Genomic DNA, 461,373 nt, shown 5'->3' on the forward strand with positions numbered 1-461,373 from the left:
ACTTGGCACACTATTGAGTTCTCAAACAACAGGAGCTACCGGCACCAAACACAACCAAACCGCTGTATTCTCGCTCCGAAGCAACTTTTCAAGCTTACCCACACCAACCCCGAATCTCCAAATCCGCTTCCGTTAGCATTTCCTGTCCTAGAACAGTTCCTGCAACCGATCGATGGATTCCGATTATCGGCGCGAAGCAACATCCTCATCCGATTCCGTGCGCTGCACACACCGGATGATCTGTACTTCTCGGGGGGTTTGTCGCCCTCACCGGGGCAACTCCATAACTATAGGACCATCCTGCCCGCGGCCGCAAATCGACGCCGGCCTCCCCCGATACGACAAGGGCCGGCGCCCCCCGGGAGGAGGTGCCGGCCCTGTCGATCCCGTGGTCAGCCGACGTCGATCATGGCGAGATTGCGCTTGCCGCGGCGGATCAGCAGGTACCGCCCGTGCAGCAGATCCTTTTCGCCCGCCGCCTGCTCGGCATCCGTGATCTTCACGTTGTTGATGTACGCCCCGCCCTCGGCCACGGTTCGCCGGGCCGCCGAGTTGCTCGCCGAGAGGCCGGTGGCCACCAGCAGGTCGACGATCCCGAGGCGGTCGGGGCCCAGGGCAACCGAGTCGAGCTCCGCCGTCGCGGCCTGCAGGGTACCGAGATCCAGCGACGTGAGATCGCCCTGCCCGAACAGGGCCGCGGAGGCCGCGATCACCTTCTCCGTCGCATCGGTGCCGTGCACGAGCGAGGTCACGTCGTAGGCCAGTGCGCGCTGGGCCTCCCGTGCGTGCGGACGTTCCGCCGTCGCCCGTTCCAGCGCCTCGATCTCCGACCGCGAACGGAAGGTGAAGATCTTCAGCCGCTCCACCACGTCGGCATCGGAGGTGTTGAGCCAGAACTGGAACATGGCGTACGGACTCGTCATCGAGGCGTCCAGCCAGACGGCGTTGCCCTCGCTCTTGCCGAACTTCGTGCCGTCGGAGTTCGTGATCAGCGGCGTGCCGATGGCGTGGACGCCCCTGCCCTCGACCTTGCGGACCAGCTCGGTTCCACTGGTGAGGTTGCCCCACTGGTCCGACCCTCCGGTCTGCAGCACGCAGTCGTAGTCGCGGTACAGCTGGAGGTAGTCCATTCCCTGCAGGATCTGGTAGCTGAACTCCGTGTAGCTGATGCCCTCGTCGGAGTTCAGCCGCTTCGCGACGGTCTCCTTCTTGATCATCGTGCCGACCCGGAAGTACTTGCCGACGTCGCGCAGGAAGTCGATGACGGACATGGGGCCCGTCCAGTCGAGGTTGTCGACCATCCGGGCTGCATTCACGCCGTCGAACGCGAGGAACTTCTGGACCTGCCCCTGGAGGTAGCCGACCCACTCGGCAACGGTCTCCTTGGTGTTCATCGTGCGCTCAGCCGTCGGGCGCGGGTCTCCCACGAGGCCCGTCGACCCGCCCACCAGGCCGAGCGGGCGGTGGCCCGCCAGCTGGAGGCGCCGCATGGTCAGCAGCTGGACCAGGTTTCCCAGGTGCAGGCTCGGTGCCGTCGGGTCGAAGCCGCAGTAGAACGTGATGGGCGCGCCTGACAGCAGGTCCCTCAGTTCACCCTCGTCGGTGGACACATAGATCAGTCCACGCCAGACGAGCTCGTCGTACACGCCGTCGAAGGACGGATCGTTGCGCTGGCCCGCGAGGCCACTGACCGGGGTATCTGTTTGCTGGGACACCCCACCAAATTATCAGCCGGCAATACCAGCGGGAATTCGGCCGGACGAGATGACGCGCAGCCGCTGGGTGGGCCGCGTCATCGCGACGTAGAGATCACCGACCCGGGCCGTCGCGGAGTCGAGCATCTCCTGCGGTTCGAGGATGATCACGCCGTCGAACTCCAGGCCCTTCGATTCCCGCGGGCTGATGACCACGATGTCCTGGCCCGGTCCTCCCGCGCCCGTTCCGACGCGCTCCCGGTAGTCCGGAGCGAGGGCGGCGCGCGTGGCGGCGAGCAGGTGGTCAGGAGCGACCACCGCCAGGAGTCCGCCGTCGATCGCGGCGAGCTCCTCCGGCATGACGCGCACCAGCGCGGGAACGGGGTCCTGCCCGGAGTCGAGGATGGGCGAGAACCGGCCTTCCCGCACCGCCTTCGGCGCGGAGACCACGAGACCCGCAGCATTCGCCATGCGGACGGCGGCCTCGGCGATCTGGGACGGCGTCCGGTAGTTGACGGTCAGTTCCTCGAGCTGCCACCGCTCGCCCACGAAGGGCTCGAGGGCCTGCTGCCAGGATCGGGAACCGGCGGCGGAACTCGTCTGGGCGATGTCGCCGACGATCGTGAACGACTTCAGGGGGCATCGGCGCATGAGCAGTCGCCACTGCATCGGGGACAGTTCCTGCGCTTCGTCGACGACGATGTGCCCGTAGGCCCAGGTGCGGTCCCCGGAGGCGCGGTCCGCCGCCGAGAGACGCGACGCCGACACGGCATTGTGCTGGGCGAGGTCCTCCGCCGTCAGCACGCCGTCGACACCCGAATCCTCGAGCGAGGCGTTGACGTTCTCGAGGGCACGCTCCGCATTGGCGAGGTCTCGCTTCTGCTCCTGCTCCCGCGCGGCGGTGTCACGGCCGGCCGAGGCGTCGAGGTCCCCGAGCAGCTCGGCCGCTTCATCGAGCAGCGGGACATCCGCCTCCGTCCATGGTGCGTCGACGGCCCGCACCAGCGCGGCCTGCTCGGCATCACTGAGCATGGGCGCCGCGGCACGCAGGAGCTCGGGCCGGGCGAAGAGCTCGGCGACGAGCTTCTGCGGGGTGAGCGGCATCCAGGCGAGGTTCAGTGCGATCCGCACGTCCCGCGAACTCCGGACGTCCTCCGCGAGATAGGAACGGTCGGCGTTGTTGCCTCCGCCCGAGGACTCCTCGAGCTTGTCGAGGAGCTGCTCCGTGAGTTCCCGCAGCAGGATCTTGACGAAGGTCACGCGGGCCTCGTTGTGCGGTTTGCCGGTGGCCCTCGCCCGTTCGCGCGCGCGCGCCACCTGGCGCGGCGTGAGGGTCAGCATGGTTCCCTCGACGTTCAGCCGCTTGTTCTCCGCGGGTACGCGTTCGCGGTTGGCCACGGCGTTCCGGATGACCTCCACCATCGCGAGGCGGCCCTTGATGGCTGCTACCTCCTCGCTCGACTCCTGCACCGTCGCCACACCGGGCATGAGGGTACCGATCCCGGCCATGACGACGCCGGTCTCGCCGAGGGAGGGGAGCACGCGCTCGATGTACTTCATGAAGGCGTCCGTGGGACCGACCAGCAGGACCCCTGCCGACTTGAGCCGCTCCCGATGTGTGTAGAGCAGGTAGGCCGCGCGGTGCAGGGCGACGGCGGTCTTGCCCGTACCCGGACCGCCCTGGACCACGGTGACTCCCGGCAGGGGCGCGCGGATGATGCGATCCTGCTCCGCCTGGATGGTGCCGACGATGTCCGACATCTGGCCCGTGCGCCGTGAGTTCAGGGCGGCGAGCAGCGCGCCTTCGCCCTGGAGCGACTCGTCGTCGCCGAGGAGCTCGGCGTCCAGGACGTCGTCCTCGATCGCGACGACGTCGCGCCGCGACAGGATGAGGTGCCGACGACGTCGGACACCCATGCGCTCGAAGGCCGTGGCCTGGTAGAAGGTGCCTGCCTCCGGTGCCCGCCAGTCGACCATGAGCTGCCGGAGGTCCTCGTCGGAGAGGCCGATGCGGCCGATGTACCGGTTGTCGCCGCTGTCCAGGTCGAGGCGGCCGAACACGAGGCGGTCGTCGACGGCGTTCAGCTGGGCGAGGCGATCCTCGTACATGGTGGCGAAGGCGTCGCGTTCCGAGCGGTTCTGGTGCGAGCCGGCGGCCTGGGTGCGGCGCACCTCGGCGAGCTGCTGCGCCTTCTCCGACCGGAGGTCATCGAGGCGCCGGTACAGGCCGTCGACGTAGTCGCGCTCGTGCTCCAGCTCGGCTTTCGCCTGGGATGTCTCCTGCATCGGCAACTTCCTTTTCTCACACGGCGGACCGTCAAGTCTAGCGCGGTCGCAGCTACACGATGTCCAGGGCTCGCACCGTGCGGCCCGCGAGGAGCTGCCGTCCCCCGAGTGCTCCGAGCTCGAGCACCACGGCGCAGCCCACGACCGTCGCTTCCGCCCTTTCGAGCAACGCACACGCCGCGGCCAGTGTTCCGCCGGTGGCGAGGACGTCGTCGAGGACGAGGACGCGGGTCCCGGCGGGGAGGTCCGACTGGTGGATCTCGAGCGCCGCCTGCCCGTATTCGAGGTCGTAGGACTCCCGGTGGACGGCCCGCGGCAGCTTGCCCGCCTTGCGGACGGTGACGACGCCGGTGCCCGTGGCGTAGGCGACGGCGGCGGCCAGCAGGAATCCTCGGGCCTCCACTCCGGCCACGGCATCGAAGGTTCCGGCGAAAGGCTCGGCGAGCGCGTCCACCACGGCGCGGAAGGCGACCGCGTCGGAGAAGACGGGAGTGAGATCGCGGAACAGGATGCCCGGGGAGGGGAAGTCGGGAACGACGGCGGTCAGGCGGTCGAGAGCGCTCCTGGCCGTGTCGGTGAGTGCCGTCGTGGCGGACGGCGGTCCTGAGGATCCTGCGCCAGATCCTGCCGGGGAGGTGGTGCCGGAGTCCGGTCCGCTGTTCTTCACGGATCCACCTTACGGGCTGTGCGCGGCTTGCCCGGCCGGTAGCGCGATACCGTCGGTTCGCCGGGTGACCAGAACCGCCAGGGGTACTCCCCGGTGCCGGCGATGCCGCTCACGCCCACGCGGGGTCCGCTGGCGACGGATGCCGCAGGCAGTCGGGGCAGGACCAGCTGGAAGGGATCGGCGAGCGCGTCGGCGCCGTCGTACCGCCGGTCGAGTCCCAGCGCCTGGGCGAGCCTGGCGGGTCCGCGGGCCAGATCCAGGTCCGACGCGGGCCGGGAGCGTCGTTCGCGTGCACGGTCGATGCCGTCGACGATCTCCCCGGCGCGGACCAGGAGGCCCGTGGCCCAGCCCTCGGTGCCGCAGACGATGTTGGCGCAGTAGTGCATGCCGTACGTGAAGTAGACGTAGAGGTGGCCTGCGGGTCCGAACATCGTCGCATTGCGCGGTGTCCTGCCGCGATAGGCGTGCGAGCCGGGATCGACGTCGCCCAGATACGCCTCCACCTCGGTGATGCGGACCGTCACGGGACCGTCGTCGGACCGGTGGGTCAGGTGTGCTCCGAGGAGCCAGGGGGCGACGTCGAGAGCGCTCCCGGCCAGCAGTGCGCGCACCTCCGCGCCGGTCCTGTTCTGCTCGATCACGCATCGACCGTAGCAAACCGCTGATCCTGCCCCGCCGCCGTCGTGTCCGAATCCCGCCAGTGCGCACTCCTGCCGGATGGCAGGATGGCCGGTATGGACTTCTGGCAGCAGTACCGGGCGATCGACGCCCGTGATGTGCGGTTCGACGGCCAGTTCGTGACGGGCGTCTCGAGCACGGGAATCTACTGCCGCCCCTCCTGCCCGGCGCGGACACCCAAGCCGGCCAATGTGACCTTCTTCCGGACCTCGGCGGCGGCCCACGATGCCGGCTACCGCGCCTGCAAGCGGTGCCTGCCCGAGGCCGTACCCGGTGACCCCGGGTGGAACCTCCGCAACGACGTCGCCGGGAGGGCCATGCGCCTCATCGCCGACGGCGAGGTGGAGCGCACCGGGGTGCCGGGGCTCGCGGCGAAGCTCGGGTACTCCGCCCGCCACCTGAACCGGATCCTGAAGGACGAGCTCGGTGCCGCTGCCCTCGCCCTGGCCCGGGCGCACCGCGCACAGACGGCGAGGACCCTGCTCACAGCGTCGCCGCTTCGCCTGGCGGACATCGCGTTCGCAGCAGGCTTCGGCAGCATCCGCCAGTTCAACGACACCGTCCAGCAGGTCTTCGACCTGACGCCGGGACAGCTCCGGGATGCCGCGCGGCGCACGCCCGCCTCCCCCGCGTCCGGCAGGACGGACGGCAGGCCTGTCCCCGTGCAGCTGACGCTGCCGGTCCGCCTGCCCTACGACAACGGCATCTTCCGGTTCCTGGCCGAGCGGGCGGTGGACGGTGTGGAGCGGGCGACCGGCTCGTCCTACGAGCGGCTGCTCCTGCTCCCGGGCGGCCCGGCCTGGTTCAGGGCGCACAGCGTCGAACCACGCGCGGGCGGGAGGGCCGTCCTGCCCGTGACCGTCTCTGTCACCGCCCTCGGAGACCTGCCGGCCCTGCTCTCACGGATCCGGCGCCTCTTCGACCTCGACGCGGACCCCACGGCCGCGGACACGGCGCTCGGCCGTCATCCCGTCTTCGCGGAGCTGGCCGCGGCCGTGCCGGGCCTTCGCCTCCCCGGTTCGCCCGATCCGCACGAGATCCTCGTCCGGGCTGTGGTCGGGCAGGAGGTCGACCTGGCCGCGGCGACGCGGACCCTCGGCCGGCTGGCCGCGTCGGGACCGCGCCTCGACGTCCCCGGAACGGACCTGACGAGGGTCTTCCCGCCGGCGCAGGAGCTCGGCCGGCTCCCCGACCCGCTGCTGCGGGGGCTGCGGCGCCGCAACGACGCCCTGCGGGCCGTGGCGGAGCAGCTCGCGGACGGACGGCTGTGCTTCGACCTCGGCTCCGCAGCGGACACTCTCCGGGCGGACCTCCTCGCGCTCGACGGGGTAGGGGCCTGGACGGCCGACTACGTGACCATGCGCGTCCTCGGCGCTCCCGACATCCAGCTGCCCTCCGATGCTGCCGTCCGGAACGGGTGGCAGCGACAGCGCGAAAAGCCGACGACGGCCTCGCCTCGACGGCGGGATGCGCCGGAAGACGGCCTCGCCGCGGCGATGGATGCTGTCCGGCCGTGGCGGTCCTACGCGACACTGCACCTGTGGCGCGTCGCCGCCGGTCCGGCGTCTGGCCCCCTATCCGGACCGGCAGCCGCGCTCTCCCCGGGCGCTCATCCCGGCTCCCGCCCTGCACCAGACCCCGTACCCTGCTGATACCCACCGAACGGACCCGCAACCATGGACCTCGCCCTCCCGACGCCCGGCACTCCCCCGCCTCCGGCCGGTGCCGCCACGACGACGATCGACACCCCCGACGGCGCCTTCACCATCATCGAGGCGGAGGGCGCGGTGCTCTCCTCGGGGTGGACGGATGCCCCGGAGGATCTGACCGGGCAGATCCATCCCAGCATCCGGGCGAGGGCCTTCGACCCGGCGGCTTCCGCACTGGATCCGATCCTCGATGCCGTGCAGCGCTACTACGACGGCGACTTCGCGGCCATCCGGTCGGTGCGGGTGGACCAGGCGTCCGGTCCGTTCCGGGTCCACGCGTGGGACGTCCTGCGGATGGTCGAGCCGGGCGAACCGGTCACCTACCTGCAGTACGCCGAACGGGCCGGCAAGGCCTCCGCGGTCCGCGCAGCAGCCGGCGCATGTGCGAAGAACGCCGCCGCCCTCTTCGTCCCGTGCCACCGCATCATCCGCACCGACGGCACTCTCGGCGGCTTCCGGTGGGGCGTGGAGGTCAAGCAGCGGCTGCTCGACCGCGAGGCAGGACGCGCCGTACCGGCCTGAGCGGCGGCACCCGGGTCCGCGCCGTCGTCAGCTGCCGGCCGCGGTAGTGCCCGACGCCGGGACGCTCCTCGGTCGGCAGGCTGACCTCAGGCATGCGTGACGAGGCGCTGGCGCGCCGCCATGTCCCGGTACAGCTCGCTCGTGCCGAGGAGTTCGTCGTGCGTCCCGATCGCGGACACCCGCCCCTGGTCCAGGACCACGATCTGGTCGAAGTCTGCGACGGTGGACAGGCGATGGGCGACGACCACCACCGTGCGATCGCGTGACGCCTCCCCCAGGGTCTGCTGCAGCAGCTGTTCCGTGCGTGAATCGACGGCGGACGTCGGTTCGTCCATCAGCAGGACAGGCCGGTCGGCGAGGATCACGCGCGCCCAGGCAAGGCGCTGCCGCTGCCCCCCGGACAGCCGGATGCCGTCCTCCCCTAGATTGAGCTCGAGGCCGTCGTCAGACCGGTCACCCAGCGCATCGAGCCCGACGGCCGCCAGCACCCGCCGGAGCTGGTCATCGCCCGCGCCGGGTGCAGCGAGACGCAGATTGTCCGCCAGGGTCCCGCTGAGCACCGGAGCCTCCTGCTCCACGAGGCCGATCCGCTCACGGAGATCCGACCGGGCGATCTGCGGGAGCGGGACACCGCCGAGGCTGATCCCTCCGCCGGTCGGCTCGTAGAAGCGCTCGAGCAGTGCGAGCACGGTGGACTTCCCGGCCCCCGAGGGCCCCACGAGTGCCGTGCGGCTCCCGGCAGGCACCGTGAAGCTGACGCCGTCGAGGACCAGCGGGCCGCCGTCGTCCGAGGGATCGACCCGTGCCGCGTCAGCGTTCGCCGCGGCCGCGCCCGACGTCCCGCGGCCACTGTCCGCGGAGCTGCCCTCAGCGGCCGCGGCCGTCGCGTCGTCCTCGGCCGAGGCGTACCGGAAACTGACGTCGCGCACGTCGATGGCGCTACCGGACCTCGGGTCGGGGAGGCCGCTAGCCGTGTCGGTGATCCGGGGCGCGTGCTCCGCGACGGCGTCCGGTGACCCGGTGAGGTGCCGCTCATCGATGCGTTCCGGCGCGAGCCGTGCGATCTCCTGGATGCGATCGAGCGCCGCGAGTCCCGACTGGATCTGCACGAAAGCGCCCATCGCGGAGCCGATCGGCATCACGAGGAGGAACAGGTAGAGGATGAAGGCGATGAGGTCCCCGAGCTGCAGCTCGCCCGCCGCGACCCTGATACCGCCGACGGCCAGCACGACGATGAAGGCGCCCTGGATGCAGATGGACATGATCGGCTGGACCGCCGCCTGGAGGCGCGCCATGGCGATGCCCGCACGGAAGGCCTTGGTGGCCTCGACGTCGATGACCGCTGCCTCGCGCTCCTCGGCGACGGATGCCTTGATGGTCCGGATGCCGGACAGCCCGCGCTCCACGGCGGCGGTCATGGAGCCGACGGCGTCCTGCACGTCGCGGCTGCGCGTCCGGATAAGACGTCCGAGGAACAGGACGCCGCCCGCCCCCAGCACCACCGCGGTGAGCGTGATGCCGAAGAGCAGTGGGTCGATGATTACCATGAGGACCACGGCGGCGCAGAACATGAGGATCGAGGAGACGATCTCGAACAGGCCCGAGGTGATGACGCTCCGCATGAGCGTGGTGTCGGAGCCCACCCGGGACATGAGGTCACCGACGCGGCGCCGGTCGAACTCGCGGATCGGCAGGGCCAGCAGCTGCCCCACGAGCGAACGCCGGACTCCGAGGACCACGGACTCCGCCGTCCTCTGCAGCAGGTAGGACTGAGCGGCTCCGAAGACCGCACCGCCGAGTGTGATGGCGACGAGGAACCAGACGAACACCGTGGCCGGCTCGCTCGCCGAGACGGCGTTGACCAGCTGCTGCACCATCAGCGGCTGGGCGATCGACAGGCCCGTCGAGACCAGGGAGACGACGGCGACCAGGACGAGGACGCGGACGTGTCCCCGCAGGTAGGGGAAGAACTCCCGGAGGGTGGCGCGCTGGGTGGTGGTCTTCATAGCCACACAGTGCGCCGGGGCGTCCCGCGAGTCAAAGCACTTCGCGACGGGCGTAGCAGTGCCCTCGCTGCCGCACGCCGACCGGTTCCGCAAGGCTGCAGGCTCGCGAAGAAAGATCCCATCGGCTCCGGGCCCCTGCCTAGCGTGGACACCGCGGCGAAGGAACGGACAGCCACGTCCGGTACCGCGCAGGACCCACCAGCCCCCGAAGGAGTATCCGCGTGAGTGACCAGTACACGATGCAGGATCCGACCACCCAGTACCCGAAGCCGGACGACAGCTTCCGCCAGTCCCAGGACGGCCCGGGACTCGAGCAGGACATGCACCCCAGACCGGACGCCGGGGAGACCAGCTACCGGGGATCCGAGCGCCTCGTGGGACGGAAGGCCGTGGTGACCGGCGCCGACAGCGGGATCGGCCGGGCCACCGCCATCGCGTTCGCCCGCGAGGGCGCCGATGTGGTGCTGTCCTACCTGCCCGAGGAGGAGGCGGACGCCCAGGAAGTGGTGGAACTCATCGAGAAGGCCGGGAGGAAGGCAGTTCCTCTCCCGGGCGATGTGACGGACGAGGGCTACTGCACGCGTCTCATCGACACGGCGGTCTCGGAGCTCGGCGGGATCGACATCCTGGCGAACATCGCCGGCAAGCAGCAGTTCGTGGAGGACATCGCGGACCTCACCACGGATCAGTTCGACACGACCTACAAGACCAACGTCTACTCCATGTTCTGGCTCTGCAAGGCTGCCCTGGCCCACATGCCACCGGGCTCCACGATCATCAACACGGCGTCGGTCGAGGCGTATCAGCCCCAACCGATCCTGCTGGACTACGCCTCCACGAAGTGGGCGATCAACGGCTTCAGCAAGGCGCTGGCCCAGCAGGTGGCACCCCGGGGCATCCGCGTGAACGTGGTGGCCCCGGGGCCGGTGTGGACTCCGCTGCAGGTGGCCGGCGGTCAGCCGACCGAAGCCCTCGACCAGTTCGGCGCGGCCCAGTCACCGATCGGCCGGCCGGGCCAGCCCGCCGAGATGGCGCCCGCGTACGTGTTCCTCGCCTCACCGGAATCGAGCTACATCAGCGGCGACACCATCACCGCGAGCGGCGGCATGCCCACTCCGTAGGTGTAACCGTCCCGGCGTGCGCCCCTGACGGGCGCACGCCGGAGCTGCAGGTCACCCTGCGACGTACAGCTCGACGTCGTCGAGCTCCGCGCGGAGTGCGGCGAGCTGACGCCTGACCGCCGCCGGGGCGGTGCCGCCCTGGGAATCGCGGCTGGCGAGGGAGCCGCTCACCGTCAGGACCTCCCGGACCGAAGGCGTCAGGTGGCCGGAGATCCCTGCGAACTCCTCGTCCGTCAGGTCCCACAGCTCCACACCTCGCTGCTCGGCGACACGCACCGCGGCACCGGAGAGCTCATGGGCCTCCCGGAACGGCACGCCCTGGCGGACGAGCCACTCCGCGATGTCGGTCGCGAGGGCGAACCCGAGCGGCGCGAGCGCGGCCATCCGCTCCGTGTTGAACACCAGCGTGGCGATCATCCCGGAGACCGCGGGGAGGAGCACCTCGAGGGTGTCGATCGCGTCGAACACCGGCTCCTTGTCCTCCTGGAGGTCCCGGTTGTACGCCAGCGGCAGTCCCTTAAGCGTGGCCAGCAACCCGGTCAGGTCACCGATCAGGCGCCCGGCCTTGCCGCGCGCCAGCTCCGCGACGTCCGGGTTCTTCTTCTGCGGCATGATCGACGATCCGGTGGAGAAGGCGTCGTCGAGCGTCACGAAGGAGAACTCCTTGGTGGCCCAGAGGATGATCTCCTCACTCACGCGGGAGAGGTCCACGCCGATCATCGCCGCCACCCACGCGAACTCGGCGTAGACGTCGCGCGCCGCCGTCCCGTCGATCGAGTTGTGCGTGGCGGAGAAGAAACCGAGATCAGCGGCGACCGCCTCGGGGTCGAGGCCGAGGGACGAGCCCGCGAGGGCCCCGGAGCCGTAGGGCGACACGCCGGCCCGCCGGTCCCAGTCGGAGAGCCGCTGCACGTCCCGCAGCAGCGCCCAGGCGTGGGCCAGCAGGTGGTGGCTCAGCAGCACGGGCTGTGCATGCTGCAGGTGGGTGCGTCCGGGCATGGGCGCCTCGAGGTTCGCCTCCGCCTGGTCGACGAGGGCCGCGATGGTCGCGAGGACGCCGCGCGCGATGATCCGGGCATGGTCGCGCAGGTACATCCGGCCGAGCGTCGCCACCTGGTCGTTGCGCGAGCGCCCTGCGCGGAGCTTGCCGCCGAGGGCCGGCCCGGCCCGTTCGATCAGCCCGCGTTCGAGCGACCCGTGGACGTCCTCGTCGCTCTCCGCCGGGACATAGGCGCCCGAGCGCACGTCGGCGTCCAGCCGGTCCAGGGCGTCGAGCATCCCGGCGAGCTCCGCGTCGTCGAGCAGGCCCGCCCTGTGCAGCACGCGGGCATGGGCGCGGGAACCCTCGACGTCGTACGTCGCGAGGCGCCAGTCGAAGTGCGTCGACTTGCTGAGGGCCGCCAGGGCGTCCGCGGGCCCGCCGGCGAACCGGCCGCCCCACAGCGAGCCCTCGTTCGTCCCCGGGCGCCCCGGGTGACCGCCGTCGTGCGCTGGAACCATCAGGCGCCCGCCTGCTGGTCCCGGCGCGACGCCACCTTGGACGACATCCCGAAGAGCTCGATGAAGCCCCGGGCCATCGACTGGTCGAAGGTGTCGCCCGAATCGTAGGTGGCCAGGTTGAAGTCGTACAGGCCGACGTCCGAGCGGCGCCCCGTCACGGTGGCGCGGCCACCGTGCAGGTCCATGCGGATGTCACCGGTGACGTACTGCTGGGTGTCGTCGATGAACGCATTCAGCGAGCGCGTCAGCGGCGAGAACCACTGGCCGTCGTACACCAGCTCGGTCCAGCGCTGACCCACGGTCTTCTTGAAGCGGGCCTGCTCGCGCTCGATGGTGACGTTCTCCAGTTCGCGGTGGGCCGCGATCAGTGCCATGGCCCCGGGGGCCTCGTAGATCTCGCGGCTCTTGATGCCGACCAGGCGGTCCTCGACGATGTCGATGCGGCCCACGCCCTGGGCGCCTGCGCGGCGGTTGAGTTCCTCGATGGCCTGCAGCGGGGTGACGGTGTTGCCGTCGATCGCCACGGGGATGCCCTCCTTGAAGGAGATGACGACCTCGTCCGCCGCGGGCGGGAACTCGGGCGATTCGGTGTAGTCGTAGACGTCCTTCGTGGGGCCGTTCCAGATGTCCTCGAGGAAGCCGGTCTCGACGGCGCGGCCCCAGACGTTCTGGTCGATCGAGAAGGGGTTCTTCTTGGTGGTCTCGATGGGCAGGCCCTTCTCCTCGGCGAAGGCGATGGCCTTGTCGCGGGTGAGCGCGAGATCGCGCACGGGGGCGATGCACTTCAGGTCGGGGCCGAGGGTCTGGATGCCGACCTCGAAGCGCACCTGGTCGTTGCCCTTGCCGGTGCAGCCGTGGGACACCGTGGTGGCACCGAACTTCCGTGCGGCTGCCACGAGGTGCTTGACGATGACCGGACGGGACACCGCGGAGACCAGCGGATAGGCGTCCATGTACAGGGCGTTCGCCTTGAGGGCGGGCATGCAGTACTCGGTGGCGAACTCCTCGCGGGCGTCGGCCACGTAGGCCTCGACGGCGCCGCAGCCCAGGGCGCGCTGGCGGATGGTCTCGAGGGACTCGCCGCCCTGTCCGACGTCGACGGCCACGGCGATCACCTCGGCTCCGGTGGCTTCGGCGATCCAGCCGATGGCGACGGAGGTGTCGAGTCCGCCCGAGTAGGCGAGGACGATGCGTTCGGTCACGTGGATGTGCTCCTTCGGTTGTCCGGGCGGGCCCGGAGGTTCAGGGGTCGTGTGGGTGGTCTGTGCCGCTGGTGCCAGCGTAGCTGTGGGTGATCGGTGTGGCCGGGTCAGGCGGGCTCGGTGGAGCCCTGCGATTCCTGGGCGAGGGTGAGGAAACGCTCCGCGACGGCCGCGCCGCCGTCGGGCTCGCGGCTCACCAGCAGAACCGTGTCATCGCCTGCGATGGTTCCCAGGATGGACGGGAGGACGGAGTGGTCGATCGCGAGGGCCAGGAAGTTCGCGGCTCCCGGCGGCGTCCGCAGGATCACGATGTTCCCGCTCGACTCGGCGGTCACCAGGAGTTCGTTGCACAGCTTGGCGAGCCGCGCATCGAGGATCTCCTGGGAGACGCCGCTCTGGACGTGCCGCCCGCCACCTTCCACCGGCACGGCGTAGATGAGGGCGCCGTCGGCCCCGCGGACCCGGACCACACCGAGTTCCACCATGTCGCGCGAGAGCGTGCCCTGGTTCACCTGGACGCCGTCGGCCGCCAGGAGCGTGGCCAGCTCGGCCTGCGAGCGCACGGACTGCGCGGTCAGCAGGTCGGTGATGCGGGCGTGCCGGGCCGTCTTCGTGACGGGGCGGGCAGAATCGCGCTGGACGGTCACGCGGCGGCCGCCGATCGTGCCACCAGCCAGGTCATGAGGGCCTTCTGCGCGTGCAGCCGGTTCTCGGCCTCGTCCCACACCACCGACTGCGGCCCGTCGATGACGCCCGCCGCGATCTCGTAGCCGCGGTACGCGGGCAGGCAGTGGAGCACGACGGCGTCCGGTGCGGCCTGGGCCATCGCCGCCTCGTCGACGGCATAGGCGCGGAACAGGTCCTGGCGCGCGGCCTTCTCGTCCTCCTGGCCCATCGACACCCAGGTGTCGGTGGCGACGACGTCGGCCCCTGCGAGGGCGACCGTGGCGTCGGTGGTCACGAGGACGGAGCCCCCGGTCTCCCGGGCGCGCTCCTCCGCGGCCGAGACGACGGCCGGGGCGGGCAGGTACCCCTCCGGCCCGGCGACCCGCACGTGCATGCCGGCCGTGGCGCCCGCGAGGAGGTAGGAGTTGGCCATGTTGTTGGCGCTGTCACCCACATACGTCATGGTGAGTCCGGCGAGGCTGCCCTTGTGCTCACGGATGGTCAGCAGGTCCGCGAGGAGCTGGCACGGGTGGTAATCGTCCGAGAGGGCGTTGATGACGGGGACCCGGGAGGCCGCGGCCATCTCCTCGAGGCCCGCCTGCGCGTAGGTCCGCCAGACGATGGTCGCGACCATGCGTTCGAGGACCTTCGCCGTGTCGGTGATCGACTCCTTGTGCCCCAGCTGGGAGTCGCCCGCGCCGATGATCAGCGGCACGCCGCCGAGGTCCGCGATGCCCGTGGCGAAGGACACCCTGGTCCGCGTGGAGGTCTTGTCGAAGATGACGGCGACGGTCCTGCGCCCGGCGCCCTCCCCCGCAAAGGGCGCATGCGCGTAGGGATCGGCCTTCAGCTCGGCGGCGAGGTCCAGGACCTCGGCCTGCTCGGCCGGCGAGAGATCGGTGTCGACGAGGAAGTGGCGCGTCATGCTGGTGCCTCCTGGGATGTGCTGTCGGTCGGCGTCCGGACGGTGTCGAGGATGCCGGGGAGGGCGTCGAGGAAGGTCGCCGCCTGCTCCTGGGTGAGGATCAGCGGCGGGGCGAGGCGGATGGTCGCCGGGCCTGTCGCGTTGATGATGAAGCCGGCGTCGAGGGCTGCCTGCACGGCGGCCGGCGCGTGGTCGCCGTCGAGATCGAAGCCGATGAGCAGCCCGTCGCCCCGCACGGCCACGACCCCCTCGGTCACGGCGAGGCCGCGCCGCAGGAATGCCCCGACGTCCGAGGCGTTCCGCAGCGCGCCCGTCGTCTCCAGCGCGTGGAGCGTCGCGAGTCCGGCCGCCGTCGCCACGGGGTTGCCGCCGAAGGTGCTCCCGTGCTGGCCCGCACCGATGAGGGTGGAGACCTCCTCACCGAAGGTGACGAGCGCGCCGATCGGGAAGCCGCCGCCGAGGCCCTTGGCGAGTGTCATCGCGTCGGGGACGACGCCGTCCACCGCCTGGTGGGCGAACCAGCGGCCGGTGCGGCCGATTCCGGACTGCACCTCGTCGAGGATCAGCAGGGCGCCGTGCTGACGGGTGAGGTCGCGAGCGGCGCGGAGATACTCCGCGGACAGCGGGCGGACGCCCGCCTCCCCCTGGATCGGTTCGATGACCAGGGCTGCCACGCCGGCGTCCATGGCCGCTGTGAGGGCGTCGATGTCGTCGAAGGGGAGGTGTTCGACCCCGCCGGGCAGGGGCTCGAACGGTCGCCGGTACGCCTCCTTGGAGGTCAGCGCGAGGGCTCCCATGGTCCGGCCGTGGAAGGCGCCGTCCAGTGCGAGGATCCGCTGCCGCTCCGGCGTGCTGTTGCGGCGGGCGAGCTTCACGGCGGCTTCGAGCGCCTCCGCACCGGAGTTGGTGAAGAAGACGCGTGAGCCCTCGGGTGCGGCGGACAGGGCGAGGAGCTTCTCGGCGAGCGCCACCTGCGGAGGGCTCGTGAAGAAGTTGGAGATGTGGCCGAGCGTCGCCAGCTGGCTCGTGATGACCGAGGTGACGAACGGGTGGGCGTGGCCGAGCGCGTTCACGGCGATCCCTCCGAGGAGGTCGAGGTACTGCGCGCCGTCCGCATCCCAGACGTCGCACCCCGAGCCGCGCACCAGGACGCGCTGCGGTGTCCCGAACACGCCCAGCAGCGATCCGCTGTAGCGAGCGAGCCAGTCCGCAGCGGAGCTGCCACCCGTCAGGGCGCGTACGGTGTCGTCGGCCGACGTCGCGTCCGGGGTGGGGGGGCCGGCTGCTGAGTGCCGGCCGTGCGTCGTCGCCGGTGTGTTCGCATCGCTCATGCCTGTGCTCCTGCGCGTAGCGGGGTCGTTTGCGGGGTGGGGGTCGGCGTCTCGTCGGGGACCACCTGCGTGCCGATGCCGGCCGTGGTGAAGGTCTCCAGGAGCATCGAGTGCGCGAGCCGCCCGTCCACGATGTGCGCTCGTTCGACGCCACCCTCGACGGCCAGCAGGCAGGCCGTCATCTTGGGGATCATCCCGGACTGCAGGCCGGGCAGGAGCTCGCGGAGCTGCGTCGCGGACAGGGAGGAGATCAGCGAGTCGCGGTCGGGCCAGTCGGCGTAGAGACCCTCGACATCGGTGAGGATCACGAGCTTCGACGCGCCGAGCGCCGCGGCGAGCGCGGCCGCCGCCGAATCCGCGTTGACGTTGAGGACCTGCTGTGTCGCCTCCCCGTCGGCGTCGTACTCGGGGGCGACCGTCGAGATCACCGGGATGCGCCCGGCCTGCAAGATGTCGAGGATCGCGCCGGGGTGCACCGAGGTGACCTCCCCGACGAGGCCGAGGTCCACGGGCTCGCCGTCGACGACGGTGCCGGTGCGCACGGCACGGAGCAGCCCGCCGTCCTCCCCGGAGAGCCCGACGGCGTAGGGGCCGTGCGAGTTGATCAGGCCCACGAGCTCCCGGCCCACCTGGCCGGTGAGCACCATGCGGACCACGTCCATGGCTTCGGGCGTCGTCACGCGCAGGCCGCCCTTGAACTCGGACTCGATGCCCAGCTTCTGCAGCATGGCGTTGATCTGCGGGCCGCCGCCGTGCACGACCACGGGGCGGATGCCCACGTGGTGCAGGAACACGATGTCCTCGGCGAAGGCGCGCCGCATGTCGTCGTCCACCATGGCATTGCCGCCGTACTTGATCACCATGGTGGTCCCTGCAAACCGCTGGATCCAGGGCAGCGCCTCCATGAGGGTCGCGGCCTTGTCCTGCGCCCGCAGCGTCGAGGCGGAGGGCGCACCGGCGCCGGCCGTCGGCTTGGTCAGCTCAACCGGGTCGGTCGGGTCGGTCACATCGGTCATGGCGTCTCCCATCAGCTCGAGTACGCCGAGTTCTCGTGCACGTACTCGTGCGTGAGGTCGTTGGTCCAGATGGTGGCGCTTGAGGTCCCTGCGGCGAGATCGATCTCGACCGTGACCTCCCTCCCGGTGAGGTCCACGAGGTCGCGCGGGTCACCGATGCCGCCGTTGCGGCAGATCTGGACGCCGTTCATCGAGACGTTCAGCCGGTCCGGCTCGAAGGCCGCGTCGGTGGTGCCGACGGCGGCGAGCACGCGCCCCCAGTTGGGGTCGTTGCCGAAGATCGCCGTCTTGAAGAGATTCGAGCGGGCGACGGCGCGGCTCGCGACTTCGGCGTCCCGCTCCGACGCGGCATTGATCGTGGTGACGGCGATGGTGTGGCTCGCGCCCTCGGCGTCGTGGATGAGCTGAGCGGCGAGGTCGAGGCACACGCCTGTCAGCGCTGCCGTGAACTGCTCCTGGTCGGGCGCGATGCCGGCGGCCCCCGAGGCGAGGAGAACCACCGTGTCGTTGGTGGACATGCAGCCGTCGGCGTCGGTCCGGTCGAAGCTCACGCGCGTCGCCTCCCTGAGCGCCGCGTCGAGGGCGTCCGCGCCGAGCGCCGCATCCGTGGTCAGGACCACGAGCATCGTGGCCAGTCCCGGAGCCAGCATGCCTGCGCCCTTGGCCATGCCGCCGATGGCGTAGCCCTCGCTCGCGTCGTCGGCGGTCGAGGGGTACCGGGCTTCCTTGGACACCGTGTCAGTGGTCATGATCGCCTCGGCGGCGGCGGGTCCGCCTCCCCTGCCGAGCGACCCGGCGGCGTCGGCGACGCCAGCCAGCAGCTTCTGCATCGGCAGCTGCTCTCCGATCAGGCCGGTGGAGCAGACGAGGACGTCGGTGGCGGACACGCCGAGGAGCTCGGCGGTCACCTCCGCCGTGCGGTGCGTGTTCTGGAAGCCCTCGGGCCCGGTACAGGCGTTGGCCCCGCCGGAGTTGAGGATCACGGCGTCCACGCGTCCGTCCGAGACGACCTGCCGCGACCAGAGCACGGGGGCGGCTGCCACGCGGTTCGAGGTGAAGACCGCGGCTGCGTTGTGCAGCGGTCCGTCGTTGGCCACGAGGGCGACGTCGGTGGTGCCGGTGCTCTTGAGCCCGGCGGCGACGCCCGCGGCGCGGAAGCCGCCCGGGTAGGTGATACTCACGGTGCGATCCCCTGGCTGGTCAGGCCCCGGGCCTCGTCGAGGCCGAGGGCGATGTTCATGGACTGGATGGCTCCGCCGGCGGTGCCCTTGGTGAGGTTGTCGATGACGCAGCTGACGATCACGCGTCCGGCGTGCTCGTCGAAGGCGAGCTGGAGCTGTGCGTGGTTGCTCCCGACGACGGACTTGGTGGCGGGCCACTGCCCCTCGGGCAGCACCCGCACGAACGGTTCGTCGGCGTACGCCTTCCCCCAGGCGTCCCTGAGCGCGGTGGATCCGACACCCGGCCGGACCTTCGCCGTCGCGGTGGTCAGGATGCCCCGGGCCATCGGCGCGAGCGTCGGGGTGAAGGACAGCGACACGCGTTCGCCGGCAGCCATGCTGAGGCCCTGCTCCATCTCCGGGGTGTGGCGGTGCCCTCCGCCCACGCCGTAGGGGCTCATGCCGCCCATGACCTCCGAGCCGAGGAGATTCGGCTTGGCCGCCTTGCCCGCACCCGAGGTGCCCGACGCCGACACGACGACGACGTCGTCCGGCTCCAGGAGGCCGGCGGAGAAGCCCGGGGCGAGGGCGAGCAGCACACTCGTGGGATAGCAGCCGGGGACGGCGATGCGCCGCGCTCCCCGGAGGTCGGAGCGGTGCCCGGGCAGTTCGGGCAACCCGTAGGGCCACGTCCCGGCGTGGGCGGAGCCGTAGAACCTCTCCCAGGCGGCAGGGTCCTGGAGGCGATGGTCCGCGCCGGCGTCGATCACGAGGGTGTCGGGCGGGAGCTGCGCTGCGATCTCCGCACTCGCGCCGTGCGGCAGGGCGAGGAACACGACGTCGTGCCCAGCCAGGACCTCGGGCGTGGTGTCCTGCAGGACCCGGTCCGCGAGGGCGTGCAGATGGGGCTGGAGCGCGCCGAGCGCGGACCCGGCACTGCTGTGCGCGGTGATGGCGCCGACCTCGATGTCGGGGTGGTTCGCGAGGAGGCGCAGGAGCTCCCCGCCGGCGTAGCCACTGGCGCCGGATACCGCTGCGGTGAACGTCATTCCTCAACCCTACAGCAAAGATATGCGGTCCACCACATAGTTATGCAGCCCTGCGGAGGGAGCCGCGGCCATAGCATGGGGGCACCCACCGAAAGGATTCCCCCCATGCCCTCAGCCATCGTCGTCCGGCAAGCCGGCGGACCGGAGGTCCTCACCCTCGCAACCACCGACCGGCCGGAACCGGGCCCCGGCCAGCTCCTCGTCAGGGTCGCCGCCGCGGGAGTCAACTTCATCGAGACCTACCAGCGCAGCGGGGCCTACGCCGTCGAGCGCCCCTTCACCCCGGGCGCCGAGGCCGCCGGAACCGTCGAGGCCCTCGGTGCCGGCACGCAGGGCTTCGTGGTCGGCGACCGGGTCGCCTTCGCCGAGGGCAGCGGCACCTATGCCGACTACGCCCTGGTCGACGCGGACCGCGCGCTGCCCGTGCCGGACGGCGTGGACCTCGAGACCGCCGCGGCGCTCCCCCTGCAGGGCATGACCGCGCACTACCTGATGAACTCCACGTTCCCCGTGCAGCAGGACCAGACGGTGCTCGTGCATGCGGGGGCAGGAGGCGTGGGCCTCCTCCTGATCCAGCTCCTGAAGGCCAGGGGTGCACGCGTCATCACCACGGTCTCCACGCCGCAGAAGGAGGACCTCGCGCGCGGAGCCGGGGCTGACGAGGTGCTGCGCTACGACGGCTTCGCCGACGCCGTCCGCACCCTGACGGACGGCTCGGGCGCGGACGTGGTGTTCGACGGCGTGGGGAAGGCGACGTTCGACGAGTCGCTGCGCTCGCTGCGCGTGCGGGGCACCCTCGTGCTCTACGGAGCGGCCTCCGGCCCCGTACCGCCCCTGGAACTCCAGCGCCTGAACAGCGGCGGATCGCTCTTCGTCACGCGTCCTACGCTCGTGCACTACCTGCGCACTCCCGAGGAGCGGCGGTGGCGGTCCGAGGAACTCTTCGGTGCCGTCGCCGCGGGCCAGCTCGACGTCCGGATCGGCGCACGGTACGCGCTCGCCGACGCTGCCCGGGCGCACGAGGACCTGCAGGGCAGAAGGACCACGGGAAAGGTCCTGCTCATCCCCTGAGGATCCCCGCCCCTCACGGCACAGGACCCGCCCACGCCTCCGCGGACGGGTCCTGTGCCCGTGGCCTTCGTCCCGGGGGTCAGCGCTGGACGGCCCCGAAACGCGCGGCCGCGACGGCGACGGCGGTGTCCCGCGCGGCGCTCGCCTCGTCGGCGGTCAGGGTCCGGTCGGGAGCCCGGAAGCGCAGCGCGAACGCCAGTGACTTCCGGCCCTCCTCGATGCCCTGGCCCGTGTACACGTCGAACAGGCTCACCTCCTCGAGGAGCTCGCCCGCTCCCTCCCGCAGCGCCTCGAGCACGTCCCCCGCGACGACCGCGGAGTCGACGACGAGCGCCACGTCCTGCGTCGCGGCAGGGTAGGTGGACAGCGGCCGGGCCACGATGACGTCGGCCGCGGCGTCGAACAGCACATCGGTGTCGACCTCGAACGCCACGGTGCGCGCCGGGAGATCCTCCGCCGCGATCACCTTCGGATGCAGCTCGCCGGCGAAGCCCAGCAGCTCGCCGCTGCGCAGCGAGAATTCCGCCGTGCGGCCCGGATGGAACGCCTGATGGCTGCCCTGCCGCACCACGACGTCGACGCCGGTGACCTGCGCCATGAACTGCACGATGTCGACGGCGTCGGCCCAGTCCCAGGCCCGGGGCGGTACCCCGGCCGACGGCGCGACCTCGTGCCCGGTGAACAGGCCCGCGACCATCTGCGGCTGGTCCGGGATGCCGGCGTACAGCGCGTCGAGGACGGCGTCGTCGGGCTTGATGCCGAGCGGCGGGATCGACCCCGTCCCCAGAGTGTCACCCGGCAGGAAGACCGCGCCCGCCTCGAACAGGGCGAGGTCACGGAAGCCGCGTGACTGATTCCGCTTCGCGAGCTCCACGAGGCCCGGCAGCACCGACCGGCGGAGGAACCCGAGCTCGGCGCTCAGCGGGTTGGCGAGCTTCACCGATGGCACGGCAGCACCTTCCTCCGGCGAGCCGAACACGGTGTTGGCCCTCGCGCCGACGAACGGGTAGGACAGCACCTCCGTGAGACCCGCCGCCGCAAGGGCGTTCAGGAGTCGCCGCCGCTGCTGCTGGACGCGCGTCAGGCCGCGGCCCGGAGGCGCCACGGGCAGGCTCGACGGGATGGTGTCGTACCCGAGCAGGCGGATGATCTCCTCGGTGAGGTCCTCGCGGGTCGCGAGGTCGGAGCGCCAGCTCGGGGCCGTGACGCGGTAGCCGCGTTCCGCCCCGTCGACGCGTTCGACCGTCGCACCGAGGTCGGTGAGCGTCCCGGTGATCTGCTCGTCGCTGAACTCGCGTCCGATGAGGCGCTCCGGGAAGTCGGCGGCCAGCTCGATGACGCGGGGCTCCGGCGCCCGGCCGACATCGGTCACGGCGTCGTCCACCGTCCCGCCGGAGAGCTCGAGGAGGAGGTCGACGGCGCGCTGCGCGGCGATGTCCGCCACGTGCCAGTCCACACCGCGCTCGAAGCGCTTGGACGCCTCGGAGGGGAGCTTGTGGCGGCGGCGCGAGCGGCCGATGCTGACGTCGTCGAAGTGCGCCGACTCGATCAGGACGTTGCGGGTGCCGTCGGTGACCTCGGTGGAGGCGCCGCCCATGACGCCCGCGATCCCGATGGGTCCCGACGCGTCCGTGATCAGGAGATCCCCGGCGTCGAGCGTGCGCACCCTGTCGTCGAGTGTGCGCAGCGTCTCGCCCTCGGCAGCCCTGCGGACCACGATCTCGCCCGAGAGCCGGTCGAGGTCGTAGAAGTGCAGCGGCTGGCCGAGTTCGAGCATCACGTAGTTGGAGATGTCGACCACGAGCGAGATGGAACGGATACCGGCCAGTCGCAGGCGCGCGGACATCCACGGCGGCGTGGGTCGGGTGGGATCGACGCCGCGGACCGTCCGGGCCACGAAACGGTCGCAGCCGGGGACACCGTAGACGGGCGCACCGTCGTCGAGCCGCACCGGATAGCCCTCGCCCCTGGCCGGCGGCACGACGACGGCGGCCGCCGGATCCGTGAAGGCGGTTCCGGTGGCGTGGGCGTACTCCCGGGCCACACCGCGGAGGGAGAAGCAGTACCCGCGATCCGGGGTCACGTTGATCTCCGCAGCCTCGTCGTACAGCCCGAGCAGCTCCATGGCGTCGGTGCCGACCTCGGGATCGAGCCCCAGCGTCGAGAGCACGAGGATGCCGTCGTGGTCCTCGCCGATCCCGAGCTCACGCACGGAGGCGATCATGCCCGCGGACACGTGCCCGTACGTCGTGCGGGGGCCGATCCGGAAGTCGCCCGGCAGCACGGCGCCCGGCAGCGTGACCACCACCTTGTCGCCCTCGACGAAGTTGTGGGCACCGCAGACGATGCCCTGCACGCCGGAGGGGTCGATCCCGTCACCCGTCAGGGTGTGGTCAGATCCCTCGGGGACCACCCGGACGGAACACCAGTTGATGGTCTTGCCGTTGGACTGAGGTTCCTTGACCAGGCTGAGGACCTGCCCCACGACGATCGGCCCGGACAGGTCGTCGGTGGGACGGTGGACGTCCTCCTCCTCGAGGCCGACCTTCACGAGCTCCGCCATGACGTCTTCCGCGGTCGCATCCGCAGGTACGGCTGCGTACTCGCGCAGCCAGGAGAGTGGGACTCTCACTTAGATCTCCATCCCGAAGTGTTCGCTGAAACGTACGTCGCCCTCGATCATGTCGCGCATGTCGCCGACCTCGTTGCGGAACATGAGCGCCCGCTCGATCCCCATGCCGAAGGCGAACCCGGAGTAGACCTCCGGATCGATGCCGGTGGCGCGGAGCACGTTGGGGTTGACCATGCCGCAGCCGCCCCACTCGATCCAGCGCGGCCCGCCCTTGGCGCCCGGGTGCCAGATGTCGAGCTCTGCGCTCGGTTCCGTGAAGGGGAAGTAGTTGGGGCGCAGGCGCACCTTGGCGTCGTCGCCGAAAAGCTGCTGCGTGAAGTGCTCGAGCGTGCCGACGAGATCGGCCATGGTGAGGCCCTTGTCGATCGCGAGGCCCTCGAACTGGTGGAACACCGGGGTATGGGTGGCGTCGAGCTCGTCGGTGCGGAACACCTTGCCGGGGCACAGCACGTAGATCGGCAGCTCGCGCTCGAGCATGGACCGGACCTGCACCGGGGACGTGTGGGTGCGCAGCACGAGGTGCGCCTCGGGCGGCTCGACGAAGAAGGTGTCCTGCATCTCGCGGGCGGGGTGGTCCGGCTTGAAGTTCAGCGCGTCGAAGTTGAACCACTCCGACTCCAGCTCCGGGCCTTCCGCGATCTCCCAGCCCATCCCGACGAAGACGTCACTGACGCGCTCCTGCAGCGTGGAGAGCGGATGACAGGCACCGGTGCGACGACGGCGCGGGGCGGCGGTCACGTCGACGGCCTCCTCGACGAGGATGCGGGCATCGCGCTCGGCCTCGAGCTCGGTGGTGCGGGCCGCGAGCGCCTGATTGATGCGTCCCCGGGCCGGGCCGATGTTCTTGCCCGCGGCCGACTTCTGCTCCTTCGGCAGCGAGCCGATCCCGCGGTTCGCGAGGCTCAGCGGTGATTTCTCGCCGGAGTGCGCGATCCGCGCGGCCTTGAGTCCGTCGAGGTCTGCCGCGGCAGCGATGTCGGCGAGCGCGGCGTCGACGGCCGCGGCGACCGATGCGGGGTCCAGCGGATCGGGGACACCAGCATCGGGGGCGTCGGAGCCGGAGGCGCCGGAGCCGGGGTGCTCTGGGGTTTCGGACATGGGGATTGCTTACCTTGAACTCTCGCGACGAGCGGCGGACAGCCTGCTCGGCATGCCACGCCGTGGACAGGAAAACGCCGGCTCGCAGCGTGGGCGCACCGGCGTGTCAAGTCTAGGCGACCGGCTCGGCGGGTTCGCAACCGCCGGGAAGCCCGATCCGGCCCGGTACCCGCCGGCGTGGGCCACCGCCGGTGGTGGGTACCCGACCGCAGTACCATGACGGGATGAATCGGAGGCTCGTGCCCTTCCTGAACTGGGTCAACCTGTCGACGCCGTGCGGCCTCGCCGTGGCGGCGCTCTCGGGCTGCAGGATCACCCGCGGACCGCACGGAACACTGCTCGCCGAGGGTTACCGTCGACGACTTCCCAGGGCGCGTGCCTTCACCGTGGGCAGCGTGGTGCTGGTGCGCGGCAGCGTGCCGCAGGGCGCGCACGCGGGCTTCGACACGTTGCTCGAGCACGAGGCGCGCCACTGCCGCCAGTACGCAGCGTGCCTCGGACTGCCGTTCCTCCCCGCCTACCTGCTGGCCGCAGGCTACTCGCTGCTGCGCACCGGTGATCCGGCGTCGCGCAATCCCTTCGAACGGGGCGCGGGGCTGGCCGACGGAGGGTACCGCGAGCAGCCGGCCCGGCCGGTCGCGGGTGCGGTCCGGGCCGCGCTCACCACGAGACGTCGACGGCGGCCGGAAGACACCGCGTCCTAGTGCCCGCACCCGTGCTAGTGCTCGCGCTCGTGCTAGTGCTCGGCGCCCGCGGACACCCGCACATCGACCGGCGTGCGGGCCGTCGTCGTCGCGATCGCGGCGAGCGCTGCGGCCATGTCCCCGACGGGCAGGCCCGGGGCGCCGTTCGCCTCGGCCTGCTCCGTCGAGTACGGGACGTGGACGAAGCCGCCCCGCGTCCCGCTGCGTCCCGCGAGACGGTGCATGAGCCCGTAGAAGAGGTGGTTGCAGACGTAGGTCCCGGCGGTCTGTGAGACCTCCACGGGGACGCCGAGCGCCGCCACGGCCTCGCGGCACGCCTTGATCGGCAGGGTCGAGAAGTAGGCGGCCGGACCGTCGGGCACCACCGCGTCATCGACGGGCCGACGCCCCGCGTTGTCCGGGATACGGGCGTCGTCGATATTGATGGCGACACGCTCAACGGAGACGCGCTCGCGTCCGCCGGCCTGGCCCAGGCAGAGGACGACGTCGGGCCGGTGCCGGTCCATCGCGTCCGTCAGGACATCGACGCTGCGGCCGAAGACGCAGGGCACCTCGACCGCAGCGGCTTCCAGGCCCTGCGCGCGCAACAGAATCGTCGCCTGCTGCGCCGCGAGCCAGGACGGATTGGTCGTCTCTCCCCCGAAGGGTTCGAAACCGGTGAGGAGGATCATGGGGCAAGCCTAGGCCAGCCGTCGGATGACAGCATATTAGAACGCATGTTCTAATACTGGTATGCGGTGGGAGGGACAAAAAGTCACGGAACAGGACGGCGGCGCCGTCGCCGAACCGAGCCTCCTGCCGCTCGTGGGTCTCGTCCGGACCGTGCGGACACCGGACTTCGCCGGGATCACCTTCCACGAGGTCGCCGCGAAGTCGGTGCTGAACAAGGTGCCGCCGACATCGTCCATGCCGTTCTCATGGACCATTAATCCCTTCCGGGGCTGCTCACATGCCTGCGTCTACTGCTTCGCCCGCAAGACCCACAGCTACCTGAACCTGGACACGGGCCTGGACTTCGACGCCCAGCTCGTCGTCAAGATCAACGCCGCCGAGGTGCTCGCGCGGGAGCTCGCCAGGCCGTCCTGGAACCGCGACCACGTGGCGCTCGGCACGAACACCGACCCGTACCAGCGTGCCGAGGGCCGCTACCGCCTGATGCCCGGGATCATCGCGGCCCTCGCTGAATCGGGGACGCCGTTCTCCATCCTCACCAAGGGGACTCTGCTCGCGCGGGACATCCCGCTCCTCGCAGCAGCCTCGCACTCCGTCTCGGTCGGCGTCGGTATCTCGCTCGCCCTGATGGACCCGATCCTCGCGGAATCCATCGAGCCCGGCACGCCCGCGCCGAAGGCGCGCCTCGCGCTGATCTCGCGGCTGCGCGAATCCGGGCTCCCCTGCGGCGTGATGGCGATGCCGATCCTGCCGTGGCTCACGGACGGCGACGAGTCCCTCGACCAGCTGTTCGGTGCGCTCGCCGCAGCCGGCGCGACCGGCGTGACCGCCGGCCCCCTGTACCTCAGGCCCGGCTCCCGGGAGTGGTTCATGCAGTGGCTGGGGACGCACCACCCACGGCTCGTCCCGAAGTACGAGGCGCTCTACAGCAGCGGGAGCTATGCCTCGAAGGAGTACCGCGACTGGCTGGCCGGACGCATCCGGGTCTTCCGACGGAAGCACGGCCTCGAGGCCGGCGCGGGGTTCTTCCGGAATCTGACACCGACCGGCGTCCAGGCCCCAGCCGTCCGCGCAGCCTTCGACACCCGGTCACCCACCCCGGTCACGGTTCAACCGGCACTCTTCTGACGAGCCCGCTCCGGCCGCTGCCCGGGTCTCGCTGCTCGCGGCATCGCACGGGTCGTGGGTGCCCGCATGGCCGCTGCCCGGGTGCCCCCTGTCCAGCCTGTCAGGTCGCAGCGGGTGCCGTTCCTGCCCGCAGTGCGGTCAGGATCGGCCGGTCGGCCGGAATCCAGGGGAGGGCCTCGAGTTCATCGGCGGGTTCCAGGCGGACCCACCGCAGCTCGTCGTGATCCTGCAGGGGCGCGGGCTCTCCTTCCTCGACCTCGGCCAACCAGACACGCATCGCGGCCGCTGCTGTCAGCGGCCATCCCTGGGCGCCCGGACCGTCGACCTCGGCACCCAGCACGGCGCGGATGCCCAGCTCCTCCGCGAGCTCTCGCAGCAGGGCAGCTTCGCAGGTCTCCCCCGGTTCCACCTTGCCACCCGGGAACTCCCACATGCCGGCGAACTGCGGCGGCGAGGTGCGTCGGGCGACAAGGAGCCGGGTCGGGCGGACGAGGGAGTCGACGAGGGCAGCCCCGACGATCTGGCGCAGCGGGGTCGATCTCTGGTGGCTCACACGCCCGAGTCTAACCAGCTGTCCCGCGGGGTCAGCTCTCCTCGGGAGCCGCGAGCCCGTCCCCCGTCGGTGCAGTCCTGTGTTCCGGGTTCTCACCGCGCCGGTACTCGCCCTGGGGGCTCAGACCGGGCACCTGCTGGCCGGCGTTGAGCTCCGTCGAGGTGTAGGCCTCCTCGGAGAATTCGGCGGCGCTCTCGTCCTCGGGCTCCTCGGGGAGGTTGATGTCCTCACGCAGGTGCTCGCTCTGGGGCAGTTCGGAGGGGTGTGGTGTCCAACTCATCCCACAACCCCATCAGCACGGTGTCGGGACGTCCAGTCCTTTCGGGGTGCCGTGCGGGTACTTGACGTTCTGCCGGGCCCGGCGGCCGGCACGGGTGACGACCGGGAGGATCGCCTAGGCTGGAAGCGACGACGACGTCCGCGTCGCCAGCATCTATTCTCCCTCCCGCCCCGGCGGGTCCGGCGGCCGACCACCACTCCTCGATGATTCCGCCGCTAGGACACCCATGAGCATCCTCCCTGCCTCCTCCGACCCGCACCGTCTGTCCGGGCAGCGCCTGGCCCTCGCCATCGGATCGCTGGCCGTCGGCGGATTCGCCATCGGAACCACCGAGTTCACCATCATGGGACTGCTCGAGGAGATGCGGGCCGATCTGGGCGTCGACTACGCGGAGGGCGGCCAGGTCATCTCCGCCTACGCGCTCGGCGTGGTGATCGGAGCTCCCGTGCTCGCGACCATCGGGGCGAAGAAGCCGCAGCGCACCGTTGCCCTGGCCCTGATGCTGGTCATCACCCTCGCCAATCTCTCCTCCTTCTTCGCCTCGGGATTCGGCTGGATGCTCGCATCGCGTTTCCTGTCCGGGCTGCCGCACGGTGCGTACTTCGGCGTCGCCGCCGTCATCGCAGCCTCCCTTGCCGATCCCGCGAAGCGCGGCCGCGCCATCGCGATGGTGATGCTGGGACTGAGCATCGCCAACGTGATCGGGGTGCCCTTCGCCACGTGGCTCGGGCAGCAGTTCGGCTGGCGCTCCATGTTCCTGCTCGTCGGCGTCATCGGCATGGGGACGCTCTTCCTCATCCGGGCCTTCGTCCCCGCCCTCCCGGTCCGCCCCGGCGCGAGTATCCGGACGGAACTGGGGGCCCTGCGCAGCCCGCAGTTGTGGCTGACGCTGCTCATCGGCATCGTCGGCTTCGGCGGCTTCTTCGCGGTCTACTCGTACATCTCGCCGATCATGACCGAGGTCGCGGGTCTGGGCGCGGCCCTGCTGCCGCTGGTCGTCGCGCTGTACGGCGTGGGGATGGTCGTCGGTAACATCCTGGGCGGCCGCCTCGCCGACCGCTCCATCATGGGCAGCATCTACGGGGCCATGGTGACGATCACGGCGGTCCTGCTGCTCTTCCCGCTGGCAGCGACGATGCCCTGGTCGGCCTGTCTCTTCGTCTTCCTCGTCGGGGCGAGCGGATCCACCCTCATTCCGCCGCTGCAGGCGCGGCTGCTGGATGTCTCGCCCGACGCTCCCTCGCTCGCCTCGTCGATGAACCATTCCGCCCTCAATACGGCGAATGCGCTCGGAGCTACGGTGGGCGGCGCCGTCATCACCGCTGGATGGGGATTCACGTCCCCGGCGCTCGTCGGCGCCGTCCTGGCCGTGCTGGGACTCGGTGTCGCCGTCGTGAGCGGGCGGATGGATCGTCGCGCCGGAGGGCAGGGTGGTCGGCGTGACGGGTCCGTCGTCGCGCCGACCGCGGCCCACGCACAGCAGGCCCACCGCCAGCAGTCGCACTCATAGCGGGCCCACGTCGACTGACAGCCGGGCTATCAATCGAGCCGATCAGACGAGGCGATCAGTCGAGGCGTTGAGCCCGAGCGGACGCGTAGAGGCAGACCGTCGCCGCCGTGCCCACATTGAGGGATTCGGCGTTGCCGTAGATGGGGACGGCCACCCGGGCGTCGGCGGCCGCGGAGATCTCCGGGGCAAGACCCTGCGCCTCGTTGCCGAACAGCCATGCTGCCGGATCCTCGAGGCGAACGGATCGTCCCGCCCCCGACTCGGCGTCCGCTCGGTCGAAGGGCACACCGGCGGGAATGCCGGCGGGAATGCCTGCGGCGGTAACCCCCGACGCCGGCTTCTTCCCGGTGGGTGCGGCTGCATTCCCCTGTCCTCCGGTGGTGAGGCGCCGCGACGCACTCGCGTCCTGGAGGTCGTCGAGGCTCAGTGGGCCGTAGCCATCGGCGGCGAGAACAGTCAGGCCGGCGGACCGCAGGCGGTCCTGCAGGCCGTCGAGCTCGGCGCCGATGACGAGGGGCAGATGGAAGAGGGAGCCCACCGTCGAGCGGACGGTCTTCGGGTTGTAGGGATCCACGCTCGCGCCGGTCAGGATGACGGCGTCGGCGCCCGCAGAGTCGGCGGCGCGAATGATGGTGCCGGCGTTCCCCGGGTCGCGGACCTCCACGAGCACAGCCACCAGGCGCGGTGCGGTGGAGAGCACGTCGTCCAGGGATCTGTCGAGGAACCGGCAGACGGCGATGAAACCCTGGGGCGTCACGGTCGACGACATCGCGGCCAGCACGTCCGCCGTCACGCGTCGCACGGCCGGAGCGTCGACGGCGACCAGCTGCTCGGCGATGTCCGGATGGCGGTCGAGTGCCTCGGCGGTCGCATAGACATCCACCACGACACCACCGTCGTCCTGCCTGTGCCCGTGCAGCCGGAGTGCCTCGCGGACGGCCTGCGGTCCTTCGGCAAGGAACTCGCGGCGCCTTAACCGCGACGGACGCCCGGCCAGGCGGGCCACCTCCTTCACCCGATCAGCCTGGGTGTTGGTCATCAGTGGCGCCTGGGGGCGTCCGTTCACAGTCATCGTGGACCGGTTGCGCGGGTGGGAGCCCGCCGCAGCCGATGTGCCTAGGCCGAGGCCTTGAGCGGAGCCGACGTATCGGCCGGCAGGGCGTTCTTGGCGATCTGGACGAGCGCGGCGAATGCTGCACCGTCGGTGACGGCAAGATCGGCGAGCATACGGCGGTCGACCTGGATCTCGGCGGCCTTGAGGCCCTGGATCAGACGGTTGTAGGTCAGGCCGTTGGCGCGGGATGCAGCGTTGATGCGCTGGATCCACAGGCGACGGAAGTCGCCCTTGCGCTTGCGGCGGTCGCCGTAGCTGTAGACGAACGAGTGGAGCAGCTGCTCCTTGGCCTTGCGGTACAGGCGCGAACGCTGTCCGCGGTAGCCCTTGGCGCGTTCGAGGATGACGCGACGCTTCTTGTGGGCATTGACTGCCCGCTTCACACGTGCCACGTGTGTACTCCTTTGGTTCTTCTTCGGTCACGGCCGCAGCCGCAGCGCTGCACCTGGAGGTGTCGGCGCTTTCCCGAGGGGGTGGATTGGTGGTTAGATGCCCAGCATCTTCTTGATGGCCTTGGTGTCGGCCTTCGACACGATCTGGTCGCTGGCGAGCCGGCGAGTCACGGTCGAGGACTTGTGCTCGAGGTAGTGGCGGCGGTTGGCCTGCTGGCGCTTGAGCTTTCCGCTACCGGTCAGCTTGAAGCGCTTCTTGGCGCCGCTGTGGGTCTTCATCTTCGGCATGGGAACCGATCTCCTTCTCGTAGCCGGGGCGGATGCACCCGGAGGTCGGCACCCGGGGGTGCCTGTTGGTTGTCGAACGTACCCGGCAGGGACTGGGCCTGAGCCCTAGTCGGTGCTCCCGGGCTTGGGACGGCTGGCCGGGCTCTTGGAAGGAGCCGTCCTGCCGGCAGGCTTGGGGGTCGCCGAGGGCTTCGGCGCTCCGGGCTTCGGCATCGCCGACGGCTTCGCAGCCACGGCGGGCTTGGGTGCTTCCGCCGATGCGGGAGCCGGAGCAGCAGCAGACCGCGCGGTCGGCGCCGCAGACGCGGGCCTCGGCGCCGACGATGCGGGACGCGACGTCGCGGGACGCTCGGCCGATGAACGCGCCGGGGTCGAGCGGGGTGCCGAGGTGGTGCGAGCAGGCGCTGCCTTCGGGGCGGGTGTCGTCGCCGCGTCGGCCTTCGGTGCCTCCACCTTCGGCGCTGCCTCTGCCGCAGCGGGTGCCTGCTCCGTCGTCGCCTCGGCCGGGGCCGTGGTCACGTCGTCCGCAGGTGTCTCCACCGCGGGCGCCTCGGGCTCGGTGTTCACCGTGTAACCCTCCGGCAGCAGGTCGGCGAGCGACTGCGTGAACGGCGCGTTGTCGCCCCCGGAGGTGTCGACGCGACCAGTGTCGCCACCCGACTTGGCAGCCTCGTTGGCGGCCTTCGCTTCCGCGCGCTGGGTTGCGCGCCGCGCTTCGGCCTTCGCCTCGGCCTTGTTCTTGGTGGGCCCGATGACCATGACCATGTTGCGTCCGTCGATGCGCGGCGAGGACTCGACCACGCCGACCTCGGCGACGTCCTCGGCGAACTTCTGGAGGAGGCGGATACCCATCTCGGGACGCTGCTGCTCACGCCCACGGAACTGGATCATGGCCTTGACCTTGTCACCGGCGCCCAGGAACCGCATCGCGTGACCGCGCTTCGTCTCGTAGTCGTGGGTGTCGATCTTCAGGCGGAACCTGATCTCCTTGAGGACCGTGTTGGTCTGGTTCTTCCGCGCCTCACGTGCCTTGACGGCCGCTTCGTACTTGTACTTACCAAAATCCATGAGCTTGGCCACCGGCGGCTTGGCCTGCGGTGCTACCTCAACCAGATCCAGGTCGGACTCGGCGGCAAGTCGGAGTGCATCCTCGATACGGACGATTCCTACCTGTTCGCCGGCAGGACCGACCAGCCGCACCTCGGGGACGCGGATACGATCATTGATTCTTGGCTCGCTAATGTGTGACTCCTGTGGGTGCTCAATCCGGAACCGCGTGCAGACGAAAGAAGGCCTCCCATTGCATGCGCAATCGAAGGCCTCGTCAACCGGTTCCGGACGTCGGCAGAAGCGCGAGCTTCCTACACGATCATCTGCAGGACCGACCAGGAACCCGGCTACCTGCAATGCTGCCGAAGGCTGCACCAGGCAAACGCGGGTGGGAGAGGACTCCGCTTGCAGACCGGTCGGCTCCAGCAGGCCCCTGACGGGGCGCAGCGGGTAACGATGACCGGTTGGTCTATGCCAAGCTTACCAGTATGGACACGCCACACGACAATCCACAGCACTCCCCCACTGCCGATCCGGCACAGGCGGCCCGGCGCAGCTTCTCGGAGGAGATCGGGCAGGCCCCCGAGGGACCGGGCGAAAGCCATGCCCAGGCGGAGGATGACGTCCGCCGGCAGATGCGCGACATCTCCGAAGTGGCAGCGGTAGAGGTCATCGTGACCTCGGCCGTGCACCTCATGAGCGCGGCAGCCGTCAAGTGCGGGCTCGCCCACGAGGAGAACGCCGAGCAGCTCAAGGACCTCGACGAGGCGCGGAAGCTCATCACGGCACTCGCCGGCTTCGTGACCGCGGCGGCACCCGAGATCGGCTCACAGCATGCCGGCCCGCTGCGCGACGGCCTGCGGTCCCTGCAACTCGCGTTCCGGGAGGCCTCGATCATTCCCGACCCTCCGGGCAAGGGACCGGGCGAGAAGTACACCGGTCCGGTCAACTGACGGATCGCCGCACCCCGGCGACCACAACAGCCCGAGCAGACAGGGCCCGCACCGTCATCCGGTGCGGGCCCTGCCTGTTCCCGTGGCCTGCGGCTCAGGTCTCCGGTCGAGCGGCCGGAGGTCCTAGCGCGTCGGGTGGAGGGCCGCGGTCGGCGCCGGTCGCTGCCGGATGTTGCGGACGGAGAATCCGACGACGCCGAGGATCGAGGAGACCACTGCGACGGCGGTGAAGCCGCCCCATGGACCCGTCACGTCGATCAGCACACCGGCCAGCGGCGCACCGAGCGCGACGCCCGAGGTGAGCGCCGATCCGTACCAGCCCATGGCCTCGCCCCGCCGGTCCTCGGCGACGAGGTCGGCGACCTTCTCCGACGCAGCCGAGAGGACCGGCGCGCACAGCAAGCCGGCGGGGATCGAGAACAGGGCCAGCTCCAGGGTCGAATCCGCGAAGGCGAGCGGCACCGTCAGCAGTGCCATACCGAGCAGGAGCAGCGACGGCGGGACGGGCCGGTGGAGCGCACCGTACAGGAGCCCTCCCACCACGGAGGCAGCGCACCAGGCGACGAAGACCAGGCCGAGCTGGCCCTCGTCGCCGGAGATCTCCAGGGCCGCGACGATTCCCACCTCGGTGCCCGAGAGGACGAGTCCGGCGCCCGCCGCGATCACCATGACGATCACGAGGGGGAAGGTCAGCCAGGGCAGGGCGCGGCGGACACCCCGCCGGAGGAGGGTGTGTCGGGCCAGGCGCTCCGTCGGGGCGTCGCGCGTCCCGATGAGATCGGCGGCCGCCTCACCGACGCCTGCGGGCGCTGCCGCCGGCACCGTGGCCGCGTCGGGTAGCTGTTCGGAGCGCGTCGGCGGGTTGAACCACATGAGGAACAGGCCGGCCGAAGCCGTGGCGACACCCACGAGCGTCAGCCCGAGGACCGTCGAGACCTGTGTCGCGAGCACCACACCCACGGCCGGACCCGCCATGAAGACCATTTCCGTCGAGATGGCATCGAGGGTGAAGGCGGTCCGACGCCGGTCTCCCTCGACCAGCACTCCGAGCGCCTGACGGATGACCGAGAACGCCGGGAGGGTGAAGAGCCCGCCCACCAGGGCAGCGACGAGCAGCCAGGGATACGGCAGGTGCGGCGCGACGGACCAGATGACCGCCTCGGCGATGACCGACGGGATGAGCGCCCGGCGCAGCCCTGCACTGTCGATGCGCCGGCCACGCCAGGGCGCGCCGACGGCGATACCGATCGTGACGACGGCGGCCACCGCTCCGGCCTCGGCGTAGCCGCGGTCGAGGGTCTGCACCACGTGCAGGGTCAGGAGTACTCCGGCGGCAGAGTGGGGGAAGCGCGCGATCATGCCGACGATGAGCAGGGTCCGGACGGAGCGGATGCGCAGCAGGTCCCGGTATACGGCGAAGTTCACGTGTCGTCTTCCTGGCCGACGCCTCCGTCAGCTGATGAGTTTGATGTCGAGCGAGTCGACGCGTTCCACGAAATCCTGACGACCCAGCAGGGTGGCCCGCAGCGTGGCGACGGCGTCGCGCACGCCCTGGGCGGTGAGGCCCGGGCGGAGCTGCACGTCCATCCGAAGTTCAGGTCCCGGCCCTCCGCCGAAGGCAATGCTACCGTCGGCGCTCCTCGTCAGGACGCCCCCTGCGGGCCGCAGCGCGAGGGACAGGATCTCCTCCTGCCCGAGCGCGGCGACCTCCACGAGCGCGGCCAGGGCGGGGTCCTCGTAGGACGGCGTCCAGGGAACCTGCTGCGCGAGCGCCCAGAGGGCGGGACGCCGGACGACGACGGTGAGGTCGGCTCCGGGGTCGAGCACCAGCAGTTCCGCGCCGTCGGCCACGGCGGCCAGGGCTGCCCGCGAGGCGTAGGCGGCCACGGGCCGGGCCTCCGGATGCCAGCGCTGGAGGGCCAGGGTGGACGAGAAGATCGGGAGCGCTTTCCTGCCGTCGGGAGCATCGAGCGTGACGAGGGCCATGTCTGCTTCCTTGTCGGAGTGCAACTCCGACGAGGAAGCAGACCTGGTCCCGGCCCCCCGGGCCTCCCCCGCGACACCCAGCTGCGCGACGATCGGGATGAAGACCCGCGCCGTCGTCAGGGCGGCAACGATCCCCCGCTCCCCCGAGCCCGGCCGACCCGCCTGATCCAAGGCGCTGTGGTCCCCGAGCGGCTCGTCGGTCGGCTGCGCCAGGAGTCCCGCCACCGCGGTCGTGAGGCGTGGGTCCGCCCTGCCGTCGTCGTCGTCGAAGGCGTGGAGCGGATTCTCGGGGCCGGACAGGTCCCGGCCCGCCCATGGTTGCCCGGCGGAATCGGCCGTGTTGCCTCCCGGGCCCCTGGTCGGCCGTCCCGCCAGGGCTGCTGCGATATGTGCGGGAAGCTGCCGCTCCGTCACGCGTCCGCGCCGGGCATTCCCGCCACGTCGAGGGCCTGGGGAAGCGTGAACGCGCCGGCGTAGAGCGCCTTTCCCACAATGGCTCCCTCCAGCCCACGTGGCACGAGTTCCCGCAGGGCCGCGATGTCGTCGAGGCTGGAGATCCCGCCGGATGCGACCACGGGTCGCGTGGTCCTCGCGAGAACCTCCTCGAGCAGTTGGATGTTGGGGCCGCGAAGGGTCCCGTCCTTCGTGACGTCGGTGACGACGTACCGCGAGCAGCCGGCGTCCTCGAGGCGCTGCAGGACCTCCCAGAGGTCACCGCCCTCCTCGGTCCAGCCGCGGGCCGCCAGCGTGGTGCCGCGGACATCGAGGCCGACGGCGATGGCATCCCCGTACCGGGCGATGGCGAGCTGGGTCCATTCGGGGTTCTCGAGGGCGGCAGTACCGAGGTTCACGCGCGTGGCACCGAGTTCCAGTGCTGCGTCCAGTGACGCGTCGTCCCGGATCCCGCCCGACAGCTCGACCTTGACATCGAGATGCCGCACGACGCGCTCCAGCAGATCCTTGTTCGACCCGCGCCCGAAGGCGGCGTCGAGATCCACGAGGTGCACCCACTCGGCGCCGGCTTCCTGCCAGGCGAGGGCGGCGTCGAGCGGGTCGCCGTAGCTGGTCTCGCTGCCCGCTTCTCCCTGGACGAGACGGACGGCCTTTCCATCGGCGACGTCCACCGCGGGGAGGAGTTCGAGCGTGGGTGATTCGGAGAGGGGGCTCATCAGGGTGTTCCTGCTTTCGGACGTGCGGGGGAACCGCTGTGTCGGGTGGTCGGGTAGCCGGTCAGTCGCCGGGCAGGGTGAAGAGATAGGCGGCGACGAGCGAGAGCCCGGCGAGGACGAGGAAGGCGATCCAGACCCAGCGGGGGAACTCCTGGCCGCGCAGCGAGAACGCGCCGCCGATCAGGAGGCCCGCGACCCCCATGAGGACGAGGCTCACCATGCGGTCACCGCAGGCCCTCGATCCAGTTCCGCAGGAGCTGAGCGCCCGCATCCCCCGATTTCTCCGGGTGGAACTGCGTGGCACTGAGCGGACCGTTCTCGACGGCTGCGATGAACGGCCCACCGTGGTCGGACCACGTCACCTGCGGAGGCTTCATGGCCGGCTGGGTCACGTCGAAGGACCAGTCCTGCACGCCGTAGGAGTGCACGAAGTAGAACCGCTCGTCGCGGATGCCGTCGAACAGGACGGAGTCCTGCGGCGCATCGACGGTGTTCCAGCCCATGTGGGGCACCACGTCAGCCCTGAGCCGCTCGACGACACCCGGCCATTCGCCCATGCCCGGCGTGCGCACACCGTGCTCGACGCCTTCATCGAACAGCACCTGCAGCCCGACGCAGATTCCGAGCACCGGCCGGCCACCGGCGACCCGTCGCCCGATCATGCGGAGGGCGTCGACCTCCTTGAGGCCCTTCATCACGGCCTGGAAGGCGCCGACACCGGGTACCAGGAGGCCGTCCGCGGTGAGCACGTCGTCGGGCTTGGCGCTGAGCTCGACCCGTGCGCCCACGTGCTCGAGAGCCCGTACGACGGAGCGGACGTTGCCCGAGCCGTAATCGAGGACGGTGACGGTCCGGGCGGTCACAGGGCGCCCTTCGTGGACGGGATGCCCTCGACCCGCGGATCGGGCTCGACGGCCGCACGAAGCGCCCGGGCGAGAGCCTTGAACTGCGCTTCGACGATGTGGTGGGGGTCGCGACCAGCGATGACGGTGACGTGGAGGCAGATCTGGGCGTGCAGCGCCACGGCTTCCAGCACATGGCGCGTCAGGGACCCGGTGAAGTGGCCGCCGATCAGGTGGTACTCCTGCCCCGCGGGCTCGCCACCGTGCACGAGGAAAGGGCGGCCGGAGATGTCCACGACAGCGTTCGCGAGGGCCTCATCGAGTGGGACCGTCGCCTCACCGAAGCGGCGGATGCCCGCCTTGTCCCCCAGCGCGAGCCGGAGCGCTTCGCCGATCGCGATGGCGGTGTCCTCGACCGTGTGGTGCACGTCGATGTGGGTGTCGCCGGAGGAGCGGATGGTGAGGTCGATCAGCGAGTGCTTGGAGAGGGCCGTCAGCATGTGATCGAAGAACGGCACGGTCGTGTCGATGGCGGACACGCCCGTCCCGTCGAGGTCGAGCTCCACGAGCACGCTCGACTCACTCGTGACGCGCTCGATCCGGGCTGTGCGCGCGCGGGCTGCCTCTGCAGTCATGTGATGTCCTTCTGTGGGCTTCGGGATCTCCGGAAGCCGGTCGACGAATCGGGCGGGTTGTGGTCGGTGCGAAAGCGCCCGATCATACGCATCAAGTCTAGGAGACGAGCCGGGCTGCGCGGGCCGCGTCCGCTACAGGAGCGTCCTGAGCGTGGAGAGGAAGACGGTGGTCTCCTCCTCCGTCCCGGCCGTCACGCGCAGCGACCCCGGGATGCCGACGTCGCGGATCAGTACGCCGGCCGCGAGCAGACCCTCCCAGATACGCCGCGGATCCTCGAGTCCCGAGAAGAAGACGAAGTTGGCGTCCGAGGGCGCCGGTGACAACCCGAGGGACGTGAGCTCCGCGACGATGCGGTCGCGCTGCACCTTGATCGCCTCGACATTGGAGAGCAGGGTGTCAGCATGCGTCAGGGCGGCGTTCGCAGCCGCCTGGGTGATCGCGGAGAGGTGGTAGGGCAGGCGCACCAGCCTGAGAGCATCCGAGATCTCGGGTGCTGCAGCCAGATAGCCGAGCCGGGCACCCGCGAGGGCGAACGCCTTGCTCATGGTCCGGGAGACGAGGAGGCGCGGCCGTCCCGGCAGCAGGGACAGGGCACTGGGCGTTCCTTCCTGCGCGAACTCGCCGTAGGCCTCGTCGACGACGATGATGGCCCGCGCGTCCTCACCGGCGTCGTAGGCCGCTTCGATCACGCCGAGCTCCAGCGCGGTGCCGGTGGGATTGTTCGGGGAACAGAGGAACACGATGTTAGCGCCTGACTCCCGCACCGCGCGGGCGGTATCGTCCGGCGTCATGGAGAAGGCGGCACCGCGGGGTGCGGTGACGTAGCGGGTCCCCGTGCCACTGGCGAGCAGCGGGTACATGGAGTAGGTCGGCGGGAAGCCGATGGCGGTGCGGCCGGGTCCGCCGAACGCCTGGAGCACCTGCTGCAGGACCTCGTTCGATCCGTTGGCGGCCCACAGCTGATCAGGGCCCAGTCCGTGACCCAGGTACCGGGCGAGATTCGCCCGCAACTCCGTGAACTCCCTGTCCGGGTAACGGTTCAGGCCCTGTGTGGCGGCCGACACCGCCTCGACGATCGCGGAGTGCACGTCTGCCGGAACGCCGAACGTGTTCTCGTTCACATTGAGGAGGATCGGCACGTCCAGCTGCGGAGCTCCGTAGGGGTGAAGGCCTACGAGATCGTCGCGCAGCGGCAGGTTGGCTAGGGCGTCCGTTGGAGATGGCACCCCGTCAGTTTATTGGACGAGTTCGATGGGACCGAATGCTCCACCGCCCCGCCCGCTGCCCGGACCGGCTCCCCCGAGCCTGGCGACGCGGTGACGGCCGGTGACGCCCCTCGGGTTGCAGGATCACCTCCGACGGGTTCTGCCGATGTCATCCCTCCGACGGGATGGCGATGCTCTGACCGGCCTGAACCACCGAGGTCCGCAGGCTGTTCAGCTCCACCATCTCGGCGATGACGTCTCGCGGATCCCGCTCGGGTGCATACCGGACCGCGAGATCCCACAGGGTCTCGCCTGCCACGACATTCACCTCCAGCACCGAGGAGGTGGACGGAATCTCCACGCCGGCCTGCGCCTGGGACGTGAGGAAGGCGCCGAGCAGGATGAGGGCAGCAACCCCGAGGGCGACCGGTATCCCCACGAACAGCAGCCGCCCGCGCCGGGTGAGGGTCAACGGCTTCTCCGCACTCCGCTCAGTGGAGGTGCGGTCGCCACCGCCCCGCGCTGCAACCGGTGCCGATCGGGTCGGGGCGGGGACGAGGTGAAGCCGGCCCGCCGGTCGGTCGGCTGCGAGCCGTCCCAGGGCCGAGCTGCCGTGCAGTACTGGAACTTCGGTCATCGTCATTCCTCTTCCCTTCGAATGTTCATGTCGACCAGCATCCGCCGTTCGAACATGTGTACTAATTCGTCTAGCTCCAGTTCTAGCACTCACCGACGACACTTGTCGAGACTCGCTCGAACATATGTTTGAAAACGGCCCCTGTCTGTCCTAGCGTGGGCAGAACAGGGTATCGACGAGCGGGTCGGTCGCATCCGCGGAACCGCGCCGTCGAACACCCTCAGGCAACCATCCGCCACTGACACAATGGCTTCCGGGTCCCCGGTGCCGCGGTCGACGGGCATGACAGGGCAAGCAGCTCCACGCGAAAGGCTCACAGTGACGGACTCACGACCGGCAGCACGGCAGGAATCGAACACCGCCCCGGCCGACGCCCCGCCCACTGCCACCGATCCCATGACCACCGTGCCCGCGGCGGCCGGACGCGGCAGGCCCCGGGGACGGTCGGTGTCGAAGGGACTGACGGCCCGTCAGCTGACGATCCTCGAGACGATCCAGCGGTCGATCGCCGACAACGGGTATCCGCCGTCCATGCGGGAGATCGGAGATGCCGTGGGACTGGCGAGTCTCTCGAGCGTCACCCATCAGCTCGCGCAGCTGGAGCGGCTGGGATATGTGCGTCGGGACCCGAAACGACCGCGCGCCATGGAGGTCCTTCTGCCCCTGACGCTCGCACCCGATCCGACGGCGGACGACGACGCGTCGGCGGGCTCCCGCTCCGCGACCGAGCATCAGGGGCCCATCGACACGGCGCTCGTGCCGCTGGTCGGCAGGATCGCGGCCGGCGGGCCTATCCTCGCCGACCAGGTGGTCGAGGATGTCATGCCGCTCCCCCGCCAGCTCGTCGGACACGGCGACCTGTTCATGCTCAGGGTCTCGGGGGATTCGATGGTCGACGCGGCGATCTGCGACGGCGACTGGGTCGTGGTCCGCCGCCAGCAGAATGCCCAGAACGGTGATATCGTCGCCGCGCTTCTCGACGACGAAGCAACGGTCAAGACCTTCCGGCAGCGCGACGGACACACCTGGCTCCTTCCGCAGAACACGCGGTACGAGCCGATCCTCGGAGATCACGCGAGCATCATGGGCAAGGTCGTTTCCGTCATGCGAGCCCTGTAGGGGCGCACCGCCGGCGTCCTCCCTCTGCTGCGTCAGCGCGCCGAGAGCCGCTCGAGGATTCCCGTGACGGTCGCCCTGTCCGTCGTGGCCCAGAACGGCGGGAGTGCCGATCGCAGGAATCCCCCGTAGCGGGCCGTGGCGAGCCGACTGTCCAGGACCGCCACCACTCCACGGTCCCCTGCAGCGCGGATGAGGCGGCCCGCACCCTGTGCCAGGCGGACGGCGGCGTGCGTGGCCGAGACGCTCATGAATCCGTTACCTCCATTGCGGGCCACGTCCCTCGTGCGTGCGGTCATCAGCGGGTCGTCGGGGCGGGGGAACGGGATGCGGTCGATCACGACGAGGCGGCAGGATGCCCCCGGGACGTCGACGCCCTGCCAGAGCGACATGGTGCCGAACAGGCAGGTGTCGGGCTCGTCCGCGAATTGCGTGACCAGCGCGGCGAGTGAGGACTCGCCCTGGCACAGGATCTCGAAGTCGACCTTCGGGCGCAGTGCTTCCGCGGCCTCCTCCGCGGCCCGCTTCGACGAGAAGAGACCGAGCGCGCCTCCGCGGGAGGCCTGCAGGAGCGTCAGGAGTTCCGCGAGCTGCGCGTCCGAGCTGCCTCGCTCCGGTTTCGGCAGGTCCTTCGCGACATACAGCACGCCCTGCCGCGGATAGTCGAAGGGACTTCCGACGTCGATGCCCGTCCAGGCAGGGGCACCGGGGCCGCTGAGTCCCAGGGACCCCGCGACGGGCCCGAACTCCGAGCCGATCGCGAGCGTCGCGGAGGTGAGGATGACCGTGTGGTCCTCGAAGAGACCTTCCCGCAACCGGCCCGCTACCGAGAGGGGTGCGACGTTGAAGGTGGCGGGGGCACTCTCGTCGGGTGGAGCGTAGCCGGAACCAGGGGTGAAGCTGCTGGGACGGGATGCCCAGACCACCTCCCGGAGGTCGGAGGCGGCGAGGATGCGCTCGGCGAGCTCGAACACGAGCGACGCCCGCGAGCGTGCCATCTGCCGCCCGCCATCGGCGTCAGCCTCCGACTTGCCCTCCGCTTTCGAATCCGACAACGCCGCGCGCGCTGCGTCACGGACCTGGGCGAGTGCCTGCTCGAGGTCCTCCGGCAGGCCGCCCGGCAGGAGTCCGGAGGGAACCAGCTCGGAGGCCGCCTCGAAGGCGGTCGCGGCGGAGTCGAGGGCCGTCGTCGCGATGGATGCGTGCCTCCGCAGACCCGTGGCGGCCGCGCTCACCATCGAGGCGGAGAGTTGCCCCGAGACCGCTCCTGTCACGCGGTCGTGCAGCTCGTGGGCCTCGTCGATGACGACGACGTCGTACTCGGGCAGGACGGCGAGGCCTTCGAAGGCGCTGATCGCGAGCATCGCGTGGTTCGTGATGATGATGTCGGCGTCTGCGGCGGCGGCACGGGCCTTCTCGCTGAAGCATTCCTGGGCGACGGGACACCGGGCAGCGCCGAGGCACTCCATGCTGGAGACCGAGACCTGCCGCCAGGCACGATCGCTCACTCCGGGCACCAGGTCGTCGCGGTCGCCCGTCGCGGTCTCCTCCACCCACTCGCGGAGCCGAACGACTTCCCGGCCGAGGGCGGAGGCGGCACCTCCCGCACCGACGGCGGGTGTGGGATGCGGGGCGGCGTCCTCGCCGAGACTGAAGAGCGCGTCCGGGGCGTCCTCCTCCGGGAATCCGCCACCGGTCTTGTGCAGGCACGCATAGTTCGAGCGCCCCTTGAGGAGCGCGACATCGACCGGGCGCGTCAGTGCCGGCCGGACGGCTTCGAGGAGCCGGGGAAGATCGCGGCCGACGATCTGGGCCTGCAGCGCGAGGGTCGCCGTGGAGACGACCGATGGGCGGTCGCTGTCCATGGCGTGGGCGATGAGCGGCACGAGGTAGGCGAGCGACTTGCCCGTCCCGGTGCCGGCCTGGACGAGGAGATGGTCGCCGGAGTGGATCGCCTCGCTCACCTGCCGGACCATCTCGTGCTGCCCGGCGCGCATCTCGCCACCCATGGCAGCGACGGCGGCGTCGAGCAGTTCGAGCGCGTGGCGGGATTCCGGGGAGGCGCGCGCTGCGTCCGGCGCCGCGACGGCGGCGCCGGACCGCGTGCTGTCAGTCATGCCGGACGTAGGGCTCCAGCTCGGCTGCCAGTCCTTCCCGGACCATCACTTCGAGGCGGGTTCCCTCGTCGACGTGCTCCAGACCGAGGATCTCGGCGTCCTCCTCGTGGAGGCGGCTCACGATCTCGCCGTGCTCGTAGGGCACCATCAGATCGAGCTTCACGCCGGGGCGCGGGATGCTCGTGCTGATCAGCTGGCGGAGTTCGGTCAGTCCGGCTCCGGTCCGTGCGGACACCACGACCGTGCGCGGCTCCCGCTGGCGCAGCCGCTCGATGACGAACGGATCGGCCGCGTCGGCCTTGTTGAGCACGATGATCTCGGGGACGTCCCGCGCGTCGACCTCGGTCAGCACGGTGCGGACCGCAGCGATCTGGCCCTCGGGGTCCGGATGCGAAGCGTCGACGACGTGCAGGATGAGGTCCGAGTCCGCCACCTCCTCCAGGGTCGATCTGAACGCCTCGACCAGCTGGGTGGGCAGCGATCGGACGAAGCCGACCGTATCGGCGAGCGTGTAGCCGATGCCGTCCGGAGTCTCCGCCTTGCGGATCGTCGGATCGAGCGTCGCGAACAGGGCGTTCTCGACGAGGACTCCGGCGTCCGTGAGGCGGTTTAGCAGTGAGGACTTGCCCGCGTTCGTGTACCCGGCGATAGCGACCGACGGCACCTGGTTCCGGCGGCGGTTGGACCGCTTGGTGTCCCGCGCGGGCTTCATCGCGGCAATCTCCCGGCGCAGTTTCGCCATGCGGGTGCGGATCTTGCGTCGGTCGAGTTCGATCTTCGTCTCACCCGGACCGCGTGATCCCATGCCGGCGCTGGCGCTGCCGACCTGGCCACCCGCCTGACGTGACATCGACTCTCCCCAGCCGCGGAGTCGCGGGAGCAGGTACTCCAGCTGAGCCAGTTCGACCTGCGCCTTGCCCTCGCGGGACTTGGCGTGCTGGGCGAAGATGTCGAGGATCAGGGCCGTCCGGTCGATGACCTTGACCTTGACGATGTCCTCGAGTCCGCGGCGCTGTGACGGCGACAGTTCGCTGTCCACGATCACCGTGTCAGCTCCCGTCGCCTGAACGATCGTCTTCAGTTCCTGTGCCTTGCCCGATCCGAGGAACGTCCCGGGGTCCGGTTTGAGCCGACGCTGGACGATTCCGTCGAGGACCTCGGACCCTGCCGTCTCGGCGAGGGCCGCCAGTTCCTGGAGGGAGTTCTCGGCGTCCTGCGCCGTCCCTTCACTCCAGAGTCCGGCGAGGACGACGCGCTCGAGCCGCAGCTGGCGGTACTCGACCTCGGTGACGTCCTCGAGTTCCGTCGACAGTCCGGCAACCCGGCGCAGCGCGCGGCGCTCCGCGAGATCCTGCTGATCGCCGTCCGTCGTGTGCAGCTCCTCCTCGCTGGACAGGGCGAGAGCGCGTGAGCGCCACGTCTTCTCCGTCGGTGCGCCGCCCTGCTCCGGCGTTGTCCCGGTCTGCGTCTTGGCCGCGGCAGCTTCGTCGCTGGCGAGGATTCGATCGATGACGGCCTGGATTTCCTCCGGGCCCATGTCGGCTCCGGTGGAAGGTCCGTTGTTCGTGGTCATAGTCTCCCTAGAAGTTGGTAGATCAATTCTACGTCTCCTCGGCGGAGGGGAGGCAGCCGCTTCTCCCAGCGCGAAACCGCGGCGGCGCAGCGTGCCCGTCGGCTCCCACTAGGCTTTCCCTCATGGAATCCCAGCACTACTTCAGCGCGCAGCCGGCAGGACCGGACACGCGCAGACCGCTGTCGGTCGTCCTCGCCGGGGAGCGGCGGGACCTCGTGACGTCGTCGGGCCTCTTCAGCCCGGACGGCGTGGACAAGGGTACGCGGATCCTGCTGGACGGCGTCCCCGCTCCCGAGGGCCGGCGGATGCTGGACATCGGCAGCGGCTGGGGCCCGATCGCCCTGACCATGGCGCTCCGTGCGCCGGAGGCCACCGTGCACGCGGTCGACATCAACGAGCGGTGCATCGCGCTCACGCGGGAGAACGCGACGCGTCTGGGCCTGACGAACGTCAGGGCGTCATTACCGGACGAGGTGGATGCGGCTGTGGAGTTCGACACCATCTGGTCGAATCCGCCGATCCGGATCGGCAAACAGGACCTCCACGCACTGCTGCTCCGCTGGCTCCCACGCCTGGCTCCCGGCGGTCGGGCATGGCTCGTCGTCCAGAAGAACCTCGGAGCCGACTCGCTGCAGCGCTGGCTCGGGGATGAACTGCCCAGCGGTTTCGCTGTCCGGCGCGCCGAGACCTCGAAGTCCTTCCGCATCATCGAGGTGAACCGGGAGGCTCGCTGAGCCGGGCCGGCGGAGGTCAGAACCCCGGCAGGAGGGTGCCGTCGGCCACGAGGACGGCCGGTCCGCTCAGCTGCACGTGTTCGCGGCCCTCCGGGCCGTCGAAGAACGTCACGCCGACGACGCCGCCGGGCACCGTCACGAGCCACTGCGCCGGCGCGGTCGGTCCGGCCCAGAAGCGCGTGGCGGCGGCAGCGGCGCACGCGCCTGTTCCGCAGGACTGCGTCTCCCCGACGCCTCGTTCATGGACCCGCATGGTGAGGCGGCCCACCCCGTCCGCCCCGATCAGCGGATCCGACGGGACCACGAGCTCGACGTTGGTCCCGTGCACGGGCGGCGGATCGACGACCGGCGCGCGGTGCAACTCCACGAGATCCAGCTCCGCCCGCTCTGCCAGCGCCACGACGGTGTGCGGGTTCCCCATGCTGACGGACAGCGCCGGGCGGTCGACGTCCAGCCCGCCGACGTCGACGAGCGAGTCCATGCCGCGGGAGACAGCGGCCTCGGGCATGATGAACTCCCACGGCCCCATGTCCACGGCGTAGCCGCTCCCGGACCGGGTGACGCGCTTGACGCCGGCTCGCGTCCCGATGGCCAATTCGCCGCCCTCCGGGAGCTCCGCCACCGACGCGGCGAGCAGGAAGTGGGCGAAGACCCGGACCCCGTTCCCGCACATCTCGGACACCGAACCGTCTCCGTTGCGGTAGTCCATGAACCATTCCGCGGCGGGTTCGGTCTGCAGCAGGGCCCGACCCTCGGGGAGCGCCGACGATCGCACGGCACGGATGTAACCATCCGCGCCGATACCCCGATGCCGGTCGCAGAGCCGTGCGACGAACGCCGGGTCCGTCGGACCGACACCTTCGGGATCGAGCGTCAGGACGAAGTCGTTGCCGGTGCCGTGGCCCTTCGTGAAGGACAACCCCGCCGGTGCGGAGGCGCCGGTCGACGACGGGGTGGGACGGGTGGTGCTGCGCGATTCGGTCACGGTCCTAGGATAGGTCCCCGTGGCCGTGGACCAGGCCGACGGCGGCCTCCGCGAGCCCCGGCATCCGCCCGTCCAGCCAGCGCACGCGGGAATCGCCGCGGAACCAGGTGAGCTGGCGTTTGGCGAACCTGCGCGTCGCACCGATCGTGTCCTCGACGGCGTCCGCCGCGGTCATCGTCCCGTCGATGACCTGAAGGAACTGGGCGTAACCGAGGGCCCGGGACGCCGTCCGCCCCTCGCGCAGCCCGATCGCCGCGAGCTGCTCGACCTCGTGCCGGAGCCCGCCGGAGACCATGGCGTGGACGCGGGCGGAGAGGCGCTCGCGCAGGATCTCGCGATCGAGGCCCAGGCCGATCTGCACGGCGGGCCGATGGTACTCGCGTGTCGGCATGAACGCGCTGAAGGGGCGGCCGGTGATCGCGTGGACCTCCAGCGCGCGCACAAGGCGGCGGTCATCCGTGATGCGCTCGGCGGACACCGGGTCCACCAGCCGGAGACGCTCGCGGAAGGAAGGACTGCCGCTCTCGGCCAGCTCCGCCTCCAGCCCGGCCCGCACGGTGGGGTCGGTCGGGGGGAACTCCAGCCGATCGAGAACCGCTCGGAGGTAGAGCCCGGAGCCACCGACGAGGATGGGCAGCCGCCCGCGGCTGCGGATGTCGTCGATGCATCGACGGGCATCCTCCTGATAGGCGGCCACGCTCGCCTCGTCCGTCACGTCGAGCACGTCGAGGAGGTGGTGCTCGATCCCCCGCCGGGCCTCGACGTCGAGCTTCGCCGTCCCGATGTCCATTCCACGGTAGAGCTGGAGGGCATCGGCATTGATGATCTCACCGCGCAGCTGCTCCGCCAGCGAGACGGCGAGGTCGGACTTGCCCACGCCCGTCGGCCCGACGACGGCGACGACCGGCAGGGTCACCCGGCGTTCCCGCGGACGGGCAGTGCCGGCATGCCGAGGGACACGCCGCGGACCGTCCCGTCGGCCGGCGCCGGGACACCGCACGATTCGGCCTGGCTCCTGTCCCACGCATCGCCCGCCCGCGATCGGCGGAGGGAGTACTCGGCGATCGTCGGGTCGGACAGGAGGTGGAAGGACGCGGCTTCCGTCACGGGAACCGTCACCACGTCGCCCGGCCGCGGCACCTCCCCTCCCTGCGGCACCGAGAAGTGCACCAGACGCTGGTCACGTGCCCGCCCGGTCAGCCGATGGGTCTCGCCCCCCTTCCGGCCCTGCTGGTCGGTGACGAGCACCTCCACCAGCCTGCCGACCTGCCGCGCATTCTCCTCGCGGGCGATCCGGTCCTGGAGCGCGGTCAATCGTTCGAAGCGCTCCTGGACCACGGCCTTGGGGAGCTGGTCCGGCAGGTCGGCCGCCGGCGTGCCCGGCCGTTTCGAGTACTGGAAGGTGAACGCCGTGGCGAACCGGGACTGCTCGACGACGTCGAGGGTGGCCTGGAAATCCTCGTCGGTCTCCCCCGGGAAGCCGACGATGATGTCGGTGGAGATCGCGGCGTCCGGCATACGCTCCCGGACGCGGTCCAGGATGCCGAGGAAGCGCGAGGACCGGTACGAGCGGCGCATGGCTTTGAGCACGCGGTCGGAGCCGGACTGCAGCGGCATGTGCAGCTGCGGCATGACGTTCGGTGTCTCCGCCATCGCGTCGATGACGTCGTCCGTGAACGCCGCCGGGTGCGGGCTCGTGAAACGCACGCGTTCGAGTCCCTCGATGGTGCCGCAGGCACGCAGGAGCTTCGCGAACGCACCCCGGTCACCGAACTCGACCCCGTAGGAGTTGACGTTCTGGCCCAGCAGGGTCACTTCGACGGCGCCGTCCGCGACGAGCGCCTCGATCTCGGCGAGGATCTCGCCCGGGCGCCTGTCCCGCTCCTTGCCCCGGAGCGACGGGACGATGCAGAAGGTACAGGTGTTGTTGCAGCCCACCGAGATGGACACCCACCCCGCGTAGACGGACTCGCGCCTGGTCGGCAGCGTCGACGGGAAGACGTCGAGCGACTCGAGGATCTCGAGTTGCGCGTCCTGATTGTGCCGGGCCCGGTCCAGCAGTGCCGGCAGGGAACCGATGTTGTGGGTGCCGAAGACGGCGTCGACCCACGGAGCCTTCGCGAGGATGGTGTCCCGATCCTTCTGCGCGAGGCAGCCACCCACGGCGATCTGCATCCCGGGATGCGTCTCCTTGATGGCCTTCAGCATGCCGAGGTTCCCGTAGAGCTTGTTGTCCGCGTTCTCGCGCACGGCGCACGTGTTGAAGACGACGACATCCGCCTGACCGTGCTCGATGCGGCGGAGCCCCGCGTCCTCGAGGAGACCGGAGATGCGTTCGGAGTCGTGGACGTTCATCTGGCAGCCGAAGGTGCGTACCTCGTAGGTGCGGGGTTCGGCGGCAGAAGCCGGGGTCCGCATGCTGCCGGCGTCATCGAGGGGAACGGGAAGTGTCATGCTCACGCCGTCAAGCGTACGACCGGCGCCCCCGACGCCCACAATCGCGGCAGCGGGCGGTCACTCCGCTTCCGCCGAGGTCCGTGCCTCGGCGATGACGTCCTTGACGATGGCGAACGCACTGCCCGGGTTGTACCCCTTCCGCGCCAGCACCCCGACGAGGCGGCGAATCTCCTTGTCACGCACCCCGCGGTCGGTCAGGTCGACGCTGCCGCGGAGCTTCCGCCGGATGACAGTGCGCGCCTGCTCGAGCTCCTCCTCGTCGGTGAGCTGACCGAGAGCATCTTCGGCGAGGTCAGCCGCGATGCCCTTCTCCGCCAGCTCCCGCCGCAGGGACGACCGCGAGAGCGCCTTCGCGGCGACCCGCGTGCGGACCCACATGCGGGCGAACTCGGCATCGTCGATGAGCTGCACCTCCTCGAAGCGGTCGAGGAGGGCGGACGCTATGCCGGGGGGCACCTCGCGCTCGGTCAGCTTGCCCTGAAGCTGGTGGCGGCTCCTGGCACCCAGGGCCAGCTGGCGCAGCGCGACCGCCCTGGCGAGCGAGGACCAGTCCTCGTCACTCTTCGCTGCTGGGGGCTCGGAGGACCCGGCTTCGGCATCCGCACCCGACCGACCGGCCCGGGCTCCCGCCCCTGTCCGTCGGGTCGTCGACGAGCGCCGTCCGGTACCGCCGCGCCCGCCACTCCTGCCGCTGGTCAGCCCGTCGTCGGTGGCGGCAGCGTCGCCCTGATCGGCGTCGCCGGCAGAGGACCCGACCACAGGTCCGAACGGATCCTCGAAGGTCCGGGCACCCGGGCCCGACCGATCACGGCGCTGCGTCCGCCCCGCCTCCGACGTCCGCCCGCGGGCGCTTCCTCTCCCCGCCGCACCGGCACCGGTGCGGCGGGGAGAGGGCTTGCCGAAGGAGGATGTCGGGCCGAACCCCGATCTCGACCGCTGGAGCCCCTTGCGCGTGGGCTTCGCCTGCTCGTCCACGGTGTCGGGGGACGCGGCAGAGCTGTCGGTGCCGAAGCGATCGAAGGACGTTCCCCAGCCGACGGAATCGGCACCGGCGTCTCCTGGCATGGCGGTTACTCGCCGCTGACGGCCTTGAGCTTGGGCGCCTCGGGCTCCTCGACCTGGACACCGATACCCAGCTTGACCCGGATCTTCTGCTCCAGCTCATCCGCGAGATCCGGGTTGTCGATCAGGAACTTCCGGGCGTTCTCCTTGCCCTGACCCAGCTGGTCGCCGTCGTAGGTGAACCAGGCACCGGACTTCTTGACCAGGGCGTTCTCCACGCCGACGTCGATCAGCCCGCCCTCGCGGGAGATGCCGTGACCGTAGAGGATGTCGAATTCGGCCTGCTTGAACGGCGGAGCCATCTTGTTCTTGACGATCTTCGCCCGTGTCCTGTTGCCCACGGGGTTGACGCCTTCCTTCAGCGTCTCGATGCGGCGGACGTCGATGCGGACCGACGCGTAGAACTTCAGCGCCTTGCCACCCGTGGTGGTCTCGGGGCTGCCGAAGAACACACCGATCTTCTCCCGCAGCTGGTTGATGAAGATGGCCGTGGTCTTGGTCTGGCTGAGGCGTCCCGTGATCTTGCGGAGCGCCTGGCTCATGAGACGGGCCTGCAGGCCGACGTGGCTGTCGCCCATCTCGCCCTCGATCTCGGCACGCGGCACGAGCGCCGCGACCGAGTCGATGACGACGATGTCGATGGAACCCGAGCCCACGAGCATGTCCATGATCTCCAGCGCCTGCTCGCCGGTGTCCGGCTGCGAGACGAGGAGCGCATCCGTGTCGACGCCGAGCCGCTTGGCGTACTCGGGGTCCAGGGCGTGCTCGGCATCGATGAAGGCGGCGATACCACCATTGCGCTGGGCGCTGGCGACGGCATGCAGGGCCACGGTGGTCTTGCCCGAGGACTCGGGCCCGTAGATCTCGACGACCCTGCCGCGGGGAAGTCCACCGATACCCAGCGCGGCGTCCAGGGCGATGGAGCTCGTGGAGATGGTCTCGATGGGCGCACGGGTCTCGTCGCCGAGCCGCATGATGGAGCCTTTGCCATACTGCTTGTCGATCTGGGCGAGAGCTGCTTCAAGTGCTTTCTCGCGGTCTGGAGCGGCCATTCTTCACCTCGGTTATCCATGGCCATCCGGCCGGTGTACGTGTTCTTCTCGACTGTATGGGGCTGCGCCGACAGTTTGTGGTGGGCCTGCCGCTATGTGCACAAGAGCGCTCCGCCTCACGCCCCATCATATCCCCGACCGAACAGATATTCGATTATTCGCTGTCACCTGCGCGTGTTCGGCTCGTGCTCCCGCGGGTGTCAGTGCGGCTTCACATCGCGCCCGAGCCAGCGTTCGCGCGGGACGTCCTGCGCGCGGCATACCGCCTCCCAGACCGCCTTCGGGTCCGCACCCGAGGACAGCGCCTCCGACGCGGTCCGGTCACCCAGCCCGTCGACGACGAGGTCGCGGGCCAGGGTGCGCGAATACCGCTCCCCGAACTCGTCGTCCATCAATCGCCAGAAGTCGCTCAACCGCATGGTGTGTTCCTGTTCTCGTCGTCTTCCGGCTCCTGCTCGGCCGCCACTCCCCATTGTCCGCACAACTCGGGGTCGCGCGCAGGATGGCGTCCCCCGACTGAGCTCCGCCCCGCGGACAGGGCGCCGGCGGACGGCGGGAAGGGCACCGACGGGGGTGGTGCAGGCCCTGCAGGAGGGTGGCGCATGGTGGACCCGGCGCGCGGAACCCTACAATTGCCCCATGAACGCGAAGCCGAGCACTACCGACTCCGGCCCGGGCCTCATGCCCTCTCCCGGCGACGACGCCGATACGGACGCCGCCATCGAGGCCCTGGAGCAACAGTTGAGCATGCTGTGGCGCAGGGCCCGGTCGAATTCCTACAAGGTGGCCCGGCGTGTGCATCCGGACATGGAACCGGCTGCCTACGGCTTGCTCGTGATCCTCCAGCGCGAGGGCTCGATGCGCCTGACGGACATCGCGGCCAGCGTCGGCGTGGGGAAGCCCTCCGTGAGCCGTCAGATCGCGATGCTCGAACAGCTCGGGCTGGTGCGCAAGGAAGCGGACCCGCTGGACGGACGGGCCCAGTCCATCTCCCTGACCGATGCCGGGACGCGACAGCTCGTGGCCGCACAGACCGCCCGCAAACAGGCGTTCCACCAGCTCATGGAGGACTGGGAGGTCGAGGACCTCACGCGGCTGGGCACGCTGATCGCACAGCTGAACAGCACCTACACCAAGGACAACTGGTAGTCGACAGCAGGAAGGCCCGGTCCCTTGCGGGGCCGGGCCTTCCTTGTCGTGGGGTGACTAGCGGTTCGTGGCCGCGAGTCCCCGACGGAAGTCGTCGTTCAGTTCGTCGGTCAGGTCGTCCCCAAATTCGCGGGAGAACTCCTGGGGGACGGTATCCGGGATGGATACGCCTTCTGCTTCTGCCAGGCGGTCGCTGACTTCCCGCAGCATCGAGGAGAGCGGCACCTCGAGTGCACTGCAGATTGATGAGAGGAGTTCAGAGGATGCTTCCTTCTGTCCACGCTCCACCTCGCTGAGGTATCCGAGGGAAACCCTCGCACTGTGCGATACCTCACGCAGGGTTCGTCCCTGGCGCTGGCGGACGTCGCGGAGGACGTCGCCGATCTCATGGCAAAGAACTACCATTTTGCGCTCCTTGGGCTTGCGTTGTGCATCATCTGCCAACCCCACATCGCGCCAACGGACCACGCCGTTTACGGATACGGGCTGCTTTACCATCTGTTTCTTTACCATCTGTTTCGCCTTGCTCCCTCATAGATGCGGCGCCCCTGCGGACGGCTGCCCCGATGATGATGACCTGCCCGATCTGCTTGAGCCTTAGTCGCCAACCCTATCAACGGCCGGCAGTGTTTATAACTCGTCCGGTCGGGTGTTTGTTCCCCGGCCGAGTACCTCGAGGAGCTCGACGAGGACGGCGTCGCGGCTCGCTCTCCGAATCTCGTCGCGACCGCCGGTGAAGTGGTGCGCGTAGGTCTCGGTGTGCGAGGCGGTCGAGATCGCCGTGAAGACGGTGCCCACGGCTTTCCCCTGGTGGGGTGTGGGCCCGGCGACCCCTGTGGTCGCGACACCGATATCGGCCCCGAGGGCACGGCGTGCGCCCTCCGCCATGGCCGCTGCCACCCGCGGATCGACTGCGCCGGCGCTGGAGAGCAGTTCCGCGTCGACGTCGAGGAGTTTGTGCTTGACGTCCGCCTGGTAGGCGACTATGCCGCCCTGCAGCACGGACGAGGCGCCCGGTACATCGGCGAGTGCCGAGGCCACCAGTCCGGCGGTCAGGGACTCGGCTGTCGCCACCGTCAGCCCGAGCCTGACGGCGAGGGCGACGACGTCGGCGGCGTCCGCGATGGCGGTGGTCCGGGCCCGGTTCACTGCCTGCCAACCGCTTCCCCGGCGTGCGTCGCGCCCATCACCGTCGGGCGGTCGCGCGGAGCCGGAGCGCCTGGACGACGTAGTCGACGCCCGTCACGACGGTGATGACCACGGCCGCTGCCATCACGACGGCTGCCGGCCACCACGCCCACGCGCCGGCGATGGCCTGCAGGGGCACGAGGAACAGCAGGATCGCCACGGTCTGGATCACGGTCTTGAGCTTCCCGCCGCGCGAGGCGGGCATGACGCCGTACCGGATGACGGCGAAACGCAACAGGGTGATGCCGAGCTCCCTGACGAGGATCACGAGGGTGACCCACCACCACAGCTCGCCGAGGACGGACAGCAGGATCAGCGCGGAGCCGATGAGCAGCTTGTCCGCGATGGGGTCGGCGATCTTCCCGAAGTCGGTGATGAGACCCCTGCTCCGGGCGAGGTCACCGTCGAGCTTGTCCGTGTAGATGGCGATGACGAACGTCGCGACCGCCAGCCACCGGTACAGGCCGGCCCTCCCGTCGTCGAGCAGGAGGAACCAGATGAAGAACGGGACGAGGAGGATGCGCACGACCGTGAGGACGTTCGCGATGTTCAGCACCGGCACGGCCGGAGTCGGAGAGCTGGTCACGGTGTCAGGCTACCTGCCGGTCAGGTTCCAGGCGTCGGTGTCGCCGTCGTCGTCGGCACCGGGGCCGTCCGCACCATCGTGGTAGTCGACGGCCTGGGCGCGTGAGGCGAGGTCGTCGGCGACGAGGTCGATGGGCGGCTGGCCGGAGGCCGACGCGGCAGCGGGCTGCGCTGCGGGCTCGTCACCGCGCATCGCGGCCAGCACCGGCTCGAGGTCATCAGGTTTGACCAGCACGTCGCGGGCCTTGGAACCCTCGGACGGCCCGACGACACCGCGGGACTCGAGCAGATCCATCAGCCTGCCCGCCTTCGCGAAGCCGACCCGCAGCTTGCGCTGCAGCATGGAGGTGGAGCCGAACTGCGTGGTCACCACGAGCTCGGTGGCCTGCAGGAGGACGTCGAGGTCGTCCCCGATGTCGTCGTCGATCTGCTTCTTCGGGGCATCGACGGCCACGTCCTCGCGGTAGACGGCCTGCAGCTGGCCCTTGACGTGCTCGACCACGCGATGGATCTCCGACTCGGTGACCCAGGCGCCCTGCACGCGCATGGGCTTCGAGGCGCCCATGGGCAGGAACAGGGCATCACCCTGGCCGATGAGCTTCTCGGCACCCGGCTGGTCGAGGACCACGCGCGAGTCCGTGACCGACGAGGTCGCGAACGCCATGCGGGACGGCACGTTGGCCTTGATGAGGCCCGTCACGACGTCGACCGACGGACGCTGCGTGGCCAGCACGAGGTGGATGCCGGCCGCGCGCGCGAGCTGCGTGATGCGCACGATCGAATCCTCGACGTCGCGCGGGGCCACCATCATGAGGTCGGCGAGCTCGTCCACGATCACGAGGAGATACGGGTAGGGCCGCACGACGCGTTTGGAACCCTCGGGCGGAACGACTTTCCCGTTGCGCACGGCCTTGTTGAAGTCGTCGATGTGCTTGAAGCCGTAGTTGGCGAGATCGTCGTAGCGCGTGTCCATCTCGCGGACCACCCACTGCAGCGCCTCGGCCGCCTTCTTCGGGCTCGTGATGATCGGGGTGATGAGGTGCGGTACGCCCTCGTACGCCGTGAGCTCCACGCGTTTGGGATCCACCATGACCATGCGCACCTCGTCGGGCGTGGAGCGCATGAGGATCGACGTGATCATGGAGTTGACGAAGGACGACTTTCCGGCGCCCGTGGCTCCTGCGACGAGGAGGTGGGGCATCTTCGCGAGGTTCGCGACGACGAAGCCTCCCTCGACGTCCTTCCCGACACCCATGACCATCGGGTGGTCCGTCTTCCGGGCATTGCCGGACCGCAGGACGTCACCGAGGGAGACGGTCTCGCGGTCCGTGTTCGGGATCTCGATACCGATCGCCGACTTACCCGGGATAGGCGAGAGGATCCGGACGTCCGAACTGGCGACGGCGTAGGAGATGTTCTTGGAGAGGGCCGTGACGCGTTCCACCTTGGTGCCGGGAGCGAGTTCGATCTCGTAGCGCGTGACGGTCGGGCCGCGGGAGAAGCCCGTGACCTTCGCATCCACGTTGAACTGGTCCATGGTGTGTGTCAGGGCGGCGACGACGGCGTCGTTCGCCTCGGAGCGTTCCTTGGGCGGAGTGCCGGCAGGCAGGTAGTCCGACGGCGGCAGGGTGTACGCGACGTCGCCCGCGAGCTGCAGTTGCTCGGTGCGCTGCGGGATGGGTGTCGGCGGTGCCTGCGGCTGGACCGGGGTCGACGGGACGATCATGGCCTTTGCCGCCGGGACGACGTCGATCGCCTCGGTGGCGCCCTCGGGAGCACGGTCGCGCGACTCGGGTGTCGGGACCCGGGCAGCGCTCGAGCGCTTCAGCTCCTCCGCTGCGAGCTCCTGCTTCGTGGGCCGGCGCACGCCCGGGGGCACGGCTGCCTCCGCCTCCCGCGCCCGGCGCTCCTCGTCCTCGATGACCGCGCGCTCGAACGCCTCGTCGCCGACGTAGCCGTCCGCGTCGCCGTGCTCGCCCTCCGTGGGGCGTGGGTCCTTGTCCTTGCCGAACAGTCGCTTGCGCTTCCTCGGTTCCGCTGCGGCCGTGGCGCCGTGCGTCTCGTAGAGGTAGCTCTGGTCGTGGCCGTCCTCGCGCCTGTGGTCCGCCGCATCCGGGTCCTGGCCCATCAGGTGCTCGTAGAGGGCGCGGAGCCGCGTCGGGATGTGACGGAACGGGGTCGCGGTGACGATCAGCAGACCGAGGAAGATCGCGACGGACAGGACGACGGCGACCGGCCAGGCCGTGAGGATGCTGCTCAGCGGGCCGGCGACGAGGAATCCCACGACTCCCCCGGCCCGCCACAGTGCCTCGAGGCCGTCCGCGAGGTCCGGCCTGCCGCCCACGAGGTGCGCGATCCCGGAGCCCGCGAAGAGGACGACGAGCTGCCCGATGGCGATGCGGTTGTTGGCCCGGTGGCGCTCGGGGTAGCGGAAGAGCCGCACCGCGCCGACGCCGAGCATGAAGGGCAGGAGCAGGGCCATCCAGCCGAAGGTCCCGCCGGCGCCGGCGTGCACGATGTCCGCGGGCAGGCCGGTCAAGGCCCACCACTCGACGGCGGCGACGGCAAGGGCGAGCAGGAGCAGGAAGAATCCCGTGCCGTCACGGCGGATCTCCCGCTCGGGGTCGACCTGGTGACCGAAGGTGCGGACCCCCGAGCCGGCGATGCGCGCCATCGCCATCCAGACTGCGCGCACGGCGCGCAGCGGGAAGGCCGGGCGCTCGTCGTGCTGGGGTTCCGGGGAGACCGGCACCTGCCGCGTCTTCGCCGGAGCTCGCTGTGCATCCTTGGCGGGCGCCTTGCCGCGACCCGTTCCTGCAGCGGCGGACGCTCCCTTGCTGCGGGTCTGGTGCTGGCCCCGCGGGGCAGGGGACGTTCGAGTGGCCATGGTCCTCACGGTACCGGACGCGCCCCCCGAATCGTCGGATCTCCTCCTCCGGAGGGCTCCCTGGAGGTGGCGGGACCGAGCGGCCCCGCCGACCGGGGTCAGGCTTCGAGGACCACGGGGATGATCATCGGCCGGCGGCGGTACCGCCGGTTCACCCAGGTCCCGACGATGCGTCGGACCACCTGCTGCAGTTGGTAGGTGGTGTGGTCCTTGTTGTTCATCACCGCCTCTTCGAGGGCCGCGTTGATCGTCGGCGTGATCTCGTCGAACACGGAGTCGTCCTCGGCGAACCCGCGCGCGTGGATGTCCGGACCGGAGACGATCTTCCCGGTGGTGCGGTTCACGACGGTGATGATGGAGATGAAGCCTTCCTCTCCGAGGATCCGGCGGTCCTTGAGATCGGCGTCGGTGATCTCGCCGACGCTGGAACCGTCCACGTAGACGAACCCGCATTCGACGGCCCCGACCACGCGCGCCCGGCCGTCCACGAGATCGATCACGGAGCCGTCGTCTGCCAGGAGCACGTTCGCGGCCGGGACGCCGGTCTGCTGGGCGAGCTTCCCGTTCGCGATCAGGTGACGTGTCTCGCCGTGCACGGGCATGACGTTCTTCGGCCGGAGGATGTTGTAGCAGTAGAGCAGCTCCCCCGCCGAGGCATGGCCGGAGACGTGCACCTTGGCGTTGCCCTTGTGGACGACGTCGGCGCCGAGCTTCAGCAGGCCGTTGATGACGCGGTATACGGCGTTCTCGTTCCCGGGGATGAGTGAGGACGCGAGGATCACCGTGTCACCCTTGCCGACGGTGATGCGGTGGTCTCCGTTGGCCATCCGCGAGAGCGCGGCCATGGGCTCGCCCTGGGAGCCCGTGGACATGAGGACCACGCGGTCGTCAGGGAGGTCGTCGACGTTCTTGATGTCCACGAGGATGCCGTCCGGCACCTTGAGGTAGCCGAGCTTCGCGGCGATGGCCATGTTGCGGACCATGGACCGGCCGGCGAAGCAGACGAGCCGCCCGTGGGCGTGCGCGGCGTCGAGCACCTGCTGCACGCGGTGCACGTGCGAGGAGAAGGAGGCGACGATGATGCGCTTGCGGACCTGGCCGAAGAGGGCCTCGAGCACCGGCCCGATCTCGCGTTCCGCGGTCGTGAAGCCGGGCACGTCCGCATTGGTGGAATCGACCATGAACAGGTCCACCCCCTCCTCGCCGAGGCGGGCGAAGGCGCGCAGGTCGGTGATGCGGCCGTCGAGCGGCAGCTGGTCCATCTTGAAGTCACCAGTGTGCAGGACGTTGCCGGCCTCGGTGCGGATGAACACCGCGAGGGCGTCCGGGATCGAGTGGTTGACGGCGACGAACTCGCACTCGAAGGGGCCGAACTGCTCGATCTGCCCTTCGGACACGGTGAGGGTATAGGGGCGGATGCGGTGCTCCTGCAGCTTCGCCTCGACGAGCGCAAGGGTCAGTTGCGAGCCGATGACCGGGATGTCGGCCTTGAGGCGCAGCAGGTACGGCACCGCGCCGATGTGGTCCTCATGGCCATGCGTCAGGACCAGCCCGACGACGTCGTCGAGCCTGTCCTCGAGGTAGGAGAAATCGGGCAGGATCAGGTCGACGCCGGGCTGGGTCTCCTCGGGGAACAGGATACCGCAGTCGACGATCAGGAGTTTGCCGCCGATCTCGAAGACCGCCATGTTGCGGCCGATCTCCCCCAGCCCACCGAGCGGGACCACGCGCAGGGTGCCCGGTTCGAGGGCCGGCGGCAGGGTGCGCAGCGCGGGCCCGACACCGGCGGTGTCGCTCATGCGCCCGTGCTACTGCGCGTACCGACGGGGGGAAGCTCCCACCCCGCCTCGGCGAGATCCGCGCGGAGCGCGGCGATCTCGTGCTCGTCGGCTCCGACGAGCGGCAGCCGCACGACGTCGTTCGGCAGGACTCCCTGCAGGTGCAGGATGTGCTTGGCGGAGACGGCACCGGGGATGTGGGTCATCACGGCGCGGATGACGGGGTCGAGCTGGAAGTGGATGCGGCGCGCCTCGGCGAAGTCCCCTGCGGCCGCGGCATCGACGAGCGCGCGGAAGGCCGCGGTCGCGACGTGGGCGCTGACGCTGACGACGCCGACGGCTCCCGCCGCCATCCACGGCAGCGTGAGACCGTCGTCGCCCGAGTAGACGTCGAGGTCGGTGGACGCGAGGACCCGGGTGACGGCGGCGAAATCGGCCTTCGCGTCCTTCAGCGCGACGATCTTCGGGTTCTCCGCGAGGCGCAGCATGGTCTCCGTGGCGATGGGGATGCCGGAACGTCCCGGGATGTCGTAGATCATGATCGGCAGGTCGCTCGCGTCGGCGACCGCGTCGAAGTGCGCCAGGACACCCGACTGCGTGGGCTTGTTGTAGTACGGCGTCACGACGAGTTGCGCGTGGGCGCCCGCGCGTTCGGCCCGCCGGGCCATCTCGATCGAGTGCGAGGTGTGATTGGTCCCGGTACCGGCGATCACCCGGGCGCGGTCCCCGACGGTCTCCGCCACCACGCGGTACAGGTCCTCCTTCTCGGAGTCCTCCAGCGTCGAGGTCTCCCCCGTGGTGCCCGAGACCACCAGCCCGTCGCAGCCGTCGTCCACTAGCCTGGCAGCGAGGGCTGCGGTGGCCTCGAAGTCGACGGCGCCGTCGGCGGTGAAGGGCGTGACCATCGCGGCCACGAGGGTGCCGAACGGAAGGGAGCGGGAGGGGGTGTCAGCCATGGACAAAACGTTACCCGCTCGGGCGGCTGCCGGGGGGACGGGCAGTCACCGCCCTGCAGCCCTGCCGGGTCCGCCCGGGAGTGCCCGGATGCCTGTGGGACCATGGCTGGATGCAGACGAAGCCCGCCGCCCGGCGGTTGACCGGGATCGATGCCGCCCGCGGTGTGGCGCTCTTCGGCATGATGAGCACCCACGTCCTCCCGCTCTACGTCGCCGGCACCTCCGATGCCTCCTGGACGGCCCTGCTCTTCTCCGGTCGCGCATCGGGCCTCTTCGCCGTCGTCGCCGGTATCGGCCTGGCTCTGCTGACCGGCGGCAGGTCCCCCCACCGGGACGCCACACTGTCCGCCGACCGCTCGGGGATCGCCGTCCGGGCGGTGATCATCGCCCTGATCGGCCTGGTCCTCGGCGGCGTCGAGACGAACATCGCGATCATCCTCTTCCACTACGGCGTGCTCTTCCTGGTCGCTCTCCCGTTCGTGGGCCTCCGCCTGCGGTCCCTGGCCGCGTGGGCTGCGGGCTGGCTCGTGCTGGCGCCCGCCGCGGCCTACCTCCTGAGGCCTGTCGTCGCGTCCGCCGTCGAACCCGCGAGCCTGGGCGCGAACCCGATCTTCGAGCACTTCCTCGTCCCGCAGACGCTCGCCGCGGATGTCTTCCTCACCGGCTATTATCCCGTGCTGCAGTGGCTCGGGTTCATCCTGGTGGGCCTGGCCATCGGGCGGCTCGATCTCCGACGGCTGCCGGTGCAGCTCGGCCTCCTCGGCGCCGGGCTCGTCGCCGCGGTCGGCGCCAGGCTGCTCAGCGCCTGGCTGCTCGGCCCCGGCGGGGGCCTGGCGGCGATCCTCCGGACACCCGACGGTGCGAGGTATCCGCTGGAGGCGATGCTCGATGTCGGACTCGCGGGTGTCGACCAGTCCGGCTCGTGGTGGTGGCTCGCGGTCAGCGCGCCCCACTCCGGCTCGACGCTGGACCTCGTGCACGTCTCCGGGTGCGCCGGCGCCGTGATCGCCCTGTGCCTCGTCCTCACGAGGCACTACCCGCAGGCTCTCCTGCCGCTCTCCGCGCCGGGCGCCATGACGCTGACGCTCTACAGCCTGCACGTCTGTGTGATGAGCTGGGCCGACCAGCTGGTCCCGCTGCCCGACCCCGTCCAGCTCCTCTGGCTGCAGGTGATCGCCGCGGTGGCCATCGGGATCCTCTTCCAGCGGTTCCGGTCCCGGGGTCCGCTGGAACTCCTGACCTCAGGGGCCGCCAACGCGGCGCGCGAGGGTCGGGCGGACGCGAGACGCTGACCTCGTGGACCCCCGCGCGGCGGCTCAGCCTCCGGTGGTGTCGCCCGCGCCCCGCTTGTGGAGCGCGGCGGCGTCACGCATGGCACGTCGGGCACGCTTGCGGTCCCCGGCCGCGTCGTACGCGCAGGAGAGCCTGAACCAGCTGCGCCAATTGTCCGGGTCGGCTTCCACCGCGGCCTGGTAGGCGGGGAAGGCCTGGTCGGCGGCAGAGCGGACAATGCGACCGGCGGGCGTCCGCGGAAGATCGTCGACGGGCAGTCCGCCCTCGCTGTCGAGCTGCCGTGCCATCCGCTGGGTCTGTGCGCCGAAGAACAGTTCGCGGATGAGCGCCCAGGCACCGATGCACGGCAGCAGGAGGTAGCCGGCGCCGATGGCCTTGGCGACGGGCTCGGGATCGCCGAGCAGCAGGAAGCTCCGCTGGAAGGCGACCACGAGCCAGAAGACGAGCAGGGTGGTCACCAGCAGTACGCCGAGCTTGACCCGGTGGGTCCGGTAGAAGTCGACGACGTTCACGGGCGCGGGCCCGCCTGCAGGTCGAGATAGCCGTCGAGGCCGACGGTCAGGCCCGGGTGATGCGACACCGAGCGGATACCGAGGAGGACACCCGGCATGAAGGAGGCACGGTCGAAGGAGTCGTGGCGGATGGTCAGCTGCTCGCCGGGACCGCCGAGGAGTACCTCCTGGTGTGCCGTGAGTCCCCGCAGCCGCACCGAGTGCACGGGCACGCCGTCCACGCGTGCGCCCCTCGCCCCGTCGAGCTGGTCGCGGGTGGCGTCCGGCGCGTCGGGCACCCCCGCGGCCGAACGCTCGGCGGCGATGAGCTGCGCAGTCCTCGCGGCCGTGCCGGAGGGGGCATCCACCTTGTCGGGGTGATGCAGTTCGATGATCTCCACCGATTCGAAGTAGCGTGCCGCCGTCGCGGCGAAGGCCGTGGCGAGGACGGAGCCGAGGGCGAAGTTCGGGGCGATCAGAACGCCGGTCGACGGCGTGCTGCCCAGCAGGGACCGGAGGTCCGCGAGGCGCTCCACCGTCCAGCCCGTGGTGCCGACCACGGCGTGCATGCCGTGCTCGACGGCGAAGCGGACGTTGTCCGCCGTCGCGTCGGGAACGGTGAGGTCGACGACGACGGCCGCACCGGCGGACACCAGCGTGTCGAGGGGATCGCTGCGGCCGAGGGCCGCGACGAGATCGAGGTCGGCCGCGGCGCCGATGGACCGCACGGCCTCGGCTCCCATGCGGCCGCGAGCACCCAGGACGGCCACGGGGAGGAGTTCGGTCATGCCCTCCAGCCTACTGTCACGCCCCGGCGCCCACCCATTCCACGCTGCCGTCGGCGAAGAACTGCTCCTTCCAGATGGGCACGCGCTCCTTCACGAGGTCCACGAGGTCCGAGCAGGCCCGGAAGGCCTCGCCGCGGTGCGCCGCCCCGACGGCGGCGACGAGGGCCTGGTCGCCGATCGCGAGCGGACCCACGCGGTGCGCCACCCAGATCCGGATGCCGTCGTGGCGGGCGGCGATCTCCTCGGCCACCTCACGGATGATGCGCTCCGCGCTGGGGTGCGCGGAATAGCTCAGGGACGAGACGTCACGTCCGCCGTCGTGGTTGCGCACCACGCCGCTGAAACCGACCACGGCGCCGCAGTGCGGTGCGTCGACTCCGGCATGGGCCTCCTCGGGCGTGATCGGGGCGTCCGCGACGGCTGCGTGGACGACTTCACCGGTGGTCATTGGTGCCTTCCAGTTGCGAACAGATGTGGTGGATGAGCGGTGAGAGGACGGCGAGCCCGTCGCGCACCCCGCCGGGCGAGCCGGGCAGGTTGAGGACGAAGGTCGTCCCGGCCGTTCCTGCGAGCCCGCGGCTGAGGACGGCCGTCGGGATGGTGGCTGCGCCGGCGCTGCGGATGGCCTCGACGATCCCCGGGAGGCTGCGCGTGAGGTATGGGGCGGTCTGCTCGGGGGTGGCGTCGTCGGGGCTGAGGCCCGTCCCGCCGCTCGTGATGAGCACGGCGGGGCGTGCTTCGAGGGCCCGGCCGATGGCCGCACCCACCGCGTCGCCGTCGGGCACGATGACGGCGTCCGCGACAGCGAATCCGTGGTCGTAGAGCCAGGCGGCGATGGCAGGGCCGCATTCGTCCTCGTAGGTCCCGGCGGCAGCCCTGGTGGAGGCGATGACGACCGCTGCGGCGCGCAGGGGTGTCATGCGGTCCAGTCCCCACTCTTGCCACCGGACTTGGACATCACACGCGTCCCGTTGATCACGGCCCGCTTGTCCACGGCCTTGATCATGTCGTAGAGGGTGAGCGCGGCGACGGAGGCGGCCGTCAGGGCCTCCATCTCGACGCCCGTCAGGGCCGTGGTCCGGACCAGCGCCACCACCCGCACCGAACCGCCCCGGGGCTCGAAATCGACGGTCACCTTCGAGATCGGGAGGGGATGGCACAGCGGGATGAGCGTGGAGGTCTGCTTGGCGGCCATGATGCCGGCCACCCTCGCGACGGCGAGGGCGTCACCCTTCGGCAGGGCACCCTCGGCGATGAGCGCGACGACGTCGGCCGTGGTCTCCAGGGTGGATTCGGCGACCGCCTCGCGGACGGTCGGCTGCTTGCCCGAGACGTCGACCATCTGGGCGGTGCCGTCCGCCCTGACGTGGGACAGGCCGGGGGCCGGGCCCTGCGGCGGACCGTCGACCGGGACTGCTGGTGTTCTCACGAGGAGGTCCTTTCTGCGGATTCCATTCAATCAGGTCGGCGGGCGCCGGTGTCGTCCAGGACGAGGACGTCCTCGACGGCGAACGGGTCGGCTGGGACGGGACCGATCAGGGTGACCGTCACGGTGTCCCCCGCCTGCAGGGCGGTCACGCCCACGGGCACGTGGACGAGGCAGTTGGAGGCGGCGAGGGCGTGCAGGAGATGCGAGTCCGGTCCGCCGACCAGCGTCACCTTCCCGCCGCGGAACAGTCCGCGCCGCACCTGGTGCTTGGCTGCGGGACTGTCGAGGGCCTCCAGCAGGACGGCGTCGAGGTCCGGGCGGGGCGCCGGCACCCCGGTCAGCTGCTGGAGTGCCGGCCGCAGGAACATCTCGAAGGAGACGATGGCACTCACGGGATTGCCGGGAAACCCGAGGAAGGGAATTCCCGAGATGGTCCCGTGCGCCTGCGGTCCGCCCGGCTGCAGCGCGACCGAGGAGAACTCCACACTGCTGCCGGCCAGCGCCTGCTTGACCACCTCGTAGGCGCCCTGGCTGATGCCTCCGGTACTGAGCACGAGGTTCGTGCTGCCCGCGGTGATGGCGGCGAAGGCGCGTTGGAGGACGGCGGGGTCGTCACCGAGGAGCCGGTGACGCTCGACGTCGGCACCGGCCTCGACCAGGGCGGCCTCGAGGAGGGTCGTGTTGGCGTCGTAGATCGTCCCGGGCGCGAGCGGCGCCCCGGGTTCGGCCACCTCGTCCCCCGTGGACAGCAGGAGAACGCGGAAACGGGGCCGCACCGGGACGGTTCCGACGCCGCAGGCCGCCAGCAGCCCGAGCTGCGCGGGTCCGAGGATCGTGCCTGCGACGAGCGCTGCCTCCCCCGCGGCGATGTCGCTGCCGGCCCGCCGCACGAACCTGCCGTGCTCGGTGGCCGGGAGGCCGACGGTCACGGGGGCTTCGGCAGTACGGGCCAGATCGGCCGCGGAGTAGAACTGCGGCGGGACTGCCTGTTCGATGGGTACGACGGCGGCGCCGCCGGCGGGCAGCATGGCACCGGTCATGATCGGTGCCGCTGTTCCCTCTGCCAGCGCCGCGGGCACCGCACCGGCGGGGATGGGATCGACCACCGTCAGAGCCCGTCCACCGCCGAGATCGGCGCCGTGGACGGCGTAGCCGTCCATCTGGGAGTTGTCGAAGGGCGGCAGGCTGACCGGTGCGGTGACGTCCGCGGCGAGGGCCCGGCCGAGCGCCCTGCGCAGGGGTACGGTCTCGGCGGTACCGCCGCCGTACCCGCTGCTCCAGCGAAGGAGGCCTGCGACGGCGGCGCGGTGCTCGGCCACTGTTCTTCTCATCATTGCCCTCCGCAGTGCCGGTCATCCGCCTGCCGCCGGGGCCACGAGCAGTGCGACGGGTCGCGGGCCGCGCAGCCAGGCGTCGGAGGCGTTGATGGTCTAGGTCACGGTGAACGTTACCGTGTGGAGCCCCTCGGACCCGTCAGGCGCGGGGGCGACGGTGGCCTCGGACTGTGCCTGACCGTCGCGGTCCACGGCCCGGCACTGGACGGTGTGCGGCCCGGCGGCAAGATCGAGGGTGATGCTGTACTGGCACCAGGTGTCGGCGGAGATCGCGGTGGCGAGGGTGGCCCGCTGCCACGGACCGCCGTCGGCCCGCACGTCCACGGCGGCCACCCCCCGGTGCTGGGCCCAGGCGACACCGGCGACGACGACGCCGCCCGCGGGGACCCGCGCGTTCGATCGTGGGACATCCACGCGGGAGGACGTCTTGACGGGGCCGCGCTCGGACCAGCCGCGCGTGGACCAGTACGCCGCATCGTCCGCATACCGCGTGACCTTGAGCTCGCTGACCCATTTCGTCGCGGAGACGAAGCCGAATAGGCCGGGCACCACGAGCCGCACCGGGAAGCCGTGCTCGACCGGCAGCGGGGCTCCGTTCATCCCGACCGCGATCAGTGAGTCCCGTGCATCCGTGAGCGCCTCCAGGGGTGTGCCGGCGGTGAACCCGTCGACGCTCGTGGACAGCACCATGTCGGCGCCGGGACGGATGCCGGCCCGCGCGAGGAGGTCGCGCACGGGCCACCCGAGCCAGCGGGCGTTGCCGGTGAGGCCCCCGCCCACTGTGTTGGAGACGCAGGCCAGGGTCACGTACCGCTCGACCAGCGGTTCGGCGAGTAGTTCGTCGAAGGTGATCTCGATCTCGCGCTCGACGAGGCCCGTCACCCTGAGGGTCCAGTCCCCGGGATCGACGACGGGGACCACGAGGGCGGTGTCGATGCGGTAGAAGTCGCCGGAGGCCGTCACGAGATCACTGATCCCGTCGACGTCGAGCTCCGCCCCGTCCGGGATGAAGGAGCCTTCGGGGGGCGGTGGTGCCCCCGATTCGGTGGGGGCGGGCAGCGTGATGGCGGACCGCCGGCGAGTGACGGCTGTCTGCGACGTCCGGACCGCCGTCGCTGCGCCGCCCGTTGCCACAGCCACCGCCGCTGCTGCCCCCGCCCCCTGGAGGAAGCGGCGTCGCGCCGGGGAGGAACGCGCCGGCAGGTCCTCGCCGGCGACGCCGACCCACCTGGCAAGGGCGCGGATGAGTGCATCGAGGACGAGCACGGCCACCAGTGTCGCGACGACGGGTGCCGCGAAGGACACGAGGGATGCCTGGGGCCGCGAGGCGACGGCCAGGGCTCCCAGGGCTCCGAATCCGAGGATCACGGCCCTGCCGGTGTAGGCCCGCCGGTCCTCGAACGCACCCGCCGCAAGGGCGAGGCCCGCGATCAGGACGGCGATCGTGGCGAGGAGGACCGCCTTGTCCGCGGTCCCGAACCACGAGATGGCCCAGTCCTTGACTCCCGGGGGCAGACCGTCGATCACCGCGGAGCCGACGGCGGAGACGGGTGTCACCGACGGGCTCAGCGCGGCCGCGGTGAGCTCGCCGCCGATCACGCCCAGGCCGACGGCGAGGCCGCCCGAGATTCCCGCCCATGCACGCCGTCGCATCATCGTCGCCCTCCCTCCCGGCCCCTGCGGCACGGTGCCGGGCGGAGCAGTACCCTCCCTACACGCGCTCCCGGCCCGCGGGGTTCCCTCCACGGCCCCAGCCCGTCCCTGTGCCCGGCCCCGCCTACAGCGTCGACGGCCACGACGGAAGCCCCGGCCGTCCTCGGGCCGGCCGTAGGGGCGGGGCCCGCGGAGGGCGTACCCTCGACTCATGGGAATCCACCTGGGCATGCCGAGTGCTGCCCCTGCAGCGGTCGTCGCTGGGCTGCTGGACACCAACGGCCGGCAAGCCACGGACATGCGCCTGTCACTGACCGACAAATGCAATCTGCGCTGCACCTACTGCATGCCCGCGGAGGGCCTGAACTGGCTGCAGAAGGATCAGGTCCTCTCCCGCAGCGAGATCGTCCGGTTGGTGCGCATCGGCGTCGACAGCCTGGGGATCAGGGAACTCCGGCTCACCGGAGGTGAGCCGCTCGTGCGGGCCGACCTCCTGGACATCATCCGGGACATCCGGACGAACCACCCCGAGCTGCCCATCTCCATGACCACCAACGCACTGGGCCTCGACCGCAGGGCAGCGCAGCTCAAGGAGGCGGGCCTCACCCGGATCAACGTGTCCATGGACTCCCTCCACCCGGAGACCTTCGCGCAGCTCACCCGGCGCCCCTTCCTCGACCGCGTCCTGAAGGGGATCGAGGCTGCGGCAGAGGCCGGGCTCGGTCTGGTCAAGATCAACGCCGTCCTCATGCGCGGCATCAACGACCACGAGGCGCCGGATCTCGTCGAATGGGCGGTAGCGCGAGGCTTCGAGCTCCGGTTCATCGAGCAGATGCCCCTCGACGCGGACCACGGCTGGACCAAGGAGGGCATGGTGACGGCGGCCGAGATGCGCGCTCTCGTCGAGCGGCGCTTCGTCCTCACCCCCGATCCACGCAATCGTGACGGTGCCCCGGCCGAGCGCTGGGAGGTCCGGGCGCAGGAGACGCCCGACGTCGTCCTCGGGACGGTGGGCATCATCGCCTCCGTCACCGAACCGTTCTGCGCCGACTGCCGGCGCACTCGCGTCACCGCCGAGGGCAAGGTCATGAGCTGCCTGTTCTCGCGCGAGGAGACGGACCTCAGGGACCTCCTCCGTGCCGGCGCGGACGACGACGCGATCGCGCAGCGCTGGCGCGACGCGATGTGGCTGAAGCCCAAGGCACACGGCATGGGACACACGGGGCTCGGCGCCGACGACTTCGTGCAGCCCGATCGATCGATGAGCGCCATCGGTGGCTGAGCTGCTCGTGCGGTACTTCGGAGCGGCGAAGGCCGCCTCGGGTGTGGACCAGGAACGCCTGCCTGCCGGACGTCCGTTGACGGACCTGCTGACCGACCTGCGCCGAAGGCCGGCCACTCCCGGGTCGCCGTCGCTCGGGAAGGTCCTCGATCGCAGCAGCTTCCTGCTCAACGAGGTGGCCCTGCGGGACCGTGCGACGGTCCTCCGGCCCGACGACGTCCTCGACATCCTGCCGCCGTTCGCCGGCGGATAGCGCCTGGTCAGGCGCTATCCCACCGGAGCATCCGTGCGGCCCCGCACGCCGAGCACTCCCCTAGCCCGAGAAATCGGCCTCGGTGTCGAACGGGCCGACGACGACGATCGTCCGAGGAGCCGCCGCCAGTTCGCGGGCCAGCGCCTGGACGTCCTCGGCGGTGACGGATCTGATGCGGTCGAGTGAGGCGTCCATATCGACGAACTCCCCCGATACGAGTTCGGACCGGCCGAGGCGGGACATGCGGGAACTGCTGTCCTCGAGCGCCATCACCAGGCCGCCGGAGAGTTGTCCCACGGCCTTGCGGAGCTCCTCCGCGTCGATCCCGTCGGCGGCGAGCCGGTCCAGCTCAGCACCGAGCAGTCCGATCACCTGCCCGGTCTTCGCCGGCGAGCACCCGGCGTACATGCCGAAGTACCCGGCATCGGCGTAGGCGGCCGAGAAGGAGTAGGTCGAGTACACGAGTCCGCGCTTCTCGCGGACCTCCTGGAACAACCGTGAGGACATCCCGCCGCCGAGCACCGCATTCAGGACGCTCATCGCGAAGCGGCGCTCGTCGGTCGCCGTCAGGGACGGGCAGCCGATGAGGATGTTCGACTGTTCGACGGCGCGGCGGATGACGTGCGTCCCCGTCACGCCGTGGACGGGCGTGGTGGCCGTCGAGCGGCGAGCAACCGGCAGTGCGCCCTCGTCGAGCAACCAGCCCGCCGTCTCGAGCGCCTCCTGCACCAGCCGGCACACGACGTCGTGGTCGAGACCCCCGGCGGCGGTGACCACGAGCTCAGACGGCACGTAGTACTGCCGGTAGTGAGCGAGGACGGAGGCGCGCGGCACCGCCCGGATCGCCTCGGGGGTCCCCCCGATCGGGCGGCCGAGGGGATGGTCGCCCAGGACGAGCTCGACGAACTTCTCGTGGGCCACGTCCCCGGGATCGTCGCTGTCCATCGCGATCTCCTCGAGGATGACATCGCGCTCCTGCTCGAGTTCCTCGGGATCGAGCACCGCCGAGGTGACCATGTCGGCGATCACGTCGATGGCCATGGGGAGGTCGGAGTCGAGCACCCGGGCGTAGTAGCACGTGTTCTCCTTCGCCGTGGCCGCATTGGACTCACCTCCCACCTCGTCGAAGGCCGAGGCGATGTCCATGGCGCTCCGGCGCTCCGTGCCCTTGAAGAGCAGATGCTCGAGGAAGTGGGTGCTGCCGTGCTGCCCGTCGGCCTCGTCGCGGGAGCCGACCCCCACCCAGAAACCGATCGTCGCCGAGCGCTGCCCGGGCATGGCCTCGGTGAGGACCCGGACGCCGCCGGGCAGGACGGTGCGCCGCACGACGTTCCCGCCCGGGTCGCCGGACACGAAGGTATGGTCGGAGCCCTGCGCATCACCGGGGGTGGGCAGCAGGGGAAGGGACACTACGGAGGACAGGGACATCCGGGTCTTTCTGATGGTTCGGGAAAGCCAGACGGCCCCGACACCGACCGAATCGATCGGCGGGCGTCGGGGCCGTGCGGCGCGCTCAGGATGAGCGGATCACGAGACTAGTTGGCCTCTGCGACCTCGGGCAGCTCGATACCGGCGTCCTCGGAGTCGCCGGCCTCGTCCGCCACCACGGGCGAGAGGGACAGCTTTCCGCGGTCGTCGACCTTGGTGATCTCGACCTGGACCTTCTGGCCCACGGACACGACCTCGTCGACGTTGTCGACGCGCTTGCCACCGGCGAGCTTGCGCAGCTCGGAGATGTGCAGCAGGCCGTCCTTGCCCGGGGTCAGCGAGACGAAGGCGCCGAAGGTGGTGGTCTTGACGACCGTCCCCAGGTAGCGCTCGCCGATCTCGGGGACCTGCGGGTTCGCGATGGCGTTGACCGCGGCACGCGCGGCTTCGGCCGACTCACCGTTCGTCGCACCGATGAGGACGGTTCCGTCGTCCTCGATCGAGATGTCGGCTCCGGTGTCCTCCTGGATCTGGTTGATCATCTTGCCCTTGGGGCCGATGACCTCGCCGATCTTGTCCACGGGGATCTTGACCGAGATGATCCGCGGCGCGAACTCGGAGAGCTCGTCCGGGGTGTCGATCGCGGCCTGGAGCACGCCCAGGATGTGCAGGCGGGCCTCGCGGGCCTGCTTCAGGGCTGCGGCCAGGACCGACGCCGGGATGCCGTCGAGCTTCGTGTCCAGCTGGATGGCCGTGACGAACTCGGAGGTACCGGCGACCTTGAAGTCCATGTCACCGAACGCATCCTCGGCTCCGAGGATGTCCGTCAGCGCCGCGTAGCGGGTCTGGCCGTCGACCTCGTCGGAGACGAGACCCATGGCGATACCGGCGACCGGGGCGCGGAGCGGGACACCCGCGTTGAGCAGGGAGAGCGTCGAGGCGCAGACCGAACCCATCGAGGTCGAGCCGTTGGAGCTCAGTGCCTCGGAGACCTGGCGGATCGCGTAGGGGAACTCCTCGCGGGTCGGCAGGACGGGCACGAGGGCCCGCTCCGCCAGTGCTCCGTGACCGATCTCGCGGCGCTTCGGCGAACCGACGCGGCCGGTCTCACCGGTGGAGTAGGGCGGGAAGTTGTAGTTGTGCATGTAGCGCTTGCGCGTGACGGGCGACAGCGAGTCGATCTGCTGCTCCATCTTGAGCATGTTCAGCGTGGTGACGCCCATGATCTGGGTCTCGCCGCGCTCGAAGATCGCCGATCCGTGGACACGCGGCAGCACCTCGACCTCGGCGGTCAGCTTGCGGATGTCGCTGAGGCCACGGCCGTCGATGCGGACCTGGTCCTTGAGGATGCGCTGGCGCACGACGGCCTTGGTCAGCGAGCGGAAGGCTGCGGACAGTTCCTTTTCGCGTCCCTCGAACTGGCTGCCCAGGGTGTCCAGGAGCTCGGCCTTCAGGGCGTCGGAGGCGCTCTCGCGCTCCTGCTTGTCGGCGATCTGGAAGACCTGCGCGAGCTTGTCGGAGCCTGCGGACTCGATGGCCGAGTAGACGTCGTCCTGGTAGTCCAGGAACACGGGGAACTCGACGGTGGGCTTTGCGGCGCGCGACGCGAGGTCGGCCTGCGCCTCGCACAGGGCGCGGATGAAGGGCTTGGCCGCCTCGAGGCCGTCGGCGACGATCTCCTCGGTCGGGGCGGTGGCTCCGTTCTCCTTGATGAGGTTCCACGAGTTGTCGGTTGCCTCTGCCTCGACCATCATGATCGCGACGTCGTCACCGGCGATGCGACCCGCGACCACCATGTCGAAGACCGAGTTCTCGAGCTCGGAGTGCTTCGGGAAGGCGATCCACTGGTCGTTGCCGCTGCCGTCGGAGACGAGTGCGACACGCACGCCACCGATCGGACCCGAGAAGGGAAGGCCGGAGAGCTGCGTGGACATCGACGCCGCGTTGATGGCGACGACGTCGTAGCGCACGTCGGGGTTGATCGCGAGGATGGTCACGACCACCTGGACCTCGTTGCGGAGACCCTTCACGAAGGCCGGGCGCAGCGGACGGTCCATGAGGCGGCAGGCCAGGATGGCCTCCGTCGAGGGGCGGCCCTCACGGCGGAAGAACGAGCCCGGGATGCGGCCCGCGGCGTACATGCGCTCTTCGACGTCCACCGTCAGGGGGAAGAAGTCGAAGCCCTCGCGCGGGTGCTTGCCGGCCGTGGTGGCCGAGAGCAGCGCGGTGTCCTCGTCGATGTAGACCATGGCGGACCCTGCGGCCTGCTGGGCGAGACGCCCGGTCTCGAAGCGGACGGTGCGTGTGCCGAAGCGACCGTTGTCGATCACTGCTTCGGCGAATTCAATTTCGGGACCCTCCAAGAGAGTCACCTCCGTTTCTGTGTCTGTATGGGTGTCGGAGGCAATCGGCACCCGTCGTGGTCTCGTCCCTCATGGACGGACCACAAGCACCCGGTCTTCGATCGAGATCCACGGAACGGCCGTCGTGGCGTTCCGGAGACCACTACCGAGGACCGCGAATGCGCGGTGCCGGTTGGCTCCTGCTGTGCGTTGCCCGCCCCTGCTCGCGCAGGTGGCGTCGGTACTGCTGTGCGGGACGTCGTCCCGCCCGTCGCGATCCTCCGGCGAACCGGAGCCGGGCCCTGACGGAGGGGCCCGAGGTGATCGTGAGCGAAGAAGGCGGCCCCTCTCCGTGGAGAGGACGCCGCCTTCAGATGCTACTTATCGACGCAGACCCAGGCGCTCGATGAGCGACCGGTAACGCGTGATGTCGGTGTCCCGCAGGTAGTCCAGCAGGCGACGGCGGCGACCCACGAGAAGAAGCAGGCCACGACGCGTGTGGTGGTCGTGCTTGTGCATCTTCAGGTGCTCGGTCAGGTCGAGGATTCGACGGGAAAGCATCGCGATCTGCACCTCGGGTGAACCGGTGTCACCTTCGGCCAGAGCGTATTCCTTGATGATTCCCTGCTTGATGGCGGCGTCAAGGGCCACGAGTAACTCCTAGAGTTGTACCGTGAACAGGTGCTGAGCGTCGCTTGCGCGACGACACAGAAAAATCCAGCCACCACGGACTGCAGCCGGATCTTCCTCGAGTTTAGCGTCTGGCCTGATGTTCTGTCGAAAGCAGTCCGCGCGCGCGATCCACGTCCAGCTTCATCTGCTCGATGAGAGCCTCCGGCCCCGTGTAGGCCACCTGGCCGCGAAGGCGCTCGACGAACTCGACGACGACGGCCTGACCGTAGAGGTCGAAGTCCTGCACACGCTCCGGCGGCCTGTTGATCACGTGTGCCTCGACCTGTCGGTCGACACCGTCGAAGGTCGGGTTCGACCCCACGGAGATGGCGGCCGGCCAGCGGGTGCCGGCCTCGTCCACGAGCCAGCCGGCGTAGATCCCGTCCGCGGGGATGTAGCCCTGCGACGACGCCGCGAGATTCGCCGTTGGGTAGCCGAGCTCACGTCCGCGGGCGGCGCCGTGCACCACTTCACCGCGCATGCGGTGGTATCGGCCGAGGACGCGCGCGGACGTCCCGACGTCGCCGTTCTCGAGTGCTTCCCGGACCCAGGTCGACGAGCAGCGTCGGTCGCCGTCGGCATCGGTGGCCTCGATGGGGTAGCTCGCGCCGAAATCGTCGATCGCGATCACGTCGAACCCGAGTTTCCGGCCGAGCTCGCGCATCGTGTCGAGGTCTCCGCTGTTGCCGGCTCCGAACCGCACGTCGTGCCCGATCACCACCGCCCGCGCCTTCAGCGCTCGGACGAAGACGCGCTCGACGAATTCCTCGGGCGAATTGGCCGCGAGATCGAGGGTGTACCGCATCATCAGAAGGGCGTCGATACCGGTCTCGGCGAGGGTCTCCACGCGGTCGGCGAGGCCCATGATCAGCTCCGGGGCGGAATCGGGCCGATGGACCTGCGCCGGGTGGGGGTCGAAGGAGACGACGACGGCCGCGGCGGCGCGCTCCCTCGCCGCGTCGACGACCTGCTGCAGCACGCGCTGGTGCCCGCGATGCACGCCGTCGAAGTTGCCGAGGGTCAGGACGGACGGCCCGAAGTCCTCGGGCACACTGTCCAGGTCTCTCCAGTAGAACACGCATCTCCTTCATGATCGCGGCCCGTCCCCTGTCCTCGGACCGGGCGGGTCGGGCACCGCTCCCATTATTGCCGACCGGGCCGCCCCGCTGCCCCGCGTGCCTGCCCCACGGCCGCCGCGGTCCTGCGAGGATGCGGTTCGTGCTAGCCGCGGTCTGCGAACTCCTGGCGGAGTTCGCTCGTCTTGGCGATGTACTTGTGCCAGACCAGCAGCGCGGGCGGGAACGCGAGTTCGACGACCATGAGGACGATCAGGATGTAGTTGGGTGTTCCCGAGAAGGCCCAGGACAGAACGCGGCCGATACCCCCGACGAAGACCATGAGGCAGACGAGCCAGAGCATGTTCGCCCACTGGAACTTGATGGCGATCGTGATGAACGCGGCACCGACGCCGACCATCATGGCGGAGAAGAACCTGAACTGGTTTTCGAGCGTCGGGTTCACGGGAGTGCCCTCGGTGTCGGGCAGGCCTGCGGTGCCGAGGATGAGGTAGTACGCGCCGAAACCGGCGATGACCAGACCCACCAGGACGACGACCGTGCGGAACACGTTCCAGTCTCCCCCGGAGGAACCCTTGCCCTGCTTGGTCCCCTTCCCCGACGCATCCTTCGTCCCCGTCCGCTTGGACGCCGGCCCCGACGTGGTGCGCGTTGCTGCGTCCGACGACGTCCCGGACGAGGAGGGCCTCCCGGACGAGGACCGCGACGCGGAGGGCCCCGACGTCGAACCCCGGGGAGCCGGACCGGAGGACGCCACCGGCTGGACCGGACCTGCCCCGGACTCGGCGGGCGTCCCGGCCGGTCGCCCGGCCCCGTCGCGGCTGCTGCGCTGGTCGGACGGTGTGGTTCGGCCGGCCTGGACGGAGGGGTCGTGCTCGGGGCTGTTGCTGGTCATGGTGCTCCCTGGACGCTGGTGAGTGCTTCAGCGTCATGATCTCACGCGACAGGGCGGGCCGCGGCTCTTCTCAGGCGGGCGGGGGCCGCTCAGGCGGAGGCGCTACCGGGTCTGGTGCGACGCAGCCAAAGCAGTCCGAGCACAGGAAGCACGAGCGGGACGAAGCCGTACCCCCGCCCGAAGGCTGACCAGACCGTCTCGCTGGGGAACGCCTGTGCGTCCACGATGCTGAGGAGCCCCACCGTGACGACCCCGATCAGCTCGGTCGCCACCGCCACCACGGACACACGGTAGGCGCGGGCTCCCGGGCGTGCCAGCGACACCGTCGCCACGATGTAGACGACCGCGGCGACGGCGGACAGCAGATAGGCCACGGGAGCCTCACCGAACTTCGTGGCGATCTGGTATCCGGCCCGCGCCGTCGCGGCCAGGGCGAAGACGCCGTAGACGGCGATCAGGAGCCGCCCGGGCCCGGAGGATCTGCTCGACGCCGTCGCTGCTGCGCCGGCACGGACGGCACCGGCCCCCTGGTCATCTCGTGCTTCGGTCATAGCCCGGCCACCCCGTCCCAGATCTGCTCCATCCGGAAGAGCATCACGAACACTGTCAGCCCGGCGGCGGCCAGCACGAAGTTGCTCCAGCGGGTCTTCTCGACGATCGACCACCAGAAGGCACCGATCGGCACGAACAGCGCGGTCAGGAGGTACCCCCAGAACTCCCAGGCCTCCCCGAGGACCGGCTCGAACGTCAGTTGCCTGATGACCGCACCCACGCCGTAGACGAGGAGGAACAGCTCGACGGCCGCGACCGAGAGGATCGTGATGTCGTTCGGAGGCTGGCGCAGGAGGGCGGCGCCGATGCAGAGCAGGGCGGAGACGGCACATACCAGGGTGCCGATGAGGAAGAAGGGGTCCATGGCTACTCCTTGCCGCCGGGCGCGAAGACCAGGAGCGTGCGCGCCGCTGCACCGCGATTCTCGAGCAGCGCCACGAGGGTGCCGTCGGGGGCGAAGGCTGCGACGGGCTGGTCCGCCGGTTCACTCGGGTCGATCCGGCGGCCGTGCGAGACGTCTGCGGCCTCGGTGGCGCTGAGCTCGCGGACCGGGAAGAGCGCACGGCCCGCGTCGTCGAGCGGGAGGAGACGGAGATCCTCCGCGAGCTCCTCGAGGGTGCTCGCCTGCTCGATGCCATACGGGCCCACCTGCGTCCGGCGGAGCGCCGTGAGGTGCCCACCGACACCGAGTGCCGCGCCGAGATCTCTCGCGAGTGCACGGATGTACGTACCGGAACTGCACTCGACGGTGACGTCGAGATCCTGCAGGCGCCCGCTGCTGACCCGTCGGATCGCATGGATCTCGAACCGGTGGACCGTCACGGGTCGGGCCGGCAGGTCGACCTCCTCGCCCGACCGCACCCGGGCGTAGGACCGCTCCCCCTTCACCTTGATGGCGCTGACGCTGCTGGGCACCTGCTGGATCTCCCCGGTGAGGGCGCTGACGGCGTCCCGGATGTCCTGTTCGGTCACGGCAGCCGCGATACTCCCACCCGTGACCTCGCCCTCGGCGTCGTCCGTGATGGTGGACTGTCCCAGCCGGATCGTGGCGGTGTAGGTCTTCGACGTGCCCACGATGAAGGTCAGCAGGCGCGTGGCACGATTGATCCCGATGACCAGGACGCCGGTTGCCATCGGGTCGAGGGTGCCGGCGTGACCGACCTTCCGGGTTCCGGCGAGCCGGCGCAGGCGCCCGACGACGTCATGACTCGTCCAGCCCTGAGGCTTGTCCACGATGATCAGCCCTGAGTGGACCTGCCCGGAATTCACGCCTCCCAGTATATGGTCCACGGCGGCGCACACAGGCCGGACGCCGTCGGGCGCCGCAGGCCGTCGGGTGTGCGTGAAGGACTGCTGCGCGGAGGCGGCGGCCCGCCCGCGATAGCATCCTGCGTATGCCCTCCGCTCCAGTCCATGTGGTCAGTGTCCCGGTCAACCAGATCCGTGAGATCACGCAGGCCGCGTGGGCCGTCCCCGATTCCATCGTCCTCAGCATCGGCGAACCGGCCTTCCCCGTCGCCCGCCACGTACTCGATGCAGGGATGGCGGCCCTCGACCGCGACGACACGAACTACACGCCGAACGCCGGACTGGGTCCTGTCCGGGCCGCCTTCGCGGCCCGGTTCGCTCGACTCTCCGGGGTGGATGACGATCCGTCCCGGGTGTTCGTCGTCGCCGGCGCGCAGCAGGGCCTGCATCTGGCGCTGAGCACGCTCGTCGCGCCGGGGGACGACGTCCTCGTCCCCGACCCCGGCTACCCGACGTTCGCCATGACCGTGGGACTGCTGGGCGGTACACCGGTGCCGTACCCGCTGGTTCCCGAGCACGGGTTCCAGCCACGGATCGAGATCCTGCAGGGGCTCCTCACCCCGCGGACCAGGGTCCTGATGCTCAACTCGCCCTCCAACCCGCTCGGCTCGGTCTTCGGTGAGGACCTCACACGCGAGCTGGTGCGCTTCGCCCACGAACACGACCTGTGGATCATCTCCGACGAGTGCTACGAGGCCTTCACCTACGACACGCCCCACGTCAGCCCGGCACGGTTCGACGCCGGCGGGCCGGCGGCGGTCCCCGAGGCCCGGGAGGCGCGCGTCATCACGTCCCTCACGCTGTCCAAGACCTACGGTCTGACGGGGATGCGCATCGGGGCCCTGGTGACACCTCCCGGGATGGAGGCCCTGCTCAGCAACGTCATGGAGGCCACTGTGTCCTGCGTCTCCGCGACAGCCCAGTACGCGGGTCTCGCGGCCCTTACGGGTCCCCAGGAGTACGTCTCGACGGCCCTCGCGCACTACCGGTCCAACCGCGACGCGGCGACGGCTGTCCTCGACCGCCTGGGCATCGACTATCTCGACGCGCGCGGGGCGTTCTACCTCTGGGCGGATCTCTCGCACGCCACGCGGGGCGACGTGCGTGGCTGGACGAAGAGGTTCCTGGCTGAGCGCGGCGTCGCCCTGGCGCCCGGGACGGCGTTCGGCTCGATGGGCGAGGGCTGGGTGAGGATCGCCCTGTGCGGCAGGACCGACGAGCTCGTGGAGGGGCTGTCCCGCCTCCCGTCGCCGGGACTCGCCTGACACACGGCTGCCCCACGCCTGACCCTTCTGCCGCGCCACCGGGATGGCGTGTCGCACTCCTCGCTGCGACGGGCCCTGTCACGCGAAAGGCAGCCGACCGGGGTCGACTGCCTATCGGGTGATGCCTGCCCGCGACGGCTACGCCGCGATGCGCTGCGTGGCCGTCACGGAGGGGACGGCGATCAGCGTGCCTCGTCCTCGTCGTCCGAGGTGCGGTACGGGTCGGCGTCGCCGGCGAAGTCGGCGCCCTGGGCGATCGCTGCCACTTCGGCGTCCCGCTCGCGAGCCTTCTGGAGCAGTTCCTCGAGGTGGCTCGCGTTGACCGGGACCTCGTCGGGCACGAACTCCAGTGTCGGGGTGAGGCGGGCCGTGATGTTCTTGCCCACTTCGGACCGGAGCACCCCGCGGGCGGACTCCAGCGCCATCCGCGTGGCCTGCTGCTCCTCGGGATCGCCCAGCACCGTGTAGTACAGCGTCGCGTGCTGGAGGTCGTTGGTGACACGGGCGTCGGTGATGGTGACGGCTTCCAGCCGAGGGTCCTTCACGCGGCGCCGCAGTGCCTCGGCGACGATGACTTTGATGCGCTGCGCGAGACGCGCCGCGCGGGCCGGATCTGCCATTGCTGATACTCCTACTGAAGCTGGTGAGGTGGGGGGACCGGACCTGCGGTCCCGATGGTGGGAATGGCACAGGCGCCCCGGTGGACCGGGGCGCCTGTGACCGACCTACGTGCTAGGCGCGGGGCTTCTCCCGCATCTCGAAGGTCTCGATGGTGTCGCCTTCCTTGACGTCGTTGAACGAGCCCAGGCCGATACCGCACTCGAAGTCCGTGCGGACCTCGGTGGCGTCGTCCTTGAACCGCTTGAGCGAGTCGACGGAGAGGTTGTCCCCGATGACCTTGCCGTCGCGCAGGACACGTGCCCTCGAGTTGCGCCGGATGATGCCCGAACGGACGATCGAACCGGCGATGTTGCCGAACTTGGAGGAGCGGAACACCTCGCGGACCTCTGCGGTACCGAGCTGCACCTCCTCGTACTCCGGCTTGAGCATGCCCTTGAGGGCGAGCTCGATGTCGTCGATCGCAGCGTAGATGACCGAGTAGAAGCGCATGTCGACGCCCTCGCGCTCGGCGAGGTCGGCGACGCGTTCCGCCGGCTTGACGTTGAACCCGATGATGATCGCGTTGTCGACCGTCGCCAGGTTGACGTCGTTCTGCGTGATCGCACCGACGCCGCGGTGAATGACGCGCAGCTGCACGCCTTCTCCGACGTCGATCTTGAGCAGCGAGTCCTCCAGGGCCTCGACGGCACCCGACACGTCACCCTTGAGGATGAGGTTGAGGGTGTCGACCTTGCCGTCGGCGACGGCCTGGTCGAAGTCCTCGAGGCTGATGCGCTTGCGACGCTTGGCGAGGGCCGCATTGCGGTCCGCGGCCTCGCGCTTCTCGGCGATCTGCCGGGCGGTGCGCTCGTCGTCCGTGACGAAGAACGTGTCGCCGGCGCGGGGGACGTTGGACAGTCCCAGCACCTGGACCGGGCGGGACGGCTCGGCCTTCGTGACGATGTCGCCGTTCTCGTCGAACATCGCACGCACACGGCCGTGGGCCGTGCCGGCCACGATCGTGTCGCCGACGTTCAGCGTTCCGGACTGCACGAGCACCGTCGCGACGGCGCCTCGGCCACGGTCGAGGTTTGCCTCGATCGCGATGCCGCGGGCGTCCTTGTTCGGGTTGGCCCGCATGTCCAGGGCGGCATCCGCCGTGAGCAGGACGGCCTCGAGCAGCTCGTCGATCCCCATGCCCTGGAGCGCGGAGACGTGGACGAACATGGTGTCGCCACCGTATTCCTCGGGGACCAGGCCGTACTCGGTGAGCTGGCCCTTGACCTTGTCCGGGTTCGCGCCTTCCTTGTCCATCTTGTTGACGGCGACGACGATCGGGACGTTGGCTGCCTGGGCGTGGTTCAGCGCCTCGACGGTCTGCGGCATGACGCCGTCATCCGCCGCGACGACGAGCACGGCGATGTCCGTGACCTTCGCACCTCGGGCACGCATGGCGGTGAACGCCTCGTGGCCCGGGGTGTCGATGAAGGTGATGGCGCGCGTCGTGTCCTCGTGGACGTGCTGGATCTGGTAGGCACCGATGTGCTGGGTGATCCCACCGTGCTCGCCCTCGACGACCTTGGTGTTGCGGACGGCGTCGAGCAGTCGCGTCTTACCGTGGTCGACGTGGCCCATGACCGTGACGACCGGCGGACGCGCCTCCAGATCATCGTCACCCTCGGCCTCGAGCTCCGCATCGAAGTCGATGTCGAAGCTGCTGAGGAGCTCGCGCTCCTCGTCCTCGGGGGACACGACCTGGATCTTGTAGCCGAGCTCGGTTCCCAGGACCTCGAAGGTGTCCTCGTCCAGCGACTGGGTGGCCGTGGCCATCTCGCCGAGGTGGAAGAGCACGGTCACCAGTGCTGCGGGGTTCGCCTCGATCTTGTCGGCGAAGTCCGTGATGGACGAGCCGCGGCGCATCGTGACGACGGTGTTGCCGTCCCCACGGGGTACGCTGACGCCGCCCAGCGACGGAGCCGACATCTGCTCGAGTTCCTGCCGCTTCGCACGCTTCGACTTGCGCTGCTTGCCGCGTCCGGCGCCGCCCTTGCCGAAGGCACCGGCGGTGCCGCCGCGTCCGCGGCCGCCCTTGCCGAAACCGCCGCCTGCGGGTGCTCCGCTGGGGCTGTTGGGCGCTCCCCCGGGTCCACGGCGCGGGCCGGCACCTGCACCGGGGGCTCCGCGGCCAGGGGCTGCGGGCCGCTCGGTGCGGTTCGGCATCATGCCGGGAGTGGGACGTGATCCTGGAGCACCACCGGGACGGGGAGCACCCGGCCGCGGTGCACCGGGACGGGGACCGCCCGCACCGGCCGCGGGCCGGGGACCGCCGGCGCCTGCTGCGGGGCGGGGGCCGCCTGCACCGGCAGCGGGGCGCTGCGGGGTGTCGTCACGACGACCCGGCCGGGGCATCCCCTGCGAGGGTGCGAAGGGGTTGTTGCCCGGACGCGAGGTGCGCTCGGGACGGTCCGTGTCGCCACGGCGGGACCCCATGCCCTGCGAGGGCGCGAACGGGTTGTTGCCCGGTCGGGGCGCCCCACCGGGACGGGCGCCCGAGGGGCGCGTGGTGCCGCCGGGCTGGGCTGCCGGCGGGGTGGCCGGACGGGGAGCCGACGGCGAGGCATCCTCCGCAGCGCCCTGCTGCGCCGCAGCGGGTGCGCCCTGCGCGGGTGCCTCCGGTGCCGCGGCGTTGGAGAACGGCGACGGCTGCGCGGGAGTGGGTGCGGCCGGTGCGGGAGCAGTCGGTGCCGCCGGGGCGGTCGGTGCCGCGGGCGCCGGAGCCTCCGGCGCCTGCTGGGAGGCGCCCGGCTTGGGGCCCGACGGCGTGGGGGCTGCGGGGCGCGACGGTGCGGGTGCAGCGGTCTTGGCGCTGCCGGCATCCGGGAACGCGCCGCGAAGCTTCTTCACGACGGGGGCTTCGATGGTCGATGATGCGGAACGGACGAATTCGCCCAGTTCCTGCAGTTTCGCAACTGCGTCTTTCGAGGTTATACCGAGCTCTTTCGCGAGCTCGTGTACGCGGACCTTGGCCACATTTCTCCTGTCTCGGTCCGCACCGAGTCAGGCACGAACCGTCTATTTCCTACTGCTGATCCCAGCCGCTGTCGCAGCCGGCAGATCGAGTGCAGAGCGCAACGGATTGGTCATCGTTGCGCACTCATCGCTGGGTTCTCATCGGGTTTCCATGAGGGTACTGACCCGCTTTCAGGGAGGACGGTGGTGAATCGGGGCGTCCTGTTCGACGCTCCAGGTATGCCGGGAAGTCCGCTGCCAGTTGCGCAACGTCCACCGGCCCGCGGAAAGCCCTGGTGAAGGCTCTCCGTTTGATGGCCGTTTCCATGCATGCCGGGTCGGGGTGCAGCCAAGCACCCCGTCCGGAAAGCCGGCGCCGCTCATCGATGACGGCGATGATTCGTCCGTCGATCGGTCGTGCAACAACCCGCATCACGTGCGACTGATGGTCTCGCCGGCGGCACCCCACGCAGGTGCGTGTCGGGTGTGAGCCCTCCGTGCGGAGCCCGGGCGCTACCGGATCCGAGGATCCTTCCGGGCGCTGATCGACATCAGTCCCCTTCATTCTACCCCTTTCGACCCTGCCGGCCTGACCGGCGGGTCAGGCCTTCGCTGCCTGGGCGGGCTGGGCGGCGTCCGAGACGATGTCGATGCGCCAGCCCGTGAGCTTCGCGGCGAGGCGCGCGTTCTGTCCCTCCTTGCCGATCGCCAGGGACAGCTGGTAGTCAGGCACGACGACACGGGCTGACCGCGTGGCCTCGTCCGTGATCGTCACGGAGGTGACGCGGGAGGGCGACAGCGAGCTGGCGATGAAGGCCGCGGCGTCGTCGTTGTAGTCGACGATGTCGATCTTCTCGTCGTGGAGCTCGTTCATGACGGCGCGGACGCGGGTGCCCATCTCGCCGATGCAGGCGCCCTTGGCGTTGACGCCGGGAACGTTGGCGCGGACGGCGATCTTGGTGCGGTGCCCGGCCTCGCGGGCGAGTGCCACGATCTCGACGGTCCTGTCGGCGATCTCGGGCACCTCCAGCTCGAAGAGTTTGCGGACCAGGCCGGGGTGTGACCGCGACAGCGTGATGGAGGGGCCCTTCATGCCACGGTGCACGTCCACCACGAAGGCACGGAGCCGGGTGCCGTGCAGGTACTTCTCGCCGGGCACCTGCTCGGGCGGGGGCAGGACGGCCTCGACCGACCCGAGATTCACCTGGATCATGTGCGGATTGTTGCCCTGCTGGATCATGCCCGCGACGAGTTCGCCCTCCTTCCCGCGGAACTCCCCGAGGATGTTCTCGTCCTCCGCGTCGCGCAGACGCTGCAGGATGATCTGCCGGGCGGTGCTCGCGGCGATCCTGCCGAAACCGCTCGGGGTGTCGTCGAACTCGCCGGCGGGCGCGCCGTCGTCGTCCTTCTCGGTGGCCCAAATGGTGACGTGGCCGTTTCGGCGGTCGAGTTCCGCGCGGGCCGTCTCCTGCGCTCCGGGCGTGCGGTGATAGGCGACGAGCAGGGCCTGCTCGATCGTCGGGATCAGTTTGTCGAGCGGTATCTCGCGTTCGCGCTCGAGAAGCCTCAGCGCGCTCATGTCAATGTCCATGTGGATCTCCTTACGCGTGGTGCACGGCGCCGGAGGTGTCCGGTTCGGCCCCATCTGTGTCGTCTGTGTGGTTGTCGTCGAGATGCGCGAACTCGACCTGGACGGTGCCCGTGCGGATCTTCGCGAAATCGAGGGTGAGCGGATCGCCCTGCTTGGGTTTCATACCCTTTTTCACCGGCAGCTGCGGAAGGAGGCGGATACCGGACGCGGTGACCGCCTCGAGCCTCCCGAGGAGGGTGTCACCGCTCACCGGCTTGACCTCGACGAGGCGGCCGATGTTGCGGCGCCAGTGCCGTGGTTCCGTCAGTGGCCTGGAGACGCCGGGCGAGGAGATCTCGAGACTGTAGGGGCGGTCGTCGTCCTCGGGATCGCTGTCCATCGCGGCCGAGAGGTCGGTGGAGATGGCCGAAATCACATCGAGACCCACGCTTCCCGAGGCATCCTCGGGAAGATCCACCACGACGTGCACCGTCCGGTGCGAGCCGGCCACCTTGATGTCGACGTCCTCGAGATAGAGGTTGTGCTGCTCGACGACGGGCTCCAGCCTGGTCCTCAGTCGCTGTGCTTCGGCCTGCAGTTGGGCTTCTACGGCCGTCCTGCGGGTCGAGGCATTGTTTTCGTTCCCGGACCGGACCGCCATGGCTGCCTCCCACTCGATGATGTTGTCCACCAAGAGTACCGACATTCCGCGGCGCCGGGTGTATGGCCGGGCCTGGACGGGGACTCCATGGCATCATCGGGAACTGTGATGGAACGGGGGCGGACGGTCGGCGGACGTGGGCGTGGGGCGCTTCCTCCCACGAGCCCTCGCCGAGCTGCCTCCCGGGCGCTCCGTCGCTCCGCCCGGTGGTCCGTCCGCATCCTCGGTCTCCTCATCGCACTGCTGCTCGTGATCGGTGTGGGTCTCGGTATCCGGACGCCCGATGCCGGGACCCCCGTGTACACGAACTCCCAGCAGACGCAGCTCGACGCCGAGGACCGGTACCGCTCCCTGGCTGACGCGGCGCGCTCCGCGGCGACGGCGGACGCCGGTCTCGCCGCCGCGCTGACGGGCATCGCCACCGATCTCGAGGCGCAGGCGGACGCCGTCGCCCTGCCGGGCAGGAGCGCGACGACGACCGAGCCCGGGGACGCGAGCGGACCGGCGAGGACCGGCGACGGTCGGTCCGGCACCGGGCCAGTGACCTCCGGCGCGCCCCCGGGCCCCTCAGCAGCAGCCGATCCTGCCGCTCCCGCGGTCCCGACGCAGGTCCTGGCCGATCTCCGCACCAGCGCGCTCGGCAGCCTGCGCGCCGCCCTCGCCGCCGATCCCGGCCCGGCGCGTGTCCTCGCGGCGGCGGGAGCCAACCAGTGGCGCCATGCGCTGGTCCTCGCGGCCGCACTGGGCACGGATCCGGGCCTGCCGCCGGCGGACGCCGTCCCCGTTGCGGACCTCCGCGACGGACGCGGGATCTTCGCCGGTATCCCGCTGACCTCCGACCAGCCCGGAGCGGCGCCCCCGGCGCCCGCCGGCCGTCCCACTGCACCCTCCGGGCGCGGGCAGACCCTCGGCACCGGTGACCCCACCCCGCAGGAGTGCGAGGGCGTTCCGATCGGCCCCGCTGCCGATCGGCAGGCGCTGCTGGACGCGAAGGGCGCCGAGGACGGCGCCCGGTACGGCTACGAGGTCGCGGCGGCCCTCCTCCCCGATCGCACGGGCGTACTGGCCCGTGCGGCCGCCCATGAGGCGGCAGCCGAAGCCGCGGCGGAGCAGCTCGACGACCTGTGCGCGCCCGCTCCCCCCGCACGCCCGGGGTTCGCCCTCGACCCCGGATTCAGGGCGGACCCGGGAGCCGCCCTGCGGGACCTCGAGGAGGCCCACGCGGGACTCTACGGCGGACTGGTGCCGATGATCTCGCCGGACCTGCGTGCCTGGGCCGTCGCCGCCTACAACGCGGCGGTGCAGCGGAGCGTCGACGCAGGGACACCGCTCTCCGCCTTCCCGGCCCTGCCCGACGTTCCTGTGCACGATCCGGCACCCGCCTCCTCAGGCAACACCTCGGACGCCTCGGAGATCGCGCCGACGGACGGACCCGATGACTGAGGAGCGGCGGGAGCAGCACACCAGAAGCGATCCGGACCTTCCGCCGCGGCTGATCGGGAGCGCGCGGACCATCGCCGGCGGTGCGCGCTGGGTGCGTGGATGGCGCGACCTCCTCCACGAGAAGCTCACCGCGTGGGACCTCGACCTCGACCTGGAACCGGGTGTCCCTGCGTGGGCGGGCCAGTGTGCCGTCGTCGTGCCCGTGGTGCGGCGCGCCGACCAGGCGCAGGCGGTGCTGAAACTCACCATCCCCCACGACGAGGCGGAGTCCGAGCCCGATGCGCTGGAACTCTGGGGCGGTGACGGGGCCGTGCGACTGCTCGCGGTCGCACGCCCTGATTTCGCGCTGCTGCTCGACCGGCTCGACGGCGACCTTTCGCTGCAGGATGTCCCGCTCGACGCCACGCCCGGACCGTGGGCTGCCGCGATGCGCGCCCTCTCGCTGACCCCCGGCACGAGCGCCCCCTGGGCCGCCTTCCCGCACATCGCCTCCGAGGCCGAGCAGTGGACGGACACGCTGCCGGCCCGCTGGGAGGAACTGGGCAGGCCGTTCCCGCGCTGGCTCATGGAGGCAGCGCTCGAGGTCTGCCAGTCCCGGGGCACCGTGGGCCGTCGGTCCGAGCACGACGTCCTCGTCCACACGGACCTGCACTACGGGAATCTGCTGCCCAGCTCGCCGGGCCAGCTCGAGCGCTTCACGGCCATCGACCCGAAGCCCATGGTGGGCGACGCGGAGTACGCCGTCGCGCCCATGCTGTGGAACCGGCTGCAGGAACTCGACGCCGCGGACCCCGCCGGTCATCTGCGGGCGCACTGCGCGGCTCTCGCAGCGGCCGCCGGGCTCGACGAGCAGGGCGCGGTGGACTGGACCATCGTGCGGGAGGTCAGGAACGCGCTGTTCTACGTCGGCCAGGGTGAGGGCGGCGCAGCGCAGCGCTCCCTCTGGGTGGCCGGCTCCGTGCTCGGGCGGGCCGTCGACGGGCTGCCGCCGGTCCGGGACCTGCCTGTCCCCGGGCAGTACACCTAGCTGGACACCTGGCCGACCAGGGGCCGCACGTTCTCGATCCAGACGTCGTAGCCGAGCTTGATGATCAGCGCGCCGACGACCGCCAGGAACACGATCCTGATGAATCTGCTGCCCTGCCTGATCGCCATGCGCGAGCCGGTGTAGCCGCCGGCCATGTTGGCCACGCCGAGGAGGAGCCCCAGCCCCCACAGGATGGACCCGTTGGGCAGGAAGAACATGAGCGCGCCGAAGTTGGTCGCCATGTTCACGATCTTCGCCTTGGCGCTCGCCCCGAGGAAGTTGTACCCGAGCAGCGTCACCATGGCGATGATCAGGAAGGACCCCGTGCCGGGCCCGATCAGGCCGTCGTAGAAGCCGATGACGAGACCGATCGCGCCGGCCGTCCCGTAGTGGCGCGCGCCCTGGTGGCGCAGCTGCGTGAGGGTCCCGACGGACGGCTTCAGCGCGGTGAAGATCGCGACGGCGATGAGGGCGACGACGATGATGGGCTTGAACACCGAGGACGGCAGCGACGCGGCGAGGATGGCACCGCCGAAGCTCCCGACCAGGGCGATCCCCGCCATCGGCAGCGCCGTCCTCAGGTCGGGATGGGCTCGCCGGTAGTAGGTGATCGCGCTCGTCGTCGTGCCGAAGATCGAGCCCAGCTTGTTCGTCGCCAGGGCCTCCACGGGCGTGATGCCCGGCACCAGGAGGAGCGCCGGAAGCTGTAGCAGGCCTCCCCCGCCGACCACGGCGTCCACCCAGCCCGCGGCGAACCCGGCGACGAGCACCAGGAGGATCGTGGCGAGGTGCAGCTCCTCGAGTCCCGAGGCCAAGACCGGCATCGCGACTAGTGTGCGGTGATCCCGCGCAGGAACGCGACGGCGTCGTCCACCGCGACGTTCTGCGCTTCACCCGAGCGGCGGTCCTTGACCTCGAGGACGCCCTCGGCGAGACCACGGCCGACCACCACGATGGTCGGCACGCCGATCAGCTCGGCGTCGCCGAACTTCACGCCCGGGGACACCTTGGGGCGGTCGTCGTAGAGCACCGTCAGCCCGACCGACTCGAGCTCGGCGGCCAGCTTCTCGGCCGCCTCGAAGATCTCCGCGCCCTTCCCCGTCGCCACGACGTGCACGTCCGCCGGAGCGACGTTGCGGGGCCAGATGATGCCCCTCTCGTCCCGATTGGACTCGGCGAGAGCCGCGATGGCACGGGTGACGCCGACACCGTAGGAGCCCATGGTGACGGTCGCGAGCTTGCCGTTCTGATCCAGCACCCTGAGCCCGAGGGCCTCGGCGTACTTCCGTCCGAGCTGGAAGATGTGGCCCATCTCGATACCGCGGGCTGCGACCAGCGGGCCGGAGCCGTCGGGAGCCTCGTCACCCTCGCGCACCTCGACGGCCTCGATGGTGCCGTCCCAGGTGAAGTCCCGGCCGGCCACGAGGCCGAAGACGTGCCGCCCGTGCTCGTTGGCGCCGGTGATCCACGAGGTGCCGCTCACGATCCTGGGGTCCACGAGGTAGCGCAGTCCGGTCGAGGCCTCGGCACCGAGGACGGCGGTGTCGGGCGCGAGGCCCGGACCGATGTAGCCCTTCACCAGACCCGGATGCTTCTTCAGGTCCTCCTCGTCCGCCGGCTCGACGACGACCTCGCCGCCCGTCTCGAGGTGGCCCGCGATGGTCGCCTCGATCCGCTTGAGATCCACGGACCGGTCACCGGGAACACCGATGACCACGATCTCGCGCTCGCCCGTGGGCAGCACGGCGGCGAGCACCACGTTCTTGAGGGTGTCGGCGGCTGTCCAGGCACGATCGTCGCGGGGAGCCGCGGCGTTCGCGTGGTCCACGAGGGTTGCGATGGTGGGTGTCTCCGGGGTGTCCCGCACCTCGGCGGCCGGCGCGCCGGTGTAGTCGATGTCGGCGGGAACCACCGTGGTGACGGCTTCGACGTTGGCCGTGTAGCCGCCCGCGGACCGGACGAAGGTGTCCTCCCCGATCGGCGTGGGGTGGAGGAACTCCTCGCTCTTCGAGCCGCCCATGGCACCGGCCGTCGCCGTCACCGGGATGACCTCGAGTCCGAGGCGTTCGAAGATCCGCAGGTACGCGCCGCGATGGAGCTGGTAGCTCCCCTCGAGGCCGGCATCGTCGATGTCGAAGGAGTAGGAGTCCTTCATGATGAATTCGCGGCCGCGCAGGAGGCCGGCGCGCGGCCTGGCCTCGTCGCGGTACTTGGTCTGGATCTGGAACAGGCTGACCGGGAGGTCCTTGTAGGAGCTGTACAGGTCCTTCACGAGCAGGGTGAACATCTCCTCGTGCGTGGGCGCCAGGAGGTAGTCCGCACCCTTGCGGTCCCTGAGCCGGAAGATGCCGTCGCCGTACTCGGTCCAGCGGTTGGTCGCCTCGTAGGGCTCCTTGGGCAGCAGCGCCGGGAAGTGGACCTCCTGGGCTCCGATCGCCTCCATCTCCTCGCGGACCACGGCCTCGACCCGGGCGAGGACCTTCAGGCCCAGCGGGAGCCAGCTGTAGATGCCGGGCGCCGCGCGGCGGATGTAGCCGGCGCGCAGGAGGAGGCGGTGGCTCTCCACCTCGGCGTCGGCGGGGTCCTCACGCAGGGTGCGGAGGAAAAGGGTCGAGAGTCGTAAGACCACGCGGGTGTCCGTTCGTCTGGGCGATGCAGTGCCATCTGTCTTGCCGCCGTCGGGCGGGAGAACAACAGGTACCAATCTAGCCGGTCGGTCCGGTGCGGATCGCCGGATCCGCACCGCTCCACGCCCGCCCGGCGCGGCGGCTCAGAAGAGGATGGTCGCGAAGGTGTCCACCTGGTCGAACCCCACGCGCTTGTAGGCCGCGATGGCACGGGAGTTGTAGGAGTTCACGTACAGGCTCACAGTGGGTGCCACCGAGCGGGCGGCGACGACGACGGCCGCCATGTATGCGGCGCTGCGTCCCTCGCCGCGACGGTCGGGGTTCATCCACACTCCCTGCACCTGGACGGCCTGGGAGGAGACCGTTCCGAGTTCCGCCTTGAAGACCACGGAGCCGTCGTGGTCGAACGCCGCCAGCGAGTGCTTCCGGTTGATGAGGGATGCCACCCGGCGCCGGTAGTGGTCGGAACCGCCGATGAACGGCGAGTAGCCGACCTCCTCCTCGAACATCGAGGCGCAGGCCGGCAACAGGCGCTCGAGTTCGTCGGGCCGGGTGAAACGGAGATCATCGGCCGGCGCTATCAGGGGATCCCTGTCGATGGTCATGAGCGGCTGGCTGGGCCGCACGTCGAAGGGCTCACCGCTGTAGTCCTCCAGGGTGGACCACAGATCCATGACGCCCTCCGAGAGGCCGAAGATCGACGAGAACGTCCGCCCGGACCTGCCCAGGTGGTCACCGAAGATCGCGCCGGTCTCGTCCGTGACGCCGACGGGAACGAGGTTCACCCCCGCCCAGCAGGCGGCGCGAAGCTCGTTGTGCCGGAACATGCCGACGATCTCGCCGCCGGCGAAGGAGGGCGCTGCGCTTCCCGCGGTCTCGAGGTGCGATGCCACGAAGACGTTCGCCACCGGATCCTCGTTCACGATCGCCCAGAGGTCCCGCGTGTCGGCCTCACCGAGCACCCGGAAGGACCAGGGCCCCTCCGGGTCTGCCTGCGGTCTAGCTAACGGTAACCATGGGGCCACCCTGGCCAGCAGTTTCGCCATCAGCCTCCCCCATCTCCTCGGCGAGACGCATCGCTTCCTCGATGAGCGTCTCCACGATCTGGTCCTCGGGCACTGTCTTGATGACCTCGCCCCTGACGAAGATCTGGCCCTTGCCGTTACCGGAGGCCACGCCGAGATCAGCCTCGCGTGCCTCGCCCGGCCCGTTGACGACACAGCCCATGACGGCGACGCGCAGGGGCACCTCCATGCCTTCGAGGCCGGCGGTGACCTCCTCGGCGAGCGTGTAGACGTCCACCTGTGCCCGGCCGCACGACGGGCAGGAGACGATCTCGAGCTTGCGGGGGCGGAGGTTGAGCGACTGCAGGATCTGGTTGCCCACCTTGATCTCCTCGACCGGCGGCGCCGACAGCGAGACGCGGATGGTGTCGCCGATTCCCTTGGCGAGAAGCGCACCGAAGGCCGTGGCGGATTTGATCGTGCCCTGGAACGCGGGGCCGGCCTCGGTGACGCCCAGGTGAAGGGGCCAGTCGCCGCGTTCGGCGAGCAGCTCGTAGGCCCGGACCATGATCACGGGGTCGTTGTGCTTGACCGAGATCTTGAAATCGTGGAAGTCGTGCTCCTCGAAGAGCGAGGCTTCCCAGACGGCGGATTCCACGAGGGCCTCCGGCGTGGCCTTCCCGTACTTCTCCATGAGGCGCGGGTCCAGGGAGCCCGCGTTTACGCCGATGCGGATCGAGGTACCGGCCGCCTTCGCGGCCTCGGCGATCTGCTTGACCTGGTCGTCGAACTTCCGGATGTTGCCCGGGTTCACGCGGACCGCGGCGCATCCGGCGTCGATCGCCGCGAAGACGTACTTGGGCTGGAAGTGGATGTCCGCGATGACCGGGATCTGGGACTTCCTCGCGATGATCGGCAGTGCCGCGGCGTCGTCAGCGGACGGGCACGCCACGCGGACGATGTCGCAGCCGGTGGCCGTCAGTTCCGCGATCTGCTGCAGCGTCGCGTTGATGTCCGTGGTCGGCGTGGTGGTCATCGACTGGATGCTGATCGGTGAATCGGACCCCACGCCCACCGACCCGACCTTGATCTGGCGGGTCTTGCGCCGGGGAGCGAGGACGGGCGGCGGTGCTGCTGGCATTCCTAGGTTGACCGAGGTCAAAACATCCTCCATGCTGGCGGCCGGAACCGCTCGTCTGACGAGATTCTTTCCTTCATTATCCACCCGGGCCGAGCCGCGGTCCGCCTGCGGCGACTCACGTCACATCGCCGTGGCGTCGCTGCTCAGCGTGTCGATCGGCGCGGGTCCGCTGTCACACGAGGGTGCGGAAGGCTCCGATGATCGGGGTCCACTCGGTGGTCTTCACGGCCGAGATCGCACCCACCAGCGCGAACGGATCCTCGCTCACGAGCTGGTTGAGGTCAGCCTCGGTCCCGGAGGAGAACACCAGGAGCGCACCGCTGCCGTCGGCGAAAGGACCGGAGGCGAGGACACGGCCCTGTTCCACCTGGGCTTCCAGCCACTGCCGGTGCGCGGGCCGGTGCTCTGCGCGCAGCTCCTCGTGGTCGGGGCTGTACACGTATTCGACGGCGAAGATACTCATGGGCATCACCCTACGTGAATCACAGCACGTAGACCTTGATGACGGCTGCCACTCCCGAAGCCCACAGCAGGGACGCGAGAGTCCCGATGATGAAGCGCTCCGAGGCGGCGGGTGACTCCTTCAGTTCGGCGTAGCGGCCGAGGGCCTTCACCGCGACGACGTAGGCGATCGCCACCGGTTGCCCCGCGAGAACGGCGACGGTGACGGCGAGGCGCTCCAGCACCCCGATGACCAGTCCGCCGCGCAGCACACCGGGGGGCAGCGCGTCCACCCCTCCGCGGGGTGGTTCGGCGGGCGGCTCGGGGAGTTCGAACTGCGGCTGGTCCGCCGGCTCCGGCGGCTCGGCCCGGCGTCGTTCGGCCGTGTCCACCGAACGCGCCAGACGCAGGACGAGCATGGTGACCGGCGAGCCGAGCCCGCCCGCCACGAGCAGTGCGACGGCTATCCACACGGCGTCCACGGCCATCCCTCCCGACGATCCGCAGGATGCCGGGCGACATCCTGCTCCCTATGTCTACCGCACGGCACCCCCGAACTGCTGCAGCAGCTAGCCCACCGCCCCCGGCTCGGTATCCGCCCAGGTCAGCAGGCGTGCGGCGGCGGGACGCACGGCGAGTTCCTCGTTCCAGGCGGCCCGCGCCACCGCCTTGCTGACGGCCTGTGGAGTGATCTCGAGAGAGCGGGCGACGGCGGTCTGGGTGCCCCGCACCCCGGGCTCGAGGAGATCGAGAATGCGCCACTCGGCCTCGGAGCGGGCCATGACGTGGCGGCCGAGCAGCGCGAGCACGCCCTCGGCCTCGGCCGCGCCGTCGGGCCCTTCGACCGCCAGGGGTGCGCGTTCCCCCATCCTCTTGGCCCGGTCCACGGCGGTGCGGGCCGCCACGAAGGCCGATCCCCGACCCTCGCGCGGCGACGGAGGGAACGGACGCTCGACCTCCCCGATGCCGACGCCCACGTACCAACCGCCCTCGCGCAGGCAGAGGAGAACGGCGTCGACGACATCGGAAGCCGCCTGGACGACACCCTGTGCCTCGTCACCGACCGAGCGCTCCCACGGCAGGACGGTGGGCACCGCGCGCAGTAGCTCCAGGAGGTCCGGGACGCGGTCCGCTGCTGAGCGGCTGCCGATCTGGTCGATGGTCAGGACGAACATGATTCAACCGTATGAGGTTGAATATGCAATTACAACCGATCAGCCGAAGAGATCGACGGGCTTCACGATGTCCGCGTAGATGAGCAGGGCGCCCATCCCCATGAGGAGGATGGCCACGACATAGGTCAGCGGTAGGAGCTTCGCCATGTCGAAGGGGCCCGGATCCGGTCGTCCGACGACACGGGCGACGCCACGGCGTAGTCCCTCCCACAATGCGCCGGCGACGTGGCCGCCGTCCAGCGGCAGCAGCGGGATCAGGTTGAAGACGAACAGCGCCAGGTTCACACCGGCCACCAGGCCGACGAGGGTCGCGGCGCGGGAGGCCGGTGGCACCTCCTCCATGGCGGAGATCTCGCCCGCGATACGACCGACACCGACCACGCTGATGGGCCCCTCGGGGTCCCGCGGAGCATCCGAGAAGGCTGCCTGCCCGACCTCCACGAGGCGCTGCGGCAGGTTCAGGACCACACCGGTCACGCGGACCAGCGAATCGCCGACCGCGGGCAGCACCTCGGAGGCCGGCTGCGGGACCAGTTCCTGCGTCGAGCCGACCCCGAGGAACCCCACCTCCTGCGTGACGGCCGTGCCGTCGTCGTCCAGCATCGCCGTGCCGTCCTCGTCGGCGACGGGCCGCTCGGTCAGGAGTGGCGTGATCGTCGACTCGACGGTCCGACCGTCGCGGACGTAGCTGATGGACACCTCCCGGCCGGCAGCGTCGCGGATCCAGCTCGAGAACGAGGCCCAGTCGGTGACCTCGCGGCCGTCGAAGGCCACGATGCGGTCACCGGGCAGCAGCCCGGCCTCGTATGCCGGGGCTGCCGGATCGGCCGGGGCGCACTCGGTCTGGCCCGTCGCTGCCTGCACACTCGCCGGGACCACGCACTCCGAGACGGAGGCGAGCGTGGTGGTGGGCTGCGACGTGCCGAACCCCATGATCAGGACGGCGAAGAGGACGGTCCCGATCAGCAGGTTCATCAGGGGACCGCCGAGCATGATGACGATGCGCTTCCAGATGGGGAGCCGGTAGAAGACGCGGTCCTCGTCGCCGGGCTGCAACTGCTCGGCGGCCGCCTGCCGGGCGTCGTTGCTCAGCTGCTGGAAGACTCCCGTGCTGGATTGGCGGACGGCACCCGCCTCCGTCGTCGCGGGCGGGAACATGCCGACCATCGAGACGTACCCGCCGGCGGGGATCGCCTTGATCCCGTACTCGGTCTCGCCGCGGCGCCGCGACCAGACGGTCTTCCCGAAACCGACCATGTACTGGGTGACACGCACCCGGAAGAGCTTCGCAGGGACCAGGTGGCCCACCTCGTGCAGCGCGATCGACACCAGGATCCCGACGACGACGAAGAGCACTCCGACGATGAACAGCAGAACAGTCACGGCTTTTCCTTCTGGCTTCCCGGACCGGCCGCCCCGGCCGGTTGCTCCCCGACCCCACAACGGGCCCGGGCATTCCTGCGTGCCCACCGCTCCGCCTCGAGGACGGCGTCCAGGGTCAGCGGACCGGCCGGGCCGGCAGACTCGCGGCTCCGCTGCTCGTCGACGACGGCGGACACCGTGTCCACGATGTCAGTGAAACCTAGGGCGCCCCTGTGAAAAGCATCGACGGCCTCCTCGTTGGCCGCATTGAACACCGCCATGCGCGTGCCACCCTCCGCTGCCGCCCGCTTGGCCTCCCTGATCGCGGGGAAGGCGTCCTCGTCGAGCGGCTCGAACGTCCATTCGGCGGGCCTGCCCCAGTCGCAGGCCCGCGCCGAGCCGGGCACGCGGAAGGGCCAGCCGATGCCGAGGGCGATGGGCAGGCGCATGTCGGGAGGCGACGCCTGCGCGAGAGTGGAACCGTCGATGAACTGGACCATCGAGTGGATCATGGACTGCGGGTGCACGACGACGTCGATCCGCTCCAGCGGGATGTCGAACAGCAGGTGCGCCTCGATGACCTCGAGCGCCTTGTTCACCATGGAGGCGGAGTTCGTGCTGATGACGCGGCCCATGTCCCAGGTGGGATGCGCGACGGCCTGCGCGGGCGTGACGTGCTGCAGCTGCGCGCGCGTCATACCGCGGAAAGGCCCGCCCGACGCCGTGAGGACGAGGCGGTCCACCTCGTCCGCCGTCCCGCCACGCAGGGCCTGGGCGATCGCGGAGTGCTCGGAGTCCACGGGGACCAGTTGACCCGGCGCTGCCGCCGCGCGGACGAGCGCTCCCCCGGCGATGAGTGATTCCTTGTTGGCGAGCGCGAGGAGATGTCCCGCCGCGAGCGCCGCGAGGGTGGGCTCGAGGCCGATGGAGCCCGTGATGCCGTTGAGGACGACGTCGGCGTCCGGCCATGCAGCGACGCGTGACGCCGCCGTCCCGCCGACGAACAGCCGGGGTGCGTAGCCGCTGACGCCCGCTGCGTCCGCGGCCCGGCCGATCGCCTGCTCGAGGTCGGCCTCCGCGGTGGACGCCGCTCCGACGACCGGCGCCCGCACCGCGACCGCCTGGCGGGCGAGGACGTCCAGGTTCCGGCCCCCCGCGCTGAGCCCCGCGACACTGAACCGGTCCGGGGCGGCCGCGATCACATCGAGGGCCTGGGTGCCGATGGAACCGGTGGAGCCGAGGATGGTGACGCGCCGGTGCGCCCGGCTCGGGTTGCTGAAATCCATGCGTCCAGTATCCCGCAGCCTGCCGATACCCCTGCGCTAGGTGGTAGACGACGCGGATTCACCACCGCCCTTCTGAGGAGGGCCTGGCGGCAGCGGGACGGACTCAGCCCTCCGCTGCCCTGGCCAGTACGCTCCGGGCATGGCGGAGGATCGGCTCGTCGACCATGCGCCCGTCGTACGTGAAGACCCCGCGCTCGTCCTCCGCGGCGGCGAGCACGGCCCGGGCGTGCCGGATGTCGGCATCGGTCGGTGCGAAGGCCGCGCGGATCACCGGCACCTGGGCCGGGTGGATGCACGCCTTGGCCGCGAAGCCCGAGGCGACGGCGTCGTCGGCCTCCAGCGCGAGGCCCCCGGTGTCGGCGATGTCGACGTACACGGCGTCGATGCCCGCGCGGTCCGCAGCGCCGGCGGCAAGGAGCACCTGCGAGCGCGCCTGGAGTGCGACGGCGCGGTAGGCGCCGTCCGGTGAACGGCTCGATGTCCCGCCGAGCGAGGCCACGAGGTCCTCGGCTCCCCACATCAGGGCGACGACGCCGTCGGTCCGGGCGATGCCGACGGCGTTCACCACTCCCCTGGCCGTCTCACAGAGCGCGATCACGTCGACGTCGCCCAGTGCCGACCGCACCGCGTCGACGTCCTCCGGCGATTCCGTCTTCGCGAGCATGACGGTGCGGTACCCGGTGCGCCGGACGGCCTCGCAATCGCCGGCGAAGTCGGGTGCGCCCACGGCGTTCAGCCGGACGACCGTGCGGGCGGGGTCGAGCGAGGACGCGGCGAGCGCCTCCCGGGCGGCCGGCTTCGCGGCGGGGGCGACGGCGTCCTCGAGGTCGAGGATGACCATGTCGGAGCGCTCCGCCGCCTTCTCGTAGCGCTCCGGACGGTCGGCCGGGCAGAAGAGCAGGGCGGGACCGAGCTGGATGCCGCTCACGCCTGCCCCTCCCGGGTGGCGGTCGAGGACCACATGAGCACCGAGCGGGTGGCGGTGGCCACGACCTCGCCGTGCTGGTTGCGGCCCGTGTGAGTCATGGTCGCGATGCCCTGGCCGGGACGGGACGACGACGGCCGGACACCGGTGATCTCCGTCTCCGTGTACAGGGTGTCCCCGTGGAAGAGGGGCTTCGGGAAGGCGACGTCGGTCAGGCCCAGTTGCGCCACGATGGTGCCCTGCGTCAGCTGCGAGACCGACTGCCCGACGAGCGTCGCGAGCGTCAGCATCGAGTTGACGAGCCGCTGCCCGAACGGCTGGCCCTCGGACCAGGCGGCATCGAGGTGCAGGGCCTGCGTGTTCATGGTGAGTGTCGTGAACAGGACGTTGTCCGCCTCGGTCAGGGTGCGGCCCGGACGGTGGGCGTAGACGGCCCCCACCTCGAGCTCGTCGAGGTACAGTCCCCGCTGCTCGATGACGCGGCGGTCGGAGGCTGTGCCGGCCGGGTCCCCGGACGCGGCGTCCTGACCGGTCACGCCGCGGCGTCCGTGAGGGCGATCCGCAGCGGAGCGCCGGTCGCGACAACGACGTCGTCGACCGCGACACCGGGCGCCGTCTCCCGCAGTACGAGCCCGTCCGCCTCGACGTCGATCACGGCGAGGTCCGTGACGATCCTGTCGACGCAGCCTTTGCCCGTCAGCGGGAGGGAGCACGATCCGACGATCTTCGGGCGGCCGGCGCGGTCCACGTGCTCCATCATGACGATGACCCGCTTGGCGCCGAACACGAGGTCCATGGCGCCGCCCATGCCCTTGACCATCTTGCCGGGGACCATCCAGTTCGCGAGGTCGCCGTTCTGCGCGACCTCCATGGCGCCGAGCACCGCGACGTCCACGTGGCCGCCGCGGATCATGCCGAAGGATGCCGCGGAGTCGAAGAAGGCGGCGCCCGCGTTGGCCGTGACGGTCTCCTTGCCGGCGTTGATGAGGTCCGGATCCACGGCGTCCTCGGCCGGATACGGCCCGACCCCGAGGATGCCGTTCTCCGAGTGCAGCACCACCTCGACACCCTCGGGGATGTAGTTGGGGATGAGGGTGGGCATGCCGATCCCGAGATTGACGTACTGGCCGTTCTCGAGCTCCAGGGCCACCCTGGCCGCGAGCTCGTTGCGGGTGAGCGCCATGGTCAGGCTCCTTCGGCTGAGGTGGGGGCGGCCAGCGAGACCGTGCGCTTCTCGACGCGCTTCTCCACGCCGGGGGCGAGGACGACGCGCTGGACGAAGATGCCGGGCGTGTGGACCTGTGCCGGGTCGAGCTCCCCCGGTTCCACGAGCTCCTCCACCTCGGCGATGGTGATCCGACCGGCCTGGGCGCACAGCGGATTGAAGTTCATGGCGGTCGCGTGGAAGACGAGGTTGCCGTGCCGGTCGCCCTTCCAGGCGTGGACGAGGGCGTAGTCGGGCCGCAGCGATTCCTCGAGGACGTGATCGACCCCGTCGAAGGACCGCACCTCCTTCGGCCTCGACGCCTGCGTGACGTTCCCCTCGGCGTCGTACCGCTGGGGCAGCCCGCCCTCGCTGACCTGGGTCCCCACGCCCGCCGTCGTGTAGAAGGCGGGGATACCCGCACCGCCGGCCCGGAGCTTCTCGGCGAGCGTGCCCTGCGGCGTGAGTTCCACCTCGAGCTCCCCGGAGAGGTACTGGCGGGCGAACTCCTTGTTCTCGCCGACGTAGGAGCTGATCGTCCGGCGGATCCGGTGGTCGGACAGGAGGATGCCCAGTCCCCAGCCGTCCACGCCGCAGTTGTTGCTGACGGTCTCGAGATCCGCCGTGCCCTGTGCATGCACGGCGTCGATGAGCGTCACCGGGACCCCGCACAGGCCGAACCCGCCGACGGCGAGCGAGGCACCGTCGGGGATGTCCGCGACGGCCTCGGCCGCGCTGCCAACCACCTTGTTGATCACTGCTTCTCCTTCGACGTTCCCCGGACGGGCGGTGCCGGGCGCTAGAGCCCGAGCTCCCTCGCGATCAGCATGAGCTGGACCTCCGTGGTCCCCTCGCCGATCTCGAGGATCTTCGAGTCACGGTAGTGCCTGGACACCACGAACTCGTTGATGAAACCGTAGCCGCCGAAGATCTGGGTGGCGTCGCGCGCGTTGTCCATCGCGGCCTCCCCCGCGACGAGCTTCGCGATGGACGCCTGGGTCTTGAACGGTTTGCCGGCCAGCATACGGGCGGCGGCGTCGTAGTAGGCCAGGCGTGCGGTGTGCGCGCGGACCTGCATGCGGGCGATCTTGAACTGGATGGACTGGTAGGCGCCGATGGTGCTGCCGAAGGCCATGCGCTCCCCCGCGTACCGGATGGACTGCTCCACGCAGCCCTGCGCGGCGCCCGTCGCGAGTGCGGCGATGGCGATGCGGCCCTCGTCGAGGATCTGCAGGAAGTTGGCGTAGCCGCGGCCGCGCGTCCCGAGCAGGTTGGCCTCGGGCACGCGGACGTCCTTGAGGGTCAGCGGATGCGTGTCCGAGGCGTTCCAGCCCACCTTGTTGTAGGCCTTCTCCGCGGTGAAGCCGGGGGTGTCCGAGGGCACCAGGATGGTGGAGATCTCCTTCTTCACGGTGCCGTCGGGCCGCTCGGAGGTCCCGGTCACCGCGGTGACGGTCACGAGGGAGGTGATGTCGGTGCCGGAGTTCGTGATGAACTCCTTGGTCCCGTTGATGACCCACTCGGATTCACCCTGGCCGTCGGCGCTCTCCTCGAGCCTCGCCGTCGTCTTGGTCCCGGACGCGTCCGACCCCGCTTCGGACTCCGTCAGACCGAATCCGCCGAGGGCCGCACCCGAGGCGAGGGACGGCAGCCACTGCTGCTTCTGTTCCTCGGTGCCGAACCGGTAGACGGGCATCGCGCCGAGCGAGACGCCCGCCTCGAGGGTGATGGCCACGGACTGGTCCACGCGCGCCAGCTGCTCGAGCGCGAGGCACAGCGCGAAGTAGTCGCCGCCCATTCCCCCGTACTCCTCGGGGAAGGGCAGGCCGAAGAGCCCCATGTCGCCCATCTGCTTCACGACCTCGTAGGGGAAGCTGTGCTCGGCGTCGTGCTTGGCGGAGACCGGGGCCACGACCTCGTCGGCGAATTCGCGGACGGTGTCGACGAGGTCCTGGTATTCCTCGCTCAGTTCGAAATTCATGCTGCGTTACCTTCCGTGGGATGGTCTGCGGGGCTGGCTGGCTGCTCGGTCGGCGGGACCTTGGTATCGATGGTGGACGTACCGCTGGTGGAGGTCTCACTGGTGGAGGTCTCGATGGTCGCGACGACCTGCTGGGCCCTGACGAGATCCCCGGGCTTCAGGGACAGGTGGACGACGCCGGAGACGGCGGCGGTGAGCTGGTGTTCCATCTTCATGGCTTCGACGGCGAGCAGGACGTCGCCGGCTCGGACGACGGCGCCGTCCTCGACCGCGACGGACACGACGGTGCCCGGCATGGGACTGCGGACGAGTGGGTCCGCTGCACCCTCCTCCCGGCTGATGCGCGACAGGGAGTTCTCGAGCAGGTCGCGTCGGGTGAGGCGGCGCACCCGGGCCGACCAGCCGGCGTCGCCGAGCCAGACCGTGTCGCCGTCGACCGCGACGCTGCGGCGCGAACGGATGCCGTCGATCGTCACGGCGCCGCTCGCACCGACGCCATCGGAGACGACGACGGAGACGACGACGTCCCCCACCGTCGCCTCCCACGTCACGCCGACAGACTGCAGCAGGACCGTCTCGGTGGCGCCCCGGGTCTCCAGGACCATGGACCGCGGCCTCGCGGTCCCCAGCCGGAAACCGTCCCGGCGGTGCCAGGGCGAGCCTCCCGCGACCGCGGGGTCGGACCCGGCGAGGAGGACGGCGGCGAGCGCGAGATCCTCGGCCGTCGCGCGCCGGAAGGCGAGACCGGGGAGCTTCCGCTCGATCATGGTGGTGTCGAGCCGCCCGGCGCGGACGTCGTCGTCGGTGACCAGGAGGCGCAGGTACTCGATGTTGGTGTCCACCCCGAGCACCACGGTGTCCGCGAGCGCGGCGTCCAGGCGATCGAGTGCCTGGCGCCGGTCCGGACCCCACGCGATCACCTTGGCGAGCATCGGATCGTACGACGACGACACGGTCCCGCGCGGCAGCAGGGAACTGTCGACACGGACGCCGTCGCCCGCGGGCTCGGTGAGCGCCAGGACGGTCCCGGTGGAGGGCAGGAATCCGGCTTCGGGGTTCTCGGCGTACACCCGTGCCTCGACGGCGTGACCGGTGAGGACGACGTCGTCCTGCGTCAGTGACAGTTCCTCGCCCGCGGCGATGCGGATCTGCCAGGCGACGAGGTCCACCCCGGTGACGAGCTCCGTGACAGGGTGCTCCACCTGGAGGCGCGTGTTCATCTCCATGAAGAAGAACTCGTCCGGTGCCGCGTCGGAGACGAGGAACTCCACGGTCCCCGCTCCCGTGTAGTCGACGCTCCGCGCGGCACTGCAGGCCGCTTCGCCGATCCGGCGGCGCGTCGCCTCGTCGAGGAGGGACGACGGCGCCTCCTCGATGACCTTCTGGTGCCTCCGTTGCAGGGAGCACTCGCGTTCGCCGAGGTGGATGACGTTGCCGTGGCGGTCGGCCAGCACCTGCACCTCGATGTGACGCGGGCGTTCGACCAGCCGCTCCAGGAACAGCGTGTCGTCGCCGAACGCCCGTGCGGCGACGCGGCGTGCCGTGGCGAGGGCGTCGGTGAGGTCCTCGGCACGGTGGACCGCGTGCATGCCCTTGCCGCCACCGCCGGCCGACGGCTTGATGAGCAGGGGGAAGCCGACATCGTCTGCGGCGGCGAGCAGCGCCGCGTCGGTGAGTCCCGGTTCGGCGATGCCGGGCACCAGGGGCACGTCGAAGCCGCCCACGTGGTTCTTGGAGCGGATCTTGTCGCCCATGATGTCCAGGGCATGCACCGACGGACCGATGAAGACGATGCCCGCCGCATCGAGCGCCTCGGCGAAGGCCGCGTTCTCGCTGAGGAACCCGTAGCCGGGATGCACCGCGCCGGCGCCGGTGCGGCGGCAGGCCTCCACGATGGCGGGGATGGAGAGGTAGCTCTCCGTGGGCGCGTCTCCCCCGATCCGGACGGCGACGTCGGCCTCGAGGACGTGGCGGGCGCCTGCATCGGCGTCGCTGTGAACCGCGACGGCGCGGAGCCCGAGGGCGTGGACCGAGCGGATCACGCGGCACGCGATCTCGCCGCGATTGGCGATGAGCACGGTGTCGAAGGGCCAGGAGCCTACCGGGGCGTGCGCGGGACCGTGTGCTGGGGAGGTGGTGTGTGTGGAAGAGGTCATCGGGGTCACATCCGGAAGAGGCCGAAGGAGGTATCGGGCAGGGGCGCTGCGGCGCAGACGTCGAGGGCCAGTCCGAGGACGGTGCGGGTGTCCGCGGGATCGATCACGCCGTCGTCCCAGAGCCGTGCGGTCGAGTAGTACGGATTGCCCTGCGCCTCGTACTGGTCGCGGATGGGAGCGCGGAATGATTCCTCGTCCGCTGCGGACCACTGCTCCCCCCGGCCCTCCAGCTGGTCCCGCTTGACGGTCGCGAGGACGGACGATGCCTGGTTGCCGCCCATCACGGAGATGCGGCTCGCCGGCCACATCCAGAGGAACCGCGGTGAGTAGGCCCGGCCGCACATGGAGTAGTTCCCGGCGCCGAAGGAGCCGCCGACGACGACAGTCAATTTCGGGACGCGGCACGTGGCCACCGCGGTGACCATCTTGGCCCCGTTCTTCGCGATGCCGCCCGCCTCGTAGTCCTTGCCGACCATGAAGCCCGAGAGGTTCTGGAGGAAGACGAGCGGGATGCCACGCTGATCGCACAGTTCGATGAAGTGGGCGCCCTTGAGTGCGGACTCGCTGAACAGCACGCCGTTGTTGGCGACGATCCCGACCTGGTGCCCGTGGATGGCGGCGAAACCGGTGACGAGCGTGGTGCCGTACTCGCGCTTGAATTCGTGGAAGCGGGATCCGTCGACGATCCGTGCGATGACCTCCCTGGCGTCGTAGGCGGCGTTGACGTCGGTCGGGACGGCGCCGTACAGCTCCTCGGGGGCGACGGCGGGCTCCTCCGGCGTGGTCCCGCCCTCACGGAGGGTCTGCGCGGATGGGGCGGGCACGTCTGCGCGAAGGGTCGGAGTGGACGGCAGCGTCGAGATGATGTCGCGCACGATCTCGAGGGCGTGCTGATCGTTCTCGGCGAGGTGGTCGGTGACTCCGGAGACCCGGGAGTGCACGTCACCCCCGCCGAGCTCCTCCGCGGTCACGACCTCGCCGATCGCCGCCTTAACGAGCGGCGGGCCGCCGAGGAAGATGGTGCCCTGGTTCCGCACGATCACGGTCTCATCGCTCATCGCCGGGACGTAGGCCCCGCCGGCCGTGCAGCTGCCCATCACTGCCGCGATCTGCGGGATCTTGCGGGCGGACATGGAGGCCTGGTTGTAGAAGATGCGGCCGAAGTGGTCGCGGTCCGGGAAGACCTCGTCCTGGCGGGGAAGGAAAGCGCCGCCGGAGTCCACGAGGTACACGCACGGGAGGTGGTTCTCGAGCGCGATCTCCTGCGCGCGCAGGTGCTTCTTGACCGTCATCGGGTAGTAGGTGCCGCCCTTGACCGTGGCGTCGTTCGAGATCACGAGGACGTGGCGGCCGTGGACCAGGCCGATCCCGGCGATCACGCCGGCGCCCGGGCACTCGTCGTCGTACATGCCGTTCGCGGCGAGGGGCGCGATCTCGAGGAACGGACTGCCGTCGTCGAGCAGCTGATCGATGCGTTCGCGCGGCAGCAGTTTGCCGCGGGCCGTGTGACGTTCGCGGGAGCGCTGCGGACCCCCGAGGGCCGTCGCGGCGAGACGTGCGCGGAGCTCGTCGACCAGCTCCTGCTGGGCGTTCGCGTTCGCGGCGAAGGCCGGTGAGAGCGGATCGACCTTCGATGTCAGAGTCTCCATCGACTACTTCCTCGCGCAGTATTCAGTTAGCAGACGCTAACTCGATTCAGGTTAGTGGTCATTAACCTGAATGTCCATCAGAATGAGGGAAAGACCCCTGGACGATGAGGATTGCATGGAGGCCCTGCCCACCGAGGACCGCATGACCGGCCGGAGCATCGCCAAGGCGAGCCGTCGCGCCGCCCTGCTCGACGCCGCCGCACATCTCTTCGCCGTCCGCGGCTACAACGGCGTGTCCATCGAGGACCTCGGCGCCGCCGCAGGTGTCAGCGGTCCGGCCGTGTATCGACACTTCGCCGGGAAGCCCTCCGTGCTCTCGTCGCTGCTCACCGGCGTGAGCGAGGACCTCCTCGAAGGTGGCCGGGCCGTCGCGGCCGCCGCCGTCACACCGGAGGATGCACTGCGGGCCCTGATCCGTTTCCAGGTCGAGTTCGCGGTGAGCCACGCCGACGTGATCCGGGTTCAGGACCGCGACCTCGGGTCCCTGCCGGACGAGGACGAGCGCACCGTCCGCTCGCTCCAGCGCAGCTACGTCCAGGTCTGGATCGACGAACTGGCGGCTTTCCAGCCGGATTCCGAGCGCCCGCTGCTGCGACGCAGGGTCCATGCCGTGTTCGGTCTGATCAACTCGACGCCCCACACAGCGCACGGCACCGGCCCCGGCAGCGACCTGGCCGCGCTGCGTGAATTGCTGGAGGACATGGCGTGGGCAGCTCTGACCGTGTGAGGACAACCACTCGAGGCGGATCCCGCAGGTACCGGGGCTGCGCGGCCGGGTAGCCGGTGCCCCTCCTGGCCTGGGTGGCGCGTCCCTGCGGCATCCCCTGCCGCCTAGTACGCTGAACCACGAGAAGCTCCGGTCACGCAGTGTGGCCGGACCCCGCCGACTGAAAGTGCCACCGTGATCACGCTACGTCCCGTGGAATCCACCGACCTCGACGAGTTCTTCTCGCACCAGCTGGATCCCAGTGCCAACCACATGGCGGCTTTCGGCGCGAAGAACCCGTCCGACCGCGGGGTCTTCGACCACCACTGGCAGGACATCCTCAATGATCGGAAGATCACGGTGCGCACCATCCTGTCCGACGGCGACGTGGTGGGCAGCATCCTGGCCTACCACGACGGCGATGCGCCGGAGATCAGCTACTGGATCGACAGGTCGCGGTGGGGTCAGGGCATCACCACCGCCGCCGTCGGGCAGTTCCTCGACGAGGTCACCGAGCGGCCCATCCGTGCCCGCGCCGTGGCGGACAACGTGAGCTCCATCCGCATCCTCGAGCGCTGGGGCTTCCAGCAGGTCGGCGAGACGCAGGGCTTCGCGCCGGCGCGCGGCGCTGTGGTGCGCGAGCTCATCCTCGAACTGGTCTAGCCCCGCGGCCCCGCCCCCGCACCTGGACCATCGCCAGGAGTATCGCCTGGACCTAGACCATGGTCAAGACCATCGCGGGGTTGCGCAGGATGGTCCCGACGTCGGCCAGGAAGCGCGAGCCCTGCTCGCCGTCGACCAGCCGGTGGTCGAAGGACAGGCTGAGCGTCATCACGGACCGCAGTGCGACGGCACCCTGGTACTCCCACGGCATGCTGCGCACAGCTCCCATCGCCAGGATGGCCGCCTCACCCGGGTTCAGGATCGGCGTACCGGCGTCGATGCCGAACACACCGATGTTCGTGATCGAGACCGTTCCGCCCGCGAGATCGGCGGGAGGGGTCCTGCCGGCGCGCGCGGTCTCGGTCAGCGCCCCGAGCGCCCGAGCGAGGTCGACCAGCGTGCGCGACTGCGCTTCCTTGATGTTCGGGACCAGCAGCCCGCGCGGCGTCGCGGCGGCGATCCCGAGGTTCACGTCCGAGTACTGGACGATCTCCTGCGCAGCCTCGTCCCAGGACGAGTTGAGCGTCGGATTGCGCGCTATCGCGATGCACACGGCCTTGGCGACGATGGTGAGCGGCGTGACCCTCGTGCCTTCGAAGGCGCGGCTCGATCTCAGGTCGGCGAGCAGCTCCATGGTCGGCGTGACGTCGATGGTCAGGAACTCCGTGACGTGCGGAGCGGTGAAGGCACTCGCCACCATGGCCGCGGCTGTGTGCTTGCGCATGCCCCGGATGGGGACACGCTGGACACCGGCGCGCGGCGGGACGGACGGGCCCGGGCCCGACGCCGGGGCGGAGTCCCCAGCGACAGGGCCAGCCCCCGCAGGGCTGTCGGCGTCCGGACGGTCGGCGTCCGGCCTGTCTGCGTTCGGGCTGTGGCCGTCCGGGCTGTCCGCGAGCACGGCGAGGACGTCCGCGCGCGTGATCAGTGCGTTCGGCCCCGTGCCCGTCACCGCGCCGAGCGTGACGCCGAGATCGCGCGCGAGCTTGCGGACGGGAGGGGTCGATCGGGGCCGGTCTGCACCGGTGACTGCAGGGTCGGGAGTTGGCTCGGGTGCTGTCGCGGGCGGAGCCTCCCTGGTGGACGCAGGGCCGGGGGCCGGGGCATGCGTCGCGTGGCGCGCGCGCCGCTGGGGTCGGCCCCCCTTCTCAACCGCTGCGCCGTATCCCACGAGGTTCGGCTCACGCTTGGCGGGCTCCTCCTCCTCGGGCGGTGGCGAGACCTCGCCGGACTCGCTCCCCACCCTGAACGAGACGATCGTCGCACCGACGTCGACCACGGTCCCGGCGGCCTCGTGCAGGGTCACGACGACGCCCGCGTACGGCGAGGGGAGTTCGACGACGGCCTTGGCGGTCTCGACGTCGGCGATGATCTGGTTGAGCTCGACGGTGTCGCCCTCGGCGATGTGCCACTGGACGATCTCCGACTCGGTGAGTCCTTCCCCGAGGTCGGGCAGCCGGAACTCCCGGATGCCGGTCGACGTGCCGGCCGATGACAGGGTGGCCGCGGTCATTGCGCCGCCCCCTGGCCCTCGAGGCCGCTCAGCGAGTTCTGTCGGCGGAGTACACGGTCCACCCCGTCGAGGATCCGGTCGAGGTCGGGGAGATGGTGGAATTCGAGTTTCGAGTACGGGTAGGGGATGTCGAACCCCGTGACGCGCACGGGCGCGTGCTCGAGGTAGTCGAAGCAGCGCTCCGTGATGCTGGCGGCGATCTCCGCGCCGAGCCCGCCGGACTGCGCGGCCTCGTGCGTGATGACGAGCCGGCCGGTCTTCCGCACCGAGGCCTCGACCGTCGCGAAGTCGATCGGCGCGAGCGACCGCAGGTCGATCACCTCGATCGAGATGCCGTCGTCGGACGCCGCGATGGCGGCGTCGCGGGCGGTGGGCACGAGGGGACCGTAGGTCACGAGGGTGACGTCGGTGCCACGAGCGACCACGCGGGCCGTTCCCATGTCCGACGACGCCGGGATCGCCCCCTCATCCACTTCACCCTTGACGTGGTAGCGGCGCTTGGGTTCGAAGTACAGGACCGGATCGTCGCTGGCGATGGCCTGCTGGATCATCGTGTAGGCATCCTGCGGGTTCGAGACGCTGACCACGCGCAGCCCCGAGGTGTGCGTGAAGTAGGCCTCCGGTGATTCCGAATGGTGCTCGGGCGAGCCGATGCCGCCGCCGAAGGGCACGCGGATGGTGATGGGCATCTTCACGGCGCCCTGCGTGCGGTAGTGCAGTTTGGCGACCTGGCAGACGATCTGGTCGAACGCCGGGTAGATGAAGCCGTCGAACTGGATCTCGACCACGGGCCGGTACCCCCGATAGGCCATCCCCACGGCGGTACCCATGATGGCGGCTTCCGCGAGGGGGCTGTCGAGCACGCGGTGGGCGCCAAAGTCCTTCTGCAGGCCGTCGGTGATGCGGAAAACACCACCGAGCTTGCCGATGTCCTCACCCATGAGGATCACCTTGGGGTCGTCATCCATCGCGCGGCGGAGGCCTGCGTTGATCGCGCGGCCGAAGGTCATGGTGGACATCAGCGGGAGCCTTCCTGGGAGGTCTGGGCGAAGGAGGCGAGGTAGCGCTCGTAGTGGTCCTGCTGGCGGTCCAGCCAGGAGTTCGGCTCGCTGTAGACGTGCCGGAAGACGTCCGACGGCGCCGGTTCCGGCATGGACAGACAACCCTCGCGCAGTTCCGCGGCCACGGCGTCGGCCTTCGCCCTCACGGCGTCGGAGTAGGTCGCGTCGAGCAGTCCCAGCGAGTCGAGCAGCGTTGCGAGGCGAGCGAGCGGGTCGCGCGCGCTCCAGTCCTCGAGTTCGTTGGCGTCCCGGTACCTGGTCGGGTCGTCCGCCGTCGTGTGCGGCCCCATGCGGTAGGTGACGGCCTCGATGAAGGTGGGGCCTCCCCCCGATCGGGCGCGGGCGAGTGCTTCGCGGGTCACGGCGAGGCAGGCGAGGACGTCGTTGCCGTCCACCCGCACGGACGGGATGCCGAAACCGGGCGCCCTTCGTGCGATCGGGACGTGGGCCTGTACTCCCACCGGCTCGGAGATGGCCCAGTGGTTGTTCTGGCAGAAGAAGATGACGGGCGCCTGGTAGCTCGCAGCGAAGACCATGGCCTCGTTGACGTCACCCTGGCTCGTGGCACCGTCGCCGAAGTAGGTGACGGCGGCGGAGTCGGCGCCGTCGTTGATGATGCCCATGGCGTAGCCCGTGGCGTGCAGGGTCTGTGCCCCGATGATGACCTGCGGTGTCGCCATGTTGATGGAGTAGGGGTCCCAGCCCGACGAGGCGTTGCCGCGCCAGACACGCAGGATGTCGGCGAGGTCGACGCCCCGGCAGTAAGCGACGGCGTTCTCGCGGTAGCTGGAGAACACGAAGTCGTCCGAGCGCAGTGCCCTGCCGGAGCCGATCTGCGCAGCCTCCTGCCCGAGGAGCGGCGGCCAGAGAGCCAGTTCCCCCTGGCGCTGCAGAGCCGTGGCCTCCGCGTCGATGCGGCGCACCACCACCATGTCCTCGTACAGCTTCTGCAGGGCGGCGCCGTCGACGTCGGCAACGAGGTCGTCGTAGTGGTCGTGCGGGTGACGCACGCCGTGGTGGTCGACGAGTTGGACGAGCTCGTCCGCGGCCTCGTGAAGCGGGCCGGGGAGGACTGTCCCGCTCATGGCTCGCGGCCTCGTGTCCTGCCGGTCGGACCCCGATGTGGATCCTCGGCCCGGCCGGGTGGCGTCCTCGCTCATTGCACGATACCTCCGCTAATCAGACGGCCCCTTCCCCGCGATCGGCAGGCCCAAAGGGCACCGGGCGCCTTTACCCGGAATGAATATGACCCTACTCACAGGCCGCAGATGGCACAACCGATTCCTTGTCCACTGAGCAGAGTGCCCTATTCCGGTCGTTGGGCTCGTGTTAGCGTTGCGCACTATGCAACCCCTCGACCTCACGGACACGCGACTCCTCCAGGCAATGTCCAAGGACCCGCGGCGCACCGTCGTCGCCCTCGCCCAGAAGCTCGGGCTCTCCCGCAACAGGTGCAGGCACGGATGGCGCAACTGGAGAAGAAGTCGGTGTTCCTCTCCTTCGAGCGCCGCATCAACACGGTGTCACTCGGCTACCCGCTGACGGCGTTCATCCACGTCCACGTCCAGCAGCAGAAACTGGCGGCGATCACGCACAGCATCGCGGCCGTACCCGAGGTCATCGAGGCGTTCGGGCTGACCGGCCAGGCCGACATCCTGGTGCGGGTGGTGGCCGTCGACGCCGAGGACCTCTTCCGCATCAACGGGAAGATCCTGGCCTGCGACGGCGTGGAACGGTGCGATACCTCGCTTGCGATGGGCGAGCTCGTCCCCTTCCGCGTGGAGCCGCTCCTGGCACGCGGACCGCGCCCACCGTCCTAGCGCACAGCGCCTCCCCACCGTCGATCGGGTGGGCGACGGACGGCAGACGGCCCCGCGCGTGCATGCCGACCGGCCCGAGCTGACGAGGGCGAAGAGTTCCCTCTGCTACCGGGTCAGGGAGTCGTCGCGGAAGCCGTAGATGACGGGCACCGCGCAGTCGACCGCTGGACACTGCAACTCCTGAACCACCGGGTTCAGCGGCTTGCCGCAGACCAGTCCGTTCGCGTTGCCCTCGGAGTCGATCACCCCGGGAAGCCGGTAGCCCTCCTCGAGGAGTTGCGCGACGATCAGGACCTGGTTGCTGGCAGGGCACCCGGTCGCGGACGCAGGCTCTGCCAGGGCCGCGGTCGACGGGATGAGAGCGAACGCCGCGGTTGCCGCGGCGACGAGGACGAAGCGTTTCATCGGAATCCCTTTCGGCAGGGCCGCACCCTTGCGGCCACCTTCAGTGTGTGCCCGGAACGCCCGGCCCGCAAGGACCGATTGAACGGTTCCGCGCGGCCCACGACGTCGACGATGTCCGCGACTCCGCGACAGCCGCACGAACCTGAGCGAGCCCGTGCACGACGCCGATCGCCGCTGGCCGTATCACCGCCCGCCCGTCCGACCGGGCGTACCTGCGGTCGTCGTCAGGGACGCGAAAGGGGCCGCCCAACATCCGGTGAGCGGGCCCCTCCGTACGACGCGCGGCCTAGTGGTCGGTGGCCTTCTCGGCTCCGACGCCGGTCAGCGAGCGGACCTCCATCTCTGCCTGCTTCATCGGATCCTCCGTGGTGCGGGAGAGGACCGTGCCCAGCCAGCCGAGGAAGAAGGCCAGCGGGATCGAGACGATGCCGGGGTTGCTGAGCGGGAAGATCGAGAAGTCGGCTCCCTGGATCATCGACTTCTCACCGCCGGACACCACGGGCGAGAGGGCGATCAGCAGGATCGCCGAGCCGAGCCCGCCGTACATGCTCCAGATGGCGCCCTGGGTGTTGAACTTCTTCCAGAACAGAGAGTAGAGGATGGTGGGCAGATTCGCACTGGCAGCGACCGCGAAGGCGAGGGCCACGAGGAAGGCCACGTTCTGGCCCTGCGCTCCGATACCGCCCACGATCGACAGGAGGCCGATCACGATCACCGTGCGGCGTGCCACCTTGACCTCGCCGTCGGGGTCGACCTTGCCCTTCCGGATGACGCTCGCGTAGATGTCGTGCGCGAAGGACGCCGCCGCGGTGATGGTGAGGCCTGCGACCACCGCCAGGATCGTGGCGAAGGCGACGGCGGAGATGAGTCCGAGGAGGATCGACCCGCCGAGCTCGTAGGCGAGGAGCGGTGCCGCCGAGTTGACGCCGCCGGGAGCGGCCGCGATGCGATCGGCGCCGATGAGGGCACTCGCACCGTAGCCGAGGACGAGCGTGAAGAGGTAGAACGCCCCGATGAGCCAGATGGCCCAGACCACCGAGCGGCGGGCTTCCTTCGCCGTGGGGACGGTGTAGAAGCGCATGAGCACGTGGGGCAGGGCCGCCGTCCCGAGGACCAGGGCGAGCGCGAGGGACAGGAAGTCGAGCCGCGTGGTGGCGCTGACGCCGTACTGCAGGCCGGGGCTCGTGATGGCCGCGTTGCCCGAGGTCTCGATGGCGGCACCCAGCAGCGTCGAGAGGTTGAAGTCGTGCAGCGCGAGGACCCAGATGGTCATGATGAATGCGCCGGCGATCAGCAGGCAGGCCTTGATGATCTGCACCCAGGTGGTGCCCTTCATGCCGCCGATCAGCACGTACATGATCATGAGCACGCCGACCACTGTGATGACGATCGACTGCCCGAGGCGGTCGTTGATGCCGAGCAGGAGCGAGACGAGCCCGCCGGCACCGGCCATCTGGGCCAGGAGGTAGAAGAAGCACACCGCCAGCGTGGTGATCGCCGCTGCGATGCGCACGGGCCGTTGCTTGAGCCGGAAGGAGAGGACGTCCGCCATCGTGAACTTGCCCGTGTTGCGGAGGAGTTCCGCGACGAGGAGCAGTGCCACGAGCCAGGCCACGAGGAAACCGATGGAGTAGAGGAAGCCGTCGTAGCCGTTGATCGCGATCGCGCCGACGATGCCGAGGAACGAGGCCGCGGAGAGGTAGTCACCGGCTATGGCGGTGCCGTTCTGGCCGCCCGTGAACGAGCGACCGGCCGCGTAGTAATCGGCGGCGGTCTTGTTGTTGCGGCTGGCCCGCAGGACGATCACGAGGGTGATCGCGACGAACAGACCGAAGATCGCGATGTTCAGGACGGGCGAGCCGACACTGGTGGCCTCCGCTGTCTGCAGTGGGACGCGGATACCCGCTGCGGTGATGATGCTCATTTCTTTCCACCTGACGGGTCGACGAATACTTCAGGGGCTGCTTCCTCGAGTTCATGGCGCAGACTCGCGGCAATGGGGTCGAGGCGCCGGTTGGCGTAGCTGACGTACCACATGGTGATGGCGAAGGTACTGACGAACTGCAGCAGTCCCAGGATGATGCCGACGTTGATGTTGCCGAACACGGGCGTTGCCATGAACTCGTGGGCGTAGTCCGCCAGTAGCACGTAGGCGAAGTACCAGAGCAGGAAGAACACTGCCATGGGGAAGACGAAGCTGCGGTGGCGCTTGCGCAGTTCCTTGAACTGCTCGGTCTGCTGGACTTCGGTGAAGTCGACGGCAGCACCGGAGCCGGCGTCCGGCTCTACTGGGTGCGAACCCATGGTTCCTCCTTCTCGGGCGTCCCACCGACCGCGACGGCGGCATCCTTGCCGCGCAGGGAGGCACGTCGGTGTGACACCCATCACTGTGCGTGACGCCGGCGCCCTTCACCAGCGCGGCGCGGTCACGCGTCGGTGAGCGAGCGGCAAGGTGCGGTGAACGGTCGCCGGACGCGCTGAACGGCAGTGCCGACGGTCAGGCAGGCGCCGCCGGACGGTTACTGTGGTGCCATGTTCAGCGCCGCCGTCGACACCGCCCTGGTGTGCGCCGTGGCCGTCATCACGCTCGCCGTCGTCGCCTCGCTCGGCTTCCGCTTCTCCCGCTCGTACCGTGATCTCGGCTCCGACGCCGATCGCGCCACCTACGCGACACTCCACACCGCGGCCCTGGCGTCCGAGCACCTGCGCGAGGGCCTGACGCCCACGGGCGCCGCCCGGGCGAGCCGGCACCTCCGCGGCCTGCTGCGGTGCGACATCCTGATGATGAGCGACACCGACGCCGTGCTCGCCTGGGACAGTGGCCGCGGGGTCCCTCCGGAGGTCATGCCCCTCGTCCGGCAGGTCCTCGAGAGCGGACGGACCCAGATCTTCCGCCGGCAGAAGCTCGAGGCAGCGGACCTGACGGACCTCGGGGAACTCGTCCTCTCCCCCGTCCGGGCCGACGACCGCGTGGTCGGGACCGTCGGAGCCTTCGCAGGTGACGTCAACGCGGGCCTCGTGCGGGCCACCAACGAGCTGGCCGGCTGGGTCTCCACCCAGGTGGAACTCGCCGAGCTGGGCTCCTCGCGCCGGCTGCTCGCCGAGGCGGAGGTCAGGGCCCTGCGCGCGCAGATCAGCCCGCACTTCATCTACAACTCGCTGAACGCCATTGCCTCCTTCATCAACACCGACCCGCAGCGAGCGCGCGAGCTCGTCGTCGAGTTCGCGGACTTCACGCGCTACTCCTTCCGCCGCCACGGTGACTTCACGACGGTCGCCGAGGAGCTGCGGAGCGTCGACCGGTACCTGCTGCTCGAGCGCGCACGCTTCGGGGACAGGCTGAAGGTCACCCTCGAGATCGGGCCGGAGGTGCTCAGTACCGTGATTCCGTTCCTCAGCCTGCAGCCGCTCGTCGAGAACGCGGTCCGCCACGGTCTCGATTCGCGGGACGGCCGCGGGCACATCACCATCACGGCGCACGATGCCGGAGCTTTCGCCGAGGTGACGGTCGAGGACGACGGCGTCGGGATCGATCCCGAGCACCTGCGCTCGGTGCTCGCAGGCCACACGGAGGACGTCCACGTCGGGCTGCGGAACGTCGATCTGCGTCTGCGGCAGGTCTACGGCGACGACCACGGCCTCGTCATCGACACCGCGCCCGGCGCCGGCACGCTGATCACGCTGCGCGTGCCCAAGTCGCAGCCGGATCACCAGGCGTGAGACGCGTAACCTAGGACGCATGGTCAATGTCATCGTCGCCGACGACGAACTCCCCGCCGTCGAGGAGCTGGCCTTCCTGCTCGGCAAGGACGCCCGGATCGGGACCATCCACCGTGCATCGAGCGGAGCCGAGGCGCTCCGGGCCCTCGAGCAGCACGCCGTCGATGCCCTCTTCCTCGACATCCACATGCCCGCCCTGTCCGGGCTGGACATCGCGCGCGTCATCTCCCGCTTCAGCCGCCCTCCCGCGGTGGTCTTCGTGACGGCCGACGAGGATCGTGCCCTCGAGGCCTTCGACCTCCGCGCGGTGGACTATCTCCTGAAACCCGTGCGGACGGAACGGCTCGCGGAGTCCGTGCGGCGCGTCTGCGAACTGATGGAGGGCTCGACCGCGGCGCCCGAGGTCATCACGGTGGACCAGGGCGGGGTGAGTCGCATGATCAGGCGCGACGACGTCCGGTACGTCCAGGCACAGGGCGACTACGCACGCCTGCACACCTCCGAGGCGAGTTACCTCATCCGCATCCCGCTCAACGATCTGGAGCGCCAGTGGGCGGACGCGGGGTTCCTCCGCACGCACCGCTCCTACCTCGTCGCGATGGACCAGGTGCGGAAGGTGCACATGGGAGCGGGACGCGCCAGCGTGTTCGTCGGCGATGCCGAGCTGCCCGTCAGCCGCCGGCACCTCCCCGATGTGCGGGACAAGCTCGAGGCCACGCGTCTCCGCCCGAGCCACTGAGGGCCGGACCGATGAGTCGCGTTCCGTCGTCCCGCCCTGTGAACGACGTCCGGTGAGGTCTGCCGAGCCGGGCGGGCGTTGCGCCAGGATGCTCCGGGACCGCACGCCATGACCCCCGACGAACCGGACGTACCCCGCCGGGTCCGTGTGACGGCGCCACGCACGGCAGCACGGGTGCGGGGGGCGTCCTTCCCCGTCGCGCGTGAGATGGCGGAGCAGTCCGAGGTGGGCCAGCTGTTCGTCGCGTCCCTCATCCGGTCGCAGCTGCGCCTCGCGCTCGTGGTGGCCGGGGGGTTCCTCGTCATCCTCATCGGGATACCGGTCCTGCTCGCGGTGTTCCCCGACATCAACGCCGTCACCATCCTCACGGTGCCCGTTCCCTGGCTACTCCTCGGCCTCGGCATCTACCCCCTGGTCATCAGCTGCGCCGTCCTCTATGTCCGCAGTGCAGGCCGCAACGAGCGGCGCTTCCAGGATCTCGTGGACGATGACTGAGGCGCTCGGCAGCAGGGCGCTGGAGCTGAGCCCGGCGGTGGGCTATTCCGCCCTGGCCCTCGTGGCACTGAGCACGGTCCTGATCGGGATCTACGGCCTGCGCATCTCCCGGACCACCGGGGACTTCTACGTGGCCTCGCGTACCGTGCGGCCCTGGTGGAACGCCTCGGCGATCGGCGGCGAGTACCTCTCTGCGGCGAGCTTCCTCGGTGTGGCCGGCCTGATCCTCATCTCCGGTGTCGACGCCCTGTGGTTCCCCATCGGCTACACGGCCGGGTACCTCATGCTGCTGCTGTTCGTCGCGGCACCGCTGCGCCGCTCCGGCGCCTACACCATCCCGGATTTCGCGCAGGCCCGGCTGGATTCCCTCCCGGTGCGGCGCGTCACCAGCATGCTCGTCGTCGTGGTGGGCTGGCTGTACATCGTCCCGCAGCTGCACGGAGCCGCCCTGACGGTGCGGATCACCACGGGCCTGCCGAACTGGGTGGGACCCCTCGCCGTCGTCGTCGTCGTGACCCTGAGCGTGGTGACGGGCGGGATGCGCTCCATCACCTTCGTCCAGGCCTTCCAGTACTGGCTCAAGCTGACGGCCCTCGCGATACCCGTGGTCTTCATCCTCGTCCGTCTCGGCTCCGACGGCGCACCGGTCACCGGCGGCGGGAGCGCCTTCACCGCCGATCTCAACACGACGGCGGATGCCTCGCTCTACGGCACCATCTCCCTGGTCATCGCGCTCCTCTTCGGCACGCTCGGACTCCCGCACATCCTCGTGCGGTTCTACACCAATCCCGACGGCGCGTCCGCGCGCCGAACCACGCTGATCGTCCTCGGCCTGCTGTCGGTCTTCTACCTCTTCCCCACCGTGTACGGGATTCTCGGTCGCATCCATACGCCGGAACTCGCAGCGGAAGGGGCCGCGGACGCCACGGTCCTGCTCCTGCCGGGCCGCATCTTCGACGGCACGGCGGGCGATCTCCTCTCGGCCCTCGTGACGGCGGGCGCGTTCGCCGCGTTCCTCTCGACGACGAGCGGGCTGGTGGTGTCCCTCGCTGGTGTGGTGAGCCAGGAGTTCTTCCAGGGCAGCGTGAGGGGTTTCCGTCGGGCAGCGCTCCTGTCCGCACTGGTGCCGCTCGTCGTCGCACTGCTGACGGACAGCCTCGCGCTGGCGGGCAGTGTCGGTTCCGTCTTCGCCTTCACGGCGTCGACCATCTGCCCGCTGCTGCTGCTCGGCATCTGGTGGCGGGGTCTCACCGACGCCGGAGCCATCGCAGGGATGCTCGTGGGGGCCGTCCTGTGCGGCGGGGCCATCGCGGCCACCGCGCTCCTGGGCGACGGCGGCAACCATTGGGTGTGGCTCGGCCAGCCGGCCCTCTGGAGTGTGCCGACGGCGTTCGTCACCATGGTCCTCGTGTCACGGGCTACGTCTGGGCGGCGCCCGGCCTCCGCCTCGCGCGTCCTCGCCCGGCTCCACACCCCGGAGCCGCGCCGGAGCGACGGCGCCGACCGGCACCCGTGACACCGCCCGAGGCCGGTCACCGGGATCAGTCGATCCCGGCCATCAACTCCACGACACGGTCCAGGAACACATCGACCTGGTGCTCCTCGTAGCCCTCGGCGCCCCGGGCCTCCCGGAACACGGCGCGGCGCACCACGTCCACGCTCAGGGGGAGGTCCTGCTCGAGATAGCGGACCAGGTCGTCGCACAGCCGGTCCACGTCGCCGACGTCGTAGCTCGTGCTGTTCTTCCGCGAGGGCCGGCGGAACCTCTCTCCCGCCGGCCGGTGCAGCCTCCTTCGGAGCACGGCGGCGCTCCTGCCGATGCGCCGGAGCCAGGCGTCCTCTCCCTCGGCCGCGATCAGGTGGTCGCGCTCACGCTGCGCGAGGGCGTCCTCCAGCCGGTCGAGCGCGGCGTCCACGGCCGGGGGCTCGTACCCGCCCTTCACCGGGTTGAAGGCGACCGCGCGCACCTCGTTGCTCGTGATCGGGACGCTGCCCGGGTGCCCCGCGTCGTCGTGCCCGCCTGCGGTGTCCAGGAACCGGTCGACCTGGCGCGGGTCATAGCCGTACTCCCCCCACTTGACGCGCGTGAAGGGAGAGCTGCTCGGGCGAGCCTCGTCCATCGGTGAAGTCCTTTTCGCTGGAACCCTGTGAGACCGTGCGGGAGCCGATGGCCCCGGGGACGCGCGCCGCGGACCGGCGGTCAGAGCAGTCCCGGAACCAATGTAGCGGACAGCAGATAGGCCACCGGGCAGGCGAGGACGATCGAATCGAGCCGGTCCATGACCCCTCCATGGCCCGGCAGCAGGTTCCCCATGTCCTTCACTCCGAGCTCCCGCTTGATCATCGATTCCGCGAGATCTCCCGCCGTCGCCGAGGCGACGATCGCGACCGCGAGGACAAGTCCGAGCCACAGCGGCTGGCCGAGGAGGAGGACGGCGCAGAGGCCCCCGACCACGAAGGCGCCGCCGATCGACCCGCCGAAGCCCTCCCAGGATTTCTTCGGGCTGATCTTCGGCGCCATGGCGTGCTTGCCGAAGAACGCACCGATCAGGTAGCCGAACGTGTCGTTCGCGACGACCAGCAGGAGCAGGGTGACGATGACGAGCCTTCCGCCCTCCGCCCGCATCAGCAGCATGGCGAAGCTGAGCATGAACGGCACCCAGAGAACAGTGAAGGTCCCGGCCATCAGGCTCTTGGCAGCATCGGGTGCGGGATCGACAGCGCGCCACAGGAAGACAGCCAGGACGGCGACGACGACGGCGGCGGCGAGGCCTTCCGCTCCGCCGAAGTACGCGGAGAAGGGCAGCAGCAGTGTGCCGGCCATCGCCGGCACCAGCGGGACGCGGATCCGACGGAGTTCCAGCGCACGGCTGATCTCCCACACCCCGACCGCGGCGAAGAGTGTCACGATCCCGACGAAGATGATCGGGAAGAACAGCAGCCCGACGAGGACCGGGAGCAGGAGCCCGGCACCGACGCCGATCGCAGCGGGCAGATTGCGGCCCGCACGGGACGGGGCGCCCGGTTCCCTGATGGGCCGTCGACGCCGGAAGAGGCCGTGGGTCAGCCGCCGTGCGTCACGGGACTCCCGACGGGAGGCGGCGGACGCCGGGGCCGCCCCGGCGTCCGCCGCGGTCCCGGGATCGGTCGGCCTGCCAAGCTGTGTCCCGACAACGGGCCCGGGCTCACGCTCGTGGTCCGTGCCGGGAGGGTCGAGGTCTGCCATCAGACCTCGAGCAGCTCAGCTTCCTTGCGCTTCAGCAGATCGTCGATCAGGTCGACACGGGCCTTCGTTGCGGCGTCGAGTTCCTTCTCGGCGCGCGAGCCCTCGTCCTCGCCGGCGTCGCCGTCCTTGACCGCCTTGTCGATGCCGTCCTTCGCCTTGCGGCGGACGTTCCGGATCGAGATCTTGGCGTCCTCGGCCTTCGTCTTGACGAGCTTCACGTATTCCTTGCGGCGCTCCTGCGTCAGCTCGGGCAGGACCACGCGGATCACGTTGCCGTCATTGGAAGGATTCGCACCGAGATCCGAGTCGCGCAGCGCCCGCTCGATGTCGTTCAGCGCACTGCGGTCGAACGGTGTGATGAGCAGCGTGCGTGCCTCGGGGTTCTGGAAGGACGCGAGCTGCTGCAGCGGCGTGGGAGCGCCGTAGTACATGACCACGACCTTCGAGAACAGCGAGGCGTTGGCACGGCCCGTGCGGACAGTCGCGAAATCGTCCTTTGCAACCTCCACGGCCTTGTCCATCTTGTCGGTGGCTTCCAGCATGGTCTCTTCGATCACAATGTCTCCTTCGCTCTGCAGTCGGCTGCACGGCAACCGTTCCAGTGGTCAATCCTAGTTCAAGCGTGTTCGGCGTCCCGGCGCATGCGGAGCGCCCGTTGCCCTGATCGTCGGGAGCGGCTAGGCCGTGACGATCGTTCCGAGCTTCTCACCGCGGATGGCGCGGGTGACGTTGCCCTCGCCCTCCATGCCGAATACCACCATGGTCAGGTTGTTGTCCTTGCACATGGTCATGGCGGTCTGGTCCATGACGCGGATGTCGCGCCGCAGCGCGTCGTCGTAGGACAGTGTCTCGAGCTTCTCAGCCGTCGGATCCTTGTGCGGATCGGCCGTGTAGACGCCGTCCACGCCGCTCTTGGCCATCAGCACCTCGTCCGCGTGCACCTCGAGGGCGCGCTGGGCGGCGACGGTGTCGGTGGAGAAATAGGGCAGGCCGGCCCCGGCACCGAAGATGACGACGCGGCCCTTCTCCAGGTGCCGGATGGCGCGCCGCGGGATGTAGGCCTCGGCGACCTGCCCCATGGTGATGGCGCTCTGCACGCGCGTCTCGACGCCTGCCTGCTCGAGGAAGTCCTGGAGGGCCAGGCAGTTCATGACGGTGCCCAGCATGCCCATGTAGTCGGCACGCGAACGGTCCATGCCGCTCTGGGACAGTTCGGCTCCGCGGAAGAAGTTCCCTCCGCCGACCACGATCGCCACCTCGACGTCGCCGATGGTGGCGGCGATCTGCTTCGCGACGGAGCGGACGGTCTCGGGATCGACGCCGAGCTTACCCCCGCCGAAAACCTCTCCGGAGAGCTTGAGGAGTACCCGCCGACGGCCCTCGGTGCCACCCGCGTGAACGGTGGGTGTGGTGTCCATGAAGTGCCTCCCGGGCGTAGTTCTTCGGGCCTGTCCTGGTCGGACGGCCGGTTGTGCGGGGGTGTGGGATGTTGCCGGACCCGTTACAGGATACGGGGCGCCTCCCGGACGCAGCGAAGGGCGGCCACCTCGATGGCGGCCGCCCTTCCGTGCTGGTGCTGTACGGCCGGAAGCCTACGCTCCGACGCGGAACCGCGCGAAGGCGGTGGCCGTGGCGTTCGCCTCGGTCAGAACCGCGGCGACGGACTTCTTGGCGTCCTTCGCGAAGGCCTGGTCCACGAGGACGCCCTCCTTGAAGAACCCCGTGAGGCGCCCCTCGACGATCTTGGTGAGCGCCTGCTCGGGCTTGCCCTCGGCGCGGGCGGTCTCGTCGGCGATGCGGCGCTCCGACTCGACGAGCTCGGCGGGGACGTCCTCGCGGGTCAGGTAGGTCGGCGAGTATGCAGCGATGTGCACAGCGACGTCGTGTGCGGTCTGGACAGCGGCGTCTCCCGAACCCTCGACGGCGAAGAGCACGCCGACCTGGGCGGGGAGGTCCTTGGACGTCTTGTGCAGGTAGGCGTCGACGATCTGGCCCTCGACACGCGCGATCCGGCGGACGTCGACCTTCTCGCCGAGCAGAGCTCCGGCCTCGATGACGTGCTCGGAGACGGGCTTGCCCTCCAGCTGGAACGCGAGCAGGCTCTCGACGTCGGTGGCACCGGACTCGATGGCAGCGGCGAGCACCTTGTTCGAGAAGTCGATGAACGGCGCGGCCTTCGCGACGAAGTCGGTCTCGCAGTTGACCTCGACCATGACGCCGACGTTGCCGTCGACACGCGCGGCAACGAGGCCCTCGGCGGTGGAGCGTCCCTCGCGCTTCGTCGCACCCTTGAGACCCTTGATGCGGATCAGTTCGAGGGCCTTGTCGGCGTCGCCATTGGCTTCGTCGAGGGCCTTCTTGACGTCCATCATGCCGGCGCCGGTGCGCTCGCGCAGGGCCTTGATGTCAGCGGCAGTGAAATTTGCCATGTGCACTCCTAAGGTGATGTGGATCTACGAAGAGCTTCGGGGGCATCGGCCCCCGGCGCAGGCGTCACACGGTGACCACCTGCAGAACATGCGGAAGGGGCGTGGTTCTACCCACACCCCTTCCGCACAGTGGACTACTTGGAGTCGCCGGCGGCTTCCGTCACGGGAGCTACCGCGTCGGGAACCTCTTCCGCGATGGGTGCCTGCAGACCGGCGGGCGCCTCGGCGGCTGCGGCCTCGGGAGCCGCAGTCTCCGCTGCTGCGGCCTCAGGAGCTGCCGTCTCCGCTGCCGGCTCGGCGGCAGGTGCGTCGGAGCTGCCCTGGAGCAGTTCACGCTCCCACTCGGCCATGGGCTCGTCAGCAGCGGCCTCGCCGTTGCCCGAACGGTTGTGGCGAGCCATGAGACCCTCTGCAACGGCGTCCGCGATGACACGGGTCAGCAGGTTGACGGCGCGGATGGCGTCGTCGTTGCCCGGGATCGGGAAGTCGACCTCGTCGGGATCGCAGTTGGTGTCGAGGATCGCTACCACGGGGATGTTGAGCTTCTTCGCCTCGTCGATCGCGAGGTGCTCCTTCTTGGTATCGACGACCCAGACCACCGAGGGGGCCTTCGTCAGGTTGCGGATACCACCGAGGTTGCTCTGGAGCTTGGTGAGCTCGCGCTTCAGGAGCAGGAGCTCCTTCTTGGTGTGGCCCGAGCCGGCGACGTCGTCGAAGTCGATCTCTTCGAGTTCCTTCATGCGCTGGATGCGCTTGGAGACCGTCTGGAAGTTGGTGAGCATGCCACCGAGCCAGCGCTGGTTCACGTAGGGCTGGCCGACGCGGGTCGCCTGGTCGGCGATAGCTTCCTGTGCCTGCTTCTTGGTGCCGACGAAGAGGACGGTTCCGCCGTGGGCGACCGTGGCCTTGACGAACTCGTAGGCGCGGTCGATGTAGCCCAGCGACTGCTGGAGGTCGATGATGTAGATGCCGTTGCGCTCGGTGAAGATGAAGCGCTTCATCTTCGGGTTCCAACGGCGGGTCTGGTGACCGAAGTGGACGCCGCTGTCGAGCAGCTGGCGCATGGTGACGACTGGCATGTCATGCCTTTCTTCAGCCTCGGCTCCAGCGCAGTGCGCCGCCTGAGGCTTGTTGACGGTTATCTCTGTGACGGCCGGGGTGGACGCCACATCCTGGCGCCTGGTCGTTCGGAACGGACACTCCCTCCCTCACCGGACTGTGCCGGACCGCAGGGGAGGAGTTTCGACTGCCGTGGACGGCAGCGAATCGCAGGCGCGCGTAGTCAGCCTGGAACGCCCAACCCACGACGATGACGATGACACCACGTGGAGGGAGCAGCAGACTGCTTGTTCGAGTGTACTACAGCAACACTCCTCCCCCGGCCCGGCGGACCTCGACACCGGCGGGGGACGACGCCGCAGCCGAGCAACGACGCCCGTCTCCCGGCGTCCCGCGCCTCCCGCGCCTCCCGCGCCTCCCGCGCCTTCCGCGGTGGACATCCTGTCCACATAGCCGGGCGCCCGGTGCGCCTCCCGTGACGCATCCTGAAGAGTGCGGGGATGAGATCCTCCCCCTCCTCGTCGGCGCAGCGGATCGTCGCACTCGTCCTGGTGCCGTTGTCCCTGGCGGTCGGCCCGACGTCGCCCCCGGCTCCTGCGGCGGCCGGCCCGACGCAGCAGTCGTCGCAGCAGTCCTCGGAGCAACTGTCGTCGCAGCAGTCGTCGGACCAACAGTCGTCGTGGCTGGCGCAGGAACCCTCGCAGCCACGATCATCGGAGCGTCGCGGACGATCGGAGCCCTTCGTGCCGGAATGGTCCTGGCCGCTCACGCCGACACCGTCCGTACTCCGCAGGTTCCAGAAGCCTCCGCAGAACTGGAAGTCTGGCCATCGCGGTATGGACCTCGCAGTGACGGAAGCTGGGGACGGGTTCTCGAGCCCGGCGGACGGGGTGGTCTTCTTCTCCGGCCGGGTCGTGGATCGTGGCGTCCTGTCGATCGATCATGGCAACGGTCGCATCAGCAGTTTCGAGCCGGTGGAGACCGACCTCACCAAGGGCCGGCGGGTGGCGCGGGGCGAGCATCTCGGCTCCATCTCCGCAGCGGGTCCGTCGCCGTCCTCCGCGCACTGCATCCGCACGTGCCTCCACTGGGGCGTCCGGGTCGACGGCGAGTACGTCGACCCGCTGGGGTTCGTCTCCGATCGCCGCCCGTCGGTCCTCCTGCCCCTCGGTGAGGGACGGCCGGCGCCATGACGCCGACCGCCCGGGTCACACGAACGCGGCGATCCCCGTGATCGAGCGTCCTACCACCAGCGTGTTGATCTCCTGGGTGCCCTCATAGGAGTACACGGCCTCCGCATCGGAGAAGATCTTCGCCATCTCGTAGTCCGCCACGATGCCGTTTCCGCCGAGGATGTTCCGTCCAGCGGCCACGCTCTCACGCATCCGGGCCGTCGTGAACGCCTTCGCGAGGGCGGACTGCTCGTCCTTTGCCTTCCCTGCGTCCTCGAGCTGGGACAGCCGGACCATCATGCCCATCGAACTCATCGCATTGCCGAGGATCTGTACCAGTTGCTGCTGCACGAGCTGGAAACTGGCGATGGGGCGGCCGAACTGCTCGCGCTCCACGGCATACCGGCGTGCCACATCGAAGGCCGCGAGTTGCTGGCCCACCGCCTGCCAGCCGACAGCCAGGCGCGTCACCTTGAGCACCTTGTTGGTGTCCTTGAAGCTGTTGGCGCCCTTGAGGTGGAAATCGTCCGACACCACGACGTTCTCGAGGACGATATCTGCATTCTCGACGATGCGCAGGGCGATCTTGTTCTCGATCTTGGTGGAGGAGAAGCCGGGCGTCGTCGTGTCGACCATGAAGCCCTTGACCTGGTTGTCCTCCACGTCCCGGGCATAGATGACGACCCAGTCGGAGAAGGTCGCGTTGCCGATCCAGCGCTTGGCGCCGTTGAGGATCCAGGTGTCACCGTCGCGCTGCGCCGTCGTCCGCGTTCCACCGGCCACGTCCGAGCCGCCGAGGGGCTCGGTCAGTCCGAAGGCTCCGATCTTCCTCAGGGCATAGATGTCGGGCAGCCATTCCTCCTGCTGCTCCTTGGAGGCGAGGGCCTCGATGGATCCGGTGAAGAGTCCGTCGTGGACGCCGAGGAAGGTGGCGATCGAGGTGTCCGCCCGGGTGAATTCGGCGTGCGTGATGCCGGCGAAGAGGTTCGAGTAGCCCTGCCGGTGGACGGGGCTCACGGGGTCGAGTTCGGCGATCCTCGGGATGAGCTCCTGCGGGAAGGAGCCCTGGTTCCACCATTCGACGGCGTGGGGACGGACCTCGGCGGTGAGCCACGAACGGATCTCCTGGAGGCGGGAGCGCTCCTTGTCGGACAGCAGTTCCTCGAAGGCATAGAAATCGCCGTCGGCATACGGCAGGTTGTTGATATCGATGGTCGTCTTGCTCATGGGGATACCTCACTCTGGTCCTCGGTGACCGGCCCTGTCACTCGCCGTCGCAAGATGCTCGGCGGGCGCATTCCGCGCTGGACCCTATGTTACCCGTCGGTAATATAGGGCGCCAGTGGACGGCATCCCGCCGCGTCCCCGCTCCGGTACGACGAACGCGCCACCCCCGACGAGGGGATGACGCGTTGATGTCCGCCGCGAAGCCGCCTCGGCAGCCATGGCTACCGCGACCTGCCGTTGCCCCGGACAGGGGTAGGGCTGCTGGGGCTTGAACCCAGGACAAACGGATTATGAGTCCGCTGCTCTAACCAGCTGAGCTACAGCCCCGAGGAGCATCTGCTCCATCTGCGCCTCCCCGGGCGGTGGGGCGGACGCAGGTCCTATTGTAGACAGACGGCGCGAGGGCGACCGACGCCGGCGGGCAGCGGTCACCAGGACCGCACGGGCCCCTCCTGTTCAGCCGGCCGCCCGGGTGCGGTCATCCGCGGGCGGGCGGGCCGTGGTCGCCGTTCCGTAGTAGAGGCCCTCGAAGGTCTCGAGCGTCGAGCGGATGTCGTGCTTCTCCACCATGGCCCTGCTCGCTGCGCCCATCGCCGACTGCTCGTCCGGGGAGAGCTCGAGGATCTGGGTGATGCGGCGTCCCAGTTCCTCGGAATCCCCGGGGGTGAACAGGTAGCCGTTCTCGCCGTCGGACACCAGATGAGGCAGGGCCATCGCATTGGCGAGCAGGACGGGCGTCGATGCGGACATCGCCTCCAGCGTCACGAGCGACTGCAGCTCGGCCGTGCCGGGTTGGCAGAAGAGGGAGGCCCGGATGTAGCTGAGGCGGAGTTCGTCGTCGTCGATCAGGCCACGGAAGCTCACGCGGTCACTGATTCCGAGCCGCGCGGCCAGCTCCTGGAGGGCGGCCTTGACCTCCCCTCCGCCCACGATCTCGAGCCGGACCCGCAGGTGCTCCGGGGTTCGCGCGATGGCCGAGATGAGCACGTCCACGTGCTTCTCCTCCGCCAGGCGTCCGACGAAGAGCACCGTGGGGTCCTCGTGCGGTTCGATCACCTCGCCGGGCTGGACCTCGTACGCCGCCGCATCGATCCCGTTGGAGACCGGCAGGACCTCGCGCAGGAAGGCGTGGTCGTGCATCGCCTTGGCGGCGAGCGGCGTGGGCGTCGTAACGGCGGCGGCCTTGCCCATCACCTTGCCCATGTCCTTCCACGAGTTCTTCGCGATGACCTTCTTGAACCACGCGGGGAAGGGCAGGAAGGGATTGAGGTTCTCCGGCATGAAGTGGTTGGTCGCCACCACGCGGATGCCGCGCTTCACGGCCTCGTACAGTGTGTACTCGCCGACCATGTAGTGGCACTGGATGTGCACGACGTCGGGCCGGACCTGGTCGAACAGGAGGCTGATGTCCCGCTTGATCTCCCACGGATAGCAGATGCGCCAGTAGTCGTGCGTGGGGACGCTGTGCGAGCGGAGGCGGTGCACGGTCCAGTCGCCCCCGGGCTCCGTGTAGCTCCTGCCGTTGGACACGCCGGGAGCGAGGACATGGACGGAATGTCCCCGGCCGGTCATCCCCTTGGCGAGCCGGTACCCGAACTGCGCCGCACCGTTCACGTTGGGCGGATAGGTGTCCGCCGCGATCAGGATGGTCAGAGGCTTGTAGTCAGCCGGGTAACTCACGCGTGGATCCCCTACGTCGGTGTGCTGGTCGGAACTGCCGGGACGTGCGTCATCGCTGCCGTTTCACCACGTCCGGGTGATGGCGGGACAGCGCGACGACCCCAACAATAGCAACGAGGGCTGCCGCGCCCATTCCCAGCGCCGTGACCGTCCGCACATCCGGCTGGAGCTCGTCGAGGATGGTGATGCCCACGGCGATGCCGATGATGGGGTCGATCACGGTCAGCCCTGCGATGACGAGATCCGGGGGGCCGGTGGCGTAGGCGCTCTGCACGAACCAGGAACCGAGGGCTGCAGCGGCGACGAGCGCCACGAGCGTCAGCACCGGCACGTTCAGCAGGAAGCGGCCGTTCGGATCGAGAAGATGCCCCGCCACGATCTTCGTCAGCACCGCGACGAACCCGAACAGCACGCCCGCCCCGAGGATGTAGGCGAAGGCGTTGAGCCGGTGCTTCCCCAGGACCGCCAGCGAACCGAAGACCACGACGGCTGCCGTCAGCAGGAACACCACGGACAGTTCCTGCCCCGGGTCGATCGCATGGTTCTCCCGGGTCACATTGACGGCGAGCAGGACGAAGACCGCGCTGCCCGTCACGCACGCGGTGATGGCGGCGACGGTCGGCCGGTTGATCCGGATGCCCTGGTCCCGGGAATTGACGATCGTCGTGATGACCAGCGCGATCGCCCCGATCGGCTGGACGACCGTCAGGCTGGCCAGGCTCAGGGCCACCACGTTGAGGGCGGTGCCCGCGCCGAGCAGGGCGAGCCCGAACAGCCAGCGGGGATTCGCAAGGAGCCGCATCAGGCCCGACGAACTGAGATTGAGCCCACCCGTGTTCGCGCGGACGGCACTGCCCTGGCGCTGCGCTCCGAACGCGAGGAAGACGGCGCCGAGCAGCGCCAGCCCGATGGCTAGGAGGGGCACGACTGCTTCCCGGCCTGCTGCAGCCGGTACGTGCGGTGCGCCGCCCTGAAGTAGGCGACGAACGCAACCAGATGGAGGACGCACCCGGCGGCGAGCACAGCCTCCGCGAGGATCAGCAACCATTCCTGCTCGTAGCCCTCCACACGGTGCAGCAGGAGTAGCGGGGCGCCGACGAGGAGCAGGGCGGTACGGATCTTCCCGACGGTGATCACCGGCAGGTGCAGGGGGCCGCGAAAGAGGACAAGGGCATTGATGATGAGGATGACGTCGGGGATGACGATCGTCCAGACGAGCCAGGCCGGCGCGATACCCGCGAAGACGAAGGTCACGGCTACCACAATGAGGGCGGTACGGTCCGCGACGGGGTCGAGCCACTTCCCCACGACCGAGACCTGGTTGAGCCGGCGCGCTACGTATCCGTCCACCCAGTCGGTGCTGCCCATGACCGCGAGGGTGATGACCGCTGCCCCGTACGCCTGCTGCGTGATGAGCCAGACGAAGAGTGGGACGCCGAGGAAGCGCAGAACCGTGATCAGGTTGGGCAGGGTCAACGCCGTCGCGAGTTCGGCCACCTCACCGCCGCTCCGTGCTCCCGCCCCGATCAGTCTCATCACCCGTGCCTCCCCACCCCATTATGCAGGCAGGCGGCCCCTCCCCCGTGCCTTCCGCGGCGTGCTGCGGAAGGACGTCGGGCGAGGGACCGCCAGCGCGATCGGAGCCGGGGAGGCTACTTGCTGAGCAGCCTGCGCAGCATCACGAGCATTGCCGCGACGGACGCACCGAGAACACTCAGCGGCTTCCAGCGGTCGGCGAGAGTGGTGTTGAGCGGGACCTCGCGACGGACGGCGACGGCGGCCACACGCTCGCCGCTGCCGTCGGTCGACGCACCGGTACCACGACCACCGGACGCGACCTTCCGGCTGTTGGCGTCCTGTGAGCGGTGCTTCGCGCCTTCCAGGCGGGCCTTGACGTCCACGCGCGCGCCGAGGGAGTCCCTGACCTCCGCGATGTGCGTCCGGCGCTCTCCCGAGCGGCCGCGCAGTTCCTCGTAGGACGGCGTCGGCTCCTTGGGCTTCGTGTCCTGCGCATCGGCGTCGGACTTCTTGTCGCCCTTGTCCTCCTTCGGCTTCTTCACATCCAGGGTCGCCGGGTCGAAGCTGCGACCCTCCTTCAGCACACCGAGGTCGTAGCGGATCCCCCGGATCGCATCCTCGGGGACGAGGGGAAGCTGCTTCTTGAAGCGCGACACACCGATCAGCGCGAGGATGCCGCCGATCACCAGGAACAGGAGGGCGACGAGAAGGGCCGCGAGCCAGGCCGGCATGATCTCGGCGAGCCCCATGATGGCTGCCACCACGAGGGCGACTGCGAAGAAGAGGACGAAGACGAGGGCCACGACGAGGAACGCGGCCGCGATACCTGCCTTGATCCCCTTCTGCTTCATCTGCTGCAGGGCGATCGAGACTTCGTCGCTGATCTGGCGCGGGGTCAGGCGCGCCAGGAGCTTGATGAGCCCGAACAGGGAGATCGAACCTGTGGACCGCTTGCCGCGCATACTAGCCGAGCTGTTCATAGGCCCTGCCTCCATTCGTCTGTGGTCTTGCTGGACATTCGCTGAACCAAAATTACCATCGGGCGCGACGCTCGGTTCCGACCGTTCCGGCGGGCGTCCGTCCGGCCCCGATCCGGTACCGTCGACGACCTTCGCCTCGCGGGCCCGTCAGGACGAGGTGACCGTCGCATTGTCCTCGAGGTCCTTGCCCGTGAATTCCGGCAGCTTGGCCCGCACGAAGACGAAGGACAGCACGGCGAACACGGTGAAGGCGGCGTACATGATCCAGAGCCCGAGGTTCTCGCTGACCCACGGGAACGAGAGGGTCACGATGAAGTTGAACACCCAGTTGACCATCGTCGCGACGCCGAGGGCGATCGACCGGATCCGGTTCGGGAACATCTCGCCGAGTGTGACCCACATGACCGGGCCCCAGGTGGCCGCGAAGAAGATCACGAAGAGATTAGCGCCGACCAGGGCGACCGGCCCCCACGCGCCGGGCAGCGTCAGGCTCTCCCCCTGGCCCTCCGCCTGCAGGAAGGCGAGGGTCGCCGCGAGGAGACCGACGGTCATGCCGACCGAACCGATGAGGAGCAGGCGTCGCCGCCCCACGCGGTCCACGAAGAAGATCGCCACGAAGGTCATGGCGACGTTGATCACCGACGTGATGACCGACGTCGTGAAGGAATCGCTCTCGCTGAACCCGACGGACTTCCACAGCGTGGTGGAGTAGTAGAAGATCGCGTTGATGCCGACCAGCTGCTGCAGGGCGGCGATGGCCATGCCCACCCACAGGATCGGCTGCAGTCCGAAGGCGGGACCGCGGAGGTCGCGGTAGCTGGCGCGATCCTCCCGCTCGAAGCTCTCACGGATCTGGATGATCTTGCCCGAGGTGTCGCGGACTCCGGCGACCCGCGAGAGGACCCGCGCAGCCTCCTCGTCCCGCCCTGCCCTGATGAGGAACTGCGGTGACTCCGGGATGATCAGCGCCAGCACCCCGTAGACGACGGCGGGTACGACGCCGACCAGCAGCATCCAGCGCCAGGCGGAGAGTCCCCACCAGAACTCCTCGCCGGCCCCACCAGCGGCGCCGGCAAGGGACGCGTCCGAGAGCAGGGCCGCGAAGATGCCCACCGTGATGGCCAGTTGCTGCACGGAGGCGAGACCCCCACGCCACTTCGAGGGCGCGATCTCGGCGATGTAGCCCGGGACGATCACCGAGGCGATGCCGATCGCGAGGCCACCCACGAGCCGCCAGCCCATGAGATCCCACTCGGAAAACGCATAGGCGGAGCCGATCGAGTTCACCGCGAACAGGAGCGCGGCAGCAACCATGACCTTCTTCCGGCCCCAGCGATCTGCCAGGCCGCCCGCGAACCACGCGCCGACCGCGCAGCCGAGCAGCGTGATCGCGACGGTGAAACCGAGCACGCTCGCGGACAGGTCGAAATCGGCCTGAATCGAATCGACGGCACCGTTGATGACCGCCGTGTCGAACCCGAACAGGAGCCCTCCGACGGCGGCCGCGACGGTGATCCCGATGACCCTCGCGAGATGCTTCGGAGACTGCTCGGTCTCCGTGCCGGCGTCGTTCCCGCTCATGTGTCATTCCCCCTGCTCGTTTCGTGTCTGCTCACCCTACGTCAATCGGAAGGGTGCTTAGGGCCTGCGAGCGCGAGTGTTCACGGGAACGGGTTCCAGTGAGGGAGGGTTGACGGGGGTCGTAGGATGGAGGGGTTATTGATTCGCCCCAGCAACCAACTCCTCCCGTCAGGGTCGACGCGGTGCCTCTTGCGAGCCGCTCCGCCGTCGTTGCCGGGCCGCCGCCGCGGTCGATGCATCCCCGATGCTTCCCGGTCCGTCCACGGCGCGCATCGCGGCGGCGCCGCCGGGGTCACCGCCCGGAGCGCTTCCGCTCCACCCTCGTCTCCACGCCGTAGCCGTTCCGCACCACCCGCCCCCGGCGTCCGCACCGTCCCGATAGGCAGTATCTTGAGCACCCCCACCCACCCCGGCGATACCCTGACCCGGCGCGAGAAGATCATCTACGTCTTCATCCTCGGGACGCTGACGGCTCTCGGGCCCTTCACGATCGATCTCTACCTGCCGGCGTTCCCCGCCCTGCAGTCGGACTTCGGGGTCTCGGAAGCCGCCGTCCAGCTGACACTGACCGGCACGATCATCGGTTTCGCGAGCGGACAGCTCCTGGTGGGGCCGCTCAGCGACAAGATCGGTCGTCGCCTTCCGCTGATCCTCGCGACCACCCTGCACGTCGGTGCGTCGATCGGCGCAGCCTCCTCGGACGACATCAGCATGCTGATGCTGTTCCGTGTACTGCAGGGCATCGGTGCGGCGGGTGGTGGCGTGGTCGCCATGGCGATGGTGCGGGACCTCTTCGGGGGCTACACCCTCGTGCGCATGCTGTCCTACATGGCGCTCGTGAACGGCATGGCCCCGATCTTCGCGCCCGTCATCGGATCCCAGCTGCTGCTGCTCTTCCCCTGGCCGGGTATCTTCTGGTTTCTCGCCTGCTACGGCGTCCTGGTGATCGTCGCGGTGTCCCTGTTCATCATCGAGACGCTGCCGAAGGAGAACCGGCGCCAGTCGGGCCTGACCGTCCTCCAGCGGTACCGCGCCGTCCTGGGCGACCGCATCTTCATCGGCATCCTGCTGGTCGGCGGAATGAACTTCTCCGGACTGTTCTCCTACCTCTCGGCCTCCCCGTTCCTCTTCCAGGGGCCCTACCGCCTCAGCGAACAGCAGTACGGGGTGCTGTTCGCGATCAACTCGCTGGGGATCGTCGCCGGCGTGCAGATCAGCTCACGCGTGCTCCGGCGCCTCGGCCCGCAGTGGGTCATCGCCTGCGCCACGGTGGTGCAGCTCGTCATGGCGCTGCTGATCGTGGCCTTCGACCAGCTCGGGCTGGGCTTCTGGGGTACGGCGGTCCCGCTGTGGTTCTACATCATGGCGACGGGCTTCATCTTCCCCTGTGTGCAGGTCCTGGCGCTCATCAACAACGGCGCGCAGGCGGGAACCGCGGCGTCACTCCTTGGTGCGGCCACCTTCGGCACAGCCGGTGTGATCTCCCCGCTCGTCGGCCTGCTCGGAGAGGGCATCGAGTCCTCCACCCCCATGGCGCTGGTGATGGCCTCCTGCATCGCCCTCGCCATCGTGTTCCTCTGGACGGTCGTCCGTCCGCGGACGGTCCCCGCGCTGCACTGACGGCGTCCCCGAGCACCAGGCCGCCGGCAGCATCCTCCTGCCCGCGCCCCGACTCAGGATTGGGCTGACACTAGGACTCGGGCTGACACTAGGACCCGGACTCGGACTCGGGCTCAGGCTCAGGTTGTGGCTCGGGCTCAGGTCGCGGGAGCCGGCTCCGCGTCCGTGGGAAGGGCCTCCGCCGTCCTGGCGATGTTCCGCGCCATGGACTTGAAGATGAACCCGTGGAAGGGCAGGACGGCGAGCCAGTACAACCGGCCCGAGAGCCCCTGCGGGAAGAACACCGCCCGCTGGTAGTAGGAGCTGCCGGAACCGTCCGGTTCCACCATGAATTCGAGCCAGGCGCGGCCGGGCACCTTCATCTCCGCACGGAGCCTGAGCCGTTCGCCGCGGACGAGTTCCTCGACCCGCCAGAAGTCCAGGGCCTCCCCCGTCAGCAGCTCCTTCGCGTCGCGGCGTCCGCGGCGCAGGCCCACACCACCGGCCAGCTTGTCCATCCACCCGCGGGCGGCCCAGCCCACGGGCCAGGAATACCATCCGTTCTCTCCGCCGATCCCCTCGACGACGCTCCACAGCTTCTGGGGGGACGCCGTCGAGCTGTAGGTCTGCACGTCGGTGAAGACCGTGTGGCCCGCCCACTGGGGGTCCGACGGCAGGGGGTCGGCCTCGGTGTCGATCTGCGAGGCGCCGGCCCAGCTGGTCTCCACCTCTCCCCCGCGCATCTTGCCGAGCGCGAGGTCCACGGAGCGACGGTACCCGGTCAGTCCGCCCTCGGGCACGGCGATGTGCTCGTCGATGTCGTGCTCCGAGGTCACGGCGTCATGCTGCAGGGATTCGATGAGCGGCATCGCCATGGCCCGGGGAATCGGGGTGACGAGATTGACCCAGTGCCCGGCGAGGCGGGGCGTGAGCACCGGTAGCGCGAGGATTTTGCGGCGTGGCAGCCCGGCCGCCTCGGCGTACTGGTTCATCATCTCGGCGTACGTGAGGACCTCCCGCGAGCCGATGTCGAACGTCCGGTTCAGGGTGTCCGGGAGATCGAGCGCGCCGACGAGGTAGTGGATCACGTCCCGGACAGCGATGGGTTCGATGTGGTTGAGCACCCACTTGGGAGCAGGCATGACCGGCAGGACGTCCGAGAGGTGGCGGATCATCTCGAAGGACGCCGACCCGGACCCGATGACCACGCCGGCCTGGAACGCAATGGTGGGCGTACCCGAGTCGATGAGGATCTTGCCCACCTGGGTCCGGGAGCGCATGTGGGTGGAGAGCTCGACTCCCTCGGGATGCAGCCCGCCGAGGTAGACGATGCGGCGGATGCCGGCCTCCGTGGCGGCCTCGGACACTGTGGTGGCAATGGCAGCCTCGCGGGTGTCGAAGTCCCGACCGGAGCCCATCGAGTGCACGAGGTAGTAGAGCGTGTCCACGCCCCGGGAGACCTCCCGCATGGTGTCGCCGTCCTGCAGGTCGCCCTGGACGATCTCCACGGATCCGGCCCACGGGACATCCTTGAGCTTCTGGGGGGACCGGACGATGACCCGGACCCGGCGTCCCTCGGCGACCAGTTTCGTGACGAGACGGCCGCCGATGTAGCCGGTGGCGCCGGTGACCAGGATGAGCGTGCCGTCCGTGCTGTCAGTGTCCATGGGCTCAGCCTACGCCCGCGCACCGACAGCCTTCCGGGGGTGCCGTCGCCCGGACCACTGACCAAAAGCAATACCCCTGACCGGTGTCTCCACCGATCAGGGGTATTTTTGCTCCTCCGACTGGACTTGAACCAGTAACCCTTCGATTAACAGTCGAATGCTCTGCCAATTGAGCTACGGAGGAATGCGCAGGTATAACTCTACAGATCTGCCGGGGCGATGTGAAATCGGCGCGGGCTCAGTCCTCGCGGAGCAGGCGCCGCTGCATCTCGAGCTCCATGAGGTCGCGCTGCAGCTGGTTGTAGAGCGTCGGGTCCGCGGCCGGGTCCATGCGCTGGAGCTGCCCGAGCTTGTCCGCCTTCTGCTGCGTGATGCGCAGTTCCGTGAGGCGGTTGAGGATGTCCCGGCAGTAGAGCACCATGGCGTCGGCGTCCTTGGCGGGCAGCGGCCGGACGGCGAGTTCGCTGACGAGGGGGCGCAGGACATCGGGAACCCCCTCGCGTACCGACTCGACCCACCTGGACAGTTCCGTACCCGCGGCTCCCGCGGCGATGACGGCGGCATGCAGTGCCTCGTAGACCGAGGTGCTGAAGCGTGACGTGGAGAAGCTCTCCCACTGCGTAGCGGTCAGCAGCGTCGGCTGCTGCAGCACCACCTCGAGGGCCTCGCGTTCCATGCGGGCGATCGGATCCCGCGGGTCGGGTCGCTCGTAGAACGGCTCATCGCCGGCCGGTACTGCCTGGCCGGCCTGGGGTCCGCCCTGCCGCCCCTGCTCGGCCGAGGACTGTCCCGGCCGCCCGCCGGATGCCTGACCGCCGCCTGCCTCGCGCCGGGCAGCGGCGGACACCGCGCGCGCCACCTGGTCCTCTCCGACGTACTGCATCCCCAGCCAGCGCGACAGCTCCCGCGTGTACGTGGAGCGGAGGGACACGTCGCGAATCTGCGCCACGATCGGCGCGGCATGGCGCAGCGCCTTGACCTGGCCCTCCCCCGAGGAGAGGTCGAACGAGTCGAAGGATGCCTTGATCGCGAACTCGAACAGGGGACGGCGATCCTTGATGAGCGCCTGCACGGCGTCGTCACCCCGGGTCTGCCGCAGCTCGCACGGATCTGCGCCGGAGGCCTCGACCGCCACGTAGGTCTGCGCGGTGAACCGCTGATCCTCCTCGAAGGCCCGGAGCGCGGCCTTCTGACCCGCGGCGTCGCCGTCGAACGTGAAGATCACCTCTCCGCCGGTGCCATCGTCGGAGAGGAGCCTGCGGGCTATCTTGATGTGGTCGGTACCGAACGCGGTGCCACAGGTCGCGACGGCGGTCCCGACGCCCGCAAGGTGGCACGCCATGACGTCGGTGTAGCCCTCCACGACGACGAGCTGCCGGTTCTTCGCGATCTCCTTCTTGGCGAGGTCGATCCCGTACAGCACCTGCGACTTCTTGTAGAGGGAGGTCTCGGGCGTGTTGAGGTACTTTGGCCCCTGGTCGTCCTCGTAGAGCTTCCGGGCACCGAAGCCCACGGTGTCTCCCGTGATGTCGCGGATGGGCCAGATCAGGCGGCCGCGGAAGCGGTCGTAGAAGCGGCCTGGATTGCTCGACGACGCGCTGAACATACCGGTGAGCTTGAGCTCGTCGAGGGTGAAGCCGCGACCCGTCAGGTGGTTCAGCAGCGAGTCCCAGCCCTGGGGGGCGTAGCCCACGCCGAAATGGGCGGCGGCGTCGCGGTCGAACCCGCGTTCCTGCAGGAACTGGCGGGCGGTCCCTGCACCCTGGGTGAGGAGCTGGTCCCGGAAGAACTCGGCGGCGACCTTGTGCGCGTCCAGGAGCCGCCGGCGCTTGCCCACGTCCTCGCGGCGCGGCCCGGTGCCGCCGTCCTCGTAGTGAAGTTCGAAACCGATGCGGGCCGCGAGCTTCTCCACGGTCTCGCTGAAGGAGGTGTGGTCCTGCTTCTGCACGAAGGAGATGACGTCCCCGCCCTCGCCGCACCCGAAGCAGTGGTAGGACCCCATCTGCGGGCGGACGTGGAACGACGGCGAGCGCTCGTCGTGGAACGGGCAGAGCCCCTTCCACGAACCGATCCCCGCGGACTTCAGGGTCACGTACGCCTCGACGACCTCTTTGATGTCGGTCCGCTGGCGTACCTCATCGATGTCTTCGCGCTTGATGAGTCCGGCCATGGGACCCAGTTTATGCCCGCCCCACCGACAGTCGGCTCCGGCCCTACCAGAGCGAGGGGACGGGGCCGACGATCCGCTCGTGGAGGCCGAGCGCCGAGGCGTCCGTGAGGGAGGCCACCTGGTCGACGACTACGCGCAGGCGGGCGGCGTCGTCGTGGGCCTCGCGCCAGTCGGCGGCGAACATCGGCTCGAGGTAACGGTCGCCGTCGGCGTGGATCTGGGCCACGAGCGATGCGAGGATCTCGCGCTGCCGCTCGTACAGCGGCTGGCGGTGGTCCGTGGTCATGACGTAGGTCGTGGCCAGTCCCTTCATGACGGCGATCTCCATGACGGTCTCCTCGGGCACCACCATCTCGGCGTTGTAGCGCGTCAGGGGGTCCGGTCCGTAGATGGAGCGCGTGGACTGCATGGCGCTGAGGCAGAAGCGGCCGATCAGCTGGCTGGTCATGTTCTTCAGCGCGGCCATGGACCGCCGCGTCCCGTCCGCCTCACGCACCCAGACGGGCGTCCGCTCGAGCCGGGACAGCGCGGCGTCGACAGCGGCCGGATCGCTGCCCGGCAGGTACCACTGCTGCGTGTAGCCGACCACGCGGGCGCGGGCGTCCGCGCTGTCCATCCATTTCAGCTGCAGGTGTCCGGCGACGATCGCGTCCTCGACGTCGTGTACCGAGTAAGAGATGTCGTCGGCGAGGTCCATCACCTGGGCCTCGATGCACGAGCGGCCCTCGGGCGCACCGTCCCGCAACCAGTCGAACACCGGGCGGTCGTCGTCGTACGCGCCGAACTTGGTGGTGCGCCGGCCGCCCAGCACGGGCGCCGCTGCAGCCGTCCACGGGTACTTGCATGAGGCGTCGAGGCTCGCCCGGGTCAGGTTGAGCCCGGCCGGTCCGCCCTCGGCCTGCAGGACCTTCGGTTCCAGCCGCGTGAGGAGGCGCAGGGTCTGCGCGTTGCCCTCGAAACCGCCGATCCCGTGCGCGATGTCGTTGAGCGCCGATTCACCGTTGTGCCCGAAGGGCGGATGTCCGAGGTCGTGCGCCAGGCACGCGGTATCGACGATGTCCGGATCGCACCCGAGGGTCCGGCCGAGTTCGCGGCCCACCTGCGCCACTTCGAGCGAGTGTGTCAGGCGGGTGCGGACGAAGTCGTCGGTGTCGGGGGCGACGACCTGCGTCTTCGCGCCCAGCCGGCGGAGCGCGGAGGAATGCAGCACGCGCGCCCGGTCCCGCTCGAAGTCGGTGCGGTGGGAGCTCTTCGGTGGCTCCTCGACCCAGCGCTCGGTGTCCGCGGCGGCGTAGCCGGTGGTGGCGGACAGTTCGGGGAGGCTCATGGTGCCTTTCTAGCGCAGGGAAGCGGGGATGTGCCCACGGGATCGGCGGGTGTGGAGGACCGGTCAGCCGCCGGAGACATCGACCTCGGCCGCGGCGATGTCCGCCTGCTGCGCCTCGTTGAGCACGCGTCCCTCGAGCCAGCGCTCGGGCAGGGCGGTCTTCTTGGGCGAACCGGCGCGGCCACGGGGACCCTCCGCGTCCTGGCCGGGGTACGGCGATTCCTTGTCCAGCTCGGCGAGGAGTCCGCGGAGCACCTCGAGCGTGGGCACGGTGGCCAGTCGTGCCCGCAGGTCCCCGCCCACCACATAGCCCTTGAAGTACCAGGCCATGTGCTTGCGGATGTCGCGCAGGCCCATCATCTCGCTGCCGAAGGTCTCGACGAGGAGCTCTGCGTGCCGGTAGACGGTGTCGGCGACCTGCCCGAGGCCGGGACGATGGCGCGTGGCGCTGCCCTCGAAGGCGTTCATGAGGTCCCCAAAGAGCCACGGCCGCCCCTGGCAGCCACGACCGATCACGACGCCGTCGACGCCGGTCTGCTGCACCATGCGTACGGCGTCCTCGGCACTCCAGATGTCGCCGTTGCCGAGCACGGGGATGTCGGGCAGAGACTCACGGAGCTCGGCGATCGCATTCCAGTCGGCCTGACCGGAGTAGAACTGCGACGCGGTCCGGCCGTGGAGGGCGATGGCGGCGACCCCGCTGTCGCGCGCGATCTTCCCCGCCTCGCGGAACGTCAGGTGGTCCTCGTCGATCCCCTTGCGCATCTTGATGGTCAGCGGCACGCCGCCCTTCGACGCTTCCCTGACCGCGGTCTGCACGATCCCGGTGAAGAGATCGAGCTTCCAGGGCAGGGCCGCTCCCCCGCCCTTGCGGGTGACCTTCGGGACGGGGCAGCCGAAGTTGAGGTCGATGTGGTCCGCCCGGTCCTCCTCGACCAGCAGGCGGATCGCCGCGCCCACCGTCGTCGGGTCCACGCCGTACAACTGAACCGATCGGACCCGCTCGTCGTCGTCGTGCGAGATGATGCGCATGGACTCGGGGCTGCGCTCCACCAGGGCCCGCGACGTGACCATCTCGGAGACGTAGAGCCCGCCACCGTACTCGCGGCAGAGCCGGCGGAAGGCCTTGTTCGTGATGCCCGCCATCGGGGCGAGGATCACGGGGGTGTCGACCGTGATGTTCCCGAGCGTCAGGGGCGGGAGATCGAGTTTGAGGGCCGTGTCCGCCGTGGCGGGGACCGGATCTGTGGGGCCGGCGTCACCGGACGGGGCGGGGCGGGTCGAAACTGCAGTCACCCCTCCATTGTCGCAAGGGCCCGCAAATCCGTCCTCCTCCGGTCGGCCGGACCCGACGGCGGCCCTGCGCGCGCGCTTCGCAGCGGACTCCTTGCGCCAGCCGGCCGTCATCTCTCCTGCCCGTCGATCCGCGGGGACGTCGGGGACGTCGGGGACATCGGGAGCGGACGCACCGGCGGGGCCGGTCGGGCGCGCAGCGTCCGGGGCTCCCCGAGGGCCACGAGCCGCTCGCCGGGCGCGAGGGTAGCTGGTCGTTCGGAGGCCAGGACGGCGGGGACGACGGGCATCGGGCCGGCGTCGGGGCCGTCGTCGTGCTGTGCCTCACCGCGACCGGGACCTCGGCCTCGGGAGACGGCGCCGGGACCCACCGCCTTGACCACGAGGACCGCGATCAGGGTGGTGAGCGGAATGGCCAGGACCAGGCCGATCGAGCCGACGAGTGTGCGCACCACCTCCTCCGCGAGCTCACCGCTCGTCAGCGTGTCGAGGAGCGCGCGGTCGTAGAGCGAGACGAGGATCAGGATCGGCAGGGCCGCGCCCGCGTAGGCGAAGGCGATGGTGTAGACGGTGGAGGCGATGTGGTCGCGGCCGATGCGCATCGCGGACGCGAACAACCGCCGGCCCGAGGTGTGGGGCGCGAGCTCGTACAGTTCCCAGACCGACGACGACTGCGTGATCGTGACGTCGTTCAGTACGCCCAGCCCCGAGATGATGAGGCCGCACAGGATGATCGAGGAGATGGAGAGCTGGTCCGAGGCGTTGACCAGGGCGTAGGCGTTCTCGTTCCCCACGCCCGTCAGATGGGCGGCGTCGGTGGCCCAGGCGGCGAGGAGTGCTGTGACGCCCAGCCCGAAGACGGTGCCCAGGAGCGCCGTCGACGTCCGCGCCGAGACGCCGTGGGCGAAGTAGAGCACGCCGTACATGATGGCGATGGACCCCACGAGCCCCAGCAGCAGGGGCGGTGCGCCCTCGACGAGTCCGGGCAGGATGAACTGGGCGAGGATCACGAGCGCCCCCACGAGCCCGATGATGGCCCTGAGCCCCCGCCAGCGCGCGACGGCGATCACGACGACGGCGTAGACGGCAGCGAGCGCGACGATGGGGACGGAACGGACGAAGTCCACGAAGACGAAGGGCGCAGCGCCCCCCTGCATGACGGCGGACAGGTCGAGGTAGCGGATCCGGTCGCCGGCCTGCACGGCGTCGGTCTGCGCGAGCTCGGGCGTGACCTCCACGGGGACGAGATCGCCGCCCTGCGCCGGACGCGTGTAGGCGATGGTGCAGGTCTGCGCCGGACCGCCGGCAGCCACGGTCGGCTGCGACGAGGGGCAATCGGCCTCGCCGACCTCCCGGACGGTGCCGACGTCGAACCTGACGCCCTCCGCCGTCGCATAGGGGTTCGCGACGGAGATCGACCCGCGGTCGCCGCTCGGCCACAGCAGCACCATGGCGATGAGGGTCACGACGCCGAGCGGTACCAGAATGATCGACAGGAGGACGGTGGCCCGGCGCCGCGTGGCAATCGTGGAAGCCGACGGCTCCGAATCTCCGGTGGCGTTCGCGGAGGTCGTGGCGTGCAGGTGGCTGTGGCCCACGGTCGTCCTAGGGTCGGCGTGTCATCGGGTACGACGTCGGGTGCATCGATCGGTGTCGTCGGGCGTCGGTCGGTGTCGGTCGGTGTGGAACGGCGCCGGTCAGCATGGTGACGCGGCCCAGTCAGCGATTGTACGCAGGATGGCAGCGAGGAACGGGAAGCCCTGCGGGGCGAGGAGAGGCAGGTCATGGCAGCACAGGCACCAGTCCCGGCACGGGACCGGGAACCCGCGGTCCGGGTGGGCGGCGCGTCCGTGGGCGTCCGCGGCGTGGCCCTCGTCCTGCACGGCGGGCGGGCGGACAGTGTCGAACCCGCGCGGCCCCTGCACCTGAGCCCCCTGCGCATGCGGCCCTTCGCGGCCAGGCTCACCGCCGGCGGTGGGGGCGAAGGGCTCGCGGTGTGGAGCCTCCTCAACCGGGTGCGCGGCTGGAACGGAGCGGACAGGTCAGCGCTGCAGGACGCACGCTGGGCCCTCGACCGCATCAGCACCCAACATCCGACGCTTCCGGTCTACCTCCTGGGCCACTCGATGGGCGGGCTCACCGCACTGCTCGCCGCAGACCACCCGCGGATCCGCGCCGTCGCGGCCCTCGCCCCCTGGCTCGAGCCCTCCAGCCCCGTGGAGTCCGTTCGCGGGCGGAGCATCCTGATCATGCACGGCGACACCGATCGTTGGACCAGCCCGACGTCGTCGCTCTCGTTCGCGCGGCGCGCGCAGGGCGTCGCCACGGACGTGCACTACGTCCGGATGCTCGGCGCCGGCCACTTCATGCTCCGCTCCGTGCCCGTCTGGCATCGCCTGAGCACGTCCTTCCTGCTGCGCCACTTCGCCGAGGACACGGGCGCCGCCGTCGACCCGCGGGCTCTCGCGCCGTCGGACGCGCTCTACAGCGCGCACGATCCGCTCGGCATCACCGCCTGAGTGCGGGAACCGTCGCCGCAGGCGCTCCCGATGAGGCCGCCGGCTCACCTGTCCCGTCATCACCCGCGCTCCGCTTCCGTCCGACCCCACCGAAGGTGCCCATGACCGACTTCCCGCTTCCCTCGTTCCTCACCGGCCTCGGGCTGTCGATCATCGCGGTCTCCGTGCTGATGGCTGTGACCTTCGCCGTCGCCACGGCGCAGAAGCGGCACTCGGTCATCGACGTCGCGTGGGGACTCGGTTTCGTCGTGGTCGCCGTGATCACCTTCCTCGCCTCCAGCGGGGCGGGCGATGGCGGCCGTCGCGTCCTTGTGCTGGTCCTGGTCGCGGCCTGGGGGCTCCGGCTCGCGGGCTTCATCGGCTGGCGGTCCCGGGGTGGCGAGGAGGACCCGCGCTATGCGGAGATGCTCGCGGACCCCCGCGGGTCGGCGGCCGTCCTCGCCCTCCGCAGGGTCTACCTTCCGCAGGCCGGCGTGATGCTCTTCGTCTCGCTCCCCATCCAGGTCGCGATGTTCAGCACCGCCCCGCTCGGACCGCTGGCCTGGGCAGGAGCTGTGGTGTGGGCCGTCGGACTGTTCTTCGAGAGCGTCGGCGACCAGCAACTCGCCTCCTTCAAGAACGATCCCGCCCGGCGCGGGACGGTCCTGGACACGGGGCTGTGGCGGTATACGCGCCATCCCAACTATTTCGGCGACGCCATGGTCTGGACGGGCCTCTTCCTCGTCGCGGCCGACTCCTGGCCGGGGGTTCTGACCGTCTTGTCCCCCGCCCTGATGTACTGGGCCCTCGCCAATAGGACCGGGAAACCGCTGACGGAGAGGCGGATGTCCGACCGGCCGGGGTACAAAGAGTACATCGAGAGCACGAGCGGGTTCTTCCCGCTGCCGCCGAGAGCAGGAAGAGGGATCTGAGCATGGGATGGAAGCCGCGGCAGAGCGACCGCATGTACCGTTCGGTGGTGTACGCCGGCAAGGCGGTCTTCGCCGCGCTCCGCCTGCCCGTGACGGTCACCGGCACGGAGAACCTGCCGGCCTCGGATCCACTGAACGGGCGCTCACGTCGAGCTGTGTCCGGCCACGGCGCCGTCGTCGCGATCACCCACTTCGGCTATCTCGATTTCGCCTTCGCCGAGCTGGTCCTGTGGAACCACGCGCGCATCCAGGCCCGGTACATGATCTCGAAACGCGCTGCGGAGCACTGGTTCGTGAGTCCCTTCGTCCACGGGCTCGGCCACGTCATCACCGATCGGTCCGCCGGAGCGGAGGCCTACGACGACGCCCTCGAGAAGCTGCGGGCCGGCGAGTACGTCGCGATCCTGCCGGAGGCGGGCGTGTCGCGGAGTTACACGGTCCGGGCACTCAAGACCGGGGCGGTGCGGCTCGCCGCGGAGGCCGGAGTCCCCGTGATCCCCATCAGCGTCTGGGGCGCCCACCGCCTCCTGACCCGGGGGCAAGGGTTCTCCGTCAGGCGCGCCTGGAAGTCACCCGTCCGGCTGCACATCGGCCCCGCCATCCAGCCCGGACAGGGGCTCGACGTGACCGAGGAGACCGAGAGGCTGCGGCGGGAACTGCAGCAGGGCATCGAGGAGTGCATCGCCGACTTCCCCGTGGCGCCGGCCGCGGGTGCCTGGTGGATGCCGGCGCACCTGGGTGGCGGGGCCATGACGGAGGCGGAGCGTGACGCGGCGGACGTCGCCGACAAGAAGGCCGGACGGCACAGCCGGGGCTGAGGCCGCCGCCGGGCCGTCCCGGGCACGGCCCTCCCCTGCCCGGTGTCAGGCCGTCGCCACGACCAGTGTCTCCGGCCCCGCGAGCTGGGCGGAACCCGTGGCGAGCAGCGGCTCCACGACGGCGACGAGCGACTCCATGGAGTCGTCCACCTCGAGCTGGATGGGGTACTGGTGCACCAGCATCGCGATCATCGTCGCTACCGCCGCCTGCTGCTCCTCCGGCGGTAGCGTGGTGTCGTAGCCGAGCAGCACGTCCGCGGGATCGTCGGTGCGCGCCTGCGTGTAGCTGACGGCGAAGGCCGCGATGGCGCCGCCGTCCGCCTTCGGCCGGTCGCGGAGCACGATCGCCCCGCCGGCACCGCTGGCGTCACCCAGGAAGAGCTGCTGGGCCCGGCCCAGACTGATGTCTGCACGATCCCAGCCGTGCACCGATGCGTAGAACGCGGCGAGCGAGCGCGTGAGTTCCACGGACCCGGTCGCGGCTTCCTCGAGCTGGGGGCCGGCGGTGTCGTCGAAGGCCGGTGCGGCGAGGGCGCCGGGCCCGACGACGACGAGCCGCGAGCGCTGCAGCGCGCCGAAGCCCGTGGCCTCCGCGAACGAGGCCCCGGTGGTCCCCGGGGTCACCTTCGACCGGAGGGCCGTGATGCCCGTCGGGGATGCGGCGGCCTCATGCTGCAGCATCGTGAGGAGCGTGGACCCGATACCTGCCCGCCGGTGGTCCCCGGCGACCTCGATGTAGCACCAGAGCCGGTCCGGGTGGAGCGCCGCACCGTACACGCAGCCCGCCGCGACGGGGATCCCCTGGTCCACCACGGTGATGCAGCGGTTCCAGGGCTGGTCCGACGGCGGTCGGAAGGACCCGCGGAACTGCTCCGACGTCGCGGACTCGGGGCCGCCCCACAACTGGATGAGCTCGAGGTCGTCGCCCTCCTGCCAGGCGCGGTAGTCGAGGGCCATCAGGCTCCGATCAGGCGTGCAGCGAGGTACCCCTGCACCTGGTCGAGGGCTACCCGCTCCTGCGCCATGCTGTCCCGCTCCCGGATGGTGACGGCCTGGTCCTCGAGCGTGTCGAAGTCCACGGTGATGCAGAACGGGGTCCCGATCTCGTCCTGGCGCCGGTAGCGTCGGCCGATGGCTCCGGCATCGTCGAAGTCGATGTTCCAGCCCTTGCGCAACTGCGCCGCGAGGTCCTTGGCCTTCGGGGACAGGTCCTCGTTCCGGCTGAGCGGCAGCACCGCGGCCTTGACGGGAGCCAGCCGCGGGTCCAGCTTCAGGACGGTGCGCTTGTCCACCCCGCCCTTCGCGTTCGGCGCCTCGTCCTCGGTGTAGGAGTCCACGAGGAACGCCATGAAGGAGCGCGTCAGGCCCGCGGCCGGCTCGATCACGTAGGGGGTGAAGCGCTCGTTGGTGGCCTGGTTGAAGTAGCCGAGGTCCGTACCCGAGTGCTTCGAGTGGGTCGAGAGGTCGAAGTCGGTGCGGTTCGCGATCCCCTCGAGCTCACCCCATTCGGAACCGGAGAAGCCGAAGCGGTACTCGATGTCCGTGGTGCCCTTGGAGTAGTGGCTCAGCTTCTCGAGGGGATGCTCGAAGAGGCGCAGGTTGTCCGGGTTGATCCCCAGGTCCGTGTACCAGGCGAACCGCTGGTCGATCCAGTAGCGGTGCCATTCCTCGTCCGTCCCGGGCTCGACGAAGAACTCCATCTCCATCTGCTCGAACTCGCGGGTACGGAAGATGAAGTTGCCCGGCGTGATCTCGTTGCGGAAACTCTTGCCGATCTGGCCGATGCCGAAGGGAGGCTTCTTGCGTGCCGTCGTCAGCACGTTGTTGAAGTTCACGAAGATCCCCTGTGCCGTCTCCGGGCGCAGGTAGTGCATGCCCTCCTCCGACGCTACCGGGCCGAGGAAGGTCTTCAGCAGGCCGGAGAACTCCTGCGGCTCGGTCCACTGGCCCTTGGTGCCGCAGTTCGCGCAGGTGATGTCCTTGAGGCCGTTCTCCGGCGCGCGACCCTTCTTCTCCTCGAACTCCTCCTCGAGGTGGTCGGCACGGTAGCGCTTGTGGCAGGACAGGCACTCCACGAGGGGGTCGCTGAAGACGTCGACATGGCCCGACGCCTCCCACACCTGGCGGGGCAGGATCACGGCGGAATCGAGGCCGACGACGTCCTCCCGTCCGCGCACCATCGTCTGCCACCACTGACGCTTGATGTTCTCCTTGAACTCGGCCCCGAGGGGTCCGTAGTCCCACGCCGAGCGCGACCCGCCGTAGATCTCCCCCGACTGGAAGACGAAGCCGCGCCGCTTGGCGAGGGAGATGATGGGATCGAGTGCTGACTTGGCTGCTGCCATGGGGTTCTTCTCCAGTTCTGTGCAGGCCGCTGGGTGCGGTCCGCCGGTGGGGGTCTCGTGGTGCTCGCGCTCCGGCCCGTGCGGGGCCGGCAGAGCTACCAGGCAAGCCTAGCGGGTTCGCGCTGCCGCCCTCCGGGCTGCGGACACCGCCGGCACCGTGTGCGTCAGGTGGCGGGGCGGGCGCGCCGGGGCCAGGGCAGGGTGGTGAGGATGATGGCGCCGAGGGTGAGCAGCGTACCCGCGACGGTCGCGAACGCGACGATGGTGCCGGGGGCGGGAACCACGAGGTCGAGCAGCAGGGACCCGATGAGCTGCCCCCCGATCATGCACAGCCCCGTGAGCAGGACACCCAGACTGCGGACCAGCAGGGCGCCGAGGGCGATGAAGATGCAGCCCATGGGGCCGCCGAGGTAGTACCACCACTCGGAGGGGAGGGGATTGCCGGGCCCCGCGACGGCCAGCTTGATCAGCCAGGCGATCAGGAGGACCACGGTGCCCGCGACGAAGTTCATGAGCGTGGCGGCGAGAGGCGTGCCGTAGTGGAGCGAGGCGGTACCGTTCATGGCCTGCTGGAAGCTCAGCAGCACTCCTCCGGCGACCGGCAGGAGGACGGGCAGGAGCCACCCGGACACCTCGCCCGCACCCCCGAACCGGGGGGAGACGGCCCAGACGACGGACAGGACGGTCAGGACGACGCCGATCACGCGCATCGCGGTGACCGACCGCTTGCCGCCCGGGCCGATGCCTGCCCGATCCACGAGGAGTCCGCTCAGCGACTGCCCCATGACGGCCGCCACGGTGAAGAGGGCGACACCGATGATGCCGATGGTGAGGGACTGGGTGAAGACGAAGAAGGCTCCGATGGCCCCGGCCGCCACGTAGAACGGCGGAAAGCGGCGCTCGCGGACGGACGGGATGATCTGCAGGGCTCCGGCCCGGGCGGACGGGACGGCCAGGGTGATCACGATCATCACCACCAGGCCGGTGCTGAAGCTGATCAGTGCGGCGGCGATCCCGTCCGAGAGGAGGCTGCCGAGCGCACCGTTGATGCGCCCCTGGACGGGAATGGCCAGTCCTGCAGCGAGGGCGAGCGGGAAGCTGATGGCTGGCGACAGCAGGGGTGCATCGGACACCTGTACAGCCTAGTCCGGTGGTATCCGGCAGAATGGACGCATGACCGACCACTCCCCCGCTGACCTGCCCATCCGGGACGACATGATCCGGCTGGGCCAGCTGCTGAAGCTCGCCTCCCTCGCCGAGGACGGCGTGGAGGCGAAGGCCCTGATCGACAACGGACTCGTCCAGGTGAACGGTGAGATCGAGGAACGCCGCGGCCGGCAACTGCACCCCGGGGACACCGTCAGCGTGAACGGCGAGACCGTGCGGATCACGCAGGGCTGAGCGGGAGCGGGGTCAGCGCCGCCCGAGCACCGTCATGGTGAGGTACTCGCGGACGTGCGTGAGTTCCTGCAGGTTGATGCTGTGGAACATGTTCGAGTAGAGGATCTTGGTGAGCGTCGTGTGCGTCGTGAGCCACGCGTGGCTGAACTCGATCATCTCGGGCGTGATGACCTGGTCCTCCTGGTCGCGGCCCCAGAAGAACGGCGTGGGATTCCGTGCGGCCTCGTCGTCACGGAAGAAGGCGTGGTCCTCCGCCGGGACGGCGAAGCCGGAGAGCCCGACCACGCAGGTGAAGTCCGTGGGGCGGTGTCGTAGCAGCGTTGTTGCCACCGCCATGCCCTGAGAGAAGCCCAGGATGCTGACACCGGTGTGCTGGTCCTTGACCGAGTCCAGCCAGGCGACCACGTCGGAGACGCTGTCGACCACGTGCTGCATGGAGTAGTCCGGCTCACGAGCCAGGGGGAACCAGGAAAACCCGGGGCCCACGGGACGCGGGGCGCGCACCGCTGCCACCGTGAAGTCGGCGGGCAGGTGGTCCGTGAGCCCCATGAGGTCTTCCTCGTTGGCCATGTAGCCGTGGAAGAGGACGAGCAGGGGTGTGCCCGCCCGCTCCGACTCGGGCTTCGACCAGAGGACCACGGGGTCCCAGGATCGGGCGGAGGACGCAGCTGCGCCGCGGGCGGTTTCAGTCATGCCATCCATCCTGTCACGGCGCCGTCGGCTGCTGCATGCCGGAGGACTGGCCGCGCGGCGGGAGCAGCGGGAACAATGGTCGGGTGAGTCCTACGAATGCCGAGATCCCCGTCCCCCACAGCAGCGACGACATCCCCAACGGCCCGATGATCGATCCGAGCCTCAACTCGGAGCCCCACCCGTGGCACCGTTACGCGGCCCTCGGGGACTCCTTCACGGAAGGGATCGGTGATCCGAACCCCGACAGCATCGGCGGCAATCGCGGGTGGGCGGACCGCGTGGCGGAGGAGCTCTCGCGTGGCCAGTCCGACTTCGCGTATGCCAACCTCGCGGTGCGCGGGAGGCTCCTGCAGCAGATCATCGACCAGCAGGTCGAACCTGCCATCTCCCTCCGCCCCGATCTGGTCACCATCTCCGCCGGCGGCAACGATCTCCTGCGTCCGGGGGGAGATCCCGACGTATTGGCGGCCAAGCTCGACGACGTCGTCGTGACCCTCACGGGCACGGGCGCCACCGTGGTCCTTTTCACCGGCCCCGATGTCCGCGAGACCGTACTCGGCAGCATCCGCTCGAAGACCGCGATCTACAACGAGAACCTGCGCACGATCGCGACCCGCCACGAGGCGGTGATCGCGGACATGTGGGCCCTGCGGCAACTGCTCAATCCCCAGATGTGGTCCAGCGACCGCCTGCACTTCTCACCGTTGGGCCATCACACGATCGCCGCCATGGTGCTCGACACCCTCGCCGTCCGGCACACGCTCGAGCCGCTGCAGCCGAAGGACCTGCCCGCCCGGACGTGGCGTGCCGCCCGTGCGGAGGATCTCGTCTGGGCGCGCGAGTACTTCGTGCCCTGGGTCCTGCGCCGCCTCCGCCACCGGTCGTCGGGCGACGGCGTCACGGCCAAGCGACTCGAACCCGCACCGATCTTCGGACCGGGCATGCCGCCGGGCGCCGCCGACTAGGTACTGCCCGGGGGTCGGTCCTCCGGCGCAGCGACGGCCGGCAGGACTGTTCGCCGGCCGGCCGTCTGCGATCTGCGATCTGCGATCTGCGATGGCATTCTCCTCGGGATCGCCCTGGACCGCCGGGAGGCAGCGTGCGTCAGCTCTCGAGCGAGACCTCGCCGTTGGCGACGGCGTCCGCACACGCGCCGAGATCGGGCCCGGGCTTGAAGTCGACGAACTGCGGCTGCAGCTTCTGGAAGAGGAATTCGTAGACCTCGTCACGGGTCTTGCCGTCCATCGTCTCCACGGCTTCCTTCACCGCACCCTGCAGTGCGCGGTCGGCGTCGAGCAGGATTTTGTCGCGTGCTTCCTGGTTCCAGCCAATGGTGCTCAGTTCCATGAACAGCTCCTCTTCGTCCTTCGGGTGTCGTACGCCAGGGACGGGGCCCCCGGCTTGCCTGCCGAGAATCGATAAGCAGGCTTAGCTCCCAGCCTAGGTGCAGGCGCGAAGAAACCCAACAGCTGTCATGGGATGACTTCTACCTACCGTAGAACGCACTGTGCAGCTGCGGGTCGAGCTGGTGGATCTGCGTGAGGAAGGCGTCGTGTCCCACGGGCGAGCTGATCATGTGGACCGGCACGTCCCCGGGCAGTCCCGCCGCAAGGCGATGCGACTGCCCGGGGACGTACAGCCGGTCGGAGTCCACCGCGGCGATGAAGAACTCCGCCGATGCCGAGCCCAGCGCGGCGTCGAGGCTCCCCCGGCCCCGCGCCGCGTCATGGCTCATGAGCGCTTCGGTGAGGATCACATAGCTGTTCGCGTCGAACCGGTCCACGAGCTTCTCCGCCTGGTGGTCGAGGTAGCTCTCCATCTGATACCGGCCCCGGAGTGCCGGCACAACCGCACCGAGCGGCTGCTCCGCATCCTGCTCGGCCCGGGCGAAGCGCGCCTCGAACTCCGGTTCGGAGCGGTAGGTGATGTGGGCTATGCGGCGGGCGATGCCGAGGCCCGCCTCCGGATGCGGACCGTCGTAGTAGTCTCCCCCGCGGTAGGCGGGGTCGAGCCGGATGGCCTGCATCTGCGCCTGGGCGAACGCTATCTGTTCGGCCGAGCTGGCGGCAGTCGAGGCCACGACGGCGCACCGCGCCACGCGCTCCGGGTACATGAGCGCCCATTCAAGGGCCCGTGCCCCACCCATCGAGCCGCCGAGCACCGAATGCCAGCGGTCGATGCCGAGCAGATCCGCGAGCAGCGCCTCCGCGCGCACGGAGTCCCGGATGGTGATGAACGGGAACCGGGAGCCCCAGGGTGCGCCGTCCGGGGCGAGGCTGGCGGGCCCCGTCGAGCCGTAGCAGCCCCCCACCATGTTGATCGACACCACGAAAAAGCGGTCCGTGTCCACCGTCCGCCCGGGACCGACGAGCGAGTCCCACCAGCCGTCCTCCTGCGAGTCCCCCCGCGCCACATGGGAACTGCCCGTGAGGGCGTGCTGCACCAGGACGGCGTTCGACGCATCGGCGTTCAGCCGGCCCCATGTCTCGAAGGCTAGCTGCGCCTCCGGCAGCCGGCCCCCGGTCTCGAGGGCCAACGGTCCGATGGGCGCGACGCGCAGTAGCCCGTCCTGCGAGGGGACGGACGCGTTCCCGGGGTGCAGTCGCGCTGGCGGGTAGGTGGTCACGACGGGTCAGGCTCCTTTGGCGGCCCGGAAGCCTGCATCGAGATCGGCGAGGATGTCGGTGATGTTCTCCAGCCCCACCGACAGTCGGACCAGACCCGGGCGGACGCCGGCGGTGAGCTGCGCCTCCGCTCCCAGCTGGCTGTGGGTCGTGGACGCCGGGTGGATGACGAGCGACCGGACGTCGCCCACGTTCGCCACGTGCGAGTGCAGCTCGAGGCCGTCGACGAAGCGCTTGCCGGCCTCGAGCCCTCCGGCGATGTCGAAACTGACGATCGCCCCCGTGCCGATCCGCCCGTACTTCCTGCCGCGCTCGTACCACGGGCTGGAGGGCAGTCCCGCATACGCGACGCGCTCGACGTCGTCATGCCCTTCGAGCCACTCGGCGACCGCCTGTGCGTTCTGCACGTGGCGTTCCACCCGGAGACTCAGCGTCTCGAGACCCTGTCCGATGAGGAAGGCGTTGAAGGGCGAGACGGCGGCCCCGAGATCCCGCAGGAGCTGGACACGGGCCTTCAGGATGTACGCGAGGTTGGCGCCGAGGGCACCGCCGACCCCAAGGTCGCGGGCGTAGACGAGCCCGTGGTAGCTCTCGTCCGGTGTGTTGAAGCCGGGGAAGCGCTCGGGATACTGCGCGAAGTCGAAGTTGCCCGAATCCACGACCACGCCGGCGATCGCGGTGCCGTGCCCGCCGAGGTACTTGGTGGCGGAGTGCACCACGATGTCCGCGCCCCACTCGATCGGACGGATCAGGTACGGCGTGGCCAGCGTGTTGTCGACGATCAGCGGGAGCCCCTGGTCGTGGGCGACGCCGCTGATGCCCTCGAGGTCCAGCACGTCCTGCCGGGGGTTGGAGACCACCTCCCCGAAGAACAGCTTCGTGTTGGGCCTGACGGCCGCACGCCACTGCTCGAGGTCGTCCGGATCCTCGACGAAGGTCGTCTCGATGCCGAACTTCTTCAGGGAGTGTCGGAAGAGGTTGTACGTGCCGCCGTAGAGGCTGGGGCTCGCCACGATGTGATCGCCCGCTTCCGCGATGTTCAGGACCGCGAAGGTGCTGGCCGCCTGGCCGGATGCGAGCAGCAGGGCGCCCACACCACCTTCGAGACTCGCGATGCGGGTCTCGACCGCTTCCTGGGTCGGGTTGCCGATGCGCGTGTAGATGGGCGCCAGTTCCGTCAGCGAGAAGCGGTTCGCGGCGCTCTCGGCGCTCGGGAAGACGAAGGACGACGTTTGGTAGATGGGGAGCGCCCGCGCCCCCGTGGTGGAATCCGGCGTCTGGCCGGCGTGGATCTGGCGAGTTTCAAAGGACCAATCGTCGGACATGGTGCTCCCTGTTCGAAGGGGCCCTGCAGTGTCCGGTGCTCCGGCCGGTGATCGCCGTTCCAGGAGACCGGGTCCCGCAGGAACCCGCGCTTGAACGGCGCCGAGGCGGCGCCGAACCTGGTCTTCACCCGGGGCACCCCACCGCGGTTGGAGGGTTGCCGGCCAGCAAGCCGGGGCTTCGTGCTGGCACTCATGACCTCCCCTCATGAAAACGCATGACGGCGGATCCGGCAACCCGTATGACACAGCGTGAAGCGCGCGGGGATGGAGTGTGCAATCCCTCGTCCGAGCCGCACGGAGGGCCTCGGGCGGGTAAGGCCACCCTTAGTCGAGACGTGCATCACTTAGTGCCAAAATAACCGCATGCGCCTGGACCACGTCTCTTATGCCTGCGAACCCGACGGACTCACCGCGACCGCCGAGAGGATCTCGGCCAAGCTGGGAGTGGAACCCGTGAAGGGCGGTGCGCACCCCCGCTTCGGTACCCGGAACATGATCTTCCCGCTCGCCAATGCGCAGTACCTCGAGGTCGTGGAGGTACTGAACCACCCGGCGTCGGACAAGGCGCCGTTCGGCCAGGCCGTCCGAGCCCGGTCCGAAGCGGGCGGAGGCTGGATGGGCTGGTGCGTCGCCGTGGAGGATCTCGGCCCGTTCGAGGAGCGCCTCGGACGCAGCGCCGTTCCCGGCAATCGCAAGTTCCCGGACGGCCAGGAACTGACCTGGCAGCAGATCGGCATCAAGGGCCTCATCGCGGACCCACAGGTCCCCTACCTCCTCCGCTGGGACGAGGGCACCGAGGAGCTGCACCCGTCCAAGGCGCGTCCGGCCTCCGTCAAGCTCGATTGCCTGACCATCGCCGGCTCGTCCGAGCGCGTCACCGAGTGGCTCGGCACGGACGTGGAGGAGACGCTCGACGGCGTCCAGGTCCAGTGGATCGCTCCCAACGGCACCCCGGGCATCATGTCCGTCACGTTCGAGACCGCCGAGGGGCGCATCGAGATCTGACCCGCAGGGCACCGAGCACGCACGGAGGACCGGACTGGCGTCCGGTCCTCCGTGCGTTCGGGGTTACGCGCGTTCGGGGCTCTTCGACGAGCGTCCGGTCAGGCGTGCGTGTAGGTGAGGCAGTCGGCGGCCTCGGCACCCGGCCCGACCTTCACCGCGGGTGCGGTGCACAGGAGATCGTTGTTGTGACTGCACTCCGACCGCTGGCACGCACCGACGTGCGCCAGCATCTTCGGCAGCCCGCCGCTGACGGAGGTGTCGATGAACGTGGCGCAGGAGGCATGTTCCTCGCTCCCCGACACGGTGATCGCGACGGCGGTGCAGCCGTCGTGGTTGAACGAGCAGTTGTGGACACTGCACTCCGAGACACTCGTGACGCTGGGGGCGCTGCTCATGATTCCTCCTGGCTGGGCCGGTGCGGCGCCGGTCGGAGCCGCCGTTCGAATACCGGGTGACGTCAGCGTAAGCCTGTACCTGCCGAATAATTTAGTCATGTTCGGAGTGCGCAAAGAGACGAAGGCAAGCCTTCCTTCGGTCAGCCGCCGATGCCGATGGCGGGCCCGATCAGCGCGAATCCGACGAAGCCGGTGATGTCGATGAGCGCGTGGGCGATCACGAGCGGCATGACGCGGCGTGTGCGGGTGTAGAACCAGGCGAAGAGCAGCCCCATCAGGACGTTGCCGATGAACGGTCCGAACCCCTGGTAGAGGTGGTAGCTGCCACGGAGCAGGGCGCTGGTCAGGATGATGGCGGGCGTCGACCAGCCGAGCTCCCGGAGCCGGATGACGAGGTATCCCACCACGATGATTTCCTCCAGTATCGCGTGGCGCACGGCGGACAGCACGAGCACCGGGATGGTCCACCAGTAGGCGTCGAGCGCCGCGGGGACGATCGCCGTGGTGATGCCGAGCGCCCTGCCTCCTGCGTAGACGCCGAGGGTGCCGACACCGATGATCGCGGCGAGCCCGAACCCGAACCCGACCGTCCGCAGCGGCTGCTCGAACGTGAAGCCGAGGCGCCGGAAGGCGGAGACGCCGTGTCCGCTGAGGAGGAACAGGACCAGGACCACCGGTACCAGGGCGAAGGCGATGTTCAGGAGCTGGTACGTGAGATCGAAGTACTGGCGATCGTTCAGTACCGGGTTCAGCGTGGTGGTCTGTCCGGAGAGCGGGCCGCGCGTCAGCTTCTCGGCGAGGTTCACGATCGCGTAGACGCCGGACTGGCCCAGGGACAGGCCGAGGACGATGAGCAGTTCAGCGGTGAGACGGCGTGCCGGCGCAGGGGCGCCGCCCGGCGGTCCGGAGTGATCGCCCACAGGTCCTGGCGCGCTGTCCGCCTCGCCGGGCGGGGAGCCGCCCGGGGTGCTGCGCTGGGAACCGGTCTGGGAGCGTGCTGAAGGAACGGGTTCGGCGTGCATGGCGCTATCCTCCCAGCGCTTGCTGGAGATTCCCAGGTCACAGCCCGTGACGCCCCGAGCTGGCCGGCCGTCCAGCTACCGAACGCGCATGCCCGCCCTCCAGACCGCACGGACGAGCGGCATCCCGGGACGGTAGGCCAGATGCGTGGCGGACGGCGCGTCGAGCACCTGCAGGTCCGCACGGTGCCCGACGGCGAGCGAGCCGACCGCCCGGCGTCCGTCGGCGTCGTCGCCCGTGGCCCGGCGGAGGGCGAGCGCACCCCCGTAGGTGGCGGCGCGGACGGCCTCGTGGACCGTCAGGCCCATCTGCAGGACCGCGGTGGCCACGCAGAAGGCCATGGAACTCGTGAAGGACGTTCCCGGATTGCAGTTGCTGGCCAGGGCCAGCGGCACACCGGCCGCCAGGAGTCGGCGCGCGGGCGGAAAGGGCTGGCGCGTCGAGAGGTCGCAGGCCGGCAGGCAGGTGGCGACGGTGCCCGGCACGGTGCCCGATCCGTCCCAGGTTCCGGCGAGCGCGTCGATGTCGCCGTCGGAGACGTGGTTCACGTGGTCCACGCTGGCGGCGCCGAACTCGACGGCGAGCGCCATGCCGTCGCCCGGGCCGAGCTGGTTGCCGTGGACGCGCAGGCCGAGGCCGGCCGCTGCACAGGCCGCGAGGACCCGGCGTGACTGCTCCGTGGTGAACGCGCCGGTCTCGCAGAACACGTCGGCCCAGCGGACGTACGGGCGGACGGCGTCGAGCATGGGACCGCAGACGAGGTCGGTGTACTCCTCCGGGTCCCAGCCGCCCGGCACGAGGTGCGCGCCGAGGTAGGTGACCTCGTCGACGACCCCGGCCGCGAGGCGGGCGCTTCGGGCCTCGTGGCCGACGTCGAGCCCGTAGCCCGTCTTCGTCTCGAGGTAGGTGGTCCCCCCGGCGGCGGCTTCGGCGACGCGGGCCAGCAGGAGGCGCGTGAGGTCGTAGTCGGTGGCCGCGCGGGTCGCCTCGACCGTGACGGCGATGCCGCCCGCGGCGTAGGCCTCCCCCGCCATGCGCGCCTCGAACTCGGCCGTCCGGTCCCCGGCGAAGACGAGGTGTGTGTGGCTGTCCACCCAGCCGGGAAGGGCCGCGCGCCCGCCGGCGTCGTACGCCTCGTCGGCGGGCGGAGCGTTCGTCGCGGGTCCGATCCAGCTGATCCGTTCGCCCTCGAGGACCACGGCCGCGTCCCGCAGGACGGTGCCGTCGCCGTCCTGCGTGAGGAGTTCGCCGATGTGCGTGACGAGTGTGGACATCAGGGGCGCTCCCAGGCCCGGGTGTCCTGCGACCCGGGGCGTCCCGGTTTATCGCGGGCGACCGCCGCCGCGTCCAGCCGGGCGATGGCGGCGACCAGGAGGGCCGCCGGATCGCCGAGCGCCGTGTGGACGCCGTTCCGGGCCATCAGCACTCCCCCGACGACGACGGCCGTCACGTCCTGGGCCGTCGCCGTGTAGGCGAGCTGGTCCCGGGCGGAGCCGGCCGTGCGGACGGTGTGGGGGTCGATGGCCATGAGATCGGCAGCGGAACCCGGACCGAGGCCTCCGCCGCGGCGCCCCTGCGCCCTCGCGCCGCCCGACGACGCGATGCCGTGCAGGAGCCGCGGGTCGAAGTGGCCGCGCCGCCCCGTGCGAAGCCGTTCGCCGTGCTCGAGGGCCCGCATCTCCAGCCAGGGGTCGACGACGGCGTGCTGGTCGGTGCCGAGGGCGAGCGTGGCCCCGGCCAGGCGGAACGGTTCGGCCGGGCCGAGCCCGTCGGCGAGGTCCGCCTCCGTCGTGGGGCACAGGACGACGGCGGCGTGCGCGTCACCGAGGAGGCCGATGTCCTCGTCGGTGGCATGGGTGGCGTGGACGACCGACAGGCGCTCGTCCACGAGTCCGTGTCGGCGCAGCAGGCCCGCGGGGGTCAGGCCGGTGGCCCGGAGGCAGTCCTCGTTCTCGGCGGGCTGCTCGGAGAGGTGGATGTGGAGCGGCAGCCCCTCCGGCAGGCCGCCGGCGATCACGGCGAGGTCCCGTTCGGGGACGGCGCGGACCGAGTGCAGTGCCGCGCCGACCGACACCTGATGCTCGGGGTACTGAGCGGCGACGGTCTCGCGCAACGCGCCGAGCCGCTCGAGCCAGCGCTCGGCCGTGCCGTCGGAGAACCGGCGCTGTCCGTCCTCGGGCGGTTGCCCGAAGCCGCCGGCGAGATAGCACGTATCGAGCAGCGTGAGCCGGATGCCGGCGCGGACAGCAGCGCGGGCGAGGGCGAGTTCCATGGCGTGGGGCCCCCCGGTCCCCTGGCCGTACGGGGTCCCGTCGGGGCGGTGGTGGACGTAGTGGAACTCGGCGACGCTCGTCCAGCCGGCCACGATCATCTCGGCGTAGACGGCGGTGGCGAGCTCCTCGTAGAGCGTCGGGCTCAGGGCACCCGCCGCACGGTACATCGTCTCCCGCCACGTCCAGAACGTCCCACCCTGCGCGTGTGTCCGGCCGCGCAGTGCCCGGTGGAACGCATGCGAGTGGGCGTTGGCCGCTGCGGGAAAGACGACGCCGTGGAGGACCACGTCGCCCTCCTGCACCGGCACACCCGGCAGCACCCCGGTCACGTACCCCTCGGCGTCGACCTCGACCCGCACTGCGTCGCACACGCCCACCGCGTCGAGCCAGGCGGACTCGCACCAGACGGCTCGGACGGCCGGGCCCGGCACTCGGGACCCGACCGGAGGCTGATCGGCGCCCTGCGTCACAGCAGGTCTTGGAGGACGTCGGCGAGCGCCGTGGCCCCGGCGTCAGCGTCATCGCGCTCCACGAACTCCTCGGGCGAGTGGCTGATGCCTGTCGGGTTCCGCACGAAGAGCATGGCCGTCGGCGCGATGGTACCGAGGATCCCGGCGTCGTGCCCGGCGCCCGTGGGCAGGGTGGGCGCTCCGGGGAAGGAGGTGCCGAGGGCGTTGGAGAGCGTCCGCTGCAGGGCTCCGTCGAAGTGCACGGTGCTGCTGCGGGACTCCTCGGTCAGGGCGGCGCGGCAGCCCTCGAAGGCACAGATCTTCTGGGCCTGGCCATGGATCTTCTCGATCAGCTGGGCGGTGATGGCATCATCCTCGTGACGGACGTCGAGCCAGAGATCCACGCGGGAGGCGATGACGTTGGTGCCGCCGGGGATGGGCTGGAGCCGCCCGACGGTGGCGCGCGCGCCGTCCTGCTCGGCCGCGATCCTCCGGGCCGCGAGGACCACCTGGGCGGCGGCGATCATGGGGTCGGCGCGATCGGCCATGAGGGTGGTGCCGGCGTGGTTGCCCTGGCCGGTGACGGACAGGCGCCAGCGGCCGTGGCCCAGCATGGTGGACCCGATGGCGACGGCGGAGTCCAGGTCGATCAGCCCGCGCCCCTGCTCGACATGGAGCTCGACGAAATCCCCGATGCGGCGCGCGGCTTCCTCGTCGCGCCCGAGGTGGTCGACATCGATCCCCGCGGACCGGGCTGCGTCGGCGAAGGTCGTGCCGTCGGCGTCCACCAGCGACCGCACGTGATCCGGGTCGAGCGTGCCGGTGAGCAGGCGGGAGCCGAGGCAGGACACACCGAACCGCGAGCCCTCCTCCTCGGGGAAGACCGCGACGGCGAGCGACCGGTTCGGCTGCACACCCCTTCCGCGCAGCAGGTCGACGGCGACGAGCGCGGAGGCGACGCCGAGCGGGCCGTCGAACGCGCCGCCGCCCGGCACGGAGTCGAGATGGCTTCCCGTGACGAGGGCGCCGTCGCGGGTGTCCGTCGCGTCCCACCAGGCCCACAGGATGCCGTTGCGGTCCGTCTCCACGGCGAGCCCGCGGGCGGTCGCTTCGGCCGAGAACCACTCACGCAGCGACAGCTCGGCGTGCGTGAAGACACCGCGGGAGTAGCCGCCGCGGGAGGCGTCGCGGCCGACATCGCTGATGGAGTCGAGGACGGAGGAGACGGTCTGCACGGTGGGTACCTTCCGATCGGGTGGAGTGGCGGGCGTTCGGCCTGCTTCAGGATTCCATGGGGATGCGGACACCGCGCTCGGCGGCCACCTCGCGCGCCCTCTCGTACCCGGCGTCGACGTGGCGGATGACACCCATGCCGGGATCGTTGGTGAGGAGCCGTTCGAGCTTCTGCGCCGCAAGCTCCGTGCCGTCGGCCACGGAGACCTGACCCGCGTGGATGGAGCGGCCGATGCCCACCCCACCGCCGTGGTGAATGGAGACCCAGGTGGCACCGGACGACGTCGTCAGCAGGGCGTTGAGCAGCGGCCAGTCGGCGACGGCGTCCGAGCCGTCCGCCATCGCCTCCGTCTCGCGGTAGGGCGAGGCGACGGACCCCGAGTCGAGGTGGTCGCGTCCGATGACGATGGGCGCGGACACCCTGCCCTCGGCCACCAGGCGGTTGAACAGCAGACCGGCCTTCGCGCGGTCGCCGTACCCGAGCCAGCAGATGCGCGCCGGCAGGCCCTCGAACTCGACATGGTCCGCGGCGGCGTCGAGCCAGCGGTGCAGGTCCCCGTTGTCCGGGAAGAGCTCCTTGAGCGCCGCGTCGGTGACGGCGATGTCCGCCGGGTCCCCGGAGAGCGCGACCCAGCGGAACGGACCGAGCCCCTCGCAGAACAGCGGCCGGATGTAGGCGGGGACGAACCCGGGGACGTCGAAGGCGCGGCCGTAGCCGCCCTTGCGGGCCTCGTCGCGGATGGAGTTGCCGTAGTCGAACACCTCCGCTCCGGCGTCCAGGAAGCCGACCATCGCTTCGACGTGCAGGGCCATGGACACCTGCGCCTTCTTGGTGAAGCCATCCGGATCGGCGGAGGCCTCGCGCTCCCATTCGTCGGGAGCGATCCCGTCCGGCAGGTAACTCAGCGGATCATGCGCGGAGGTCTGGTCGGTCACGATGTCGACGTCGAGCCCGCGGCGCAGCAGTTCGGGGAAGACGGCGGCGGCGTTTCCGACGACGCCGACGGACAGCGCACGCTTCTCGCGTTTCGCAGCGAGGACCTGCTCGACGGCGTCGTCGAGCGTGTCTGCCACGGTGTCCAGGTACCGCTTGGCCACGCGGCGGCGGAGGCGTGCCTCGCTCACCTCGACGATCAGGACGGCGCCGCCGTTGAGGGTGACGGCCAGGGGTTGCGCCCCACCCATGCCGCCGCAGCCGCCCGTGAGCGTCAGGGTGCCGGCGAGCGTGCCACCGAAACGCTTCCGGGCGATGGCGGAGAAGGTCTCGTACGTGCCCTGCAGGATGCCCTGGGTGCCGATGTAGATCCAGGACCCCGCGGTCATCTGCCCGTACATCATGAGGCCCTCGGCCTCGAGGCGGCGGAACTCCGGCCAGGTGGCCCAGTCACCGACGAGGTTCGAGTTCGCTAGCAGCACCCGGGGGGCCCAGGGGTTGGTGCGGAAGACGCCGACGGGCTTGCCGGACTGCACGAGCAGGGTCTCGTCGTCGTCGAGCGTCTCGAGGGTCCGGACGATCGCGTCGTAGGCCTCCCAGCTGCGCGCCGCGCGCCCGGTACCGCCGTAGACGACGAGGTCCTCGGGGCGTTCGGCGACCTCGGGGTCGAGGTTGTTCATCAGCATGCGCAGGGGCGCTTCTGTCTGCCAGCTCTTCGCGGTGAGCTGCGTGCCGCGGGCGGCGCGGATGGAGCGGGAGGGATCGTGCGTGGGGGTCGTCGGGCTGCCGGTCATGCTGGTTCTCCTGTCAGGTCCTGTCCGGCGGGGGCGGACGGGATGTGGGCGAGCAGGGCATCGGCCTCGGCCGCGACGAGTGCCCCGATGCGCCGGGTGCCCGCGGGAGTGATGCGATAGCTGGGGATGACGACGCTGATCGCCGCGACCACCTGGCCGCCCGGGGACACCGGGGCCGCGATGGCCGTGATGTCCGCCTCGATCCCGTTCCGGACGACGACGAAGCCGGCCGCTGGTTCTTCCCCGCGGAGGACCGCGCCCACGGCGGTGCCGTCCAGGGGGATGCTGCGTCCCACCCAGCTGGCGTGGCGGACGGAGTGGGTGCCCTCGCGCATGGCGAGGTAGATACCCTCGCCGTCATGGGAGGGGACGCTGAGGTAGGCGGACTCCCCGGTCAGGGCGACGAGGCGCTCGAGAGCCGGCTCGGCGAGCGAGACGAGCGATTCGTGGGCGAGGGCCTGCACTCCGAGCTGGACCACCCGGAGGCCGGGGCGGTAGGCACCGGCTGCGTCACGGCGGACGAAGCCGGTGCCCTCGAGGGTGCGCAGCAGCCGCAGCGCCGTCGACGCCGAGAGGCCGGTTTCCCGGGCCGCGTCGGCGAGCGGGATGGACCCGGCGTCGCATACCGCTCCGAGCAGCACGAGCGCACGCTCCACGGTGCGGGTGGACGATTCGGCCATGCTCCCCTCCTTGCATTCGGCGACGCTGTAGATTTCACTTATTGAAACGTCCTTTTCACTCCATGGCAAGAGCGGCCCCGCCGCGGGAATCGAGGAAGATCGTGCAGCAGCAGAGCGTGACCGTGGGCACCGGCGCCCTGTCCCCCGCCGACGTCGTCGCCGTGGCGCGCGACGGCGCGCCGGTCGAGCTGCATCCCGATGCGCTCGCAGCCATGGCGGCATCGCGTGCCGTCATCGAGGCGCTGGTGGACGACGGCACACCCCACTACGGCGTCTCGACCGGCTTCGGCGCGCTGGCGACGAAACACATTCCGCTGGACCAGCGCTCCCAGCTGCAGCGCAGCCTGATCCGCAGCCATGCGGCGTCCTCCGGCGCGGAGGTGGATCGCGAAGTGGTCCGCGGGCTGATGCTCAACCGGCTCTCCACGCTCGCGACCGGCCGCACCGGAGTGCGTCCCGTGATCGGGACCAGCTATGCGGCGCTGCTGAACGCCGGCATCACGCCCGTCATCGGTGAATACGGGTCCCTCGGCTGTTCCGGGGACCTCGCGCCGCTGTCCCATGTGGCCCTGGCACTCATGGGCGAGGGAGACGTGCGCGACGCCCACGGAGCCCTCGTCCCCGCCGCCGTCGCCCTGGCCGCCGCGGGCATCCCGCCGGTGGAACTCCGGGAGAAGGAGGGCCTGGCCCTCATCAACGGGACGGACGGCATGCTGGGCATGCTGGTCCTCGCCTCGGCGGACCTGCACAGGCTGCTGGCGACGGCGGACCTCGCCGCCGCCATGAGCGTCGAAGGCCTGCTGGGCACGGACGCCGTGTTCGCCGAGGACCTCCACGCGCTGCGCCCGCACCCCGGGCAGGTCGCCTCCGCCACCGCCATCCGCTCCCTCCTCGACGGATCGCCGCTGATCGCGGAGCAGCTGACCTCCGAGACAGGCCGGCACCGCTTCACGCGGGTGCAGGACGCCTACTCGCTGCGGTGCGCGCCGCAGGTGCACGGTGCGGCCCGCGCGACGCTCGCGCACGCGGAATCGGTGGCCGCCATCGAACTCGGGGCCGCCATCGACAACCCGGTCGTCACACCCGACGGCCGGATCGAGTCGAACGGGAACTTCCACGGAGCTCCCGTCGGGTATGTGCTGGACTTCCTCGCCATCGCGGTGGCCGACGTCGCGTCGATGAGCGAGCGGCGCACCGACCGCTTCCTCGACAAGGCCCGAAGTCACGGCCTCAACGCCTTCCTCGCCGATGATCCGGGCGTCGATTCCGGCCACATGATCGCGCAGTACACGCAGGCGGGCATCGTGTCCGAGCTCAAGCGGCTCGCCAACCCGGCGTCCGTCGATTCCATCCCGTCCTCCGCCATGCAGGAGGACCACGTCTCCATGGGGTGGGCCGCCGGCCTGAAGCTGCGCAGGGCCCTCGACGGGCTCACGCGCGTGCTCGCCATCGAGATCCTCACCGCAGCGCGCGCACTCGACATGCGCGACGGCGGGGCCGACGGCTCGACGAACGGCGCCGTCGACGGTGCACCCCGTGCGGCGGACCCTGCCGTGGAGCGGGGCCTGCGCAGCTCAGCTCCCATCAGCGCGGTCCGTGCGCGGTTGCGGCAGGACGTCCAGGGGCCGGGCACGGACCGCTACCTCGCACCGGAAATCGAGGCCGCGCGCGTGCTCGTGGACGACGGATCGCTGCTCAGGGCGGCCGGGAAGGGCCTCCCAGCTGCCCTCCGGTAGGGCTTGTTAGGGTGGGCTGAGCCCCCTCGAGAAAGAAGCCCTGCTCCATGTCCTCCCCCGCCCCCGCCCCCGGGTCCGCCCGCAAGCCGCCGCGCCCGCAGGCCGTGCTCACGGTCGTGGAGACGTTCTGGCTGAGCCCGCACCTGGTACGGGTGGTCGCCGGCGGTCCGGGTTTCGCGGACCTCCAGGAGTGCGACGCGACGGACATGTACGCGAAGCTGCTGTTCGCCCGGCCCGACCTCGGGCTCGTTCCGCCCTACGACCTCGCGGCGCTCAAGCAGGAACTCCCCGCGGAGGACCGCCCCGTGAAGCGCACCTACACCATCCGCTGGCTCGATCGCGATGCACAGCGCCTCGCGATCGACTTCGTGGTGCACGGTGACGCCGGGATCGCCGGCCCGTGGGCGGCAGCCGCGAAGCCGGGGGATCCCCTGGTCCTCATGGGTCCCTCCGGCAAGTGGTCGCCGGATCCCCACGCCGCCTGGCACCTGTTCGTCGGCGACGACTCCGCCCTGCCCGCGATCGCCGCCGGCATCGAAGCCCTGCCGCCCACCGCCGTCGGACACGCGTACCTCGAGGTGGACAGTCCCGCGGAGATCATCTCCCTCGACGCCCCGGCGGGTCTCGATCTGCACTGGCTGCTGCGGAACGGCCTGCCCGCCGGCACGACGACGCTGCTGGCGGACGCGGTCTCCACCGGTCCGTGGCCCGAGGGCCGGGTCGACGCCTTCGTGCACGGCGAGCGGGGTGCCATGAAGGCACTGAGGGACGTGCTGTTCACGGAACGCGGCCTCCCGCGCAGCCAGGTCTCGCTCTCCGGTTACTGGGCGTACGGGCGCGAGGAGGACACCTTCCAGGCGGAGAAGCGTGAGCCGATCGGGCAGATCCTCGAGGACTGACAGGCCTGCAGGACGCCCCTACAGGCCTTCGGGTGAGGCACCGTCCGCCCGCGGGAGGCGGAGGGTGCCCCCCTCCCGGCGTCGTCCTGCCAGGCGGTCGACCAGCCCCATGGCCGGCTCGGCGACGCGGGCGAGCACAGGACCCAGCACGGCCATGAGCAGCACGTAGGTGGTGGCGAGCGCCGCGAGGTCGGCGACCACGGCCCCCGACGCGACCGCGAGACCCGCGATGACGATCGAGAACTCGCCACGGGCCACCAGCGCGGTCCCGGCACGTGCCCGGCCGAGCCGCCCGATGCCCTGCCGCCCGGCAGCCCACCAGCCGGTCGCGATCTTCGTCACCGCGGTGACGAGCGCGAGGAGCAGGGCGAAGCCGAGCACGGGCGGGATCGACATGGGATCGGTGTTGAGACCGAAGACCACGAAGAAGATCGCTGCGAACAGATCCCGCAGCGGCTCGAGGACCCGGGCGGCGTTCTCGGCCGTCGCTCCCGAGATGGCGATGCCGAGGAGAAACGCCCCGACGGCGGCGGAGACCTGAAGCGCGGACGCAAGCCCGGCGACGAGGAGCGCAGCGCCGATCAGCGTCAGGAGGAACACCTCGCGGTCGGAGCTGTCGACGACGGCCGACACGACGTTGCCCCAGCGGAGCGCGATCACGAGGACGAGTGTCACCACGAGCAGGGAGATGCCGACCGTACCGAGTCCACCGGCGAAGCTGAGGCCCGCCAGCACGGCTGTCAGCACGGGCAGGTAGACGGCCATCGCGAGGTCCTCGAACACGAGGATCGCGAGCACAGCGGGGGTCTCACGGTTGCCGAGCCTCCCGAGGTCGCTGATCACCTTCGCGGCGATGCCCGACGAGGAGATATAGGTCACGCCGCCCATCACCAGGGCGGCGACCGGTCCCCAGCCCAGGATCACCGCGACGAGGGCGCCGGGCGTGAAATTGAGCACGAAGTCGACGATCCCCGCGAGCCATGACTGGCGAAGGCCGGTCACGAGTTCCTTCGCGGTGTACTCGAGGCCGAGCATCAGCAGGAGCAGGACCACGCCGATCTCGCTGGCCACCTCGCTGAACTCGATCACGCCCTGGAGTTCGATGAAACCGCCCTGGCCGAAGAACAGCCCCCCGATCAGGTACAACGGAATCGGCGAGAGACCGATCCGCCCGGCGAGCCGCCCGAGGACACCGAGGAACAGGAGGATGGCGCCGAGTTCGATCAGGGTCAGGGCGGTTGTGTGCACGGGCGGCTCAGCCGTTGCGCAGGATGTCCGCTGCGGCGTCGAGGCCCTCGGACGTGCCCACCACCACCAGCAGGTCGCCGGAGGCGAGGGTGAAGTCGGGCGTCGGCGACGCCTGGACCTGGCCCGCGCGCAGGACGGCCACGAGGGACGCTCCGGAGCGCGAGCGCATCCGCGTGTCGGCGAGCCGGTGCCCGTCGAAGGGGGAACCCCGCTCGATCATGAACTGGCGGGTGGAGACCCCCGGCAGGTCCCGGTGTTCCTCCGTGAGCTGGGCGACGAGCTGCCGGGAGCCGAGGAGGTTGCCGATGGTGGCTGCCTCGTCCGGCGTCAGCGGGATCGAGGCGACACAGGCATCGGGGTCGCCGGCCTTCGAGATGATGAGGTCCAGATCACCGTCGCGCTGCGCGACGATTCCCACCCTTCGACCGGAGCCCGTGACGATCTCGCGCCGCACTCCGATGCCGGGAAGGCGTGTTTCGATGACGTTCATGCGCTCATCCTAGACCTGCGCACCCCCGTCTCCCGACGCGGGCGGCCTGGTCGGGCGTCCGTTCGCCGAGGGCGTCGCCGGGGCGCGCCGGGGTGCTCCCCGCCGCCTCGTCACGACGCCCGGAGAGCCTGCGCCGCGGCCTGGATCCGGACGGAGTCTGCGCCGAGATCCTCGGGGTCCGCACCCGTGAGCAGGACGGTCGCGAGTTCGGCCATGCCCGATGACGTCTGGAACCCGTACCCGCCCTGCCCCGCGAGCCAGAAGAACCCCGGGTGGCCGGCGTCGAATCCCACGACGGGCAGGCCGGAGGCACGTTCCGTGCGCAGACCGGTCCAGGCGCGCGTGATGCCGGTGACGCCGAGATCCGCCACGGTCGCCAGGTGCTCGATCAGTCGCTCGACGTCTCCCGGATGCGGCTGGGCATCGCCCGGCTCGGCGCGCTCCACCTCGCAGGGCGAGATGAGGACACCCTCCCGATCCGGCCGGTAGTAGAAGGAGTCGTCGGCAGCGGCCACCATGGGCGTCCCGACGGGCGGCGCGTGGGTGGCGCTCACGATCGCCGCCGTCCGCCGGAACGGCACGAGCCCCTGGGGTGCGACGCCGCACAGATCGGCGACCCCGTCGGCCCAGGCACCGGCGGCGTTCACGACGACCTCCGCCGTGATGAGGCGGTAGCCGGCGCGGACACTCCAGCCCGCGCCGTCGTACCGCGCTGACGTCACGGGTGCAGCCGTCAGGATGATGACGCCGTCGTCGCTCGCGCGGCGGCGGTGGTAGTCCAAAAGCAGGTCGGTGTCCGTCCCGACACACTCCGTGTCGATGGCCGCGGCGTCGAACGCCTCGGGGCGGAGCTGCGGACACAGTGCGAGGGCCTCCGCAGGGCTGATGCGGCGCATGGACGCACTGGCCTTCGCGTCGACGTCGGCGTCCGAACCGATCAGCAGGAAGGATCTCGGGACGGTGAGCGGCAGGCCGGTGGAGGACTGGACGCCGTCGAGCAGGGCGAGCGTGCGGCGGGTGAGATCAAGCACGGGCTCGGGCCCGTAGCTGGGGATGAGCTGGCGGGCGGAGCGCGACGACGTGTGGTAGCCGAGCGAGCCCTCGGACTCGACGAGGACCACGTTGGAGAACGGCGCGAGCGCCGATGCGAGGGAGAGGCCGGCGATCCCGCCCCCGATAATCAGGACGTCGCACTCGAGGGAGCTCATGCCGTCATCCTAGGTGCACGGTCCCCCAGCCGCGGCCCGCGCCGGAGCCTGTGGAGGAGGACTAGGCGCGACCCACGTGGGCACCGGGAGCACCGGCGTCCGCCGAGTCGTCCGCTGCGCCCGCTGTGTCCGCCGTGTGTTTCGCGGCGTCCGCCGTCTCGTCCGCTGCGGCCGCGACGTCGGATCGTGCCGCGATGAACGCCTGGACGCACGCCTCGATGTCCTCGTCCGTGTGGGCCGCGGAGAGCTGCACCCGGATGCGCGCGGCACCCTTCGGCACCACGGGGTAGCTGAACGCCGTGACGAAGACACCGTGCGTGAGCATGGCATCGGCGGTGCGCGCGGCGAGCACCGCGTCACCGAACATCACCGGGATGATCGCGTGTTCGCCGTCGAGCAGCTCGAAGCCCTCCTCGCTCATCCGGCGCCGGAAGAGTGCCGCATTCGCGGTGAGGGTCTCGCGGAGCTCCCCGCTGTTCTGCACGAGATCCAGTGCGGTGAGAGTCGCGGCGACGATGGACGGCGCGAGTGAGTTGGAGAAGAGATACGGGCGGGCGCGCTGGCGCAGGAGGGCGACGATCTCGGCGCGGGCCGCGACGTACCCGCCGGACGCGCCTCCGAGCGCCTTGCCGAAGGTGCCGGTGAAGATGTCGACGCGGTGCGCCACACCGGCGTGCTCGGGGGTTCCTGCGCCCGTCGGGCCCATGAAGCCGACGGCATGGGAGTCGTCCACCATGACCATCGCGTCGTAGCGCTCGGCGAGGTCGCAGATCGCCTCGAGCGGTGCGAGGTAGCCGTCCATGGAGAAGACCCCGTCCGTGACGATCAGGCGGCGTCGGGCACCGGCAGCCTCCTGGAGCTTCGTCTCGAGATCGGCCAGATCGCGATTCGCGTAGCGGAAGCGCTGGGCCTTGGAGAGCCGGATGCCGTCGATGATCGACGCGTGGTTGAGGGAATCGGAGATCACGGCGTCCTCCGCGCCGAGCAGGGACTCGAAGACCCCGCCGTTCGCGTCGAAGCAGGAGGAGAACAGGATGGTGTCCTCGGTGCCGAGGAACTGCGAGACCCGGGCCTCGAGCTCCAGGTGGAGGTCCTGGGTGCCGCAGATGAAGCGGACGGACGCCATGCCGAAGCCACGCTCGTCGAGCGCGGTCTTCGCGGAGGCGATGATGTCCGGGTGGTCGGCGAGGCCCAGGTAGTTGTTCGCGCAGAAATTGAGCACCCTCGCATCCGCGGCGTCGAGCGCCCCGGCCGTGATGGAGCTGGATTGCGGGGAGGAGATCCGGCGCTCGTGCTTGAAGAGGCCTGCGTGGCGAATCTCGTCGAGCTCTCCGGCGAGCTGGTCGCGGACTGCTGAGTACATGGTGTTCCTGCCTCCCTAGAAGGTGGTCCAGTCGAGGACCACTTTGCCGCTCGCGCCGTCGCGCGCTGTTCTGAAACCCTGCTGCCATTCGCCGGCGGGCAGGCAATCGGTGACCACCGAGGAGACGGCCTCGCGCAGCGTCGCGTTGGACTGCAGCATGGCGCTCATCGCATACCAGGTCTCGAACATCTCGCGGCCGTAGATGCCCTTGAGGGTGAGCATGTGCGTGACCACCTTGCCCCAGTCGATCGAGATGGGGCCGGACGGCAGACCCAGCATCGCTATCCGGCCGCCGTGGTTCATGTTGTCGATCATCTCGGGCAGGGCGGTGGCGTACCCGGACATCTCCATCCCGATGTCGAAGCCCTCCTTCATGCCGAGTTCGCGCTGGGCATCTGCGACGCGCGTGCGGCTGACGTCGATGGCGAGGTCAGCGCCGACGCCGCGCGCGAGCTCCAGTCGCGGGGCGGAGACATCGGTGATCGCGATCTTCCGCGCCCCGGCGTGGCGGGCGACCGCGACCGCCATGAGGCCGATCGGTCCGGCGCCGGTGATGAGGACGTCCTCGCCGACGAGCGGGAAGCTCAGCGCGGTGTGCACGGCGTTGCCGAAGGGGTCGAAGACGGCGCCGAGTTCGGGGGTGATGGTCGCGTCGTGCACCCAGACGTTGGTCTCGGGGACGACGACGAACTCGGCGAACGCGCCGTCGCGCTGCACGCCGACGCTCGAGGTGCGGATGCACATCTGGCGGCGACCTGCGCGGCAGTTGCGGCAGATACCGCAGACGATATGGCCCTCGCCGGAGACACGGTCTCCGATGCGGACGTCGCGGATGCCCTCGCCGAGCGCGACGACCTCGCCGTAGAACTCGTGGCCGGGGATGAGCGGCGCCGAGATCATGCCCTGCGCCCAGGCGTCCCAGCTCTCGATGTGGAGGTCCGTCCCGCAGATGCCGGTCGTGATGACGCGGATCTTGACCTCGCCGAACCCTGCTTCGGGTTCGGGACGGTCGACGAGCTCGAAGCCGGGGGCTCCGGTTGTGTACAGCGCCTTCACTGGACAGTCCTTCCATGCCGCTGAGGTCCCCGGCGGGGTGGGCCGGGTGTTCCGAGCGGGACGAGTGCTGGGCGGGATCTGCCCGCAACAACACTATCAGCGCCGTGCGGACGCAGAGCCGCGGCGGGCTGCCAGGGCCGGTGGACCGCCCCTGCGGCTCTGACCCGCCGAGCCGGGCTGCCAGGGCCGGTGGACCGCCCCCGCGGCTCTGACCCGCCGAGCCGGGCTGCCGGGGCCGGGGTCAGTCGCGGAGGACTTCCGCCAGGATCCCGCGCCCGAGCTCGAGCATCGCCGGTGCATCGTCCGACGACGCCGCCAGCGCACTGCCCATGCTCACGGCCCAGCCTCGGGCACGGTCCCAGGTCGCCGCGTCCGTCGGCCGATGGCGCTCCACCTCTGCCCGGAAGGCCGACCGGCCGGATGCGTCGAAGTGCAGCCACGCCGCCGCGAGGTCGGTTGCAGGGTCACCGGCGCACAGGTCGCCGAAGTCGACGACGCCGGCCAAGCCTCCGTCCGGGCCCAGCACGGTGTTCGCCGCATGCAGATCGCCGTGCAGCCACAGGGGCGGGTCCGCGAATGCCGGAGCTGCAACCGAATGCTCCCACACCTCGAGCAGGCGCGGCGAGGCCGGCGTGCCCAGTACCGCGAGCCGCGCACGCACGACGTCGTCGCGTGCCTCGAGCGGGCCACCGCGGCCAACGGGACTGACCGGGGCGTCGGCCGGGGCAGGGCGATGGAACTCTGCGAGGAACCGTGCGAGCGGGACGGCTGCGGATGCGCGATCCCGCCGGGGTACGGAGACTCCGCTGATGCCGTCGATCCACCGGCTCACGGACCAATGCCACGGATAGGTCGAACCCGGCTGGCCGATCCGAACCGGTGCCGACGTCGGTACGGACAGGTCAGCTGCAAGACCGGGCAGCCACTGCTGCTCGGCGACCATCAGGGGCTCGGCGATTTTGCGCCTGGGCAGGCGCACCACGAGGTCCTTTCCCAACCGGAAGAGCGTGTTGTCCCATCCACCGCCCGCGAGACGCACGGGCAGGTGCGCCAGGTCCGGCGCCTGCGCGCGCAGCAGCGCGACGACCAGCCCCGGCTCGACCGTGACCTCCGCCTCGGGCATCACCGCCATCAAAACCTCCTGGAGCCAAAGCCGCGGCAACGCGTCAGACCCGGTGTACCTTCACACCGGGTCTGACGCGCCGAGCCGGGCGGACAGCGCGGGCCCGGCGGCCCGAGCCGCACCTGAGCCGAAAGCTAGCCCTCGACGCCGAGGCGCTCCAGGATGAGTTCGCGCACGCGTCCGGCGTCGGCCTGCCCGCGGGTGGCCTTCATGACACCGCCCACGATCGCGCCGACGGCCTGCACCTTGCCGCCCCGGATCTTGTCCGCGACGTCGGGCTGGGCCGCAAGGGCGCCGTCGATCGCCTCGAGCAGCGGTCCGTCGTCGGAGACCACGGCCAGGCCGCGCTTCTCGACCACCTCGGCGGGCGTACCCTCCCCGGCGAGGACGCCGTCGAGCACGTCGCGGGAGAGCTTGTCGTTGATCTTCCCCGACTCGATGAGCGCGTTGAGTTCGACGATCAGTTCGGGGCTGACACCCAGCTCGGCGGGCTCGACGTCGGCCAGCTTGGCGCGGCGGGAGATCTCGCCCATCCACCACTTGCGGGCGACGGCGGCGCTGACGCCGGCAGCGATGGTGTCCTCGATCGAGGACATGACGCCCGCGTTGACGACGTCGCGGAACTCGGCGTCGGAGTAGCCCCAGTCGGCCTGCAGGCGCTTGCGTCGCTCGGCGGGCGGCTCGGGGAGTTCGGCGCGGAGCTTCTCGATCCACGCCTCGTTCGTGACGACGGGCACGAGGTCCGGCTCGGGGAAGTAGCGGTAGTCGTCGGCGTCGGACTTGGGGCGTCCCGACGTCGTGGACCGGGTGTCCTCGTGCCAGTGCCGCGTCTCCTGGAGGATCGGCGTCCCGGTGTCGAGGACGGCGGCGTGGCGCTGGATCTCGTACCGGACGGCGTGCTCGACGGCACGCAGCGAGTTCACGTTCTTCGTCTCGGTACGGGTGCCGAACGTCTCACGTCCATGCGGGCGGAGGGAGACGTTCGCATCGCAGCGCACGTTGCCGCGTTCCATGCGGGCATCGGAGACACCGAGGTTCTTGACGATCTCGCGGATCGCCGCGACGTAGGCCTTCGCGAGTTCCGGGGCGCGCGACCCGGCCCCCTCGATCGGCTTGGTGACGATCTCGATCAGCGGCACGCCCGCGCGGTTGTAGTCCACGAGGGAGAACTCGGCACCCTGGATGCGGCCCGTGGATCCGCCCATGTGGGTCAGCTTGCCGGCGTCCTCCTCCATGTGGGCGCGCTCGATCTCCACCCTGAACACCGTGCCGTCGGTGAGCTCGATGTCGAGGAACCCGTCGTGGGCGATCGGGTCCTCGAACTGGGAGGTCTGGAAGTTCTTCGGGGTGTCCGGGTAGAAGTAGTTCTTCCGGGCGAAGTAGCACTTCTCGGCGATGCTGCAGTTCAGCGCGAGCCCGATCTTGATGGCGGATTCCACGGCCACCCCGTTGACCACGGGCAGGACGCCGGGCAGGCCGAGGTCCACCGGAGTCACGTTGGTGTTGGGGACGTCGCCGAAGGCGTTCGGCGCGGAGGAGAACATCTTGGTCTTCGTGTTGAGCTCCACGTGGACCTCGAACCCGAGCACCGGGTCGTACTTCTCCATGGCCTCGTCGAAGGAGAGGACCTCATCGGTACCAGCAGTCATTACTTTCCACCTGCAATCCCTGGAATGGCCGGAGCCTTGGCCAGCAGCGGCCCGCCCCAGCTCTCTTCGAGCAATGATTCGAGCACGGCGCCCACGCGGTAGAGCCGAGCGTCCTGCCGCGCCGGCGCGAGGAGCTGGATGCCCACGGGGAGCCCGTCCTCGTCCGCGAGTCCACCGGGCAGTGACAGCCCGGGGACGCCGGCCATGTTCGCAGGGATGGTGGCGACGTCGTTCAGGTACATGGCCAGCGGATCGTCGAGCTTCTCCCCCAGCTTGAACGCCGTGGTCGGCGCCGTCGGCGAGATGAGCACGTCGGCCTGCTCGAACGCGGCGGCGAAGTCCCGCTGGATGAGCGTGCGGACCTTCTGCGCCGACCCGTAGTAGGCGTCGTAGTAGCCGGCGCTCAGCGCGTAGGTGCCGAGGATGATGCGCCGCTTCACCTCGTCGCCGAAGCCGGCAGCGCGGGTGGCGCCCATGACGCGCTCGATGGTCGGGGCGCCGTCGGGCACCACGCGCAGGCCGAAGCGGACGCCGTCGTACTTGGCCAGGTTGCTGGAGGCCTCGGACGGCATGATGAGGTAGTACGCCTCGAGTGCGTAGCGGAAGTTGGGGCAGGAGACCTCGACGATCTCGGCACCGGCGGAGCGCAGCAGGTCGAGCGACTCGTGGAAGCGCGTGAGGACGCCGGCCTGGTAGCCCTCGCCCTGCAGTTCCTTGATGACGCCGATGCGCATGCCCTCGACCTGGCCCAGGCGGGCGGCCTCGACGAGCGCGCCGACGGGATCGGTGAGCGACGTCGAATCGTGGGGATCGTGTCCGCCGATGACCTCGTGCAGCAGGGCACTGTCGAGGACGGTGCGGGACACGGGACCGATCTGGTCGAGCGACGATGCCATGGCGATGGCCCCGTAGCGGGAGACGCCGCCGTAGGTGGGCTTCACGCCGACGGTCCCGGTGACGGCGCCGGGCTGGCGGATCGAGCCACCGGTGTCGGTGCCGAGGGCCAGGGGCGCCTCGAAGGCGGCGACGGCGGCGGCGGAGCCACCACCGGATCCACCGGGGATGCGGTCCAGGTCCCACGGGTTGCGGGTGGGCCCGTACGCGGAGTGCTCGGTCGAGGAGCCCATGGCGAACTCGTCGAGGTTCGTCTTGCCGAGGATGGGCATCTTCGCAGCTCGGAGCTTCTTCACCACGGTCGCGTCGTAGGGGCTCTGCCACCCCTCGAGGATCTTCGAGCCGGCCGTGGTGGGCTGACCTCGCGTCACGATGAGGTCCTTCACCGCGATCGGGACGCCGGCCAGCGGGTGCAGGGCATCGCCGTCGGCCCGGGCCTTGTCCACCTCGGCCGCGACGAGGAGCGCCTCCTCCGTGTTGACGTGGAGAAAGGCGTTGATGGCGCCGTCGACGGCGTCGATGCGGTCGAGGTAGGCCTGCGTCGCCTCGACGGCGGAGACCTCCTTCGCGGCGAGCTTCTGCGCGAGGGCGTCGGCGGAGAGGTGGATCAGATCTGCCATGGGTTACTCCCCGTCCAGGATCGCGGGGACCTTGAAGCGTCCGTCGGCGTTGTCGGGTGCGCCGAGCAGCGCCTCCTCGTTGCTGAGGGTGTCCCCCACGACATCCTCACGGAACACGTTGCTCAGCGGGATCGGGTGGCTGGTCGCGGGGACGTCGTCGCCCGCCACCTCGCTCACGGTCTTGATGGAGTCGACGATCACGGCGAGTTCCCCGGCCATGCGGTCGAGCTCCTCGTCGGTCATGTCGATGTGGGCGAGCTTCGCGAGGTGCGCGACGTCGTCCCGGTTGATCTCAGCCATGGATCTCCCCTGGAAGTCGGAGGTGGGTTTCTGCGTCCAGTCTAGTGCTGTCGCGCGGCGCGCCCGGCACCCCACGGACGGGTGGAGAAGAGACGCGGGGCCGGGCGGCACAACGGACGACGGCGGGTCGTGGAGCGTTACAGGGGCAGCCGGAAGACCCACAGGAGGATGTCCTCGTTGGGGACCTCCCAGTCCCGCTCGGGGACGCGGATGAAGCCCATGGACTCGTAGAGGCGGTGGGCGCGGACCATGTCGGAGCCGCTGGTCAGGCTGACGGCCTCGATCCCCGGCAGCGTGCGGGCATGCTCGACGATCCGTTCGACCATCGTGCGGCCGACGCCGGCACGCTGGATGGCAGGGTCCACGGCGAGCATCCGGAACTCCAGTTCACCCTCGACGGCGATGTCCGTGTACCGCTGGCCGGCGAAGGTCAGGGCCACGGACCCGACGACGGCGCCGCCGCGCTCGGCCACCCACACCTCGGCGTGCTGGGCACGGTGCTCGATGTCGGAGAGCACCGCGACGTAGGGATGGGCCTCGTCCGCGAAGTAGCCGGCCTCGAGGTAGGCGTCGCGGGTGATACGACGGACGTCGTCGTAGTCCTCCGTGCGGACGGGGCGGATGGTGAGGCGGGCGTCGGAGACGGCGTTGCCGGATGGTGCTGTGATCACCGGTTCATTTTGTCACGCGGGCCGGGTCGACGGCGTCCCGGTCAGGACCCTGCTTCGATGCACCCGCCCTGCACCCGCAACGATTCCGGAGGGCTCCGATGCCCGCGGTTCACCGACTCGTCGATCACCCGATGCCTCCCGGCCGTCCGATGATCAATACAGCGTGGAACGGTGAGGGGGTGAGGATCGCAATCGTCGCCGAGACGTTCCTGCCCACCGTGAACGGGGTCACCCATTCGATTCAGAGGATGCTCGACCATTTCACCGACCGCGGGGACGACGTGCTGGTGATTGCGCCGTCCAGCCCGCACACGGAGGAGTCCGGACTGGATCACGCCATTCGCGTGGAACGGCTGACATCGGTTCCCCTGGCCGGCTACAGCAGCGTTCGGTTGGCCGTCGGTGGGGTCGCCAGGGTGCGACGCATCCTCGCCGACTTCGCACCCGACATCGTCCACCTCGCCTCCCCGTTCGAACTCGGCTGGCGCGCATCGCGCGCGGCCGCCGACCTCGGCCTTCCCGTCGTGGCGGTCTACCAGACCGACGTCCCGGGATACCTGGCACGGTACGGGCTGCCCCTGCTGGAGGGCTGGGCCTGGCAGCGGGTCGAGCACATCCACTGCAGCGCGGACCGCACCCTCGCACCCTCGACATCGGCCGTCCGTCAACTGGAGGCGCGCGGCATCCCCAACATCAGGCTGTGGCGACGCGGAGTGGACACCTCCCGGTTCCATCCCGGCAGGCGGAGTCGCGCCTTCCGGGCCGGGATCGCCCCCGATGGTGTGCAGCTGCTCGGCTACGTCGGCCGCCTGGCTACCGAGAAACAGGTCCATGACCTGCGGGTTCTCGACGGCATCGACAACACCCGCCTGGTCATCATCGGTGATGGGCCGCTTCGGCCGGCGCTCGAGTCCGCCCTGCCCGGCGCCCACTTCACCGGCTTCCTCGGCGGGGAGGACTTGGCTGTCGCCGTCGCCAGCCTGGACCTCTTCATCCATCCAGGTGAGCTCGAGACCTTCTGCCAGACCATCCAGGAGGCCATGGCATCGGGGGTTCCGGTCGTGGCCACGGGGCGGGGTGGCCCGCTCGACCTCGTGGATTCATCGAGGACAGGGTGGCTGTACCGACCGGGAGACCTGGCGCAGCTGCGCAGCCGTGTCGTCGACCTCGTGGGTGACGACGCCAAGCGTGCCGCCTTCGCGCAGGCTGCCTTCGCCAGCGTGCAGGGACGGACAGGGCCCGTGCTCTGCGAGTCACTGATCCAGCACTACGAAGAAACGATGTCCGACCACGCCCTGCTTCGCCTGCGATCACGGGAGACACCATGAAGATGTCTGTTATCGGTTGCGGCTACCTCGGGGCCGTGGACGCGGCCGCGCTGTCCTCGCTGGGGCATGTGGTCACCGCGGTCGACACGGACCAGGACAAGGTCCACCAGCTGTCCGGCGGCAGGGTGCCCTTCTTCGAGCCGGGTCTTGCGGCGCTGCTCGCAGCCGGCCGGCACTCCGGCCGACGAGCGGCGGGCACCGCGAGCGCCGCTGCGGCGGTCTGATGCGGACATGACCCTCCCGGCGGGCCGCTACGTGGCACTCGGAGATTCCTTCACCGAAGGCGTGGGGGATCCTCACAAGCACCTTCCGAATGGTGTGCGCGGCTGGGCCGACCGCGTCGCGGACACGCTGGCGAAGGACCGCTCCGGGTGGGAGTACGCGAATCTGGCGATTCGCAGCAAACGCCTGAGGCAGATCGCGGCCGAACAACTGGAGCCGGCCCTGGCCATGAAGCCCACCCTGGTCACCCTCTATGCCGGCGGCAACGACGTCCTCGACGCCAGGACGAACATCACGGAGGTGCTCCGGCAGTACGAGGAGATGGTCGCTGCGCTCTCGTCCACGGGCGCCACCCTCCTCCTCTTCACGGGGTACGACATCGAGGTCACCCCGGCGCTGCGGGTCTTCCGGAGACGGAACCATGTCTACAACGAGGGCGTCCGCGGCATCGCCGCCCGGTACGACGCCGTCCTGGTGGACTATTGGCGCTTCGAGGCGTATCGCGACGCGCGGCTGTGGGCGCCGGACCGTCTGCACATGTCCAAGGCCGGACACAAGTACCTGGCGTCCCGGGTCCTCGGCATCCTCGGGGTCGAGCACTCCATGAAGCTGCTGGACCGGCAGCCTCCTCCGCCGCGGTCCCTCCTGCAGTGGGAACGCGCGCAGCGCCGCTGGGTCAACGACTGGATCGTCCCCCTGGTGCACAGGAAGATCCGTGGTGTGACGCTCGGCGACGATCTTCAGCCCCGCTGGCCCGTGCCGGTCGCCGTACCCCCTCGAGGCGGCCTCCGTCGCCTGGCGAAGTCCGGGTACAGCAGCGACGAGGGGGCGGGTCCCACCACCTGACCTGCGCCGCGGGAACCAGGGCATTCGCCGCAGGCCGGCCGCGGCACTCGGGACGGAACCACAGGGCTGGAGCGGAACCCGGTGCCGTTCGCCACGCGCCTGATCGCGCGGGTGCAGTGCTCCCCACCACGCCATGGCCGCCGCCGATCGGCAGCCGGCAACCCGGCACCCCTCAGGACGCCTCGATCACACGTCGGTAGCCGGTCCCGTCCGGGTACCGCTCCACGAGGCCGGAGTCCACGAGTGCGCGGCGCAGGGTGGGGACGTCACGGGTGACGGTCCCGAGGAGGCGATTGACCTCGGGCTCGCTGATCTCCTCCCCGGCGGGCAGCAGCCGGTCGGCGAGGTGCGCGAGCAGATCGGCCCGGTCCTGGCCCGCGCGCGGCAGGCCGTCGATCCTCCCGTCCCGGAAGAACCGGTCCACGCCCTTCGGTGTCCCGGGGGCCGCGGCCGCGAGGACGGCGGTGAACAGGCGCCCGTCGACCTCGCCGTCCGCCGTGAGGAGACCCGCATCGGTGAGACGCTGCACCTCCTTCGGTGTCGCGTCGAGTGGCTGCCCGAGGACGGCCCGAGCGTACAGCTCGCGGGACCGTTCACCGGCGAGCGTCGAGAAGATCTTCTGCCACGACGGCGCGGTCATGACGGCCCGTCGATGGAGCGGGCGGAGGTACTTGTGACGGCGGCGACCAGCTCGGCGGGCCCGGCCACCGTGACGGCAGCGAGGCGTTCGGCTTCGCCCGGACCGCCGTCGAGCATGGGCGTGAGATCCGGGCGACGAACGGCCACCCCGGCTTCCTCGGCGATCAGTGCTCCGGCCGCTAGGTCGTGCTCGTTCAGGCCGCGTTCCACGAAGGCGTCGAGCGTGCCGTCCGCCACGAGGCAGAGGTCCAGCGCGGCTGATCCGAGCCGGCGCAGGTCGCCGAACCCGGAGAGGAGGCCTCCGAGCTCGCCCACCTGCTCCGAGCGCGTCGCGGGGTCGTAGGAGAAGCCGGTGGCGAGCAAGCGGCCACGGTCCGCGTCAGGGCCGGAGAGGCGCCGCACCGAACCGTCGTCGCTCAGCCAGGCGCCGCCGCCGCGCGACGCCCAGTACACCCGGCGGAGGGCAGGGGCGTGCACGACGCCGGCGAGCCAGGTACCGGCGGCGTCGGCCACGGCCACCGAGGTGGCGTAGTAGAGGATCCCGCGGATGAAGTTGGTGGTGCCGTCGAGCGGATCGATGGACCAGCGGACCCGGTCGGCGCCCGTGGACGGCCCCGCCGGAACCGTGGTGCCCAGTTCCTCGCCCGTGATGACGTCGTGTGGCCGTGAATCGGCGATGACCCCACGGACGGCTCGCTCAGCCGCGAGGTCGAACGCCGTCACCCAGTCGCTGTCCGAGCTCTTGCTGCTCGCATCGACGGCCGCAGAGCCGCGGTGCCCGAGAACCGCGGCTCCCGCAGCGGCAGCCTGCCGGGCGAGGTGCAGGAGGGACTGGATGGAGCCCGGCTCGAGCAGCGGCTCCGCCGGCCGCGTCGTCACGTCGTCACCATCGTCACGTCGTCACCGTGGTCGCGGTATCTGGGGCTGTGCCTGTGCCGGTACCTGTGCCTGTATCTGTGCTTGTACCGGTATCTGCGCCTGTGACGCCGGCCGGGCCCAGCTCAAGCAGCTGGACGAAGCCGTCCTCGTCCAGCACTGTCACGCCGAGCGTCTCCGCCTTCTCCAGCTTGGTGCCCGCGTTCTCGCCGGCCACCACATAACTGGTGTTCTTGGAGACCGAGCCGGCAGCCTTGCCGCCTCGCGTGATGATGGCTTCCTTGGCTTCGTCGCGGTTGTACCGCTCGAGCGATCCGGTGACGACGACGGTGAGGCCCTCGAGCGTCCGGGGCGTGTTCGCGTCGATCTCGTCCTCCATGCGCACACCCGCCGCGGCCCACCGCTCCACGATCTCGCGGTGCCACTCCTCGGCGAACCACTCGGTGAGGGCTGCTGCGATCGTGGGGCCCACGCCGTCGACGTTCGCGAGTTCCTCCTCGCTCGCGGCACGGATCCGGTCCATGGACCCGAAGGCCGTGGCGAGGGCGCGGGACGCCGTCGGGCCGACATGCCGGATGGACAGCGCGACGAGGACGCGCCAGAGCGGTTGGTTCTTGGCCTTCTCGAGCTCGGTGAAGAGCTTGCGGGTGGTGGCGCTCGGCTCGGACGCTTTCTTCGCCGTGCCCTTCGAGTAGAAGTACGGGACGAGTTCGCGGTCCGTCACCACGCCCTTGACCTTCTTGTCACGCTCGATCCGCACGTCGGCGAGCTTCTCGGGCGTGAGGTCGAAGATGTCGGCTTCGGTGGTGATCGGCGGCAGCTCGGGCTCGGCGGGCTGCGTCAGCGCGATGGCTGCCTCCCAGCCGAGGGCCTCGATGTCGAAGGCCCCGCGACCCGCGAGGTGGAAGACGCGCTCACGCAGCTGCGACGGGCAGGAGCGGGCGTTGGGGCAGCGGATGTCGACGTCGCCCTCCTTGGCCGGCTGGAGGGGGGTTCCGCAGGACGGGCACTCCGTGGGCATGACGAACGCCCGCACAGAGACGGGATCCCGCAGGGCCATCACCGGGCCCACGATCTCCGGAATGACGTCGCCGGCCTTCCGCAGCACCACGATGTCACCGATCATGACGCCCTTGGCCTTCACGACCTCCTGGTTGTGCAGGGTGGCCATGCCGACGGTGGACCCCGCGACCTTGACGGGCTCCATGAGGCCGAACGGTGTCACGCGACCGGTGCGGCCGACGTTGACGAGGATGTCCAGCAGCCTGGTGTTCACCTCCTCCGGCGGGTACTTGTACGCCACCGACCAGCGGGGTACCCGGGAGGTGTGGCCGAGGGCGCGCTGGAGCGCGAAACTGTCCACCTTCACCACGATGCCGTCGATCTCGTGCAGGAGGTCGTGGCGATGGTCGCCGTAGTGCTCGATGAACGCGACGACCTCGTCCTGGTCCTTCAGCACCCTGTAGTACGGCGACGTCGGCAGCCCCCATTCCTTCAGGAGCTCGTAGGTCCCGGACTGGGTCTCGGCGGACAGACCCGTTCTGGCACCGATGCCGTGCACGTACATGTCCAGTGGACGTTCGGCCGTCATGGCCGGATCCTTCTGCCGGAGCGAACCGGCCGCTGCGTTGCGCGGATTGGCGAAGGGAGCCTTGCCCGCTGCCACCATGCGCTCGTTGAGCTGGCCGAACTCCTTCGTCGGGAAGAACACCTCGCCGCGGATCTCCACCTCCTCGGGGTGGTCGCTACCGGCAAGGTGCTTCGGGACCGATGAGATGGTGAGGACGTTGTGCGTGATGTCCTCGCCGGTGACGCCGTCGCCGCGGGTCGCGGCGCGGACGAGCTCGCCGTTGCGGTAGAGGAGGTTGACCGCGAGGCCGTCGATCTTCAGTTCGGTGAGCCACTCGATGGCCGCACCGGGGTTGCGCTGCTCCACGCCGGCCGCGGCGCGGTCCAGCCAGACCTTCAGCTCGTCGAGGGAGAAGACGTCCTCGAGACTGTACATGCGGGCGAGGTGGTCCACGGGCGTGAACGCGGAGGAGACCTCGCCGCCCACCTCCTGGGTCGGCGAGTCGTTGGACACGAGCTCCGGGTGGAGAGCCTCGAGTTCCTCCAGTCGCCGGAACAGGGCGTCGAACTCGGCGTCGGAGACCGTGGGGGCCGCGTCCTGGTAATAGGCGATGCGGTGCGCACGGATCGCCTCGGCGAGCTGCGCGTACTCCTCGCGGAGCTGGTCGCTGGGAGGTGCGGGCTGCTCTGCGGTGGGGGTCTCTCCCGGCGCGCTGTCAGGTTCTGGGGTCACTTTCCCATCTTGCCCTACCCTCCTGTGCCGGGCTACCGGCCGGCCCTCAGCCTCTCTCGAGGGATGGAGTGCCGAGGAGATGCCAGATCTGGAAGGATCCGACGGACGCCGACGGGCCAGCCGGGTCGATCAGCATCCCACCCAGCCGCTGATCGAACACCAGCTGCGCCACCCGACCAGGCGTGAACGCTCGTACCGCTGCGGCAGGATCATGGGCCGCGACCTCGGCCGCAGAGGTGAAGACGGCCAGCTGCGTCACGGTCGAACCGGCTCCGCCCCCGCTCACGGTGATCGGCTGCTTCCTCCCATCACGCTCGACCTCGCCGAGGAACACGCGTGAGTCACCCAGCATCGCCGTGAACAGCTCCTGCTGCGATCCCTGGCGCAGGATCGCCTCCCGGAGGGCATGATTGGGCGGACCCTGCAGGGCGAACTCGAGATCGGGGCGCGCCAGCGCACAGGTAGGACCCGCCGGATTCACATAGACCCAGTCCGCTCCCGTGTCCTTCAGCGCGGTCTGCAACGCCGAGGCACCCGGCATCGCCAGGGACTGCGGCTCCCCCGCGGCGTCCGGCTGACCGGCGACGAATCGTGCGAGGTCCGCCTGAGCCGTGAACACACCCAGCGCCGTCAGGCCGTTCGCTCCGACGAATCCACGCAGGACGGGCGAGGCCGCGTCGGATCCGGTCACGTCGAGCAGCAGCTCGCCCGTCAGGCAGGCACGGAGCACCTCGATCATGGTCCGCTGGTCGGGTCGCTCCGCGAACTGCGCGACGGCGTGGGCCACCCGATCGTTCCCCACCTCGCCCTCGGTGCGCGGCCTTGTCCAGAAACGACCGGTCTTCGCGCTCTCCACCACCTCCGCCAGCGGCCCCGGCACGGACCTGAACACCACGTGGACGGCGCCGTCGTCCGCCGTGAAGTGGTCCAGCGCGCGGTCCACGGCGTACAGCACCTCCGGGACGGAACCCCGTCCGTCCGGAGCGGGGGCCTGGCGCACGACGGCCTCGACGCGAGCGGACTCGCCGAGTGTGACGGCCCACAGCCCGGTGCCGTCCACGAAGTGCAGCGGCAGTCCACACTGCTCGAGGAAGGTGGTCACGGGCGTGTGCGCTGCGGCGTCGAACCACTGTTCGGCAGAGTCAGCGCCGTCGGGTTCCATGAGTCGGGGCACTGCGACACTCACACGCACGACACCATCTCCTTGGCTGCCGGCGCGGGCTCCTTGGCTGCCGGCGTGGGCGTGCACCGGGGACGGGCATCGAGTGTCCGGACGCCGACTGTCGCTCTCGGGCGCGTGGTCGGGGTCGTTGCGGAATCGACGCTCATGCTCCTACCGCCACGTCAGCTTCCGCCGTCGGCTGCGAAAAGCCCGGCGCGAGGCACCGCAGCCCGGTCGGCATGCCGGTCGGCAGCTCTGTCGGCATCCTGGTCGGGAGCTGCCGTGGCATCGACGACGATCACGGTGACGTTGTCGCGCGCCCCGGATCGGAGGGCAGCCGCGATGAGCTCGTCCGAGGCCTCCTGCGGATCCTCGACCGTACTGAGGATGGTGCAGATGCCCTCGTCGGTGATCTCACCGCTCAGTCCGTCGGAGCAGAGCAGAAGGCGGTCGCCCTCCTCGACGGGCATGAGCCAGAAGTCCGCCTCGGCGTCGTCGCCCGTGCCGAGCGCTCGCGTCACGACATGCCGTCGCGGATGTGTACGGGCCTGCTCCTCGGTGATGCGCCCCGTGTCCACGAGCTCCTGCACCTCGGAGTGGTCCACCGAGATCTGTCCGAAGGTGCCGTTACTGAGCCGGTACGTCCGGGAATCCCCGACATTGAAGAACAGCCAGTGGGGCGCGCCGGACTCCTCGACGAGCACGACGCCGGTGAGCGTGGTGCCTGCATGACCATCGGCCTCGCTGCGGATGCGCTGGTCCGCCTCACGGATGAGCTCCTCGAGGTCGCCGGCGGTGAACGGCGGCGTGCGCGTACCGATGATGCCACTGGCCCCCAGCGTGCGGACGCAGATGCTGCTGGCCACTTCACCGGCCTCATGCCCACCCATGCCGTCGGCGACGGCGAACACGGGTTGCATGGCGATGAAGGAGTCCTCGTTCAACTCGCGTCGCAGGCCCCGGTCCGTCCCGAATCCGACGGCCAGCTCGAGGTCGAGCCCCGGCGCCGGACGGCTCGCAGGCCGGGTGGCATCGGAGGTTCCGGTGGCAGCGTCCTGGCCGGTCGATGCAGTCGGCTCACCGGCCTCCGACCTGAGGTCGACGGCGTGTGCGCCGTGCGCCCGCGGCTCGCTCATGGCAGCTCCCGGTGGGAGTCCGGTCCGAGGAACTCGGGACCGGGGCCGGACGCGGCGGGGCAGGCACGGGTGTCTGTCATGTCCCCATTCTGCCCTCTGGCCGGCCGAGCGCGGGGACCTGCGAGTTCGGTCCGGCCCTTGCGGCGGCACGGACGCCGGGCACGCGCCCGTCAGTCGAGGACTATTCCTGTTCCGGTGCCGCGCGCGAGCGTCACGGGCCGTACCTCGCCGAATCCCCGCACCTGGCGTGATTCGTGGGGTGTGAGGACGAACTTCTCGTTGGAGTCCAGTGTTGCTGCGGTGACCCCGTCCACCAGTACCTCGCCGGGTTCTGCCAGCGCGGTGAGCCGGGCGGCGAGATTGACGGTCGGCCCGTAGATGTCGCCGAGCCGCGAGAGCACCCGACCCCATACGAGGGAACACCGTGCCGAGGGAAGGAACTCGTCCTCCGTGAACGCCTTGGCGAGGGCGAGCGAGATCTCTGCTCCCGCCTCCGGTGATTCGGCGATGTAGAGCACCTCGTCACCGATGGTCTTCACGAGACGGCCGCCGCCCACGGAGATGATCTCCGCGCTCTTGTTCTCGAAGCGCTGCACCAGTTGCGCGAGGGTGCGCTCGTTCATCTGGCGGGAGAGGCTCGTGTAGGAGACGAGGTCGGCGAAGCCGACGGCGCGTGCGAGCGGCAGCGGCGCATCCTGCTCGTCGCCGCCACGCCCTGCCTCGCTGGAGGCGAGACCGGATTCCGCTCGGAGGGCGAGCCGCTGCACGCCCGCGTTCATCTGCCGGCGCCAGGCGTACACGAGGGTCTTCTCGAGCGGCTCGATGAGGTCCGGCAGTTCGGAGACGAGGGTCTTCCTGGCGTCGGCGTCGGAGAGGCCGCGCTGGGCCACCATCTCCTCGACGATCGCCTCGATCTGCCACACCACCATGCGGTCGGTCATCTGGCCCACGGCCCGGGTGATCGAGATGGCGGCGTCCTCGGTGAGCTGCTCCTGCCGCACCATCTCGATGATGGTGATGAGTGCCTCGAGGTCCTTCTCGGTGAACGCGATGTCGTCGTCGCCGATGTTCGGGAAGCCCATGGCCCGCCACAGCTTGCGTGCCGACAGCAGGGAGACCCCCGCCCCGACGGCGATGTCGCGGCGCTTCAGCGTCCGCTCCGCCCCGAGCAGTTCCCGTTCGAGCCGGCGGATGGTTTCGCGGTTCAGCTCGATCGGGCCGGGTCCGGCTCCGTGGTGCAGGGCGCCGCCCTCGGCGTCGTCCCCCGCTGCGTCCGCCGCCATGTCCGGCTGGAGCTGCCACACCGCTTTGGACGCCGTCGACGCCGCGGCATCGGGGGCGTCGTCGTCCTGAGCGGTGGCGCCCGTCGCGGCAGCGGACGCGTCCTGGCCTGCGGTCGTGTCGGTCGGGACGGATGCGCGGCGGTCCTCGGAGATCACGGCTGCTCACTCCTCCATTCCTGCTCGGGCCGCACCTCGTGGCGGGGCCAGCGCTGCTGGGCTCCCGCCGTCGCCCCTCGGGCGTACTGCGGATCAATTTCCATGTCTACACCATCGAACATGCGGGTCAGCGGGAGGTCGCTGATCGCCTGCACCACGTACTCCTTGAAGGTTGCCATGCGTGGGATGTCACGGTAGGTGTGGGCGCGGTCGTACCCGAGATCCGCCACGATCGTCCCGCTGCCGACCAGCCGCTGCATCAGGGTCTGGTCCGTCTGCAGCTGCGAGATGGCCGAGAGATTGATCTGGTGCTCCGATCGCCGTGCGGTGCCGGACCGGTGGATGAGGCGCATGCTCGTGAGGACGTAGCGGTTGCCCGCCCAGTGGACCAGCGGACGCGCGACGATGCGCGCCAGCAGGAAGACCACCGCCGCGAGCACCACCAGCAGGAGGACGGGCTGCCACTCCCCGAGACCCGGCAGATCGGCCCGGGAGAGGAAGCCCAGCCCGAAGCCTCCAAGGGCGAGCAGCAGGAAGCCCGCGATCATCGGTCCGACGAGCGGCAGCGGATTGGCCCGCGTACGCACGATCACGCGCTCCCCCGGCAGCAGCCTGACCCGCATGGCTAGGCCTGGGGGCGCAGGTGTACGACGTCGCCGGCCGAGACGGTATGGCGCTCGCCGTCGTCGTCGCGGATGACGAGTGCGCCCTGCGCATCGAGGCTCAGCGCCCTGCCGGTCAGGGACCCGCCCGGCAGTTCCGCACGGACGTCCTGGCCCAGGGTCGCCATGCGCTCCTCGATCCGGCGGAGGAGGGACGGTCCGCTGTCCCACGCGGCGCCGGCGTCGCCGTCGACATCGCAGAAAGCACGGTAGTGGTCGGCGAAGGTGCGGAGGAAGGACTTGAGCAGGATGTTCCGGTCGGTCGTCCCGGCATACTCGAGCAGCAGGCTCGTGGCGGTCGGCACGGGCAGTTCGTCATCGGTCAGGCTGACGTTCAGTCCGATTCCGACGACGACGGCGGGCGGCTCCGCGCCGGCGCCGGGAACGAACTGGGCCAGCACCCCTGCGAGCTTGCGGCCGTCCACGATCACGTCGTTGGGCCACTTGAGCTGGGGAGAGATCTCCGTGCGGTCCTCCACGCTCTCGGCGAGCGCCAGTGCGGCCAGGAGGGAGAACCAGGAGTAGGCGGTCGTGGGCACGGGCCGTCCGTGGCGATTGAAGGGTCGCAGGAGCACACTGACGAAGAGGGACGAGCGTTCGGGCGCCACCCAGCTGCGATCCAGCCGACCGCGCCCGGCCGTCTGCACCTCGGCGCCGAGGACGCTGAGATCGGGCCAGCCAGTGCCCTCGCGTTCGGCATGTTCCACGAGGTCGGTGTTGGTGGAGCCGGTCCTGTCCACGATGTCGAGGCGGGCGAACGGCCCGGCGGGCATGCACAGGGCTGTCCTCAGGGCACCGAGGTCGAGGCCCGGGCGCTCGAGATTTGAGTAGCGGGAGGACATGCCATTGATCCTATCCGGCCGGGTACCCACGCGACCGGAGCACGGGCCCGGAGAAACCGGACTCAGAGGAAGATGTCGGGGACCAGCTCGTCCTCGCGGGCTCCCAGACTGTAGCCGGTGAGGTCCGTGACGCCTTCCTCGCGCAGCACCTGCTCGTCGGTGTAGAAGTTGCCGGTGCAGCTCCTGGCCGCGCGGACGAGGACGGCGTGCGCGGCGTCGGCGACGATCTCCGCGCTCCTGGCGGCCTGCACCATGCGGGTACCGCCGGGCATGTTGCGGATGGCGGCGGTGTCGATCAGGGTGGCGGGCCACAGCGAGTTCACGGCGACGCCGTCGCCCTTCAGTTCTTCCGCGAGGCCCAGGGTTGTCAGGCTCATGCCGTATTTCGCCATGGTGTACGCGAGGTGCCTGCCGGCCCACACCGGGTCGAGGTTCAACGGCGGGGAGAGCGTGAGGATGTGGGGGTTCGGCGACTGCTTGAGTGCGTCGAGGGCGAACTTGCTCAGCATGAACGTGCCGCGCACGTTGATGTCCGCCATGAGGTCGTACTTCTTCATGTCCACATCGGCGGTGACGGACAGGTCGATGGCCGAGGCGTTGTTGACCACGATGTCGATGCCGCCGAACCGGTTGACGGTGGCGTCCACGGCGGCGCGGACGTCGTCGTCGTTCCTGACGTCGCCGACGACGGCCAGCGCCTTGCCGCCCGCTGCCTCGATCCGCTCCGCGGCCGTGTGGACAGTTCCTTCGAGCTTGGGGTGCGGTTCGCCGGTCTTGGCCATGATGGCGACGTTCGCTCCGTCGCGGGCGGCCCGAAGGGCGATCGCGAGTCCGATGCCGCGGCTACCGCCGGACATGATGATGGTGCATCCCGCGAGTGATGCGGCGCTGCCGGGGCGGGTGGCGTTGGCCGCTGATTCCTGAGCTTCATTGCGTGCAGTCATGCGTCCACCATAAGCAACCCGACGTCGGATACAGGCTCACGACGCCCCGTTGTTACTGGTCGGTAACATCGAGCGCACAGCTAAGGAGTGCGGCGCGAAACTGTAGACGTCCTACAACGGTGCACCCCGGGATGCTCACTAGACTGGGGGAATTGCGCCGCGCGTTGTCGGATACCTCCAGTCAGGCCGAGGACCGCATGGCGTCCGCCCTGTCCATCCGCCGACCGGAGTACCAATGCACCAGGATCTGCAGCCCGACCTCACCACGACGGCCGGGAAGCTCGCCGATTTCCGGAGGCGCAAGGCACTCTCCGAGCAGCCGTCGGGCCCGGAGGCCGTCGAGAAGCAACACGCCCGCGGCAAGAACACGGCGCGCGAACGCATCGACCTGCTGGTGGACGAGGATTCCTTCGTGGAGTTCGATGCCCTCGCCGTCCACCGCTCCACCTCGTTCGGCATGGAGAAGAAGAAGCCGCTGGGCGACGGCGTGGTCTCCGGATACGCCACGGTGGACGGGCGCCTGATCGCGGTCTACAGCCAGGACTTCTCGGTGTACGGCGGTTCGCTGAGCCAGGTCAACGGGGAGAAGATCGTGAAGGTGCAGGAGTTCGCGCTCCGGAACGGCTGTCCCGTCATCGGCATCAACGATGGCGGCGGCGCACGCATCCAGGAGGGTGTTGCCTCGCTGGCGATGTTCGCCGACATCTTCCGGAACAACGTGCACGCCTCGGGCGTGGTCCCGCAGATCTCGCTGATCATGGGCCCATGTGCCGGCGGTGCGGCCTACTCCCCTGCCCTCACTGACTTCGTGGTCATGGTGGACAAGACATCGCACATGTTCATCACGGGGCCCGACGTCATCAAGACGGTGACGGGCGAGGACGTGGACATGGAGACCCTCGGAGGCGCCCGCCAGCACAACACGACGACGGGCACCTCTGCCTACCTTGCGACCGACGAGGCTGATGCCATCGGATTCGTCCGTGAACTCCTGGACTTCCTTCCCTCGAACAACCTCGCCGAGGCTCCGCTGACGGAGTTCGTCGAGGAGCCCGAGGTGACGGACGAGGACCTGGCGCTCGACGAGCTGATCCCGGACGCCGCGAACCAGCCGTACGACATGCACGCGGTGATCGACGCCGTCGTCGACGACGGTCACTTCCTGGAGATGCAGGCACTGTATGCCCCCAACGTGGTCACCGGGTACGCGCGGGTGGAGGGCCACACCATCGGGATCGTCGCGAACCAACCGTTGCAGTTCGCAGGAACCCTCGACATCAATGCTTCGGAGAAGGCGGCGCGTTTCGTCCGGCACTGCGACGCCTTCAACGTCCCGATCCTCACCCTCGTGGATGTCCCGGGCTTCCTGCCCGGCAAGGACCAGGAGTTCCAGGGGATCATCCGGCGCGGGGCCAAGCTGCTCTACGCCTACGCGGAGGCCACGGTGCCGAAGCTGACGGTCATCACGCGGAAGGCTTACGGCGGTGCGTACATCGTCATGGGTTCGAAGAAGCTCGGCGCGGACCTGAATCTCGCGTGGCCCACGGCACAGATCGGCGTGATGGGGGCCCAGGGTGCCGTCAACATCCTGTACCGCGGGCAGCTGAAGGCCGTGGCCGAGGCGGGGGGCGACGTCGAGGGCACTCGCGCCGACGTCGTGCAGCAGTACGAGGAGGAACTGCTGAACCCCTACCAGGCTGCCGAACTGGGATATGTGGACGCCGTGATCGCGCCGTCCGAGACGCGCCTGCAGATCGTTCGCGGGCTCCGCGCGCTCCGGGACAAGCGGGCGTCGAACCCGGCCAAGAAGCACGGGAACATCCCGCTGTGAGCGGCGAGCAGGGCGGGAACGACGGCGTGGAGCGCGGGAACCTCGCGGATTCCCGCTTCGGGCGATCCGGTACCGCGCAGGACTCCGATCCTCTCGCGGGGACGCAGGACTCTCGCACTGTGTCCCCTGTGTCCCCTGTGTCACCTGTGCTCCCGGTGTCCCCCCTGCCTCCTGCGTTGCCCACGCCTCCCGCACACCCCGCAGGTGCTGAAGATTCCGGCAGCGTCCTGTCCGTGGTCTCCGGCAGCCCCACGGACGAGGAACTGGCTGCCCTCACCGCCGTCGTCGTCGCCCTGCAGGGCTCGGAAGGCGCCGACGAGTCGCAGCACCAGGGCAGATCCTGGCTGCGTCGTACGATGCTGCGGCTCGGCCCGAGTCCCGGGCCGGGCTCGTGGAGGCGGAGCGGCCGCTGACCCTCGGCCTCAAGGCCGTGGATCGGTCACCGTGCCGAGGAATATCGGCAGACCCGTGTCCTCGTGGATGATCTGGTAGCCGAACGGCCTGTCGAAGGCGATACTCAGCTCAGGTGTCATCGGCGCCGCCGTCTCGGCCATCGTGATCTGCGTGACAGCTGCGGCGACCGTGCCCTTTTCTGCGACGGTGATCGTGGAGGACTGCCCGGCTCCCGTGATGACGGCGCGTGGGATGATGGCGTCGAAATCGGGGGCGGGACCGAGAGACTCCTCGAGCCCCAGCGCGGTCAGGACGGGTATCAGGTCCTGACCGTAGGCATGATCCCAGGACGGAAGTGCGAGGTCGACCGGCTGCGCTTCGGCATCGTCCAGTACTGCAGCGATGTCCGATAACCCTTCCTCCGTCCAAGCCGGCGCGACACCGGCGTCGGGTAGGACGAGCCTCATGAAGAAGCCCTCGCCGTAGGGCAGGTCGATTCCGGTCCAGTTCTCGCCCCGCGCATAGCGAACGGTCGGGGTCGCGTGCATGGTCGGAACGTCGGCGGCGGTGCCGTCGGCAAGGGTGAAGGTAGCGTCCTCCGTCGCCATGTGCTCGAAGGGTTGCTCCCAGCCTGCGGCGAAGTACACGGTCGTGAGCAAGGAGAGCACGGTATCCCTGTCGAGGGGCAGCGGCGCCTTCTCGACCCGGCCGCCGGTCTCCTTCGATATCCAGGCATCGATCCGGTCTGCGGTCGAGGATTCGCCGAAATCGACGGGATAGACCCCTGAGCCGTAGTGCTGGGCGAGTACCTCGAGGAACGGCTCCCCCACCATGCCCGATTCGGCCACGAACACCCCGTTCGCCAGGTGGAGCAACGGGGTTCGTGACGGGTCGTCGTCGTCCACGTCGCCCGGATCGCCGTCGAATTGCTGAACTTCGACAAGGAGAGCATTCATCGCTTCGTCCCGGTGGCCGACAGGTAGGCCGAGGACCGCATCCATCTCGGCCGCCGTCGTCGTGCCGGCTCCCGCACGGAGCATCGAGAGGGCGTACAGCACGCTGAGGGGACTGGTCACCTGATTGGCCGTCGGATCTGCCGTGAGCGCTGCCCCGATCCGGAAGGATGACCGAAGGATCGCCTCCTCGGCGTCCGGGTACTGCCCCGCTCGCACGACGACCCGCTCGACCTGCGCTGCCTCCTGCTCGGGAGGTGAAGCACCGCAGGCTGTGAGGAGGAGGAGTCCGCCCGCCGCGATGGCCGCCGCCAGTGCATGGGACCGTGCGGCCCGGCGGGGCGATCGGGGTTCGCTGCGGGCGGCCGTCGCACCGTCCGCGCGGTGGGCGGCACCTGTCCGCACGCCGGGATTTCTCGACCGCAGTGTGTCTTCGACTGCCATGGGTTGCATCGGCTCCTCGACGTGGCGTGTTCTCTCGACCTGCGCATCACCGTAAGCCCTCGGGCGGCCTCGAGGGATGGATAGGCGGAGCACGATCAGGTCACGAATCGCTTGAATCCGCCGCCGCGCCGAACGGTCCTGAGCCATTCTTAATGGATGTATCCGACCGGTGCAGTGCGTTGTGATAATCGAATCCGTATCCCGCTGGGTCCGCCCGGAGCCTGCACACATCAGCAGCGTGGATACCCATCTCCCGGCAATCCGACACCGTCCGAATACCAACCCGATCAAGGGGAACCGGGGCGTAGAGATTTCTCCCGATCACCCCTGAATTGTCGGTGGCAGGGCGGATAATAAACACATGGGCACCAGCGAGGATCACGCGAAAGAGCTACGGGAGATTTCTGCACGCCTTCATTCTCTGAACGTTGAGAAATCCCGGATCGACGCAGAGATTGCCGACACCACCGAGCAGTTACGTGAGATGTTCGAGAATCACTTCATCGACAGGGGATTCTTCCAGAGGCCCCGATCAGGACGGGCTCGAACAAATTTCGCGGACACTGCCACCGCCAGCGAAGTGGCATGCCTCCTACGCATCACTGAGCGTTCCGCCCACAGGCTCGTTCAACATGCGGCAGTCCTGGTCAATCACCATCCCCGGACTCTCGACGCTTTGAGAACCGGAGCCATCTCCTGGTCGCATGCCACAGCACTGGTCCATGAATATGCGGGTCTGCCGGCCGGAACTGCGGTACGCCTTGAGGAAAAGCTCCTGCCCATCGCGATCGGGACGACCGTGCCACGTATGGCGTATCGGGCGCGGAAACTTCGAGCGGACGTCCACCCTGAGGCTCTTGAGGCACGGTGCCGCGCCGCGACTCTGGAACGTCGCGTCGAGATCGAGCCGACAGACGATGCCATGGCTTGGCTTCACGTACTTCTCGAAGCTGCGGACGCAGCAGCTATCGACGCCCGTCTGACGCGAGAGGCCCGCGGGCTGCAGGCACCAGCCGAACGACGCAATGTCGCTCAGCTCCGCACCGATGTCCTCACCGACCTACTGCTCGACGACGGGCTTCATGCGTCAGTAGTGGGCGAACCGATGAGCAAGTCGATCGCGCGTCGCCAGCGGGCACCCGAGTTCGGGCAGCCCTGCCAACAAGCCGAGATCGCCCCTGGCGCTGGATCAGTCGGAGGCCCCGTCGGCGAAAGCGCAGCTTGTCCCGAGGGTGCCCCACGGTATCGCTCCCCCGTGCGAGCGCACATCAATGTCACCGTTCCGGTTCTCACTCTGCTCGGGGTCGACGACGCGCCCGCAGATCTCGAAGGGTACGGTCCCATCCCGGCGGACATCGCCAGACGTCTTGCAGCTCATGCCCCGTCCTTCACGAGACTGCTGACGCACCCCGAGACAGGCGCCGTGCTCAGTGTCGGGCGCACCAGCTATTCCGTTCCGGCTGATCTCAAGAGGTGGTTGCAGGTTCGCGATCGCACCTGCCGTCACCCCGGCTGCTCCGTGGCCGCATCCCGTTGCGAGTTGGACCACACCACGCCCTGGTCCCATGAAGGGCCGACTTCCCATGACAATCTGGCCCACCTTTGCCGCAAGCATCACATGCTGAAGACGGAAGGCGTGTGGCATTACGAACAGGAGGGCGACGGCGTCCTCAGCGCGATCTCCCCGGCCGGGGCGCGCTATAGGAGCGCGTTGGAACCCAGATTGGGATGACGCTTCGTCAGTATCTTCTGGTCCGCACCATCGCGCTGCTCGGTGTCTTGCTTCCCTGCGGCGTGCCGGGAGCCGCCGACGCTCAGCTTCAGGACGATCACCGAACGAGAGCTTCGGTGGGACTATCTCCCCGTCGGGTGCTGGCCCGTCAGCGGGAAGGGGCTCCGCAACCGATACCGTCCGGGTTCTCGATGCAGTTCTGACTGACGCTCCGCCCCTGCGTCCGCCAGATACTCATCAGGTGCGGCTCGGACGTCACGGCCGCCTCCCCTGCGACCGGTTGGAAGGGCCCACCATCTACGGAATAATCACCTGCGAAGTACGTCGTCAAGGACAACTCGAAGTCGCCTGTCTGCGTGTACTGATGACTCGTCGCAGTCTGCGTGTCGAAGGCGTTCCCTGCTACAGGGCCGCCCGGGACGAGCGTTGTCACACTGGTTCCGTCGCCGTAGTTCCACTGGTAGGAGACGGGCCGTGCCTTCAGGACGATGGTTGCGTCCTGGAAGTCGAAGGTGAATTCCTGCTCCAACGCCTCTGCGTAGACGTTGGAGTGGGCATTCCTCAGGCCGAAGTTCAACGGCTGCGACACGATCGAGGCAGCGAGTACCGGCTGCTTCTGGAACTCCTCGAGAGTGACGATCACGGGAGCCTCCTCGGGTTCTGCCGCCGCGCCCTCTACGGGAGGCTCCGGTGGAGCGCCTGGATACATACACGAGGATCTACCTGTCGGGGTCTGTGAAGCGGGCTGCACGTTGTTGTTCACTTCGATCCAATTGACCAGCACCCCGTCGTCCTGGGCATCGCATCGCGCATCGACGCGAGGGCACTCCCCTGGGTCCAAAGCATTGCCCGCTCCGGTCGTGCAAGCCCGAACGTAGGTGTACGCGATCCCATCGTCGACGGGAAGGCCAACCGGACCGGCAATCGGAGCAAACTCAGATTGTTCATTAACCGGACCTCTCGCTGGCCTCTCTGTTCTGGTGGCACTGCCTGCATTCACCAAGCCGTCGTCAGTGAATCCGGCAACTACCTCTCGAGTATCTGCAGACGCTGGTCCCGCGCTGAGCGTGGATAGGGGCATCAGAAGAATCAGCAGCCGCGAACCAGATATTGGTCGCCTAGTCATTTCTAGGCACCTTCAGGAGAGCCAAAATCGAGCATGATCCAGCTGCCCTCTTCCCACAAGGCTATGGTGACATTGATAGTAGGCGGCAATGCTTCCGATCGATTTATCTCCTGACCATTTGAATCATAATAAATCAACTCATCTTGCTGCACGTCTACAAATGAATTCACCGAACCACTAGTGTTTTCTGTGAACTCAGTATCATGCGAGATCAAATCAACGTTCCCGCCCTCAATCCAACCCTCCTCCGCATAAAGCTTTCTCACCTGCCCTGAGAGGTTGGCACACGTCCGGCAGCCCGCATCGGTAAGCTCGTCGTAAATCAACCAGTCGTTCGTCTCGTATCCGTACGAGAACAGTTCGAACCAGTACTCCGTGAAAGCCTCGAGCCCTTCGGCTGAGTTCTCATCGGCGAGTGCCGGCTTCACCGGGACGGGCAGATGGGCCGCGGGGCCGAGCGATGAAGCGGGAGACGGCTCCGGAGTTGCCGAGGAAGACGACGGCACGCTCGACGAAGCAGCTGAGGGAGTTGGTACCGCACTGGTCTCAGAAGCCGAAGGATCGGGGTCGCCCTGGCAAGCTGTCAGCACCGCAAGTGCGACGGCCGCGCCAGCCACCAGCGACGCACTACGCCCCAGCTTCGGACGTCGACCACTTTGCCGCATTGTGAACCCCTCACCAACGCCGTCGACACGATGGGCTCAGCATAGCGGTGAGGCCTCTTGGCATCGAGGGTTGTCCACAGACAACGGATTCGTGAAGCGGACCGGCAGAAACGGTGGGGCGCGTTGCGGTTCACCTCGGCCGGGCAGGACGGGGAGGAGCAAGAGCCGGCCTGCCTGATGAATGCCGCCGGACGACCCCATGACGATACCGACACCGACACCGAAAGTAACCTCGAGACTGCGCCAAGAGACATCGCCTTCGAGGGGTGACCTCACGGCAGTGGCATCAAGGAGGCGCGGTCCACACCGTGACCTCAAGACAGCGACTCCAAGACTGTGGCCTCCGGCAACTGTCGGGCGATAGGCTCAGGAGCGTGACTCAAGACACCCCAGCCCCTGTCCCCGGTGAGCACCTGAACACCGAAGCCACCGAGAAGCCCTCCGATCAGCCGGCCCGCCAGCCTACAGCGATCGACGCCGTCGCGACCTCGTACTACGAGACCCTGATCGAACTCATGCCCGACTTCGCCACCGAGCTGGGACTGCCCGGTCACGAGACGGAGTCCCGGGACTACTCGCCTGCAGGCCTGGAGGCCCTCGCGGAAGCCACACGCGAGGCCCTGCTCCGCCTCGACGACCTGGAACCGTCCGACGACGTCGACGCGGTGACCCTGGACGCCATGCGCGAACGCCTCGGCCTCGACCTGGAAATCCATGACGCCGGGCTCGACTACTCCGAGCTCAACAACATCGCCTGCCCCGCACAGAGCATCCGCGCAATCTTCGATCTGATGCCCACAGCGACGGCCGATCAGTGGGGACACATCGCCGGCCGTATGGCCAACATCCCGGGCGCGATCGACGGCTATGTCTCGTCCCTGCGCGCGGGCCGCGAACGCGGCCTCGTGGCAGCACGGCGTCAGGTCCTGATTGTGGTCGAGCAGGCAAGCAGGTATGCCGAGGACGGCGGATTCTTCGACACGCTCGGTTCCACGACCGCAGCGGACGGAGGCGAGTTGCCCGAAACCCTCCAGCAGCAGTTGCACTCAGGCGCCGAAGCGGCCCGAAGCGCGTACTCGAGCCTCGCCGACTTCCTGCGCGAGGATCTCCTGCCCACGGCCCCGGAGAAGGACGCCGTCGGCCGCGAGCACTACGCCCTGATGTCGCGCCGCTTCCTCGGCTCCGCCGTCGATCTCGAGGAGACGTACCAGTGGGGCGTCGAGGAACTCGATCGCGTGATCGCCGAGCAGGAGGCCGTCGCCAACGAGATCCGAGAGGGCGCCAGTGTCGAGGAAGCCATGCGCATCCTCGACGAGGACCCGGCCCGCCAGCTGCACGGCACCGATGCCCTGCAGGCCTGGATGCAGGACCTCTCCGACAAGGCGGTGGAGGCGATGGCCGGCGTCCACTTCGATGTCCCTGACGTCATGCGGCAGCTCGAATGCCGTATCGCACCGACAAACGAGGGCGGCATCTACTACACGGGGCCCAGCGACGACTTCTCCCGCCCCGGACGCATGTGGTGGTCGGTACCCGAGGGCGAGGACTCCTTCACCACGTGGAAGGAAACCACCACCGTCTATCACGAGGGCATCCCGGGGCATCACCTGCAGATCGCGACCGCCACGTATCAGCGCGCCCTCCTGAACCCCTGGCGACGCAACGGCATCTGGGTCTCCGGACAGGGCGAGGGCTGGGCGCTCTACGCCGAGCGCCTCATGCAGGAACTCGGATTCCTCTCCGACCCGGGAGACCGCCTCGGCATGCTCGACGCGCAGCGCATGCGGGCCGCACGCGTGGTGTTCGACATCGGGGTCCACCTGGAGCTCGACGTGCCCGAGCGGTGGGGCGAGGGCATATGGGACCCGGACAAGGGCTACGCCTTCCTCAGGAAGAACATCGCCATCAGTGAAGGGCAGCTCAACTTCGAGTTCACCCGCTACCTCGGCTGGCCCGGCCAGGCGCCGTCCTACAAGATCGGCCAGCGACTCTGGGAGCAGGTACGCGACGAGGTCCGCGCTCGCGAGGGAGACGACTTCGACCTACGGGCCTTCCACACCCGAGCTCTCAATCTCGGCTCGGTCGGACTGGACACGCTCCGGCGCGCGCTGGTGGGCTGACGATAGACATTCGTCACAGACGGGCGGGGAATATTCCCCGCCCGTCGTGGTCTCCCCGCCATGTCGGGCCGGAAAGGCAGGACACGGACCGACGACGACGGCGCCGTGCGTAACATTTCGCAACTCCCGCTTCGCGTCGGTATAAGCGCCCCCTAGTGTTTCGGGCGTGCCTACAGACATCACTTCCCCGCCCTCCCGGCGCAGGCTGCCCCGCTGGGCTACCTCCTTCGGTCCGCAGATCATCGCAGCGCTCCTCGTGGGCCTTATACTCGGCCTTCTCGCGAAGAACACGGGTCATACTGCCGAGACGCCCAACGCCCTCGGCACCACGCTCGCCACACTCGGTTCGAGCTACGTGGCCCTGCTGCGCGCCGCCGTCGTACCCCTCATCTTCACGGCCGTGGTCAGCTCGATCGCCAACCTGCGTGCCGTCAACAACGCCGCTCGTCTCGCGGGCCAGACCCTGCTCTGGTTCGCCATCACCGCCCTCATCTCGGTGCTCATCGGCATCGTCCTGGGAGTCGTGTTCCAGCCGGGCTCCGGCACGGACGCGGCTCAGCCCGACGAGTACACCGGCAGCACCGGGAGCTGGACGGCGTTCCTCACCGGCCTGATCCCCGCGAACTTCCTCGGCATCCAGGCGTCCTCCCGGGTGGCGGAATCCGGTGATGTCACCACCTCGCTGAGTTTCAACGTGCTGCAGATCCTCGTGGTAGCCGTCGCCGTCGGCATCGCCGCCCTCAAGGTGGGCAAAGCGGCCGAGCCGTTCCTCACGTTCAACGCCTCCGCACTGGCCGTCATCCAGAAAGTACTCTGGTGGATCATCCGGATCGCGCCTCTCGGCACCGTCGGGCTCATCGGCAACGCCGTCGCCGTCTACGGGTGGGACACCATCGGCTCGCTCGGCAAGTTCACCCTCGCCATCTACGTGGGTCTGGCACTCGTTCTCTTCGCCGTGTACCCGGTGCTGATCAAGGCGCACGGTCTCTCGGTGAAGCAGTACTTCTCGGGCGCATGGCCCGCCATCCAGCTCGCCTTCGTCTCCCGCTCCTCCGTGGGCACGCTCCCCCTCACGCAGCGCATCGCCGAACGCAATCTCGGCGTCCCCCGCGGCTACGCCTCCTTCGCAGTACCCCTCGGTGCGACCACGAAGATGGACGGCTGCGCGGCCATCTACCCGGCCATCTCGGCGATCTTCGTCGCACAGTTCTTCGGCATCGACCTGACACTGACGCAGTACCTACTGATCGCCCTCGTCTCCGTCCTCGGCTCCGCAGCGACCGCCGGGACCACGGGCGCCGTCGTCATGCTCACCCTGACGCTCTCCACGCTGGGACTCCCCCTGGCCGGCGTCGGACTGCTCCTCGCCGTCGACCCGATCCTGGACATGGGCCGCACCGCGGTGAACGTAGCGGGCCAGGCGCTCATCCCGACGATCGTGGCCAAGCGTGAGGGGATTCTGGACACGACGCTCTACGACGCACAGCGCACCGGCGACCCCTTCGCCGATGACAGCGTGCTCGACGCCGCCGCGTCCAGCGACGGCGCCTCGAACGACGGCATCTCGGTGGTTCGCTGACCTCGGCCACCACCCACCGGTACACCCCATTCGAGCTCTGAGACGGCCCGTCCTGGAACACCAGGGCGGGCCGTGCCGTTCCGGCTAACGATTCGGCGCCGTTCAGGGGCTCGACGGCGCTTTTCCTGCCGCAGGGGTGGACCATGGGAGCACCTATCCAGCTCGACAAGGTGGTGCGCCATGAACCAATCGCGCATGACGGGGAAAATCCCCGCCACACTCGCCGCCCTTGCCCTCACCGCAGGCCTCGGCCTCGCAGGGGCACCGCCGGCATCCGCCGCATACTGCGGCATCACGTGGGGTTCCACGGCCAAGACCGCCCCCGCCTACTCCTCCGCTCCCATCACCGACGTACGGTCCGGTCGGCACACGTGCTTCGACCGCCTCGTCATCGACACCCGCGGCCCCGTTTCCGGGTACCGCGTGGCATATGTGAACCAGGTGGCCCGGCCCGGATCCGGAGCGCCCGTTCCCCTCCGGGGTGGCGCACGGATCTCCGTGACCGTCCTCGCTCCCATCTACGACACCGCAGGCAGGGCGACCTACTCGCCCACCAATCGCGCGGAACTCGCGAATGTGGCGGGCTACTCCACCTTCCGGCAGGTCGCCCTCGCGGGGAGCTTCGAGGGGCAGACGACGCTCGGCCTCGGCGTCAGGGCCCGTCTTCCCGTCCGCGTGTTCGTCCTGCCCGGGCCGGGCGTCGGATCGAGGGTGGTGGTCGACGTCGCGCACTACTGGTGAGGTTCCTCGCCAGTCGCGGTGCACCGCAGCACCGCGACTGGCGGGCGCCGCGGTGCCCGCCTCTATCGCACCCGTGGCAACAGCGGGACCTAGGCTTGGGGTATGACCGCCCGCCTGATCCTCGCGTCCAAGTCACCCGCCCGCACGAAACTGCTCGCCGAGGCAGGGATACGGCATTCCGTCCTCGTGTCCGACGTCGACGAACCAGCCGTCGTCGCCGCCTACGGCGCCATCGATCCCCATGACACGTCCCTCCTCCTGGCACGCGCCAAGGCAGAAGCGGTAGCGTCCCTCGAGGAGGCGGACGGCGCCTTGGTGGTCGGCTGTGACTCCGTCTTCGAGTTCGACGGCGAGGCGCACGGCAAGCCCTACGAGCCGACGGTCGCCATCGAGCGCATCAGCCGCATGCGCGGGCGCTCCGGCGTCCTCCACACGGGCCACTGGCTGGTGGACACGCGCGACGGCGGCTCGGGCGCCACCATCGGAGCGGTCTCCTCCGCGACCGTGCATTTCGGGACCATGACCGACGACGAGGTGCACGAGTACGTGGCGAGCGGCGAACCCCTGCAGTGCGCAGGGTCCTTCACCATCGACGGCCTCGGCGGCGCTTTCATCGAGCGCGTGGACGGTGACCCGCACGCCGTCGTCGGGCTCAGCATCTCCACGCTCCGCTCCCTCCTCCGGGCCGCCGACGTGCCGATCACGGCCCTGTGGGCGGGGATGTCGGAGTTGTAGGTTCCCTACAAAGGATCGCCGCACAACACTCCCTTTCGGCACGATCCATGGGCGGAAGCCACTAAAGCGGGTTAGGCTCCGATCTGAGAAGAAGGAGTCCGTACCCCCATGAGCCAGTCCCCCCTCGCGCCCGCCGCACAGCCCACGTCCAGCAGCACCACCAGCTCCGGCAGCGCGGACGCGGGGGCCGGCGCTCGGCATCAGCGGGTGACGAAGGTCCTGGTCGCGAATCGCGGGGAGATTGCCGTTCGGGTCATCCGGGCTGCGCGGGACGAGGGCATCGCATCGGTCGCCGTCTACGCCGAGCCCGACCGCGACGCCCTTCACGTACGGATGGCCGACGAGGCTTTCGCGCTCGGCGGTGAGACCGCAGCGGAGTCCTACCTCGTCATGGACCGCATCCTCGACGCTGCGCAGCGAAGCGGCGCCGATGCCATCCACCCCGGCTACGGATTCCTCTCCGAGAACGCGGACTTCGCGCAACGTGTGATCGACGCCGGCATCACCTGGATCGGTCCATCGCCCGCATCGATCGCGCAGCTCGGCGACAAGGTGCAGGCGCGCCACATCGCCGAGCGCGTCGGCGCCCCCCTGGTCCCCGGGACCAAGGACCCCGTCGAATCCGTCCAGGAGGTCATCGACTTCGCAGAAGAGTTCGGGTTGCCCCTCGCCATCAAGGCAGCCTTCGGCGGTGGCGGACGCGGCATCAAGGTGGTCCGCAGCCACGAGGAGATCCCGGAGCTCTTCGACTCGGCGGTACGCGAGGCGACAGCCGCATTCGGCCGTGGGGAATGCTTCGTGGAACGCTTCCTCGATGCTCCCCGCCACGTCGAGACGCAGTGCCTCGCGGACGCGCACGGCAGTGTCGTCGTCGTCTCGACGCGCGACTGCTCCCTCCAGCGCCGCAATCAGAAACTCGTGGAGGAGGCACCGGCACCCTTCCTGTCCGACGAGCAGAACACCCGACTCTACGAAGCGTCGAAGGCGATTCTCCGCGAAGCGGGATACCAGGGGGCGGGAACCTGCGAATTCCTCGTGGGCCAGGACGGCACCATCTCCTTCCTCGAGGTCAACACGCGACTGCAGGTCGAACACCCGGTCTCCGAGGAAGTCACCGGTCTCGACCTCGTGCGGGAGCAGTTCCGTATCGCACGCGGCGAAGAACTCGGCTACGGCGATCCGGCAGTGCGCGGCCACTCCTTCGAGTTCCGCATCAACGGCGAGGACGCCGGGCGTGGTTTCATGCCGGCGCCCGGCACCGTGCAGACCTTCACCCTGCCGTCAGGGCCCGGCGTCCGCGTTGATTCCGGCATCGAGGCCGGAGAGGTCATCGGCGGAAATTTCGACTCCATGCTCGCCAAGCTCATCATCTCCGGCGCCACCCGCGAGCAGGCCCTCCAGCGCGCACGACGCGCCATCGGCGAGATGGTGATCGAGGGAATGCCGACCGTGCTCCCCTTCCATGCCGCCGTCGTCGCGGACCCGGCTTTCGCCCCTGAGAGCGGCCCCTTCTCGGTACACACGCGCTGGATCGAGACGGACTTCACCAACACCATCGAGCCCTGGAAGGGCCCCGCGGAGCCTGCTCCCGAGGAGGATGTTCGCCAGCGCGTCACGGTCGAGGTCGGGGGGCGCCGCCTCGAGGTCGTGCTGCCCGGCGGGCTGGGGGCGACGTCGAACGGCAGGGCGCCGACGGCGACCAAGTCCAAGAAGTCCTCCCGTGCCCGCGCAGGGAAAGCCGCGGTCAGCGGGGATGAACTGACGTCGCCGATGCAGGGCACCATCGTGAAGGTCGCCGTGGCAGACGGCGACGCCGTTGCCGAAGGCGATCTCATCGTCGTGCTGGAAGCCATGAAGATGGAACAGCCCCTCACAGCGCACAAGGCCGGGACCCTGTCGGGCCTGTCTGCTTCTCCCGGGGACACCGTCTCCGCAGGTTCCGTGATCGCCACCATCAAGGACTGAGCGGCAGCCCCGGCCGCGGGCGGTCCTTTTCAGCAGGCTTTCGCTTCCCGCGGTTACCCGCTGCGGTGAACAGCCTCTGGCACCCCGCCGGCCGCCGCGATCAGCAGGCTTTCGCACCCGCGGTTAACCACTGCGGTCAGCACGAGACGCCGATCGTGGAGAAGTATCTGGTCTGCATCTCGCCGAGGCCGGGCTGGGCCAGCCTGTGCCTCCTTCGGCGCAACTCCGGCAGCTGCAGCTCCTGCCGATCGGTCAGGAGAAAGCGCCCTGACCATCACCGCTGGGGCTGCCGCCGGGATGGCGGGCCGACCCGTTGCTGCCGGACGTCGGCGCCCTACCCGTTGCCCTGCCCGTTACCGCCGGAATTGTTGCCGGAGTTGTTGCCCGGCCCGTTGCCCTGCCCGTTACCGCCAGAATTGTTGCCGGAGTTGTTGCCCGGCCCGTTGCCCTGCCCGTTACCACCGGAGTTGCTGCCCGGTCCGTTGCCCTGCCCGTTACCGCCTGAGTTGCCAGGGCTACCGGAGTTCCCCTCGTCACCGGTCCCGTCGCCGTCGGCACCGTCGTCGTCCCCGGTCTCCTCGGCGTCGTCCCCCTCGCCGTCGTCCCCCGCGCCGTCGTCCGCGTCGTCGTCCGGCACAGCCGGAGCGGGCACGGGCACGGGCGCCGGAGCGGGCGCGGGATCGGTGGAGGGTTCGGGAACCGGCACGGGCTCGACGGGCGCAGGATCTGGATCAGCTCCTGCGGGTGAGGATGCCGATTCGGACGGGACCGCGGTAGGATCCGATGGATCGGACGGGCCGGCGTCGTCGGCATCGAGCGAGGCGATCACCGCGTCGATCCTCATGCCGATCATCGTGGCCCTGTCCTCGTTCACGGTGCCCGCCGCCCGTGCGTCGTCCACCTCGCCCTTGAGCCGCTCGGCGAGGGCGATGGCGGCACCCGAATCGCCCGCCGCAGCAGTTGCCGCTATCGTCCTCACCTCGCTCTGGAGATCCGCCGCGGTCGCCGCGTCGATCGATTCGGCCCCGCAGCCCGCCAGGAGGACGGCTGCGCCGACCAGGAGCGGCACGCGATAAGGAAAAGGCGTCGTCATGGCTGCACACTTTCGTAGAGTTCCTGCAATCTCTCGCCGGGCTCGCCCGGCACGCTCGGCAAGGGTTCGATCGTGGGGTCCGCGTCCCCCTGCGACAGTGTGGTGAAGACCCACACACCGGCCGCGAGCAGGACGACGCCGAGGAGCGCCAGGAGCCACGTAAGTACCCGTCGGTTTCGCCTGCCGGAGGGGCGCGACCGGTCCGGTCGCGCGGGATCGCGTCGCGGTGCATCCGGTGTCGCGCGCCGCTCTTCGGGCGCCGGCCCCCGGAGGGTCGAGGACGTGCCCGCTGTCTCGCCGCGTCGCCGTCCCGGCCCGGATCCGCCCGGGCCGTCCTTCCCGTCGGGCGCTTCCTCGATCGAGCCGTCGGGCATCACGTGAGGACTCCGGCCGTCGGGCTCGTTCACTGTCAGCCCACGACCGCCATCGGACTCCGCGTGGACCTCACCCGGATTCCGCGTGCCAGCGAGCCGCGCGGTGCGTGCACTCGGTTCCTCCCGCGTGTCCGCGGAGCCGTCGTCAGCCAGTGAGCGGGTGACGCGGGTCCTCGCGGGGGCGGCCTCGAGGAGCGCGGTCACACGATCGTCGGGATCGGGATCGGGACCGCTCGAGACCGGGTAGTTGGGCTGGGTGTAGCTGGGCTGGGTGTAGCTGGTCTCGCGAGCGCCGGACCCTGGGTGGTGCGAGTCCTCATGTGCTTCTGGGCCGCAACCGTCATCAGCAGGTGAAGCCGTCCGCGTCCCCGGCTCCGCAGGCTGCACGCCCATCGCGATGAGCGCCGAGAGCACGGCTCCGGCGTCCGGTCGGTCGTCCGGCTGGTCGAGAGTCATCGACACCAGGAGCTCCGACAGCCCCGGCCCGGCGGCGTGGGGAATGGACGGAGCACGGTGTAACCGCGCCAGAGCACTCTCGACACCCGTACCGGGGAACGCCCGCTCGCCGGTCAACGCCTCGATCAGCACCAGTGCGAGCGAGTAGATGTCGCTTGCCTGCCCCACATCGTCGCCCCGGGCCTGCTCGGGGCTGAAGTACGCGGCACTGCCGATCACCTGGCCGGTGGCCGTCATGCGCCCACCGTCGAAGAACCGTGCAATCCCGAAATCGGTGAGCAGGAAGCGGAAGACCCCGCTGTCCGGGTCGGCGTCGCGCGTCAGGATGTTGGATGGTTTGATGTCGCGGTGGACGATACCCCTGCCGTGGATGTAGTCCAGCGTCCGCGTGATGTCCAGCGCCATGGTGCGCGCCTCCTCGCGGGGCATGGATCCCACCGAACGGAGCAGCACACCGAGATCGGACCCGCGGATCAGTTCCATGACGAGGTAGGCGCCGTCACCGCCGTGGTCCCCGTTGTCCATGTCCAGGACCCGGACAAGACCGGGATGGTCCAGGCCCGCGAGCATCCTCGCCTCGGCCGAGCCACGATCCAGCCCGTCAGCGGTTCCGGGCCTGAACAGCTTGACCGCTACGTCACGGTCGAGCCGGACATCGCGGGCTACGAAGACGTCGGCCATGCCGCCGGTGCCGACGCGCTCCCCCAACGCGTACCGCTCGGCCAGTACCTGCTGCTCCATGTCACCGCCTTCCCGTCACCCCTGGACCGGCTCCGGGCGCGCATGGTCGACACCTGCGTGATGTAATAAGCCAGCTTTGCTTCCAGTGTACGGGTGGGCTCCGGCATCAGCACAAGAATCGCGGGCCGGCACCGGCTCGGCGGACGGCGGCTGGAACGATGACGGCGCCGCACCCGGGCGGGAGCAGCGCCGTCATCGTGCCGATCAGGACATCAGCCCACGTTGTTCTCGTAGTCGTTGTCGCGCGTCTCCCGCGAGAGCATCAGGGCGATGAACGTGGCGACGGCGGCGACCGTGAGGTACACACCCACGAGCACCGTGCTGCCGCCCGCCGCCTGCCACAGTGCCACCGCGATGAAGGACGCCGGAGCCGCCCCGATCATGCTCGACACGTTGTAGGCCACGGCGGACCCTGTGTAGCGGACGTTCGAGGGGAAGAGCTCCGGCAGGACGGCCGCCATGGGACCGAAGGTCAGCCCCATGAGGATGAAGCCGATGATCAGCAACGCCATGGTGCCCGCGGTCCCCGCGGAGAACAGCGGCGCCCAGAGGAGCCCGAAGACCGCGATGCCGACGGTTGTGGCGAGAAGCATCCTGCGGCGGCCGAAGCGCTCGGCGAGCGGGCCGGAGACGAGGGTGAAGATCCCGAAGAACACCACGCCGATGATCAGCATCCACAGGAAGTCCGTACGTGCCATGCCGAGACCCGGCACGAACTCGGATGCCTGGAGATCCGTGAACTCACGCCCTGCCGCTTCGGCCCGGGCCCTCGCCTGCTCCAGGCTGGACGGCGCAGTGCCGTACGTCAGGGTGAATGCCGTCATGAAGTAGAACAGCACATAGGTCGCGAACATGATGAAGGTGCCGAGGATCAGCCCCCGCCAGTGCAGCCGGAACGTGGTGCCGAGCGGCACCTTCACGACCTTGCCCTCGTTCTGCACCTTCTGGAAGGACGCGCTCTCGATGAGCTTGAGGCGAACGTAGAGTCCGATGATCACCATGACGGCGCTCAGCAGGAAGGGTACCCGCCACCCCCACGCGAGGAACTCCTCGGGAGTGAGCACGGTGCTCAGGAACACGAAGAGCAGGTTCGCGAGAATGAAGCCGATCGGCGCACCGAGCTGGGGGAAGGTCCCGTAGATGGCCCGCTTGCCCTCGGGGGCATTCTCGGTGGCGAGCAGGGCCGCACCGCTCCATTCCCCGCCGAGCGCCAGCCCCTGCAGGAACCTCAGCACCACGAGCAGCAGCGGCGCCATGAGGACCCACCCGGGGGTGGTGGCAGCAGGCAGCACGCCGATCAGGAACGTCGCGACCCCCATGGTCAGCAGCGACGCGACGAGGGTTGCCTTGCGTCCGATCTTGTCGCCGAAGTGACCGAAGACGATCGAGCCCAGCGGCCGGGCGACGAATGCGACGCCGAACACCGCGAACGAGCTGAGGAGCTGGTTCGCCGAGGTCTGGTTGGGGAAGAACAGCGCCGGGAACACCAGGACGGCGGCCGTCGCGTAGATGTAGAAGTCGTAGAACTCGATCGTGGTGCCGATGAGGCTGGCGAAGATCACCCTCCCCCGCGAGTTCAGGGGTTTGGTGCCGCTCGAGGCAGCGGAGGTCGAGGAGGTCATGGGGTTCGGCTTTCTCGGACGGGATGCCGGGCCCGCCTCCGCTCAAGACGGCGCAGCCCGGGATCCGTGCTTCAGTTGTACCCCGACATCAGACCACCGGTGTCCACAGGGTGGATAAGCGCGTCCACCATGTGGACACCGGGAACTGGATGAAGCCGACCCCCACGGCGACCTGGACTAGAGATGGACGTGCAGGCGGCGGGCAGCCTCGGAGATGGAACCGGTCAGCGACGGGTACACGGTGAAGGTGTTGGCCACGTCGTCCACGTGCAGCTTCTTGGTCACGGCCAGCGCCAGCGGGAAAATCAGCTCCGAGGCCCGCGGGCCCACCACCACACCTCCGATGACGGTGCCCGAGCCCTTCCGCGAGATCACCTTCACGAAACCGTCCTTGACGTTCATCATCTTGGCGCGGGCGTTCGTGTGCAGGGAGAGCTTCACCACGTCGCCCTGGTAGCGGCCCGAGGCGATGTCCTCCTCCGTGACCCCGACCGTCGCGATCTCCGGCGAGGTGAAGATGTTCGAGGCCACCTGCTTGAGCTTGATGGGACTCACCGAATCGCCCATCAGGTGCGCGATGGCTATCCGGCCCTGCATGGCCGCCACCGAGGCGAGGGCGAAGACGCCCGTGCAGTCGCCGGCCGCGTACACGTTGGGAGCTGTGGTGCGGGAGACGCCGTCCACCTGGATGTGCCCGGATTCACCAACGGCCACCCCCGCCTCCTCGAGCCCGATCCCGGCCGTGTTGGGTACGGCTCCGACCGCCACGAGACAGTGGCTGCCCTCGATGCTGCGGCCGTCGGAGAGATGGACGATCACGCCGTCATCCGTGCGGTCGACGGACTGCGCGCGGGACTGGGACAGCACGGTCATGCCACGATCCTTGAACACGCCCTCGAGGACCTCCGCTGCGTCGGCGTCCTCCCCTGGCAGCACGCGGTCGCGACTCGAGACGAGGGTCACCTTCGACCCGAGGCCGTTGTAGGCACTGGCGAATTCGGCCCCGGTGACACCCGAGCCGACCACGATCAGGTGCTCCGGGATCTCACGGAGATTGTAGAGCTGGGTCCAGTTGAAGATGCGTTCGCCGTCCGGCATGGCGCTGGGCAGCTCACGCGGGGTAGCGCCGACGGCGAGGAGGACGGCGTCGGCCTCGACGATGTCCGTGCCCTCGTCGGAGGTCACCTCGAGTCGATGGTTGTCGAGGAGCCGGCCGGAGCCGATGACGACGGTGACGCCGAGGCGCTCGAGGGTGGCACGGATGTCCGAGGACTGTTCGACGGCGAGTTTCAACAGCCGCTGGTTCACCTTGTCCAGGTCCGCGAAGACGCTGTTGTCGGCAGAGAATCGAACCCCCAGCCCGCTCGCGTCGGTGAAGCGCGTCATGGTGTCCGCGGTCGCAATGAGCGTCTTGGACGGCACCACATCGGTGAGCACCGCGGACCCGCCGAGGCCCTGTCGCTCCACGATGGTGACCTTCGCACCGAGCGATGCCGCGACGAGGGCCGCCTCGTAGCCGCCGGGCCCCCCACCCAGGATCGCCAGGCGCAATGAACTGAAGTCGAGTTGGTTTGCCACGCATCAAGTATCGCCCATGCCACCGACACCCCGAAATGCCCGCGGCGCCGCGCGCGTGCCCGTCGTCGCCCCGAATTCCTCCGACGGGCGGACCGGTGGGACGGGCGGAACGGTGGGACTGGTGGGACGGGCGGACCGGCGGGACGGGCGAACCGGCGGGACGGGCGAACCGGCGGGACGGGCGGACCGGTGGGACGGGCAAACCGGTGGTGGGGCGCATTCCGCAGAGGGTAGGTTGTATCGGTGACTTCTGATCCCTTTGACCTGGCCCGCGACGCTGCCGGCCACATCGCCCGAGCCACCGGCATCGACCGGCACGACACCGCACTCGTCCTCGGCTCAGGCTGGGGCGAGGCCGCCGAACTCATCGGCGAGACCACGCACACGCTCGACGCCGCCGAGATCCCCGGGTTCTCGGCCCCCGCCGTCGTCGGCCACACCGGAACCGTCCGCTCGGTCCTCACGCCCAACGGCAAGCGCGCACTCGTCCTCGGTGCCCGCACGCACTACTACGAGGGCAAGGGCGTCCGCGCCGTCGTGCACGGTGTCCGGACGGCCGCTGCCGCAGGTGCGACGACGATGATCCTCACCAACGGCTGTGGCGGCCTGCAGGAACAGTGGCAGCCCGGCACGCCGGTGCTGATCAGCGACCACATCAATCTCACGGCGTCCTCCCCCCTCGAGGGAGCCACGTTCGTGGATCTCACCGATCTCTACTCCGTGCGACTGCGCGAGATCGCGCGGACCGTCGACCCGACGCTGGACGAGGGCGTGTACGCCCAGTTCACGGGACCCCACTACGAGACCCCCGCCGAGGTGCAGTACGCGAAGCGGATCGGCGCGGACCTGGTGGGCATGTCCACCGCACTCGAGGCGATCGCAGCGCGCCACGCCGGTATGGAGGTCTTCGGCATCTCCCTGGTCACCAACCTCGCCGCGGGCATCAGCCCGGTCCCCCTCAGCCACGCCGAGGTCCTGGAGGCAGGGCAGGCGGCAGGACCGCGCATCTCGCGGCTGCTGGCCGACATCGTCGCCGCCCTCTGAGCACACGCGACGCCGCGGGTACCGGCGGCTCCGAGGCGGGGAACAGTGTCGAAGCAGTATCGGCTCCCGTCAGGCAGCCGTCCAGAACAGATCGTTCGATGACAGACCGTTTCATGACAGACCGTAAGGGACCAGCATGACCACCTCGGACCTCGAGACACTCCTCGCCACCGCCGACGCCTGGGCCGCTGCCGACCCCGACGAGCAGACCGCCGCGGAGCTGCGGGCACTCGTGGCTCAGGTCCGGGAGGACGGCGCCGCTGCGGTGGTCTCCGAACAGGACCTGCGGGACCGTTTCGCCGGTCCCCTCGCCTTCGGTACCGCAGGGCTCCGCGCCGCACTCGGAGCCGGCCCCAACCGGATGAACCGCGTGGTGGTCCGCCGCGCGGCCGCCGGCGTCGCCGCCCATGCCCTCGACCTCGCGGGCGGGGCCTATGTGCCCCGCGCCGTCGTCGGCTTCGACGCACGCCACAATTCCCGGGTCTTCGCGGAGGAGACCGCCGCCATCTTCACCGCTGCCGGCATCGAGACGTTCCTGATGCCGAGTGAGCTGCCCACGCCGGTCCTGGCCTACGCCATCCGCGCCCTGCAGTGCGAGATCGGCATCATGGTCACCGCGAGCCACAACCCGCCGCAGGACAACGGGTACAAGGTCTACCTCGGCGGGCGTTCCGTGGAGGAGGACGCGCGCGGCGTGCAGATCGTGGCACCCCACGACGCCGGCATCGCGGCCCGGATCGACGCCGTCAGCGCCCGCGGAGACATCGAGCTCGCCCCCGAGGGATGGACCGTCCTGCCCGCGAGCATCGAGACCGACTACATCTCCGTCGTGGCCGCCCTCACCGACCCCGCCCTCACCGACCGCGACCTCGCGATCGTGCTGACGCCGCTGCACGGTGTGGGCGGTCGGACCGCGCAGTCGGTCCTCGCCACCGCAGGTTTCGGCGACGTCAGGATGGTCGAACGCCAGGCCGAGCCCGACCCCGACTTCCCCACCGTCGCCTTCCCCAATCCCGAGGAACCGGGCGCCCTGGACCTCGCCCTCGAGCTCGCCGAACGGACCGGGGCCGATCTCGTGATCGCCAATGACCCCGATGCCGACCGCGTGGCCCTCGCCGCGCACGAACCATCGACGGGCGCCTGGCGCATGCTCCGGGGTGACGAGGTGGGCACGCTGCTCGGCCTGCATCTCGCCGCGCGCCTCTCGGGTGCCCGGCGCGACGGCGGATCCGGCGCGCCTGTGCGCGAGGTCTTCGCGAACTCCATCGTCTCCTCCCGCCTCCTCGGCCGGATCGCCGCCGTGTCCGGCATCGATCACGCCCAGACCCTCACCGGGTTCAAGTGGATCGCCCGCGTGCACGGCCTGTCCTTCGGGTACGAGGAGGCGCTCGGTTACTGCGTGGCGCCCGAGCTCGTGCGCGATAAGGACGGGATCTCCGCGGCTCTCCTGCTCGCTGAACTCGCGGCTGCGACGAAAGCCGCGGGTCGCACCCTCTTCGATCTGCTCGACGACGCCTTCCTGGTGCACGGCCTGCACGCCTCGGACCAGCTGTCCGTGCGCGTCGGTAGCCTCGGCCTCCTCGGCGCCATGATGAACCGGCTGCGCGAGACCCCGCCGTCGTCCTTCGCGGCCTCACCCGTGAGCATCGCCGAGGATCTCGCGGAGGGTTCCGCGCAGCTGCCGCCCACGGATGGGCTGCTCTACCTGACGCAGGACGAGACACGCGTGATCATCCGGCCCAGCGGCACCGAGCCGAAGCTCAAGTGCTACCTCGAGGTCGTCGAGCCGGTGGGCTCGGCCGCCGAACTCGACGCTGCCAAGGCCACGGCCCGCGCCCGGCTCGACGCCGTGAAACGCGACGTCGGCGAGGCCCTCGGACTCTGAGCCGGGACGGCCTGCTCCAGCCACCCGTCCACGGGTCGGGAGCCGGCCGGGCATGGAAGGATGGGGGGATGCCTACCGACGTATCCCTCGCCTCCTTCATCGACCACACCCTCCTCAAGCCCGAGGCCAGCCGTGAGCAGATCCTCACGGTCTGCCGCGAGGCCGTCGAGTACTCGTTCAAGTCCGTCTGCGTGAATCCCGTCTGGGTCAGCACCGTCCGGACGGCCGTGAAGGACAGCGACGTCCTCACGTGCTCCGTGATCGGGTTCCCCCTGGGTGCCACCACCACCGAGATCAAGGTCCTGGAAGCCCGCGGCGCCGTCGCCGACGGCGCGGACGAGATCGACATGGTCATCAACATCGCCGCAGCCCGTGCCGGGGAGAGGGACCTGCTGGTGCAGGACATCCGCGCCGTCGCCGACGCCGTCCACGAACACGACGCGATCCTCAAGGTCATCATCGAGACCTCGCTCCTGACGGACGAGCAGAAAGTGCTTGCGTGCGAGGCCGCCGTCGAGGCAGGGGCCGACTTCGTGAAGACCTCCACGGGCTTCAACGGTGGCGGTGCGACGGTCGAGGACGTGGCTCTCATGCGGAGGACGGTCGGGCCCGACCTCGGGGTGAAGGCCTCGGGCGGCGTCCGCTCGCTCGAGGACGCGCGCGCGATGATCGACGGCGGAGCCACGCGTATCGGGGCGAGCTCCGGAGTCGCTATCGTTAAGGGAGAACAGGGCGCCGCAGGTTACTGACGGCGCATCGATACCGCAGCACGAGCAGTTCCCGACCCCGCAAGGAGCACCGATGTCACACCAGGCCGACACCGAGAACCACCCCGCCCACGCCGGCAAGGGGCACCTCGTCGAGAACATCGTGGTCTTCGGGCTGATCTTCGGCGCATTCCTGCTGAGCATCTACCTGCTCAACTGGCTGACCCTGGACACCGTGTGGCCGATGGCCGTGATCGTCGTCGTCGCCTTCCTCGTGTTCTACATCCCGCAGGGAATCCTGGGCCGGGCCGACACCGGGTACAACCTCGCCGAGGGCAACCGGACGGACAAGAAGGAAAAAGGCACCGCCGTCAGCTCCTAGCGACGCGCTGCAACGCAGCCTGACACATGAAGAGGCCGTCCCCGTGGGGGGACGGCCTCTTCTTCGTGCGGCGCCGGATGCCTACGGTGTGAAGACGGCGTCCAGCACGTTCTTCGCCCAGGCGAGGATGTCCGCGTCCACGAGGTCGCGTCCGCCGATCCGCGCCGTCTTGGGCTTGGGTACCAGGACGGCGTTCATGGCGGGCTTGACGGCCGCACCAGGGTACATGCGGCCGAGCCTGAGCTGCTTCGATTCCGGCAGTTCTGCCGGCGCGAACTTGATGAAGTTCCCCTGCAGCGCCACATCGGTCAGGCCGAGGGCGCGTGCGGCGACCCGGAAGCGCGCCACGGCGATCAGGTTCTCCACGGCGGCCGGAGGCGCGCCGTAGCGGTCCTCGAGTTCCGCGACGACCGCGTCGATGGCCTCGTCCGTCAGGGCCGCCGCCAGTTTGCGGTAGGCCTCCAGTCGCAGCCGCTCCCCCGGCACGTAATCGTGCGGCAGGTGCGCGTTCACGGGCAGCTCGATCTTCATCTCTGCCGCCTTCTCCTCCGCCTCGCCCCGGAAGGACGCCACGGCCTCCCCGACCAGGCGGATGTAGAGGTCGAATCCGACGCCCTGGATGTGGCCGGACTGCTCCCCGCCGAGCAGGTTGCCGGCGCCGCGGATCTCGAGGTCCTTCATCGCCAGCTGCATGCCCGCGCCGAGTTCGTTGTGGGACGCGACGGCCTTCAGCCGCTCGAGCGCCACTTCGCCGAGCGGCTTCTCGGACGGGTAGAGGAAGTAGGCGTACGCCCGCTCCCGGCCTCGCCCCACGCGTCCACGCAGCTGGTGCAACTGCGAGAGGCCGTAGGAATCGGCCCGGTCCACGATCAGCGTGTTCGCGTTGGAGATGTCGAGACCCGTCTCGATGATCGTCGTGCACACGAGGACGTCGAACCGCTTCTCCCAGAAGTCGACGATGATCTGCTCGAGGCGCGACTCCGTCATCTGTCCGTGCGCGACGGCCACCCGTGCCTCCGGCACGAGTTCCTTCAGGTGCGCGGCCGTGCGGTCGATCGACGAGACGCGGTTGTGCACGAAGAACACCTGCCCCTCGCGCATCAGCTCACGGCGGATGGCGGCGGACGCCTGCTTGTCGGTGTACGGCCCCACGTAGGTGAGCACCGGGTGGCGCTCCTCGGGCGGCGTCGCCAGCGTGGAGGTCTCCCGGATGCCCGTCAGGGACATCTCGAGCGTCCGTGGGATGGGCGTGGCGCTCATCGCGAGGACGTCGACATTGGTGCGCATCTTCTTCAGCGCTTCCTTGTGTTCCACCCCGAACCGCTGCTCCTCGTCCACGATCACGAGGCCGAGATCCTTGAAGGAGATCTCCTTCGACAGCAGGCGGTGCGTGCCGATGACGACGTCGACCGCCCCCGAGGTGAGTCCCTCCGCCGTCTCGCGCGACTCCTTCGCCGTCTGGAAGCGCGAGAGGGCACGGACCCGGACGGGGAAGCCGGAGAACCGCTCCGAGAAGGTCTCGAAGTGCTGCTGCACCAGGAGCGTCGTCGGCACGAGGACGGCCACCTGCTTGCCGTCCTGGACCGCCTTGAACGCCGCCCGCACCGCGATCTCGGTCTTGCCGTAGCCGACGTCGCCCGAGACGAGCCGGTCCATCGGCACCTCGCGCTCCATGTCCGCCTTGACCTCGTTGATGGTGGTCAGCTGGTCCGGGGTCTCCACGTAGGGGAACGCCTCCTCGAGCTCACGCTGCCACGGCGTGTCCGCGCCGAAGGCGTGACCCCGCGAGGCCATGCGTGCCGAATACAGCCGGATCAGCTCGCCCGCGATCTCCTTGACCGCCTTGCGCGCCTGGTTCTTGGTCTTGCTCCAGTCCGACCCGCCCATCTTGCTGAGCGCAGGGGCATCGCCGCCGACGTACCGGGTCACCTGGTCGAGCTGGTCGGTGGGCACGAAGAGCCGGTCACCGGGCGCACCGCGCTTCGACGGCGCGTATTCGAGGACGAGGTACTCGCGCGTGGTGCGCGTGGGTCCGGCCCCGGTGGAGCGCTGCATCAGCTCGACGAAGCGCGCCACGCCGTGCTGCTCGTGCACCACGAAGTCGCCGTCCTTCAGCTGCAGGGGGTCGACGGCGTTGCGGCGCCGGGAGGGCATCTTCCGCATGTCGCGCGTCCCGGAGGCACTGGTGCGCCCGAGCAGGTCCGCCTCGGTGAGCAGCCCGAGCTTGAGACCGTCCACCACGAATCCGCGGCCGGCGCACGCCGTCGTGATCTCGATGATGCCGGCCTGCGGCGGGACGTCGAGGGAATCGACGCGGCTCGTGGGGATGTCGTTGTCGTGGAAGAGTTCCGCGAGGCGCTGGGCCGGGCCTGGCCCTTCCGTCGCGACCACCACGCGCCACTGGTCGCGGACGCGCCCACCGATGAAGTCCATCATCTCGGCGACGTCGCCCTGGTAACCGCGGGGCTCGCGGGCGTGGAGGGTGAAGCTGTCCACATCGGTCAGCTCCTCGTCGGCGCCGAAGGAGGTGATCCCCCACCAGGCGACCGAGTTCGCGAGCGCCGTCGCCCGCGTGTCCGTCAGCGAACGGAAGCTCGCCTCCTGGAGATCGGTGCCCAGCCCCTCGCTGAGATCGAGCGGCGCGGCACCGCCGTCGGACGCCGTGGACCACGCGGCGGCGAGGAACTCCTCGTTGGTCGCCGCGAGGTCGTGGGCGCGTGCACGGACCTTCTCGGGTTCGATCACGACGGCGATGGAACCGGCGGGCAGCTCGCCCGCGAACGGGACCATCGCATCGACGAGGACCGGGGCGAGGGACTCCATGCCCTCGACGGCGATCCCGCCCGCGATCTTCTCGAGCATGGCTGCGGCGGCGGGCAGTTCCGACTGCAGCTTCGCGGCGCGCGACATGACCGACGGCGTGATGAGGATCTCGCGGCACGGCGGGGCGTAGAGGGCTGCCGGCGGCTCGCCGGTCGTCAGCGACCGCTGGTCGGCGACGGCGAACCAGCGCATCTGGTCCACCTCGTCACCGAAGAAGTCGACGCGGACCGGGTGGTCCTCGGTGGGCGGGAAGACATCGATGATGCCGCCGCGCACGGCGAACTCCCCGCGGTGCGTCACCATGTCGACGCGTGCGTAGGCGGCGTCGGCGAGCGCCTTCACGACGTCGGAGAAGGCGATCTCGTCGCCGACCTTCAGCGTGACGGGTTCCAGCTCGCCGAGGCCCGCGACGAGGGGCTGGACCACCGCGCGGATGGGGGCCGTGATGACTCTGACGGGGTTGCCGTCAGGGTGGGCGAGCCGGCGGAGCACAGAGAGCCGGCGACCGACGGTGTCCGAGCGGGGCGAGAGGCGCTCGTGCGGGAGGGTCTCCCAGCTCGGGAACTCCTCGATGGCGCTTTCGGGAAGATAGCTGCGGAGTGCCTGGGCCAGATCCTCGGCCTCCCGCCCGGTCGCCGTGATCGCGAGGACCACGGGAGCCGCGGCGCCGCCGGGCAGTCCGTCGCCGGGGCCGGCGACCGCGAGCCCGTCGACCATCTCCGCGATCAGCGGGGCGCGCATGCCCGCGGGTGCCCCGATCTCGAGATCGGGGCTGCGCTGCTCCACGGACCGCGAGGCGTTGGTCCGCACGCGCGCGTAGGACGCATCGCTGGCCAGTGCCGCGCGCAATCCGTTCAGACTCATTGTCAGGTGCTCCTCAGGCGTCGGTTCCGCCGTCTCGAGCCGGTCCGCGCGTCGACGCGGCTGCCGGGCTGGGACAGCACAAAAGCCCGGAAAGACGAATCGTCTCCGGGGTCCTGATCAGACTACCAAGGGGCCCTGACGCTTCGGGCGGCTCCCGGCGGCCCCTGCCCGCCGGGCCCCAGGCCGTAGGATTGCTGCGAGACCCTGACCCTGCAGCACCGTCCACCTCATGGAGGAACCATGGCCCTGAACGCTTCCACCACCCTCCCCTACGACGCCGCCACCGTGCTCGGCGTCTTCACCGATGAGGGGTTCGTCCGGCACATGAGCGAGTACGTGGGCGGCACCCTCGAGTCCCTCACCGTCGACGGGGACACCTCCGGCGCGTTCACGGTGACGGCCGTCCGCACCATGCCCACCCGTCGCCTGCCGGACATGGCACGGAAGTTCGTGGGCGAGACTCTCTCCGTCACCCAGACCGAGGAGTGGAGCGCCCCGGCGGCCGACGGCTCGCGGGAGGCCACCGTCAGGATGACGGTGGCGAACGTCCCACTGACCGTTGCCGCCGTGCAGCGCCTGATCAGCCAGGGCGACTCCACCGTCGTCGACCTCCAGGGGAACGTCACGTCCTCCATCCCCTTCCTCGGCGGGAAGATCGCCGGAGCGGCCGAACCGATGATCGGCAAGGCGCTCAACGTCCAGGCCACCGAAGCCCGCGCCTGGCTCGAGAACCACTGACCCCGCCGGCCGCTCTCCCCCTCCAGCCGAAAGATCCCCGCACATCATGCAGCTCCCCACCCCGCTCGCCCTCATCCTGATCCTGGCCGGCGTCTGGACCCTCATCGTCTGGCCACCGTTCCTGCGCCGTATCCTCAAGGACCCGCGTTCACGTGACGGGAACGGAGCCGCCACCCGGTTCCTGACCGTGCACATCATGCTGATCTCGACGTCGATGATCCTCGGCGCCGCGACCGCCGTCATCGGAGTGCGCGCCCTGCTCGCCTGAGGCGCCCTGCCTGCAGGCACACGCAGCCTGCGGGCCCCGATCCGTAGTCCCCATCCAGTTCCGTCGACGTTCGAGATCCGCGAGGAAACACCATGGCCCACGATGAAACGCCCGCGGCGTCCGGCTCGAGGCGCGTGATCCTGCAGCGCTCGAGCTACTCCGAGAACCTGCGCATCACGGAGATCCTCCGCAAGGAGACGGTGGGCGGCATCCTGCTCCTGATCGCAGCAGCGCTCGCCATCCTCTGGGCCAACTCGCCGTTCTCGGAGTCGTACTTCGCCATCCGTGATTTCGAATTCGGCTACGAGCCCTGGCACCTGAAGCTCTCCGTCGGCTCGTGGGCATCGGACGGCCTGCTGGCGGTCTTCTTCTTCCTCACGGGGCTCGAGCTCAAACGCGAATTCGTCGCCGGGGACCTCCGACGGATCAACCGTGCCATCGTGCCGGTCGCAGCCGCCTTCGGTGGTGTCGTCGTGCCCGCCCTCATCTACACGGCGGTGAACCTCTCGTCGCCGGACACCCTGCGCGGGTGGGCCATTCCCACGGCCACGGACATCGCCTTCGCGCTGGCCGTGCTGGCCGTCATCAGTTCGCACCTGCCCGGCGCCCTCCGGGTGTTCCTGCTGACGCTCGCCGTGGTCGACGACCTCATCGCCATCGCGATCATCGCCTTCTTCTACTCGGAGGACGTGAGCCTCGTCTTCCTGCTGTGGATGCTGCTGCCCCTCGGACTCTTCGCCCTCCTCGCGCAGCACCGGCCCAAGTTCTTCGGCAGCACCACGCGTGGACCGTGGCTCATCCTCCTTCCGCTCGGCGTCGCCACCTGGGCGCTCATGCACGCATCCGGCGTCCACGCGACCGTCGCAGGGGTCCTGCTCGGATTCTGTGTCCCCGTGCTGCGGAAGTCCGGAGGCAAGCCCGTCCTGCCCCGCCCGAACAAGCCCGGTCTCGCGGAGGTCCTGGAGCACCGCTTCAGGCCGCTCTCCACGGGCTTCGCCGTACCCGTCTTCGCCTTCTTCTCGGCCGGCGTGGCCATCGGCGGTGCGGAGGGTTTCGTCTCGGCCCTGACAGACCCCGTCCTGATCGGCATCGTCCTGGGCCTCGTGTTCGGCAAACCGATCGGCGTCCTGCTCACCACCTTCGTCCTCACCCGGACCACCAAGGCCAACCTCGATCCGGGACTGAGCTGGTGGGACATCCTGGGCGTCGGCATGCTCGCCGGTGTGGGCTTCACGGTCTCCCTGCTGGTCAACGATCTCAGCTTCGGTGCGGGCAGCGAGCACGACGACCACGCGAAGGTGGCCATCCTCACGGCCTCCCTCACAGCCGCCCTGCTCTCCAGTGTGGTCCTCCGGCTCCGCAACAAGCACTACCGCCGCATCGTGGAGGAGGAGACGGCGGACGACGACGAGAACGGCATCCCCGACGTCTACGAGCAGCGCGACGTCATCGAGCGGCGCGACGACTAGAACCCAGCCGGACTAGTATCCAGCCATGGGGGATCCGGGGGGACCAGAGACGGACGGACGGGCAGACGGTGCCCGGAAGGGACCGGCAGCGCCGCGCGCCCCGGCCGGTGTGACCGGCCGCGCGACTCCGCCCGCCCGAACCGCCCCCGGCAGCAGTCTGAGCCGCCGACGCCGGATCGTGCTCAGCGAGCTCGCGCTCACCATCACCTTCACCCTCACCGTGGTCCTCGGACTCGTCGGGACGGCGAACCTCGCCTCGCCGGCTCTCTTCGTCGCCGGCTGGGCCCTGAACCTCGTCGTCCTGGCCACCTGCCTCGTCCTGCCCTGGCACCGCATCCCGAGCCGCTGGGTCACCCTGGTACCCCTGACCGACTTCGTGGCCATCGCCGTCGCCCGGGCCGCGGCAGGCGAGGGCCTGACCGGCGTCGGTCTCCTCGCGGCGTTCCCGACGGTGTGGATGGCAGCGTCGCGCGTGCGCACCCGGACGGCCGTCGGTACCGCCGTCATCGCCTCCCTGGTGATCATCTGGCTCCCCTTCTTCCTGGGCGACCTCCGCATGACCCTCGACGCCCTGGTGAACCCGATCCTGCTGCCCGTCATGATGACGGGCCTCGCGGCCTTCGTCAGCGAGCTCACGAAGGACAACCGGCGGCGCCAGGAGGCACTCAGGGCGTCGCAGTCGGCGTTGCGCGAGAGCGTGGAGGCCGGCCGACGCCGGGAACGCCTGCTCGGGACCGTCCTCGACACGGTCGGCGTGGGGCTGCTCGCGCTGGACGAACGCGGGAACGACCTCCTGATGAACGCCCGCCAGCGGGACTCCCACGCGGCCGCCGCTCCCCCGGGCAATCCCGACCCGAACGAGAGCGAGCTGCTGATCTTCGGCGCGGACAGGGAGACACCCGTCCCGCCCCAGGAGCGGCCGGTGGCCCGCGCGGTGCAGGGGCAGGACCTGCACGGCGATCAGGTGTGGATCGGCAGCGGACGCGCGCAGCGTGCCCTCAGCGTCTTCTCCCACTCCATGTACGACGACGACGGCACGTTCGCCGGGACGGTGGTGTCCTTCAACGATGTCACCGAGCTCCTGCTGGCCCTCGAGGCGAAGGACGACTTCCTGTCCAACGTCTCCCACGAGTTCCGGACGCCGCTGACGTCGATCCTCGGGTACCTCGAAGTGAGCCTCGAACTCGCCGAGAGCCTGCCCGAGGACGTCACGCACTACCTGGAGGTGGCCCGGCGCAACGCCGTCCGGCTCGAGCAACTCGTCGAGGACCTGCTGGCGATCAACGCCGGGACCTTCGCGGTGAATCCCGAACCGACCGACGTCGGGCTGGTCCTCGCGGAGGCCGCGGACTCGGGTCTTGTCCGAGCGACCCGCGCGGGCCTGCACCTCGTGAACCGGGCACCCCGGTCGCTGACCGCGGTCGCCGATCCCGTGCGGCTCGGGCAGGCCCTGGACAACCTGCTCAGCAACGCCGTGAAGTACAACCGACCCGGCGGACGCATCACGCTCGACGCGTCGATGGAGGACGAAGGGCTCACGGTGTGTGTCGAGGACACCGGCATCGGCATCGCGGCGGAGGAACTGGACCAGGTGTTCGACCGCTTCTTCCGGTCACCGTCCGCGCGCGCCTCGACCGTCCCGGGCGTAGGGCTGGGGCTCCTGATCACGCGGAGCATCGTCAGCGAGCACGGCGGATCCATCACGGTGCGGAGCGAACCGGGCAGGGGGACGTGTTTCACGATCGTGCTGCCGCAGCCTGCGGAGTCACGCACGGCGTGATCGGCCGGGTCGACGCCTGACGGCTCAGGCGTTCGCTGCCAGCAACGATTCCTCGAGGGCCACCCAAGCCAGCATGGCGCACTTGACGCGGGCCGGGAAGCGCGAGACGCCGGAGAATGCCGCGGCATCGCCGAGGACCTCCTCGTCCGCCTCGATCCGCCCGCGGGACCGCATGACCTCGCGGAACGCGTCCACGAGGGTGATCGCCTCGTCCCGCGGAACGCCCTGCACCAGATCCGTCAGGACGGAGGCCGAGGCCATGGAGATGGCGCATCCGGCACCGTCCCAGCTCACCGCGTCCACGCGGCCGTCCGCCACCGCGGCGCGCAGGGTGATCTCGTCACCGCACACCGGGTTCAGCTGGTGGGACTCGCCCGTGCGGCCGTCGCCGTCGTAGTGCTGCAGGGGTGAGCCGTGCCGCGCCTTGGCATGGTCGAGGATGATCTGCTGGTACAGCTGCTCGAGGCCGCTCATCACTGTGCTCCGAAGAAAGGACGGACCTGCGCGACGGCCTGCAGGACGGCCTCCACCTCGTCCGTCGTGGTGTAGAGGTACGTGCTCGCACGGGTGCTCGCGGTGAGCCCAAGGCGCCGGTGCAGGGGCTGCGCGCAGTGGTGGCCCACCCGGACCGCGATGCCCTTGTCATCGAGGAACTGGCCCACGTCGTGGGCGTGGACACCGTCGACGTCGAAGGCGGCCAGGCCGATCCGCGGGACTCCGGCACCCGGTCCGAGGACCCGGACGCCGTCGATCGCCGAGAGCCCCTCGACGAGCAGGGCGCCCAGTCTGCCCTCCCAGGCCTCGATGCGGTCCATCCCGGTCTCCGACAGGTAGTTGGCCGCCGCTCCGAGCGCCACGGCCTGCGAGATACGCTGCGTGCCGGCCTCGAAGCGGTTCGGGGCGGGGAGGTACTCGGCACGTTCCATGGTCACCGTGGTGATCATGGAACCGCCGGTCAGGAAGGGCGGCATGGCATCGAGCAGCTCGGCGCGGCCGTAGAGGGCACCGATCCCGGTGGGACCGAGCATCTTGTGCCCCGAGAACACGAGGAAGTCGACGTCGAGCGACGTCGCGTCGACGGGAAGGTGCGGGACCGACTGGCAGGCGTCCAGCAGCGTCAGGGCCCCGACGTCCTGCGCCAGTGCGACGAGTTCATGCACGGGATTGATGGTGCCCAGCACGTTCGAGGCGTGCGAGAAGGCGACGATCCTGGTGGTGCCCGTGATCACCGCGGCCGCGGCCTCGAGGCTCAGCGCGCCGTCGTCGTCCACGGGGATGAAGCGCAGCTCCGCCCCCGTGCGCGCCGCGAGCTCCTGCCAGGGGATCAAGTTGGCGTGGTGCTCCATCTCGGTGACCACGATGCTGTCCCCCGGGCCCACCGCGAAGCGCTGCGCTGCAGCTCCTCCGCGCCCGAGGGACGCGTTGGACATCGCATAGGCCACGAGGTTGATGCCCTCGGTGGCATTGGAGGTCCAGACGAGCTCGCGCGTGCGGGCGCCGATGAAGCGGGCGACGGCGGCGCGTGCGTCCTCGTACGCGTCCGTCGCGTCGACCGCGAGGGAGTGCGCACCGCGATGCACCGCGGCGTTGCGCTGTTCGTAGAACTCCTGCTCGGCCTCCATGACGCTGGTCGGGTTCTGCGAGGTGGCGCCCGAGTCCAGGTAGACGAGCGGCGTGCCGCCGACGTCGGTGCCGAGGATCGGGAAGTCGTTGCGGATCCGGTGCACTTCGGCGTCCGTCAGCCCCGCGTGGGACGGCGTGAGGGTCGCGGGTGTTGCTACCACGGGCACTTCGGGCTCCTCGAATCAGCCGGCTGCCCCTTGCGCGATAACGCAAGGGTTGTCTGTGCTAATCCTCCCACCCGGGTGGTGCCTGCGGCATCCCAGTGGAGCCTAACGGGGACCACGCGCTAGGAGGCCGCCGTCCGTCCGGCGATCACCGCGACGATCTGGTCCCTGTACCGCTGCGGAGCATGGTGGGCCTGGGCGCGTGTCCGGTCACGGAGGGCCCGCTCGCGCCAGGTCGACCAGTCGTCGACGATCACCTCGACGGCCGTCGCGAGCCGGCCGGCATCATCCGGCTCCACGAACTGCACGCTGGCGTAGTGCTCGCCGGCCTCGACCAGGCCCGGCATCGCCGACACCACGGCGGGCCGTGCCGCGAGCACGGCCTCGATCACCGTGTTGCCGAAGGACTCGTCGAGCCGCGCCGGGATCAGGACGATATCCGCCGCCTCGACGGCCCCCCAGATGTCCTCCCGGAAACCCTGCAGCTCGATCGTGCCCTGGAGACCCTGCTCGCGTATCTTCTCGGTGAGGCCCTCCGCATACCACTCGTTGCCCTCGAACACAGCTCCGACGACATCCAGGCGGACCGCTCGTCCGCGGCGCTCCAGCTCGGCGACGGCATCGATCGCCACGTCGACGCCCTTGCGGTGCGAGATCCGGCCGAAGTAGACGAGCCGGGCCGGATCGGCGATGGTGTCCCGCGCGTCGGAGCCGGACGACGGACCTGCGACTCCGTTGTAGACGAGCCGGGCACGGGCAGCGCGCCCCGGCAGGGACTCGGCGAGGACCCGGATCGTGTAGCGGCTGTTGGCGATCACCTCGGACGCGAAGACCAGGGGGAGCGTGAGGAGGCGCCGGATGACGGGGCGTACATGCCCCTCGGCCTCGTGGACGTGTACCAGCACGCGCCGACGCATCAGCCGCGCGACGACGGGCCACCAGGGCATGCTCACGGTGTTCACGTAGACGATGTCGGGCCGGGTGCGGCGGATGAACGTGGTGATGGCCCACACCGAATTGACACTCTGGCGGACGATCGAGAGTGCCCCTCTGGCGGAGAGGAGGTTCTTCCGCAGGACCAGCGTCTGCAGCACGACCGCTCGTGCCCCGAGTGCGACGACGTGCGGGGTCAGCGGGCCCTCGGCCGGCATGACCACGAGCACCTCGGCGCCCGTATCGACCAGACCGGCGAGGGTTTCGAGCATCATCCTGTCCGAACCGTAGAGGTCCGACGAGGGGTGCGCGATGACGATCGTCTGTCCAGTCAAATCCATGGAGACCTCCGGCTAGCCGTGCAGGGGCGGGTCGAACCGTCGCGGCAGACCGTTCCGCGCGTCGACGTTCCTCATCATAAACAGGGACGCTCCTCGCCCCGTCCGGCAGCACCCTGTCCAGCCCGGACGGGTCGCTCGGCAGGGGTACCACGGCCTTGCCCCACGGGCTAGAATTCGGTGTCGGCATTTTGCCGCCACCGTCCGTGTCCGACGATGCATCATCGCGTGCCAAAGGGAATCTATGATCGAACACCAACGGCGACGTGTCGGGCAGATCGTCGGTCTCGGCGCACTCGTCCTCAGTTCGGCCGTCGTCGTCTCGGGCTGCGTGCCGGCCCAGGTCCAGGAGATCTCCGGGACCGGCGTGGTGGTCGCGGGCATGGCGGGGAACGTCCGCCAGGACAGCGTGCTGGCACGGACGCTCGGCGTCCTGACCGCTTCCGAGACACGCTCCGTCCCCGGAGAGCGCCCGAATTCGGGAGCGGAACCCGTGGGCACCACGGTGTTCCCGGTGCCGAGCAATGCCATCTTCGTCGCCGTCGGCGGGAACGACACCGCTCCCGGGACCGAGGAAGCCCCGCTGGCGACGATCAAGAAGGCCATCTCCCGGGCCGAGAGCGGGCAGACCGTCGTGCTGCGGGGCGGTACCTACCTCGAAGCGGTCAAAATCCCCTCCACCAAACGCATCACCCTGCAGTCGTTCCCGGACGAGGAGGTGTGGCTCGACGGAAGCATGCCGGTCACCGGCGTCGAACCCGACGGAGGACGATTCGCCGTCGAGGGATGGACGAAGGAGTTCGACGCGAGTCCGACCTACTCGTGGGGCAACGCCGACGGGACGACGCCGGGCTGGACCTTCGTCAACGCCGAGCATCCCATGGCCTCGCACCCGGACCAGGTGTGGATCGATGGCACGTCCCAGCGCCAGGTACCGAGCCTCGACGACGTGGTCCCCGGCTCCTTCTTCGTCGACTACACGAGTCACCGCCTCGTCCTGGGTTCCGACCCGGCCGGCAAGGAGGTCAGGGCCAGCTCGCTGGCGAAGGCCATCTCCGTCCAGTCGCCCGGATCCGCGATCAAGGGGATCGGCGTGCGACGGTTCTCCCCCTCCGTACCCCACATGGCCGCCGTGACCCTCGAGAGCAGCAACATCACCGTCGAGGACGTGGTGATCGAGCAGACCTCCACAACCGGACTCGCGGTATCCGGAACGGACGCCAGCCTCAGGGGAATCACGCTGAGGGAGAACGGCATGCTCGGTGCCTCCGCGACGTACGCGGACGGCCTGTCCGCGATCGATCTCGAGGTGACGGGCAACAACACCGAGGGCTTCAACCATTCGCCGGCAGCCGGAGGGTTCAAGATCGGCCGCTCCCGGTCCGTACAGGTGCAGGACAGCATCTTCAGGGACAACAACGGGACCGGTCTCTGGTTCGACGAATCGGTGTTCGACCTGACGGCGTCGGGGAACGATGTGATCGGGAACAGGAGCCATGGGATCTCGGTCGAGATCTCGGCTCGCGCCCTCATCGCGAACAATATCGTTGCCGACAACCAGGGGCACGGACTGAAGGTCAACAACACCAGTGGCGTCGGGATCTGGAACAACGCGTTCGTCGACAACGGCCGTCCGATCAACGTGGTGCAGGACCCGCGGCGCGCGGCAGACCCGCAGGCTCCGGGGCACGACCCCCGACAGCCGTTCCCCGACCCGTCGATGACCTGGATCAACGGTCCCGTGGACATCCGCAACAACGTCCTCACGGGCACCACGGGGAACTGCCTCCTCTGTGTCGAGGACTTCTCGGACGAGCTGTCGGCGGAAGCCATGGGAGTGACCACGGCAGGGAACGTCTTCCACCGGGCCACAGGATCGAGCCCCGACTGGCTCGTCATCTGGTCGAGGGGTGCGGAGGACCCTGCGGTCTTCACCACGCTCGGGCGGTTCAGGAACGCCACCGGCCAGGCGAAGCACGACATGGAGCTCACGGGACAGGCCATCGTGGACCCGGTCACCTACCGTGTCACCGATACCGTGCGATCAGCCGTCGTCGCGCAGCCCCTCCCAGCCCGGATCGCCGGGCTGCTCCACGTACCCTCAGACAGCCTGGTGGTAGGACCTGTCGGGGACTGACACGCGGAGCGGATCGGCCGGTACAGCCGGTTCCCCTACCTGATCGCGCGCCTGCCGCGGCGGGACGAACGTGGCCGCGAGGGCGATGAACACCATGAAGGTGACGCTGGCGTCGAGAAGCCCTGTTTCGAGGAACGACCGGATCAGCAGGAAGACGAGGAGAGCGATCGGCAGCGCGTTACGGCTCCCGCCCCTCAGATTGAGGACGAGGACCACGAGGACAAGGGCGGCGAGGACTGCGGTGCCGATCAGCCCGGTCTGGGCGAGTGCCGAGATCCAGCTCGAGTCCAGGACCTGATCGTTCCAGTACTGTCCCTTCACGTGCACGGTCTTGACCGAGAGCCCGGCACCGACCCACTTCTGCAGGCTCTCGAACGGCGTCTGCAGCACCACGTCCCAGGCGATGGTGCGCGAGTTGAGCGTGAAGTTGGAGGTTTCTCCCTCGCGGTTCAGGAGTGTCCCGACGAGGCCGGTGTAGGTCACGACGGCGAACAGCACCGGGACGGCGGCCACGAGGACGACGGCGACGAAGCGCTGGAGCGACCGGGCCCCGAGGAGAAGGACCACGGCGGCCAGGGCCATGCCGAGCAGGGCCGTCCGTGACTGGGTCGCGATGCAGGCGAGCGAGAAGAAGCACGCGGCGATGATGGCGCCGGCGGTCGCGCGGCCCGAGAGCACGCGGTGGATCGCCGCAAGCGCGGGGATGGCGCAGAGGACGATCAGGCCGTTGGGGCTGATCGGCAGGAGGGTCCCTGCCAGGCGCCCGCCCCCGGCGATCGTGCCGATACCCGTGACGGTGAGGACCGCCCCGACGACGCCGGTCGCAATGACCATCTGGCCGAGGACATCCTTCCGCGGAAAGGACGACGCCAGCAGCACCACCGTCGCAGCGAGGAGGACCACCCGCACCGCGAGGACGGCGGAGGCGGCCGGCGCCCCCGCGTCGAGCGCACCGACCATGGAGACCGCGAGGACGGCGAGCACTGCCAGCAGGGGGCCCCCGGCCACGGGGTGAACGGTCGGCGCGGTCCGTCGCAGGGCCAGCGCCATCAGGACGGCGAGCGCCTGGAGCGCCGCCTTCGCGATCACGACGGTGTCGAAGGCACCCTCGAAGTAGACGCCCTTGCGCCATGCCGTGACACTGACGATGAGGACGATCCAGATGACGACTGCCCCTGCGGAACGGTACTGCGCCTTACGCACGACCAGGGGTCCGGACCACCAGGTGTGCACGTCCCCGCGTGCGGCCGCCCGACCGCCGCGGCCCACCGACGACGACCATCCCGAGCGGTTCCACCCCGATCGCCCGGAGTTCACGCAGGGCGTCCTCGACGTCCGCCGACGCAGTGCCATGGGACACCAGCACCAGCGTGGCCTCTGCGACCGGGGCGACGGTCCAGGTGGTCAGCGGGTGCGAGTCGTAGGAGGTGCGCACGAGCGTCACGTCGAAGGCGTCGTCGATCTCCTTGAGGATACTCGCGCCCTGGCGAGCCGCCCGGGAGTGGCTGATCCGCTCGGTGGAGGTACCGATCGGCAGTTGGTGGACCCCGGCGTCGGACACGGAGACGACGTCGTTGAGGGTCGCATCCCCCACGAGGACGTCGGTGAACCCGATCTCCCGGGCGCTTCCGCCACTTCCGGGGTCACCGGATGGCGTCCCCGGAGTCGTCGCGTCGAGGAGGCAGGTACGCGCACCGGAATCACCGATGAAGGATGCGAACTGATGGCTGAACGCGTTCGACGTCTCGTTCGGCCGCCCGACAGCCGTCACCATGAGGAGCTTGGGGAGCTGCCCGCCACGCCGGGTGAGGAGCGCGGTCATCAGCTCGCGGTACTGAAGCGCCGTTTCCTGGGAGAGGCCACCCCTGGTGGTCACGCCACCGGCCACGGAGCCCAGCACCTCGACATCGACCGAACGGGGCAGATCGCCGTCGCCCCGGATCCTGCGGTACCCGCTCCCCAGGAGGAGAGCGGCGATGAGCCCCAGGGAAAGCCCCGCGAGCAGCCCCATGGCGAGATTCAGCGCGGTGTTGGGTGACGTCGCGGAGGCGGGGGCCACGGCAGGAACGGTGACGAACGCTTCAACCGCTGCATTGCGCGCCGTGTCCCCGCCCTCCAGCTGCCGGATGACGTCCCGCAGGTTCTCGGCCACCAGGTTGGCGAGCGTAGCGGCCTCCTCGGGCGTCGGAGCGGTGGCCGTCACATCGACGAAGACCGTCTCCGCCGGATTGCTCGCGCCCACCCGGTCCCTCAGCTCTGTCAGTGTCAGGGCCGAGTCAAGCTCCTGCAGGACGGGCGTGAGCACCTGGGGACTGTAGACGAGCTCCGGGTACGACTTCACCCGCTGCAGGACGAACTGCGAATTCTCGAAGCTCGAACTCGAATCCGAGTCGGCCCGGATGAAGAGATTCGCCTCGGCCTCGTAGGTGCGCCCGGAGAGTCCCGTGACGAGGGCTGCGAGCAGGAGCCCGATCAGCGTCGAGACGGCGATGAGGCGCCAGCGGCGCCGGAAGATGCGTCCGTAATCGTTCAGCTCCATGTCTTCACCTCGCGGTACCACTTGGGCAGGGCCAGCACCAGGAAGGCGAGATTGGCGAGCATGAGCAGGCTGTAGGCGCCGATGAATACCGGAGGAACGAGCAGGAGGACGAACAGCACGCACAGCAGGCCGAAATCGGTGGGGAGGACGGCCAGGGAGTACAGGAGCGACGACGACGTCTTCCCGGGTACCGACCCCGTTGCGGACCGGTGCGCCCTGCGCAACTGATCCATCAGCAGGGACGAGAAGAAGTGCACGGTGCCCAGCACCTGGAACACGAGCGGCACGATCAGCCACGCCGTGTCGACATCGAGGTACCGCCACCAGCAGATGAGGATGCACAGGTGGATGCTGCCCTCCTTGAAGGCGTCCACGGTGTGGTCCAGCCACTCCCCGGCGGAGGAACCCGTCCCGGTCAGCCGCGCGAGCTGGCCGTCGGCGGAGTCCAGGGCATAGCCGAGCGCGAGCAGCGCGGCCACCAGGACGGCAGTCCCGGTGGTCGGATCCGTCAGGACCAGCACGGCCAGTCCTGACACGGTGGCTGCCGCGCTGATCAGGGTGACCTGATTCGGTGTCATCCTGCGGGAGTAGGCCGCCGCCGCGAAGATCCTCCCCAGCCGCCTGTTGACGTATCTCGAGTATGCAGGTGCTCCCTTCGATGTCTTCTGTGCGCTGGCGAGAGAGTCCAGTGCTTCGCGGAATTCCAGTTGCGCCCCAGGTCGCATGGTCATGTCAGTCCTTCGGTGTGTACGGACGTCGAATTGTCGTCCAACGGATATTCTGCCGGGTGATGCCGGCGGGCGGCTACGGACGCGCCTCCCCGACCCACACATCGTCGTAGCGCGCGACCACGGGGGCATTCGTCGCGGACCCCGAGAGGTAGGACGTGAAGCCGGCACGCCCCGGCTTCTGGAAGTCGGCTGCCGCGTCGCTCGTGGACAGCTGCCAGCTCGCCGGCTCCGCGGTGCCGACCGGCCAGACCTTCATGCGGATGACCGTCGGCGAGGTGCCGACCGCCTGGGCCCTGACCACCAGTTCCTTCCCCTGGGTGTAGTCCAGTGAGGAGATGACCGTCTGGTTCACGAGGATGGTGTCCTTGCGGAGCAGGAAACCGGTCACCGACCCATTCGGCTGGAACTGCAGTTTCGCCGTGTAAGCACCCGCCCCGGTCACGTCGCGCACCAGGAACGACTGGTGCACCCCTCCCCCGGTGGCCACCTTGTCCAGGGAGATGGTCGTACGGACCTCCGTATCGGTCGAGGACACCGAGTTCAGGTAGACGGAGGGTCCGGCACCCGCGGAACCCATGCGGAGCTGCCCCTTCCCGTTGGCGACCGAGAAGTTGGCGAGCGTGCCCGAGTAGGAGTACGCCCCGCCGACGTCTGCGCTGCCCCAGCCCGAGCCGAGGACCCTGGCGAAGGCGTCGGTCGCGAACGCCCGCGGCTCGATGACCGGCACCTCGACGATCAGACGCTGCTCGGACCGGGCCTCACCGCCGTCCTCGTCGCGGACGACGAGTGCGACCGTGTAGGTGCCGGCAGCGGCGTAGGTGTGGCTCGCGAGCTTCCCTGTGGCCGTCGCCCCGTCCCCGAACGACCAGCTGTACGAGAGCACGGCGGATTCGACGTCCGTGGACCGGGCGGCGTCGACCGTGAGGTCCAGCCCGGACACCGCAGGGGTGAACGAACTGGTCGGCAGGCTGTTGGCGACCGTGACGGTCTTCTCCGTCGTCGCCGTTCGGCCGGCGGCATCCGTCACCGTGAGGACCACGCTGTAGGCGCCGTCTGCAGCGAACCGGTGCGTGGGCGTCGCGCCGACTCCTTTGGTCCCGTCCCCGAAGTCCCAGGCGTAGCCGGCGACGGTCCCCGTGGAGGACGTGGCATCGACTGTCAGCTTCCGGCCGAGGGTGCTCGCGTCGAACGCGGCGAGCAACTGGGGTGATACCGACACGGATTGCGTCGTCGAGGCCTTCGCGCCACGCCCGTCCGTGACCGTCAGTGTCACGTCGTACGTGCCGGCAGCACGGTAGACGTGCGACGGCTCGGCGCCGGTGCCGGTCGTACCGTCACCGAAGGTCCACGAGTAATCCGAGATCGCCCCGTTCGGGCTCGTGCTTCCCGCACCGCTGAACGATGCGGAGAGGTTGTCGGTGCGGACGGAGAACGTGGCCGTCGGGCTGGCCGGCGGTGCTACCTGCGCCGTGACCGTCCTGGTCACGCTCGCCGTCGCCCCGTCGTTGTCCGTCACGGTGAGCGTCACCTCGTAGGAACCGGCGGCGGCGTAGGCGTGCTGTGCGGTCCGCCCCGTCGCCGTCGCCCCGTCCCCGAACGTCCAGGCGTAGCCGGCGATCGTGCCGTCGGCGTCGGTCGTCTCGGAGCCGTCCACCGTGACGCGGAGATCGGTCGTCGAGACCTGGAAACCTGCCGTCGGCGACTGGTTGACCCGGGTGACATCCACGGTCGAGGCGAACCGGCCGGTCAGCCCCTTGTCGTCCGTCACCGTCAGCGTGACCTCGTAGGAGCCGGAGGCCGCGAACCGGTGGTCGGCAACGGCACCGGTGCCGGTCGAGCCGTCCCCGAAGTCCCAGCCGTATGCCGTGATCGAGCCGTCGGAATCCGTCGACCCGCTCGCGTCGAAGCGCCCGTCCAGACCCGTGCTCGTCGTGTCGAACGTTGCGACGGGTGCCGCGTTGCTCACCTGGATCCGGCGCTCGGTACTGGTCCGGCCGCCACGGTCGTCGACGACCACCAGGGTCACCGTGTAGGTCCCGTCGCGTCCGAACAGGTGGGTCGACGTCGGGCCGTCCGCCGTCGCGCCGTCCCCGAAGTCCCAGCTGTACGACGCGATGGAGCCGTCGGGATCCTTCGACCCGGAGGCGCCGAACGCGACGGAGAGGCCGGTTTGCGTGGCCTGGAGGTCGGCGACGGGAAGGACGTTCGGCGCCGAGGCCGAGACGGTCTTCGTGGTGGTCGCCTTCCCTCCGCGGTTGTCCGTCACGGTGAGTGACACCTCGTAGGAGCCTGCCTTCGGGTAGGCGTGCTGGACGCGCGCTCCCTCCGCCGTCGTCCCGTCCCCGAAGGACCAGGACCATCCGGTGACGGTTCCGTCCGGGTCGCTGCTGCCGTTGCCGTCGAGCACGACGTTGAGGTCATCGACCTCCGAGGTGAACGCGGAGACCGGGAGCTTGTTCGGCGGGACGACGATCTCGTAGTGCGCCTTCACCCTCTCCCCGGACAGCTCCTGCGGATACACGGCGATCTCATCGATGGATCCCGCGAAGAAGGCGCTGCTGGAGCCCCAGGTGCGGTCCCCGCCGATCCGCCAGAAGCCGGTGTAGGCCTGCGCTCCGGTCTGCGGATTCGTACCGACGATCGCGCCGTCGACGTAGAGCTTCATGCCTGCCGCCGATTGGCTGGCCACCACGTGGTGCCACTCGTTGTCGTTGTAGGTCGCCGCCGTCTGGATGGTGTTGGTCTGGCCCGTGTAGGTCCCGAAGATCAGCTTGCCCGAATCCTCCATGTACACGTGGCGGTCGTAGCTGCCGGACAGGCCCGTGTTGGCGTTGCCGAAGCCGATGATCTTCCCGCCGCGGCGGGTGTCCGTCTTGAACCAGGCCTCGACGGAGTAGACCCGGGGGTTGTCCGTGGACTTCGTTGCAGCCGTCATGCCACTGGTGCCGTCGAAGGCGAACGCCTTCGTGGCGACACCCTTCACGACGCCGGTGGCCTCGCGGGTGACGTTGCCGCCCACCAGTCCTTCGGTCCGCGAGGTGGAGGAATCGGCAGCGTTCCCGGAGCCCGAGTCGTCGAGGCGCCAGAACAGGGCCGGATCGTCCGCATCGACGGCTTTGCCGTAGGCATCGGTGGCCGGCGCGGGCACTGCCGCGGTCCGGCCGCTCGCCGTGAAGTGGTTGAGCACCACACGACGGTCCAGGACAGCAGGGTAGAGCGCCACTTCGTCGATGTCACCGGCGAACCGGCTGGAGCTGGGCGAGTTGGGCCACCCATTCAGGTTGTCCCCGCCGATCCTCCAATACCCGCGGTATACCTGTCCGGCGGTGACGTCGGCCCGAGCCGCCTCGCGCAGCCCGTCGACGTACAGCGTCATGCCGTCCGCGCCCATCGACGCTGTAATCAGGTGCCACTTGCCATCGTTGTACGCCCCGGCGGTGCGGAGGGTCGACGTCGCCCCGTTGTACACGCCGAAGGTGATGCGGCCGTCGTTCGACATGTAGACGTGCCGATCATTCTTGCTGGAGTCACCGGTCTTCGCGTTGCCGAATCCGATGATCTTGCCGCCCTTCGTCGACTCCGTGCGGATCCACGCCTCGACCGTGAAGGTGTCGGGCCCGGGCTCGACCGTGCTGGTCGCTCCGAACGCGCCGGCCGTCCCGTCGAAACGGGTCGTGGTGGTGGACGGCATGAAGCCCTCCACGCCGCGGGTCAGCCCTGTGCCGGCGACCGCATCGTTGAAGCCGATGTTGTCGACGAAGGAGCTGCCGGACTGTTCGTTCAGGGGGAAGTACGCCGAAGCGCCGTCCTTCGCGATGAGGTCGGCATAGGCACTGCGGGTTCCCGCTCCCACCGTCACGGGGTCCGACCTCGGACCGATGTACTCGTTGCCGGCCGCATCCTTGACCCGGACCCGGTAGGTGTGGGTCGCTCCTGCGGTGCGCGAGGTGTCGAAGTACCCCAGGGTCTTGACCTTCCACCAGCTCGAGGGCTCGGTGATCGTCGTGATCGCGGTGAGGCTGTTGTCTCGCAGGAGTTCGTAGGTGAGCTTCTCGTCGTCGTAGTCCCACGTGGTGGGCCAGGCGACGCGGACCGATCCGGCCTCCAGGGAGACGGCGGTCGGCTTGAGGGCCGTCGTGTACTCCGGACGGATCTTGTTCGGTGCGACGGTCCTCGGCCCGAAGACGGCGAGACCCTGCTGGGCCACTCCGTTGACGGTGGTGAATTCCCCGCCGACCACGACCTTCGTGCCGTTGTTGTCCATCGCCCAGCCGCCCTGGTACTGGTTCGTGTAGAAGCCCGTATTGATCGACGGGTACCAGTGGAGCTGGGTGGGGGTGGGCTGGCCCGAGTAGAGGCTGTTGCTGCCCGGCGGCGCCTGGTCGGTGCCCGTCGCGTAGGTCGTGTTCCCCATCAGCCGCCGCCAGATCTGCGGGTTCTCCTCGGGGAAGCTCCCGACAGATGCGCAGTCGTGCGCGTGGGAGACGAAATACATGATGTCCCCCATGACCGAGACGTCGCTCGTGGACCCGTAGCAGTTGTCGAGCCAGATGAGGTCACCCGTCGCGAAATCAGCGGCGAAGCGTCCGTCGAACCAGTGGCCTCCGTCCCCATTGGCGCCTGCGTACACGACCCCGTCGCGAAGGACCATCTGCGTCACCCATGAGGAACTGGTGCCCGCGGCCGCCGGGATCGGCGTGCTCGACCAGGCCTGGTTCGCTCCGGAGACGCCGTCGACGGCGCCGACGCCGATCTGGCGGGCACCGTTCAGCTGCTGGAAACGCCCGCCGAGGACGACGCGGCTGTTGTCCGGGGCAGCGACGATGGACTGCACCATGCCGGTGGCGTCCGGTGCCCACGGCAGGAGAGCGCCCGTGGTGCGGGCGACGGCGGCGACGTTCGAGCGCGAGGACCCTCCTGCGTTCGCGAAGGATCCGCCGAAGAACACCCGGTCACCCGTCACGGCGATCCCGTAGACACTCCCCGACGCGGAGGACTTGAACGTCGGGTCCAGCGCACCTGTCGCGGTCGTGAACGCCGCGATCTTGCTGCGCGCCTGACCGCTGACCGTGGTGAAGTCCCCTCCGATGAAGAGCTGCTTCCGGTCACTCGTCAGTTCGATGGCCCGGGCCTGCGCGTTGAGATTCGGGTTCCACGCGAGGATGGCTCCCGTATCGATGTTGAAGGCCATGGCGTTGTTCCGGACGACCTCCCCGGCACCGCCGACGGCCACCCCCGACGGCCGGGCGCGCGTGAAACTGCCGACCGCGTAGGCGATGTTGCCGTCGACGGCGGTCGACCAGACCACGCCGTTGATCTGGGGGGCGACGAGCGAGTCGGCGCTGACCGTCGTCGGGAGCGTCGCGGGGACGGGCGCGACGACCGGATCGACGGCCTGCGCCGGCAGAGCAGCGAAGGATGAGGCGAGGACCACGCTGACGGAAAACGTGGCGATGGCCTTCGCCACACGCGACACGAGCCAGGGACGGGAGTGGACGTTACGTGGTGCTCTGGGCTCAGACATGCGTCTCAGACCGCCTTTTCTGCGGAGCGGAGGATGGGGTGGACGGGTACTCGGTATGCATGGGTGATGCGAGGACGAAAAGACGAAGGAAGGCGGCCCCGGCGAGCGAGCCGGCCGCGGCGCACAGGGGCGCGAGGACGAAGGAGCCGGACACCGCGACCGCCGCGGTGGCCAGAGCCAGCGACAGGACGGTCTCCGTCAACCGGACGGCGAACACCGTGGATGCCTTGCCCCGCACGGCTGCGAGCGAGCCGTAGGGGATGCTGAGGCCGATCCCGAGGGCCAGGCACAGCCATCCGGTCACGGCCAGCGGATCGGGTGCCCGCCCGGTGAGCAGCGGACCGGCCACCGGCAGCAGGAGGAGCGCCGCGGTCGATCCGACGACGGTGAACACGGTCAGGGCGACCACTGCACGATCCGCGCGACGGAGCAGCTCGTGCAGGGGCCGTGAGGAGTCGCGGGCGTAGGAGGAGAACAGGAATGAGGAGAACCCTCCGACCAGGAGGAGCCCGGGTGCCGCGTAGACGCGGGCGATCTCGAGTTCTCCGGCCGCGGCGAGACCGACGACGACGATGACGACGAAGCGGATGCTCGCAAGGAGCGCCGGCCGCAGACCCTGCTGGGCGGCGCGCCACACACCGAACGCCGCCACCCGGCGGAGGGCGGCCCTGCGAAGGGGCACGAGATACCGCTCTGCCCGGGGCAGAGCGAGGAGCCCGGCGAGGGCTCCGGCCGTCTGGCCCACCAGGACGGCAAGGATGAAGTCGATCATCTCCAGTCCGTCACGCGCCGCGACCAGGAGGAGGACGGCCGAGCCGAGGATCATCGTGACGTCCACCAGGGTGACCCGACCGAAGCTCAGCGTGATCATGTGGTGGCGCCGCACGATCTCCTCGCCGATGAAGGCGAAGGCGGCCAGGCCGACGATCACCGACCCTGCGGGACCCGTGAAGCCGGCGACGAAGCTCGCGACAGCGACGACCACCGAGATGGACGTGGCCAGCAGGAGGAACCACACCTCGAGCGCTCCCCTGACCGCCGGGTCCCGACGGTCGAGCACGGTCATGCTGTCACCGACGAAACCGCTGACCAGGCCTGACCCCAGCACGAAGATCCCGTAGAGGAGGCTGAACAGGCCGACTCCCGCGAGATCGATGCTTCTGCTCGCCACGAGGATCAGGAGCATGCTCCCGATGGCCTGGGTGCAGGGGGCGAGCGCTGCGAGTCCGGCCGGCAGGAGCCGCGCGATGCGCTGCCTCATTCGAAGCTGCCGCTGAAGGTGGCGACGGCGTGGTCGCCGTCCACGTCGAGGTAGAAGGTGGCCGCGCCGATGTCCTGGCCGACCTGGAACACGTAGGTGCCGGTGGCCGTGTCTCCGGGTGCAAGGGTCCCCGAGAGGTCCGCGGCTGCCTCGACGTCGTAGGCCGGAGCTGCGGGCAGTGCCTCGTCCCCGACGAGGAGCGTCGCCACCACGGAGTCGAGGGGGATCTCCTCGTCGGAGAGGTTCTTCACGTCGACGTCGATGGCGACGTAGTCGGCCCCCGTGACCGCCCCGACCCCGGTCGCCGTGATCGTCCCCCGGGCGAAGCCGCCGGTCGTGGCCGACAGTCCATCGCTCCAGGTGGCCTCGTCCGCGAAGGTGACAGGATCGACGGACTCCTGCCGGAGCGACGATCCTTCACCTCTGTCCACCTCCGGTGGTCCACTCGACGCAGGCTCGAAGGCCGGCCCCCCTGCCGGACCGCCGGTTTCACCGGGGTCCGGCCCGGGCTGCGGGTCGGCGGGACTCGCCGACGCCGATGCAGCAGGGGAGGCAGTCGCTGCCGGATCGTCACCGGCCTCGTCCTGCCCGCCGCTGCACCCGGTGACGAGCGCGCTGAAGGACAGGAGGACGAGTACGGTTCCTGCGAGACGGCGTGGGACGCCGGGGCGGCGGTGTGCCGTGTGACTGCGGTTCATGTGAGACCAATCTTTCGATGCGCCCCGAGAGGACGAACAAACTGTGGACAGCCTAGAATCGGGGCCACATCAATACACGAGTAGTAACTACCTGTCGTCGCGCGGATCGGAGCCCGGAACCACCCGCAGCTCAGGGATCGTGGCGCCCCGCCCGCCGGCGGCGGCGCGCGGGATCGCCGGGGAGGGCACGGCGGCAGTTCGTTGCGCTGATCGAGCGCCTACGAGCCGGCTCGGTCCAGCGGGAAGGCACCCGACCGGCGCCCCCTCGCTCCGCGCCGGCCTGCAAGCTCGGCGCACAGCTGCTCGTAGCCTTCGGCGACGCGGTCCCAGTCGTAGGCGAGGGCATCGGTCTGGGACTTCTTTCCCCTGAGAACCGTGTCCGACTCCGACGCCTCCGAGGCATGCACGAGGTCGGGGATGTCGGCGGGACCCGAGAAGTATTCGCCGTTGCTCCCGAGCACCTCACGGTTGAAGTTCACGTCGAACGCATTCGTCGCGACGCCGGCTCCCATGGCGCGCAGCAGCGACGGGTTCGTGCCACCCACCGAATGACCGTGCCAGTAGATCCGCGCGTTGGCGTAGAGCTGGTCCAGCAACTCCTGGTCCCAGATCCCTCCGACGAAGCGCACCCGCCGGTCCCCCAGCGACTCGATCCGCCGTGTGTACTCGTCCGCGTAGGGCGCTAACCCCACGACCACGAGTGGAAGCGTGGCCTCGCTCCTCACATACCCCTCGACGATCACGTGGACATGGTTCTCCGGCTCGAAGCGGGCGACCACGAGGTGGTACCGACCCGGCTCGAGATCCATCTCCGCGAGTCGGTCCGAGGCTCCGCCCTCGAGGATGGGGGCACCGTAGGCAAGATAGGTGCTCTCCACGCCGAACTCGGCGCGGTAGTAGTCCTGGATGCCGGCGGCATCAGCGATGAGGGCGTCCGACCATCGGACCGCGAGGGATTCGGCCACCCGGTAGTAGCGCTTCCCCACGGTTCCCCATTTGGCGCGCTTCCACTCGAGGCCGTCGACGTGCGTCGCCACCGGGATGCCCGCCGCACGCAGGACCGGCAGCCAGGGCGAGTTCGCGGAGTTGAAGACGATCGCGACATCCGGGCGCCGGAAGAACAGATGTCCTGCCGACAGGCCCGTGTGGCTCAGCGTCTCGAGTGACCGCTTCTTGAGTGCCGGTAGATGCACCAGCCGCATGCCCTTGTACTCGGTCTCGGCCTCGGCGCCTTCGGTCGTCCTGCAGTAGACGACGACGTCGTGCCCGAGGGCGGCCAGACGTTGACCCACCTCCTCGACCGCTGTCTCGAAGCCCCCGTAGCGGGCAGGGACGCCGCGCGTGCCGACGAGGGCTATTCGGAGGGGCTTCGAGTGAGACAACTGATGCATGGCGGGCTCCCAGACGTGGTGTGCGGACTCCCCCGGGAGGGAGCCCTGCACGGTGTGTGTTGGTTCAGCGGGCGGCTTCGTGGACCGCAGGAGCGTTGAGGAGCTCCAGGGTCCGCCGGAGGAAGGTACTCGAGGTGTGGACGGTGTAGGGGAAGTAGACGACCTCGACGCCCACCCTGCCGAAGGTCTCCTCGAGGGCGAGACCCTGGGGCGTGCCTTTCCAGTCATCTCCCTTGAAGAAGACGTTGAATCCCAGTTGCTTCCACATGTCGAGCTTGGTCGGCTCGGTCTCGGCGACGGCGCGATCCACGAACTGGACGCTCTGCACGATCTCCAGTCGCTCGATGAGGGGGATCACCGGGGTCCTGCCCTTGTTCTTCTGGAGCAGTTCGTCCGAGACGACCCCGGCGATCAGGAAGTCGCACTCGCTCTTCGCATGCCGGAGGAGGTTGAGGTGACCGACGTGGAACAGATCGAAGGCGCCGGCTGCATAACCGATACGGATTCCCATGGAGCTTCCTTTGCTGCCGGGGTGCGATGCGGGAGCGTCCGCCGGCGCGGAGAGATCGGACGAGGACTGGTCGGTGCGCATCAGTAGGCGCCGACGGGTTTGAGCATGACCTTGAAGGTCCGCCACATGATGATCAGGTCTCCGGTGACCGACCAGTTCTCCACGTAGTACAGATCGAGTCGCACGCTTTCCTCCCAGTCGAGGTCGGAGCGGCCGCTGACCTGCCAGAGGCCCGTGAGCCCCGGTTTGATCAGGAGCCGTCGGCGCGTGTGCTCCTCGTAACCGGAGACCTCGCTGAAGAGTGGCGGTCGCGGTCCGACCAGCGACATGTCGCCCCGGAGGACGTTCCAGAACTGCGGCAGCTCGTCGAGCGAGTATTTGCGGATGACCGCGCCGACCCGTGTGACCCGCGGGTCCTCCCGCAGCTTGAAGAGGACGCCGTTGCCCTGGTTCTGTTCCTTGAGCAGTTCGAGTTCGTCCTCCGCCGTCGTGACCATGGATCGGAACTTGAACATCCTGAAGACGGCCGAGTCCTTTCCCGCACGCTCCTGGACGAAGAAAGCCTTCCCCGGTGTGTCCCGGCGGATCGCGATGGTCAGCGCCAGGAAGAGCGGCGCCAGGACGAGCAGGGCTGCCGCGGACACCGCGACGTCGAGCGCACGCTTCATGAGGTGCCGCCCGCCGGTGAACTGCGGGAGCTCCACGTGCATCAGGGGAAGACCCTCGACGGGACGCATCGTGATGCGGGGTCCTGCCACATTGGTGAGGGCCGAGGCCAGGACCAGCTCGGTCGACGAGCCCTCGAGCCGCCATCCGAGTTCGCGGATGTAGGAGCTGCCCTTGCGGAGGTGACCGGCGACGATGACCGCGTCGGCACCTGTGTGGGCGACGAAATCCTCGATCTTCCGCAGTCCGCTCACGACGGGGACGAGACGGTCCCCGGTCCGGAGCGCAGCCGGGTTCGTCTTGCCCTCGTAGACCGCACCGACCACCGCGTACGCGGCGCCGGACTTCTTCGCGAGCTGTGCCGTGACGTAGCGGACGTCTGCCGGCCGCCCCACCACGACGACCTTCGACAGGTAGTGGCCGAGGCGGCTCTGGCGCAGCAGCCACTGGCGCCACATCCACCGGCTCGACAGCAGGAGCAGCGTCCCGGATGGCAGGGCGAGGACCAGCAGGCCGCGGAAATGGTCGAGGTTCAGGAGGACGACCAGGACGGCCGCGACCGCGAACGTCGCGATACTGGCCCGTACCACCCGCTTGTACTCCCCTGCACCCGTTCCGATGAGGCGCGGATCCCGGGTGCGGAACACCGACATGGCACAGATCCAGCCCGCGGCGATCGCTCCCCCGAGGCCGAGGACGTCTGCGATCCTCGCGACGCTCGCCTCGAGGGTCAGCAGATTGACGGTGAGCAGGAGGATGCCGAGGATCAGCACGGAGTCCGTCGCGAGGAGCGACAGTCGGTATCGACGCCTCCAGGCGGTGCCGGACGTCGACAGCGGCTGGTGCGCGGCGGCGATGCCCTTCGTGGCGACGACGCTTCCGAGAGCGCTGTGCAGCTGGGTCATATCGATCCCCCTTCGGGTGTTGCACCGGCGTCGTCGATTCCGACGCTCCGGTCGTACTTCTGGGGAGCCGACGACGGCTGGGGACGGACCTTGGTCTCAGAAGGTCCTGACATCGCCGGCTCCGATCGTGGGTGCTTCGTGGTGGCGGCCGTTGCTGCCGTCGCGAAACAGGAGATCCGGGCGGGCACGACGGAGCGGTCGGTGCCCCCCGATCCGGGGAGGAAGTGTTGGTGAGTGCCTACCTGTAGATAGAGGCGAGTGCCGCAGGATGGACGACCCATGAGTGAGACCCAATTCTTCAAAATTTCCCCAGCTTTGTTGCCAAAGCTCTTGTGGAAATCCTAGGGATGGGTGTCATGACGCACACGAGTACGGGTTACCTGTTGTTCACGCAGTGCTTACGCGAGGACTACGCGCCCGCTACTCGTGGGCACCACGGTCGGGCCTAAGGTCCTACGTAGGTAGTCGTGTCAGGAGTCGCGGAGGTCCTCGCGGCGATTGACGCCGAGCTTCGCGAAGATCCGGTACAGGTGGCCCTCGACGGTCCGCACCGACACGTTCTTCTTCTCGGCGATGTCGCGGTTGGAATAGCCCTCCTTGACGAGGGCCGCGATCGCGCGTTCGGTGGGAGTGAGTTGCGCTGCACCCGTGCCGGAGGACGCGGACGTGAGCGACTGTGCTTCCGGGCCTTCACGTTGCTCGCCGAGAACCACGAGCCGGCGCTGGACGGCGCGATTGCGTCGACCGGCCGACTGACCGCCGGCATACTGCTGCGCGAGTGACAGGCCGGCAAACTCGAAGGCCACGTCACCGTCCTCGCCGGCGCGGCTCGCCGCCAGGATCATCCCCTCGGCATTCCTGGCCTGCGCAGCCCTGAGGTACTCCAGGAGCGTCGCCGCTTCCCGGCCTTCGTACTGGGCGAGCACCCGGATCATCGGGGTGATCGCGTTGGTATCACCCAGGAGCAGGGAGAGCTTCAGTGCTGTCGCGGCCAGCTCCTTCATCTGGTTCTTCTCGGCAACGGATGCGAGGCGCAGCAGGTCCTCGCGTCCGGCGGGCGCATCCCCCAGGATGCTTGCGGCGGCCGTGGTGAAGATACTGCCGCCCAGATGCATCGAGCGCGACCCGCGCTGCGGCGTGTGCTCGAACTCCTCGATCAGTGTCCGCGCCCGGCTCGTGTCGCCGGCACGTGCCGATGCATAGGCCGCCAACCCGACCAGGAGCGTCCGTACCTGGCTGGTGTCGATGTCCGTCAGGGCTTCGAGTGCCAGGACGAACCGATCGCGGGCCTGCCTGTTCTGTGCCGCCCGGAGGGCCGTCATGCCGGCCACGACGTCGCCCCAGCCGGCGAAGTTCAGCATGGTGAGCGGGTGCAGCTGCGCGTGGGAGCGGAGGACGTCGCCCGCCTCCGCCGTCCGGCCGAGACCCGTGAGGATGACCGCGTGGCGGGCCACGGCGCGCTCGCGCAGGGTGAGCAGCTGCACGCCGGCGCGGTCGGTGAGGTCCAGGGCCTCCGCGGAACAGCTCCTGCCCTCCTCCCCCCGTCCGGTGCTGCTGAGGAGTTCGGCGAGCAGGAGCAGGGACGCTGCGCGGGTCTCCTCCGGGGCTCCCGGTGCTTCGGAGACGCCGCGCAGGGTCTCCTCGACGCCGTCGTACCTGCCCTCGAGGATGAGGACATGACACTCGAGGACCGCGCAGCCCAGCTGGTCGCCGGCCGGATCCTGGCCCGTCGGAGAAGCCTCGTCCGGCCGTGCGAGCTCGGTGATCAGGGAACGCCAACGGGCCACGTCAGCCCTGAGGTCCGCGGTGGAGGCACCCGACAGAAGTTTGAGGTCGAAGGACAGCCGCGTTGCGTCCCTCGCGACCTGCAGGTCTCCACAGTGTCGCAGAACCTCGTCGACGAGTTCGTGCGCGTAGTCCACCGTGCCCCGACCCATGTGGGCGCGAGCGGTTTCGATGAGCACCCGCCCGCGGAAGCCGGGCGCCGAGACGGCGCCGGCCGCACGGAGTGCGAGGTCGTGATCACGGAGGTCGTTCGCCACGGCGGCGGCTCGCAGGAGTGTCAGGTCATCCGGCGGAGAGCCGGTCTCGAGGCCCCAGGAGACCCTGCGCAGGAATCCCTCCGACGAGGCCGGCTCCTCGTCCGTGACCTCCAGCAGCCGTCGACAGATCGTGATCCTGCGTGCAGCGGGGACCTGCCCCCGGAGGACATCGCCGTACACCGGATACGCCAGACGAACGTCCTGGTCGGGGCTCACGGCGAGCAGGCGTTCGTCGAGCAGCGCCTGCAGGGTGGCCGGATCGACGCAGCCTGTCACTGCCGAGAGCGGGATCGGCTCCGCGAGCGCCACGAGTTCGAGCGCCCGGTGGTCGTCGCTGCTTCGTGACCGGAAGCGAGCGCGGACGAGGTCGCCCATCCGCAGGTGCACCGTCGACCGGTCTCCGTCGAAGCGCCAGATACCGTTCCTGCTGCGGAGTTGCCCCGCGGACCTCGCCTGCTCGAGGAATGTGCGCAGGAACAGCGGATTGCCACCGGTGAGCAGGGCGAGCGCGAGCGAGGTCCCCGTCAGTACCGGCCCGCCGAGGACCTGCGCGCACACCAGCGCCACCTGGTCGGTGTCGAGCGGCTGGAGATCGAAGCGTGCCAGCAGACCGTCCGCGCCCAGTGTCCCGAACTCCGCGGGGACGTTGGGCGACGTGCGGATCAGGACCAGTGCCTTGGCCCGGCGGGCACTGATCAGTTGCGTGAGGAGCGAGGTGGAGCTGTCGTCCAGCTCGTGGGCATCTTCGACGATGATCAGCGGGAGGCGGCCCGGACGGTTCGATCCCTCTGCGGCGAGATGCCCCATGACGGCTCGGAGGACCGCCACGGGGGAATCGGCGTCCGTCACGGACAGCGTGTGCAGGTAGGGTGCCAGGGCGCCGAAGGGGATGGCGCGCAACGAACTGCCGCCGGTCACCCTCAGCACCGGGGCCGTCCAGTGCAGACGTCCGACGACGGCGCGCGCCACGGCGGTCTTCCCGACACCGGCTTCCCCCACGAGCATCGCGCCGAACCCGGCGGGGTCGCTGAGCGCTGCACGAACGTCCTCGATGAGGCGGTCGCGCCCCACCAGTGCCGAGCGGGTACCGCTGGTGGTCACGGCTGCTGTCCGAAGATCAGGGAGAGTTGTTTCCGGCTCGAGAGGCCGAGTTTGGTCATGACCTGATGCACGTGCCCCTCGACCGTCCTGGGCGAGATGTGCTCCTGCTGGGCGATGTCCTTGTTGGCGACGCCCTGGGCCACGAGCCGCGCGATGGCTCGCTCGCGTTCGCTGAGCAGCTTCCGCCGCACGTGACGGCGGGCAGGGGTCGAGGTCCTCCTGAGGATCTGCTCCGCGTGCACCCTGATCATCGGATCGTCGGTGGGACCGAGGTGTTCCACGCTGAGCGCGGCGATGTCGCCGGCCAGGGTGTAGTTGTCGCTGTCGAGAGCCGCCCTGGCCACTTCCTTCAGGGCGCGGGGGTCCTGGGACGACAGCGCCTTCGCGAATGATTCCACCAGTCGCGCGAAGTGGCCGTCGGTCGCCGATGCCGAGGCAGCGAGCGATTCCGCGACGTCGTGACGACCGAGCTGGACGGCCTGGGAGAGGAAGAAGAGCTCGACCCCCCGGTACCCCCTGCTGCCGAGGTCGGCGGCCCGCTCGACGAACTCGGTGACGACGACCTCCGGAGTATCCAGCCACGCCTCGGTGAGCAGGGTGAAGTACTGGACCGCCTCGCGGAGATGCCATGGATACCGCTGACTGGAGAGGTCGATGGCGCGGAGGTGGTCCTCGGCCGTCTCGGCGTCGTTCTCGAGCGCGTGGGCATAGGCGGCCGCTGCCTCGGCGAGGGGCAGCAGTCCATGGCGGTCCCGCATGCGGAACTGGCTGATGGCCGGCGTGAGCTTGACCAGCGCCTTCCTGCTGCGGCCGAGGAACGCGAGCAGCAGTCCTTCGGCGAACTCGGCGGAGGAACCGCCGAAGACCAGCGCTCCCGGCTGGTCGCTGCGTGCCCGGGCGAGAGCGAGTCCCTCGCCCCAGCGGCCCGAGACGAGCAGCGCGCCGAAGAGTCGGACGGACGCGGCCTCCTGGTCCAGCGTGCCCGCACCCGACGTCTCGAGGCGAGCCGCGACGGTGCGGACAGCGCTGAGACCGGCCTCCGGCGAGCCCGTCATCGCCTGCGCGACGCCGACGAGGCCGCGCACGCCGGCGCTCCACGCCGATTCATCCGACCGGCCGCTCAGCACGGCTGCGCCGTGCTCGCGGAGGGCTTCCAGTTCACCCTCGAAGAAGTCCAGCTCCAGCCGCAGGAGATCGGCCCTGTCGAGCAGCTCACCGACCGCGTGCGCGTCCGCTGACGCGAGCCGGCCCCTGACGTCCTGAAGGTGTGCTGCTGCGTCCTGTTCGCGGCCGTGGGTCCGTATGCTCAGCCTCGCGGCGAGGAGACGGATCTCCACCCAGTCGGGGAGCGGGGTGTCGTCCGACGACGCTGCGATGATCGCGTCGACGGCGTCGAGCGCCTCGCCGGTCCGGCCGTCGAGCCAGAGCCGACGCGCGCGTTCGGTCTCCGTTGCGCATGTCTCCCGCCCCGGCGGGACGGCTCGAAGGAAGCGTTCGGCGGCTCCGTCGATCCGGTGGTCGTTCGCGATCCGGGCGAGCAGCGTGAGTTCGTCGACCTCGAGGGTTGCGCCCTGATCCATCGTCCACCGGGCGAGCGCGGTACAGCTCGCTGCAGGGATCGACGGCTCGTGCCGGAGCTGGGCCACCTCCTCGAGGGCGCGTCGACCGGCGCCCGAGAGCAGCTGGGCACGGACCACGTCCGCCAGCACCTGGTAGGCCAATCCGACCATGGGCCTGTCCTCGGGACCGATCCCGAGCAGGCCCTCGTGCTGGAAGCGGTCGAGGGACTCGGGCGCGGCCACCTGGAGGGCGACGGCCACGGGGAGATGCCCCGCGACGGCGAGGACCTCGAGCAGCGCGCGGTCCTCGCCGTCGAGTGCCGCGAGCTTGCCTGCGGTCCAGTCCGTGTCGGAACGTCCCGAGCCGAGCCGCGGGCTGTCCCTGGACACCCAGACGCCATCCAGGAGAAAGAGATGACCGGATGCGACGTCGGCCTTGGCCGCCAGCTGGAGGTAGCGGGGATTCCCCCCACTCGCCAGCCAGAGCTCCTGCGAGGCGGAGCGGGAGACCGGCGCTCCGAGGGCGGTCGCGAGCATCTCCATGGCGGCGTCAGGGCTCAACGGTTCGAGGTCGACCCGCTTCAGGACGCCGTCCTTCCAGAGGTCGAAGAACTCGCCCGGCGCATCGAGGATCTCCTCGCAGGTGATGAGCAGGCGGACCGCACCCACACGGGCCAGGTGGGCGATGACCGTCGCCGAGAGCTCGTCGATGTTTCGCACGCCGTCGATGTGCATCAGCGTCGGCCGGCCGCCCTGCACCTCGAAGCGGCGCTGGAGCGCGTTGAGGACCAGGAGGGGGCACGCGGCTGTTGCCTCGTCGAGTTCTGCGATGAGGACGTTCAGCGCCCCGTAGGGAGTGGTCGCGTGGGTCGATGAACCACGCAGGTAGAGATGGTCGTACTGGGATGACACGGCATTGATCACCCGCTGGGCGATCAAGGTCTTGCCGAGCCCCGATGCCCCGATCAGGACGACGCCGCTCGCGCCCTCCTCGGAGAAGATCCGGGCGACCTCGGCGACCTCGGCGTCCCGTCCCACGAAGGGCCACCGGCCGTCGACGACCGTCACGGGGCACGCCTGTGCCGGGCCGTGACCCGGTCGATCACCGACGGGTCAGCCGCGCAGTCACCCGCCCGTTTCCTCCATTGCATCAAGTTTCGCCCCATAGCGCTCGTCCTAGAGCAGCCACATTACAGGTAGCCACCCGCGTCGGGCGGCAGGCCGGCGCGGAACGAGCCGGTGTCAACGCTTCCCGTCGCCGCGCCCTACTTCGCCGGGTGGAAGCGCTGCTGCGTCTCCAGGAGTCCCGCGGTGATCAGCTGCTCGACGGCATCGGCGGCGTCGTCGAGGAGGAACGGCAGGTCCTTCTTCTCCGCGGCGCTGAAGTCCTTGAGGACGAAATCGGCGGGATCCTGGCGTCCGGGTGGGCGTCCCACCCCGACCCGCACGCGGTGGTAGTCCTTGGTACCGAGGGCCCTGCTGATGTCGCGCAGGCCGTTGTGTCCACCCTCTCCGCCACCCAGCTTCAGCTTCAGCGTGTTGAAGGGGATGTCGATCTCGTCGTGCACGGCGATGACGTGATCCGGATCGATGCCGTGGAAACGGGCCAGCGCACCCACCGGGCCGCCGGTGAGGTTCATGTACGTCAGGGGCTTGGCCAGGACGACGCGCGGCCCACCGATGCCGAGTCTGCCCTCCAGCGTGACGGCCTGCGCCTTCGCGGAGGTGAAGCGGCCGCCCACGCGCGTGGCCAGCAGATCGAGGACCATCTGGCCCACGTTGTGTCTGTTGCCGGCGTAGCCGGGCCCGGGATTCCCGAGCCCGGCTACGAGCCAGGTGTCAGTGGACACCGTGCGGTTCCTGCCTACTGCTCGTCGGCGTCGGTGATGACGGCGTCCTTGTCGGCGTCAGGAGCCGTCGCACCTTCGGAGGTCGCCTCAGGATCGACCTCGGTCTCCTCGGTCTCGCCGAGGTCCTGGACCACGGGCGCCATGAGGTTGACGACCAGCGTCTCCGGATCGGTGACCAGGCTGACGCCCTGCGGGAGGACGACGTCCGCGGCGTAGATGTGCTCGCCGATCCCGCGGCCCTCGATGGTCACGGTGAGGGTCTCGGGGAGGTGCGTGGCCTCTGCCTCGACCAGCAGGGTGGTGGTCTCGAGGTTCCAGGTGGTGTCGGGGGTCGGCTCGCCCTCGACGTGGATGGTGACATCGACCTCGACCTTCTCGCCGCGGCGAACGGTCAGGAGGTCCAGGTGCTCCACGATCTGCTTGATGGCGTTGCGCTGGATGTCCTTGACGAGGGCCAGGTGGTCCTCGCCGTCGACGTCGAGCGTCAGCAGGGCGTTGGGCGTGCGCACCGCGAGGGTGGTGGCCTTGGCAGGCAGCAGGACATGGATCGGATCCGCGCCGTGACCGTAGATGACCGCGGGGATCATGTTGGCGCGGCGGGCCTGGCGGGCTGCGCCCTTGCCGAATTCGGTGCGGACGTGTGCGGCGAGCTTCTGCTCGGACATGGTGTCTCCTTGGGTCAACGAGTGCGGCAGCCGCGGGTGCGGGTACCACCGGGTACGTTGCCGGGGCGGGAGGAACGCGTATCGGGCCGGTCCAGGAAACCGCCCGCGCTGCAGGAGAGCAGACCGGGAAACTTCGCTAGCCACCGTCGATCACGGAGTTCGCCAGCACATCCGGATCATCTCCGACGTCCTGCTGGCCGCTCCCTCGCCTAGGCATCGCGAACAATGCTACCGCACTGGCCGCGCCCCGGCGCATCCGCGATACTGGTGGCTGTCCTGCGCACGTCACCATCGTCGCCGTCCGTTCCGCCGTGAAGGGCTCCTCGTGACCACCGCGCCCCTGCCCTCGCCCCGCCGCCGGCGGATCACGCTCGCCCTGTGCCTGCTGTGGCTCGTGGCGGCGGCGCTGATCGTGCTCTCTCCGTTCCCGGCGGACCGCGGCGTCGGTAGCGGGCTCCGACGCGTCCTGGCGGGCCTGCAGCGACTGGGCTTTCCCGCCTGGTTCGACTACGCGTTCGTCGAATTCACGGCGAACATCGTGATGTTCGTCCCCCTCGGCCTCTTCTTCTTCATCCTGATGCCCCGCGGCTGGCGATGGCTCGGACCGGTTGTGAGGTTCGGCCTCTCGTGCGGCGTCGAACTGACGCAACTCGTGCTGTTGCCGCAGCGGGTTGCTTCCGGGTGGGACGTGCTGGCAAACACGTCGGGCGCGCTGATCGGGACGACTGTCGCATGGCTCCTGCTCCGAGCGGAACGACGACGCTGACCAGTGAGGTGGCCTCCCGCCGGACGCCTCCGGGTTCTCGTGGCCCGTCTCCTGCCCCCTTAGCGGGTACCTGGCGCCGGAGGAGGACCCGCCGCGGCTGGAACCGGCCCGGAACAGGAATAGACCCCCGCTCCGCAGATCGGGGGTCTATTCGTTATCTTCCGCTCTGCCCGAATCGCACAGTGGCCGATAGTGTGTTCTGAGGGTCGGCGGCGGCTGGGGACGAAGTCCTGGTCTCAAGAGAACTCCTACGCCGCCGACCCAGTCTGAGGGGAAGTCCAGGGAGCCATGTCGCTCGGTCTCATTGCTCGATCCTGTCCAACGAACACCACTCTAGGACGGTCGCCCCGTCCGATCACGAGTAGTGAAGACCCTAACGGGCCCGAACACTACTCATATCGACGCGACCGGGTACCTGCCACGTGCACGCTCGTGCGCCGTGCCTTCAGCCGGTCTCCAACAGGGGTCCGAGCTCGGGCGTCAGTTCCTCGCGTCGACTGATGCCCAGCTTCGCGTAGATGCGGTAGAGGTGGCCCTCGACGGTACGCGTGGACACCGTGAGGCGGTCGGCTATCTCCCGGTTCGATGATCCGTGCAGCGCGAGCAGGGCGATCTCCCGTTCCCGTGCGGTCAGCGGCGCCGCGGGCTCCACGGTCGCCGCCTCCACCGGAACTCCCCCGTCCACGAGTGCGCGCCGGCGGCGGACCGCTCCGGCGAGCGTCCGCTGCGACCGGACGTCGCCGGCCTCCGCGAACAGGGCGACAGCTCGCCGTCCAGCGTCCGTCGCCAGGGGGTATTTCTCGAGCATCTCCGCGCGGTCGCTGGCAGCCGCCATCGTGTCGGCGTCACCGGCAACGGCGGCGGAGGCGTAGGCGTGGACGACCGCTGCCTCCGGGCCCTCCAGGCTGGCGGCCACCTCAGCGAGCCGGGAGGCGCAGCGATCGTCCCCGAGCCACATGGCGAGCTCCAGGATGGTCTTCTCGCAGCCGGGCCATCCGTGCCCGCGTGCTTCTTCCGCGAGATCCACCAGCGCCGGGGTTCCGGAGTCGGGGCCGAGCAGGTGGCGCGCCGCGGCGCAGAACCCGCGCGCCAGGAGTGCGTACTGCCGACCGCCCCCGTGCTCGACGTCGTCGAGTTCCCTGCAGTACTCCCGGACGAGAGCACCCTCGTCGAGAGCCGCTCCTGCCCAGGCCGCCAGGCCGAGGGCATAGGGGAGCATCCCGTCCCGGTCGGAGGTCCGCAGTGAAGCGAGCGCGGGTCTGAGTGTGGCCAGGGCGCTGCCGAAGCGTCCGCGCCCCACATCGATCGCTGCGTCGAGCACGGTGAGGGGGCCGCCCACGAAGGCATAGTCCCGGGGCGCACCGGGGTCGTAGCCCCTCAGCACTCGTTCCGCGCCGCGGAAATCCCCCGAGTGCACAAGGAGGGCCAGCCGGCGCAGGAAGCCCTGCCGGTACAGATCCGGTGCGGGCGCCGCCACCATGCCGGCCAGGGCGCGCTCGCTCTGCTGGAGCGCCTCGGAACTGCGCCCCAGACCTCCCAGGGCTTCCGCGAGGAGGATCCTGGCCTCCACCACGACGCGCGCTGTGCCACCCTTGACGGCGAGGAACGGCTGGAGCGCGTCCACGGCCTCGGAATAGCGTCCTGCGAGATTCAGGACGGACGCCCGGGTCACGGTCAGGGCGTCCTCGCTGCGCGTCACCGCGTCCGGGTCCGCCGACCCGAGCGTGCGCAGCGCGTGCCCCCAGCGGACCAGGGCGCTTTCCATGACCTGGGCGCCCCGTCCCTCCGCCAGCAGGAGCCGAGCCTCGAGGACCCCCGCGGCGGTCACCTCATCCGGCGAGGCGGCCGCCTCGAGCAGCCCGGTGGAGACCTGACGGGCCCTCTCGACGTCCGCGAGTTCCAGGAGCGCCTCGGCCCGGCAGAGCGAGGCGGCGACGCGCGACCGGACGGCGCCGGCCAGCTGCAGTGCTGCTGCCGGGTCGGGCAGGGTCAGGGCGACACGGGACAACTCCAGCAGGGCCTCGTCCGGGAGGGGCATCCCGCAGTCGAGGCTCCAGAGACCGTGCTGGATCCGCGCCGGGGGCGGCACCGGGAGGGCGGGGGCAGTCCTCTCCGTGAGAAGCCTGAAGAGGGACACGCTCCGCCCCATGGGAGTGAGACCGCGTGTGATCCTCGCGTACAGCGACGAGGTGTGCTGGGCGAAAGCGGGATGATCGGGCACGCTCCGGATCAACCCCCTGTTCATGAGCCCGGCCACCGCGGGTTCACTGCTGATGGTGGCGAGGTCGGCGAAGGCCACCATGCCGTTCAGTGCGACGACGTCGAAAGCCACCTGCTCGGACCCATCCAGTTCGAGCCGGGTGGCGCGGACGAGGTCCTCGAGCGCTCGGGGAACCGTCACCGTGCGCGGAGCGACGGTCCAGATACCCTCGGGCTTGCTCAGGCTCCCGGTGAGCAGGGCCTCGTCGAGGACGGCCTTCAGGAACAGGGGATTCCCGGAGGCTTCGTCGCAGAACCAATCGCTCGTCCCGCGGACCACTCCCGCGCCGAGGACCCGGACGCATAATTCGTGCGCCTCCGCATAGTCGAGGGGCCCTACCTCGAATCTCTCGAGGAGCCCGTCGCGACACAGGGAGGCCAACTCGTCGGAGCTGGAGGGCGTCGTGCGGGTGAAGGCGGCGAGCCGCACGATACGGGACGTCGCGAGTTGCGAGAGCAGGTGACTGCTGTCGTCGTCGAGCAGGTGCGCATCATCCACCAGGACGATGACGGGCCGACCGCCCGCGCGGGTCCGGAAGAACGCCAGGACCCTGCGGAGGACGGACAGGGGGGACGCCATGTCCTCAGCGGTCGCGTCCAGGAGGAAGGGCGTGAGGGCACCGTAGGGAATACTGCCCAGCGTGGGTGCCGGCGTCACGAGGAACGGGACGAACTCACCCTGCAGCAGGGTGAGGAGGTGACGTGCCATCGCACTCTTGCCCGTGCCGGTCGCTCCGTGGACGCAGGCTCCGTACACCTCTCCCCTGCGCAGGATCTCCTCGAGGGTGCCGAGCAGCTCGCTGCGCCCCACCAGCGGCACGGTCCCCGAGAGGGCGGAGAACATCACGGCCGGCCGCCCGGCGGGAGGACCTCGGCGAGTTCGGCACGCGTCCTGACCTTCACCTTCGTGTACACCTGGTAGAGATGGCCCTCGACCGTGCGGACGGACACGAACATGCGTTCGGCGATGGCCCGGTTGCTGCTGCCCGCGGCGGCGAGTTCCGCGATCTCCCGTTCCCGGGCGGTCAGGAGTTCGAGCCCGGCCACGGTGTCACCACCGCGCAGCCGCACCGGCAGCACTTCCCGGGTCCGCCGCTGGATGGCCCGCAGGCCCGCCCGGTCGTCGCGACGCGAGGTCGCCTCGCAGCCGAGGCGGGAGAAGTCGAGGACCAGCCGGTAGTCCTGGGTCGCGGCAGCGGCCTCCATGCCGGCGATGAAGAAGTGGGCGTCGCGGACCGTCAGTGCGCGGGCGAGGAGCTGACCCATCCGGGCGAGGGGCCCCTCGAGGGTGCCGGCCACCGCCGCGAGCTGCTCCACCGCCTCGAGGTGACCCAACCGCACACAGGAGGTCAGTGTGGTCAGCGCCAGGACCTTGACACCCCGGCCGAGGTCCATCGCGGCACGTTCCTGCAGCTCCCTCGCGGTCTCCTCGGGGTTCGTGAGCGAGGAGGCGAGGAGCCGATAGTGGCGGGCGGCCCTCCGGATGATCCAGGCGGAGCCCTGCCCCGATTCCGGCTCGAGCACCCCGCCCGCCCCGGAATCACGGGGACGCGTGAGGGCCTGGCCGTAGGAGCGGACGGCGGCAGCGAGCGGCAGCAGCCCCTGCGCATCCGCGATCCTGAGCTGTTCCACGACAGGATCGAGAAGATCGACCGCTTCCCGCGCGCGATCCTGGGCGATGAGAGCGAGGGCGTCCGCCACCTCGGCGAGAGGACCGCGCCGGGGCGAGGACGTATCCGGCGAGTCGCCCAACCCCTCGAGGATGCGCACGGCGTCCTCCCAGCGTCCGACGACGAGGAAAGCCGCCTCGACGCGGGTCAGCGCCTCGTCCACCACCCGGCGCGACACGTCGGCGTGTCGCAGCTCGCGGGCCAGCACCAGCGCCTGCTCCAGGGCAGCATCCTGCTGGTCCTGAAGGGCGAGGGCTTCCACGAGGAGCGCCTGCGTCGAGATCCGCGCCTCATGCTCCTCGCGCCCGGACGCGCGGGGATCGCTGCCCTTCGACATGCCCTCGAGGATCGTGAGGACCGAGCCGTACCGGCCCTCGAAGGATGCGAGGTCGGCCTGGCCGATCTCGACGCGGCGCTGCAGCCTCAGCAGGGCCGGGAGTCGGGCCGCGTCGCCGGAATTCTCGGCACGCTCCCGGCACAGGGCCAGCTGCGCGAGCGCGCGATCGAGCGGCTCCGAGAGTCGATCGAGGAACTGGAGCCGACGGAGCCGGGCTACCTCGAGCAGATGCGCGGTCGAGCACTCGATGGTCAGGAGGCCCGTCGCCTGCAGGAGGCGGGCCGAGGAGGCCGTCGCACCCCTGAGATGGCCCTGACCGAGCGATGCGACCATGGACTGCAGGACCACGGGATAGGAATCCACCAGCCCGGGGAGCGAGGTGATGAGGGCGTCGGCGTCCGCGTGCCGACCCTTGTCGTTCAGGGCGGCAGCTGCGGCGAGACCGCTGGCCTCGCTCACGGGCAGGCCGGCCCGCACGAGCCACCGGACATGGTGCGCAGGACGGGCGGCGACGTCCGCAGCCGCAGCGGGACGGGTCAGGAGGAGCCGGTGGAGTTCCCGGGCCTCGTCGACGGCCAGCGTGTCCGCGAGAGCCTCCGCCAAATGTGCTGCCGCGAGGGACACGCGGGGTTCGACGCCGGCCTCGATCACGATGACGCCGGCGTCCTGCAGGGCGTCGAGATCCCTGGTGTCGGCCAGCTGGGCGAGATCACGCCACCGGAGGGACCCCGCCAGCGCCACCAGGTCGACCACGCGCCGCTGCGCACGGGTGAGGCATTCCAGCAGGGGGGACGCCTCGACCGCCTCGCGTCCGATGACACGCCTGCCGGGCAGGAGCACCCAGCTGGACCCACGACGGGCGAGGACGCCGCCCTGCACGAAGGTCGTCAGCGCGGCGCGGATGGCCTGGGGGTTGCCTCCGCCTGCGGACCACAGCGCCTGGACGGCCTCCCGGCTCACCGGTGCGCCGAGTTCCGCCCGGACGAAGGACCCGGCCTCCCGGAAGGTCAGGGGGGCCAGGTCCAGCCGCCCGAGGGAGCTCGCGCGCCACAGACCCATGAACACCGGGTCCACCCGGGCGAAGTCGGAGGCCGTCAGGATCACCGACGCCGAATTGCCGCTGACGAACTGGCCGATCAGGGTGGACGAGGCCGGGTCCAGGTGCTCGGCATCATCGATCGAGAAGACGACCCTGCGACCGGCGGCGTTCGCCCGCACGCGATCGGAGATGGCAGAGAAGGCGAGAGCCGGGTGAATGACCCGCTCGGACAGGCCGGGAAGCAGCAGATCCAGCGCGTGGTAGGGCACGGACGCGAAGGCACGCCGTCCCCTGATGCGGATGATGTAGGCATGTGCGAGCACCCGGTGGGCCTCGTTCAGCAGGGTTGTCTTCCCCAAGCCCGGGGCGCCGATGACCGCGACGCCGACCGAGCCCGGCCGGCGGGCCACGCGGATCAGGGCCTCGAGCTCCGCCGTCCGCCCGACGAAGTGCGCCGAGGGCACTACGGGGATGGCCCGCGGTACCGCGGACCGTGCCGGCTGCACCGGGGCCGCGGGTGGACTGGCATACGCAGCATTGTGAGACCGCATGGAGACCTACTTCTTCCCAGCTAGTGAAAGGCTTCTTGACGAAGCCTAGGAAGGGAAGCAGCCGGCGGCACGAGTGGCCGCTACGGATTCATCAGTGCTCCTACGTGCATTCTCCACGTAGCGCCCGCGCGGACTACTCGTATCCGCGCAGGACGCTACCTGTCGGCGCGCCGGGGAGCGTGCTGCGGAGTGTCAGGCGTTGCCGTCGAACAGGCTCGTCACCGAGCCGTCGTCGAACACCTCGCGGATGGCCCGCGCGATGAGCGGTGCGATCGACAGGACCGTCAGTTGCGGGAAGCGCTTCTCCGACGGGATGGGCAGCGTGTTGGTCACCACGACCTCGCGCGCCCCGGACTCGGCGAGGCGTCGCGCCGCGGGGTCGGAGAACACGGCGTGCGTCGCGGCGATGATGACGTCCTTCGCCCCCGCGTTCTTCAACACCTGGACGGCGCCGGAGATGGTCCCGCCCGTGTCGATCATGTCGTCGATGAGGACGCAGGTGCGACCCTCGACCTGCCCGACGACCTGCTTGGAGACAGCCTGGTTGGGCACCGTGAGGTCGCGGCTCTTGTGCACGAACGCGAGCGGGGCTCCGCCGAGCCGCTCGGCCCACTGCTCGGCCACGCGCACGCGTCCCGTGTCCGGCGACACCACCGTGACGTTGTCGGCGTCGACCCTCGTGCGGATGTAGTCGGCGAGGAGGGGAATGGCCATGAGGTGGTCCACGGGACCGTCGAAGAAGCCCTGGATCTGCGAGGTGTGGAGATCCACGGACATCAGGCGGTTGGCTCCCGCCGTCTTGTACAGGTCGGCGACCAGCCGGGCGGAGATGGGCTCGCGCCCGCGGCCCTTCTTGTCCTGGCGGGCATAGGGATAGAAGGGGGAGACCACGGTGATCCGCTTCGCGGACGCGCGCTTGAGGGAGTCCACCATGATCAGCTGCTCCATGAGCCAGTTGTTCAGCGGAGCGGGGTGCGCCTGGATGACGAAGACGTCAGTCCCGCGGACGCTCTCACCCGAACGGACGTAGATCTCCCCATTGGCGAAATCGTAGGCCGAGACCGGCAGGAGCTCGGTGCCCAGCCAGGAGGCGATCTCCTCGGCCAGTTCGGGGTGTGCACGCCCGGACGCGAGGACCAGTTTTTTCTCGCCGCGTGCCGTGATCTCGCTCATGACTGACCGCTTTCCTGTGGTTCCTGGGGTTCTGCTGGGGGGATCTGGGGTGTTGCGGTCCCTGGTGTCGCGGCCCGTGCGGCAGCATCCGAGCCGGTGCCGGGCCGCTTCTCGGCGGTCCAGTCCGGGATGTTGCGCTGCGCGACGACGCTGAGGCCGAGCGCACCCGCCGGGACGTCCTTGCGGATCACGGCTCCGGCCCCCGTGTAGGCGCCGTCACCGACCTGCACCGGCGCCACGAAGACCGTGTTGGAGCTCGTGCGGACGTGCGAACCGATCACGGTGCGGTGCTTGTCGACGCCGTCGTAGTTGGCGGTGATGTTGCCGCACCCGATGTTCGTGTACTCGCCGATCTCCGCGTCGCCGGCGTACCCGAGGTGGGAGAGTTTCGAGCCACGGCCCACGGTCACGTTCTTGGTCTCGTAGAACGCGCCGATCTTGCCGTCCTCACCGAGGACGGTGCCGGGCCGCAGATACGTGAACGGGCCGACGCTGGCGCCGCTGCCGATCCGCGCACCACTGCCGTGGGTGCGGACCACGTGGGCCCCCTCCCCCACGGCGACGTCCGTCAGCGTGGTGTCCGGGCCGACGACGGCGTCGCGTGCCACGGTCGTGGTGCCGCACAACTGGGTGCCGGGAAGAAGCGTCACGTCCTCGTCCAGCTGCACGGAGACCTCGATCCACGTGCTCGCGGGATCCGCGATGCTGACTCCCGCCCGCATCCACCGCTCGAGGACCCTGCGGTTCAGTTCCGCGCCGAGGTGGGCGAGCTGCACGCGGTCGTTCGCGCCCTCGACCTGCCAGCGATCCTCGACGACGAGCCCTGCCACGCGGCCACCGTGGTTCCGCGCGATACCGAGGACGTCGGTCAGATAGAGCTCGCCCTGCGCGTTGCCGGCATCGATCCGGCCGAGTCCGTCACGAAGGACCGCCGCGTCGAACGCGTAGATGCCGGAGTTGACCTCGCGGATCGAGCGCTGGGCGTCTGTCGCGTCCTTGTGCTCCACGATGCCGACCACCGTGCCGTCGTCGGCCCGGACGATCCGTCCGTACCCGGTCGCGTCGTCGAGCTCCGCCGTGAGGACCGTGACCGCGTTGTGCTCGCGCGTGTGCGTCTCGACGAGCGCTGTCAGGGTCGCGGCTTCGAGGAGCGGCACATCGCCGTAGGTGACGACGACGGTGCCCTCGACCGTCCCCCGCTGCGCGTCGAGCGCATCGAGGGCCACCTGGACCGCGCGTCCCGTACCGGGGACGTCGTCCTGGTCCACCAGCAGCGCCTGCGGATCGATACCCGCGACATGACCGGCGACGAGGTCCCGCTCGTGGCGGACGACGACGGCGAGGTCGTGGGGTTCGAGCCCCCTCGCCGCGGCGAGCGCGTGGCCGATCATCGACCGCCCGCCGAGGGTGTGGAGGATCTTCGGCGTACGGGACTTCATGCGGGTGCCCGCACCGGCCGCGAGGACGATGACCGCCGCCGGCCGGTCCGCGGGGCGCTGCGACGTCGTCGTGCTCTCTGCACTCTGGGGGCTCACGAAGAGGGCACTCCTACCTGTGGTGTCGGGGCCGGTCGGTCTCCCTCACGGGAGATCGCGTCCGGGGCTTGCGCCGTTCCGCCCATAGGATTCGAACCTATACTCCACAGCTCCAAAGGCTGGGGTGCTGCCATTACACCAGGGCGGACCGTGCGGCAGTCCGCCCCCGGCGAGGGGGCACCTGCGCACGATCATCTAGTTTGCCATGCCCCACTGGCATCGGCGACCTACCGGCCCTTCCCGGGGAGCGCCACCACGCCTCGCCCATCGGCCTCCGCACGCGCGGGGCCGCGGATCGTGTGACCCCGTCGGTGGAGGTCGGCGACGACGCAAGGAAGTGGAAGCATTGGCGAAGGAAGCGGAGTTTCTCGCAAGGACCGGAGGCTCCCGGGGACTGGGACTGCCCGCGCGGGCTAGCCTCACTGCACTGGCCCGTGAAGCGCGGGCGGGTCTCTTCAGAAAGTATTCCGGATGTCCTCCTCCCCTCTGCTGCGCGCACTGGTCGTGCGCTCCGTGACGAGCGCGGCAATCGCGGCCCTCGCCCTGTCCGCCGTCGCCGGTCCTGCCACGGCGGCCACCGTCCCCGTCATCCTCGCGGACGGATCCGCGCTGGCCGGCACGTCCCAGCCGGACGGCGTCTTCACAGCGACGGTGAACGCCCCCTCCGGCTCGAAAGTGAAGTTCAAGCTCGACGGCACGTACCTCGGTCAGGACCTGCGCGCACCCTATTCCTGGCCGATCTCGACCGGATCCGGCCCGCACAAACTCAGCGCGCGATGGGAAACACCGTCGGGACGTCAGGAGACCGTGACGGCCTTCACCGTCGCGCCGCCCGCACCACGACCCGTCGGCAAGCCCGCTGCACCCGCCCCCGCGCCGGCACCCGCACCAGCCCCCGCGCCGGCAGGCGTCGTCCGAGTATCGACGGCCGCAGCGCTCACCTCCGCCCTGCGCACCGCGCGGCCCGGCCAGGTCATCGACCTCGCCGACGGCCGCTACATCGGTAGCTTCACGGCCTCGGCCTCGGGAACGACGGCGGCACCCATCACCCTGCGCGGCTCGCGGGCAGCCATTCTCTCCTCGGGGTCCACCTCGTCGGGCTACGGACTCCACGTCACGGGTTCGAACTGGCGCATCACCGGCCTCTCCGTCTCCTCCTCAGCCAAGGGCATCGTCCTGGATGGCTCGAGGAACACCGTCATCACCTCCGTGGACATCGGAACCATCGGTGCGGAAGCCGTCCATTTCCGCACCGGCAGCAGCGACGGCGGAATCCGTGACTCCGTGATCCACGACACCGGTCTCAAGCAACCCGAGTACGGCGAGGGGATCTACCTCGGCAGCGCCAAGAGCAACTGGACCGGAGGCGTCCCGGACCGCTCGGACCGCATCACGGTGAGCGGCAACCGGATCGTCAACACCTAGGCCGAGGGCATCGACATCAAGGAGGGCACCACGGGTGGTCTCATCACCGGCAACAGCTTCTCCAACTCCGGCACCTCGGGAGCCAATTACGCGGACTCCTGGGTGGATGTGAAAGGGAACGGGTACCGCATCGAGAACAACACCGGCTTCGGCACCAGGCTGGACGCTTTCCAGGTGCATTCCGTCCTGGCAGGCTGGGGTACCGGCACCGTCTTCCGGGGCAACACGGTGCAGGGCGGCGTCCCCGGCCACGAGGTCTGGGTGCAGTCGGCATCCCTCGGCACGGTCATCGCGTGCAAGGCGAGCGGCGCGGCGAAGGGCCTCAGCAACATCGCCTGCCGCTAGCCGTCCCGGGTCGGGCCGAGCGGGCGAGGATCGAACGGGGTACTTCCCCTTCCCGATCCTCGCCCTGGTACCACAGGCCCGCCTACACGGCGAGCGTGGGCACTTCGTCGCGGATGTCGGTCGCGAGCTCCACCGTCGTTGCCTGCGCGGGACGTCCGAGAGCCCGGTACTGCCACCCCTTCGATGTGTAATCGTCGGAATTCAGGGCATGGCGGCCGTCGAGGATCCGACGGTGGCTGACAAGCGCCCCGAGGGCGTCCGGATCGGCGTCCCTGAACTCGGACCACTCTGTGAGCAGCGCGACGACGTCGGCCTGCTCGACCGCCTCCACCAGGGATCCCACGTAGTTGAGATCGGGATACGCGCGGTGGGCGTTGGCGTTCGCCTCGGGATCGTACACGGAGACGATGGCGCCCTCGAGGTACAGCAGACGGGCGACGTCGAGCGCGGGTGCGTCACGCACGTCGTCGGAGTTGGGTTTGAAGGCTGCGCCCAGGGCGGCGACGCGGACGCCTGCCAGGCTGCCGCCGGTCAGCTCGCGAATGAGGTCCACGGTACGGACGCGCCTGCGGTTGTTGATCGAGTCGACCTCGCCGAGGAAGCCGACGGCCTGCCCGACCCCGAGTTCCTCGGCCCGATACTTGAACGCCCGGATGTCCTTGGGCAGGCATCCGCCGCCGAAGCCCAGACCTGGCTTCAGGAAGCGACCACCGATGCGGTCGTCCAGACTGAGGGCTTTCGCCAGATGGTTGACGTCGGCGCCCGTGGCCTCGCAGATCTCGGCCATCGCGTTGATGAAGGAGATTTTCGTGGCCAGGAAGGAGTTGGCGGCCACCTTGACGAGTTCCGAGGTGGCGAGGTCCGCCACGATCACAGGGGTGGCGCGGTCGAGGATCGGCGCGAAGACCCGGCGCAGCTGCTGCTCCGCCCACGGTGAACTCACGCCGAAGACGAGCCGGTCGGGGAAGAGCGTGTCCTGGACCGCGAAGCCCTCGCGGAGGAACTCGGGGTTCCAGGCGAGCTCGAGTTCGCCACCGAGCGGTGAGATCGACTGCACCATCGCGGTGAGACGCGCGGCGGTACCGATCGGGACCGTCGACTTCCCCACCAGCAGCGCCTTCCGGTCGATCCGCGTAGCGAGAGCCGTGAAGGCGGCGTCCACGTAGGTCAGATCGGCCGCGGAGGAGTCCGCCGCCTGCGGAGTGCCGACGCACACGAAGTGGACGTCCCCGAAGGCTGCGGCCTCGTCGAAGTCCGTGGTGAAGCGCAGGCGGCCCGAGGCAAGAGCCTCCTCGAGCTTCTCCGGTAGGCCCGGCTCGAAGAACGGCACCCTGCCCGCCCTGAGCAGATCGATCTTGCGAAGGTCGACGTCGACGCCGAGGACGTCGAAGCCCATGATCGCCATGCACACCGCGTGCGTCGCACCGAGGTAGCCGGTGCCGATGACGGTGATACGCGGCGCGGGGTGGACGATTGCCGGTTTTGCTGCGGATGAAGTACTCATCGGGGATCCTCTTTCTGGTGGGTGGTGTCGCGGTTTTGGGTAGGGCGTATCGCGGTTAGGACGTGCGGCGGATGGGAAGAAGGGAGTCGGAGGTCAGCCGGAGGAGCAGGGTTCGTTGGACAGGCCTTCTCCGGCGTCGGAGGCCGTGTTGCTGCAGTCGACGACGTTGCCGCGGACGGGTTTCAGCGAGTAGCCGAGTCCTGGTCCGTTGACCTGCGCGACGTTGTCACGGAAGACGTTGTCGGTACCCCAGCCGTCCACGATCTCGTGGGTCTGGAAACCGTCGAGCGGAGAATCGGCTCCCGTGTTGTCCTCGATCACCCACCCGCGTCCCTTCACGTCCACCCAGGAGTCGGCCTCGACGATGCCGGACCCGTCGAAGCTGTTGGCACGCAGCACTCCGTCCGAGGTCCCCTCCTTGATGTCCACGTTCTCGGATGTGGTCCCGAAGATGGTGTTGCCCTCGATCGCGTTGCGATCGCTCCGGTCGGGTTCGCAGTTGCTGATGTCGCACCAGTTGCTCTCGGCGGTGCCGATGTAGATCCCCTCGCCGAACTTGGGCTTGCGCAGACCCGTGTCGCTGATCGTGTTCCCGACGACGCGGTTGTCGGTGCTGAACTTCCGCAGGTGGATCGCCTCGTCGCCGATGGTGGTGACGGAGAGGCCCTGGATGAGGGTGTTGGTGCTCTGGTCCACCATGACCCCTTTTTGGCCGTTGCGGACCGCGAAGCCCTGCAGCACCCAGTGGGAGGAGTTCTCGAGGTGGAGGACATAGCCGTCATCGGTGGTGCCGCCGTCGAGGATGCTGTCCGCGTCACCGCAGAGCACGATCGGCTGCTCGGCCGTACCATCCGCGGTGGCGGTGAAGTTACCGGTGTAGGTCCCTGCAGCGAGGCCGATGACATCGCCGGGCCGCGCGGAGTGGAGTGCGTTCTCGAGGTCGGTGCCGGTGGCCACCCGGACGGTCGGCTCGGGGCACTCCGCAGAGGTCGCCGTGGGAGCGGGCGCCGCCGGAGGGGCCTCTGTCCGGCCGGTCCGGGGGGCCTGTTCCTGGTTCGCCGACCTATCGCCGCCGCCGGTCATCTGCAGGGCGACGATCACGACGACGACGGCAGCGGCGAAGGCAACGACAGCGAGGGTGAGGGCGATGAGCCTGCCGCGGCGGTTCATCGGGCCCTGATGTCGTCGATGCGGACGATTCCGCGGGTGAGGGCGGTGAGCGGAACGCGTTCCTCGTAGGGGTTGCGGATGGTGCGGACGCGGAGATGGCGCCTGCGGGTGAAGGCCGTCCCGAGCAGGAGCATCCCGAGGATCAACCATACGAAGGTGAGGGGCTGGAAGACGGACGTCATCACGCTGTGGAGGGTGGGCGCAGGATGCCAGTCCAACAACTCGTTCGCCTCGACCTCCGCGCCGGTGGACCTCTCGTCCCAGATGGCAACGGTGCCGTAGCCACCGACGTCGTTGCCCGTGACTCTCGTGTCAGGGACACTCCCGAGGAGCGACACCCCGTGGCCGGAGAGCGATCTCATGGTGTTGGCGGTGACCGACGCCGTGGCGTCCCGCACGTAGACCCCGGTGTCGCCGCCGGTGATGGTGTTCCTCCGGATGTCGGCCTGCGCTCCGCGCTCGCGCACGGCGATGCCCTGGGTCCGCTGGTCACGGATCTCGTTGTCGACCACGCGGACCCGCTCGGCACCGTAGTTGACGACGACCCCCACCTCGTTGCCCCGGATGATGTTGCCGGTGAGCTGGAGGTTCTCTCCGCCGCTGACCTCGACTCCGTACCGTCCGTTGTCGGCGAGCGTGCTCCTGACGACGCGGTTGCCGCCGTAGGTGACGACCGCGGTACCCACGGCGTTCGGTCCGTCCGCGAGGGGCTGACCGTCGAGTGAGATGCCGTTGCGTCCGTTGCCGTTCGCCGTCACGCGATCGAGCTCCACGCGCGTGCTCGAGCGCCCCACCGTGATGCCGTCCACGGCATTGTCCGACGACGTCGTCCTGGTGATGGTGGCATCGGTGACCGAACGATGCAGCACCAGTCCGTCGACGAGGCTGCCGCTGATCACGGTGTCGCGGATGGCGATGTCCCGGGCGTTGGTGACGAACAGCCCGAACGCGTTGTCGCGGACGGTGAGGCTGTCGATACCGGCGGTGACGACGCTGTAGTCGGAATCGGTCTGGTCCGCGAGGGACTCGAGGTCTTCCTCCGGGAGCAGCCGTGCGCCGGCGGGAGCGACGGCATCGGGTGCAGGACCGGACGCGTCCGCGAACGTGCCGGGTGTGTCGGTCCCGGTCAGGGCGAGGCCTCCGGTGTTGCCACTCCAGAACCCCAGCGAGGAGGCCGTGGTGTGGGCGAAGGATGCGTGCCCCCCGATGACGCGGATGTAGGCCCGACCGTCTGACGTGTCGGAGTCCGCCCCCGAACCGTCCCAGCTGGTGATCTCGAGGTCGGACGCGGGTGTGCCGGCCATCGAGAGCGAGCCGCCGAGGGTCACGATGGACACGAAGGAGTCCTCGTCGCTCTGCATCCGCAGCGTCGTACCCTCCTTCCCCGCGAGCGACAGGGTGGCACCCGGAAGAACCACGACGTTCTCCGTCAGCACGAAGGTCGAGGACGCGAGCTCCGTGAACGTCTCGGGCGCCAGCCGAAGCAGGTCGGCCGTGGTGTAGGGGACGACCTTCGCCGGCAGGACGAGCGTGGTGGTTGCGCCGGTCTGCAGGCGGTAGGGGCCCTCGAGACCGTCGACGCGCCACCGCGCGGCGGACGCGATGGTCCGGACGTACACCAGGCGTTCCTCCTCGCTCGCGACGATGCGCGCCTCGCTGCGGGGATCGCCGGGGTAGAGCTCCCCCTGGACGTTGCCGTTCGCCGCGATCTCGTTGCGTCCCACGGCGTCCACCTCGGACTCCCGCCAGATGCTGCCGGCGGCGACGAAGGCCACGCCTACGAGGGCGACGACGAGGAATGCGACGATGCCGAGGAGCAGGGGTCTGTGACTGGTCATGCGACGGCCTCCCGCGCATCCTGGGGCGCACCCTCGAGCACATGGTCTGCGGCGTCGGTCTTCGGTTCGAGGCTGACGGCGTCCTGCCCGTCCCCGCCGATCTGGTCCGCGTGGCGCGTGAGCCAGCCCTGCTTGTTCATGGTGGCGAAGGCGTACAGCTTGATGGGAAGCGCGACCAGGATGACGGCGAAGGCGAGCACGGGGAGGATCAGGATGTCCTTCGGGTGCCGCCGGAGATGTGAGATTCCGCGGATACCGCGGCCGAGCAGCAGCCAGCTCAGGGCCGCCGCGACGCCGAGCACCGTGAAGTCGAGCCGGTTGAAGAGCAGGTAGAACATGGTCAGGCCCATGGTCACGGGGGTCAGCAGGATCTGGAGCACGGTCACCTTGGTGATGAACGGGACGCGCCACAACCACCCGGTGCCGATCGCCGTGAGATAGCAGCGGTAGGAATTGCGGCTCCACCGGATCCGCTGCTTCACGAAGGCTCTGAAGCTCGCAGGGAACATCGACAGCGCTCGTGCCGTCGACTGGTGGACGGTCCTGTACCCGGAGGCCAGGACCAGCCACGTCAGGCGCCCGTCGTCCCCCGAGATGCACCGCTTCCCGAGGAAGTACTCGTTCTCCAGGTGCTCGAGGACGGGTAGGACGGCCGAACGCCGGTAGACGGCGGTGCGGCCCGAGATGCAGGGCACGGCACCGGCAGCACCCATGGCCGGGACGTAGTCGAGATATCGGAGGTTGACGAGCCAGTCCGCGACACGGCGCCACACACTGGTCTCGCGTTTGTAGACGGTCTGGTGGGTCCCGACGGCTCCCACGAGCGGATCGATGAACGGCATCTGGACGTTCTGCAGCAGGTCGTCCTGCCACCAGGTATCCGAATCGGTCAGGACGAGGATGTCGTACTGTGCCAGGCGGATGCCCGCACCGAGCGCGGACCGCTTGCCCACATGATGGAACAGGATGGGCCTGATGGTGGCGTCCCGGAGGGCCTCGATCCGGGCGTAGGCGTCGAGGTCCGCGACGTCGAGCACGATGATGATCTCGTCGGGCCGCTGGGAACGCCAGGACTCAAGTGCGCTCATGAGGATGTCCGGGTCCTCGTGGAAGGAGGGCACCACCACCGACGTCGTCGTCCGGTAGTTCGTCACGATCGGCTTTGCCCTGTGCGAGAGGATGAACCGGTAGAGCCACAGGCCCCACACGATGGCGCCGGCGACAGCGACCGGGAAGTAGGGCGAGATCTCGGCCCAGAAGGCGCTGATGTCCGTCCTGTCGAACCCGGAGAGCCACGCAGAGAGGCGGCCCTCGAGCACGTCGAGGCTCACATCGAGAAGGGAGGGGGAGTTCGCGGTGAACGCAATCTGGTCCATGGGTGTCCTTGGCGGCGGGAACGGGAGTCGGTTCGCACGTCTGCGGGCGTCGGAGCGACGGGGACCCACACGAGATCTGCGGATCGGCATTGCTCCGGGACCTGGCTGATCATCAGGCCCCTTCCCTTCGAGGTTAGGACGGTGCAACGATTCGGCAGCTACTCGAAAAGCGGCCCGTCATTACGCGGGTCTACTCGCTCGCTCTCGCATGACACGGAGCCACCCCGACTCCGCCCATGGCACACGCAGGTAGTCGACCGAGGAGTGCGCGTGACGCACACGTTGGGCCGGCAGCGCGTGCGGAACCGGTCGACCATCACCTGACCTGCAGTTTCACCAGGCGCGGGATTTCGGCGCGGGTCATCAGTGCAACGACGATGTCCCGATGCGTTCCATCGGCGCCTGAGGCGCCCCCTGCGGAAACCGACTACCCGAATCGCCCACGGGCTCCTCCGGCCCACCAGCGAGAATTAACACCGCGTCCGTCCAGCGGAAACCTGCCGGACATGCTGGCAGCACCCGTCGGGACGGTACGTCACTCGCCCAGGATCTCCGCGGCCCCCATCCACTGCCCCTCGAGGTCGTCGATCTCGGACTGCAGCTCCGCCAGGCGTCCGTTCAGGCCCGCGATGTGCTCGAAGTCGGCGTCGGCCCGGGCGCCGGCTTCCTCCATCTGTGCCTGGACCTTGTTCTTCTGGGCGTCCACCTTGGTGATCTGCCGCTCGATCCGCGCGAGGTCCTTGCGGGCCTGCCGCAGGTCCGCCTCGGACGAGGTTCCGGTGGACCCGCCGCTGATCGCAGGGGATGCCGCGCTGCCGGTCGCGGTCATCGGGCCGGCCGCGTTCCGCAGCTCGAGGTACTGGTCCACGCCGCCGGGCAGATCGCGGAGACGACCGTCGCCGAGCAGTGCCATCTGCGAGTCGGTGACGCGCTCGAGCAGGTAGCGGTCGTGGGACACGACCACGAGCGTGCCCGGCCAGCCGTCCAGCACGTCCTCGATCGCCGAGAGCGTGTCCGTGTCGAGGTCGTTGGTGGGCTCATCCAGCATGAGGACGTTGGGCTCGCCGACGAGGAGGCGCAGCAGCTGGAGGCGTCGCCGCTCGCCGCCGGACAGCTCGCTGACCCGGGTCCACTGCTTCTCGTTGGTGAATCCGAGCTGCTCCACGAGCTGGCTGGCGGAGACCTCCTTGCCGCCCACCGCGAACACGCGCTTCTCCGACTCGATCACCTCGATGACCCTCATGTCGCTGACGTCGTCGAGCTCGCGGACCTCCTGGGACAGCACGGCGGTCTGGACCGTCTTGCCCTTCTTGACCTTGCCCGCGGTCGGCTGCAGCTCGCCGTTGAGCAGGCGCAGGAGCGTGGTCTTGCCCGAGCCGTTGACGCCGACGAGCCCGAGTCGCTGGCCCGGCGCGAGCTGCAGGGTTATCCGGTCGAACAGCGTCCGGTCCTGGCCTTCGCCGTCGGTGATCGCGAGGCTCACGTCCTCGAGGTCCAGCACGTCCTTGCCCAGCCGGGACATGGCCATCTTGCTGAGGGCCAGCGAGTCGCGGGGCTCCGGGACGTCGGCGATCAGCTCGTTCGCCGCCTCGATGCGGAACTTGGGCTTCGCGGTACGGGCGGGCGCGCCGCGGCGCAGCCAGGCGAGTTCCTTCTTGACGAGCTGCACGCGCTTGGACTCGACGACGGACGCCATGCGGTCCCGCTCGGCGCGGGCCAGCACGTAGGCAGCGTAGCCACCGTCGAAGTCGTCGACGACGGCGTCGTGCACCTCCCACGTGTGGTTGCAGATCTCGTCCAGGAACCACCGGTCGTGGGTGACCACGAGCAATCCGCCCTCGGTGGGACGCCACCGCTGCTTCAGGTGCTTCGCGAGCCAGGCCACGCCCTCGACGTCGAGGTGGTTGGTGGGCTCGTCGAGCATGATGACGTCGTCGTCCCCGATGAGGAGCTTCGCGAGCGCGACGCGGCGCTTCTGCCCCCCGGAGAGGGAGGACACGCGGGCGTGCCAGTCGACCTCGGAGACGAGGCCGCCCATCACGTCGCGGATCTTCGGGTTCGACGCCCACTCGTGGTCCGCCTGGTCGCCCACGATCGCGCGGCCCACCTCGAGGTCGCCGTCGAGCACGTCCGACTGGTCGAGATAGCCCACGGAGACGTCGCGCCGCTTGGTCACGCGGCCGGAATCCGGGACGCTGCGCTGCGCGAGGAGACGCATCAGGGTGGACTTGCCGTCGCCGTTGCGCCCCACCATGCCGATGCGGTCGCCGTCCTCGAGTCCGAGGGACACGGTGTCGAGGATGGTGCGGGTGACGAAGGCGACGCTGAGGCTTTCGGCGCCGAGGAGGTGTGCCAAGAAGATACTGCTTTCGGTTGGGCGGGTGCTGCGGGGTCAGCCCGCGTGATCCGCGGTGATGCGCGCCCCGTGGGCCGGGCCCTGGACGGAGGTGGCCTGCAGCCCCTCGTGGGTGAGGAGCGTCTCGAGTTCGGCCGCGTGGGCGGGATTCTGTGCGAGGAAGGCGACCGTGGGACCTGATCCGGAGACTATTCCGGCCAGTGCGCCGGCGGCCCTTCCGGTCTCAAGGATATCGCCCAGGGCCGGTGCGAGTTCCAGCGCCGCCTCCTGCAGGTCGTTGTGCAGGAGGGGTGCCAGCGCGAGCGCGTCCCCCGCACGCATGGCGCCGAGGATGGCCGGGTCGATCTCCGGCTGCGCATCGGGCTCCACACCGTTCCGCAGGCGGAGGGCGTCGAGCGTGCGGTACACCTCGGGGGTGGACAGCCCGTAGTCGGAGGTCACGAGGACCAGGTGCAGGGGCGTCTTCGAGATGGCGGGCGTCAGCAGGTCCCCCACGCCGAGCCCGACGGCGGTACCGCCCACGAGCGCGAACGGCACGTCCGCACCGAGGTCGACGGCGATCTTGGCCAGTTCGTCCCGGGAGAAGCCACTGCCCCACAGTGCGTCGCAGGCGAGGAGTGCCGCTGCGGCATCCGCGGACCCGCCGCCCATGCCGCCCGCGATGGGCACGCGCTTGGTGATGTCGAGGTGCACGCCGGAGTGTCCCGGACTCACCTCGGCCAGCAGTTCCGCTGCACGGACAGCGAGGTTGGAGCTGTCGAGGGGGATGCTCGCGGCGGGCAGGTTGAGGGTGCCCTGGCCGTTCACGGTGACACTGATGCCGCCGGCCGTCTCGGTCGCGGTGACCTCCTCGTAGAGCGACACGGCGAGGAACACGCTCGCGATGCCGTGGTAGCCGTCCTCGCGCGGCGGCCCGACCTTCAGGGAGACGTTGATCTTGCCCGGCGCGGTGACGCGTACGGAGCGTGCGCGGGAGACGTCGGTGCGTCTGTCGATCGTTCTGCCCGAGACCATACCCACCAACCTAGCCCACCGCTCAGTGCCCCGCGGGTGCGTCTCCGGAAGCCCCGGACACGTCGACGCGGGCCTCGGCGATCCTCGCGAACGCGGTGACGTCGAGCACCTCGCCGCGGGCGGTGGGGTCCACGCCGGCGGCCCGCAGCGCCTGCTCGGCGAGGACCGGTGACCCCGCCCACCCGGCGAGCGCGGCGCGGAGCGTCTTGCGGCGCTGGGCGAAGGCGGCGTCGATGACGGCGAAGACCTGCTCGCGCGTGGCCGTCGTGACCGGTGGCTCGCGCCGCGTGAAGCGCACGAGGCCCGACGCGATCTTGGGTGCAGGCCAGAACACGTTCATGCCGATCACGCCGGCCTTTGCCATGCTCGTGTACCAGGCGGCCTTCACGGACGGGACGCCGTAGGTCCGTGAACCGGGCGGCGCGGCGAGGCGATCCGCCACCTCGTCCTGCACCATGACGAGTCCGTGCCGCAGCGACGGGAAGCGCTCGAGGAGGTTCAGCACCACGGGGACGGCGACGTTGTACGGGAGGTTGGCGACGAGCGCGGTGGGCTCGTGCGGCAGCGCGGTGACGCGCAGCGCGTCCTCGAGCACGACGTCGAGCGCAGCCGCGCGGTCCGGTCGCCAGGCAGCGATGGTGTCCGGCAGCTTGCGTGCGAGGACGGGGTCGATCTCGACGGCGACCACGCGCTCGGCGGCGTCCAGCAGTCCGAGGGTCAGCGATCCGAGCCCGGGGCCCACCTCGAGCACGGTCTCGTCCGTCCCGAGTTTCGCGGACGCGACGATCCTGCGGATGGTGTTGCCGTCGATCACGAAGTTCTGGCCGAGGGTCTTCGTGGGACGGATGTCGACGTCAGCCGCGAGTCGCCGGATGTCTGCGGCTCCGAAGAGGGGTGCGGGCGGTCCGGCGGCGGGGGGCATGGTCACCGTGTCATCGTATCGGGCCGGCGGTCAGGGGCAGTGACAACGCGGGCAGTGACAAGGAAGCGGTCACCGCGGGAGGGAATCGGCGGCGCCCGAGGGGAACCCTGGTCTCAGGAGGGTTCCCGGCGCCGCCGACCCGCTCGGAGGCAGCCTCCTCGCTAGAAGATCGGGCTGCCGGTGCGCCGTCCCTTCCGGTCTCAGGAGAAGGGATCAGCGCCGGGGCGTGCCGGCCGCGGTCGATGACGGGCGGGCAACGCTCCCTGCCATGACAGTACGGAGGCACGGTTCCGGCGGGCACGAGTGCGCTCCACCCGAGTTGCAGGACCGGTTACTCGGTCCGGCCGCACGACTACCCGAACCCGGAGGCCGGCAGGGCCGTCACTCCACGTCCCAGCGTCCGTACACCGCTTCGGTATTGGTGTTCAGCCGTACGCAGAGGGCGTCGACGTCCGTCTCGAGGACGGCCGCCATGGCGCGGACCGTGACGGGCATGACATAGCTGGCGTTCGGGCGGCCCCGGTGCGGGTGCGGCGTGAGGAACGGCGCGTCCGTCTCGACGAGCACCAGCGCCGGATCCGCGACGAGCAGCGCTTCCCGGAGGTCGGCGGCGTTCTTGAAGGTGACGGTCCCGGCGAAAGACATGTACCACCCGTGCTCGTTGCAGATCCGCGCCAGTCCGGCGTCGCCGGAGAAGCAGTGCAGCACCACGCGTTCCGGCGCACCGTCGCCGAGCAAGGTGGACACGACGTCGTCGTGCGCGTCGCGGTCATGGATCTGCAGTGCCTTGCCGAGCCGCTTGGCGATGTCGATGTGGCTGCGGAAGGAGGTGAGCTGGCTTCCCCGTCCGTCCTCCCCCGTGCGGAAATAGTCCAGGCCGGTCTCGCCGAGCGCCCGCACGCGCGGTCCCGCTGCCAGCTGCTCGATCTCCGCCAGGGCGTCCTCGAGAGCGCCCGCGCCGGCGAGCAAGGGGGCGTCGTTGGGGTGGAGCGCCACGGCCCCGAGGAGGCGGGCGTCCTGCTCGACGACGGCCGCCGTGAAGCGCGACGAGGCGAGGTCCGTCCCTACCTGCACGGCGGCCCTGACACCTGCGGCGGCGGCGGCGTCCAGCGCGTCGGTCAGCGTCACGTGGACGTCCGGCGCAGGGCCGTCCCCGATGTCGAAGTGCGTGTGATTGTCGATCACGGGTACGGCCAAGGGCTCCGGCAAGGCCGGGAAGCCGCCCTTCCGCCGCCGCGCCGCGGCAGCGCCGTCGTCATCCGCGGGTCCGGACCCTCCGGGTGGAACCGGCTGCGGCTCACGGAAAGCCGGCGGGGTCTCACCGGGCTGGAACCCTGCGCGGGTCGGGAGTGGACGGGAACACATGCACCCAGCCTAGCCAGCGGGCGGAACTTATCTCCCGGAGCACAAGTTGACCTAGTAATCTGTTGATTCATTCAGCCCGGTCTGTCCTGCCCCGCGTCGGAGAGTTCGCGGCCGCTCCCTGCGTGTCGAGACCCGGCAGTCGCCGCGTCCCGATGCGTCAGCCGCACGCATGGAAGGTGCCCATGGACGTCCAGCACAACATCGCCGAGGTTCCAGCGGATCTGCGATCGGCAGGCCCGGACGGCCCCGGAGCGGATTTCCACGACATCAGCACGAGGATCCTCCGGTCCATCGAGACCGTGATCGACGGCAAGCCCGACGCCGCGCGCCTCGCCCTGACGGTGCTGCTGGCCCAGGGCCATCTGCTCCTCGAGGACGTGCCCGGCGTCGGCAAGACGATGCTCGCCAAGACCCTGGCTCGGACCATCGACTGCTCCGTCAACCGCATCCAGTTCACCCCCGATCTCCTTCCGTCGGACGTCACGGGCGTCTCGATCTTCAACCAGGACTCGCGGCGCTTCGAGTTCCGGCCGGGTCCCGTGTTCGCGAACATCGTGATCGGTGACGAGATCAACCGCGCGTCGGCGAAGACGCAGTCCTCCCTGCTCGAGTGCATGGAGGAGCACCAGGTCACCGTGGACGGTCACACGCACGTGCTCGGCGACCCCTTCATGGTGGTGGCCACGCAGAACCCCATCGAGATGGAGGGCACGTATCCGCTGCCGGAGGCGCAGCGCGACCGCTTCATGGCCCGCATCTCCATGGGCTACCCGGATGCGCGCGCCGAGGCGGACATGCTCGAGTCCCACCAGTCGGTGAACCCCCTCGAGGTCATCCGGCCGGTGGCGAGCGTCTCGGACATCGCCGGCATGATGCGGCAGGTCCGCGGCGTCTACGTCTCGCCCGCCGTCAAGGACTACACGGTGGCGCTCGGCCGGGCGACGCGCGAGCATCCGAGGCTGCGACTCGGCGCCAGCCCCCGCTCGCTGCTCCAGCTCCTCCGGGCGGCGAAGGCCGGCGCGGCGCTCGAGGGGCGCGACTTCGTCCTTCCGGACGACGTCGCCGCCATCGCCGACGCCGTCCTCGCTCACCGCCTCCTGCTCGACCGCAAGGCCACCAGTGCCGGGGACACCGCCTCGACCATCGTCGCGGATGTCCTGTCCCGGGTGCCCGTGGCCCGCGAGGCGCAGCGACGATGACCGCTCGAGTCCTCCTCCCCTGACCCGCGACGGATACCCGATGGCCCTTCTCGACAGACTCCCCTCGCGAATCCTCACCGCGCGCGGCTGGGGCTTCGTCCTCACCGCCGTCGTCGCCCTGCTGGCGGCTCAGGTGCTCGGGCGCCGCGACCTCCTCTACGTGGGCATCCTCCTGGTGGCCCTGCCCCTCGCCTCGATCGTCGTCCTCCGGATCGTGAAGCCCAACTTCACCGTGAGCCGCCGCTTCCAGCCGCAGTCGATGGAGATCGGCTCGACGACGACGGTCACGCTGTCCCTGACGGCCTCCGTGGCGGGCGGCGCCAGCATCTCGATGGAGGAGCGGCTCCCCTCCCGCTTCGGGCAGGCACCGCACTTCACCTATCCGTCCCGCAACCCCACGCGCGACGGCGTCTCCCTGTACGAGTACCGGTTGAGGTCGGCCTCCCGCGGGGTCTACGACATCGGCCCCGTGACGGCCGAGTTCACCGACCCCTTCGGCCTCGGCATGTCCCGCCACGAGCTCGGCGCCACCGACGCCCTCGTGGTCACTCCGGCCCCGTGGACCTCCTGGCCACCGCGCTGTCCGGCTCCCGCGGCAACGACGGACTGGCGGCCACGCGCCGTCAGGCGAATCCCAGCGATGACGACGTCATGACACGCGAGTACCGGCATGGCGACTCGATGCGCCGGGTGCACTGGGCGGCCACGGCCCGCCACAGCGAACTCATGGTGCGGCAGGAGGAATCCGTCACGACGCCACAGGCCACGCTGCTGATGGACCAGCGCCATCACAGTTTCAACACGGGCTTCAGCGCAGCGTTCGGGACGGACGGCAGCGGGCTCTCCACCTCCCCCACCTTCGAGTGGGCCGTCACAGCCGTGATGTCCGTCAGCGCCCACCTGCTGGAACGGAACTACGCCCTGCGCTTCCTCGACCAGCAGGGCGCACCCGCACTGCTGCACTCCCCGTCGGCGCCCTTCCCCACCGAGGAGGAGCACCACGGTCCGGGAGCCGTGGCGGGCATCGCCGAGGGCCTCGCGGCTTTGGAGCTCGCTCCCGAGTCGGGCCGGCGCGGGCAGGCCGAGGAGCATGCGGGCAGCACCGTGGTGCGGGCCGGCGAGGCGGCACGGTCCGCGGCACGCCGCGTCCGTCGGACGACGGCGGAGACGGCACAGGCCGCGCCGCACGCCGCCTTCGGCGACGATCTCCTGGACAAGCTCGTCGCCACCCGTCACCGCGGCCCGCTCATAGCCCTGCTCGGCATGATCACCCTCGAGGAGGCGCGCTCCCTGGCATCGGCCTCCGACTACGGCTCCGTGTCCTACGCGATCCTCGTCTGCGAGCGGCCCGCCGATGCCCGGCGCCAGCTCGAGATCCTCCGGAACGCCGGCTGGCATGCCTCGGCAGCTTCCGCCGCAGCGTCCCTCCCCGCCGTGTGGGCCGGGCTGGAGAGCATGGTGGGCGGCGCGTCGACGTCGTCGTCCGCGCCCGGCGGCGGGCAGTCCGCGGGAACGTCCCGCACCGCCCATGACACCACCTCCAGGGGAACCGCATGACCTCGACCCTGTCCCGTCCGGCGCCTGCCCCTCCGCAGGAGCGCTCACCGGCCTCCCGCAGCGCCGTCGCCGCTCCCTGGCACTGGGCCGTGACCGGGGCCGCGCTCCTCGCGGTGCTCGCTGCCGCGACCAGCCTGAACGGCGTGGTCGAGCCGTGGGCGTGGCTGCTGCCCACCCTCCGGACGCTCGTCCCCGTGCTCCTGGCGATGGCGGTGAGCCGGACCCTCCGGCTGAACAGTCTGATCACCGCCCTGGTGGGCGTGCTCGCGCTCGTCGGCTCCCTCACCGCCCAGTTCTTCCCGCGCGAGAGCATCCTGGGCCTCGTACCGGGCCCGGGGAGCTCGCTCGAGCTGCAGCGCCTCCTAGGGCAGGCGGAGGAGACGGTGGTCTCGCAGGTGGCGCCGGTCCTCCCCAGCGCGGGCATCTTCCTGGTGATCTGCGCAGCGCTGGGGCTCGTCGCGATCGTCGTCGACACCTTCTCCACGAGCATGAGGATGCCCGCCGCCAGCGGATTCGCTCTGGTTCTGGTCATGGTCTCGCCCGCGATCGTGAAGCCCGACGGCGTGGGCATGTTCGCCTTCGTCGTCACCGTGCTGGCCTTCCTGCTGCTCCTCGCCGTCGCCCAGTGGCGCGAGAACCGCATCGCGTCGGGCGGCGCGCGCGCATCGTCGGGTTTCGCGGGCAGGAGCGCGATCATCGGCGCGGCCGCACTCGCCGTGACGGTGATCCTGCCCCTGTTCGTGCCCGGCTTCAACTCCGGTGCCTTCCCGCAGGGCGCGCGGCTCAACGTGTGGGGCAACGCCACCGGCCTCAACCCGGCCGTGACGCTCGGGAACGACCTGCGGAACCCGACGGGCTTCGGGCGGATCACCTACGCGACGAATTCGAGCACACCCGTCTATCTGCGCGCCGTGACACTGGAGGACTTCGGCGGCCGGCGCTGGGAACCGAACCAGCGGATCAACGACCGGGAGACGGGTGTCGCGGAGCTCGGCACCGAACTCGGCGTACCGGCCGACGCTCCCGCCCGCACCACCGTGTTCACCGAGATCACCACGCAGAGCTACGCGAGCCCGTGGCTGCTCTCGCCCTATGCTCCGGTGGGCGTCTCGAACCTCAGGGGCACCTGGGCGTGGGATCCGTCCAATCTCTCGGTCCTCGCGACCGACGGCGGCTCCACCGCGCGTCAGGAGTACGTGGTGGAGAGCCGCTCCGCGAGCCTCACGCGCGAGGGGCTCGGCGCCATCGGGCCGTCCGACCCCGACGCCGTCCCGGAGATCTTCACCGAGCTGCCGAACGACACCCCGGAGATCGTCCGGACGCGCACGGAGGAGATCGCGGGCGCCTTCGTTAACCCCTACGACAAGGCGCTGGCCATCCAGAACTATCTGCGCGGACCGGAGTTCACCTACTCCGTCGAGGCACCGGTGGACGGCGGGTACGACGGCAGCAGCATGGATGTGATGGCCCGATTCCTCGAGTCCAAGTCCGGGTACTGCGTGCACTATGCCGGGACCATGGCGGTCATGGCCCGCGCAGCCGGCATCCCCAGCAGGGTGGCGGTCGGCTACACGCCCGGCAGCCCCACGGGCGGCACCGAGGCCGGCCCCGAGGACACGGAGCTGAACGAGTTCGTCGTCGACTCGCGCAATGCGCACGCCTGGCCGGAACTGTACTTCGAGGGTGTGGGCTGGGTGCAGTTCGAACCGACTCCGTCGCGCGGCGTGGTGCCCGGGTACGCGCAGCAGGCCTTCTCACCCGTGGGACCCCGCGCCGATGACGGCGACGCCCTGAATCCCGGCGGGATCCGGGACCCGTCCGGGGACACGGACGCCTCGGCCGAGGCGACGGACGAGGCCGAGAGTCCCGGTGCTCTCGGCCGGCGCGACGGCGCACGTCCCCTCACGGGGCTGCTCGCCCTCGCGGGGATCGCTGTCCTCGGGCTTCTCCCGCTCCTGCTCCGGGGCACCCGCACCCGCTCCCGGAGGCGCGCCGTCCAGCTGACCGAGAGCGCCGCCGGCCGCGAGGGCGCCGCTGGCATCGGGGGCGCGGCCACCGCGGCGTGGGCGGAGACCACCGAGATCGCCGGCGACTACGGCTACCCGCTGGAGCCGACGGATACGCCGCGGATCTTCGCGGGACGGCTCGCCGCTTCGGCCGAGCTCACGGCCGAACCCGTCCGCTCCCTCGCGAGGCTGCGGACGGCCTACGAGTACGAGGAGTACGCGGAGCAGGGCCTGCCCGCGGCTGACGCCGCCCCCGGCAGGGCGGACCAGGGCGGTCGGCCCGTGACCGTGTCGACGCGACCGGCCACCGCTGCCCGCTGGCAGGACGTCGACACGGTCACCCGCGCCCTGCGCAGCAGCAGTTCCCTGGCCACCCGGCTCCGTGCGCGCCTCTTCCCGCAGTCGCTACTCAACCGGTTCACGGGCGGTCGGCACTGATGGCGGCCTCCGGCGCCGGGGCCGCCGGTCAGGAGGCGTACGGGTCCGCAATCCCCACGTACTGCGTGTAGAGGTACTCCTCGATGCCCTCGGCTCCGCCCTCGCGGCCGAGACCGGACTGCTTGACGCCGCCGAAGGGAGCGGCAGCGTTGGAGACGACGCCTGCATTGAGGCCCAGCATGCCGGTGTCCAGCCGCTCACCGATCCGCAGTCCGCGGTTGAGGTCGCGGGTGAAGACGTAGGCCACGAGCCCGTACTCGGTATCGTTCGCCAGCTCCACGGCCTCGTCCTCGGTGCTGAAGGTGATGATGGGAGCTACCGGCCCGAAGATCTCTTCCTGCATGATGCGCGCGGACCGCGGGACGTCCGTCAGGACCGTGGCCTGGTAGAAGTAGCCGTCCCCCGTGACCGGCGCGCCACCCGTGACGGTGCGTGCACCGTCCCCGACCGCCGCGGTGACGAGGTCGTGCACCTTGTCACGGCTCTTCCGGTCGATCAGCGGCCCGAGCTTCGAGGACTCCTCGGTGCCGCGCGCGGGGGTCATGGCCTCCATCCGCCCTGCGAGTGCCGTGGCGAACTCCTCCGCCACGGACTCGTGGACGATGAACCGGTTGGCCGCCGTGCAGGCCTCGCCCATGTTGCGGAGCTTGGCGAGCATGGCGCCGTCGACGGCCGCGTCGAGGTCGGCGTCCTCGAACACCACGAAGGGTGCGTTGCCGCCGAGTTCCATGGACGTCCGCAGCACGTTCTTCGACGCCGCCGCCAGCAGGCTGCGACCCACGGGCGTGGAACCCGTGAAAGAGAGCTTCCGCAGGCGCGGGTCCTCGATGAGGGGTCCGGTGACATCACCCGCCGTCGTGGTGTTCACGATGTTGAGGACACCCGCCGGCAGGCCCGCCTCCTGGAGGACGGTCGCGAACAGCGACGACGTGAGGGGCGTGAGGTTGGCAGGCTTGAGCACCATGGTGCAGCCCGCGGCGATCGCCGGCGCGATCTTGCGCGTGGCCATCGCGAGGGGGAAGTTCCACGGCGTGATGAGCAGGCACGGCCCCACCGGCTTCTTGCTGACGAGCAGCCTCGACTTGCCGTCCGGTGCCATCGAGTAGCGCCCGTTGGCCCGGACCGCCTCCTCCGAGAACCAGCGGAGGAACTCGGCACCGTAGGTCACCTCGCCGCGGGCTTCGGCCAGCGGCTTGCCCATCTCCAGGGTCATGAGGAGCGCGAACTCGTCGGCGCGCGCGATGACCAGGTCGAAGGCCCGGCGGAGAATCTCCCCGCGTTCGCGCGGTGCGGTGCGGGCCCAATCGGCCTGGGCGGCGACGGCGGCGTCGAGCGCGGCCATCCCGTCCTCGGGCGTCGCGTCGGCGAGGGTCAGCAGGGTGCTGCCGGTCGCCGGGTCCTCGACGTCGAAGGTGGCCCCGGACGACGACGGCCGCCAGTCACCACCGATCAGCAGGCCCGTGGGGACCTTCTCGAGGACGGCCTTCTCCTGGTCGGCTGTGACAGCCATGCTGAGCTCCTTCGCGACGGTGGCGGGACGCGGTCCCGCGGGTACTTTCCACGTCACGCTAATCCGCTGCGCGAACGAGTGTCCACTGCAGGGTGCACGGCGGATCCGTACTGCTGCTGGACGAATGCACAGCGCGTCAGCGGGCGGCGATCACCGCGGCGTACAGCTCGCGCTTGCTCACCTGGCTGTTGGCCGCGACCGCGGCAACGGCGTCCTTGAGCCTCATCCCGCTCTCGATCAGCGATGTCACCTGGGCCACGTGGTCCTCCGGCCGGGTGGGAGGGGTGTCCGGCGCGCCGGCGACCACGACGGCGATCTCGCCGCGCACCTCGACGGCCTGCGCCCACTGCAGCAGCTCCAGGAGCGAGCCCCGGACCACCTGCTCGTGCACCTTTGTCAGTTCGCGTGCCACCGCTGCGGGACGCTCGGAGCCGAAGGCCTGCTGCAGGGAGCGCAGCATCGGTTCCAGGCGGTGGGGAGCCTCGAAGAACACCATGGTGCGCCGCTCGGCGGCGAGGTCGGCGAGCCGGCCCGAGCGGACCCCCGGCTTGCGCGGCAGGAAACCCTCGAAACAGAACCTGTCCGTCGGCAGGCCCGAGAGCGCGAGAGCGGCGAGCACCGCGGACGCCCCCGGTACCGCGGTCAGGTCGAGGCCCTCGGCCACGGCCGCCTCCACGAGGCGGTAGCCGGGATCGGAGACCGACGGCATGCCGGCGTCGGTCACCATGAGCAGCGTGGCGCCGTCGCGCACGAGGTCGAGGAGTTCGGGGGTGCGCTCGGCCTCGTTGTGCTCGTGGTAGCTGATGACCCGGCCCGTGACCGTCACGCCGAGGGCCTGGACCAGCCGGTGCAGGCGGCGCGTGTCCTCGGCCGCGACGACGTCGGCCGTGGCGAGCAGCCCGACCAGACGCTCGGTGGCGTCGCCCATGTTGCCGATAGGGGTCGCGGCGAGGACGATCCGGCCGCGGCCGCTGCCGTCACCGGCCGTTCCGCGGTAGGCGGGGATCGGGGGTCGCGCCTCAGGCCGCTCCACGGTCCCGTCCATCGTGTCGTCCTCGACGTCGGGCGGGGTCGCGCGCCCGGTGCTTTCGGGGTGGGCTCCGCCGGGCAGGTCCGTGGGCGTGGTGTCGTCTGGCTGATTCACGGCTCAAGCCTAGCTGTCACGGCCGGTCCGGCTGCCCGGTCCTGCCCGGCACCGCCGGTAGCATGACAGGGTGAGCCACACCGCCGTCCGACCGCGAGGGAGCGTCCCCGGCGACGGCGGTTTCTGGATCCTCCCGCCCGGCCGCGCCTTCTCGCTCGACGCCCTCACTCTCCGCCTGCTCGGCGCGGCATCGCCGGGCGGCCCACTTCGCTGGATCCTCCCCCTCGCGATGGCCGTGATCGGCGGGCTCCTGCGCTTCGTACGGCTCGGCGAGCCGGGCTCGCTCGTGTTCGACGAGACGTACTACGTCAAGGACGCCTACTCGATGCTGCAGTCGGGCTACGAGCGGGAATGGCCCGAGGACGCCAACGACTCGTTCAACGCCGGCACCCCGGATGTCCTGCTGGACACGCCCAACTACGTGGTGCATCCGCCGGTCGGCAAGTGGATGATCGCCTTCGGGATGCTGCTCTTCGGCTCGGACAACAGCTTCGGCTGGCGCTTCTCCGCCGCCCTCGTGGGCACGCTCTCGGTCCTGCTGCTCGCGTTCGTCGCCCAGCGCCTGTTCGGCTCGCCCCTCCTGGGCGCGGCGGCCGGGCTCCTCCTTGCGATCGACGGCCATCACCTCGTCGAGTCCCGGACGTCCCTGCTCGACATCTTCCTGAGTTTCTGGCTCCTCGCGTCCTTCGCAGCGCTCCTGCTCGATCGCGACGACGGCCGCCGTCGGCTGGCCCGCCGGCTCGCACGGCTCGCGGACAGGGGCGACGGCGGCATCCCCTCGACATCGGCCCTGGCCTACGGTCCGTTCCTCGGGCTCCGGCCGTGGCGGCTGGCTGCAGGCGTCTGCCTGGGGCTGGCGCTCGGCACCAAATGGTCGGCGCTGCCGTTCATCGCAGCCTTCGGCCTGCTGACCGTCGCCTGGGACATGAGTGCCCGGCGCATCGCCGGCGTGCACCACTGGGTCCTGGGCGGCGCCGTGAAGGACGGCCTGCTCGCCTTCGTCGCCGTCGTCCCCGTGGCGCTGCTGACGTACCTCGCGACGTGGACAGGCTGGTTCCTCTCCGAGGACGCCTATGACCGGGCGTGGGCGGAGCAGAACCCGTCGGACTCCTGGGGATGGCTCCCGGAGGCGCTGCGGTCGCTGGCCGAATACCACCGGAGCGCCTACACCTTCCACCAGGGGCTCGGCTCCGACCACCCCTACGAAGCCAGCGCCTGGTCCTGGCTCGTGATGGGGCGGCCCACGTCGTTCTACTACGAGAAGCCCTCCGGCTGCGGAACCGACGCCTGCTCGCAGGCCGTGACCGTGCTCGGCAATCCCCTCATCTGGTGGAGCGCCGCACTCTCGCTGCTCGTCCTCCTGTTCTGCTGGATCGGGCGCCGCGACTGGCGAGCCGCAGTGATCCTGACGGGTGTCGCCGCAGGCTACCTCCCCTGGTTCCTCTACCCGGAGCGCACCACGTTCTACTTCTACGCTGTGGCGTTCGAGCCGTACCTCGTCCTCTCGCTCGTGTACTCCCTCGGCCTCGTGCTGGGCCGCCCCGACGCGAGCCGGGGGCGGAGACGCCGGGGTATCGTGCTGGTGGGGATCTTCCTGGCTGCCGCCGTCGCGCTCTCGGCCTACTTCCTGCCCATCTGGACGGCCGAGATCATCCCCTACGAGCAGTGGCGCATGCGCATGTGGCTGCCGAGCTGGATCTAGTCCGGCTCACGAATCCCTCGGAACGAAAGCGAGCACCGGTGCGCGAAGCCATCACGGAACTCCTGGTCGACCTCCCGTCCACCAGCAACATCACGGACCTCCTCCTCCGGACGCACGACGCCGATCCGCAGCGGGCGCTGTACGCCCTGCGGTCCGGGAGTGGCTGGAAGGACCTCTCCGCGGCAGCCTTCCTGCAGCAGGTCTCGGCTCTCGCGAAGGGCCTCATCGCCCAGGGGGTCCGTCCCGGCGACGCCGTCGCCGTCCTGTCCGCGACGCGGTACGAGTGGACCCTCGCCGACGTCGCCATCTGGTTCGCCGGCGCCGTCACCGTGCCCATCTACGAGACGTCCTCCGCGCACCAGGTGGCCTGGATCCTCGAGGACGCCCAGCCCGGCGTCGTGCTCGTCGAGAATGCCGGCAAGGCGGAGATCGTCCTCGACGCCGCAGGCCGCGCCGGCCGCCTCGACACGACCGCCGTCGTCCTCCTGACGCGCGCTCCCCAGGAGGGGGTCTCGACCCTCGCCTCCCTCGAGGACGCCGGTGCTGACGTCACCGACGAGCGGCTGGCGGCTGCCCGCACCTCGCGTGTGCTCGCCGACGCCGCGTCCATCGTGTACACCTCGGGCACCACGGGCCGCCCGAAGGGCTGCGTCATCACGCACGCCAACTTCGCGTTCTTCGCGGTCAACACCCTCGACTTCCTGCCCGAGTTCCTGAAGCAGGAGAACGCGCGCACCCTGATGTTCCTTCCCCTGGCGCACGTCCTCGCACGCGCGGTCCAGGTGGTCTGCTTCACCGGCGGCATCACGCTCGCGCATTCCGGCTCCGCATCGCAGCTGCTCGAGGACCTCCAGACGTTCCGCCCGACCTTTCTCCTGGCCGTGCCGCGCATCTTCGAGAAGATCCACGCGACCGCCGGACAGCGCGCGGCCGACGCCGGCAAGGGCCGCCTCTTCGGCGCCGCCGAGCGCACCGCCGTCGCCTACTCCCGCGCCGTCGACGCGAGGGGACGCGGCGGCCGGGGGCCCTCCCCCGCCCTGCGCGCCGCACACTCCCTGTTCGATCGCCTCGTGTACCCGCGGCTTCGCGCCGTGTTCGGCGGCGAGGTCACCTACACCGTGTCTGGCGCCAGTCCGCTGAGCCCGCACCTCGCCCACTTCTTCCGCGGGGCGGGCATCATGATCCAGGAGGGCTACGGCCTCACCGAGAGCACCGCGCCGTGCACCGTGAACACCGTGGCGCTCACCCGGGTGGGCTCCGTCGGCATCCCGATGCCCGGCACGAGCATCAGGCTCGACGACGACGGCGAGGTGCTGGCCCGGGGAACAAGCATCTTCGCCGGGTACCACCGCAACGAGTCCGCGACCGCCGAGGCCTTCACCGCCGACGGCTACTTCCGCACGGGCGACCTCGGCACCCTCGACGAGGACGGCTTCCTCACGATCACGGGCCGCAAGAAGGATCTCCTGGTGACGGCCGGCGGCAAGAACGTCGCGCCCGGCCCCCTCGAGGAGAAGCTGCGCGAGAGCCCGCTCGTGTCGCAGGCCGTGGTCGTGGGCGAGGGCAGGCCGTTCATCGGCGCGCTCCTCAGCCTCGACCGGGAGGCACTGGCGCCGTGGAGTGCCGCGCACGCGAAACCGGGTCTGACCATCGGGCAGGCGGCGCGGGACGCCGATGTCCTGGCCGAGCTGCAGACGGCGGTCGACACCGCCAACGCGACGGTGTCCCGCGCGGAACAGATCCGCCGGTTCACGGTTCTCGACGTCGAGTTCACGGTGGAGTCCGGGCACCTGACGCCGACGCTGAAGCTGAAACGGTCCGCCGTCGTCGCCGACCACGCGGCGGCGCTCGACGAGCTCTACGGGAGGCGCTGACCCTCCCGCCGGTGGCAGCCCGGCTCGGCGCGTCAGACCCGCGGCAGACCCCCGCCGGGTCTGGCAGCCCGGCTCGGCGCGTCAGACCCGCGGCAGACCCCCGCCGGGTCTGGCAGCCCGGCTCGGCGCGTCAAACCCGCGGCAGACCCCCGCCGGGTCTGGCAGCCCGGCTCGGCGCGTCAAACCCGCGGCAGCGCGTCATACTCGCGGCAGTCGGCGAGGCCCGCACTGCAGACCCGCGGCAGCGTGTCAGACCCGCGGTAGCGCCCCACCGGGTCTGGCAGCCCGGCTCGGCGCGTCCCGGATCGAAGGAGTGCTAGGAGGCCTCCAGCGCCCTGCGGTAGCGGACCTCGGCGGCTTCCTGCGCCAGCATCGACCGCTCACGCCGCGCCTTCGTCGGCCAGGTGGCGATCAGCGTGAGGATGGTCGCGCCCAGCACCAGCACCGCGATGGTGATCGCGGAGTCGGTCCAGAACTGCTCGGGGAAGAGCCGGATCAGGGTGTCGTCCACCCGGAAGGTCCAGGTTCCGTCGGCGAAGAACAGCGCGTGCACCTGGGTGAAGAAGGTCTCCCAGCCGATGACGGCGAGCACCGTGAGCGCGACCATACCCACCAGCGTCAGCACGGCCCCCGCGAACAGGGCACGCCTGATGCCGCCCTTGTAGCGCCGGGCGAGGTAGATGCACGAGAGCACGGCGAGGACGAAGAGCACCAGCGCGATGAAGAAGGACAGACCGAGGACGCCCTTCACGTCCGCCATGTGCCCGACCTCCGAGTCGAGGAACAGCGGCTCACCCTCGGGCGTCACCAGCCCGCCCAGGTAGCGCGGTGGCGCGAAGTTCAGGACGTAGTCCAGCGCATAGGAGCCGTACGTCATGCGATCGTCCAGCGAAAATCCGAACTGATCGGCCGGGAAACCGGGCCGGTGGTACTCGAACCACAGGAACGACGACGTCGCCACGGCACGCACCGCAGCCGCGACCACGATGACCGGGAAGAAGAGCGCGACGACGACCTGAAGGAACCGTGCCGGCGCGGGCTTCGCCGAGAACGCGTTGTCCCGCACGGCAGCCCGCCGGGCCACGTCCTCGTCCGACGGACGCACCGAGAGGGCTCCCGTGTCGGTCGCGGGCTCGCGGGCGGGCGCTGCGCTTTCGCGGGACGCGACGACGCCGTCCGACGACCGCCTGTCCGATGCTCCTGCAGCAGCGGCTCCTGCCGGCACGCCGCCGGCGGGGCCGCCGGCGGCGGTCCTCCCCACGGAATCCGGTGCCTGCGGCGTACTGCCGTGATGGCCGTCCTCGGCGGAGTGGACCGGCTCGTGGGAGGAGTCGGCCGGCTCATCGGACGAGTGGGCCGGCTCGTTGGAGGAGTCGGCCGCCGAAGGTGCAGCGAGGAGCCCGGTTTCCGGCTGCGGGCCGTCCGCCGTTACCGCGTGCGCTCCACTCCCGGGGACGCCCTCGCGCTCATCAGCGGTTCGCTCGTCCGCGGTCGGCTCTTCCGCGGTGGGACCATCAGCGGTGAAACCGTCATCAGTGGAACCACCAGCCGCCTCGCCGGCGCGGGACGATGGATCAAATGAATCAGACGAACCGGCGGAATCATCAGCGGCATCGGCGGGGACTGCCTGGCCCCCGAACGGCTGCTCCCCGTCGCGAGGGGAGTCGTCCCCGGTGGTCGGACGGTCGCTGTCTTTGTGTACCACGCGCTATCTCCTCATCAGCTGCACACCGGTGCCTGCCCGGCGTCTTCCGACCATACCCGCACGGGCTGCACCCGGCTCGGCGACTCCCCGGAGACCCGGTCGTCACGCGATGATGCTGCCGCTCAGGCGGTGATGTCCGAGTGTCCGCGGTCGACGACGTCGAGGTCCCCTCGGTGCCCGGCGGCCACGGCACGCCGGCCGAGCACCAGGGTGTAGATCCAATAGGCGGCGAACACCAGGAAACCGATGGTCAGGCGCAGCCAGGGCGGCAGCCCGCTCGGGGTGACGAAGCCCTCCACCAGACCCGAGACGAGGAGTACCAGCACCAGTCCCAGGGCGACTGTGATCAGGGCGCGCCCCTCCTCGGCCAGGGCCACGGAGCGGGACCGCCGTCCGGGCGCCACCCACGCCCAGAAGATGCGGAGCCCCGCGGCGGTCGCGATGAAGATGGCGGTGAGTTCCATAAAGCCGTGCGGCAGGATGTAGACGAAGAAGACGTCGAGGCGGTCGTAGGAGGCCATCATGCCGGCCACCAGTCCGATCCCCTGCGCGTTCTGGTACAGGATGAACGCGGGCCAGATGCCTGTGACGCCGAAGGCGACGGCCTGCAGGGCGATCCACGCGTTGTTCGTCCAGACCAGCCCGGCGAAGGACGCCGCGGGGTTCTCCGAGTAGTAGTCGACGAAGTCCTCCTCCACGAAGGCGCGCAGCTCCTCGTCCGTACCGAGCGCCGGGATGGCGCCCGGCGTGCTCGTCACCCAGGAGGCATAGAGCCATGCCACGGCGACGAAAAGGAGCCCGACGGCGACCGTCAGCCAGCGGATGCGGTAGAAGGCGGCGGGAAGGGAGAGCACGAAGAACTGGGCCATGTCCTCCATGACATTGGAGCGTGCGCCGGTGAAGCGCGTGCGCGCCCGCGAGAGGCGCGTGGACAGTGCCCCGGACAGTGCGCTCTCGGGGTCCACCGAGCGGATGATGGACAGATGGGTGGAGACGCGCTGATAGAGCACCAGCAGTTCGTCCGACTCCGCGCCGTCGAGGCGCCGCCGTCGAACGAGGTCGTCCAGCCGTTGCCAGTCCCCGCGATGCACGGCGATGAAAGCATCCACATCCATGCGTTCACCCTATAGTCACGGCAGGCGGCGGCGACCGACCGATGGACGTGCGGATCGCGTCGACACGGACCTGCGCCGAAGCGGAGCGTGAGGGCCCGGACACGCCGTGCCCGGCACTACGCTGGGTGGAGGCGCGCCGGCCTACCGTCGAGCCGGTCCGTCGTCGAACAGGGGGAGAACGGATGAGCTCGATCGTCACCGGTGAGGCCGTCGTCCTCGAGCTCAAACCGGCAGGCTTCGCCGCGCGGGGCCTGAGCATCATCATCGACATCGTCGCGCAGATCGTCCTGACCGTGCTGCTCGTCCTCCTGGTCGGCGATGTCTTCGGCGATGTCTTCGGCGGGGTCCTCGACGAAGCCCTGACCACCGCCCTCCTGCTCGTGCTGGTCGTCCTGGTCCTCGTCGTCGTCCCGGTGACAGTGGAGACCCTCACCCGCGGGAAGTCGCTGGGCCGTCTCGTCATGGGGCTGCGGATCGTGCGCGACGACGGCGGAGCCATCCGCTTCCGGCATGCCTTCATCCGCGGCATGCTCGCGATCCTCGAGATCTACCTGCTCGGCGGCTCCCTCGCGTTCCTCGTCTCGCTGTTCAACGAGCGGTCCAAGCGCCTCGGGGACCTCCTGGCGGGAACCTACGCCATGCGGGAACGCGTGGTCGCGAGGCCGCGGGCGCTGGCCGTCATGCCGCCGGGACTGCGGCAGTGGTCCGAAACCGCCGACATCGGGCGTCTGCCGGATGCGCTCGCGCGCCGCATGTCCCAGTTCCTGTCCCAGGCCCCGAAACTGACACCGCTGGCACGGCACACGCTCGCCCTGGACCTCGCCGCCGAGGCCAGCCACCACGTCTCCCCCGCACCGCCCACGGACACCCATCCGGAGGAGTTCGTGCACGCCGTCATCGCGGCGCGCAGGGATCGGGACTATTCCTCCATGATGCGCCAGCGGGAACGGACCGAGGCGACGGCGAGAAGGGTGCACACGCTGCCGTTCAGCTAGCGCGCGGACCGTTCCGATGCCGCCGTGGCTAATACCTACGGCTGATTGACCCACTCGGTCCAGGGGACGTTCCAGTCGCCGAAACCGTCCCAGACGTACATGGGCCCGTAGTCGGTGTTGAGGATCTGCACCACGTCACCGGGGCCGAAGGTGTTGTAGAAGTACTCGGCACCCTCGGGGGACATACCGATGCAGCCGTGCGAGACGTTGACGTTGCCGAGTGCCACCTGCGCCGCAGGAAGGGCCTCGTGGACGAAGGCTCCACCGTTGCTGAGCCGACTGGCATGGTTGACGACGGTCGGCGGGTAGTAGGCGGGGTCCCCCGGCTCGAGTCCGATCGACTCGGCCCTGAATCGGGTGGACTCGTAGTGCTCCATGACCACCATGTACCCCTCGGTCGAGGGCCATTCGTCCGTCCCGAGGGTCACGGGGAAGGTGCGGTCGAGCTTCCCGTCCAGATAGACCTCCATCGTCTTCGTCGCGTTGTCGACGACGGCGAGGCGCGTGTTGTGGGTCTGGACGGTCATGGTCCGGTCGAAGTTACCGATCATCCCGTTGCCGTAGTCCACGCCGAAGAGATCGACGTCCACCGTGATGGTGCTGTTCGGAGCCCAGAACGTCTCCGGCCGGTAGCGCACCGTCGTGTCCGTCAGCCAGTAGAACGCGCCGGGCTGGCCGCTGGTGCTCGTGACCGTGATGGCTCCCTCCACGGCGTCGCGATCCACGACCGGCTCGCTGAAGGTGAATTCGAGCGGCTGGCCCGTCCCCACGGTGCTGCCGTCGAGTGGGAACATGGCGGCGTCGGCCTCGTTGGCAGGCTCGACGGTCGAGAAGGTCGAGGTCCCGCTCCGGTCCTGTCCCGCGGAGTCGCGCGCGGCATAGGAGAGGACATACTCGGTGTTGAACGCGAGGCGCTCGGTCGCCGTCCAGGCCGTACCGTCGTCGGACAGCTCGCCCGCAACCGCCGTGCCGCCCGCGCGGGGCACGAGCTCGACGGCGTCCAGCGTGGCCCCTGTCACCGTGACCGCGGCCGCGGTAGCCGGGTTGACGCCGAAGGCCCCGTTCGTGGGCATCAGCCCCACGGAGTAGTCCTCGGCCGGCGCAGTCCTGATCGGCGTCGGTCTCGGCGTCGGTTCGGGGGCTTCGCTCGCCGAGGTGGCAGGCCGGGGCGCCGCTGCGGGCGACGACGTCGCCGGTTCCTGCGCCTGGTTCTCCCACGGTGACGCCGTGGCGATCCCTACTCCTCCGGCGACGACGACGATGGCCGCGGTGCCGATGGCTGCGATCGTCCAGCCCTTCCGGCGCGGCGCGGCTGCGCTCGACTCCTGCTTCATCCGCATGCCTCCAGCCCCTTGGTGTTGCTGCCCGTGAGCGATGTTACGGGACGGCGCAGCCCACGAACCGCAGGCACGAAGCCGATTCCACAACGATTCGGCCGCTGCCCGGACTCCTTGCGGAGCGGGCAGCGGCCCGACCGCTCGGGCCTAGTAGCGGTACTGGTCCGACTTGTACGGCCCGGCCACGTCGATGTCGAGGTACTCCGCCTGGCCCTTGCTCAGCTCGGTGAGTTCGAGGCCGAGGGCGTCCAGGTGCAGGCGCGCCACCTTCTCGTCGAGGATCTTGGGCAGGACGTAGACCTCGTTCTCGTACTCGCGGTTGCCCTCGGCGTCGTCCTGCTCGAACTTCGTGTAGAGCTCGATCTGGGCGATCGTCTGGTTCGCGAACGAGTTGCTCATGACGAACGAGGGGTGTCCCGTGGCGTTGCCGAGGTTCAGGAGGCGCCCCTCGGACAGCATGATGACGGAGTGCTGGGCGACGCCCTCGGCCCCGTTCGCGGGAATGACCCACTCGTGGACCTGCGGCTTGATCTCGATCTTCTCGACGCCCGGGATGCGGGCGAGGCCGGCGATGTCGATCTCGTTGTCGAAGTGGCCGATGTTCCCGACGATGGCCTGGTGCTTCATGCCGGCCATGTGGCGCGCCATGATGACGTCCTTGTTGCCGGTGGTGGTGATGAAGAGGTCTCCCTGGTCGAGCACCTTCTCGAGCGTGGTCACCTGGTAGCCGTCCATGGCGGCCTGCAGCGCGCAGATCGGGTCGATCTCCGTGACGATGACGCGGGCGCCCTGGCCCCGCAGCGCTTCGGCCGCGCCCTTGCCGACGTCGCCGTACCCGCAGACGACGGCGACCTTGCCACCGATCAGCACGTCCGTGGCGCGGTTGAGGCCGTCCGGCAGCGAGTGGCGGATGCCGTACTTGTTGTCGAACTTCGACTTGGTGACGGAGTCGTTGACGTTGATCGCCGGGAACAGGAGCTTGCCCTGTGCCGCGAGCTGGTAGAGGCGGTGGACGCCCGTCGTCGTCTCCTCGGTGACACCCTTGATGCCGGCGGCGATCGTGGTCCACTTCTGCGGTTCGGTACCGATCGTGGAACGGAGGGTGTCGAGGAAGACCGTGTACTCGTGCGAGTAGTCGGCGTCGCCCTCCTCGGGGTTCGCCGGCACGGAGCCGAGCGCCTCGAACTCGGCACCCTTGTGGACCAGCATGGTGGCGTCCCCGCCGTCGTCGAGGATCATGTTGGGGCCGAGCCCCTCGGCCTGGCCGGGCCAGGTGAGGATCTGCGTGGCGGTCCACCAGTAGTCCTCGAGGGTCTCGTTCTTCCACGCGAAGACGGGGACGCCTGCGGGCTCGTCGACGGTCCCCGCTCCGACCACGACGGCCGCCGCGGCCTCGTCCTGCGTGGAGAAGATGTTGCAGGATGCCCAGCGGACCTCGGCGCCGAGGGCGGTCAGCGTCTCGATGAGGACGGCCGTCTGGACGGTCATGTGGAGGGAGCCTGCGATGCGGGCGCCGGCGAGAGGCTGCGCGTCCGCGTACTCCTCACGCAAGGCCATCAGCCCCGGCATCTCGTGCTCCGCGAGCCGGATCTGGTGCCGCCCCGCCTCGGCGAGCGAGAGGTCTGCAACTTTGTGGTCGAACGTCATGATCTGCTGTTCCTAGCTGTGGTTCGGACGTGTGCGGGGCCGTGCTGCGCTGTCGGCGCGCACCGAGGTGCGGTCAGGCGCGGGCAGCACCATCGGATGGTTCGGCGCGGAGGAGCACCGGGATGCCTTCGTCGAGTCCATAGGTGAGCGTCTCGCCGTCGGGCCCCGGGGACGACGACGTCAGCACGATGCCGTCCTGCGTGAGCTTCGCGCCGGTGACGGGGCAGCGGAGGACGTCGAGCAGCTGTACTGGGAGATTCGCCATGGATCAGCTTTCGCTCGGGGGGTGGGCTACCTGCCCCAGTCTACCGTGGGGGCCCTGTGCACCCTGAATCGGTGGGCTTTTCCGAGGGGTTGCCGAAGCGCCTGTCAGGGGTCGCGCAGGATTCGCAGGTGCCCCCGGCGGGGGCCGGCGCCGGCCGGCGGTTCCATGGGCGCCCGGCTGCCACGCTGCGCGGGAGGCGCCTGCTCCGGCGCGGGCTCGGCCGCGGCTTCCCGGACGGCATCGGCGAGCGCCAGGAGGTCGTCGGAGTTGTGCTCGGGTACCGCGTCGGGAAGCGTGAGGCGCACCACTTCCCAGCCCCGGGGGACGGTCAGCCGTTCCGCGTGGACGGCGCAGAGATCGTAGGTGTGCGGCTCGGCGTACGTGGCCAGGGGTCCGAGGACGGCCGTGGAGTCGCCGTAGACATAGGTGAGCGTGGCTACCGCCGGCCGCTGGCAGGCTGATCTGGAGCATTGACGGAGTGATCCCACGATCCGCAAGCCTACCGGGCGGAGCCCCCGGAAGCCGCCATCCGGGCCCGTTCGGCAGTGCGTCGGGGAGGGCCGGCGGGACTTCGACGATCCGGCGTGCGGCGGCCGGGCGGAAGGCTTAGAGTCGTCCCATGCACGATGCTTCCAGTTTCACGGTCGACCTGACCGGGTCGTCGTCCTCCGGCGGACGGTCGCGGTCGTTCTACGAGCGGCGACGGAACCGTCACGGTCGCGGGATGCGGGGCGAGCTGCTGCCGCCGCACCTGCCGGGTGCGCGATCGAGGTCGGAGCAGTTCGACGACTGGGTGATGGAATCCGCGCAGCGGCTCGAACGCCTGTGGGGCGAGAAGATCCAGGACCTGCAGATCGTGGTCCAGGAGATCCCCGACGGTCTCGAGGAGCTGACGCCGCAGGCCATGAGGGACCTGCTCGGCTCCTGCACCCCGGCCCTGCCCGGACATCCCGCCGTCATCACGATCTACCGCCATCCGGTTCTCATGGCGGCGCGGGCGCTCATGCCGGTCAACGAACTCGTGCACGACGTCGTCGTGGAACAGACGGCGGAGCTGATGGGCCTCGCTCCGGAAGCCGTGGACCCGGCGTACGGCCGCTCGCAGGCCTGACGCCGGGAGCGCCGGGCGCACGCCGTACGGCGTACGGCGTACGGCGTACAGGCTAGTATCCAAGATCCACCGGGATGGACTGCGGCCCGGTGGCCCCCGCGACGATGCCCACGACGGAGATCCCGGCGGTCCTGCCCCCGAGGGTCAGGGTCTGGGCTCCGTACACGGGGTCTCCCGTGGCGTCGACGATCACGGCAGCCGGAGCGCCCTCGAACGACGACGCCGGCACGGTCACCGACGTACCGCCCGCAATGCCGATCATCAGCGGTTCCCCGAGGACCCCCTTCGGGGAGACGGGGGTCAGGCTGACCTCGGCGCGACCCGAAGGCGCTCCGAGCACGATCGAGGTGTCGACGCCTTCGGCGAGGGCGATGGCGTGGTCGCTGCCGAGACGCACGGTGGACGGGGCTCCCGCCAGGTCGACCGGCTTGCCGTCGTCGAGCCCCCGGGTGACGCGCGCGGAGGCGACGACCGAGACGTCGGAGGTCACCGCGACGGTGTAGTTCCCTTCCGGCAAGCCGGCCAGGGAGATGGGCGTCACGGCGCCCGCGGTCGCCGTCGCCACACCGCCGTCCGGAAGCTCGACCTCGCCACCCGCTCCGTAGACGCTGATGTCCAGGACGGCGTCGCTGGAGCCCGGCACCAGCACCTGGAGCTCGGGAGACGCGGCGTCGTACCCCTTCTGCTCCCGAACGCTCCGGGCCGTGGCGGCGTCCTGGATCACGACGCCGGGCACCACCTGCGTGACGCCGGGCATCGCCCCCGGGGACAGCACCTCGACGCCCCCGGGGGTCAGGCCGCGCAGCACACTCTGCTGGACGAAGGCGGCGATGCGCCCGCCGTCGCTGCGCACCCGGATGCCCACCTGCTCCTGTTCCCCGGCGAGGCCCGCCAGGACGATCTGCCGGGTCGCCCCGGGAGCAACCAGCTGATCACGCAGACCGGCGGCCTCGATCCGGCCGTCCGGTCCGTACAGCTCGAGCACCACGGTCGCGGGAGTGCCGGTCGGGTTGGTGAGCGTGAGGATGGATGTCTGTCCGAGCGAGGTGGACGCCCCGAGCAGCCAGAGATCACTCGACGGCACCTGGCACCCGGTCGCGGCGAGGCCACGGAGATCGCCATCGGTGGCCGTGTAACCGACCGTCGCGGCGGCCACGGGTGTGAGCCCGCCCTGGGGCTGGGCCCGGAAGAGCGATGCGGCATCGACGGCAACGCCACGCGCCACCCCCGCTGTACGGGTGGTGAGTCCGTCGGTGCCGCTGCTGGCGGGCTCCTCACCGGCGAGCGATGCCTCGGGCGCGAACGCCTGGAGCAACGCCAGCGGCTCGTCGCTGCCGACGGGCAGCAGCCCGCTGCCGGTGAGGGAGCCGCTGAGATCACTGAGAACCATGCCGGACACCCGTGTGCGCGCGGACGCGGACGCCGGACTGAACGCGGGATCCGATCCCTCAACCGCGGCCTCGAGCAGGCGCGGTGGTGCCGGGCAGACCGCCGTGTAGTCACCCGCGGGGACGGCAGCCGTCGGCACGGAGACGCCGTCCCCGGCCGCCGGCGCGGTCCTGGGCACGGCCCCGGAGGCGATGGCTGCTGTCCCGGCGACGAGGAGGACGCCGGTCGCGGCGCCCGCCACCATCCGGAGTCGGCGTCGCCCGATTCCCGCCCCGGTACCGGCGGCTCTGTCGCGGGCCACGGCGCGGGCTGCGATCCCTGCGTCCGCCGGCGGCGCGTCGGCGGATCCGCCCTGCGAGCCGGACGCGACGGCGTCCTGGGCGGCACCGGCAACGCCCGCCTGCGTCGATGTCCCCTCCGCCGAAGCCTTGTGCCCGCGTCCCCACCTCACGTCGTGCGTCTTCCGCTGGTTCCGATGAGTGGTCGTTCCTCTGGCTGGATCCGCTCCGCCGGGACGAGGTTCCGGGCGGGCGCGTCAGCTCGCGCGGATCGACCCGTGTGCCGCCCCCGACCGACTCCCCCGGGGCGTGCCACCCGGGGCTTCGACGGGAGGGGGATGGCCAGGAGCAGCGTGAGCCCGAGGACGATCACCTGCACGGCCTCCGACCAGGGCTCGTAGGGGCTGACGTAGGAGACCTGGACGGTTCCTCCGCGGCTGGGAAGGGAGAAGGCCTGCTGCCAGCCGTCCGATGCCGCCCCGAGGCGCATCCCGTCCAGGCTCGCCTGCCACCCGGGGTCCGCCTCCTCGGCGAGCACGAGCAGGCGGCCCTCGTCCCCGGCCGGCACGGGCCCGGCTGCGCTGACACCCTCGGAGGGGACCGTCGCCTCGGTCCGGCCCTCGGCGTCGAGCACACGGACGCGGGCGGTCCTGCCGCCGGCGTCCTCCGTGCCGTTGTCGAGGGTGGCGGGTACCACGCGCCAGAGGCGGCCGGCGTCGGTGTCCCCGACGGGGACGAGACCGGGCACGGAATCGATCCGTGCGCTGAGGAAATCTCCCGCTGCCTCGGCCTGCCGCAACACCACGAAGCCGACGCCGAGCTCCCGCAGGTCAGGGCGCGGGTCAGCCCCGGTGGCGCCGACGATGACGGCGACGCCGGTGCGGAGCATGCGGGTCGACTCCCCGTCCTCCTGCCGCATGACGGGCGTCCCGGGCTGGAGCCGGCTTGCCGCGTACAGCGGATTCAGCGCATCGAGCGTGGTTCCCGCGCCGCGTACGAGGGAAGCGCTCACGTTGTCCGCGTCGTCGACCGAGATCACCAGGGTCCGTATACCGTCGGGTCCCGAGCCGCGGTCCGCAGCCGTCGCCGGAAGCGGCCTCGCCGCTGCGGCGGAGAGCTCCACCGCGGTACCGAACGAGGTGGCAGGAGCAGCTTCCGGCGCTTCCTCGACGGCGCTTCCCGGGAGCACGAACGGTTCGGCGGCCACGGCCGGAGGATCGGAGAGCTCAGGAGTGACCCACAGCCCTAGGCTCACCAGGGGCCCGAGGGCGAGAACTGCGCCGCCTGCCACACGGAGGACCCGCAGGCGCGCACGCGGTCCCGGGAACTCCGGGGCTGCTTCCGTGCGTCCCGGCAGCCCGGACAGTGCGGCCGCCAGCAGGCAGAGGGTGATGACGGAGACGATGGGACCGGTGAACGGGGTGACGAGGGAGGTGGACGCCGTGGCAACCGGCAGGAGCGAGGCGGCTGCGCCCAGCAGGAGTGCGGCGGCGGCGAGGAGCCAGAACACCCGCACGGCGGCTGACCGTCCCCGGGGCAGGAACAGGGCCGTCACGGCGAGCAGGACCAGGGGACCGCCGATGACGAGGGCGGCGACGAGCGCCCACGGTCCCTGGCCCAGCGCCTGGGTGGTGGTCAGCGGTACCAGCGGATCGAACGCGACGGGGAACCCGAGCAGCTGCTGCCACGATGCCGCCGGGCTGAAGGCCGTGGGCAGACCGGGATCCCCGAGGAGGCCGCGCGGGGTGCGCACGGCGGAGAGCAGGAAGGGCAGGTGGAGGGCGAGGACAGGGAGGAGGGCCCACCACAGCGTCCTCGCCCGCCGCCGGCCGGCGACGAGTGCGACGGCGAGCGCCACCACGACGTATGGGAGGAGCGAGGGGGCGGCTGCGGTCACGAGGGCGAGGACGAGACCGCTGGCGGCCGCCGCCGTCCAGCTCCTGGCCCCGCCGACGCCCGGCGTGATGATGCCGGCCGGCACGGAGCGCGATCCCAGGGCGCCTCCGACGGCCCGCACCGCGCCGAGCAGCGCCAGGGGAAGCAGGATGTGCGCGATCAGGGCGCCGAGCCGGCCTGAGCCCAGCGCCACCTGCAACGCGGGCGCAGCGCCCCAGGCAAGGGCGGCCCAGAGCCGCAGCCCGCGCGAGCGTGTCAGCGCGCCGGCGGCGAACCAGGCGGACAGACCGGCGAGCGGCAGCGCGCAGACGACGACCACCACCACGGCGCTGTTCCCGGACCCGAGGCCGACGACGGACAGCAGCCAGAGCACGAAGGCGAAGGGACTGCCGTGGGCTGCGAATCCGGTACCGAGCGGACTCCACCAGGAGGTCGCACTGTCCCAGCCGGCTCCCGGTGTGCCGGCGACGGGGATGAGTGCGCCACCGGACAGCGCCTCGGCGCCGATCAGGCGATGCAGGCCGACGAGGGCCGCGGACAGCAGAAGGACGACGGCCGCAACGGCACCGACGCCGACCCAGAGACGGGCGGGGACCGTCAGGGCCACGAAGTCGTCGTGGTTGTCTCCGGAGGGGACGTACTCCTCGACCGCCTGCGAGCCGAGCGGCCCGCCCGTGGCACCGCGCGAGGTGAAGGCGTCGAGCACCGATCTGCGGTGCGACCACACCTCCCGTCGCGGGGTGACGAGCGGCCGGACGATGGAGCGTGGACGCTGCCTGCTGCGCGACGCGGAGCGGCGGGACTGCCAGAGCCGGAAGGGCCGCAGCGCGCCGGTGAAGCTGCCGAGGAACTGGCCCGTGCCGTGCGCGGGGTCCTTGGCCAGCAGGCCGAGCAGCAGGCGACCCACCCCGCCGAGCAGCGCGCCGACGGCGAGGAGGGGTACCTGCCAGGCGGGCGCATGCTTGAGTCTTAGGTACACCTCGGCGGAGCGTGCCGCCCGCGGAGTGGACACCGGGTGCGGCCCGGGGACCGCGTGACGAACGACCGCGCGAGGAACCACCACCACACGGTTCCCGGCGAGTCGGTTCCGCCAGCAGAGGTCGATGTCGTCGCCGACGCCGTGCAGCGCGGGATCGAAACCCCCGAGGTCGTCCCAGACGTCCCGCCGCACCAGCATCCCGGCCGAATTGACCGCGAACACGTCGCTCCGCGCGTCGTACTGCCCCTGGTCGTGCTCGTCGACGTCGATCAGCGTGAGCCGCTCCGCCCACCGGCTGATCGAGAGTCCGACGTCCACGAGTTCGCGGGGGTTCTCCCAGGCGACCTGTTTCGTCCCGGCCACCGTGACGGAGGGCGCCCGCTCGACCGCGTGGAGCAGCTCCGACAGCGCCTCCGGCTCGGGCGCGGCGTCGTCGTGCAGGAGCCAGAGCCAGTCACCGGCGGCAGCCTGGTCGGAGGAGCCGAGCGGGAGGATCTCCGCGACGGCCGTCTGCACGGCAGCGCCGAACCCCGCTCGCGCGGGAGCTCCCACCACCGGACTGCCGATCGCGAGGTGATGCTGCAGGATCTCGGCGGAATCGTCCGTGGACCCGGTGTCGACACCGACGCAGAAGTCAGCCGGGCGGGTCTGGCGTCGGAGGGCTTCCAGCGTGGCGGGAAGATACCGTGCACCGTTGTGGGCTACGACAACGGCAGTGACGCGGACGTTCTGCTGGATCAGACCGCTCGCTTCCGCAATCTGCGGCGCTCGCGCTCGGAGAGGCCACCCCAGATCCCGAATCGCTCGTCGTTCTCCAGCGCGTACTCGAGGCACTCGGAGCGGACCATGCAGGAGCCGCAGACCTTCTTCGCGTCCCGCGTGGAGCCGCCCTTCTCCGGGAAGAAGGCCTCGGGGTCGGTCTGGGCGCAGAGGGAATCGGCCTGCCAGGACAATTCGCCGTCGTCGTCGATGTTCCCGGGGGCGATCGGCAGACCGATCCATGCAGGCTGCGCCGGCGGTGCCGAGAGACTGCGTGTCACTTCCTGCACGCCCGCGAGCTCGGATGCGTCGGGGTCCAGCCGCGGGAGGACGAGCAGACTGCTCGGTCCCTCCTCGACATCGGGCAGGTCGACGAGCGCCTCGTGGGCCGTCAGGAAAGCCGTTGCCTGGTCCTCGAGCGACAGTCGGGTCCCCTCGCGATACCGGTCGGCAGCCGACGGATCCGCCGGGTCGAGGAACCAGTCCGCCGGGACGCCCCTCGAGCCGTAGCGGGCCGAAGCCTGTGCTGCGATGTCTGGTCGTTCCTGTGTGCGCTCTGCCTGCCCCATGGTCAGCCTTCCCGGTGTTGCCGTTCCAACATCAGCATGGGTCGACCCTCGCGCCCCGCTGCTGGAACAAATCCGATGACTAATTACACGGGTGTAAGTCCATCCCGTCAAGCGGCGGAGGGGATCTTATAGAGTCGCTGGAAGACAATCACGAGCGCCACGCCGCGTCGACTACCTGTCTTCGTCGGCGCGTCGCCCGGCCCGTTCCACCGAGAGAAGGACCCGTGCCCCAGTCACCTGTCACGCCACCCGCCGCGATCCTCGCCCGCATGAGATCGGTGGGCTCCTCCTCGCCACGCCTCGTCTGGCACGGACCGGACGGTCGCATAGAACTCTCGGGACGCGTCTTCGACAACTGGGTGGCGAAATCGGCGAACCTCCTCGTCGACGAACTCGACGCCGCCAAGGGCACGCGGGTGGCGCTCGACCTGCCCGTCCACTGGAAGACGCTGGCTCTCGCCTTCGCGTGCTGGCAGGTGGGCGCCGTCCTCGTGCCGGACGGCGGGGCCGGCGAACCGGCGGACATCGTCTTCTCCTCCACCGCGACCGAGAGGATCGATCCCCCGCGCCTGCTCGTGTGTGTGGCTCTCGGGTCCCTCGCGATGCGCTGGGAGGGCACGCTACCTGCCGGGGCCGTGGACTTCGCGGCCGAGGTGCGCTCCCACGGCGATGTCTACGACGGCGCACCCGCAGCGGACGGCAACGCGCTGCTCGTGTCCGCTGCGGGCGCGGCCGGGCGGGCCGACGATCTCGTGGGACTCGTCGCCCCCGCAGCCACGGGTGCGGGAGCGATGCATGCAGCGGCCCCCGGCGAGGAGATGCCGGCGAGCACATCTGCCGCCGGCCCGGAAACGTTCCTGGTGGATCCTGCGGCGGATCTGCCGACGGTCCTCGGCGCGGCGCTCGTGGCCTGGCGGGAGGACGCGTCGCTGCTGATCGTCGGGGAGGGCGTGGCCGTGACGCAGCGCATGATCTCCGGCGAGCGCGTCACTGGCCGGCTGGTTCCCGCCTGACGGGGTCGGCGTCGCCCGCCTGCCCCGGGCGACGTCTCGTGCCGGCCCGCTCCACGACGATGCAGCAGCTCCTGGTCGTGGCTGAACTCGGGCTCGGCGTCGAGCTCCACGTTGAAGACCCAGAAGCGGTAGGCGACGAAGCGGACGAGGGTCGCGAGCACGGTGCCGAAGATGCCGACCAGGAAGATGGTCCTGGTGTTCTCCACGGAGAATCCGTACTTGGCGACCGCGACGCATCCTGCGGCGATCCCCATGCCGATCACATTGATGAAGACGAACATGACCAACTCACGGGCCGCATTCGGCTGACGCCGGCGGCGGAAGGTCCAGTAGCGGTTGGCCACCCAGGCGAAGACGGTCGCGACGCCCGCGGACACGAAGCGGGCCTTGACCTCGCTGCCGCTCATGGGCCCGTGGATGAGGTACCAGTAGAGACCGTTGTCTATGACGAAGGCCACGCCGCCCACGGCACCGAATTTCGCCACTTCGCGCCAGAAAAGGGACGCGAGGCCCCTGACGCGCTCCATGATTCCTGCCACTGCTTACCTCCACGATCGGGTGCCGAACACCGTGCGGGCCGGGTGGCATCCCCGGCGCTTGCAGGACGAACCGCGACGCGGGCCAGAGGAGTGGACCACCCAGGCTGACCCTTGCATGGCGTGTTTCCCTCATTTTACGGCCACGATGCCACCCTCGTAGCTCGAATTCCCTGACCGCTGACCCGGACGGTCCTGGGAATTCGCCCGGAGAGCCCGAGCCGGCGGGCACGACCCGAGCGGCGCAGCGACGCCGGGAAGCGGCCGCCTGCGGTGCCCTGCCGGTGATCTGCCGGTGATCTGCAGCTGACCTGCCGCCGACCTTCGGCTGACCTGGCGGTCGCCTGCCTGCCGCAGGCCGACCCCTCGATGGGGGCGGTCGGGTGTCGCTTCGGTACCCTGTGATGGTGACTTTTCCCGTGATAGGTGTGATCGGCGGAGGCCAGCTGGCCCGCATGATGGCCGGCCCCGCCATCGAACTCGGCTTCGAACTCCGCGTACTCGCGGAGGGCCCCGATGTGTCCGCGGTGGCCGCCGTGGCGCACGCGGAGGTCGGCGACTACCGGGACCGGGCGACGCTGCGCGCGTTCGCCGCCGGGGTGGACGTCGTCACCTTCGACCACGAGCACGTTCCCGGAGGCCTGCTCGAGGAACTCGAGCGGGAGGGAGTAGCCGTCCATCCCTCCCCCGCCGCCCTCCTGCACGCGCAGGACAAGCTGGTCATGCGCCGTGCCGTGGAGGCCCTCGGCCTGCCCAACCCGGCCTGGCGCGCCGTGACCGGGACGGACGATGTCGCGGCCTTCGCGAAGGACACCGGCTGGCCGGTGGTCCTCAAGACACCGCGTGGCGGGTACGACGGCAAGGGTGTCCTGGTGCTGCGTAATCCCGCGGCACTGGCCGACGCGGAGTCCTGGTTCACCGGCGGGGAGCTGCTCGTCGAGGAATTCGTGCCGTTCAGCCGCGAGCTCTCCGTCCTCGTGGCCCGCCGCCCCTCGGGTGAGGCCGCTGCCTGGCCCGTCGTCGAATCCATCCAGGTGGACAGTGTGTGTGACGAGGTCATCGCGCCCGCTCCGGAGCTCGCCCCGGACATCGCGGCCGCGGTCACCAAGGCCGCCCTGAAGCTCGCCGATCAGCTCGGCGTCACCGGGGTCATGGCCGTGGAGCTGTTCGAGGTGCCGGGCTCCGCCGCCGGCTACCTCGTCAACGAACTCGCGATGCGCCCGCACAACTCGGGCCACTGGACCATGGACGGCTCGCTGACCGGCCAGTTCGAGCAGCACCTCCGCGCCGTCCTCGACCTCCCCCTGGGTTCCACCGCTCCGGTGGCGCGGTACGCCGTGATGAAGAACATCCTCGGCGGGGCGAACGCAGATCTCTTCGGCGCCTATCCCGGGGCGCTGTCCTCAGGACCGTCCGCTAAAGTGCACGTCTATGGCAAGGACGTGCGTCCAGGCCGCAAGATCGGGCACGTGAACTCGATCGCCATCGGGGACGAGTCGCTCGAGACCGTCCGTACGAGGGCCACCCGGGTGGCCGTGCTCCTGCGCGACGGCACGGTGCCACCCTCCACCGACCAGGATCGACCGAAGGGGTCGCAGTGACGAATGCGCAGGTGGGCCTCGTGATGGGCTCCGACTCGGACTGGCCGGTGATGGAGGCTGCAGCAGCGGCCCTCGCCGAGTTCGACGTACCGTTCGAGGCCGACGTCGTCTCCGCCCACCGCATGCCCGAGGCCATGATGGAGTACGGCCGCACCGCGCACGAGCGCGGACTGCGCGTCATCATCGCGGGTGCGGGCGGCGCAGCACACCTGCCCGGCATGCTGGCAGCCATCACTCCCCTACCGGTCATCGGCGTCCCCGTGCCGCTTCGCCACCTCGACGGCATGGATTCGCTGCTGTCGATCGTGCAGATGCCGGCGGGCATCCCCGTGGCGACCGTCTCGATCGGTGGTGCCCGGAATGCCGGGCTCCTCGCCGTACGCATGCTGGCCGCCGGCACCGACGAGCAGGCGCGGACCCTGCGGGGCCGGCTCGTCGAGTTCGCGGACGCCCTCCGGGTCACCGCCGAGGGCAAGGGCCAGGCGCTCCGGGAACGCGTCGCCGCAGGTCCTGACGCATGATGAGCGGCACGCGGATCCACGGCAGCGAGGAACGCAGGACCACGGGCCTGATCGATCCGGTGCGGTATCCCGAATCCGCGCCCCCGGCCGTCCGCACCAAGCGCGCCTTCGTCCTCCTCGGTCTGACCCTCGTGCTCCCCGGTTCCGCGCAGGTCGTCGCCGGTGACCGCCGGCTGGGTCGCCGGGCGCTCCGCACCACCTTCGGCTGCTGGGCTCTCGTGCTCCTCGGACTCGTTGCGGCGCTGACCGACCGCACGCTCGTCGTCGGAGTCCTGACGCATCGCTGGTGGTCGCTCCTGCTCATCCTGGCGCTGCTCGGCGCCGCACTCGGCTGGGGCATGCTGTTCCTCAACACGCTGCGCCTCATCCGCATCCCGCTGCTGGACCGCGGTGCGAGGCCGGTCGTCGCGGGCACTCTCGCTCTCCTCATGGTGCTCACCAGCGGGTCCCTCGCCTACGGTGCCTACATCCTGGGCGTGGGCCGGTCCACCGTCGGGTCCATCTTCCAGTCCGGGCCCGCCTTCGATCCCGTGGACGGCCGCTACAACTTCCTGCTCATGGGTGGCGACGCCGGGGAGGATCGCACGGGGCGCCGACCGGACAGCATCTCGGTCATCAGCGTCGACGCGACAACGGGCAGCACGGTCACCTTCAGCATTCCGCGCAACTTCCAGAACGCGCCGTTCTCCGAGGATTCCCCGCTGTGGGAGGTGTATCCGGACGGGTACAACTGCGGGGACCCCTGCATCATCAACAGCCTCTACCCCGAGGTGGCGCAGAACTACGCGGACCTCTACCCCGATTCCGCCGATCCGGGCGCCGAAGCCATGATGGATGCGGCGAGCGGCATACTCGGCATCGAGGTACAGGCCTATCTCCTGGTGGACATGGCGGGCTTCGAACAGCTCGTCAACGCCATGGGCGGCATCAGGATCGACGCGGGCGGCTGGGTTCCCATCACGGCCGGCGAGATCCCGGGAACCGATCCCATCCGCCACTATCCACCGGACGGGTGGATCAAGCCGGGCGTGCAGACGCTCGACGGCTACCATGCCCTGTGGTACGCCCGTTCCCGTGAGTTCGTCACGGACTACCACCGCATTGCGCGGCAGCAGTGCGTGCAGCAGGCGATGATCGCGCAGCTGGACCCCGCAACCGTGCTCACGCGGTTCCAGTCCATCGCCGCCGCCGGCACGCAGATCGTCGAGACGGACATCCCGCAGGACCAACTGGGCAGTTTCGTGGACCTCGGCCTCAAGGCCCAGGGGCAGGAGACCCGCCGCCTGACCATCGGCCCCCCCGACTTCGGCACGCCGGCCGACAACTTCGTGACCTACCCCGACTTCGGCACGCCGGCCGACAACTTCGTGACCTACCCCGACTTCGACGTCATCCACAGCCGCGTCCAGGACATGTTCGCCGACGGGGGCGCCGATCCCTCATCGGCCGGCGTGCTGCCCCTGGAGCGCGCGGGCCTCGTGGTGCACGTGCCGGCGCAGACCACGGACGACGGCATCACGGAGGAGTACCTCCAGGAACTCGCCACCATCGGCGACGACCTGACCCTCGGCGATCTCCTCGCCGACAACGGCGAATGCTCACCGGCATGATCCGGTCCCACCCCCGTACCGACGGCCCGCCGATCGGTACCCTCGCAGTCCCATGAGCTGAAGGGCAGACGCACGATGTACCTCCTCGAGACGATCCTCCGCCCCTATGCCTGGGGTTCGGAGCGGGCCATCGCCGACCTGCTCGGACGCGAGCCCTCGGGTTCGCCCGAGGCCGAGCTGTGGATCGGCGCCCACCCGGACTCCCCTTCGCTGGCCGTCACCGCCGACGGTGCGCGCCGCCCCCTGCACGACCTCATCGCGGGCGATCCGGACGGGTTCCTCGGCGAGGAGATCGCCACGCGCTACGACGGCCGGCTCCCCTTCCTGCTGAAGGTGCTCGCCGCGGGGTCCGCGCTCTCGCTCCAGGTGCACCCGAGCCTCGACCAGGCCGGGGCCGGATTCGACGCCGAGGAGCGCGCAGGCGTGCCGCGTGACGCCCCGCACCGCAACTACCGGGACCGCAACCACAAACCCGAGATGATCTACGCGATGTCGCCGTTCCAGGCCCTGTGCGGCTTCCGCCCACCCGCCGAGGCGCAGCGGACGTTCGCCGTCCTCGCGTCCGGGGCAGAACCGGGCACACCGTCCCACCAGCTCCTCGACGCGGTGTCGGCCGTCCTCGCGGGTGGGCAGCAGGACCTCCTGCGGTCGGCCTTCACGGTGCTGCTCGAGGCGTCACCCGCGGCCGTCAGCGAGATCGAGAGGATCGCCGCGGGCCTCTCCGGCGGCACGACCCTCGCCGGCGAGGGCGCTCCCGCCCCCGGCCGGCACGACGACGCCCTCGAGCGCGACCTGCGGACGGTCATCGAGCTCTCCGGCCAGTATCCGGGGGATCCCGGTGTCCTCGTGGCGCTGCTCCTCAACCGCGTCTCACTGCATCCGGGTGAGGCTCTCTACCTTCCGGCGGGCAACATCCACGCCTACCTGAGCGGTCTCGGCATCGAGGTCATGGCCTCCTCCGACAACGTGCTCCGCGGCGGTCTCACGCCCAAGCACGTGGACACGACGGAGCTGCTCTCCACCGTCGTCTTCGAGCCGATCGCGCCGCCCCCCCTCGTCGCCGAGTACACGCTGCTGGACCAGGAGCTCTACCGACCGCCCTTCGAGGAGTTCCAGCTCCAGCGGATCCTGCTGTCCGACCCGGCTGCCGGCCCCTCCGGGACCCCGGCCGGCCAGGGTGACGGCCGCGCCGCCCTGCCGACCGCGGAGAGCCTCACGCCGGCGCACATCCCCGTGGTGCAGAACGGTCCCGTGGTCGTCCTCGCGGTGAGCGGGCCGATCCTCCTGGACACCCCGAACTCCACCCTGTCGGTCCCGCGCGGCGGCAGCGCCTTCGTGGCGGCATCGGAAGCGCCGCTCGTCGTGCGTCCGGCCGCCGACACCCACGGAGCCACCGACGGTCCGGTCCTAGCCTTCGCCGTCACGGTCGGCGGGGCGACGCCGGGGCTCTAGTGGTCAGCCGCGCCGCACCCGCCGCAGGAGACCCACGCCGCGTGCACCCTGCCGACGGGCGACCTGCATGCCCCGCTTGGCGAGCGGGAGGGCACGGCTGAACACGGGGTAGAACCGCGAGAGCGGCAGGTCCCACGTTCCCGCGAGCTGGTCCTCGTGCTTCGCCCAGCCCATCTTGAACTTCGAGACGCCGTCGTTCAGCAGACCGTTGAAGTCGTACCGGACGACACCGCGACCCTTCATCTCCTGGATCGCGAACCACTTGAGCGCGTAGTTGGCGCGCAGGCGCTCCCCCTCGTCGGTCATGCCGCCGTAGAGCTCGAAGCTCGTCGACGCGCTGGCCGAGAGCCAGAGGAACGCGACGACGTCCGCACCCTGGAACGCGGCGTACACGGGAGAGGCATCACCGAGGTGGTCGAAGATGTCGAGATAGTAGGAATCCTCGTGGATGCCGAACCCGGCGCGGTCCGCCGTCACCCGGTACACGGCGAGGCAGTCGGCGAGCTCGCTGCGCTGCACGCGGCGCACCTCGAGGCCTTCCCGGCCCGACTTCCTGATGTACTGGCGGTGCTTCTTGGACATGTCGGCGAGCAGGTCGTCCTCCGACCGCGACAGATCCAGGATGAGCGTCCGACCGATGAGGATGGTGTTGTCGCTCTGCCTCCAGCCGGCAGCCGCCAGCGAGCGGACGACGTCCGAGCCCGCGTCCCAGTCCGGCTCGATGGACAGGGCGACGGAGCGGTGCGCCGCCCGCACGTATCCGGCGAGAGCCCCGAGGACCTCGACGCCGCGCCCTTCCGCCGTCACGGGCCCGCGCGGCACGTAGGCCAGGCTGCGCAGCGGAACCGGCAGCTTCTTCAGCACCAGTTGCGCGGCAGCGATCACCACGCCGTCCTCCGCGATCAGCACCCGGTCGGCGCTCCAGCCGTGGTCGGCCTTTGTCCGGCCCCAGCCCCACAGCTGCTGGGGGTGGCCCCCGAGGCGGTCGACGGTGGCGTCCCACAGGTCGCGGTCGGAACAGGGCGTCACGGAAAGGCTCATCCGATCAGCCTATAGCGGAGCGCAGCCGCAACCGTCCCGGCGCGGGCCGCGCCCTAGTCCCGCACGCGGGCGTACGTCTCCCACTTGTGGGCCTGGTGCTCGCCGTCGACCGTGCGGATGGTGCCGGACTTGGAGCGCATGACCATCGACTGGGTGAGGACCTTGTCCTTGCTGTAGCGCACGCCGCGCAGGAGGTCGCCGTCGGTGATGCCGGTGGCGGCGAAGTAGCAGTTATCGCTCGTGACGAGGTCGTTGGTGGAGAGCACGCGATCCAGGTCGTGGCCGGCGTCGAGGGCCTTCTGCTTCTCGTCGTCGCTCGTGGGCCAGAGCCTGCCCTGGATGACGCCGCCGAGGGACTTGATGGCGCATGCTGCCACGATGCCCTCGGGCGTGCCGCCGATACCCATGAGGGCGTCGACGTCGGTCCCCTCGCGCGCCGCGGCGATGGCACCCGCCACGTCGCCGTCCATGATGAACTTCGTGCGCGCACCGGCGGCCCTGATCTCCTCGACGAGGGGCTTGTGCCGATCGCGGTCCAGGATCATGACGTTGAGCTGGCTGACCTTCTTGTTGCTCGCCTTCGCTATGAGGTGCAGGTTCTGCTTGACGGGCAGGCGCAGGTCCACCATGTCGGCGGCCTCGGGACCGGTGACGAGCTTCTCCATGTAGAACACGGCGGAGGGGTCGAACATGGAGCCGCGCTCGGCGACCGCGAGGACCGCGAGTGCGTTGTTGATACCCAGGGCGGTCAGGCGGGTGCCGTCGATCGGGTCGACGGCGACGTCGCACTCGGGTCCGCTGCCGTCACCGACCCGCTCGCCGTTGAAGAGCATGGGAGCTTCGTCCTTCTCGCCCTCGCCGATGACCACGATCCCGTTGAAGTGCACGGTCTGCAGGAGCGAACGCATGGCATCCACCGCAGCGCCGTCCGCGAGGTTCTTGTCCCCGAACCCCACCCAGTGCCCGCCGGCGATGGCGGCGGCCTCGGTCACGCGGACGAGTTCCAGGGCGAGGTTGCGGTCCGGTTCGTCGTCCCCGACGGCCAGGGCCGGTGACAGCGTCGAATACTGGGCATTGGTCGCGTTCTTGGACACGTCTATCCTCATCGTCGAAGGTGGCTCGGCAGCGCGCGGGCGTGCCTGTTCCGTCCTGTCATCATAGGCGGAGGGTGTCCTCCCGGCCGTGGATGTGTCAGCGCCCCGGCGCCCCGGCACTCCCGCCGGTTAGGCAGGGCGCCGCGCATCAGCGAAAATGGAGGGGTGAGCACTCAGGGCGAAGAACGGGATCCCCGCGCGACCGCGGACGGCCCGCAGGCAGGGCACGACGCCGGCAGCGGCACGCGGCAGGCGGACGAGGACGCGCGCCTCGAGGCCGAACTGAACGACGACGCCCCGCCCATCACCCTCACGCCCAACCAGGCCAAACGCGCGAGTTCGTCCGCGCGGGGCATGCTCATCGCCACGGGCGCCACCCTCGCCGTCGTCCTGCCCGTCTACTTCCTCAACCCGACCCACACCGCCGAGACCTACCAGCGGGACATCGACGTGCCGACGGTGGCCCGGCAGGCCGCCGGGGACGCCGGCTACCTTCCGGCCTCACCCGAACTGCCCGAGGGCTGGTCCTCCAACTATGCGCGCTGGGTCACCGGCAGGAGCGACGACGTGGACTTCTGGGAGGTCGGCTTCCTCACGGCGGACACCGGCTTCATCCAGCTCACGCAGACCGACGACGCCAATCCCACCTGGACCGCCCAGCGCATCGGGGATGCACAGGTCTCCGGCAGCCGGACCATCGGGGGCATCGACTGGGACCTGCTCGACGCCGCCAACGGGGACACAGTGCTGAGCTCCGAGATCGACGGTTCGACCGTCATCCTGAACGGTGGGGCGTCCCTGGCCGAGTTCGACACCATGGGCGAAGCGGTGATCGAGGACGTCCGGCAGAACGCCGTCGAGGAGGCCGAGCGGCTGTCATCTTCGGACACGGACGGGGCCTGAGCAGGCCGCGGACGACGGCGGACAGTACAGTGGGCGCGTGACCCAGCAACTGACTCCTGCCGCCGCATGGTCCCGCCTCCAGCAGGGCAACGACCGCTTCGTCGCCTCGGACGTGTCCCATCCCAACCAGGATGCCTCCCGTCGCACGGCCCTCGTGAACAACCAGAACCCCTTCGCCGTGATCTTCGGCTGCTCCGACTCCCGGCTGGCCGCCGAGATCATCTTCGACCTCGGCCTCGGCGACGTCTTCGTGGTGCGGACGGCCGGACAGGTCATCGACGACGCCGTCCTCGGCTCGCTCGAGTACAGCGTCAGCGTGCTCGGCGTCCCCCTCATCGTGGTGCTCGGCCACGACAGCTGCGGCGCCGTGACGGCCACGATGAACGCCATCGACACGGGCGACATGCCCATCGGGTTCCTCCGCGACCTCGTGGAGCGCATCACGCCGTCGGTCCTCACCGCGCGCCGCGCCGGGGTCACCGACGTCAACACCACGGTCATCGAGCACACCCGCCAGACCTCCCGGCGGCTCGTGGACAGTTCGCGCGTCATCGCGGACGCCGTGGAGCGCGGGGAGGTCGCCGTCATCGGCGTGTCCTACCGCCTCGACGAGGGCAAGGCCGTGCTCGTCTCGGGATTTGGCGCACTGTAGCGCGAACGGCGAGAATTGCGGCATGACTCCCACGCCTGCAGCCAGCCCTGATCCCAGCTCCCCGACCGGCGCGACGCCGGGCACGGAGCCCGCACGGGACGCCGAGTACCGCATCGAGCACGACACCATGGGCGAGGTCCGCGTGCCGGCGAAGGCCCTGTACCGGGCCCAGACGCAGCGCGCCGTCGAGAACTTCCCGATCTCCGGCACCACCCTCGAGCGCGCGCACATCGAGGCGCTGGCCAGGATCAAGAAGGCCGCGGCCACGGCCAACGCAGAGCTCGGCGTCCTCGACGAGGAGCGCGCGCGGGCCATCGAGGCGGCGGCAGAGGACGTCGCCTCCGGCCTGTACGACGGCGACTTCCCGGTGGACATCTACCAGACCGGCTCCGGGACGTCGTCGAACATGAACGCCAACGAGGTCATCGCGACCCTTGCGAGCCGGGCGCTCGAGGCGGCGGGCAGCTCGACGTCGGTGCACCCCAACGATCACGTGAACGCCTCGCAGTCCTCCAACGACGTCTTCCCGACCTCCGTCCACGTCGCGGCGACATCGGCACTCGTCAAGGACCTCGTCCCGGCTCTGACCCACCTCGCCGAGTCCCTCGAACGCAAGGCCACGGAGTTCAGCACCGTGGTGAAGTCCGGCCGCACCCACCTCATGGACGCCACCCCCGTGACCCTCGGCCAGGAGTTCGGTGGCTACGCCGCCCAGGTGCGCTACGGCATCGAGCGCATCCACGCATCGCTGGCGCGCGTCGCGGAGGTGCCGCTCGGCGGGACGGCCGTCGGCACCGGCATCAACACGCCGGCCGGCTTCTCCGCCCGCGTGATCGAACTGCTCGCCGAGGACACCGGGCTTCCGCTGACCGAGGCACGGGACCACTTCGAGGCGCAGGCGAACCGCGATGCGCTCGTGGAGATCTCGGGCATGCTGAGGACGATCGCCGTCTCGCTCACCAAGATCCACAACGACCTCCGCTGGCTCGGGTCCGGTCCGAACACCGGCCTGGGCGAGATCTCCCTCCCCGATCTGCAGCCCGGCTCGTCGATCATGCCGGGCAAGGTCAATCCCGTCATCGCCGAAGCCGTCATCATGGTCTGCGCGCAGGTCGTGGGCAATGACGCCACCGTCGCCTGGTCCGGGACCAACGGCGCCTTCGAGCTCAACGTCGGCATCCCGGTGATCGCCCGCAACGTCCTCGAGTCGATCCGGCTGCTCAGCACGTCGACGCGCGTGTCCGCCGACCGCATGATCGATGGCATCACCGCGAATGTCGAGCGCGCCCGCTTCCTCGCCGAGGCGTCGCCCTCGATCGTGACACCGCTGAACAAGTACATCGGCTACGAGAACGCCGCGAAGATCGCCAAGAAGGCCGTGGCCGAGGGCCTGACGGTGCGCGAGGCCGTCGTCGCCCTCGGCTTCGTGGAGCGCGGCGAGCTCACGGAGGAGCAGCTGGACTCCGCCCTCGACGTGCTGTCGATGACGCGGCCGCCGCAGGGCTGACCGGGAGGTTCTTCCGGCCCCCGGGAAAGGGCGCACCGCTGGTCGGTGCGCCCTTTCTGTTCCTCGGACCTAAATTGCACTTTACTCTGGCGAGTGCAATTATGTACTTCGTGATGGAGAGTGCAAATACCGAGGATCTCGGTCTGCGGGAGCGCAAGCGCCGCCAGACCCGATCCTCGATCGTGTCGACCGCCCGACGCCTGACCCTCGCACACGGACTGAGCGGCTTCACGGTCGAACAGGTGTGCGACGACGTCGGGATCTCCCGCCGGACGTTCTTCAACTACTTCCCCGCCAAGGAGGACGCCGTGCTCGGGTCCTCCGACGAGGACCTGCCCCAGGAGGTTCTCGACGCCTTCGTCGAGTCCGGCTCGGCGTCCCCGCCCCGGCCCCTGCTCGACGCACTCGCCGATCTCTTCGCCGAGTTCGGCAGCAGGATGGCGATGTCGCGCGACGAGTACGAGGCGATGTCCGCCGTCCTCCACCGCGAGCCCCAGCTCCTCGCGAAGATGTTCGCCCGCGCGGAGTCCAAGTCGCAGCTCCTCACCGGCCTGATCCGCGAGCGGGAGGCGCTGCCCGCCGGTCATCCGGCCCCGCGGGTGGCCACCATCGTGCTGGGTGGCCTGGCCCGCAGGTCCCTCGACGAGTTCTTCGAGGACGGCAACGAGCTGTCCTACCCGCAGGTCATCCGCAGGAACATCGACGCGCTGCGGTACCTCTTCTCCCCGGACAGCCCGCCGACCGACAGGCGGACCGCCGGACCCCCCACCTCCTCCCCCGCCACATTCCCCGACACCCTCCCCGACTCTCAGAACCAGGACACCCCATGAGTACGACGACGGTGCCGGACGGCCCGCTCCTCCTGACGCAGAAACGCATCTGGATCATCTTCTCGGCACTCATCGCCGGGATGCTGCTCTCGAGCCTCGACCAGACGATCGTCTCCACCGCGATGCCCACCATCGTGGGGCAGCTCGGCGGGGTGGAGCACCAGGTGTGGATCACCACGGCCTACCTGCTCGCCACGACGATCGTGATGCCCATCTACGGGAAGTTCGGTGACGTCCTCGGCCGCCGGAACCTCTTCCTCTTCGCCATCGCCCTGTTCACGATCGCCTCCATCGGGTGCGCCTTCGCCACCGATTTCTGGGTGTTCGTCGTCTTCCGTGCCATCCAGGGCCTCGGCGGCGGCGGGCTCATGATCCTCTCGCAGGCCATCATCGCCGACATCGTCCCCGCCAACGAGCGCGGGAAGTACATGGGCCCGCTCGGCGGCATCTTCGGCCTGAGCGCCGTCGCCGGTCCGCTGCTCGGCGGCTACTTCGTGGACCACCTGACCTGGAACTGGGCGTTCTACATCAACATCCCCGTCGGGATCGCCGCGTTCGCCATCGCCTGGTTCACGCTGCGCCTCCCCTCGAAGAAGGCCACGAAGCGCATCGACCTCCCCGGCGTCGTCCTGCTGTCCCTGGCGACCACGTGCCTCATCTTCTTCACCGACTTCGGCGGGGACGCCGCCGAGGGCTGGACCTCCCCGCTGACGTGGGCCTTCGGCATCGGCATGGTCCTCGCCGCGGTCGCCTTCGTCATGGCGGAGCGCCGGGCAGAGGACCCGATCATCCCGCTCGGGCTCTTCCGCAACCGGACCTTCGTGACGAGCACCGGGATCGGCCTCACGCTGGGTCTCGGCATGTTCGCCGCCCTCGCCTTCATGCCCACCTTCCTGCAGATGGCATCCGGCACCTCGGCCGCCGTCTCGGGGCTGCTCCTCGTTCCGATGATCGTGGGGCTCATGGGTACGTCCATCTATTCGGGTCTCGCGATCTCACGCTCGGGCAGGTACCGCAAGTACCCGATCATCGGCGTCTCCCTGACGCTCGCCACGCTCGTCTGGATGTCGACGCTCACCGCGACCACGCCCATCTGGATCATCTGCACCATGCTGTTCTTCTTCGGTGCAGGGCTCGGCCTCATCATGCAGGTGATCGTCCTCGTGGTGCAGAACTCGGTGGCCCCGACCATGGTGGGTGTCGCGACCAGTACCAACAACTACTTCCGGGAGGTCGGCGCCTCGCTCGGGGTCGCCGTCTTCGGTGCGATCTTCACGAGCCGGCTCTCCGAGCGACTGAACAGCACGTTCTCCACCTTCGGAGCGAGCCCGGAGGCCGCCGGCGAGGCGACCTCGACCCTCGATCCCGCGACGCTGAACGCCCTCCCGGACCAGGTCCGCGACGCCGTGGTGAGCGACTACGCCGATTCCCTGGCCCCGGTGTTCCTCTACCTCGCGCCGTTCCTCGTGATCGCCCTCGTCCTCGCCCTCCTGCTGCGCGAGGTCCCGCTCTCGGCTACCTCCGGCATGGTCGCTCGCGGCGAGGCCATCGGCGGCGAGGAGGCGGTGCGTCTCGAGCGCGAGCGGGCGTCCGGGAGGGTGTCCGGTGGGACGCCGGGGGCCGGTTCGGTCGACGGCGCCGGGAGCGCTGCGCCGGACGACGGACCTGCCGCCGCCCGCGCGGGCGGAACTGCACGCTCCAACGCCTGATCCGGTCCAGCCCCTGCGCTGGCCCGGCCCGAAGGCCGGCACTCGACGGAGTGCCGGCCTTCGTCGCGTCGGCCGCCGCTCAGGACACGAACCGGGTGACGCCGTCGAAGGTCCCGGCTCCCTGCACGAGGGCGAGGTGGCGCGCGTTCAGCTCCGGCAGGTCGTCGACGGGGAACCACCGCACGTCGAGCGACTCGTCGTCGTTCACGCGGGCGGTCCCGCTGACCCAGCGGCACCGGAAATCAAGATTCAGGAACGTGCACACGTCGCCGTTCGGGAAGGTGACGGGACCCACGACGCCGGTCGCCAGCAGGTCCTCGACCTCGACGACGACGCCGGTCTCCTCCTCGATCTCGCGGCGCAGGGCGACGGCGGGTTCCTCACCCGGCTCCACCATCCCGGTGATGATCGTCCAGGCCCCGGTATCGGCCCGCTGCCCGAGGAGCACGCGGCCCTCGCCGTCGAACACCACGCCTCCCACACCCGGCAGCCACAGCGGGTCATGACCGATCTTGCGGCGGAGGGCGAGGACGAAGTCTGGTGTGGGCACGCTTGTCAGGGTACCGCGAGGGCGAGCGCCGCACCGGCGATGAGGAACGGGCCGAACGCGAAGGACGAGCGCAGTGTCGCCCTGCCCGCCGCGACCAGGACGACACTCCAGACGCCGCCGAGGACGAGGGCGAGGAACGGACCCCACCACACCTGCGCCCAGCCCGCGAAGCCGAGGTAGAGGCCCAGCAACCCGGCCAGCTTGACGTCGCCGAAGCCCAGTCCCTGCCGGTACAGCAGGTGCAGCGCTGCGAACGCGAGCCAGAGCACCGCTCCGCCCGCGAGCATGCCGAGAACCCGGTCCCAGTCGCCGGCACCTGCTCCGGCGGTGCCGAGGACGACGAGGGCTGCGGGATAGGACGGCAGGACGATGCGGTCCGGCAGGCGGTGCGACCGCCAGTCGATGACGCTCAGTCTGGCGCCGACGATCAGGAAGCCCGCCAGGGCCAGCGCGAGCAACCCGAACGGGACGGGCTGCTCCCCCAGGTATCCGACGAGTACGGCGATCACGCCTCCACGCTACGGGACCGCCGCCGCCGTCGCCCCGGGGCCCACGCGCCTGTGGACGGCGCCGTCGGGCAGGCGACCACGCCGTCCTGCCTGCGCCCCTAGAGCTCCGCGCTTTCGAGGAGATCGGTCACGAGCGCCGCGATCGGCGAGCGCTCGGACCGCGTCAGCGTGACGTGCCCGAACAGCGGGTGTCCCTTGAGCGTCTCCACGACCGCCGCGATGCCGTCGTACCGTCCCACGCGCAGGTTGTCCCGCTGCGCCACATCGTGCGTCAGGACGATCCTGGACTTCTGCCCGATGCGGCTCATCACGGTGAGCAGCACGTTCTTCTCGAGTGATTGTGCCTCGTCGACGATCACGAAGGAGTCGTGGAGGCTCCGGCCCCGGATGTGCGTGAGGGGCAGCACCTCGAGCATCCCGCGATCCATGACCTCCTCGACGACCTCCTGTGACACGAGCGCCCCGAGCGTGTCGAAGACGGCCTCGGCCCACGGGTTCATCTTCTCGTTCTCGCTCCCGGGGAGGTAGCCGAGCTCCTGCCCGCCGACGGCGTAGAGCGGGCGGAAGACCACCACCTTGCGGTGCTCCCTGCGCTCGAGGACCGCCTCCAGCCCGGCGCACAGTGCCAGCGCCGACTTCCCCGTTCCCGCCCGACCACCGAGGGACACGATCCCCACCTCGGGGTCCATCAGCAGATCGATCGCGAGCCGCTGCTCGGCGGAGCGGCCGTGCAGGCCGAACACATCGCGGTCGCCCCGGACCAGCCGGATTTGCTTGTCGGCGCCGACACGGCCCAGGGCCGATCCGCGCGGCGAGAGCATGATCACGCCGGTGTTCACGGGTTGCTCGGCGCCGGCCGGGGTGAAGACGGCTTCGTGGCCGTACAGCGCGTCGATCTCCTCGACCGTCGCGTCGAGTTCGGCCACCCCGGTCCACCCCGAGTCCTTCACGAACTCGTTGCGGTACTCGTCGGCCCGCAGACCCATCGCCGAGGCCTTGACGCGCAGGGGGAGGTCCTTGGAGACCACGGTGACGTCGCGCCCCTCGACGGCGAGGTTCTTCGCCACGGCCAGGATACGGGAGTCGTTGTCCCCGCTCCTGAAGCCCACCGGCAGCACCTCGGTGGAGACGTGGTTCAACTCGACGCGCAGCGTTCCGCCGTCGTCGCCCAGCGGGACCGCGGTGTCGAGACCGCCGTTCTCCACCCGCAGATCGTCGAGCAGCCTCAAGGCCTTCCGCGCGAAGTACCCCAGCTCGGGGTCATGCCGCTTGCCCTCGAGCTCCGTGATGACCACGACGGGCAGGATCACCTCGTGCTCGGCGAAGCGCAGGATGGCCCGGGGGTCCGACAGCAGGACCGACGTGTCGACGACATAGCTGCGACGACCGGACGCCGAGGGGCCGGGGGTGTCAGCCGTTCCGTCGTGCGCGGGTGCGCCGGAGATGCGACCGGTGTCCTGCCGGGAAGTGTTCGTTGGTGCCACGTGAACTCCGCTCCGGGGTGCGCACACCCCGACGTCGTAGGGGTGGGGTGGGGCGATCCGGCCTGGAGGCCGGGCGCGGCCTCCCCGACTCGTACGGGATGCCTCGCAGCACCGTCGGCGTCATCAGCGGCCTTCCATCGGCGGGTCTGGAGCCCGTCGATGGCTCGACCCTACGCCGTTGCACGTCGTGACGCAGGTCTCGTTCCGCGTGTCGGATGTGAAGGGCTGATGAACTCTCAGGCGCCGAAGCGTCGCTGCCGGCGGCCGAAGTCCCGCAACGCCCGCAGGAAGTCGACGCGGCGGAAATCGGGCCAGAGCGCCTCGCAGAAGTAGAACTCGCTGTAGGCGCTCTGCCACATGAGGAAACCGGACAGCCGCTGCTCACCGGACGTCCGGATCACCAGGTCGGGGTCCTGCTGGCCGCGGGTGTAGAGGAACGAGGAGATGTGCTGGTCGGTGAGCTGTTCCGCGAGCGTCTCGAGCGATGTCCCCCGGGACGCGGCGTCCCTCATGAGCTCCTTGACGGCGTCGACGATCTCGCGCCGGCCCCCGTAGCCCACTGCGACGTTCACATGGAGGCCGTCGATCCGGGCCGTGGAGCCGGCCAGGCTGACGAGCTTCGCACTGAGGTCCTCGGGGAGGAGATCCAGCGCGCCGACGGGCTGAACCCGCACCCGGTTGCTCTCGCCCAACCGATCGAGGGTGTTGGCGATGATGTCGAGGAGTTGGTCGATCTCCTCCTGCGGACGGCCCATGTTGTCCGTCGACAGCATGTACAGCGTCACGACCTGCACGCCGAGTTCCTCGCACCAGCCGAGGAACTCGTGGATCTTGTCCGCGCCCGCCTGGTGTCCGTGGCTGGTGGGCGCTCCGGCGAGCTTGGCCCACCGCCGGTTGCCGTCGACCATCACGCCGATGTGATGGGGGATCCGCTCAGGGGCGAGATTGCGCTGCAGCCTGCGCTCGTAGAAGCTGTAGCCGACCTCGGGGAACGTCCATGCCACGCGCGACTGCCCTCCCCTGCTCCGGCTCCGGCCAGGCCGGAGCATGCTCCCGGCGGGACGCTGCACCCGCTCTCCTGTCCTACCGTACCGGCAGGAGCCTGGCAACGCCGCTGCCATCCCGGGGCGGGCCGGACGCGGCTCGCTCATGGGTGCCGGTCGTGTCCCGGGGGACGACGTCGGGGACGGGTTAGCCGCCGGTAGCGCTGCGTGTCCGTGCGCTAGAATCCCGGCATGACCCCGCGCTCCACGGCCCCTGTCCCAGGCCGTCCGGATTCCGACGCCGGCCGCGACACGACACTCGAGAACGCCGTCCATTCCGTGGCGGGACCGCTCGCCGACGCCATGGCCGCCAAACCGCTGTGGCGGGGATGGATCCACGCTGCGGCGACGCCGCTGGCCGTCGCGGCGGGGATCGTACTCGTAGCACTCGCCCCGACCGCAGGACTCCGCATCGCGTCCGCCGTCTATGCGCTGACCGGCATCCTGCTCTTCGGGATCAGCGCGGTCTATCATCGCGGGAATTGGAGCGAGGGCGTCCGGGTGGTCCTCAAGCGGCTCGATCACACCAACATCATGCTCGTGATCGCAGGCTCCTACACGCCGCTCGCGTGGGCCCTCCTGGAACGTGGGAAGGCCGAGACGCTGCTGTGGATCATCTGGGGTGGCGCCATCGCGGGGGTGCTCTTCCGTAATTTGTGGGTCAACGCCCCACGCTGGCTCTACGTGCCCGTCTATGTGGCCCTGGGCCTCGGTTCGGTGTTCTACATGCCGGACTTCTTCGCGGCCGATCCGGCGGCCGGCGTCCTCATCTGCGTGGGAGGAGCCCTCTACATCGCGGGTGCCGTGTTCTACGGGATCAAACGCCCCAACTTCTCGCTGCGCGTGTTCGGGTTCCACGAACTGTTCCACGCCTTCACCGTGGCCGCCTTCGCCGCACACTTCGTCGCGATCATGCTGGCCGTCCTCGACCCGGTTCAGCGCTGACGGGTCAGCGGTTGTCCGGGCCGTGCTTCCCGCCGGGCGTCGGCCGATCACGATGCGCCGCGTCGCCGCCCACCCGGTCCGTCCCGCCCCCGGGATCGCTCTCCGCCGCCGATCCGCCCCCGATGTGCTCCTCGCGTGCCGCACGGGCCTGCTCCACCTCGGCCGCATAGCGGACACGCCGGACGCGCTTCACCATGTCCCGGATGAGGAAGATCACGATCACGACGATGAAGAGGGTCGCGAGGAAACCCAGTGTCCCCGGTGTCACCGACGCCGGGTCCAGATCCGGGCGGAGCGTCGGGTCCCCCGAGGGCGTGACGGCCGCGGGGAGGCTGAGGGCAAGGAGCACGGGGCACCACTTTCTGGGCTCTGTGTGGAGGCGGGAAGCCGCCACAGCCCTCCGATTCTACGCGGCATAGAAATGCCGCGTCACGAGGAGGTCAGCGGGTCGCGGTGATCCCGGCGAAGAAGTCGTCCTCGGGTACGTTCGACTCGACGCGGGAGGAGATGAGCGAGTAGTCCTCCCACGGCCAGACCTTCTGCTGCATCTCCACGGACACGGCGAAGAAGAATCCCTCCGGATCCACCTGTGTCCGGTGGGCCAGGAGTGCCCTCTCTCGCTGGCCGAAGTAGTCGCCGCAATCGATCTGCGTGGTGGTCGCATGCGCCGGCGCGGGAGGCTGGTGGCCTTCCGCGTCGGATTCCAGCCACTGGGCGAGCCGTTCGGCGTACGGGGACTGCAGGCCGGCCTCCTCGAGCGCGAAGTGCAGCGCGCGGAAGCGCTCGGGGTTGAAGGCGCGGTCGTAGTAGAGCTTCGCGACGCTCCACGCCTCTCCGGTGCCGGGGTAGCGGCCGGGATCGGCGGCGGCCTCGAAGGCCTCGACGGCGACGCGGTGGGCCATGATGTGGTCGGGGTGCGGGTAGCCCCCGTTCTCGTCGTAGCTGATGATCACGTGCGGGCGGAACTCGCGCACGAGCTTCACGAGGGGAGCCGACGCCCGCTCGAGGGGCTGCAGGGCGAAGCACCCGAACGGGAGGTCGGGCAGCGGATCTCCCTCCGGCAGCCCCGAGTCGGTGAACCCGAGCCAGCGCTGCTGCACGCCGAGCTCGGCGACGGCGTTCGCCATCTCCACCCTGCGCAGGCCCGGGAGGTCGCGCTTGCCGTGGGAGTTCTCATTCATCGCCGCATTGAGGATGTCGCCGCGCTCCCCGCCCGTGCAGGTGGCCACCATGACCTCGGCGCCCGCTGCGACGTAGCTCGCCATCATGGCCGCACCCTTGCTGGATTCGTCGTCGGGGTGTGCGTGCACGGCGAGGAGGCGGAAACCCTCGCGGGACGTGCGGGCTGGGTCATGGGTTGGCAACACGTGCTCCTGGCTTTGCGGGGGGCGCCCGGGGTTGCTGGGCGGTAGACATGGGACGCCGCCGATGGGCGGTAAAATGGGAGCGTGAGTTCCTCCTCCACGCCACCACCCAGAGTAGCCAATCGCTACGGCTCCCCCAAGCCGAAGAAGCCCCTGGGTCGCGCGCGGATGCTGGTGATCGCGGCGCTCACCGTCGCTGTCGCGGCCGTCGCCGCCGTGGCCGTCACCTCCGGGAGCCCTCCGGTCTCGTCCAAGGACGTCGGCTTCTCCATCGCCTCCGACGGTCGCACGAGCGTCGACTTCGAGGTGACGAAGGACCGCTCGGCCACGGCCCAGTGTGCCGTGCAGGCACTCAGCGAGAACTACGCGGTGGTGGGCTGGCGCGTCGTGACCATCGGCCCCGCCGACGACGGCGCGAACGCCGGTGGTACGACGGCGCACCGCACGGAGGTGCGGACCGACTCCCCCGCCGTGTCTGGCGGAGTGAACGCCTGCTGGATCGTCGAGGACTGACCCTCCGCCGCCCACGCCCGGTTGGGTAATCCTGCCCTCCCCTTTAGAATGGTCTGATACGTATCGCCCCGCTTCACCGGCGGATCGTCATCCGGTCCATCGAGGCGGGGTGTTTGCTTGTCGGTGGTGATGCCGCCCATCAGGCCGTCGAGCTGACCATGAGCCACACCCCGCGAGGGGCAGGCAGTACCTAAGGAGATACCCGTGTCCACCAACAGCGCATCCGCCGCCTGGCTCACGCAGGAGTCCTACGACCGCCTCAAGAGCGAACTGGAGCACCTGTCAGGACCCGGCCGCACGGAGATCGTCGCCCGTATCGAGCAGGCCCGTTCCGAGGGTGACCTCAAGGAGAACGGGGGCTACCACGCCGCCAAGGAGGAGCAAGGCAAGGCCGAGGCCCGCATCCGCCAGCTGACCCAGCTCCTCAACGACGCCCACGTGGGCGAGGCTCCCGCCGACAACGGCGTCGTCGAGCCCGGCATGATGGTGTCCGCGAAGATCGCCGGCGACGTCGAGAACTTCCTGCTCGGAAGCCGCGAGGTGGCAGGTGACACCGACATCGACGTGTACAGCGAGAAGTCGCCGCTGGGAGCTGCCATCCAGGGCACCAAGGCCGGCGACACCGTCAGCTACACCGCCCCGAACGGCAAGCAGATCACCGTCGAGATCATCTCGGCCACGCCCTACGCGGGCTGACGCACGATCAGAGGTCCCGACCCGATCTCCGGCGGTCCGTCCCCACGGGGGCGGACCGCCTGCGTTTGAGCAGGAAGGCAGCCAGCACGCCGCCGAGCGCCCCGAACAGGTGCGCCTGCCACGAGATGTTCGAGCCCACCGTGGGCAGGACCCCCCACAGGATGGACCCGTAGGCGGCGAAGAGCACGACGGCGAGGAGGATCTGACGCCAGTCGCGGTTGTAGAACCCACGGGTAATCAGGTAGGTGAACAGCCCGAACACCACGCCCGACGCCCCGATGGTGAGCCCCCCGCCGAAGAGCCACGTCCCGACGCCGGACGCCGCCCAGCTGACGCCGAGGGCCACCGCGAAGCGCCGGGCGCCGTCGAGGAAGGCCACGAAGCCGAGCACCAGGAGGGGCAGCGAGTTGCTGACCAGGTGCTCCGCCCCGCTGTGCAGGAGCGGCGCGAAGACCACGCCGTCGAGCCCGTCCACGCGGCGGGGATCGATGCCCAGCGACGCGACCAGAGTGTTGCCGAGCAGCGCGTTCAGGAGGAACACCGCCCACATCAGGGCAACGAGTCCCACGACCGTGATCAGACCGGCCTGGGCCCGGTGCGCAAGGGGACTCATCACGGACGGCCGTCAGCCCTGGATGACCACCGGCTGGAAGCCCTCGGCGCGCAGGTTGCTGAGGACCTGTTCGCAGTGCTCGTCGCCCTTGGTCTCCATGTTGATGGTGATGGCGACATCGCCCATGCTGATCGAGCCGCCCACCCGCGTGTGATCCACGCCGGTCACGTTCGCGTCCGATTCGGCGATGATCCGGGAGATCGTGGCCAGTGAGCCGGGGCGGTCGTCGAGCAGCATCCGCACCACGAGGAAGCGACCCGCCGCCGCGAGTCCGCGCTGGATCACCTTGAGCATCAGCATCGGGTCGATGTTGCCGCCGGAGAGCACCACCACGGTGTTGCCGGGATCGGCGCCGTTCTCCGTCAGCTTGCCGTCCAGCAGCGCCGCGACGCCCACCGCGCCCGCGGGCTCGACGACCATCTTGGAACGCTCGAGGAGGAAGATGAGTGCGCGCGCGAGGGAGTCCTCGCTGACCGTGACGACGTCGTCGACGAGTTCGCGGATGATCGAGAACGGCAGCTGACCCGGCCGTCCGACGGCGATACCGTCCGCGATGGTGGACACCTTGGTCAGCGGTACCAGGGCATCGGCGGCGAGGGACGGCGGGTACGCCGCGGCGTTCTCGGCCTGGACCCCGATGATCCGGATCTCGCGGCCCAGCTCCCTGGCCTTCGCCTTGACCGCCACGGCCACTCCCGCCAGCAGTCCGCCGCCGCCGACTCCCATGAGGATGGTGTCGACGTCCGGCACCTGTTCGAGGATCTCGAGGCCGAGTGTCCCCTGCCCCGCCACGACGTCCACGTTGTCGAACGGATGGACGAAGACCGCCCCGGTACTGTCGGCGTAGCGCTTGGCCTCGGCGAGCGCCTCGTCGACGTTGTGCCCGTGGAGGATGACCTCCGCGCCGTGGCCCCGCGTGGCGGCCAGCTTCGGCAGTGCCACGCCGAGTGGCATGTAGATGCGGGCGGAGATCCCGAGGCGGGCCGCTGCCACGGCGACGCCCTGCGCGTGATTGCCGGCGGAGGCCGCGACGACCCCCCGGGCGCGCTCCGCCTCGCTCAGCTTCGCCATCCGGTTGTACGCGCCCCGCACCTTGAAGGACCCCGCGCGCTGGAGATTCTCGCACTTGAACGACACGGCGGAGCCGGTCAGGCGGCCGAGGGCTCGTGACTGTTCGATCGGCGTGCGCGCGATCACGCCGTCGAGCGTGCGATGCGCGGCCTCGACGTCCGCGAGGGTCACCGGGAGCGCCTGATCGGCGAGGTCGGCGATGTCGGCGACCGACGTCGCCAGGTCTGTGGACGGTGCGGGGGTGGTGGAGGTGGTCGGACGGGTGCCGGGTACTACGGTCTGCTCGGTCACGGGGAGATCTCTTCCTGGAGGGTCGGCGCCGCGGAGGCGGCGTGAGTGTCCGGGGTGCTGGCCGGCGATGGCGGAGCTGCCTGCTCCGCCGTCGCCGGCCCGCTAATGCCCGACCCTCCCCCGCGCGGCCATCCTGCTCGCGCGACGACGGGATCGTACTCCCAGGCGCGCTGCGCGATGTAGCGCACGGACGTGTTGAGCACCGCGAGGATCGGGACGGAGAAGAGAGCCCCGGGGATCCCCGCGAGGAGTGTGCCGCCGGCCACGGCCAGGACGACGGCGAGCGGATGGAGCGCCACGGCTGGGCCCATGATGAGCGGCTGCAGGATGTGTCCCTCGACCTGCTGGACCAGCAGCACGATCGCGAGCATGATCAGGGCGTTCACCCAGCCGTTCGCCACCAGGGCGAGCAGCACCGCGACGGAACCGGTGGCGAGGGCACCCACGATGGGGATGAAGGAACCGAGGAACACGAGGACGCCGAGCGGCAGGGCCAGCGGCACGCCGATGATGAAGGCGCCGAGGCCGATACCGATGGCATCGACCCCCGCGACGAGCATCTGCACGCGGACGTAGCTGGCCATGGACGTCCAGCCACGGCGACCGGCTCCGTCCACGGCCGCCCGCGCCCGCACGGGAGTGAGGCCGACCAGGAAGCGCCAGATCCGGCCACCGTCGAGCAGGAAGAAGATGAGGGCGAACACGGTCAGCAGGGTCCCCGCGGCCACGTGCCCGGCCGTGCTCCCGAAGGAGAGAGCTCCGCTCAGGATCGATGCGCTGTTGTTCTGCGCCGCGTCACCGAGGTCCTGGAGGTACTGGTCGATCTGCGACGTGGTGAGTTGCAGCGGCCCCTGGGCCAGCCAGTCCAGCATCTGCTGGATACCCGCCCGAGCCTGCCCCCAGAGGCTGGTGAAGCCCAGGGCCAGCTGGCTCCCCACGAGCATGAGTGCGCCCGCGACGACGCCGAGGAAGCCGAGGAGCGTCCCGGCGACGGCGAGGCCGTTGGGCATGCCACGTCGGAGGACGTCCTTGATGGGCATGAGCAGGGCGGCCAGCAGACCCGCGATCATGAGGGGGATGACGAGGAGCGACACCGTGCTCAGCAGGTAGACGAGCGCACCACCGACGACGATCACCAGCCCCAGGCGCCAGGACCACGAGGCGGCCACACGCAGGGCGAAGGGGACGTCCCCCCGATCCTGCGGCCGGGGCCTCGCCAGCGGGGCCCGGGGTTGCTCGGGCAGCGGACTCGACAGGGCGGCGGCACTCCTGCTCACGGCACGCTGGAGGGCGCGCCGAGGTTTCGCTCCGGGGAGACGCTGCATGGGCCAATCTTCCCATAGAAGGGTGGGGCGTCTGCTATCCGAGACCCGGGAGTATCCCCCATTCCGCCGAGAACGAGGCACCCGGTTCGAGCCAGCGCAGGCCCTCGCCCGAGTTCAGCGCGTTCGCGGGAGCGGTCATCGGTTCGATGGCGACGGCTTTCTGCACGCCCGGATAGTTCGTGTTCACGTAGACGTGGGCGTAGGAGAAGGAGGAGTCGGCCCAGAGCGTCACCCGACGACCGTCCGGAGCGGACAGGACGTGCTCGTAGCGGCCGCCGACCTCGTGCAGCCCCGTGAAGGCCGTGTCGAACCGGATGTCACCGATCCGTCGGCCGCGGCGCAGGTCGTGCTGGCCGGAGACCGCCACCCTGTCCGTCGGGATGGAGCGGTCGTCGGTCTCGAACATGGCGTCGGCGAGGACCGTCAGGGTGAGGTCCTCCGTGGGCACGTCCGAGATCTTGAGATAGGGATGTGCGCCCAGGGCGAAGGGGGCTGGTTCGGTGGAGGCGTTGACGACCTCCTGCGTCACGGTCAGCTGCTGCTCCGTCAGGTGGTACCGGGCCCGGTGCAGCAGGTGGAAGGGATAGCCGTGCTGCGGGAAGACCTCGGCCTCGAGGACCACGCGGTCGCCTGCCTCCTCGATGGCCCGGTACCCGGTGTTCCTCAGCAGACCGTGGCTCGCGTTCCCGGTGGAGGGTTCCGTGATGTCGAGCTGCTGCTCCTTCCCGTGCAGGAGCCATCGGCCGCCGGCCACCCGATTGGGCCACGGGGCGAGGAGCATTCCGGCGCCGCCCGCGGGGATGTCGCCGTCCCCCCAGGTCTCGGTGAGGCCCACGCCGTCGTGCTCGTAGGAGCGCAGGGCGGCGGCGAGACTCGCGACGACGACCGTCGCGGCGCCTGCCCGGAGCGTGTGGTTGATGCCGCTCGCGGGCCGGCGGGGGGCAGGGGTGCCGGCAGCACCCGGCGTCTCCGATGTCATGGGCTCGATGCTACCGCCGGAGGTCGCACCGGTTCCTGCGGAAGCATACCTTGGCAGAGGGCCTCGTGATAGGTTTTGTTTGATTCAGTGAGAACAAGTTCGAGTAGTCCCTGCCACACCCCACCACGACCGACCGGGAAGGACGCCCGATGCTCGCAGCCGAACGGCACGCGGCCATCCTCGACCGTCTGGCCGACCGCCCTGCCGTCCGCGTCAGCGACCTCGCCGCGGAGCTCGAGGTCTCCGAGATGACCGTGCGCCGGGACATCGATGCCCTGGAGGTGCGCGGATCGCTCGTGCGGGTCCACGGGGGCGCCGTCCGCCCTGGCAGCCTCAGCTCCGTCGAAGCGGGCTTCGACGCCAACCGGATCCGCGCGGCGGACGCCAAGCAGCGCATCGCCGCGACCGCCATGACCCTGCTGGCCCCGGGCATGACCGTCTCCATTACGGGCGGCACCACGACGTTCGCGTTGGCACCGCTGCTCCGCCGTGTCCCCGGGCTGACCGTCATCACCAATTCCCTGCCCCTCGCTGACGAACTGCACCGGCTGGACGCCGCCTCGCCCTCCGACGACACCCCGGAGGTCCTGGTGTCCGGAGGCCAGCTGACGCCCTCCAAGGCCCTGGTGGGGCCCCTCGCCACCGCGACCATCACGTCGCTCCGGGCCGACCTCTGCCTCATGGGGGCGCACGGCGTCGACGCATCGGCCGGCATCACCACGCCGAACCTCGCGGAAGCGGACACGAACCGCGCCTTCGCCCGGACGTGCGGTCAGCTCGTGGTGCTGGCGGACACCTTCAAGATCGGCGTCGTGAGCCTCGCCCGCGTGACGACCCTCGACGCCGTTGCCGCCCTCGTCACCGACCGGCCACCCGGCGCGGACTACGCCGCGCTGAGCCGGATTCTCTGCGATCCCGACCCCGACCCCCACCTGGAAGAACGCCGATGACCCTCATCACCCCCACCCTGCTGTCCGACGGGCGCGAGCTCATCTACTTCGACGCCGACGAAGCGAGCGCAGCCCGGCACCGCGATCCGGAGGCGGTGCGGGACGCCCGCGGGCTCCCCCCTCGAGGACCCGCGGGCACGGCGAGGTACGATGCGCTGTCGGGCGAGTGGATCGCCGTCGCCGCGCACCGGCAGTCCCGCACCCACCTGCCTCCGGCGGACCAGTGCCCCCTGTGCCCGACGACACCGGCCAACCTCTCCGAGGTGCCCGCGTCCGACTACGAGGTGGTGGTGTTCGAGAACCGCTTCTCCTCCTTCGGTCCGGACCTCGGCGAGTTGCCCTCCGCCCCGGAGTGGGGCACGACGACGACGGCGTTCGGCCGGTGCGAGGTGGTCGCCTTCGACTCCGCACACGAGGGGTCCTTCGGTTCCCTGCCTCCCGAGCGCGCGCGTACCGTGATTGACGCCTGGGCCCACCGCACCGAGGCGCTGTCCGCCATGCCGGGCATCAAGCAGGTGTTCTGCTTCGAGAACCGCGGCGCGGACATCGGCGTCACCCTGCTCCACCCCCACGGCCAGATCTACGCCTACCCGTTCATCCCGCCACGCGCGGCGACCCTCGCAGCGCGTGCCCACGAGTTCTTCGAGGCCTCCGGCGGAACCCGGACACTGATGGGCCATGCCCTGGCTGCCGAGCGGTCCGCGGGTGACCGCATGGTGATCGAGGGCGAGCACTTCAGCGCCTTCGTCCCGTTCGCGGCCCGCTGGCCGCTGGAGGTACATCTCGTCCCGCACCGCCAGGTCCCGGATATCGCCGCGCTGACGGGCGAGGAGCGCGACGAGCTCACCACGGTGTACCTCGACCTGCTCGGCCGGTTCGACGCCCTCTACCCCACGCCGACGCCGTACATCGCCGCCTGGCAGCAGGCGCCGCTCGACGACGTCCTGCGGCCGGCCAGCTACCTCCACCTCCAGGTGACCTCCCCCCGCCGCGCGGCCGACAAGTTGAAGTTCCTCGCCGGCTCCGAAGCCGCAATGGGTGCCTTCATCAACGACACCACGCCGGAAAAGGTGGCCGAGGCTCTCCGCGCGGCCGGTACTGCCCGTACCGCCGGTACGTCCGGTGCCGCGACGACGCCCGACGCCCCCTCAGCAACCACCCGGAAGGACCAGGCATGAACGCCACGCCCCTCGACCTCGCAGCGGCCTTCACCGAGCGCTTCGGCACCGAACCGGACGGCCTGTGGTCCGCTCCGGGTCGCGTCAACCTGATCGGCGAGCACACCGACTACAACGACGGCTTCGTCCTCCCGTTCGCGATCAACCAGTCCACCACCGTCGCGGCGGCCGTGCGCCAGGACCGCCTCGTGCGCGTGGCGTCGACCTTCGCGCCCGATGAGGCTCCCGTGACGGCGGACCTGGACACCCTCGAGGAGGGCGGGGTCCAGGGCTGGGCGGCCTACCCGATCGGTGTGCTCTGGGCCATGGAGCAGGCCGGACACCGCTGTCCGGGACTGGATCTCCTGGTGGACTCGTCGGTACCCGTCGGCGCGGGCCTCTCCTCCTCCGCGGCGCTCGAGTGCTCCGTGGCGGCGGCGGTCAACGATCTCGGAGAACTCGGCGTCTCGCTCCGTGAACTCGCAACGATCGGGCAGCTGGCCGAGAACCGCATGGTGGGCGCTCCGACGGGCATCATGGACCAGTCGGCCTCCCTGCTGGGCGAGGTGGGACACGCCGTCTTCCTCGACTGCCGGTCCGGCGATTCCCGCCTGGTGCCCCTGGACCTCGAGGGGGCGGGGCTGGAGCTCCTGGTGATCGACACCCGCGTGAGCCACGCGCACTCCACCGGCGGCTACGCGGCACGCCGGCGCTCCTGCGAACTGGGGGCGGAACTCATGGGCGTCCCGGCGCTCCGCGATCTCTCGGTCAAGGACCTCGCCGAGGCCGCAGGAGTCCTCGACGAGGAGACCTTCCGGCGCGTCCGCCACATCGTCACGGAGAACGCCCGCGTCGAGGACGCCGTCCGGGTCCTGACGAGTGGCGGCCCGGCCGATCTCGGGTCGCTGCTGGTGGCCAGCCACGCCTCGATGCGGGACGACTTCGAGATCTCCTGCGCGGAACTCGACACCGCGGTGGACGCGGCGCTCGACGCCGGGGCCATCGGCGCACGGATGACGGGCGGTGGCTTCGGCGGAGCCGCGATCGCCCTGGTCAGGGCGGACGACGCCGCGGCCGTGCGCTCGTCCGTGGAGGGCGCCTTCGCCTCTGCCGGGTTCCGGGCGCCCGTGATCTTCGGTGTACTGCCCGGCGCCGGGGCCGCACGCACCGCCTGACGCCGCCTCCTCCGCCTCGGTTGTGGTTCCGGAACCAGGACAGACAGAAGGACCCGCAACCGGCTGGTTGCGGGTCCTTCTGGGTCACCCCCCGGAGGAGGAGAGGCCGGCGCGCGACGTGCCGGCGGGGCGGGATCAGTCGCTGCCGCGGAGAATCGCGAGGAGGCGAAGGATCTCGACGTACAGCCAGATGAGCGTGACGGTGAGGCCGAAGGCCGCGGTCCAGGAGTATTTCTGCGGAGCGCCCTGGCGGACGCCCTCGCTGATCGACGTGAAGTCGATGATGAGGGAGAAGGCCGCGAGGCAGATCGCGAACAGTCCAATGACGAGGCCGAACGGAATGCCGTTCTCGAATCCGAACATGCCCTCGGTGCCGGGGATGGCCGAGCTGCGAAGCCCGAACATGCCCTCCGTGGCACCGAACAGCATGAGCCCGAGGTTCACCAGGGAGAAGGCTGCGTAGCTGATGATGGCGATCATGAAGAATTTCATCGCCTTGGGCGTCGCGCGGACCTTGCCGCTCTTGAACAGGGCGAGCGTGACGCCGAAGACCACGAGCGTGCCGAGGACGGCCTGCAGCGCGATGCCGGGGAACCGGGCCTCGAGGTACATCGTGATGCCGCCGACGAAGAGTCCCTCGAGCGCCGCGTAGGCGAGGATCAGCGCGGGCGACGGCTCGCGCCGGAAGGCGTTGACGAGGCCGAGCACGAAGCCACCGAGGGCACCGATCACCATGAGCGGGAGGGCGAGGCCAGGCAGGACGAAGGCGGGGATCGCGGCTCCCACGAGGACCACCCCGAGGCACAGCAGCGTCTTGACGATCACGTCGTCGAACGTCATGCGTCCCGTCTGCGCCGGGCCGGCCGACGGCTGGTTGTACATGTGCTCCAGCTGCTGCTGGTTCGCGACCCCCGTCCCCGCATAGGTCGCCGTCCCGAGTCCCGAGGACTGGTTTCCCCGGGTAGCGGAACGGAAGGTCTTGCCGTTGAAGACCGGATTACCGCCAAGTGCCATGGTGAGTTCATTCCTCCAATAGGGGGCTGATTGTTCGTGCAACCCTACCAATTCGAACGAAGAGGCCGCCGAATCGTTCCCTGTCCTCCGGTGCCGGCCGCCCATCAGGACGGCTGAAACACAACAGACAGGGGCCTTGGTAAAACTTTCGTTATCGAATTGCTACCTGCCCGCGAGGCTTTTGCGAAAAGCCGAAACATGCCGCTAGTAACATAAGGCCCACGCCCGTGACACTCGTCACATCAGTTGATCCCGGCGAGGCGCCGGGCCTGCCCCCACCGTGGAGGTCCCCATCTTGATCACCTTATCGACGCCTGCATGGATCAGGAGGTCGTTGCTCCTGATCCTCGGCCTCCTGAGCATCGTGCTGCTCGGCAGCCCTGCAGCGCAGGCGTCCCCGCAGCCGCCCGCACAGGCGAATCACGCCACGGTCCAGGCGCACAACGCCACCGCCGTCCAGGCCCAGGAGTTCGACAATCGGATCGGTGGCGTCCTGCGCGGCGTCGACGGGCCGATCGCCGGCGTGACCGTCACGGCCACCGGCAACGGGTTCGAGGGAGAAACCACGTCGGGCGCCAACGGCGCCTGGGGTATCGGCGTCCCGGAGCAGGGCACCTACGAGGTCGCCATCGACGAGGACACGCTGCCCGAGGGCATCGCACTCGCCGAGGGCCAGCAGAATCCGCGGGAGGTGACCTTCGCCAACACGTCGAGCGCCACGACGCTGTTCCTCTTCGGCGAGGGCATCGTGACGCAGCAGACCTCGTTCCTCGACACCCTCGCGGAACGGGCCCTGGCCGGCTTCAGCTTCGGCCTGCTCCTCGCCCTGAGTGCCGTCGGGCTGTCCCTCATCTTCGGCACCACGGGCCTCACCAACTTCGCCCACGGCGAGATGGTGACCCTGGGCGCGGTCCTCGCCTTCGCCTTCGCCGGGATGGGACTCCCCATCGCGGTCGCGATCGTGCTGGCCGTGATCGGCGGCGGCCTCCTCGGCTACGTCCAGGATGCCGGGCTCTGGAAGCCGCTGCGGCGCCGGGGCACGGGTCTCGTGCCCATGATGATCGTGAGCATCGGCCTCGCGCTCGCGCTCCGCTACATCATCCAGTTCTTCTTCGGCGGTGCCACACAGCAGCTGCCGGGTTCGCAGAGCGAGATCATCGACTTCGGGTCGGTCTCGATCTCGCGCAACAACCTCACATCCCTGATCGTGAGCCTCGTGATCATCCTGATCGTGGCGTTCCTGCTGCTGCGCACCCGGATCGGCAAGGCGACGCGCGCCGTCGCGGACAATCCCGCTCTCGCCGCCGCCTCCGGCATCGACGTGGACCGCGTCATCCGGATCGTCTGGGTCATCGGCGGCATGCTGGCCGCACTCGGCGGCATCCTCTGGGCCTACTACCGCCCGGGCGTGTCCTACAACATGGGCCAGCAGATCCTGCTGCTCATCTTCGCCGGCGTCACGCTCGGCGGACTGGGCACGGTCTTCGGCGCCCTCGTCGGCTCCATCATCGTCGGACTCTTCGTGGAGATCTCCACGATCTGGCTCGAGGCAGACCTCAAGTACGTCGGAGCTCTGCTGATCTTGATTCTCGTTCTCCTGGTCCGGCCGCAGGGTATCCTCGGCCGCCGAGAGCGCATAGGTTAGGGGCTCCCCATGGACATCGGAAACATCCTCATCAACGCCTTCGGCGAGCTGATCAGCCCGACGACGGCGGCCTACGCCCTTGCCGCGCTCGGCCTCGCCGTCCACTTCGGCTACTCGGGCCTCCTGAACTTCGGCCAGGCCGGTTTCATGGCGGTCGGCGCGTACGGCTACGCCATCTCGACGCTCACCTTCAACGCCCCGCTGCCCGTGGCCGTACTGATCGCCATGCTGGCCTCGGTGGTCTTCGCGATCGTCCTCGGCATCCCGACGCTCCGCCTGCGGGCCGATTACCTGGCCATCGTCACCATCGCGGCCGCCGAGATCATCCGGTACATCGTGACCACCAACGGGCTCACCGACATCACCGGCTCCGCGAACGGCCTCGCGGCCTTCGAGGGCGGCTTCTTCGGCCTCAACCCCTTCCCCGTCGGCACCTACAACGTCGGTCCGCTCGCCATGAACGAGCGCGACCTGTGGATCCGGATCGTCGGCTGGACCGTCGTGATCCTGGCCTGCCTGGTCGTCTGGCTCCTCATGCGCAGCCCCTGGGGCCGTGTGCTCAAGGGCATCCGCGAGGACGAGAACGCGGTGCGGTCGCTCGGCAAGAACGTGTACGCCTACAAGATGCAGGCCCTCGTGATCGGAGGCGTCCTCGGATCGCTCGCGGGCATCATCTTCACCCTCCCCCGTGGTGCCGTCCAGCCCGCCAACTATGCGACCGAGCTGACGTTCTTCCTCTACACCTGCCTCCTCCTCGGCGGCATGGCGACGGTCCTCGGCCCGGTCATCGGCGCGATGATCTTCTGGGTGGTCCTGTCCCTGACCCAGGGACTGCTGTACGGCGCCATCGAGATCGGGGCCATCACGTTCCTGTCCAACTCACAGGCGGGTCAGCTGCGCTACATCCTCGTGGGTGTGGCCCTGATGCTGCTCATGGTCTTCAGGCCGCAGGGCGTCCTGGGTAACAAGAAGGAGCTGGCGTTCGCATGACCGGCAACCACAGCAATCAGTCCGAACTGCCCGAGACACCGGTCGGCGCCGGCGCCGACCGGTCCGCCGGCGGCGCGCACGCGGCGGAGACGCCGGTGGACGCCCCCGCGGGGACCACGGGTGAGGGCGGTGCCACGGCCGCCGACCACATGACGGACACGCAGCCCATCACCACGGGCGAGACCGGCCCCGGGTGTAGCAAGCGGGACCCCATCGTGATCGCCCGCAACGTGACGCGCACGTTCGGGGGCATCAACGCCGTCGACGTCGAGCACCTCGAGATCCCGCGCCACAAGATCACCGCCCTCATCGGTCCCAACGGTGCCGGGAAGACGACGCTCTTCAACCTGCTCACCGGCTTCGACGTGCCGAACAGCGGGGACTGGGAGTTCGACGGCACTCCGCTTGCGAAGGTTGCCTCGCACAAGGTGGCACGCATGGGCATGGTGCGCACCTTCCAGCTGACCAAGGTCATGGCAAGCTCACCGTCATGGAGAACATGCGCCTCGGGGCCACGGACCAGCCGGGTGAAAGCCTCGCCCGCGCACTCTTCAAGGGCATCTGGGGCGGACGTGAACGGGAGATCACGCAGCAGGCGGAGGTGCTGCTGGCCAAGTTCAAGCTCGACACCAAGCGCGACGACTACGCCGCGTCCCTCTCCGGCGGCCAGCGGAAGCTCCTCGAGATGGCGCGCGCACTCATGGTGCGCCCCCGGCTGGTCATGCTCGACGAGCCGATGGCGGGTGTGAACCCGGCCCTCACGCAGTCCCTCCTCGACCACATCAAGAACCTCAAGTCCGAGGGCATGACCGTCCTCTTCGTGGAGCACGACATGCACATGGTCCGCCACATCGCGGACTGGGTGGTCGTCATGGCCGAGGGCAAGGTCGTCGCCGAGGGACCGCCGGACATCGTGATGAAGGACCAGGCGGTGATCGACGCCTACCTGGGAGCCCACCACGACGTGGACCTCGGGGACTCGACGGGCTACGACCGGCTCGAGGAGGAGCTCGCCCACGACAAGGAGTCGGTGCTCGGCACCGAGCGCGAGGGGGTCCTCGGGCGAGGGGTCAGCGAGGTCGGTGGCGCCCACGCCGCACCCACCACCCAGACGGACGAGGAGACGAAGTAATGACTGAGGAAGCGTTCGAGGGCGACTCGGTCGTCAAGGTCACGGATCTGGTGGCGGGCTACCTGCCGGGCGTCAACATCCTGAACGGGTGCAGCATCGAGGCCCGCCGCGGTGAGCTGATCGGCATCATCGGCCCGAACGGGGCGGGCAAGTCGACGCTCCTCAAGGCCATGTTCGGCCTGGTGAAGGTCCACTCCGGCACCGTCGTGGTGCGCGGCCAGGATCTCACGGGCCTTAAGGCGAACCGGCTCGTCAGCCGCGGCGTGGGCTTCGTGCCGCAGAACAACAACGTCTTCGCGACGTTGACCATCGAGGAGAACCTCCAGATGGGCATGTACCAGCGGCCCAAGGACTTCAAGGAGCGCTTCGACTTCGTGGCCGGGCTCTTCCCCGAACTGGGGAAGCGGAAGGCGCAGCGCGCCGGCTCGCTGTCGGGCGGCGAACGACAGATGGTCGCGATGGGACGGGCGCTCATGATGGATCCGGCGGTGCTGCTCCTCGACGAACCGTCCGCCGGCCTCTCCCCCGTGAAACAGGACGAGACGTTCCTGCGCGTGCACGAGATCAACAGGGCCGGTGTGTCGGTGATCATGGTGGAGCAGAACGCGCGCCGCTGCCTGCAGATCTGCGACCGCGCCTATGTGCTGGACCAGGGCAAGGACGCCTACACGGGCACCGGTCGGGAACTCATGAAGGATCCGAAGGTCATCCAGCTCTACCTGGGCACGCTCGCGGACACAGCCTGAACCGGAAGGTCGGGACCAGCGCCGGCAGGGCGCTCGGACGTCGCTCGACCTGACCTGCGCCGAGAATGCAAGGAAGGCGGAACCGGAGACGGTTCCGCCCTTCGGCGTTCGACGCCGGATACGGTGGCACAGCGCTATCGCACCATCGGGAGAGGACGCCGGACCATGGCAGGGTTCATCAGCAGTGCGATCGGCGTGGGGTTCGAGACGGTGTTCCGCGGCATCCGGCAGGTCCGGCCGCACCGTCCGATCCACCCGCGCGGACTGAGGCTCGACGGCGAGGTCGTGGTGCACGGGCACGGTGAGCCGAGCGGGATCTCCTGGCTCGACCGGCCCGCGGCATATCCGGTCACGGCGCGCGTCTCCCGGTCGGTCGGCCTACCGGACGGACTGCCCGACGTCGTCGGGCTGGCGGTGCGCGTGCACCACCGGGCCGATGGCGCCCCGCCCTCCACCGTCTCCGACATCCTCCTGTCCTCCACGGGCTGGGGCATTCCGGGTCGCTTCGTCCTGGTGCCGAGGATCAGCCTCTCGCGGGCCCCGCTGAGCACCGTGATGCCCTACCGTGGCGAGAACGGACCCGTCCTGCTGGGGGCCCGGACACGGGCGCCCGCGGGACTCCCCGCCTCCCTCCGCGGCGTCGAGCACGCGGTGGGCGGATCCGTGTGGCAGCTGAGCCTGCACTTCGCCACCCCGACGGGACCCTGGGCACAGTTCGCCACACTGACGCTCACGCTGAGTCCCGACCGGGACGAGGAGGACCTGCGCTTCGACGCCGTCCTGCACCCGCTCGCGGGAGCGGGGACCTATGAGTGGTCCCGGAGGGTCCGCGAGCCCTCCTATGCCCTCGCCAGACGCCCTCCCGGAGACTCCTGACCGCGGGCCGACCCCGCGCCGGGAACTGCACGCGCCGACGCGTGTGGCCGGCCGGAACGACGGAGGCCCCGGCCACGCCCTCCTGGGAGGGGCGGCCGGGGCCTCTGCGTATATCTGTCCGCCTACCGGATCAGTCCCGGCAGGCCGTTCGGGCCCGGGCTAGAGCTGCCCGACCTCCGAGCGGTAGGGCTGCGGCACGTTGTCGCCGTCGTACTGGTAGATGCCGATGGCGGCTTCCGTCGGGTCACCGTTCTCGTCGAAGGAGACGGGGCCGGAGATGCCGTCGTAGTCGATGTCCTCGCCCTCACGCAGGAGCGTGACGCAGGCGGCGAAGTCGTAGCACTTGGTGCCGTCCTTCGAGACGCCCTCGAGCTCCTCGGCGATGGCACTGCCCTCGACGCTGCCTGCCGCCTCGGCGGCGAGCGAGATCAGGTTGACGGCGTCGTAGCTCTCGCCGGCGTAGGCCAGGCTGGTCAGGTCGGGATCGACCGTGGCCAGCGCGTCCTGGAATCCGGTCCCGGTGAAGGGGCCGGGGATGGTGCCCTGCGCGCCTTCGAGGGTGCCGGCATCGAGATCGGCGCTGTAGTCGGTCGTGTTGCCGTCGACCATGAACAGCGTGCTGGCGTCGATACCCTTGGCCACCAGCAGCGGGACGATGCTCTTGGCCTCGTCGAAGCTGATGAGCACGATCGCGTCCGGAGCAGCGGCGGCGATCGCGTCCACCTGGCTGGAGAACTGCGAGTCACCGGTGTTGAACATCTCGTTCGCCACGACCTGGCCGCCTGCCGCCTCGACCGTCTCCTGGATGTTGCTCTGGAGCCCGGTTCCGTAGGAGTCGTTCAGCGTGATCATGCCGACCGTCTGGGCACCACAGGTCATGATGTAGTTGCCGAGTGTGCGGCCCTGCAGGACGTCGGAGGGAGCGGTGCGCCAGTAGAGGCCCTTGTCGTCCCAGTCCGTGAACTCGGGCGAGGTGTTGGCGGGTGAGAACTGCACGACGCCCGCGCCGGTGATCTGGTTGATGACGGTCTTCGAGACACCCGAGGATGCTGCGCCGATGATGGCGCTGACATCCTGCGACAGCAGATCCGTGACGGACTGCGTGGCGATGTCGGTGGTCGTGTCACCCGAGTCGCGGTGGGTGATGGAGATGTCCTGGCCGAGGACGCCGCCTGCCGCATTGACTTCCTCGACGGCGAGGTTGACGCCTGCGATCTCGGGCGGGCCGAGGAAGGCGAGGGTACCGGTGGTCGGCAGGATGGAACCGAGCTTGAGCGGCTCGGGGCTCGTGGTGGTGCTCGCCGGAACAGCGTCGGGGTCACCCTTCTCGCCCTGCTCCTCACCGACGCCGCCTTCACCCTCGGGGCACGCCAGGCCCGACGCGGCTGCCGCCTGCGTGGTCTCGGTGGTGCCGCCGTCTCCGCCGTCACCTTCGTCGCCGGTGTTTCCGCCGCCACCGCAGCCGGAGGCGAAGAGCGCGATCCCGAGGCCCAGGGCAGCGATCTTGGCCGCACGCGGGGCAGTGTCCCCGGCGCCGAACCACGCCGAGTTGCGTGTTGCAGTCATTAATTAGTCTCCTCGACCGAAAGGCTCTTGCTGCCTTTGATGCGTGTTGCCAGGTGTTCCTGGCTTGTAGGAAAAGCTAATCCAATTTTGTGTCCGAGATAAGGGAATCGGGTTACATCCTTGTAACGCTCGTCACAGGCAGCTCTCGGCAGTCTTGACAGGAGACATCGATCAGCCCACTGCCCTTCGAGCCCGGCAGGACGCGCGAGCAGAGGCGCCGGGCGAGGCGAGTGCCCCAGCAGGGACTCGAACCCTGACTGAACAGATTTTAAGTCTGGTGCCTCTGCCATTGGGCTACTGGGGCCAGCACCGTGCCAGCCTATCGCGAGACCTGTCCCCCGGGAGTCCGGACAGCACGACGGCGGCCCCCGATCGGGGGCCGCCGTCGTTCGATCCGAGTGGAGCGGAAGGCGTCAGGCCGACGCCTTGGCCCCTGCCGCCTTGCCCGCGGGCGTGGGGGGCTGGCTCTGCAGTGCCGTGTCCTTCTTCGGGGGCGGCGTGGCCGCCTCGCGGAACTGGCGGCGGGGCTCCTTGAGGTCCGAGAGCGGCGCGAGGTCGCGGCCGAAGAGGAAGCTCATGCTCCAGTTGATGATCACGCGCGCCTTGCGTTCGTACATCGGCATCGCGAAGCCGTGGTAGCCGCGGTGCGCGAGCCAGGCCGGGAGGCCCTTCATGCCGAAGCCCATGATGTTCGCGACACCCTTGAACTGACCGAAGCCCGCAACGGCTCCGAGGTTCGTGTGGCGGTACTCCTTGACCTCGCCCACGCCGTAGTTGGTGGCGAGGATGTTGGCGGCGAGGAGCTTGGCCTGGCGCACGGCGTGCTGGGCGTTCGGCACGCAGAAGCCTCCGACTCCCCCACCGGTCAGGTCGGGGACGGCAGCGACGTCGCCGGCGGTCCAGGCATGGTCGATGGGACCGTCGTCGCCCGTGATGCGGAGCTCGGGCGTGGCCCGGACCCGGCCGCGCTCGTCGATCGGGAAGTCCGTCGAACGGACCACCGGATTGGCCTGCACACCCGCGGTCCAGATGAGGGTGTCCGTGGCGAACTCGTCGGCCGGGGTCTTGTCCGGCATGTTGATGAGCTTGAGGGTGCCGTCGACGGCGCTGGACAGGGAGGTGTTCAGGAGCACCTCGATCTGGCGGGAGCGGAGGTGGCTGACGACCCACTCGGCCTGCTCGGCCGTGACCTCGGGCATGATGCGGCCCATGGCCTCGACGAGGACGAAGCGCAGGTCGGAGCGGGTGAGGCGCGCGTTGGCCTTGACGGCGTCGCGTGCGGCGTCCTCCATCTCGGTGATGGTCTCGATGCCGGCGAAGCCTCCACCGACCACCACGAACGTCAGGGCGCGGTCGCGCTCAGGTCCCTCGGGCAGCACGGACGCCGTCTCGATGCGCTCGAACATCTGGTCCCGCAGGGCCACGGCTTCCTCGATGGTCTTCAGGCCGATGCCCTCGTCCTTCAGGCCGTCGATGGGGAAGGTGCGGGTGATGGAACCCGCGGACACGACCACGTCGGTGTACGCGAGCTCGAAGGATTCGCCGCCGCCCGCCGGCTCGATGGTGGCCGTGCGTCCGGCGTGGTCGATCGAGGTGACCTTCCCGGAGATGAGTTCGGTCTTCTTCAGGTGCTTGCGGTGGGAGACGATCGCGTGTCTCGGTTCGATGCTTCCCGCAGCGACCTCGGGGAGGAAGGGCTGGTAGGTCATGTAGGGCAGGGGATCCACCAGCGTGACGATGCCGCCGTGGTCCTTGACCTGCTTTTGGAGCCTGTGTGCCACGTAGAGGCCTACGTAGCCTCCGCCGACGACGAGGATGCGCGGGCGGTCCGAGAGATGAGGTATGGATGCCATGGTCCCGATGCTACCGGACTTTGTGAAAATCTTCACTAGCTCGGGGGCGACGGCGGAACCCGTAGCGGGCCCTGCTCGTTCACCCCGCCGCCGGGCCCCGGCGGGCTCCCCGCGGGCTCCTGAACCTCCTGCTCGGATGAGTGCGGGAGCGTCCTGTGGGAACTACTGCGTCCGCTTCCGGACCCGGTGCACGTGGGTTCCTCCGGCCACGATCACGACGAGCATCAGGCCACCGAAGCCGAGCACCACCGCTGACGGGAGGACCGTCGTGTCCTCCGGTTCCACGGCCCGGGGCGGGGCGGGCGCGGTCAGCACGGGCTGCGGGGCGGGATCGGGTGCCGCCGGTGGTGTCGCAGGCGGCGCGCTCCCCCGACGGTACAGCTGGATCCAGTCCGCCATGCTCCCGAGCCGGCTCTCCTGGGGAACCTCGATGTCGCTGTTCACCGCGGCGGCGACATCGAGGACGCCGTAGCCGTAGAGGGTATCGAAGCCGGGGGCTCCGGCGTCCCTGGCGGTGTCGACGATGCGGTTCACCACCTCCTCCGCGGTGAGATCGGGGTAGCGCGATCTGATGAGCGCGGCGACTCCCGACACGAGCGGTGCCGCGCCGGACGTTCCGGACCAGTCGGCGTACAGGCCTCCGGGCAGGCCGCCGACCAGGTTCTCGGACGGTGCTGCCACCGCGATGCTGATTCCCTCCGAGGACGCCTCGGCGCTCGCCTGGCCGTCGCGGTCGAGTCCCGCGACCGCGAGCACTCCCGGGATGGTCGCGGGCGCGCCGACCTGCGTCAGGCCGCCCGCCCGGTTGCCCGCGGCGGCGACGATGACGACGTCGTTCTCCTCCGCGTAGAGGAACGCCTCGTCCCAGCTCTCGGGCCACTCGGTGCTGGTGCTGCCCAGGGACATGTTGATGACGTCGGCGCCGTTGTCCACGGCCCAGTGGACTGCCCGCGGCACCTGCTCGTCCACCGCGATGCCCGCCGGGTTCGGTCCGCTCCCCGGGCCCTCGATCCACACGGAGATGGCGAGGAGGTCGGCCTTCGGGGCGACGCCGACGATTCCGTCCGGCCCTTTCCCGACGGCGCTGAGGGGATCGGCGGGCGACGTCGGGGCAGGGCTGACGGTGGCGTCCGCCTCGTCCGGCCCGCCCGTGGAACCCGCTCCGGGTTCCGCGTCGGCGGTGTGCCCGCGGCCGGCCAGCAGCGTGGAGACCAGCGTGCCGTGGCCCGGCACCTCCCCGAGCCCGCGCTGGCCGTCGGGGTCCCCGGCACCCGAGACATCCGTACCCGCGATGACGGCGCCCGCGAGGTCGGGGTGCGTGCCGTCCACGCCGCTGTCGATCACCGCGACGGTGACACCCTCACCCTGCGTGGTCTTCCACGCCTCCGTGATGCCGTAGTCCTCGAGCCAGTACTCACTGCCCCGTATGTCGTCCGCAACGGCCGGAACCGCGAAGGGCAGTGCCAGGGCGAGCGACGCGATCCCAGCCAGGGTCGGGACGATCAGCCTGACGGCCCGCTCCCGTCCGGCCACCGGCTCAGCCGCTCCGGGCCGCGACACTGAGCGCGATCCCGTCGAGGATGTCGTGCTCGCTCGTGACCGCCGTGGTGATGCGACCGCCCGTCACGGCAGCCACACGTTCCAGGATGGAGGTCCAGATCAGCGCTCCGGCGCCGATGACGTCGACGCGCCCCGGATGCATGTAGGGCAGGGACGCTCTCGCGTCGCGGGAACGGTGCAGCAGGTCCAGGGCCGCCGAGCGGATCACGGACACGGGCAGTTCCGCTCCGTGGATCCGTTCCGGCTGGTACTCCGGCAGGTCCAGTGCGTGTGCCGTCACGGTCGTGACGCTGCCGGCCACGCCGATGATGCGGGTGGTCCGCTCGAGCGGCACCTCCGCCGCGGCCTCGTCCATCAGGCGCCCCACTTCCGCGGTCATCGCCTCGATCTGCGCGGGGCTCGGCGGATCGTCCTGCAGGAAGCGCTCCGTGTAGCGGACGCACCCCATGTCGGTGCTGCGGGCGGCGATCAGGCCGTCCGTGGTACCCGTGACGAACTCGGTGCTGCCGCCGCCCAGATCGATCACGAGCACGGTCTCGCCGTCGGCCGCGGCCAGCACGCTGACGGCCCCGTCGAAGGACAACCGTGCTTCCTCGTCGCCCGAGATGACCTCCGGCTCCACGCCGAGACGCTCCCGGATGCCGTCGACGAAGACCTGGCGGTTCTCGGCGTCGCGCGTCGCCGACGTCGCGACGAAGCGCACGGGCGGAGCGCCGTGCTCACGGATGAGCGCTGCGTACTCCTCGGCGGCGGTGAAGGTCCGTTCGAGCGCAGCGTCGGACAGCCGGCCGGTCGCGTCCACGCCTTCGCCGAGTCGCACCACCCGCATGAGGCGGACGACATCCGTCAGGAGCCCGTCCTCGATATCTGCGATGAGCAGGCGGATGGAATTGGTGCCGCAGTCGATGGCAGCTGTGCGCATTACGTCTCCTCGTGGGTGGGTGGTGCGGGCGACGCCGGGCCGGCAGCAGCCTCCGGCGCCGACCGACGCCGTGCTGCGCGCTTCGCCTCGAGGTCCTCGGGGCTGAGACCCTGCGTCCGCGTGTGTCGACTGAGGTCCGCGTCGGGAGCCTGTCCGGTCGTGTCCCAGGCTCCGTCGCAGGAGCAGTGCTGCGGCGTCCACCAGGGCGCGATCCGCTCGATCGCCTCGTCGCCGAGGGGATTGACGCCCGGGCCGGCCGCGAGCGCATGGCCCACCAGCACGTGGAGGCACTTGACGCGGGTGGGCATGCCGCCTGCGGACACGCCGTCGATCTCGGGGACTTCGCCCGTTCCCGCCCGCTCACCCACGGCGCGCCGGGCAGCGAGATAGTCCTCGTGCGCGGCCCTGTAGCGCGCGGCGAGCCCGGCGTCCACGCCGAGGCGGTCCGTCATCTCGGTCATGACCCCGTCGGCCTCGAGCCGCGACACCGCCGCCGTGATCACGGGGTGGCTGAGATAGTAGGTGGTGGGGAAGGGTATGCCGTTGGAGAGGCGGGGCGCCGTGGTGGCGACCAGGGGGTTGCCGCACACACACCGTGCGCCGATCTCGACGACGTCGCGCACCGGGCGGCCGAGCTGGCGGCTGAGGACGTCGACATCCCGCTCGCTGGGCTTTCGAGGGTCCTGCTCCTCGAGCGCCCCTTCGGGGTGCTGTTCCTGCTGGGTCACACTGTTCCTTCCTGGGACACCCGACGGGCGTCGGTGTGTCGGTCGCCGTCCGGCCTTCGCAGCGGCGATCGGTCAGTCGGTCGCCGCGCGCTCCACCGAGTTCCAGAGCGAGTCGACCCACGGCAGATCCTCCGGCTGCGCCGCCGAGCCCTCACCCGTGCCCTGCTCGATCCCCTCGCTCCCCTTCACGAGGTAGCGGGTCTCGCCGGGCATCACGAGGAAGATGCGTTCGCGGGCCTGCTGCTTCACGAAGGCCGGGTCGTCCCAGCGCGCCAGCTCGTCGGTGTAATCGGCCTGCTGTTCCTGCTGCCGGGCGATGTCGGCGCGCAGGGCATCGAGCTCGGACTGCTGCTGCACGTAGCGGCTGACCGACGGCGCGAGCAGCACGATCACCGCGATGAGCACGACAGCGAGGGCCAGCATGCGTCCGGAGAAGGTCTTCGCCGGGATGGGGGTGGCGTCCTCGGCCGGCTCGATCGGGGATTCCGCGCGCTTCGACCCCAGCCGTCCCCTGCGGATGCTGCGGGCGAGGTACGAACGCTCGGCCGCCCGCGCCGCGGAAGGCGCGGCCGGCTGAGCCGGATCCTGAGCCGCCTGGTCGCGTGGGGGCCGCACGGATGTGCGGGGGTCCTTCGTGGCCGAGGGCCCGGCCGCGCGAAGGGGAGCCGGTGTGCGGGGGGCAGCCGGCGTGCGGGGAGCGCCGGGTCTGCGGGGCGCTCCCGCGCCGCGTCCCTGACCGGCAGGGGCTGCCGTCGATCCGTGGTTCGTGGCCTGCTGGCCCGGACCGCGGGGCGGTGTCTGGCCCGGGGTCGTCCCGGGGGCCGACCGTTCCTCCGCCTGGGGCGTGGGACGGCCGGCTCGCGGCACGTTGGGGCGGCGGGCGGTCATGGAGCTCCTCGTCAATGCACATGCTTCGATTCACGTCGGGTTCCTCGCGGATCCCGTTTAACGAGGGTAACCGCCCGCCTGATCAGCGGCGATTCACCTACGCCGTGAAACGCGGGAAGGCACTCCGACCGGCGTAGCGTGCGGCGTCGTCGAGCTCTTCCTCGATGCGCAGCAACTGGTTGTACTTGGCCACGCGCTCGCTGCGTGCAGGCGCACCCGTCTTGATCTGGCCGGCGTTGGTGGCGACGCAGATGTCGGCGATCGTGGTGTCCTCGGTCTCACCGGACCGGTGCGAGGTGATCGTCGTGTACCCGGCGCGCTGCGCCATCGAGATGGCGTCCAGCGTCTCGGTGAGCGTTCCGATCTGGTTGACCTTCACCAGCAGCGAGTTGGCCGTCTGGTTCTCGATGCCCTTGGCGAGCCGGACCGGGTTGGTGACGAAGAGGTCGTCGCCGACCAGCTGCACCTTGTCCCCGATGGCGTCGGTCAGGTGCTTCCAGCCCTCCCAGTCGTCCTCGTCGAGGGGATCCTCGATGGAGACCAGCGGGTAGTCACGGACGAGCTCCACGTAGTACGCGCTCATCTCCTCGGTGCTGAGGGACTTCCCCTCGAACTGGTAGGCGCCGTCCGTGTAGAACTCGGACGCGGCCACGTCCAGGGCGAACGCGATGTCGGTCCCGGGCGTGTAGCCGGCGCGCTCGACGGCGGTGGTGATCAGGTCGAGGGCGTCACGGTTGGAGGGGAGGTTCGGTGCGAAGCCACCCTCGTCGCCGAGGCCCGTCGCGAGGCCCTTCTCCTTCAGGACGGACTTGAGCTCGTGGTACACCTCGACACCCCAGCGCAGGCCCTCGGAGTACGTCTGGGCGCCGAGCGGCACGATCATGAACTCCTGGATGTCGACGTCGGAATCGGCGTGCGAGCCTCCGTTGAGGATGTTCATCAGCGGCACCGGCAGAACGTGCGCGTTCGGGCCACCGAGGTAGCGGTAGAGGGGAAGGGCCGAGGACTCGGCCGCGGCCCGTGCGATGGCCAGGGAGACACCGAGCATTGCGTTGGCGCCGAGGTTCGACTTGTTCTCGGTGCCGTCCAGGTCGATCATCGCCTGGTCGATGGCACGCTGGTCCGCGGCGTCGAAGCCGAGGAGTGCGGGCTGGATCTGCTCGATCACGGCTTCGACGGCCTGCAGGACGCCCTTCCCGAGGTAGCGGTCCTTCTCGCCGTCGCGGCGCTCGTTGGCCTCGAAGGCGCCGGTGGATGCACCGGAGGGGACGGCCGCCCGGCCGAAGGTGTCGTCGTCGAGCAGGACCTCGACCTCGACGGTGGGGTTGCCGCGGGAGTCGAGGATTTCCCTCGCGTGGATGGCATCGATGATGGCCATGGATTTGCTCCTCTTCGTTGGAGATCAGGAATTCACATCGTGTTGGGACGTCTTTGTCAGAGCAACGGAGGTGTTGCTCCCAGCCTAGTTCACGGAGGTGCCGCGCGTCCGGTACCGGGCCGCGATGTGACGCGGCACTGCCCACGGCGCTCGACCGGGCCCATCGGTGCCCGACTCACGCAGCCCGGCGTGCGGCCGGCTCAACCGGCCCGGTGTGTGCCGGCGGACCCGTCCCCCGCGGCATCCTGCTCCTGGAACTCGAGGACCGCCCGCCTCAGTGCACGCTCGGGGTCGACGCCTGCCAGAAGCGACTGTCGGGTGAGCTCGAGCAGCGCCCGGCCGATCCGCGCCTCCGCCATCGGGGCCGCTCCGATGCGTCCGTCTGCCTCCCGGTCGCGCCGTGCGGGGACGTCTCCGCCCGTACCATCCTCCGTGCCGGCCGCCGTGCCATCCGCCGCTCCGCCCAGCGGCGCACCTGCACGCTGCAGCGTCGTGGCCGCGAGCGCGAGCGCCGGGAGATGGCGGGGGATGCCGTCGAACGGTGAGCGTCGCGCGGGTTTCTCGCGGCGCTTGACGGCGTGCCAGGTCTCCACGATCTCGTCCAGGGACGCCGGCGGCCCACCGGCTTCCACCAGTGCGCTGCCGTCCGGAGCGAACACGTGCGGATTGCGCCGCACGAGCTTCGCGGTCAGTCCGCCGGCGACATCAGCGAGACCGAAGGCACCGCTCTCGGACGCCAGCTGGGCGTGGAGCACCACCTGGTACAGGACGTCGCCCAGTTCCCCCTGCAGCTCCTCGAGGAGTGCGGGCGGAGGATCGTCCGCCCGCACGACGTCGTCGACCGCCTCGTACAGCTCGTAGGTCTCCTCCACGAGATAGCGGAGGAGCGCATCGTGGGTGAGGGCGGCCGTCCACGGGCAGTGCCGTCGGAGCAGGCCCACCACCTCGACCAGGCGGTCGAGAGCAGCACCGGGCGTCCCGCCCGCTGCGCCCGGCGGCGGTCCCGCTGACGGCATCACGGCGTCGGTCAGGCGGAGGCCTGCTGCACGGCGGCGTCGAAGCTCGCAGCGATGTGCTCGGCGAGCGCCTCCCGGTCCTCGAGCGGGAGGAACGCGGCATCCACGGCGTTCAGGGTGAGCTCGAGCAGGTCGCCGAGGTCGTAGCCGAAGGTGTCGACGAGGAGCTCGAACTCGCCCGTGAGGGTCACGCCGCTCATGAGGCGGTTGTCGGTGTTGACGGTGACCTTGAATCCCAGCTGGTACAGCAGATCGAACGGGTGGGCGTCGATCGTGGTGCCGAAGGCTTCGATGGCCCCGGTCTGCAGGTTAGACGACGGGCACAGCTCGAGCGGGATGCCGCGGTCGCGGACCCACGACGCGAGGCGCCCGAGGTTCGCAACGCCGACCTCCTCGCCATCGGCCGCCTGCTCGTCCTCCGACTCCTCGATCTCGATGTCCTCCGCGATGCGCACGCCGTGGCCGATGCGCAGTGCACGTCCGGACACGAGTGCGTCCTGGATGCTGTCGAGGCCGGCGGCTTCGCCGGCGTGGACGGTCACGGGGAACTGCTCGGAGGCCAGGAAGGTGAAGGCGTCGGCGAACCGGGAGGGCAGGAAGCCGTTCTCCGCTCCTGCGATGTCGAACCCGACGGCGCCCTTGTCACGATGGCGGACGGCCAGCTCGGCGATCTCCTGCCCGCGGTCCGCGTGCCGCATGGCGGTGATGAGCTGACCCACCTGGATGACGCGTCCGGCGGCGATGCACGCCGCCGCTCCTGAGTCGAGGCCCTCCTGCACCGCCTCGACGGCCTCGTCGAGGGACAGGCCCTGCTGCGTGTGCTGTTCGGGGGCCCAGCGCACCTCTCCATACACGACGCCATCCAGGGACAGGTCCTCCACGAACTCGCGCGCCACCCTGATGAGTCCGTCGCGGGTCTGCATCACGGCGATGGTGTGGTCGAAAGTTTCCAGGTAGCGCTCCAGTGAGCCGGAATCCGCCGATTCGCGGAACCAGGCATCGAGCGACTCCGCGTCCTGGGCGGGCAACTCGTGCCCGATCTCTGCGGCGAGCTCGAGGATCGTCGACGGGCGGAGGCCGCCGTCGAGGTGGTCGTGCAGGGAGATCTTCGGCAGGGTCCGGATGTCGATGGCGGCGTCGGAACTGGCGGGGTTCTGGGTCTGGGTCACGCTGTCCAGCCTACGCGATGCGCTTCAGGGCGGGCTCGTCTCGCGGGCTGGTGCGGGCTGGTCCTGGGCGTCCCCGAGGTCGTCCTCGAGGGTGGACTGCAGGGGTGTCGCCCCGCGGACCAAGGCGATCACGCGGTCCACCACGAACCCGATGACGACGGCGATGCCGATCGCCACCGCGACCCCGAGGAGGTGGTTGTGCTCGAACCAGCTACCGGCCACAGCGCCGATGGCGACCGAGTAGCCGGCCCACACCGCTCCGGAGAGGGCGGTCAGCGCGATGAACCGACGCCGCGAGTAGCCCGTGGCACCCGCCGTCAGGTTCACCGCGACCCGGCCGATCGGGATGAACCGCGCCACCAGGATGAGGGAGGCGGCGCGCTTAGAGAGTTCCCTGCCGGCCCAGACGAAGGACCGCTGCATCCGGGGTCGCCTCATCCACCGCCACCGGGTGGTCCCGATGCCCCGGCCGATGGCGTACGCGATGTTGTCCCCGAGGAACGCACCCAGTGCCGCGACGAGGATCAGCAGCCACGGGTTCGGCACGCCCTGCGTGATGACGAGGGACGCGAGGCCGACGACCACGGATTCGCTGGGTACGGGCGGGAAGAAGCCGTCCACCACGCAGCAGACGAGCACCAGCAGGTACACCCAGGGCTGCTCGGCTGCGGCGAGCACGAAATCGCTGAAACCGCTCAGTGTGTTCGCGATCGCGTCCATGGGGCGGGCTCCTCCATCCAGACGCCCCACGCACCGGGCGCGGCACGGGTGCCGCACGACGTCGGAAGGGGCGCGACGTCGGGCTGCGGGGTTCCGGGTGAACCGCGGCGATGCCACGCGTCTGTCCTCGACGCTACCGGTCCGCCCGTCGCGGGACATCGCCCGCACGGGCGACATCGGCGACCGCCGGACTCACCCCGGAGGATGAGTCCGGCGGGGCGCCGACCCCTGCCGCCCGGGGGAGAACCCCGAGAGGGACCTCAGGGTGCGCGCTCCGAGGCGGCCCGGGCAGTGCAGCTAGGCGATGCGGTCGATGATGAGCTGATGGGCCGGGCGCGAGCCCGCGGGAGCGATCACGACGGCGTCCGCCAGCGCCTCGCGCGCGCGGTCGAACTTGTCCGGGGTATCGGTGAGCAGGGTCATGAGCGGCTCCCCCGCCCGGACGTGCGCGCCCGGCTTCGCGTGGAAGCGCACACCCGCTCCGGCCTGCACCTGGTCCTCCTTGCGGGCGCGCCCGGCACCGAGGCGCCATGCAGCGACACCGACGGCCAGAGCGTCGAGTCCCACGAGGACGCCGTCGGCCGGGGCGAGGATCACCTCGGACTCCTTCGCGACCGGGAGGGCGGCCCGCGGGTCGCCGCCCTGCGCCTCGATCATCCGGTTCCACACGTCCATCGCGCGGCCGTCCTTCAGGGCCGCAGCGGGATCGGCGTCGTGCACCCCCGCACAGGCGAGCATCTCCTCGGCGAGGCGCACCGTGAGTTCCACGACGTCGGCCGGTCCGCCGCCGGCGAGGACCTCGACGGACTCCTGGACCTCGATGGCGTTGCCGGCGGTGAGGCCGAGGGGCGTGCTCATGTCGGTCAGGAGCGCCACCGTGTTCACCCCGGCATCCTTGCCGAGCGCCACCATCGTCTCGGCGAGTTCGCGGGCCTGCTCCACGCTCTTCATGAACGCACCGCTGCCCACCTTCACGTCGAGGACGAGCGAGCCGGTGCCCTCGGCGATCTTCTTGCTCATGATCGAGGACGCGATCAGTGGGATGGCCTCGACCGTCCCGGTGACGTCCCGCAGGGCGTAGAGCTTCTTGTCGGCGGGTGCGAGCCCGGTACCGGCAGCGCAGATGACCGCGCCGACCTCGGAGAGCTGACGCATCATGTCCTCGTTGCTGAGGTGCGCCTGCCAGCCGGGGATGCTCTCGAGCTTGTCCAGGGTGCCGCCGGTGTGCCCGAGACCGCGACCCGACAGCTGCGGGACGGCCACGCCGAAGACCGCGACGAGCGGGGCCAGGGGCAACGTGATCTTGTCGCCCACGCCACCGGTCGAGTGCTTGTCGCTGGTCGGACGGCCGAGCGAGGAGAAATCCATGCGCTCCCCCGAGGCGATCATCGCGGCGGTCCAGCGCGAGATCTCCGCACGGTCCATGCCGTTGAGCAGGATCGCCATGTTCAGGGCGGACATCTGCTCGTCCGCGATGGCACCGCGCGTGTAGGCGTCGATGGTCCAGTCGATCTGCTCGGGGGTGAGCGTGCCGCGGTCGCGCTTGGTACGGATGATGTCGACGGCGTCGAAGGCTTCGGTCATGAGGTGTCCTCGCAGGGGTGTCGGGAGGGAAAAGGGGAAGGGTACGGTGCGGGGCAGGAGCGCCGCGCGGGCGGTGCTCCTGCCGGGTCAGGCGAGGTGCTGCGGCCCGAAGGCGTCCGGCAGGACCTCGTCCATGGTGCGGATGCCGCTGACGGTCATGAGCACCATGTCCGGCGCGCGGAACTCGTACAGCAGCTGGCGGCACCGGCCGCACGGCATCAGCGTTGTGCCGGCGCCGTCCACGCAGCTGAAGGCGCGGATCCGCCCGCCCCCGCTCATCGCGAGGGCGCTCACGAGCGCACACTCGGCGCACAGCGTCAGGCCGTAGGAGGCGTTCTCCACGTTGCAGCCGGAGATGATCCGGCCGTCGTCGAGCAGGGCCGCAGCACCCACGGGGTACGTGGAGTAGGGGACGTAGGCCTTCTGCATGGCCTCCTTCGCCGTGGCGGCGAGCTCGTCCCAGGGGATGTCGTCGTGCTGTGTCATGCGGACCTCCTAGCCCTTGATGTACGGGATGCCGCTGGCTCCCGGCGCGCGTGAACGGCCCACGAGACCTGCGACCGCGAACACCGTGACAACGTACGGCAGCATGCGGAGGAACTGGTCCGGCACCGGGGTGCCGAGCAGGCTCAGGACGTTCGAGAGGTTGGTCGCGAAGCCGAACAGCAGCGCGGCGAAGAAGGCTCCGATGGGGTTCCAGCGCCCGAAGATGAGGGCTGCCAGCGCGATGTAGCCCTGGCCCGCGGTCATGTCGCGGCCGAAGCCGGACACGGCGACGAGCGTGAAGAAGGACCCTCCGATACCCGCGACGACGCCGGCGAGCAGCACGTTCATGAACCGCATGCGGTTGACGTTGACGCCGAGCGTGTCCGCCGCCTTCGGGTGCTCGCCCACGGCACGCGTGCGCAGTCCCCAGCGCGAGTGGTAGAGCGCCACGTAGATGACAGCCACCGCGACGTACATGAGATAGCCGACGATGGTCTGCGCGAAGAGGATGGGACCGATCACCGGGATGTCCGCGAGCAGCGGTATCTCGATGACGGGCAGGCGCGGCGGCGAGTTCCAGCGCTCCGAGTCCTCGGTGAGGACCGCGGAGAACAGGAAGCCCGTGAGCCCGGAGACCAGCACGTTCAGCACGACCCCGACGATCACCTGGTTGACGACGTAGCGGATGCTGAAGATCGCGAGGACGAGCGAGACGAGGACCCCGGCGACGGCCGCCGCGACGAGCCCCACGATCGCGCTCCCGGAGAGCGACGCCGCCACGGCCGCCGCGAAGGCCCCGAACAGCAGCTGCCCCTCGATCGCGATGTTGACCACGCCGGAGCGTTCGCACAGCACGCCCGAGAGGGAGCCGAAGATCAGCGGCACCGCGAGGGTCACGGAGCCCGCGAGGAGCCCGTAGAGGGCGACGTTCGGAGTCCGGGCGCTGCCGACCACCCAGGTCAGGAAGGCGATGAGGAACAGGAGGGCGAACACCGCCAGCACCCACCGGGGCACCTTCCGGCCCGAGCGCGTGTGCAGGACGGCGAGCACGGCGAGCGCGACCATGGCGAGCGCTGCGACCCACCCGATGACCGGTGCGGACACGACGATCGGGGGCAGGACGAAGCGGTCGCTCTGCTCCGAGAGCCTGAAGGTGACGTCGTTGCCGGGTGCCCCGAGCGCGAACACGAGCAGGGAGAAGAGGGCGACGACGGAGAGGATGATGGCGTTCCGCCAACTCCGCACGCCGGTGGTGCCGGCCGTGCTCACGGACGCTGGTGCTTCGGTGGCTGTACTCATGCTGCTGCTCCGGTCGAGGCTGGCGTGGGAGTGGTGGGACCGGCCTTGGCTGTGCGCGCGGCGCCGGGTGCCGGGAGGCGGAAGACCGCCCGGATGAGCGGAGGAGCCGCGATGAAGAGGACGATCAGGGACTGCACCACGAGGACGATGTCGATGCTGGTGCCCGTGGAGGCCTGCATGGTCACGCCTCCGGCACGGAAGGCACCGAAGAGGATGCCCGCGGCGAAGGTGCCCCAGGGCGAGGAGCGGCCGAGCAGCGCCACCGTGATCGCGTCGAAGCCGAAGCTCGCGGCCACGCCGGAGGTCAGCACCTTCTCGGTCCCGGACACCTGGGCCACGCCGGCGAGGCCGGCGAGTGCCCCGGCGATCGCCATCGCGAGGATGTAGCCCTTGCTGACGCTCACTCCCGCGGTCCGGGCGGCGCTCGGGTTCGCGCCGACGGCGCGCAGCTCGAAGCCCACGGTGGAGCGGTTGAGCAGCCACCAGACGAACACGGTTGCGACGACGGCGACGACGAAGCCCCAGTGCAGGCGGAAGGCCGAGCCGAGCAGCGGCGGGTAGATCGCCGTCGCATCGAGTTGCGGGCTGATCGGGTTCGTGGAGCCGGGCCGCTGGAAGGCCGGCGTGCTGAGGAAGTAGAGCACCAGGTTCGTCGCGATGTAGTTGAACATGATCGTGAGGATGACCTCGTGCGCGCCGGTGCGCGCCTTGAGGACCCCGACGAGGCCCGCCCAGATCGCTCCGCCCACCATGCCGGCGAGGATCACGAGGAGCAGGTGGAGCCCTGCAGGAAGGTGAAGGGTGAAGCCCACCCAGGCTGCGAAGGTCGCCCCGATGAGGATCTGGCCCTGGGCGCCGATGTTGAACAGGCCGGCGCGGAAGGCCAGCGCAACGCCCAGCCCCGCGCAGATGAGCGGTGTCGCGACAGTCAGCGTCTGCGTGAGCGGATAGATCACGCGGGTGAACGATCCTCCCCCGACGTTGATCACCGATCCCTGGAACAGGGCGATGTACGCGCTGGAGGCCGCGGACCAGGCCGCGCCGAGGGTGTCCTGCGGACGACTGAAGAAGTAGGACGACGCCCTGGCGACCTCGGGATCCGTGACCGCGATGAGCAGACCGCCGAGGATCAGGGACAGGACGACGGACAGGACCGCGACGAGGGCGTTCCCCGTCATGATGCGCTGCAGGAGCGGCGCCTCGGGCGCTGGACCGGTGCCGGGGGCCGCGGTCGTCGCCGCGGCGGCGGGCGGTGGAAGCTCGCCGTCGGCCGTCTCGGCCGCGTTCTCGAGGCGGACCTCGTCCTGCCGTGCGGCGTCCTTCGCATTCCCGCGGGTGAGGTTCTCTCCCCTGCCGTGTGCCGGGATCTCCGGCTTCTCCTCCTGCGGGGTCACAGGTCTCCTCCTTGAACGTCGTGTGCCTGGGCGAGTGCTTCGTCGCCGGACATGCCTGCCATCATCAGCCCGAGGACGTCCCGGGAGACCGTGCCGGGCACGATCCCCATCAGGCGGCCGCGGTAGAGCACGGCGATCCGGTCGGCGAGTTCGAGGACCTCGTCGAGTTCGGTGGAGACGATGATCACCGGGGTGCCGCTGTCACGCTCCGCCACGATGCGGCGGTGCAGGAACTCGATGGAGCCGACGTCCACACCGCGGGTGGGCTGGGAGGCGATGAACAGTTTGAGTGGCCGCGAGAACTCGCGGGCCATGACGACCTTCTGCTGGTTGCCGCCCGACAGGGTGCCCGCGGGAGCCGACGCGGACTGCGTCCGCACGTCGTACTCCGCGATCTTCTCGTCCGCGTTCCGCGCGATCGCGGCCTGGGACATGGACAGTCCCTTGGCGAACGGGGCGCCGTCGTAGCGGTTGAGGATGAGGTTCTCCGCGACCGAGAAGGTGCCGACGAGGCCCTCCACACTGCGGTCCTCGGGTACGAAGCCCACGCCCGCCCGGATGACGTCCTTGACGCGGCGTCCCACGAGTTCGTCCCCACCGAGCGAGATCGACCCGGTGACGTGGTCCTGGAGGCCCATGATCGCCTCGGTCAGCTCGGTCTGGCCGTTGCCCTGGACGCCGGCGATGGCGAGGATCTCGCCTTCCGCGACATCGAAGCTGAGTCCGTCCACCACGCGCTGTCCGTTGGCGGCCTGGACCGTCAGGTCGCGCACCGAGAACGTCACCGCCCCGGGCGTCGCGGGCTGCTTGTCGAGGGTCAGGCTGACCGACCGCCCGACCATGAGCGAGGCGAGTTCGGTGGTCGGCGCGTCGGGATCGGCGGTCCCGACCACCTTGCCGCGGCGGATCACGGTGATGACGTCGGAGACCGCCTTGACCTCGCGCAGCTTGTGCGAGATGAAGACGATCGACTTCCCGTCCGCCTTGAGCTGCGCCATGATGCCGAGCAGTTCATCGGTCTCCTTGGGCGTCAGCACGGCCGTGGGCTCATCGAGGATGAGCACCTCGGCGTCGCGTACCAGGGCCTTGATGATCTCGACCCGCTGCTGCACGCCCACCGGGAGGTCCTCGACCACGGCGTCGGGATCGACGTCGAACCCGTACTGGTCGGAGATCTGGCGGATCCGCGTGCGCGTCTCCTGGAGGTCCAGCATGCCGCCGGCCTTCGTGGCTTCGTTGCCGAGGGCCACGTTCTCGGCGACGGTGAACACCGGGACGAGCATGAAGTGCTGGTGCACCATGCCGATGCCCGAGGCCATCGCGTCGCCGGGGCCCTTGAAGGTCACCGGCTTGTCATTGACGAGGATCTCGCCCTCCGACGGGTCGTAGAGACCGTAGAGGACGTTCATCAGCGTGGACTTCCCTGCACCGTTCTCACCGAGCAGGCTGTGGACCTGGCCCGGCTCCACGACGAGATCGATGGAATCGTTGGCCACGAGCGATCCGAAGCGCTTCGTGATGCCGATCAGTTCGAGTTTCACAACCCAACCAGCCTGTTCTGTTCTGTTCTGGTGCTCTCCCGGAGGGACCTCCGGGGAATGCACGGAAAGGATACCGGCTGCGGCTTCGGGGCACGCAGCCGGGGCAAACGCAAACCGCCTTCCCCCCGGCGTGGTTCCGCGGGAGGAAGGCGGTTCGGTGGAACGTTCCTGCTACTGGGGGCTGGCGGCCGAATCGACCGAGATCTCGCCCGAGATGATCTGTTCCTTCAGCTCGTCGAGCGTGGTCTGCAGATCGGCGGGGACGTTGGCCTCCTGGTCGTGGAACGGCGCCAGCGCGACGCCGCCGTTCTCCAGGGTGCCGACGTACGGCGTGTTGTCGAAGTTGCCCTCGACGTCCGTGCTGATGACGTCCTCGACGGCGTCGCCCATGAGCTTCATGACGGAGGTGAGGATGAACTCCTCGGCCTTGCCCGCGGTCTCGTAGCCGTCCGAGTCGACCCAGATGGCCTTGACGTCCTTGCCACCCTCGTTGGCCTCGACGACGGCGTCGAGCGTGCCCGAACCGACCGGACCGGCGACCGGCATGATGATGTCGGCACCCTCGTTGATGAAGTTCTGGGTGTTGGTCTTGCCTGCGGCCTGATCCTCGAAGTTGCCGACGAAGGTGCCGTTCTGGCTCTCCTTGTCCCAGCCGAGGAGCTCGACGTCGCCGCCCGTCTCCTCGTTGAAGTAGGCGACACCCTCGGCGAAGCCGTCCATGAAGATGGTGACCGTCGGGATGTTGATGCCGCCGTAGGTGGCGACCTTCCCGGTCTCGGTCGTCGCCGCGGCCGCGTAGCCCGCGAGGAACGCGGCCTGGGCCGTGTCGTAGATGATGGGCTTCACGTTGGGCAGGTCGATCGAGTTGTCGTCGACGATCGCGAAGTTCGTCTCGGGGTTGGCCTCCGCGGACTCCTTGGTGGTGTCGGCGAGCAGGAAGCCGACCGTCACGATCAGGTTGCAGCCGCCCTGGACCATGCTGTCGACGTTCGGGCCGAAGTCGGTCTCCGCCTGTGACTCGGCCTGGTTGGTCTCGATCCCGAGGTCCGTCTCGGCCTGCTTCAGTCCCTCGTAGCTGGACTGGTTGAACGAGCGGTCGTCGAATCCACCGGAGTCGGAGACGATGCAGCCCAGGTAGTCGGTGGCCGCGGCGGCGCTGGCGCCGCCTGCTGCGGGTGCCTCCTCGGCGGGCGGCGCACCGCAGCCGGAGAGGACGAGGGCCGAGACGCCGAGGACGGCGGCGGACAGGCCGGTTCCGCGCGAAAGCTTGCGCAGTGAGTTCTTCAAAATGCCTCCAGGAAAGAAATGCGCCACGGGGACGAATACCAGTGAGTGTCCATCACGGGTCACGATTGATCCGAGGCTCTGTTTTCACTGAAGACCGTGGCGCCGCGACACCGTCGGTGCAGCACGTATGCGAACATCCTAAGGGCCAAGTGATGCGGAACACTATTCGACCGGTCCGCCGTGCCCGATCGTTCGGCATTCGTTATGCGCAGGGTGCTGAGCAGGCAGAGGGGAGGGGCCCGCAACCCCGGAGGGGCGCGTTGCCCGCTCAGCGTTGGCCGCCGAGCACCGCCTGGAGGGCCGCAGCTGTCATCACACGGATGCCGTAGCCGATGGCGCGCTCGTCGGGCGCGTAGTCCCCCCGGTGCAGGTCGAACGTCTCACCCTGCGGGGTGCGCGTCCCGAGGCGCATCATGGCTCCCGGAACCTCCTGCGTCATCCACGCGAAATCCTCCCCACCCATCGACTGCGGGGTCAGGACGACGGCGCCCGCACCGAGCTCCGCGCGCGCGGCAGCCTCCAGCAGACCCGTTTCCGCCTCCTGGTTGACCACGGGGGGAACGCCACGGATGTGCTCGAGCTTGACGTCGACACCGAAGGGAGCAGCGACCTCGCGGACGGCGCGGTCGAGCATCTCCCCCGCGGATTCCCAGGCCTCGCCGTCGAGACAGCGCAGGGTGCCGGACATGAAGCCGTGAGCGGGGATGGCGTTCGGAGCGGAGCCCGCGTGGATCTGCCCCCAGACGACGGAGACGGCGCTGCGCACGTCGATACGGCGGGACAGGACGGCCGGGACGTTCACCGCGATGGTGGCCAGGGCGAAGACCAGGTCCTCGGTGAGGTGGGGGCGTGAGGTGTGGCCGCCCCGCCCGCTCAGCTCCACCCGGATGGTGTCCGATGCCGAGGTGATGGCGCCGATGCGCGTTCCCACGAGTCCGACGTCGATCCTGGGGTCGCAGTGCAGCGCGAGGATGCGCGGCAGCCCGACCAGCACGCCCTGGGCGATCACGTCGAGGGCCCCACCGGGCATCATCTCCTCGGCGGGCTGGAAGATGATGCGGACGGTGCCGGGCAACGGTGTGGTGGCATGGAGATCAGCGAGCACGAGTGCGACGCCGAGCATCACCGTCGTGTGGATGTCGTGCCCGCAGGCGTGCGTGACGCCGGGCGAGGCCGAGCGGAAGTCCAGCCCGGTCTCCTCCATGATGGGCAGGGCGTCGATGTCGGCCCGGAGCCCGAGCCGGAGCGGCCCGCTGCCGATGTCCACGAACGCCCCGGTTCCCTCGAGCCGCTGCGGACGGAGCCCCGCCTGCTCGAGCCTCGCCACGATCAGGTCGGTGGTGCGCTGTTCCTTGTAGGAGAGCTCGGGGTGGCGGTGGATGTCACGGCGGATCGAGGTCAGTTCCGGGAGCAGCGGGGTGAGGGACGCCGCTACCCGGGAGGCAGGAGGGCTCTGGAGGCTGGACTTTTCCACTCCCTCACCCTACCGATCCCCGCCGCCCGGACCCGCATGACCGGCGTCGGCCGCGTCACGCACCGGTCCCCGATCGCGCGGCCCGGTTGCCGCCGACGGTCAGAGGACGTCGGTGTCGCCGCTGGCCCGGAGGCGCTCGACGGCCTTCTTGACCTCCTGCGCGTGCTCCTTGGTGGTCACGAGGAGCGCGTCGGGCGTGTCGACGATGACGACGTCGTCGATGCCGATGAGCGCGATGACGCGCTTGGTGTCCGAGACCACGATGCCGGAGGCGTTCTCGGAGAAGACGCGGGCGCCCTCGCCCATCACCGTCAGTTCGCTGTTCTCCTCGGCGGGGTTGAGGCGGCCGATCGCCGCGAAGTCCCCGACGTCGTCCCAGCTGAAGGCGCCGGGGATCATGGCGACGTCACCGGCTGCGGCGGCCGGCTCCGCCACTGCATAGTCGATGGCGATCTTGGGAAGGGTCGGCCAGACGCGGCGTGCCACCTCGACGCGCTGCGGGGTGTCCCACGCCTCGGCGATCTCCATGAGCCCCGCGTAGAGCTCGGGCTCGTTCGCGGAGAGATGCTTGAGCATGAGGTCGACCGGCGCCACGAACATGCCGGCGTTCCACGAGTAGTTGCCGCTCTCCATGTAGCCGTCCGCGACCTCCTGTGAGGGCTTCTCGACGAACTCGATGACGGCGTGCGCGCTGGGTGCACCCTCGATGGCGAGGGGCTCACCCGCCCGGATGTACCCGAACCCCGTGGAGGGGTGCGTGGGCTCGATCCCGATGGTGACGATGTACCCCTGCGCCGCCGTGTGGATGGCTTCGCGCACGGCGTCCTGGAACACCTCGACCGGGGAGATCACCTGGTCGGCGGCGAAGGAGCCCATGATGATGCGCGGGTCGCGCTGGTGCAGGATGGCGGCCGCGAGCCCGATCGCGGCGCCGGAGTCCTTCGGCTCCGATTCCAGGACCAGATCGAGGTCCTCGATCTCGGGGAGCTGCTCCAGCACCGCGCGGCGGTGCACGATCCCGGTCACCACCATGGTGCGCCCGCCGCAGAGCGGTCGGAGGCGGTCGTAGGTGGCGCGGATCAGCGTGCTGCCGGAACCGGTGAGGTCGTGCAGGAACTTCGGAGCTGCTGCACGGGACAGCGGCCAGAGGCGCGTGCCGGTGCCTCCCGCGGGAATCACGCCGTAGAAGCGCTCCAGCACGGCGTCAGGGGTGTGGGCTGCCGCCCTCTCGGTACTCATCCGTTCCACGGTAACCGACGCACGGTGGCCGCCCGGAACCGTCGCACCCGCACCTGGGCCGACGCGGGTGTCAGCGGAGGCGTGACAGAGGGGTTAACAGGGGTGTTAACAAGGTCACAGGTGAGGGGCCCCTAAATTGAACCGGAAGTGTCACCGGCCTAGATTATTCTTATCAGAAGAGTGCTGTCGCACCGGCGTAATCCCTGCGTATATCGCGCTAACGCCCATGCGATGCAGGGAGGTAATTTCAATGCCGAAGACACTGACTAAGTCGCTGACACCAGCGGGCACCCTTTACCGCGGCCGGGAAGGCCAATGGTCCTGGGTGGCACACCGCATCACCGGAGTGGTGATCTTCTTCTTCCTCCTGGTCCACGTGCTGGACACGTCGCTCGTGCGCGTCTCGCCGGAAGCCTATGACGCGGTGATCGCCTCCTACAAGAACCCCATCATGGGCCTGGGAGAGCTGGGCCTCGTGGCAGCGATCGTCTTCCACGCCTTCAACGGCATCCGCGTCATCCTGGTGGACTTCTGGAAGAAGGGCCCCAAGTACCACCGCCAGATGCTCTGGAGCGTCGTAGGCCTCTGGGCGGTCGTCATGATCGCCTTCTCGATCCGCCATCTCTCGCACGTCTTCGGAGGTTAGTACCCATGGCTACCCCAACCATTGAAAGCCCCCGTTCCGGCCGTGTGGCGCCGGGCTACTCACGCACCCAGGGCTCCCGCGGCAACTTCGAGATGATCGCATGGCTCTTCATGCGCATCTCCGGCGCCATCCTCGTGGTCCTGATCTTCGTCCACCTGTATGTGAACCTGGTGGCCGGTGACGGCATCAGTGGCATCGACTTCGGCTTCGTGGCCGGTAAGTGGGCCAGTCCCGTCTGGCAGATCTGGGACCTGACGATGCTGTGGCTCGCGATGCTGCACGGGACGAACGGCATCCGGGTGATCATCAACGACTACGCCGAGAAGAACAGCACCCGCATGTGGCTCAAGGGTGTCCTGTACACCTCGACCGTCGTGATCGTCGTGCTCGGCACCCTCGTGATCTTCACCTTCGATCCCTGCCCCGTCGTCAACGGCGTCGCCCACGTCGCGGACTACTGCCCCGCCCCGTAACACCTGCCGCAGCGCGGCACGACCGCATGGAGTGGCTCCGGGCCCACCGTGCACCCCCACCGGTTTCAACAGAAAGAGCGACCAGCATGCAGGTCCACAAGTACGACGTCGTCATCGTCGGCGCGGGTGGCGCGGGAATGCGCGCAGCCATCGAGTCGGGGCAGCGGGCCCGCACCGCCGTCCTGACGAAGCTCTACCCCACCCGTTCCCACACGGGCGCGGCGCAGGGCGGGATGTGCGCGGCCCTCGCCAACGTCGAAGAGGACAACTGGGAGTGGCACACCTTCGACACCGTCAAGGGCGGCGACTACCTCGTGGACCAGGACGCGGCCGAGGTCATGGCGAAGGAAGCCATCGAGGCCGTGCTGGACCTGGAGAAGATGGGCCTGCCGTTCAACCGGACGCCCGAGGGCCGGATCGATCAGCGGCGCTTCGGCGGACACACGCGTGACCACGGTAAGGCACCGGTCCGCCGCTCCTGCTACGCCGCCGACCGCACGGGTCACATGATCCTGCAGACCCTGTACCAGAACTGCGTGAAGCACAACGTCGAGTTCTACAACGAGTACTACGTGCTCGACCTGCTCATGGTCGACCAGGAAGTCACGGTCGACGGCGAGACGCGGATCGAGAAGCGCGCTGCCGGCGTGGTCTCGTACGACCTCGCCTCGGGCGAACTCCACATCTTCCAGGCCAAGTCGATCGTGTTCGCCTCGGGCGGTGTCGGCAAGGTCTACAAGACCACCTCGAACGCGCACACCCTCACCGGTGACGGCATGGGCATCGCGTTCCGTCGCGGCATCCCCCTCGAGGACATGGAGTTCTTCCAGTTCCATCCGACCGGCCTGGCCGGCCTCGGTATCCTCCTCTCCGAAGCGGCCCGTGGCGAGGGCGCGATCCTGCGCAACTCGGAGGGCGAGCGCTTCATGGAGCGTTACGCACCGACCATCAAGGACCTGGCACCGCGCGACATCGTGGCGCGCTCGATGGCCAACGAGGTCCGTGAGGGACGCGGAGCCGGGCCGAACAAGGACTACGTCCTGCTCGACCTCACGCACCTCGAGCCCGCGCACATCGACGCGAAGCTTCCCGACATCACGGAGTTCGCCCGCACGTATCTCGGTGTGGAGCCCTACACCGAGCCGGTCCCCGTGTTCCCCACGGCGCACTACGCGATGGGCGGCATCCCGACCAACATCAAGGCGGAGGTCCTCGCGGACAACGACACCGTGGTACCCGGCCTGTACGCCGCCGGTGAGGTGGCCTGCGTATCGGTCCACGGGTCCAACCGGCTCGGCACGAACTCGCTCCTCGACATCAACGTGTTCGGCAAGCGGGCAGGCATCGCCGCCGCCGAATACGCCCTGACGGCCGATTTCGTGGAGATCCCCGAGAACCCCACCGCGGAGACCGAGGAACTGCTCGACCGCGCGCGGAGCTCGGAGGGCGGCGAGCGGGTCGCACTGATCCGCAAGGAGCTCCAGGACATCATGGACGCCAACGTCCAGGTGTTCCGGACGGAGGAGACCCTCCTCGAGGCGCTGAGCGTCATCGACTCGCTCGAGGAGCGGTACACCCGGATCACGGTGCAGGACAAGGGCAAACGCTTCAACCTGGACCTGCTCGAGGCGGTGGAGCTCGGCTTCCTGCTCGACATGGCGAAGGTCATGACGGCGGCGGCCCTGCACCGGAAGGAGTCGCGCGGCGGACACTTCCGGGAGGACTTCCCCGAGCGTGACGACGAGAATTTCATGACCCATTCCATGGCCTACAAGGATCCCAGCGCTGTTCGGACGAGCGGCGTGCGCCTTGAGACCAAACCGGTAATCTTCACCCGATACCAGCCCATGGAGCGTAAGTACTGATGAGCACTGAAACGATGGAGAAGGAGCCGGCCTCCAAGGTCGAGCTCGCACCCGGTGTCGGTGGCGGCGGAGAGATCCCCACCTTCGACATCACCCTGAAGGTCCGCCGCTACAACCCCGAGGTGTCCGACGACGCCCACTGGGACGAGTGGCAGCTGACCATGTACGGCACGGACCGTGTGCTGGATGCACTGCACAAGGTGAAGTGGGAGCACGACGGCACCGTCTCGTTCCGCCGCTCCTGCGCGCACGGCGTCTGCGGATCGGATGCCATGCGCATCAACGGTCGCAACCGCCTGGCCTGCAAGACCCTGCTCAAGGATCTCGACACATCCAAGCCCATCCTCGTGGAACCGATCAAGGGCCTGCCGGTGGAGAAGGACCTGATCGTGGACATGGAGCCGTTCTTCCAGTCCTACCGGGAGATCATGCCGTTCCTGATCAGCAAGGGTCACGAGCCCACCAAGGAGCGCCTGCAGTCCTCCGAGGAGCGCGAACGGTACGACGACACCACCAAGTGCATCCTGTGTGCCGCATGCACGTCGTCCTGCCCCGTGTTCTGGACCGACGGCCAGTACTTCGGCCCTGCTGCGATCGTGAACGCGCACCGCTTCATCTTCGACTCGCGTGATGATGCGGGCGACATGCGCCTGGAGATCCTCAACGACAAGGAGGGCGTCTGGCGCTGCCGGACCACCTTCAACTGCTCCGAGGCCTGCCCGCGCGGCATCCAGGTGACCAAGGCCATCTCCGAGGTCAAGCAGGCCATCCTGACCCGCAAGGTCTGAGCTCCACCACCCCGGCTGGGTCCTGCAGCACGCAGACCCTGATACGACGAAGGGCGGCCCGTTCCACGACGAGCCGCCCTTCGTCATGTCGGGGTCGGGATCAGGTCTGGGTCCCCCGGCGGCTCCGCTGCCTCAGCGTTCCCGCCTTGGCCCGGTGCCGCCGCTGCTGAGCCACCTCCTCGTCGGCCGAGGCCACGGCACACCATGCCGTCGCGACGAGATACACCTGGCTGAGGAGGAAGAACCAGATGAACAGGGCGAGGATCACGGCGAACGAGAGCAGCAGTGGATTGCTGAAGCTGCCGAGGATCTGGGTCGAGAAGGTCCGCAGCAGCGTGCTTCCAAGACCCGCGATCATGGCGCCCTGCAGCAGGATGGACCGCGGCATGTCGATCTCCGAGGCCGAGCGGAGCAGCACCACGGCCACGAGGGTGTCCAGGATGATCATCAGCAGGAATCCGGCCCCCTGCGTCAGCACCTGACTCACGCCCTCGAGATCCAGGAAGGACAGCACGGCTCCCAGCGTGTTGTTCGCGACCACGCCGAGCGCCGTGGTGACCAGCATGATGACCCCGAGCACCAGGAGCGTCCCGAGATCCCGCATCCGGAGCAGGACCGGATGGACCGCGACCGGTCGGAGCGCGAAGATTCCCCGCATCGCCTGTCGCATCCCGCCGATCCAGCCGAGGGATGTCACCACCATGACGGCCGCGGACACCACGATCGCCCACCCCAGGCCGCTCGTCGCGGAGAAGAGCGCGGTCGCGGTGAGCAGGCCCTCCTGCTCCCCCGGGATCTTGATCAGGCCCGGGACGGACCGGTCGAGAGCATCGATCGCGATGTCCCGTAGCACGTCGTTCCCGGCGATCACGATGCCGAGTGTCGCGAAGCCCACGACCAGCAGGGCCGCGATCGCGAAGAACAGCCGGTACGCCAGGCCCGCCGCCATGAGCGGCCCGCGCCGCTGGACGTAGAGCTGGAGGACCCGCACGGGTCGCAGGAGATTGAGACGGGACAGCACCAGGTCGGTCCGGGCGAACAGCAGCTCGATCCCGCCGACCCCCGAGCGTGTCAGGCGCCCAGTGCGGACCTGGGCGTCGATGGCCTTGCGGCGCAGGTCCGGAAGACTCGCCGGGGACGGCCGGTCAATCTCGGGCGGCTTCGGAGCCGTCAGTGTCCTCGCCAAAGTGCAGCTCCTCCCTCAGCTTCCAGAGGCCCGATGGGACATGCTCGTACAGTCCCATCGAGCGTACGTCGAACGAGGCCTCGAAGGACCGCAGTTCGTCGATGGCAGCATCCATGCCGGCCTCGGACACATCATGGGCCACTGTGACGTGCGGGTGGAAGGGGAAGTCGAGGTCGCGGTCGAGCGGTCCTGTCTGGAGTCGGGAATGGAGCTCCACGCACTCGTCGAAGCCGTCGACGATCCGGAGGAACACCACGGGTGAGACGGGGCGGAAGGACCCCGTGCCGAACAACCGCACCGTGAAGGGTCGTTGCCCACCCGCGACGGTCCGCACATGGGCGATGGTGGCGTCCCAGTCGGACGCCGGCGTCGTCGTGATCAGTGTGATGTGCGGCGGGACCACGGCAGCCATCGGGTCGCCGAACGACGCCCGCCACGCCTCGAGCAGTCCCGCGAGCGGATCGGGGATCGGAATGGTGATGCCCACGCAGCTCCCTCCCGGTCCGCTCGGCGACGGGACTGCCGCCGTCGGACTGGAGTGGAGCGAGGAGGAGCACATGGTTCAGCGGGCTCCGGCCACCGGCAGGAAACCGACACGCTCGTAGACAGCAGCCAGCGTGGGAGCTGCCAGATCCCGTGCCTTGGCAGCGCCGAGGGCCAGCAGCCGGTCGAGTTCTGCCGGGTCGGACAGCAGTTCCTCGGCGCGGACCCGCACGGGACCGAGGGTGTCGGCCACCGCCGCTGCGAGATCGACCTTCAGGTGGCCGTACATCCGCCCCTCGTACGCGGCTTCGAGGTCCTCGACGGTCCTGCCGGTCAGGGAGGAGAAGATGGCGAGCAGGTTGGAGATGCCGGGCTTGGCCGCGCGGTCGAACCTGATCTCCGACCCGTCGTCGGTGACCGCCGATCTGATGCGTTTCGCCGAGACCTTGGGATCGTCCAGGAGGTTGACGAGCCCCGCCGCGGACGACGCCGACTTCGACATCTTGGCTGTCGGGTTCTGGAGGTCGTAGATCTTCGCGCTGTCCTTCTGGATGAAGGGCTTCGGCACGACGAAGGTCTCACCGAACCGCGAGTTGAAGCGCTGCGCCAGGTCGCGGCTGAGCTCCACGTGCTGGCGCTGGTCCTCCCCGACCGGAACGCCGTCCGGCTGGTAGAGGAGGATGTCCGCGGCCTGGAGGATGGGATAGGTGAACAGGCCCACGCTGGCGGAGTCCGATCCCTGCTTGGAGGACTTGTCCTTGAACTGCGTCATGCGCGATGCCTCGCCGAAACCGGTCAGGCAGTTCAGCACCCAGGCCAGTTGCGCGTGTTCGGGGACGTGGGACTGCACGAAGAGCGTGGCCCGCTCCGGATCGACTCCCCCGGCGATGTACTGGGCGGCCGTGGTCCGGGTGCGCTGGGCCAGTTCGGCGGGATCCTGCGGAACGGTGATCGCGTGCAGGTCCGGGATGAAGAAGACGGCGTCGTAGGTCTCCTGCAGGCGCACCCAGTGCACGAGCGCCCCGAGGTAGTTCCCGAGGTGGAGCGACCCCGCGGACGGCTGCATCCCCGAGAGGATGCGCTGCCGCCGCCCGGTCGTGGGAGCTGTCGCGGAGCCGGTCGCTGAAGTGGCCGGTGAACTGGTCGGGGTGGTCATGATGGTCCTAGATCTGGTAGTCGACGACGAGCGGGGCGTGGTCGGAGAACCGGGTGTCCCAGCTCGGGGCCCGGTCGACGTCCGCTCGTGCCGCGCTCTCCGCGAGTGCCTGCGTGGCCAGCTGGTAGTCGATGCGCCAGCCGGTGTCGTTGTCGAATGCCTTGCCCCGCCAGGACCACCAGGTGTACGGGCCGTCGACGTCGCCGGCGAGGTGCCGTGCGACGTCGACGAAGCCGCACTCCTCCGAGAAAAACCGGTCGAAGTAGGCCCGCTCCTCCGGCAGGAACCCGGCGTTCTTCAGGTTGCCCTTCCAGTTCCGGATGTCGCGCTGCGTGTGGCCGACATTGAGGTCCCCCATGACCACGGCGTGGTCGGAGGCCTCCCTGAGCTGGGGAAGCCGCGTGGCCATCGCGTCGAGGAAGCGATATTTGTCGTCCTGCTTCTGTGTGCCGACCTCACCCGAGTGGACGTAGGCGCTGACGACGGTCAGGGTGGCACCGTTGACGTCGAAATCGGCCTCGACCCAGCGGCCGGCGGTGTCGAAGTAGCTGTCGCCGATCGTGGTGCGCGTGGCCGTCGGCTCGATGCGGGACGCGATCGCGACGCCGGCCCGGCCCTTCGCCTCGGCCTCGGTGTGGAGGATGGACCACTCGTCCCCGAGGAGGTCCCGCACCACGGCGTCGGGCGCGCGCACCTCCTGGAGGCAGAGGATGTCGACGTCCCGGCCGTCCAGCCACTGCTGCATGCCGCGCTTGTAGGCGGCGCGGATTCCGTTGACATTGACGGAGGCGATGCGCAGGGGTTTCCGCGGGGGGTTCGATGCCGGACTCACTCGATCAACCTTACCCCGCAGGGCATGTCGCATCATCCTGGCGGGCCGCGACGATCAGTCGACGACGGTGCCCTCGACGGGCCCTTCGCCGGAGGTCTTCATCATGGATCGCGCGTTGTGCGAGGTGATCTCGATGGTCTCGAGGGCGCGCTCCACCATCCCCTCGTCCGTGCCGAGATACTCGCGCACCACGCCGACCTGCACCTGCACGATCTTGAAGCTGTGATCGAGCTTCAGGTCCCGCGCGCGGTCCACGGCGACCGGCGCCGTGCCCTGCGACCCTGCCGCACCGAAACCGCCGTGGGCCTGTAGCCGTTCTGCTGCCTTGCGTGCAGCACCCCTGAGACTCAGCACCACGTAGGTGAAGATGAGCAGCCACCCGAGCGAGATGATGACCACGAGCCATCCGATCACGTCGTTCTGGTTGGCGGCGAACACCACGGCGACGAGGAACACCACCAGCATCACCGCCATCCCGGCACTGCCCATGCGCATACTGACACCCCGGCCCGCAGGCCGCCCATCGCTCCCTAGAGACTGCATGGGTCCATTCTCCCGTATCGTGCCGGCACCCCCTGCTCCTTCCACCGCGGGCGAACTGTCAGGGAGTTCGAAGGTTTTTCCCATCCGGCCCCATCCGTGATGCCGGTCACCCCGAAGTACAGTCACGCGCGCCCCACGGTGCGCTTCATTCGCACACTGGAGGAGTACCCCATGAACAAGAAGATGCGTCTCATCGCAGTACCGGCCCTGGCCATCAGCGCCGTCGCCCTCGCCGGCTCGCCCGCCATGGCAGCCCACGACGGCTCCTACTCCTCGACCCTGGGCCAGCTCAACGGCACCACGGGTACCGGAACCATCACCCTCGACGTCGCCGGCGACCAGGCGACGGTCAACCTGCAGGTCTCCGGGCTCGCCCAGACCTTCATGGACGCGCCGTACCCCCACGTCCAGCACATCCACGGCGGCGCCGCCGGTGTCTGCCCGACTCCCGCCGACGACGCGAACGGCGACGGCATCATCAGCGTCTCCGAGGGCGCTCCCGGCTACGGCGGCATCCAGACCACCCTGACCACCTCCGGCGCCACCACGCCGGCCGAGGGCCTGAACCTCGCCCTCGGCGGACAGGGCGGAACCTACTCGATCAACCGCACCATCACGATCGACGAGGACACCCAGAAGTCACTCGCCGCCGGTACCGCCGTCGTCGTCGTCCACGGGCTCGACCCCGCAACCTCCACCGGTTCGGCCGAGGCCTTCAACTCGCCCAGCGACCTGAACCCCGACCTGCCTCTCGGCGCCACGTCGCCTGCACTGTGCGGCACGCTCGTGCAGACCCAGATGGGCGCCATGCCGTACGGCGGAGCTGACACCGGTGTTGCCACCGAGTCCTCCTCCAACACCGCGGGCATGATCGCCCTCGGTGGCGGTCTGGTCCTCGCAGCAGCAGCCGGCGGAACCTACGCAGTGCGCCGCCGCGCAGCCCACACCGCATAATCCTGATCCTGCACCATGATCAGTAGAGCAAACGGCCACCGCTTGGGCTTCACGGCCCCGGCGGTGGCCGCCCTTTTCCTCCTCGCGGGGTGCGGGTCACCGGACGCCACCTCCGCTGCGCCCTCCGTCGCCGCCTCGGCCTCCGTCACCGCCGCGCCTTCCGCCACGGCAGAAGGGCCGACGACGGCCGCCCCCTCCGCGACGGCTTCGCCGGTCCCCGCCGGGACACCGTCGTCGGCCCCTGCCGCGGCGCCGTCGCCCGCTGCTTCCCCCCAGCCCGACGTCCTCGCCGCCTCCGCGCCGGTCACGCTCGTGATCCCCTCGGTCGGGGTGCGATCCGACCTGCTGAGCCTCGGCCTCCGCGAGAACCAGAGCCTCGAGGTGCCGCCCGACGGTCCCGGTGCCCCGGCCGGCTGGTACAACCAGTCCCCCACGCCCGGCGACCGCGGCCCCGCGGTGCTGCTCGGCCACGTGAACGCCACCGACGGCGGGAAGGGCGTCTTCGCGGATCTACGGGCCCTGGCGGCGGGAGACCGCGTCGACGTGCTCCGCGCGGACGGGTCCACGGCCACGTTCGAGGTCCAGCGCGGCGAGCAGTACCAGAAGGACGACTTTCCCACGCTCACCGTGTACGGCAACACCCCGGGATCCGAGCTCCGCCTGATCACCTGCGACGGCTACAACCCCGACACCGGGGAGTTCGACGACAACTACGTGGTGTACGCGACCCTGGTCCTCTGACGTGCGGCGGTGCCGGTCCGGCCACGCGGACCGGTGATCGCGCCGCCGCGGCACGGGTCCGCCGTTCCTGCCGCCCGCTCTAGCTGAGGAACAGCGTCCGTAGGCGCGAGGTCGTGAGCAGCATCCCCACCGCGATCATCACGACGAAGTAGCCGAGGTGCACGATCGTCGCGGGAGAAAAGGACGCGACGCTGATCTGGCGCAGCAGTTCGACGCCGTGCCACAGCGGCAGGGCCTGGATGAACCACTGGACGCCCTGCGGGTAGACGCTCAGCGGGTAGAACGTCGCCGAGAAGAGGAACATCGGCAGCATCACGAAGTTGACCCATTCCATCTGCTGGAAGGTCTTCATGAAGCTGGTGATGCCCATGCCGAAGGACGCGAACCCGAAGGCGATCAGCACGGACGCCGGCACCATCAGCAGGGCGAGCGGTGTGGTGATGAGCCCCATGACGGCCATGACGGCTGTGAAGCCCGTGGCGTACAGGGCGCCGCGGAGGAGCGCCAGGAAGATCTCGCCGATCGCGACGTCCAGCGGACCGAGCGAGGTGTAGAGCATCCCCTGGTAGAGCTTGGCGAAGTTCATCTTGAAGAAGACGTTCCAGGTGCTGTCGTAGACCGCCCCGTTCATGGCGGACACGGCGAGGAGAGCCGGCGCGATGTAGGCGGCGTAGCTGATGGGCTGCCCGTCGGGCCCGTCGACGGAGCCCACGAGCGCGCCGAGCCCCACACCCATCGAGACCAGGTACAGGACGGGCTCGAAGAAACCCGACACCATGACCAGCCAGTTGCTGCTGCGCGTCGCGAGCAGTCCCCGCGCGATGACGGCCCGCGCGTTGCGCGAGTAGAGCGCGGCCAGCGGGCGCTTCGAACCCTTCAGCGCGTAGTCCTCGGCGGTCAGCTGCGCACTCACTTCCCCAGCCTCCGCGCGTAGACCGAGCGGGCCAGCCGCAGCCCGCCGGCCGCCAGGAGCACGAGGTACAGGACGTGCACGACGGCGAGCCAGAGGGGGACCTCGTGACCGTAGGTCAGGGCACGGCCGAGTTCGGTGCCGTGCCACAGCGGCGAGATCCACCCGATCCAGCGGAGGAACACCGGGAGCGTGTCGAGCGGGAAGAACGTCCCGGAGAACAGGAAGAGCGGCGTGACGATGAAGCGCATCACGAGCGCGAACTGTCCCTTGTCCTCCTCCACGCTCGCCGAGTACGCCATGAGCGGGAGCCCGAAGGCGAGTCCGCACAGCACGGCGACCGGGACGGCGACGACGCCGGTGGCGGAGGGCGACGCCCCGAACGCGGCGACGATCAGGAAGTAGATGATGGTGGTGACGGTCAGCCGCGTGCTGACCGCGATGATGTGCCCCTGCACGATCTGGTCGGTGTTCAGCGGCGAGGCATGCGGTCCGTAGTAGACCCGCCTCCACTTGAAGCCGTCCATCACGGGATAGGTGAACTCCGTGGCGGCCGTCATGATCGTCGCCGATGCGAGCAGCGCCGGCGCGATGAAGGCGAGGTAGCTGACACCTCCGAAGGCGCCCTCCGAGTTCCGGTCGACGAGGGTGGCCAGGCCGATGCCCATCGCGAAGAGGTACATGACCGGCGTGCCGACGCTCGAGGCGAGCAGGGTCCACTTGTAGCTGTTCATGGATCGCAGGACGTGCTCGGCGTAGTACCAGGAGCCGAACGTACGGGCCCGGCGCGCCGAGACCTCCGGCTTGTGCGCGGAGAGCCGGTACGGCGGTGCGGCTGCCTCCTCGGTGCTGGGCGTGGCGTCAGTCAACGAGGCTCCTCCCTGTCAGGCGGAGAAAGACGTCCTCGAGCGACGAGCGCCGTACGAGGGACGTGATGGGACGCAGACCGCGCGACGTCACCTGCTCCAGCGTCGCCTCGCCGTCGTGCGCGTAGATCAGGACCCGGTCGGGCAGGGGCTCGAGGCGGTCGCCGATGCCCTGCAGGTCTCCCGCGACGGTGGTGTTGCGTTCGGACCCGAAGCGGAGTTCCAGCACCTCCCGCGTGGAGTGTTCGCGGATGAGCTGCGCTGGCGATCCCTCGGCCATGATCCGGCCCTTGTCGACGACCACCAGGCGGTCGCACAGCTGCTCGGCCTCGTCCATGTAGTGCGTGGTGAGGATCAGCGTCACACCGGACTCCTTGAGCCGGAAGAGCCTGTCCCACAGGATGTGTCGCGCCTGGGGGTCGAGCCCCGTGGTGGGCTCGTCCAGGAGGAGGATCCGGGGCTCGTTGATGAGCGACCGCGCGATGGTCAGCCGGCGCTTCATCCCGCCGGAGAGCGCGTCCACCCTGGCGGACGCCTTGTCGGTGAGCTGCGCGAACTCGAGCAGCTCGTCCGCCTTGGCCTTCAGGTAGCTCATCGGCAGACCGAAGTAGCGACCGTAGACGATGAGGTTGTCGCGGACCTTCAGCTCCTCGTCGAGGTTGTCCTGCTGAGGGACCACGCCGAGATGTGCCCGGACCTCCGGCCCGTGCTCCTCGGGGTCGAGCCCCATGATGGTGAGCTGCCCGGAGGTGCGCTGGGACACGCCGCCGATCATGCGCATGGTGGTGGACTTCCCGGCGCCGTTCGGTCCCAGCAGGCCGAAGGACTCACCCGCCGGGACGTCGAAGGAGATGCCGTCGACGGCCTTGAAATCGCCGTAGTGCTTGCTGAGCCGGCTGGCGGAGATGACCGGCGGACCGGCGGGAAGTGTGGGCACCCGCCCAGCCTAGGCGAGAACACCCATTGGCAGAAGCCAATGGGTGTTCTCGGGACGGTCTAGGCGGAGGCCGCGCGCTCGGCGGCCTCGACCACGTTGGCCAGCAGCATGGCGCGCGTCATCGGTCCCACTCCCCCGGGGTTGGGCGAGAGCCACCCGGCCACGGCCGCGGCGGCCGGATCGACGTCGCCCGTGAGCGTCGCCCTGCCCGTCTCCGGGTCCTCGACACGACTCACGCCGACGTCGAGGACGATCGCGCCGGGCTTGAGCTCGGCGGCACCGATCATGTGCGGGATGCCCGCGGCAGCGACGACGACGTCGGCCCGACCGAGGTGGTCCGCGAGGTCCACCGTGCCGGTGTGCGCCAGCGTCACCGTCGCGTTGATCTGCTTGCGCGTCAGGAGGAGTCCGAGCGGGCGGCCGACCGTGACGCCACGCCCGACGACGAGAACGTCGAGGCCCTTCAGCGCGACGTCGTGCCGGAGCAGCAGCTCGACGATGCCGTGGGGCGTGCACGGCAGCGGCGAATCCATCGGCCCGTTGACGTTGAGGACCAGCTTGCCGAGGTTCGTCGGGTGGAGGCCGTCGGCATCCTTGGCCGGGTCGATGCGCTCGAGGATCGCGTTCGTGTCGATGTGCGCGGGGAGCGGAAGCTGCACGATGTACCCGGTGGTGTCGGGATCGGCGTTCAGCTCGTCGACGACGGCCTCGAGCTCGGCCTGCGTGACGGTCTCCGGGAGATCCCGCCGCACGGAGGTGATACCGACCTGCGCGCAGTCGCGATGCTTGCCGGCCACGTAGGAGTGGCTTCCGGGATCGTCACCGACCAGGACGGTGCCCAGCCCCGGGGTCACCCCGCGCGCACGCAGGGCGCTCACGCGTTCGGTCAGTTCCTCCTTGATGCGGGCTGCTGTCGCCTTGCCGTCAAGGATGCGGGCGTTGGTCATGGGAGTCCTTGTCTGCTCGCTCGTCGAGCTGGTCGAGCAGGAATGCCTTGCCGCGGTCGCAGCAGCCGGTGAAGCAGCATTCCTCGGTCGGTATGTCGAAGGTCCGATCCGCTGCCGCCCTCGAGGTGAGGGCGCCGGGCGGCAGGGGGCCTACCATTCCTCCTGGCCCGGGTACAGCGGGAAGTCCGCCGCAAGCGCCGAGACGCGCGCCCGGAGGGCCTGGACGTCGGGCGACGGCTTCAGGGCGGCGGCGATGATCTCGCCGACCTCCGTGAACTCCGCGGCACCGAAGCCGCGCGTCGCGAGTGCCGGCGTCCCGATGCGCAGACCCGATGTGACCATCGGCGGGCGGGGGTCGAACGGCACGGCGTTCCGGTTGACCGTGATGCCCACGGAGTGCAGCACGTCCTCCGCCTGCTGGCCGTCGAGCGAGGAGTTGCGGAGATCCACGAGGACGAGGTGCACATCCGTGCCGCCGGTGAGGACCGAGACCCCGTGCTCGGCGACATCGGCGCCGGTGAGGCGCTCCGCGATGATGCGGGCGCCCTCGAGGACGCGCTCCTGGCGCTCCCTGAACTCCGCGGAACCGGCGATCTTGAAGGCCGTCGCCTTGCCGGCGATCACGTGCATGAGCGGGCCACCCTGCTGGCCCGGGAACACGCTCGAGTTGAGCTTCTTGGCCCACTCCTGCTTGGCCAGGATGACGCCGGAGCGGGGTCCGGCGAGCGTCTTGTGGACGGTCGAGGTGACGACGTCGGAGTGCGGGACGGGGCTGGGATGCACGCCCGCGGCGACGAGGCCCGCGAAGTGCGCCATGTCCGTCCAGAGCAGCGCGCCGACCTCGTCGGCGATCGAACGGAAGGCCGCGAAGTCGAGCTGGCGGGGGTAGGCGGACCAGCCCGCGATCAGTACCTGGGGCTTCTCGGCGACGGCCTGCGCACGCACGCGGTCCATGTCCAGGCGGTGGGTGTCCTCCTCGACGCCGTAGGCCGCGACCTCGTAGAGCTTGCCGGAGAAGTTGAGCTTCATGCCGTGGGTGAGATGGCCGCCGTGTGCGAGGGACAGGCCCATGATCTTCTCGCCGGGCTTGATCATCGCCGAGAGCGCGGCGGCGTTCGCCTGGGCGCCGGAGTGGGGCTGGACGTTCGCGAACTCCGCGCCGAACAGCGCCTTGACGCGCTCGATCGCGAGATTCTCGGCCACGTCGACGTGCTCGCAGCCGCCGTAGTAGCGACGCCCCGGGTATCCCTCGGCGTACTTGTTGGTCAGCACGCTGCCCTGGGCCTCGAGGACGGCGCGCGGTGCGAAGTTCTCCGACGCGATCATCTCGAGGGTGTCGCGCTGGCGCGCGAGTTCGTCCCGGAGGACGGCGGCGATCTCCGGGTCCACCTCGGACAGCGGCGCGTTGGTGACGGAGTCTGCCGCGTTGTGGGATGGAGCCGTGGGGGAAGTGGTCATCGGTGGATCCTTCTCTGGGTCTCGCACGAGGTCAACGTGAGTCGCGGGCGGTCGCCGGATCGTTCGTCCTGCCCCGGCCGCTCATGGAACGTGACCCGCGGCCCAGGCGTGCGATCCGTGGTCTGCACTGGGAGTTCCGGACCTTCCCGGAGGGCGGTCAGGGCTCCGCGCCGCTTCCTGGTGGTTGCCCACCCTACGCCAGTCGCGACGCTCCCATGCTAGCGGCTCGGCGAGCGCACCCGCCACGCGGTGACGCGAGCGCACGCCGCCACGCGGTGACGCCCTGCACGCCGTCGCGCAGTGACGCCCGCACGCCGGCGAGCTCGTTGTGCCCGTGGCCTCCCGCTCGCCGGAGAGCATCACCGGAATAGCAACCGCCCGTCGGCCGTTCCGCAGGAGGGACGGGCGACCGGCTCCCGACCCCGCTCGAGGAAGGTGTGCCCGATGGGCGTGGCAGCACAGGATCAGCAGGACGGCGGGCCCGCGCGGCGGGTGCGCGTCGTGGTGATCGGCGCCGGTCAGGCAGGGCTCAGTACCGCCTATCACCTGCTCCGTCGGGGACTGGAGGCGCACCGGGACGTCGTCGTCCTCGATGCCAATCCCGCGCCGGGTGGCGCCTGGCTCCACCGCTGGCCCGCCCTCACGTTCGACGCCGCGCACGCCCTGCACGATCTTCCGGGCCTGCGGCTCGGCACGCCGGATCCGACCGAACCGGCCGCCGACGTCGTCTCCCGTTACTACGGCGAGTACGAGCACCGATTCGGGCTTCCCGTGCACCGCCCGGTCGGGGTGACGAGGGTGGAGTCCGAGGGCGGGCGCGAGGCCGCCCTCGCGGGTGCGAGTGGGCCGCTGCGCGTCACCACGACCGCCGGCACCTGGATCGCGGACGTCGTCGTGAGTGCGACCGGCACGTGGGACCGGCCGTACTGGCCCTACTACCGTGGCCGCGACGTCTTCGCAGGCCGCCAGCTCCACACGCACGACTACCGGTCGGCCGCCGAATTCCGCGGCCGGCGGGTTCTCGTGGTGGGCGGTGGCACCTCGGCGGTCCAGTTCATGCTCCAGCTGCACGACGCCGGGGCGCTCCCGCTCTGGTCCACGCGCCGGCCGCCGTCGTTCACGCGCCGTGCCTTCGACCCGGAGTGGGGACGCGAGGTCGAGGCCGGGGTGACGGCGAGGACCAGCGCAGGTCTCCCCCCGGGAAGCGTCGTATCGGCCACCGGGCTGCCGCTCACACCGCAGTACCAGGCCGGGATCGACGCCGGGATCCTGGTCTCGCGCGGCCCCCTGGCGGAGCTGCACGAGCACTCGGCCGTCTTCGCGGACGGCTCGGAGGAGCCGATCGACGCCGTTCTCTGGGCGACCGGATTCCGCGCCGCACTCGACCACCTGGCGCCGCTGCGCCTGCGCGAGCCGGGCGGCGGCGTCCTCATGGACGGCGTCCGTGTGGTGAGGGAGCCCCGCCTCCTGCTCGTCGGCTACGGCGCCTCGGCCTCGACCCTCGGCGCCTCGCGGGCCGGGCGGGCGGCGGCGGTCGCGGCCGTCGCGGCACTCCGAGCGGGCGCGTCACACACGGAACCGGCCGGTAATCTGGCGTAGGTGACCTCAGCCGCTGCTTCCTCCCCGTCCCCGTCCTACTCCCTGACGCTCTCCTGCCCGGACCGGCCGGGGATCGTGCACGGAGTCTCCGGCGCCCTCGTCGGTGCGGGAGCGAACATCACGGAGTCGCAGCAGTACGGGAGCCCCGACACGGGCACCTTCTTCATGCGGGTCGCGCTGACCACGGACGCGTCGGCGGAGGAGCTTCGCGCGGCGCTGGGTCCGGTCGGGGCGGAGTTCGGCATGGAGTGGTCGCTCACCGGGGCCACCAGGCGCACCCGGACGCTCATCATGGTGTCGAAGGCGGCGCACTGCCTGAACGACCTGCTCTTCCAGCACCGCTCGGGCACCCTCGCCATCGACATCCCCGTCATCGTGTCGAACCACCGCGACCTCGAGGACCTCGCCGCGTTCTACGGCATCGAGTTCCACCACATCCCGGTCACCCCCGAGACCAAGGACGACGCCGAGGACGCCCTGCGGGCGCTGATGCAGCAGCACGACATCGAGCTCGTGGTCCTGGCGCGCTACATGCAGATCCTCAGCGACCGGCTCTGCGAGGACCTCCTGGGACGGGCCATCAACATCCACCACTCGTTCCTGCCGTCCTTCAAGGGCGCCCGCCCCTACCACCAGGCCCATGCCCGCGGTGTGAAACTGATCGGCGCAACGGCCCACTACGTCACGGGGGCCCTCGACGAGGGGCCGATCATCGAGCAGGAGGTCATCCGCGTGGACCACGCGCGGACGGCCGAGCAGCTGACGGCGATCGGGCGGGAACTCGAGGGGCGGGCCCTCGTGCAGGCCGTGCAGTGGCACGCCGAACGGCGCGTCCTCCTCGACGGCCGGCGGACCATCGTCTTCAACTGATCCCCTGGGGCTCACCCGCGCACCAGGGGTCTCGCCTAGGCTGGCGCCATGGCCATCCACACCTTCCGCGGCAGGACCCCGCGTATCGCCGGTTCTGCCTTCATCGCACCCACTGCCTCCCTCATCGGCGAGGTGACGATCGGCGAGCACGCCGGCGTCTTCTTCGGCGCCACCCTCCGCGCCGACACCTCCACCATCACGGTCGGTGAGGGCACCAATCTGCAGGACAACGTGGTGGTGCACGCCGATCCGGGCTTCCCCGCGCGCATCGGCGCGCGCGTGACCGTCGGGCACGGCGCCGTGGTGCACGGCTGCACGGTCGAGGACGATTGCCTCATCGGTATGAGCGCGACAGTCATGAACGGCGCCGTGATCGGCGCGGGCTCCCTCGTGGCCGCGGGCGCCGTCGTGCTCGAAGGGACCGCGGTACCGCCCCGCTCCCTGGTCGCCGGGGTGCCCGCCAAGGTCCGGAAGACCCTGGGCGACGACGAGGTCGCGGCCATCCTCGAGAACGCCGAGCGCTATCGGAGCCTTTCCGAGGAATACCTCGAGCGTTAACTTCTTGACTACAAGCGGCGGCTGCGGCACTCTTGTCACCATGCCCGCAGAATCCCCCTCGATGGCGAGGCCCAATCCGAGTGCCTCGCTTCCGAAGCCGGGCTCCCAGTCCGCGCTCCGCGAGCGGAACCAGCAGCGGGTCATCGCGGCCCTCATGAGCGGCGGGCCCCAGACGCAGGCCGAGCTCTCGCGTCAGACAGGCCTGTCCACCGCGACGGTCTCCAACATCGTGAAGGTCATGGCCTCGACGGGGATCGTCAGCACCGCACCCACCACCAGCTCCGGCCGGCGTGCGCTCTCCGTAATCCTCAACGAGACGGGACAGGTTGCCGCCGGCATCGACATCGGTCGGCGGCATCTCCGCGTGGTCCTCGCGACCCCCACCTACCGCGTCCTCCAGGAGGCCGCGGTGGCCCTGCCCCTCGGCCACAGCGCCATGGACGGCCTGACGGCGGCGTCGGAACTGCTCGACACCCTGCTCGAGAGCGGGGGCATCCCGCGCAGCGCCCTGCTCGGAGCGGGCATCGGCATCCCCGGACCCATCGACCGGCGCACAGGAACCGTGGTCCAGGGCGCGATCCTCCCCGAGTGGGTCGGGATCAACATCCACGAGACTTTCAGCGAACAGCTGCAGGTGCCCGTGCTCATCGACAACGACGCGAATCTGGGCGCGCTGGCGCAGGTGACCTGGGGACCCCACGGCGCGGTGGACAACCTGATGTTCATGAAGGTCGCCTCCGGGATCGGCTCGGGCCTGGTGCTGAACGGGACCCTGTACTACGGCAACGTGGGCGTGACCGGGGAACTGGGCCACACCACCATCAACGAGCAGGGCGCGATCTGCCGGTGCGGCAATCGGGGCTGCCTCGAGACGGTGGCCTCGACGTCCACGATGATCGACCTCCTGGGCCATCGGGGACGGGATGCCGGAGAGCCGGTGGACACCCGGCAGATCATCGACTGGGCCCTGACCGGTGACACGGCCACGCTGCGCGTGATCGACGACGCCGGAACGGCCATCGGGCGCGCGCTGGCGCACATGGCCAATCTCATCAACCCGGAGACCATCGTGATCGGGGGCCGCTGACGAGCCTCGGCGAGATCCTTCTGGAGCCCGTCCGCCGCGGCCTGGCGCGCCACGCGGTGCCGATCATCGGGGAGACCACGAGTGTCTGCATGTCCTCCCTCGGCGACCGCGCCGAGGCGCTCGGCGCCGCCGCCGTCGTTCTGGCGCAGCCCGGGTTGTCGCCCGCGCTTGCCGTCACCGCCTAAATATTTCCTCTGTTTTCCCGGTGTTTTGTGTTCAACTGTTGACGACAAGGCACATCACCGTGTTCAGACAAGGCACATCACCGTGTTCAATTCTTTCGGGCCGAAGTTGAGCCTGCATCACGACAACGCCGTCACGCGGGAGGCCCCATGAACAACCACACCATCCTCGAGATGCGCTCGATCACCAAGGAGTTCCCGGGGGTCAAAGCCCTCGCCGATGTCTCCATCGAGGTCCAGGCCGGCGAGATCCACGCCATCTGCGGCGAGAACGGTGCGGGCAAATCGACCCTCATGAAGGTGCTCTCCGGTCTCTACCCCTACGGTGACTACTCCGGCCAGATCTTCTTCCAGGGGAAGGAGGTCCAGTTCAAGGACATCCGCTCCAGCGAGGCCGCGGGCATCGTGATCATCCACCAGGAACTCGCCCTGATTCCCGAGCTGTCCATCGCCGAGAACATCTTCCTCGGCAATGAACCCACGCGGTTCGGCGTCATCGACTGGGACTACGTCAACCGCACGACGCTCGAGCTCATGGCCCGGGTGGGTCTCAGCGAGGACCCGGTAACCAAGGTCAAGGACATCGGTGTCGGCAAGCAGCAGCTCGTCGAGATCGCGAAGGCCCTCAACAAGTCGGTCAAGCTGCTCATCCTCGACGAGCCCACGGCCGCGCTCAACGAGTCCGATTCGCAGCACCTGCTGGACCTCATGGCGGGCCTGCGCTCCAAGGGGATCTCGTGCATCATGATCTCCCACAAGCTCAACGAGATCGAGCAGATCGCGGATTCGATCACCATCATCCGGGACGGCAGGTCGATCGAGACGCTCCACGTCGCGAACGACGGCGTCGACGAGGACCGCATCATCCGCGGCATGGTGGGGCGGTCCCTCGAATCCCGCTTCCCCGACCACACGCCGACCATCGGTGAGACCTTCTTCGAGGTGCGGAACTGGACCGTCGGCCACCCCAACATCCCCGACCGCCTCGTGTGCAAGAACTCGAACTTCCACGTCCGCCGCGGCGAGATCGTCGGGTTCGCCGGCCTCATGGGCGCCGGACGCACCGAACTCGCCCGATCGGTCTTCGGACGCTCGTACGGCACGTTCAAGTCCGGCCAGATCCTCATCGACGGCCGCGAGGTGACGCTGCGCACCGTGCCGCAGGCCATCAACGCCGGCCTCGCCTACGTGACCGAGGACCGCAAGTCGCTCGGCCTGAACCTGCTCGACGACATCAAGAGCACCACGGTGTCAGCGAACCTCAGGAAGATCACGCACGGTCTCGTCGTCGACGACGACGAGGAGTACCGCGTGGCGGAGGAGTACCGCACGTCATTGAGGACCAAGACGCCGAGCGTCAACGAGGGGGTCTCCAAGCTCTCCGGAGGCAACCAGCAGAAGGTGGTGCTCGCCAAGTGGATGTTCACCGACCCGGAACTGCTCATCCTCGACGAACCGACCCGCGGTATCGACGTCGGGGCCAAGTACGAGATCTACGGGATCATCCAGAAGCTCGCGGACCAGGGCAAGGGAGTCATCGTGATCTCCTCGGAACTGCCCGAACTCCTCGGCCTCTCCGACCGCATCTACACCATCTTCGAGGGCTCCATCACGGGCGAAGTGGCCCGCGAGGACGCCAGTCAGGAAGCCCTGATGAAACTCATGACCGCCAGCAGAAAATCTGCCTGACCGAATCACTAGGAAAGACATCATGAATTCCCTCAAGCAAATGTTCGGCGGCAACACCCGACAGTTCGGGATGATCTTCGCGCTGATCGCCCTGATTCTCTTCTTCCAGTGGCAGACCGGCGGCAACACCCTCACGCCGACGAACGTCATCAACCTGTTCAACGGCAACGCGTACATCCTGATCCTCGCCATCGGCATGGTGCTCGTCATCATCGCCGGGCACATCGATCTCTCGGTCGGGTCGGTCGCCGCCTTCTCGGGGGTCGTCGTCGCCATCGTGATCCGCGACTGGGGTATCCCCTGGTACCTCGGCATCGTCGTCGGCCTCCTGCTCGGAGCCCTGATCGGCGCCTGGCAGGGGTTCTGGGTGGCCTACGTCGGCATACCGGCCTTCATCGTGACGCTCGCCGGCATGCTCCTGTTCCGCGGTGCGAACCAGTACGTCGGCGAGTCGAACACCATCCCCGTCCCGCAGGCCTTCCAGTACATCGGCGCCGGCTACCTCCCCGAGGTGGGCCCCGTGACCGGCTACAACAACCTCACGGTCCTCCTCGGGCTGCTCGCGGTGGCCTTCTTCGTCTACCAGGAGTTCAGGAGCCGCCGGAAGGCCGCGCAGCTCGGCTCCCAGCTGCCGCCGCTGTGGGTCTCCGTGGCCAAGCTCGTCCTCCTCTCGGCCGCGATCCTCTACGTGACGTCGCTGTTCGCCACGGGCCGCCCGGGTACCTCGTTCCCGATCCCGGGGCTGATCCTCGCGGTGCTCGTCATCATCTTCGCGTTCGTCTCGAACAAGACCGTCCTCGGCCGCCACGTCTACGCCGTCGGCGGCAACCGCCACGCGGCCGAACTCTCCGGTGTGCAGAGCAAGCGGGTCAACTTCATGGTCATGATGAACATGTCCATCCTCGCCTCGCTCGCCGGCATGATCTTCGTCGGCCGCTCCACGGCATCGGGCCCGTTCGACGGCGTCGGCTGGGAACTCGACGCGATCGCCGCCGTCTTCATCGGCGGCGCAGCGGTGACCGGCGGTGTCGGCACCGTCATCGGCTCCGTGATCGGCGGCCTGGTGATGGCCGTCCTCAACAACGGCCTCCAGCTCATGGGCATCGGCGCGGACATGACCCAGATCATCAAGGGCCTCGTGCTACTGATCGCCGTCGCGTTCGACGTCTACAACAAGAGCCAGGGAAAGCCCTCCATCACCGGCCTCCTGACCCGCAACTTCGGCAGCCGCTCGAAGCCCGACCCGACCCCGTACGGATCGAGCCAGACAGAGCAGCCTGTCGGTACCAAGGAAAAGATCTCCCATGATGTCTGATCCGTCCTCCGTCCCATCAGAAACACCCGACGAAAGAGAATGCAATGCGTAATTTCGCAAAGTCCCTTGCAGCCCTGACTGCAATCTCAGCACTGGCGCTGACGTCCTGCGGCCGCGAAGACGCCGGCACCGACACCGGCACCGATACCGGCACCGCGGCCGCAAGCACCTGCGAAGGCTTCGAGGACGGTGCAGCCATCGGTGTCGCCCTTCCCCAGAAGACCTCGGAGAACTGGGTCCTGGCCGAGCAGCTGTTCAACGAAGGACTCTCCGACGCCGGCTACGAGCCCTCCGTCCAGTTCGCGAACGGCGGCGTGTCGGAGCAGCAGGCACAGATCAACGCCATGATCACCAACGGCGTCGAGGTCCTCGTCGTCGGCGCCATCGACGGCGCCCAGCTGGGCAACCAGCTGCAGCAGGCCAAGGACGCCGGCATCACCGTCCTCGCCTACGACCGCCTCCTGACCAACACGGAGAACGTCGACTACTACGTGGCCTACGACAACTTCAAGGTCGGCGAGCTCCAGGGCCAGGCCCTCCTCGACGGTCTCGCCGAGCGCAAGGGCGAGGCACCGTACAACATCGAGCTGTTCGCCGGCTCGCCCGACGATGCCAACGCTCAGGTTTTCTTCGACGGAGCCATGAGCGTGCTGCAGCCCAAGATTGACGACGGCACGCTGAACGTCGTCTCGGGCCAGACGGCCTTCGACCAGGCCGTTACCCAGGGCTGGAAGGCCGAGAACGCGCAGAAGCGTGCGGATACGCTCCTGAGTGGCAACTACGCCTCGGAGGACCTCGATGGCGTGCTGTCCCCCAACGACACCCTGGCCCGCGCCGTCCTCACCTCGGTGAAGGCCGCAGGCAAGGACATCCCCGTCGTCACGGGCCAGGACTCCGAGGTCGAGTCGGTCAAGTCGATCGTGGCCGGCGAGCAGTACTCCACCATCAACAAGGACACCCGCGACCTGGTGGAGCACACCATCACCATGGTCGAGGGTCTGGGCGCCTGTGAGGAGATCGAGGTCAACGACACCGACTCCTACGACAACGGCGTGAAGACCGTTCCCGCCTACCTGCTCGAGCCCCAGATCGTGACCGAGGAGAACGCCGCCGACGCCTACGCCGACGATCCCACGCTGTCCGAGATCACGAAGTAGCCGCACCCGCACACCGCTCCACCCAGCACTGACGACGTGCCCCGACCTCGGTCGGGGCACGTCGTGTGTGACGGGTCCGGTACGCCTCGCCGCGGGCGGCACGGGACCACTCCGGAGCGCCGGCCCCACGACGACGGAGCAGGGACATGCTCGTGTGGTCGGTGGACGCGGCCCCGGGCAGCGGCAAGGATGGGTGGATGAACCCACAGACACGCATAGCCGTTCCCCCCTGCGCCGAGCCGGGGGCCCCCAGCCCGATCGCCGCCACGGGCCGCGCCCTGAAGTGGGGCGTGATCGCCACCGGCGGGATAGCCTCCAAGGTCACGGCGGACATCGCCCTGCTCGAGGACGCCGTCCTCCACGCCGTGAGCTCCCGGAGCACCGAGAGCGCCGCGGCCTTCGCCGAGCGCTTCGGCTTCGCGACGAGCTACGGGAACGACGGCGGCGTGGACGGCTACCAGCGGCTGGTCGACGATCCCGAGGTGGACGTCGTCTACATCACCACGCCGCACGGCCAGCACTACGACGTGGCGAAGGCGGCCCTGATCGGCGGCAAGCACGTGCTCTGCGAGAAGCCGTTCACCATCAATGCGGCCGAGGCGGAGGAGCTGGCCGCGCTGGCTGCCGACCGGGGCCTGTTCCTGATGGAAGCGGTCTGGACGCGGTTCCTGCCGAGCGTCAATCGTGCGTGGGAGATCATCCACTCCGGCGACCTGGGGGACGTCCGCTGGATCCAGGCCGATCTCGGCTTCTCCGCTCCGGACGATCCGACGAGCCGCCTGTGGGATCCGGCCGCCGGCGGCGGCGCCCTGCTGGATCTCACCGTCTATCCCCTCACGTGGGCGCTCGGCTCACTCGGCTTCCCGGATTCCGTCTCGGCCGTCGGCACCCTGAACGACGACGGCGTCGACCTCCAGACCGCCGTCACGCTGACGTACGAGCACGGCGCCTATGCGCAGCTGTCGTCCTCGTTCATCGCCTCCTGCCCGGGGCAGGCCACCGTCAGCGGGTCGAAGGGCTGGCTGAAGACCGGCGGCGGTCCCCTCCACAATCCGAAGGAGCTGACCGTCAGCACGGGCCAGGGCGACCCGCGTGTGGAGCACTTCGAGCAGGTCGGAGCCGGCTACACGTACGAGCTGCGCGAGGTGACGCGCTGCATCCAGGCGGGACTCACGGAGAGCCCGACCATGCCGGTCGCGGACACGGTGAGGACCATGCGCCTGCTCGACGGCGTCCGCGCCCAGATCGGGCTGCGGTACGCCAACGACGCCTGAGCCGACCCGGCGCGGGTCGCCGCGACGCAGAAAGCCGACGGACCGCTTCCGCGGGCCGTCGGCTTTCTGCTGCGGTACGGCTAGACGGCGAGGATGTCCAGCACCTCGGACAGCGTGGCCGAGGGACGCATCACCCGGCTGACCTTAATGACGTCCGGGTGGAAGTAGCCCCCGATGTCCGCGGGCTGACCCTGGACGGCGAGCAGTTCGGACACGATGGCGTCCTCGTTGCCCGTGAGTGCCTCGGCGACGCGCGCGAAGCTCTCGGCCAGTTCCGCGTCCTGCTCCTGCCTCGCCAGCTCCTCGGCCCAGTAGCGCGCGAGGAAGTAGTGGCTCCCCCTGTTGTCGATCTCGCCCACGCGGCGGCTCGGCGACTTGTTCTCGAGCAGGAACGTCCCCGTCGCCCGGTCCAGCGTGTCGGCGAGGATCTGCGCGCGCTTGTTCCCCGTCGTCGTGGCCAGGTGTTCGAAGCTGACGGCGAGGGCGAGGAACTCGCCCAGGCTGTCCCAGCGGAGGTGGTTCTCCCGAACGAGCTGCTGCACGTGCTTGGGGGCCGACCCGCCGGCGCCGGTCTCGAAGAGGCCTCCGCCGTTCATCAGCGGCACCACGGACAGCATCTTGGCGCTCGTTCCCAGCTCGAGGATCGGGAACAGGTCCGTGAGGTAGTCACGGAGCACGTTGCCCGTCACCGAGATGGTGTCGGCGCCCTCGCGGATGCGCTTGAGGGTGAACGCCGTGGCGTCGACCGGCGTCATGATCTCGAGCGTGACGTCGTCGGTGCCGTGCTCCGCCAGGTACTCCTTGACCTTCGCGATGAGGTTGGCGTCGTGCGCGCGGCCTTCGTCGAGCCAGAACACGGCGGGCGTCGCCGAGGCCCGTGCGCGGGTCATCGCGAGCTTCACCCAGTCGAGGATGGCGGCGTCCTTGGTCTGGCACGCGCGCCAGATGTCCCCGGGGGCGACGTCGTGCTCGATCAGCACAGCGCCGTCGGCATCGACGACCTGCACCTTGCCGTCCGCGGGGATCTCGAAGGTCTTGTCGTGGCTGCCGTACTCCTCGGCGGCCTGGGCCATGAGGCCCACGTTGGGGACGGTGCCCATCGTGGTCGGGTCGAAGGCACCGTGCGCGCGGCAGTCGTCGATGACCACCTGGTAGATGCCGGCGTAGCTGCTGTCGGGGATGACGGCGAGCGTGTCCGCTTCCTCGCCGTCGGGCCCCCACATGTGGCCCGAGGTCCGGATCATGGCAGGCATGGAGGCGTCCACGATGACGTCGCTCGGGACGTGCAGATTGGTGATGCCCTTGTCGGAATCGACCATCGCGATCGCGGGGCCGTCCTCCATGCCCTGGGCGATGGCCTGCCGGACACCCTCGCGGACGTCCTCGGGCAGCTTGTCGAGGCCGCCGATGATCGAGGCGAGACCGTTGTTGGGGCTCAGCCCGGCCTTCGAGAGCTGCTCGCCGTACGTCTCGAAGAGCTCGGGGAGGAAGGCACGGACCACGTGGCCGAAGATGATGGGGTCCGAGACCTTCATCATCGTGGCCTTGAGGTGCGCCGAGAACAGCACACCCTCGTCCTTGGCCCTCGCGACCTGGGCCTTGAGGAAGGCGTTCAGGGCGTCGGCCCGCAGCACCGTGCCGTCGAGCACCTCGCCGGCGAGCACCGGGAAGGAGCCCTTGAGCTCCGTGACGTTGCCCTCGGCGTCGACGTGCTGGATGCTCACGGTGGTGTCGGCGGGGATGACGACCGACTGCTCGTTCGAGCGGAAGTCGTCGCTCGTCATGTGCGCCACGTTGGTCTTCGACTCGGGCGTCCACGCGCCCATGCTGTGCGGGTTCTGGCGCGCGTAGTTCTTGACGGACGCCGGTGCGCGGCGGTCGGAGTTGCCTTCGCGCAGCACCGGGTTGACGGCACTGCCCTTGACCTTGTCGTAGCGCGCACGGACGTCCCTCTCCTCGTCGGAGGAGGGGTGGTCGGGGTAGTCGGGGATCGCGTAGCCCTGGCCCTGCAGCTCCGCGATGGCCGCCTTGAGCTGCGGGATCGACGCACTGATGTTCGGCAGCTTGATGATGTTGGCGTCCGGCGTCTTCGCCAGGGCGCCCAGTTCGGCGAGCGCGTCGGCCATCTGCTGGTCGGCGGGGAGGCGGTCGGTGAAGAGCGCGATGATGCGTCCGGACAGCGAGATGTCCCGGGTCTCGACCTCCACGCCCGCCGTGGACGCGAACGCCTCGATGATCGGCAGGAACGAGTAGGTGGCCAGCATGGGCGCTTCGTCGGTGTGGGTGTAGATGATCTTGGCCATGGGTGGCGTCTCCCTGGTGGTTCTGCGGTCTGTGGTCGGTTGGGGCTAGCCCATCGGCTCTAACTTACCGAGGTCCTTCCGCCAACACCTAACGGTGCGTACCCCGGAACGACGGCGTTGACGGGCTGTGGAGCGCGGGCTGCCGGCCGTCCTCGGGACGGCCTTCCCGTGCTGACGATCAGTGGAAGAAGTGGCGGGCTCCGGTCAGGTAGAGCGTGGCGCCGGCGGCATTCGCGGCGTCGATGACCTCCTGGTCGCGCACCGACCCACCGGGCTGGACGATGGCGCGCACTCCGGCGTCGAGCAGGATCTGCAGACCGTCCGCGAAGGGGAAGAAGGCATCGGATGCGGCGACGGCGCCGCGCGCACGCTCGGAGTCGGCGAGGGAGTTGGCGCGCTCCACGGCGAGGCGGCAGGAATCCACCCGGTTGACCTGCCCCATGCCCACGCCCACGGACGCGCCGTCGGACGCGAGCAGGATGGCGTTGGACTTCGCGGCGCGGCAGGCCTTCCAGGCGAAGGCGAGATCCGCGAGGGTGGCGGCGTCGGCGGCCTCACCCGCGGCCAGGGTCCAGCCGGAGGGGTCGTCGCCGTCGGCGTCGAGCGTGTCCGCGACCTGCATGAGCACTCCCCCGGACACCTGCCGGAACTCGACGGGATTGCGCCCGTAGCCCTCGGGGAGCGTCAGGAGGCGGATGTTCTTCTTCTGCGTGAGGATCTCCACCGCTTCGGCCGAGAACGAGGGGGCGATGACGACCTCCGTGAAGATGTCCCTGACGGTCGCCGCCATGCCCGCGGTGACTTCGCGGTTCGCGGCGATCACGCCGCCGAAGGCGGAGACGGGGTCGCAGGCGTGCGCCTTCGCGTGGGCGTCCGCGATCGGGTCCGCCGCGTCCGCGGAGCCGACGGCGACACCGCACGGGTTGGCGTGCTTGATGATCGCGACGGCGGGCTCGTCGAAGTCGAAGGCAGCCCGGAGGGCGGCATCCGCGTCCACGAAGTTGTTGTAGCTCATGGACTTGCCGTGGAGCTGGTCCGCCTGGGCGATGCCCGGTGTCGCGCCCTTCTCCACGTAGAGCGCGGCCTGCTGGTGCGGGTTCTCGCCGTAGCGCAGCACCTCGGAACGCTCGAGGGCGAGGCCCGCGTAGCCGGGGAAGGCGAAGGCGCCGTCGTCCGTCTCGAACTGCTCCGCTGTCCAGGCGGCGACGGCGGTGTCGTACGCCGCGGTGTGGGCGAAGGCGAGTGCCGCCAGCCGGCGCCGTGCCACGAGGTCGAAGCCACCCTCGGCGGCTGCGTCGACGACGTCCGCGTAGCGCGCCGGGTCCACCACGATGGCGACGGACGGGTGGTTCTTGGCCGCCGAGCGGACCATGGCCGGGCCGCCGATGTCGATCTGCTCGACGACGGCGTCCGGTTCGGCACCCGAACGCACGGTCTCCACGAAGGGGTACAGATTGACGACGACGAGGTCGAATGCCTCGATGTCGAGCTCGGCCAGCTGGTCGATGTGCTCCTGGCGGCGACGGTCGGCGAGGATGCCGGCGTGGACCTTGGGGTGCAGGGTCTTCACCCGCCCGTCGAGGGTCTCGGAGAAGCCGGTGACCTCGGAGACCTCGGTGACCGGGACGCCCGCGGCGGCGATGCGCTGCGCCGTCGACCCGGTGGACACGATGGCGACGCCGGCGCGGTGCAGGCCCTGCGCCAGTTCCTCCAGACCGGTCTTGTCGAACACCGAGATCAGGGCTCGGCGGATGGGGACACGGTCAAGGTGGGTCAGGCTCACGCAGATCTCCGTCATTTTGCTCCGCTGGGGGTCGGCCACAAGTCTATAGGCGTCCGATGCGGGGGCCGGCTCGGGCCTCGAGAGGACAGAAATAACCGGCGAACGCGTCATCTTCCGGTTTTTTCTGTCCTCTCGTCCCAGGCCGGTCAGGGACGGAGCGCCAGAGCGTGCCGAATCCGCGCCAACCCGTCGTCACGGCCGGCCCCCAGATGCCTCTTCGTGAAGCGCAGCACGATCCAGCCGAGTGCCCGCAGGCGGTCGTCCCGCTCGATGTCCCGCGCCCACTGGCGAGGGTCGGTGAGGTGGTGCTCGCCTTCGTACTCGAGCGCGATGCGCCGCGCGCGGTACTGCAGATCCGGTCGCGACACCCGGCGCCCGGCGCTGTCCAGGATCCACTGGTTCACCTCCGGTTCGGGCAGGCCCGCATCGACGATGAGCAGCCGGAGCAGGCTCTCCGGCGCCGAGTCGACTCCCGACCGGAGCAGCGGCAGCGCTGCACGCGCGGTGGCCGCACCCCGCGCGCCCGATCTCCGGGCCGGGGCTGCCGCCAGCGCCTCGACGCTGCTGAGAGGGTCCGGTTCGTTGATGGCCGCGGGCCGTCGTGGAGCATCCCATCGGCGAAGCAGCGCGTCACCCAGCGCAACGAGTTCCGGACGTGAGAGCGTCGCGGCCAGGTCGCACCAGGTGCGTTCGGGCGAGGTGAGCGGCACCCCGTACGCCGTGACGACGTCGCCCGCGCCCAGCCTCGAGACATGGCCCACGACGCCGGACCTGCGCGGCCTCGAGCATCCCGTCGATCGGGTGAGGTGCAGCAGTCCATCCGCCGATCGGAGTGGGAGCGGCAGCCCCCACAGGACCGCAGCCGTCTGGTGGCTCGCGACCGTGCCCGGCGTCAGCGATCCGAGGCAGGCGACGACGTCGGACAGGTCGGCGGGTGCAGCGTCGAGGACACGGAGGCTCCGTGTTGCCCGCCGGTAGCGGGCGCGGCGGAGCACCCGGGCGGGGATACCGAGGTCACGGGCAGCCTCCACGGAGAAGCACCGCTTCAAGGCCAGGTTCAGCAGGGCCGTGGCGTAGGGGTCGGTCGGCATCGACCCATCGTGTGCCCGCGCACCGGAGCCGAGGACGTTCTCCACAGGGTTGGCGCAATGAACGTCGTCGAGAGGACAGAAATAACCGGTGGAGGGGGCCGTCGCCGGTCATTTCTGTCCTCTCGGCCCGGCCGCGGGGACGGACGGCACCCACGCCGGGCAGGGAACGACGTCGGCCGCCGGCGGCCGCTCCCACCGGCGGCGGTACAGTTTCCGGGAGTACCGGCCCCTCCACGAAGGCATCATGAGCATCAACACACAGCTCCCCACCGGCGACCAGGTGGTCCAGGACCTCCCCTGGCGCTGGAAGGTCCAGGGGAAGATCTTCCTCATCGGCGGCCTCGGCTTCATGTTCGACGCCTGGGACGTCACCCTGAACGCCTACCTGATCCCGCTGCTGATCGCGGACTGGGGCCTGGTGCCCGGGCAGGCCGCCTGGATCGCGACGTCGAACCTGATCGGCATGGCGGTCGGGGCCTTCGTCTGGGGATCGGTCGCGGATCTCATCGGCCGGAAGAAGGCGTTCACGCTCACCCTCCTGGTCTTCTCGATCTTCACGGTCCTCGGGGCCTTCTCCCCCGACATCGTATGGTTCTGCGTCTTCCGCTTCCTGGCAGGTTTCGGGCTGGGTGGGTGCATCCCGGTCGACTACGCCCTCGTCGGCGAATTCACGCCGCGCCGGCAGCGCGGCCGTGTCCTGACGGCCATGGACGCCTGGTGGCCCGTCGGTGCGTTCCTCTGCGGAGTGGTGACGACGCTTGTCGTCGCGCAGACCGGCGACTGGCGGTACGCGATGCTCGTCATGGTGCTTCCCGCGCTGCTGGTCTTCTGGGTGCGGCGCGGCGTCCCGGAGTCTCCGCTCTACCTCGTGCAACGCGGCCGTGGCGAGGAGGCGCGGGCGGTGATCGACGGTCTGGTCGCACGGACCGGGGGCGAGCAGCGGGCCTGGCGCCTGCCCGAGCCGGAAGAGACGCCGAAGCTCTCGCTCGGCAGCATCTCGGGTCAGCTGACGGGCCTGTGGCGCTTCAACTGGCGCATCACCCTCACGGCCTGGAGCCTCTTCCTGACGATCCTCCTCGTGTACTACGGCGCCCTGACCTGGATGCCGCGCATCCTCATCGCCTCCGGCTATGCACAGTCCGTCGCGTTCATCACCACCACGTTCATGACCGGTGTGGGTTTCCTCGGCGTCGTCGCGGCAGCCCTGCTGGTGGAGCGCGTGGGCCGGAAGTGGCTGCTGGCCATCACGGGTCCGGGGTCCGCGGTGCTGCTCGTGGTCTTCGCCCTGACGCTCGACCTGCCCGCCGTCGCGACCGCGTGGCTGCTGGCCTTCGGCTTCGTGGTGCAGATCGCCATCCCCGTGCTCTACACCTATGTGTCCGAGCTGTATCCGACCGAACTCCGCGGCAGCGGGTTCGGCTGGGCGTCCACCATTTCGCGCATCGGCGCGGGCCTCGTACCGCTGATCTTCGGCAGCCTCCTGTGGCCCTACCTCGGCCTGCCGCTCACGTTCGCCCTCATCGGCGCGCTGGTGGTGCTCGCGGTCGTGTTCATGGCGTTCAACGCTCCGGAGACACGGGCGGCGAAGCTCCGCTGATACGCGCCACGGTCCCTGACCGTCGGGAGGTCGGCAGGAGCAGACCTGCACGTGGTCAACGACCCTGACCTCCACGCGGTCCACGCCCCCTGACCTGCGGGAGGTCGGCAGGAGCTGACCTGCAGGCTGCCCAGAAGCCCCTGACCTGCGACAGGGCGCCACCCGCACGGGTGGCGCCCTGTCGCAGGTCGACTCAGGCCTCCGGCAGCTCGGCGTCCGGCGTCTCCTCGAGCGACGCGAGCTTCCAGGCGCCGTCGGAGTACCGCACGGTCGCGCTGTAGACGGTGCCGTCCGGCGAGAAGGGCCGCTGCTCCGTGATCGCACCGTCCGCCGAGAACTCGGTGTAGGCATCGGGGTTCACGGGGATCACGGCGGTGACGTCGACGCCCTCGGCGATCTCGTCCTCGGGCGTGGTGAGGAGGACGTTCTTCACCTTGGGCTGGCCGCCCAGCACCCACCCGCCGTCGTCGTACACCGCCTGCAGGCGGGCGGCCTCGGCCTCCTCGGCCTCGGCGCCGTCGGTGAGCTCCACCAGTGCCGCGGCGTCGCCGGTCTGCAGGACGTAGGCCTTCAGCTCGAAGTAGTGGTAGAGGAAGGCCCGGGCACCCTCCGGGGACGCATCGTCCACGAGGTCGTTCGTGGCGGGGCGCTCGATGTTCGCCGCCGGGGCGGAGGAGCTCGCGGGTGACGGAGTCGTGTCCGCCGGAGTGGCGGGGGCCTGCTCGGACGTGCCGGCGCAGCCGGTGAGAGCCAGTAGCGTGACGGCCGCACCGGCTGCGATGCGCGTGAGATTCATGGTGATCCTGACGATGGGGAGAGGGCAGAAAGTAGCCTGAGGACACCTTATCGCGTCGGAGCCCTCAGAAAGTTTTCACGCAATTTGCGTCGAGTCATTGACTCGCTCCGTGCCGTGGGACACGCTGGTTCGACCCCACGAAGGAGACCCTGTGAGACCCCGCCACGCCACCGTCGTCGTGCTGACCGCCCTTGTCGCCGGTTCCATGACCTCCCTGCCCGCGCATGCCGGCCCCGACAAGCCCGGGTCCGCCCCACCGACGACGGCGAAGCATTCGCTCCGCTCGGCCGTGACCGACGAGAACTTCTACTTCGTCATGGCGGACCGCTTCCAGAACGGCGACCCGGCGAACGACGACGGCGGGCTGGGCCCCGATCCGTCGGTGTCCGGGTTCGACCCCACGAGCAAGGGCTACTACAACGGCGGTGACCTGGCCGGGCTGCTGCAGGAGCTGGACTACATCCAGGGCATGGGCACCACGTCGATCTGGCTCACCCCGAGCTTCAAGAACCGTGCGGTCCAGCCGGAGGACAACTCCGCCGGCTACCACGGCTACTGGATCACCGACTTCACGCAGATCGACCCGCACCTCGGGACCAACGAGGACCTGCGGACCCTGATCGACGCGGCCCACGCGCGCGGCATGAAGGTCTACTTCGACATCATCACGAACCACACCGCCGACGTGATCGCGTACGACGCCGGCGAGCGCGCACCGTACGTCTCCAAGGACGAGGAACCGTACCGGGACGCCGAGGGGAACGCCTTCGACGACCGCGACGTCGCCGGCACCGGGGCCTTCCCGGAGCTGGATGCGGCGACGTCCTTCCCCTACGTCCCGGTGGTCCCCGCGGCGGACCGGGACCTCAAGGTCCCGGACTGGCTGAACGATCCCACGCTCTACCACAACCGCGGTGACACGACCTTCGCCGGCGAGGACTCCTTCTACGGCGACTTCTTCGGTCTCGACGACCTCTTCACCGAACACCCGAGAGTCGTCGACGGCATGATCGACATCTACAAGACGTGGATCGCCGACTTCGGTGTGGACGGTTTCCGGATCGACACCATGAAGCACGTCAATGACGAGTTCTGGCAGCAGTTCGGTCCCGAGGTGCTCTCCTACGCCCGGGCGCAGGGCAAGGACGAGTTCTTCATGTTCGGCGAGGTCTTCGACACCAGCAAGGCCTTCACCTCGCAGTTCACCACCCGCAACCGGATGCAGTCCGTCCTCGACTTCCCCTTCCAGGCAGCTGCGCGCGGCTACGCCTCCCAGGGAGCCCCCGCCTCGGAGCTCGAGACCTTCTTCGCGGGCGACGACTGGTACACCGACGCCGATTCCAACGCCTACAGCCTGCCGACGTTCCTCGGGAACCACGACATGGGGCGGATCGGCGGCTTCATCACGGCGGACAATCCGGGCGCGTCCGACGACGAACTGCTGGCACGGGACACGCTCGCCCACGAGCTGATGTACTTCTCGCGCGGCAACCCGGTGATCTACTACGGCGACGAACAGGGCTTCACCGGGCCGGGCGGCGACCAGGACGCACGGCAGACCCTCTTCGCCAGCCAGGTCCCGGACTACCTCGACGACGACCTCCTCGGCACCGATGCGACCCATGCCGAGGACACCTTCGACGTCGATCATCCGCTGTACCGGGGCATTGCGTCCCTGGCCGGGGTGACCGCCGAGCACCCTGCCCTCCGGAACGGCGCCCACCAGCACCGCTACGCGTCGGAGGGACCGGGCATCTATGCGTTCTCCCGCACCGATGCGACTGATCAGCGCGAGTACGTGGTGGCGCTCAACAACAGCACCGAACCGCAGACGGCCGCCATCCCGACCTACGCCGCCAAGCGGAGCTTCGGCCTCGTCTACGGGGACGCGTCGCAGCGGGCGAAGTCGGCGGCCGACGGGACCCTCACCGTGACGGTCCCGGCCCTCTCGACCGTGGTCTACGAACTCTCGGGCCGGGTCCCCCCCTCGAAGGCCGCGCCGGCCGTCTCGCTGCAGGCCCCGACCCCCGCGGCCGAGGACAACGGGCGCATGAGGATCGCGGCGGACGTCGCCGGGTCCTCGTTCTACGAGGTCACGTTCGAGGCCCGGACGGCCGGCGCGGAGTGGACGGGCATCGGCACGGACGACAACGCGCCCTACAGCGTCTACCACGACACCAGCGCCCTGCCGGCGGGCACGGCCGTCGAGTACCGGGCCGTGGTGCTCGACAACGGTCGCCACTCCCGGACGTCCGCGACGGCGTCGGCCGCCGTCCCCGCCCCGAAGCCCACCATGGGGCTCCCGGCCGAGGGCACCCAGGTGCAGGGCGCCGTCGACGTGACGGCCACCGTGAGCCCCGAACGGTCCGACTACGCCGTCACGCTGGAACGCAGCGTCGCGGGCGGCACCTGGACCGCCATCGGGACGGACGAGTCCTCACCGACGTACAGCGCCGTGGACGATCTCACCGCACTGGAGCTCGCCGACGGCACGCAGGTCCGCTACCGTGCGGTCCTCGGCACGTCCGTCAGCGACGTGAGAACCGTGACCGTCGGCTCCATCGTCGACCAGCCCGGCACCGTGGCCGTCGCCGGGAGCCTCGATTCCGAGCTCGGCTGCGGCGGTGACTGGGACCCCGCCTGCGACGCGGCCCAGATGACGTTCGACGACGCCTCGCAGGCGTGGCTCCTCGAGGTGCAGGACCTGCCCGCCGGGAGCTACGAGTACAAGGCCGCGCTGAACCGGGCATGGACCGAGAACTACGGGGCGGGCGGAGCGCCCGACGGCGCAAACATCGTGCTGAACCACCCCGGTGGCGCGATCACCTTCGTCTACGACCACCGGACGAAGGTGATCGGCACGCGCTGACGCGCGGCCGCTCCGGACGGCGGCGGCCGGGACCCCGAGGTCCCGGCCGCCGTTGCCGGACCACTACAGCCAGTCGTTGCGCCGGAAGGTCCACCAGAGGCCGACCCCCATGCCGAGCATGAGCAGCAGCGCGAAGGGGTAGCCGATCGCCCAGTGCAGTTCCGGCATGACGTCGAAGTTCATGCCGTAGATCGAGGCGATGAGGGTCGGGGCGAAGAGGATGGCCGCCCAGGAGGAGATGCGCTTGACCTCCTCCCCCTGCGACAGGGAGGTCTCGGTGAGGCGCGTCATCTCCTCGTTCTGCCGCTGCGCCACCAGGGTCGAGTGCACCGTCAACGCGTTCTGCAGGAGGGCGCGGAAGGTGTTCACGCGCTCGACGACGCGGATCACGTGATCCTGCACGTCGCGCAGGTTGCGGCTCAGCTCCGCCTCCAGCTGGTACTTCTCGGACCCCCGGAGGAGGGACTCCATCATGGTCTGCAGCGGCTGCGTGGCCCGCTGGAACTGGATGACCTCGCGGTGCAGCTCGTAGATGCGCCGCGAGACGTCGGGGGCACCGCCGAAGAGTTCATTCTCGATCTCGTCGATGTCGTTCTCGAGGCCCAGCACCACCGGCTCGTACTCGTCCACCACCTGGTCCAGCAGGGCGTAGAGCACGGCCTGCGGACCGGTGCCGAGCAACTCCGGATCCGCTTCGAGCCTGCGCCGGACGATCCCGAGGTCCGGTGACTCGGCGTGCCGGATGGTCACCACGAAGTCGTGACCGATGAAGAGGTGCAGCTCACCGAACTCCACCTTCTCCTCGACGTCGAGGTAGCGGGCGGGGCGCAGGACGAGGAAGAGCGTCTCGCCGTAGCGTTCCAGCTTGGCGCGCTGGTGGCCGTTGGTGGCGTCCTCCACGGCGAGGGGGTGCAGGCCGAACTCGGCCGCCACGGCGCTGATCTCCTCGGCGGACGGCCGGTACAGCCCGATCCAGCCCATGCCGCCGCTGGTCCGCATCAGCTCGAACGTCGTCTCGAGCGTGTCGGGGTCGATGCGCTTCTTCCCGTCCACGTAGACGGCGTTGGCAACGAGGGACATCACGCGTCCGCAGTGCCGGAGGCGGGCAGGAGCCGTGCGGCGAGGTTCTGCAGGGTCTCGATCAGGAGCCGCCGCTCCTCGATCTTGATGCGCTCGTGCAGGCTGTCCTCGGTGTCGTCCGGCCGCACCTCCACGGCCGCCTGGGCGAGGATGGGTCCGGTGTCCACGCCGGCGTCCGCGATCATGACGGTGCAGCCGGTCACCTTGACGCCGTACGCGAGCGCGTCCCGGACGCCGTGCGCGCCGGGGAAGCTCGGCAGGAGCGCCGGGTGGGTGTTGAGGTAGCGGTCGGGGAACCGGTCGAGGAACTGCTGGTCGAGGATGCGCATGAACCCCGAGGACACCACGTAGTCCGGCTCGTGGGCGGCTGCGGCCTCCGTCAGCGCCCGGTTCCACGCGGCGCGGTCCGCGAACGCTCGGAAGTCCACCTCGAAGGTCTCGATCCCGGCCGCTGCGGCGCGCCGGACTCCGCCGGTGCCTGGCCGGTCCGCGCCGACGGCCGCGATGGTGACGGGCAGGGAGCCGTCCTCGACGGCGTCCATCACGGCCTGCAGGTTGGAGCCGGTACCGGAGACGAGGACCACGATGCGCATGGCTCAACCTTAGGGTCTGTCCTCGCCTAGGGTTGAACCATGCCGACGGACACACGATGACTCAGCGGGATACCGGACCAGTGGACGCCGGGCGCGGACGGACCGATGGTCCGGGCCGTGGCGAGGACGGGCGCACCCGTGCGGCGGCGTCCGCGCGGCGGTGGCTGAGGCTCTTCCTGCTGGCACTGGTCGGAGCACTGCTGACCACCGGCCTCGTACTGCCGTGGAAGGTCATTGCGCTCGTCCTGTCACTGTTCGCCCTGACCGCCGGCGTGGTGGCCCTGGTGAAGGCCCTCGCCGCGAAGATGCCGCGGCTCGTGGTCCTGACCACCTCGATCGGGCTGGTGGGAGCCCTCTTCCTCGCGGTCGGCACGGGCGCCTCGGTGCTCCTCTGGCCGGTCACCAAGACCTACGAGGACTGCATGGCGCGCGCCCTGACGCTCAGGGCCGAGAGCGACTGCCGGGACGGGCTGACCCGACTCGACGGGCTCGGCTAGCTGCTCTCTGTCAGTGCCTCTGGGTCATGGCCTCTGTCTCAGGGCCTCAGCGGCGGCTGGGGTCCCGTTCCAGCAGGGGCCCGACGGCGTGCCCGAGGACGGCGCCGACGGCGACTTCGAGCGCGAGCCAGCCGCCCACGACCAGCGGGTCCGGACCGAGGTCCGTGAATCGCCCGAGTCCCACGGACGCCCGGGACACGAGGGCCGTGAACGCCCCGCCGAGCCCTGCCGCCAGCCCGATCAGCACGGCCAGGGAGAACGTGGAGGCCGTCCAGGTCAGCCACCGGCGCGGGCTGTGGAGGACGAGCCACTCGTCGAGGTGGTTCTCGCCCTCCCGGAAGAACCACCACCCTGCGAGCAGCCCGGCGAGGACCGGGATGGCGAGGGCAGCGTACCCGTACTCGAGGGTCCCCGCGGGGAGTGCGCCGAAGATCGGCAGGGCGGGCAGGGGCCCGACGGCGCTGCCGAGGGGTGTGAGGGAGCTACCCGTCCCGAGGGCGAAGCCCGCCCCCGAGGACCACGACATGGTCCAGACCGCCAGGTTGGGCAGGAGCCCCAGCTGGAACAGGGTCACCACCGAGGCGCCGGCGATCCCGCCGTCGAGCCGCTCGTAGATGGCCGCGATGCCCGCCCAGTTCAGGCCGATGGCCACCGCGAGCAGGACCGCCGAGAGGGACAGCGCCACCAGTACCGCGAGGAAGCCCGACCGGAGGACCGACCAGGCGTAGGACCCCGCCCAGCGGGAATGCTGGCTGGTCCGCCCCACCCAGGCCGCGAAATCCACGCCGACGAGGCGGCTCCAGGCCCCCGCTTCCCGGTAGGCCCCGGTGATGAGCCCGATACCGGCGGACACGGGGGGGACGAGCGCTCCGGTGACGACGTGCGCGGACGCATCCGCCGTGACGGAGAGATAGGCGATACCCGCGCCGATCAGGGCGTACGTCACGAGGGCCCCGAGCAGGGCCTGCCAGAGCTGGTCCGTGTAGGAGGCCCGCGCGAGCCGCCGACCGGCCCGCCACGCGAGCAGCAGCGGTATGAGCACCAGGCCGAGCGGGATGACGTGCAGGACGCCGGACGCGGGCTCCTCACCGGCGACTCCCGGCGGGAACTGCAGCACCAGTGGCACGCCGTGCATCACGAGCCAGCCCTGGCCCGCGAGGCGTGCGGCTGACTCCGGGGTGCGGTCCGCGAAGCCGCCCGTCAGCCAGACCGCGGCGACGGGGAGCAGGACGAGGAGGGCCGAGATCACGGCGGCCTGCCCGAGTTCCACCACTCCCTGCAGCCACAGGGGCATGGGAAGGGCACGGGGCTTGCTGGGGAGTTTCATCACCTCCATGGTGCCACCGGCTCGCACCGACGACGGCGAGCGACGCGTCCGGGCAGGCCCTCCGTCCCTGCCGGTCGCCCGGACGGAAGGGGCGCCCGCCCGGTGCACGGCGGCGCGTCAGCCCAGGATGTCGACGAGTCCCTTGACCACGGCGAGGCCGGCACCGATGAAGGCGATCACGATCACGAACAGGCGGGCCTGGTCGTCGCGGACGAAGCGTGAGAGCTTCTCGCCGGTGAAGATCCCGGCGACGATGGCGACACCGATGGCCACCCACATCCACGCTGCGAGGACGGGTGCCTGCGACGGGTCGAGGAGCAACTTCACGACGAGCGTGACCGAGCCGATGCAGACGAAGAATGGCTGCAGGGTCGCCGCGAAGGGACGCTGCGGCCAGCGCGAGAGGAGCGCGTAGGCGCTGACCGCCGGACCGCCCACGCCGGCCATGGAATTCGTGACGCCTGCGGTGAAGCCGGCCACCACCTTCGGCACGCTGCCCCGGACCACCACGGCAGAACGCTGCAGCATGAGGGAGACGGTGAGCGCCACGAGCACCACCGAGCCCACCGTGACGGACAGGGGCGCGGAGGGGACGGCGACCGCGAGGAAGGACCCGGGGACCGAACCGAAGAGGGAGGGCACCACCAGCCACCGGAACATGCTCCAGTCGATGTCCTTCCAGACCCTGCCCACGATGATCGACGAGGACACCACACCGCAGATGTTGACCAGGAGGACACCCTCGTGGGGGCCGAGGATGATCACGAGGAAGGGCGCGATCAGGAGGGCGAACCCGAGGCCCGCGATGCGCTGCGCAACGGCCCCCACGAGGATGGAGGCCAGCACGATGCAGAAGATGCCCAGGGTCACCCGAGCCACAGTACGCCCGGGCAACAACTTCTTCCCTGCCAGGAGCCCCTGTGACACCCCGACGCCGGTAGCCTGACACCATGACGGCACTCACCACGACACTCGCGACGGCGGACTGGCGGCGCCGCGTCTTCGGTCTCTACGAGGACGTCCGCCGGTGCGCGGCCGAGGACTCGCCCGAAGCCGCCCACGGCCTGTGGCAGCGGGGACGCAACGATCTCCTCCGCGACCATCCGGCCTCGGCCCTGCACGCCGGGGCACGCACGGGCTTCACGGGTCTCGAGGTCGCGGCGTACGATCCCACGTTCCGCTTCGAGGTCGCGGTGGACGACGCCGGCGCGGGCGAGGTGATGGACGTCGCGACCGGGACGGACGGCGTCGTCCCCTTCCGGCGCCTCGGCACCCTGGTGCTGCCCGGACTCGGGACCCTGGCGCTCTGGAAGCTCGCCTCCTACGGCGGTGGCCTCTTCCTGCCGCTGCGGGACGCGACCGCGGGCACTCCCGGCGGCACGTACGGTGGCGGGCGCTACGTCCTGGACACGGTGAAGGGCGCACACCTGGGCGAGGGACGGACCCCGGGGAGCCTCGTGGTGGACCTCAACTTCGCCTACAACCCGTCCTGCGCCTACGACGAGCAGTGGGCCTGCCCGCTTCCCGGGCCGGACAACCGCCTCACCGCCGAGGTACCCGTCGGCGAGCTGTACCGCACCTACTGACCGGGGACGGATTCCGCAGCGCGCGGCAGCCGGTGAATCCCCTGATCCGGTGCCGGGTCTGGACTGTGTGCGCCCAGGAGCGGTAAGGTGCCCCTTTGCCGTCGGGGATCCTCGTCAGGCCCTATCATGAGAGCAAAACCACTCCCGGAGGTTCCGATTACAGACACTGCTGCCCAACACGACATTTATTTCGGTGCACCCGAGCCGGAGAATGAAGCCGAGATCCTCGAGTCGGCGTCTCGCGCGGCGGTAGCCCGTTTCGAAGGACGATCCGACATCACGACGGTCAAGCGTCGCTTCACCCTCGTCAACTCGGACCGCACCCCGCACCAGGCCATGGTCGAGGATCTGCTGTTCATCCGCGCGGCGCTCGACGACGCCGGGATCGACTTCCTCCTGGTCCGCGGCAACGACCAGCGTCCGGTCATCGCGGTCGATCTCGCCGATCGCGACCGGCTGCGCACGGCGCTCGTGGAGGCCTGCCGGGACGAGCCGTTCTACTCCCGCACCGTGGACACGAAGCGCCGCACCACCCTGCTCGTGAGCGACGGCGAGCTCTCCAAGAGCGGCAAGGCACGGATCTTCCGGCTCTTCCGGCCACGCATCGAGCCGCTCGGCGGGCTCGCGTACGGCCCCTCCGCCGGTGTGCAGATCGAGCTCTGGTCGCTCGGTGACACGGCCATCGAGCTCCCCGTGGAGAACTCCCTGACCCGCCGCACCCTGCCCGCCGCCGAAGTGGTGCGCGGCGAGGTGGAGCGCCACGGCCACACCTGGCCCACGATCGACAACATGTTCGCCGACCACGCGACGGACATCGACTTCGACATCGACCTCGTCTTCTCCTGGGTGGACGGCAGCAGCCCCGAGTACCAGGCAGCCCGGGCAGCACGCATGCAGGGCGTGGTGGTGGGCGAGGGCGACGACCACGAGGCCCGCTTCCGCCAGATCGACGAACTCAAGTACGCGCTGCGCTCGGTCTACATGTTCGCGCCCTGGGTCCGTCGCATCTTCATCGCCACCGACTCGGACCGCCCGGCATGGCTCGCGGACCACCCCTCCGTCACCTTCGTCCCGTCCGAGGAACACTTCAGGGACCCATCCGTCCTTCCCACACACAACTCGCAGGCCGTCGAGGCCCAGCTGCAGCACATCCCCGGCCTCTCCGAGTACTTCCTCTACTCGAACGACGACATGTTCTTCGGCCGGCCCGTGGCACCGGACATGTTCTTCTCCCCCGGCGGCGTCACGAAGTTCATCGAGGCTGACACGCGGATCGGCCTCGGCGACAACGACCCGGAGCGCAGCGGGTTCGAGAACGCAGCCCGCGTCAACCGTCGACTCCTGCACGAGCGCTTCGGACGCATCACGACGCGCCACCTGGAGCACACCGCCGCACCGCTGCGGAAGAGCGTCCTGCTCGAGATGGAGAACGAGTTCGCAGCGGAGTTCGCGGCCACGGCCGCATCCCGCTTCCGGGCCAAGGACAACATCTCGGTGACCAATTCCCTCTACCACTACTACGCGCTCCTGACCGGGCGTGCCGTCACACAGGAATCGGCCCGCGTCGCGTACGTCGACACCACGCAGCGTTCCGGCCTGAAGAGCCTCAACAAGATGCTCGACAAGCGCAATCACGATTTCTTCTGCCTGAACGACGGCAGTTTCCCCGAGGTGCCGGCGGAGGAGCGCGCTCGGCTCGTCACCGACTTCCTCGAGAAGTACTTCCCGGTCAAGGCCCCCTGGGAGATCTAGGCGCCCTGCCCGTCTCGGCGTCGCGTGCAAAACTGGCGCCATGCAGACCTTCCTGCCGTACCCGGACTTCGAGGCGAGCGCGCGCGTCCTCGATCAGGCGCGGCTGGGCAAGCAGCGGGTCGAGACCCTGCAGGTACTGCGCGCGCTCGTCATCCCCGACTACGGGTGGCGGCAGCACCCGGCCATCCGCATGTGGATGGGGTACGTACCGGCACTGACGGTCTACGGGCTCGCCATGGTCTCGGAGTGGGTCTCGCGCGGTCATGCCGACTCGACCCACCGCCAGATCCTCGAGTTCGCTCCCGAGGTCCTCGACACGGCCGCGGTGCCGATGCCACCCTGGCTCGGCGACCCGGCACTGCACCTGAGCCACCGCTCCAACCTGGTCCAGAAGGCGCCGGAGGTCTATCGCGACAGATTCCCCGGCGTCCCGGAGGACCTGCCGTACGTCTGGCCGGAGCCGGAGGAGGAGCGCATCCCCGCTGAACCGGAGGGCAGACGCCTGTGGGTGTGGCGGGCGTCTGCCCTCCCGTCCGACGGCGACGACGCCACGACGCTCCTCATGCCGCCCGATCCGCCCGGCGGACGTGCGGCACCGAAATGGGAGCGCCAGCTCCGGGTGTTCGAGGAGACCGTGCAGGACGGCGACGCCGTCGCCATCGCGGACCCCGGGGGCGAGCACTTCCGTGCCGGGCAGCTCGGGCCCGTCCTGATGCACGAGGACGGCCTCGTCCGCCGCGCGCGGCTGCACGGCTGCGTGCGGCGCTCGGACATCCACCCGTCGGCCCTGCTGCAGGACCCGCGGACGCTGTTCAGCGTCGGGCTGCCCGAGTCGCTGGCCTGACGCGCGAGCTCCCCTGCAGGTGCGGGACCCCCGAGGCGCGCCTCCCGCCGATCAGGCGGACGTCAGCACGCGGGACCTCGTCCCGTCGGCGATGACCACGCCGTGCGCCTCCAGCCGGCGCCGCGTCTCCTCACGCGGGACCACCTCGCCCACCGAGGCGTGCCGGCCGGCCGGCACCACCGAGTGGACGATCGTCTCCTCGTACACGTGCACGAGGTTGTAGGACTGCGCGCCGTCGCGGCCGCGCGACCCGCCGCCGTCGAACAGGAGATCCTGTGTGTAGCAGGTGGCGCTCGCCACCGAGACGGGCACGCCCGCGAACATCGCGGTCGTCGAGTAGTGCAGGTGCCCGGCGAGGATGGTGCGGACGTCGGAGCCACGGACGACGTCGGCCAGCGAGCGTTGGTCGCGCAGTTCCACGAGGACGGCGAGATCCTGGACGCTGGGGACGGGCGGGTGGTGCAGCGCGAGGATGGTGCCGTGCGGGGCGGGAACCGCGAGCTCGTGCTCGAGCCAGCGGAGCTGCTCGAGGGAGACCTCCCCGTGGTGGTGGCCGGGGACGGTCGAGTCCAGCGTGATGATCCGGAGCCCGTCGACGAAGTGGACGGCGTCCACCGGTGCGGCCGCCTGCGCGGGCGTCGGTGTTTCGTCGAGCAGGCCCTCGCGGAAGGCAGCCCTGTCGTCGTGGTTCCCCATCGCCCAGATGACCGTGGCACCGAGCCTGGCCGCTGCGGGGTCCACGATGGCCCGGAGCTTCGCGTAGGCACCCGGCTCGCCCTTGTCCGCGAGGTCCCCGGTGAACACGATCGCCTGCGGGCGCACTCCGGACGCCTCGAGATCCTCGAACACCTCCTGCAGGCGCAGCTCGCTGTCCACCGCCCCGTAGAGGGGGCCCTCCCCACCGAGCAGGTGCGTGTCGCTCATGTGCAGGATGAAGTGCTGATGCCGGGGGTGTTCTGCTGTCCGGGGGACCATGAAACCTACTCCGATAGCCGATGGGGTCGCGCTAGCTGTCTGTCATCAAACCAGAGGAGGCGGGGAAGTTCGTGAACTCCCCGCGGCAGGTCGAGAAACATTCCGGAAACATGCCCGGATCCCCTGATCCGAGTTTGAGCTTCCCCCGATGTGCTGTTCACTGAGCAGACGGCGCGCAGCGCAACGACGGTCGAGGAGGTTGCCCGGCATGACCCCTCCGCCACGGGACGTCGGGCTCGACGCGCTGCCCGACGTCGTCCTCTGCGAGCGCGCGACCGACGGCGACACGGCGGCCTTCGAAGTCCTCGCCCGGCGCTACGGCCCGATGATGCGGGGTTACGCGATGCGCCTGACGGGCTCGACGGCGGATGCCGACGACGCCGTCCAGGAGACCCTGATCCACGCCTGGGACCACCTCGCCGATCTGCGGGACGGCTCCGTGGTGAAGTCCTGGCTCATGCGGATCTGCGGGCGGCGGAGCATCGACATCGTCCGGCGGCGGCGCGAGCACGCCGACGCGGACACCCTGGCCGGGGTGCCCGATCACCGCCCCACTCCGGAGAGCGCCACCATCGCCGGCTCCGGACTCGACTCGCTCGCGCGGTCGCTCGAGGCCCTCCCCGCCGAGCAGCGCCAGTGCTGGGTGCTCAAGGAGATGGGCGGGCTGTCCTACGAGGAGATCGCGGAGCAGCTGCGCATCAGCAGTGAAAGCGTCCGGGGACGCCTCGCGCGGGCCCGCGCTACCCTGATGAAGGACATGGAGGGGTGGCGATGACCGACGAGACGAACGGCACGGACGCCCCGCGCCCGGCCCGCGCCGACTCCCCCGCCGACGACTGCGGCCATTCCCTCGAGGAACTGGGCGAGTACCTCGAGACGGGCTCGTCCCCCTACGCCGCGCACTTCGGCCAGTGCCCGCAGTGCCAGGCCGGCCTGGCGAGCCTGCGCGTCCTCGGCGACCTGACACGGAGGCTCGCCGAGGAGGACACGCAGGCTGCTGCGGCGTCCGACGGCTGGCTCCAGGACATCCTGTCCAACCTGCGGCTGGAGACACGCGCGGGCAGATCGATCCCGGTGGCGTCAGAGAACCCCGACGACGGCCTGTCGGAGACCGAAGGCGCCGTCGTCGCCCTCATCCGCAGCGCAGGTGACGCGATCGACGGCGTGACCATCGGCAAGTGCCGCCTGCACGGCGACATCACCCGACCGGGCGCGCCGACCCGCGTGGAGCTGAGCGTCACGGCCCTGCACGGGTATCGCCTGCCGGCGCTCGTCGACGCCCTCCGGACCAGTGTCGGCGAGGTGTTCGGCCTGCACACGGAGCTGCACCTCGACGGTGTGGACATCACCGTGGCCGACATCGTCCAGGACGGGCAGGGGACCGCCCCGGGGCCAGGCCTGGAGGAGCACCCGTGAGCCCGGACACCGTCGGCCTCGCACGGGAGATCGAGGCCGCCGTTGCGGCAGTGGAGGGCGTGGTGGGCCTGTACCCACCGCACTCCGCTCTCCGCTCGGTCCTCAGCGCCGGCCGCTCCCGCATCCTGGCGACCGACGGCGAAGGGCTGGCGGGCCTGCGGGAGGAGGCCGGTGTCCTCGTGGTGCATGTGCGCTTCGCGGGCACCTCGGACCATCCCGGCCCGTCCCTGGTGCGTCGCGTCGCGCACACGGTGAGGACCACCCTAGGCGAGCGGGCTGCCGGCGCCGAGGTCCGGGTGCAGCTCTGCGCGATCGTGGCGCCCGCCGATCTGCCCCGCGTCATGGATGCCGCGGACCAGGACTAGCGGCCTGCAGACGGCCCCCGTAGGCTCGGCAACGGACCAGTTCTCCTTCATCGAAAGGCACCACCATGGGTTTCCGCCCCAGCCACATCCCCCTGCGTCTTGCAACGGGAGCGTTCATCCTCAATTCCGGCCTGGGCAAGACCGCCCTGGACGAGGGCACCGCAGGCTACCTGCAGTCGATGGCGGCCAGGGCCATCCCCCAGGTCAGCCAGATCGAGCCACAGCAGTTCGGCAAGGCCCTCGCGGCGTCCGAGATCGCCCTCGGGTCCGCACTGCTCGCCCCCTTCGTGCCGAGCAGGCTCGCCGGGCTGGGGCTGCTCGCGTTCTCGGTGGGCATGATCACCATGTACCTCCGCACGCCGGGCCTCACCGAGGAGGACGGCATCCGGCCCACCCAGGAGGGCACGGCCGTGGCGAAGGACATCTGGATGGTCGGGATCGCGCTCTCCCTCCTGCTGGACCGCAAGAAGAAGTAGGTCCCACCGGAGGGGATGCGGAGCCATGTGCGGACGGTTCGTGATCGCCGGCAACAGGGCCGACCTGATCGACGCCTTCGAAGTGGACGAGTCGGTCGGCGACGAGGTCCGGCCGTCCTGGAACGTGGCGCCGACCGACACCGTGCAGCTCGTCGTCGAACGGCTGGACCCGGACACCGGGGAACTGACCCGACGGCTCGAACCGGCACGCTGGGGCCTCATCCCCTCCTGGGCCACGTCCGCCTCCGTGGGCTCGCGCATGATCAACGCACGCAGCGAGACCCTGCTGGAGAAGCCGTCCTTCCGGTCGGCGGCCCTCAAGCGCCGCGGGCTCGTCCCCGCGGACGGCTACTACGAATGGCGGAAGAACGACGACGGCTCGAAGACCCCGATCTACCTGCACGGGCAGGACGCCGCCCACCTCGGTTTCGCCGCGATCTACGAGTTCTGGCGGGACCCGGCCACGGCCACCGAGGAACAGCCCAGGGGCAGCTGGGTGGTCAGCTGCAGCATCATCACCCGTCCCGCGAGCGACACCCTGGGCGAGATCCACGACCGCACGCCCGTGATCGTGCCGCCCGGGCTGCGGAGCGACTGGCTGGATCCCCGGAACGCATCCCGTCCGGTGGTCCAGGAACTGCTCGACGCGATCCCCGACCCGCAGCTGGTTCCACGCCTCGTCGGCCCGCGGGTGGGCTCCGTCCGCAACGACGGTCCGGAGCTCATCGAGCCCCTGCCGGATGCCGGGGCGGATGTCCCGTCCGCGCCCGACGGGCAGCAGACCCTCCTGTAGCCCGGACTCCCATGGCCGGCCCGGTCACTCCGGGCGGGCCGGGCTGTCCGGGCCGTCGCGCTCCCCGCACTGGCGCCCGGTCCCGCCCGGGTGCCCGCCCGGCTCCTTCCGATGTGGACCCTCCATGCCGCCGTAGGGTGCGCGGGGCAGGGGCGGCTGGTCCGCGATGAACTCGTTGACCGCCAGGGCGAGGATGTCGCGGTCGAAGGGCGGCAGGAGCAGGGAACTGTAAAGGTAGGCGTCGATCTCCTCCTCGCCGGCATTGCCGCCGAGGCTGAAGTACCGGAGCCACAACTCGTAGGTGGACAGCGCCGTCGAGCGGAAGGCCGCGCACGTCCGTCGCTGCTGCTCCTGCTGGCTCATGCCCGTCGTCATCCCGAAACCTCCCGGGTGCGGCCGCCGGATGCACGGGCGCATCCGGGGGTCGCGCCGTCGTCCTGCACCGCGCTGATCACCCCACCGTATCGCCGACCCGTCCCGGACCGGGCGTCGGCTCATCCTCAACGTAGCGACGGGGCCGGGATATGGGAACCCCGCGGGGCCGGGAGGATTCGCTTGTTGCCGCCGCGCGGCGTGCCTAGGGTCGAAAGCGCAGAGGATGCATCCACGAGGACACGGCAGGCACGGCGCGCGGGAGGCAGACGCATGATCAGGACGGACATGGCACCGGGTATCCACTTCGTGGAGCATGCGAGGACCAACGTCTACCTCGTGGAGGACGACGACGGCGTGCTGCTGGTGGACACCGGCCTGCCGCGCTCCAGGGGCCTGCTGCGGGAGGCCCTCCAGCGGATCGGCCGATCGGTCGAGGACATCAGGGCGGTGGTCCTGACCCACGGGCACTTCGACCATGTGGGAACGGCCGAGTACCTTCGGTCGCGGCACGGGATCCCCGTGTACTGCCACCCGGACGACGCCCACCTGGCCGCGCACCCCTACAGCTACGAGCGGGAGCGGACACCCCTCCTGTACCCGCTCCGCTACCCCCGTGCCATCCCGGGGCTCGCCCGGATGACCGCGGCGGGCGCGCTGGCCGTCAGGGGCGTGGCGGACACCCTCCCCCTCACGCCCGAGGCGGCCGCGGCGCTGCCCGGCGCCCCCCGGCTCGTCCCGACGCCCGGGCACACGAAAGGCCACTGCGGTCTGCACTTCCCGGATCGCGACGCGGTGGTCAGCGGTGACGCCCTCGTGACCCTCGATCCGTACACCGGCCATCCGGGTCCGCAGGTGGTGGCCCGCGCGGCGACGGCGGACACCGCGACCGCCCTCCGGTCCCTCGAGGCGCTGCGGGCGACGTCGGCGAGGACGGTACTGCCGGGCCACGGATTCCCCTGGCGTGCGGGTGTGGACACCGCTGTCGCGCAGGCCCTCGAGGTCGGCGGGCACTAGTCCGGCGGCCACCGAACCCGTGCTGACGAGGGGATACGCTGGGCCCATGGGCTGGTTCACGCAGAAGACGATCATGGGGTACGCCGGCGTCACGGTGAGACGGGCCGCTCTCGGTCTGTTCTCGGCGCAGGCTGTCGTGATCGGTGGCCTGGTCGCCGTGGACGCCTACCAGAAGCGCCAGCGCCGCAAGCGCCCTGGCTTCCCCCAGCCGGGGACGTTCCACACGAGGATCGCCGAGACCGACACCACCGTCTACACGTACGGCGAGGACCTCTTCGACGCGATGATCGCGGCGATCGACCGCGCCGAGCACCAGGTACTCCTCGAGACGTACATCTGGAAGGGCGATGAGGTCGGCGCGCGTTTCCGTGATGCCGTGAACCGGGCCGCCGAGCGCGGCGTGAAGGTCTTCGTGATCTACGACGGCTTCGCCAATCTCGTGGTCAATCCGTTCTTCTACTCCTGGCACCCCCTGGTGAACGCGTACCGCTTCCCCGTCCTGCGCCCGTCCATCGTGTTCACGAACATCCGCGGAACGGGTTTCGACCACCGCAAGGTCCTCGTGGTCGACGACGAGGTGGGCTTCGTGGGCGGCTACAACATCGGATCGCTGTACGCGACGAAATGGCGTGACACCCACCTGGAGATCCGCGGGCCGTCCGTCTGGGAGCTCCGCGAGGCCTTCGCCAGCTTCTGGAATCTCCGGGCCATCCCCCGCAGGCCCGAGCTCCCCGATCTCAGTGCGACCTTCTGGGAGCCCCGTATCCGTGCGGTGAACAACATCCCGGCCTATCTCGTGTTCCCCATCCGCGGTGTCTATCTCGACGCGATCAACCGCGCGCAGCACCACATCTTCATCACCACCGCCTACTTCATCCCCGACCGGCAGATCCTCGACGCGCTGCTGCGGGCCAGCCGCCGCGGCGTGGACGTCCGCGTGATCCTGCCCGAGGACTCCAACCATGTGGTCTCCGACTGGCTCTCCCGCGGTTTCTACTCGTCGCTCATCAGCGCGGGCGTGCAGATCCTGCTGTACCAGCACTCGATGATCCATGCGAAGACAGCAACCATCGACGGCGAGTGGAGCACCGTGGGCACCGCGAACATCGACCGCCTGAGCCTGACCGGCAACTACGAGATCAACCTCGAGATCTTCGATCGTGCCCTTGCGAAGACCATGGAGCGGATCTTCGACGTCGACTCCTCCAACAGCCGGGTCCTGACCCAGGAGGAGTGGGACAGCCGGCACGTGGTGGCGCGCGCGAGCGAGCTCATCCTCGCCCCGTTGCGTCCCTTCCTGTAGGCCCGGACTCCCGGAGCGACGAGAAACGCTCCATGTAGCCACGCTGCGAGGCCTCCACATGGCGGGCCATGAGGCGTTCGGCCTCCGCCTCGCTCCCGGCATCGATGGCCGCCATGACCAGCCGGTGCTCGCCCCACGACTGCTTGCCGCGGTGATCGACGTCGGCCGCATACAGCCACTCGATCTTGCCCGAGATCTGGCGGAGCAGAGCTGCGAGCGAGGAACTGCCGCTCAGCTCCGCGACACCGAGGTGGAAGCGGATGTTGAGGTCGGGGAGCTCGGTGAGGTCGTCGGCGGACACGGCGCGGTCACCGTCGTCGAGGATCTCCGCGAGCCCCCGCCTGGCCGACCACCATCCCGGGTCGGGGGCGTCCGCGGCGAACTGCGCAGCGGCGCGGCGGGCAGCCCGGCGGGCGATGGTGGATTCGATGACGCCACGCACGGCGAAGAGGTCCTCGGCGTCCTCGAGGGGGATCGCCGCCACGGTGGACCCGGCGTAGGGCCTCGAGTCGACGAACCCCTCGGCCTCGAGCGCCCGCAGCGCCTCCCGCACGGGGACGCGCGAGACACCGTACTTCGTGGCCAGAGCCGCCTCCGTCACCCGGACGCCCGGCAGCAGGGAACCGCGGATGATGTCGCGCCGGATCGCGTCGAGAACGCGCTGCGGGGCCGCGGCATCCTGCTCAGGCCGCAAGCGCTGCACCCCGGACGGCGTCGGGAGCTCGTGTCGTGGACTCCGCGCGGGGAGACGCGGTGCCACTTGCGATCCCGCTCACGGTCCCGCCGTCAGCGCCCTGCAGCATAGCCCTGCGCTCCGCGCGGGTTCGCGGCGGCGGAGAGCACGCCTGTCTCGTGGTCCTTCGTGACAGAGGAGAGGCGGCCGAGCGACCAGTCCCCCGCCCGGGTGACGACGTGGCCCCGGCGTTCGAGGTCCGCGATCACGTCCTCGCCCAGCCGGTCCTCCACGACGGCGCCGCCCGGCTCCCAGGTGCGCGGCCAGAAGGACCCGGGGATGGACGTGGTGTGCAGGGACGGTGCGTCGATGGCCTGTTGCGGCGTGTAGCCGCCCACGATGGTGCGGAGGATGTAGAGCAGCTGCCACTGGTCCTGCTGGTCGCCGCCGGGAGAACCGAGCGCGACGACGGGCCTGCCGTCCTTCAGGATGAGCGTCGGCGTGAGCGTGGTGCGGGGGCGTCTGCCTGCCTCGAGGGTGGACGGCCCGCCCTCCTCGAGCCAGGTCATCTGCAGCCGCGAGCCGAGGCAGAATCCGAGCTCGGGGATGGTCGGCGAGGACTGCAGCCAGCCGCCGCTCGGCGTCGCGGAGACCATGTTGCCATGCGCGTCGACGACGTCGATGTGGCACGTGTCGCCGCGCGTCTCACCGCTGCGGGACACCGTGGGCTCCCCGACCCCGGCGAAGCCGCTGCCGTCCGCGAGGGCGGGCGGCGTGTAGCCGGTACGCAGCGGCGGCGTGAAGGGCGTGAACCCGGGGACGGCCCCCGGCCGGAAGTCGTGCGAGGCCGCGTCGGTGATCAACGCGCGCCGTTCGGCAGCGTACTCCGGCGAGAGCAGGTGTTCCATCGGCACGTCGGCGTCGCCGTAGTAGGCCTCGCGGTCGGCGATGGCGAGCTTCTGCGCCTCGAGGATGGTGTGGGCGCCGAGGGCCGTCGATGGGTCGAGGTGCTCGTCGTCGAACCCGTCGAGGATGGCGAGGGTCTGCAGCAGGGCCGGCCCCTGGCCCCACGGGCCGGTCTTGGCGATGGTGTACCCGCGGAACTCGAGCGTCGTCGCCTCCTCGTAGCCCGCCTCGAAGCCCGCGAAGTCCTCTACGGTGATCACGCCGGCGTGGTCGAGCCCGGAGGAGTGCCGGTGCGGGGTCCGCACGAACTCCGCCGCGGCCTGCGCCACGAGGCCCGTACGCCACTCGAGCCGGGCCGCGTCGATGCGCTCCTCCCGCGTGCCGCCCCCCACTGTGGCGCCGACCAGCGAGTCCAGGACCCGCGCGTACGCCTCGTTGCGGACGACGTCCCCCTCACGAGGCGGCTTGCCCTCGGGCAGCCACAGTGCTGCCGAGGTGGGCCAGTGCTCGGTGAACAGCTCGGCGACGGCGGCGATGGTCGCACCGACCCGGCCGACGATCGGGTGGCCGTCACGGGCGTACCCGATGGCGAAGGCGAGCACGTCCTCCAGTTCCCAGGTGCCGTGGTCCCGCAGAAGCACGAGCCAGGCGTCGACGGCGGCGGGGACCGCCGCGGCGAGCGCTCCGGCGCCGGGCACGAGTTCGAGTCCCTCGGCGAGGTAGTGCTCCCGGGTGGCGGCCGCGGGTGCCGGCCCCTGGCCCATGAGGACCACGGGCCTGCCCGGCTCCCCCGCGGTCGCGAAGACGCCGGTCATGTCCCCGCCGGGACCGTTGAGGTGCGGCTCGACGACGTGCAGGACGAAGGCCCCGGCGACCGCGGCGTCGAACGCGTTGCCGCCGCGTTCGAGCACGGCCTGGGCTGACGCCGTCGCGAGCCAGTGCGTCGACGCACTCATACCGAAGGTGCCCTGCAGGGTGGGCCGCGTGGTGAACGAGGGAGGGGGCGTGTACGTCATCGGGGTCACTTCCGGAATTGAATACAATGGCTGCTCCGACGATAGGCTTCGTATACATTCATTTCAAGGTCGTTGCCGGAGGAAATCATGGTGAAGAAGTACCGGGTGGCGACGGACCGCCTCCATCTCTGGCTCATGCTCGTCCTCACGTTCTCCACCGGGGTGATCGACGCCGTCGGCTATCTCGGGCTCGACCGCGTCTTCACCGGCAACATGACGGGCAACGTCGTCCTCCTGGGCATGGCCTTCGCGGGCGGAGCCGACCTCCCGATCCTGCGGCCGGCCCTCGCGCTCGCCTTCTTCATGGTGGGGGCGGCCCTGGCGGGTCGCGTGCTGAGGAAAGGACCGGTGGGGTGGTCCGGTCATACCTCGAGCTCGCTCCTGACCGTCACTCTCGGCCTCACCGCGCTCGCCGTCTACGTGGCCCTCGTCGACGTCCATGCGGAGGAGATCCTCGGCAGCATCACGACGTCGGGCCTGGCCACCATGATGGGCATCCAGGCCGCGACGGCCAAGCGCCTCAAGGTCGCCGAGATCACCACCGTCGTCGTCACCTCGACCATCACCGGGCTCGCCTCGGACTCCCGGCTCGCGGGGGGCAAGAGTCCCTTCTGGGCGCGGCGCTTCTCGGCCATCGCCCTCATCCTGGCCGGCGCCGTCGCAGGGGCACTCACCCTCAAGGTGGACCTGTGGCTCGGCATCGCGGTGTCGGCGCTCCTGTCCGCCGTCGTCACCCTCCTCGGGCATCTGCGGCACCGCCGGGACCTCCGGCAGGAGGCGGAGGAGAGCGCCGCGGAAACCGCACTACGGTAGAAGCATGGACCCGGCAGACCAGCAGTACGCATTCCACCGCCTCGCCCGCTCGTGGCCGCAGTACCGGTGGTGGAAGCCCCTCCTCACCGCCCTCCTCGGGGTCGCGTTCTACCTGGCCTTCACGGTCATCCTGCTGCTCGTGGCCGTGGTCGCTGTCCTGGCGACGTCCGCCGACGTCCAGCCCTACCTGGACGCCGCCGAAGCGATCGATCTGAGCGATCCGGTGATCTTCGCCTTCACCCTGGCATCCTTGATCATTCTGATCCCGGCCCTCGCGCTCGCCACCCTGATCACCGGGCCGCGACCCATCGGGATGCTGTCGTCGGTGGCCGGGCGAATCCGCTGGCGCTGGCTGGGTGTCTGCGTGATCGCCGCGGTCGTGGTCTTCGGCGTGAGCCTGGGCGTCTCGAGCGTGATCGAGCTCTTCCTCCCGGGGCAGCCCGCGGCCGAGCTACCGGGCCGGCCGGACACCTCGGTGCTGCTGGTCCTGCTCGCGCTGACCATCCTCGCGGTCCCGTTCCAGGCCGCCGCAGAGGAGTACGTCTTCCGCGGCTTCCTGATGCAGGTGATCGGAGGCTGGCTGAAGCATCCGGCCTTCGCCATCCTGCTGCCGGTCCCCCTCTTCGTGCTGGGCCACCTCTACGACCCGCTCGGGCAGGCCGACGTCGCGATCTTCGCCGTCTTCGCGGGCTGGATCACCTGGCGGACGGGTGGGCTGGAGGCGGCAATCGCCGTGCATGCGATCAACAACATGACCATCTTCGCTCTCGGCGCGTTCGGACTCGTGGACGTCAACGCCACCGAGGGGTCGGCGGGCGGCCTCGTCGTCTCGGTGCTGACCACTGCGGTGACGGCCGTGGTCATCGTCCGCCTGGCCGATCGCCGCGGCATCGACCGCACGCGCACGGGCGCTCCGGCTCCGCAGGAGACGGCAGGGGTGCAGGGGCAGCCACCGGCCTACGCGGTAGGACGTGGCGGCCGGACGAACGACCCCCTCGGGTGGGACCCCACCCAGTACGACGACGTCCGCTACAGCACTCCGGGAACCGGGGCGTACCCGGGAACCACCCCCGGGGGCGGCCCGGCGGCGGGTCCGTCCCCGAGCCCGGGGCCGTCCCCCACCGCCGTCCAGCAGAACGGTCGGCAGGACGGTCGGCCGGACCGGTCCGGCCCTCCACGGGCTGACGCGCCGTTTTCCGACATTCCTCCCGGCGGCGCTCATGCCGTCGGCACTCCTCCCGAGCATGCCCCGTCGCACGCACCATCAGCTGCTCCCCGGGCGGACCGCGCACTCCCGTCCCGCGCCCCCTCCGCTGCTCCCTCCGCCATTCGGGAAGCGGACCACTCCTCGGATCGGCACCCCGCGGGGCCCGCCCACCCGTCAGGGCCGGGCTACCCCTCAGGCCCGGGCTACCCCGCCGGTCCCGGCTTCCCCGCCGGGACGTCCCCGGACAGTACGCCTGGAGAGTAGACCTAGCGGTCGCTGCTCCCGCCCAGGATCCGCCCCCGGGCCGCAGCGAGTTCGTCCGCCGTGATGGTGCCGTCCTCGTGCAGTGACTGGAGTTCGGCGAGCCTGTCCGCCGTGGATCGTCGGGGGCCGAGCATCTCGCTGTCGAGAGCACGCACGGCCAGATCGGTCTGGAGGGTAAGGGGATCGTGTCCCGCTCTCCGGGCCCGCCCGGCATTGCGGACGATGGACACGATCACGAAGACGAAGACGGCCAGCACGAGCACCAGGATGATGGTGAAGGCGGCGTCGAACGCCCCCGTGGCGCCGGGATCGAGGCTCGGGTCAGGGATGATGTCCTCCTGCGTCGTGCTGCCGATGATCCCATCACCCTCCACCGAGGAACACCTGCGGTCAACCCCGAAACGCTCCGTACGGCAGACCGGGACGCCGAATGCCGCAGGGGCCTCGGCTCACCCCTCGACGCGGAGACCCATGCTCTCCGCCAGGAACGGCGCCAGTAGTTGCAGCTGCTGGTCGTCGATGGTCGCACCGCGCAGCCCGTCGAGTCCGTGGATCCCGCGGAAGCTGCTGGAGCGCAAGTCCACGTCCTTCAGCCGTGCGCCATCGAGCGTCAGAGTCCCGACCGTGCAGTCGCGGAGCGCCACGCGGGTGGCCGTGACCCCGCTCAGGTCGAGTTCGCCGATGATGCAGCCACTGACGAGGACGTCGGTGAGCCGGGCACCGCGGAGGTTCACGTAGTCGAGCTTGCCGCCGTCCAGGTGGACGCCGTCGAGCCGGCTGTCGTACAGCTCCGCGGAGCCCCAGCGTGTGCTGTGCAGTGCGGTCTCGCGCCAGCTGCTGCGGGAGGCCCGGAAGACCGGGGCGAAGAGGTCCTCGAAGGAGCACTCGATGAAGCGAGCACCCCTCAACTCGGTGTCGTTCAGGGACACACCCTCGAGCAGGCACTCCTGGAGTGTGATGCCGCCGAGCTCGGCGCCGTCGAACACTGTCCGCTCGTAGTGCTCGGCTTCGCGGTGCTCGCCGTCCAGCAACTGCGGCTCGGCTCGCCACTCCAGTCCGCGCGGCGCCTGCAGGGACAGCCGTGGCCCGATCGTCGAACTGCGGGGGGATCGCGCTGGCATGGTGTCCGTCCAATCATGGTCTGTTCCGCCCGTCACGGGCCTTCCCTCATTCCATCACCCGGGGGTGTCGGAACACCTGCCGGCGTCACGGGCGAGCCGTGCATCGACATACGCGGCCGAACTGTTCTCCCCACGCAGGGCATCCCCTACAGTGGACCAACCCCGACCGGGAGCCGACCACACAGGATGGAGCCGCCATGTCGACCAGGAACAGCACGCGAGGCGCAGGAAACGGACAGGACGCCTCACTCCTGAAGGTCCTCGGCAACTGGGACGCCCTGGCGCTGGGCTTCGGGGCGATGATCGGGTTCGGCTGGGTCGTCCTCACGGGAGGCTGGATCGCGTCCGCGGGCACGGGCGGCGCCGTCCTGGCGATGGTGACGGGCGGCGTCATCATGGGGGTCGTCGGTCTCACCTACGCGGAGCTCACGGCGGCGATGCCCAAGGCCGGCGGCGAGCACAACTTCCTGCTGCGCGGTATGGGACCGCGCTGGTCCTTCGTGGGTTCCTGGGCGATCACCGGCGGCTACGTGACCATCGTGGCCTTCGAGGCGGTCGCCCTCCCCCGCACCGCCGAGTACATCTTCCCGAACCTCAGCCAGGTCCCGCTCTGGACGGTCGCCGGCGATCAGGTGCACCTCACCTGGGCCCTCGTGGGCGCTGTCGCCGCCGTCGTCATCACGCTCGTCAACATCCGGGGCGTCAAGATCGCGGGCTCGGCGCAGTCCTTCGTGGTCGTGTTCCTGCTGATCCTCGGCAGCTTCACGGGCGGTTCCACCACGAACATGCAGCCGTTCTTCACGGGCGGTTCGGCGGGGTTCTTCGCGGTCCTCGTCGTGGTGCCGTTCCTGTTCGTCGGCTTCGACGTCATCCCGCAATCGGCGGAGGAGGTCGACATCCCCGCACGGCAGATCGGCCGGCTCGTGGTGGTCGCCGTCATCCTCGCCACCATCTGGTACGTGATGACGATCCTGACCACGTCCGCCGCCATGCCGGCCGCCGATCTCGCGGCCGCGGACATCGCCACCGCGGACGCGATGGGAGCGATGTTCGGCTCCGACGCCATGGCGAAGGTCCTGATCGCCGGAGGGATCGCGGGCATCCTGACCTCCTGGAACTCGCTCCTGCTCGGTGCCTCCCGGCTCATGTACTCCATGTCGCGGTCCGGCATGCTGCCGCGGTGGTTCGGTGTGCTCCATCCCCGCTACCGCACCCCGGTGAACGCCCTCATCTTCATCGGGGCCCTCTCCTTCGCCGCCCCCTTCTTCGGAACGCAGATGCTCGGCTGGCTCGTGGACTCCGGGGCGCCGAGCATCGTGCTGGCCTACATCCTCGTGTCGCTGGTCTTCGTGATCCTGCGCCGCCGCGATCCCGGCATGGACCGTCCGCTGCGCATCGGCGGGGCGGGTAACGGAGGCGTGGTGATCGGCTGGGTGGCGGTGGTCCTGTGCGTGGCCCTGCTCAGCCTGTACCTCCCGGGCATGCCGGCGGCGCTCACTCCGCCGCCCTGGATCCTCTTCGGTCTGTGGTGGGTCCTCGGGATCGTCTTCCTGCTGCGGATCCCGAGCGGGATAGCGCCCGGGCACGACGCCGAGGAGCGCCTCCTCGAGCGGCTGGCGGAACGCCGGTGACGGCGGGGCGGAACGCGTAGGCCCGTGCTTTACTGGGGAGCATCGTCAGTCCAGGGGGAGGCAGCGTCATGAGCAGCGACCGCATGCAGGGCATTTACGACACGCGCTACGACGGCATCTACCAGCGCGGCGGCGCGGCCGAACCGGGAGTGCGGGCCGCTGTGGCGGAGCCGGCCCGCTTCCCCGTCCAGCAGCACGCGGACCGCCCCGACGACGCCCCGGCCGGGTCCTCCGTCATCCGGGAGGTGGGTGCCGAGCCCGAGACGCAGCACGAGCCCGCGCCCCGGCAGGGGAACCCCTTCGATGTCTGGTTGTGGGTGGTCTCGGCCGTCCTCGTGGCACTCGGCGTGTTCTTCGTCTCGGCGCCCATGCTGTACGCGGAGCGTGCCGAGGTGATCGCTTCCACCACCTACTACAGCAGTCCGTGGTTCAACTACACGGTGATGCTCGCCCCGGCCCTGATCCTCCTCGGCGCGGCCACCGCCGTCGTCCAGCTCTTCGTGCTCTCGATCCGGCACACCCTGCGCACGCGCTGACGAGGGACGGGACCCGTGCGCTCCGCCCGTAGGGTGGGATACATGGAATCGCCGATCGAGACGTACCTCAGGACCATCCACCGGGAGATCTCGGAGTTGCGTGACGGCAAGGTGCACAGCACCATCCCGGCCATGGCCAACGTGAACCCGGACAACTTCGGCATCTGCCTGACCACGGTGGACGGCTACATGTACGAGGTCGGGGACACCCGCGAGGAATTCACCATCCAGTCGATCTCGAAGCCCTTCACCTACGGCCTCGCCCTGACGGATCTCGGGATGGACGCGGTGGACGCGAAGGTCGACGTCGAGCCGTCGGGCGATTCCTTCAACGAGATCTCCCTCGCCGAGGGGACGGGCCGCCCGTCCAACGCCATGATCAACGCCGGAGCCCTCACGGCCACGTCGCTCGTGCAGTCCCGCGGCGGGAACAGGCGCTTCAAGCGCATCGTGAACTCCTACTCCCAGTTCGCCGGGCGACAGCTCGGCGTCAACGAGGAGGTGTTCCGCTCCGAACTCGAGCACGGCCATCGGAACCGTGCCCTTGCCTACCTCCTCCGGTCCTTCGACATCATCGAAGACGATCCCACGCCGGTCGTGGAGGACTACTTCCGGCAGTGCTCGGTCATGGTCAACTGCATGGACCTCTCCGTCATGGCCGCCACCCTCGCGAACTCGGGACGCAACCCGCTCACCGGCGTCGAGGCCATGGATCTCCTCGCGGTCGAGCGCGTACTGTCCGTCATGACCACGTGCGGCATGTACGACGACGCCGGGTCCTGGATCAGCACCGTCGGCATGCCGGCGAAGAGCGGCGTGGGAGGCGGCACCATCGCCGTCCTCCCCGGCCAGGTGGGGCTGGCCGTCTACTCCCCGCCCCTGGACGAGCACGGCAGCAGCGTGCGCGGTATCGCGACCAGCCAGCGCCTGTCCCGCGACATGGAACTGCACTTCGTCCGGGCCGCGCGCGCCGGGCGCTCGGCCATCCGCGCCACGTACGACATCACGGCGGCCCCGTCCGGTATCCGGCGCACGGACGAGGCGATGGAGGTGCTCCGCGACCAGGGACACCGCGCCGTGGTGATCGAGCTCAACGGTGACCTGCTGTTCGCCGGGACGGAATCGATGGTCCGTGCGCTGAGCAGCCTCGACGACGACATCGACTTCGTGATCCTCGACCTCCGCCGGGTCGACGAGGTGGCGGACGTGTCGCTCCGCCTGCTGGGAGAGGTGCGGGAGAACCTCGCCACCGTCGACCGCGATCTCGTGCTGATCGACGGCGAGGGGACCCTCGCGGAGACCTTCAGGGACGTGGACCGGGCCGTCCCGACCTTCGACACCCGCACCGCCGCCGTGGAGTACTGCGAGAACGAACTGATCACGCGCTACGGGCGGGACCTGATCCTCCCGTCCGAGGTGGAGGTCGCCCAGTGTCCCGCACTGAGTCCGCTGTCCCCGGAATCGGTCGAGGCCCTGACGCTCCGCATGGAGGACCGCACCTACGAGAAGGGCCACGTGGTGCGGCGTGTCGGCCAGAACTTCGGGGGCGTCTTCTTCATCCTCTCCGGGAAGATCGTCACCTCGGTCCCCGGGCCGTCCGGCGAGCGCCTGAAGCTCACGACCCTCAGCGCGGGCATGACCTTCGGGGAACTGGCCCTCGGCAGCGACGACCGGCAGGAGACCACGGTGAAGGCCCTCGAGGACGTCCATGTGAAGGTCCTCACGGCACAGGCGATCCGGAGCATCGAGCAGGAGGATCCGCCCCTCGCCGTCGAGCTGTGGAAGGCCCTGACCCGTGACGCGTACACGCGGGTGGACCTGTACCTGCGGGAGACCGCGGTCCGCGTCCGCGACTAGCGGCTTCGCCCGACCCTCACCCCCACCGCCCCTCAGCGTCCGGTATCGGTCTCCGCCGCCGCCTTCAGCGTCCGCAGCGTCCGCAGGATGTTCCCGCGCTGGAACGCCGCGATGGTGGACCCGCCCGTGGCGAGGTAGTCGAAGGCCCGGGCGGCGGCGTCGTGCCAGCGCCTGTCGTCCGTCCAAGCCTCGGTGACGAGCGTGCCGCCGTCGTGCTCCTCGAAGGTGTAGCGCCAGGTGGCGATCCTCGCCGGGAGTCGCCGGGTCGGGCTTCCGATGGCGTGGACGCGGAAGGCGAACTCGCGCCCCGGATCCGCGGCGGTCACCGTGCAGCGCGTCGTCCAGCTGACGCGACCGCGCGTGTTTGCGCCGTCGAAGACCGCGCCCACTCGCACGCCCTCGTGCGGCGAGGCCAGCACGGCTCCCCTGTTCTCCGGGCTCCACTCGCCCATCCTCGTCACGTCACTGACCATGCCGTAGAGCACCTGCGGCGACTGCGCGATCACCACGCTGTCCTCCACCGAGATCACCCGTCCCATGCTTCCCCCTCGCTGCTGTTGCGCGCTCGGCCCACCCCGGGCGTCGCCGCCCGCCAGTCTACGGCGCCGCTCCGGCCCTAGACTGACGGACGGACGTGGCCCGCGGGGCCACCGGCAGCAGGAGGACGGACGGGCGATGACCATACTGATAGCGGGCTGCGGCGATCTCGGCACCGAGGTGGGCCTGCGTTTTGCGGCCCGCGGTGAGCGCGTGGTCGGCTGGCGCCGCTCCCCTGGGCGCCTCCCGGCTGGCATCGAAGGCGTGGCGGCGGACCTCACCCGGTCCCTGCCGCCGGTCCCTGCGGACACCGACGTCGTCGTCATCGCGACCGCCGCGGGCGCCAGGACCGAGGACGCGTACCGCAGCGCCTACGTGGACGCGACCGCCAATGTGCTGGACGCCCTCGAGCGCGACGGCGTCGTGCCGCGCCGCATCCTCTTCGTCTCCTCCACCGCCGTCTACGGGGACGCCGACGGCGCCTGGGTCACGGAGGACTCGCCGGCGGAGAACCCGGCGCCGACCGCGCGGCTGGTCAAGGAGGCCGAGGACGTCCTCCTCGGGCGGACGGACCGTGGAACGGTCCTGCGCCTGTCGGGCATCTACGGCCCGGGGCGCACACGCCTGATCGACCAGGTGACGGGCGGCAGCGCGGCACTGCCACCGCAGGTGCAGTGGACCAACCGCATCCATCGGGACGACGCCGCGGCTGCGATCGTGCACCTCGTCACGGAGGTCCCCACGCCCGAGCGGATCTACCTCGGCAGCGACGAACTGCCCGTCGACCTGGGCGAGGTCCTGCGGTTCCTGGCCGCCGAACTCGATCTGCCGGAGCCGCCCCTCGCGGACGGGTCGGGCGGCCCGGCCCGGGGTGGCGCGCGCCGCGTAGACAGCGGGCGCCTGCGCTCCACCGGCTTCTCGTTCACCTACCCGACCTATCGGGAGGGCTATCGCGCGGTGCTCGCCGGGAAGGGCGTCAGGCACCCGTGACGGACGGCTGCGCCGGCGCGGGGCGACCCCGGACCGCCAGGCGGCCGAGGCGCACCAGGGACCAGACGAAGATGCTCACCACGAGCAGGTTGCGCAGCGTGAGCAGGACGGCGACGGCCGGTTCGAGCTCGTACCGCAGGGCGTCGTAGAACACCGGGTAGACGAGCGTGGTCAGGGCCGCGGTGGCCAGCATCGCCAGGGCCGGGTACCGCCACTCGGCGGCGCTGTCCAGGACCAGGCCCGCCGCGACGACTGCTGCGATCCACAGCATGAACTGCGGAGAGCCCACCTTGTTGAACACCACGAGCGTGGCCACGAGCGCCAGCGATCCGGTGGCGAGCAGGCCGGCCGGTGCAGCCCCGCGGTGGAGGGCGACGGCGAGGAACACGGCCACCGCGGCGACGGTGAGGACCAGGAGCGGCGTCATGAGGTCCCCCACGACCCCGCTCAGCGCGCCGCGCACCTCCATGGTGTTGATCACCTCGTCCTCGAAGAAGTAGGCGCCGGAGGATCCCGTGATCGCCTGCCACACGCCGGGCGTGCTGAGCGGCGCCTCGAGCTGCATTCCGCGGGCGCCCTGGGCGGTGAGGAAGCCCGTGAGGTTCCGGAGGTCACCGAAGGCAGCGACCACGGCGGCGATCCCTGCGGTCAGCGCGACACCCGCGCCGAGGATCCTCAGCCGCCCTCCGCGGACGGCGACGAGCGCGGCGAGCACGACCGCCGCAGGCCAGACCTTCATCCACGTGGCGGCGCTGAGCAGCAGCGAGGCGATGAAGGGGCGCGCGGCGACGAGGAGGATCCCCGTGATGACGAGCGGTGCGGTCAGGCCGTCGATCCTGCCGACGGCTACCGGGCCCAGCAGGGCCGTCGCGGTGAGCCACCAGTACGCCGCGGTGTACGACGACGGCGTGCCGCGCCGCAGCAGTGCCGCCGTCCCGAGGGCGTTGAGCCCGGCGAAAAGCACGAACCACGCCAGCTGGTAGAGGTGGGGACCGAAGGCCGTCGCGAGGACCATCGGGGCGAGCGCCCCGACGGGGTAGACCCACGCCGTGTCGATGCCCTCCCACACGCCGTCGTTCAGGGCGCTGTAGGCCCACTCGCGGTAGAAGCGGATGTCACTGAGCACTCCCCCACCGATGATGAACGGCAGCAGGCGGGCGAGGAAGCCGAGGTGGACCGCCGCGAAGAACAGCCAGACCCAGCGGGAGGTGTTGCGGGTTTCCGGGCGGGGCAGGCGGATGCGCACGGGATTGCTCCTGGTCTGCGGGGGTTGCGGCAGCGCCCAGTCTCCCACCCGCCGAGGGGCCCGCGCCAATCTTCGTTCCCGCCGCCGGGCCCGTGGCGGTGGAGTTCCGGACGTGGCGGAGCCCGGGGAGCCTAGGCCGTTCCGGACGGGACGTACCCGAGGTCCTTGTCGACCACGCCGGGCAGCTGCTCCCCCGCGATCCACAGCAGGAAGTTCCGTTCGAACTGCGCGGCGAGGTCGTCCAGCCAGGAGTCGGCGTTGCTCGCCAGGTGCGGGGTCACGAGCACCGAGGGCAGAGACCACAGCGGGTGCGCGGCGGGCAGGGGTTCGACGGCGAACGTGTCGAGCACGGCCCCGGCCAGCGTGCCCGCGGTGAGTCGCCGGACGAGGGCCTGCTCGTCCAGGAGCCGCCCTCGCCCCGCGTTGACGAGCACCGCGGTGGGTGGCAGGGCATCGATCACCCCCGCGTGCACGAGGTTCTCGGTGGCCGGGGTCAGGGGTGCGAGGAGCACGAGCCAGTCGACGTCGCCGACCAGCCGTTTCAGCGCCGACGACGAATGGACGCGCCCGAAGTCGGCGTCGTGCTCCCGCGCGGTACGGCCCACGCCCTCGACCTGCACGCCCACCGCGCGGAGCAGCCGCGCGGTGTGGCGGCCGATGCTGCCGGTCCCCACGATCAACGCGCGCGTCCCGGCGATGTTCCTGCCCTCCCGCCAGGCCCAAATGCCCTCGTTCTGCCGGTCGCGGAGCGGGCCGAACCCCTTGGCCGCGTGGAGCATCCCGGCGAGCACGTACTCGGCCATCGGCTGGTCGAAGATGCCGTGGGCGTTGGTCACCACGACGTTCGACGCCACCAGCTCCGGGAACAGGAGCCTGTCCACTCCTGCGGCCGCCACGTGCAGCCACCGGAGCGACCCGGCGGCGTGCCACGCCGCGGGCAGGGCTCCCGAGAAATAGTCCCAGAGGTACAGCACGTCGGCGCCGTCGAGCGCCCGGTGGAGCTCGGCGGCCTGCACGGTCCGCACCTCGGCGAGCTCGGCCACCCGCCCGAGGCCACGCACCGGGCGGGACCCCTCGAGAACGGCGACGACCGGCCGCTCAGCCATCGGGCTGCTCGGCGCGGGGTGCCGAGGCAACGCCTGTCTCGGGCCGGTTCTCGATGGAGAGATCGCGCAGGTACCTCAGCACCACGATGGCCACGGCCGTCGCCGGGACCGCGAGGAAGGCCCCGACGATGCCGAAGAGCGTGCCGCCCGCGGTGACCGAGGCGAGGACGACGGCCGGGTGGATCTCGAGCGTCCGACCGACGAGCAGGGGCTGGATGAAGTTGCTCTCGAGCTGCTGCACCAGGATGACGATGCCCAGCACGATCAGCGCCGTCACCCAGCCGTAGGCGAGGAAGGCCACGAGCGTGGCGATGAGTCCGGAGACGACGGCGCCCACCACCGGGATGAACCCGGCGAAGAAGACGAGCACTGCGAGGGGGATGGCGAGCGGGATGTCCAGCAGCACGAGCCCCAGACCGATGAACACGGCGTCCACCATGGCCACCGTGGCCTGAGCGAAGATGTAGGAGGACAGCGTCCGCCAGCTGTTCTCCGCCACCCGCGCCGCGTGCTGGAAGGTGCTCGAGTTGGTCCAGCGTCCGGCCCAGGGCAGGAAGCGGTCGCCGTCCTTGAGGCAGAAGAAGGTGAAGACGAGCGTCAGCACCACGACGATCGTGCCCGAGGTCAGTTCGCTCAGCCCGGCCGTGATGCCGCTGACGATGTTGCCGGCATTCGACTGCAGCTGCTCGAGTCCGGTCGCCACCACGCGGTCGAGGTCCGGTACCTCCAGGTTCAGGGGCGGCCCGGTGACGAAGTCGGTGAGGTCCATGATGTTGTCGCGCGCCAGACCGGACAGCTCCGTGATCCCGCCGGCAATCGAGGGAATGGTCAGGGCACCGATGCCGACTACCGCACCGAGGAACCCGAAGAGCGTGAGCAGGGCCGCGAGGATCTTCGGGAGGATGCGGCGCAGGAGCCTGTTGAGGGGCCAGAGGACGGAGGCGAGGAGGAGCGCGAACAGCGTGGGCAGCACGATCGACCACAGCGCCTTCGTGAGGTACCAGACGATCACGAGCCCGGCGAGGACCACGATGCTGCGTCCGGTCCAGGCGGCGCTCACCCTCAGGCCGTCGGCGAACGCACGGGGACGGAATCGTCGGGCCACGGTGGAGCCGTGCGGCTCGGATGGGTGCGGCTCGGGGGCGTGCGGCTCGGGCGCGTGCGGCTCGGGTGCCTGCGGCGCGGGCTGTCGACGTCGGGGCGGGCGGCGTCGGGGCGGCTGCGGCGTGTCCGGCGGGCCGGCGTCGGGTTCTGTCACATAGCCATCCTGCCCTAGTCGGGAGTGCCGGCCCCGGCAGGATGTGGCCTGCGCGTCGGCGCGATGCGTGATCTCCGCCACCGTGCCCGTCACCCTGAGGTCCGGCACAGCAGGAGCTCCGCGGGGGAAGCGACCCGCCCTTATCGGGGTGGCACTCCCGGGACTAGGGTGGAGAAACATCCCCGACGTCGGCAGAAAGTGACCCATGCGCTCCGTGAAACTCGGCTCCACAGGCCTCGACATCTCCCCGATCGCCCTCGGCTGCATGAGCTACGGCGAGCCGGACCGCGGGAACCACGCGTGGACGCTGCCGGAAGACGAGAGCAGGCCCCTCATCCGGGCAGCCGTCGACGCCGGCATCACGTTCTTCGACACCGCCAACGTCTACTCGGACGGCTCGAGCGAGGAGATCGTGGGCCGTGCGCTGGCCGAGTTCACGCGCCGGGAGGACATCGTCATCGCCACGAAGGTCCACGGGCGCATGCACGAGGGACCCAACGGCGCGGGCCTGTCCCGCAAGGCGATCCTGGCGGAACTCGACAACAGCCTCCGGCGCCTCGGCACGGACTACGTGGATCTCTACCAGATCCACCGATTCGACCCGGCCACTCCGCTCGAGGAGACCCTCGAGGTGCTGCACGACGTCGTGAAGGCCGGCAAGGTGCGCTATCTCGGCGCATCGTCCATGTATGCGTGGCAGTTCTCCAAGGCCCTGTACCTGCAGCGCATCAACGGCTGGACGTCCTTCGTCTCCATGCAGGACCACTACAACCTGATCAACCGCGAGGAGGAGCGCGAGATGTACGGGCTCTGCGCGGACCAGGGTATCGGGGTCCTCCCGTGGAGCCCCCTCGCCCGCGGGAAGCTCACGCGACCGTGGGACGAGACGACCTCGCGCTCCGAGTCCGACCAGTTCGGCAAGACCCTGTACGGGACGCTCGACTCCGACCGCCGCGTCTCGGACGCCGTCGGCGCGGTCGCGGACGATCGCGGCGTCCCGCGGGCGCAGGTGGCCCTCGCCTGGGTGTCACGGAACCCCGTGGTCTCCGCGCCCATCGTCGGCGTCGGGAAGCCGAAGCATCTCGAGGACGCGATCGCATCCCTGGATCTCGAGCTCACCGAAGACGAGGTCCGCGCGCTCGAGGAGCACTACGTCCCGCATCCGCTCGTCGGGTTCTAGCCGGACGCCTGTGCTCCCGCAGCCTCCGATCGGCGGGCAGCCCGATGCCGGCTGACCTCGTCCTGCGGCGCGGGCTGATGTGGCAGTGCTGTCCACCGATCCGGTCGGGGATCCGGTCGGGGATCCGGCCGCGGCCCTGCACGCCACGCGTGTCGATCTGACCGTGGTCGGCGGGCGAGTGGTGTTCGAGCGGACCGGCGCGGGCGCATAGCGCAGCGACCCGTGCCCGACAAGGGGGCGTGTGATGTCGGAGGCGTGTTGTACGTTGTGACCAACTTCACGCGGAAGGCATGACGATGACCATTTCCAGACGGCAGATCCTCGGCGGAGCAGGCTTCCTCGCGGCCGCGGCAGCACTCAACGGCTGCGCCGGTTTCTCGGGCGGTGGTGGCAACGGAGGCGGCGGTGGTGACGGTGGTGACGGTGGTCAGAACACCCTCACCTTCACCACGTGGGGCAGCCCTGCCGAGGAGGAGGGCTTCCGTCGCGGCATCGATGCCTTCAAGGCAGCCAACTCCGGCGTCGACGTCCAACTCAATCTCGTGCCCTACGAGCAGATCTTCACCAACATCGATGCCCAGCTGCAGGCGGGCACCGCGCCGGACCTCTTCCGGGTGGACTACGGCACCATCGGCGCCTACAGCAGCCAGGACCAGCTGCTGGACCTCAGCAGCTACGTCGACACCGCAGCCGCCGAGGAATTCCTCCCTGCCATGTGGCAGGCCGTGCAGTATGACGGGAAGCCCTACGGCGTCCCCCACCAGACGGACACTTCGGCGCTCGTCTACCGCACGGACCTCTTCGAGCAGGCCGGAATCACGAACGTGCCGGACAGCCTTGCCTCCGCCTGGACCTGGGACGAGTTCCGACAGGTGGCCGAACAGCTGCGCGGCTCCATCCCGGGCGATCTCTACCCCTTCGTGTACAACTGGCAACTCGGAGGCTCCACCCGCTGGCTGAGCTGGCTGTTCCAGGCCGGCGGCAGGCTCTTCGACGAGGACCTCACGGGTTCCGCGATCGAGTCCGACGCCGGCAGGAAAGCACTCGAGTTCACGCAGGGCTTCTTCACCGACGGCCTCGTGCCGCCGAGCAGTTCCGTCAAGTCCTCGACCTACGCCGACGATGCCTTCTCGGCCGGCACCACCGCGATGGCCTTCGTCGGCAATTTCGTGCTTCCCGGTCTCGACGAGAACATCACGGACTTCGAGTGGAGCGCCACCTATCTGCCGCGTGACGAACGCGGTGCCTGCGACCTGGGCGGCAACGCCCTCGTGGCCACGAAGAACGCCCGCAACCCCGAGCTGGCGGCGGAGTTCCTGAAGTTCATGACCCGACCGGATCAGATGTCCGACTTCTGCGCGCGCGCCATGGAGCTTCCAACGCTGAACAGCCTGGTCGGTACCGAACTGGACTACCAGACCCGGCCGGACATCGCGGGCATCTTCGTCGAGCAGGCGACCACGCTGGAGCCGTCCGACGTCGAACAGCTCACCTCCCCTGCCATGGCGACCATCAACCCGAAGCTCCGCGACGAGCTCGAGGCCGCCTTCACGCAGGGCCGGCCGGTGGAGGAAACCCTGGCGAACATCGCGGCAGCCGTCGACGAGGCCGCCGGCTGATGTCCGCCGACACCTCGGCGCGCGAGGAGTCGACCGGCGAGGCAGCCGACGAAGGCGGTGACCCGCCGGCCTTCCCGGCGCGGACCTACACCGCCGGTGCCGGCCGGGCACCGGCGCGGCAGCGTTCCACCTGTGCCGCGGCGGGGTTCCTCGGCCCGAACCTGATCCTGCTCGGCGTCTTCCTCTTCCTCCCGCTGGGCTGGGCGCTGCTCATCAGTTTCCAGGAGTCGAACGGTTTCGGGGCGAGCGGCTGGGTGGGGCTCGCGAACTACCAGCGTCTCGTGACGGACCCCACCTTCTGGCAGTCGGCCCTCAACACCGCGGTGTTCACCGTCATCACCGTCCCGTTGAGCCTGGCCCTCGGGCTGGGTCTCGCCGTGCTGATGAACTCCGTACTTCCCGGCCGCCGGATCTTCCGCACCCTGGTCTACCTGCCCATGGTCATCTCGGGGATCGCGACCGCCCTCATGGGCGTGCTGCTGTTCGACGAAGTCACGGGGATCCTCAACAAGCTGCTGCGCGAGGGCGGGCTCGCCACCATCCCCTGGCAGTCGCAGGGCACGGCGGCGTTCGCCTCCATCATCCTGGTGACGCTGTGGATCCGGGTCGGCTTCAACATGGTCATCTACCTCGCCGGGCTCCAGAGCATCTCCCCCGAGCTGTACGAGGCCGCGCGCCTCGAAGGTGCGAGCAGCTGGCAGCAGTTCCGCTACCTCACCGTGCCGCTCGTGGGGCCGTCCACGTTCTTCCTCCTGATCATGAACGTCATCTACTCGTTCCAGGTCTTCGACACGATCTTCGTGATGACCGGCGGGGGGCCCGGGAGGTCGACCTCGGTACTCGTCACCTACGCGTACGAGAACGGCTTCGTGACGAGGGACCAGAGCTACGCAGCGGCCATCGGGATCGTCATCTTCCTGATCACACTGATCTTCACGGCCGTCCAGTGGAAGGGCAACCGATCCCGGGACGATGTCGGGTAGCTCCCTCCAGCACCAGCACCAGCACCAGCACCAGACAAGGAACACGATGGCTCATCCAGTGACAGCCCGGGGTGGCAGTGCGACGGCCTCCGACGGCGGCGACGGCGGGCCCGCCTTCGTGCCCCGCGTGAAGAAGGTGTCCCGCGCCCAGCGCGCCTCGTCGATCGCGCGGCTCGTGACGGCGATCGCGGTGGGCCTCGTGATGATGTTCCCGCTGTACTGGATGATCACCATCGCCTTCTCGCCGAGCTCCGACGTCGTCAACCGTGACCTGAACATCTGGCCGTCCACCTGGACCCTCGAGAACTTCCGCACCATCTTCGACAACTTCCCGGCCGCCACCTGGTTCGGCAATTCCCTGGTCATCACGTCGATCGTCACGGTGCTCACCGTGTCGGTGAACCTGCTCGCCGGCTACGCCTTCGCGAAGCTGGACTTCAAGGGCAAGGGAGCGGTGTTCCTGCTGGTGCTCAGCACGATGATGGTGCCCGTGCAGGTACTCATGGTGGCGCAGTTCCGGCTCGTCACCGAACTCGGTATCTACGGCACCTTCTGGGCCGTCATCTTCCCCTCGGCGGCCTCGGCCTTCGGGATCTTCCTGGCCCGGCAGTTCATCATCGCCATTCCCGACGAGCTGATGGAGGCCGCGAAGATGGACGGCGCGGGAACACTGCGGATCTTCTTCCAGATCGTGCTGCCACTGTGCAAGCCGCTCATCGCCGTCCTGATGCTCCTGACCGTGATGTACCAATGGAACGATTTCGCGTGGCCGCTGATCGCCCTCAAGGACAGTCAGCTCTTCACGCTACCCATCGGCCTGCTGTACCTGCGTGGTCAGTACGGGGCGGACTACGGGGCCATCATGGCCCTGGCACTCATCTCGATCCTGCCGATCGTCGTCATGTTCCTCGCGTTCCAGAAGTACTTCGTGCAAGGGCTGGCTCGCAGCGGTATCCGCTGATGGTCGGGAACCGGCCTTGCCGGACCATTCCGGCAGCGGCCCGGGCTGGCTGTCACCATCGCCGGAATCCTCCCTCGGAACTGAGCACCTGCCCCACCATCCACCGACCCTCGTCGCTCACCAGCCAGGCGATGAGCCGCGCGGGGTCGTCGGGCTCACCGAAACGCCCGCCGGGAAAGTGCGCGAGCACGGCGTCGAGGATCTCGGGAGACCGGTCGGCGGTCGCCGCGTCCAGATAGCCCGTGTTCACCGGCCCGGGGTTGACGGTGTTGAGGAGGATGCCCTGCTCGACCAGGTCGTCGGCGACGGATGCCGTCAGTCCCGCCAGCACCGCCTTCGACGCCGCGTAGGCGATCTCCGTGGGCATGGGCCCCGCGTGCTGCCCGGACGTCATCCAGATGACCCGTCCGCCCTCCCTGCCGTCGTGCTGCTCGGCGAAATACTTCGTCGCCAGGAGGGTGGACCGTGCGTTGACCTGCCAGTGGGCGTCGAGCTCGCGCCACGAGATCTCACCGAGCCTCCCGTCGCTGCCGGACCGCGCATGGTTGCAGACCAGTCCGTCGAGGTGGCCCGACGCCGCGCGCGCCTCCCGGATGAGCTGTTCGGCGCCGTCGGGGTTCGAGAGGTCGATGCTGCCGTGGGCCAGCGAAGCGCCAGGGACCTGACGACGGCGCACGGCGTCCACGACGTCCTCGATGCGATCGGCACCCCACGGTTGCTCCGAGTCGTGCCGGGAGTAGTGGTGCAGGTACAGGGATGCGCCCATGTCCGCGAGACGCGAGGCGACCGCGAACCCGATGCCCCTGCGGCGGCTGACCCCGGTCACGACGACGGTGCGGCCCGACAGCTGATGCGTGGATTCCATGCTCCCAGCCTAGGTTGGTGCGCTTCGCTAGGCTGGGAGAACCACCAGCCCCCCGCGTTCCCGCCAGGAGATCCATGCGCCGACCGCTCGTCCGCCCGCTCGTCCTGGTTGCGGGCGCCCTCGTGCTCCTCGGACTCGCCGGGTGCGCGGGACCCGTGCTCGGGGTGCTCGAGCAGGAACAGACGGAACAGGACCAGCTGACCATCCGCACCGATCTCGACGGCGTTGACCTCGAGAGCACGCGCTTCCTCGCCGAGCGCGACGGCGTGGAGTACTTCGTCGCACGGCCCGTTGCCGGAACGGGCACGGAGGACACCGTCTGCCTGCTCGTCGAGGAGGGTATCGGCGTGGGCCTCGAGTGCGCTCCGCTCACGCGTGGCGAGGTGGGTGCCACCATCCGCGACAGCAGGGTGACCGCGGTGCTGCTGCCGGACGACATCGATCGCAACGACCTGGCCGACGAGGGCTTCGAGCTCCTCCACCCCAATCTGGCCGTGCGTCCGGCCGGCGCCGACTGACGCCACCTGCTCCGGTAGAACCCCGCGTGGCTCCGAAACAGTGGACACGAGCCGTCCCGCCGCGCCTAGCATGGAGCAGGAGTACGAGGCGGACCGGACCGGGAGGGCAGCATGGCGGTAGCAGAGGACGACGGCGGCGAACTGATCGTCGGAGACGTGACGCGGACCCATGGCAGGGCGCTCGCCGTCGGGCTGGCACGCTCGACGGACGAGCACGGGAAGCCGATGATCGGTATCGGGTGGGTGGAGCAGGACCAGCTGCTCGAGATCACGGTCGACGAGGCCACCGCACTGCGGGACGAGCTGACCCGCATCATCGACGACGCAGCAGCGGCAGGCTGACCGTCAGGCCGAGACCTGGGTCTCCCCGACGGTCACGCGGTGGTTCTGCTCGCACTGGAAGACGGCGAGCGTCCCCGCAGGAACCGGCCCTTCGGCGGGCCATTGGTCCTCGGCGACCTCGATCAGGGCGGAACCGCACCTGGGGCATCGTGCGTCCATCGGTTGTCCTCTCTTCCTGGTCGGCGTACTGCGCGCGGACCATCTCTCCGGCCCTGAGGGCCAGTACACACCCCGCCTCCCCCGAGCGCCACCGGTTCGGCCTCGCCGTGCGCACTGGACGGAGCGAGCATCGGGGACTAGCCCGAATCGCGGCGCCGCCTCCGCGCGATCCCGACCACCTCCGCGCGCACCAGGGAGCCCGCTGCGGCAGCGACCAGCGCCGCACCCCAGGATACGGGCGGCCGTCCCGCCACGAGCCGGGTGGAGGAATGCTCTCCTGATCGCATGATCGGCAGCAGTTCGACGGCGTGCGACGCCCCGGCGAGCGCAGAGCTGACACGGTGGAGTGCCGGCACCAGCCGCTCCGGCGCCGACAGCAGGACGCGGTCCAGCACGTCGCGTCCCCGATCCAGCACGGAGAGCGGCAGCGCGGCCACCACGTTGCCCGGCGGCCGCCGGGCCACCACGGGATGGGCACGGGTGGGCGCGACGAGTCGAACGGCTTCCCACAGCACACCGAGCACCTGCAGCTCGCGCCGGGACACACGCTCCTGAAGGCGCGGGAACAGGGCGTCCTCCTCGTCCCGGACGTCGTCGTCGAGCACTTCGCTGAGCCGTCCGAGCACGTCGGCCCGCTCCGGCGTACCGTCGTCGAGGCCCTCGAGCTTCTGCACCAGCTCGTTGACCTCCTGGTGTTCGCGCTCCACCGCGAGGGTGAGCTCCCCTCCGTCCGGGAGGACACGCCGCATCACGGGCCAGAGGACGGATTCCTCGGCGAAGGCGTGCGGGAACACGAGGCGGTAGACGGCGAGGAGCACGGCGGCCTGATCCTCCCCCGTGGTGCCCCTGAGCTGTCCGATGAGCCCGTTCAGCCGCACGTGGTCGCGCTTCTGCCGCACGAGCACGCTGAGCGGCCCGCCGAGCTGGTCGGTGGTCTGGTCTGCGACCGAGGTGTACACGGGGTCCTCTCCTGGATCAAAGATGCAAGGGTCCATCCATCTGACTCCGCGCCCCGCCCCCACCGCACCTGCCGATGCGTGTGGCGGGTACCGCTGCCGCTGCCTATAATCGCCGGATGCTCACAGCCGGAGTGGACCTCGCCGCCGAGACGAAGGGTACGGCCCTCGCCGTCCTCGACTGGTCGGCGGTCCCGGTCACGGTCGACGTCGGCCTGGGGGTGACGGACACCGAGATCGCCGCGGTGGCGCCGACCGTGGGGAAGCTCGGGATCGACTGCGCCTTCGGCTGGCCGGACGACTTCGTCTCCTTCGTCACGCGCCACTCTTCGTGTCAGCGGGTGGAGGCCTCCGGGGACCAGGGACTGGCATGGCGTCGGCGCCTGTCCTACCGTGCCACCGACCGGGCCACGCGCGAGATCACCGGCCGCTGGCCCCTCAGCGTGGCGACGGACCGGCTCGGCCTGACCGCCATGCACTGCGCCGTGCTGCTCGACGAGATCGGCGACGCCCTCGGAGCCCCCGTGGACCGGTCCGGGGGAGGAACGGCCGTCGAGGTCTATCCCTCCGCCACGCTCCGCGGCTGGGGTTTCGGGACGAGGGGCTACAAGAACGACGCCGGCATCCGCGCGGCCCTCCTGGAGTCCCTGCAGGATCGTGCGCCCTGGCTTCGCCTCACGAGCGCGGACCGGGCCCTCCTCGTGTCCTCCGACGACACCTTCGACGCCGTCATCGCGGCGCTCGCGGCCCGGGCCCATGCGCTGGGACTGACCCATCCCGTTCCGGCCGGGTTCCGGGAGCAGGCGCGCCGGGAAGGCTGGATCGCGTTGCCCATGGCACCGTTGGAGGACCTCGCACCCTAGCGGGGCCACCAGACCACCAGACCACCGGGAAGGCGGGGCGCACCGTGGACCTCGAGGACAGGGCCGCAGCCCTCTACGCACTGCCCCTGGACGCCTTCGTCGGAGCGCGGAACGCGGCGGCCAAGGAGGCGACGGCGGCCGGCGAGACGGAACTCGCGCGTGCTCTGAAGGCCCTGCCGAAGCCGTCGTCCGCCGCCTGGCTCGTCAACATGCTGGTGACGCGCAGGCGCGACGAGGTGGAGCAGGTGCTCGAGCTCGGAGCCTCCCTGCGGGAGGCGCAGGACGGTCTCGACCGTGCCCAGCTCCACGCACTCGGTCAGCAGCGGCAGCGGCTCCTCGCCGCCGTCGCCGGTCAGTCGCTCGAGGCCGCGGCGGAGGCAGGGCACGACGTCGGCCGGGCCGCCCTGCCCGGTGTGGAACAGACCCTGCGGGCGGCCCTGGCCGATCCCTCCGCTGCCGGCGCCGTCCTGACGGGGCGGCTCGTGCGGACGCTGGAGGCCACCGGGTGGGACGCCGTCGACCTGGCGGGCGCTGTGGGCGGCCCTCACCCTCCGGAGGCAGACCGGCCGGCGGCGTCTGAGCCGGTGGGCGACGGCGCCCGTCCGGCTGGGGACACCCGCCGGGACGGCGCCCGTTCGGCTGGGGACACCCGCAGGGCAGGCACCCGGACGGCGGAGGAAGCCGCGGAAGTTGAGCGGCTCCGCGACGCCGAGAAGCGCGTCGACGCCGCGCGGACCCGGCGGGAGGACGCGGAGGAAGCCGGCAGGCAGCAGCACCGAGCGGCAGAGCGGCTCCGTGTGCGGCGCGACGGCCTGACGGCGTCGATCGAGGACCTCGAGGAACGGCTCGAAGGTCTGCGGAGGGAACTCGCCGAGGTGGAGTCCGCGTCGGTGAACGGACAGCGGGAGGCGACCGCCGCCGAGGAGACGCTCGAGCGTGCGAGGAAGGAGGAACAGGCGGCCCAGGCGGTCCTCGACGGGCTGGAGCACTGATCGTCCCTGACGACGGCGTAGAGTGACGTGCGTCAGCGCCACCCATCCAAGCCCGAGGGACTCTTCGTGACCGAGCAGGAAGTACTGACAGAGGTCAATGATCAGCTCTTCGCACTGCTGACCGGGGCCGAAGGTTTCCAGGAGTTCCTGGACGAGCTCGCCGTCATGGCCGCACGCAGATTGTCCGTCACCAGCGAGGTCTCGTGCGCCGTCACGCTGGTCCGTCTGAAGAAGGCCGGGACGCTCGCGACCAGCGACGAGCTCGCGCGGACGGCCGACGAGTTCCAGAACCGTTCCCACGAGGGCCCGTGCCTGGAAGCTGCGGAAAGGAGACTGTCCGTCTACTGCGCCGACACCATGACGGACCCGCGCTGGCCCACCTATCTCCGCAAGGTGCGGGCCACTCCCATCCGGTCCATTCTCGGTGTGTCCTTCGCCCTCGGGGACAGCGGTCGCGCCGCGCTCAATCTCTACTCGACAGTGCCCTCCTCCTTCGATCCCGGAGCCATCGCCGCGGCCGAAGCGCTCGCCGAGGCGGCGTCGTCCTCTCTGACCTTTGCTGCGCGGGCGGCGGCCGCGGATGACGAGCGACACGACCTCGAGGCAGCCCTGGAGTCACGCCAGACCATCAATACGGCGATCGGCATCATCATGTTCCAGAACTCCTGCTCCCATGCGGAGGCACTGACCATCCTGCAGCGGGCATCGAACAGCCGGAACCTCAAACTGCGGGTGGTGGCCGAACGGGTGATCACCTCCATCGCCGACGCCGAGAAGCACTGACCCCGGCCCGCGCTAGTCGAAATGCGTGCTGACCGGCGCGTCGACCGTGCTCCTGAGCACGTTCCCCGCGAGATCGCGGAGCTTGAGGTTGCGTGCACTCGACGCCGCCCGCAGGATCTCGATCGCGTCATCCTGACTGCAGCGGTTCTGCGCCATGACGACTCCGGCGGCGAGATCGATGGTGGTCCGTGACTCCATGGCTGCCGTCAGGTTCTCGACCTTCTCCGTCAGCCGTGCCACGCGAAGCGCGAGTTTCAGCGGTGTGGACACGGCGCGTGCGAACTCCTCGGACGCAAGGACGGCGTCCTTCCCGAAGGCACCGGAGTTCCGCGAGAAGTAGGTGACCGTGGCCCGCTCGAGCCCGCCCGTGTCGACGGGAACACTGAGCACCGAACGGATTCCACTGCCTGCCAGCACCGATCGGCACAGAGGGAAGCCGGGATCCATCTCGAGGTCGTCCACCACCACCGTCTTGCGAGACTGCGCCGCCCGGACACCGGGACCGTCGTCGAACCGTTGTTGGAGGTCTGCGAGCCGCCGGGCCGTGCGACTGGACCCGGCCACCGCGGGGTGCCTGCGTGGCCTGAGGAGCGTGACGCTCGCGAGGGTCCTGCACGCCTCCATGCGGGTTATCGAGGACGCGAGTGCCGCAAGACCCTCGAGGAAGGCGCCCAGACCGGTACCCACAACCGCCAGGTCCACCAGGATGTCCCTGATATCGCACGGGGTGTCGAGGACGAGCCGATCGGTCATTGCGCACCACCCCCGGAACGTGCTCCGACGGGGAGCACGACGAACACCAAAGCTGCTTGCTGCTGAACAACTTCCTCCCATGCTAGTCACGGGTCGGCCGGAGGACCAGACGTCACGGAAGCGGGCAACTTCGGCGTAACACTCCGCAACGGCCTCACCGGCGGCCTCCCCCCGGCGCAGCGATTTGCCACCACTCCAGGAGTTGACTATCTTGAACCGGGTCTAGAAGTGGGCGCCGATGACAGCCGGTATGACCGGCGCCAGGACATGTCGAGGCCTCCCGTGGACTCTGAGCCCAATCTCAACGAACTCGCCGTAGTTTTCGGCCGCGTACGCGGCCTTCTCCTCACCGAAGAAACGGTGCAGCACGCCGTCGATCTGCTCGCCGAAGCTGCCCGGGACCTCATCCCCGGCGCCACCGGGGCCGGTGTCTCACTCATCCACCACGGCAGAAGGACGAGTACCGGGGCCACCGACACCCTGGTTCGTCGTGCCGATGAACTCCAGTACGAGCTGTCCGAGGGCCCCTGCCTCAGCGCGTGGTCCACCTCGGCTCCTGTCAGGACCGACGACACGGAGGCGGTGGATCAGCGCTGGCCGCGATGGGCAGCCGCAGCCGCGTCGATGTCCGTACGCTCCTGCCAGAGCGTGCCCCTCATCCAGGGGCGTACCACCATCGGAGCCATGAAGGTCTACTCGACCAGGGCGTACGCCTTCGACGAAGCCACCGAACGGGCACTCCTGCGGTTCGCCGTGCCCGCCGCGGCACTGTTGAGCCATGTCCAGACCACCGAGACACCGCAGCAGATCAGAACCGAACTGACGGCCGCCCTGCAGGTGCGCGACCGCATCGGGATGGCCAAGGGCATCCTGATGGCGCAACTCGGGATCGACGATCGCAGTGCGTTCCGTGAGCTGGTCGCACGCGCGGAGGACGGCGGACGGTCGATCGCGGACATCGCACGCGAGCTGACCGAGGGACCCGGACCGGTGGAGGCCTGAGCCGCTCCCCCGCGCCCGTCTCAGTTCCGCTCCGCGCTCCGGTGGCGTGTCTCCTCCGTATGCCGTGAGCGGGAGATCTCCTGCTGCGCTCGGCGGGCGAAGCGGCGGAACGTGAGCCGCTCGGCTGCAGGGAAGGCGTGCGGGCGCTGGTCGAGGATGCAGAATGCGCCGATGTTCCACCCACCGGGCCCCCTCAGGGGGTGTGCGGCGTAGAAGCGTAGGTACGGCTCCTGCACCACGAGCGGATGGTTCGCGAACCGGGGGTCCCGGCGCGTGTCGGTGATGACGAACGTCGCGGCCGTCCTGATCGCTTCGTCACAGAATGCCTCGCGTCGCGGCGCATGACGGGGCAAGGGACCCCTGGCGGCCTTGAGATACTGGCTGTCCGCGTCGATGAGGGAGACGGTCGCCGAACTGACGTCGAAGGCTGCTCGTGCCTCGCTCACGAGCTCGTCGAGGACGGTCGCCGGGCCCGAGTGCATCAGGCCCGTCGAGGACAGCGACCTGAGCCGCTCGTCCTCTGCTTCCGTATCCGTGAGCAGCCAGGCCGCGGCCGCGCTGATCCGGGGCCCTTCGAGTGCCTGCGCCGCCGGGGTCGTGGCGTACGGCACCATGCTCTCGTGCCGCCTGTCCCACAGCATCTCGTTGATCGCGTGAGCGAGGATATCCCGCTCGAGTTCCGTCAGCGATTCGGCGCCCTGCAGGAACAGCGCGAGGTGAGCCTCGGAGGCGCGCCCGCCATTGCCGCAATAGTGCAGCCAGACCTGACCAGGGGTCAGGCCGCACCGGCTCATCGCCTCGAGCATCAGCCGTCGCTGGGCCTGCTTCACTGCGTCTCCTCGGGCTAGCCACGTGCTCTACCGACGAAAATAGTCAGCATGCTTAGTTCTTGACGCTACCGGACGCACGACCACAACGGAAGCCCGCCTCGGTGCAGGACCCGTCGTTGGCGGGAGATCGCGGACTGATAACTATTCGACGCGCCCCGGTTCCTTCCCGGAGCGGCGGTCTGTCGTTTCCGTGGCCCGGCTGCTTACGCTGGGGCAACGGCGCTCCGGCGCACAACCATTCGCACCGAAGCACAGCCCGTGCTGGAAGGACCGGCGCACACAGCGCCGGTGAGGTCTCCCATGTACTCCGAGAACAACGGTCCGGTACCGGACCTCCGGCTCCTCCGCTCCCTCGAGGACTCACGCGCGCAACTCCTCGACACCATGCTCTCCCTGCGCTGCGACTGCGCGGAGGTGTTCGCGGACTCGCGGCGCAGCGAGGACGAGCGCGACGGCGCCGCGTGGGAACTGGCCCGCGCGGTCGGCGACATCAGGCGGTGCGACGAGGAACTGCACACCCTGCGCGAGCTCTTTCGTCGGCAGGAGAATGGTTCGACGGGACGCCTGATCGGCACCGGCTCGCGTCGGTGACCCTTCCCTGTCAGCACCCGTCCACTTCCGGGTAACAGCCGGTCACGGCTGCATCACAGGATGAAACCCAGGCCCTGACGCGGTGGCACGGACCGACGCCGGCGAGCTACCTGAGGCCGGCTGCCGGTCCAACCAGCGTCACGATGTTCTCGAGAAGCGCCGCATTGAAGTCGACACCGAGCTGGTTCGGTATGGTCACCAGCACCGTGTCCGCGGACTGCACCGCCGCATCAGCGGCGAGCTGCTCCGCCAGGACGTCCGGCGCACCGACGTAGCTCTTGCCGAAGCGTGATCGGGCTCCGTCGAGAATTCCCACCTGATCGTGGGATCCCCGCTGCGCCTGCAGACCGAAGTAGTACTCGTCCGCCTCACTGACGATCGGCAGGATGCTGCGGCTCACGGACACCCGCGGCGTCCCGGCATGCCCTGCCTCTGCCCAGGCCTTGCGGAAAAGATCGATCTGCTCCGCCTGCAGTTCGTCGAAGGGCACGCCCGTATCCTCTGTGAGCAGGGTGGAGCTCATCAGGTTCATGCCCTGCTCCCCTGCCCACCGGGCGGTTGCCCGCGTGCCCGAGCCCCACCAGATGCGCTCGTCCAGTCCGGGCGAGAGCGGATCGATCGACAGGCGATCGGCGCTGCGCGTCATGCGCGGATTCGGATCAGCGACGCCCTGGCCGGCGATGGCGCGCCTGAACAACGCTGCCTTGTCGCGGGCGAGGTCGGCGTCCGTGGACCCCTCGTCCGGCAGGTAGCCGAACGAGCGCGAGCCGTCGAGTGCAGTCTCGGGTGAACCCCGGCTGATGCCCAGTTGCAGCCGACCGTTACTGATGAGATCGGTGACGGCAGCTTCCTCTGCCATGTACAGGGGATTCTCATAGCGCATGTCGATCACGCCGGTGCCCAGCTCGATGGTGCTCGTGCGTGCAGCCATCGCCGCGAGCAGCGGGAACGGCGCAGAGTACTGGGGCGCGAAGTGGTGCACACGCATGTAGGCTCCGTCGACGCCGAGTTCCTCGGCAGCCACCGCCAGCTCGACGGCCTGCACCAACGCCTCACGGGCTGTGGGGACACGCGAGCCCTGCACGTCCTGATAGTGGCCGAAGGACAGGAATCCGATCTTCTTCATGCACGGTGCAGCGCTCGGAGGCGCCTGCGCATTCCCGCGCGCAAGGCCGCTCTCCTGTGCGTCGGGGGCGAGCGCGCCTTCCGCGCGCAGTACCGAGAACGGCCGCGGGATCTGGTGCGTCAGGGGCGCCTGTGCATTCCCGCGCGCAGCGCCGAGCACAGCCGCGTCCCCGGTCCGTCGGGGCTCGTTTCAGCCCGGCGGAACCGCGTCGACCCTTACGCTCCTGTGTTGACCTCGATCTCGGCGAGGGCGGCCAGCCTGCGGAGGTGCCCTCGTTCCTCGGCGCTGAGGTCGCGGGGACTGGTGCCGACGAGGCACAGGCTGCCGACGAACCAGCCGCTGGGCCCGCGGAGCGGCACGCCTGCATAGAAGCGGACAAAGGGGTCCTGCACCACGAAGGGATGGGATCTGAAGCGCGCATCCGTTCGCATGTCCGGCACCACCAGGGTCTCCTCCTGCCCGATGGTGGTGTTGCAGAAGGCCAGCTCGCGGGGGATGTTGCGGGGCAGGTCACCCACGAAGGACTTGAGGAACTGACGGTCCTCGGAGATGAAGGAGATGATCGCCGTGTGAACACCGAAGCGGGTCTGCGCCTCCCGGGTGAGGTGATTGAACCGCTCCTCCTCCGGCGAATCGAGGAGGCCGGTACGGAGCAGGGAGCGGAGGCGTTGGCGCTCCGACTCGCGGCTGGGCGGGACGACCGTCGGCGAGACCGGCGTAGTGGACGCCCCTAGGGGCGAGGGAGAAGGCAAAGCGTGGTTCCGCTCGATGGGTGAGACCAGTTCCCGTTCGTAGCGACGGATACCTCTATCTTGCCTGCTCCACCTCAAGCCCAGGCGGCCTCCGGTGGCCGGACGGCAGAAGCTTTGCCGAACATTTGCAGAAGCATCCGGGGCAGGACGGGCCTTGAGGGGGCGGTAGAACCCGTCCTGCTGGTACTAGGTCGGTTCCCGGGCCTCCGACCGCACGGCAACGGTGGTGTGAGTAATGCCACACCTAGGAGGGGTGCTGAGGGGGCGGCTGGCGCTCGCTGATGAGATCCAGAGGACCAATCGAAGCCGACCAAGGTCCACCGTGCGGGAGCGGCGGGACCTGGAGTGATGATGGGGCTCCTCGTCCTGCACCATATTCGACCGATGGCGGACGACACGCCCTGTCCGAGTTGTCCACATAGCACATCACCGTACGTATGTACGAATTCAGGACGAGGACAATAGTACGTATGAACGACCAATCGGATGCAGCCTACGACGTCCTCACCCAGGGAGGACGACCCTGCGGTGAGGCCCGGGTTGATGCCGCACGAGTGCGGTCCTGGATCCACTCGCTGGCGCAGGAACTCTTCCCGTTCGCGTCTGCCCGCCCGATCGGCGGAGAGACGGGGGCGATGGTGGAGCCGCTGTCGGCCCCCGTTGATCCGCACAGTTTCTCGCAGCCCATGACCGCGCTGTCCGGGCAGCCAAGCGCCGCCGCCCTGGCACAGGACTCCTCATGCCGCGGGTGCGCCGATGGCTACCGCGGGGGTCAGCGAAAGAGTCCCGAAGCACGGGCCCGAGTGAGCTCCTGCGTACGTCCGGCCGAGAGCTCCGACCCCTGCCTGAGGGAGAACTCCGGTGCACATCCGAACGAGAGCGAGGAGCAGGCGCTCATCTCGCAGTTGACGGCTCTCGAAGATCTCAAGTCTGCGATCGCGGCAGCTCAGGTGCGGGTGGCGATGGCACTGGACACCTCGAGGCGCCGTGCAGAGGCTGCAGCCGGCCTCCCCGCCGAGCAGCGTGGACGCGGCGTCGCAGCCGAGATAGCCCTGGCTCGGCGGAATCTCCCCATCAGGGCTCTCGGCTCCTCGGCCTGGCCCGCACACTCGTGACGGACATGCCCCATACGCTGGCTGCGCTGCAGTCCGGGCTGCTGAGTGAGTGGAGGGCGACAGTCCTCGTCCGCGAGACGATCTGCCTCGAGTCCGTGAACAGGCAGGCGGTGGACAGTGAACTGTCCGCCGACACCGGCGCGCTCGACGGCGTGGGGACCCAGCGCCTGAAGAACAGCGCCCGCACGATCGCGTATCGGCTGGAGCCCAGTGCCGCTGTAGCGAGGGCTCGCAAGGCAGCAGGTGAGCGGCACGTGAGCTGCCGGCCGGCGCCTGACACGATGGCCTATCTCACCGCCCTGCTGCCCGCCGCTCAGGCTGTCGGCGCGCTGGCAGCCCTGTCCCGTCACGCCGACGCGCAGATCGGCACGGGCACCGGTGGGGGCCGGGGGCGGGGGCAGATCATGGCGGACACCCTTGTGGAGCGTGTGACCGGGTCCGAGCAGGGCTACGGCCGCGTCGACGTCCACTTGGTCATGACCGACCGCACCTTCCTCGCGGCCGACAGCGAGGCCGCTGACCTCTCCGGCTATGGGCCTGTTCCGGCCCAGTACGCAAGGGATCTTCTGACCGCCAGGGGCACCGCGCACCGAGAGGCTGTCCCGTCACCCTCGGGAGCTCCCGCACAGCCGTTCCGTGAAGCGTGGGCACCGGCGAACCAGGGTCACCGCGATGTTGCACCGGGAGCGGACCGTAAGGCCGAGGCCGCGTCGGTCCTACCGAGCGGGCCGGGCACAGACAACCACCGGACGCAGTGGGGCGTGTGGCTGCGAAGGCTGTACACCGCCCCCGAAACCGGGCGACTGGTAGCGATGGACTCTCGTGCCCGGCTTTTCCCTCCCGGCCTCCGGAGGTTCATCGCGATACGGGACACCACGTGCCGAACACCGTACTGCGATGCCCCCATCAGACACTTCGACCACATCGTGCCGTGGCGCATCTCTGCGTCGACCAGCGCCGACGGCGGTCAGGGTCTGTGCCAGACCTGCAATAACGTGAAGGAAGCCCCGGGATGGTCCAGCAGGGCCTGTCCCTCGGGGAGACATGCGGTCGAAGTACGGACACCAACCGGCCACACCTATATCTCCATCGCCCCACCGCTTCCCGGAACGACCGCCGTGAGTTTGCTTGATTGGACGTCCGGGCTGGAGGCGGTCGTGAACGAGGCACCATCCACCTGCGGCGTGATCGATCGGGGCATCTTCCGACCCTCGTCGAAACCCAGGTCCATGTCGATGCCCGAGGCCACGCCCGTGCCCGGGTCCGGGTCCGGGTCCGGGCTGGTCTCCAGGTCCGGGCCGGTCTCCAGGCCCGGGCCGGTCTCCAGGTCCATGCAGTGGAGCTCACCGCCGAAGCCCGACGTATTGCTGAAACCGTGACGAACCGCCGAAGCGTGAGGTACCGCTCGTCGAAGCCTCGAACCTCAGCGCCACGACGCGGGTCCGGACCGCTGCACGGCAGATTCATCCCGCCCGTGGGAATCGCTCGGAGCGGGGCTCGAGGTAGTGCCCGCCTCGACACCTCGCTGAGCCACCGCGGGACGCGTCCTGCCCCGCCCACGAAGTCCTGCGGTCGACTCGCGAACGCGCAGATGGGCCGCACCTGGTGGCACGGCCCATCCTCGAAACACGTCAATCGCCGTCGTCGGCGCAGCCGTCAGGGCAGCTTGACCGCCAACACGTTGCAGCGTGCCGAGAGCAGGATGGTCTGCGCCGTCGAGCCCATGATCAGTTTGCCCACGGGCGTGCGGTGGCGCAGGCCGATGACGATCAACTCGGCGTCGAGCTCTTGCGCGACATCGACAACCTCCTCGGCGGCCGTCGCCTCGGAGATGCTGTGCCTGATCGAATAGGCCACCCCCGTCGACCGGAGCATTCCTTCGAGCTTCGAGACGTCGGCGTCGTCGGCGTAGGCCGGATTGACGAGGCGGTCCGCACGCGTGGTGTTGATGACCACGAGCTCGGCATCACGCCGTCGCGCCTCCTCCACAGCCTGCGCGACGGCGGCCTCGCCCAGGGCATTGGGCACGTAGCCCACCACGATGCTGCTCATCGGTCGGTGTCCTCTCGGGAGTCGGGGGTACGCGGCGCCGTCGGGACGACGGCGGTCTCCGGCTCGGCGGCCGACGCGCGGACGACGTCGGGAGCGTCCGCGTTCTCAGCCACCATCGACTCGAACTGACGCTGCCGGCGCTTGAGGAACATGGACAGGGCGAAGATCACGATGAGGACCACGTAGATGGTCGCGGCGACCGGCGACTGCACCAGCGCCACGGGGTCTCCTTGCGAGATCGCGAGGGACCGCCGCAGCTGGCTCTCGAAGATCGGCCCCAGGATGAGGCCCACCACCATCGGCGCGATCGGGTAGCCGAAGCGGCGCATGAAGAACCCGAGGATGCCGACGATCAGCAGGATGATCACGTCGATCGGGGTGAAGTTCACCGAGAAGGCGCCCAGCACGGCGAACACCAGGATGCCCGCGTACAGGTAGGGCCGCGGGATCTGGAGGATCTTGACCCAGATGCCGACGAGGGGCAGGTTGAGCACCAGCAGCATCAGGTTACCGACGTACAGGCTCGCGATGAGTGCCCACACCAGCGCACTGTTCGACTCGAAGAGCTGCGGGCCCACGGGTATCTGGTACCGCTGGAACGCGACGAGCATCATGGCTGCGGTGGCCGTCGTCGGGATGCCGAGCGTCAGCAGCGGCACGAGCACGCCGGCGGCCGCTGCGTTGTTGGCCGCCTCCGGACCGGCGACGCCCTCGATGGCGCCCTTGCCGAACTGCTTCTTGTTCTCGCCCTTCGCGAGCTTGCGCTCCGAGGCGTAGGACAGGAAGGTCGCGACGTCGGCCCCGCCCGCCGGGATGGTCCCGACCGGGAAGCCGATGAAGGTACCGCGCAGCCAGGGCCGCCAGGAACGGCGGAGATCGTCCTTGCGCAGCCAGCTCGTCCAGCCGCCCGTCACGGGGATCACCTTGATGGGACCGTGGCGAAGGCGGGACCCGACGTACAGTGCCTCGCCGACCGCGAACAGCGCCACCGCCACGAGGACGACGTCGATCCCATCCGCAAGGAAGGGGCTGCCGAAGGTGTAACGCTGCTGCGCCGTGAGGGAGTCGAAGCCGACCAGTGCGATGAACAGTCCGAGGCCGAGCGATGCGAGGCCGCGGAGCACGGACGATCCCAGCAGGGCGCCGACCGTGAGGAACGCGACCACCATGAGGGCCACGTACTCCACGGGACCGATCTGCACGGCGAAGGCCGCCACGTATGGCGCCACGAAGCTCAGCAGCACGGTGGCGATGGTGCCGGCCACGAACGAGCCGACGGCCGCGGTGGCCAGTGCCGCCGCTCCCCTGCCGGCCTTCGCCATCTTGTTGCCCTCGAGGGCCGTGACGATCGACGCCGATTCCCCGGGAGTGTTCAGCAGGATCGACGTCGTCGACCCGCCGTACATACCGCCGTAGTAGATACCGGCGAAGACGATGATCGCCGCTGTCGGCTCCAGGCTGTAGGTGATGGGCATGAGCAGGGCCACGGTCATGGCTGGACCGATACCCGGCAGCACACCGACGGCGGTGCCGACCAGCACGCCGCCGAGCGCGTAGAGCAGGTACATGGGTTGCATCGCCGTGGCGAAGCCCTCCATGAGCAGGAAGAAGTTATCCACCGAAAACACCGAGCCCTTCGAGGAAGCCGGGAGGGAGGGAGACCCCGAGCAACCCGCCGAAGACGAACTGCAGGACGAGCGCCAGGACGATCGCGATGACGAGGTTCCGCCACCAGGGACGGGCTCCGAGTGACCAGGCGGCACCGAAGAAGAGGATCGCCGCCGCGATCGGCCACCCGAGCGGCACGATCAGGAAGGCGTGCAGCAGGACGAACCCGGCGAGCTTGACGACGGTCAGCCAGTCGGTCGTCGCGTCGAGGTCCACGTCCTCTCCCTCGTCTGCCGCCCCGCGCCGGCCGCGGAGGACCTGGAGAACCAGGCCAGCGCCGACCACCACGAGCATGGCGGACACTGCGAACGGGAAGGCGCGGGGGCCGATGTCGCTGGCCGACGGCGGCGTCTGGATACCCGCGCCCGCCACGAATCCGACGACGCCGAGGCTGACGATCAGGAGCGCGAAGATCAGCTCACCGATCGGCTTACCGGGAGCGGCGGCCGTGCCGCTCCCGGGCGCGTTCTGGACAGAGGTACTCATGGCCTAGAGCAGTCCGATGTCGGTGAGGGTCGTCTTGACGCTGGCGATGTCCTCCTCGAGGAAGGCGTCGAACTCGTCGCCCGCCAGGAAAGCGTCCGACCAGTTGTTCTCCTCGAGGGTGGTCTGCCAGGTGTCCGTGTCGTGCAGGTCGGTGACGAGCTGCGTCAGCTTCTCGGCCTGTGCCTCGTCGATGTTCCCGGGGGCGACGACGCCGCGCCAGTTGGTGAGCACCAGGTCGATGCCCTCGTCGGTGAGGGTGGGGGTGTCGGGGAGCTGGGGGGCGGCTTCCTCACCGGACACGGCGAGGGCGCGCAGCTTGCCGGAGTTGACCTGCTCGGCGTACTCGCCGACACCCGAGATGCCTGCGTTCACCTTGTTGCCGAGGAGGGCTGCGAGGGATTCGCCCCCACCGGAGTAGGGGATGTAGTTGAGCTTGTCGGGCGTGATGCCGGCTTCCTTGAGGACGGAGCCGGCGAGAATGTGGTCCGCCCCGCCGGCGGAGCCGCCGGTGATGGAGACGCCTTGGCCCTTGGCCTCGATGTCGTCGAGGAGATCCTCGATGGTCTCGTACGGCGAGCTCTCCGGCACCACGATCACCAGAGGTTCCTCGGTGAGGCGCGCGATCGGCGTCGTGTCCTCGATGCGGTTGGCGGCGTTGTTGGTCTCGACCGCCCCGACCATGACGTATCCCATGACCATGAGGGTGTCGGGATCGGTCTCGGTGGCGAGCTGCGCGAGTCCGTTCGTGCCACCGGCGCCGCCCACGTTGACCACCGATGCACGGCCCACGAGGTCGTTCTCCGTCATGGTGGTTTCCATCGCACGGCCGGTCTGGTCCCATCCTCCACCGGGATCGGCGGGGACCACGATGTTGAGTTTCTCGATGCTGCCTTCCGCCTCGCCCGCGGTGGTGCTCTCCGTCATGGAGCCGCATGCCGAGAGTGCGAGGGCGGAGACGAGGGCGAGGCCGGTGAGGGTCGAACGGCGCGCCGTTGTGCGATCGATCGTCATGATGTTCTCTTCCTTGAGATGGGGTGCAGGAGGCCCTGCGAGATGTGATGCGGGTCACCACTGCTGTCCTCAGGGTAGGAAGCCCGTGGAGAGGCGGTAAAGCATGCGGTCGTAGTGCTCGTATTGGTCTTTGTGGTCACGGACCGACCCGTCCCCCACCGCCCTCCGCCCCGCGTGTGACGCGCCGCAGCGTGTCACACTGGACGGATGATCAGGACGATGTCGCTTCGATCGCAGCTGTTCTTCCTGCAGCTGGCCATCGTGCTCGTCATCGTCGCCGTCGCCGGGTCCACCGCCGTCACGATGCAGCGCCTGCAGATCCGCGAGCAGTACGAGGACCGCATGGTCGGCGTCGCGCAGTCGGTGGCACAGCTGCCCTCGGTGGTCGAGGCCTTCGACCAGGCGGATCCGAGCGCCGCCATCCAGCCCATTGCCGATCTCATCCGGCAGTCCACGGGCGTCACCTACGTGGTGGTCACGGACGCGGACGGCATCCGGTACTCCCACCCCAATCCGGACCTCATCGGGCAACTCGTCTCCACCGATCCGTCGATCCCGCTCTCCGGCGCGATCTTCGTGGGCACGCAGACCGGCACGCTGGGTGAGTCGTGGCGCGTGAAGGTACCGATCCACGGTGACGACGGCGACATCATCGGCACCGCGTCGGTGGGCACCCTCGAATCCGAGCTGGACGCCGATCTCTACGAGGACCTCCCCCGCCTCCTGGCCTGGCTGATCGTCGCCGCCCTGGTCGGGTCCGCCGGCGCCATCTGGATCTCCCGGCTCGTGTGGCGCCGGATCTACCGGCTCGAACCCGAGCAGATCGCCTCCCTCCTCGAGACACGCGACGCCATGATCCACGGCATCAGCGAGGGCATGGTCGCGGTCGACGAGGACCACCGGATCGCCCTGGTCAACGACGAGGCCAAGCGCCTCCTGGACCTCGACGACGCCGCGACCGGTCAACGCGCCGACGACGTCATGGAGCCCGCCCTCGCGCGTCTCCTCACCGACCCCGCGGACACGGACGAGACGGTGCTCTCCGGCGAGCGCGTGCTCCTCGCCCGTACGTCGGATGCGACGGTCGACGGCACCCGGGTGGGCCGCGTCATGATCCTCCGCGATCGCACGGAGCTCTACCAGCTGCTCACCGACCTCGACGGCGAGCGTGACGCCACGCAGGCCCTGCGAGCGCAGGCCCACGAGTTCGCCAACCGCATGCACACCATCTCCGGGTTGCTCGAGCTCGGCCGCACGGAGCAGGCGGTGGACTTCATCTCGCGCTCCGGCCACGGCGGTTCGCTGGTGTCGGGGACCATCGCGCCGGGCATCCAGGACCCGGACGCCGCGAGCCTGCTCATGACCAAGAGCACCATCGCCTCCGAGAAGGGCATCACGCTCTCCATCGATGACACCTCGACGCTCGAACCGGACGGCACCACCGACGTCGTCACGGTGCTCGGCATCCTCATCGACAACGCGATGGAGGCCGTCACGGCGAGCGGGCGGACCGACGGGGCCATCGCCGTGCTCCTGCACACCGGCCCCGACGGCGTGCGCATCGAGGTCTCGGACAACGGACCCGGCGTGCCGCAGGAGGACGTGGACGGCATCTTCTCCTCCGGCTACTCGACGAAGGACGGCGGCCATACGGGGACACGCGGGTTCGGCCTGGCACTGGTGGACCGGATCGCGCGGCGGCGTTCCGGTCACGTCGCCGTGGACGACGCCGAGCTCGGCGGCGCCGAGTTCACCGTCTGGCTGGCACCCTCGCTCGTCGAGGCGCCCCGATCCACCCTGCAGGTGCCGTGAGCCCGGCAGCGGGCGCCGCCCCGATCCCCACACTCGTCGTCGACGACGACCACGAGGTGGCCGGCATCCACACGGGGTTCCTCCTCGCCCACGGCGCGTTCGACGTCGTCGGCGCCGCCCATACCGGCGCGCGGGCCCTCGAACTCGCCGACCAGCTCCGTCCACGGCTCGTCCTCCTCGACATCCACCTGCCGGACATGACGGGCATCGACGTGCTGCGGGCGTTGCGGAACCGGCCCGGCGAGCCGCTGGACGTCATCGCGATCACGGCGGCCCGCGAGCTCGACACCGTGCGGGCCGCCGTCGCCGGGGGTGTCCTGCACTATCTCGTGAAGCCGTTCAGTGCGGCCGTGCTCAACCAGCGGCTGGACCACTACATCGCGTACCGGCGTGACCTCGACGCGCATGCCACCGACGGCGCCGCCACCCTCGACCAGGGTCGTATCGACCAGTTGCTGCGCACGACGTCGGCCACGGGGACCGGTGCGGTCCCGGGTACCGGCACGGCCACGATCGCGACGCCCAAGGGACTCTCGGCGCCGACGCTCGACGCCGTGATGCTGGACCTCCGCGGCCTCGGGCGCGGGACCTCGGCGTCCGACGTCGCCGACCGCCTCGGCATGGCCCGCGTGAGCGCGCGGCGCTACCTCGAGTTCCTCGTGTCGAGGGGTCAGGCGCGGATCGTCCCGCAGTACGGCTCGGCCGGGCGTCCGGAGAAGTTCTACGTCTGGACGGACGGCTCACGGGACTGAGGACCCGCCCGGAAGGAATATCCGCGGCCCGGGACGGTTGTGCAGGGAATGACCGAGAACACGACGCAGCAGACAGAGACATCGCAGGACCAGCCACCGCGCAGCACCATCGGCTTCATCGGCAGCGGCAACATCGGCAACCAGCTCGCGCGCCTCGCCGTCGCCCGCGGCTACCGGGTGATCATGAGCAATTCGCGCGGCCCGGAGACACTCCAGGACCTCGTCGCGGAAGTCGGCGACGGCGCCCGGGCCGGCACGGTGGAGGATGCGGCGACGCAGGGCGACGTCGTCGTCGTCACCATCCCACTGAAGGACCGTGGCTCCGTGCCGGTGCAGCCCCTCGCCGGCAAGCTCGTCATCGACACGTGCAACTACTACCCGGAGCGTGACGGGCACATCCCCGAGCTCGACGACGAGAGCACCACCACGAGCGAGCTGGTGCAGAACCACCTGCCCGGGTCCTCGGTGGTGAAGGCCTTCAACAACATCCACTTTGCCCAGCTGACCACCGATGGCACACCTGCCGGGTCCGCCGGGCGCCGCGCCCTTCCGATCGCCGGTGACGACTCCGACGCCAAGCAGGCCGTCATCGAGCTGCTCGACGAGTTCGGCTTCGACACCGTGGATGCGGGCTCCCTCGCGGAGGGGTGGCGGTTCCAGCGGGACACGGCGGCCTATGGCCCCCGGCTGACGGCCGATGCCCTGCGGGAGGCCCTCGGACAGGCCAGGCGCTACGCCGAGATGTAGGCCCGGGTGCCCGCGGGCGGTCCGCGGGCACCGCTCCGGAAGCACGCGCTGCCGCCCGCACTCGTGGCACGGCTGTGGGAAAGCTCAAATTGTGCTCAATAAATGACACAGGCCCCGTCAGGGCGCGGCCAGGCGCGCAACCTCGGGTAGCTTGGTTCCCGTACTGCATGGTCCCTCGCGACCCGGTGAGCGTCTCAGTGCAGCCGTCCCGGCGCACACAAGTCACCGAAGCCGCGCCGTTGAGCGCGGACGCAGGAGATGGAGAGTGGCTGGAGCATGGGGACGATGTCGCCGCAGGACCCTTCCCTCGACGGCGTGCTCTCCCCACGGGAGGAGTCCGCCGGAGGGCGCACCCTGCTTATCCGGTCGATCGTGCTGGTGACGGCCGTGCTCGGCCTGAACTACATCGTCTGGCGGTGGCTGTGGTCGATCAACTGGGACGCCTGGTGGATCGCCATCCCCCTGGTGCTGGCCGAGACCTACTCCCTGATCGATTCCCTGCTGTTCGGCTTCACCGTGTGGCGGCTGAAGAAGCGCACGCCGCCACCGGCGCCCGAGGGCCTCACCGTGGACGTCTTCATCACCACCTACAACGAGCCCCTCGACCTGGTGCTGACCACCGCACGTGCAGCGAAAGCCATCGAGTACCCGCACAGGACGTGGATCCTCGACGACGGGAACCGGGCGGAGGTCCGCGCCGCCGCGGACGCCGAGGGGATCGGCTGGATCACCCGCTCCGCCGACTGGAAGGACATGCCGCGCCACGCCAAGGCGGGCAACCTCAACAACGCGCTGATGTCCACCGACGGCGAGTTCCTCGTGATCCTCGACGCGGACCAGATTCCCGATCCGCAGATCCTGCACCGCACGCTGGGCTACTTCACGAACGAGAAGATGGCGCTGGTCCAGACCCCGCAGGTCTTCATCAACGTTCCGGACTCCGATCCCCTCGGCAGCCAGGCCCCCCTGTTCTACGGACCGATCCAGCAGGGCAAGGACGGCTGGAACGCCGCCTTCTTCTGCGGCTCCAACGCGATCATCCGCCGCGAGGCGCTCATGCAGCTCGGCGTGACGCGCTACGTCACCGAGATAGAACTCGCCCTGCACAAGGCACTGAAGACGTCGGACAAGGTCCTGGCGAAGGCCGGCAGGAACCTCGGGCCCGGGAACGAGCGCATCAGCGACGCCCTGGACATCGTGGCGAAGGACCTGCGCAGGGTGCGCCGCCGCCTGCAGAAGGGCCACGGCATCTCCGAAGTCACCTACGAGTTCCAGCAGCGCGTCGCCGCGGTCACCCGGACCCTCGTGGCTGCGGACATCGCGGCCTTCCACGAGGACCTGGCCTCCCTCGCGGACCTCGGTATCGAGGGGCTCGAGGAGGGTCTGCAGGACGCCTCGGCGAGCACCCCCGGTCTCGCCGTCGTCGACGACAGCGCCCTCGACCAGTTGGCGCAGCGCTCCTGGTCCCCGCTCGCGGCGATCGACGCCGTCCGCCTCCTCATCGAATCCGTCAATGCCGACCGCGGGTGCGAGGCGATGGCCGTCATGCCCATGGCGACGATCTCCGTCACGGAGGACATGGCGACGTGCATGCGGCTCCACTCCCTCGGCTGGGAATCGGCCTACCACCACGAGAAGCTCGCCGACGGCCTGGCACCCGAGGACCTCAACTCGATGCTGACCCAGCGCCTCCGCTGGGCGCAGGGCACCATCCAGGTGATGTTCCGTGAGAATCCCTTCGCGCAGAAGGGCCTCACCATCGCGCAGAAGCTCATGTACGGCGCCACCATGTGGAGCTACCTCTCCGGCTTCGCCGCCCTCGTCTACATCGCGGCGCCGATCATCTACCTGACCTTCGGCATTCTCCCGGTGAACTCCATCAGCACGGAGTTCTTCGTCCGGCTGATCCCCTTCCTGCTGGTGAACCAGCTCCTGTTCGCCGTGGTGGGCAAGGGGGTCAGGACCTGGCGCGGCCAGCAGTACTCCCTGGCCCTGTTCCCCGTCTGGATCCGCTCGATCACCTCGGCCTTCGGCAACGTGTACCTGGGCCGCAGCCTCGACTTCGCCGTGACACCGAAGACCCTGCAGCAGGACAGCACGCTCCGGTGGGATCTCGTGAAGCCGCAGCTCTGGGCCATGGGCCTGCTCGTCGCGGCCGCCGTGGTCGGCGTCGTCCGGATGATCGTGGGACAGGCGGACATCCTCGGCACCTCGGTGAACCTGGTCTGGGTGGCCTTCGACCTCGTCATCTTCAGCGTCATCATCGAGGCCGTGCGCTACCGCGGGTTCGAGCACTACCAGGCGGACATCTCGAAGGCGAAGGCACGGCAGGACGCCGGGGCGTGACGCCGACAGCACCGGCCCGGGCGGCCGGCGCCCTGCGGGCCCTGATCCTGCTGCTGGTGTTCGTGGCCGCCCTCCTCGCCGGCGGCGCCCCGGCCCACGCCCTGACCGTCGGCCTCCCGACCACCACGGTGGAGTCGGACCAGCCGCCCGTCCAGGACCCGACAGCCCTCGCCGAGGGGCGCTACTTCGGTCCGGAGCTCGACTGGTCCGCGGACAATGCCCGCGCCTACGCGGACCGGGCCGGGATCACGCCGTCGTTCTTCAGCCGGCCGGTCGGGTACCCGCTCGATGCGGCCGCCGAACGGGACCTCCTCGATCTCGCCCGCCAGGAGGCCCCGCTCGGGGCCATCGCCGTCGTCTCCCTCGAGCCGTCCGTCCCCCTGGCAGACCTCACCGCGGACGACGCCGGACGGCTGGCCGACACACTGGAGCGCCTCGGCGACGAGTTCAGGACGGCCTTCTTCGTGCGCTTCGCGCCGGAGATGAACGGCACCTGGCTCAGCTGGGGACAGCAGCCGGATGCCTACGTGGACGCCTTCGTCGAGGTTGCCGACGTCGTCCACGAGCGCGTGCCGGGCGCCGCGATGGTGTGGGCGCCGTCGTACGCGGCCGGATATCCGTTCACCGAGGCGTACGGGGCGGTGGAGGGCCTCGAAGCCGGGAGCGTCGCCTCCCTCGACACGAACGGCAACGGCCTGATCGACCGCGGTGACGACCCCTACGCGCCCTACTACCCGGGCGACGACGCCGTGGACTGGGTGGGCCTGTCGATGTACCACTTCGGCAGTTACGAGCGGGGGGCGACGACGAGCGCGGACGGCACGCGGGAGTACTCGGGTGCCATCATCACCTCGGTGGTTCCCGAAGCCGACAAGTTCGCCGACCAGCTCGCCGGGACCTACGGCATAGCACCCGGGGCTCCCCGCATCGATTTCGCCCGGGAGTACGGGGCGGACCGGGACCAGCGGGTCCTGGTGCAGACCGCGGCCCTGTACGACCCGGAGGATCCTGGCAGCGCCACGGAGGCGGAGATCAAGGGCGCCTGGCTCGACCAGCTGTTCGATCCCGCCCTCGCCGCGGAGTACCCGGAGATCGGCATGATCGCCTGGCTGGAGGCATCCCGCATGGAGCCCGAAGCCGACGGTCACACCGTCGACTGGGGTCTCACCGGGGACGGTACGACGACGGCGGCGCTGCAGGACACGCTGGACGCCGCGGACGTGCGCCTCGGCCCTGTCACCGACGTCGTCCGCCAGGCGGATGCCAACCGGTCGACGTCCCAGGTCTGGGCACCGGCCACTCCCCTCACCGCGATGGACTGGATGGTGGCGTCCGTCGTGGGGCTGTTCGTTCTCCTGCTCCTGGCCGGTCTCGCACGGGCATTCCGGCCGCAGTGGCGTTACCCGAGCGAGCAGGATCCGCGTGACCTCCGCATCGACCTGCTGCGCGGCTGGATCATCACCTACGTCGTCGTCGTCCACATCGAACTCGCCGGGCCGTGGTCCTTCCTCGCCCGCAACATCGTGGGGGCGATCACCGGCGCGGAGCTGTTCGTCATGCTGTCCGGCGTGGTCATGGGGATGGTGTACCCGATCGCGATCCGCAGGCTCGGCTCCGCAGCAGCGCTCAAGGGCAGCGTGAAGCGGTCGGTGCGGCTCTACCTGACCGCACTCGGCGTCGTGATCGCGGTGTACCTGCTCTCGCTCGTCCCGTTCATCGATGCCTCCGTCATCACCACGTTCACCGACCGCGGCACGGGCGGCAACGGCGCGGACGCCGCAGGCCGGGTGTACGACCTCTACCCCAACGCCGCACGCCTGTTCGACTACCCGCCGCCCGGCTATGCGATCCGCGACCTCCTGCTGCTCACCATGGGCCCGTGGACCTTCAACATCATGGGCCTCTTCGTGGTGCTCACCCTCGCGGTACCGCTGCTCGTGGAGCTGCTGCGGAAGAAGCTGTGGTGGGTGCTGCTGGCCGCCAGCTGGGCGCTGTACGGAATCGACAGCGTCTACCACGTGCGGGTCGTTGACGCGCAGTTCCAGGACGTCTTCCCGCTGCTGACCTGGCAGGTCATCTTCGTGCACGGCGTTGTTCTCGGCTACTACCGACGGCGCGTCATCGACACCCTGAGCCGGAACTGGGGCAAGTTCCTGATCGGGGCGCTGCTCGGCGTCTACGCTCTCGGACTGGCACTCCTCTGGCTCGACGCCACCTACCGCCTCGAGCTCCCGTTCATTCCCCGGGGCTTCTACGAGGGCCTGTACGACGCCGGCTACGTCAGGGTCTTCCTGCAGCCGGGCCGCCTGATCGACCTCGCGTTCTTCGTGGTTGCAGCCCATGTGATCCTGACCTGCTTCTGGAAGCCGCTGCACGCCGTCGTCGGGTGGCTCTACATCCCGCTCGGGCAGTCGAGTCTCTACGTGTTCATCGTGCACGTGTTCTTCGTGCTGGCCGTGGGCAATCTGCCGGGACTGGACCGGACGAGCGTCTGGCAGGGCCTGCTCCTCCACGCCGTCGTGACGCTGGTCATCTGGGTGATGGTGAAGCGGAAGTTCCTCTTCTCCGTGATCCCGAACTAGGTGCTTCCCCGCCAGACCCGCCGCCAGAAGGGGACCCTCGCCGGGGCGGGCGGTGCGGCGGCTTCGGCAGCCCGCCGGGACGCCTCGCGTCGCTCGCGCCACCGCTCCACCTCGGCGTCGACGTCGCGGAGCCTGGTGACCACGGGCGGGCCGCCGAGCAGTTGCCGGCGGGCGTCGATCACGCGGTAGTTGAAGTCCTCGAGGACCTCCCGCACCTGCTTCTCGGTGTACTGGCGGTCCAGGCGGTCGTCCAGCTCCGCATCCTCGGTCCGCAGCAGGATGGCGCGCGGGCCGAGCCCGGTGATGTTCTCGCGCTGGATGAGTCCCTTGACCCACCAGTCGGGGTCGTGCGCCTCACCGAGCCCGGGGATGGGCTTGCCGGCCAGCGCCAGGTTCTCGAACTCTCCCCGCGCGATGGCCCGGTCCACGATCAGGCGCGCGCGCTTCGCTTCGTCCTCGCCCTCGCGGAGTGGTGCCATCTCGCCGCTCGTCGCGTCGGCGTCGTCGTTCTGCCGGTCGAGTTCGGCCATCGCGTCCGCTGCGTCGCCGCCGTCGCGCGCAGCCCGGTACTGGGCCGCCTTCCGCAGGCGCTCCTCGTGCTCGCTGGACCTGCTGATGCCGCTGCCCTCCCGCCGTCGTTCCCGGTCTGTCTCCAGTATTCCAACGGCGCCGCTGCGGGTTCAACCGATTCCCCCGCCGACGAACACCCTCCCCCGGGGTGTACACGCGGCTCGGCGCGTCAGACCCGCGGGGGCGGTACCGCGGCTCTGACAACCCGGCGCGGCGCGTCAGACCCGCGGCAGCGCGCACGCAACGACGACGGCGGACCACCCCGGGGAGGGTGATCCGCCGTCATCCGCGGTGGTGGCTAGATCAGCGTGGCTAGATCAGCCAGGCCGTCGTGTCGGCCGGCAGCTTCCCGTCCTCGAGCGGCGAGCTGCAGAGCAGCACCTGGGCCGCGGGCAGCTCCACCGGCGTCGACCCGAAGTTGGTGATGCTGTGCCAGCCGCTGGGACGCGTGAAGTGCAGCACCTCGGCGGACGGCTCCTCGACCCAGCTGAAGTCCTCGTCGCCCTGCAGCTCGCGCCGCAGTTCGAGTGCGCGCCGGTAGAAGCTGAGGTGGGAGGAGGGATCGCCCTCCTGCACCTCGACGGCGTACTCGCCGAACCACGCCGGCTGCGGCAGGTGCGAACCGCTGAAGCCGAACCCGAAGGACGCGCCGTCCTTCGTCCACGGCAGGGGCACGCGGCAGCCGTCACGGCCCACGTCCACGCCCGTGTTGCGGAAGAAGGTGGGGTCCTGGCGGTCCTCGTCCGAGATCTCGGCGACCTCGTGCAGGCCCAGCTCCTCGCCCTGGTAGAGGTAGGCGGACCCGGGCAGCGCGAGCATGAGCTGAGAGACGGCGCGGGCACGACGCTCCCCGAGCCGGTGGTCGAGGGCGGGCTCCTGGCCGCCGCTCATCAGCCAGCCCCTGCCGTTCTCCGCCGCCGTGCTGTCCGGTCCCGCCGAGGGCAGGCCGTACCGCGTGGCGTGCCGGACGACGTCGTGGTTCGAGAAGACCCAGGTCGACGACGCCCCGGAGGAGGTTGCCTCGGTGAGGTTCTTCGTGATGATGTCGCGGAACTGGTGCGGGTTCCAGTCGGCCTGCAGCAGGTCGAAGTTGAACGCCTGGCCGAGCCCCTCGGGGCTCGCGTACCGGGCGCGGCGGTCGGCGTGGACCCACGCCTCGGCGACGGCCGTCCGGGGCGGGGTGTACTCGTTGAACACCTGGCGCCACTCGGCGAAGACCTCGTGCACCTCGTCGCGGTCCCAGAACGGGTGCTTGCCGTTGTGGTTCCCGCCCTCGGGACCGAGCTTGGCCCGTGACGGCAGGGGCTCGCTCATGTCCTTGGTGAGGGCGTGTGCGACGTCCACGCGGAAGCCGTCCACGCCGCGATCCGACCAGAAGCGGAGTGTCGTGAGGAAGTCGTCACGGACCTCGCGGTTGTCCCAGTTCAGGTCCGGCTGTTCGCGGGCGAAGATGTGCATGTACCACTGCCCGTCCTCGGTGCGCTCCCAGGCGGGTCCGCCGAACACGGACTCCCAGTCCGAGGGCGCCTCGGAGCCGTCGGGCCCCTTGCCGTCGCGGAAGATGTAGCGGTCGCGTGCCGCCGACCCCTTGGGCGAGGCCAGGGCCTCGCGGAACCAGGCGTGCCGGTTGGAGGTGTGGTTGGGGACGATGTCCGCGATGAGCTTGATCCCGGCGTCGTGCAGGGCGGCGATCATCTCGTCGAAGTCGTCGAGCGTCCCGAGCTTCGGGTCCACGTCGCGGTAGTTGTCGACGTCGTACCCGCCGTCGGCGAGCGCCGACGGGTAGAAGGGGCTGAGCCACACGGCGTCGACGCCGAGGGACCGCAGGTACGGGATGCGCGAGGTGATGCCCTTGAGGTCGCCGATGCCGTCGCCGTCGGAGTCGGCGAAGCTGCGCGGATAGATCTGGTAGACGGCGGCCTGGCGCCACCAGTTCGGGTCCTGCATGCGCTCGTCGAGGGCTGCGGGGGCGAGTTCCGCCGTGGCGTCCTCGGCGGATACGACGTCGGGGCTGACGGTGGAGGTCACGGAGACGGTGTCCCTTTCGATGGTGGGCAGGAGCTGGACGCCACCGGTTCCTGGCGGGAACCACCTGTGCGTCCTCATTCTTTTTACGATAGAAATAATAGGCGTGTCAATCAGTCGACGAGGAAGGAGGTGGGTAGCGGTGGAAGCACTTGCGACCCTTTCCCCCCACAGTTCAGCCCGTGCGCTCGCGCGGGAGGTGCTCATCAGCGGGCCCATCTCCCGGGGTGACCTCGCCGTCCGGCTGGGGCTCTCGGTCGCGAGTCTCACCCGGCTCAGCAAGCCCCTGCTCGACGCCGGCGTGCTGCGGGAATCCGAGGAGCCCGGCACGGCCGCCGTCGGCCGTCCCGTGCGCCCCCTCGAAGTGAGTCCGGATGCGCACCGGTTCGTCGGCATCAAGCTCTCCGGAGACTCCGCCGCCGCCGTGGCCACGGACCTCACATGCACCGTGATCGGGTCCAGCGAGCGGGCGCTCGCGGGTCACGGCGTGGACGAGGTCCTCGATGCCATCATGGCCGCCGTCGCCGATCTCGGCCCGCTGGATCAGTTCAGTGGTATCGGGGTCAGCATCGGCGGCAAGGTCGGCGGGGGTACCGCGGTGCTGCGCGCACCGTTCCTCGGCTGGCGGGAGGTGCCGTTCGCGGACCTCCTCGAGCAGCGCACCGGACTTCCGGTGGTCGTGGAGAACGACGTCGTGGCGCTCACCATCGCGGAGCAGTGGTTCGGCGCGGGACGCGGCGAGACCGACTTCGCCGTGCTGACCGTCGGCGCGGGTGTGGGGTACGGGCTGGTCATCAATGACATCGTCATCGCGCCGCCCGACGCCGGCCTGGGCCTGGTGGGCCACTACCCCATCGATCCGCTGGGACCGCGGTGCAGGCAGGGCCACCGCGGCTGCGCCTCGGCCATCCTGACCATTCCTGCCATCCGCTCCCACTTCGCGGCAGCCACGGGCGGGGAGCTGCCCTACGCCGACATCCTCGCGCTCGCGGCCGACGGGCACGCCGTCGCCGGCGGACTGGTGCGTGAGGCGGGGCGGGCACTCGGCGTGCTGGTCTCCGCGGTCGCGAACCTGACGATGGTGGACCTCGTCGTCCTCTCCGGTGAGGGCATGGACGTCGCCGAGCTCGCCTCGGCCACCCTCGAGGACACCGTGCGCGAGCACCGCGATCCCGAGGCATCGCCCCTGCGGCTCAGCCGCCGGCCCTCCGACTTCGCCCCGTGGGCGCGCGGGGCCGCCGCCGTCGCCATCCAGCGGACCATCCTCGGAACCGTGCGCTGAGGCACGGCTCCCACCACCTGTACGGCAGGCCACTCCGGCCCTAGCCTGTGGGGATGGACCTCAGCGCCGAGCACCGCAGCACCTACTTCCAGCAGCGACTCGAGGACGCCGGCTTCACCCGGCCCGAGTCCCTGCGTCTGGCCCACGCAGCCGCCGGCGACGAGTCGGGAGACGCGGCGGCCCGCGTCACCGCGGCCCTCGACGAGTTGCAGTTCCCCGCCGGGCCGTCCGCGTAGCGTCGTCGTGCCCGCCTGTGGCAGGAGACGTTCCCGGGCACGGTCGGCGGCGCTCCCGGGGACGCTCCGGAGCCGGGCTGGTATACGGGTCCGAACGATGGGGACACGACGAGTCCCGCCCCGAGCCACGCGGGCGTCGAGCACTACTGGGACGGCCGCGGCTGGACCGGACGGCGCGTCGCGCCACCGGCCCGCGGTCCGGTTCCGGATTCCCGCGCCGGCACCGTTCTCACCATCGTCGGCTTCTGCCTCGGGGTCGTCGCCCTGGCGGTCTCGCCCCTGGTGCCCGGCAGCCTCGCGATCGCCCTCGCGAGCGTCATCGTGGCGGCCATCGGTCTCGGCAGTCCGGCGGTGGCGGTCCACGGCGGAGTGCGCGCACTGGGCACGGCCGGCCTGGTCCTCGGTATCATCGCGCTGGTTCAGACCGTATCGGTCACCTTCCTCCCGGCCATCGTCGGTACGCCCTTCGGTGTGGTGGTGCCCTGACGCGCCCGCGCAGGCAGTGCGCTACTTCCCGACGCCGTCGGCGAGCCCGCGCACGAAGTACTTCTGCGTGAGGAAGAACAGCAGGATCACCGGGATGGCGGCGATCGTCATGCCGGCGAACACCACGGGGTATTCGGTCCCGTGCTTGCTCATCAGGTTCGTCAGCCCGATCGGCAGCGTCTGCAGGTCTCCCCCGCTGGTGAACACCATGGCGAACAAATACTCGTTCCAGGTGAAGAGGATATTCAGGATCACGCTGGACACGAGGATTGGTTTGCACATGGGGAGCACGATGCTCCAGAACGCCCTCGCCTTGCCGGCCCCGTCCACTGCTGCCGCCTCTTCGATCTCGACCGGCAGATCCACCATGTAGGCGCGGATCAGGAAGGTGGTGAACGGGATCCGGAACGCCACGTAGAGGATCAGGAGCGCCCAGAACGTGTTGTAGAGACCGAGCGCCTGGAACATCCTGACGAGCGGTATCAGCGCGACGGCGGGAGCGAGCATGAGACCCCCGAGAATCAGGGCCAAAACCGTGCGGCTGAAGGGAATCTGCATGCGCGTGAGTCCGTACGCGGCCCAGGCGCTGATGAACACGGTGGCGATGGTCGCGGTGACGGTCACGAGGATGCTGGTCATCAGGTAGCTGCTGACGCCGCGGTTCCAGGCCTTCGCGTAGTTTTCCCAGGTGAGCTGCAGCGGCAGCGCGAAGGGGTTGCCGAACAGCTCGGTATTGGTCTTGAAGCCGTTCAGGACCATCCAGAGCAGCGGATAGATCACGACGACGGCGAGGGCCAGCAGGAACGACGCGACGAAGGTCCTTGCGACGACACCGAGGACACCCGTTCGGGTCACCATTCGACTCTCCTCTTGCGTGTGATGGCCAGTTGCACGAGTGCCACGCCCAGGGTCAGGACGAAGATCACCGTCGCGATGGCCGCTGCGTAGCCGAAGTCGTTGCGTCCGAAGCCCATGCGGTAGAGCCACGACACCAGGACCTGGCTGGAGTTGTTGGGGCCACCGCTGGTCATCACCATGACCTCGTTGAAGACCTGGAAGGCGCCGGAGAGCGTGACGATGATCATGAGTCCGGTCATCTCGCGAGTGAGCGGGACGGTGACCTGGAGGAACCGCCTGACCGGGCCGATCCCGTCGAGCGACGCGGCGTCGTAGAGATCCTGCGGGATCCGCTGGATGGCGATCGCGAACAGCAGCGTGGAATAGCCGAAGCCCTGCCACTGGCTCATCGCGATGACGGCCCAGATGGCCGTGCCCTCCTGCCCCAGCCACGCCTGCGTCAGCGACTCCAGCCCCACTCCTCGCAGGAACGCGTTCAGGATGCCCAGTTCCGGCTCGTAGACGAAGTAGAACAGCAGGCCCGCGACGGTGAGGGAGATGGCGGACGGCACGAAGTAGATGGCCCGCAGCGCGCGACGCCACCGCTCGGACCGCATGCTTTCCACGAGCGCGGCGAGAAGCAGGGCGCCGAAGACCTGGCAGAGCAGGGAGACCGCGGCATAGGCCACGTTGTTGGCCAGAGCTCGCCAGAACACGGGATCACCGGCCAGCTTCTCGTAGTTCGCCAACCCGATGAAGGAGGAGCCCCCACCATAGATGTCCCACTTCATGACGCTGTACTGCAGGTTCTGGAGCAGGGGCAGGTAGACGAAGACACCCAGCACGAGGAGCGCGGGCACCACCCAGACCCAGCCGCGCGGTCTGCGCTGCCGCCGCACCCCTGCTGCTCCGGTCGGAGAAAGCAGGGATGCGGCGGCAGCGGTGCTACTCGGCGCTGTCTGAAGCGGCGCGGACATTGCCCAGGACCTCTTCAGGAGTCTCGGAACCGGAGACGAGAGCCTCGCCACCGGCGAGCCACGCGTCGGCGACCTCGGGGACGGTCACGGCGTCGAGCCACCCGAGCAGATAGCTCGCCTCGTTGAGTTGCGAGACTCCTTCGACGACGGCGGGGCTCGCCGTCGATGCGGAGACGGCGCCCACGATCGTGCTCGGCTGGCTGAACGGCGCTCCGGCCAGCGTCTCGGCGTTGGCCTTGCTGGTCGCGAACCTGAGGAAGTCGACGGCGAGCGCCTGGCGTGGGGACCGCGCGTTGACCATCAGCCCCTCCGGAGAGCCCTCGAGGGCTGCGGCATCGCCCTCGGCGCCCTCCGGCGCCGGCAGTGCGAAGATCCCGAAGTCGTCCGCAGTGATCTCGGAGGAGTCGGTGACCACGGAGTCGAATTCCAGGATCTCCTGGAAGTACATGGCAGCCTTGCCGGCGGACTGCGCCTGCTGGGCCGTCGAATACAGGACACCGTTGGAGTCTGTCCCCGTACCCGTGCACTCCTGCACCAGGGTCTGGAACTCCTCGAGGGACTTCACGTACCCCGGGTGGTCCCAGCTGGCCGTCGCCGGCACGAAGTCCTTTTCGAGGACGTCCTGGGGCACGTTGTAGGCGAAGAGCTGCTGGAGGACGTGCAGACCGGGCCAGCCGTCCTTGTTCCCGAAGGCCAGCGGCTCCACACCCTGAGCTTCGAGCTTCGGACAGGCGGCGATCAGCTCCTCGAACGTGGTGGGGACAGCGACGCCGGCCTCGTCGAAGATGCTCTTGTTGTAGCCCATGAACTTCCCGTTGTTGTACAGGGGGACGGCGTAGTACTTCCCGTCCTCGGCGAACGCATCCAGCGACGCCTGCCCGAAGGTCGAACCCCATTCGGTGTCGGGTGAGAGAACGGCGCTGAGATCGGTGGCCAATCCGCCCTCGATGAACTTGTCGGCGTAGTCGCCTGTCCACGAGAAGTAGATGTCCGGCAGTGCGGAGGAGGCCACCAGGGTCTTCGTCTTGTCCTTGACGCTCTGATCCGTCTCCTGGATTATTTCGAAGTCCACCTCCGGATGCAGGGACGTGTACTCGGCCGCGAGGTCCTCGAAATAGGGCGAGAGCGGCTCGCCGCCGAACTTCGTCAGGATCGACAAAGTCCCCTCGTACTCCGGCGTGGCCGTGAGGTCGGCCGCTTCGACATCGGTCCCGCCTCCGCACGCCGTGAGTCCCATGACTGCTGCGGCTGCCACCGCGCATACTCCCCGTCGGATGTTCTTCATGGCCGAGCCTCCTTCTTTGACCGGGACCTGCCCGGAAGCCTCTGCTGCGGGTGGACGGCAGGTGCCCGATGGGCCTGCACTTCCGCGTGGTGCGGATCACAGTAGCGCAGAAATGATACCGGTACCAGAGCAAGGCAGACATCATCAGGAAACTCTTCGTGGCAGGTTCACCTGCTCGCGGGAGTGATTGACTCCCGCGAATCCGTCGTGCAACGATGTGCCGGTGATACCGGTATCAAACCGGTCGCCATTGCCGCTTTCGAAGGGATCGATATGTTGAAATTCGATGAGGACCAGTTCCTCAAACGTGCACAGAGTTTCCTGGCCCTGCAGCCGCGCATAGAAGACGTCGTCTCGGGACTGTCCGACGTCGAAGCGGTGTTTCTCGTCGGATCGGGAGGCACCTATGCGGCGATGTGGCCCTACGAGCACCTGATGCGCCGGAACACCACCGTTCCCGTGCGCTCGGCCATCGCCGCGGAACTCGTCCTTTCCGGGGACGCGCTCCTCAACGAGCGTGCGGTGGCAGTGTTCACGTCCGCGTCGGGCACCACCGAGGATGTCATCGCGTGCATCGAGTACTGCAAGGCGCGTGGCGTCCGCACGGTCGGCTTCACCGGCATCACGGACAGCCCGATCGCGAAGGCCGTGGACCACGCGCTCATCACCGAGCCCGACGCGTGGCCCTTCGACCTCGGTCTGTTGCTCTTCACCACGCGGTTCCTGTCGGAACGCGGTGAGTTCGCCGGGTACGACAAGCTCGTGGAGCAGCTGCCGGCCGTACCCGCGGCCTTGGTCGGCGTCGCCCGCCAGGCCGAACCGCTGGCGGAGGCGTTCGCGGAACGGCACAGGGAGACGAACTTTCACTTCGTGGTGGGCAGCGGCAATCTCTGGGGACACGCCTACCTCTACTCCATGTGCATCCTCGAGGAGATGCAGTGGCTGCACACCACCCGGGTGCACGGTGCCGAGTTCTTCCACGGCTCCCTCGAACTGATCGAACCCGATACCAGCGTCCTGCTGTTCGTCGGCGAGGACGAGACCCGCCCCCTCATGGAGCGCGTCGTCAGGTTCTCGGAGAAGTATTCTCAGGCCACGACGGTCCTGGACACCGCGGACTACCCGCTCGAGGGTATCGACGACGAATTCCGGGGCTTGTTGGGCCCGCTGGTGATGGACACGATCACCAGCCGGATCAGCAAACACCTCGAGAAGCAGCGCGACCACTCGCTCGACCTGCGCCGGTACTACCGCGTCGTCGAGTACTGAGCCGACGGCGATCCCCTCGCCACCGGCCGGGCGCACGACGCCCGGCCGGTGGCCCCTCCCTCGAGCAGCAAGGCACCCATGCGCGTTCTCGGCTACGGCGACAACATCATCGACCGCTTCATCGACCGCCGCAGGTCATATCCCGGCGGCAACAGCGTCAACTTCTCCGTGTTCGCCCGTCGTCTCGGGGCCGAGTCGGCCTACCTCGGAGTGTTCGGGGACGACAGCTTCGGCGACCACCTCAAGGAATCCCTCGTCGCCGAGTCCGTCGACATCTCACGCTCGATCACGCGGCACGGACCGAGTGGCTGGACCAACATCCACCTCCAGGACGGCGAGCGCCGCTTCCTCGACTGGAACGGCGGAGGTGTCACGCTCGCAGAGCCATTCCGCCCGTCCGGAAAGGACGTGGACTACCTGTCGGGATTCGACGTCGCGCACTCCAGCGTCTACTCCGGTATCGAGGAACACCTTCCGGTCCTGCACTCCGCCGTCGCCCGCCTGAGCTTCGATTTCTCGTCGGACGACGACCGCCGGACGGATGATTACCTCGCCGCCGTGTGCCCCTCCGTGGACCTGGCACAGTTCTCCTGTGCGGATCTGAGCTACCGGGATTCCCGGGACCTGCTCCTCGCTGCGATCCGGCACGGCGCGGGGGCCGCACTCGCCACGCGAGGCACCGACGGCGCCCTCTTCCTCGATGGGAGCACGTTCCACGAGGACGGCGCGGACCACGTGGCAGCGTCGTCGATCGTCGACACCATGGGGTGCGGAGACGCCTACCTCACCGCCTTCCTCCTCCACCTGCTCCAGGCCGGGTGGTCGAGGGACCACCGTCCGGACGCCGCCGACGTCGCCGCCGCGATGAGGAGAGGCGCCCGGTACTCTGCCCGGCAATGCACGGTCGAAGGGGCATTCGGTCGCGGCCGTCCGTTCTCCGAGGCGGACCCGGACGCCGCACGGGCTGCCCTGACCGGGCCGGCGGCCCTGCTCCCTCGTTACCATTAGCCCATGGCGTCCGAGCATCCTTCCAGCAGCGCCCCCACGATCTCCGACGTCGCGGCAGAAGCGGGTGTCGGCCGGGCGACGGCGGCACGGACGCTCGGGGGCTACGGTTCGGTGAGCGCCGTAGCCCGGGAACGCGTCCTTGCCGCAGCCGAGCGCCTCGGGTACCGGTCCAACATCCTTGCGCGCAGCATGACCACGGGAGTCACCAATTCCCTCGGCATCGTCGTGGCGGACATCGGCAACACCTTCTTTTCCGGCCTGATCCGCGGGGCCTCGGATGCGGCAAGCGCGCGGAACCTCGATGTCATCGTCATCAGCACCTATGAGGACCTGGAGGCCGAGCGCCACGCCGTCGGGGTGCTCCTGGACAAGCAGGTGGACGGCATCGTCGTCTCGTCGGCCGCCGTCGGCGCGACCGAAGCCGAACACCTCACCGAGGCGACGCGTCGCGGCACACCGGTGGTCCTGATCGACCGCCTGGTTCCAGGCCTGCTCCTCGACGCCGTCGTCGTCGACAATCGGGCTGAGGCGCGGCGCGTCACGCGGACGCTCGTCGAGGCCGGGCACCGGCGGATCGGCTTCCTGTGGGGACCCACCACGGATGCCCCGATCGACACACTGGATAGCCTCCTGACCGTCAACACCCGCAGCCTGTGGAGCGACGCGGAGCGCCTGCGCGGCTATCTGGATGCCCTGCAGGACGCCGGGATCCCCTATGAACCGGACCTCGTCACGACCGGGGCGAAGACGGAGGAGGAGGCAGTGCAGGCGGCTTCCGCCATGCTGCGGTCGGCGCATCCCCCCACGGCGCTCTTCGCGACGGAGGCCGAGGCACTCATCGGCGCTATCCGCGCGGTGCAGAGCCTCGGACTCTCCTACCCTGAGGACGTCTCACTCGTCGGGTTCGACGACACGAGCTGGGCGACCGTCATGCAGCCGCCGCTCACGATGATCGCCCAGCCGGTGGACGAGATGGGCCGACTCGCCGTCGAGCAGGTGGCGTCCCGCATCGGAGCGCACGACTACGAACCTCGACTGCACGTCCTGCAGGCCGAACTCAGAGCCCGGGCGTCCATCGTGCCACCCTCCCGGGTACCCTGAGCGGTCCAGGAACAACAGAGGACCCGGCGCACCGGCGTACCGGCGTACCGGCGCACCCGCGCACGCGCGCACCCGGAATTATTCAGCCCCCTGATCGATTGCACCCACATGACAACTATTGCGATCATCGGAGCAGGACGCGGCCTCGGCGCCGCCGTGGCACGGCGTTTCGGAGCCGAGGGGATGTCAGTGGCCCTCATCTCCCGCAGCCAGGGCAAGCTCGACGCCCTGGCCGAGGACCTGGGCAAGGAGGGCATCCACGCCCGAGGCTTCGCCGCCGACGTCCGCGACCCCGAGTCCATCGCCGCAGCGCTCGAGGCAGCCACCGAGACACTCGGCCCCATCGAGGTACTCCAGTACAGCCCCCTGCCGCAGAAGGACTTCATGCGACCGGTCCTCGAGACCACGCCGGCCGACCTCAAGGGGCCCATCGAGTTCTCGATCTACGGGCCCGTGGCCGCCGTCCACCAGGTGGTGCCCGGTATGCGTTTCCTCGGCGAGAACCGCGGGACCATCCTCTTCGTCAACGGAGGATCCGCGGTGAAGCCGGGCCGTGCCGTGACCGGCACCTCGGTCGCGTTCGCCGGGCAGGCCGCCTACGCGCAGCTGCTCAACGAGGTCCTCGGCGAGGAGGGGATCCAGGTGTCGCAGCTCATCATCGGCGGCCGCATCATCGAGGGAGACCCGGAGAAGGACCCCGCGGTCCTCGCCGGAATCCTCTGGGACCTCCACACCCGGCGGGACACCTTCCGCCACCAGGTCAGCGCCGACTGACCGGCTCCGCCCGCCCCTGCTGGTCGGACCAGCTTCCCCCACACGAAAGACCATCCGGAGGACTTCATGAAGATCACACTGCTCGGCGTAGGACGCATGGGACACGAGCTCGGAGTGCACCTGCTCCGCGCAGGCCACGAACTCACGGCCTGGAACCGTACTCCCGCCGCCGCGCAGCGCCTCGTGGACGCCGGAGCGCACCGGGCGGACTCACGCGAGGACGCCGTCCGCGAGGCCGACGTCGTCATGACCGTGCTGTTCGGACCGGACACCGTGCGCGAGGTGGTGCTGTCCGGGTTGGAGATCCCGGCCGAAGCCGTCTGGTTCGACGTCACCACGGTCTCGCCCGAGGACGCGCGCGAGTTCGCCGACTACGCCACGGCAGCCGGCGTGCGGTACGTGCATGGACCCGTCATCGGCAGCCTCGCACCCGCGCGGGCGGGCACCCTCGGCGTTCTGCTCGGTGGCTCGGACGCGGATGTCGACGTCGTCGAGCCCCTCGCCGCGCTGTGGGCGGATGAGGAGCGCCTGCGCCGTGTGGCAACCCCGTCGGACGCGGCGACGGGCAAGCTGCTCGCGAACCTGGCGCTCGGCGTCACCCTGCAGGGACTCATCGAGGCGCTGCGCCTCGGCACGGCCAACGGGCTCGACGCCGAAGTGGTCCTGGACCTCCTCTCGGGTACGGGCCTCGGCGTGATCGCCGGCATGAAGGGAGCCGTCATCACGGCGGGCACCTTCGATGACACCCAGTTCTCGGCCGACCTCCTGGCCAAGGACGCCCGTCTCATGCTGCGCTCCACCCCCGACCCACTCCCGGCGGTCACGGCGCTGCTGCAGTCTCTGACGGAGGCCCAGCGCGCGGGCCTCGGGGACTACGACATCGCGGTGATCGCGAAGCCGGAACTCGGCTAGCCCGCCCGCGTCCCGGCCAGGGGCCTTACCGCACCCGCGGGTTCCCGGTCAGGGCCCGGCTCCGGGCGAGAGACCCCTGTCTAATGGTCGGTGCCGGTGGGTACGGTACGTCGTATGGCAACTCCCGATACCCCTGGTCCCGATGCACACCACCAGCGCCCCGAGGGCGTCTCCGATCTCACCGTCGAGGCCCTGGGGAAACTCTCCGAAGCCCTCGAGGTGGTGGAGCACGCCCGCGGCTACCTCTACGGCTTCCACCGCCTGACCGGCAAGGCGGACCTCAACCTGTCCGAGGCTGAGGAGCTGTTCCGCAAGGCGGGCCACACCGACGTCGCGGACCGGCTGGCGTCCGAGATCATCGGTCGCAACGTCATCGAGGGCCGCTGGACCTTCCAGATCGTGGAGGACTACGACGACCACTACTACTCCGAGTTCAAGTCCTTCGAGAAGGACGCGCGCGATTCCCTCGCCGACGGCAAGCGTCACCTCTTCGAGGCGGAGATGAAGGAGGACCGCCGCACCAAGGGCAAGGAACACCACGAGGCCCTGCCGCCGGAGGCCTGAGGGCAGCCGGGAGGATCCCGATCCTGCTCCTCCCGGTCCGCTGCCGTTCCGGAGGGCCTGCACCCGGAGAGAGATCCGCGCAAGCACATTCCGGAAACCTCAGTACACTTCGAATATGTTGCGCACCGGTGTCCTGACCGCGAAAATCTCCCTCCCGTGACGCTGACCCGCGAGCCGGCAGAGGCCGCCGGCGCGGAGCGTTCCCTGCAGTTCCTCACGGATCGGGTCGATGCCGCCAGGGCGTCCCTGCCGGCCGCGCTCAACCTGGCGATCGAACTCGGTGACGCCGTCCCCCTGCCCGGGTCCGGCCGGACGTCGGTCGCCTGGCAGCTCCTCAGCACCCTCGCAGCAGCCGATCTCACGGTGGCCCGCGTCGTCGAACCGCACCTCGATGCCCTCGCCATCCTCGCCCAGGCCGAGGCGCTTCCGGGGACGCCCTCCGGGCCGTTCTTCCGCGCGTCGCCCGGAGCGCCCTCCGCGACATCCTCCGAGACACCCGCGTTCCCCGGCGGCGGGACGTGGGGAGTCTTCGCAGCCGAAGGGCCGGACGTCGCCCTCGTGGCCACCGAGGCGGGGAACGGCACCTGGACGCTCACCGGCACCAAGCCGTGGTGCTCGCTCGCGGACCACCTCGACGGGGCGATCGTCACGGCCCACGTGGGCGACGGCGCACGCCGCGCTTTCGCCGTCGATCTACGCGTCCCCGGGATCACCATGGACCCCCCGGATCACTGGGTGAGCCGTGGCCTCCCGACGGTCACGAGCTGCCCTGTGCACTTCGACGCCGTTCCGGCCACACCGGTCGGCGGCACGAACTGGTATCTCGCACGCGACGGCTTCGCCTGGGGCGGGATCGGCGTCGCGGCCTGCTGGTACGGGGGCGCACTCGGGATCGCCCGCACCCTGCTGGCGGCCGCGCGGCGACGCGAACCCGACCAGATCGCGCTGCTGCACCTCGGCCGGGTGGACGCCGCCCTGCACGAGACGCGGACCGTGCTCGCCGATGCCGCCGACGCCGTGGACGCAGGACGCGCGGGCGGCCAGGATGGTGCACTGCTCGCCGCCCGGGTCAGGGCCACCGCCTTCCGCTGCGCCGAACTCGTGCTCGAGGCCGCCGCACACGGGCTCGGCCCCGCACCCCTGGTCTTCGACGACCGCCACGCCGGCCGGGTGGCGGATCTGCACCTCTACCTCCGTCAGCACCATGCCGAACGCGACGACGCCGGCCTGGGCCGGCGCGTCCTCGACCTCGACCTCGAACCAGGAAGCGGTGGCGTGTGGTGAGCTTCTCGCACGATGCCGAGGGGACGCCGGAGAGCCACTGGCGCACCTGGCAGCAGGACAGTGACGCCGTGGACCTCCAGATCGAGGAACTGTTCGACGGGCGTCTGCCCGCTCGCTTCCTCCTCCTCGCCGCGCATCCGGACGACGAGACACTCGGCGCGGGCGGCCTCCTCGCCAAGCTCGCGCGCGCCGGGGTGCGCTGCGACGTCGTCGTCCTCACCGACGGGGAGGCCTCACATCCCTCCTCCCCCACGCACTCGCCCGATCGCCTCGCAGAGCTGAGGCGCGCCGAGGTGACCGACGCCGTCCTGGTCCTGGCGCCCGCGGCACGGGTCTGCTTCGAAGGCATGCCGGATGGCAGGGTGCTGCACGAGGACGTCGTCGCGGTCCTGGAGCGCGAGCTCGCCGACAGCGAGGACGTCCGCACGCTGGTGGCCGCACCGTGGCGTCACGACGGGCACACCGACCACGACACCGTGGGCCGCGCCGCCGCGGATGTCTGCACGGAACGCACCATCACCCTGCTCGAATACCCCATCTGGCTGTGGCACTGGGGAACGGCGGAGGAGCAGGCGGAGGAGCTCGCAGGCCTCGCGCTCCACCCGCTCGACGCCGAGGAGCACTCGCGCAAGGAATCCGCGCTGGCCACCCATGTCTCCCAGACGCTGCCGCTGTCCGACGCGCCGGGCGACGAGGTACTCCTGACACCCGCCATGCTGGAGCATTTCGACCGCACGTTCGAGGCCTTCTTCGTCACCGGTGCCGGCTCGACCTTCGAGCGGCTGCACAGCGCGAAAGCGGACCCGTGGGACGTGGCCGAGCGATTCTACGAGCAACGGAAACGCGCCCTGACCCTCGCCTGCCTGCCCCGTCCGAGATTCTGCCGGACCCTCGAGATCGGATGCTCCGTCGGTGCGCTGACGAAGGACCTCGCCGCGGTGTCGGACAACCTCCTGGCCCTCGACACGAGCGAGACGGCGGTGCGACGCACCAACGAGGCGCTGATCATGGACGTGGCCGCATCGGCCCGGCTCGCCACGGTCCCCCGCGACTGGCCCCGCGAGGACGGCCCCTTCGACCTGATCGTCCTGTCCGAGACCGGATACTTCCTCTCCTCCGAGCAGCTGGACCAGGTCATCCGCCTCATGCTGGCCTCCCTCGACGACGACGGCGTGGTGGTCCTCTGCCACTGGCGTCACCCGATCGAGGGCTGGGAGCTCGACGGCGACACGGTGCACGAGCGCGTCCGCGACCACTCGGGGCTGCACACGCTCGCCCTGCATACCGAGGAGGACTTCCTCCTGGAGGTCTTCGTGCCCGCGCCGGCCCACTCCGTGGCGCGCCGTGAGGGCCTGCTGTGATCCCAGGGCAGGTGGCCGTCGTCGTGCCCGCCCGCGACGAGGAGGACTGGCTGCCCGCCTGCCTCGCAGCGCTCGACACCGCCCGTGTCCGCCTCTTGCGCACCGTCCCGCGGGTCCTCGTCTCCGTGACGGTGGTCCTGGATCGCTGCACCGATGGGTCGGAGCGCGTGGCGCGGCGCGCGCCGGGGGTCTCCGTGATCTCCGGCTCGTTCGGGTCCGTGGGTGCGGCGCGCGATGTGGGCGTGCGGTTCGCTCTCGCGCGGTCGCGGTGCCTCCCGGCCCGAACGTGGATCGCGAACACCGACGCCGACACCCTCGTCCCGCGGGACTGGTTGGTGGGACATCACGGGCTGGGCAGTCGCCATGATCTCGTTCTCGGAACGGTGCGTCCCACGCTGACGGCGGACAACGCCGAGCGGATGCAGCGGTGGTCGGACGCCTACACGCCGCGGGACGGACACCCGCACGTCCATGGCGCAAACCTCGGCATCCGCGGGAGCACCTATGGCGAGGTCGGCGGATTCGGGGCGCTCGAGCAGGACGAGGACGTGGATCTCGTCCGCCGCGCGCGGGGTGCAGGCGTCGACTGGACGGCCTCCGGAGCGCTGGAGGTGACGACGTCGTCCCGCACCGTGGGGCGTGTGCCCGCGGGTTTCTCGACCTACCTCGGACGGATCGTCTGACACCTCTGCACCCCGTTTTCCCTTTTGTCGGGACCATCTGTTAGACAAGAGGGCAACCGGTCGAACTCCCCTCGCGGAGCTTGTCACCGGAATCTGCCGGGGGGGGACTGTGAATCATGAGGTTCGGAGACATGCTGCGCCGTGCGCGCACCGCGAAGGGCCTGACACAGGCGGAACTCGGAGCCGACGCGTACTCCACGCACTTCATCTCGCTCCTGGAGCGAGGCCAACGACAGCCCACCCCGGACATGGTCCGTCACTTCTCCGCGCGCCTCGGCATGGACGTGCAGACCCTGAACTGGTGGGTCGAGCCGCCGTCGGCCGATGATCAGCCCGCGCTGACGGAGGCCATGTTCGCGGCCAACTACGCACGGGACATGCAGGACGACGCCCTCGCGGCATCGGAGGCCGAGTACGCCGCGAGCCTCGCCTTCGAGCAGCGGAACGGGCCCGCGTGGTGGGACATGTCGATGCTGCAGGCCCAGTCGCTGATCGCCCGCCGTCGCCTCGAGGAGGCGGAAGCTGTGCTCCTGCGCATGGATTCGTCGTCCCTGATGGTCGCCTCACCGGGGCTGAAGTCCGTCGTCCTCGGTCGGCTGTCCACGATCGCGCGGAGTACGGGCCGGCTTCAGGAAGCGATCGAGCTGGCCCGGGAGGCGGTGGCAGCGGCGGAGAGCCTGCCGAAGCCCTCGTCGGCCCGGCTGCAGGCCGGCTTCATCCTCATTGCGGCCCTCAGTCTCAGCGGCGCCCTCGACGACGCGTGGGAGACAGCCACGGCTCTCGACCTCCAGGAGGACGCACCGTCCGTCCCGTCGCTCCTGCTCGCCCGCGGGGCCTGGGCGATCGGCAACGTCGCCTTCCGTCGCGGAGACACGGACACCGGGCGTGCGCACCATGCGCTGGCGTCGAAGCTGCTCCTCCCGCAGGCCGATTTGGAAGCGTGGGCGGCGTTCCACCGCGCAAGTGCTCTGCACCAGATGCATGCTGGTCTATCGGACGACGTCGTGTCGCAGTCGCTCAAGAAGGCGGACCGCGGCTTCGCCATCGTCGGGACGGATGTCCAGCGGCTCGAGCTCACCCTGGCTCAGGCGAAGTTCGCTGTCCTGACGCTCGAGCTGGTCGTCGCGGGCGAACTGCTGGGGCTGGTCGGCGCGCAACGGGATGCGCTCGATTTCGAGTCGCTGACCGATCTGGAAGTGTGCATGGGCCAGTACTACCTCGCCCTGGAATCTCCCCGCCAGGCAGCGCATCATCTGGCCGAAGCCGCCCGCCTGTACTCCGAGGCGGGCGCGGACGGGCAGGACCGCCTGCCGAACCCGATCCGCCTCGATCGGTACCGGGGTGGGCCGCAGCACGGACGGGTGGCCGCCGTCCCGGTAGGGGTCATTGAACACCATGGCGGCGCCGGCGTACACGGGTGCACCAGGCACCGGCGGGTCAGCTCCGGGCGTACCGGGCCACGAAAGCCCGCAGGATGGCCTCGGGCTGGTCGACGGTCGTCGCGCGGGCACGCGCCATGTACTCGTCGGCCTGCTCGGGCGGGAAGTAGCCGGCGTGGCGGTACGTGCTGATCCGCCCCACGAGCGCCTCGACGTCGAGTTCGGGGTGGAACTGCGTGGCGTAGACGTTCTGCCCCACGCGGAACATCTGCACCGGACACGTGGCGGAGGAGGCCAGCAGGACGGCGGAGGGCGGCAGCGCGGCACACGCCTCCTTGTGCCCCACGTAGGCGGCGAACGACGGCGGCAGCCCGGCCAGCAGCGGATCGACTGCGCCGTCGTCGGTCAGCGTGACCTCGACGGCGCCGATCGGCTCGGCATAGGTGGTGTCGACGACCGCACCCTGGTGCCGGCCGAGCGTCCCGACGCCGTAGCACGCCCCGAAGAACGGGAAGTCCTCGGGCACCACGCGGTCCAGCAGCCCACCGAGCTCGTGCTCCACCCGCACCTGCACGTCGCTCTTCGACTCCTCCGGATCCGACGAGTTGAAGGGACTCCCCCCGAGGAAGATACCCGAGTAGTCCGCGAGCTCCAGCTCGGGCATCGGCCCGGACTCGAGGCGGATGCGCCGGAGCTCGCCCTCCGCGAGCCCGCCGTACCGGAGGAAGCTGCGGTACTCCGCATCGGCGGCGAAGTCCTCGGCACGGGTGGCCAGGAGAAGGAAGGGTTTCACCCCTCGATGCTACTGGCCGCCCGCGCGAGGCCGGCGCGGGCGCCCGGCGGGAGGTCGGGCGCGCGGGGTGACGTCGGGCGCCCGACGCGAAATCGGGCGCCCGTATCGAAGGGACTCCTAGGTCAGCTCCGCGGTCCCGTCGTCG

At 69.7% G+C, this 461,373-nt stretch carries 406 protein-coding genes, 4 tRNA genes, 6 pseudogenes and 1 riboswitch (1 of these 417 only partly in view); of the genes and pseudogenes, 150 read left to right on the plus strand and 266 right to left on the minus strand.

The window, feature by feature from the left end:
* Nucleotides 1-392 precede the first annotated feature (392 nt).
* From tyrS to FJV46_RS00020, 4 genes are read right to left on the minus strand one after another with little or no spacing between them, the layout of a single operon-like run.
* Complete coding sequence (tyrS, locus tag FJV46_RS00005) at nt 393-1,715, minus strand: tyrosine--tRNA ligase (protein ID WP_087025348.1); 1,323 nt, start codon at nt 1,713-1,715, stop codon at nt 393-395.
* A gap of 12 nt (nt 1,716-1,727) precedes the next feature.
* Nucleotides 1,728-3,980 (minus strand): HelD family protein, encoded by a 2,253-nt coding sequence (locus FJV46_RS00010; protein ID WP_087025351.1) that lies wholly within the window; start codon nt 3,978-3,980, stop codon nt 1,728-1,730.
* A gap of 52 nt (nt 3,981-4,032) precedes the next feature.
* Nucleotides 4,033-4,647 (minus strand): adenine phosphoribosyltransferase, encoded by a 615-nt coding sequence (locus tag FJV46_RS00015; RefSeq protein ID WP_087025354.1) that lies wholly within the window; start codon nt 4,645-4,647, stop codon nt 4,033-4,035.
* Nucleotides 4,644-5,288, minus strand: a complete 645-nt coding sequence (locus FJV46_RS00020) for a DNA-3-methyladenine glycosylase (protein WP_087025357.1) — start codon at nt 5,286-5,288, stop codon at nt 4,644-4,646. The genes FJV46_RS00015 and FJV46_RS00020 overlap by 4 nt, the downstream gene beginning before the upstream one ends.
* Before the next feature lie 93 nt (nt 5,289-5,381).
* Here FJV46_RS00020 and FJV46_RS00025 point away from each other — a divergent pair, with 93 nt between their 5' ends.
* On the plus strand, nt 5,382-6,977 hold the full coding sequence (locus FJV46_RS00025; protein ID WP_087025359.1) for an Ada metal-binding domain-containing protein: 1,596 nt from the start codon (nt 5,382-5,384) through the stop codon (nt 6,975-6,977).
* Between the two features lie 24 nt (nt 6,978-7,001).
* Nucleotides 7,002-7,556 carry a methylated-DNA--[protein]-cysteine S-methyltransferase gene (locus FJV46_RS00030; RefSeq protein WP_087025362.1) on the plus strand — a complete coding sequence of 185 codons (555 nt, stop codon included), beginning with the start codon at nt 7,002-7,004 and terminating at the stop codon, nt 7,554-7,556.
* 86 nt (nt 7,557-7,642) lie between these two features.
* Here FJV46_RS00030 and FJV46_RS00035 read toward each other — a convergent pair whose 3' ends face one another.
* Nucleotides 7,643-9,562 carry an ABC transporter ATP-binding protein gene (locus FJV46_RS00035; protein ID WP_087025365.1) on the minus strand — a complete coding sequence of 640 codons (1,920 nt, stop codon included), beginning with the start codon at nt 9,560-9,562 and terminating at the stop codon, nt 7,643-7,645.
* A 221-nt stretch (nt 9,563-9,783) separates the two neighbouring features.
* Between FJV46_RS00035 and FJV46_RS00040 the strand changes: the two genes are divergently transcribed.
* The gene (locus FJV46_RS00040; RefSeq protein WP_269461566.1) at nt 9,784-10,683 is read left to right on the plus strand and encodes an SDR family oxidoreductase; all 900 of its coding nucleotides are present in this window, start codon (nt 9,784-9,786) and stop codon (nt 10,681-10,683) included.
* Nucleotides 10,684-10,734: 51 nt separating this feature from the next.
* Here the strand turns inward: FJV46_RS00040 and argH are convergent, their stop codons facing one another.
* The 8 genes from argH to argC form a co-directional block, all read right to left on the minus strand.
* Nucleotides 10,735-12,183 carry an argininosuccinate lyase gene (argH, locus tag FJV46_RS00045; RefSeq protein ID WP_087030444.1) on the minus strand — a complete coding sequence of 483 codons (1,449 nt, stop codon included), beginning with the start codon at nt 12,181-12,183 and terminating at the stop codon, nt 10,735-10,737.
* The gene (locus tag FJV46_RS00050) at nt 12,183-13,385 is read right to left on the minus strand and encodes an argininosuccinate synthase (RefSeq protein ID WP_087030447.1); all 1,203 of its coding nucleotides are present in this window, start codon (nt 13,383-13,385) and stop codon (nt 12,183-12,185) included. The genes argH and FJV46_RS00050 overlap by 1 nt, the downstream gene beginning before the upstream one ends.
* 107 nt (nt 13,386-13,492) lie before the next feature.
* Nucleotides 13,493-14,032, minus strand: coding sequence for an arginine repressor (locus FJV46_RS00055; protein ID WP_087030450.1), 540 nt, complete (start codon nt 14,030-14,032; stop codon nt 13,493-13,495).
* Nucleotides 14,029-14,976, minus strand: a complete 948-nt coding sequence (argF, locus tag FJV46_RS00060; protein WP_087030453.1) for an ornithine carbamoyltransferase — start codon at nt 14,974-14,976, stop codon at nt 14,029-14,031. Before argF ends, FJV46_RS00055 begins: the two co-directional genes overlap by 4 nt.
* Nucleotides 14,973-16,307, minus strand: a complete 1,335-nt coding sequence (locus FJV46_RS00065; protein ID WP_087030455.1) for an acetylornithine transaminase — start codon at nt 16,305-16,307, stop codon at nt 14,973-14,975. Before FJV46_RS00065 ends, argF begins: the two co-directional genes overlap by 4 nt.
* Nucleotides 16,304-17,212, minus strand: a complete 909-nt coding sequence (gene argB / locus FJV46_RS00070) for an acetylglutamate kinase (RefSeq protein WP_232008665.1) — start codon at nt 17,210-17,212, stop codon at nt 16,304-16,306. Before argB ends, FJV46_RS00065 begins: the two co-directional genes overlap by 4 nt.
* 122 nt (nt 17,213-17,334) lie before the next feature.
* The gene (gene argJ / locus FJV46_RS00075) at nt 17,335-18,504 is read right to left on the minus strand and encodes a bifunctional glutamate N-acetyltransferase/amino-acid acetyltransferase ArgJ (RefSeq protein ID WP_087030458.1); all 1,170 of its coding nucleotides are present in this window, start codon (nt 18,502-18,504) and stop codon (nt 17,335-17,337) included.
* A complete protein-coding gene (argC, locus tag FJV46_RS00080) occupies nt 18,501-19,532 on the minus strand; it encodes an N-acetyl-gamma-glutamyl-phosphate reductase (RefSeq protein ID WP_087030460.1) in 1,032 nt (343 codons plus the stop codon). The genes argJ and argC overlap by 4 nt, the downstream gene beginning before the upstream one ends.
* A gap of 105 nt (nt 19,533-19,637) precedes the next feature.
* Here argC and FJV46_RS00085 point away from each other — a divergent pair, with 105 nt between their 5' ends.
* On the plus strand, nt 19,638-20,603 hold the full coding sequence (locus FJV46_RS00085; protein WP_087030463.1) for a quinone oxidoreductase family protein: 966 nt from the start codon (nt 19,638-19,640) through the stop codon (nt 20,601-20,603).
* Between the two features lie 79 nt (nt 20,604-20,682).
* Here FJV46_RS00085 and pheT read toward each other — a convergent pair whose 3' ends face one another.
* A complete protein-coding gene (pheT, locus tag FJV46_RS00090) occupies nt 20,683-23,235 on the minus strand; it encodes a phenylalanine--tRNA ligase subunit beta (RefSeq protein WP_087030466.1) in 2,553 nt (850 codons plus the stop codon).
* Nucleotides 23,236-24,333 carry a phenylalanine--tRNA ligase subunit alpha gene (pheS, locus tag FJV46_RS00095; protein ID WP_087030469.1) on the minus strand — a complete coding sequence of 366 codons (1,098 nt, stop codon included), beginning with the start codon at nt 24,331-24,333 and terminating at the stop codon, nt 23,236-23,238.
* Between the two features lie 224 nt (nt 24,334-24,557).
* Between pheS and FJV46_RS00100 the strand changes: the two genes are divergently transcribed.
* Nucleotides 24,558-25,037: a DUF4157 domain-containing protein gene (locus FJV46_RS00100; RefSeq protein WP_087030472.1), complete on the plus strand. Its 480-nt coding sequence runs from the start codon at nt 24,558-24,560 to the stop codon at nt 25,035-25,037.
* 32 nt (nt 25,038-25,069) lie between these two features.
* Here the strand turns inward: FJV46_RS00100 and pcp are convergent, their stop codons facing one another.
* A complete protein-coding gene (gene pcp, locus FJV46_RS00105) occupies nt 25,070-25,708 on the minus strand; it encodes a pyroglutamyl-peptidase I (protein WP_087030475.1) in 639 nt (212 codons plus the stop codon).
* A 61-nt stretch (nt 25,709-25,769) separates the two neighbouring features.
* On the opposite strand from pcp, the gene FJV46_RS00110 reads away from it, so the two are divergent.
* A complete protein-coding gene (locus tag FJV46_RS00110; protein WP_087030478.1) occupies nt 25,770-26,837 on the plus strand; it encodes an Rv2578c family radical SAM protein in 1,068 nt (355 codons plus the stop codon).
* Nucleotides 26,838-26,937: 100 nt separating this feature from the next.
* Here the strand turns inward: FJV46_RS00110 and FJV46_RS00115 are convergent, their stop codons facing one another.
* The gene (locus FJV46_RS00115; protein WP_232008621.1) at nt 26,938-27,390 is read right to left on the minus strand and encodes a (deoxy)nucleoside triphosphate pyrophosphohydrolase; all 453 of its coding nucleotides are present in this window, start codon (nt 27,388-27,390) and stop codon (nt 26,938-26,940) included.
* A 31-nt stretch (nt 27,391-27,421) separates the two neighbouring features.
* Complete coding sequence (locus FJV46_RS00120) at nt 27,422-27,670, minus strand: hypothetical protein (RefSeq protein ID WP_087030481.1); 249 nt, start codon at nt 27,668-27,670, stop codon at nt 27,422-27,424.
* A gap of 226 nt (nt 27,671-27,896) precedes the next feature.
* Between FJV46_RS00120 and FJV46_RS00125 the strand changes: the two genes are divergently transcribed.
* Nucleotides 27,897-29,180 (plus strand): MFS transporter, encoded by a 1,284-nt coding sequence (locus tag FJV46_RS00125; protein ID WP_087030484.1) that lies wholly within the window; start codon nt 27,897-27,899, stop codon nt 29,178-29,180.
* Nucleotides 29,181-29,235: 55 nt separating this feature from the next.
* Here FJV46_RS00125 and FJV46_RS00130 read toward each other — a convergent pair whose 3' ends face one another.
* From FJV46_RS00130 to infC, 4 genes are all read right to left on the minus strand, one after another.
* The gene (locus tag FJV46_RS00130; RefSeq protein WP_232008620.1) at nt 29,236-30,219 is read right to left on the minus strand and encodes a TrmH family RNA methyltransferase; all 984 of its coding nucleotides are present in this window, start codon (nt 30,217-30,219) and stop codon (nt 29,236-29,238) included.
* A gap of 77 nt (nt 30,220-30,296) precedes the next feature.
* A complete protein-coding gene (gene rplT, locus FJV46_RS00135) occupies nt 30,297-30,686 on the minus strand; it encodes a 50S ribosomal protein L20 (RefSeq protein ID WP_055772447.1) in 390 nt (129 codons plus the stop codon).
* Between the two features lie 93 nt (nt 30,687-30,779).
* Nucleotides 30,780-30,974: a 50S ribosomal protein L35 gene (gene rpmI, locus FJV46_RS00140; RefSeq protein ID WP_087030491.1), complete on the minus strand. Its 195-nt coding sequence runs from the start codon at nt 30,972-30,974 to the stop codon at nt 30,780-30,782.
* A 105-nt stretch (nt 30,975-31,079) separates the two neighbouring features.
* Nucleotides 31,080-32,174: a translation initiation factor IF-3 gene (infC, locus tag FJV46_RS00145; RefSeq protein ID WP_232008619.1), complete on the minus strand. Its 1,095-nt coding sequence runs from the start codon at nt 32,172-32,174 to the stop codon at nt 31,080-31,082.
* 338 nt (nt 32,175-32,512) lie between these two features.
* Here infC and FJV46_RS00150 point away from each other — a divergent pair, with 338 nt between their 5' ends.
* Nucleotides 32,513-32,977: a DUF1844 domain-containing protein gene (locus FJV46_RS00150; protein ID WP_232008618.1), complete on the plus strand. Its 465-nt coding sequence runs from the start codon at nt 32,513-32,515 to the stop codon at nt 32,975-32,977.
* Between the two features lie 123 nt (nt 32,978-33,100).
* On the opposite strand, the gene FJV46_RS00155 is transcribed toward FJV46_RS00150, so the two are convergent.
* The 8 genes from FJV46_RS00155 to FJV46_RS00185 all read right to left on the minus strand — a co-directional run bounded on the left by FJV46_RS00155 (nt 33,101) and on the right by FJV46_RS00185 (nt 39,452).
* A complete protein-coding gene (locus FJV46_RS00155) occupies nt 33,101-34,402 on the minus strand; it encodes an MFS transporter (protein WP_087030494.1) in 1,302 nt (433 codons plus the stop codon).
* Between the two features lie 27 nt (nt 34,403-34,429).
* Nucleotides 34,430-35,377, minus strand: coding sequence for an SseB family protein (locus FJV46_RS00160; protein WP_087030497.1), 948 nt, complete (start codon nt 35,375-35,377; stop codon nt 34,430-34,432).
* On the minus strand, nt 35,374-36,132 hold the full coding sequence (gene priA / locus FJV46_RS00165; RefSeq protein WP_087030499.1) for a bifunctional 1-(5-phosphoribosyl)-5-((5-phosphoribosylamino)methylideneamino)imidazole-4-carboxamide isomerase/phosphoribosylanthranilate isomerase PriA: 759 nt from the start codon (nt 36,130-36,132) through the stop codon (nt 35,374-35,376). The genes FJV46_RS00160 and priA overlap by 4 nt, the downstream gene beginning before the upstream one ends.
* Before the next feature lie 61 nt (nt 36,133-36,193).
* Nucleotides 36,194-36,352, minus strand: a complete 159-nt coding sequence (locus tag FJV46_RS15285) for a CG2302 family histidine operon protein (RefSeq protein WP_170212712.1) — start codon at nt 36,350-36,352, stop codon at nt 36,194-36,196.
* Between the two features lie 4 nt (nt 36,353-36,356).
* Entirely contained in the window at nt 36,357-36,995 is a 639-nt protein-coding gene (gene hisH, locus FJV46_RS00170) for an imidazole glycerol phosphate synthase subunit HisH (RefSeq protein ID WP_087030501.1), read from the minus strand.
* On the minus strand, nt 36,992-37,609 hold the full coding sequence (gene hisB / locus FJV46_RS00175) for an imidazoleglycerol-phosphate dehydratase HisB (protein ID WP_087030504.1): 618 nt from the start codon (nt 37,607-37,609) through the stop codon (nt 36,992-36,994). The genes hisH and hisB overlap by 4 nt, the downstream gene beginning before the upstream one ends.
* A 132-nt stretch (nt 37,610-37,741) precedes the next feature.
* Entirely contained in the window at nt 37,742-38,836 is a 1,095-nt protein-coding gene (locus FJV46_RS00180; RefSeq protein ID WP_087030507.1) for a histidinol-phosphate transaminase, read from the minus strand.
* Between the two features lie 148 nt (nt 38,837-38,984).
* Complete coding sequence (locus tag FJV46_RS00185; protein WP_087030510.1) at nt 38,985-39,452, minus strand: LysM peptidoglycan-binding domain-containing protein; 468 nt, start codon at nt 39,450-39,452, stop codon at nt 38,985-38,987.
* Between the two features lie 396 nt (nt 39,453-39,848).
* Here FJV46_RS00185 and lexA point away from each other — a divergent pair, with 396 nt between their 5' ends.
* Nucleotides 39,849-40,571 (plus strand): transcriptional repressor LexA, encoded by a 723-nt coding sequence (gene lexA, locus FJV46_RS00190; RefSeq protein WP_087031806.1) that lies wholly within the window; start codon nt 39,849-39,851, stop codon nt 40,569-40,571.
* Between the two features lie 32 nt (nt 40,572-40,603).
* Here lexA and FJV46_RS00195 read toward each other — a convergent pair whose 3' ends face one another.
* Nucleotides 40,604-42,685, minus strand: coding sequence for an ATP-dependent DNA helicase (locus FJV46_RS00195; RefSeq protein WP_087030513.1), 2,082 nt, complete (start codon nt 42,683-42,685; stop codon nt 40,604-40,606).
* Nucleotides 42,678-44,258 (minus strand): GTPase HflX, encoded by a 1,581-nt coding sequence (hflX, locus tag FJV46_RS00200; protein WP_087030516.1) that lies wholly within the window; start codon nt 44,256-44,258, stop codon nt 42,678-42,680. The genes FJV46_RS00195 and hflX overlap by 8 nt, the downstream gene beginning before the upstream one ends.
* A 122-nt stretch (nt 44,259-44,380) precedes the next feature.
* Between hflX and FJV46_RS00205 the strand changes: the two genes are divergently transcribed.
* Nucleotides 44,381-44,992: a class I SAM-dependent methyltransferase gene (locus FJV46_RS00205; RefSeq protein ID WP_087030519.1), complete on the plus strand. Its 612-nt coding sequence runs from the start codon at nt 44,381-44,383 to the stop codon at nt 44,990-44,992.
* Between the two features lie 16 nt (nt 44,993-45,008).
* Here the strand turns inward: FJV46_RS00205 and dapF are convergent, their stop codons facing one another.
* The 6 genes from dapF to FJV46_RS00235 all read right to left on the minus strand — a co-directional run bounded on the left by dapF (nt 45,009) and on the right by FJV46_RS00235 (nt 50,967).
* Nucleotides 45,009-45,977: a diaminopimelate epimerase gene (gene dapF, locus FJV46_RS00210; protein WP_087030522.1), complete on the minus strand. Its 969-nt coding sequence runs from the start codon at nt 45,975-45,977 to the stop codon at nt 45,009-45,011.
* Nucleotides 45,978-45,981: 4 nt separating this feature from the next.
* Nucleotides 45,982-46,893: a tRNA (adenosine(37)-N6)-dimethylallyltransferase MiaA gene (gene miaA / locus FJV46_RS00215; protein WP_087030525.1), complete on the minus strand. Its 912-nt coding sequence runs from the start codon at nt 46,891-46,893 to the stop codon at nt 45,982-45,984.
* A complete protein-coding gene (miaB, locus tag FJV46_RS00220) occupies nt 46,890-48,437 on the minus strand; it encodes a tRNA (N6-isopentenyl adenosine(37)-C2)-methylthiotransferase MiaB (protein WP_370684696.1) in 1,548 nt (515 codons plus the stop codon). Before miaB ends, miaA begins: the two co-directional genes overlap by 4 nt.
* Before the next feature lie 54 nt (nt 48,438-48,491).
* A complete protein-coding gene (locus FJV46_RS00225) occupies nt 48,492-49,499 on the minus strand; it encodes a regulatory protein RecX (RefSeq protein WP_087030531.1) in 1,008 nt (335 codons plus the stop codon).
* 5 nt (nt 49,500-49,504) lie between these two features.
* Nucleotides 49,505-50,548 carry a recombinase RecA gene (gene recA / locus FJV46_RS00230; protein ID WP_087030534.1) on the minus strand — a complete coding sequence of 348 codons (1,044 nt, stop codon included), beginning with the start codon at nt 50,546-50,548 and terminating at the stop codon, nt 49,505-49,507.
* A 200-nt stretch (nt 50,549-50,748) separates the two neighbouring features.
* On the minus strand, nt 50,749-50,967 hold the full coding sequence (locus FJV46_RS00235; RefSeq protein WP_087030537.1) for a DUF3046 domain-containing protein: 219 nt from the start codon (nt 50,965-50,967) through the stop codon (nt 50,749-50,751).
* Between the two features lie 220 nt (nt 50,968-51,187).
* On the opposite strand from FJV46_RS00235, the gene FJV46_RS00240 reads away from it, so the two are divergent.
* Nucleotides 51,188-51,697, plus strand: coding sequence for a MarR family winged helix-turn-helix transcriptional regulator (locus FJV46_RS00240; RefSeq protein ID WP_306298295.1), 510 nt, complete (start codon nt 51,188-51,190; stop codon nt 51,695-51,697).
* Nucleotides 51,698-51,754: 57 nt separating this feature from the next.
* On the opposite strand, the gene FJV46_RS00245 is transcribed toward FJV46_RS00240, so the two are convergent.
* From FJV46_RS00245 to dapA, 6 genes are all read right to left on the minus strand, one after another.
* Nucleotides 51,755-52,195: a helix-turn-helix domain-containing protein gene (locus tag FJV46_RS00245; RefSeq protein ID WP_087030540.1), complete on the minus strand. Its 441-nt coding sequence runs from the start codon at nt 52,193-52,195 to the stop codon at nt 51,755-51,757.
* Between the two features lie 132 nt (nt 52,196-52,327).
* Nucleotides 52,328-52,846, minus strand: a complete 519-nt coding sequence (locus tag FJV46_RS00250; RefSeq protein WP_232008616.1) for a CinA family protein — start codon at nt 52,844-52,846, stop codon at nt 52,328-52,330.
* A gap of 37 nt (nt 52,847-52,883) precedes the next feature.
* Nucleotides 52,884-53,471 (minus strand): CDP-diacylglycerol--glycerol-3-phosphate 3-phosphatidyltransferase, encoded by a 588-nt coding sequence (gene pgsA / locus FJV46_RS00255; RefSeq protein ID WP_087030543.1) that lies wholly within the window; start codon nt 53,469-53,471, stop codon nt 52,884-52,886.
* 9 nt (nt 53,472-53,480) lie between these two features.
* Complete coding sequence (locus FJV46_RS00260; protein WP_087030546.1) at nt 53,481-56,357, minus strand: FtsK/SpoIIIE family DNA translocase; 2,877 nt, start codon at nt 56,355-56,357, stop codon at nt 53,481-53,483.
* Nucleotides 56,358-56,455: 98 nt separating this feature from the next.
* Complete coding sequence (locus FJV46_RS00265) at nt 56,456-58,156, minus strand: ribonuclease J (RefSeq protein WP_087030548.1); 1,701 nt, start codon at nt 58,154-58,156, stop codon at nt 56,456-56,458.
* On the minus strand, nt 58,153-59,091 hold the full coding sequence (gene dapA / locus FJV46_RS00270) for a 4-hydroxy-tetrahydrodipicolinate synthase (RefSeq protein ID WP_087030551.1): 939 nt from the start codon (nt 59,089-59,091) through the stop codon (nt 58,153-58,155). Before dapA ends, FJV46_RS00265 begins: the two co-directional genes overlap by 4 nt.
* 110 nt (nt 59,092-59,201) lie before the next feature.
* On the opposite strand from dapA, the gene FJV46_RS00275 reads away from it, so the two are divergent.
* On the plus strand, nt 59,202-60,383 hold the full coding sequence (locus tag FJV46_RS00275) for a heparan-alpha-glucosaminide N-acetyltransferase domain-containing protein (RefSeq protein ID WP_087030554.1): 1,182 nt from the start codon (nt 59,202-59,204) through the stop codon (nt 60,381-60,383).
* 24 nt (nt 60,384-60,407) lie between these two features.
* Here the strand turns inward: FJV46_RS00275 and FJV46_RS00280 are convergent, their stop codons facing one another.
* The 7 genes from FJV46_RS00280 to FJV46_RS00310 form a co-directional block, all read right to left on the minus strand.
* On the minus strand, nt 60,408-60,896 hold the full coding sequence (locus FJV46_RS00280; protein WP_087030556.1) for a tetratricopeptide repeat protein: 489 nt from the start codon (nt 60,894-60,896) through the stop codon (nt 60,408-60,410).
* The gene (gene dapB, locus FJV46_RS00285) at nt 60,893-61,663 is read right to left on the minus strand and encodes a 4-hydroxy-tetrahydrodipicolinate reductase (RefSeq protein WP_087030559.1); all 771 of its coding nucleotides are present in this window, start codon (nt 61,661-61,663) and stop codon (nt 60,893-60,895) included. The genes FJV46_RS00280 and dapB overlap by 4 nt, the downstream gene beginning before the upstream one ends.
* 16 nt (nt 61,664-61,679) lie before the next feature.
* Complete coding sequence (locus FJV46_RS00290; RefSeq protein WP_087030562.1) at nt 61,680-62,111, minus strand: molybdenum cofactor biosynthesis protein MoaE; 432 nt, start codon at nt 62,109-62,111, stop codon at nt 61,680-61,682.
* Nucleotides 62,098-62,583, minus strand: a complete 486-nt coding sequence (locus tag FJV46_RS00295; RefSeq protein ID WP_087030565.1) for a MogA/MoaB family molybdenum cofactor biosynthesis protein — start codon at nt 62,581-62,583, stop codon at nt 62,098-62,100. Before FJV46_RS00295 ends, FJV46_RS00290 begins: the two co-directional genes overlap by 14 nt.
* Nucleotides 62,580-63,005, minus strand: coding sequence for a cyclic pyranopterin monophosphate synthase MoaC (moaC, locus tag FJV46_RS00300; protein WP_087031816.1), 426 nt, complete (start codon nt 63,003-63,005; stop codon nt 62,580-62,582). The genes FJV46_RS00295 and moaC overlap by 4 nt, the downstream gene beginning before the upstream one ends.
* 113 nt (nt 63,006-63,118) lie before the next feature.
* Nucleotides 63,119-64,423: a molybdopterin molybdotransferase MoeA gene (locus FJV46_RS00305; protein ID WP_087031819.1), complete on the minus strand. Its 1,305-nt coding sequence runs from the start codon at nt 64,421-64,423 to the stop codon at nt 63,119-63,121.
* A 99-nt stretch (nt 64,424-64,522) separates the two neighbouring features.
* Complete coding sequence (locus tag FJV46_RS00310; RefSeq protein WP_087031822.1) at nt 64,523-66,079, minus strand: molybdopterin-dependent oxidoreductase; 1,557 nt, start codon at nt 66,077-66,079, stop codon at nt 64,523-64,525.
* A gap of 211 nt (nt 66,080-66,290) precedes the next feature.
* Here FJV46_RS00310 and moaA point away from each other — a divergent pair, with 211 nt between their 5' ends.
* Both moaA and FJV46_RS00320 read left to right on the plus strand, forming a co-directional pair.
* Complete coding sequence (gene moaA, locus FJV46_RS00315) at nt 66,291-67,361, plus strand: GTP 3',8-cyclase MoaA (protein WP_087030568.1); 1,071 nt, start codon at nt 66,291-66,293, stop codon at nt 67,359-67,361.
* A 1-nt stretch (nt 67,362) separates the two neighbouring features.
* Nucleotides 67,363-67,614, plus strand: coding sequence for a MoaD/ThiS family protein (locus FJV46_RS00320; RefSeq protein ID WP_087031825.1), 252 nt, complete (start codon nt 67,363-67,365; stop codon nt 67,612-67,614).
* Nucleotides 67,615-67,674: 60 nt separating this feature from the next.
* Here the strand turns inward: FJV46_RS00320 and FJV46_RS00325 are convergent, their stop codons facing one another.
* The 8 genes from FJV46_RS00325 to truB form a co-directional block, all read right to left on the minus strand.
* Nucleotides 67,675-69,042 (minus strand): M16 family metallopeptidase, encoded by a 1,368-nt coding sequence (locus FJV46_RS00325; protein WP_087030571.1) that lies wholly within the window; start codon nt 69,040-69,042, stop codon nt 67,675-67,677.
* A 107-nt stretch (nt 69,043-69,149) separates the two neighbouring features.
* Nucleotides 69,150-71,405 carry a polyribonucleotide nucleotidyltransferase gene (locus tag FJV46_RS00330; RefSeq protein ID WP_087030574.1) on the minus strand — a complete coding sequence of 752 codons (2,256 nt, stop codon included), beginning with the start codon at nt 71,403-71,405 and terminating at the stop codon, nt 69,150-69,152.
* Nucleotides 71,406-71,765: 360 nt separating this feature from the next.
* Complete coding sequence (gene rpsO / locus FJV46_RS00335) at nt 71,766-72,035, minus strand: 30S ribosomal protein S15 (RefSeq protein ID WP_087030577.1); 270 nt, start codon at nt 72,033-72,035, stop codon at nt 71,766-71,768.
* A gap of 103 nt (nt 72,036-72,138) precedes the next feature.
* Nucleotides 72,139-73,134 carry a bifunctional riboflavin kinase/FAD synthetase gene (locus FJV46_RS00340; RefSeq protein WP_087030580.1) on the minus strand — a complete coding sequence of 332 codons (996 nt, stop codon included), beginning with the start codon at nt 73,132-73,134 and terminating at the stop codon, nt 72,139-72,141.
* Between the two features lie 143 nt (nt 73,135-73,277).
* Nucleotides 73,278-74,027: a DUF4345 domain-containing protein gene (locus tag FJV46_RS00345; RefSeq protein ID WP_087030583.1), complete on the minus strand. Its 750-nt coding sequence runs from the start codon at nt 74,025-74,027 to the stop codon at nt 73,278-73,280.
* Nucleotides 74,028-74,116: 89 nt separating this feature from the next.
* Entirely contained in the window at nt 74,117-74,578 is a 462-nt protein-coding gene (locus tag FJV46_RS00350; protein ID WP_087030586.1) for a hypothetical protein, read from the minus strand.
* Nucleotides 74,575-74,943 (minus strand): hypothetical protein, encoded by a 369-nt coding sequence (locus FJV46_RS00355; protein WP_087030589.1) that lies wholly within the window; start codon nt 74,941-74,943, stop codon nt 74,575-74,577. The genes FJV46_RS00350 and FJV46_RS00355 overlap by 4 nt, the downstream gene beginning before the upstream one ends.
* Before the next feature lie 2 nt (nt 74,944-74,945).
* Nucleotides 74,946-75,848 carry a tRNA pseudouridine(55) synthase TruB gene (truB, locus tag FJV46_RS00360; RefSeq protein WP_104150531.1) on the minus strand — a complete coding sequence of 301 codons (903 nt, stop codon included), beginning with the start codon at nt 75,846-75,848 and terminating at the stop codon, nt 74,946-74,948.
* Nucleotides 75,849-75,973: 125 nt separating this feature from the next.
* On the opposite strand from truB, the gene FJV46_RS00365 reads away from it, so the two are divergent.
* A complete protein-coding gene (locus FJV46_RS00365) occupies nt 75,974-77,152 on the plus strand; it encodes a pyridoxal phosphate-dependent aminotransferase (RefSeq protein WP_087030592.1) in 1,179 nt (392 codons plus the stop codon).
* A gap of 182 nt (nt 77,153-77,334) precedes the next feature.
* Here FJV46_RS00365 and rbfA read toward each other — a convergent pair whose 3' ends face one another.
* The 5 genes from rbfA to rimP all read right to left on the minus strand — a co-directional run bounded on the left by rbfA (nt 77,335) and on the right by rimP (nt 83,037).
* Nucleotides 77,335-77,772, minus strand: coding sequence for a 30S ribosome-binding factor RbfA (gene rbfA, locus FJV46_RS00370; protein WP_087030595.1), 438 nt, complete (start codon nt 77,770-77,772; stop codon nt 77,335-77,337).
* A gap of 112 nt (nt 77,773-77,884) precedes the next feature.
* Entirely contained in the window at nt 77,885-80,782 is a 2,898-nt protein-coding gene (gene infB / locus FJV46_RS00375; protein WP_087030597.1) for a translation initiation factor IF-2, read from the minus strand.
* A gap of 124 nt (nt 80,783-80,906) precedes the next feature.
* A complete protein-coding gene (locus FJV46_RS00380) occupies nt 80,907-81,326 on the minus strand; it encodes a YlxR family protein (RefSeq protein WP_087030600.1) in 420 nt (139 codons plus the stop codon).
* Nucleotides 81,327-81,362: 36 nt separating this feature from the next.
* The gene (nusA, locus tag FJV46_RS00385) at nt 81,363-82,352 is read right to left on the minus strand and encodes a transcription termination factor NusA (protein ID WP_087030603.1); all 990 of its coding nucleotides are present in this window, start codon (nt 82,350-82,352) and stop codon (nt 81,363-81,365) included.
* 10 nt (nt 82,353-82,362) lie between these two features.
* Complete coding sequence (gene rimP / locus FJV46_RS00390) at nt 82,363-83,037, minus strand: ribosome maturation factor RimP (RefSeq protein ID WP_232008614.1); 675 nt, start codon at nt 83,035-83,037, stop codon at nt 82,363-82,365.
* Between the two features lie 42 nt (nt 83,038-83,079).
* On the opposite strand from rimP, the gene FJV46_RS00395 reads away from it, so the two are divergent.
* Both FJV46_RS00395 and FJV46_RS00400 read left to right on the plus strand, forming a co-directional pair.
* Nucleotides 83,080-84,435, plus strand: coding sequence for a DUF4439 domain-containing protein (locus FJV46_RS00395; protein ID WP_104150533.1), 1,356 nt, complete (start codon nt 83,080-83,082; stop codon nt 84,433-84,435).
* Nucleotides 84,428-85,462: an aminoglycoside phosphotransferase family protein gene (locus FJV46_RS00400; protein ID WP_087030610.1), complete on the plus strand. Its 1,035-nt coding sequence runs from the start codon at nt 84,428-84,430 to the stop codon at nt 85,460-85,462. Before FJV46_RS00395 ends, FJV46_RS00400 begins: the two co-directional genes overlap by 8 nt.
* Here the strand turns inward: FJV46_RS00400 and FJV46_RS00405 are convergent.
* The 16 genes from FJV46_RS00405 to FJV46_RS00480 form a co-directional block, all read right to left on the minus strand.
* Nucleotides 85,459-86,277 (minus strand): sulfite exporter TauE/SafE family protein, encoded by an 819-nt coding sequence (locus tag FJV46_RS00405; RefSeq protein ID WP_087031833.1) that lies wholly within the window; start codon nt 86,275-86,277, stop codon nt 85,459-85,461. The two genes, FJV46_RS00400 and FJV46_RS00405, sit on opposite strands and share 4 nt — an antisense overlap.
* A gap of 14 nt (nt 86,278-86,291) precedes the next feature.
* Nucleotides 86,292-88,091, minus strand: a complete 1,800-nt coding sequence (locus tag FJV46_RS00410) for a proline--tRNA ligase (protein ID WP_087030612.1) — start codon at nt 88,089-88,091, stop codon at nt 86,292-86,294.
* A 141-nt stretch (nt 88,092-88,232) separates the two neighbouring features.
* Nucleotides 88,233-89,051 carry a GNAT family N-acetyltransferase gene (locus FJV46_RS00415; RefSeq protein ID WP_232008613.1) on the minus strand — a complete coding sequence of 273 codons (819 nt, stop codon included), beginning with the start codon at nt 89,049-89,051 and terminating at the stop codon, nt 88,233-88,235.
* A gap of 37 nt (nt 89,052-89,088) precedes the next feature.
* Nucleotides 89,089-90,255, minus strand: a complete 1,167-nt coding sequence (gene ispG, locus FJV46_RS00420; protein ID WP_087030618.1) for a flavodoxin-dependent (E)-4-hydroxy-3-methylbut-2-enyl-diphosphate synthase — start codon at nt 90,253-90,255, stop codon at nt 89,089-89,091.
* Nucleotides 90,256-90,406: 151 nt separating this feature from the next.
* Nucleotides 90,407-90,697, minus strand: coding sequence for a YciI family protein (locus FJV46_RS00425; protein ID WP_087030621.1), 291 nt, complete (start codon nt 90,695-90,697; stop codon nt 90,407-90,409).
* A 19-nt stretch (nt 90,698-90,716) separates the two neighbouring features.
* On the minus strand, nt 90,717-91,157 hold the full coding sequence (locus FJV46_RS00430; protein ID WP_087031836.1) for a hypothetical protein: 441 nt from the start codon (nt 91,155-91,157) through the stop codon (nt 90,717-90,719).
* An 87-nt stretch (nt 91,158-91,244) separates the two neighbouring features.
* The gene (locus FJV46_RS00435; protein ID WP_087030623.1) at nt 91,245-91,850 is read right to left on the minus strand and encodes a MarR family transcriptional regulator; all 606 of its coding nucleotides are present in this window, start codon (nt 91,848-91,850) and stop codon (nt 91,245-91,247) included.
* A 39-nt stretch (nt 91,851-91,889) separates the two neighbouring features.
* Nucleotides 91,890-93,233, minus strand: a complete 1,344-nt coding sequence (locus tag FJV46_RS00440) for a M50 family metallopeptidase (RefSeq protein WP_087030626.1) — start codon at nt 93,231-93,233, stop codon at nt 91,890-91,892.
* Nucleotides 93,230-94,498: a 1-deoxy-D-xylulose-5-phosphate reductoisomerase gene (gene dxr, locus FJV46_RS00445; protein WP_087030629.1), complete on the minus strand. Its 1,269-nt coding sequence runs from the start codon at nt 94,496-94,498 to the stop codon at nt 93,230-93,232. The genes FJV46_RS00440 and dxr overlap by 4 nt, the downstream gene beginning before the upstream one ends.
* A 103-nt stretch (nt 94,499-94,601) precedes the next feature.
* Nucleotides 94,602-95,426: an HpcH/HpaI aldolase/citrate lyase family protein gene (locus FJV46_RS00450; RefSeq protein ID WP_087031839.1), complete on the minus strand. Its 825-nt coding sequence runs from the start codon at nt 95,424-95,426 to the stop codon at nt 94,602-94,604.
* Nucleotides 95,423-95,959 carry a MaoC family dehydratase gene (locus FJV46_RS00455; protein ID WP_087030632.1) on the minus strand — a complete coding sequence of 179 codons (537 nt, stop codon included), beginning with the start codon at nt 95,957-95,959 and terminating at the stop codon, nt 95,423-95,425. Before FJV46_RS00455 ends, FJV46_RS00450 begins: the two co-directional genes overlap by 4 nt.
* Nucleotides 95,956-96,606 (minus strand): 3-oxoacid CoA-transferase subunit B, encoded by a 651-nt coding sequence (locus tag FJV46_RS00460; protein WP_087030635.1) that lies wholly within the window; start codon nt 96,604-96,606, stop codon nt 95,956-95,958. Before FJV46_RS00460 ends, FJV46_RS00455 begins: the two co-directional genes overlap by 4 nt.
* A gap of 2 nt (nt 96,607-96,608) precedes the next feature.
* On the minus strand, nt 96,609-97,385 hold the full coding sequence (locus FJV46_RS00465) for a CoA transferase subunit A (protein WP_087030638.1): 777 nt from the start codon (nt 97,383-97,385) through the stop codon (nt 96,609-96,611).
* A gap of 41 nt (nt 97,386-97,426) precedes the next feature.
* Nucleotides 97,427-98,608 (minus strand): acyl-CoA dehydrogenase family protein, encoded by a 1,182-nt coding sequence (locus FJV46_RS00470; RefSeq protein ID WP_087030640.1) that lies wholly within the window; start codon nt 98,606-98,608, stop codon nt 97,427-97,429.
* The gene (locus FJV46_RS00475; RefSeq protein WP_087030643.1) at nt 98,605-100,764 is read right to left on the minus strand and encodes an acetyl/propionyl/methylcrotonyl-CoA carboxylase subunit alpha; all 2,160 of its coding nucleotides are present in this window, start codon (nt 100,762-100,764) and stop codon (nt 98,605-98,607) included. Before FJV46_RS00475 ends, FJV46_RS00470 begins: the two co-directional genes overlap by 4 nt.
* Before the next feature lie 5 nt (nt 100,765-100,769).
* On the minus strand, nt 100,770-102,413 hold the full coding sequence (locus FJV46_RS00480; protein ID WP_087030646.1) for a carboxyl transferase domain-containing protein: 1,644 nt from the start codon (nt 102,411-102,413) through the stop codon (nt 100,770-100,772).
* Between the two features lie 115 nt (nt 102,414-102,528).
* Between FJV46_RS00480 and FJV46_RS00485 the strand changes: the two genes are divergently transcribed.
* Nucleotides 102,529-103,140 (plus strand): TetR/AcrR family transcriptional regulator, encoded by a 612-nt coding sequence (locus FJV46_RS00485; protein ID WP_087030649.1) that lies wholly within the window; start codon nt 102,529-102,531, stop codon nt 103,138-103,140.
* A 174-nt stretch (nt 103,141-103,314) separates the two neighbouring features.
* Complete coding sequence (locus FJV46_RS00490) at nt 103,315-103,782, plus strand: GNAT family N-acetyltransferase (RefSeq protein ID WP_087030653.1); 468 nt, start codon at nt 103,315-103,317, stop codon at nt 103,780-103,782.
* Between the two features lie 52 nt (nt 103,783-103,834).
* On the opposite strand, the gene FJV46_RS00495 is transcribed toward FJV46_RS00490, so the two are convergent.
* Genes FJV46_RS00495 through pdhA form a run of 3 tightly spaced genes read right to left on the minus strand, consistent with a single transcriptional unit; the run spans nt 103,835 to nt 107,516 of the window.
* A complete protein-coding gene (locus FJV46_RS00495; RefSeq protein WP_087030657.1) occupies nt 103,835-105,295 on the minus strand; it encodes a dihydrolipoamide acetyltransferase family protein in 1,461 nt (486 codons plus the stop codon).
* The gene (locus tag FJV46_RS00500) at nt 105,292-106,314 is read right to left on the minus strand and encodes an alpha-ketoacid dehydrogenase subunit beta (protein WP_087030660.1); all 1,023 of its coding nucleotides are present in this window, start codon (nt 106,312-106,314) and stop codon (nt 105,292-105,294) included. The genes FJV46_RS00495 and FJV46_RS00500 overlap by 4 nt, the downstream gene beginning before the upstream one ends.
* Complete coding sequence (gene pdhA, locus FJV46_RS00505) at nt 106,314-107,516, minus strand: pyruvate dehydrogenase (acetyl-transferring) E1 component subunit alpha (protein ID WP_370684697.1); 1,203 nt, start codon at nt 107,514-107,516, stop codon at nt 106,314-106,316. The genes FJV46_RS00500 and pdhA overlap by 1 nt, the downstream gene beginning before the upstream one ends.
* Before the next feature lie 184 nt (nt 107,517-107,700).
* On the opposite strand from pdhA, the pseudogene FJV46_RS00510 reads away from it, so the two are divergent.
* A pseudogene (locus FJV46_RS00510) lies at nt 107,701-108,176 on the plus strand (Lrp/AsnC family transcriptional regulator).
* A gap of 105 nt (nt 108,177-108,281) precedes the next feature.
* Here the strand turns inward: FJV46_RS00510 and FJV46_RS00515 are convergent.
* The 3 genes from FJV46_RS00515 to FJV46_RS00525 form a co-directional block, all read right to left on the minus strand.
* Nucleotides 108,282-108,581: a hypothetical protein gene (locus FJV46_RS00515; RefSeq protein ID WP_087030665.1), complete on the minus strand. Its 300-nt coding sequence runs from the start codon at nt 108,579-108,581 to the stop codon at nt 108,282-108,284.
* 286 nt (nt 108,582-108,867) lie between these two features.
* A complete protein-coding gene (locus tag FJV46_RS00520; RefSeq protein ID WP_087030669.1) occupies nt 108,868-110,505 on the minus strand; it encodes a monocarboxylic acid transporter in 1,638 nt (545 codons plus the stop codon).
* Nucleotides 110,502-110,885: a DUF485 domain-containing protein gene (locus tag FJV46_RS00525; RefSeq protein ID WP_087030672.1), complete on the minus strand. Its 384-nt coding sequence runs from the start codon at nt 110,883-110,885 to the stop codon at nt 110,502-110,504. Before FJV46_RS00525 ends, FJV46_RS00520 begins: the two co-directional genes overlap by 4 nt.
* Nucleotides 110,886-111,113: 228 nt before the next feature.
* On the opposite strand from FJV46_RS00525, the gene FJV46_RS00530 reads away from it, so the two are divergent.
* From FJV46_RS00530 to FJV46_RS00545, 4 genes are all read left to right on the plus strand, one after another.
* Nucleotides 111,114-112,301, plus strand: coding sequence for a sensor histidine kinase (locus FJV46_RS00530; protein ID WP_087030675.1), 1,188 nt, complete (start codon nt 111,114-111,116; stop codon nt 112,299-112,301).
* 19 nt (nt 112,302-112,320) lie between these two features.
* A complete protein-coding gene (locus FJV46_RS00535; protein ID WP_087030678.1) occupies nt 112,321-113,040 on the plus strand; it encodes a LytR/AlgR family response regulator transcription factor in 720 nt (239 codons plus the stop codon).
* Nucleotides 113,041-113,148: 108 nt separating this feature from the next.
* Entirely contained in the window at nt 113,149-113,535 is a 387-nt protein-coding gene (locus FJV46_RS00540) for a DUF485 domain-containing protein (RefSeq protein ID WP_087030681.1), read from the plus strand.
* Nucleotides 113,528-115,051, plus strand: a complete 1,524-nt coding sequence (locus tag FJV46_RS00545) for a sodium/solute symporter (RefSeq protein ID WP_370684698.1) — start codon at nt 113,528-113,530, stop codon at nt 115,049-115,051. Before FJV46_RS00540 ends, FJV46_RS00545 begins: the two co-directional genes overlap by 8 nt.
* Before the next feature lie 25 nt (nt 115,052-115,076).
* Here the strand turns inward: FJV46_RS00545 and FJV46_RS00550 are convergent, their stop codons facing one another.
* The 6 genes from FJV46_RS00550 to rpsB all read right to left on the minus strand — a co-directional run bounded on the left by FJV46_RS00550 (nt 115,077) and on the right by rpsB (nt 120,269).
* Nucleotides 115,077-115,655 (minus strand): DivIVA domain-containing protein, encoded by a 579-nt coding sequence (locus FJV46_RS00550; RefSeq protein ID WP_087030684.1) that lies wholly within the window; start codon nt 115,653-115,655, stop codon nt 115,077-115,079.
* Nucleotides 115,656-115,735: 80 nt separating this feature from the next.
* Nucleotides 115,736-116,761, minus strand: coding sequence for a phosphatidate cytidylyltransferase (locus tag FJV46_RS00555; protein WP_087030687.1), 1,026 nt, complete (start codon nt 116,759-116,761; stop codon nt 115,736-115,738).
* Nucleotides 116,761-117,318, minus strand: a complete 558-nt coding sequence (frr, locus tag FJV46_RS00560) for a ribosome recycling factor (RefSeq protein WP_087030690.1) — start codon at nt 117,316-117,318, stop codon at nt 116,761-116,763. The genes FJV46_RS00555 and frr overlap by 1 nt, the downstream gene beginning before the upstream one ends.
* Nucleotides 117,319-117,438: 120 nt before the next feature.
* Nucleotides 117,439-118,179: a UMP kinase gene (gene pyrH / locus FJV46_RS00565; RefSeq protein ID WP_087030693.1), complete on the minus strand. Its 741-nt coding sequence runs from the start codon at nt 118,177-118,179 to the stop codon at nt 117,439-117,441.
* Between the two features lie 174 nt (nt 118,180-118,353).
* Nucleotides 118,354-119,190, minus strand: coding sequence for a translation elongation factor Ts (tsf, locus tag FJV46_RS00570; protein ID WP_087030696.1), 837 nt, complete (start codon nt 119,188-119,190; stop codon nt 118,354-118,356).
* 134 nt (nt 119,191-119,324) lie between these two features.
* Nucleotides 119,325-120,269, minus strand: a complete 945-nt coding sequence (gene rpsB, locus FJV46_RS00575) for a 30S ribosomal protein S2 (protein ID WP_087030699.1) — start codon at nt 120,267-120,269, stop codon at nt 119,325-119,327.
* 480 nt (nt 120,270-120,749) lie between these two features.
* Between rpsB and FJV46_RS00580 the strand changes: the two genes are divergently transcribed.
* Entirely contained in the window at nt 120,750-121,442 is a 693-nt protein-coding gene (locus FJV46_RS00580; protein WP_087030702.1) for a M23 family metallopeptidase, read from the plus strand.
* A gap of 15 nt (nt 121,443-121,457) precedes the next feature.
* On the opposite strand, the gene FJV46_RS00585 is transcribed toward FJV46_RS00580, so the two are convergent.
* The 7 genes from FJV46_RS00585 to FJV46_RS00615 form a co-directional block, all read right to left on the minus strand.
* A complete protein-coding gene (locus FJV46_RS00585; protein WP_087030705.1) occupies nt 121,458-122,648 on the minus strand; it encodes an acyl-CoA dehydrogenase family protein in 1,191 nt (396 codons plus the stop codon).
* Between the two features lie 253 nt (nt 122,649-122,901).
* Nucleotides 122,902-122,975 (minus strand) — tRNA-Ile (locus tag FJV46_RS00590).
* Between the two features lie 129 nt (nt 122,976-123,104).
* Nucleotides 123,105-124,328, minus strand: a complete 1,224-nt coding sequence (locus FJV46_RS00595; protein WP_087030708.1) for a glycosyltransferase — start codon at nt 124,326-124,328, stop codon at nt 123,105-123,107.
* A gap of 49 nt (nt 124,329-124,377) precedes the next feature.
* Entirely contained in the window at nt 124,378-125,253 is an 876-nt protein-coding gene (locus FJV46_RS00600; RefSeq protein ID WP_087030710.1) for a DMT family transporter, read from the minus strand.
* Nucleotides 125,241-125,864: a CDP-alcohol phosphatidyltransferase family protein gene (locus FJV46_RS00605; RefSeq protein ID WP_170212714.1), complete on the minus strand. Its 624-nt coding sequence runs from the start codon at nt 125,862-125,864 to the stop codon at nt 125,241-125,243. Before FJV46_RS00605 ends, FJV46_RS00600 begins: the two co-directional genes overlap by 13 nt.
* 116 nt (nt 125,865-125,980) lie before the next feature.
* Nucleotides 125,981-126,826, minus strand: coding sequence for a phage holin family protein (locus FJV46_RS00610; RefSeq protein ID WP_232008612.1), 846 nt, complete (start codon nt 126,824-126,826; stop codon nt 125,981-125,983).
* A gap of 147 nt (nt 126,827-126,973) precedes the next feature.
* Nucleotides 126,974-128,407, minus strand: coding sequence for a sugar porter family MFS transporter (locus tag FJV46_RS00615; protein ID WP_087030719.1), 1,434 nt, complete (start codon nt 128,405-128,407; stop codon nt 126,974-126,976).
* Nucleotides 128,408-128,797: 390 nt separating this feature from the next.
* On the opposite strand from FJV46_RS00615, the gene FJV46_RS00620 reads away from it, so the two are divergent.
* On the plus strand, nt 128,798-130,027 hold the full coding sequence (locus tag FJV46_RS00620; RefSeq protein ID WP_232008611.1) for a multidrug effflux MFS transporter: 1,230 nt from the start codon (nt 128,798-128,800) through the stop codon (nt 130,025-130,027).
* A gap of 137 nt (nt 130,028-130,164) precedes the next feature.
* Here FJV46_RS00620 and FJV46_RS00625 read toward each other — a convergent pair whose 3' ends face one another.
* The 6 genes from FJV46_RS00625 to FJV46_RS00650 form a co-directional block, all read right to left on the minus strand.
* Nucleotides 130,165-131,673 carry an SDR family oxidoreductase gene (locus FJV46_RS00625; RefSeq protein WP_087030727.1) on the minus strand — a complete coding sequence of 503 codons (1,509 nt, stop codon included), beginning with the start codon at nt 131,671-131,673 and terminating at the stop codon, nt 130,165-130,167.
* Between the two features lie 111 nt (nt 131,674-131,784).
* Nucleotides 131,785-131,857, minus strand: a tRNA-Asn gene (locus FJV46_RS00630).
* A 54-nt stretch (nt 131,858-131,911) separates the two neighbouring features.
* Nucleotides 131,912-133,843 carry a DNA primase gene (dnaG, locus tag FJV46_RS00635; RefSeq protein WP_087030730.1) on the minus strand — a complete coding sequence of 644 codons (1,932 nt, stop codon included), beginning with the start codon at nt 133,841-133,843 and terminating at the stop codon, nt 131,912-131,914.
* A gap of 43 nt (nt 133,844-133,886) precedes the next feature.
* Nucleotides 133,887-135,170, minus strand: coding sequence for a deoxyguanosinetriphosphate triphosphohydrolase (locus tag FJV46_RS00640; RefSeq protein WP_087030733.1), 1,284 nt, complete (start codon nt 135,168-135,170; stop codon nt 133,887-133,889).
* Nucleotides 135,171-135,233: 63 nt separating this feature from the next.
* Nucleotides 135,234-136,466, minus strand: coding sequence for a tRNA dihydrouridine synthase DusB (gene dusB, locus FJV46_RS00645; protein WP_087030737.1), 1,233 nt, complete (start codon nt 136,464-136,466; stop codon nt 135,234-135,236).
* Between the two features lie 107 nt (nt 136,467-136,573).
* Nucleotides 136,574-138,061, minus strand: a complete 1,488-nt coding sequence (locus FJV46_RS00650) for a YibE/F family protein (protein ID WP_370684699.1) — start codon at nt 138,059-138,061, stop codon at nt 136,574-136,576.
* 186 nt (nt 138,062-138,247) lie between these two features.
* Here FJV46_RS00650 and FJV46_RS00655 point away from each other — a divergent pair, with 186 nt between their 5' ends.
* From FJV46_RS00655 to FJV46_RS00665, 3 genes are all read left to right on the plus strand, one after another.
* On the plus strand, nt 138,248-138,982 hold the full coding sequence (locus FJV46_RS00655; RefSeq protein ID WP_087030740.1) for an alpha/beta hydrolase: 735 nt from the start codon (nt 138,248-138,250) through the stop codon (nt 138,980-138,982).
* A gap of 101 nt (nt 138,983-139,083) precedes the next feature.
* Nucleotides 139,084-139,893 carry a DUF1295 domain-containing protein gene (locus tag FJV46_RS00660; RefSeq protein WP_087030743.1) on the plus strand — a complete coding sequence of 270 codons (810 nt, stop codon included), beginning with the start codon at nt 139,084-139,086 and terminating at the stop codon, nt 139,891-139,893.
* Between the two features lie 2 nt (nt 139,894-139,895).
* A complete protein-coding gene (locus tag FJV46_RS00665) occupies nt 139,896-140,711 on the plus strand; it encodes a lysophospholipid acyltransferase family protein (RefSeq protein ID WP_087030746.1) in 816 nt (271 codons plus the stop codon).
* 45 nt (nt 140,712-140,756) lie between these two features.
* On the opposite strand, the gene FJV46_RS00670 is transcribed toward FJV46_RS00665, so the two are convergent.
* The 3 genes from FJV46_RS00670 to FJV46_RS00680 form a co-directional block, all read right to left on the minus strand.
* Nucleotides 140,757-141,668: a GNAT family N-acetyltransferase gene (locus FJV46_RS00670; protein ID WP_087030750.1), complete on the minus strand. Its 912-nt coding sequence runs from the start codon at nt 141,666-141,668 to the stop codon at nt 140,757-140,759.
* Nucleotides 141,668-143,056, minus strand: coding sequence for a glycine--tRNA ligase (locus tag FJV46_RS00675; RefSeq protein ID WP_087030753.1), 1,389 nt, complete (start codon nt 143,054-143,056; stop codon nt 141,668-141,670). The genes FJV46_RS00670 and FJV46_RS00675 overlap by 1 nt, the downstream gene beginning before the upstream one ends.
* A 164-nt stretch (nt 143,057-143,220) precedes the next feature.
* On the minus strand, nt 143,221-144,189 hold the full coding sequence (locus FJV46_RS00680) for a DMT family transporter (protein ID WP_087030755.1): 969 nt from the start codon (nt 144,187-144,189) through the stop codon (nt 143,221-143,223).
* Between the two features lie 40 nt (nt 144,190-144,229).
* Here FJV46_RS00680 and FJV46_RS00685 point away from each other — a divergent pair, with 40 nt between their 5' ends.
* Complete coding sequence (locus FJV46_RS00685; protein WP_087030758.1) at nt 144,230-144,457, plus strand: RNA-binding S4 domain-containing protein; 228 nt, start codon at nt 144,230-144,232, stop codon at nt 144,455-144,457.
* Nucleotides 144,458-144,469: 12 nt separating this feature from the next.
* Here the strand turns inward: FJV46_RS00685 and FJV46_RS00690 are convergent, their stop codons facing one another.
* The gene (locus FJV46_RS00690) at nt 144,470-145,150 is read right to left on the minus strand and encodes an alpha/beta hydrolase (RefSeq protein ID WP_087030760.1); all 681 of its coding nucleotides are present in this window, start codon (nt 145,148-145,150) and stop codon (nt 144,470-144,472) included.
* Between the two features lie 146 nt (nt 145,151-145,296).
* Here FJV46_RS00690 and FJV46_RS00695 point away from each other — a divergent pair, with 146 nt between their 5' ends.
* Entirely contained in the window at nt 145,297-146,115 is an 819-nt protein-coding gene (locus tag FJV46_RS00695; protein WP_087031846.1) for an SGNH/GDSL hydrolase family protein, read from the plus strand.
* Between the two features lie 139 nt (nt 146,116-146,254).
* Here FJV46_RS00695 and FJV46_RS00700 read toward each other — a convergent pair whose 3' ends face one another.
* From FJV46_RS00700 to FJV46_RS00710, 3 genes are all read right to left on the minus strand, one after another.
* Complete coding sequence (locus tag FJV46_RS00700; protein WP_087030763.1) at nt 146,255-146,497, minus strand: hypothetical protein; 243 nt, start codon at nt 146,495-146,497, stop codon at nt 146,255-146,257.
* Between the two features lie 139 nt (nt 146,498-146,636).
* Entirely contained in the window at nt 146,637-147,752 is a 1,116-nt protein-coding gene (metX, locus tag FJV46_RS00705) for a homoserine O-acetyltransferase MetX (protein ID WP_087031848.1), read from the minus strand.
* A gap of 30 nt (nt 147,753-147,782) precedes the next feature.
* On the minus strand, nt 147,783-149,099 hold the full coding sequence (locus FJV46_RS00710) for a bifunctional o-acetylhomoserine/o-acetylserine sulfhydrylase (RefSeq protein WP_087030766.1): 1,317 nt from the start codon (nt 149,097-149,099) through the stop codon (nt 147,783-147,785).
* 81 nt (nt 149,100-149,180) lie between these two features.
* Nucleotides 149,181-149,297, minus strand: a riboswitch (SAM riboswitch).
* A 165-nt stretch (nt 149,298-149,462) separates the two neighbouring features.
* Between FJV46_RS00710 and FJV46_RS00715 the strand changes: the two genes are divergently transcribed.
* Nucleotides 149,463-150,104, plus strand: a complete 642-nt coding sequence (locus tag FJV46_RS00715) for a VOC family protein (protein WP_087030769.1) — start codon at nt 149,463-149,465, stop codon at nt 150,102-150,104.
* Between the two features lie 98 nt (nt 150,105-150,202).
* Here the strand turns inward: FJV46_RS00715 and FJV46_RS00720 are convergent, their stop codons facing one another.
* From FJV46_RS00720 to FJV46_RS00750, 7 genes are all read right to left on the minus strand, one after another.
* Nucleotides 150,203-150,499: a DUF1540 domain-containing protein gene (locus FJV46_RS00720; RefSeq protein WP_087030771.1), complete on the minus strand. Its 297-nt coding sequence runs from the start codon at nt 150,497-150,499 to the stop codon at nt 150,203-150,205.
* Nucleotides 150,500-150,639: 140 nt separating this feature from the next.
* The gene (locus FJV46_RS00725) at nt 150,640-151,521 is read right to left on the minus strand and encodes a CPBP family intramembrane glutamic endopeptidase (RefSeq protein ID WP_087030774.1); all 882 of its coding nucleotides are present in this window, start codon (nt 151,519-151,521) and stop codon (nt 150,640-150,642) included.
* Nucleotides 151,522-151,596: 75 nt separating this feature from the next.
* A complete protein-coding gene (gene hutI / locus FJV46_RS00730; RefSeq protein WP_087030777.1) occupies nt 151,597-152,793 on the minus strand; it encodes an imidazolonepropionase in 1,197 nt (398 codons plus the stop codon).
* A complete protein-coding gene (locus FJV46_RS00735) occupies nt 152,793-154,262 on the minus strand; it encodes a formimidoylglutamate deiminase (RefSeq protein WP_306298298.1) in 1,470 nt (489 codons plus the stop codon). Before FJV46_RS00735 ends, hutI begins: the two co-directional genes overlap by 1 nt.
* Nucleotides 154,259-155,476, minus strand: coding sequence for an allantoate amidohydrolase (locus FJV46_RS00740; RefSeq protein WP_087030780.1), 1,218 nt, complete (start codon nt 155,474-155,476; stop codon nt 154,259-154,261). Before FJV46_RS00740 ends, FJV46_RS00735 begins: the two co-directional genes overlap by 4 nt.
* A gap of 46 nt (nt 155,477-155,522) precedes the next feature.
* Nucleotides 155,523-157,202, minus strand: a complete 1,680-nt coding sequence (gene hutU / locus FJV46_RS00745) for a urocanate hydratase (protein ID WP_087030783.1) — start codon at nt 157,200-157,202, stop codon at nt 155,523-155,525.
* Nucleotides 157,199-157,882 (minus strand): IclR family transcriptional regulator, encoded by a 684-nt coding sequence (locus FJV46_RS00750; RefSeq protein ID WP_087030786.1) that lies wholly within the window; start codon nt 157,880-157,882, stop codon nt 157,199-157,201. The genes hutU and FJV46_RS00750 overlap by 4 nt, the downstream gene beginning before the upstream one ends.
* A gap of 62 nt (nt 157,883-157,944) precedes the next feature.
* On the opposite strand from FJV46_RS00750, the gene hutH reads away from it, so the two are divergent.
* Together hutH and FJV46_RS00760 are read left to right on the plus strand one after the other, a co-directional pair.
* A complete protein-coding gene (gene hutH / locus FJV46_RS00755) occupies nt 157,945-159,618 on the plus strand; it encodes a histidine ammonia-lyase (RefSeq protein ID WP_087030789.1) in 1,674 nt (557 codons plus the stop codon).
* Between the two features lie 47 nt (nt 159,619-159,665).
* Nucleotides 159,666-160,517, plus strand: coding sequence for a siderophore-interacting protein (locus FJV46_RS00760; protein WP_087030792.1), 852 nt, complete (start codon nt 159,666-159,668; stop codon nt 160,515-160,517).
* 18 nt (nt 160,518-160,535) lie between these two features.
* Here FJV46_RS00760 and FJV46_RS00765 read toward each other — a convergent pair whose 3' ends face one another.
* The 10 genes from FJV46_RS00765 to FJV46_RS00810 form a co-directional block, all read right to left on the minus strand.
* The gene (locus FJV46_RS00765) at nt 160,536-161,765 is read right to left on the minus strand and encodes a cation:proton antiporter (RefSeq protein ID WP_087030796.1); all 1,230 of its coding nucleotides are present in this window, start codon (nt 161,763-161,765) and stop codon (nt 160,536-160,538) included.
* Nucleotides 161,766-161,772: 7 nt separating this feature from the next.
* Nucleotides 161,773-162,255 (minus strand): cation:proton antiporter regulatory subunit, encoded by a 483-nt coding sequence (locus FJV46_RS00770; RefSeq protein ID WP_087030799.1) that lies wholly within the window; start codon nt 162,253-162,255, stop codon nt 161,773-161,775.
* Nucleotides 162,256-162,365: 110 nt separating this feature from the next.
* Entirely contained in the window at nt 162,366-163,463 is a 1,098-nt protein-coding gene (locus FJV46_RS00775; RefSeq protein WP_087030802.1) for an NAD(P)/FAD-dependent oxidoreductase, read from the minus strand.
* 61 nt (nt 163,464-163,524) lie between these two features.
* Nucleotides 163,525-164,826: a glycine C-acetyltransferase gene (locus FJV46_RS00780; RefSeq protein WP_087030805.1), complete on the minus strand. Its 1,302-nt coding sequence runs from the start codon at nt 164,824-164,826 to the stop codon at nt 163,525-163,527.
* Nucleotides 164,827-164,841: 15 nt separating this feature from the next.
* Nucleotides 164,842-165,882: an L-threonine 3-dehydrogenase gene (gene tdh, locus FJV46_RS00785; RefSeq protein ID WP_087030808.1), complete on the minus strand. Its 1,041-nt coding sequence runs from the start codon at nt 165,880-165,882 to the stop codon at nt 164,842-164,844.
* 241 nt (nt 165,883-166,123) lie between these two features.
* Nucleotides 166,124-167,014 (minus strand): aminoglycoside phosphotransferase family protein, encoded by an 891-nt coding sequence (locus FJV46_RS00790; protein WP_087030811.1) that lies wholly within the window; start codon nt 167,012-167,014, stop codon nt 166,124-166,126.
* 125 nt (nt 167,015-167,139) lie between these two features.
* Complete coding sequence (gene gatB / locus FJV46_RS00795) at nt 167,140-168,654, minus strand: Asp-tRNA(Asn)/Glu-tRNA(Gln) amidotransferase subunit GatB (RefSeq protein ID WP_087030814.1); 1,515 nt, start codon at nt 168,652-168,654, stop codon at nt 167,140-167,142.
* Nucleotides 168,654-170,168 (minus strand): Asp-tRNA(Asn)/Glu-tRNA(Gln) amidotransferase subunit GatA, encoded by a 1,515-nt coding sequence (gene gatA, locus FJV46_RS00800; RefSeq protein ID WP_087030817.1) that lies wholly within the window; start codon nt 170,166-170,168, stop codon nt 168,654-168,656. Before gatA ends, gatB begins: the two co-directional genes overlap by 1 nt.
* 3 nt (nt 170,169-170,171) lie before the next feature.
* Nucleotides 170,172-170,468, minus strand: coding sequence for an Asp-tRNA(Asn)/Glu-tRNA(Gln) amidotransferase subunit GatC (gene gatC, locus FJV46_RS00805; protein WP_087030819.1), 297 nt, complete (start codon nt 170,466-170,468; stop codon nt 170,172-170,174).
* A 137-nt stretch (nt 170,469-170,605) separates the two neighbouring features.
* Complete coding sequence (locus tag FJV46_RS00810) at nt 170,606-171,139, minus strand: GNAT family N-acetyltransferase (protein WP_370684700.1); 534 nt, start codon at nt 171,137-171,139, stop codon at nt 170,606-170,608.
* Nucleotides 171,140-171,318: 179 nt separating this feature from the next.
* Here FJV46_RS00810 and FJV46_RS00815 point away from each other — a divergent pair, with 179 nt between their 5' ends.
* Genes FJV46_RS00815 through FJV46_RS00825 form a run of 3 tightly spaced genes read left to right on the plus strand, consistent with a single transcriptional unit; the run spans nt 171,319 to nt 173,535 of the window.
* Nucleotides 171,319-172,467 (plus strand): glycosyltransferase family 4 protein, encoded by a 1,149-nt coding sequence (locus FJV46_RS00815; protein WP_087031857.1) that lies wholly within the window; start codon nt 171,319-171,321, stop codon nt 172,465-172,467.
* Nucleotides 172,464-172,691: a hypothetical protein gene (locus tag FJV46_RS00820; protein ID WP_087030822.1), complete on the plus strand. Its 228-nt coding sequence runs from the start codon at nt 172,464-172,466 to the stop codon at nt 172,689-172,691. Before FJV46_RS00815 ends, FJV46_RS00820 begins: the two co-directional genes overlap by 4 nt.
* A gap of 7 nt (nt 172,692-172,698) precedes the next feature.
* Nucleotides 172,699-173,535 (plus strand): SGNH/GDSL hydrolase family protein, encoded by an 837-nt coding sequence (locus FJV46_RS00825; protein WP_087030825.1) that lies wholly within the window; start codon nt 172,699-172,701, stop codon nt 173,533-173,535.
* Between the two features lie 172 nt (nt 173,536-173,707).
* Here the strand turns inward: FJV46_RS00825 and FJV46_RS00830 are convergent, their stop codons facing one another.
* The 9 genes from FJV46_RS00830 to FJV46_RS00870 form a co-directional block, all read right to left on the minus strand.
* Nucleotides 173,708-174,175, minus strand: a complete 468-nt coding sequence (locus tag FJV46_RS00830) for a DUF2087 domain-containing protein (protein WP_087030827.1) — start codon at nt 174,173-174,175, stop codon at nt 173,708-173,710.
* Nucleotides 174,172-175,053 carry an inositol monophosphatase family protein gene (locus tag FJV46_RS00835; protein WP_232008608.1) on the minus strand — a complete coding sequence of 294 codons (882 nt, stop codon included), beginning with the start codon at nt 175,051-175,053 and terminating at the stop codon, nt 174,172-174,174. Before FJV46_RS00835 ends, FJV46_RS00830 begins: the two co-directional genes overlap by 4 nt.
* Nucleotides 175,054-175,066: 13 nt before the next feature.
* The gene (gene ligA, locus FJV46_RS00840) at nt 175,067-177,352 is read right to left on the minus strand and encodes an NAD-dependent DNA ligase LigA (RefSeq protein WP_087030830.1); all 2,286 of its coding nucleotides are present in this window, start codon (nt 177,350-177,352) and stop codon (nt 175,067-175,069) included.
* A gap of 46 nt (nt 177,353-177,398) precedes the next feature.
* A complete protein-coding gene (locus FJV46_RS00845; RefSeq protein ID WP_140995566.1) occupies nt 177,399-178,538 on the minus strand; it encodes an SseB family protein in 1,140 nt (379 codons plus the stop codon).
* A 158-nt stretch (nt 178,539-178,696) separates the two neighbouring features.
* Entirely contained in the window at nt 178,697-179,650 is a 954-nt protein-coding gene (locus tag FJV46_RS00850) for a PP2C family protein-serine/threonine phosphatase (RefSeq protein WP_087030835.1), read from the minus strand.
* A 170-nt stretch (nt 179,651-179,820) separates the two neighbouring features.
* A complete protein-coding gene (locus FJV46_RS00855) occupies nt 179,821-181,089 on the minus strand; it encodes an adenylate/guanylate cyclase domain-containing protein (protein WP_232008607.1) in 1,269 nt (422 codons plus the stop codon).
* Entirely contained in the window at nt 181,086-181,712 is a 627-nt protein-coding gene (locus FJV46_RS00860) for a PH domain-containing protein (RefSeq protein WP_087030838.1), read from the minus strand. The genes FJV46_RS00855 and FJV46_RS00860 overlap by 4 nt, the downstream gene beginning before the upstream one ends.
* 2 nt (nt 181,713-181,714) lie before the next feature.
* The gene (locus FJV46_RS00865) at nt 181,715-182,593 is read right to left on the minus strand and encodes a biotin--[acetyl-CoA-carboxylase] ligase (RefSeq protein WP_087030840.1); all 879 of its coding nucleotides are present in this window, start codon (nt 182,591-182,593) and stop codon (nt 181,715-181,717) included.
* Between the two features lie 62 nt (nt 182,594-182,655).
* The gene (locus tag FJV46_RS00870; RefSeq protein WP_087030843.1) at nt 182,656-183,537 is read right to left on the minus strand and encodes an SDR family oxidoreductase; all 882 of its coding nucleotides are present in this window, start codon (nt 183,535-183,537) and stop codon (nt 182,656-182,658) included.
* Nucleotides 183,538-183,784: 247 nt separating this feature from the next.
* Here FJV46_RS00870 and FJV46_RS00875 point away from each other — a divergent pair, with 247 nt between their 5' ends.
* Together FJV46_RS00875 and FJV46_RS15730 are read left to right on the plus strand one after the other, a co-directional pair.
* Entirely contained in the window at nt 183,785-185,368 is a 1,584-nt protein-coding gene (locus FJV46_RS00875; protein WP_087031867.1) for an acyl-CoA carboxylase subunit beta, read from the plus strand.
* Nucleotides 185,365-185,781, plus strand: a complete 417-nt coding sequence (locus FJV46_RS15730) for an acyl-CoA carboxylase subunit epsilon (protein WP_306298299.1) — start codon at nt 185,365-185,367, stop codon at nt 185,779-185,781. The genes FJV46_RS00875 and FJV46_RS15730 overlap by 4 nt, the downstream gene beginning before the upstream one ends.
* 9 nt (nt 185,782-185,790) lie before the next feature.
* Here FJV46_RS15730 and FJV46_RS00885 read toward each other — a convergent pair whose 3' ends face one another.
* Nucleotides 185,791-187,158, minus strand: a complete 1,368-nt coding sequence (locus tag FJV46_RS00885) for a serpin family protein (protein WP_087030846.1) — start codon at nt 187,156-187,158, stop codon at nt 185,791-185,793.
* A gap of 361 nt (nt 187,159-187,519) precedes the next feature.
* On the opposite strand from FJV46_RS00885, the gene FJV46_RS00890 reads away from it, so the two are divergent.
* A complete protein-coding gene (locus tag FJV46_RS00890; RefSeq protein ID WP_087030851.1) occupies nt 187,520-188,890 on the plus strand; it encodes an HNH endonuclease signature motif containing protein in 1,371 nt (456 codons plus the stop codon).
* Nucleotides 188,891-189,038: 148 nt separating this feature from the next.
* Here the strand turns inward: FJV46_RS00890 and FJV46_RS00895 are convergent, their stop codons facing one another.
* Both FJV46_RS00895 and FJV46_RS00900 read right to left on the minus strand, forming a co-directional pair.
* Nucleotides 189,039-189,533 carry a PKD domain-containing protein gene (locus FJV46_RS00895; RefSeq protein WP_087030853.1) on the minus strand — a complete coding sequence of 165 codons (495 nt, stop codon included), beginning with the start codon at nt 189,531-189,533 and terminating at the stop codon, nt 189,039-189,041.
* A 485-nt stretch (nt 189,534-190,018) separates the two neighbouring features.
* Nucleotides 190,019-190,681, minus strand: coding sequence for a DUF6318 family protein (locus FJV46_RS00900; protein ID WP_140995567.1), 663 nt, complete (start codon nt 190,679-190,681; stop codon nt 190,019-190,021).
* A gap of 413 nt (nt 190,682-191,094) precedes the next feature.
* On the opposite strand from FJV46_RS00900, the gene FJV46_RS00905 reads away from it, so the two are divergent.
* The 5 genes from FJV46_RS00905 to FJV46_RS00925 all read left to right on the plus strand — a co-directional run bounded on the left by FJV46_RS00905 (nt 191,095) and on the right by FJV46_RS00925 (nt 197,821).
* The gene (locus FJV46_RS00905; protein ID WP_232008660.1) at nt 191,095-192,801 is read left to right on the plus strand and encodes a DUF885 domain-containing protein; all 1,707 of its coding nucleotides are present in this window, start codon (nt 191,095-191,097) and stop codon (nt 192,799-192,801) included.
* A 166-nt stretch (nt 192,802-192,967) separates the two neighbouring features.
* Complete coding sequence (locus FJV46_RS00910; RefSeq protein WP_087030856.1) at nt 192,968-194,380, plus strand: dicarboxylate/amino acid:cation symporter; 1,413 nt, start codon at nt 192,968-192,970, stop codon at nt 194,378-194,380.
* Nucleotides 194,381-194,575: 195 nt separating this feature from the next.
* On the plus strand, nt 194,576-195,121 hold the full coding sequence (locus FJV46_RS00915; RefSeq protein ID WP_087031876.1) for an AMIN-like domain-containing (lipo)protein: 546 nt from the start codon (nt 194,576-194,578) through the stop codon (nt 195,119-195,121).
* Nucleotides 195,122-195,223: 102 nt separating this feature from the next.
* Nucleotides 195,224-195,856 (plus strand): Maf family protein, encoded by a 633-nt coding sequence (locus FJV46_RS00920; RefSeq protein ID WP_087030859.1) that lies wholly within the window; start codon nt 195,224-195,226, stop codon nt 195,854-195,856.
* A gap of 108 nt (nt 195,857-195,964) precedes the next feature.
* On the plus strand, nt 195,965-197,821 hold the full coding sequence (locus FJV46_RS00925; RefSeq protein WP_087030862.1) for an acetyl/propionyl/methylcrotonyl-CoA carboxylase subunit alpha: 1,857 nt from the start codon (nt 195,965-195,967) through the stop codon (nt 197,819-197,821).
* Between the two features lie 334 nt (nt 197,822-198,155).
* On the opposite strand, the gene FJV46_RS00930 is transcribed toward FJV46_RS00925, so the two are convergent.
* The 4 genes from FJV46_RS00930 to FJV46_RS00945 form a co-directional block, all read right to left on the minus strand.
* Complete coding sequence (locus FJV46_RS00930) at nt 198,156-198,914, minus strand: hypothetical protein (RefSeq protein ID WP_126130564.1); 759 nt, start codon at nt 198,912-198,914, stop codon at nt 198,156-198,158.
* On the minus strand, nt 198,911-200,485 hold the full coding sequence (locus FJV46_RS00935) for a serine/threonine-protein kinase (RefSeq protein ID WP_087030867.1): 1,575 nt from the start codon (nt 200,483-200,485) through the stop codon (nt 198,911-198,913). Before FJV46_RS00935 ends, FJV46_RS00930 begins: the two co-directional genes overlap by 4 nt.
* A 212-nt stretch (nt 200,486-200,697) precedes the next feature.
* Nucleotides 200,698-202,107: an MFS transporter gene (locus FJV46_RS00940; RefSeq protein WP_087030870.1), complete on the minus strand. Its 1,410-nt coding sequence runs from the start codon at nt 202,105-202,107 to the stop codon at nt 200,698-200,700.
* Between the two features lie 177 nt (nt 202,108-202,284).
* Entirely contained in the window at nt 202,285-203,685 is a 1,401-nt protein-coding gene (locus tag FJV46_RS00945; RefSeq protein WP_087030873.1) for an NAD(P)H-quinone dehydrogenase, read from the minus strand.
* Between the two features lie 243 nt (nt 203,686-203,928).
* Between FJV46_RS00945 and FJV46_RS00950 the strand changes: the two genes are divergently transcribed.
* The 4 genes from FJV46_RS00950 to FJV46_RS00965 all read left to right on the plus strand — a co-directional run bounded on the left by FJV46_RS00950 (nt 203,929) and on the right by FJV46_RS00965 (nt 207,703).
* Nucleotides 203,929-204,729 (plus strand): purine-nucleoside phosphorylase, encoded by an 801-nt coding sequence (locus FJV46_RS00950; RefSeq protein WP_087030876.1) that lies wholly within the window; start codon nt 203,929-203,931, stop codon nt 204,727-204,729.
* 136 nt (nt 204,730-204,865) lie between these two features.
* Nucleotides 204,866-206,614, plus strand: coding sequence for a phospho-sugar mutase (locus tag FJV46_RS00955; RefSeq protein ID WP_087030880.1), 1,749 nt, complete (start codon nt 204,866-204,868; stop codon nt 206,612-206,614).
* 68 nt (nt 206,615-206,682) lie between these two features.
* Nucleotides 206,683-207,363 carry a deoxyribose-phosphate aldolase gene (gene deoC, locus FJV46_RS00960; protein WP_087030883.1) on the plus strand — a complete coding sequence of 227 codons (681 nt, stop codon included), beginning with the start codon at nt 206,683-206,685 and terminating at the stop codon, nt 207,361-207,363.
* A 52-nt stretch (nt 207,364-207,415) separates the two neighbouring features.
* On the plus strand, nt 207,416-207,703 hold the full coding sequence (locus FJV46_RS00965) for a hypothetical protein (RefSeq protein ID WP_232008605.1): 288 nt from the start codon (nt 207,416-207,418) through the stop codon (nt 207,701-207,703).
* A gap of 81 nt (nt 207,704-207,784) precedes the next feature.
* On the opposite strand, the gene mfd is transcribed toward FJV46_RS00965, so the two are convergent.
* On the minus strand, nt 207,785-211,390 hold the full coding sequence (mfd, locus tag FJV46_RS00970) for a transcription-repair coupling factor (protein WP_087030886.1): 3,606 nt from the start codon (nt 211,388-211,390) through the stop codon (nt 207,785-207,787).
* 240 nt (nt 211,391-211,630) lie between these two features.
* Here mfd and FJV46_RS00975 point away from each other — a divergent pair, with 240 nt between their 5' ends.
* The 4 genes from FJV46_RS00975 (at nt 211,631) to FJV46_RS00990 (ending at nt 215,645) form a co-directional block, all read left to right on the plus strand.
* Nucleotides 211,631-212,128: a DUF2505 domain-containing protein gene (locus tag FJV46_RS00975; protein ID WP_087030889.1), complete on the plus strand. Its 498-nt coding sequence runs from the start codon at nt 211,631-211,633 to the stop codon at nt 212,126-212,128.
* Nucleotides 212,129-212,174: 46 nt separating this feature from the next.
* Nucleotides 212,175-212,396 (plus strand): SCO4848 family membrane protein, encoded by a 222-nt coding sequence (locus tag FJV46_RS00980; RefSeq protein ID WP_087030892.1) that lies wholly within the window; start codon nt 212,175-212,177, stop codon nt 212,394-212,396.
* Nucleotides 212,397-212,488: 92 nt separating this feature from the next.
* Nucleotides 212,489-213,865 carry a Na+/H+ antiporter NhaA gene (nhaA, locus tag FJV46_RS00985; protein WP_087030895.1) on the plus strand — a complete coding sequence of 459 codons (1,377 nt, stop codon included), beginning with the start codon at nt 212,489-212,491 and terminating at the stop codon, nt 213,863-213,865.
* Between the two features lie 178 nt (nt 213,866-214,043).
* Complete coding sequence (locus FJV46_RS00990; protein ID WP_104150535.1) at nt 214,044-215,645, plus strand: sensor histidine kinase; 1,602 nt, start codon at nt 214,044-214,046, stop codon at nt 215,643-215,645.
* A gap of 24 nt (nt 215,646-215,669) precedes the next feature.
* Here the strand turns inward: FJV46_RS00990 and sufU are convergent, their stop codons facing one another.
* From sufU to FJV46_RS01005, 3 genes are all read right to left on the minus strand, one after another.
* Nucleotides 215,670-216,119, minus strand: a complete 450-nt coding sequence (gene sufU / locus FJV46_RS00995; RefSeq protein WP_087030901.1) for a Fe-S cluster assembly sulfur transfer protein SufU — start codon at nt 216,117-216,119, stop codon at nt 215,670-215,672.
* The gene (locus FJV46_RS01000; RefSeq protein ID WP_087030905.1) at nt 216,119-217,435 is read right to left on the minus strand and encodes an aminotransferase class V-fold PLP-dependent enzyme; all 1,317 of its coding nucleotides are present in this window, start codon (nt 217,433-217,435) and stop codon (nt 216,119-216,121) included. Before FJV46_RS01000 ends, sufU begins: the two co-directional genes overlap by 1 nt.
* A gap of 119 nt (nt 217,436-217,554) precedes the next feature.
* Nucleotides 217,555-218,706: a glycosyltransferase gene (locus FJV46_RS01005; protein ID WP_087030907.1), complete on the minus strand. Its 1,152-nt coding sequence runs from the start codon at nt 218,704-218,706 to the stop codon at nt 217,555-217,557.
* Between the two features lie 241 nt (nt 218,707-218,947).
* Here FJV46_RS01005 and FJV46_RS01010 point away from each other — a divergent pair, with 241 nt between their 5' ends.
* Nucleotides 218,948-220,840, plus strand: coding sequence for a right-handed parallel beta-helix repeat-containing protein (locus FJV46_RS01010; protein WP_087030911.1), 1,893 nt, complete (start codon nt 218,948-218,950; stop codon nt 220,838-220,840).
* Here the strand turns inward: FJV46_RS01010 and FJV46_RS01015 are convergent.
* The 13 genes from FJV46_RS01015 to FJV46_RS01075 all read right to left on the minus strand — a co-directional run bounded on the left by FJV46_RS01015 (nt 220,805) and on the right by FJV46_RS01075 (nt 242,283).
* The gene (locus FJV46_RS01015; RefSeq protein WP_126130563.1) at nt 220,805-222,043 is read right to left on the minus strand and encodes an O-antigen ligase family protein; all 1,239 of its coding nucleotides are present in this window, start codon (nt 222,041-222,043) and stop codon (nt 220,805-220,807) included. The genes FJV46_RS01010 and FJV46_RS01015 overlap by 36 nt on opposite strands.
* Nucleotides 222,036-223,379, minus strand: coding sequence for a Wzz/FepE/Etk N-terminal domain-containing protein (locus FJV46_RS01020; RefSeq protein ID WP_087030917.1), 1,344 nt, complete (start codon nt 223,377-223,379; stop codon nt 222,036-222,038). Before FJV46_RS01020 ends, FJV46_RS01015 begins: the two co-directional genes overlap by 8 nt.
* Nucleotides 223,370-224,110 carry a CDP-alcohol phosphatidyltransferase family protein gene (locus tag FJV46_RS01025; RefSeq protein WP_232008604.1) on the minus strand — a complete coding sequence of 247 codons (741 nt, stop codon included), beginning with the start codon at nt 224,108-224,110 and terminating at the stop codon, nt 223,370-223,372. The genes FJV46_RS01020 and FJV46_RS01025 overlap by 10 nt, the downstream gene beginning before the upstream one ends.
* Before the next feature lie 73 nt (nt 224,111-224,183).
* Nucleotides 224,184-229,634: a PKD domain-containing protein gene (locus tag FJV46_RS01030; protein ID WP_087030920.1), complete on the minus strand. Its 5,451-nt coding sequence runs from the start codon at nt 229,632-229,634 to the stop codon at nt 224,184-224,186.
* A complete protein-coding gene (locus FJV46_RS01035; RefSeq protein WP_087030923.1) occupies nt 229,627-230,895 on the minus strand; it encodes an MATE family efflux transporter in 1,269 nt (422 codons plus the stop codon). Before FJV46_RS01035 ends, FJV46_RS01030 begins: the two co-directional genes overlap by 8 nt.
* Nucleotides 230,892-231,593: a DUF4352 domain-containing protein gene (locus tag FJV46_RS01040; protein ID WP_087030926.1), complete on the minus strand. Its 702-nt coding sequence runs from the start codon at nt 231,591-231,593 to the stop codon at nt 230,892-230,894. Before FJV46_RS01040 ends, FJV46_RS01035 begins: the two co-directional genes overlap by 4 nt.
* 218 nt (nt 231,594-231,811) lie before the next feature.
* A complete protein-coding gene (locus FJV46_RS01045) occupies nt 231,812-232,984 on the minus strand; it encodes a DUF1972 domain-containing protein (protein ID WP_087031885.1) in 1,173 nt (390 codons plus the stop codon).
* Between the two features lie 64 nt (nt 232,985-233,048).
* On the minus strand, nt 233,049-233,495 hold the full coding sequence (locus FJV46_RS01050) for an FAD synthase family protein (protein WP_087030929.1): 447 nt from the start codon (nt 233,493-233,495) through the stop codon (nt 233,049-233,051).
* Between the two features lie 80 nt (nt 233,496-233,575).
* Complete coding sequence (locus tag FJV46_RS01055; RefSeq protein ID WP_087030932.1) at nt 233,576-235,066, minus strand: sugar transferase; 1,491 nt, start codon at nt 235,064-235,066, stop codon at nt 233,576-233,578.
* Between the two features lie 470 nt (nt 235,067-235,536).
* Nucleotides 235,537-238,209 carry a helix-turn-helix transcriptional regulator gene (locus tag FJV46_RS01060; RefSeq protein ID WP_087030935.1) on the minus strand — a complete coding sequence of 891 codons (2,673 nt, stop codon included), beginning with the start codon at nt 238,207-238,209 and terminating at the stop codon, nt 235,537-235,539.
* Entirely contained in the window at nt 238,206-240,836 is a 2,631-nt protein-coding gene (locus FJV46_RS01065; protein WP_087030938.1) for a helix-turn-helix transcriptional regulator, read from the minus strand. The genes FJV46_RS01060 and FJV46_RS01065 overlap by 4 nt, the downstream gene beginning before the upstream one ends.
* 197 nt (nt 240,837-241,033) lie before the next feature.
* Nucleotides 241,034-241,618, minus strand: coding sequence for an aminoacyl-tRNA hydrolase (gene pth, locus FJV46_RS01070; RefSeq protein ID WP_087030941.1), 585 nt, complete (start codon nt 241,616-241,618; stop codon nt 241,034-241,036).
* Between the two features lie 14 nt (nt 241,619-241,632).
* Nucleotides 241,633-242,283, minus strand: a complete 651-nt coding sequence (locus FJV46_RS01075; protein WP_087030944.1) for a 50S ribosomal protein L25/general stress protein Ctc — start codon at nt 242,281-242,283, stop codon at nt 241,633-241,635.
* A gap of 325 nt (nt 242,284-242,608) precedes the next feature.
* On the opposite strand from FJV46_RS01075, the gene FJV46_RS15160 reads away from it, so the two are divergent.
* A complete protein-coding gene (locus FJV46_RS15160) occupies nt 242,609-243,049 on the plus strand; it encodes a VanZ family protein (RefSeq protein WP_158250155.1) in 441 nt (146 codons plus the stop codon).
* A gap of 445 nt (nt 243,050-243,494) precedes the next feature.
* Here FJV46_RS15160 and FJV46_RS01085 read toward each other — a convergent pair whose 3' ends face one another.
* The 5 genes from FJV46_RS01085 to FJV46_RS01105 form a co-directional block, all read right to left on the minus strand.
* Nucleotides 243,495-246,152 (minus strand): LuxR C-terminal-related transcriptional regulator, encoded by a 2,658-nt coding sequence (locus FJV46_RS01085; RefSeq protein WP_087030949.1) that lies wholly within the window; start codon nt 246,150-246,152, stop codon nt 243,495-243,497.
* Nucleotides 246,152-248,905, minus strand: a complete 2,754-nt coding sequence (locus FJV46_RS01090) for a helix-turn-helix transcriptional regulator (RefSeq protein ID WP_087030952.1) — start codon at nt 248,903-248,905, stop codon at nt 246,152-246,154. The genes FJV46_RS01085 and FJV46_RS01090 overlap by 1 nt, the downstream gene beginning before the upstream one ends.
* A 192-nt stretch (nt 248,906-249,097) precedes the next feature.
* Nucleotides 249,098-250,078, minus strand: coding sequence for a ribose-phosphate diphosphokinase (locus FJV46_RS01095; RefSeq protein WP_055770265.1), 981 nt, complete (start codon nt 250,076-250,078; stop codon nt 249,098-249,100).
* The gene (gene glmU / locus FJV46_RS01100; RefSeq protein ID WP_232008659.1) at nt 250,075-251,517 is read right to left on the minus strand and encodes a bifunctional UDP-N-acetylglucosamine diphosphorylase/glucosamine-1-phosphate N-acetyltransferase GlmU; all 1,443 of its coding nucleotides are present in this window, start codon (nt 251,515-251,517) and stop codon (nt 250,075-250,077) included. Before glmU ends, FJV46_RS01095 begins: the two co-directional genes overlap by 4 nt.
* 172 nt (nt 251,518-251,689) lie before the next feature.
* Nucleotides 251,690-251,761 (minus strand) — tRNA-Gln (locus tag FJV46_RS01105).
* Between the two features lie 323 nt (nt 251,762-252,084).
* On the opposite strand from FJV46_RS01105, the gene FJV46_RS01110 reads away from it, so the two are divergent.
* Together FJV46_RS01110 and FJV46_RS01115 are read left to right on the plus strand one after the other, a co-directional pair.
* The gene (locus FJV46_RS01110; RefSeq protein ID WP_087030958.1) at nt 252,085-253,038 is read left to right on the plus strand and encodes a right-handed parallel beta-helix repeat-containing protein; all 954 of its coding nucleotides are present in this window, start codon (nt 252,085-252,087) and stop codon (nt 253,036-253,038) included.
* A gap of 102 nt (nt 253,039-253,140) precedes the next feature.
* A complete protein-coding gene (locus FJV46_RS01115) occupies nt 253,141-253,383 on the plus strand; it encodes a hypothetical protein (protein WP_087030961.1) in 243 nt (80 codons plus the stop codon).
* An 82-nt stretch (nt 253,384-253,465) separates the two neighbouring features.
* On the opposite strand, the gene FJV46_RS01120 is transcribed toward FJV46_RS01115, so the two are convergent.
* The 8 genes from FJV46_RS01120 to FJV46_RS01155 all read right to left on the minus strand — a co-directional run bounded on the left by FJV46_RS01120 (nt 253,466) and on the right by FJV46_RS01155 (nt 264,928).
* Entirely contained in the window at nt 253,466-254,887 is a 1,422-nt protein-coding gene (locus tag FJV46_RS01120; protein WP_087030964.1) for a UDP-glucose dehydrogenase family protein, read from the minus strand.
* 93 nt (nt 254,888-254,980) lie between these two features.
* Nucleotides 254,981-256,057: a right-handed parallel beta-helix repeat-containing protein gene (locus FJV46_RS01125; protein WP_087030967.1), complete on the minus strand. Its 1,077-nt coding sequence runs from the start codon at nt 256,055-256,057 to the stop codon at nt 254,981-254,983.
* Nucleotides 256,054-257,895, minus strand: a complete 1,842-nt coding sequence (locus tag FJV46_RS01130) for a right-handed parallel beta-helix repeat-containing protein (RefSeq protein WP_087030970.1) — start codon at nt 257,893-257,895, stop codon at nt 256,054-256,056. Before FJV46_RS01130 ends, FJV46_RS01125 begins: the two co-directional genes overlap by 4 nt.
* Complete coding sequence (locus tag FJV46_RS01135; protein WP_087030972.1) at nt 257,892-259,271, minus strand: glycosyltransferase; 1,380 nt, start codon at nt 259,269-259,271, stop codon at nt 257,892-257,894. Before FJV46_RS01135 ends, FJV46_RS01130 begins: the two co-directional genes overlap by 4 nt.
* 535 nt (nt 259,272-259,806) lie before the next feature.
* Nucleotides 259,807-261,627, minus strand: a complete 1,821-nt coding sequence (locus FJV46_RS01140; protein WP_087030974.1) for an ABC-F family ATP-binding cassette domain-containing protein — start codon at nt 261,625-261,627, stop codon at nt 259,807-259,809.
* Between the two features lie 36 nt (nt 261,628-261,663).
* Nucleotides 261,664-262,641, minus strand: coding sequence for a 4-(cytidine 5'-diphospho)-2-C-methyl-D-erythritol kinase (locus FJV46_RS01145; protein WP_087030977.1), 978 nt, complete (start codon nt 262,639-262,641; stop codon nt 261,664-261,666).
* A 22-nt stretch (nt 262,642-262,663) separates the two neighbouring features.
* Nucleotides 262,664-263,563 carry a 16S rRNA (adenine(1518)-N(6)/adenine(1519)-N(6))-dimethyltransferase RsmA gene (gene rsmA / locus FJV46_RS01150; RefSeq protein WP_087031890.1) on the minus strand — a complete coding sequence of 300 codons (900 nt, stop codon included), beginning with the start codon at nt 263,561-263,563 and terminating at the stop codon, nt 262,664-262,666.
* Nucleotides 263,564-263,944: 381 nt separating this feature from the next.
* Complete coding sequence (locus FJV46_RS01155; RefSeq protein WP_087030979.1) at nt 263,945-264,928, minus strand: TatD family hydrolase; 984 nt, start codon at nt 264,926-264,928, stop codon at nt 263,945-263,947.
* 182 nt (nt 264,929-265,110) lie between these two features.
* Between FJV46_RS01155 and FJV46_RS01160 the strand changes: the two genes are divergently transcribed.
* Genes FJV46_RS01160 through FJV46_RS01170 form a run of 4 tightly spaced genes read left to right on the plus strand, consistent with a single transcriptional unit; the run spans nt 265,111 to nt 270,128 of the window.
* Nucleotides 265,111-266,127 (plus strand): AAA family ATPase, encoded by a 1,017-nt coding sequence (locus tag FJV46_RS01160; RefSeq protein WP_179195229.1) that lies wholly within the window; start codon nt 265,111-265,113, stop codon nt 266,125-266,127.
* Nucleotides 266,128-266,167: 40 nt separating this feature from the next.
* On the plus strand, nt 266,168-266,782 hold the full coding sequence (locus FJV46_RS15450; RefSeq protein ID WP_232008602.1) for a hypothetical protein: 615 nt from the start codon (nt 266,168-266,170) through the stop codon (nt 266,780-266,782).
* Nucleotides 266,686-267,684 carry a DUF58 domain-containing protein gene (locus FJV46_RS01165; RefSeq protein ID WP_232008601.1) on the plus strand — a complete coding sequence of 333 codons (999 nt, stop codon included), beginning with the start codon at nt 266,686-266,688 and terminating at the stop codon, nt 267,682-267,684. The genes FJV46_RS15450 and FJV46_RS01165 overlap by 97 nt, the downstream gene beginning before the upstream one ends.
* On the plus strand, nt 267,681-270,128 hold the full coding sequence (locus tag FJV46_RS01170; protein ID WP_087030986.1) for a transglutaminase TgpA family protein: 2,448 nt from the start codon (nt 267,681-267,683) through the stop codon (nt 270,126-270,128). Before FJV46_RS01165 ends, FJV46_RS01170 begins: the two co-directional genes overlap by 4 nt.
* A 28-nt stretch (nt 270,129-270,156) precedes the next feature.
* Here FJV46_RS01170 and FJV46_RS01175 read toward each other — a convergent pair whose 3' ends face one another.
* Together FJV46_RS01175 and rsmI are read right to left on the minus strand one after the other, a co-directional pair.
* Nucleotides 270,157-271,638, minus strand: coding sequence for an NAD-dependent succinate-semialdehyde dehydrogenase (locus FJV46_RS01175; protein ID WP_087030989.1), 1,482 nt, complete (start codon nt 271,636-271,638; stop codon nt 270,157-270,159).
* Between the two features lie 136 nt (nt 271,639-271,774).
* Nucleotides 271,775-272,683 (minus strand): 16S rRNA (cytidine(1402)-2'-O)-methyltransferase, encoded by a 909-nt coding sequence (gene rsmI / locus FJV46_RS01180; RefSeq protein WP_087031893.1) that lies wholly within the window; start codon nt 272,681-272,683, stop codon nt 271,775-271,777.
* Between the two features lie 169 nt (nt 272,684-272,852).
* Here rsmI and FJV46_RS01185 point away from each other — a divergent pair, with 169 nt between their 5' ends.
* Nucleotides 272,853-274,484: a dolichyl-phosphate-mannose--protein mannosyltransferase gene (locus FJV46_RS01185; RefSeq protein ID WP_370684702.1), complete on the plus strand. Its 1,632-nt coding sequence runs from the start codon at nt 272,853-272,855 to the stop codon at nt 274,482-274,484.
* A gap of 38 nt (nt 274,485-274,522) precedes the next feature.
* Nucleotides 274,523-276,358 carry an AMP-dependent synthetase/ligase gene (locus FJV46_RS01190; protein WP_087030991.1) on the plus strand — a complete coding sequence of 612 codons (1,836 nt, stop codon included), beginning with the start codon at nt 274,523-274,525 and terminating at the stop codon, nt 276,356-276,358.
* A gap of 316 nt (nt 276,359-276,674) precedes the next feature.
* On the opposite strand, the gene FJV46_RS01195 is transcribed toward FJV46_RS01190, so the two are convergent.
* On the minus strand, nt 276,675-278,063 hold the full coding sequence (locus FJV46_RS01195; protein WP_232008600.1) for a TIGR01906 family membrane protein: 1,389 nt from the start codon (nt 278,061-278,063) through the stop codon (nt 276,675-276,677).
* 122 nt (nt 278,064-278,185) lie between these two features.
* The gene (locus FJV46_RS01200; RefSeq protein ID WP_087031001.1) at nt 278,186-279,178 is read right to left on the minus strand and encodes a stage II sporulation protein M; all 993 of its coding nucleotides are present in this window, start codon (nt 279,176-279,178) and stop codon (nt 278,186-278,188) included.
* 182 nt (nt 279,179-279,360) lie between these two features.
* Here FJV46_RS01200 and FJV46_RS01205 point away from each other — a divergent pair, with 182 nt between their 5' ends.
* Entirely contained in the window at nt 279,361-280,173 is an 813-nt protein-coding gene (locus tag FJV46_RS01205) for an RDD family protein (protein ID WP_087031004.1), read from the plus strand.
* A gap of 35 nt (nt 280,174-280,208) precedes the next feature.
* On the opposite strand, the gene FJV46_RS01210 is transcribed toward FJV46_RS01205, so the two are convergent.
* The 4 genes from FJV46_RS01210 to FJV46_RS01225 all read right to left on the minus strand — a co-directional run bounded on the left by FJV46_RS01210 (nt 280,209) and on the right by FJV46_RS01225 (nt 283,910).
* Nucleotides 280,209-281,507: a L,D-transpeptidase gene (locus FJV46_RS01210; protein ID WP_186336551.1), complete on the minus strand. Its 1,299-nt coding sequence runs from the start codon at nt 281,505-281,507 to the stop codon at nt 280,209-280,211.
* A 150-nt stretch (nt 281,508-281,657) separates the two neighbouring features.
* Nucleotides 281,658-283,157 (minus strand): adenosylhomocysteinase, encoded by a 1,500-nt coding sequence (gene ahcY / locus FJV46_RS01215; protein ID WP_087031010.1) that lies wholly within the window; start codon nt 283,155-283,157, stop codon nt 281,658-281,660.
* A 73-nt stretch (nt 283,158-283,230) separates the two neighbouring features.
* Entirely contained in the window at nt 283,231-283,422 is a 192-nt protein-coding gene (locus tag FJV46_RS01220; RefSeq protein WP_087031014.1) for a Trm112 family protein, read from the minus strand.
* 104 nt (nt 283,423-283,526) lie between these two features.
* Nucleotides 283,527-283,910, minus strand: a complete 384-nt coding sequence (locus FJV46_RS01225; protein ID WP_087031899.1) for a DUF3499 domain-containing protein — start codon at nt 283,908-283,910, stop codon at nt 283,527-283,529.
* 131 nt (nt 283,911-284,041) lie between these two features.
* On the opposite strand from FJV46_RS01225, the gene FJV46_RS01230 reads away from it, so the two are divergent.
* Nucleotides 284,042-284,533, plus strand: a complete 492-nt coding sequence (locus FJV46_RS01230; protein ID WP_087031017.1) for a metallopeptidase family protein — start codon at nt 284,042-284,044, stop codon at nt 284,531-284,533.
* 52 nt (nt 284,534-284,585) lie between these two features.
* Here the strand turns inward: FJV46_RS01230 and FJV46_RS01235 are convergent, their stop codons facing one another.
* From FJV46_RS01235 to FJV46_RS01245, 3 genes are read right to left on the minus strand one after another with little or no spacing between them, the layout of a single operon-like run.
* Complete coding sequence (locus FJV46_RS01235) at nt 284,586-286,373, minus strand: DUF5719 family protein (protein WP_087031020.1); 1,788 nt, start codon at nt 286,371-286,373, stop codon at nt 284,586-284,588.
* Entirely contained in the window at nt 286,370-289,834 is a 3,465-nt protein-coding gene (locus FJV46_RS01240; RefSeq protein ID WP_306298301.1) for a glycosyltransferase family 2 protein, read from the minus strand. Before FJV46_RS01240 ends, FJV46_RS01235 begins: the two co-directional genes overlap by 4 nt.
* On the minus strand, nt 289,813-290,403 hold the full coding sequence (locus tag FJV46_RS01245) for a WhiB family transcriptional regulator (RefSeq protein WP_087031023.1): 591 nt from the start codon (nt 290,401-290,403) through the stop codon (nt 289,813-289,815). Before FJV46_RS01245 ends, FJV46_RS01240 begins: the two co-directional genes overlap by 22 nt.
* Nucleotides 290,404-290,672: 269 nt before the next feature.
* Here FJV46_RS01245 and FJV46_RS15455 point away from each other — a divergent pair, with 269 nt between their 5' ends.
* Nucleotides 290,673-291,416 carry a TIGR03089 family protein gene (locus FJV46_RS15455; RefSeq protein ID WP_370684708.1) on the plus strand — a complete coding sequence of 248 codons (744 nt, stop codon included), beginning with the start codon at nt 290,673-290,675 and terminating at the stop codon, nt 291,414-291,416.
* Here the strand turns inward: FJV46_RS15455 and FJV46_RS15460 are convergent.
* A pseudogene (locus FJV46_RS15460) lies at nt 291,407-291,943 on the minus strand (GtrA family protein); the annotation flags it as partial. The gene FJV46_RS15455 and the pseudogene FJV46_RS15460 sit on opposite strands and share 10 nt — an antisense overlap.
* 413 nt (nt 291,944-292,356) lie before the next feature.
* On the opposite strand from FJV46_RS15460, the gene FJV46_RS01260 reads away from it, so the two are divergent.
* The 4 genes from FJV46_RS01260 to manA all read left to right on the plus strand — a co-directional run bounded on the left by FJV46_RS01260 (nt 292,357) and on the right by manA (nt 297,136).
* Complete coding sequence (locus FJV46_RS01260) at nt 292,357-293,553, plus strand: 5-(carboxyamino)imidazole ribonucleotide synthase (RefSeq protein WP_087031033.1); 1,197 nt, start codon at nt 292,357-292,359, stop codon at nt 293,551-293,553.
* A gap of 23 nt (nt 293,554-293,576) precedes the next feature.
* Nucleotides 293,577-294,074, plus strand: a complete 498-nt coding sequence (gene purE / locus FJV46_RS01265) for a 5-(carboxyamino)imidazole ribonucleotide mutase (protein WP_087031906.1) — start codon at nt 293,577-293,579, stop codon at nt 294,072-294,074.
* A complete protein-coding gene (locus tag FJV46_RS01270) occupies nt 294,074-295,684 on the plus strand; it encodes an LCP family protein (RefSeq protein ID WP_087031910.1) in 1,611 nt (536 codons plus the stop codon). Before purE ends, FJV46_RS01270 begins: the two co-directional genes overlap by 1 nt.
* Nucleotides 295,685-295,759: 75 nt before the next feature.
* Nucleotides 295,760-297,136, plus strand: coding sequence for a mannose-6-phosphate isomerase, class I (gene manA, locus FJV46_RS01275; protein ID WP_087031036.1), 1,377 nt, complete (start codon nt 295,760-295,762; stop codon nt 297,134-297,136).
* A 3-nt stretch (nt 297,137-297,139) separates the two neighbouring features.
* Here the strand turns inward: manA and FJV46_RS01280 are convergent, their stop codons facing one another.
* Together FJV46_RS01280 and glpX are read right to left on the minus strand one after the other, a co-directional pair.
* Entirely contained in the window at nt 297,140-298,177 is a 1,038-nt protein-coding gene (locus FJV46_RS01280) for a lipid II:glycine glycyltransferase FemX (protein WP_087031039.1), read from the minus strand.
* Nucleotides 298,178-298,230: 53 nt separating this feature from the next.
* Complete coding sequence (glpX, locus tag FJV46_RS01285) at nt 298,231-299,283, minus strand: class II fructose-bisphosphatase (RefSeq protein WP_087031042.1); 1,053 nt, start codon at nt 299,281-299,283, stop codon at nt 298,231-298,233.
* Nucleotides 299,284-299,436: 153 nt separating this feature from the next.
* Between glpX and FJV46_RS01290 the strand changes: the two genes are divergently transcribed.
* The 5 genes from FJV46_RS01290 (at nt 299,437) to FJV46_RS01310 (ending at nt 304,872) form a co-directional block, all read left to right on the plus strand.
* Nucleotides 299,437-300,174 carry a DUF4245 domain-containing protein gene (locus FJV46_RS01290; protein ID WP_232008598.1) on the plus strand — a complete coding sequence of 246 codons (738 nt, stop codon included), beginning with the start codon at nt 299,437-299,439 and terminating at the stop codon, nt 300,172-300,174.
* A gap of 37 nt (nt 300,175-300,211) precedes the next feature.
* The gene (locus FJV46_RS01295) at nt 300,212-300,826 is read left to right on the plus strand and encodes a carbonic anhydrase (protein ID WP_087031045.1); all 615 of its coding nucleotides are present in this window, start codon (nt 300,212-300,214) and stop codon (nt 300,824-300,826) included.
* A 22-nt stretch (nt 300,827-300,848) separates the two neighbouring features.
* On the plus strand, nt 300,849-302,333 hold the full coding sequence (locus tag FJV46_RS01300) for a class II fumarate hydratase (RefSeq protein WP_256940823.1): 1,485 nt from the start codon (nt 300,849-300,851) through the stop codon (nt 302,331-302,333).
* A gap of 113 nt (nt 302,334-302,446) precedes the next feature.
* Nucleotides 302,447-303,163 carry a TetR/AcrR family transcriptional regulator gene (locus FJV46_RS01305; RefSeq protein ID WP_158250156.1) on the plus strand — a complete coding sequence of 239 codons (717 nt, stop codon included), beginning with the start codon at nt 302,447-302,449 and terminating at the stop codon, nt 303,161-303,163.
* Nucleotides 303,160-304,872 carry an MDR family MFS transporter gene (locus FJV46_RS01310; protein ID WP_087031051.1) on the plus strand — a complete coding sequence of 571 codons (1,713 nt, stop codon included), beginning with the start codon at nt 303,160-303,162 and terminating at the stop codon, nt 304,870-304,872. The genes FJV46_RS01305 and FJV46_RS01310 overlap by 4 nt, the downstream gene beginning before the upstream one ends.
* Nucleotides 304,873-304,951: 79 nt before the next feature.
* On the opposite strand, the gene FJV46_RS01315 is transcribed toward FJV46_RS01310, so the two are convergent.
* The 4 genes from FJV46_RS01315 to FJV46_RS01330 form a co-directional block, all read right to left on the minus strand.
* A complete protein-coding gene (locus FJV46_RS01315) occupies nt 304,952-305,422 on the minus strand; it encodes an NUDIX hydrolase (protein WP_087031054.1) in 471 nt (156 codons plus the stop codon).
* A 5-nt stretch (nt 305,423-305,427) separates the two neighbouring features.
* Nucleotides 305,428-305,931, minus strand: a complete 504-nt coding sequence (locus FJV46_RS01320; RefSeq protein WP_087031058.1) for a prepilin peptidase — start codon at nt 305,929-305,931, stop codon at nt 305,428-305,430.
* A 98-nt stretch (nt 305,932-306,029) separates the two neighbouring features.
* Complete coding sequence (gene phoH2 / locus FJV46_RS01325) at nt 306,030-307,376, minus strand: RNA 5'-3' helicase PhoH2 (RefSeq protein WP_370684709.1); 1,347 nt, start codon at nt 307,374-307,376, stop codon at nt 306,030-306,032.
* A gap of 275 nt (nt 307,377-307,651) precedes the next feature.
* Nucleotides 307,652-308,464 (minus strand): isoprenyl transferase, encoded by an 813-nt coding sequence (locus tag FJV46_RS01330; RefSeq protein WP_087031919.1) that lies wholly within the window; start codon nt 308,462-308,464, stop codon nt 307,652-307,654.
* 297 nt (nt 308,465-308,761) lie between these two features.
* On the opposite strand from FJV46_RS01330, the gene trhA reads away from it, so the two are divergent.
* The gene (gene trhA, locus FJV46_RS01335; RefSeq protein WP_232008656.1) at nt 308,762-309,403 is read left to right on the plus strand and encodes a PAQR family membrane homeostasis protein TrhA; all 642 of its coding nucleotides are present in this window, start codon (nt 308,762-308,764) and stop codon (nt 309,401-309,403) included.
* Between the two features lie 4 nt (nt 309,404-309,407).
* Here trhA and FJV46_RS01340 read toward each other — a convergent pair whose 3' ends face one another.
* Nucleotides 309,408-309,752: a hypothetical protein gene (locus FJV46_RS01340; RefSeq protein WP_179195230.1), complete on the minus strand. Its 345-nt coding sequence runs from the start codon at nt 309,750-309,752 to the stop codon at nt 309,408-309,410.
* Nucleotides 309,753-309,843: 91 nt separating this feature from the next.
* Nucleotides 309,844-310,767 carry a mycothiol conjugate amidase Mca gene (gene mca / locus FJV46_RS01345; RefSeq protein ID WP_087031067.1) on the minus strand — a complete coding sequence of 308 codons (924 nt, stop codon included), beginning with the start codon at nt 310,765-310,767 and terminating at the stop codon, nt 309,844-309,846.
* A gap of 84 nt (nt 310,768-310,851) precedes the next feature.
* Here mca and FJV46_RS01350 point away from each other — a divergent pair, with 84 nt between their 5' ends.
* The gene (locus FJV46_RS01350) at nt 310,852-311,280 is read left to right on the plus strand and encodes a DUF4307 domain-containing protein (protein WP_232008595.1); all 429 of its coding nucleotides are present in this window, start codon (nt 310,852-310,854) and stop codon (nt 311,278-311,280) included.
* 204 nt (nt 311,281-311,484) lie between these two features.
* On the plus strand, nt 311,485-311,976 hold the full coding sequence (gene greA, locus FJV46_RS01355) for a transcription elongation factor GreA (protein ID WP_087031071.1): 492 nt from the start codon (nt 311,485-311,487) through the stop codon (nt 311,974-311,976).
* Nucleotides 311,977-311,983: 7 nt separating this feature from the next.
* On the opposite strand, the gene FJV46_RS01360 is transcribed toward greA, so the two are convergent.
* The 4 genes from FJV46_RS01360 to FJV46_RS01375 form a co-directional block, all read right to left on the minus strand.
* A complete protein-coding gene (locus FJV46_RS01360) occupies nt 311,984-312,589 on the minus strand; it encodes a rhomboid family intramembrane serine protease (RefSeq protein WP_087031074.1) in 606 nt (201 codons plus the stop codon).
* A gap of 12 nt (nt 312,590-312,601) precedes the next feature.
* Nucleotides 312,602-313,861, minus strand: coding sequence for a threonine ammonia-lyase (gene ilvA, locus FJV46_RS01365; RefSeq protein WP_087031922.1), 1,260 nt, complete (start codon nt 313,859-313,861; stop codon nt 312,602-312,604).
* 86 nt (nt 313,862-313,947) lie between these two features.
* Entirely contained in the window at nt 313,948-315,276 is a 1,329-nt protein-coding gene (locus FJV46_RS01370; RefSeq protein WP_087031077.1) for an AI-2E family transporter, read from the minus strand.
* A gap of 34 nt (nt 315,277-315,310) precedes the next feature.
* On the minus strand, nt 315,311-316,255 hold the full coding sequence (locus tag FJV46_RS01375) for an aldose 1-epimerase family protein (RefSeq protein ID WP_087031080.1): 945 nt from the start codon (nt 316,253-316,255) through the stop codon (nt 315,311-315,313).
* Between the two features lie 149 nt (nt 316,256-316,404).
* On the opposite strand from FJV46_RS01375, the gene FJV46_RS01380 reads away from it, so the two are divergent.
* From FJV46_RS01380 to galK, 3 genes are read left to right on the plus strand one after another with little or no spacing between them, the layout of a single operon-like run.
* The gene (locus FJV46_RS01380) at nt 316,405-317,205 is read left to right on the plus strand and encodes a DeoR/GlpR family DNA-binding transcription regulator (protein WP_087031083.1); all 801 of its coding nucleotides are present in this window, start codon (nt 316,405-316,407) and stop codon (nt 317,203-317,205) included.
* On the plus strand, nt 317,202-318,383 hold the full coding sequence (galT, locus tag FJV46_RS01385; RefSeq protein ID WP_087031086.1) for a galactose-1-phosphate uridylyltransferase: 1,182 nt from the start codon (nt 317,202-317,204) through the stop codon (nt 318,381-318,383). The genes FJV46_RS01380 and galT overlap by 4 nt, the downstream gene beginning before the upstream one ends.
* Nucleotides 318,380-319,537, plus strand: a complete 1,158-nt coding sequence (gene galK, locus FJV46_RS01390; RefSeq protein ID WP_087031089.1) for a galactokinase — start codon at nt 318,380-318,382, stop codon at nt 319,535-319,537. Before galT ends, galK begins: the two co-directional genes overlap by 4 nt.
* 135 nt (nt 319,538-319,672) lie before the next feature.
* On the opposite strand, the gene FJV46_RS01395 is transcribed toward galK, so the two are convergent.
* Nucleotides 319,673-320,551 (minus strand): Bax inhibitor-1/YccA family protein, encoded by an 879-nt coding sequence (locus tag FJV46_RS01395; protein ID WP_087031092.1) that lies wholly within the window; start codon nt 320,549-320,551, stop codon nt 319,673-319,675.
* A 295-nt stretch (nt 320,552-320,846) separates the two neighbouring features.
* Here FJV46_RS01395 and FJV46_RS01400 point away from each other — a divergent pair, with 295 nt between their 5' ends.
* The 5 genes and pseudogenes from FJV46_RS01400 to FJV46_RS01420 all read left to right on the plus strand — a co-directional run bounded on the left by FJV46_RS01400 (nt 320,847) and on the right by FJV46_RS01420 (nt 325,940).
* On the plus strand, nt 320,847-322,196 hold the full coding sequence (locus FJV46_RS01400; protein ID WP_087031925.1) for a branched-chain amino acid ABC transporter permease: 1,350 nt from the start codon (nt 320,847-320,849) through the stop codon (nt 322,194-322,196).
* 9 nt (nt 322,197-322,205) lie between these two features.
* Complete coding sequence (locus FJV46_RS01405) at nt 322,206-323,186, plus strand: branched-chain amino acid ABC transporter permease (protein ID WP_087031097.1); 981 nt, start codon at nt 322,206-322,208, stop codon at nt 323,184-323,186.
* A gap of 149 nt (nt 323,187-323,335) precedes the next feature.
* Nucleotides 323,336-324,318 (plus strand): annotated as a pseudogene (locus tag FJV46_RS01410) (ABC transporter ATP-binding protein).
* Complete coding sequence (locus FJV46_RS01415) at nt 324,318-325,064, plus strand: ABC transporter ATP-binding protein (protein WP_087031100.1); 747 nt, start codon at nt 324,318-324,320, stop codon at nt 325,062-325,064. The pseudogene FJV46_RS01410 and the gene FJV46_RS01415 overlap by 1 nt, the downstream one beginning before the upstream one ends.
* Nucleotides 325,065-325,229: 165 nt before the next feature.
* Entirely contained in the window at nt 325,230-325,940 is a 711-nt protein-coding gene (locus FJV46_RS01420) for a hypothetical protein (RefSeq protein WP_087031103.1), read from the plus strand.
* 159 nt (nt 325,941-326,099) lie between these two features.
* Here the strand turns inward: FJV46_RS01420 and FJV46_RS01425 are convergent, their stop codons facing one another.
* The 19 genes from FJV46_RS01425 to FJV46_RS01515 all read right to left on the minus strand — a co-directional run bounded on the left by FJV46_RS01425 (nt 326,100) and on the right by FJV46_RS01515 (nt 348,044).
* Nucleotides 326,100-327,506: an ABC transporter substrate-binding protein gene (locus tag FJV46_RS01425; RefSeq protein ID WP_087031107.1), complete on the minus strand. Its 1,407-nt coding sequence runs from the start codon at nt 327,504-327,506 to the stop codon at nt 326,100-326,102.
* Between the two features lie 231 nt (nt 327,507-327,737).
* Nucleotides 327,738-327,810: transfer RNA gene (locus FJV46_RS01430), tRNA-Leu, on the minus strand.
* A 109-nt stretch (nt 327,811-327,919) separates the two neighbouring features.
* On the minus strand, nt 327,920-329,359 hold the full coding sequence (locus FJV46_RS01435) for an NAD(P)/FAD-dependent oxidoreductase (protein WP_087031109.1): 1,440 nt from the start codon (nt 329,357-329,359) through the stop codon (nt 327,920-327,922).
* A 162-nt stretch (nt 329,360-329,521) separates the two neighbouring features.
* Nucleotides 329,522-330,892 carry a S8 family serine peptidase gene (locus FJV46_RS01440; RefSeq protein WP_232008594.1) on the minus strand — a complete coding sequence of 457 codons (1,371 nt, stop codon included), beginning with the start codon at nt 330,890-330,892 and terminating at the stop codon, nt 329,522-329,524.
* 4 nt (nt 330,893-330,896) lie between these two features.
* Nucleotides 330,897-331,841 carry a Ppx/GppA phosphatase family protein gene (locus FJV46_RS01445; RefSeq protein WP_087031113.1) on the minus strand — a complete coding sequence of 315 codons (945 nt, stop codon included), beginning with the start codon at nt 331,839-331,841 and terminating at the stop codon, nt 330,897-330,899.
* Entirely contained in the window at nt 331,841-332,569 is a 729-nt protein-coding gene (locus FJV46_RS01450; protein ID WP_087031116.1) for a DUF501 domain-containing protein, read from the minus strand. The genes FJV46_RS01445 and FJV46_RS01450 overlap by 1 nt, the downstream gene beginning before the upstream one ends.
* A gap of 72 nt (nt 332,570-332,641) precedes the next feature.
* Nucleotides 332,642-333,184 (minus strand): FtsB family cell division protein, encoded by a 543-nt coding sequence (locus FJV46_RS01455; protein ID WP_240046473.1) that lies wholly within the window; start codon nt 333,182-333,184, stop codon nt 332,642-332,644.
* Nucleotides 333,185-333,554: 370 nt separating this feature from the next.
* Nucleotides 333,555-334,835, minus strand: coding sequence for a phosphopyruvate hydratase (eno, locus tag FJV46_RS01460; protein ID WP_087031122.1), 1,281 nt, complete (start codon nt 334,833-334,835; stop codon nt 333,555-333,557).
* Nucleotides 334,836-335,035: 200 nt separating this feature from the next.
* Nucleotides 335,036-335,851, minus strand: a complete 816-nt coding sequence (locus tag FJV46_RS01465; RefSeq protein WP_087031125.1) for a MazG nucleotide pyrophosphohydrolase domain-containing protein — start codon at nt 335,849-335,851, stop codon at nt 335,036-335,038.
* A gap of 11 nt (nt 335,852-335,862) precedes the next feature.
* Nucleotides 335,863-337,020, minus strand: a complete 1,158-nt coding sequence (locus FJV46_RS01470) for an adenosine deaminase (RefSeq protein ID WP_087031128.1) — start codon at nt 337,018-337,020, stop codon at nt 335,863-335,865.
* Between the two features lie 24 nt (nt 337,021-337,044).
* Nucleotides 337,045-337,719 (minus strand): DedA family protein, encoded by a 675-nt coding sequence (locus FJV46_RS01475; protein ID WP_087031931.1) that lies wholly within the window; start codon nt 337,717-337,719, stop codon nt 337,045-337,047.
* Between the two features lie 318 nt (nt 337,720-338,037).
* Nucleotides 338,038-339,324 carry a thymidine phosphorylase gene (locus tag FJV46_RS01480; RefSeq protein WP_087031132.1) on the minus strand — a complete coding sequence of 429 codons (1,287 nt, stop codon included), beginning with the start codon at nt 339,322-339,324 and terminating at the stop codon, nt 338,038-338,040.
* An 87-nt stretch (nt 339,325-339,411) separates the two neighbouring features.
* A complete protein-coding gene (locus FJV46_RS01485; RefSeq protein ID WP_087031135.1) occupies nt 339,412-339,810 on the minus strand; it encodes a cytidine deaminase in 399 nt (132 codons plus the stop codon).
* A 9-nt stretch (nt 339,811-339,819) separates the two neighbouring features.
* The gene (locus tag FJV46_RS01490; RefSeq protein WP_087031138.1) at nt 339,820-341,109 is read right to left on the minus strand and encodes an ABC transporter permease; all 1,290 of its coding nucleotides are present in this window, start codon (nt 341,107-341,109) and stop codon (nt 339,820-339,822) included.
* Nucleotides 341,106-342,503 carry an ABC transporter permease gene (locus tag FJV46_RS01495; protein ID WP_370684704.1) on the minus strand — a complete coding sequence of 466 codons (1,398 nt, stop codon included), beginning with the start codon at nt 342,501-342,503 and terminating at the stop codon, nt 341,106-341,108. Before FJV46_RS01495 ends, FJV46_RS01490 begins: the two co-directional genes overlap by 4 nt.
* Nucleotides 342,500-344,044, minus strand: coding sequence for an ABC transporter ATP-binding protein (locus FJV46_RS01500; protein ID WP_087031142.1), 1,545 nt, complete (start codon nt 344,042-344,044; stop codon nt 342,500-342,502). The genes FJV46_RS01495 and FJV46_RS01500 overlap by 4 nt, the downstream gene beginning before the upstream one ends.
* Before the next feature lie 171 nt (nt 344,045-344,215).
* On the minus strand, nt 344,216-345,331 hold the full coding sequence (locus FJV46_RS01505) for a BMP family lipoprotein (RefSeq protein WP_087031146.1): 1,116 nt from the start codon (nt 345,329-345,331) through the stop codon (nt 344,216-344,218).
* Between the two features lie 268 nt (nt 345,332-345,599).
* The gene (locus FJV46_RS01510; protein ID WP_087031149.1) at nt 345,600-346,805 is read right to left on the minus strand and encodes an amidohydrolase; all 1,206 of its coding nucleotides are present in this window, start codon (nt 346,803-346,805) and stop codon (nt 345,600-345,602) included.
* Between the two features lie 99 nt (nt 346,806-346,904).
* Entirely contained in the window at nt 346,905-348,044 is a 1,140-nt protein-coding gene (locus FJV46_RS01515; RefSeq protein ID WP_087031152.1) for a mannose-1-phosphate guanylyltransferase, read from the minus strand.
* A 250-nt stretch (nt 348,045-348,294) separates the two neighbouring features.
* Here FJV46_RS01515 and sdhC point away from each other — a divergent pair, with 250 nt between their 5' ends.
* From sdhC to FJV46_RS01535, 4 genes are all read left to right on the plus strand, one after another.
* The gene (gene sdhC / locus FJV46_RS01520; protein WP_232008593.1) at nt 348,295-348,690 is read left to right on the plus strand and encodes a succinate dehydrogenase, cytochrome b556 subunit; all 396 of its coding nucleotides are present in this window, start codon (nt 348,295-348,297) and stop codon (nt 348,688-348,690) included.
* Between the two features lie 5 nt (nt 348,691-348,695).
* Nucleotides 348,696-349,163, plus strand: coding sequence for a succinate dehydrogenase hydrophobic membrane anchor subunit (locus FJV46_RS01525; RefSeq protein WP_087031158.1), 468 nt, complete (start codon nt 348,696-348,698; stop codon nt 349,161-349,163).
* Nucleotides 349,164-349,249: 86 nt separating this feature from the next.
* Nucleotides 349,250-351,028: a succinate dehydrogenase flavoprotein subunit gene (gene sdhA / locus FJV46_RS01530; protein WP_087031161.1), complete on the plus strand. Its 1,779-nt coding sequence runs from the start codon at nt 349,250-349,252 to the stop codon at nt 351,026-351,028.
* Entirely contained in the window at nt 351,028-351,816 is a 789-nt protein-coding gene (locus FJV46_RS01535; RefSeq protein ID WP_087031163.1) for a succinate dehydrogenase iron-sulfur subunit, read from the plus strand. Before sdhA ends, FJV46_RS01535 begins: the two co-directional genes overlap by 1 nt.
* A gap of 100 nt (nt 351,817-351,916) precedes the next feature.
* On the opposite strand, the gene FJV46_RS01540 is transcribed toward FJV46_RS01535, so the two are convergent.
* The 5 genes from FJV46_RS01540 to FJV46_RS01560 all read right to left on the minus strand — a co-directional run bounded on the left by FJV46_RS01540 (nt 351,917) and on the right by FJV46_RS01560 (nt 356,016).
* Nucleotides 351,917-353,002, minus strand: coding sequence for a YihY/virulence factor BrkB family protein (locus tag FJV46_RS01540; protein WP_087031166.1), 1,086 nt, complete (start codon nt 353,000-353,002; stop codon nt 351,917-351,919).
* Nucleotides 352,962-353,489, minus strand: coding sequence for a 2'-5' RNA ligase family protein (locus FJV46_RS01545; RefSeq protein ID WP_306298300.1), 528 nt, complete (start codon nt 353,487-353,489; stop codon nt 352,962-352,964). The genes FJV46_RS01540 and FJV46_RS01545 overlap by 41 nt, the downstream gene beginning before the upstream one ends.
* A 75-nt stretch (nt 353,490-353,564) precedes the next feature.
* Nucleotides 353,565-354,641: a tryptophan--tRNA ligase gene (trpS, locus tag FJV46_RS01550; RefSeq protein WP_087031172.1), complete on the minus strand. Its 1,077-nt coding sequence runs from the start codon at nt 354,639-354,641 to the stop codon at nt 353,565-353,567.
* A 7-nt stretch (nt 354,642-354,648) separates the two neighbouring features.
* Nucleotides 354,649-355,506: an exodeoxyribonuclease III gene (locus FJV46_RS01555; RefSeq protein ID WP_087031175.1), complete on the minus strand. Its 858-nt coding sequence runs from the start codon at nt 355,504-355,506 to the stop codon at nt 354,649-354,651.
* A gap of 21 nt (nt 355,507-355,527) precedes the next feature.
* Nucleotides 355,528-356,016 (minus strand): hypothetical protein, encoded by a 489-nt coding sequence (locus tag FJV46_RS01560; RefSeq protein WP_087031178.1) that lies wholly within the window; start codon nt 356,014-356,016, stop codon nt 355,528-355,530.
* Nucleotides 356,017-356,187: 171 nt separating this feature from the next.
* Here FJV46_RS01560 and FJV46_RS01565 point away from each other — a divergent pair, with 171 nt between their 5' ends.
* The gene (locus FJV46_RS01565; protein WP_087031937.1) at nt 356,188-356,970 is read left to right on the plus strand and encodes a GVDTG sorting domain-containing protein; all 783 of its coding nucleotides are present in this window, start codon (nt 356,188-356,190) and stop codon (nt 356,968-356,970) included.
* A gap of 15 nt (nt 356,971-356,985) precedes the next feature.
* The gene (locus FJV46_RS01570; protein WP_087031181.1) at nt 356,986-357,711 is read left to right on the plus strand and encodes a class F sortase; all 726 of its coding nucleotides are present in this window, start codon (nt 356,986-356,988) and stop codon (nt 357,709-357,711) included.
* Nucleotides 357,712-357,790: 79 nt separating this feature from the next.
* Here the strand turns inward: FJV46_RS01570 and FJV46_RS01575 are convergent, their stop codons facing one another.
* The 5 genes from FJV46_RS01575 to glyA form a co-directional block, all read right to left on the minus strand.
* Entirely contained in the window at nt 357,791-358,624 is an 834-nt protein-coding gene (locus FJV46_RS01575; protein WP_087031184.1) for an ABC transporter permease, read from the minus strand.
* On the minus strand, nt 358,621-359,490 hold the full coding sequence (locus tag FJV46_RS01580) for an ABC transporter permease (protein WP_087031186.1): 870 nt from the start codon (nt 359,488-359,490) through the stop codon (nt 358,621-358,623). The genes FJV46_RS01575 and FJV46_RS01580 overlap by 4 nt, the downstream gene beginning before the upstream one ends.
* Nucleotides 359,483-360,424: an ABC transporter ATP-binding protein gene (locus FJV46_RS01585; RefSeq protein WP_087031190.1), complete on the minus strand. Its 942-nt coding sequence runs from the start codon at nt 360,422-360,424 to the stop codon at nt 359,483-359,485. Before FJV46_RS01585 ends, FJV46_RS01580 begins: the two co-directional genes overlap by 8 nt.
* A 59-nt stretch (nt 360,425-360,483) precedes the next feature.
* Nucleotides 360,484-361,371: a bifunctional methylenetetrahydrofolate dehydrogenase/methenyltetrahydrofolate cyclohydrolase gene (locus FJV46_RS01590; protein ID WP_087031194.1), complete on the minus strand. Its 888-nt coding sequence runs from the start codon at nt 361,369-361,371 to the stop codon at nt 360,484-360,486.
* Nucleotides 361,372-361,521: 150 nt separating this feature from the next.
* Nucleotides 361,522-362,829, minus strand: coding sequence for a serine hydroxymethyltransferase (glyA, locus tag FJV46_RS01595; protein WP_087031201.1), 1,308 nt, complete (start codon nt 362,827-362,829; stop codon nt 361,522-361,524).
* Between the two features lie 444 nt (nt 362,830-363,273).
* Here glyA and FJV46_RS01600 point away from each other — a divergent pair, with 444 nt between their 5' ends.
* From FJV46_RS01600 to FJV46_RS01635, 8 genes and pseudogenes are all read left to right on the plus strand, one after another.
* Complete coding sequence (locus tag FJV46_RS01600) at nt 363,274-364,428, plus strand: FAD-dependent oxidoreductase (RefSeq protein ID WP_087031204.1); 1,155 nt, start codon at nt 363,274-363,276, stop codon at nt 364,426-364,428.
* On the plus strand, nt 364,429-365,298 hold the full coding sequence (gene purU / locus FJV46_RS01605; RefSeq protein ID WP_087031207.1) for a formyltetrahydrofolate deformylase: 870 nt from the start codon (nt 364,429-364,431) through the stop codon (nt 365,296-365,298).
* Between the two features lie 48 nt (nt 365,299-365,346).
* Nucleotides 365,347-365,856 carry a gamma carbonic anhydrase family protein gene (locus FJV46_RS01610; RefSeq protein WP_087031210.1) on the plus strand — a complete coding sequence of 170 codons (510 nt, stop codon included), beginning with the start codon at nt 365,347-365,349 and terminating at the stop codon, nt 365,854-365,856.
* Nucleotides 365,857-365,896: 40 nt separating this feature from the next.
* Nucleotides 365,897-367,128 (plus strand): annotated as a pseudogene (locus tag FJV46_RS01615) (ROK family transcriptional regulator).
* A gap of 147 nt (nt 367,129-367,275) precedes the next feature.
* Nucleotides 367,276-368,814 (plus strand): multiple monosaccharide ABC transporter ATP-binding protein, encoded by a 1,539-nt coding sequence (gene mmsA, locus FJV46_RS01620; RefSeq protein WP_087031213.1) that lies wholly within the window; start codon nt 367,276-367,278, stop codon nt 368,812-368,814.
* 22 nt (nt 368,815-368,836) lie between these two features.
* On the plus strand, nt 368,837-370,129 hold the full coding sequence (gene mmsB / locus FJV46_RS01625) for a multiple monosaccharide ABC transporter permease (protein ID WP_087031216.1): 1,293 nt from the start codon (nt 368,837-368,839) through the stop codon (nt 370,127-370,129).
* Nucleotides 370,130-370,173: 44 nt separating this feature from the next.
* On the plus strand, nt 370,174-371,286 hold the full coding sequence (locus tag FJV46_RS01630; RefSeq protein WP_087031219.1) for a substrate-binding domain-containing protein: 1,113 nt from the start codon (nt 370,174-370,176) through the stop codon (nt 371,284-371,286).
* A 197-nt stretch (nt 371,287-371,483) separates the two neighbouring features.
* On the plus strand, nt 371,484-372,560 hold the full coding sequence (locus FJV46_RS01635) for a Gfo/Idh/MocA family protein (protein WP_087031941.1): 1,077 nt from the start codon (nt 371,484-371,486) through the stop codon (nt 372,558-372,560).
* An 80-nt stretch (nt 372,561-372,640) separates the two neighbouring features.
* Here FJV46_RS01635 and FJV46_RS01640 read toward each other — a convergent pair whose 3' ends face one another.
* The 3 genes from FJV46_RS01640 to FJV46_RS01650 all read right to left on the minus strand — a co-directional run bounded on the left by FJV46_RS01640 (nt 372,641) and on the right by FJV46_RS01650 (nt 377,737).
* Nucleotides 372,641-374,863 carry an NADP-dependent isocitrate dehydrogenase gene (locus FJV46_RS01640; protein WP_087031223.1) on the minus strand — a complete coding sequence of 741 codons (2,223 nt, stop codon included), beginning with the start codon at nt 374,861-374,863 and terminating at the stop codon, nt 372,641-372,643.
* A gap of 178 nt (nt 374,864-375,041) precedes the next feature.
* Nucleotides 375,042-376,646 carry a bifunctional phosphoribosylaminoimidazolecarboxamide formyltransferase/IMP cyclohydrolase gene (purH, locus tag FJV46_RS01645; protein WP_179195231.1) on the minus strand — a complete coding sequence of 535 codons (1,605 nt, stop codon included), beginning with the start codon at nt 376,644-376,646 and terminating at the stop codon, nt 375,042-375,044.
* Nucleotides 376,647-376,792: 146 nt separating this feature from the next.
* On the minus strand, nt 376,793-377,737 hold the full coding sequence (locus FJV46_RS01650) for an endonuclease domain-containing protein (RefSeq protein WP_126130559.1): 945 nt from the start codon (nt 377,735-377,737) through the stop codon (nt 376,793-376,795).
* Nucleotides 377,738-377,981: 244 nt separating this feature from the next.
* On the opposite strand from FJV46_RS01650, the gene FJV46_RS01655 reads away from it, so the two are divergent.
* Nucleotides 377,982-379,334 (plus strand): MFS transporter, encoded by a 1,353-nt coding sequence (locus FJV46_RS01655; RefSeq protein ID WP_087031943.1) that lies wholly within the window; start codon nt 377,982-377,984, stop codon nt 379,332-379,334.
* Between the two features lie 193 nt (nt 379,335-379,527).
* On the opposite strand, the gene FJV46_RS01660 is transcribed toward FJV46_RS01655, so the two are convergent.
* Nucleotides 379,528-380,130, minus strand: a complete 603-nt coding sequence (locus FJV46_RS01660; protein ID WP_087031232.1) for a DUF6318 family protein — start codon at nt 380,128-380,130, stop codon at nt 379,528-379,530.
* A gap of 205 nt (nt 380,131-380,335) precedes the next feature.
* Between FJV46_RS01660 and FJV46_RS01665 the strand changes: the two genes are divergently transcribed.
* Nucleotides 380,336-382,999 carry an alpha-amylase family glycosyl hydrolase gene (locus FJV46_RS01665; RefSeq protein ID WP_087031946.1) on the plus strand — a complete coding sequence of 888 codons (2,664 nt, stop codon included), beginning with the start codon at nt 380,336-380,338 and terminating at the stop codon, nt 382,997-382,999.
* Nucleotides 383,000-383,062: 63 nt separating this feature from the next.
* Here the strand turns inward: FJV46_RS01665 and FJV46_RS01670 are convergent, their stop codons facing one another.
* Complete coding sequence (locus tag FJV46_RS01670) at nt 383,063-384,079, minus strand: magnesium and cobalt transport protein CorA (protein WP_087031235.1); 1,017 nt, start codon at nt 384,077-384,079, stop codon at nt 383,063-383,065.
* Entirely contained in the window at nt 384,079-384,672 is a 594-nt protein-coding gene (purN, locus tag FJV46_RS01675) for a phosphoribosylglycinamide formyltransferase (protein WP_087031239.1), read from the minus strand. Before purN ends, FJV46_RS01670 begins: the two co-directional genes overlap by 1 nt.
* A 56-nt stretch (nt 384,673-384,728) precedes the next feature.
* On the opposite strand from purN, the gene FJV46_RS01680 reads away from it, so the two are divergent.
* Nucleotides 384,729-385,169, plus strand: coding sequence for a hypothetical protein (locus FJV46_RS01680; protein WP_126130558.1), 441 nt, complete (start codon nt 384,729-384,731; stop codon nt 385,167-385,169).
* Nucleotides 385,170-385,215: 46 nt separating this feature from the next.
* On the opposite strand, the gene FJV46_RS01685 is transcribed toward FJV46_RS01680, so the two are convergent.
* The gene (locus tag FJV46_RS01685) at nt 385,216-386,496 is read right to left on the minus strand and encodes a cell division protein PerM (protein WP_179195232.1); all 1,281 of its coding nucleotides are present in this window, start codon (nt 386,494-386,496) and stop codon (nt 385,216-385,218) included.
* Nucleotides 386,497-386,613: 117 nt separating this feature from the next.
* On the minus strand, nt 386,614-387,366 hold the full coding sequence (locus FJV46_RS01690; RefSeq protein ID WP_232008592.1) for a sulfite exporter TauE/SafE family protein: 753 nt from the start codon (nt 387,364-387,366) through the stop codon (nt 386,614-386,616).
* A gap of 80 nt (nt 387,367-387,446) precedes the next feature.
* On the opposite strand from FJV46_RS01690, the gene FJV46_RS01695 reads away from it, so the two are divergent.
* The 3 genes from FJV46_RS01695 to FJV46_RS01705 all read left to right on the plus strand — a co-directional run bounded on the left by FJV46_RS01695 (nt 387,447) and on the right by FJV46_RS01705 (nt 390,678).
* Nucleotides 387,447-388,082, plus strand: a complete 636-nt coding sequence (locus FJV46_RS01695) for a DUF1684 domain-containing protein (RefSeq protein WP_087031249.1) — start codon at nt 387,447-387,449, stop codon at nt 388,080-388,082.
* 126 nt (nt 388,083-388,208) lie between these two features.
* Entirely contained in the window at nt 388,209-389,834 is a 1,626-nt protein-coding gene (locus tag FJV46_RS01700; protein ID WP_087031253.1) for a stealth family protein, read from the plus strand.
* A 40-nt stretch (nt 389,835-389,874) separates the two neighbouring features.
* On the plus strand, nt 389,875-390,678 hold the full coding sequence (locus tag FJV46_RS01705) for an MSMEG_6728 family protein (RefSeq protein ID WP_087031256.1): 804 nt from the start codon (nt 389,875-389,877) through the stop codon (nt 390,676-390,678).
* A gap of 51 nt (nt 390,679-390,729) precedes the next feature.
* Here the strand turns inward: FJV46_RS01705 and FJV46_RS01710 are convergent, their stop codons facing one another.
* Nucleotides 390,730-391,602: a phosphodiesterase gene (locus FJV46_RS01710; protein ID WP_370684705.1), complete on the minus strand. Its 873-nt coding sequence runs from the start codon at nt 391,600-391,602 to the stop codon at nt 390,730-390,732.
* A gap of 259 nt (nt 391,603-391,861) precedes the next feature.
* Here FJV46_RS01710 and FJV46_RS01715 point away from each other — a divergent pair, with 259 nt between their 5' ends.
* The 5 genes from FJV46_RS01715 (at nt 391,862) to FJV46_RS01735 (ending at nt 394,703) form a co-directional block, all read left to right on the plus strand.
* Nucleotides 391,862-392,428, plus strand: coding sequence for an RNA polymerase sigma factor (locus tag FJV46_RS01715; RefSeq protein ID WP_087031263.1), 567 nt, complete (start codon nt 391,862-391,864; stop codon nt 392,426-392,428).
* Nucleotides 392,419-393,069: a hypothetical protein gene (locus tag FJV46_RS01720; RefSeq protein WP_087031266.1), complete on the plus strand. Its 651-nt coding sequence runs from the start codon at nt 392,419-392,421 to the stop codon at nt 393,067-393,069. Before FJV46_RS01715 ends, FJV46_RS01720 begins: the two co-directional genes overlap by 10 nt.
* A complete protein-coding gene (locus FJV46_RS01725; RefSeq protein WP_087031269.1) occupies nt 393,066-393,434 on the plus strand; it encodes a hypothetical protein in 369 nt (122 codons plus the stop codon). The genes FJV46_RS01720 and FJV46_RS01725 overlap by 4 nt, the downstream gene beginning before the upstream one ends.
* 65 nt (nt 393,435-393,499) lie before the next feature.
* The gene (locus tag FJV46_RS01730; RefSeq protein WP_087031271.1) at nt 393,500-393,910 is read left to right on the plus strand and encodes a DoxX family membrane protein; all 411 of its coding nucleotides are present in this window, start codon (nt 393,500-393,502) and stop codon (nt 393,908-393,910) included.
* Nucleotides 393,911-393,935: 25 nt separating this feature from the next.
* On the plus strand, nt 393,936-394,703 hold the full coding sequence (locus FJV46_RS01735; protein ID WP_087031274.1) for an SOS response-associated peptidase: 768 nt from the start codon (nt 393,936-393,938) through the stop codon (nt 394,701-394,703).
* Between the two features lie 24 nt (nt 394,704-394,727).
* Here FJV46_RS01735 and FJV46_RS01740 read toward each other — a convergent pair whose 3' ends face one another.
* Nucleotides 394,728-395,066 (minus strand): hypothetical protein, encoded by a 339-nt coding sequence (locus FJV46_RS01740; RefSeq protein ID WP_146065773.1) that lies wholly within the window; start codon nt 395,064-395,066, stop codon nt 394,728-394,730.
* A 282-nt stretch (nt 395,067-395,348) separates the two neighbouring features.
* On the opposite strand from FJV46_RS01740, the gene FJV46_RS01745 reads away from it, so the two are divergent.
* Nucleotides 395,349-396,092, plus strand: a complete 744-nt coding sequence (locus FJV46_RS01745; RefSeq protein WP_087031280.1) for an MBL fold metallo-hydrolase — start codon at nt 395,349-395,351, stop codon at nt 396,090-396,092.
* A gap of 46 nt (nt 396,093-396,138) precedes the next feature.
* Nucleotides 396,139-397,395: a phospholipase D-like domain-containing protein gene (locus FJV46_RS01750; RefSeq protein WP_232008591.1), complete on the plus strand. Its 1,257-nt coding sequence runs from the start codon at nt 396,139-396,141 to the stop codon at nt 397,393-397,395.
* Here the strand turns inward: FJV46_RS01750 and FJV46_RS01755 are convergent.
* Both FJV46_RS01755 and FJV46_RS01760 read right to left on the minus strand, forming a co-directional pair.
* Nucleotides 397,364-398,089, minus strand: a complete 726-nt coding sequence (locus tag FJV46_RS01755; protein ID WP_087031956.1) for a GntR family transcriptional regulator — start codon at nt 398,087-398,089, stop codon at nt 397,364-397,366. The two genes, FJV46_RS01750 and FJV46_RS01755, sit on opposite strands and share 32 nt — an antisense overlap.
* 92 nt (nt 398,090-398,181) lie before the next feature.
* Nucleotides 398,182-399,990, minus strand: a complete 1,809-nt coding sequence (locus FJV46_RS01760; RefSeq protein ID WP_087031283.1) for a gamma-glutamyltransferase family protein — start codon at nt 399,988-399,990, stop codon at nt 398,182-398,184.
* An 87-nt stretch (nt 399,991-400,077) separates the two neighbouring features.
* Between FJV46_RS01760 and FJV46_RS01765 the strand changes: the two genes are divergently transcribed.
* Entirely contained in the window at nt 400,078-400,803 is a 726-nt protein-coding gene (locus tag FJV46_RS01765; RefSeq protein ID WP_170212715.1) for a YoaK family protein, read from the plus strand.
* 4 nt (nt 400,804-400,807) lie between these two features.
* Nucleotides 400,808-402,274, plus strand: a complete 1,467-nt coding sequence (locus tag FJV46_RS01770) for a CPBP family intramembrane glutamic endopeptidase (RefSeq protein WP_087031286.1) — start codon at nt 400,808-400,810, stop codon at nt 402,272-402,274.
* 2 nt (nt 402,275-402,276) lie between these two features.
* Here the strand turns inward: FJV46_RS01770 and FJV46_RS01775 are convergent, their stop codons facing one another.
* Together FJV46_RS01775 and FJV46_RS01780 are read right to left on the minus strand one after the other, a co-directional pair.
* Nucleotides 402,277-402,648, minus strand: coding sequence for a hypothetical protein (locus FJV46_RS01775; protein ID WP_087031289.1), 372 nt, complete (start codon nt 402,646-402,648; stop codon nt 402,277-402,279).
* Nucleotides 402,649-402,723: 75 nt separating this feature from the next.
* The gene (locus FJV46_RS01780; RefSeq protein ID WP_087031291.1) at nt 402,724-403,395 is read right to left on the minus strand and encodes a pentapeptide repeat-containing protein; all 672 of its coding nucleotides are present in this window, start codon (nt 403,393-403,395) and stop codon (nt 402,724-402,726) included.
* A gap of 197 nt (nt 403,396-403,592) precedes the next feature.
* On the opposite strand from FJV46_RS01780, the gene FJV46_RS01785 reads away from it, so the two are divergent.
* The 3 genes from FJV46_RS01785 to glsA all read left to right on the plus strand — a co-directional run bounded on the left by FJV46_RS01785 (nt 403,593) and on the right by glsA (nt 407,419).
* Nucleotides 403,593-405,026 carry an APC family permease gene (locus FJV46_RS01785; RefSeq protein WP_087031295.1) on the plus strand — a complete coding sequence of 478 codons (1,434 nt, stop codon included), beginning with the start codon at nt 403,593-403,595 and terminating at the stop codon, nt 405,024-405,026.
* 68 nt (nt 405,027-405,094) lie between these two features.
* Nucleotides 405,095-405,562: a hypothetical protein gene (locus tag FJV46_RS01790; RefSeq protein ID WP_087031298.1), complete on the plus strand. Its 468-nt coding sequence runs from the start codon at nt 405,095-405,097 to the stop codon at nt 405,560-405,562.
* A 42-nt stretch (nt 405,563-405,604) separates the two neighbouring features.
* Nucleotides 405,605-407,419 (plus strand): glutaminase A, encoded by a 1,815-nt coding sequence (gene glsA, locus FJV46_RS01795; RefSeq protein WP_087031301.1) that lies wholly within the window; start codon nt 405,605-405,607, stop codon nt 407,417-407,419.
* Between the two features lie 32 nt (nt 407,420-407,451).
* Here the strand turns inward: glsA and FJV46_RS01800 are convergent, their stop codons facing one another.
* Nucleotides 407,452-407,958, minus strand: coding sequence for an SRPBCC family protein (locus tag FJV46_RS01800; protein ID WP_087031303.1), 507 nt, complete (start codon nt 407,956-407,958; stop codon nt 407,452-407,454).
* 136 nt (nt 407,959-408,094) lie between these two features.
* Here FJV46_RS01800 and FJV46_RS01805 point away from each other — a divergent pair, with 136 nt between their 5' ends.
* Complete coding sequence (locus tag FJV46_RS01805; RefSeq protein ID WP_087031306.1) at nt 408,095-408,946, plus strand: NAD-dependent epimerase/dehydratase family protein; 852 nt, start codon at nt 408,095-408,097, stop codon at nt 408,944-408,946.
* Here the strand turns inward: FJV46_RS01805 and FJV46_RS01810 are convergent.
* The 3 genes from FJV46_RS01810 to FJV46_RS01820 form a co-directional block, all read right to left on the minus strand.
* Nucleotides 408,933-410,192: a glycosyltransferase 87 family protein gene (locus tag FJV46_RS01810; protein WP_087031309.1), complete on the minus strand. Its 1,260-nt coding sequence runs from the start codon at nt 410,190-410,192 to the stop codon at nt 408,933-408,935. The genes FJV46_RS01805 and FJV46_RS01810 overlap by 14 nt on opposite strands.
* Before the next feature lie 131 nt (nt 410,193-410,323).
* Nucleotides 410,324-411,298: a D-2-hydroxyacid dehydrogenase gene (locus tag FJV46_RS01815; RefSeq protein WP_087031313.1), complete on the minus strand. Its 975-nt coding sequence runs from the start codon at nt 411,296-411,298 to the stop codon at nt 410,324-410,326.
* The gene (locus tag FJV46_RS01820; RefSeq protein WP_126130556.1) at nt 411,291-412,556 is read right to left on the minus strand and encodes an AI-2E family transporter; all 1,266 of its coding nucleotides are present in this window, start codon (nt 412,554-412,556) and stop codon (nt 411,291-411,293) included. The genes FJV46_RS01815 and FJV46_RS01820 overlap by 8 nt, the downstream gene beginning before the upstream one ends.
* Before the next feature lie 205 nt (nt 412,557-412,761).
* Here FJV46_RS01820 and FJV46_RS01825 point away from each other — a divergent pair, with 205 nt between their 5' ends.
* The 4 genes from FJV46_RS01825 (at nt 412,762) to FJV46_RS01840 (ending at nt 417,299) form a co-directional block, all read left to right on the plus strand.
* Nucleotides 412,762-413,736, plus strand: coding sequence for an aldo/keto reductase (locus FJV46_RS01825; protein WP_087031318.1), 975 nt, complete (start codon nt 412,762-412,764; stop codon nt 413,734-413,736).
* A 296-nt stretch (nt 413,737-414,032) separates the two neighbouring features.
* A complete protein-coding gene (locus FJV46_RS01830) occupies nt 414,033-415,355 on the plus strand; it encodes an ABC transporter substrate-binding protein (protein ID WP_158250157.1) in 1,323 nt (440 codons plus the stop codon).
* Entirely contained in the window at nt 415,355-416,338 is a 984-nt protein-coding gene (locus FJV46_RS01835) for a carbohydrate ABC transporter permease (RefSeq protein ID WP_087031325.1), read from the plus strand. Before FJV46_RS01830 ends, FJV46_RS01835 begins: the two co-directional genes overlap by 1 nt.
* 46 nt (nt 416,339-416,384) lie before the next feature.
* Nucleotides 416,385-417,299, plus strand: a complete 915-nt coding sequence (locus tag FJV46_RS01840; RefSeq protein WP_087031328.1) for a carbohydrate ABC transporter permease — start codon at nt 416,385-416,387, stop codon at nt 417,297-417,299.
* A gap of 52 nt (nt 417,300-417,351) precedes the next feature.
* Here the strand turns inward: FJV46_RS01840 and FJV46_RS01845 are convergent, their stop codons facing one another.
* A complete protein-coding gene (locus FJV46_RS01845) occupies nt 417,352-418,164 on the minus strand; it encodes an SDR family oxidoreductase (RefSeq protein WP_087031331.1) in 813 nt (270 codons plus the stop codon).
* 74 nt (nt 418,165-418,238) lie between these two features.
* Between FJV46_RS01845 and FJV46_RS01850 the strand changes: the two genes are divergently transcribed.
* A complete protein-coding gene (locus tag FJV46_RS01850) occupies nt 418,239-418,682 on the plus strand; it encodes a hypothetical protein (protein WP_087031332.1) in 444 nt (147 codons plus the stop codon).
* Between the two features lie 111 nt (nt 418,683-418,793).
* Nucleotides 418,794-419,024, plus strand: coding sequence for a hypothetical protein (locus FJV46_RS01855; RefSeq protein WP_087031336.1), 231 nt, complete (start codon nt 418,794-418,796; stop codon nt 419,022-419,024).
* A 3-nt stretch (nt 419,025-419,027) separates the two neighbouring features.
* On the opposite strand, the gene FJV46_RS15290 is transcribed toward FJV46_RS01855, so the two are convergent.
* On the minus strand, nt 419,028-419,183 hold the full coding sequence (locus FJV46_RS15290; RefSeq protein WP_170212716.1) for a hypothetical protein: 156 nt from the start codon (nt 419,181-419,183) through the stop codon (nt 419,028-419,030).
* 137 nt (nt 419,184-419,320) lie between these two features.
* Nucleotides 419,321-420,142 (minus strand): hemerythrin domain-containing protein, encoded by an 822-nt coding sequence (locus tag FJV46_RS01860; protein ID WP_087031339.1) that lies wholly within the window; start codon nt 420,140-420,142, stop codon nt 419,321-419,323.
* 116 nt (nt 420,143-420,258) lie between these two features.
* Between FJV46_RS01860 and FJV46_RS01865 the strand changes: the two genes are divergently transcribed.
* The 3 genes from FJV46_RS01865 to FJV46_RS01875 all read left to right on the plus strand — a co-directional run bounded on the left by FJV46_RS01865 (nt 420,259) and on the right by FJV46_RS01875 (nt 422,777).
* On the plus strand, nt 420,259-421,002 hold the full coding sequence (locus FJV46_RS01865) for a DUF429 domain-containing protein (RefSeq protein WP_087031342.1): 744 nt from the start codon (nt 420,259-420,261) through the stop codon (nt 421,000-421,002).
* Nucleotides 421,003-421,046: 44 nt separating this feature from the next.
* Entirely contained in the window at nt 421,047-421,994 is a 948-nt protein-coding gene (locus tag FJV46_RS01870; RefSeq protein WP_087031346.1) for a hypothetical protein, read from the plus strand.
* A 66-nt stretch (nt 421,995-422,060) separates the two neighbouring features.
* Nucleotides 422,061-422,777: a GAF and ANTAR domain-containing protein gene (locus FJV46_RS01875; RefSeq protein ID WP_140995568.1), complete on the plus strand. Its 717-nt coding sequence runs from the start codon at nt 422,061-422,063 to the stop codon at nt 422,775-422,777.
* A 12-nt stretch (nt 422,778-422,789) separates the two neighbouring features.
* On the opposite strand, the gene FJV46_RS01880 is transcribed toward FJV46_RS01875, so the two are convergent.
* Entirely contained in the window at nt 422,790-423,530 is a 741-nt protein-coding gene (locus FJV46_RS01880; RefSeq protein ID WP_158250158.1) for a GAF and ANTAR domain-containing protein, read from the minus strand.
* A gap of 282 nt (nt 423,531-423,812) precedes the next feature.
* On the opposite strand from FJV46_RS01880, the gene FJV46_RS01885 reads away from it, so the two are divergent.
* Entirely contained in the window at nt 423,813-424,532 is a 720-nt protein-coding gene (locus FJV46_RS01885; protein WP_158250159.1) for a GAF and ANTAR domain-containing protein, read from the plus strand.
* 20 nt (nt 424,533-424,552) lie between these two features.
* On the opposite strand, the gene FJV46_RS01890 is transcribed toward FJV46_RS01885, so the two are convergent.
* Nucleotides 424,553-425,362, minus strand: a complete 810-nt coding sequence (locus tag FJV46_RS01890; protein ID WP_087031359.1) for a GAF domain-containing protein — start codon at nt 425,360-425,362, stop codon at nt 424,553-424,555.
* A gap of 300 nt (nt 425,363-425,662) precedes the next feature.
* Here FJV46_RS01890 and FJV46_RS01895 point away from each other — a divergent pair, with 300 nt between their 5' ends.
* Nucleotides 425,663-425,953 (plus strand): hypothetical protein, encoded by a 291-nt coding sequence (locus FJV46_RS01895; protein ID WP_087031362.1) that lies wholly within the window; start codon nt 425,663-425,665, stop codon nt 425,951-425,953.
* Between the two features lie 106 nt (nt 425,954-426,059).
* Here the strand turns inward: FJV46_RS01895 and FJV46_RS01900 are convergent, their stop codons facing one another.
* On the minus strand, nt 426,060-427,079 hold the full coding sequence (locus tag FJV46_RS01900) for an LLM class flavin-dependent oxidoreductase (RefSeq protein ID WP_087031961.1): 1,020 nt from the start codon (nt 427,077-427,079) through the stop codon (nt 426,060-426,062).
* A gap of 215 nt (nt 427,080-427,294) precedes the next feature.
* Entirely contained in the window at nt 427,295-427,831 is a 537-nt protein-coding gene (locus tag FJV46_RS01905; protein ID WP_158250160.1) for a GAF domain-containing protein, read from the minus strand.
* 470 nt (nt 427,832-428,301) lie between these two features.
* On the opposite strand from FJV46_RS01905, the gene FJV46_RS15465 reads away from it, so the two are divergent.
* Both FJV46_RS15465 and FJV46_RS15755 read left to right on the plus strand, forming a co-directional pair.
* On the plus strand, nt 428,302-428,946 hold the full coding sequence (locus FJV46_RS15465) for a hypothetical protein (RefSeq protein WP_232008590.1): 645 nt from the start codon (nt 428,302-428,304) through the stop codon (nt 428,944-428,946).
* Between the two features lie 5 nt (nt 428,947-428,951).
* Nucleotides 428,952-429,458, plus strand: a pseudogene (locus FJV46_RS15755) (DUF222 domain-containing protein); the annotation flags it as partial.
* 566 nt (nt 429,459-430,024) lie between these two features.
* On the opposite strand, the gene FJV46_RS15475 reads toward FJV46_RS15755, so the two are convergent.
* The 5 genes from FJV46_RS15475 to FJV46_RS01930 all read right to left on the minus strand — a co-directional run bounded on the left by FJV46_RS15475 (nt 430,025) and on the right by FJV46_RS01930 (nt 434,163).
* A complete protein-coding gene (locus FJV46_RS15475) occupies nt 430,025-430,279 on the minus strand; it encodes a hypothetical protein (protein ID WP_170212711.1) in 255 nt (84 codons plus the stop codon).
* 323 nt (nt 430,280-430,602) lie between these two features.
* Nucleotides 430,603-430,998 (minus strand): universal stress protein, encoded by a 396-nt coding sequence (locus FJV46_RS01915; protein ID WP_087031369.1) that lies wholly within the window; start codon nt 430,996-430,998, stop codon nt 430,603-430,605.
* Complete coding sequence (locus tag FJV46_RS01920; protein ID WP_087031372.1) at nt 430,995-432,617, minus strand: tripartite tricarboxylate transporter permease; 1,623 nt, start codon at nt 432,615-432,617, stop codon at nt 430,995-430,997. Before FJV46_RS01920 ends, FJV46_RS01915 begins: the two co-directional genes overlap by 4 nt.
* Nucleotides 432,610-433,152, minus strand: a complete 543-nt coding sequence (locus FJV46_RS01925; RefSeq protein ID WP_087031374.1) for a tripartite tricarboxylate transporter TctB family protein — start codon at nt 433,150-433,152, stop codon at nt 432,610-432,612. Before FJV46_RS01925 ends, FJV46_RS01920 begins: the two co-directional genes overlap by 8 nt.
* 3 nt (nt 433,153-433,155) lie before the next feature.
* Nucleotides 433,156-434,163 carry a Bug family tripartite tricarboxylate transporter substrate binding protein gene (locus FJV46_RS01930; RefSeq protein ID WP_087031377.1) on the minus strand — a complete coding sequence of 336 codons (1,008 nt, stop codon included), beginning with the start codon at nt 434,161-434,163 and terminating at the stop codon, nt 433,156-433,158.
* 207 nt (nt 434,164-434,370) lie between these two features.
* On the opposite strand from FJV46_RS01930, the gene FJV46_RS01935 reads away from it, so the two are divergent.
* The 5 genes from FJV46_RS01935 (at nt 434,371) to opgC (ending at nt 442,402) form a co-directional block, all read left to right on the plus strand.
* Entirely contained in the window at nt 434,371-435,975 is a 1,605-nt protein-coding gene (locus FJV46_RS01935; RefSeq protein ID WP_087031380.1) for an ATP-binding protein, read from the plus strand.
* On the plus strand, nt 435,972-436,727 hold the full coding sequence (locus tag FJV46_RS01940; protein WP_232008588.1) for a response regulator: 756 nt from the start codon (nt 435,972-435,974) through the stop codon (nt 436,725-436,727). Before FJV46_RS01935 ends, FJV46_RS01940 begins: the two co-directional genes overlap by 4 nt.
* Before the next feature lie 48 nt (nt 436,728-436,775).
* Nucleotides 436,776-437,474 (plus strand): NADPH-dependent F420 reductase, encoded by a 699-nt coding sequence (locus FJV46_RS01945; RefSeq protein WP_087031383.1) that lies wholly within the window; start codon nt 436,776-436,778, stop codon nt 437,472-437,474.
* A gap of 285 nt (nt 437,475-437,759) precedes the next feature.
* A complete protein-coding gene (locus FJV46_RS01950) occupies nt 437,760-439,820 on the plus strand; it encodes a glycosyltransferase (protein ID WP_087031967.1) in 2,061 nt (686 codons plus the stop codon).
* Entirely contained in the window at nt 439,817-442,402 is a 2,586-nt protein-coding gene (gene opgC / locus FJV46_RS01955; RefSeq protein ID WP_087031386.1) for an OpgC domain-containing protein, read from the plus strand. The genes FJV46_RS01950 and opgC overlap by 4 nt, the downstream gene beginning before the upstream one ends.
* Here the strand turns inward: opgC and FJV46_RS01960 are convergent.
* Nucleotides 442,399-442,932 carry a DnaJ family domain-containing protein gene (locus FJV46_RS01960; protein ID WP_087031389.1) on the minus strand — a complete coding sequence of 178 codons (534 nt, stop codon included), beginning with the start codon at nt 442,930-442,932 and terminating at the stop codon, nt 442,399-442,401. The genes opgC and FJV46_RS01960 overlap by 4 nt on opposite strands.
* A 352-nt stretch (nt 442,933-443,284) precedes the next feature.
* Entirely contained in the window at nt 443,285-444,919 is a 1,635-nt protein-coding gene (locus tag FJV46_RS01965; protein ID WP_087031970.1) for a glycoside hydrolase family 13 protein, read from the minus strand.
* Between the two features lie 220 nt (nt 444,920-445,139).
* Between FJV46_RS01965 and FJV46_RS01970 the strand changes: the two genes are divergently transcribed.
* From FJV46_RS01970 to FJV46_RS01980, 3 genes are all read left to right on the plus strand, one after another.
* Entirely contained in the window at nt 445,140-446,279 is a 1,140-nt protein-coding gene (locus tag FJV46_RS01970) for an ROK family transcriptional regulator (RefSeq protein WP_232008587.1), read from the plus strand.
* 53 nt (nt 446,280-446,332) lie between these two features.
* On the plus strand, nt 446,333-446,515 hold the full coding sequence (locus tag FJV46_RS01975) for a hypothetical protein (RefSeq protein ID WP_087031392.1): 183 nt from the start codon (nt 446,333-446,335) through the stop codon (nt 446,513-446,515).
* 282 nt (nt 446,516-446,797) lie between these two features.
* A complete protein-coding gene (locus FJV46_RS01980; RefSeq protein ID WP_087031395.1) occupies nt 446,798-447,001 on the plus strand; it encodes a hypothetical protein in 204 nt (67 codons plus the stop codon).
* 21 nt (nt 447,002-447,022) lie between these two features.
* Here the strand turns inward: FJV46_RS01980 and FJV46_RS01985 are convergent, their stop codons facing one another.
* Genes FJV46_RS01985 through FJV46_RS01995 form a run of 3 tightly spaced genes read right to left on the minus strand, consistent with a single transcriptional unit; the run spans nt 447,023 to nt 450,100 of the window.
* Nucleotides 447,023-447,859 carry a carbohydrate ABC transporter permease gene (locus tag FJV46_RS01985; protein ID WP_087031398.1) on the minus strand — a complete coding sequence of 279 codons (837 nt, stop codon included), beginning with the start codon at nt 447,857-447,859 and terminating at the stop codon, nt 447,023-447,025.
* On the minus strand, nt 447,853-448,815 hold the full coding sequence (locus tag FJV46_RS01990) for a carbohydrate ABC transporter permease (protein WP_087031400.1): 963 nt from the start codon (nt 448,813-448,815) through the stop codon (nt 447,853-447,855). Before FJV46_RS01990 ends, FJV46_RS01985 begins: the two co-directional genes overlap by 7 nt.
* Nucleotides 448,784-450,100, minus strand: a complete 1,317-nt coding sequence (locus tag FJV46_RS01995) for an ABC transporter substrate-binding protein (RefSeq protein ID WP_087031404.1) — start codon at nt 450,098-450,100, stop codon at nt 448,784-448,786. Before FJV46_RS01995 ends, FJV46_RS01990 begins: the two co-directional genes overlap by 32 nt.
* Nucleotides 450,101-450,373: 273 nt before the next feature.
* Here FJV46_RS01995 and FJV46_RS02000 point away from each other — a divergent pair, with 273 nt between their 5' ends.
* The 10 genes and pseudogenes from FJV46_RS02000 to FJV46_RS15480 form a co-directional block, all read left to right on the plus strand.
* Entirely contained in the window at nt 450,374-451,369 is a 996-nt protein-coding gene (locus tag FJV46_RS02000) for an SIS domain-containing protein (RefSeq protein ID WP_087031406.1), read from the plus strand.
* Between the two features lie 78 nt (nt 451,370-451,447).
* The gene (locus tag FJV46_RS02005) at nt 451,448-452,377 is read left to right on the plus strand and encodes a PfkB family carbohydrate kinase (RefSeq protein WP_087031408.1); all 930 of its coding nucleotides are present in this window, start codon (nt 451,448-451,450) and stop codon (nt 452,375-452,377) included.
* Nucleotides 452,378-452,380: 3 nt separating this feature from the next.
* Nucleotides 452,381-453,478, plus strand: coding sequence for a LacI family DNA-binding transcriptional regulator (locus FJV46_RS02010; protein WP_087031411.1), 1,098 nt, complete (start codon nt 452,381-452,383; stop codon nt 453,476-453,478).
* Nucleotides 453,479-453,586: 108 nt separating this feature from the next.
* The gene (locus tag FJV46_RS02015; protein WP_087031414.1) at nt 453,587-454,252 is read left to right on the plus strand and encodes an SDR family NAD(P)-dependent oxidoreductase; all 666 of its coding nucleotides are present in this window, start codon (nt 453,587-453,589) and stop codon (nt 454,250-454,252) included.
* A gap of 66 nt (nt 454,253-454,318) precedes the next feature.
* The gene (locus FJV46_RS02020) at nt 454,319-455,164 is read left to right on the plus strand and encodes an NAD(P)-dependent oxidoreductase (RefSeq protein ID WP_087031417.1); all 846 of its coding nucleotides are present in this window, start codon (nt 454,319-454,321) and stop codon (nt 455,162-455,164) included.
* A 114-nt stretch (nt 455,165-455,278) separates the two neighbouring features.
* The gene (locus FJV46_RS02025) at nt 455,279-455,728 is read left to right on the plus strand and encodes a hypothetical protein (protein ID WP_087031420.1); all 450 of its coding nucleotides are present in this window, start codon (nt 455,279-455,281) and stop codon (nt 455,726-455,728) included.
* A 156-nt stretch (nt 455,729-455,884) separates the two neighbouring features.
* On the plus strand, nt 455,885-457,012 hold the full coding sequence (locus FJV46_RS02030) for an acyl-CoA dehydrogenase family protein (protein WP_087031423.1): 1,128 nt from the start codon (nt 455,885-455,887) through the stop codon (nt 457,010-457,012).
* Entirely contained in the window at nt 457,009-458,373 is a 1,365-nt protein-coding gene (locus tag FJV46_RS02035) for a bifunctional PIG-L family deacetylase/class I SAM-dependent methyltransferase (RefSeq protein WP_158250161.1), read from the plus strand. Before FJV46_RS02030 ends, FJV46_RS02035 begins: the two co-directional genes overlap by 4 nt.
* Nucleotides 458,370-459,056, plus strand: coding sequence for a glycosyltransferase family 2 protein (locus tag FJV46_RS02040; protein WP_232008586.1), 687 nt, complete (start codon nt 458,370-458,372; stop codon nt 459,054-459,056). The genes FJV46_RS02035 and FJV46_RS02040 overlap by 4 nt, the downstream gene beginning before the upstream one ends.
* 131 nt (nt 459,057-459,187) lie before the next feature.
* Nucleotides 459,188-459,340: pseudogene (locus tag FJV46_RS15480) on the plus strand (helix-turn-helix domain-containing protein); the annotation flags it as partial.
* A gap of 1,153 nt (nt 459,341-460,493) precedes the next feature.
* On the opposite strand, the gene FJV46_RS02050 reads toward FJV46_RS15480, so the two are convergent.
* Entirely contained in the window at nt 460,494-461,228 is a 735-nt protein-coding gene (locus tag FJV46_RS02050; RefSeq protein WP_087031432.1) for a glutamine amidotransferase, read from the minus strand.
* Between the two features lie 117 nt (nt 461,229-461,345).
* Nucleotides 461,346-461,373 carry the 3' portion of an alpha-xylosidase gene (yicI, locus tag FJV46_RS02055; RefSeq protein ID WP_087031435.1) on the minus strand. It continues 2,309 nt past the right edge of the window, so 28 of the gene's 2,337 nt are visible here — the last part of the coding sequence; its start codon lies off the right edge, out of view; it ends in the stop codon at nt 461,346-461,348.

Origin of the sequence: Arthrobacter agilis (assembly GCF_006494655.1) — a bacterium.
GTDB classification, from domain to species: Bacteria; Actinomycetota; Actinomycetes; order Actinomycetales; family Micrococcaceae; genus Arthrobacter_D; species Arthrobacter_D agilis.

Bases quoted from the DNA above. Each gene is read 5' to 3' on its own strand.
- FJV46_RS01950 (WP_087031967.1), top strand. From the start codon at position 437,760: ATGTCGCCGCAGGACCCTTCCCTCGACGGCGTGCTCTCCCCACGGGAG.
- FJV46_RS01780 (WP_087031291.1), bottom strand. From the start codon at position 403,395: ATGCCAGCGCGATCCCCCCGCAGTTCGACGATCGGGCCACGGCTGTCC.
- glmU (WP_232008659.1), bottom strand. From the start codon at position 251,517: ATGAAGTCCCGTACGCCGAAGATCCTCCACACCCTCGGCGGGCGGTCG.
- FJV46_RS01850 (WP_087031332.1), top strand. From the start codon at position 418,239: ATGCGCCGACCGCTCGTCCGCCCGCTCGTCCTGGTTGCGGGCGCCCTC.
- glsA (WP_087031301.1), top strand. From the start codon at position 405,605: ATGGAATCGCCGATCGAGACGTACCTCAGGACCATCCACCGGGAGATC.
- FJV46_RS01380 (WP_087031083.1), top strand. From the start codon at position 316,405: ATGCTCGCAGCCGAACGGCACGCGGCCATCCTCGACCGTCTGGCCGAC.
- FJV46_RS01310 (WP_087031051.1), top strand. From the start codon at position 303,160: ATGAGTACGACGACGGTGCCGGACGGCCCGCTCCTCCTGACGCAGAAA.
- FJV46_RS00365 (WP_087030592.1), top strand. From the start codon at position 75,974: ATGCCCTCCGCTCCAGTCCATGTGGTCAGTGTCCCGGTCAACCAGATC.
- FJV46_RS00485 (WP_087030649.1), top strand. From the start codon at position 102,529: ATGGAGGCCCTGCCCACCGAGGACCGCATGACCGGCCGGAGCATCGCC.
- FJV46_RS00195 (WP_087030513.1), bottom strand. From the start codon at position 42,685: ATGACTGACAGCACGCGGTCCGGCGCCGCCGTCGCGGCGCCGGACGCA.
- FJV46_RS00225 (WP_087030531.1), bottom strand. From the start codon at position 49,499: ATGCCAGGAGACGCCGGTGCCGATTCCGTCGGCTGGGGAACGTCCTTC.
- FJV46_RS01740 (WP_146065773.1), bottom strand. From the start codon at position 395,066: ATGAGCCAGCAGGAGCAGCAGCGACGGACGTGCGCGGCCTTCCGCTCG.
- FJV46_RS02005 (WP_087031408.1), top strand. From the start codon at position 451,448: ATGCGCGTTCTCGGCTACGGCGACAACATCATCGACCGCTTCATCGAC.
- FJV46_RS01805 (WP_087031306.1), top strand. From the start codon at position 408,095: ATGACCATACTGATAGCGGGCTGCGGCGATCTCGGCACCGAGGTGGGC.
- rsmI (WP_087031893.1), bottom strand. From the start codon at position 272,683: ATGGACGGGACCGTGGAGCGGCCTGAGGCGCGACCCCCGATCCCCGCC.
- FJV46_RS00260 (WP_087030546.1), bottom strand. From the start codon at position 56,357: ATGGCCACTCGAACGTCCCCTGCCCCGCGGGGCCAGCACCAGACCCGC.
- FJV46_RS01745 (WP_087031280.1), top strand. From the start codon at position 395,349: ATGATCAGGACGGACATGGCACCGGGTATCCACTTCGTGGAGCATGCG.
- FJV46_RS02000 (WP_087031406.1), top strand. From the start codon at position 450,374: ATGTTGAAATTCGATGAGGACCAGTTCCTCAAACGTGCACAGAGTTTC.
- FJV46_RS01205 (WP_087031004.1), top strand. From the start codon at position 279,361: ATGAGCTCGATCGTCACCGGTGAGGCCGTCGTCCTCGAGCTCAAACCG.
- FJV46_RS00555 (WP_087030687.1), bottom strand. From the start codon at position 116,761: ATGGCAGACCTCGACCCTCCCGGCACGGACCACGAGCGTGAGCCCGGG.
- FJV46_RS01770 (WP_087031286.1), top strand. From the start codon at position 400,808: ATGGACCCGGCAGACCAGCAGTACGCATTCCACCGCCTCGCCCGCTCG.
- FJV46_RS00065 (WP_087030455.1), bottom strand. From the start codon at position 16,307: ATGAGCGATGCGAACACACCGGCGACGACGCACGGCCGGCACTCAGCA.
- nhaA (WP_087030895.1), top strand. From the start codon at position 212,489: ATGGCCCACGATGAAACGCCCGCGGCGTCCGGCTCGAGGCGCGTGATC.
- FJV46_RS00900 (WP_140995567.1), bottom strand. From the start codon at position 190,681: ATGCGGCAAAGTGGTCGACGTCCGAAGCTGGGGCGTAGTGCGTCGCTG.
- FJV46_RS01930 (WP_087031377.1), bottom strand. From the start codon at position 434,163: ATGACGATCGATCGCACAACGGCGCGCCGTTCGACCCTCACCGGCCTC.
- FJV46_RS00660 (WP_087030743.1), top strand. From the start codon at position 139,084: ATGACCGACTTCCCGCTTCCCTCGTTCCTCACCGGCCTCGGGCTGTCG.
- trpS (WP_087031172.1), bottom strand. From the start codon at position 354,641: ATGACCACCCCGACCAGTTCACCGGCCACTTCAGCGACCGGCTCCGCG.
- FJV46_RS01935 (WP_087031380.1), top strand. From the start codon at position 434,371: ATGATCAGGACGATGTCGCTTCGATCGCAGCTGTTCTTCCTGCAGCTG.
- FJV46_RS00310 (WP_087031822.1), bottom strand. From the start codon at position 66,079: ATGCGACGGCGTGCATGGGCGGGAATCTCGGGCGGCCTCGCCGTCGGC.
- FJV46_RS00825 (WP_087030825.1), top strand. From the start codon at position 172,699: ATGACCCTCCCGGCGGGCCGCTACGTGGCACTCGGAGATTCCTTCACC.
- mfd (WP_087030886.1), bottom strand. From the start codon at position 211,390: ATGAGTCTGAACGGATTGCGCGCGGCACTGGCCAGCGATGCGTCCTAC.
- FJV46_RS01565 (WP_087031937.1), top strand. From the start codon at position 356,188: ATGAACAAGAAGATGCGTCTCATCGCAGTACCGGCCCTGGCCATCAGC.
- FJV46_RS00615 (WP_087030719.1), bottom strand. From the start codon at position 128,407: ATGAGCGGGAACGACGCCGGCACGGAGACCGAGCAGTCTCCGAAGCAT.
- FJV46_RS00120 (WP_087030481.1), bottom strand. From the start codon at position 27,670: ATGAGTTGGACACCACACCCCTCCGAACTGCCCCAGAGCGAGCACCTG.
- FJV46_RS01075 (WP_087030944.1), bottom strand. From the start codon at position 242,283: ATGTCCGAGCAGAAGCTCGCCGCACACGTCCGCACCGAATTCGGCAAG.
- FJV46_RS00240 (WP_306298295.1), top strand. From the start codon at position 51,188: ATGAACGCGAAGCCGAGCACTACCGACTCCGGCCCGGGCCTCATGCCC.
- FJV46_RS01640 (WP_087031223.1), bottom strand. From the start codon at position 374,863: ATGGCCAAGATCATCTACACCCACACCGACGAAGCGCCCATGCTGGCC.
- FJV46_RS01245 (WP_087031023.1), bottom strand. From the start codon at position 290,403: ATGGGGCAGGCAGAGCGCACACAGGAACGACCAGACATCGCAGCACAG.
- FJV46_RS00530 (WP_087030675.1), top strand. From the start codon at position 111,114: ATGTTCAGCGCCGCCGTCGACACCGCCCTGGTGTGCGCCGTGGCCGTC.
- FJV46_RS00725 (WP_087030774.1), bottom strand. From the start codon at position 151,521: ATGCACGCCGAACCCGTTCCTTCAGCACGCTCCCAGACCGGTTCCCAG.
- FJV46_RS01210 (WP_186336551.1), bottom strand. From the start codon at position 281,507: ATGAAGCAGGAGTCGAGCGCAGCCGCGCCGCGCCGGAAGGGCTGGACG.
- mmsA (WP_087031213.1), top strand. From the start codon at position 367,276: ATGAACAACCACACCATCCTCGAGATGCGCTCGATCACCAAGGAGTTC.
- FJV46_RS01480 (WP_087031132.1), bottom strand. From the start codon at position 339,324: ATGACCGAAGCCTTCGACGCCGTCGACATCATCCGTACCAAGCGCGAC.
- rpmI (WP_087030491.1), bottom strand. From the start codon at position 30,974: ATGCCGAAGATGAAGACCCACAGCGGCGCCAAGAAGCGCTTCAAGCTG.
- FJV46_RS02010 (WP_087031411.1), top strand. From the start codon at position 452,381: ATGGCGTCCGAGCATCCTTCCAGCAGCGCCCCCACGATCTCCGACGTC.
- FJV46_RS15290 (WP_170212716.1), bottom strand. From the start codon at position 419,183: ATGGACGCACGATGCCCCAGGTGCGGTTCCGCCCTGATCGAGGTCGCC.
- FJV46_RS01845 (WP_087031331.1), bottom strand. From the start codon at position 418,164: ATGGAATCCACGCATCAGCTGTCGGGCCGCACCGTCGTCGTGACCGGG.
- FJV46_RS00480 (WP_087030646.1), bottom strand. From the start codon at position 102,413: ATGGAGACTCTGACATCGAAGGTCGATCCGCTCTCACCGGCCTTCGCC.
- FJV46_RS01880 (WP_158250158.1), bottom strand. From the start codon at position 423,530: ATGACCGATCGGCTCGTCCTCGACACCCCGTGCGATATCAGGGACATC.
- FJV46_RS01760 (WP_087031283.1), bottom strand. From the start codon at position 399,990: ATGACGTACACGCCCCCTCCCTCGTTCACCACGCGGCCCACCCTGCAG.
- FJV46_RS00520 (WP_087030669.1), bottom strand. From the start codon at position 110,505: ATGAGCATCATCACCGCAGCGGGTATCCGCGTCCCACTGCAGACAGCG.
- FJV46_RS01420 (WP_087031103.1), top strand. From the start codon at position 325,230: ATGGCAGGGTTCATCAGCAGTGCGATCGGCGTGGGGTTCGAGACGGTG.
- sdhA (WP_087031161.1), top strand. From the start codon at position 349,250: ATGCAGGTCCACAAGTACGACGTCGTCATCGTCGGCGCGGGTGGCGCG.
- FJV46_RS00775 (WP_087030802.1), bottom strand. From the start codon at position 163,463: ATGAGCTCCCTCGAGTGCGACGTCCTGATTATCGGGGGCGGGATCGCC.
- dapA (WP_087030551.1), bottom strand. From the start codon at position 59,091: ATGGCTGACACCCCCTCCCGCTCCCTTCCGTTCGGCACCCTCGTGGCC.
- FJV46_RS00780 (WP_087030805.1), bottom strand. From the start codon at position 164,826: ATGTACTCAGCAGTCCGCGACCAGCTCGCCGGAGAGCTCGACGAGATT.
- FJV46_RS01945 (WP_087031383.1), top strand. From the start codon at position 436,776: ATGACCGAGAACACGACGCAGCAGACAGAGACATCGCAGGACCAGCCA.
- FJV46_RS01515 (WP_087031152.1), bottom strand. From the start codon at position 348,044: ATGAGTACCGAGAGGGCGGCAGCCCACACCCCTGACGCCGTGCTGGAG.
- gatA (WP_087030817.1), bottom strand. From the start codon at position 170,168: ATGGCAGATCTGATCCACCTCTCCGCCGACGCCCTCGCGCAGAAGCTC.
- FJV46_RS01025 (WP_232008604.1), bottom strand. From the start codon at position 224,110: ATGACCATGCGACCTGGGGCGCAACTGGAATTCCGCGAAGCACTGGAC.
- FJV46_RS01035 (WP_087030923.1), bottom strand. From the start codon at position 230,895: ATGAGGCAGCGCATCGCGCGGCTCCTGCCGGCCGGACTCGCAGCGCTC.
- eno (WP_087031122.1), bottom strand. From the start codon at position 334,835: ATGGCCATCATCGATGCCATCCACGCGAGGGAAATCCTCGACTCCCGC.
- FJV46_RS01045 (WP_087031885.1), bottom strand. From the start codon at position 232,984: ATGCATCAGTTGTCTCACTCGAAGCCCCTCCGAATAGCCCTCGTCGGC.
- ahcY (WP_087031010.1), bottom strand. From the start codon at position 283,157: ATGACGTTCGACCACAAAGTTGCAGACCTCTCGCTCGCCGAGGCGGGG.
- FJV46_RS01220 (WP_087031014.1), bottom strand. From the start codon at position 283,422: ATGGCGAATCTCCCAGTACAGCTGCTCGACGTCCTCCGCTGCCCCGTC.
- FJV46_RS00865 (WP_087030840.1), bottom strand. From the start codon at position 182,593: ATGTCCTCCCGCTACTCAAATCTCGAGCGCCCGGGCCTCGACCTCGGT.
- FJV46_RS00235 (WP_087030537.1), bottom strand. From the start codon at position 50,967: ATGCGGTTGAGCGACTTCTGGCGATTGATGGACGACGAGTTCGGGGAG.
- gatC (WP_087030819.1), bottom strand. From the start codon at position 170,468: ATGGCTGAGATCAACCGGGACGACGTCGCGCACCTCGCGAAGCTCGCC.
- FJV46_RS00700 (WP_087030763.1), bottom strand. From the start codon at position 146,497: ATGGAACTGAGCACCATTGGCTGGAACCAGGAAGCACGCGACAAAATC.
- trhA (WP_232008656.1), top strand. From the start codon at position 308,762: ATGGCCGCCAAACCGCTGTGGCGGGGATGGATCCACGCTGCGGCGACG.
- FJV46_RS00525 (WP_087030672.1), bottom strand. From the start codon at position 110,885: ATGGGTTCGCACCCAGTAGAGCCGGACGCCGGCTCCGGTGCTGCCGTC.
- FJV46_RS00425 (WP_087030621.1), bottom strand. From the start codon at position 90,697: ATGAGTATCTTCGCCGTCGAATACGTGTACAGCCCCGACCACGAGGAG.
- FJV46_RS00030 (WP_087025362.1), top strand. From the start codon at position 7,002: ATGGACCTCGCCCTCCCGACGCCCGGCACTCCCCCGCCTCCGGCCGGT.
- FJV46_RS01670 (WP_087031235.1), bottom strand. From the start codon at position 384,079: ATGTCCCTCGTTGCCAACGCCGTCTACGTGGACGGGAAGAAGCGCATC.
- FJV46_RS01835 (WP_087031325.1), top strand. From the start codon at position 415,355: ATGTCCGCCGACACCTCGGCGCGCGAGGAGTCGACCGGCGAGGCAGCC.
- FJV46_RS01665 (WP_087031946.1), top strand. From the start codon at position 380,336: ATGACCTCCCTGCCCGCGCATGCCGGCCCCGACAAGCCCGGGTCCGCC.
- moaC (WP_087031816.1), bottom strand. From the start codon at position 63,005: ATGGTCGACGTCTCGGGCAAGCAGCCGACCGTCCGCGAGGCGGTCGCC.
- FJV46_RS00500 (WP_087030660.1), bottom strand. From the start codon at position 106,314: ATGTCCACCATGACCTTCGGCCGCGCGATCAACGCAGGCCTCCGCCGC.
- FJV46_RS00715 (WP_087030769.1), top strand. From the start codon at position 149,463: ATGCGCCTGGACCACGTCTCTTATGCCTGCGAACCCGACGGACTCACC.
- FJV46_RS00915 (WP_087031876.1), top strand. From the start codon at position 194,576: ATGACGGGGAAAATCCCCGCCACACTCGCCGCCCTTGCCCTCACCGCA.
- FJV46_RS02015 (WP_087031414.1), top strand. From the start codon at position 453,587: ATGACAACTATTGCGATCATCGGAGCAGGACGCGGCCTCGGCGCCGCC.
- FJV46_RS00545 (WP_370684698.1), top strand. From the start codon at position 113,528: ATGACTGAGGCGCTCGGCAGCAGGGCGCTGGAGCTGAGCCCGGCGGTG.
- argH (WP_087030444.1), bottom strand. From the start codon at position 12,183: ATGGTTCCAGCGCACGACGGCGGTCACCCGGGGCGCCCGGGGACGAAC.
- FJV46_RS01855 (WP_087031336.1), top strand. From the start codon at position 418,794: ATGGCGGTAGCAGAGGACGACGGCGGCGAACTGATCGTCGGAGACGTG.
- FJV46_RS00295 (WP_087030565.1), bottom strand. From the start codon at position 62,583: ATGACACCCCTGCGCGCCGCAGCGGTCGTCATCGCCTCCACCAGGGCT.
- FJV46_RS01175 (WP_087030989.1), bottom strand. From the start codon at position 271,638: ATGGCTGTCACAGCCGACCAGGAGAAGGCCGTCCTCGAGAAGGTCCCC.
- FJV46_RS01715 (WP_087031263.1), top strand. From the start codon at position 391,862: ATGACCCCTCCGCCACGGGACGTCGGGCTCGACGCGCTGCCCGACGTC.
- FJV46_RS01630 (WP_087031219.1), top strand. From the start codon at position 370,174: ATGCGTAATTTCGCAAAGTCCCTTGCAGCCCTGACTGCAATCTCAGCA.
- FJV46_RS01095 (WP_055770265.1), bottom strand. From the start codon at position 250,078: ATGAGCGAGATCACGGCACGCGGCGAGAAAAAACTGGTCCTCGCGTCC.
- FJV46_RS01830 (WP_158250157.1), top strand. From the start codon at position 414,033: ATGACCATTTCCAGACGGCAGATCCTCGGCGGAGCAGGCTTCCTCGCG.
- gatB (WP_087030814.1), bottom strand. From the start codon at position 168,654: ATGACTGCTGGTACCGATGAGGTCCTCTCCTTCGACGAGGCCATGGAG.
- dxr (WP_087030629.1), bottom strand. From the start codon at position 94,498: ATGGATTTCAGCAACCCGAGCCGGGCGCACCGGCGCGTCACCATCCTC.
- FJV46_RS01660 (WP_087031232.1), bottom strand. From the start codon at position 380,130: ATGAATCTCACGCGCATCGCAGCCGGTGCGGCCGTCACGCTACTGGCT.
- FJV46_RS01990 (WP_087031400.1), bottom strand. From the start codon at position 448,815: ATGTCCGCGCCGCTTCAGACAGCGCCGAGTAGCACCGCTGCCGCCGCA.
- FJV46_RS01555 (WP_087031175.1), bottom strand. From the start codon at position 355,506: ATGCGACATGCCCTGCGGGGTAAGGTTGATCGAGTGAGTCCGGCATCG.
- FJV46_RS00205 (WP_087030519.1), top strand. From the start codon at position 44,381: ATGGAATCCCAGCACTACTTCAGCGCGCAGCCGGCAGGACCGGACACG.
- FJV46_RS00640 (WP_087030733.1), bottom strand. From the start codon at position 135,170: ATGAGCCTCCCCGAACTGTCCGCCACCACCGGCTACGCCGCCGCGGAC.
- FJV46_RS15285 (WP_170212712.1), bottom strand. From the start codon at position 36,352: ATGGTGAGCCTCGTCCTCATGGGGGTCGCGGGCCTCCTGATCGGCGGC.
- FJV46_RS00110 (WP_087030478.1), top strand. From the start codon at position 25,770: ATGCGGTGGGAGGGACAAAAAGTCACGGAACAGGACGGCGGCGCCGTC.
- glyA (WP_087031201.1), bottom strand. From the start codon at position 362,829: ATGACCACTTCCCCCACGGCTCCATCCCACAACGCGGCAGACTCCGTC.
- FJV46_RS00670 (WP_087030750.1), bottom strand. From the start codon at position 141,668: ATGGCCCTCGACTACCGCGCCTGGCAGGAGGGCGACGACCTCGAGCTC.
- manA (WP_087031036.1), top strand. From the start codon at position 295,760: ATGTACCTCCTCGAGACGATCCTCCGCCCCTATGCCTGGGGTTCGGAG.
- FJV46_RS01710 (WP_370684705.1), bottom strand. From the start codon at position 391,602: ATGAGCGACACGCACCTGCTCGGTGGGGAGGGCCCCCTCTACGGGGCG.
- FJV46_RS00695 (WP_087031846.1), top strand. From the start codon at position 145,297: ATGATCGATCCGAGCCTCAACTCGGAGCCCCACCCGTGGCACCGTTAC.
- FJV46_RS01655 (WP_087031943.1), top strand. From the start codon at position 377,982: ATGAGCATCAACACACAGCTCCCCACCGGCGACCAGGTGGTCCAGGAC.
- FJV46_RS00400 (WP_087030610.1), top strand. From the start codon at position 84,428: ATGACTGAGGAGCGGCGGGAGCAGCACACCAGAAGCGATCCGGACCTT.
- FJV46_RS01170 (WP_087030986.1), top strand. From the start codon at position 267,681: ATGACCTCGACCCTGTCCCGTCCGGCGCCTGCCCCTCCGCAGGAGCGC.
- FJV46_RS00870 (WP_087030843.1), bottom strand. From the start codon at position 183,537: ATGACTGCACGCAATGAAGCTCAGGAATCAGCGGCCAACGCCACCCGC.
- deoC (WP_087030883.1), top strand. From the start codon at position 206,683: ATGCCTACCGACGTATCCCTCGCCTCCTTCATCGACCACACCCTCCTC.
- FJV46_RS01730 (WP_087031271.1), top strand. From the start codon at position 393,500: ATGGGTTTCCGCCCCAGCCACATCCCCCTGCGTCTTGCAACGGGAGCG.
- FJV46_RS00655 (WP_087030740.1), top strand. From the start codon at position 138,248: ATGGCAGCACAGGCACCAGTCCCGGCACGGGACCGGGAACCCGCGGTC.
- FJV46_RS01090 (WP_087030952.1), bottom strand. From the start codon at position 248,905: ATGCGGTCTCACAATGCTGCGTATGCCAGTCCACCCGCGGCCCCGGTG.
- FJV46_RS01260 (WP_087031033.1), top strand. From the start codon at position 292,357: ATGGTGACTTTTCCCGTGATAGGTGTGATCGGCGGAGGCCAGCTGGCC.
- FJV46_RS00955 (WP_087030880.1), top strand. From the start codon at position 204,866: ATGACCACCTCGGACCTCGAGACACTCCTCGCCACCGCCGACGCCTGG.
- priA (WP_087030499.1), bottom strand. From the start codon at position 36,132: ATGAGCCCCCTCTCCGAATCACCCACGCTCGAACTCCTCCCCGCGGTG.
- pheS (WP_087030469.1), bottom strand. From the start codon at position 24,333: ATGTCCGAAACCCCAGAGCACCCCGGCTCCGGCGCCTCCGGCTCCGAC.
- FJV46_RS00245 (WP_087030540.1), bottom strand. From the start codon at position 52,195: ATGGTAAAGCAGCCCGTATCCGTAAACGGCGTGGTCCGTTGGCGCGAT.
- FJV46_RS15455 (WP_370684708.1), top strand. From the start codon at position 290,673: ATGAGATCGGTGGGCTCCTCCTCGCCACGCCTCGTCTGGCACGGACCG.
- FJV46_RS01825 (WP_087031318.1), top strand. From the start codon at position 412,762: ATGCGCTCCGTGAAACTCGGCTCCACAGGCCTCGACATCTCCCCGATC.
- FJV46_RS01525 (WP_087031158.1), top strand. From the start codon at position 348,696: ATGGCTACCCCAACCATTGAAAGCCCCCGTTCCGGCCGTGTGGCGCCG.
- FJV46_RS01395 (WP_087031092.1), bottom strand. From the start codon at position 320,551: ATGGCACTTGGCGGTAATCCGGTCTTCAACGGCAAGACCTTCCGTTCC.
- FJV46_RS00535 (WP_087030678.1), top strand. From the start codon at position 112,321: ATGGTCAATGTCATCGTCGCCGACGACGAACTCCCCGCCGTCGAGGAG.
- FJV46_RS01685 (WP_179195232.1), bottom strand. From the start codon at position 386,496: ATGAAACTCCCCAGCAAGCCCCGTGCCCTTCCCATGCCCCTGTGGCTG.
- FJV46_RS01610 (WP_087031210.1), top strand. From the start codon at position 365,347: ATGGCCATCCACACCTTCCGCGGCAGGACCCCGCGTATCGCCGGTTCT.
- rbfA (WP_087030595.1), bottom strand. From the start codon at position 77,772: ATGGCAGATCCGGCCCGCGCGGCGCGTCTCGCGCAGCGCATCAAAGTC.
- FJV46_RS01370 (WP_087031077.1), bottom strand. From the start codon at position 315,276: ATGCAGCGTCTCCCCGGAGCGAAACCTCGGCGCGCCCTCCAGCGTGCC.
- FJV46_RS01375 (WP_087031080.1), bottom strand. From the start codon at position 316,255: ATGACATCGGAGACGCCGGGTGCTGCCGGCACCCCTGCCCCCCGCCGG.
- FJV46_RS00275 (WP_087030554.1), top strand. From the start codon at position 59,202: ATGCAGACGAAGCCCGCCGCCCGGCGGTTGACCGGGATCGATGCCGCC.
- FJV46_RS00585 (WP_087030705.1), bottom strand. From the start codon at position 122,648: ATGAGCAAGACGACCATCGATATCAACAACCTGCCGTATGCCGACGGC.
- FJV46_RS01800 (WP_087031303.1), bottom strand. From the start codon at position 407,958: ATGGGACGGGTGATCTCGGTGGAGGACAGCGTGGTGATCGCGCAGTCG.
- FJV46_RS00100 (WP_087030472.1), top strand. From the start codon at position 24,558: ATGAATCGGAGGCTCGTGCCCTTCCTGAACTGGGTCAACCTGTCGACG.
- FJV46_RS00355 (WP_087030589.1), bottom strand. From the start codon at position 74,943: ATGGACCCCTTCTTCCTCATCGGCACCCTGGTATGTGCCGTCTCCGCC.
- pyrH (WP_087030693.1), bottom strand. From the start codon at position 118,179: ATGGACACCACACCCACCGTTCACGCGGGTGGCACCGAGGGCCGTCGG.
- FJV46_RS01785 (WP_087031295.1), top strand. From the start codon at position 403,593: ATGTCGACCAGGAACAGCACGCGAGGCGCAGGAAACGGACAGGACGCC.
- FJV46_RS01125 (WP_087030967.1), bottom strand. From the start codon at position 256,057: ATGAACCGCCGCGGCAGGCTCATCGCCCTCACCCTCGCTGTCGTTGCC.
- hutH (WP_087030789.1), top strand. From the start codon at position 157,945: ATGGCAAGAGCGGCCCCGCCGCGGGAATCGAGGAAGATCGTGCAGCAG.
- FJV46_RS00325 (WP_087030571.1), bottom strand. From the start codon at position 69,042: ATGTCCCTGTCCTCCGTAGTGTCCCTTCCCCTGCTGCCCACCCCCGGT.
- pdhA (WP_370684697.1), bottom strand. From the start codon at position 107,516: ATGAGCGAGGACGCCACCCGGCCGGGCCGAGGATCCACATCGGGGTCC.
- FJV46_RS00305 (WP_087031819.1), bottom strand. From the start codon at position 64,423: ATGAGAAGAACAGTGGCCGAGCACCGCGCCGCCGTCGCAGGCCTCCTT.
- sdhC (WP_232008593.1), top strand. From the start codon at position 348,295: ATGCCGAAGACACTGACTAAGTCGCTGACACCAGCGGGCACCCTTTAC.
- FJV46_RS01435 (WP_087031109.1), bottom strand. From the start codon at position 329,359: ATGGCATCCATACCTCATCTCTCGGACCGCCCGCGCATCCTCGTCGTC.
- FJV46_RS00350 (WP_087030586.1), bottom strand. From the start codon at position 74,578: ATGACCGAAGCACGAGATGACCAGGGGGCCGGTGCCGTCCGTGCCGGC.
- FJV46_RS01120 (WP_087030964.1), bottom strand. From the start codon at position 254,887: ATGAGTACTTCATCCGCAGCAAAACCGGCAATCGTCCACCCCGCGCCG.
- FJV46_RS00790 (WP_087030811.1), bottom strand. From the start codon at position 167,014: ATGGCGGTGATGCCCGAGGCGGAGGTCACGGTCGAGCCGGGGCTGGTC.
- FJV46_RS01975 (WP_087031392.1), top strand. From the start codon at position 446,333: ATGGACCTCAGCGCCGAGCACCGCAGCACCTACTTCCAGCAGCGACTC.
- rpsB (WP_087030699.1), bottom strand. From the start codon at position 120,269: ATGCCAGTCGTCACCATGCGCCAGCTGCTCGACAGCGGCGTCCACTTC.
- FJV46_RS01600 (WP_087031204.1), top strand. From the start codon at position 363,274: ATGGGCGTGGCAGCACAGGATCAGCAGGACGGCGGGCCCGCGCGGCGG.
- FJV46_RS01280 (WP_087031039.1), bottom strand. From the start codon at position 298,177: ATGAGCCTTTCCGTGACGCCCTGTTCCGACCGCGACCTGTGGGACGCC.
- FJV46_RS00940 (WP_087030870.1), bottom strand. From the start codon at position 202,107: ATGACCTCCTCGACCTCCGCTGCCTCGAGCGGCACCAAACCCCTGAAC.
- FJV46_RS01415 (WP_087031100.1), top strand. From the start codon at position 324,318: ATGACTGAGGAAGCGTTCGAGGGCGACTCGGTCGTCAAGGTCACGGAT.
- pcp (WP_087030475.1), bottom strand. From the start codon at position 25,708: ATGATCCTCCTCACCGGTTTCGAACCCTTCGGGGGAGAGACGACCAAT.
- FJV46_RS01330 (WP_087031919.1), bottom strand. From the start codon at position 308,464: ATGCTCCGGCCTGGCCGGAGCCGGAGCAGGGGAGGGCAGTCGCGCGTG.
- FJV46_RS01815 (WP_087031313.1), bottom strand. From the start codon at position 411,298: ATGGCTGAGCGGCCGGTCGTCGCCGTTCTCGAGGGGTCCCGCCCGGTG.
- hisB (WP_087030504.1), bottom strand. From the start codon at position 37,609: ATGACTGCAGAGGCAGCCCGCGCGCGCACAGCCCGGATCGAGCGCGTC.
- FJV46_RS00130 (WP_232008620.1), bottom strand. From the start codon at position 30,219: ATGACCAACACCCAGGCTGATCGGGTGAAGGAGGTGGCCCGCCTGGCC.
- FJV46_RS01305 (WP_158250156.1), top strand. From the start codon at position 302,447: ATGGAGAGTGCAAATACCGAGGATCTCGGTCTGCGGGAGCGCAAGCGC.
- sufU (WP_087030901.1), bottom strand. From the start codon at position 216,119: ATGAGCGGCCTCGAGCAGCTGTACCAGCAGATCATCCTCGACCATGCC.
- FJV46_RS01300 (WP_256940823.1), top strand. From the start codon at position 300,849: ATGACTCCCACGCCTGCAGCCAGCCCTGATCCCAGCTCCCCGACCGGC.
- moaA (WP_087030568.1), top strand. From the start codon at position 66,291: ATGGGAATCCACCTGGGCATGCCGAGTGCTGCCCCTGCAGCGGTCGTC.
- FJV46_RS00265 (WP_087030548.1), bottom strand. From the start codon at position 58,156: ATGAGCGACACCGCCGGTGTCGGGCCCGCGCTGCGCACCCTGCCGCCG.
- FJV46_RS01050 (WP_087030929.1), bottom strand. From the start codon at position 233,495: ATGGGAATCCGTATCGGTTATGCAGCCGGCGCCTTCGATCTGTTCCAC.
- FJV46_RS01405 (WP_087031097.1), top strand. From the start codon at position 322,206: ATGGACATCGGAAACATCCTCATCAACGCCTTCGGCGAGCTGATCAGC.
- galK (WP_087031089.1), top strand. From the start codon at position 318,380: ATGAACGCCACGCCCCTCGACCTCGCAGCGGCCTTCACCGAGCGCTTC.
- FJV46_RS01020 (WP_087030917.1), bottom strand. From the start codon at position 223,379: ATGGAGCTGAACGATTACGGACGCATCTTCCGGCGCCGCTGGCGCCTC.
- FJV46_RS01010 (WP_087030911.1), top strand. From the start codon at position 218,948: ATGATCGAACACCAACGGCGACGTGTCGGGCAGATCGTCGGTCTCGGC.
- FJV46_RS00675 (WP_087030753.1), bottom strand. From the start codon at position 143,056: ATGGCAGCAGCCAAGTCAGCACTCGATCCCATCATCTCCCTCGCCAAG.
- FJV46_RS00685 (WP_087030758.1), top strand. From the start codon at position 144,230: ATGACCGACCACTCCCCCGCTGACCTGCCCATCCGGGACGACATGATC.
- FJV46_RS01535 (WP_087031163.1), top strand. From the start codon at position 351,028: ATGAGCACTGAAACGATGGAGAAGGAGCCGGCCTCCAAGGTCGAGCTC.
- FJV46_RS01985 (WP_087031398.1), bottom strand. From the start codon at position 447,859: ATGGTGACCCGAACGGGTGTCCTCGGTGTCGTCGCAAGGACCTTCGTC.
- FJV46_RS01695 (WP_087031249.1), top strand. From the start codon at position 387,447: ATGACGGCACTCACCACGACACTCGCGACGGCGGACTGGCGGCGCCGC.
- FJV46_RS15450 (WP_232008602.1), top strand. From the start codon at position 266,168: ATGGCCCTTCTCGACAGACTCCCCTCGCGAATCCTCACCGCGCGCGGC.
- argC (WP_087030460.1), bottom strand. From the start codon at position 19,532: ATGACGTTCACCGCAGCGGTATCCGGCGCCAGTGGCTACGCCGGCGGG.
- FJV46_RS00665 (WP_087030746.1), top strand. From the start codon at position 139,896: ATGGGATGGAAGCCGCGGCAGAGCGACCGCATGTACCGTTCGGTGGTG.
- purN (WP_087031239.1), bottom strand. From the start codon at position 384,672: ATGCGCATCGTGGTCCTCGTCTCCGGTACCGGCTCCAACCTGCAGGCC.
- tsf (WP_087030696.1), bottom strand. From the start codon at position 119,190: ATGGCAAATTTCACTGCCGCTGACATCAAGGCCCTGCGCGAGCGCACC.
- FJV46_RS00025 (WP_087025359.1), top strand. From the start codon at position 5,382: ATGGACTTCTGGCAGCAGTACCGGGCGATCGACGCCCGTGATGTGCGG.
- FJV46_RS01790 (WP_087031298.1), top strand. From the start codon at position 405,095: ATGAGCAGCGACCGCATGCAGGGCATTTACGACACGCGCTACGACGGC.
- FJV46_RS00710 (WP_087030766.1), bottom strand. From the start codon at position 149,099: ATGTCCGACGATTGGTCCTTTGAAACTCGCCAGATCCACGCCGGCCAG.
- FJV46_RS01865 (WP_087031342.1), top strand. From the start codon at position 420,259: ATGCTCACAGCCGGAGTGGACCTCGCCGCCGAGACGAAGGGTACGGCC.
- FJV46_RS00185 (WP_087030510.1), bottom strand. From the start codon at position 39,452: ATGACCGAAGTTCCAGTACTGCACGGCAGCTCGGCCCTGGGACGGCTC.
- FJV46_RS01465 (WP_087031125.1), bottom strand. From the start codon at position 335,851: ATGCCGTCAGCGGGACCGCCGCCGGGCGCAGCGGGCGGGACGCCCGGT.
- FJV46_RS01635 (WP_087031941.1), top strand. From the start codon at position 371,484: ATGAACCCACAGACACGCATAGCCGTTCCCCCCTGCGCCGAGCCGGGG.
- FJV46_RS01085 (WP_087030949.1), bottom strand. From the start codon at position 246,152: ATGTTCTCCGCCCTCTCGGGGACCGTGCCGCTGGTGGGGCGCAGCGAG.
- FJV46_RS01735 (WP_087031274.1), top strand. From the start codon at position 393,936: ATGTGCGGACGGTTCGTGATCGCCGGCAACAGGGCCGACCTGATCGAC.
- recA (WP_087030534.1), bottom strand. From the start codon at position 50,548: ATGGCCGCTCCAGACCGCGAGAAAGCACTTGAAGCAGCTCTCGCCCAG.
- FJV46_RS01160 (WP_179195229.1), top strand. From the start codon at position 265,111: ATGGACGTCCAGCACAACATCGCCGAGGTTCCAGCGGATCTGCGATCG.
- FJV46_RS00965 (WP_232008605.1), top strand. From the start codon at position 207,416: ATGTCACACCAGGCCGACACCGAGAACCACCCCGCCCACGCCGGCAAG.
- FJV46_RS01650 (WP_126130559.1), bottom strand. From the start codon at position 377,737: ATGCCGACCGACCCCTACGCCACGGCCCTGCTGAACCTGGCCTTGAAG.
- hutU (WP_087030783.1), bottom strand. From the start codon at position 157,202: ATGACCGGCAGCCCGACGACCCCCACGCACGATCCCTCCCGCTCCATC.
- FJV46_RS01705 (WP_087031256.1), top strand. From the start codon at position 389,875: ATGCAGACCTTCCTGCCGTACCCGGACTTCGAGGCGAGCGCGCGCGTC.
- FJV46_RS00920 (WP_087030859.1), top strand. From the start codon at position 195,224: ATGACCGCCCGCCTGATCCTCGCGTCCAAGTCACCCGCCCGCACGAAA.
- nusA (WP_087030603.1), bottom strand. From the start codon at position 82,352: ATGGACATTGACATGAGCGCGCTGAGGCTTCTCGAGCGCGAACGCGAG.
- FJV46_RS00820 (WP_087030822.1), top strand. From the start codon at position 172,464: ATGAAGATGTCTGTTATCGGTTGCGGCTACCTCGGGGCCGTGGACGCG.
- FJV46_RS00935 (WP_087030867.1), bottom strand. From the start codon at position 200,485: ATGGAGCAGCAGGTACTGGCCGAGCGGTACGCGTTGGGGGAGCGCGTC.
- FJV46_RS00980 (WP_087030892.1), top strand. From the start codon at position 212,175: ATGCAGCTCCCCACCCCGCTCGCCCTCATCCTGATCCTGGCCGGCGTC.
- FJV46_RS00345 (WP_087030583.1), bottom strand. From the start codon at position 74,027: ATGACCAGCAACAGCCCCGAGCACGACCCCTCCGTCCAGGCCGGCCGA.
- FJV46_RS01040 (WP_087030926.1), bottom strand. From the start codon at position 231,593: ATGAACCGCAGTCACACGGCACACCGCCGCCCCGGCGTCCCACGCCGT.
- FJV46_RS01560 (WP_087031178.1), bottom strand. From the start codon at position 356,016: ATGCAGTCTCTAGGGAGCGATGGGCGGCCTGCGGGCCGGGGTGTCAGT.
- FJV46_RS01700 (WP_087031253.1), top strand. From the start codon at position 388,209: ATGAGAGCAAAACCACTCCCGGAGGTTCCGATTACAGACACTGCTGCC.
- FJV46_RS00290 (WP_087030562.1), bottom strand. From the start codon at position 62,111: ATGACCACCGGTGAAGTCGTCCACGCAGCCGTCGCGGACGCCCCGATC.
- FJV46_RS00830 (WP_087030827.1), bottom strand. From the start codon at position 174,175: ATGACCGCGCCGTCGTGGCAGAAGATCTTCTCGACGCTCGCCGGTGAA.
- galT (WP_087031086.1), top strand. From the start codon at position 317,202: ATGACCCTCATCACCCCCACCCTGCTGTCCGACGGGCGCGAGCTCATC.
- FJV46_RS00720 (WP_087030771.1), bottom strand. From the start codon at position 150,499: ATGAGCAGCGCCCCCAGCGTCACGAGTGTCTCGGAGTGCAGTGTCCAC.
- FJV46_RS00610 (WP_232008612.1), bottom strand. From the start codon at position 126,826: ATGAACAGCTCGGCTAGTATGCGCGGCAAGCGGTCCACAGGTTCGATC.
- dapB (WP_087030559.1), bottom strand. From the start codon at position 61,663: ATGACCGAACTCCTCCCCGTGGCCGTCCTGGGTGCTCGCGGCCGCATG.
- FJV46_RS01230 (WP_087031017.1), top strand. From the start codon at position 284,042: ATGCACGATGCTTCCAGTTTCACGGTCGACCTGACCGGGTCGTCGTCC.
- FJV46_RS00750 (WP_087030786.1), bottom strand. From the start codon at position 157,882: ATGGCCGAATCGTCCACCCGCACCGTGGAGCGTGCGCTCGTGCTGCTC.
- FJV46_RS01965 (WP_087031970.1), bottom strand. From the start codon at position 444,919: ATGCAGGACCCGAACTGGTGGCGCCAGGCCGCCGTCTACCAGATCTAT.
- FJV46_RS01960 (WP_087031389.1), bottom strand. From the start codon at position 442,932: ATGGCCGAACTCGACCGGCAGAACGACGACGCCGACGCGACGAGCGGC.
- FJV46_RS00395 (WP_104150533.1), top strand. From the start codon at position 83,080: ATGGCATCATCGGGAACTGTGATGGAACGGGGGCGGACGGTCGGCGGA.
- FJV46_RS01445 (WP_087031113.1), bottom strand. From the start codon at position 331,841: ATGCGCACAGCTGCCATCGACTGCGGCACCAATTCCATCCGCCTGCTC.
- FJV46_RS00125 (WP_087030484.1), top strand. From the start codon at position 27,897: ATGAGCATCCTCCCTGCCTCCTCCGACCCGCACCGTCTGTCCGGGCAG.
- FJV46_RS15475 (WP_170212711.1), bottom strand. From the start codon at position 430,279: ATGGACCTGGAGACCGGCCCGGGCCTGGAGACCGGCCCGGACCTGGAG.
- glpX (WP_087031042.1), bottom strand. From the start codon at position 299,283: ATGAGGATAGACGTGTCCAAGAACGCGACCAATGCCCAGTATTCGACG.
- mmsB (WP_087031216.1), top strand. From the start codon at position 368,837: ATGAATTCCCTCAAGCAAATGTTCGGCGGCAACACCCGACAGTTCGGG.
- FJV46_RS01130 (WP_087030970.1), bottom strand. From the start codon at position 257,895: ATGACCAGTCACAGACCCCTGCTCCTCGGCATCGTCGCATTCCTCGTC.
- FJV46_RS01055 (WP_087030932.1), bottom strand. From the start codon at position 235,066: ATGACCCAGCTGCACAGCGCTCTCGGAAGCGTCGTCGCCACGAAGGGC.
- FJV46_RS00890 (WP_087030851.1), top strand. From the start codon at position 187,520: ATGGGCACCAGCGAGGATCACGCGAAAGAGCTACGGGAGATTTCTGCA.
- FJV46_RS01900 (WP_087031961.1), bottom strand. From the start codon at position 427,079: ATGAAGAAGATCGGATTCCTGTCCTTCGGCCACTATCAGGACGTGCAG.
- rimP (WP_232008614.1), bottom strand. From the start codon at position 83,037: ATGTCGGTACTCTTGGTGGACAACATCATCGAGTGGGAGGCAGCCATG.
- FJV46_RS00770 (WP_087030799.1), bottom strand. From the start codon at position 162,255: ATGAACGTCATCGAAACACGCCTTCCCGGCATCGGAGTGCGGCGCGAG.
- hutI (WP_087030777.1), bottom strand. From the start codon at position 152,793: ATGTCCACACTCGTCACGCACATCGGCGAACTCCTCACGCAGGACGGC.
- FJV46_RS15465 (WP_232008590.1), top strand. From the start codon at position 428,302: ATGAACGACCAATCGGATGCAGCCTACGACGTCCTCACCCAGGGAGGA.
- FJV46_RS00860 (WP_087030838.1), bottom strand. From the start codon at position 181,712: ATGCGGGTCAGGCTGCTGCCGGGGGAGCGCGTGATCGTGCGTACGCGG.
- FJV46_RS01110 (WP_087030958.1), top strand. From the start codon at position 252,085: ATGTCCTCCTCCCCTCTGCTGCGCGCACTGGTCGTGCGCTCCGTGACG.
- FJV46_RS01200 (WP_087031001.1), bottom strand. From the start codon at position 279,178: ATGGATGTGGATGCTTTCATCGCCGTGCATCGCGGGGACTGGCAACGG.
- FJV46_RS00540 (WP_087030681.1), top strand. From the start codon at position 113,149: ATGACCCCCGACGAACCGGACGTACCCCGCCGGGTCCGTGTGACGGCG.
- FJV46_RS01915 (WP_087031369.1), bottom strand. From the start codon at position 430,998: ATGAGCAGCATCGTGGTGGGCTACGTGCCCAATGCCCTGGGCGAGGCC.
- FJV46_RS00690 (WP_087030760.1), bottom strand. From the start codon at position 145,150: ATGACTGAAACCGCCCGCGGCGCAGCTGCGTCCTCCGCCCGATCCTGG.
- FJV46_RS01570 (WP_087031181.1), top strand. From the start codon at position 356,986: ATGATCAGTAGAGCAAACGGCCACCGCTTGGGCTTCACGGCCCCGGCG.
- hflX (WP_087030516.1), bottom strand. From the start codon at position 44,258: ATGACCACGAACAACGGACCTTCCACCGGAGCCGACATGGGCCCGGAG.
- FJV46_RS01895 (WP_087031362.1), top strand. From the start codon at position 425,663: ATGTACTCCGAGAACAACGGTCCGGTACCGGACCTCCGGCTCCTCCGC.
- FJV46_RS00885 (WP_087030846.1), bottom strand. From the start codon at position 187,158: ATGGCAGTCGAAGACACACTGCGGTCGAGAAATCCCGGCGTGCGGACA.
- FJV46_RS01590 (WP_087031194.1), bottom strand. From the start codon at position 361,371: ATGACCAACGCCCGCATCCTTGACGGCAAGGCGACAGCAGCCCGCATC.
- FJV46_RS00470 (WP_087030640.1), bottom strand. From the start codon at position 98,608: ATGAATTTCGAACTGAGCGAGGAATACCAGGACCTCGTCGACACCGTC.
- FJV46_RS01360 (WP_087031074.1), bottom strand. From the start codon at position 312,589: ATGAGTCCCCTTGCGCACCGGGCCCAGGCCGGTCTGATCACGGTCGTG.
- FJV46_RS00035 (WP_087025365.1), bottom strand. From the start codon at position 9,562: ATGAAGACCACCACCCAGCGCGCCACCCTCCGGGAGTTCTTCCCCTAC.
- FJV46_RS00010 (WP_087025351.1), bottom strand. From the start codon at position 3,980: ATGCAGGAGACATCCCAGGCGAAAGCCGAGCTGGAGCACGAGCGCGAC.
- FJV46_RS00495 (WP_087030657.1), bottom strand. From the start codon at position 105,295: ATGACCGCGGCCACCCTGTCATCGGCCGGCACGTCGACCGGCATCCGG.
- FJV46_RS00625 (WP_087030727.1), bottom strand. From the start codon at position 131,673: ATGGACACTGACAGCACGGACGGCACGCTCATCCTGGTCACCGGCGCC.
- argB (WP_232008665.1), bottom strand. From the start codon at position 17,212: ATGGAGGCGCTGCCCTGGATCCAGCGGTTTGCAGGGACCACCATGGTG.
- FJV46_RS00975 (WP_087030889.1), top strand. From the start codon at position 211,631: ATGGCCCTGAACGCTTCCACCACCCTCCCCTACGACGCCGCCACCGTG.
- FJV46_RS02020 (WP_087031417.1), top strand. From the start codon at position 454,319: ATGAAGATCACACTGCTCGGCGTAGGACGCATGGGACACGAGCTCGGA.
- FJV46_RS01995 (WP_087031404.1), bottom strand. From the start codon at position 450,100: ATGAAGAACATCCGACGGGGAGTATGCGCGGTGGCAGCCGCAGCAGTC.
- FJV46_RS01145 (WP_087030977.1), bottom strand. From the start codon at position 262,641: ATGGTCTCGGGCAGAACGATCGACAGACGCACCGACGTCTCCCGCGCA.
- dnaG (WP_087030730.1), bottom strand. From the start codon at position 133,843: ATGGCCGGACTCATCAAGCGCGAAGACATCGATGAGGTACGCCAGCGG.
- FJV46_RS01840 (WP_087031328.1), top strand. From the start codon at position 416,385: ATGGCTCATCCAGTGACAGCCCGGGGTGGCAGTGCGACGGCCTCCGAC.
- FJV46_RS00435 (WP_087030623.1), bottom strand. From the start codon at position 91,850: ATGTTCGTCCTGACCATCGACCAGATCGGCAGCCGCTCAGCAGCGGAC.
- FJV46_RS00150 (WP_232008618.1), top strand. From the start codon at position 32,513: ATGGACACGCCACACGACAATCCACAGCACTCCCCCACTGCCGATCCG.
- FJV46_RS01155 (WP_087030979.1), bottom strand. From the start codon at position 264,928: ATGTGTTCCCGTCCACTCCCGACCCGCGCAGGGTTCCAGCCCGGTGAG.
- FJV46_RS01485 (WP_087031135.1), bottom strand. From the start codon at position 339,810: ATGACACAGCACGACGACATCCCCTGGGACGAGCTCGCCGCCACGGCG.
- FJV46_RS01005 (WP_087030907.1), bottom strand. From the start codon at position 218,706: ATGGATTTGACTGGACAGACGATCGTCATCGCGCACCCCTCGTCGGAC.
- FJV46_RS00850 (WP_087030835.1), bottom strand. From the start codon at position 179,650: ATGAGCGAGCCGCGGGCGCACGGCGCACACGCCGTCGACCTCAGGTCG.
- rsmA (WP_087031890.1), bottom strand. From the start codon at position 263,563: ATGCCCCCCGCCGCCGGACCGCCCGCACCCCTCTTCGGAGCCGCAGAC.
- FJV46_RS01425 (WP_087031107.1), bottom strand. From the start codon at position 327,506: ATGACTGCAACACGCAACTCGGCGTGGTTCGGCGCCGGGGACACTGCC.
- FJV46_RS01765 (WP_170212715.1), top strand. From the start codon at position 400,078: ATGGTGAAGAAGTACCGGGTGGCGACGGACCGCCTCCATCTCTGGCTC.
- FJV46_RS01030 (WP_087030920.1), bottom strand. From the start codon at position 229,634: ATGTCTGAGCCCAGAGCACCACGTAACGTCCACTCCCGTCCCTGGCTC.
- lexA (WP_087031806.1), top strand. From the start codon at position 39,849: ATGACCACCGTGCCCGCGGCGGCCGGACGCGGCAGGCCCCGGGGACGG.
- FJV46_RS00930 (WP_126130564.1), bottom strand. From the start codon at position 198,914: ATGACGACGCCTTTTCCTTATCGCGTGCCGCTCCTGGTCGGCGCAGCC.
- FJV46_RS02025 (WP_087031420.1), top strand. From the start codon at position 455,279: ATGGCAACTCCCGATACCCCTGGTCCCGATGCACACCACCAGCGCCCC.
- FJV46_RS01270 (WP_087031910.1), top strand. From the start codon at position 294,074: ATGAGCGGCACGCGGATCCACGGCAGCGAGGAACGCAGGACCACGGGC.
- FJV46_RS00515 (WP_087030665.1), bottom strand. From the start codon at position 108,581: ATGAAACGCTTCGTCCTCGTCGCCGCGGCAACCGCGGCGTTCGCTCTC.
- FJV46_RS00380 (WP_087030600.1), bottom strand. From the start codon at position 81,326: ATGAAGGGGACTGATGTCGATCAGCGCCCGGAAGGATCCTCGGATCCG.
- FJV46_RS01750 (WP_232008591.1), top strand. From the start codon at position 396,139: ATGGGCTGGTTCACGCAGAAGACGATCATGGGGTACGCCGGCGTCACG.
- FJV46_RS00925 (WP_087030862.1), top strand. From the start codon at position 195,965: ATGAGCCAGTCCCCCCTCGCGCCCGCCGCACAGCCCACGTCCAGCAGC.
- FJV46_RS00580 (WP_087030702.1), top strand. From the start codon at position 120,750: ATGAGATCCTCCCCCTCCTCGTCGGCGCAGCGGATCGTCGCACTCGTC.
- FJV46_RS01925 (WP_087031374.1), bottom strand. From the start codon at position 433,152: ATGAGTACCTCTGTCCAGAACGCGCCCGGGAGCGGCACGGCCGCCGCT.
- FJV46_RS00605 (WP_170212714.1), bottom strand. From the start codon at position 125,864: ATGAGACTGATCGGGGCGGGAGCACGGAGCGGCGGTGAGGTGGCCGAA.
- FJV46_RS00760 (WP_087030792.1), top strand. From the start codon at position 159,666: ATGTCCTCCCCCGCCCCCGCCCCCGGGTCCGCCCGCAAGCCGCCGCGC.
- FJV46_RS00475 (WP_087030643.1), bottom strand. From the start codon at position 100,764: ATGACCTCTTCCACACACACCACCTCCCCAGCACACGGTCCCGCGCAC.
- FJV46_RS00085 (WP_087030463.1), top strand. From the start codon at position 19,638: ATGCCCTCAGCCATCGTCGTCCGGCAAGCCGGCGGACCGGAGGTCCTC.
- FJV46_RS01680 (WP_126130558.1), top strand. From the start codon at position 384,729: ATGACTCAGCGGGATACCGGACCAGTGGACGCCGGGCGCGGACGGACC.
- purE (WP_087031906.1), top strand. From the start codon at position 293,577: ATGGGCTCCGACTCGGACTGGCCGGTGATGGAGGCTGCAGCAGCGGCC.
- FJV46_RS01135 (WP_087030972.1), bottom strand. From the start codon at position 259,271: ATGGACCAGATTGCGTTCACCGCGAACTCCCCCTCCCTTCTCGATGTG.
- argF (WP_087030453.1), bottom strand. From the start codon at position 14,976: ATGACGCGCCACTTCCTCGTCGACACCGATCTCTCGCCGGCCGAGCAG.
- FJV46_RS01490 (WP_087031138.1), bottom strand. From the start codon at position 341,109: ATGAGTACAGCCACCGAAGCACCAGCGTCCGTGAGCACGGCCGGCACC.
- FJV46_RS00460 (WP_087030635.1), bottom strand. From the start codon at position 96,606: ATGGCGCTCACCCGCAACGAGCTCGCGGCCAGGGTGGCCCTGGAGCTC.
- FJV46_RS00550 (WP_087030684.1), bottom strand. From the start codon at position 115,655: ATGGACGAGGCTCGCCCGAGCAGCTCTCCCTTCACGCGCGTCAAGTGG.